This is a genomic window from Rhizobium rhizogenes NBRC 13257 (assembly GCF_000696095.1).
GTDB lineage: Bacteria > Pseudomonadota > Alphaproteobacteria > Rhizobiales > Rhizobiaceae > Rhizobium > Rhizobium rhizogenes.
In genome coordinates this window covers 1-389,549 of record NZ_BAYX01000011.1, presented here as the reverse complement: position 1 = coordinate 389,549, position 389,549 = coordinate 1, and the positions used below count along the sequence as shown (strand labels likewise).

The 389,549-nt window shown below is 60.3% G+C and carries 353 protein-coding genes and 3 pseudogenes; 188 read left to right on the top strand and 168 right to left on the bottom strand.

The annotated features are described in order from the left end of the window. Nucleotides 1-631: helix-turn-helix transcriptional regulator (locus tag RRH01S_RS24550; RefSeq protein WP_042474525.1), on the top strand; the 631-nt coding region annotated here is incomplete at its 5' end. 64 nt (nucleotides 632-695) lie between these two features. Here the strand turns inward: RRH01S_RS24550 and RRH01S_RS24545 are convergent. Further along, nucleotides 696-2,396 (bottom strand): carboxylesterase/lipase family protein, encoded by a 1,701-nt coding sequence (locus RRH01S_RS24545; protein ID WP_234711722.1) that lies wholly within the window; start codon nucleotides 2,394-2,396, stop codon nucleotides 696-698. Nucleotides 2,397-2,472: 76 nt separating this feature from the next. After that, nucleotides 2,473-4,050, bottom strand: a complete 1,578-nt coding sequence (locus tag RRH01S_RS24540; protein ID WP_015917984.1) for a carboxylesterase/lipase family protein — start codon at nucleotides 4,048-4,050, stop codon at nucleotides 2,473-2,475. Nucleotides 4,051-4,426: 376 nt separating this feature from the next. On the opposite strand from RRH01S_RS24540, the gene RRH01S_RS24535 reads away from it, so the two are divergent. Further along, on the top strand, nucleotides 4,427-5,101 hold the full coding sequence (locus RRH01S_RS24535) for an FCD domain-containing protein (protein WP_015917983.1): 675 nt from the start codon (nucleotides 4,427-4,429) through the stop codon (nucleotides 5,099-5,101). Between the two features lie 21 nt (nucleotides 5,102-5,122). Here RRH01S_RS24535 and RRH01S_RS24530 read toward each other — a convergent pair whose 3' ends face one another. Further along, nucleotides 5,123-5,773: a TetR/AcrR family transcriptional regulator gene (locus RRH01S_RS24530; protein ID WP_015917982.1), complete on the bottom strand. Its 651-nt coding sequence runs from the start codon at nucleotides 5,771-5,773 to the stop codon at nucleotides 5,123-5,125. A 126-nt stretch (nucleotides 5,774-5,899) separates the two neighbouring features. Here RRH01S_RS24530 and RRH01S_RS24525 point away from each other — a divergent pair, with 126 nt between their 5' ends. From RRH01S_RS24525 to RRH01S_RS24510, 4 genes are all read left to right on the top strand, one after another. After that, the gene (locus tag RRH01S_RS24525) at nucleotides 5,900-7,189 is read left to right on the top strand and encodes an MFS transporter (RefSeq protein WP_015917981.1); all 1,290 of its coding nucleotides are present in this window, start codon (nucleotides 5,900-5,902) and stop codon (nucleotides 7,187-7,189) included. 73 nt (nucleotides 7,190-7,262) lie between these two features. After that, complete coding sequence (locus RRH01S_RS24520; RefSeq protein ID WP_015917980.1) at nucleotides 7,263-9,719, top strand: beta-glucosidase H; 2,457 nt, start codon at nucleotides 7,263-7,265, stop codon at nucleotides 9,717-9,719. 171 nt (nucleotides 9,720-9,890) lie between these two features. Further along, nucleotides 9,891-10,127 (top strand): type II toxin-antitoxin system VapB family antitoxin, encoded by a 237-nt coding sequence (vapB, locus tag RRH01S_RS24515; protein WP_007702100.1) that lies wholly within the window; start codon nucleotides 9,891-9,893, stop codon nucleotides 10,125-10,127. After that, nucleotides 10,127-10,528 (top strand): type II toxin-antitoxin system VapC family toxin, encoded by a 402-nt coding sequence (locus RRH01S_RS24510; RefSeq protein ID WP_015917979.1) that lies wholly within the window; start codon nucleotides 10,127-10,129, stop codon nucleotides 10,526-10,528. Before vapB ends, RRH01S_RS24510 begins: the two co-directional genes overlap by 1 nt. A gap of 126 nt (nucleotides 10,529-10,654) precedes the next feature. Here RRH01S_RS24510 and RRH01S_RS24505 read toward each other — a convergent pair whose 3' ends face one another. The 4 genes from RRH01S_RS24505 to RRH01S_RS24490 all read right to left on the bottom strand — a co-directional run bounded on the left by RRH01S_RS24505 (nucleotide 10,655) and on the right by RRH01S_RS24490 (nucleotide 14,334). Next, nucleotides 10,655-11,752: a branched-chain amino acid aminotransferase gene (locus tag RRH01S_RS24505; RefSeq protein WP_015917978.1), complete on the bottom strand. Its 1,098-nt coding sequence runs from the start codon at nucleotides 11,750-11,752 to the stop codon at nucleotides 10,655-10,657. Nucleotides 11,753-11,901: 149 nt separating this feature from the next. Beyond that, the gene (locus RRH01S_RS24500; protein ID WP_015917977.1) at nucleotides 11,902-12,816 is read right to left on the bottom strand and encodes a DUF1194 domain-containing protein; all 915 of its coding nucleotides are present in this window, start codon (nucleotides 12,814-12,816) and stop codon (nucleotides 11,902-11,904) included. A gap of 19 nt (nucleotides 12,817-12,835) precedes the next feature. Beyond that, nucleotides 12,836-13,453 carry a LysE family translocator gene (locus RRH01S_RS24495; RefSeq protein WP_015917976.1) on the bottom strand — a complete coding sequence of 206 codons (618 nt, stop codon included), beginning with the start codon at nucleotides 13,451-13,453 and terminating at the stop codon, nucleotides 12,836-12,838. Between the two features lie 221 nt (nucleotides 13,454-13,674). Beyond that, on the bottom strand, nucleotides 13,675-14,334 hold the full coding sequence (locus tag RRH01S_RS24490; RefSeq protein ID WP_007702087.1) for a response regulator: 660 nt from the start codon (nucleotides 14,332-14,334) through the stop codon (nucleotides 13,675-13,677). Nucleotides 14,335-14,464: 130 nt separating this feature from the next. Here RRH01S_RS24490 and RRH01S_RS24485 point away from each other — a divergent pair, with 130 nt between their 5' ends. The 15 genes from RRH01S_RS24485 to RRH01S_RS24415 all read left to right on the top strand — a co-directional run bounded on the left by RRH01S_RS24485 (nucleotide 14,465) and on the right by RRH01S_RS24415 (nucleotide 28,612). Then, nucleotides 14,465-16,246, top strand: a complete 1,782-nt coding sequence (locus RRH01S_RS24485; protein ID WP_042474520.1) for a hybrid sensor histidine kinase/response regulator — start codon at nucleotides 14,465-14,467, stop codon at nucleotides 16,244-16,246. Nucleotides 16,247-16,414: 168 nt separating this feature from the next. Next, nucleotides 16,415-17,125 carry a 7-cyano-7-deazaguanine synthase QueC gene (gene queC, locus RRH01S_RS24480; protein WP_015917974.1) on the top strand — a complete coding sequence of 237 codons (711 nt, stop codon included), beginning with the start codon at nucleotides 16,415-16,417 and terminating at the stop codon, nucleotides 17,123-17,125. Beyond that, nucleotides 17,125-17,481, top strand: a complete 357-nt coding sequence (gene queD / locus RRH01S_RS24475; protein WP_034515900.1) for a 6-carboxytetrahydropterin synthase QueD — start codon at nucleotides 17,125-17,127, stop codon at nucleotides 17,479-17,481. Before queC ends, queD begins: the two co-directional genes overlap by 1 nt. Beyond that, nucleotides 17,478-18,215 carry a 7-carboxy-7-deazaguanine synthase QueE gene (gene queE / locus RRH01S_RS24470; protein ID WP_034515902.1) on the top strand — a complete coding sequence of 246 codons (738 nt, stop codon included), beginning with the start codon at nucleotides 17,478-17,480 and terminating at the stop codon, nucleotides 18,213-18,215. The genes queD and queE overlap by 4 nt, the downstream gene beginning before the upstream one ends. A 175-nt stretch (nucleotides 18,216-18,390) precedes the next feature. Next, complete coding sequence (locus tag RRH01S_RS24465; protein ID WP_007702066.1) at nucleotides 18,391-19,086, top strand: GntR family transcriptional regulator; 696 nt, start codon at nucleotides 18,391-18,393, stop codon at nucleotides 19,084-19,086. A gap of 367 nt (nucleotides 19,087-19,453) precedes the next feature. Next, nucleotides 19,454-20,056: an amino acid synthesis family protein gene (locus RRH01S_RS24460; protein WP_015917972.1), complete on the top strand. Its 603-nt coding sequence runs from the start codon at nucleotides 19,454-19,456 to the stop codon at nucleotides 20,054-20,056. 17 nt (nucleotides 20,057-20,073) lie between these two features. Beyond that, nucleotides 20,074-20,919, top strand: a complete 846-nt coding sequence (locus RRH01S_RS24455; protein WP_015917971.1) for an alpha/beta fold hydrolase — start codon at nucleotides 20,074-20,076, stop codon at nucleotides 20,917-20,919. Continuing rightward, nucleotides 20,916-21,851, top strand: coding sequence for a flavin reductase family protein (locus RRH01S_RS24450; RefSeq protein WP_015917970.1), 936 nt, complete (start codon nucleotides 20,916-20,918; stop codon nucleotides 21,849-21,851). Before RRH01S_RS24455 ends, RRH01S_RS24450 begins: the two co-directional genes overlap by 4 nt. Further along, the gene (locus RRH01S_RS24445) at nucleotides 21,848-22,888 is read left to right on the top strand and encodes an LLM class flavin-dependent oxidoreductase (protein ID WP_015917969.1); all 1,041 of its coding nucleotides are present in this window, start codon (nucleotides 21,848-21,850) and stop codon (nucleotides 22,886-22,888) included. The genes RRH01S_RS24450 and RRH01S_RS24445 overlap by 4 nt, the downstream gene beginning before the upstream one ends. Nucleotides 22,889-22,893: 5 nt before the next feature. Further along, nucleotides 22,894-24,357, top strand: a complete 1,464-nt coding sequence (locus RRH01S_RS24440) for an aldehyde dehydrogenase (protein WP_015917968.1) — start codon at nucleotides 22,894-22,896, stop codon at nucleotides 24,355-24,357. A 5-nt stretch (nucleotides 24,358-24,362) separates the two neighbouring features. Next, a complete protein-coding gene (locus tag RRH01S_RS24435) occupies nucleotides 24,363-24,695 on the top strand; it encodes an NIPSNAP family protein (RefSeq protein ID WP_007702054.1) in 333 nt (110 codons plus the stop codon). A gap of 39 nt (nucleotides 24,696-24,734) precedes the next feature. Beyond that, on the top strand, nucleotides 24,735-25,745 hold the full coding sequence (locus tag RRH01S_RS24430) for an ABC transporter substrate-binding protein (protein ID WP_015917966.1): 1,011 nt from the start codon (nucleotides 24,735-24,737) through the stop codon (nucleotides 25,743-25,745). A gap of 116 nt (nucleotides 25,746-25,861) precedes the next feature. Continuing rightward, on the top strand, nucleotides 25,862-26,734 hold the full coding sequence (locus tag RRH01S_RS24425) for an ABC transporter permease (RefSeq protein WP_015917965.1): 873 nt from the start codon (nucleotides 25,862-25,864) through the stop codon (nucleotides 26,732-26,734). A 1-nt stretch (nucleotide 26,735) separates the two neighbouring features. Further along, nucleotides 26,736-27,536, top strand: coding sequence for an ABC transporter permease (locus RRH01S_RS24420; RefSeq protein WP_015917964.1), 801 nt, complete (start codon nucleotides 26,736-26,738; stop codon nucleotides 27,534-27,536). Further along, nucleotides 27,533-28,612, top strand: a complete 1,080-nt coding sequence (locus RRH01S_RS24415; protein WP_015917963.1) for an ABC transporter ATP-binding protein — start codon at nucleotides 27,533-27,535, stop codon at nucleotides 28,610-28,612. The genes RRH01S_RS24420 and RRH01S_RS24415 overlap by 4 nt, the downstream gene beginning before the upstream one ends. A gap of 42 nt (nucleotides 28,613-28,654) precedes the next feature. Here the strand turns inward: RRH01S_RS24415 and RRH01S_RS34850 are convergent. Next, nucleotides 28,655-28,747: pseudogene (locus tag RRH01S_RS34850) on the bottom strand (IS6 family transposase); the annotation flags it as partial. Between the two features lie 244 nt (nucleotides 28,748-28,991). Here RRH01S_RS34850 and RRH01S_RS24410 point away from each other — a divergent pair. The 8 genes from RRH01S_RS24410 (at nucleotide 28,992) to RRH01S_RS24375 (ending at nucleotide 38,119) form a co-directional block, all read left to right on the top strand. After that, nucleotides 28,992-29,987, top strand: coding sequence for an aldo/keto reductase (locus RRH01S_RS24410; RefSeq protein WP_015917962.1), 996 nt, complete (start codon nucleotides 28,992-28,994; stop codon nucleotides 29,985-29,987). A gap of 438 nt (nucleotides 29,988-30,425) precedes the next feature. Continuing rightward, nucleotides 30,426-31,535, top strand: coding sequence for a dimethylsulfone monooxygenase SfnG (gene sfnG, locus RRH01S_RS24405; RefSeq protein ID WP_007702044.1), 1,110 nt, complete (start codon nucleotides 30,426-30,428; stop codon nucleotides 31,533-31,535). A gap of 219 nt (nucleotides 31,536-31,754) precedes the next feature. Further along, nucleotides 31,755-32,579 carry an ABC transporter ATP-binding protein gene (locus tag RRH01S_RS24400; protein WP_374188765.1) on the top strand — a complete coding sequence of 275 codons (825 nt, stop codon included), beginning with the start codon at nucleotides 31,755-31,757 and terminating at the stop codon, nucleotides 32,577-32,579. Then, nucleotides 32,579-33,475, top strand: coding sequence for a branched-chain amino acid ABC transporter permease (locus RRH01S_RS24395; RefSeq protein ID WP_034515909.1), 897 nt, complete (start codon nucleotides 32,579-32,581; stop codon nucleotides 33,473-33,475). Before RRH01S_RS24400 ends, RRH01S_RS24395 begins: the two co-directional genes overlap by 1 nt. Nucleotides 33,476-33,477: 2 nt before the next feature. Then, nucleotides 33,478-34,521, top strand: coding sequence for a branched-chain amino acid ABC transporter permease (locus RRH01S_RS24390; protein ID WP_034515911.1), 1,044 nt, complete (start codon nucleotides 33,478-33,480; stop codon nucleotides 34,519-34,521). Between the two features lie 102 nt (nucleotides 34,522-34,623). Then, the gene (locus tag RRH01S_RS24385) at nucleotides 34,624-35,958 is read left to right on the top strand and encodes an ABC transporter substrate-binding protein (protein WP_015917958.1); all 1,335 of its coding nucleotides are present in this window, start codon (nucleotides 34,624-34,626) and stop codon (nucleotides 35,956-35,958) included. 89 nt (nucleotides 35,959-36,047) lie between these two features. Further along, nucleotides 36,048-36,842, top strand: a complete 795-nt coding sequence (locus RRH01S_RS24380; protein ID WP_015917957.1) for an ABC transporter ATP-binding protein — start codon at nucleotides 36,048-36,050, stop codon at nucleotides 36,840-36,842. 29 nt (nucleotides 36,843-36,871) lie between these two features. Further along, complete coding sequence (locus tag RRH01S_RS24375; RefSeq protein WP_007702234.1) at nucleotides 36,872-38,119, top strand: SfnB family sulfur acquisition oxidoreductase; 1,248 nt, start codon at nucleotides 36,872-36,874, stop codon at nucleotides 38,117-38,119. 57 nt (nucleotides 38,120-38,176) lie between these two features. Here the strand turns inward: RRH01S_RS24375 and RRH01S_RS24370 are convergent, their stop codons facing one another. The 4 genes from RRH01S_RS24370 to RRH01S_RS24355 form a co-directional block, all read right to left on the bottom strand. Next, nucleotides 38,177-39,349 carry a lactonase family protein gene (locus tag RRH01S_RS24370; protein ID WP_015917955.1) on the bottom strand — a complete coding sequence of 391 codons (1,173 nt, stop codon included), beginning with the start codon at nucleotides 39,347-39,349 and terminating at the stop codon, nucleotides 38,177-38,179. A 70-nt stretch (nucleotides 39,350-39,419) separates the two neighbouring features. Beyond that, nucleotides 39,420-40,328 (bottom strand): 5-dehydro-4-deoxyglucarate dehydratase, encoded by a 909-nt coding sequence (kdgD, locus tag RRH01S_RS24365; RefSeq protein WP_015917954.1) that lies wholly within the window; start codon nucleotides 40,326-40,328, stop codon nucleotides 39,420-39,422. Between the two features lie 38 nt (nucleotides 40,329-40,366). Then, on the bottom strand, nucleotides 40,367-41,341 hold the full coding sequence (locus RRH01S_RS24360; RefSeq protein WP_041723647.1) for a mannonate dehydratase: 975 nt from the start codon (nucleotides 41,339-41,341) through the stop codon (nucleotides 40,367-40,369). Between the two features lie 67 nt (nucleotides 41,342-41,408). After that, on the bottom strand, nucleotides 41,409-42,119 hold the full coding sequence (locus tag RRH01S_RS24355) for a FadR/GntR family transcriptional regulator (protein ID WP_007702254.1): 711 nt from the start codon (nucleotides 42,117-42,119) through the stop codon (nucleotides 41,409-41,411). 131 nt (nucleotides 42,120-42,250) lie between these two features. Between RRH01S_RS24355 and RRH01S_RS24350 the strand changes: the two genes are divergently transcribed. The 5 genes from RRH01S_RS24350 to RRH01S_RS24330 are packed head-to-tail and all read left to right on the top strand — an operon-like array spanning nucleotide 42,251 to nucleotide 47,360. Continuing rightward, on the top strand, nucleotides 42,251-43,846 hold the full coding sequence (locus RRH01S_RS24350; protein WP_015917952.1) for an ABC transporter substrate-binding protein: 1,596 nt from the start codon (nucleotides 42,251-42,253) through the stop codon (nucleotides 43,844-43,846). Nucleotides 43,847-43,866: 20 nt separating this feature from the next. Continuing rightward, nucleotides 43,867-44,895, top strand: a complete 1,029-nt coding sequence (locus tag RRH01S_RS24345) for an ABC transporter permease (protein ID WP_007702274.1) — start codon at nucleotides 43,867-43,869, stop codon at nucleotides 44,893-44,895. After that, on the top strand, nucleotides 44,892-45,794 hold the full coding sequence (locus RRH01S_RS24340; protein WP_015917951.1) for an ABC transporter permease: 903 nt from the start codon (nucleotides 44,892-44,894) through the stop codon (nucleotides 45,792-45,794). The genes RRH01S_RS24345 and RRH01S_RS24340 overlap by 4 nt, the downstream gene beginning before the upstream one ends. Next, complete coding sequence (locus tag RRH01S_RS24335; RefSeq protein ID WP_007702289.1) at nucleotides 45,781-46,626, top strand: ABC transporter ATP-binding protein; 846 nt, start codon at nucleotides 45,781-45,783, stop codon at nucleotides 46,624-46,626. The genes RRH01S_RS24340 and RRH01S_RS24335 overlap by 14 nt, the downstream gene beginning before the upstream one ends. Next, on the top strand, nucleotides 46,623-47,360 hold the full coding sequence (locus RRH01S_RS24330) for an ABC transporter ATP-binding protein (RefSeq protein WP_015917950.1): 738 nt from the start codon (nucleotides 46,623-46,625) through the stop codon (nucleotides 47,358-47,360). Before RRH01S_RS24335 ends, RRH01S_RS24330 begins: the two co-directional genes overlap by 4 nt. A gap of 35 nt (nucleotides 47,361-47,395) precedes the next feature. Here the strand turns inward: RRH01S_RS24330 and RRH01S_RS24325 are convergent, their stop codons facing one another. Continuing rightward, a complete protein-coding gene (locus RRH01S_RS24325) occupies nucleotides 47,396-47,746 on the bottom strand; it encodes a GFA family protein (RefSeq protein ID WP_015917949.1) in 351 nt (116 codons plus the stop codon). Nucleotides 47,747-48,111: 365 nt separating this feature from the next. On the opposite strand from RRH01S_RS24325, the gene RRH01S_RS24320 reads away from it, so the two are divergent. From RRH01S_RS24320 to RRH01S_RS24310, 3 genes are all read left to right on the top strand, one after another. Next, complete coding sequence (locus tag RRH01S_RS24320) at nucleotides 48,112-48,834, top strand: response regulator (RefSeq protein WP_015917948.1); 723 nt, start codon at nucleotides 48,112-48,114, stop codon at nucleotides 48,832-48,834. Continuing rightward, nucleotides 48,831-50,213, top strand: a complete 1,383-nt coding sequence (locus RRH01S_RS24315) for an ATP-binding protein (RefSeq protein ID WP_015917947.1) — start codon at nucleotides 48,831-48,833, stop codon at nucleotides 50,211-50,213. Before RRH01S_RS24320 ends, RRH01S_RS24315 begins: the two co-directional genes overlap by 4 nt. 176 nt (nucleotides 50,214-50,389) lie before the next feature. Continuing rightward, nucleotides 50,390-51,049, top strand: coding sequence for a DUF3313 domain-containing protein (locus RRH01S_RS24310; RefSeq protein ID WP_007702305.1), 660 nt, complete (start codon nucleotides 50,390-50,392; stop codon nucleotides 51,047-51,049). A 121-nt stretch (nucleotides 51,050-51,170) separates the two neighbouring features. On the opposite strand, the gene RRH01S_RS24305 is transcribed toward RRH01S_RS24310, so the two are convergent. Beyond that, nucleotides 51,171-51,479 carry an ArsR/SmtB family transcription factor gene (locus tag RRH01S_RS24305; protein WP_034515914.1) on the bottom strand — a complete coding sequence of 103 codons (309 nt, stop codon included), beginning with the start codon at nucleotides 51,477-51,479 and terminating at the stop codon, nucleotides 51,171-51,173. Nucleotides 51,480-51,795: 316 nt separating this feature from the next. Here RRH01S_RS24305 and RRH01S_RS24300 point away from each other — a divergent pair, with 316 nt between their 5' ends. Further along, nucleotides 51,796-52,041 carry a hypothetical protein gene (locus tag RRH01S_RS24300; protein ID WP_007702307.1) on the top strand — a complete coding sequence of 82 codons (246 nt, stop codon included), beginning with the start codon at nucleotides 51,796-51,798 and terminating at the stop codon, nucleotides 52,039-52,041. On the opposite strand, the gene RRH01S_RS24295 is transcribed toward RRH01S_RS24300, so the two are convergent. The 5 genes from RRH01S_RS24295 to RRH01S_RS24275 form a co-directional block, all read right to left on the bottom strand. Continuing rightward, a complete protein-coding gene (locus tag RRH01S_RS24295) occupies nucleotides 52,023-53,105 on the bottom strand; it encodes a siderophore-interacting protein (protein WP_015917945.1) in 1,083 nt (360 codons plus the stop codon). The genes RRH01S_RS24300 and RRH01S_RS24295 overlap by 19 nt on opposite strands. 72 nt (nucleotides 53,106-53,177) lie before the next feature. Next, a complete protein-coding gene (locus tag RRH01S_RS24290) occupies nucleotides 53,178-54,332 on the bottom strand; it encodes an ABC transporter substrate-binding protein (RefSeq protein WP_234711721.1) in 1,155 nt (384 codons plus the stop codon). Between the two features lie 5 nt (nucleotides 54,333-54,337). Then, nucleotides 54,338-56,821 carry a TonB-dependent siderophore receptor gene (locus RRH01S_RS24285; RefSeq protein ID WP_052365230.1) on the bottom strand — a complete coding sequence of 828 codons (2,484 nt, stop codon included), beginning with the start codon at nucleotides 56,819-56,821 and terminating at the stop codon, nucleotides 54,338-54,340. 119 nt (nucleotides 56,822-56,940) lie between these two features. After that, a complete protein-coding gene (locus tag RRH01S_RS24280) occupies nucleotides 56,941-57,948 on the bottom strand; it encodes a FecR family protein (RefSeq protein ID WP_015917942.1) in 1,008 nt (335 codons plus the stop codon). A gap of 163 nt (nucleotides 57,949-58,111) precedes the next feature. After that, entirely contained in the window at nucleotides 58,112-58,627 is a 516-nt protein-coding gene (locus tag RRH01S_RS24275; RefSeq protein ID WP_015917941.1) for an RNA polymerase sigma factor, read from the bottom strand. 648 nt (nucleotides 58,628-59,275) lie between these two features. On the opposite strand from RRH01S_RS24275, the gene RRH01S_RS24270 reads away from it, so the two are divergent. The 6 genes from RRH01S_RS24270 (at nucleotide 59,276) to RRH01S_RS24245 (ending at nucleotide 66,785) form a co-directional block, all read left to right on the top strand. Further along, the gene (locus RRH01S_RS24270) at nucleotides 59,276-60,460 is read left to right on the top strand and encodes a M20 metallopeptidase family protein (protein ID WP_015917940.1); all 1,185 of its coding nucleotides are present in this window, start codon (nucleotides 59,276-59,278) and stop codon (nucleotides 60,458-60,460) included. Between the two features lie 185 nt (nucleotides 60,461-60,645). After that, nucleotides 60,646-62,229 carry an ABC transporter substrate-binding protein gene (locus RRH01S_RS24265; protein ID WP_015917939.1) on the top strand — a complete coding sequence of 528 codons (1,584 nt, stop codon included), beginning with the start codon at nucleotides 60,646-60,648 and terminating at the stop codon, nucleotides 62,227-62,229. A 187-nt stretch (nucleotides 62,230-62,416) separates the two neighbouring features. Then, the gene (locus RRH01S_RS24260; protein WP_015917938.1) at nucleotides 62,417-63,397 is read left to right on the top strand and encodes an ABC transporter permease; all 981 of its coding nucleotides are present in this window, start codon (nucleotides 62,417-62,419) and stop codon (nucleotides 63,395-63,397) included. Further along, nucleotides 63,394-64,224 carry an ABC transporter permease gene (locus RRH01S_RS24255; protein ID WP_015917937.1) on the top strand — a complete coding sequence of 277 codons (831 nt, stop codon included), beginning with the start codon at nucleotides 63,394-63,396 and terminating at the stop codon, nucleotides 64,222-64,224. Before RRH01S_RS24260 ends, RRH01S_RS24255 begins: the two co-directional genes overlap by 4 nt. Then, on the top strand, nucleotides 64,217-65,827 hold the full coding sequence (locus RRH01S_RS24250) for an ABC transporter ATP-binding protein (RefSeq protein ID WP_042474506.1): 1,611 nt from the start codon (nucleotides 64,217-64,219) through the stop codon (nucleotides 65,825-65,827). The genes RRH01S_RS24255 and RRH01S_RS24250 overlap by 8 nt, the downstream gene beginning before the upstream one ends. Nucleotides 65,828-65,870: 43 nt before the next feature. Then, entirely contained in the window at nucleotides 65,871-66,785 is a 915-nt protein-coding gene (locus tag RRH01S_RS24245) for a homocysteine S-methyltransferase family protein (protein ID WP_015917935.1), read from the top strand. A gap of 56 nt (nucleotides 66,786-66,841) precedes the next feature. On the opposite strand, the gene RRH01S_RS24240 is transcribed toward RRH01S_RS24245, so the two are convergent. Further along, on the bottom strand, nucleotides 66,842-67,732 hold the full coding sequence (locus tag RRH01S_RS24240) for an SMP-30/gluconolactonase/LRE family protein (protein ID WP_015917934.1): 891 nt from the start codon (nucleotides 67,730-67,732) through the stop codon (nucleotides 66,842-66,844). A 79-nt stretch (nucleotides 67,733-67,811) separates the two neighbouring features. Between RRH01S_RS24240 and RRH01S_RS24235 the strand changes: the two genes are divergently transcribed. Continuing rightward, entirely contained in the window at nucleotides 67,812-68,231 is a 420-nt protein-coding gene (locus tag RRH01S_RS24235) for a GlcG/HbpS family heme-binding protein (RefSeq protein WP_015917933.1), read from the top strand. A 72-nt stretch (nucleotides 68,232-68,303) separates the two neighbouring features. Here RRH01S_RS24235 and RRH01S_RS24230 read toward each other — a convergent pair whose 3' ends face one another. Together RRH01S_RS24230 and RRH01S_RS24225 are read right to left on the bottom strand one after the other, a co-directional pair. Then, nucleotides 68,304-69,335 carry an L-idonate 5-dehydrogenase gene (locus RRH01S_RS24230; RefSeq protein ID WP_015917932.1) on the bottom strand — a complete coding sequence of 344 codons (1,032 nt, stop codon included), beginning with the start codon at nucleotides 69,333-69,335 and terminating at the stop codon, nucleotides 68,304-68,306. A 10-nt stretch (nucleotides 69,336-69,345) separates the two neighbouring features. Continuing rightward, nucleotides 69,346-70,293 carry a 2-hydroxyacid dehydrogenase gene (locus RRH01S_RS24225; RefSeq protein ID WP_015917931.1) on the bottom strand — a complete coding sequence of 316 codons (948 nt, stop codon included), beginning with the start codon at nucleotides 70,291-70,293 and terminating at the stop codon, nucleotides 69,346-69,348. Between the two features lie 87 nt (nucleotides 70,294-70,380). On the opposite strand from RRH01S_RS24225, the gene RRH01S_RS24220 reads away from it, so the two are divergent. The 4 genes from RRH01S_RS24220 to RRH01S_RS24205 all read left to right on the top strand — a co-directional run bounded on the left by RRH01S_RS24220 (nucleotide 70,381) and on the right by RRH01S_RS24205 (nucleotide 73,641). Continuing rightward, complete coding sequence (locus RRH01S_RS24220) at nucleotides 70,381-71,139, top strand: SDR family oxidoreductase (RefSeq protein ID WP_015917930.1); 759 nt, start codon at nucleotides 70,381-70,383, stop codon at nucleotides 71,137-71,139. 139 nt (nucleotides 71,140-71,278) lie between these two features. Next, on the top strand, nucleotides 71,279-72,166 hold the full coding sequence (locus tag RRH01S_RS24215; protein WP_015917929.1) for an NAD(P)-dependent oxidoreductase: 888 nt from the start codon (nucleotides 71,279-71,281) through the stop codon (nucleotides 72,164-72,166). Beyond that, nucleotides 72,163-72,495 (top strand): hypothetical protein, encoded by a 333-nt coding sequence (locus RRH01S_RS24210; protein WP_015917928.1) that lies wholly within the window; start codon nucleotides 72,163-72,165, stop codon nucleotides 72,493-72,495. Before RRH01S_RS24215 ends, RRH01S_RS24210 begins: the two co-directional genes overlap by 4 nt. 132 nt (nucleotides 72,496-72,627) lie before the next feature. Then, on the top strand, nucleotides 72,628-73,641 hold the full coding sequence (locus RRH01S_RS24205; RefSeq protein ID WP_034515920.1) for a LacI family DNA-binding transcriptional regulator: 1,014 nt from the start codon (nucleotides 72,628-72,630) through the stop codon (nucleotides 73,639-73,641). Nucleotides 73,642-73,708: 67 nt separating this feature from the next. On the opposite strand, the gene RRH01S_RS24200 is transcribed toward RRH01S_RS24205, so the two are convergent. The 3 genes from RRH01S_RS24200 to RRH01S_RS24190 are packed head-to-tail and all read right to left on the bottom strand — an operon-like array spanning nucleotide 73,709 to nucleotide 77,426. Next, a complete protein-coding gene (locus tag RRH01S_RS24200) occupies nucleotides 73,709-74,803 on the bottom strand; it encodes an ABC transporter substrate-binding protein (RefSeq protein ID WP_015917926.1) in 1,095 nt (364 codons plus the stop codon). A gap of 43 nt (nucleotides 74,804-74,846) precedes the next feature. Continuing rightward, nucleotides 74,847-75,914, bottom strand: a complete 1,068-nt coding sequence (locus RRH01S_RS24195) for an ABC transporter permease (protein ID WP_015917925.1) — start codon at nucleotides 75,912-75,914, stop codon at nucleotides 74,847-74,849. A gap of 15 nt (nucleotides 75,915-75,929) precedes the next feature. Continuing rightward, nucleotides 75,930-77,426 (bottom strand): sugar ABC transporter ATP-binding protein, encoded by a 1,497-nt coding sequence (locus tag RRH01S_RS24190; protein ID WP_015917924.1) that lies wholly within the window; start codon nucleotides 77,424-77,426, stop codon nucleotides 75,930-75,932. A 573-nt stretch (nucleotides 77,427-77,999) separates the two neighbouring features. Here RRH01S_RS24190 and RRH01S_RS24185 point away from each other — a divergent pair. The 8 genes from RRH01S_RS24185 to RRH01S_RS24150 all read left to right on the top strand — a co-directional run bounded on the left by RRH01S_RS24185 (nucleotide 78,000) and on the right by RRH01S_RS24150 (nucleotide 88,424). Beyond that, nucleotides 78,000-78,986: an AraC family transcriptional regulator gene (locus tag RRH01S_RS24185; protein WP_015917923.1), complete on the top strand. Its 987-nt coding sequence runs from the start codon at nucleotides 78,000-78,002 to the stop codon at nucleotides 78,984-78,986. A gap of 566 nt (nucleotides 78,987-79,552) precedes the next feature. Continuing rightward, nucleotides 79,553-81,442 (top strand): methyl-accepting chemotaxis protein, encoded by a 1,890-nt coding sequence (locus tag RRH01S_RS24180; RefSeq protein WP_015917921.1) that lies wholly within the window; start codon nucleotides 79,553-79,555, stop codon nucleotides 81,440-81,442. A 230-nt stretch (nucleotides 81,443-81,672) separates the two neighbouring features. Further along, nucleotides 81,673-82,557: an AraC family transcriptional regulator gene (locus tag RRH01S_RS24175; protein WP_015917920.1), complete on the top strand. Its 885-nt coding sequence runs from the start codon at nucleotides 81,673-81,675 to the stop codon at nucleotides 82,555-82,557. Between the two features lie 212 nt (nucleotides 82,558-82,769). Beyond that, on the top strand, nucleotides 82,770-83,855 hold the full coding sequence (locus RRH01S_RS24170) for an ABC transporter substrate-binding protein (protein ID WP_042474500.1): 1,086 nt from the start codon (nucleotides 82,770-82,772) through the stop codon (nucleotides 83,853-83,855). 89 nt (nucleotides 83,856-83,944) lie between these two features. After that, nucleotides 83,945-84,766 carry an ATP-binding cassette domain-containing protein gene (locus RRH01S_RS24165; protein WP_015917918.1) on the top strand — a complete coding sequence of 274 codons (822 nt, stop codon included), beginning with the start codon at nucleotides 83,945-83,947 and terminating at the stop codon, nucleotides 84,764-84,766. Next, entirely contained in the window at nucleotides 84,763-86,013 is a 1,251-nt protein-coding gene (locus RRH01S_RS24160) for a sugar ABC transporter permease (RefSeq protein ID WP_034515922.1), read from the top strand. Before RRH01S_RS24165 ends, RRH01S_RS24160 begins: the two co-directional genes overlap by 4 nt. 36 nt (nucleotides 86,014-86,049) lie before the next feature. After that, entirely contained in the window at nucleotides 86,050-86,778 is a 729-nt protein-coding gene (locus RRH01S_RS24155; protein ID WP_015917916.1) for an SDR family oxidoreductase, read from the top strand. Nucleotides 86,779-86,780: 2 nt separating this feature from the next. Next, a complete protein-coding gene (locus tag RRH01S_RS24150) occupies nucleotides 86,781-88,424 on the top strand; it encodes an FGGY-family carbohydrate kinase (protein WP_034515923.1) in 1,644 nt (547 codons plus the stop codon). Nucleotides 88,425-88,439: 15 nt separating this feature from the next. Here the strand turns inward: RRH01S_RS24150 and RRH01S_RS24145 are convergent, their stop codons facing one another. The 18 genes from RRH01S_RS24145 to RRH01S_RS24060 form a co-directional block, all read right to left on the bottom strand. Beyond that, entirely contained in the window at nucleotides 88,440-89,762 is a 1,323-nt protein-coding gene (locus RRH01S_RS24145; RefSeq protein WP_174010829.1) for an NAD(P)/FAD-dependent oxidoreductase, read from the bottom strand. 14 nt (nucleotides 89,763-89,776) lie between these two features. After that, a complete protein-coding gene (locus RRH01S_RS24140; protein WP_015917913.1) occupies nucleotides 89,777-90,676 on the bottom strand; it encodes an ABC transporter permease in 900 nt (299 codons plus the stop codon). Nucleotides 90,677-90,686: 10 nt separating this feature from the next. After that, nucleotides 90,687-91,637, bottom strand: a complete 951-nt coding sequence (locus tag RRH01S_RS24135; protein WP_015917912.1) for an ABC transporter permease — start codon at nucleotides 91,635-91,637, stop codon at nucleotides 90,687-90,689. Nucleotides 91,638-91,718: 81 nt separating this feature from the next. Then, nucleotides 91,719-93,392 carry a peptide ABC transporter substrate-binding protein gene (locus tag RRH01S_RS24130; RefSeq protein WP_015917911.1) on the bottom strand — a complete coding sequence of 558 codons (1,674 nt, stop codon included), beginning with the start codon at nucleotides 93,390-93,392 and terminating at the stop codon, nucleotides 91,719-91,721. Nucleotides 93,393-93,471: 79 nt separating this feature from the next. Then, complete coding sequence (locus RRH01S_RS24125; RefSeq protein WP_037219724.1) at nucleotides 93,472-94,803, bottom strand: NAD(P)/FAD-dependent oxidoreductase; 1,332 nt, start codon at nucleotides 94,801-94,803, stop codon at nucleotides 93,472-93,474. Between the two features lie 2 nt (nucleotides 94,804-94,805). After that, entirely contained in the window at nucleotides 94,806-95,504 is a 699-nt protein-coding gene (locus RRH01S_RS24120; protein ID WP_042474496.1) for an SDR family NAD(P)-dependent oxidoreductase, read from the bottom strand. Between the two features lie 24 nt (nucleotides 95,505-95,528). Continuing rightward, nucleotides 95,529-96,014 (bottom strand): MarR family winged helix-turn-helix transcriptional regulator, encoded by a 486-nt coding sequence (locus RRH01S_RS24115; protein WP_015917908.1) that lies wholly within the window; start codon nucleotides 96,012-96,014, stop codon nucleotides 95,529-95,531. 270 nt (nucleotides 96,015-96,284) lie between these two features. Next, complete coding sequence (locus RRH01S_RS24110; RefSeq protein ID WP_015917907.1) at nucleotides 96,285-97,928, bottom strand: ABC transporter ATP-binding protein; 1,644 nt, start codon at nucleotides 97,926-97,928, stop codon at nucleotides 96,285-96,287. A 120-nt stretch (nucleotides 97,929-98,048) separates the two neighbouring features. Continuing rightward, a complete protein-coding gene (locus RRH01S_RS24105; RefSeq protein ID WP_037219731.1) occupies nucleotides 98,049-99,134 on the bottom strand; it encodes an ABC transporter ATP-binding protein in 1,086 nt (361 codons plus the stop codon). Next, nucleotides 99,127-100,164: an ROK family protein gene (locus tag RRH01S_RS24100; RefSeq protein WP_042474488.1), complete on the bottom strand. Its 1,038-nt coding sequence runs from the start codon at nucleotides 100,162-100,164 to the stop codon at nucleotides 99,127-99,129. The genes RRH01S_RS24105 and RRH01S_RS24100 overlap by 8 nt, the downstream gene beginning before the upstream one ends. After that, a complete protein-coding gene (locus RRH01S_RS24095; protein ID WP_037219734.1) occupies nucleotides 100,161-100,886 on the bottom strand; it encodes a ribulose-phosphate 3-epimerase in 726 nt (241 codons plus the stop codon). The genes RRH01S_RS24100 and RRH01S_RS24095 overlap by 4 nt, the downstream gene beginning before the upstream one ends. After that, nucleotides 100,883-101,713, bottom strand: a complete 831-nt coding sequence (locus RRH01S_RS24090) for an alpha/beta fold hydrolase (RefSeq protein ID WP_037219736.1) — start codon at nucleotides 101,711-101,713, stop codon at nucleotides 100,883-100,885. Before RRH01S_RS24090 ends, RRH01S_RS24095 begins: the two co-directional genes overlap by 4 nt. Further along, nucleotides 101,713-102,531: a sugar phosphate isomerase/epimerase family protein gene (locus tag RRH01S_RS24085; RefSeq protein ID WP_037219737.1), complete on the bottom strand. Its 819-nt coding sequence runs from the start codon at nucleotides 102,529-102,531 to the stop codon at nucleotides 101,713-101,715. Before RRH01S_RS24085 ends, RRH01S_RS24090 begins: the two co-directional genes overlap by 1 nt. Further along, complete coding sequence (locus RRH01S_RS24080) at nucleotides 102,531-103,607, bottom strand: Gfo/Idh/MocA family protein (RefSeq protein ID WP_034515934.1); 1,077 nt, start codon at nucleotides 103,605-103,607, stop codon at nucleotides 102,531-102,533. Before RRH01S_RS24080 ends, RRH01S_RS24085 begins: the two co-directional genes overlap by 1 nt. Before the next feature lie 11 nt (nucleotides 103,608-103,618). Continuing rightward, entirely contained in the window at nucleotides 103,619-104,437 is an 819-nt protein-coding gene (locus RRH01S_RS24075; protein ID WP_037219739.1) for a sugar phosphate isomerase/epimerase family protein, read from the bottom strand. A 4-nt stretch (nucleotides 104,438-104,441) separates the two neighbouring features. Further along, nucleotides 104,442-105,278 (bottom strand): carbohydrate ABC transporter permease, encoded by an 837-nt coding sequence (locus RRH01S_RS24070; RefSeq protein WP_042474483.1) that lies wholly within the window; start codon nucleotides 105,276-105,278, stop codon nucleotides 104,442-104,444. Continuing rightward, nucleotides 105,275-106,183: a carbohydrate ABC transporter permease gene (locus RRH01S_RS24065; protein WP_229202630.1), complete on the bottom strand. Its 909-nt coding sequence runs from the start codon at nucleotides 106,181-106,183 to the stop codon at nucleotides 105,275-105,277. The genes RRH01S_RS24070 and RRH01S_RS24065 overlap by 4 nt, the downstream gene beginning before the upstream one ends. A 25-nt stretch (nucleotides 106,184-106,208) precedes the next feature. Beyond that, the gene (locus RRH01S_RS24060; RefSeq protein WP_037219741.1) at nucleotides 106,209-107,555 is read right to left on the bottom strand and encodes an ABC transporter substrate-binding protein; all 1,347 of its coding nucleotides are present in this window, start codon (nucleotides 107,553-107,555) and stop codon (nucleotides 106,209-106,211) included. A gap of 178 nt (nucleotides 107,556-107,733) precedes the next feature. Here RRH01S_RS24060 and RRH01S_RS24055 point away from each other — a divergent pair, with 178 nt between their 5' ends. Next, on the top strand, nucleotides 107,734-108,882 hold the full coding sequence (locus tag RRH01S_RS24055; RefSeq protein WP_015917899.1) for a Gfo/Idh/MocA family protein: 1,149 nt from the start codon (nucleotides 107,734-107,736) through the stop codon (nucleotides 108,880-108,882). 20 nt (nucleotides 108,883-108,902) lie between these two features. After that, nucleotides 108,903-109,856, top strand: a complete 954-nt coding sequence (lipP1, locus tag RRH01S_RS24050; protein WP_015917898.1) for a LipP1 family hormone-sensitive lipase — start codon at nucleotides 108,903-108,905, stop codon at nucleotides 109,854-109,856. A gap of 18 nt (nucleotides 109,857-109,874) precedes the next feature. On the opposite strand, the gene RRH01S_RS24045 is transcribed toward lipP1, so the two are convergent. Then, on the bottom strand, nucleotides 109,875-110,906 hold the full coding sequence (locus RRH01S_RS24045) for a LacI family DNA-binding transcriptional regulator (RefSeq protein WP_007702455.1): 1,032 nt from the start codon (nucleotides 110,904-110,906) through the stop codon (nucleotides 109,875-109,877). Between the two features lie 247 nt (nucleotides 110,907-111,153). Here RRH01S_RS24045 and RRH01S_RS24040 point away from each other — a divergent pair, with 247 nt between their 5' ends. After that, entirely contained in the window at nucleotides 111,154-112,107 is a 954-nt protein-coding gene (locus RRH01S_RS24040) for a sugar kinase (RefSeq protein ID WP_042474543.1), read from the top strand. Next, nucleotides 112,104-113,402, top strand: coding sequence for a D-tagatose-bisphosphate aldolase, class II, non-catalytic subunit (locus RRH01S_RS24035; RefSeq protein ID WP_042474478.1), 1,299 nt, complete (start codon nucleotides 112,104-112,106; stop codon nucleotides 113,400-113,402). The genes RRH01S_RS24040 and RRH01S_RS24035 overlap by 4 nt, the downstream gene beginning before the upstream one ends. 91 nt (nucleotides 113,403-113,493) lie before the next feature. Here RRH01S_RS24035 and RRH01S_RS24030 read toward each other — a convergent pair whose 3' ends face one another. Next, on the bottom strand, nucleotides 113,494-114,165 hold the full coding sequence (locus RRH01S_RS24030) for an HAD-IA family hydrolase (protein WP_042474476.1): 672 nt from the start codon (nucleotides 114,163-114,165) through the stop codon (nucleotides 113,494-113,496). A gap of 15 nt (nucleotides 114,166-114,180) precedes the next feature. Then, the gene (locus RRH01S_RS24025; protein WP_007702459.1) at nucleotides 114,181-115,089 is read right to left on the bottom strand and encodes a sugar-binding transcriptional regulator; all 909 of its coding nucleotides are present in this window, start codon (nucleotides 115,087-115,089) and stop codon (nucleotides 114,181-114,183) included. A 239-nt stretch (nucleotides 115,090-115,328) separates the two neighbouring features. Between RRH01S_RS24025 and RRH01S_RS24020 the strand changes: the two genes are divergently transcribed. The 5 genes from RRH01S_RS24020 to RRH01S_RS24000 all read left to right on the top strand — a co-directional run bounded on the left by RRH01S_RS24020 (nucleotide 115,329) and on the right by RRH01S_RS24000 (nucleotide 120,807). Beyond that, nucleotides 115,329-116,270, top strand: coding sequence for a tagatose-bisphosphate aldolase (locus RRH01S_RS24020; protein ID WP_034515939.1), 942 nt, complete (start codon nucleotides 115,329-115,331; stop codon nucleotides 116,268-116,270). After that, nucleotides 116,263-117,675: an ROK family protein gene (locus tag RRH01S_RS24015; RefSeq protein WP_034515941.1), complete on the top strand. Its 1,413-nt coding sequence runs from the start codon at nucleotides 116,263-116,265 to the stop codon at nucleotides 117,673-117,675. The genes RRH01S_RS24020 and RRH01S_RS24015 overlap by 8 nt, the downstream gene beginning before the upstream one ends. Nucleotides 117,676-117,906: 231 nt before the next feature. After that, nucleotides 117,907-118,896: an ABC transporter substrate-binding protein gene (locus RRH01S_RS24010; RefSeq protein WP_015917892.1), complete on the top strand. Its 990-nt coding sequence runs from the start codon at nucleotides 117,907-117,909 to the stop codon at nucleotides 118,894-118,896. Between the two features lie 107 nt (nucleotides 118,897-119,003). Beyond that, nucleotides 119,004-120,068, top strand: a complete 1,065-nt coding sequence (locus RRH01S_RS24005) for an ABC transporter permease subunit (protein WP_015917891.1) — start codon at nucleotides 119,004-119,006, stop codon at nucleotides 120,066-120,068. Beyond that, nucleotides 120,061-120,807 carry an ATP-binding cassette domain-containing protein gene (locus RRH01S_RS24000; RefSeq protein ID WP_015917890.1) on the top strand — a complete coding sequence of 249 codons (747 nt, stop codon included), beginning with the start codon at nucleotides 120,061-120,063 and terminating at the stop codon, nucleotides 120,805-120,807. The genes RRH01S_RS24005 and RRH01S_RS24000 overlap by 8 nt, the downstream gene beginning before the upstream one ends. Nucleotides 120,808-120,826: 19 nt before the next feature. Here the strand turns inward: RRH01S_RS24000 and RRH01S_RS23995 are convergent, their stop codons facing one another. Continuing rightward, nucleotides 120,827-121,486, bottom strand: a complete 660-nt coding sequence (locus RRH01S_RS23995; RefSeq protein ID WP_037219753.1) for a GntR family transcriptional regulator — start codon at nucleotides 121,484-121,486, stop codon at nucleotides 120,827-120,829. A 128-nt stretch (nucleotides 121,487-121,614) separates the two neighbouring features. Here RRH01S_RS23995 and RRH01S_RS23990 point away from each other — a divergent pair, with 128 nt between their 5' ends. From RRH01S_RS23990 to RRH01S_RS23955, 8 genes are all read left to right on the top strand, one after another. Next, a complete protein-coding gene (locus tag RRH01S_RS23990) occupies nucleotides 121,615-122,262 on the top strand; it encodes a GntR family transcriptional regulator (protein ID WP_042474471.1) in 648 nt (215 codons plus the stop codon). A gap of 111 nt (nucleotides 122,263-122,373) precedes the next feature. Continuing rightward, a complete protein-coding gene (locus RRH01S_RS23985; protein ID WP_037219759.1) occupies nucleotides 122,374-123,210 on the top strand; it encodes an ABC transporter substrate-binding protein in 837 nt (278 codons plus the stop codon). A gap of 72 nt (nucleotides 123,211-123,282) precedes the next feature. Beyond that, on the top strand, nucleotides 123,283-123,978 hold the full coding sequence (locus RRH01S_RS23980; protein ID WP_015917887.1) for an amino acid ABC transporter permease: 696 nt from the start codon (nucleotides 123,283-123,285) through the stop codon (nucleotides 123,976-123,978). A 16-nt stretch (nucleotides 123,979-123,994) separates the two neighbouring features. Then, nucleotides 123,995-124,885: a 4-hydroxy-tetrahydrodipicolinate synthase gene (dapA, locus tag RRH01S_RS23975; protein WP_037219762.1), complete on the top strand. Its 891-nt coding sequence runs from the start codon at nucleotides 123,995-123,997 to the stop codon at nucleotides 124,883-124,885. A 10-nt stretch (nucleotides 124,886-124,895) separates the two neighbouring features. Continuing rightward, entirely contained in the window at nucleotides 124,896-127,814 is a 2,919-nt protein-coding gene (locus RRH01S_RS23970; RefSeq protein ID WP_037219764.1) for an FAD-dependent oxidoreductase, read from the top strand. Beyond that, complete coding sequence (locus RRH01S_RS23965) at nucleotides 127,811-128,539, top strand: amino acid ABC transporter ATP-binding protein (protein ID WP_042474467.1); 729 nt, start codon at nucleotides 127,811-127,813, stop codon at nucleotides 128,537-128,539. The genes RRH01S_RS23970 and RRH01S_RS23965 overlap by 4 nt, the downstream gene beginning before the upstream one ends. An 11-nt stretch (nucleotides 128,540-128,550) precedes the next feature. Continuing rightward, nucleotides 128,551-129,984: a dihydropyrimidinase gene (gene hydA / locus RRH01S_RS23960; RefSeq protein WP_037219769.1), complete on the top strand. Its 1,434-nt coding sequence runs from the start codon at nucleotides 128,551-128,553 to the stop codon at nucleotides 129,982-129,984. Further along, a complete protein-coding gene (locus tag RRH01S_RS23955; protein ID WP_034515954.1) occupies nucleotides 129,981-130,397 on the top strand; it encodes a DUF3830 family protein in 417 nt (138 codons plus the stop codon). Before hydA ends, RRH01S_RS23955 begins: the two co-directional genes overlap by 4 nt. A gap of 60 nt (nucleotides 130,398-130,457) precedes the next feature. Here RRH01S_RS23955 and putA read toward each other — a convergent pair whose 3' ends face one another. Next, nucleotides 130,458-134,162 carry a trifunctional transcriptional regulator/proline dehydrogenase/L-glutamate gamma-semialdehyde dehydrogenase gene (gene putA / locus RRH01S_RS23950; RefSeq protein WP_034515955.1) on the bottom strand — a complete coding sequence of 1,235 codons (3,705 nt, stop codon included), beginning with the start codon at nucleotides 134,160-134,162 and terminating at the stop codon, nucleotides 130,458-130,460. A 189-nt stretch (nucleotides 134,163-134,351) separates the two neighbouring features. On the opposite strand from putA, the gene RRH01S_RS23945 reads away from it, so the two are divergent. The 8 genes from RRH01S_RS23945 (at nucleotide 134,352) to RRH01S_RS23910 (ending at nucleotide 142,172) form a co-directional block, all read left to right on the top strand. Continuing rightward, entirely contained in the window at nucleotides 134,352-134,813 is a 462-nt protein-coding gene (locus RRH01S_RS23945) for an Lrp/AsnC family transcriptional regulator (protein WP_034515956.1), read from the top strand. 133 nt (nucleotides 134,814-134,946) lie between these two features. Continuing rightward, nucleotides 134,947-136,608 (top strand): FAD-binding dehydrogenase, encoded by a 1,662-nt coding sequence (locus RRH01S_RS23940; protein ID WP_034515957.1) that lies wholly within the window; start codon nucleotides 134,947-134,949, stop codon nucleotides 136,606-136,608. Between the two features lie 330 nt (nucleotides 136,609-136,938). Continuing rightward, a complete protein-coding gene (locus RRH01S_RS23935; RefSeq protein ID WP_015917878.1) occupies nucleotides 136,939-137,703 on the top strand; it encodes a class I SAM-dependent methyltransferase in 765 nt (254 codons plus the stop codon). A gap of 74 nt (nucleotides 137,704-137,777) precedes the next feature. After that, the gene (gene cobF / locus RRH01S_RS23930) at nucleotides 137,778-138,554 is read left to right on the top strand and encodes a precorrin-6A synthase (deacetylating) (RefSeq protein WP_034515958.1); all 777 of its coding nucleotides are present in this window, start codon (nucleotides 137,778-137,780) and stop codon (nucleotides 138,552-138,554) included. 168 nt (nucleotides 138,555-138,722) lie between these two features. Next, a complete protein-coding gene (cobG, locus tag RRH01S_RS23925) occupies nucleotides 138,723-140,042 on the top strand; it encodes a precorrin-3B synthase (RefSeq protein ID WP_042474463.1) in 1,320 nt (439 codons plus the stop codon). Between the two features lie 2 nt (nucleotides 140,043-140,044). Then, on the top strand, nucleotides 140,045-140,677 hold the full coding sequence (locus tag RRH01S_RS23920; protein ID WP_042474461.1) for a precorrin-8X methylmutase: 633 nt from the start codon (nucleotides 140,045-140,047) through the stop codon (nucleotides 140,675-140,677). After that, complete coding sequence (locus tag RRH01S_RS23915) at nucleotides 140,674-141,411, top strand: precorrin-2 C(20)-methyltransferase (protein WP_034515960.1); 738 nt, start codon at nucleotides 140,674-140,676, stop codon at nucleotides 141,409-141,411. The genes RRH01S_RS23920 and RRH01S_RS23915 overlap by 4 nt, the downstream gene beginning before the upstream one ends. Beyond that, nucleotides 141,408-142,172 carry a precorrin-3B C(17)-methyltransferase gene (locus tag RRH01S_RS23910; protein ID WP_042474456.1) on the top strand — a complete coding sequence of 255 codons (765 nt, stop codon included), beginning with the start codon at nucleotides 141,408-141,410 and terminating at the stop codon, nucleotides 142,170-142,172. Before RRH01S_RS23915 ends, RRH01S_RS23910 begins: the two co-directional genes overlap by 4 nt. Here RRH01S_RS23910 and RRH01S_RS23905 read toward each other — a convergent pair. Next, nucleotides 142,136-142,906 carry a cobalt-precorrin-6A reductase gene (locus RRH01S_RS23905; protein ID WP_034515962.1) on the bottom strand — a complete coding sequence of 257 codons (771 nt, stop codon included), beginning with the start codon at nucleotides 142,904-142,906 and terminating at the stop codon, nucleotides 142,136-142,138. The genes RRH01S_RS23910 and RRH01S_RS23905 overlap by 37 nt on opposite strands. On the opposite strand from RRH01S_RS23905, the gene RRH01S_RS23900 reads away from it, so the two are divergent. The 3 genes from RRH01S_RS23900 (at nucleotide 142,905) to nikR (ending at nucleotide 145,415) form a co-directional block, all read left to right on the top strand. Continuing rightward, a complete protein-coding gene (locus tag RRH01S_RS23900; RefSeq protein WP_042474452.1) occupies nucleotides 142,905-144,131 on the top strand; it encodes a bifunctional cobalt-precorrin-7 (C(5))-methyltransferase/cobalt-precorrin-6B (C(15))-methyltransferase in 1,227 nt (408 codons plus the stop codon). The two genes, RRH01S_RS23905 and RRH01S_RS23900, sit on opposite strands and share 2 nt — an antisense overlap. Before the next feature lie 16 nt (nucleotides 144,132-144,147). Beyond that, the gene (gene cobM / locus RRH01S_RS23895; RefSeq protein WP_042474447.1) at nucleotides 144,148-144,906 is read left to right on the top strand and encodes a precorrin-4 C(11)-methyltransferase; all 759 of its coding nucleotides are present in this window, start codon (nucleotides 144,148-144,150) and stop codon (nucleotides 144,904-144,906) included. Between the two features lie 71 nt (nucleotides 144,907-144,977). Further along, complete coding sequence (nikR, locus tag RRH01S_RS23890; protein ID WP_007695061.1) at nucleotides 144,978-145,415, top strand: nickel-responsive transcriptional regulator NikR; 438 nt, start codon at nucleotides 144,978-144,980, stop codon at nucleotides 145,413-145,415. A gap of 36 nt (nucleotides 145,416-145,451) precedes the next feature. Here nikR and RRH01S_RS23885 read toward each other — a convergent pair whose 3' ends face one another. Together RRH01S_RS23885 and RRH01S_RS23880 are read right to left on the bottom strand one after the other, a co-directional pair. After that, nucleotides 145,452-146,264 (bottom strand): TIM barrel protein, encoded by an 813-nt coding sequence (locus RRH01S_RS23885; protein ID WP_042474444.1) that lies wholly within the window; start codon nucleotides 146,262-146,264, stop codon nucleotides 145,452-145,454. A 159-nt stretch (nucleotides 146,265-146,423) separates the two neighbouring features. Continuing rightward, nucleotides 146,424-147,452: a LacI family DNA-binding transcriptional regulator gene (locus RRH01S_RS23880; protein ID WP_042474442.1), complete on the bottom strand. Its 1,029-nt coding sequence runs from the start codon at nucleotides 147,450-147,452 to the stop codon at nucleotides 146,424-146,426. A gap of 153 nt (nucleotides 147,453-147,605) precedes the next feature. On the opposite strand from RRH01S_RS23880, the gene RRH01S_RS23875 reads away from it, so the two are divergent. The 5 genes from RRH01S_RS23875 to RRH01S_RS23855 all read left to right on the top strand — a co-directional run bounded on the left by RRH01S_RS23875 (nucleotide 147,606) and on the right by RRH01S_RS23855 (nucleotide 151,932). Beyond that, nucleotides 147,606-148,691 carry a fatty acid desaturase family protein gene (locus RRH01S_RS23875; RefSeq protein ID WP_015917870.1) on the top strand — a complete coding sequence of 362 codons (1,086 nt, stop codon included), beginning with the start codon at nucleotides 147,606-147,608 and terminating at the stop codon, nucleotides 148,689-148,691. A 31-nt stretch (nucleotides 148,692-148,722) separates the two neighbouring features. Beyond that, complete coding sequence (locus RRH01S_RS23870; RefSeq protein WP_007691942.1) at nucleotides 148,723-149,037, top strand: MocE family 2Fe-2S type ferredoxin; 315 nt, start codon at nucleotides 148,723-148,725, stop codon at nucleotides 149,035-149,037. A gap of 10 nt (nucleotides 149,038-149,047) precedes the next feature. After that, the gene (locus RRH01S_RS23865; RefSeq protein WP_042474439.1) at nucleotides 149,048-150,274 is read left to right on the top strand and encodes an NAD(P)/FAD-dependent oxidoreductase; all 1,227 of its coding nucleotides are present in this window, start codon (nucleotides 149,048-149,050) and stop codon (nucleotides 150,272-150,274) included. Nucleotides 150,275-150,355: 81 nt separating this feature from the next. Beyond that, a complete protein-coding gene (locus tag RRH01S_RS23860; protein ID WP_034515971.1) occupies nucleotides 150,356-150,916 on the top strand; it encodes an NADPH-dependent FMN reductase in 561 nt (186 codons plus the stop codon). 128 nt (nucleotides 150,917-151,044) lie between these two features. Continuing rightward, nucleotides 151,045-151,932: a DMT family transporter gene (locus tag RRH01S_RS23855; protein WP_042474436.1), complete on the top strand. Its 888-nt coding sequence runs from the start codon at nucleotides 151,045-151,047 to the stop codon at nucleotides 151,930-151,932. A gap of 6 nt (nucleotides 151,933-151,938) precedes the next feature. On the opposite strand, the gene RRH01S_RS23850 is transcribed toward RRH01S_RS23855, so the two are convergent. The 8 genes from RRH01S_RS23850 to RRH01S_RS23815 all read right to left on the bottom strand — a co-directional run bounded on the left by RRH01S_RS23850 (nucleotide 151,939) and on the right by RRH01S_RS23815 (nucleotide 161,416). Beyond that, complete coding sequence (locus RRH01S_RS23850) at nucleotides 151,939-154,290, bottom strand: polysaccharide biosynthesis tyrosine autokinase (RefSeq protein ID WP_034515973.1); 2,352 nt, start codon at nucleotides 154,288-154,290, stop codon at nucleotides 151,939-151,941. Nucleotides 154,291-154,373: 83 nt separating this feature from the next. Beyond that, a complete protein-coding gene (locus RRH01S_RS23845; RefSeq protein ID WP_042474430.1) occupies nucleotides 154,374-155,279 on the bottom strand; it encodes a UTP--glucose-1-phosphate uridylyltransferase in 906 nt (301 codons plus the stop codon). Nucleotides 155,280-155,283: 4 nt separating this feature from the next. Beyond that, nucleotides 155,284-156,333, bottom strand: a complete 1,050-nt coding sequence (locus RRH01S_RS23840) for a glycosyltransferase family 2 protein (RefSeq protein WP_034515975.1) — start codon at nucleotides 156,331-156,333, stop codon at nucleotides 155,284-155,286. Continuing rightward, complete coding sequence (locus tag RRH01S_RS23835; protein WP_034515976.1) at nucleotides 156,330-157,271, bottom strand: glycosyltransferase family 2 protein; 942 nt, start codon at nucleotides 157,269-157,271, stop codon at nucleotides 156,330-156,332. Before RRH01S_RS23835 ends, RRH01S_RS23840 begins: the two co-directional genes overlap by 4 nt. Continuing rightward, a complete protein-coding gene (locus tag RRH01S_RS23830) occupies nucleotides 157,268-158,266 on the bottom strand; it encodes a glycosyltransferase family 2 protein (protein ID WP_015917863.1) in 999 nt (332 codons plus the stop codon). The genes RRH01S_RS23835 and RRH01S_RS23830 overlap by 4 nt, the downstream gene beginning before the upstream one ends. Continuing rightward, nucleotides 158,263-159,471, bottom strand: a complete 1,209-nt coding sequence (locus tag RRH01S_RS23825; RefSeq protein WP_034515977.1) for a glycosyltransferase family protein — start codon at nucleotides 159,469-159,471, stop codon at nucleotides 158,263-158,265. The genes RRH01S_RS23830 and RRH01S_RS23825 overlap by 4 nt, the downstream gene beginning before the upstream one ends. 64 nt (nucleotides 159,472-159,535) lie before the next feature. Continuing rightward, nucleotides 159,536-160,339, bottom strand: coding sequence for an endo-1,3-1,4-beta-glycanase ExoK (gene exoK, locus RRH01S_RS23820; protein WP_042474427.1), 804 nt, complete (start codon nucleotides 160,337-160,339; stop codon nucleotides 159,536-159,538). A 3-nt stretch (nucleotides 160,340-160,342) separates the two neighbouring features. Beyond that, nucleotides 160,343-161,416 carry an acyltransferase family protein gene (locus RRH01S_RS23815; RefSeq protein ID WP_007691920.1) on the bottom strand — a complete coding sequence of 358 codons (1,074 nt, stop codon included), beginning with the start codon at nucleotides 161,414-161,416 and terminating at the stop codon, nucleotides 160,343-160,345. 144 nt (nucleotides 161,417-161,560) lie between these two features. Between RRH01S_RS23815 and RRH01S_RS34500 the strand changes: the two genes are divergently transcribed. Then, complete coding sequence (locus tag RRH01S_RS34500; protein WP_153510383.1) at nucleotides 161,561-161,737, top strand: hypothetical protein; 177 nt, start codon at nucleotides 161,561-161,563, stop codon at nucleotides 161,735-161,737. Between the two features lie 111 nt (nucleotides 161,738-161,848). Here RRH01S_RS34500 and RRH01S_RS23810 read toward each other — a convergent pair whose 3' ends face one another. Further along, on the bottom strand, nucleotides 161,849-163,336 hold the full coding sequence (locus RRH01S_RS23810; RefSeq protein ID WP_007691918.1) for a lipopolysaccharide biosynthesis protein: 1,488 nt from the start codon (nucleotides 163,334-163,336) through the stop codon (nucleotides 161,849-161,851). A 119-nt stretch (nucleotides 163,337-163,455) separates the two neighbouring features. Here RRH01S_RS23810 and RRH01S_RS23805 point away from each other — a divergent pair, with 119 nt between their 5' ends. Then, on the top strand, nucleotides 163,456-164,415 hold the full coding sequence (locus tag RRH01S_RS23805) for a glycosyltransferase family 2 protein (protein WP_034515979.1): 960 nt from the start codon (nucleotides 163,456-163,458) through the stop codon (nucleotides 164,413-164,415). Nucleotides 164,416-164,500: 85 nt separating this feature from the next. Then, nucleotides 164,501-165,442 carry a polysaccharide pyruvyl transferase family protein gene (locus RRH01S_RS23800; protein WP_007691914.1) on the top strand — a complete coding sequence of 314 codons (942 nt, stop codon included), beginning with the start codon at nucleotides 164,501-164,503 and terminating at the stop codon, nucleotides 165,440-165,442. 12 nt (nucleotides 165,443-165,454) lie between these two features. Here the strand turns inward: RRH01S_RS23800 and RRH01S_RS23795 are convergent, their stop codons facing one another. Both RRH01S_RS23795 and RRH01S_RS23790 read right to left on the bottom strand, forming a co-directional pair. Further along, nucleotides 165,455-166,465 (bottom strand): glycosyltransferase family 2 protein, encoded by a 1,011-nt coding sequence (locus tag RRH01S_RS23795; protein ID WP_034516756.1) that lies wholly within the window; start codon nucleotides 166,463-166,465, stop codon nucleotides 165,455-165,457. Between the two features lie 89 nt (nucleotides 166,466-166,554). Beyond that, entirely contained in the window at nucleotides 166,555-166,845 is a 291-nt protein-coding gene (locus RRH01S_RS23790; protein WP_007691911.1) for an exopolysaccharide production repressor protein, read from the bottom strand. 740 nt (nucleotides 166,846-167,585) lie between these two features. Here RRH01S_RS23790 and RRH01S_RS23785 point away from each other — a divergent pair. From RRH01S_RS23785 to RRH01S_RS23765, 5 genes are all read left to right on the top strand, one after another. Next, the gene (locus RRH01S_RS23785) at nucleotides 167,586-168,266 is read left to right on the top strand and encodes a sugar transferase (RefSeq protein ID WP_007691909.1); all 681 of its coding nucleotides are present in this window, start codon (nucleotides 167,586-167,588) and stop codon (nucleotides 168,264-168,266) included. Between the two features lie 83 nt (nucleotides 168,267-168,349). Beyond that, complete coding sequence (locus RRH01S_RS23780) at nucleotides 168,350-169,624, top strand: polysaccharide biosynthesis/export family protein (protein WP_034515980.1); 1,275 nt, start codon at nucleotides 168,350-168,352, stop codon at nucleotides 169,622-169,624. A gap of 9 nt (nucleotides 169,625-169,633) precedes the next feature. Next, a complete protein-coding gene (locus RRH01S_RS23775; RefSeq protein WP_034515981.1) occupies nucleotides 169,634-170,926 on the top strand; it encodes an O-antigen ligase family protein in 1,293 nt (430 codons plus the stop codon). Continuing rightward, entirely contained in the window at nucleotides 170,923-171,924 is a 1,002-nt protein-coding gene (locus tag RRH01S_RS23770; protein ID WP_015917856.1) for an acyltransferase family protein, read from the top strand. Before RRH01S_RS23775 ends, RRH01S_RS23770 begins: the two co-directional genes overlap by 4 nt. Before the next feature lie 368 nt (nucleotides 171,925-172,292). Beyond that, entirely contained in the window at nucleotides 172,293-172,643 is a 351-nt protein-coding gene (locus tag RRH01S_RS23765) for a BP74-related protein (RefSeq protein ID WP_042474422.1), read from the top strand. Nucleotides 172,644-172,726: 83 nt separating this feature from the next. Here the strand turns inward: RRH01S_RS23765 and RRH01S_RS23760 are convergent, their stop codons facing one another. From RRH01S_RS23760 to RRH01S_RS23740, 5 genes are all read right to left on the bottom strand, one after another. Next, nucleotides 172,727-173,698, bottom strand: coding sequence for an ABC transporter permease (locus tag RRH01S_RS23760; RefSeq protein ID WP_015917855.1), 972 nt, complete (start codon nucleotides 173,696-173,698; stop codon nucleotides 172,727-172,729). 31 nt (nucleotides 173,699-173,729) lie between these two features. Next, on the bottom strand, nucleotides 173,730-175,280 hold the full coding sequence (locus tag RRH01S_RS23755) for a sugar ABC transporter ATP-binding protein (RefSeq protein WP_042474420.1): 1,551 nt from the start codon (nucleotides 175,278-175,280) through the stop codon (nucleotides 173,730-173,732). A gap of 92 nt (nucleotides 175,281-175,372) precedes the next feature. Further along, complete coding sequence (locus RRH01S_RS23750) at nucleotides 175,373-176,362, bottom strand: ABC transporter substrate-binding protein (RefSeq protein ID WP_042474417.1); 990 nt, start codon at nucleotides 176,360-176,362, stop codon at nucleotides 175,373-175,375. A 180-nt stretch (nucleotides 176,363-176,542) separates the two neighbouring features. After that, complete coding sequence (locus tag RRH01S_RS23745) at nucleotides 176,543-177,562, bottom strand: aldo/keto reductase (RefSeq protein WP_042474414.1); 1,020 nt, start codon at nucleotides 177,560-177,562, stop codon at nucleotides 176,543-176,545. Between the two features lie 90 nt (nucleotides 177,563-177,652). Continuing rightward, nucleotides 177,653-179,158 (bottom strand): UxaA family hydrolase, encoded by a 1,506-nt coding sequence (locus RRH01S_RS23740; RefSeq protein ID WP_042474411.1) that lies wholly within the window; start codon nucleotides 179,156-179,158, stop codon nucleotides 177,653-177,655. Between the two features lie 230 nt (nucleotides 179,159-179,388). On the opposite strand from RRH01S_RS23740, the gene RRH01S_RS23735 reads away from it, so the two are divergent. Beyond that, entirely contained in the window at nucleotides 179,389-180,315 is a 927-nt protein-coding gene (locus RRH01S_RS23735; protein ID WP_034515991.1) for a GntR family transcriptional regulator, read from the top strand. 90 nt (nucleotides 180,316-180,405) lie between these two features. Here the strand turns inward: RRH01S_RS23735 and RRH01S_RS23730 are convergent, their stop codons facing one another. Then, nucleotides 180,406-182,649, bottom strand: a complete 2,244-nt coding sequence (locus RRH01S_RS23730) for a glycoside hydrolase family 2 protein (RefSeq protein WP_042474408.1) — start codon at nucleotides 182,647-182,649, stop codon at nucleotides 180,406-180,408. Nucleotides 182,650-182,935: 286 nt separating this feature from the next. Then, nucleotides 182,936-183,838 carry an AraC family transcriptional regulator gene (locus RRH01S_RS23725; protein WP_034515993.1) on the bottom strand — a complete coding sequence of 301 codons (903 nt, stop codon included), beginning with the start codon at nucleotides 183,836-183,838 and terminating at the stop codon, nucleotides 182,936-182,938. 213 nt (nucleotides 183,839-184,051) lie between these two features. On the opposite strand from RRH01S_RS23725, the gene RRH01S_RS23720 reads away from it, so the two are divergent. The 7 genes from RRH01S_RS23720 to RRH01S_RS23690 all read left to right on the top strand — a co-directional run bounded on the left by RRH01S_RS23720 (nucleotide 184,052) and on the right by RRH01S_RS23690 (nucleotide 194,429). Beyond that, on the top strand, nucleotides 184,052-185,518 hold the full coding sequence (locus RRH01S_RS23720; RefSeq protein WP_034515994.1) for an alpha-glucosidase/alpha-galactosidase: 1,467 nt from the start codon (nucleotides 184,052-184,054) through the stop codon (nucleotides 185,516-185,518). Between the two features lie 137 nt (nucleotides 185,519-185,655). Continuing rightward, complete coding sequence (locus RRH01S_RS23715; protein ID WP_034515995.1) at nucleotides 185,656-187,743, top strand: ABC transporter substrate-binding protein; 2,088 nt, start codon at nucleotides 185,656-185,658, stop codon at nucleotides 187,741-187,743. A 150-nt stretch (nucleotides 187,744-187,893) separates the two neighbouring features. Further along, nucleotides 187,894-188,904 carry an ABC transporter permease gene (locus RRH01S_RS23710; RefSeq protein WP_034515996.1) on the top strand — a complete coding sequence of 337 codons (1,011 nt, stop codon included), beginning with the start codon at nucleotides 187,894-187,896 and terminating at the stop codon, nucleotides 188,902-188,904. Continuing rightward, the gene (locus RRH01S_RS23705) at nucleotides 188,904-190,031 is read left to right on the top strand and encodes an ABC transporter permease (protein ID WP_034515997.1); all 1,128 of its coding nucleotides are present in this window, start codon (nucleotides 188,904-188,906) and stop codon (nucleotides 190,029-190,031) included. The genes RRH01S_RS23710 and RRH01S_RS23705 overlap by 1 nt, the downstream gene beginning before the upstream one ends. 13 nt (nucleotides 190,032-190,044) lie before the next feature. Continuing rightward, nucleotides 190,045-191,715: an ABC transporter ATP-binding protein gene (locus RRH01S_RS23700; protein WP_007691881.1), complete on the top strand. Its 1,671-nt coding sequence runs from the start codon at nucleotides 190,045-190,047 to the stop codon at nucleotides 191,713-191,715. Nucleotides 191,716-191,732: 17 nt separating this feature from the next. Next, nucleotides 191,733-193,103, top strand: coding sequence for an alpha-glucosidase/alpha-galactosidase (locus tag RRH01S_RS23695; RefSeq protein WP_034515998.1), 1,371 nt, complete (start codon nucleotides 191,733-191,735; stop codon nucleotides 193,101-193,103). Between the two features lie 183 nt (nucleotides 193,104-193,286). Next, a complete protein-coding gene (locus RRH01S_RS23690) occupies nucleotides 193,287-194,429 on the top strand; it encodes a fumarylacetoacetate hydrolase family protein (protein WP_034515999.1) in 1,143 nt (380 codons plus the stop codon). A 98-nt stretch (nucleotides 194,430-194,527) separates the two neighbouring features. On the opposite strand, the gene RRH01S_RS23685 is transcribed toward RRH01S_RS23690, so the two are convergent. From RRH01S_RS23685 to RRH01S_RS23625, 13 genes and pseudogenes are all read right to left on the bottom strand, one after another. Beyond that, nucleotides 194,528-194,782 carry a DUF982 domain-containing protein gene (locus RRH01S_RS23685; protein WP_007691878.1) on the bottom strand — a complete coding sequence of 85 codons (255 nt, stop codon included), beginning with the start codon at nucleotides 194,780-194,782 and terminating at the stop codon, nucleotides 194,528-194,530. 170 nt (nucleotides 194,783-194,952) lie between these two features. Further along, on the bottom strand, nucleotides 194,953-195,822 hold the full coding sequence (locus tag RRH01S_RS23680; RefSeq protein ID WP_234711720.1) for a class I SAM-dependent methyltransferase: 870 nt from the start codon (nucleotides 195,820-195,822) through the stop codon (nucleotides 194,953-194,955). A gap of 98 nt (nucleotides 195,823-195,920) precedes the next feature. Then, a complete protein-coding gene (locus RRH01S_RS23675) occupies nucleotides 195,921-196,397 on the bottom strand; it encodes a cyclic nucleotide-binding domain-containing protein (protein WP_007691876.1) in 477 nt (158 codons plus the stop codon). Nucleotides 196,398-196,448: 51 nt separating this feature from the next. Continuing rightward, on the bottom strand, nucleotides 196,449-199,163 hold the full coding sequence (locus RRH01S_RS23670; RefSeq protein WP_007691875.1) for an ABC transporter ATP-binding protein: 2,715 nt from the start codon (nucleotides 199,161-199,163) through the stop codon (nucleotides 196,449-196,451). Nucleotides 199,164-199,400: 237 nt separating this feature from the next. Then, nucleotides 199,401-200,543, bottom strand: a complete 1,143-nt coding sequence (locus tag RRH01S_RS23665; RefSeq protein WP_042474540.1) for a glycosyltransferase family protein — start codon at nucleotides 200,541-200,543, stop codon at nucleotides 199,401-199,403. Then, entirely contained in the window at nucleotides 200,540-201,799 is a 1,260-nt protein-coding gene (locus RRH01S_RS23660) for a glycosyltransferase family 4 protein (protein WP_042474401.1), read from the bottom strand. Before RRH01S_RS23660 ends, RRH01S_RS23665 begins: the two co-directional genes overlap by 4 nt. A 17-nt stretch (nucleotides 201,800-201,816) precedes the next feature. Then, nucleotides 201,817-203,030 (bottom strand): annotated as a pseudogene (locus RRH01S_RS23655) (glycosyltransferase family protein). 101 nt (nucleotides 203,031-203,131) lie between these two features. Next, a complete protein-coding gene (locus RRH01S_RS23650) occupies nucleotides 203,132-204,307 on the bottom strand; it encodes an ABC transporter permease (protein ID WP_042474393.1) in 1,176 nt (391 codons plus the stop codon). Continuing rightward, nucleotides 204,304-205,302 (bottom strand): ABC transporter permease, encoded by a 999-nt coding sequence (locus tag RRH01S_RS23645; RefSeq protein ID WP_007691870.1) that lies wholly within the window; start codon nucleotides 205,300-205,302, stop codon nucleotides 204,304-204,306. Before RRH01S_RS23645 ends, RRH01S_RS23650 begins: the two co-directional genes overlap by 4 nt. Next, nucleotides 205,295-207,211 (bottom strand): ABC transporter substrate-binding protein, encoded by a 1,917-nt coding sequence (locus tag RRH01S_RS23640; protein WP_034516005.1) that lies wholly within the window; start codon nucleotides 207,209-207,211, stop codon nucleotides 205,295-205,297. The genes RRH01S_RS23645 and RRH01S_RS23640 overlap by 8 nt, the downstream gene beginning before the upstream one ends. Next, nucleotides 207,205-209,112, bottom strand: a complete 1,908-nt coding sequence (locus tag RRH01S_RS23635) for an ABC transporter ATP-binding protein (RefSeq protein WP_007691868.1) — start codon at nucleotides 209,110-209,112, stop codon at nucleotides 207,205-207,207. Before RRH01S_RS23635 ends, RRH01S_RS23640 begins: the two co-directional genes overlap by 7 nt. A gap of 161 nt (nucleotides 209,113-209,273) precedes the next feature. Further along, a complete protein-coding gene (locus RRH01S_RS23630) occupies nucleotides 209,274-210,611 on the bottom strand; it encodes an adenylate/guanylate cyclase domain-containing protein (protein ID WP_034516006.1) in 1,338 nt (445 codons plus the stop codon). Between the two features lie 328 nt (nucleotides 210,612-210,939). Continuing rightward, on the bottom strand, nucleotides 210,940-212,136 hold the full coding sequence (locus RRH01S_RS23625) for a DUF3095 domain-containing protein (RefSeq protein WP_034516007.1): 1,197 nt from the start codon (nucleotides 212,134-212,136) through the stop codon (nucleotides 210,940-210,942). A 145-nt stretch (nucleotides 212,137-212,281) separates the two neighbouring features. Between RRH01S_RS23625 and RRH01S_RS23620 the strand changes: the two genes are divergently transcribed. After that, nucleotides 212,282-212,761 carry a class I SAM-dependent methyltransferase gene (locus RRH01S_RS23620; RefSeq protein ID WP_034516008.1) on the top strand — a complete coding sequence of 160 codons (480 nt, stop codon included), beginning with the start codon at nucleotides 212,282-212,284 and terminating at the stop codon, nucleotides 212,759-212,761. A gap of 3 nt (nucleotides 212,762-212,764) precedes the next feature. On the opposite strand, the gene RRH01S_RS23615 is transcribed toward RRH01S_RS23620, so the two are convergent. Together RRH01S_RS23615 and RRH01S_RS23610 are read right to left on the bottom strand one after the other, a co-directional pair. After that, entirely contained in the window at nucleotides 212,765-213,643 is an 879-nt protein-coding gene (locus tag RRH01S_RS23615) for an FkbM family methyltransferase (protein WP_042474385.1), read from the bottom strand. Nucleotides 213,644-213,672: 29 nt separating this feature from the next. Beyond that, nucleotides 213,673-215,397, bottom strand: coding sequence for an adenylate/guanylate cyclase domain-containing protein (locus RRH01S_RS23610; protein ID WP_034516762.1), 1,725 nt, complete (start codon nucleotides 215,395-215,397; stop codon nucleotides 213,673-213,675). 201 nt (nucleotides 215,398-215,598) lie between these two features. On the opposite strand from RRH01S_RS23610, the gene RRH01S_RS23605 reads away from it, so the two are divergent. Both RRH01S_RS23605 and RRH01S_RS23600 read left to right on the top strand, forming a co-directional pair. Next, nucleotides 215,599-216,702: a glycosyltransferase family 4 protein gene (locus RRH01S_RS23605; RefSeq protein ID WP_042474383.1), complete on the top strand. Its 1,104-nt coding sequence runs from the start codon at nucleotides 215,599-215,601 to the stop codon at nucleotides 216,700-216,702. Then, complete coding sequence (locus RRH01S_RS23600; RefSeq protein ID WP_034516011.1) at nucleotides 216,692-217,438, top strand: polysaccharide deacetylase family protein; 747 nt, start codon at nucleotides 216,692-216,694, stop codon at nucleotides 217,436-217,438. Before RRH01S_RS23605 ends, RRH01S_RS23600 begins: the two co-directional genes overlap by 11 nt. Here the strand turns inward: RRH01S_RS23600 and RRH01S_RS23595 are convergent. Beyond that, nucleotides 217,435-218,265, bottom strand: coding sequence for an MBL fold metallo-hydrolase (locus tag RRH01S_RS23595; RefSeq protein WP_034516012.1), 831 nt, complete (start codon nucleotides 218,263-218,265; stop codon nucleotides 217,435-217,437). The genes RRH01S_RS23600 and RRH01S_RS23595 overlap by 4 nt on opposite strands. 413 nt (nucleotides 218,266-218,678) lie before the next feature. After that, nucleotides 218,679-219,266 (bottom strand): annotated as a pseudogene (locus RRH01S_RS23590) (hydantoinase/oxoprolinase N-terminal domain-containing protein); the annotation flags it as partial. A 271-nt stretch (nucleotides 219,267-219,537) separates the two neighbouring features. Here RRH01S_RS23590 and RRH01S_RS23585 point away from each other — a divergent pair. Beyond that, nucleotides 219,538-220,449: an agmatinase gene (locus RRH01S_RS23585; protein ID WP_034516014.1), complete on the top strand. Its 912-nt coding sequence runs from the start codon at nucleotides 219,538-219,540 to the stop codon at nucleotides 220,447-220,449. Between the two features lie 80 nt (nucleotides 220,450-220,529). Here RRH01S_RS23585 and RRH01S_RS23580 read toward each other — a convergent pair whose 3' ends face one another. The 10 genes from RRH01S_RS23580 to pcaD form a co-directional block, all read right to left on the bottom strand. Beyond that, nucleotides 220,530-221,246 carry an ABC transporter ATP-binding protein gene (locus RRH01S_RS23580; RefSeq protein ID WP_034516015.1) on the bottom strand — a complete coding sequence of 239 codons (717 nt, stop codon included), beginning with the start codon at nucleotides 221,244-221,246 and terminating at the stop codon, nucleotides 220,530-220,532. Further along, nucleotides 221,227-221,991: an ABC transporter ATP-binding protein gene (locus tag RRH01S_RS23575; RefSeq protein WP_034516016.1), complete on the bottom strand. Its 765-nt coding sequence runs from the start codon at nucleotides 221,989-221,991 to the stop codon at nucleotides 221,227-221,229. Before RRH01S_RS23575 ends, RRH01S_RS23580 begins: the two co-directional genes overlap by 20 nt. After that, nucleotides 221,988-222,992 carry a branched-chain amino acid ABC transporter permease gene (locus tag RRH01S_RS23570; RefSeq protein WP_042474380.1) on the bottom strand — a complete coding sequence of 335 codons (1,005 nt, stop codon included), beginning with the start codon at nucleotides 222,990-222,992 and terminating at the stop codon, nucleotides 221,988-221,990. Before RRH01S_RS23570 ends, RRH01S_RS23575 begins: the two co-directional genes overlap by 4 nt. Before the next feature lies 1 nt (nucleotide 222,993). After that, nucleotides 222,994-223,857: a branched-chain amino acid ABC transporter permease gene (locus tag RRH01S_RS23565; protein WP_034516018.1), complete on the bottom strand. Its 864-nt coding sequence runs from the start codon at nucleotides 223,855-223,857 to the stop codon at nucleotides 222,994-222,996. Nucleotides 223,858-223,969: 112 nt separating this feature from the next. After that, nucleotides 223,970-225,142, bottom strand: a complete 1,173-nt coding sequence (locus tag RRH01S_RS23560) for an ABC transporter substrate-binding protein (RefSeq protein WP_042474377.1) — start codon at nucleotides 225,140-225,142, stop codon at nucleotides 223,970-223,972. A gap of 152 nt (nucleotides 225,143-225,294) precedes the next feature. After that, complete coding sequence (locus tag RRH01S_RS23555) at nucleotides 225,295-226,344, bottom strand: 3-carboxy-cis,cis-muconate cycloisomerase (RefSeq protein ID WP_034516020.1); 1,050 nt, start codon at nucleotides 226,342-226,344, stop codon at nucleotides 225,295-225,297. Nucleotides 226,345-226,347: 3 nt separating this feature from the next. Beyond that, nucleotides 226,348-226,959, bottom strand: a complete 612-nt coding sequence (gene pcaG / locus RRH01S_RS23550; RefSeq protein ID WP_065706856.1) for a protocatechuate 3,4-dioxygenase subunit alpha — start codon at nucleotides 226,957-226,959, stop codon at nucleotides 226,348-226,350. Between the two features lie 2 nt (nucleotides 226,960-226,961). Beyond that, the gene (pcaH, locus tag RRH01S_RS23545) at nucleotides 226,962-227,711 is read right to left on the bottom strand and encodes a protocatechuate 3,4-dioxygenase subunit beta (protein ID WP_034516022.1); all 750 of its coding nucleotides are present in this window, start codon (nucleotides 227,709-227,711) and stop codon (nucleotides 226,962-226,964) included. A gap of 12 nt (nucleotides 227,712-227,723) precedes the next feature. Continuing rightward, nucleotides 227,724-228,128: a 4-carboxymuconolactone decarboxylase gene (gene pcaC / locus RRH01S_RS23540; protein WP_015917817.1), complete on the bottom strand. Its 405-nt coding sequence runs from the start codon at nucleotides 228,126-228,128 to the stop codon at nucleotides 227,724-227,726. After that, nucleotides 228,121-228,933: a 3-oxoadipate enol-lactonase gene (gene pcaD, locus RRH01S_RS23535; protein ID WP_034516023.1), complete on the bottom strand. Its 813-nt coding sequence runs from the start codon at nucleotides 228,931-228,933 to the stop codon at nucleotides 228,121-228,123. Before pcaD ends, pcaC begins: the two co-directional genes overlap by 8 nt. A 93-nt stretch (nucleotides 228,934-229,026) precedes the next feature. Between pcaD and pcaQ the strand changes: the two genes are divergently transcribed. Continuing rightward, nucleotides 229,027-229,953 (top strand): pca operon transcription factor PcaQ, encoded by a 927-nt coding sequence (pcaQ, locus tag RRH01S_RS23530; protein ID WP_042474374.1) that lies wholly within the window; start codon nucleotides 229,027-229,029, stop codon nucleotides 229,951-229,953. Nucleotides 229,954-229,959: 6 nt separating this feature from the next. On the opposite strand, the gene pobA is transcribed toward pcaQ, so the two are convergent. After that, a complete protein-coding gene (gene pobA, locus RRH01S_RS23525) occupies nucleotides 229,960-231,132 on the bottom strand; it encodes a 4-hydroxybenzoate 3-monooxygenase (protein WP_034516765.1) in 1,173 nt (390 codons plus the stop codon). A gap of 113 nt (nucleotides 231,133-231,245) precedes the next feature. On the opposite strand from pobA, the gene RRH01S_RS23520 reads away from it, so the two are divergent. Then, nucleotides 231,246-232,133 (top strand): helix-turn-helix domain-containing protein, encoded by an 888-nt coding sequence (locus RRH01S_RS23520; RefSeq protein WP_034516025.1) that lies wholly within the window; start codon nucleotides 231,246-231,248, stop codon nucleotides 232,131-232,133. Between the two features lie 6 nt (nucleotides 232,134-232,139). Here RRH01S_RS23520 and RRH01S_RS23515 read toward each other — a convergent pair whose 3' ends face one another. Further along, nucleotides 232,140-232,895: an IclR family transcriptional regulator domain-containing protein gene (locus tag RRH01S_RS23515; protein WP_034516026.1), complete on the bottom strand. Its 756-nt coding sequence runs from the start codon at nucleotides 232,893-232,895 to the stop codon at nucleotides 232,140-232,142. Nucleotides 232,896-233,047: 152 nt separating this feature from the next. On the opposite strand from RRH01S_RS23515, the gene RRH01S_RS23510 reads away from it, so the two are divergent. The 5 genes from RRH01S_RS23510 to ligD all read left to right on the top strand — a co-directional run bounded on the left by RRH01S_RS23510 (nucleotide 233,048) and on the right by ligD (nucleotide 237,573). Further along, complete coding sequence (locus RRH01S_RS23510) at nucleotides 233,048-233,755, top strand: 3-oxoacid CoA-transferase subunit A (RefSeq protein ID WP_034516027.1); 708 nt, start codon at nucleotides 233,048-233,050, stop codon at nucleotides 233,753-233,755. Further along, the gene (locus RRH01S_RS23505) at nucleotides 233,752-234,441 is read left to right on the top strand and encodes a 3-oxoacid CoA-transferase subunit B (protein WP_042474370.1); all 690 of its coding nucleotides are present in this window, start codon (nucleotides 233,752-233,754) and stop codon (nucleotides 234,439-234,441) included. The genes RRH01S_RS23510 and RRH01S_RS23505 overlap by 4 nt, the downstream gene beginning before the upstream one ends. A 10-nt stretch (nucleotides 234,442-234,451) precedes the next feature. Then, on the top strand, nucleotides 234,452-235,657 hold the full coding sequence (pcaF, locus tag RRH01S_RS23500) for a 3-oxoadipyl-CoA thiolase (protein ID WP_042474368.1): 1,206 nt from the start codon (nucleotides 234,452-234,454) through the stop codon (nucleotides 235,655-235,657). Nucleotides 235,658-235,810: 153 nt separating this feature from the next. Next, nucleotides 235,811-236,605: an SDR family NAD(P)-dependent oxidoreductase gene (locus RRH01S_RS23495; protein ID WP_034516030.1), complete on the top strand. Its 795-nt coding sequence runs from the start codon at nucleotides 235,811-235,813 to the stop codon at nucleotides 236,603-236,605. A gap of 74 nt (nucleotides 236,606-236,679) precedes the next feature. Then, on the top strand, nucleotides 236,680-237,573 hold the full coding sequence (ligD, locus tag RRH01S_RS23490; RefSeq protein ID WP_034516768.1) for a non-homologous end-joining DNA ligase: 894 nt from the start codon (nucleotides 236,680-236,682) through the stop codon (nucleotides 237,571-237,573). Nucleotides 237,574-237,579: 6 nt separating this feature from the next. Here ligD and RRH01S_RS23485 read toward each other — a convergent pair whose 3' ends face one another. From RRH01S_RS23485 to RRH01S_RS23470, 5 genes are all read right to left on the bottom strand, one after another. Further along, nucleotides 237,580-238,155, bottom strand: a complete 576-nt coding sequence (locus RRH01S_RS23485) for a methyltransferase family protein (protein ID WP_034516031.1) — start codon at nucleotides 238,153-238,155, stop codon at nucleotides 237,580-237,582. Beyond that, nucleotides 238,152-238,889, bottom strand: a complete 738-nt coding sequence (locus RRH01S_RS23480; RefSeq protein ID WP_034516032.1) for a glutathione S-transferase — start codon at nucleotides 238,887-238,889, stop codon at nucleotides 238,152-238,154. The genes RRH01S_RS23485 and RRH01S_RS23480 overlap by 4 nt, the downstream gene beginning before the upstream one ends. Before the next feature lie 148 nt (nucleotides 238,890-239,037). After that, nucleotides 239,038-239,352, bottom strand: a complete 315-nt coding sequence (locus RRH01S_RS23475; RefSeq protein ID WP_042474366.1) for a hypothetical protein — start codon at nucleotides 239,350-239,352, stop codon at nucleotides 239,038-239,040. A gap of 60 nt (nucleotides 239,353-239,412) precedes the next feature. Then, nucleotides 239,413-239,583 carry a hypothetical protein gene (locus tag RRH01S_RS34495; RefSeq protein ID WP_153510385.1) on the bottom strand — a complete coding sequence of 57 codons (171 nt, stop codon included), beginning with the start codon at nucleotides 239,581-239,583 and terminating at the stop codon, nucleotides 239,413-239,415. A 265-nt stretch (nucleotides 239,584-239,848) separates the two neighbouring features. After that, the gene (locus tag RRH01S_RS23470; RefSeq protein WP_015917806.1) at nucleotides 239,849-240,145 is read right to left on the bottom strand and encodes a DUF2934 domain-containing protein; all 297 of its coding nucleotides are present in this window, start codon (nucleotides 240,143-240,145) and stop codon (nucleotides 239,849-239,851) included. Nucleotides 240,146-240,495: 350 nt separating this feature from the next. On the opposite strand from RRH01S_RS23470, the gene RRH01S_RS23465 reads away from it, so the two are divergent. From RRH01S_RS23465 to RRH01S_RS23450, 4 genes are all read left to right on the top strand, one after another. After that, nucleotides 240,496-241,959 (top strand): phospholipase D-like domain-containing protein, encoded by a 1,464-nt coding sequence (locus RRH01S_RS23465; RefSeq protein ID WP_034516034.1) that lies wholly within the window; start codon nucleotides 240,496-240,498, stop codon nucleotides 241,957-241,959. Nucleotides 241,960-242,081: 122 nt separating this feature from the next. Continuing rightward, the gene (locus RRH01S_RS23460; protein WP_034516035.1) at nucleotides 242,082-242,921 is read left to right on the top strand and encodes an endonuclease/exonuclease/phosphatase family protein; all 840 of its coding nucleotides are present in this window, start codon (nucleotides 242,082-242,084) and stop codon (nucleotides 242,919-242,921) included. A 110-nt stretch (nucleotides 242,922-243,031) separates the two neighbouring features. Beyond that, complete coding sequence (locus tag RRH01S_RS23455; RefSeq protein WP_034516036.1) at nucleotides 243,032-243,778, top strand: histidine phosphatase family protein; 747 nt, start codon at nucleotides 243,032-243,034, stop codon at nucleotides 243,776-243,778. A gap of 156 nt (nucleotides 243,779-243,934) precedes the next feature. Then, the gene (locus RRH01S_RS23450; protein WP_034516037.1) at nucleotides 243,935-244,732 is read left to right on the top strand and encodes an NAD-dependent epimerase/dehydratase family protein; all 798 of its coding nucleotides are present in this window, start codon (nucleotides 243,935-243,937) and stop codon (nucleotides 244,730-244,732) included. A 14-nt stretch (nucleotides 244,733-244,746) separates the two neighbouring features. Here RRH01S_RS23450 and RRH01S_RS23445 read toward each other — a convergent pair whose 3' ends face one another. From RRH01S_RS23445 to kdpF, 11 genes are all read right to left on the bottom strand, one after another. Then, nucleotides 244,747-245,793, bottom strand: coding sequence for a sulfate/molybdate ABC transporter ATP-binding protein (locus tag RRH01S_RS23445; protein ID WP_037219908.1), 1,047 nt, complete (start codon nucleotides 245,791-245,793; stop codon nucleotides 244,747-244,749). An 11-nt stretch (nucleotides 245,794-245,804) separates the two neighbouring features. Continuing rightward, on the bottom strand, nucleotides 245,805-246,677 hold the full coding sequence (gene cysW / locus RRH01S_RS23440) for a sulfate ABC transporter permease subunit CysW (RefSeq protein WP_034516039.1): 873 nt from the start codon (nucleotides 246,675-246,677) through the stop codon (nucleotides 245,805-245,807). Continuing rightward, nucleotides 246,667-247,524, bottom strand: a complete 858-nt coding sequence (gene cysT / locus RRH01S_RS23435; RefSeq protein WP_007691788.1) for a sulfate ABC transporter permease subunit CysT — start codon at nucleotides 247,522-247,524, stop codon at nucleotides 246,667-246,669. The genes cysW and cysT overlap by 11 nt, the downstream gene beginning before the upstream one ends. 6 nt (nucleotides 247,525-247,530) lie before the next feature. After that, nucleotides 247,531-248,562 carry a sulfate ABC transporter substrate-binding protein gene (locus RRH01S_RS23430; protein ID WP_007691787.1) on the bottom strand — a complete coding sequence of 344 codons (1,032 nt, stop codon included), beginning with the start codon at nucleotides 248,560-248,562 and terminating at the stop codon, nucleotides 247,531-247,533. Between the two features lie 162 nt (nucleotides 248,563-248,724). Further along, nucleotides 248,725-249,177 carry a PTS sugar transporter subunit IIA gene (locus RRH01S_RS23425; RefSeq protein WP_034516041.1) on the bottom strand — a complete coding sequence of 151 codons (453 nt, stop codon included), beginning with the start codon at nucleotides 249,175-249,177 and terminating at the stop codon, nucleotides 248,725-248,727. A gap of 100 nt (nucleotides 249,178-249,277) precedes the next feature. After that, on the bottom strand, nucleotides 249,278-249,970 hold the full coding sequence (locus tag RRH01S_RS23420; protein ID WP_007691784.1) for a response regulator transcription factor: 693 nt from the start codon (nucleotides 249,968-249,970) through the stop codon (nucleotides 249,278-249,280). Beyond that, the gene (locus tag RRH01S_RS23415; protein WP_034516042.1) at nucleotides 249,967-252,678 is read right to left on the bottom strand and encodes a DUF4118 domain-containing protein; all 2,712 of its coding nucleotides are present in this window, start codon (nucleotides 252,676-252,678) and stop codon (nucleotides 249,967-249,969) included. The genes RRH01S_RS23420 and RRH01S_RS23415 overlap by 4 nt, the downstream gene beginning before the upstream one ends. A gap of 61 nt (nucleotides 252,679-252,739) precedes the next feature. Next, nucleotides 252,740-253,345, bottom strand: a complete 606-nt coding sequence (locus RRH01S_RS23410; protein WP_034516044.1) for a K(+)-transporting ATPase subunit C — start codon at nucleotides 253,343-253,345, stop codon at nucleotides 252,740-252,742. 12 nt (nucleotides 253,346-253,357) lie between these two features. Continuing rightward, nucleotides 253,358-255,448: a potassium-transporting ATPase subunit KdpB gene (gene kdpB, locus RRH01S_RS23405; protein ID WP_007691778.1), complete on the bottom strand. Its 2,091-nt coding sequence runs from the start codon at nucleotides 255,446-255,448 to the stop codon at nucleotides 253,358-253,360. A gap of 220 nt (nucleotides 255,449-255,668) precedes the next feature. After that, nucleotides 255,669-257,372, bottom strand: a complete 1,704-nt coding sequence (kdpA, locus tag RRH01S_RS23400) for a potassium-transporting ATPase subunit KdpA (RefSeq protein WP_037219916.1) — start codon at nucleotides 257,370-257,372, stop codon at nucleotides 255,669-255,671. Between the two features lie 31 nt (nucleotides 257,373-257,403). Further along, nucleotides 257,404-257,493 carry a K(+)-transporting ATPase subunit F gene (gene kdpF / locus RRH01S_RS23395; RefSeq protein WP_007691771.1) on the bottom strand — a complete coding sequence of 30 codons (90 nt, stop codon included), beginning with the start codon at nucleotides 257,491-257,493 and terminating at the stop codon, nucleotides 257,404-257,406. Nucleotides 257,494-257,919: 426 nt separating this feature from the next. Here kdpF and RRH01S_RS23390 point away from each other — a divergent pair, with 426 nt between their 5' ends. The 8 genes from RRH01S_RS23390 (at nucleotide 257,920) to RRH01S_RS23355 (ending at nucleotide 266,923) form a co-directional block, all read left to right on the top strand. After that, nucleotides 257,920-258,234, top strand: coding sequence for a hypothetical protein (locus RRH01S_RS23390; protein ID WP_034516046.1), 315 nt, complete (start codon nucleotides 257,920-257,922; stop codon nucleotides 258,232-258,234). A gap of 140 nt (nucleotides 258,235-258,374) precedes the next feature. Beyond that, entirely contained in the window at nucleotides 258,375-259,301 is a 927-nt protein-coding gene (locus tag RRH01S_RS23385) for an ArsR/SmtB family transcription factor (protein ID WP_007691767.1), read from the top strand. 226 nt (nucleotides 259,302-259,527) lie between these two features. Continuing rightward, entirely contained in the window at nucleotides 259,528-261,036 is a 1,509-nt protein-coding gene (arfA, locus tag RRH01S_RS23380) for an arabinosylfuranosidase ArfA (RefSeq protein WP_042474360.1), read from the top strand. Nucleotides 261,037-261,245: 209 nt separating this feature from the next. Further along, the gene (locus RRH01S_RS23375; protein ID WP_034516049.1) at nucleotides 261,246-263,144 is read left to right on the top strand and encodes an ABC transporter substrate-binding protein; all 1,899 of its coding nucleotides are present in this window, start codon (nucleotides 261,246-261,248) and stop codon (nucleotides 263,142-263,144) included. Between the two features lie 117 nt (nucleotides 263,145-263,261). After that, on the top strand, nucleotides 263,262-264,266 hold the full coding sequence (locus tag RRH01S_RS23370; RefSeq protein ID WP_007691761.1) for an ABC transporter permease: 1,005 nt from the start codon (nucleotides 263,262-263,264) through the stop codon (nucleotides 264,264-264,266). A gap of 3 nt (nucleotides 264,267-264,269) precedes the next feature. After that, nucleotides 264,270-265,127 carry an ABC transporter permease gene (locus tag RRH01S_RS23365; protein WP_007691759.1) on the top strand — a complete coding sequence of 286 codons (858 nt, stop codon included), beginning with the start codon at nucleotides 264,270-264,272 and terminating at the stop codon, nucleotides 265,125-265,127. Between the two features lie 3 nt (nucleotides 265,128-265,130). After that, complete coding sequence (locus RRH01S_RS23360) at nucleotides 265,131-266,120, top strand: ABC transporter ATP-binding protein (protein WP_037219921.1); 990 nt, start codon at nucleotides 265,131-265,133, stop codon at nucleotides 266,118-266,120. Continuing rightward, nucleotides 266,117-266,923 (top strand): ABC transporter ATP-binding protein, encoded by an 807-nt coding sequence (locus RRH01S_RS23355; RefSeq protein WP_034516054.1) that lies wholly within the window; start codon nucleotides 266,117-266,119, stop codon nucleotides 266,921-266,923. Before RRH01S_RS23360 ends, RRH01S_RS23355 begins: the two co-directional genes overlap by 4 nt. A 79-nt stretch (nucleotides 266,924-267,002) precedes the next feature. Here the strand turns inward: RRH01S_RS23355 and RRH01S_RS23350 are convergent, their stop codons facing one another. Further along, complete coding sequence (locus tag RRH01S_RS23350; protein ID WP_015917792.1) at nucleotides 267,003-267,398, bottom strand: SgcJ/EcaC family oxidoreductase; 396 nt, start codon at nucleotides 267,396-267,398, stop codon at nucleotides 267,003-267,005. 274 nt (nucleotides 267,399-267,672) lie between these two features. Between RRH01S_RS23350 and RRH01S_RS23345 the strand changes: the two genes are divergently transcribed. From RRH01S_RS23345 to RRH01S_RS23330, 4 genes are read left to right on the top strand one after another with little or no spacing between them, the layout of a single operon-like run. Next, nucleotides 267,673-268,767, top strand: coding sequence for a sensor histidine kinase (locus RRH01S_RS23345; RefSeq protein ID WP_229202632.1), 1,095 nt, complete (start codon nucleotides 267,673-267,675; stop codon nucleotides 268,765-268,767). Then, complete coding sequence (locus RRH01S_RS23340) at nucleotides 268,764-269,417, top strand: response regulator (protein WP_034516060.1); 654 nt, start codon at nucleotides 268,764-268,766, stop codon at nucleotides 269,415-269,417. The genes RRH01S_RS23345 and RRH01S_RS23340 overlap by 4 nt, the downstream gene beginning before the upstream one ends. An 11-nt stretch (nucleotides 269,418-269,428) precedes the next feature. Then, complete coding sequence (locus tag RRH01S_RS23335; RefSeq protein ID WP_042474358.1) at nucleotides 269,429-271,762, top strand: PAS domain S-box protein; 2,334 nt, start codon at nucleotides 269,429-269,431, stop codon at nucleotides 271,760-271,762. Then, nucleotides 271,759-272,235 (top strand): response regulator, encoded by a 477-nt coding sequence (locus tag RRH01S_RS23330; RefSeq protein WP_037219928.1) that lies wholly within the window; start codon nucleotides 271,759-271,761, stop codon nucleotides 272,233-272,235. The genes RRH01S_RS23335 and RRH01S_RS23330 overlap by 4 nt, the downstream gene beginning before the upstream one ends. A 75-nt stretch (nucleotides 272,236-272,310) precedes the next feature. Here the strand turns inward: RRH01S_RS23330 and RRH01S_RS23325 are convergent, their stop codons facing one another. From RRH01S_RS23325 to RRH01S_RS23300, 6 genes are all read right to left on the bottom strand, one after another. Continuing rightward, nucleotides 272,311-272,649: a hypothetical protein gene (locus RRH01S_RS23325; protein ID WP_034516770.1), complete on the bottom strand. Its 339-nt coding sequence runs from the start codon at nucleotides 272,647-272,649 to the stop codon at nucleotides 272,311-272,313. 152 nt (nucleotides 272,650-272,801) lie between these two features. Next, on the bottom strand, nucleotides 272,802-273,440 hold the full coding sequence (gene otnC / locus RRH01S_RS23320; protein WP_034516067.1) for a 3-oxo-tetronate 4-phosphate decarboxylase: 639 nt from the start codon (nucleotides 273,438-273,440) through the stop codon (nucleotides 272,802-272,804). A gap of 20 nt (nucleotides 273,441-273,460) precedes the next feature. Next, nucleotides 273,461-274,741: a 3-oxo-tetronate kinase gene (gene otnK, locus RRH01S_RS23315; RefSeq protein WP_037219931.1), complete on the bottom strand. Its 1,281-nt coding sequence runs from the start codon at nucleotides 274,739-274,741 to the stop codon at nucleotides 273,461-273,463. After that, entirely contained in the window at nucleotides 274,738-275,520 is a 783-nt protein-coding gene (gene otnI, locus RRH01S_RS23310) for a 2-oxo-tetronate isomerase (protein ID WP_042474356.1), read from the bottom strand. The genes otnK and otnI overlap by 4 nt, the downstream gene beginning before the upstream one ends. Before the next feature lie 38 nt (nucleotides 275,521-275,558). Next, nucleotides 275,559-276,482 carry an L-threonate dehydrogenase gene (gene ltnD / locus RRH01S_RS23305; RefSeq protein WP_034516072.1) on the bottom strand — a complete coding sequence of 308 codons (924 nt, stop codon included), beginning with the start codon at nucleotides 276,480-276,482 and terminating at the stop codon, nucleotides 275,559-275,561. 68 nt (nucleotides 276,483-276,550) lie between these two features. Continuing rightward, a complete protein-coding gene (locus RRH01S_RS23300) occupies nucleotides 276,551-277,867 on the bottom strand; it encodes an MFS transporter (RefSeq protein ID WP_037219933.1) in 1,317 nt (438 codons plus the stop codon). Nucleotides 277,868-278,104: 237 nt separating this feature from the next. Between RRH01S_RS23300 and RRH01S_RS23295 the strand changes: the two genes are divergently transcribed. The 8 genes from RRH01S_RS23295 to RRH01S_RS23260 all read left to right on the top strand — a co-directional run bounded on the left by RRH01S_RS23295 (nucleotide 278,105) and on the right by RRH01S_RS23260 (nucleotide 284,466). Beyond that, nucleotides 278,105-279,103, top strand: coding sequence for a LacI family DNA-binding transcriptional regulator (locus RRH01S_RS23295; protein WP_034516772.1), 999 nt, complete (start codon nucleotides 278,105-278,107; stop codon nucleotides 279,101-279,103). A gap of 260 nt (nucleotides 279,104-279,363) precedes the next feature. Next, complete coding sequence (locus RRH01S_RS23290; protein ID WP_034516075.1) at nucleotides 279,364-280,212, top strand: transporter substrate-binding protein; 849 nt, start codon at nucleotides 279,364-279,366, stop codon at nucleotides 280,210-280,212. A gap of 62 nt (nucleotides 280,213-280,274) precedes the next feature. Further along, complete coding sequence (locus RRH01S_RS23285) at nucleotides 280,275-280,937, top strand: amino acid ABC transporter permease (RefSeq protein WP_042474354.1); 663 nt, start codon at nucleotides 280,275-280,277, stop codon at nucleotides 280,935-280,937. Nucleotides 280,938-280,941: 4 nt separating this feature from the next. Next, on the top strand, nucleotides 280,942-281,607 hold the full coding sequence (locus RRH01S_RS23280) for an amino acid ABC transporter permease (protein ID WP_034516077.1): 666 nt from the start codon (nucleotides 280,942-280,944) through the stop codon (nucleotides 281,605-281,607). A gap of 13 nt (nucleotides 281,608-281,620) precedes the next feature. After that, a complete protein-coding gene (locus RRH01S_RS23275; RefSeq protein WP_034516773.1) occupies nucleotides 281,621-282,391 on the top strand; it encodes an amino acid ABC transporter ATP-binding protein in 771 nt (256 codons plus the stop codon). 63 nt (nucleotides 282,392-282,454) lie between these two features. Next, on the top strand, nucleotides 282,455-282,844 hold the full coding sequence (locus RRH01S_RS23270; RefSeq protein ID WP_034516078.1) for a RidA family protein: 390 nt from the start codon (nucleotides 282,455-282,457) through the stop codon (nucleotides 282,842-282,844). 57 nt (nucleotides 282,845-282,901) lie between these two features. Then, nucleotides 282,902-283,717 (top strand): IclR family transcriptional regulator, encoded by an 816-nt coding sequence (locus RRH01S_RS23265; RefSeq protein WP_037219936.1) that lies wholly within the window; start codon nucleotides 282,902-282,904, stop codon nucleotides 283,715-283,717. Nucleotides 283,718-283,851: 134 nt separating this feature from the next. Further along, nucleotides 283,852-284,466, top strand: coding sequence for a hypothetical protein (locus RRH01S_RS23260; RefSeq protein ID WP_037219938.1), 615 nt, complete (start codon nucleotides 283,852-283,854; stop codon nucleotides 284,464-284,466). Between the two features lie 58 nt (nucleotides 284,467-284,524). Here RRH01S_RS23260 and RRH01S_RS23255 read toward each other — a convergent pair whose 3' ends face one another. From RRH01S_RS23255 to RRH01S_RS23225, 7 genes are all read right to left on the bottom strand, one after another. Further along, complete coding sequence (locus RRH01S_RS23255) at nucleotides 284,525-285,217, bottom strand: class II aldolase/adducin family protein (RefSeq protein ID WP_034516774.1); 693 nt, start codon at nucleotides 285,215-285,217, stop codon at nucleotides 284,525-284,527. Then, nucleotides 285,207-286,598, bottom strand: coding sequence for an FGGY-family carbohydrate kinase (locus RRH01S_RS23250; RefSeq protein WP_037219942.1), 1,392 nt, complete (start codon nucleotides 286,596-286,598; stop codon nucleotides 285,207-285,209). Before RRH01S_RS23250 ends, RRH01S_RS23255 begins: the two co-directional genes overlap by 11 nt. Next, a complete protein-coding gene (locus tag RRH01S_RS23245; protein ID WP_034516082.1) occupies nucleotides 286,595-287,641 on the bottom strand; it encodes an ABC transporter permease in 1,047 nt (348 codons plus the stop codon). Before RRH01S_RS23245 ends, RRH01S_RS23250 begins: the two co-directional genes overlap by 4 nt. Then, nucleotides 287,634-288,647 carry an ABC transporter permease gene (locus RRH01S_RS23240; RefSeq protein WP_042474349.1) on the bottom strand — a complete coding sequence of 338 codons (1,014 nt, stop codon included), beginning with the start codon at nucleotides 288,645-288,647 and terminating at the stop codon, nucleotides 287,634-287,636. The genes RRH01S_RS23245 and RRH01S_RS23240 overlap by 8 nt, the downstream gene beginning before the upstream one ends. Beyond that, nucleotides 288,640-290,133: a sugar ABC transporter ATP-binding protein gene (locus RRH01S_RS23235; protein WP_037219947.1), complete on the bottom strand. Its 1,494-nt coding sequence runs from the start codon at nucleotides 290,131-290,133 to the stop codon at nucleotides 288,640-288,642. The genes RRH01S_RS23240 and RRH01S_RS23235 overlap by 8 nt, the downstream gene beginning before the upstream one ends. A gap of 100 nt (nucleotides 290,134-290,233) precedes the next feature. Continuing rightward, the gene (locus RRH01S_RS23230) at nucleotides 290,234-291,244 is read right to left on the bottom strand and encodes a substrate-binding domain-containing protein (RefSeq protein ID WP_034516087.1); all 1,011 of its coding nucleotides are present in this window, start codon (nucleotides 291,242-291,244) and stop codon (nucleotides 290,234-290,236) included. 24 nt (nucleotides 291,245-291,268) lie between these two features. After that, complete coding sequence (locus RRH01S_RS23225; RefSeq protein WP_034516089.1) at nucleotides 291,269-292,285, bottom strand: LacI family DNA-binding transcriptional regulator; 1,017 nt, start codon at nucleotides 292,283-292,285, stop codon at nucleotides 291,269-291,271. 161 nt (nucleotides 292,286-292,446) lie between these two features. On the opposite strand from RRH01S_RS23225, the gene RRH01S_RS23220 reads away from it, so the two are divergent. Then, a complete protein-coding gene (locus RRH01S_RS23220; protein WP_042474346.1) occupies nucleotides 292,447-293,343 on the top strand; it encodes a sugar phosphate isomerase/epimerase family protein in 897 nt (298 codons plus the stop codon). A 63-nt stretch (nucleotides 293,344-293,406) separates the two neighbouring features. Here the strand turns inward: RRH01S_RS23220 and RRH01S_RS23215 are convergent, their stop codons facing one another. Then, a complete protein-coding gene (locus RRH01S_RS23215) occupies nucleotides 293,407-294,186 on the bottom strand; it encodes a class I SAM-dependent methyltransferase (RefSeq protein ID WP_047468405.1) in 780 nt (259 codons plus the stop codon). A 362-nt stretch (nucleotides 294,187-294,548) separates the two neighbouring features. Here RRH01S_RS23215 and RRH01S_RS23210 point away from each other — a divergent pair, with 362 nt between their 5' ends. The 3 genes from RRH01S_RS23210 to RRH01S_RS23200 all read left to right on the top strand — a co-directional run bounded on the left by RRH01S_RS23210 (nucleotide 294,549) and on the right by RRH01S_RS23200 (nucleotide 297,862). Further along, nucleotides 294,549-295,490, top strand: coding sequence for a TackOD1 domain-containing metal-binding protein (locus RRH01S_RS23210; protein ID WP_034516091.1), 942 nt, complete (start codon nucleotides 294,549-294,551; stop codon nucleotides 295,488-295,490). Between the two features lie 71 nt (nucleotides 295,491-295,561). Next, complete coding sequence (locus RRH01S_RS33170; RefSeq protein WP_229202709.1) at nucleotides 295,562-296,755, top strand: glycosyltransferase family 2 protein; 1,194 nt, start codon at nucleotides 295,562-295,564, stop codon at nucleotides 296,753-296,755. 51 nt (nucleotides 296,756-296,806) lie between these two features. Next, complete coding sequence (locus RRH01S_RS23200; protein ID WP_161600005.1) at nucleotides 296,807-297,862, top strand: HlyD family secretion protein; 1,056 nt, start codon at nucleotides 296,807-296,809, stop codon at nucleotides 297,860-297,862. Nucleotides 297,863-297,909: 47 nt separating this feature from the next. Here RRH01S_RS23200 and RRH01S_RS23195 read toward each other — a convergent pair whose 3' ends face one another. Further along, complete coding sequence (locus RRH01S_RS23195; protein ID WP_034516093.1) at nucleotides 297,910-298,440, bottom strand: chromate transporter; 531 nt, start codon at nucleotides 298,438-298,440, stop codon at nucleotides 297,910-297,912. Next, nucleotides 298,437-299,003: a chromate transporter gene (locus RRH01S_RS23190; protein ID WP_034516094.1), complete on the bottom strand. Its 567-nt coding sequence runs from the start codon at nucleotides 299,001-299,003 to the stop codon at nucleotides 298,437-298,439. Before RRH01S_RS23190 ends, RRH01S_RS23195 begins: the two co-directional genes overlap by 4 nt. A 107-nt stretch (nucleotides 299,004-299,110) precedes the next feature. Between RRH01S_RS23190 and RRH01S_RS23185 the strand changes: the two genes are divergently transcribed. Continuing rightward, a complete protein-coding gene (locus tag RRH01S_RS23185) occupies nucleotides 299,111-300,034 on the top strand; it encodes a LysR family transcriptional regulator (protein WP_192903462.1) in 924 nt (307 codons plus the stop codon). 62 nt (nucleotides 300,035-300,096) lie between these two features. Here the strand turns inward: RRH01S_RS23185 and RRH01S_RS23180 are convergent, their stop codons facing one another. The 4 genes from RRH01S_RS23180 to RRH01S_RS23165 form a co-directional block, all read right to left on the bottom strand. After that, nucleotides 300,097-301,953, bottom strand: a complete 1,857-nt coding sequence (locus RRH01S_RS23180) for a B12-binding domain-containing radical SAM protein (RefSeq protein ID WP_034516096.1) — start codon at nucleotides 301,951-301,953, stop codon at nucleotides 300,097-300,099. A gap of 304 nt (nucleotides 301,954-302,257) precedes the next feature. Continuing rightward, complete coding sequence (locus RRH01S_RS33595; protein ID WP_007691664.1) at nucleotides 302,258-302,638, bottom strand: DUF6481 family protein; 381 nt, start codon at nucleotides 302,636-302,638, stop codon at nucleotides 302,258-302,260. A gap of 35 nt (nucleotides 302,639-302,673) precedes the next feature. Continuing rightward, on the bottom strand, nucleotides 302,674-302,898 hold the full coding sequence (locus RRH01S_RS23170; RefSeq protein WP_007691662.1) for a hypothetical protein: 225 nt from the start codon (nucleotides 302,896-302,898) through the stop codon (nucleotides 302,674-302,676). 130 nt (nucleotides 302,899-303,028) lie between these two features. Continuing rightward, entirely contained in the window at nucleotides 303,029-303,238 is a 210-nt protein-coding gene (locus RRH01S_RS23165) for a cold-shock protein (protein WP_007691656.1), read from the bottom strand. A gap of 420 nt (nucleotides 303,239-303,658) precedes the next feature. Here RRH01S_RS23165 and RRH01S_RS23155 point away from each other — a divergent pair, with 420 nt between their 5' ends. The 3 genes from RRH01S_RS23155 (at nucleotide 303,659) to RRH01S_RS23145 (ending at nucleotide 307,929) form a co-directional block, all read left to right on the top strand. Then, nucleotides 303,659-305,455, top strand: a complete 1,797-nt coding sequence (locus RRH01S_RS23155) for a hypothetical protein (RefSeq protein WP_042474538.1) — start codon at nucleotides 303,659-303,661, stop codon at nucleotides 305,453-305,455. Between the two features lie 238 nt (nucleotides 305,456-305,693). Continuing rightward, nucleotides 305,694-306,398: a carbonic anhydrase gene (locus tag RRH01S_RS23150; protein WP_042474338.1), complete on the top strand. Its 705-nt coding sequence runs from the start codon at nucleotides 305,694-305,696 to the stop codon at nucleotides 306,396-306,398. Between the two features lie 4 nt (nucleotides 306,399-306,402). After that, nucleotides 306,403-307,929, top strand: coding sequence for a SulP family inorganic anion transporter (locus RRH01S_RS23145; protein ID WP_037219962.1), 1,527 nt, complete (start codon nucleotides 306,403-306,405; stop codon nucleotides 307,927-307,929). Between the two features lie 167 nt (nucleotides 307,930-308,096). Here the strand turns inward: RRH01S_RS23145 and RRH01S_RS23140 are convergent, their stop codons facing one another. Further along, entirely contained in the window at nucleotides 308,097-308,567 is a 471-nt protein-coding gene (locus tag RRH01S_RS23140; RefSeq protein ID WP_037219967.1) for a hypothetical protein, read from the bottom strand. Nucleotides 308,568-309,001: 434 nt separating this feature from the next. On the opposite strand from RRH01S_RS23140, the gene RRH01S_RS23135 reads away from it, so the two are divergent. Then, complete coding sequence (locus RRH01S_RS23135; protein ID WP_309546722.1) at nucleotides 309,002-309,739, top strand: glycerophosphodiester phosphodiesterase; 738 nt, start codon at nucleotides 309,002-309,004, stop codon at nucleotides 309,737-309,739. A 121-nt stretch (nucleotides 309,740-309,860) separates the two neighbouring features. On the opposite strand, the gene RRH01S_RS23130 is transcribed toward RRH01S_RS23135, so the two are convergent. Beyond that, on the bottom strand, nucleotides 309,861-313,904 hold the full coding sequence (locus RRH01S_RS23130; protein ID WP_042474334.1) for a Pls/PosA family non-ribosomal peptide synthetase: 4,044 nt from the start codon (nucleotides 313,902-313,904) through the stop codon (nucleotides 309,861-309,863). A gap of 169 nt (nucleotides 313,905-314,073) precedes the next feature. On the opposite strand from RRH01S_RS23130, the gene RRH01S_RS23125 reads away from it, so the two are divergent. The 3 genes from RRH01S_RS23125 to RRH01S_RS23115 are packed head-to-tail and all read left to right on the top strand — an operon-like array spanning nucleotide 314,074 to nucleotide 316,465. Continuing rightward, the gene (locus RRH01S_RS23125; protein WP_015917757.1) at nucleotides 314,074-314,397 is read left to right on the top strand and encodes a PepSY domain-containing protein; all 324 of its coding nucleotides are present in this window, start codon (nucleotides 314,074-314,076) and stop codon (nucleotides 314,395-314,397) included. A 2-nt stretch (nucleotides 314,398-314,399) separates the two neighbouring features. Further along, on the top strand, nucleotides 314,400-315,071 hold the full coding sequence (locus RRH01S_RS23120) for a response regulator transcription factor (protein ID WP_034516109.1): 672 nt from the start codon (nucleotides 314,400-314,402) through the stop codon (nucleotides 315,069-315,071). Beyond that, entirely contained in the window at nucleotides 315,068-316,465 is a 1,398-nt protein-coding gene (locus RRH01S_RS23115; protein WP_034516110.1) for a sensor histidine kinase, read from the top strand. The genes RRH01S_RS23120 and RRH01S_RS23115 overlap by 4 nt, the downstream gene beginning before the upstream one ends. Before the next feature lie 82 nt (nucleotides 316,466-316,547). On the opposite strand, the gene RRH01S_RS23110 is transcribed toward RRH01S_RS23115, so the two are convergent. After that, a complete protein-coding gene (locus tag RRH01S_RS23110) occupies nucleotides 316,548-316,970 on the bottom strand; it encodes a helix-turn-helix domain-containing protein (protein ID WP_015917754.1) in 423 nt (140 codons plus the stop codon). Nucleotides 316,971-317,400: 430 nt separating this feature from the next. Between RRH01S_RS23110 and RRH01S_RS23105 the strand changes: the two genes are divergently transcribed. Together RRH01S_RS23105 and RRH01S_RS23100 are read left to right on the top strand one after the other, a co-directional pair. Further along, nucleotides 317,401-317,940 carry a hypothetical protein gene (locus RRH01S_RS23105; protein WP_034516112.1) on the top strand — a complete coding sequence of 180 codons (540 nt, stop codon included), beginning with the start codon at nucleotides 317,401-317,403 and terminating at the stop codon, nucleotides 317,938-317,940. 105 nt (nucleotides 317,941-318,045) lie between these two features. Next, nucleotides 318,046-318,240, top strand: a complete 195-nt coding sequence (locus RRH01S_RS23100; RefSeq protein ID WP_007691632.1) for a hypothetical protein — start codon at nucleotides 318,046-318,048, stop codon at nucleotides 318,238-318,240. Nucleotides 318,241-318,287: 47 nt separating this feature from the next. On the opposite strand, the gene RRH01S_RS23095 is transcribed toward RRH01S_RS23100, so the two are convergent. Both RRH01S_RS23095 and RRH01S_RS23090 read right to left on the bottom strand, forming a co-directional pair. Further along, on the bottom strand, nucleotides 318,288-318,626 hold the full coding sequence (locus RRH01S_RS23095; protein WP_034516117.1) for a hypothetical protein: 339 nt from the start codon (nucleotides 318,624-318,626) through the stop codon (nucleotides 318,288-318,290). A gap of 115 nt (nucleotides 318,627-318,741) precedes the next feature. Continuing rightward, nucleotides 318,742-319,761: a sensor histidine kinase gene (locus tag RRH01S_RS23090; protein ID WP_042474331.1), complete on the bottom strand. Its 1,020-nt coding sequence runs from the start codon at nucleotides 319,759-319,761 to the stop codon at nucleotides 318,742-318,744. Nucleotides 319,762-320,081: 320 nt separating this feature from the next. Between RRH01S_RS23090 and RRH01S_RS23085 the strand changes: the two genes are divergently transcribed. Then, on the top strand, nucleotides 320,082-320,453 hold the full coding sequence (locus RRH01S_RS23085; protein ID WP_034516119.1) for a COG4315 family predicted lipoprotein: 372 nt from the start codon (nucleotides 320,082-320,084) through the stop codon (nucleotides 320,451-320,453). A gap of 265 nt (nucleotides 320,454-320,718) precedes the next feature. Here the strand turns inward: RRH01S_RS23085 and RRH01S_RS23080 are convergent, their stop codons facing one another. From RRH01S_RS23080 to RRH01S_RS23065, 4 genes are all read right to left on the bottom strand, one after another. Beyond that, a complete protein-coding gene (locus RRH01S_RS23080) occupies nucleotides 320,719-321,099 on the bottom strand; it encodes a hypothetical protein (protein ID WP_034516779.1) in 381 nt (126 codons plus the stop codon). Between the two features lie 288 nt (nucleotides 321,100-321,387). After that, nucleotides 321,388-322,758, bottom strand: a complete 1,371-nt coding sequence (locus tag RRH01S_RS23075; protein WP_042474329.1) for a polysaccharide biosynthesis/export family protein — start codon at nucleotides 322,756-322,758, stop codon at nucleotides 321,388-321,390. A 36-nt stretch (nucleotides 322,759-322,794) separates the two neighbouring features. Continuing rightward, nucleotides 322,795-323,868 carry a glycosyltransferase gene (locus RRH01S_RS23070; RefSeq protein WP_034516780.1) on the bottom strand — a complete coding sequence of 358 codons (1,074 nt, stop codon included), beginning with the start codon at nucleotides 323,866-323,868 and terminating at the stop codon, nucleotides 322,795-322,797. Nucleotides 323,869-323,993: 125 nt separating this feature from the next. Beyond that, nucleotides 323,994-325,100 (bottom strand): IS630 family transposase, encoded by a 1,107-nt coding sequence (locus RRH01S_RS23065; protein ID WP_034516121.1) that lies wholly within the window; start codon nucleotides 325,098-325,100, stop codon nucleotides 323,994-323,996. A 290-nt stretch (nucleotides 325,101-325,390) separates the two neighbouring features. Between RRH01S_RS23065 and RRH01S_RS23060 the strand changes: the two genes are divergently transcribed. The 6 genes from RRH01S_RS23060 (at nucleotide 325,391) to RRH01S_RS23035 (ending at nucleotide 333,269) form a co-directional block, all read left to right on the top strand. Further along, on the top strand, nucleotides 325,391-326,116 hold the full coding sequence (locus RRH01S_RS23060) for a sugar transferase (RefSeq protein WP_007691616.1): 726 nt from the start codon (nucleotides 325,391-325,393) through the stop codon (nucleotides 326,114-326,116). Nucleotides 326,117-326,283: 167 nt separating this feature from the next. Next, on the top strand, nucleotides 326,284-326,976 hold the full coding sequence (locus RRH01S_RS23055) for a class I SAM-dependent methyltransferase (RefSeq protein ID WP_007691614.1): 693 nt from the start codon (nucleotides 326,284-326,286) through the stop codon (nucleotides 326,974-326,976). A gap of 116 nt (nucleotides 326,977-327,092) precedes the next feature. Beyond that, on the top strand, nucleotides 327,093-328,493 hold the full coding sequence (locus RRH01S_RS23050; RefSeq protein WP_015917747.1) for a hypothetical protein: 1,401 nt from the start codon (nucleotides 327,093-327,095) through the stop codon (nucleotides 328,491-328,493). Continuing rightward, nucleotides 328,490-330,529 carry a glycosyltransferase gene (locus RRH01S_RS23045; RefSeq protein WP_034516125.1) on the top strand — a complete coding sequence of 680 codons (2,040 nt, stop codon included), beginning with the start codon at nucleotides 328,490-328,492 and terminating at the stop codon, nucleotides 330,527-330,529. The genes RRH01S_RS23050 and RRH01S_RS23045 overlap by 4 nt, the downstream gene beginning before the upstream one ends. After that, nucleotides 330,526-332,262, top strand: a complete 1,737-nt coding sequence (locus RRH01S_RS23040) for an exopolysaccharide biosynthesis protein (RefSeq protein ID WP_015917745.1) — start codon at nucleotides 330,526-330,528, stop codon at nucleotides 332,260-332,262. The genes RRH01S_RS23045 and RRH01S_RS23040 overlap by 4 nt, the downstream gene beginning before the upstream one ends. 5 nt (nucleotides 332,263-332,267) lie before the next feature. Then, nucleotides 332,268-333,269, top strand: a complete 1,002-nt coding sequence (locus RRH01S_RS23035; RefSeq protein ID WP_007691600.1) for a glycosyltransferase family 2 protein — start codon at nucleotides 332,268-332,270, stop codon at nucleotides 333,267-333,269. A gap of 34 nt (nucleotides 333,270-333,303) precedes the next feature. On the opposite strand, the gene RRH01S_RS23030 is transcribed toward RRH01S_RS23035, so the two are convergent. Beyond that, on the bottom strand, nucleotides 333,304-334,746 hold the full coding sequence (locus RRH01S_RS23030; protein WP_015917743.1) for a lipopolysaccharide biosynthesis protein: 1,443 nt from the start codon (nucleotides 334,744-334,746) through the stop codon (nucleotides 333,304-333,306). A 151-nt stretch (nucleotides 334,747-334,897) separates the two neighbouring features. Beyond that, a complete protein-coding gene (locus tag RRH01S_RS23025) occupies nucleotides 334,898-336,865 on the bottom strand; it encodes a hydrolase (RefSeq protein ID WP_034516128.1) in 1,968 nt (655 codons plus the stop codon). Between the two features lie 311 nt (nucleotides 336,866-337,176). On the opposite strand from RRH01S_RS23025, the gene RRH01S_RS23020 reads away from it, so the two are divergent. The 3 genes from RRH01S_RS23020 (at nucleotide 337,177) to RRH01S_RS23010 (ending at nucleotide 340,756) form a co-directional block, all read left to right on the top strand. Continuing rightward, a complete protein-coding gene (locus RRH01S_RS23020; protein WP_015917741.1) occupies nucleotides 337,177-338,517 on the top strand; it encodes an NAD(P)-binding protein in 1,341 nt (446 codons plus the stop codon). 175 nt (nucleotides 338,518-338,692) lie between these two features. Further along, on the top strand, nucleotides 338,693-339,775 hold the full coding sequence (locus RRH01S_RS23015) for a glycosyltransferase family 4 protein (protein ID WP_007691588.1): 1,083 nt from the start codon (nucleotides 338,693-338,695) through the stop codon (nucleotides 339,773-339,775). 48 nt (nucleotides 339,776-339,823) lie between these two features. After that, entirely contained in the window at nucleotides 339,824-340,756 is a 933-nt protein-coding gene (locus RRH01S_RS23010) for a LamG domain-containing protein (protein ID WP_007691586.1), read from the top strand. 48 nt (nucleotides 340,757-340,804) lie between these two features. On the opposite strand, the gene RRH01S_RS23005 is transcribed toward RRH01S_RS23010, so the two are convergent. After that, the gene (locus RRH01S_RS23005) at nucleotides 340,805-341,959 is read right to left on the bottom strand and encodes a glycosyltransferase (protein ID WP_015917740.1); all 1,155 of its coding nucleotides are present in this window, start codon (nucleotides 341,957-341,959) and stop codon (nucleotides 340,805-340,807) included. A 370-nt stretch (nucleotides 341,960-342,329) separates the two neighbouring features. Between RRH01S_RS23005 and RRH01S_RS23000 the strand changes: the two genes are divergently transcribed. Then, nucleotides 342,330-343,406, top strand: coding sequence for an alpha/beta hydrolase (locus tag RRH01S_RS23000; RefSeq protein ID WP_374188764.1), 1,077 nt, complete (start codon nucleotides 342,330-342,332; stop codon nucleotides 343,404-343,406). Between the two features lie 67 nt (nucleotides 343,407-343,473). On the opposite strand, the gene katG is transcribed toward RRH01S_RS23000, so the two are convergent. Beyond that, a complete protein-coding gene (gene katG / locus RRH01S_RS22995; protein ID WP_015917738.1) occupies nucleotides 343,474-345,672 on the bottom strand; it encodes a catalase/peroxidase HPI in 2,199 nt (732 codons plus the stop codon). A 238-nt stretch (nucleotides 345,673-345,910) separates the two neighbouring features. Between katG and RRH01S_RS22990 the strand changes: the two genes are divergently transcribed. The 4 genes from RRH01S_RS22990 (at nucleotide 345,911) to RRH01S_RS22975 (ending at nucleotide 349,548) form a co-directional block, all read left to right on the top strand. Further along, the gene (locus tag RRH01S_RS22990; protein ID WP_015917737.1) at nucleotides 345,911-346,888 is read left to right on the top strand and encodes a hydrogen peroxide-inducible genes activator; all 978 of its coding nucleotides are present in this window, start codon (nucleotides 345,911-345,913) and stop codon (nucleotides 346,886-346,888) included. A gap of 283 nt (nucleotides 346,889-347,171) precedes the next feature. Further along, nucleotides 347,172-348,440 (top strand): TadE/TadG family type IV pilus assembly protein, encoded by a 1,269-nt coding sequence (locus tag RRH01S_RS22985; protein WP_042474326.1) that lies wholly within the window; start codon nucleotides 347,172-347,174, stop codon nucleotides 348,438-348,440. Then, nucleotides 348,437-348,967 (top strand): TadE/TadG family type IV pilus assembly protein, encoded by a 531-nt coding sequence (locus RRH01S_RS22980; protein WP_015917735.1) that lies wholly within the window; start codon nucleotides 348,437-348,439, stop codon nucleotides 348,965-348,967. Before RRH01S_RS22985 ends, RRH01S_RS22980 begins: the two co-directional genes overlap by 4 nt. Beyond that, complete coding sequence (locus tag RRH01S_RS22975) at nucleotides 348,967-349,548, top strand: TadE/TadG family type IV pilus assembly protein (RefSeq protein ID WP_034516140.1); 582 nt, start codon at nucleotides 348,967-348,969, stop codon at nucleotides 349,546-349,548. The genes RRH01S_RS22980 and RRH01S_RS22975 overlap by 1 nt, the downstream gene beginning before the upstream one ends. A gap of 22 nt (nucleotides 349,549-349,570) precedes the next feature. Here RRH01S_RS22975 and gcvA read toward each other — a convergent pair whose 3' ends face one another. Further along, on the bottom strand, nucleotides 349,571-350,575 hold the full coding sequence (gene gcvA / locus RRH01S_RS22970) for a transcriptional regulator GcvA (RefSeq protein ID WP_015917733.1): 1,005 nt from the start codon (nucleotides 350,573-350,575) through the stop codon (nucleotides 349,571-349,573). Beyond that, nucleotides 350,572-351,645 (bottom strand): LLM class flavin-dependent oxidoreductase, encoded by a 1,074-nt coding sequence (locus RRH01S_RS22965; RefSeq protein ID WP_034516142.1) that lies wholly within the window; start codon nucleotides 351,643-351,645, stop codon nucleotides 350,572-350,574. The genes gcvA and RRH01S_RS22965 overlap by 4 nt, the downstream gene beginning before the upstream one ends. Nucleotides 351,646-351,921: 276 nt before the next feature. On the opposite strand from RRH01S_RS22965, the gene RRH01S_RS22960 reads away from it, so the two are divergent. The 10 genes from RRH01S_RS22960 to RRH01S_RS22915 all read left to right on the top strand — a co-directional run bounded on the left by RRH01S_RS22960 (nucleotide 351,922) and on the right by RRH01S_RS22915 (nucleotide 361,087). After that, nucleotides 351,922-352,653 carry an SDR family NAD(P)-dependent oxidoreductase gene (locus tag RRH01S_RS22960; protein WP_015917731.1) on the top strand — a complete coding sequence of 244 codons (732 nt, stop codon included), beginning with the start codon at nucleotides 351,922-351,924 and terminating at the stop codon, nucleotides 352,651-352,653. Between the two features lie 32 nt (nucleotides 352,654-352,685). Beyond that, entirely contained in the window at nucleotides 352,686-353,747 is a 1,062-nt protein-coding gene (locus tag RRH01S_RS22955) for an LLM class flavin-dependent oxidoreductase (RefSeq protein WP_015917730.1), read from the top strand. Nucleotides 353,748-353,864: 117 nt separating this feature from the next. Next, on the top strand, nucleotides 353,865-355,106 hold the full coding sequence (locus RRH01S_RS22950; protein ID WP_015917729.1) for a branched-chain amino acid ABC transporter substrate-binding protein: 1,242 nt from the start codon (nucleotides 353,865-353,867) through the stop codon (nucleotides 355,104-355,106). Beyond that, nucleotides 355,103-356,200 carry a branched-chain amino acid ABC transporter permease gene (locus RRH01S_RS22945; RefSeq protein ID WP_007691559.1) on the top strand — a complete coding sequence of 366 codons (1,098 nt, stop codon included), beginning with the start codon at nucleotides 355,103-355,105 and terminating at the stop codon, nucleotides 356,198-356,200. The genes RRH01S_RS22950 and RRH01S_RS22945 overlap by 4 nt, the downstream gene beginning before the upstream one ends. Before the next feature lie 3 nt (nucleotides 356,201-356,203). Then, nucleotides 356,204-357,874: a branched-chain amino acid ABC transporter permease gene (locus RRH01S_RS22940; protein WP_034516144.1), complete on the top strand. Its 1,671-nt coding sequence runs from the start codon at nucleotides 356,204-356,206 to the stop codon at nucleotides 357,872-357,874. Next, nucleotides 357,867-358,682, top strand: coding sequence for an ABC transporter ATP-binding protein (locus RRH01S_RS22935; protein ID WP_034516146.1), 816 nt, complete (start codon nucleotides 357,867-357,869; stop codon nucleotides 358,680-358,682). Before RRH01S_RS22940 ends, RRH01S_RS22935 begins: the two co-directional genes overlap by 8 nt. Further along, nucleotides 358,679-359,395 carry an ABC transporter ATP-binding protein gene (locus tag RRH01S_RS22930; RefSeq protein WP_015917726.1) on the top strand — a complete coding sequence of 239 codons (717 nt, stop codon included), beginning with the start codon at nucleotides 358,679-358,681 and terminating at the stop codon, nucleotides 359,393-359,395. Before RRH01S_RS22935 ends, RRH01S_RS22930 begins: the two co-directional genes overlap by 4 nt. A 2-nt stretch (nucleotides 359,396-359,397) precedes the next feature. Beyond that, a complete protein-coding gene (locus tag RRH01S_RS22925) occupies nucleotides 359,398-359,916 on the top strand; it encodes a flavin reductase family protein (RefSeq protein WP_007691551.1) in 519 nt (172 codons plus the stop codon). A 30-nt stretch (nucleotides 359,917-359,946) separates the two neighbouring features. After that, nucleotides 359,947-360,702 carry an SDR family NAD(P)-dependent oxidoreductase gene (locus tag RRH01S_RS22920; protein ID WP_015917724.1) on the top strand — a complete coding sequence of 252 codons (756 nt, stop codon included), beginning with the start codon at nucleotides 359,947-359,949 and terminating at the stop codon, nucleotides 360,700-360,702. A gap of 13 nt (nucleotides 360,703-360,715) precedes the next feature. Next, nucleotides 360,716-361,087: a VOC family protein gene (locus RRH01S_RS22915; RefSeq protein WP_015917723.1), complete on the top strand. Its 372-nt coding sequence runs from the start codon at nucleotides 360,716-360,718 to the stop codon at nucleotides 361,085-361,087. Nucleotides 361,088-361,132: 45 nt separating this feature from the next. On the opposite strand, the gene RRH01S_RS22910 is transcribed toward RRH01S_RS22915, so the two are convergent. Beyond that, complete coding sequence (locus tag RRH01S_RS22910) at nucleotides 361,133-362,296, bottom strand: M20 aminoacylase family protein (RefSeq protein ID WP_034516151.1); 1,164 nt, start codon at nucleotides 362,294-362,296, stop codon at nucleotides 361,133-361,135. A gap of 119 nt (nucleotides 362,297-362,415) precedes the next feature. Beyond that, on the bottom strand, nucleotides 362,416-362,865 hold the full coding sequence (locus RRH01S_RS34205) for a hypothetical protein (RefSeq protein ID WP_131596074.1): 450 nt from the start codon (nucleotides 362,863-362,865) through the stop codon (nucleotides 362,416-362,418). A gap of 56 nt (nucleotides 362,866-362,921) precedes the next feature. Here RRH01S_RS34205 and RRH01S_RS22905 point away from each other — a divergent pair, with 56 nt between their 5' ends. The 3 genes from RRH01S_RS22905 to RRH01S_RS22895 all read left to right on the top strand — a co-directional run bounded on the left by RRH01S_RS22905 (nucleotide 362,922) and on the right by RRH01S_RS22895 (nucleotide 366,626). Further along, nucleotides 362,922-364,628: a peptide ABC transporter substrate-binding protein gene (locus RRH01S_RS22905; RefSeq protein ID WP_007691542.1), complete on the top strand. Its 1,707-nt coding sequence runs from the start codon at nucleotides 362,922-362,924 to the stop codon at nucleotides 364,626-364,628. A gap of 74 nt (nucleotides 364,629-364,702) precedes the next feature. Next, on the top strand, nucleotides 364,703-365,713 hold the full coding sequence (locus RRH01S_RS22900; protein ID WP_007691539.1) for an ABC transporter permease: 1,011 nt from the start codon (nucleotides 364,703-364,705) through the stop codon (nucleotides 365,711-365,713). After that, nucleotides 365,706-366,626, top strand: a complete 921-nt coding sequence (locus RRH01S_RS22895) for an ABC transporter permease (RefSeq protein WP_034516155.1) — start codon at nucleotides 365,706-365,708, stop codon at nucleotides 366,624-366,626. The genes RRH01S_RS22900 and RRH01S_RS22895 overlap by 8 nt, the downstream gene beginning before the upstream one ends. Nucleotides 366,627-366,665: 39 nt before the next feature. Here RRH01S_RS22895 and RRH01S_RS22890 read toward each other — a convergent pair whose 3' ends face one another. From RRH01S_RS22890 to RRH01S_RS22815, 16 genes are all read right to left on the bottom strand, one after another. Beyond that, the gene (locus RRH01S_RS22890) at nucleotides 366,666-367,412 is read right to left on the bottom strand and encodes a GntR family transcriptional regulator (protein WP_007691532.1); all 747 of its coding nucleotides are present in this window, start codon (nucleotides 367,410-367,412) and stop codon (nucleotides 366,666-366,668) included. Nucleotides 367,413-367,470: 58 nt separating this feature from the next. Beyond that, a complete protein-coding gene (locus RRH01S_RS22885; protein ID WP_110924651.1) occupies nucleotides 367,471-368,820 on the bottom strand; it encodes an aspartate aminotransferase family protein in 1,350 nt (449 codons plus the stop codon). Beyond that, on the bottom strand, nucleotides 368,817-369,893 hold the full coding sequence (locus RRH01S_RS22880; RefSeq protein WP_052365227.1) for a phosphotransferase: 1,077 nt from the start codon (nucleotides 369,891-369,893) through the stop codon (nucleotides 368,817-368,819). Before RRH01S_RS22880 ends, RRH01S_RS22885 begins: the two co-directional genes overlap by 4 nt. 114 nt (nucleotides 369,894-370,007) lie before the next feature. Next, nucleotides 370,008-371,435, bottom strand: coding sequence for an amidase (locus RRH01S_RS22875; RefSeq protein ID WP_015917717.1), 1,428 nt, complete (start codon nucleotides 371,433-371,435; stop codon nucleotides 370,008-370,010). 16 nt (nucleotides 371,436-371,451) lie between these two features. Further along, complete coding sequence (locus RRH01S_RS22870) at nucleotides 371,452-372,804, bottom strand: aspartate aminotransferase family protein (RefSeq protein ID WP_042474323.1); 1,353 nt, start codon at nucleotides 372,802-372,804, stop codon at nucleotides 371,452-371,454. A 40-nt stretch (nucleotides 372,805-372,844) separates the two neighbouring features. After that, on the bottom strand, nucleotides 372,845-374,524 hold the full coding sequence (locus tag RRH01S_RS22865) for an ABC transporter ATP-binding protein (RefSeq protein WP_080705451.1): 1,680 nt from the start codon (nucleotides 374,522-374,524) through the stop codon (nucleotides 372,845-372,847). Between the two features lie 6 nt (nucleotides 374,525-374,530). After that, a complete protein-coding gene (locus RRH01S_RS22860; protein WP_007692878.1) occupies nucleotides 374,531-375,370 on the bottom strand; it encodes an ABC transporter permease in 840 nt (279 codons plus the stop codon). Then, nucleotides 375,367-376,338 carry an ABC transporter permease gene (locus RRH01S_RS22855; protein ID WP_007692880.1) on the bottom strand — a complete coding sequence of 324 codons (972 nt, stop codon included), beginning with the start codon at nucleotides 376,336-376,338 and terminating at the stop codon, nucleotides 375,367-375,369. The genes RRH01S_RS22860 and RRH01S_RS22855 overlap by 4 nt, the downstream gene beginning before the upstream one ends. A gap of 68 nt (nucleotides 376,339-376,406) precedes the next feature. Beyond that, entirely contained in the window at nucleotides 376,407-377,954 is a 1,548-nt protein-coding gene (locus RRH01S_RS22850; protein WP_015917714.1) for an ABC transporter substrate-binding protein, read from the bottom strand. A 481-nt stretch (nucleotides 377,955-378,435) separates the two neighbouring features. Further along, nucleotides 378,436-379,440 carry an inorganic phosphate transporter gene (locus tag RRH01S_RS22845; protein ID WP_037219988.1) on the bottom strand — a complete coding sequence of 335 codons (1,005 nt, stop codon included), beginning with the start codon at nucleotides 379,438-379,440 and terminating at the stop codon, nucleotides 378,436-378,438. After that, nucleotides 379,440-380,096, bottom strand: a complete 657-nt coding sequence (locus RRH01S_RS22840) for a DUF47 domain-containing protein (RefSeq protein WP_034516163.1) — start codon at nucleotides 380,094-380,096, stop codon at nucleotides 379,440-379,442. Before RRH01S_RS22840 ends, RRH01S_RS22845 begins: the two co-directional genes overlap by 1 nt. A gap of 102 nt (nucleotides 380,097-380,198) precedes the next feature. Continuing rightward, nucleotides 380,199-381,251, bottom strand: coding sequence for a sn-glycerol-3-phosphate import ATP-binding protein UgpC (locus tag RRH01S_RS22835; protein WP_015917711.1), 1,053 nt, complete (start codon nucleotides 381,249-381,251; stop codon nucleotides 380,199-380,201). After that, complete coding sequence (ugpE, locus tag RRH01S_RS22830) at nucleotides 381,251-382,099, bottom strand: sn-glycerol-3-phosphate ABC transporter permease UgpE (protein ID WP_007692888.1); 849 nt, start codon at nucleotides 382,097-382,099, stop codon at nucleotides 381,251-381,253. Before ugpE ends, RRH01S_RS22835 begins: the two co-directional genes overlap by 1 nt. Nucleotides 382,100-382,108: 9 nt before the next feature. Continuing rightward, nucleotides 382,109-382,990, bottom strand: a complete 882-nt coding sequence (gene ugpA, locus RRH01S_RS22825; RefSeq protein WP_015917710.1) for a sn-glycerol-3-phosphate ABC transporter permease UgpA — start codon at nucleotides 382,988-382,990, stop codon at nucleotides 382,109-382,111. A gap of 67 nt (nucleotides 382,991-383,057) precedes the next feature. Then, the gene (gene ugpB / locus RRH01S_RS22820; RefSeq protein WP_015917709.1) at nucleotides 383,058-384,368 is read right to left on the bottom strand and encodes a sn-glycerol-3-phosphate ABC transporter substrate-binding protein UgpB; all 1,311 of its coding nucleotides are present in this window, start codon (nucleotides 384,366-384,368) and stop codon (nucleotides 383,058-383,060) included. Between the two features lie 274 nt (nucleotides 384,369-384,642). Further along, complete coding sequence (locus tag RRH01S_RS22815) at nucleotides 384,643-385,581, bottom strand: DMT family transporter (protein ID WP_015917708.1); 939 nt, start codon at nucleotides 385,579-385,581, stop codon at nucleotides 384,643-384,645. A 93-nt stretch (nucleotides 385,582-385,674) separates the two neighbouring features. Here RRH01S_RS22815 and RRH01S_RS22810 point away from each other — a divergent pair, with 93 nt between their 5' ends. The 5 genes from RRH01S_RS22810 to RRH01S_RS22790 all read left to right on the top strand — a co-directional run. Beyond that, complete coding sequence (locus RRH01S_RS22810) at nucleotides 385,675-386,448, top strand: AraC family transcriptional regulator (RefSeq protein ID WP_015917707.1); 774 nt, start codon at nucleotides 385,675-385,677, stop codon at nucleotides 386,446-386,448. A gap of 111 nt (nucleotides 386,449-386,559) precedes the next feature. Next, nucleotides 386,560-387,156 carry a GNAT family N-acetyltransferase gene (locus RRH01S_RS22805; protein ID WP_015917706.1) on the top strand — a complete coding sequence of 199 codons (597 nt, stop codon included), beginning with the start codon at nucleotides 386,560-386,562 and terminating at the stop codon, nucleotides 387,154-387,156. Further along, entirely contained in the window at nucleotides 387,153-388,337 is a 1,185-nt protein-coding gene (locus RRH01S_RS22800; RefSeq protein ID WP_015917705.1) for an MFS transporter, read from the top strand. The genes RRH01S_RS22805 and RRH01S_RS22800 overlap by 4 nt, the downstream gene beginning before the upstream one ends. Before the next feature lie 177 nt (nucleotides 388,338-388,514). Then, on the top strand, nucleotides 388,515-388,721 hold the full coding sequence (locus tag RRH01S_RS22795; protein WP_015917704.1) for a KTSC domain-containing protein: 207 nt from the start codon (nucleotides 388,515-388,517) through the stop codon (nucleotides 388,719-388,721). Between the two features lie 255 nt (nucleotides 388,722-388,976). Next, nucleotides 388,977-389,549, top strand: a 573-nt coding sequence (locus RRH01S_RS22790; protein WP_042474320.1) for an ABC transporter substrate-binding protein, incomplete at its 3' end; no start/stop codon positions are given.

Genomic DNA, 389,549 nt, shown 5'->3' with positions numbered 1-389,549 from the left:
GCGGCTTTGGCCGCGCCATCAGGATACGGAATATTCCCTTGCCGCATCCTGCCAGCTCGTCCGCAGTTCCTTCAGCGCGTCCTGGCGGCCCGTCGAAATCCACTTCGAGCATGCGGCCCCCCGCGATCGGGAGCCGTTGCAAAGAATCTTTCGGGCACCTCTTCTCTTCTCGCAATCCAGCAACCGGATCGTCATGTTGAAAACGGATGCCGACCGCCATTATCGCAACGAAGATCGCGATCTGACTGCTATCCTCGAGCGCCATATCGGCGATCTTTCCTCGGGCAATGTCGATCAGGACAGCGTGCGGGATCAGGTATTGTCGGTCATCGCGATCTATCTCGGCCATAAACCGATCACCATCGCAGCCGTTGCCGCGGAGCTGAAGCTTTCGGTCAGGACCCTGCAGCGGCGCCTTAGCGATGAGAACACGTCGGTCCGTGCCCTCGTGCGGGAATATCGCGCCGGGATCGCGCAGCTCTATCTCAGGGCCGGCACATCGGGCTACTCCCGCCTCGCCGATACACTGGGCTATGCGGACAGTACGGTGTTCTGGAGGGCGTTCAAGGGCTGGACCGGCCTGTCTCCATCGACGGTGGCGGCGGAAGACGAGCGCATGCGGTCGTCCTGATCTCTTCTTTCCGATCAGGCGGCATGCCGGACAGAACACCCGACATGCCGGTGGAAAATGAACGCTACCGTGCCAGCGCGGCCTCGGTCAGCTTTGCCTTACGTAAGGCGGTCTGCCGGTTCAGCGCATCCCGTTCCGGATAAGGCGTCTGTGTCACGGGGTAGGCATAGCCATCGCGGAAGCGCATGAAGGCGCCCTTGTCGCTGACCGTTGTCTGCTGCCACCGCGGCAGTCCGTCGCCATTGGGATTGCCCGTCTGCACGAAATTGACGAGGTAGGACGACATGGTGTCGGCCATTCTGTAATCGGCGCCGGTCCATTTCCGCTGTCCCGGCACGTCCCGCATCGAATTGAAGAAATACCAGAGATCCGAGGAGTGGAAGGAGCCGTAGAATTCCGAGTTGCGGCCGGGCGGTGCGTGATTGAAGTAGAACGTATAGACGTTGAAATCCTTGTTGTGCGCCTTGGCATATTCCGCCGAGACGATGAAGTTCTGGAGATTATAGTCGGCACGCGCCCGAAGCCACAGGCGATAGGCGTCCTGGTCATTCGAGGGACGATAGACCTCTTTCCAGGCGTCGTCATAGCCGATCGTCTGGATCGCCTTGGCAAAATCCTCCGGCGCTAGCGTCTTGTCAGGCCCGCCCTCAAGCGAGGTATATTCGTCCGACGTACCGCCGATCATGATGTCGTGGCCGTTCAATGCATCGGGTTTCAGAAGGTCTATCGAATCCTTGGTGAAGACATAGCCGTCCAGCGTGTACTGCGACGTCTTGTTGATCGCGCCGTGCAGGGCATCGTAGAGCAGCGTTTTGCCATCCGACATGGTCTGCGTGACGATTGTGTCGGCAGGAATGGCGCGAAGGTCAGCAAGGCTCGTCGGCTTTCCGAAGACCGTTTCCATGGCCTTGGCGTCAACGGCTTCCCGCTCCTTCAGATCCATCATCGGCACCGGCATGAAGCCGGATGAGCCGCTCTCGATGACCGCGCGGCGGAACAGACCCTTGGCCAAGGGCGTGCGCAGCAGCATTGTCGTATTGCGCGCGCCCGCCGACTGGCCGCCAATGGTCACCTTCGATGGGTCTCCGCCAAAGCCGGCAATGTTGTCCTTCACCCAATGCAGCGCCTTGACCAGATCAAGCGTCGCATAATTGCCGGAGACGTGCTGCGGGCTTTCGTCTGAGAGTTCCTTCAGCGCCAGGAAGCCGAGCGCGCCGACCCGATACTGAACCGATACGACAACAATGCCCTTCGCCGCCAGCTTCGACGCATAGAACTCCATTTCCGAAGCGTAACCGTGGTGATTGGCGCCACCATGGATCCAGACATAGACCGGCAATTTGTCGCCGGCACTCTTTGCCGGGGTCCATACGTTCAGGTTCAGCCCGTTTTCGCTAGCTTTCGGCAGGAAGGCGGGGTCGAAATAAAACTCGTCTCCCCAGAAGGCCCCGACCGGATTGGTGTGAATATCCTGAAGCGCCTGGTCTCCCCATTGATCGGCAAGCTTCACCCCCTCCCAGGGGACGACCGGTTGCGGTGCGCGAAAGCGGTTGTCGCCGCTTGTGGGGCCGGCAAACGGAATTCCCTTGAAAACCTGGACGCCGGAAATGTCGGTGGCCACCCCATTGACCTTGCCCCCTTCGACGGTAACGGTGTCGACGCTAGCTTTTGAAGAGGCAGCCTGTGCCCAGTCCGGCATATGAAACACTCCGACCGCCAGCCCGATTGCCAGGGCGGCGGCATATGAAATTCTTATAAGCGACATCATTAGCACTCTCCTCGATGTGCAGAAATGGCGGTTCAATATTGCTCATCCCGTGACGACGGACAGAGATGGCCGGTTAGCCGTGCGGGGTGAACAGACCGCAGTGATGATCCCGCTGATACTGCTCCTCCGAGATCAGGCTGGTCTCTCCGCCCGGCAGGAAAAGCAGGCGTTGCGGCGATTGGGCGCCATAGGCCGGCCATGTAGGCAGGCCGCTGCCGGGGATGCCTTTCTTGCTGGCGAGACTGGTCCAGTAGCCGGTCATCAGCTTTGAAAGTTTCTGCTGCTTTGATGTCAGCGGCGTCATGACGTCGGATCCCCAGACAAAGGGGAGCTCCGAGGAATGGGCGCTGCCAATCTCGAATGATGCCGGCACCGTCATATAGGGGCGGATCGGCGCGGTCTCGTCGCGAAATTCATAGACATAAGTGGGCACCCATTTCGACAGCGCCTGTACCACGCCCGTGGTCGGGCAGGCCCAGCCGGCGTCCGTGCTGACATTGGCCATCGCCTCGCCGGGACTACGGGCTTCGACGGAAGCATAGGTCTTCAATACGTCATCAGCCTTGCCGGCATAGGTTTTGCGCACATAGCCCTCGTAATCCTCCTTGGTCACCGGCTGGTTGGTGAGGTCGTTCGCCTCATAGGTAAAGGCGCGGGTCTCGTGCTGGTTGTTGCCGAAGATCACCGGGATCCGGTTGAAGTTGCCGCCGCGATAGGCCTCCAGGGCCGGTTGCGGCTGCGCCCAGCCGCCGGAGGTCGGCCGCCACGTCGCGCTCGAAGCCTTCTGCGCATCGAGGATCTCAGCCGGGCTCCTGCTGCGAAGGCAGGCCGCACGATCCTTGTCGTCGGCGCAGCCGATCGTCTTGATGAAACTCTCGCCCGAGGCCAGCGCGTCGGACTTCGGTATATTGGCACAATCGCGGATGCTTTCGATAACAGCGCCCTGGATCAGTCCTTTCGCCGCCGGCGAGGCAAGGATCCAGCAGACGGAACCCGCACCGGCCGATTGGCCGCCAATGGTTACCTGCTCCGGATTGCCGCCGAAGGCTTTGATGTTCTTGTGAATCCAACGCAAAGCCTCGATCTTGTCGAGATCGCCATAATTGCCGCTGCTCTGCTTGTCCCGGGATTCGCTGTCAAATTCGGGAAGCGCCAGATAGCCAAGCGCGCCGAGGCGATAGTTCACCGTCACCACGACATAGCCGGCACGCGCCAGTTCTTTCGGATCCCAGTCGGTCTTGGAGCCGTTCACCCAGCCGCCGCCATGAAAACCGACCATCACAGGCAGATTGGTGCCAGCTTTCGCCGGCGTGTAGACGGAGAGATTGAGGCAATCCTCGGTCCAGCTTGCCGGCTTGCCAGGGCGCCAGAATGTCGCCAGCTGCACGCATTCATTGCCGGATTTGTTGGCATGGAAGGGCGTCGTCATCTTGTCGATGGGCTCAGGTGCCGCCCAGCGCAGCTTGCCGAGAGGTGGCTTGGCATAGGCAATGCCCCGATAGAGATGCAATCCCTTGGCCTCTGTGCCGATATAGACGCCATCGGGCGACGATACCTCCGCCGCCAGCGCCTGTCCGCCAGCCAGCAGCATGGCAAGGGCCACCGCTGCCTGCGCGGCAGGTCTCGAATTGTCGATAATCCGTCGAATCATTGCACTCCTCCATGGATTGATCCGGAACGATGGGCTGGGCTCTGGATATGTCTGGCATGCCGATCCGAACATCAGATCAGACGATGCGCTTTGACGTTTTCATGGGAATTGTCTTGGCCTAGCCTCCATCACCAGGCCGTCGGGACAAGGTTGCACGCGTATCTTTGTGATGAACGCGAAAGTAGCTGGGAACTCCCTGGGATATTTGCGGTATTGCCAATCATTTTCACCTTGCTCAATCCTCCCGACCGTCAGCAAAGCGCACTAAATCTCTTGAAGTGTGTTTATTGTCGACAATTGACAATATGCTGGAATAGTGGAGGGGTTACACTGAAAGTCAAGGCGGTAGCCGTCAATTTGGGATAGAAGAGCCGGTATGAACGCATCTATCGACGCACTTCAGATTCTCCAGACGCACTCGGTTTCCGATCTGGTGCGCGAGGAGATCCTCCGGCAGATCAAGACCGGTGAGATTGCCGGCGGCGACAAGCTGAACGAGATCACTTTCGCGCAACGGTTCAAGGTCAGCCGCGGACCTGTCCGCGAGGCATTCCGGGCTCTGGTGGAGGTCGGTCTCGTGAAGCTGGAAAAGAATCGCGGCGTCTTCGTGCGCGAGATAGGCGAGCCAGAAGCGCGAGAGCTCTATGAGTTGCGGGCAACGCTTGACGAGATGTCCGGACGGCTCCTGGCGGCCCGTATCACGGATGCGGACATTGCCGAGCTGCGCATCTGGCTCGTTCGTCTTGCCGAATTGCCGGAGCATGAGGAGGGCGCGCAGTCTTTCCCGATGAATATCGCGTTCCATGACCGCATTGTCGAAATGGCCGCCAATGCCACGCTGCTGGAATTCTATCGACGGGTGGTCGACCGTATGCATCTGTTGCGGCGGCGGAATTTTTCGAGCGCCTCGGGCCGTGAGGCCTCCCAGGCTGAGCACGAGGCGATTGTCGATGCCTTGGCGACGCGCGATCCGATGCGCGCCGGGGACGTGATGCGCGCTCATGTCATGAACGGCTACCGCCGGTTCACATTGCATGCCGACAGGAAATGAGATGCGTCGGCATCCACGGCGCTAAACCTGCGTGGCAGGTGAAGCTTGGAGGTCCATTATCAGGCGGCCGATATAGCCGGCGATGGCGCCGACCATGTCAAAGGAGGTCGGATCGCGCAGCCAGAGCATCTGCAGGCCGTCCATCATGGCGATCACCTCGGCGGCGATCGCCGGACAGTCGACATCCCGCTTCACTTCGCCCCGCAGGACGCCATCTGTGAGCTTCGTCGCGATATTCGCTTGCAACTGCCGTGCGCGATCGCTGAACCAGGCCTTTGCCGGATGGTTCTGCGTCAGGCTTTCGGCATTGAGGATCGCAAAGGCGCGGACGACCTCCGGGATGCTGGTGTTATATTTCGCGATCTGGATCAGGCCGAGCAGGAAAGCGTGCCAATTCGCCTGACCGACATCGATCGCGACCGAACTTTCGAGATCCCGTTTGTCGAGGATCGCCAGCAGCAGATCCACCTTGGTCGGAAAATGATGCAGCAGGCCGGGAAGGGACAGGCCGACATCCTTGGCGACATCCGCGATGGCGGCGCTCTGGTAGCCGTCCCTGGAGAAACGGTGCATGGCGGCGGCGAGGATCGCCTCGCGCCGCGAAGCGCCCTTGGCGGAGTTCCGCCGCCGTATGCCTTTACCTTGAGTTTCGATGCCCGGTCCGACGGTCATTCTCTCTTCCCCCGATTTCGTTCCGTTCTACAGCGATTTGCATGCCCCGGCCAACCTGTCAGTACACATCTCTTGACTCTTTAAAAAGACCGATTACTCAGTAGGTTTAAGAGTGGAGGATATCTCATGACCATTGTACATGCCAGCCTCGGCAATACGGATGCCCATCAACCGGGCGCTCCGAGCAAGGCTGTCGGCATTCCGTTTATCGCCGGCTTTGCGCTCGCCAATCTCGGTTTCTTCATTGCCGTGATGACGCCGATTGCCGTCACCCTTGCTATTCGCGTGAGCGCGCTCGATCCAGTCGGCAAAGGCGCCAGCCTCGGTGCGATTCTCGGTAGCGGTGCCCTGTTTGCTCTGTTCGCCAATCCGATATTCGGGCAGCTTTCCGACCGTACGCGCTCTCGCTTCGGCCGCCGCCGGCCGTGGCTCATCGGCGGCGTCATCGTGGGCAGCCTTGCTCAGCTCGTGATTGCCTATTCCTCGAGCCTCCTGATGATAGGTATTGCCTGGTGTGCCGTGCAGGTCGCCTACAATGCGATGCTTGCGGCTCTGGTTGCCGTCGTGCCCGATCAGGTGCCGGAACAGCAGCGGGGGATGATATCGGCGCTTGCCGGCATGTCGGTCTATGTCGCCTTGCTGATCGGCAGTGCCGTCGTATCGCTGACGGGAACTGGCAGCAACGCCATGTTCCTGGTGCCGACCGCGATCGGCCTCGTCACGATTATCGGCTTCGCCCTCCTGCTGGATGATCGCCCCACCGACAATGAGCCGGCACCCAGAGGCAACCTGTTGGGCGAATTGGCGGCGAGCTTCTGGGTCAATCCGGTCAAGTATCGTGATTTCGGCTATGCCTGGCTCAGCCGCTTCCTGGTGTTCTTCGGCTTTGCTGTGCTGACCTCCTATCAGGTCTATTATCTCACCGACCAGCTCGGGGTCGCGGAGGCCGGCATCGGCCAGACTATGTTCTTCTCGATCCTGATCACCACCTGCTGTGTCGTCGCCTCCTCGATTGTGTCCGGCTATCTGTCCGATCGGACAGGCCGCCGCAAACCCTTTGTCTTTGCCGCCGCCGCCACCTATGCACTTGGCATCGCCGTGATCATGATGGCGCCCGACCTCACCATGTTCTTCGTCGGCGTCGCCATCTCCTCGCTCGGCTTTGGCGTCTACTATGCCGTCGACCAGGCGCTCGTCGTGGACATCCTGCCGGATCGCGAAACGAATGCGGCAAAGAACCTTGGTGTCCTCAATATCGCCAATGCTGTTCCGCAATCGATCGCGCCGGCCATAGCGCCGATCGTGCTCGCGATCGGCTCGGGACACGGACAGAATTACTCACTGCTCTATGCCTTGGCGGCGGTCAGTGCCTTTTTGGGCGCGCTGGCAATCGTGCCGGTACGTGGCGCACGTTGATAAGATCAATATTTCGGGCGGGAACGCCTGCCTAATGGTCCCCATCGGACCGATTAACATGGGAGGATCCCCTATGATCGACGATATTCTCGATAAGATGACACTGGAGGAGCAGGTGTCGCTGCTCTCGGGCGCGGATTTCTGGACGACCGTCGCGATCGAGCGGCTCGGCGTGCCGAAGATCAAGGTTACCGACGGCCCCAATGGCGCACGCGGCGGCGGGTCGCTGGTCGGCGGCGTCAAGTCCGCCTGCTTCCCGGTGGCAATCGCGCTTGGAGCGACGTGGGACCCGGAGCTCATCGAGCGCGCCGGCGTGGCGCTGGGAGGACAAGCCAAGAGCAAGGGCGCGTCGGTGCTTCTGGCGCCGACCGTCAACATTCACCGCTCCGGCCTCAATGGCCGCAACTTCGAATGCTATTCGGAAGACCCGGCGCTGACCGCCGCCTGCGCCGTCGCCTATATCAATGGCGTGCAGAGCCAGGGTGTGGCCGCCACGATCAAGCACTTCGTCGCCAACGAGTCCGAGATCGAGCGGCAGACCATGTCCTCCGATGTCGATGAGCGGACGCTGCGCGAAATCTATCTGCCGCCTTTCGAGGAGGCGGTGAAGAAGGCCGGCGTGAAGGCCGTCATGTCCTCCTACAACAAGCTCAACGGCACCTATACGAGCGAAAATCCCTGGCTGCTGACGAAAGTCCTGCGCGAGGAATGGGGCTTCGACGGCGTGGTCATGTCCGACTGGTTCGGCTCGCACTCGACGGCTGAAACCATCAATGCCGGGCTCGATCTGGAGATGCCGGGGCCTTGGCGGGATCGCGGCGAAAAGCTGGTCGCCGCAGTCCGGGAAGGCAAGGTAAAGGCCGAGACCGTGCGCGCTTCGGCACGGCGTATTCTCCTTCTGCTCGAACGCGTCGGCGCCTTTGAAAAGGCGCCTGATCTCGCCGAACACGCGCTTGATCTGCCGGAAGATCGTGCGCTCATCCGCCAACTCGGTGCGGAGGGTGCTGTACTCCTGAAGAATGATGGAGTGCTGCCGCTTGCCAAGTCGTCCTTCGACCAGATCGCCGTCATCGGCCCCAATGCGGCTTCCGCACGCGTCATGGGCGGAGGAAGCGCGCGGATTGCCGCGCATTATACGGTGAGCCCACTTGAGGGCATTCGCGCGGCGCTGTCCAACGCCAACAGCCTCCGCCATGCGGTCGGCTGTAACAACAACCGGCTCATCGACGTCTTCAGCGGCGAGATGACGGTGGAATACTTCAAGGGACGCGGCTTCGAGAGCCGTCCGGTCCATGTCGAGACCGTCGAAAAGGGCGAATTCTTCTGGTTCGATCTTCCGTCCGGCGACCTTGATATCGCCGATTTTTCGGCGCGCATGATGGCGACCTTCGTGCCGCAGGAAACCGGTGAACACATCTTCGGCATGACCAATGCTGGGCTTGCTCGGCTGTTCGTGGACGGCGAACTGGTGGTCGATGGCTATGACGGTTGGACGAAGGGTGAGAACTTTTTTGGAACCGCGAACAGCGAGCAGCGTCGGGCGGTAACGCTTGAGGCCGCACGCCGCTACCGGGTTGTGGTCGAATATGAGGCGCCGAAGGCCAGCCTGGACGGCATCAACATATGTGCGCTCCGCTTCGGTGTCGAAAAGCCGCTCGGCGATGCCGGGATTGCGGAGGCGGTCGAAACCGCCCGCAAGTCCGATATCGTACTGCTCCTCGTCGGCCGTGAGGGCGAGTGGGACACCGAAGGTCTGGATCTGCCCGACATGCGCCTGCCGGGTCGCCAGGAGGAGCTGATCGAGGCGGTCGCCGAAACCAATCCCAACGTGGTCGTGGTACTGCAAACGGGTGGTCCCATCGAGATGCCATGGCTCGGCAAGGTGCGTGCGGTGCTGCAGATGTGGTATCCCGGCCAGGAACTTGGCAATGCGCTTGCGGACGTTCTCTTTGGTGATGTCGAGCCTGCCGGCCGCTTGCCACAGACCTTCCCGAAGGCGCTCACGGATAATTCCGCCATCACCGACGATCCGTCGATCTATCCTGGCCAGGACGGCCATGTGCGCTACGCGGAAGGGATCTTCGTCGGCTATCGCCATCACGATACAAGAGAGATCGAACCACTCTTCCCCTTCGGCTTCGGTCTTGGCTACACCCGCTTTACCTGGGGTGCCCCGCAACTATCGGGAACGGAAATGGGGGCGGATGGTCTTACGGTGACGGTCGATGTCACCAATATAGGCGACAGGGCGGGATCGGACGTGGTGCAGCTCTATGTTCACTCTCCCAATGCCAGGGTCGAGCGGCCGTTCAAGGAGCTGCGTGCCTTTGCGAAGCTCAAGCTGGCCCCGGGCGCGACCGGTACGGCGGTGCTGAAGATCGCTCCTCGCGACTTGGCTTACTTCGATGTCGAGGCCGGTCGTTTCCGGGCTGATGCGGGCAAGTACGAGCTGATCGTGGCGGCCAGCGCCATCGATATCCGGGCAAGCGTAAGTATTCACTTGCCGGTCGATCATGTGATGGAGCCGTAGCGCAAGCATTCAATATGAGCCGCGCCGCCTATCTTAGAAGGAGGCGGCGCGATCCGCGAAGTGAGTGGGACAGGGCCTGGCGATCGCTCTCTTAATGTACATACCTGGGATGTACATTTCCAGGCCGATGCGCTATGATACATCCATGTACACACATGGGAGCATCCCGCTATGCAGATGACCAAGGCATTCAAGAACGGCAATTCCCAAGCCGTACGCATCCCAGCAGAGATTGCCTATGAGCGCACGGACATGGAGCTGGAGATTGAGCGGGTAGGCGATGAAATCCGCATTCGTCCTGTCCGCCAGTCGTTGGCCGGCGTCATGGATGTTTTCGCACGCTTTTCCCCCAATTTCATGAGCGAGGGCAGGGGTGACCAAGAGCAGGACGAGCGCGAGAAGATCTGATGCCGCGCTATATGCTCGATACGAATATGTGCATCTATCTGATGAAGAACCAGCCCGAGCAAGTCGCTCGTCGTTTTGCCGCTTGCTACGTCGGTGACGTGGTGATGTCGGCCATTACCTTCGCGGAGCTGGATTACGGTGTTGCCGCGTCTGATGCCCCGGAACGGGAGCACGGCAACCTTGATGCCTTGGTGACCCTCATTGCGGTAGAGCCGTTCGATATCGCCGCTGCCCACGCTTATGGCCCAGTACGCATGGCAACGCGAGAGCGCAAGAAAGACCATCTGGACAAGCTGATCGCATCACACGCCATTGCCTTGAATACGGTGCTTGTTACCAACAACACACGAGATTTCATGGCCTATCCCAACCTCAAAATCGAAAACTGGCTGGATACCTGAGGCTGCGTTCGCTGCTTACGGCAGCGCCGACTAAAGGGAACCATCGTCCCCTTTAGTCATCTCAGATCCATGCCTTCATCGGCATTGCGATCATGACACACGGCTCATTTCAGACTTGGAAACAGCCTAGAACAACCGCTCCAGCCAGCCGTGCTTGTCGGGCGCACGTCCGTTTTGAATGTCGAGGAGTGCCGCCTTCAGGCGCGTGGTCACCGGACCGGCGCCGCCGTCGCCAATGGTGAAATTGTGCTTGCGGCCCTTGAGTTTGCCGATCGGAGTCACCACTGCAGCTGTGCCGCAGGCGAAAGCTTCGCGCAGCCGGCCGCTGGCTGCATCCGCCTGCCACTGGTCGATCGCATAGGGCTCCTCGCGTACGGTGAGGCCGAGCTCGCGCGCCAGTATGATCAGGGAATCGCGGGTGATGCCCGGTAGGATCGTGCCGGTCAGCGGCGGGGTCTGGAGCGAGCCGTCATCGAAGACGAAGAAGACATTCATGCCGCCGAGTTCCTCGACGAAACGACGCTCCACCGCGTCGAGGAAGACGACTTGGTCGCAGCCTTCTTGGGTCGCTTCCGCCTGCGCGGAAAGGCTTGCCGCATAGTTGCCGCCGCACTTGGCTTCGCCGGTGCCGCCAGGGGCGGCGCGCGTATAATTCTCGGACAGCCAGATCGTCACGGCCGATGCGCCGCCCTTGAAGTAGGCGCCAACGGAGGAGGCAATGACGCAATAAATATAGTCGGAGGAAGGCTTCACGCCGAGCAGGCTTTCGGTCGCGATCATGAACGGCCGCAGATAGAGTGCAGCGCCATCGGTCGTCGGTATCCAGTCCCGATCGATCTTCACCAGCTCGCGCACGGAATCGAGGAAGAGCTCCTCCGGCAGCGGCGCCATCGCCAGTCGCGTCGCGGAGTTGCGAAAGCGTCGCGCATTGGCGTCGGGACGGAAGAGCGTGGCGCCGCCGTCAGGCAGGCGATAGGCCTTCATGCCCTCGAAGATTTCCTGGCCATAGTGGAATACCAGCGTCGCCGGATCGAGATTGAACGGCTTGCGCGCCTCGATCTTTCCGTCATGCCAGCCGCGGCCCTCGGAATAGCGGATCGTCGCCATGTGATCGGTGAAGACACGACCGAAACCTGGGTTCTGGAGCAGCGCTTCGCGCTCGCTGGCCGGAACGGGGTTCGAATTTCTCTCAAATACCAGGGTCTGCGGGCCGCTGTCACTCATCGTCTATTCCTGTCTGTTCCTCATTCGTGGCGGGCCGATTCCCCGCTCGCTCCTGCAGGCTGGTTTAGCCTAAATCGAGTGGCATTTGTTTGCTTTTATATTTGTTCAAATGAAAGTTTTCGCGTTCTTCATCCCATTTTTCGCCATTTCTAGTATTTTCTGCTCGTGGCGGATAATTGGAGCATCGATCTGCTCTGATGTATTGGCCTCTCGTTTCCGGCAATATGGATGCGATCGAGAGCGGGCCGGATATCCATTCCGAGGCGCTGCGGCATTATACCGGCGATCTCAAGCACGAGCTTTCGACGGATCGCGACCGCATAATCCTCGATCCTGTCCGGGACAATCACGAAGGATCTCGGGCCGCCGATGACCTGCTGCCGGAAATAGCCGGGGAGATCGGCAGTAACTCCCGGTTCGCTGCGGGCAACGGCGATGACGTTGATCACGTAGCCCTTTTTCATGGCCGCGTCGCGGCTTTGCTCGACCGGCAGGCCGTCATTGTTGGTGCCGTTCGAGGATATGTCGATGATCTTCCTCGTGGCGTGTCCCGGCCAGCGTTCGAGCAGGAAGCTGCTGATGTCGATGGCAAAGGACAGCGAGGTCCCGCCGCCCCCCTGCCGCTTCAAACCTGCATTGCTGCTATGAAGGATAGCGTCCGCAGCAACCTCCAGATCCGAGCGGCTGCATAGTTTCGTCCATGGCAGGACTGTGTCCAGGTCGCCGACGCCTGCCCATTCGACATAGCTGACTGCAATGCAGCCCGTCATCCCGCCCTCGATCGCGGACAGAACTTCTTTGGAACGAAGGGCGGTGGCATGACCATTGCGCTGAAAATCGGCCGTGGCTGGATCGATCGAGGAGGATTTGTCGACGGCCAGCACGATGGCCGCGTCGACCGTTCGCGGATCGGGGCTGGCCGCGAAAGAGGATATGGCAGGAATAAGCAGAGCCAATACGCCGACGAGAGTCGATAGACCCAGCCGCCAAGGGTGGCGGTGTCTTGTATCCATGGCGGGTGAGCATGCGCCCCTCGACCGGGAGATGTGTTGCCACCAGATCATGTCTCTTTCTCCTTGTTGATCAGCCATGTCGCTGTACGAGCGTGACGCCAAGCACGATGAGAATGGAGCCGCATGTTCTCGGCACGAGCCTGCCGAGACCGCCGCCGGTAAGCCGTCCGAGCGTCAGCGAGGCGAGGCCGACAGCGGTGATGTCGGCTGCCGAGAAGATGATGTTGACGACCGCGCCGAGGACGAGGAACTGCGTCCAGACCGGTATTGCGGCGACAGGATCGACGAATTGTGGCAGGAACGTCAGAAAGAAGAGCGCGGTCTTCGGATTGAGGATCTCGACGACCATGCTGTCACGCAGGACGGCGGGCTTGTGGTCGGCAGTTTCGCCGCTACTTTCGTGCCGGCCAAGGAGCATCGTCACGCCCAGCCAGACGAGATAGGCCGCGCCGGTGAATTTCATGACCGCGTAGACCGTTGGGGCCTGATCGAGGAGAGCAGCAAGGCCGATGGCCGCAGCGGCGATATGAACATAGCAACCGAGATGCACGCCAAGTGCTGCCATCAATCCGGCGCGGCGGCCATGCGCTAGCGTCTGCGCGGTCATGTAGAGAATGGCCGGTCCGGGCATACAGGCAAAGACAAGCGTCGCAAAGGCGAACGAAGTCCAGTATTCCAATGAAAGCATGGCGCATCCCCCGCTTTTTGAAGACCGCTCTCCTCACATGGAGCGGTTCGAAGCGGATGGACCCGTATGGGTTGCCGCTCGTCGGAAGAGGTACGCCTTGTGCGTGCCGAGACATATACGACGCCTGTCGTATTTCAGCGCGGGTGGAGGCTGATTATGGTGGGCTGGTCAAGGGGACGATATTCGGGCGCAAGCCGACCAGGGAAGCGCGCATGCATGCTTTAACCAGCGGGCAATCCAAGGCGGACGGCATAGGCCGTGACCTCGGCCGTGCTGTGAAGATTGAGCTTGCGCATCAGGTTCTCCCGGTGCTTGCGCGCCGTCAGCGGGCTGATGCCGAGACGTTCCGCCATCTGCCTGGAAGTCTGCCCCTGTGCCGACAGAAGCAGGACCTGCCGCTCCCGCAATGTCAGCGGAATGGGCGATACGATCTCACCGGTGACCGGCATCTTGCCCAGACGTTCCGGATCGGCGACCGCAAACCGGATCGATTTCGCCAGATAGGTCTTGCCGCTCTTCACGGCATCGATGGCCGTATCGAGCTCCTCGGGGTCGCCGTCCTTGGTCAGATAGCCGTTGGCGCCGGCATCGAGCGCGGCCCGCACCGTCCTCGGTTCGATATTCGCCGTCAGCACCAGGATCTTCATGCGCGGCGCCAGTGCCCGTATGTCGGAGATGAACTGGATCCCGGCGACGCCCGGCATGCCGAGATCGAGGATCAGTAGGTCGGCGCGGGTGCTGCGCACGAGATCGAGCAACGTGTCGCCATTGGCCGCCTCGGCAACGATCGACACATTCGTCATGGCCGAGATCAGCAGCTTCAACCCTTCGCGCACGATGGCGTGGTCGTCGGCTATGATGGCGGTAAAGGGGCGATTCATCTGGATACCACTTATGGATGCGCGGCTTAAATTCTTTAATCGCTAATTTATTTGAAACAGGTTACCGATAAATCAACCCTACCGGGAAAGGTTGTTTTCAAGCCTTTGTTCGGCGAACTGGAGGGATCCCATGCAGGACGGCAAGATACGCCAGGCTTTGGTCGAGCTCCTGTATCGAAATTCCTATGGCGTGGTCGTCTCCAACATCGTCATTTCTCTGGCGGCCGCCTATATTCTGAGAGCAGCCGTTTCCTCCACTTGGCTTCTCGGCTGGCTTGGTGGCCTGTATCTGCTGACCGCCATACGTGTACTTGCCTCCCGCAGCTTCTTCAGCCGTGAGCGAGAGCCGGGGTCGATCGCGCGGTGGGCTTGGCTCGCAGCAGCGTTTTCCTGGATCTCGGCTCTTCTGTGGGGCGCGATGGGGTGGGTCGGCTTTCTTCCCGAAGAGCCTGTCGTGCTTTCCTTTACGGTTATCGTGCTGACGGGACTTGTTTGCGGCACGGTGCCGTCGCTATCGGCTTTCCCACCGGCACTGATCGGCTCGATCATCATCACGGTGATACCGATCGCCCTGCGGTGCATCCTCAGCGGCAGCGACATGTCCGGCGCCTTTCTGTTTCTGCTCGTCTCCATGGTGTTCATCAACATCTACTATTGCCGCATCACCTACCGCATGCTCCGCGAAACCGTCGCGCTACGGCTGGAAAACGAGGAACTGGTCGTGAGCCTGCAGGAGGAACGCGACCGCGCCCAGACGGCCGATCGGTCGAAAACCCGTTTCCTGGCGGCGGCGAGCCACGATTTGCGCCAGCCGACCCATGCCTTGAGCCTGTTGGTGTCGACGCTGGCAATCCTTGGGCAGCGCGGCGATGTGGCCTCCCGTACCGCGCGCGAACTGGCGGCCAAGGCCAAAGCCGTCGTCGGCAATCTCAGCGGCTTGCTGAACGCCCTACTCGACATTTCCCGTCTCGATGCCGGCGTCGTCACGGTGACGAAGGAGCCAGTCTCGCTGAACAGGCTTTTCGCCGAGCTTCGTGATGAGTTCGCGAATGCCGCCGGGGAGCGCGGCCTTGGGTGGCGAACGGTGGACAGCACACTCTCGGTCGATAGCGACCCGATCATGCTCAAGCGCATTCTCGATAATTTGGTTTCGAACGCATTTCGATACAGCACAAAGGGGCGGGTTCTGCTTGGCTGTCGCCGCCGTGGCGCTTCGGTCGAAATCCAGGTCTGGGATACCGGCGCCGGCATCCCCGCCGATCAGCAAAAGGCGATCTTCGAGGAGTTCGTGCAGCTGCACAATCCGGAGCGCGACCGCACGCAGGGCCTCGGGTTGGGTCTGGCGATCGTGCGGCGAACCGCCCAGCTTCTCGGCCATCCGTTGCGTCTGGTCTCCACGGAGGGGCGTGGCTCCCTATTCGCCCTCACTGTGCCCGTTGCCGCTTCTGTTACTTCTGAGGCAAGGACTGACAATAGCAGGATCATAACTGAGAGCGCACTCGCGATTGCCGTGATCGACGACGAACGCGATGCGCTTGATGCGATCAGCTTGCTGCTCGAAACCCTTGGTTACAGGGTCTATGCCGGGCGTTCGGCGGCGGAGGCATGTCTTGCCCATGCCGAGGCGTCGCCGGATGGCACAGCACCCATCGATCTCGTCATCACCGATTATCGGCTGGAAGCCGGTACGACCGGGATCGAGGCGATCGAAGAGGTTCGTACCCATGCCGGACGTCGTTTGCCGGCGATCATCTTGACCGGCGATACCTCGCCGGCCCGCCTGCGGCAGGTCACCGAAAGCGGCCACCTGCTACTGCACAAGCCCGTCGATGCCGAACAGATGCAGCAGGCAATCACCGAATTATGTTCTCTGCAGCCGCTGGACAGTCGTGGAGGGTCGAGCAAAGGCTGATTTATTCCGCGCGGCTGATGCCGGTGCTGCGGGCGACCGTGTATTTCTTCCGGGTGATCGATCCGCTTGCTTCGCGGGGCTTCTGCTGGTAGTGAGCGCTCCCGCAGCTTTTGAAAAGCTCAGGTATCCGGTCGCAGCCCACCCGGTCAAAACAAGGGATCATAGATTATGAAGACCATCGTCGTCTGCTCCGGCGGACTGGACTCCGTTTCGCTCGCCCACAAGGTTGCCGCGGAACAACAGCTTATCGGCCTCGTCTCGTTCGACTACGGCCAACGGCACCGCAAGGAGCTGGATTTCGCCGCCGCCTGCGCCAAGCGCCTTGGCGTGCCGCATGAGATCATCGACATCACCACCATCGGCAAGCATCTGACCGGATCGGCGCTCACAGACGACGTCGATGTGCCGGATGGGCATTATGCCGAGGAAACGATGAAGGCGACGGTCGTGCCCAACCGCAATGCCATCATGCTGGCGATCGCCTTTGGTCTTGCCGCCGCGCAGAAGGCGGATGCGGTTGCCGTCGCCGTTCATGGCGGCGATCACTTCATCTACCCGGATTGCCGGCCCGGTTTCATCGACGCCTTTCAGCAGATGCAGAACCAGGCGCTGGACGGCTATGCCAGCGTTTCGCTCTACGCGCCCTTTGTCATGACCTCCAAGGCTGACATTGTGACGGACGGCGCCCGCCACAAGACGCCCTTTGCCGAGACATGGTCCTGCTACAAGGGCGGTGAGCGCCATTGCGGCCGCTGCGGCACCTGTGTCGAACGACGCGAGGCCTTCCATCTCGCCGGCGTCGAGGATCCGACGGACTATGAGGATCCGGATTTTTGGGTGACGGCGACATCTGGCTTCTCGGCCCAAGAGGTGAAGTGATGTTTCGCATCACCAAGGAATTCCACTTTTCCGCCTCGCATCAGCTCACGCATCTGGCCGATGATCATCAATGCGCCCGCATGCATGGGCACAATTATATCGTCGAGGTCGAGCTTTCGTCCGCCGAGCTCGACGCCAATGGCTTCGTGCGTGACTATCATGAGCTCGCACCCCTGAAGCGCTATATCGACGATAATTTCGATCATCGTCATCTCAACGACGTCCTCGGTCATGGCCGCGTCACCTCGGAATGTCTGGCCAAGCATTTCTACGACTGGTGCAAGGCGATGCTGCCCGAGACCTCGGCGGTACGCGTCAGCGAAACGCCGAAGACATGGGCGGAATACCGGCCATGAGCGAGGCACGCGAGGCCCGGATCCGCGTCAGCGAGATATTCGGGCCGACGATCCAGGGCGAGGGCATATTGATCGGCCTGCCGACCGTCTTCGTGCGGACCGGTGGCTGCGATTATCGCTGTTCCTGGTGCGATACGCTGCATGCGGTCGATAGCGACTATCGCGATCAGTGGCAGCCGATGTCGGTCGACGAGATCTGGCAAGATGTGATCCGGCTTTCCGGGGGCAAGCCGCTGGCGGTCTCGTTGTCTGGCGGCAATCCGGCAATCCAGCCGCTTGGGCCGCTGATCGCCCGTGGTCATGGCGAAGGCTATAGCTTCGCGCTGGAAACGCAGGGGAGTGTGGCCAAGGACTGGTTTGCCGATCTCGATACTCTGGTGTTGAGCCCGAAGCCGCCGTCGAGCGGCATGGTGACCGATTGGGCCGTATTCGACGACTGTCTGCGTTTGGCGGCGGATAAGCCGCAGGTGGCGCTGAAGATCGTCGTTTTCGATGACCACGACTATGCCTATGCGCGCGATGCTGCCGCCCGTTATCCGTATCTGCCGGTCTATCTCCAGCCCGGCAACCATACGCCGCCACCGCCCGACGCGGACGATGCGAAGATCGATATCGACGGGATCATGGACAGGATGCTTTGGCTCGTGGACAAGGTGACTGCGGACCGGTGGTTCGAGGCGCGCGTTTTGCCGCAATTGCACGTCCTGCTCTGGGGCAACAAACGCGGCGTCTAGCATCGATGTCCCGCTTGCGGGACCTTCAATCGCGTCCGGGAGGGCCATAGTTGCATTGGCGGCATCTCACGGTTAAGTATCTTGGTACGCCATAATACGGCTCACGAACAGCGGCCTCATGATGACGGCCAATGATCGTGACAAAAGGTGATGTCTTCGAGACCGGGGTGCAGGCATGAATGATGATTTGCGGGGCGCGGCAATTCGGGTGGAGCGTCCGGCGAAAACCTTGCGCGAGCTGGCGCTCGACAAGGTGCGCGAAGCGATAGTCAACGGATATTTTCGCCCGGGCGACCGTCTGGTGGAGCGTGATCTCTGCGCTCAATTGGGTGTCAGCCGTACGATCGTCCGCGAAGTTCTGCGCCACCTCGAGTCGGAAGGCCTTGTTGCCAATCTGCCGAACAAGGGGCCGATCGTCGCGCTGCTTGACCTTGGCGAGGCAAAGCAGATCTATGAGATCCGGGGTGCACTTGAAGGCATGGCCGCACGCCTTTGCGCCGAACAGGGCAATCCCGCAATCGCCGATGCCCTGGACAAATCACTGCAGGACATCCGCAGCAGCTATCAGGACAAGGATATGCCGGGCGTGCTCGCGCATACCTCGTCCTTCTATCAGACGCTGTTCAGCATGGTCGATCGGCATGTCGCCTGGGGGGTCGTCAACCTCCTGACCGTTCGCATCAATCATCTGCGTTCGATGACGATCAAGACGGAGAACCGTGGCGTCCAGGGTCCGGCACAAATGGCCCGTATCGTCGATGCCATTCGCCGCGGCGATGGGCCGGGGGCCTATCAGGCGGCAATGGATCATGTCGCCAGCGCCAGCGCCATTGCCGAGGCGGTTCTGTCCGGGCAACAATCGATCGACTGATCGGTCGCGGGCTGTGTTCCCGCAAGATATTTCCCTGAATATGAAAAGTGGGCCGGCTTCGCTAGCTGGCTTGTTGTCGCGCGAAATTGCGCCTGAAAACGCTCTGCCAGCTTGACACCGCACTTTGTTCAATGTGACGGTATGCCATAATCAAGAATACCAAAATGGAACGTCGATAAACTGGGATGTCGCCGTGGGCCATGCCCTCGCTTGAGAGCGGGCGGTTAGGTCTGTTTAGGCATCAATTTGTTGTTATCGTTGGATTTATCGAAAGGCTATCGCGGATTTTTCGCGATCCGCAGAAAGCTGCTTGACAGTTTTGTATGATGGCATACCATCATATGTAATATCGAAAGCGAGATAGCCCATGACCCTTCAAATCCGAAAGACCGTGCTGCAGATCGAAACGACGCTGATTGAGGGCGGGAAGGCGGCGGCCGTTCCGCTGAAGCTGTTTTCCGCATTGGCGGTGGTTAAAAATCCCTGGACGGGTCGCGGTTTTGTCGAAGACCTGAAGCCCGAAATCCACGCGGTCGCCCCGGTTCTTGGCGAACTGCTGACCAAGATGATCATTGAGGCGGTTGGCTCTGGCGAAGCGGTCGAAGGCTACGGCAAGGCGGCAGTCGTCGGTGTCAACGGCGAGATCGAACATGCCTCGGCGCTCATCCATACGCTCCGCTTCGGCAATCACTATCGCCAGGCGGTCGGCGCCAAGTCGTACCTCGCCTTCAGCAATACGCGCGGCCCGGCCAGTGCTCCGATCATGATCCCGCTGATGGACAAGAACGATGAGGGTCGTCGCTCGCATTACCTGACGATCCAGACGTCCATTCCCGATGCTCCGGCCGCCGACGAGATCGTCGTGGCGCTGGGCGCTTCAGTCGGAGGCCGGCCGCATCACCGCATCGGCGACCGATATCAGGATCTAAGGGACTTGGGGCAGGACGTCGCCAATCCCGCTGGCGTTTGAAGGATTTGGGCGCCGGGATGTCGACAGTGGAAACCATAGCGCAACACAATGCCGACGAAGCCGCGGCGAAGGGCCTGCCCCGCAGCAGGACGGCAAGTGGCACGGCCTATCATGAAGCCGGCAGCGGCGAGCCGCTGGTCCTTATCCATGGCGTCGGTATGCGTCTTGAAGCCTGGGCGCCGCAGATATCAGCCTTCGCGCGGACGCATCGCGTTATCGCCGTCGATATGCCCGGACACGGCGAAAGCAGCAAGTTGCCGGCTGCTAGCCCCCTCGAGGCATTTGTCGGTTGGTTTGGCGGGTTTCTGGATGAAATGGCACTCGACGGCGCAAATGTTGCCGGGCATTCGATGGGTGCATTAGTGGTCGGCGGAAGTGCCGCCACGTTCGGCCTCCGTATCAAGCGTGTTGCCTATCTGAATGGCGTCTACCGCCGCGATCCCGAAGCGAAGGCGGCGGTTCTTGCGCGTGCGGCGGCAATTCCGCTGACGGGCGTCGACAAGGAGGGGCCACTCTTGAGGTGGTTCGGCGATGACAGACAAAGTGCGGTTGCGCGAGACTTGACGCGCAACTGGCTGAGCCTCGTCGATCCGCAAGGCTATGCGACGGCCTATGCCGCCTTTGCCGGTGGTGACGAGACCTATGCGGATCGCTGGCCGGAGGTGCATGTGCCGGCGCTGTTCCTAACCGGCTCTGACGATCCCAACTCGACGCCGCAAATGGCCGAGCAGATGGCGTCCATTACGCCGAAAGGCTGGGCCAGGATCGTCGAGGGCCATCGCCATATGGTGAACTTGACGGCGCCGGAGATCGTCAACGAGTTGCTCGCCGAGTGGCTCTTGAGCGGGGAGGATGCAGGATGACGATAGAGCAGTTGGATCCCAGAGCGCTGCGCGATGCTTTCGGTGCCTTTCCGACCGGGGTCACGGTGGTGACCACGCGCGATCAGGCCGGCGTACCGATCGGCTTTACGGCAAACTCGTTTACCTCGGTGTCGCTCGATCCGCCGCTTCTACTGGTCTGCCTGGCTAAGACATCGCGCAACTTCACGGCCATGACGAGCGCTACCTCCTTTGCGATCAACGTGTTGTCGGAGACGCAAAAGCATATATCCAACACCTTCGCGCGGCCGGTCGAAGACAGGTTCGCAACCGTGGAGTGGGCGTCGGGCTCTGCTGGCTGTCCGATCCTGGCCGATGTCGCGGCCTGGTTCGAATGCACTCTGGAGCAAGTCATCGAAGCCGGTGATCACGTTATTCTGATGGGGCGGATCGCCTCTTTCGAGAACAGCGGTCGCAACGGATTGGGCTATGCCCGTGGCGGTTATTTCACGCCGATCCTTGCCAGCAAGGCCGTCTCGGCGGCGGCGGAAGGCCATATCGAGCTGGGTGCGGTTCTGGAGCGCCATGGCGAAGTCCTTCTCCTCGGCGATGACGTTCTTTCCCTGCCGGGCTGCGACGGTAAGGATGGTAGTCCGGCCGACCTCCTCCGGGACTACCTTGAAGAGCTTACCGGGCTTTCGGTGACGATCGGCTTTCTCTATTCGGTCTATGAGGGCAAGAGCGACGGAAAGCAGCACATCGTCTATCGTGCCTTCGCGTCCGATGGCGAGCCACGTAATGGCCGGTTCCTGAAGCCCGACACCTTGACCAAGGTCCGTTTCAAGACGAGTTCGACAGCCGATATCGTCGCGCGTTTTGCGGTCGAGAGCCAGATCGGCAATTTCGGCGTTTATTTCGGCGACGAGACCGTCGGCACGGTCCGCCCGGTTCCAGCAAAGGCGGCACGGCCATGAAATTCTCTCTCTTCGTTCACATGGAACGTCTCGACGCCGGCCAGAGCCACAAGAGCCTCTACGAGGAGTTCGTCGCGCTCTGCGAAATCGCCGACAAGGGCGGTATGCATGCGATCTGGACGGGCGAGCATCACGGCATGGATTTTACCATCGCCCCCAATCCCTTCGTGACCATCGCGGATCTGGCGCGCCGGACATCGCGGGCAAGGCTTGGGACGGGAACGGTGATCGCGCCGTTCTGGCATCCGATCAAGCTCGCGGGCGAGGCGGCCATGGCCGACATCATCTGCGACGGTAGGCTCGATATCGGCATTGCGCGGGGCGCCTATTCCTTCGAATACGAACGCCTGTTGCCGGGGCTCGATGCCTGGGGCGCCGGCCAGCGGATGCGCGAGCTCATCCCGGCGGTCAAGGGTATCTGGAAGGGCGACTACGCCCATGACGGCGAGTTCTTCAAATTCCCCTCGACCACATCGGCGCCGAAGCCACTGCAGGAGCCGAACCCGCCGATCTGGGTGGCCGCGCGCGATCCGAATTCGCACGAGTTCGCCGTTGCCAATGGCTGCAATGTCCAGGTGACGCCGCTCTGGCAGGGTGATGACGAGGTCGAAGGGCTGATGGGACGCTTCAACGATGCCTGCGCCAAGCATCCGGAGATCGAGCGGCCGAAAATCATGCTGCTGCGCCACACCTATGTCGGCTCTTCGGAAGCAGACATCGCACAGGCCGCGCACGAACTGAGCGTTTACTACAATTATTTCTTCGCCTGGTTCAAGAACGAGAAGCCCGTCAAGCAGGGCCTGATCGAGCGGATCCCCGAAGAGGAGATCAGCGCGAACGCGATGCTCTCCGATGCGGTCATGCGCAGCAACAACGTCGTGGGCAATGCCGAGACCGTCATTGCCCGCCTCAAGGCTTATGAAGCCCTTGGGTATGACGAGTATTCCTTCTGGATCGATACGGGCATGTCCTTCGAGCGAAAGAAAGCCTCGCTCGAGCGCTTCATCGCCGAGGTCATGCCGGCATTTGCGGAGTAAAGCCCATGCAGCGTTTCCAGTCTTATATCGACGGCGAATTTGTGGACGGAGAGGCTCGATTCCCGAGCATCGATCCGGCGACCGGCAAGGTCTGGGCCGAGATGCCGGAAGCGCGTGAGAGCGACGTCGATCGCGCGGTCAGCGCCGCTGAAACGGCGCTCTATGACGGCCCTTGGTCGAAGCTGACAGCCACGCAGCGTGGCAAGCTCCTCTACAAGCTTGCGGATCTGGTTGCGGCCAATGCTCAAAGGCTTGCCGAGCTGGAGACCCGCGACACCGGCAAGATCATCCGCGAGACGTCAGCACAGATCGCTTATGTCGCCGACTATTACCGCTATTATGCCGGCCTTTCCGACAAGATCGAAGGGGCATACCTCCCCATCGACAAGCAGGATATGGACGTCTGGCTGCGGCGCGAACCCATCGGCGTCGTCGCCATGGTCGTGCCCTGGAACAGCCAGTTGTTTCTCTCCGCCGTCAAGATCGGTCCGGCGCTGGCGGCTGGCTGCACCATGGTCGTCAAGGCGTCCGAGGATGGGCCGGCGCCGCTTCTGGAGTTCGCCCGCCTCGTTCATGAGGCAGGCTTTCCCGCCGGTGTCGTCAACATCATCGCCGGCTTCGGTCCATCCTGCGGTTCTGCCCTCAGCCGGCATCCGAAAGTGGCGCATATCGCCTTCACCGGCGGGCCGGAAACGGCGCGTCATGTCGTACGCAATTCGGCGGAAAACCTTGCCTCCACTTCGCTCGAACTCGGCGGCAAGTCGCCCTTCATCGTCTTTGCCGATGCCGATCTCGAAAGTGCGGCCAACGCGCAGGTTGCTGGCATCTTCGCCGCGACCGGCCAGAGCTGCGTGGCCGGTTCGCGGCTGATTGTCGAGCGGAACGTCAAGGGCAAGTTCTTAGCCATGCTGAAGGCAAAGGCCGAGGCGATCCGGATCGGCATCCCTTCGGACATGGCGACCGAAGTCGGCCCGCTCGCAACGAAGCGCCAGCAGGATCATGTCGCGGCCCTCGTCGACAGGTCCGTTGAGAGCGGCGCCCGTCTTGTCACGGGCGGCCGGCGGCTGGACGGCGGCGGTTTTTACTTCCCGCCGACAATTCTTGACTGCGACGGCGTTGCCTCGCCGTCGCTCGCCGAGGAGTTCTTTGGCCCCGTCCTGTCGGTTGTTTCGTTCGAGACGGAAGCTGAAGCGCTGAGGCTCGCCAACGACACCGGTTATGGCCTTGCCTCCGGCGTCTTCACCCAGAACCTCACACGCGCCCATCGCCTGATGAAAGGCCTGCGCGCCGGTATCGTCTGGGTCAATACCTATCGCGCCGTGTCGCCGATCGCGCCTTTCGGCGGCTTTGGCTTGTCCGGTCATGGCCGGGAAGGCGGGCTGGCGGCGGCCCTGGATTATACCCGCACGAAGACGATCTGGCTCAGAACGTCCGACGATCCGATCCCCGATCCGTTCGTGATGAGGTGACGCCGATGTTTTACGAAATCCGAACCTACCGGCTGAAGAACGGCACGATCCCGCAATATCTGAAGGTCGTCGAGGAGGAGGGGATCGCCATCCAGAAAGCCCATCTCGGCAATCTGGTCGGCTATTTCTTTTCCGAGATCGGGACCATCAACGAGATCGTTCATATCTGGGCCTTTACGAGTCTCGACGATCGCGAGGCGCGGCGGCAGAGACTGGCTGCCGATCCGCAATGGCGGGCCTTCCTGCCGAAAATCCGCGATCTGATCGAAGTGGCCGAGAACAAGATTATGAAGCCGGCGAGTTTCTCCCCTCAAGGGATCGTCTCGCCCGCCGCATAAGGCATGCCTGCAAGACATTAAAAACAAGGACAAGGGAACATGAAAGCAAGAATTGCACTCGCGGCCTTTGCCGCAATAATGGCAGTGTCCGGGGCCGCCAAGGCCGACACGCTCGTCTTCACGAGCTGGGGAGGGACGACACAGGACGCGCAGAAGGCCGCCTGGGTGAACCCGTTCACCGACAAGACCGGCATCGCCGTCGCGCAGGACGGTCCGACCGACTACGGTAAGCTGAAGGCCATGGTCGAGGCAGGCCAGGTGACCTGGGACGTCGTCGACGTCGAGGGTGACTATGCCGCGCAGGCGGGCAAGACCGGGCTCTTGGAAAAGCTCGACTTCTCCGTCATCGACAAGTCCAAGCTCGATCCGCGTTTCGTTACGGACTATTCGGTCGGCAGCTTCTATTATTCCTTCGTCATCGGCTGCAATGCCGATGCGGTCAGCGCCTGCCCGAAGACATGGGCCGATCTGTTCGACACGGCGAAGTTCCCCGGCAAGCGCACCTTCTATAAATGGTCGGCGCCGGGTGTGATTGAGGCGGCGCTGCTGGCAGACGGCGTTCCCGCCGACAAGCTCTATCCGCTCGATCTCGAGCGGGCATTCAAGAAGCTGGATACGATCAAGTCGGACATCGTCTGGTGGTCGAGCGGCGCGCAGTCGCAACAGCTTCTCGCATCGGCTGAAGCTCCGTTCGGCAGCATCTGGAACGGCCGCATGACCGCGCTTGCCGCCAGTGGTGTCAAGACGGACACGTCCTGGAACCAGAACATCACCGCCGCCGATTCACTCGTCGTGCCCAAGGGCGCGCCGAACCTCGAAGCGGCGATGAAGTTCATCGCTCTGGCAGCCTCTGCCCAGCCGCAGGCCGATCTGGCAAAGGCGACTGGCTATGCGCCTGTTAACATCGAGTCGGCAAAGCTGATGGATCCGGTAACTGCCAAGACCCTGCCGGATCAGCAGACGGCCAGCCAGGTCAATGCCGACATGTCATATTGGGCCGAAAACCGTGATGCCATCGGCAAGCGGTGGTATGCCTGGCAGGCCCAATAGGCTGAAGGACATCCGAAGGAGCGCCGCGGGCATCTGGCCCGCGGAGCAGGAGAACAGGTCCGGCGCCTGGATGGGAGCCGGCCGTTCATCTGCGCCTGAGGCGGGAAAGGAATGCCATGTCGACATATATTGACGTCGCCAGCGAGAGCGCGCCCGCGTCGAGGGCAGCTAGACCCAATGGCTTCGGCGGAGTCATGCCGGCGCTGATCTTCGTTGCAATCTTCTTTGTCGTTCCGGTCATCGCCCTTCTGTTGCGCAGTGTGATGGAGCCGGCTCCAGGCTTCGGCAATTATGCCGAATTGCTGGGCTCGGCGACCTATCTCAAGATATTCGCCAATACCTTCATCGTCTCCGGCCTCGTCACCGTCATCTCGCTGCTGATTGGCTTTCCCGTTGCCTGGACGTTGGCGATCATGCCGACGAGACTGGCCTCGTTGATTTTCTCGGTCCTGCTTCTGTCGATGTGGACCAACCTGCTCGCCCGGACCTATGCCTGGATGGTGCTGCTTCAGCGAACCGGGCTGATCAACAAGATGCTGATGGCAACGGGGCTGATCGACAAGCCCTTGGCGCTCGTCAACAACCTGACCGGTGTAACCATCGGCATGACCTACATCATGCTGCCCTTCATCATCCTGCCGCTCTACGGCGTCATCCGCAAGATCGATCCGGCCATCCTGCAGGCGGCGGCACTTTGCGGCGCGAGCCGCTGGCAGTGCCTGACCCGTGTTCTCCTGCCGCTGGCCGCACCGGGCATGGTGGCGGGTGCGCTGATGGTTTTCGTCATGTCGCTTGGCTACTATGTCACCCCGTCTCTTCTCGGCGGCACGGCGAACATGATGCTGGCGGAACTCATCGCCCAATTCGTGCAGTCCCTGGTCAATTGGGGCATGGGCGGGGCCGCGGCCCTTGTTCTCCTCGTCGTCACGCTTTCGCTCTATGCGGTGCAACTACGGCTGTTCGGCGTGCAGAACACGGGAGGGCGCTGACATGCTGCTCAATTTCGACCGTCTCGGCTGGTGGAAATATCTGCTCCTGGCGATAACGCTTCTGACGGCAGCCTTTCTGCTGTTGCCGATCCTCTTCATTGCAGCGCTGTCTTTCGGATCGTCGCAATGGCTGATCTTTCCACCGCCCGGCTGGACGCTGAAATGGTATGGCGAGCTTTTCTCCGATCCCCAATGGCTGGCATCGGCGTGGACGAGCTTCAAGATCGCGTCAATCGTCACGGTCCTCTCCGTGCTGCTGGGGCTCGTGACCTCCTTCGGGCTGGTGCGTGGCACCTTCCTGTTCCGCAATACGCTGAAGGCGCTCTTCCTGACACCGATGATCCTGCCCGTCGTCGTTCTCGCGGTGGCGCTCTATGCTTTCTTCCTGAGAATTGGCCTCGGCGGCACCTTGGCGGGCTTTGTCATTTCCCATCTCGTTCTGGCGCTGCCCTTCTCCATTCTCTCCATTTCCAACGCTCTTGAGGGCTTCGATAAATCCATCGAGGATGCGGCGGTGCTGTGCGGTGCTTCACCGCTTGAGGCGAAGATCAGGGTAACCCTGCCAGCAATCAGCCATGGGCTGTTTTCAGCCGCGGTCTTCTCGTTTCTAACCTCCTGGGACGAGGTGGTGGTGGCGATCTTCATGGCGAGCCCGACGCTGCAGACGTTGCCGGTGAAAGTCTGGGCGACGCTGCGGCAAGACCTGACGCCGGTCGTGGCGGCCGCCTCGTCCCTTCTCATCCTTTTGACGATCACGTTGATGGCGCTTGTCGCGATCGCACGCAAGGTACTGAAATCATGAGCGAACCCTTCCTGAAAATCAAAGGCATCCGTAAGGAGTACGGTCCTGTCGTCGCCGTGCACGATGTCAATCTCGAGGTTCGGCGCGGCGAGTTCCTGACCTTTCTCGGTCCATCCGGTTCGGGCAAGAGCACGACGCTATATATATTGGCGGGCTTCGAAAATCCGACTAGGGGCGACATCACCCTCGATGGGCAGACCCTGCTGTCGACCCCGTCGCACAAGCGCAACATCGGAATGGTCTTCCAGCGCTACACCCTGTTTCCGCATCTGACTGTCGGCGAGAATATTGCCTTTCCCCTGAAGGTGCGGCGCAAGTCCAAGGCCGAGGTCGATGCGAAAGTGAAGGAGATGCTGCGGCTCGTCAGGCTCGAAGGCTTCGAGGATCGCAAACCTGCGCAGATGTCGGGCGGCCAGCAGCAGCGCGTCGCGCTTGCCAGGGCATTGTCCTACGATCCGCCTGTGCTTTTGATGGACGAGCCGCTGTCGGCGCTCGACAAGAAGCTGCGCGAGGAAATCCAGCACGAGATACGCCGCATCCACCAGCAAACCGAGGTGACGATCCTCTACGTGACCCATGACCAGGAGGAGGCGTTGCGGCTTTCCGATCGCATCGCCGTTTTCTCCAAGGGCATCATCGACCAGATCGGTACCGGGCCGGAGCTTTACGCTAACCCGCGCACCCGCTTCGTTGCCGAGTTCATCGGTGATAGCGACTTCATCTCGTGCGACCTCCTGTCGTCCGACAACGGCCAGGCGACGATCTCGCTTGGCGGTAAAACCGTGTTTGAACGGATCCCCGTCCATGGCAAGGCGCCCGCCGCCGGCAAGGCGGCCCTGATGCTGCGTCCGGAACGCATCCGGCTGGGGCGCGGAAACGGCACGAACGATGGTTTCAGTGCGACGGTCAGCGACATCACCTTTCTCGGCAACAATGTCCATGTGGCGACGGAGACGGCGACCGGAGAGGCCCTGTCCGTGCGATTGCCGTTCGGTCACGAGGCGATTTCGGGCTTGAGCCGTGGCGACCATGTGCATCTCGAATTCGACCCGGATGCCGCACATGTGTTCTGCTGACGGTGTCGCCCTAAGTTCGGCCGGGCACAGGATGGCTATGCCTCGTTCTCGTCGTCGAATAGCCAGATGCGAATTCTCCACACGGTTATTCAGGCCCTGATGCGAAGGATGCTCAACGCCGAGCATGGTTTGCCTATTTTCCGTCCTTGATAACAACGACCATTTCGTCGAGATGCCACTTGTCGGGTGCTTGCCAACTGACAAGCTCTCCCTCCACGGCCAAGTCTACCAGCCCTGCGGTATTGCCACTTTCCGGAGGCAGGTCTTCGTCTGAAGGGCTGTTTTTCACCGGTGAAAAATATGCCGCGAATTTGGCGGTTTACAGTCTACTCGATCATTCCTATCTCGTTTCCAACACTGGACAATCGAGGAGGATGCGATGCTGACGAAACCCGATAAGGCGACGACGATCGGTCTTTGGAATGGGCGCGAGATTCCACGGCTCGGCATGGGCTGCTGGGCGATCGGTGGCCCGTTCTACGCAGGCGATGTGCCACTTGGCTGGGGAGAGGTCGACGACGATGAATCGATCCGCGCCATCCATCGCGCTGTCGATCTCGGCATCCGTTTCTTCGATACGGCTTCTAACTACGGGGCGGGACATTCCGAGAAGGTCGTTGGCCGCGCAATTGGCAATCGCGACGATATTGCCATCGCTACGAAGTTCGGTTTCGCAACCGACGAGGAAAGCAAGCAGGCGACGGGTGCCTTCGCCGATCCTGCCTTCATTCGCCGATCCGCCGAGACGTCACTGAAGCGGCTGAAGCGCGAGCGGCTGGATCTGCTGCAGTTTCACCTGAACGACTTTCCGCTGGAGGCCTCCGACGAAGTCTTCGAAACGCTTGAGGCCCTGAAAGCCGAAGGCAAGATCGATGCGTTCGGTTGGAGCACCGATCACTCCGATCGCGCGGCCAGGCATGCCGCTCGGACGGGTTTTGTCTCCGTCCAGCACACGATGAACGTCTTTGAGCCGGTTCCTGACATGATCGACGTGATCGAAAAGAACGGCCTGATCTCTATCAATCGCGGCCCGCTGGCCATGGGACTTCTCACCGGCAAATTCACGACTGAAAAAACCGTCGGCGCAAAGGATGTACGCGGCGCGAGCCTCGATTGGATGGTCTATTTCAAGGATGGCAAGATCGCGCCGGAATTTGCGGCGCGGCTGGATGCGGTGCGGAACCTGCTGACGGCGGATGGGCGTACGTTGACGCAGGGCGCACTTGCCTGGCTCTGGGCGCGCTCCAGCCGCACACTGCCGATACCGGGCTTCCGGACCGTCGCCCAGGTGGAAGAAAATGCCGGGGCATTGCAGAAAGGTCCTCTGCCGCAGGAGGCCATGGATGGTATCGACGCAGCCCTCGTCGGCCTCTAGGGACGATCACTTCCCTTGAACGTGGTAGCCTTGTCTTAACTTGGGCCGGGCACGGATGGTCACGATGAGGTCGGTTTATGTCGTGGTCGATACGGTGATTGTGGACCAGAATGCTCCATAGCCAGTGGCTTGGAAGTGGAGCAGGCTGGCGCTGGCGTCTTTAATGGCTTCCCGAAGGCCGCGGATTCAGTGGGCTGTAAACCGGCTTCGATTCAGTCGACGGAGAAAGGTATCCGTTGTCGTCAGAAAGACAAGAAATGTCGCTTTAGCTGATCTGCATAAGCAGGCTTCTCTCTTCATTGAGCAAATTATTCCGCTGAAGACGCCTTCGATGTATTCGATCGATCTCTCGTGCGTCCAACATTGGTACGTCTTTGCCTTTCAAAATACCACTAAATCTATAGGGTATTGGAATAATTTGGAGAGTAGGAGACGGGAATGACATTGTCCAACATCGCCAACGAAGCGGTCAAATTTGCCTACTGGGTGCCGAATGTCTCGGGTGGCCTGGTGATCTCGAATATTGAGCAGCGTACGAGCTGGACGATCGAGTATAACAGAAAGCTCGCGCAAATCGCAGAAGCCAGCGGTTTCGAATATGCGCTCAGCCAGATCCGCTTCACGGCAGGTTATGGCGCGGAATTCCAGCATGAATCGGTTGCCTTCAGCCATGCGCTGCTGGAATCGACGACCACACTCAAAGTCATCGCGGCGCTTCTTCCCGGACCGTGGAATCCGGCCCTTGCGGCCAAGCAGATCGCGACCATCAATCACCTGACCAACGGGCGCGTTGCCGTCAACATTGTCAGTGGCTGGTTCCGCGGTGAGTTTGCGGCGATCGGTGAACATTGGCTCGACCATGACGAGCGCTATCGCCGCTCGGAAGAATTCATCCGGGCGCTTCGCGGAATCTGGACGGAAGACAACTATACCTTCCGCGGCGACTTCTATCGCTTCAACGAATATTCGCTGAAGCCGAAGCCGATCGATCCGCAGCCGGAAATCTTCCAGGGCGGTTCTTCGCGGGCAGCCCGCGACATGGCGGCGCGCGTATCCGACTGGTATTTCACCAACGGCAATACGCCGGCCGAGATCCGCAAGCAGGTCGACGACCTCAAGTCGAAGGCGCGAGAGAACGGTCATTCCGTCCGCGTCGGCGTCAACGCCTTCGCCATCGTCCGCGAGACGGAAGAGGAAGCCAAGGCCGTTCTTGCCGAGATCATCGAAAAAGCCAATCCGGATGCGGTGAAGGCCTTCGGTCATGAGGTGAAGAATGCCGGCAAGGCATCGCCGGAAGGCGAGGGCAACTGGGCAAAATCCTCCTTCGAGGATCTCGTTCAGTACAATGACGGCTTCCGCTCAAACCTCATCGGCACGCCGCAACAGGTCGCGGAGCGGGTCGTGGAGCTGAAGCGGGCAGGCGCGGACCTGATCCTGCTCGGCTTCCTGCATTTCCAGGAAGAGGTCGAATATTTCGGCAAGCATGTGATCCCGCTGGTTCGTGAACTCGAAGAAGCCGCCAGCGCGCAGGCGGTGGCGGCCGAGTAGAGGCCAGCCAGCCCCTCATCTCTCGCAAGAGACTGATCATGAGAGCGTGGGCCGGAAGCGGTCCACGCAACGGGGAAACTGCGCGCTGGTTTGCGCGGCACCCGAAAGCCGTATGGAGGACAGCCAGTGCCCGCCGCAAATTATTCCTTCGACGCGCTGCCGACCGGCGCTTCGCGGGAGGATGCTGTCGAACAGATCGGCCGCAGCTCCTCTTCTTCTGTGGATGAAAAGAGCGTGCAGAACGCGTCCGACGATACCAGCGGCCTCGCATTGCACGGCATCAGCCTGTCGTTTGGCGGTGTTGTGGCTCTCGTTGACGTCGATCTGTCGGTCAAGCCCGGCGAGATCCGTGCGATCATCGGGCCGAACGGCGCCGGCAAGAGCTCGTTGATCAACGTCATCAGCGGCGTCTATCGCTCCGACCGGGGTCATGTACGCATCGGCTCCACCTCGTATCGACATGTGCCGACCGAAAGGCTGGCATCCCTCGGCGTGAGCCGAACCTTTCAGAATCTGGCCCTGTTCAAGGGATTGAGCGTTATCGACAATGTTGTCGCTGGTCTGGCGCATCGGGTGCGCTCGACTTTTGCCGAACAGGTTCTGGGTCTTCCGCGCGCCCGTCGGGAAGCGGCGGATACGCGCGAGCGCGCAATGCGCATCCTTGAGTTCCTCCATCTCGACCATGTTGGCGACCGGCTGGCGGGCACGCTGCCCTATGGTTTGCAAAAGCGCATCGAGCTTGCACGCGCCCTGGTGGCCGAACCGAAGATCCTGCTTCTGGACGAGCCGATGGCGGGCATGACGGCGACGGAGAAGAGCGACATGGCGGACTTCATCCGGGCTGCCCGCGATCAATATGAAACGACGGTGATCCTCATCGAGCACGATATCGGCGTGGTCATGCAGCTCTCCGACCAGATCGCGGTCCTGGATTACGGCCGCAAGATCGCTGAGGGAACACCGGACGAGATCCGCGCCGATCAGCGCGTCATCGATGCCTATCTCGGTGTTGTGCCGGAAAACGAAGACGGAGAGGGCATCTGATGGCGGATTTCGACTGGTCGTTTTTCATCGAGGTGCTGGTTGGCGGCTTGCTGTCCGGTGTCATGTATTCGCTCGTCGCGATCGGATTCGTGCTGATCTACAAGACCTCGGGCGTACTCAATTTCGCTCAAGGGTCGATGCTGCTGTTTGCGGCGCTGACTTTCGTCAGCCTTGTTGAACGCGGTGTGCCCTTCGCACTGGCCTTCGCCATCACCTTCGCAGTCATGGTGCTGATCGGCATCGCCATCGAACGCACCGTACTGCGCCCGCTGACCAACAAGCCGCCGATCACGTTGTTCATGGCAACGCTCGGGCTTTCCTACATCATCGAGGGTGCTGCCCAATTGATCTGGGGCACGCAGGTGCACGGACTTGACCTTGGGATCGAGGATGTACCCTTCGAGGTCGGCGGCGTGTTGATCAGCCAGTTCGACATGTTCGCCGCCGCCGTTGCTGCGGGAATGGTGGCGCTGCTGTCGGTCTTCTTCCGCTACACGCGGATCGGCCTGGCATTCAGGGCCGTGGCGGACGATCAGTTCGCGGCTCTTGCTGTCGGGCTAAAACTGCCCTGGATATGGGCAACGGTCTGGGCCGCCGCCGGCATCGTGGCGCTGGTCGCGGGCCTGCTGTGGGGCGCGCGGCTCGGCGTACAGTTCTCGCTGTCGCTGGTGGTGCTGAAAGCGCTTCCCGTCCTCGTGCTTGGCGGCTTCGATTCCATCCTGGGCGCGATCGTCGGCGGCCTGCTGATTGGTGCGACTGAGAAGCTCGCGGAAGTCTATATCGGCGAATACTTCGGCGGCGGCATCGAAAGCTGGTTTGCCTACGTCGTGGCGCTCGCCTTCCTGCTCATCCGCCCCTCCGGTCTTTTCGGACAAAAGCTCCTGGAAAGGGTCTGACCATGGCTGTCGTCACCGCCGACCTTCATTCCACGCTGCCGTCCTATCGTTGGCTGGCGCCGGCAGCGGTGATTGCGGTTGCCTATCTCGTCGTCCCGTTCATCGGCTCGACCTATCTCTACGAGGCGATCCTCGTGCCGTTCCTGGCGCTCAGCCTGGCGGGCGTCGGCTTGAACCTGCTCACCGGCTATGCCGGGCAGGTCTCGCTTGGAAGCGCCGCCTTCATGGCGGTTGGTGCTTTTGCTGCTTATAATTTCAATCTGCGCGTCGACGGCCTGCCGCTGATCGTCAGCATATTGCTGGCTGGTCTCTGCGCGGCGGCGGTCGGCATCGTCTTCGGCCTGCCGAGCCTCCGGTTGAAAGGCTTCTATCTTGCCGTCTCGACGCTCGCCGCCCAGTTCTTCGTACAATGGGCACTGACCAAGTTCAGTTGGTTTTCCAACGACTCGGCCTCCGGCGTCATCGACGCGCCGCCTTTGACGCTGGCGGGTGTGGAGTTCACAGGTCCGGTCGGGCGCTATCTCTTTTCGCTCACGGTCGTCGTCGTGCTCACCTTCCTTGCCCATCGGCTGGCGACATCGCAGACCGGCCGCAACTTCATCGCGGTCCGGGACAACGAGACGGCGGCGAGGATCATCGGCGTGCCCGTGTTGAAGACCAAGCTGCTGGCCTTTGCCATTTCCTCCTTTATCATTGCTGTCGCGGGCGTTCTCTGGGCCTTCGCCTATCTGCGGACCGTGGAGCCTGCCGGCTTCAATCTCGACCGGTCGTTCCAGATCCTCTTCATCATCATCATCGGCGGGCTGGCCTCGACACGGGGAGCCTTTTTCGGCGCGGCGCTGATCGTCGTCTTCCCGCTCATCCTGTCTCGCCTTGGTTCCTTCCTGCTTGGCGACCTGTTCGATTCCGGCGTGCTCGACATGAGCCAGCGGATCGTGCTCGGCGCCCTGATCATCCTGTTTCTGATCCTCGAACCGGACGGGCTTTCCTCGCTTTGGGGCAAGATCCGAAGACGGTTCGGCACTGCCGTCAGCAGAGCCGCCTGAGCCACGCTGGAGCGCAAGCTCCCAAGACCAACAAACGCATCATTCACTCATTCAAACCAGATCCGGTCTTCGTACCGGACAACACTCGGAGTGTATCCAGACATGACCATGCTTGCGAAACTCAAAGCCGCTGTCTTCGCGGCCGGTCTGGCCGTCTCGGCCGCCATACCGGCGGCGCATGCCGACGAGCAATATTTCCCGCTACAGAGCTACCGCGTCGGACCCTATGCGGCTGGCGGCACCGGTTTCTTCGGCGGTTTCATCGACTATCTCAATCTCATCAACACGCGTGACGGCGGCGTCAACGGCGTCAAGCTTACCTGGTCGGAAGCGGAGACCCAGTATGAGGTCGAGCGCGGCGTCGAGGCCTATGAGCGCCTGAAGAGCAATCCGAACATCGCCGCCTGGAACCCGCTTTCCGTCGGCATCGCCTACGCCATGATCGATCGTATCACCCAGGACAAGGTGCCGCTAATCACCGTCAACCACGGCCGCACGGACTCCACCGATGGCCGCGTCTTCCCCTATGTCTTTCCGTTGCTCCTCAATCCCTATAGCGAGACGTCGGGCATCGTGAACTACATCGCGTCGAAGCTAGGCGGCGTCGACAAGCTCAAGGGCAAGAAGATCGTCGTGCTCTATCACGGCTCGCCCTACGGCAAGGAAACCATCCCGATCTACGAGCTGCTGTCGCAGAAATACGGCTTCGACCTGCAGCAGATCGAAGTGCCGCATCCCGGTAACGAGCAGCAGGCGCAATGGCTGACGATCCGTCGCGCCAAGCCGGATTACGTGGTGCTGCGCGGCTGGGGCGTCATGAACCCGGTTGCCCTGAAGACGGCGGCCAAGACCGGCTTCCCCGTCGATCACATCATCGGCAATGTCTGGTCGAACTCGGAAGAAGACGTGATCCCGGCGGGCGATGCGGCCAAGGGATATACCGCGATTACGACGCAGGCCTCCGGCACGGAATATCCGATCGTCCAGGAAATCGTGAAGACGCTCTATGACAACGGCAAGGGCAATCTCGAGGACAAGAAGCGTATCGGCTCGGTCTACCACAATCTCGGTATCGTCAATGGCATCCTGAATGTCGAGGCGATCCGTATCGCTCAGGGCAAGTTCGGACACCGCACGCTGACCGGCGATGAAGTCCGCTGGGGCTTCGAGCATCTGCAGCTCGATCCTGCTCGCGTCGAGGCGCTTGGCGCCAAGGGCCTGTTCCACTCGATCAACGTCACCTGGGACAACCACGAGGGCAACGGCTACGTCACCTTCCAACAGTGGGACGGCAAGAAATGGAATGTCGTCTCCGATTGGATCGCGCCGGACTGGGCGCTGCTGCGGCCGATCATCGAAAAGTCCTCCGAGGCCTATGCCAAGGAAAAGGGCATTAAGTTGCGCACGTCCGAAGACGCGCAGACCGTGACGAACTGAGCCCCGTGGCCGGGCGTTGGCAAAAGGCGGGCTCTCCCTTCTTGTTGGCGCCCGGCCGCCCCGCAAACCACACAGAGATCGGGTGGACCATGGCTGGAAAAGACGTCCTCTTGAGCGTCGATGGCATCAAGGCGACCTATAACGGAGCGATCACCGCGCTTCATGGCGTGAGCTTCACGTTGCGCCGCGGCGAGATCCTTGCCCTGCTCGGCGCCAACGGCGCCGGCAAGACGACGACGCTTAAAGCCATTTCGAACCTGCTGCCGGCCGAACGCGGTGAAATCACCGCCGGCAGCATTCTTTACGAAGGCCGGGATGTCACGACGGCAACGCCTGCCCAGCTCGTGCGTGCCGGCCTGGTGCAAGTGCTGGAGGGCCGGCATTGCTTCCGCAATTTGACCATCGAGGAAAATCTCGTTTCCGGTGGTCTCGGGCGCAGCGGTTCGCGCGCGGAGATCGCCTTCGATCTGGAGAAAATCTACGCGCTTTTCCCCCGGCTAAAGGAAAAACGGCGCGCTCTGGCGGGTCTCACCTCCGGCGGCGAACAGCAGATGACGGCGATCGGCCGCGCGCTGATGTCGCGTCCGGCACTGCTGGTCCTCGACGAGCCTTCCATGGGGCTCGCGCCGATCGTCGTGCAGGACATTTTCAAGACGCTGCGGCGGCTGAATGCCAAGACCGGCCTCTCCATTCTGGTCGCGGAGCAGAATTCTGCGATTGCGCTGCGCTATGCCGACCGAGCGACCGTCCTCGAAAACGGCGTCGCCGTGCTTTCGGGAGAGGCAGCCGAGCTGCGCCAGCGCGACGACGTCAAGGCGTTCTATCTGGGCCAGAAATCGGCTCCTGCGCCTGCGCTTACGCCAGCAAACCTTCCATTCGCCTGACTGTCCATCTTCAACGAGGAGAATTCAGCATGACGCTTTCACAGGTTAATACAGAAAACGCCGTTCAGGCCGTACCGGCCATACCTCGCCCGACCGCACCTGCCCATGTCATCAAGGATGATGCCGAGGCGATTGCCGTCGCCAGAGGGCTTGCCACCGAGTTCGTCAAGGAGTCGGCCAAGCGCGACCGCGAGCGCATCTGGCCGGTTGCCGAGCTGGATGCCTTCTCTCAAAGCGGCCTCTGGTCCATCAATGTGCCCAAGGCGTTCGGTGGCCCGGAGGTCTCCTACGCCACACTCGCCAAGGTCATCGAGATCATATCGGCGGCGGACTCCTCGATCGGCCAGATCGCCCAGAACCATCTGGGTGTGGTCGCCGCCATTCGGACCGTGTCGGATCCCGAGCAGCAAAAGCTTCTTTTCGCCGAGGTTCTGAAGGGCACACGCTTCGGCAACGCCTTCTCGGAGTTCGGCTCAAAGCGGGCGGTCGATTTTGAAACCCGCTTCACCGATGCCGGCGATCATGTTGTCGTCAACGGACGCAAGTTCTATTCCTCCGGCGCTCTGCTTGCCCATCTCGTACCGATCGTGGCGCTCGATGACGAGGGGCGGGCCTGGTATGCGATTGCGGAGCGCGACGCGCCCGGCCTCACCGTCATCGACGACTGGTCTTCCTTTGGCCAGCGCACGACGCTCTCCGGCACCGTGCTGCTCGACAATGTCAAGGTGCCGAAGACGCATCTCGTGCCGGGATACAAGGGATACGAAGTGCCGACCGCCGATGGAGCGATCTTCCAGATCATCCAGGTCGCGGTCGACACCGGCATCGCACAGGCAGCTATCGATGAGACGGTCTCCTTCGTACGCACCAAGAGCCGCGCCTGGGTGGATAGCGGTGTCGAGAACGCATGGGACGATCCCTATACGATCCAGGCAGTCGGCGACCTGACACTGCGGCTGCATGCGGCGCAAGCGCTGCTGGAAAAAGCCGGCTACGCGATCGACCGGGCGGTGTTGAACCCGACGGCCGATACAGTCGCCGAAGCGCAGATCGCGACGGCAGAAGCCAAGGTGCTGTCGACGGAAATCGCGATTGCGGCCACCAACAAGTTGTTCGAGCTGGCGGGCACCCGCTCGACGCTCGCCGAACACAATCTCGACCGCCATTGGCGCAATGCCCGGACGCACACATTGCACGATCCGGTGCGGTGGAAATATTCGATCCTCGGCAAGTTCTTCCTCAATGGCGAGAAACCGCCGCTCCACGCCTGGAGCTGATGCGGAACGGCCACTCCGCCTCATCGCGAGGTGGGGTGGCCGGTATCATTCTTTCCCTTAGGGCAGGGTGACGATTTCGACCCAGTTCGCGCCGGCATCGACCGGATAACGGTCGATCGGCGTCAGCGCGCCGTTGACCTGGTCGATGACATAGACCGCTATCTTGTCGGATTTTTCACCGGTCGCGACAAGAAAGCGTCCCGACGGATCGATGCGGATGCCGCGTGGCTGCTTTTCTGTCGCGTAGTTGGTCACATAGCGCAGGTTTCCGCTCCCGTCCGCGACGTGGAAGAGGGCGATCTTGCTGGTGGTTCGCTCAGTCGTATAGAGGAACTTGCCGTTCGGGGTGATGCCGATATCGGCCGCCCAGACCTTCGGTTTGCCGTCATCGACAGTTGCTGCTGCCGGTGCCGTAGCATTGAATGCTGGCGGGGCCGGCGGGGCTATGCCCGGAGAAAGCCCCGTGTCATCCGGAACCGACGCAACGCTTTCGACTTCGCTCAGCGTCCCCTTGGCCGAGTCTAGCGCATAATGAATGACATGGCCGGTGAGTTCGGTGAGGACATAGACCGATTTTCCGTCCGGGGAGAAAATGATGTGGCGAGGCCCGAAGCCCGGCTTGGTGGCGACCTGCGCCGGAGTGTTCGGTTCCAGCATGCCGGTCGCGGGATTGAGCACGAACTGAAGCACGACATCGGAGCCGAGATTGGTCGCAAAGACGTATTTGCCGGAGGGGTCGCTGACGATCGAGTGAGCGTTGCGGCCGGTCAGGATCATCTGGCGAGCGCCGTCGGTCACGCGGCCATCGGCGCCGATCGGCAGTACGGCGATCTTGTTGCCGCCATAGGACGAGGTAAAGAGCAGACGTCCGGATGGATCGGTCGACACATAGGGCATGCTGTCGGGCAGGGCTGCGATCGCCTCTTGCGTGAGCTTGCCGGTGGCAGGGTCGATCGCCAGCGTCAGCACTCGGTAGGGCTGCGCGCGGACCACGGCATAGAGATGCTTTTTGTCCGGGCTAACCGTCATCGGCATGACCATCTTGCCCGCGTCGAAGGTCGAGCTAGGCGTCAGTGTGCCGGCCTTTTCGTCCATGCTGTAGCTGTCGATCTTCCCGTCGGTCGCGGCAGAGACGTAGACGAATGTCCTCGCAAGCGCGCTGTCGGTCGCCGTGAGTATTGCCGAGGCGGCAATAACCGAGGCGAAAATTCCAGATGATAACCTAACCACGAGTGTTCCTCCTCCTACCAAAAGACTGATCGCCGGCTTTGCCGACGATCATTTCCTACGCGACTATGATTTACGCGGCCTTGGCTGTCTCGATGATCTGTGCGAGAGCTGCCAGTTCCTCCGGCGTCAGGTCGGTCAATGGCGGGCGCACAGGGCCGGGATCCTGTCCGAGCACGCGCAGGCCGGCCTTGATGATCGAGACCGCATAGCCCTTTTTCCGGTTGCGCAGCGCAACGAACGGGAAGAAGAAGCCCTTGAGGATCTCATCGACGGTTGCCTGATCGCCGGTCCGCAGTGCGCCGTAGAAACGCTGGGCGAGCGCGGGCACGAAGTTGAAGACGGCGGAGGAATAGGTCGTGACGCCGGCGGCGAAATAGGCCTGGGCATAGACTTCATGGGTCGGCATGCCGCCGACATAGACCAGGCGATCCTGAAGCTTGGTGGTAATCTCGATCACCTTGTCGACATCGCCGACGCCGTCCTTGAAGCCGATGAGGTTCGGGCATTCGTCGGTAAGCCGCGCGATGCTATCGGCGTTGAGGATCGCATTGTCACGATTGTAGACGATGACGCCGATGCCGACGGACTGGCAGACCGCCTTGACGTGGGCAATCAAGCCTTCCTGTTCAGCAAACATTAGGTAAGGCGGCAGCAGGAGCAGGCCATCAGCGCCAGCTTTTTCAGCCGACTTGGCGATCTCGACGGCGATCGAGGTGCCGTATCCGGTTCCCGAAATGATCGGCGTGTTGCCGGCGACTGCCTTTGCAGCCTGGACGACCTGCGGGACTTCGGCGGGATTGAGGGAGAAGAACTCCCCGGTGCCGCCGGCTGCGAAGAGCGCGGCTGCATCATAGCCGGACAGCCATTCGACATGGCGGCGATATTTCGCCTCGTCGAATTTCAGGTCGTTGTCAAAATGAGTAACGGGGAAGGACAGCAGACCGCTGCCGACAGCCTTTTTCAGTTCAAGCGGGTTCATCTTGGAATCCTATTATCGATTGGTATGGGCAATGATTCTCAGGCGCCTTCGAGCGACTGAACGAGAGCGGCGATGTAGCCATAGCAGTAGGCGAAGGCGACGCCGGTCGGGTCGCGGCCGCTGATGGTCGGTACGTGATCGGGCATCAGCATGTATTGATAGCCGATCTCTTTATAGATCCGGGTGGAGCGGACCATGTCCATGTCACCCTCGTCCGGGAATGTCTCCATGAAGGACAGCTTGCCGCCGCGGATATTGCGGAAGTGGACGTTGAAGATCTTTCCGCGCGTGCCGAACCAGCGAATGATGTCGTCGATTTCCTCGCGCGGATTGTCGAGCATTTCGCCGATCGAGCCCTGGCAGAAGTTCAGGCCGTGATAGGGATTTTCGCGCATCAGCACGAATTTCTTCAGGCCTTCCACCGTGCCGAGGACACGCGTCACGCCACGATAGCCCGGCGGCGTATAGGGGTCATGCGGATGGCAGGCGAGGCGGACGCGATTGCTCTCCGCAATGGGAACGACGCGCTCAAGGAAATAGTCGATCCGTTCCCAGTTTTCGTCTTCCGACAGGACACCGGCAAGGCCGGGCGCTGCCTGGTGATCCGCCTTGTCCCAGCGGAAGCTGGCATTGAGCGAGCCGCCGCGTCCCAGCTCTTCCGGTGTGCGGGGGATGCCGATCAGGTTGAGATTGTATTTCGCGGCCGGAATCCCGGCGGCTGCGACATCCTCGATCAGCTTGCACACGGCATCGATCTGCCGGTCGCGTTCGGGGCCGGCAAGCAGAATGTCGGGATAGGAGGCCTGCTCGATCGGGTTGGAAGGCAGGGGCAACTGGATCATGTCCAGGATGAGCCCATAGCTTTCGACTTTGTCGCGGAGACGTTCCAGATCGGAGAGCGTCCAGCTCTCGGGCTTTCCGGGCGGGTCGGCACAAATATGCTTCAGCCCCAATTGCGCGAAAACGCGGTAATCATCATCGTCCCGCGCGCCGACCTGTGTTCCTACATACACTGAGCGTTCTCCCATGAGATTGTTTGATGTCATATGACATAATATGAATCTCGTGAGGTGTCGAGGGCTATTGCTGCTCGGCGAGCATCCGATAGCGTCTTTGGCTCGCGAGCATATGCGCCCGCATCGCCTGGCGTGCACGCTCCGGATCCTGTTCGGCGATCGCCGCCAGGATCTCACCGTGCTCGGCGTGGACCTTGGCGAGATAGGCGGGATCATTGGCTTCGGGTAAGTTCGGAAATTGCCTGCGGGGGATGGTCCGTGCACCGAAATGCCGGAGAACATCGACATAGAACCGGTTGTTCGTGGCGGCTGCGATTGCCATGTGGAATTCGTAATCCGCCTCGACGGTCGGCTGGCCCAGCTCGATGAGAGCAGCCATTTTCCGGTTGGCGGTGCGAATCGCTGCCTCTTGCTCTGCCGTGCGGCGATAGGCGGCGATTGCGGCTGCTTCGCCTTCGGCTGCCATGCGAAACTCCAGCAATTCCAGGGTTTCCGGGATGCTCTTGATCTCCACCGGCGTTAGCGACAATCCGGGGCGTTCAGCGAGGTCGGCAACAAACACGCCCTTGCCCTGGATCGGCTTGACGAGACCGGCGGCGCGGAGATCGGCGATCGCTTCGCGCACGACCGTGCGGCTGACGCCGAATGTCGCCTCAAGCTGAGGCTCCGTCGGCAGCTGGTCGCCCGTGCGAAGCTTGCCGGTCTCGATCTGAGCGCGCAGCTGATCGATGACTTGTTGTGCCAGTCTTTGCCGGCCCCGGCTAAGTGTTGTCATTCCTGGTCCCCCGGTTCATTTGCATCAAGCCATCCGTGCGGTCTTGCAAACCCTGTCGATCTTCGATAAATCATCATACGACATACGGACGACATAATACGTATTCTATATTAATCCAGGGAGGAGGCATAATGAAGCACTTTTCGAAGGCGATGTTTATTGGCGCTGCAATCGGCATGCTGACGCTGATGGCGCCACAGCTTCAGGCCGCCACGCCCAAAGATCAATTGGTGATCGGCACGTCGCTGGCGCAGGTGCTTTCCCTCGATCCGCAGCAGGCTACCGAACCCAAGGCACTCGAAATCCTTGCCAACCTCTATGACCGGCTTGTCGCGACGACGGCGGACGGCAAGATCGTGCCGCAGCTCGCCGAGAGCTGGACGGATGACGGCAAGTCGCTGACCCTCAAATTGCGCGATGCCTCCTTTGTTTCCGGCAATCCGGTTACCGCCAACGACGTCGTCTTTTCGCTGACCCGGCTGCTGAAGCTCAACCAGTCGGGCTCCTCCTATTTCAAGCGTATCGGCTATTCCACCGAGACGATCGCCGAGCAAATTCATGCGGTCGATGCCAAGACGGTGCGTATTGACCTGACGGACAAGGTGACCACCGAAGGCCTGCTCTATCGGTTGGCGCTGGGCGTTTCGAGCATCGTCGACAGTGTTGAGGTGCAGAAGCATGTTGTCGACGGCGATTCCGGAAATGCCTGGCTGCGCACCCATTCGGCCGGTTCCGGGCCGTTCACGCTGAACAAATGGACCCCGAACGAGATCGTCCTCCTGGACGCCAACAAGGCCTATGTCGGCGGAGCGCCGAAGATGCGCCGCGTCATTATCCGACATGTGCCGGAAAGCCAGGTCGAGCGGCTGATGCTGGACCGCGGCGATATCGATATCGGCAATGCGCTCTCCAAGTCCGATCTCGAAACCTTCGAGAACAAGAGCAATTTCGTCATCCAGCGTGTGCCGACGGGCGGCTTCTATGTGCTGGCGATGAACGCCGGCAATCAGTATCTCGCCAACCCCAAGGTCCGTGAAGCCATTGCCTATGGCATCGACTACAAGGGCATCGAGAAGACCATCATGGGGCCATACGGGCGGGCAAGGAATATCCCCGTTCCGGAGAATTTCGAATATGCGATGCCCAACCCGGATTGGCACCTTGATGTCGACAAGGCTAAGCAATTGCTGGCCGAGGCGGGTTTCAAGGACGGCTTTTCACTGACGCTGAAGACGATCTCGCAGACGCCGCGCATCGATCTGGCGACCGCCATTCAGGCTTCACTTGGCCAGATCGGCATCAAGGTCGAGATCCAGCAGGGCAATGGTTCTGAAATCATCGCCGCTCACCGTTCGCGCAACTTCGACCTGTTGCTGCCGCAGACGAGCGCGCTCATGCCGAACGTTCTCGGCTCGATGGACGATTTCGCCAACAACCCCGACAATAGGCTTGAAGCCAACAATGCCGGCAACTTCGCCTGGCGTTCGGCCTGGGATATTCCGGAGCTTACGGCACTCGCTCAGAAAACCTCCGTTGAGCCCGATGCCAAGAAACGAGCCGAACTCTATGGGCAGATGCAGCAGATGTTCGTCGACCTGAAGCCGGCACTGCTGCCGCTCTTCGAACGGTTCGAACCGCTGGTTCTTTCCGGCAGAGTCAAGGGCTATCTCGGCCATCCCAACCAGATGACCCGTCTTGAAAATGTGACCAAGGCTGAGGCCGAATAAGCAATCGAAAGCAGCCGATCATGAAGGAACTATCCGTAGCCGAATTCGGCCGACGTATCGCGCATCTGATCGTCAGCCTGTTCATCCTCCTATGTGTCACCTTCGTGATCGGCCGCGTCCTGCCGGCCGATCCGGTGGGGGCGATCGTTGGCGAACTGGCCGATCCCGCCGCCTATGCGGCGATGCGCCAGCGACTTGGACTGGATCTTCCCCTTTACGAGCAATTCTTCATCTACCTGAAGGGCCTCGCCCATGGCGATTTCGGCACGGCGATCCTGACGGGAAACCCCGTCTCTGCGGATCTCGCGCAGGCCTTTCCCGCGACATTCGAGCTTGCAACGTTTGCCGTCATCATCTCGACCTTCGTCGGTGTTCCGCTCGGCCTCGTCGCGGCGTTATTCCGTGATCGGCTCATCGACAAGATCGCCCGCGTCGTCTCTCTCGTCGGTCACTCTATTCCGGTCTTCTGGTTCGGGATCGTCGGGCTTGTCGTTTTCTATGCGGGCCTCAACTGGGTCGGCGGTCCCGGCCGGGTCGATGTCTATTATGAGGGCATCGTTACGCCGCGAACCGGTCTGCTGTTGGTGGACAGTCTCCTGCAGGGCGAGACGGATATCTTCTGGAATGCGCTCAGCCACATCATCCTGCCGGCCTTCATCCTAGCCTATGCGGCGGTGGCCTATATCACGCGCATGACCCGCAGCTTCACCCTGGAGCAACTCAGTCAGGATTATGTGATCGCGGCTCGTGCCAAGGGCGTCAGCCCGGCCCAAACCATCATCGGTCATGTTCTCCCAAATATCGCCGTGCAGCTCATCACCATTCTCGCCATTTCCTATGGTGGGCTCCTTGAGGGCGCGGTGGTGACCGAAATCGTCTTCTCCTGGCCGGGTATCGGCCAGTACATGACGAACGCGCTGATGATCGGCGACATGAACGCCATTCTTGCCGCGACCATCATTGTCGGATTCTTCTTCATGCTTTTGAATTTCCTAGCGGATATCGCCTATGCGGTCTTCGATCCGCGCACCAGGGAGGCCGCTCGATGAGTGATGCGATCCATGCGGACGTGACCGTTCGCCCGCCGAATATGTTGAGCCGTATGGCAAGATCGCTGAAACGCGCCGGCGGCAAGCTGACGCATGAGCCGCTTGGTCTCGTGGGCTTCATCATCCTTGGCCTGCTTTGCCTGATCGCGATCTTCGCGCCGCTTCTGGCGCCTTATGATCCGAACGTGCAGGTGCTTTCCAACGCACTGCAACCGCCGAGCCTTGCGCATCTGGCTGGCACCGACGAATTCGGCCGCGATATCCTCAGCCGGCTGATTTTCGGTACACGCATCACCATCCAGACGGTGCTGTCGATTTCCGTGATCGTCGGGCCGATCGGCCTTGTGATTGGTGTCGTCGCCGGCTTCTTCGGCGGCCGCGTCGACGCGCTCCTGATGCGCGCCACCGATATCGTGCTGTCCTTTCCGTCGCTGATCCTGGCGCTGGCTTTTGCCGCGGCTCTCGGTGCCGGCCTTACGACGGCGATCATTGCCATCTCGCTGACGGCGTGGCCGCCGATTGCGAGACTGGCGCGCGCCGAAGCGCTCGTCGTCAGGAATACCGACTATGTCGCCGCGGCGCGGCTCTATGGCGCCTCCCGGCTCCGCATCCTGTTCTTCTATATTGCACCGATGTGCATCCCCTCGGTGATCGTGCGTCTGACGCTCAACATGGCCGGCATCATCCTGACGGCAGCGTCGCTCGGCTTCCTCGGACTCGGCGCCCAGCCGCCGGCGCCCGAATGGGGCGCGATGATTTCCAACGGACGCAAATACATGCTTGATTTCTGGTGGGTCGCCGTCATGCCCGGCATCGCGATCCTTCTGGCAAGCCTGGCCTTCAACATTGTCGGCGACACCCTGCGCGATATTCTGGATCCCCGCCATGCAAGATCGTGATCTCCATCCCGTCCTCTCCGTCAAAGGGCTGAACGTCCGGTTTGGACGCAATTCTCTGGCGGCCGTCTCCAATGTCAGCTTCGATGTCGGGCGCGAACGCGTCGGGATCGTCGGCGAATCCGGCTCCGGCAAATCGACGACAGGGCGTGCGATCATGCGCCTACTGCCGCCAAGCGCGAGCGTTGCGGCCGAACGCATGGATCTGGATGGCGTCTCCCTGCTCGACAGGACGGAGCGCCAGATGGGCGCCTTGCGCGGCAAGGATATCGCGCTGATCATGCAGGACCCGCGCTACTCCCTCAATCCGGTACTGACCGTCGGCAAGCAGATCGCCGAGGCGGCGCGGCTTCATATGGGCCTGCGCGGCAGCAAGGCGCGCGACGCAGCACAGGCCATGCTCGAGCGCGTCCGCATCAGCGATCCGGAGCGCGTCATGGCGCTTTACCCACATCAGATCTCGGGCGGTATGGGTCAGCGCGTGATGATCGCGATGATGCTTCTGGCCAAGCCGAAGCTGGTGATCGCCGACGAACCGACGTCCGCACTCGATGTCAGCGTTCGCAGGGACGTGCTTACCTTGCTCGATGAACTTGTCCGCGAGAACAATTCCGGGTTGCTGCTCATCAGCCATGATATCCGGATGGTCGCTGCCTTCTGCGAACGCATCATCGTCATGTATTCCGGCCGCATCGTTGAAACTCTGACGCGCCTGGAAGATGCCCAGCATCCCTATACGCGCGGCCTGATGTCCGCGTTGCCGGATCCGCACAATCCGGTACGCCGTCTGGCGGTGCTCGACAGGGCGAAGCTTGATCTGGAGACCAGCCGATGATTAGCGTGCGTGATCTTGATGTCGTCTTTACCTCCGGCAAGAGCGAGAACCATGTCGTCCGACGGGTGAGCTTCGACGTCGGGAAGGGGGAGACACTCGGTATCGTCGGTGAATCCGGATGCGGCAAGTCGACGGTGCTGCGTTGCCTCTCCGGCATGGAAAAAGGATGGTCCGGCGACATCGGGCTCGCCGGCAAAACGGTCGGTAAGATCCGGACGCGCGATGAATTGCGGCATGCCCAGATGGTGTTTCAGGACCCCTATGGCTCGCTGCATCCCCGGCACCGCATCGGCACAGCCCTGGCGGAGCCATTGAGAGCGATGGGGCATGGTGATGTCTGGACGAAGGTGGACAAGGCATTGCGGCAGGTCGGCCTGCAGCCAGCCTTTGCCAACCGCTACCCTCATGAACTTTCCGGCGGTCAGCGCCAGCGCGTCGCGATTGCCCGCGCGCTGATCCTGTCACCGCCAATCCTGCTGCTCGACGAGCCGACCTCGGCGCTCGACGTCTCGATCCAGGCCGAAATCCTCAATCTCCTGGCCGATCAGCGTGACGAGCGCTCCCTGACCTATGTCCTCGTCAGCCACGATCTGGCCGTCATCGCACATATGTGCGACCGGGTGCTGATTATGAAGGGCGGCACTTTTGTCGATGAGCTGACCAAGGCGGATCTGCAGGCGGGCATAACGCATGATGCCTATACCCGCGAGCTGTTCGAGGCGAGTTTTCTGTAAAGCGGACATAGGCGGCAGTGGCCGGCGCTGACCGCCTACTTGTCGGCGCCGTTATAGTACTGAATTTCCAGGGAATTCAAATCGAGAGCCGGGACGCAGCGCAGGTTGACCGCCCGCGTGGGTGTGCCATCGGGGCTCGTGGCCATAGAGAATGGCTGCGTGCCGCAATCGACGCAAAATTGATGATCGATCCGGTGGGTATTGAATTTATAGCTGCGGAGTGAGTCCTCGCCGCCGTCCAATGTGAATTTTTCCGTTGGGAAAAAGGCAAGCAACATGCCCTTGCGGCGGCAATATGAGCAGTTACAGCTAAGGGCCTGACCCGGCAGATCGGCGTCAACCGTGAACGCCACTTTTCCGCAGTGACAACTTCCTTGGAATGCCACTTTATCCTCCCGATTTTCGAATCATTGCGCGGATATTCTGCAATATCCGATCGCAACATATCTCAATATTATCGAACACAGCATTGCACTCGTCTTGCTATTCTAGGGGAACCCCAATCTCTGGAATATGATCGTGTCACAAAAATCCGACGGCAGGACCCAGGTCCTGCTCTGCCTGCCCGGTGCCGATGTGAGCGCCACCACCAATGTCGTCTTAGGGCGACATTGCTTCGCGGTAACGGCACTCCTTTTCGATTGGCACAGGTCATGGAAGCATCAGCGTGACATATTCGTATCCAGGTGAGATAATTTCGCGCGCGATAGACCGTGCGATGGGCACTCAAACGAAGGCGATGGCCTCCGAAATGGCAATGTTCGACCAACCTCATATTCTGATCGTCGAAGACGATACCGACATAGCGCATATGCTGGTCGAACTGGTGAAGAGCAATGGTTTCGAGGCGACGTCGGCGGCAAGCGGCGGAGAGATGGATCGCTTGCTGGCACGCCACAAGTTCGACCTGATCGTCCTCGACGGCATGCTTCCTGGCGAGGACGGCTTCAGCATCTGCCGGCGATTGCGCTCGTCCCGATCGATTCCGATCCTGATGCTGACCGCGTTGCGGGAGGATGTCGACCGCATCCTGGGCCTCGAGCTCGGTGCCGACGATTATGTCACCAAGCCCTTCAACTCCCGTGAACTGATGGCCCGCATCAAGAGTATTCTGCGACGGGCGTCATTTTCCCAGCAACCGGAGGAGGACGTCGCGCCGATGACGTTCGCGGGTTGGCGCATCGATCCGAAAAGCCGGCAGCTCTTCGACGCCGAAGGCGCCGAAGTCTCCATGACGACGGCGGAGTTCGATCTGCTTTGGGCGTTTTGCAGTAATCCGAACAAGGTGCTGACGCGCGAACAGCTTCTGTCCATGACGCATGCCGGATCGGCCGGCCCGGTCGAACGCAGCATCGATGCCCATATCAGCCGCGTCCGCCAGAAGATCGAGCCCAACCTCAAGGATCCAACCTTCATCAAGACGGTGCGTCTTGGCGGCTATCTGTTTGCTTCCAAGGTGGAGCGTCTGCCGTGAAGGGCCTTCGCACCGCCTCCATACGAACACAGATACTCGTATTGGCGACGTTGCTGATCATCCTCGTTTCCGTCGTGGCGACGCTTTCCGAGCCGTTTATCTACGGCCGGCATGACAAGGGCGTTGCGATCGGCTTGTTGGCGGGACGAATTGAAAGAGTGCTGGATCGGTATCGACAGGCGCATTCGCCCGATGAGGAAGATGCTGCCTTAAAGTTCGCCGCAACCCTCGGGATTTCCGCGGAGAAAATGCCGGCAAGTCAAATCCCGCCGCAACAGGAAGCTATTGCTGCGTCGAGCGAGATCGTCGAGCGGGCTAGAGCGCTGCTCGAAACCAATGTTTTCAAGTCAGTTGAGAATGCATTCGCGGATCAGTCGGTGGGGAATGTCCTGACCGTCAAGGTCGATGCCGATCGCGCGCTGGTTTTCCACTTGCCTGTCTTCCCCAATTATCTATGGCTTTTCCCAGCCATGGCGAGCGGGATTTTGAAGATCGTCATTCCGCTGGCGCTCATGGCCTATTTCAGCAGCTGGCTCATTACCCGGCCGGTGGTCCGGTTCGCCGCCGCCGCCGAGCGTGCCAGCATGGACGACAGCCTGGAAAAGCCGTTCGTGGCTGACGGCGCCTCGGAAATGAGAAGCCTGGCCGCCTCGCTCAACGTGATGCGAAGCCGAATATTGGAAATGGTCGACAGTCGCACGCGCATGCTCAGTTCCATCAGTCATGATCTGAGAACACCGCTGACCCGTCTGCGGATGCGCGCCGAGCGCTGCGAGCAGCCGGAGCTTCAGCGTCAGATGCTGGCCGATATCGCCACCCTGGGTTCGATGATCGATGAGAGCCTGACGTTTCTGACAAACGCCTCCCATAGCGTGCCTTCGCGCAAGGTGGATATTTCAAGCCTGCTTCAGACGATCGCGACCGACTTTTCGGACACCGGCATCGAGGTGGGCTTCAAAGGCCCCCGCCGGCTTACCTGCATCTGCAAGCCGCAAGCCATTACCAGAGCGATTACCAATGTGGTCGAGAATGCCTCCCGCTATGCGACCGAGATTGAGATCGAGTTGCAAAGCGCCAGCAATGGCGGGGTTTTGATCAAGGTGAGCGACAATGGCCCTGGCTTGACGGATGCACTCAAAGTACGGGCTCTGGAGCCCTTCTTCAAGGCGGACAAAGCCCGGACGACGGGAATGGGCGGCGGCTTCGGCCTTGGCCTTCCGACCGCCGAGGGTATCGTCAGAAAGGGGCATGGCGGGACGCTCAAGCTGCTCGACCGCAAGCCCAATGGCCTGATCGTCGAGATCACCCTGCCGCCAACTCAGGACGAGGCGATGGGGCGCCTTGCGGGTGATCCAAAGAAGGTCCCGTCGCCAGGCTGAGTTTTCATTCTTGCGGATAATGGAACGGCTACCCAACCTTCGGTTGGCAACAGACTCTTTAAGTCCCGCCATCATCTTCGCGAACATTTCCATATATTAAAGAAAACACCGCAACACACCGATTCAATAGAACTGGCTCTGGCAACACTCTGCCATATTTTCCAGGAGCCAAATCTTTGCTGAGAACACCCACCACCAGTGTCGCGCTGATCGCCCTGTGTGCGACCATTGCGGGATGCACCACTGCCGACCCCACCGTTTACGCGGGCCTGGCCTCGGCACCGCAGCTTCAGCCGAACCCGGACGACAAGGGCGGCCGCGTACCGTATCGGTATAAGGGCAATGTCGACTGGAGGCAGTACAACAAGATCATCGTCGATCCCGTCACTGTCTACAACGGTCCAGACAACCAGTTCGTGAAGATCGCCGACGAAGACAAATCAGTCCTTGCCGGTTACATGCAGGATCAATTCACGCAAAAGCTGCGGACGCGCTTCGCCGTCGTCAACAATCCCGGCCCCGGTACACTTCGGCTCCATCTGACGCTGACAGGCGCCAAGGATACCACCCCGGTCCTTGGACCGTTCTCGCATCTTGATGTCGGCGGCAACGCGATCAACGCCGTTCAGGCGGTTCGCGGTCGCGAAGGGACGATGGCGGGCTCGGTGAACTATGCCGTGGAAATCTACGATGCGCCGAGCAATCGCCTGCTCTCCGCCTATGTCGCCAAGCAATATCCGAATGCAATGAACGCTGGTGCAACCTTCTCACGCTTGAAGGGCTCCAAGATCGGGATCGAGAAGGGTGCCGATGCGCTTCTCGAGCAGCTGCAGTAAGCCAAGCGGCCTTGCCTGCCTCAGATAACGGAATTGGCCACGCGTACATTGACTGCGCGGGGCCTTGTCCGTCTGAAGCTCACAAAGCCTTCGGCGTTTTGCTGAGGGATGGCATTTTGTCCTAACTCAGGTCGGGACTGTAAAGCTCCGTCAGGGTCTTCAGCAGTTCGAGTACGTCCGGATGATCGCAGGAATAGTATCTGAATTGGGCGTGGCTGCGAAATTTGATGATTCCCGATCGATGAAGGCGCGCCAAATGCCGGCTTAGGGCCGGCTGGGATATGCCGATCTTCCGGGCCAGGCTATTTACGTCCTCTTCGCGATCCGACAGAAAAATGCAAACCTGCAGCCTGCTCGGATTGGCAAGCTGGCCGAGGAGATCTGCATGCCATGCGAGGCGTTGGTCTCGTGTTGCGTGATCTGAATACATTGGACGTTCGATTGCTGAGGATGAATCTGATGGATTTGCGGGGGCCATAATCCTGCCAGGGTACACGCACTGGCTGTAAAGTTTTGTTCTGATTTGTTGCGATATGTTGCGTCTTGCGGGGCGGTCTGCCGGCTTGAACAGCTCTGACGAACGGTGCACGACGAAACCGTCGACTGAATGTATCGATGTATCACCGCGACGCCGCTTGCGACAAACTGTAACAAAAACGAACCGATTGCCTTGTTTTGGTCCGGCTTTTGACATCACGCTGCTAATTAGACCGGTTATCTCTGTGTCTAGTGAACAGGAGGTAGCCATGACTTATAAAGAATTGACGATAGCCGATGTTCTCAACGATCCGTTGATCCGGCAGGTAATGCGCGCGGATCAGGTGTCTCTGACCGGGATGACGAACCTGCTGCAGGATGCAGCGCATAGGCTGAAGAGCGCGAAGACATTGCGCGGCAAGGCGGAGATCGGCTTGCCGAGTGGCATGAACCCGATCGTGGCCAACGTGGCTTGCAATGATGCGTGGCGGCCACATCAATCGTGTGGCCGTTGATGATCGCTTTCGCTGAAGCCCAGCTTCCAAAAACTGACGGCGCGCGTGTTTGTGCGTGAGAGGCCGAGATCCCTCCGCCAATAGGTCCTAAGCGCCCGCGCCGTCGCTGATTCCGCTCCGGCCCACAGGCCGAACGATACGTCACTCGGCGGCCGGATGGCCTTCACGGCCCCTTCGAGCAATCGTGAACGTCCGGCGGCCTCGCCGTTTCTATGAAGCCATCTGATATCGATGCCGGCCGGGCCTAAAAGCGTCTGTTCTTCGCCCTTGTCTGCCACCTCGATCAGGACAATGCCCTGTGCCGTCTCAGGCAGAGCCTCGAGCATGCGGGCAATCGCAGGGATGGCCGTCTCGTCGCCGGCGAGCAGGCACCAATCCATCGCCGGCATGCTGCCGCCGCCGGGACCCATCATGCCGATGACATCGCCGGCACGCGCCGTCTCGGCCCAGGCACTCGCGACGCCCTGGTCGCCATGCAGCACAAAGTCGACATCGATCTCGCCGGCGGCAACATCGATGCGCCGGATCGTATAGGTGCGGGTCGTCGGCCGCTTGCCGTAGGGCGGCCAGGCCGGGCGTCCGTTCGGGCCGAGAACCGGCCATTCGGGAACCTCAAGGTCGGCCGGGGGAAACAGCAACCAGATATGAGGATCGCCAGTGGTGAACCAATCGAGGTTCTCGCCCTTCAGCGTGATGCGGCGCATGCGCGCCGTCAGGTCGGTCATGGTCGCGACCGTCATGATCCGCAGATTGGGAACGACGCTGCTGTCGCAGCCATCGCCGTTCCAGCGAATATCCGGCTTCTCGCGCCAGGCGAATTCCTCAAGGTGGCTCGCCATCACATCCCTGACAGTCGCGAGTGATGGCAGGTCTCCAGCTTCCGCGTAGAGACGCAGGCCCTGATCGGTGACCTCCATCGTGCCGATCCCCCAGGGGAACACGGCGCTTCCCATCGCCCCCGAAAGGGTGGTGGGCACTTCCTCGGCGAAATGTTCGAAGACTTCGGCGAGATATTGCTTCGGCGTGGGCAGGGCGACTTCGGCGCGGGATGTCAGCTTTGTCATGAGGCGGTGTGTCCTGAGTTGGCGATGCCGAGGCGGAGCGATGGTGGGATCTCCGTTTCGGTGGGAGAGGGGTCACGGATCGAGAAGATCGGCCCAGTAGGTTCCTTGCATCGGAACCGCGAGAAATTTTTCGTTGATCTCCGCCAGCGTTTTCTGCGGGTCGATATCGGCGAACAGATCCGGATGAAACCACTTCGCCATCGCCTCGACCGCAAGCACATTGGTTGGGGAATGGAAGAAGAAGAGCCAAAGCGCATGCGCGCGGCCCTTTGCGAAAGCCGAGAGCGTGCCGATCCCCGGCTCTTGTGCCGCATCCTTCAGCGCGGAATGAACAAGCTCCGCGGAAGCGCCGGGACCGATCATGAAGCCGCCGCTGCCGGGAAGATCGGCTCCGCCGGCGGCGATATAGATATCCGGGTCCTGCGACAGGACATATTCGAGGCTGAGCTGGCCAGTCGCGCCCTTGACGACCGATTTCGCGATGTTCTCGCCACCGGCGAACTCGATGAATTCGCCGACCTTGCCGCCTGCCGACCAACAGCATTCCCAGCCACCGGCGCGGGCATGCAGGAAGACCTTGGGCCTGGTGATGTCGGCACCGGCCAATCGCTCGGAAATCCGCCGCATATGGCTTTCGTAGAAATCGATATAGGCCTCGGCACGGCCTTCCTGCCCGAGCGCCTTGCCAAGAATCCGCATGCTGGCGGCGGTATTCTTGATCGGGTCGTTGAAGAAATCGACATAGGCGACGGCGACGCCAGCCGCGTTCAACTGCGTCTCCATGGTGCTGGACGTGCCGAACCAGAGCGGGACGATGACGAGGTCCGGCCGAAGGCTCAGCGCCTTTTCGACGGAGAACGCATCGGCGGTCGTCCCGCCAACGACCGAGATGTCCGCCATACGGGGAAAGCGCCGCCTGTATTGGCCATAAGTCGATGGATCGAACCGAACGAAATTATCCGCCCAACCGACGACTTGTTCAGTCGGATCGGACTCGAGCAAGGCCAGGGCGGTTAGCAACTGGCCATCGGCGAGGATGACGCGGCGGGCCGGATGGGACAGTTCGATGGTCCGTCCGGCGATGTCGGTGAAGGTCGCGGGCTGTGCGTTTGCCGCCTGTGCACCGCAGACGATCGCGGCGTAAGTGACAATGATCAGTATGCCGCGTGCGATGAGACGCGCGCGGCATACTACCGTTGTTCGAAGCAGGAGGTTCAGCCCGAGCATTCGCATTACCACCGGTATTTGAGGTTGGCGGTAATCGTCCGGCCGTTGCCGTAGAAGCACGAAGTCTCGCTCCAGCATGATGATACGAAGGTCTTGTTGAACAAGTTGGTCGCATTGACCGACAGTTGCAGGTTTTTCATGTCGGGGTTCAGTTTGCCGAAGTCATAGCGCAGGGCAGCGTCCACCAGCGTGTAGGAGGGAACCTTCAAGCTGTTGGCGGCATCGCCATAGGATGAACCGACGTAGCGGACACCAGCTCCGAGGCTGAGGCCGTCCAACGTGCCGTCGTCGAATTCGTAGTTGGCCCAGAGCGAGGCGAGGTTGCTTGGCACGCCATAAGGACGCTTGCCCTGATAGGTCGTGTCCTCGGTATTCTTGATATCGATATGGGAGTAGGAGGCGATCAGACTCAGATTGTCGTTGACGTTGACATGAGCCTCCAGCTCGACGCCGCGCGACCGGACCTCGCCCGTCTGCACGGAGGCATAAGGATGCGAAGTATCCGGGTCCGCCGTCTTTACGTTCCGCTGAGTGATGTCGAACAGCGATGCCGTGAGGAAGCTTTCCCAGCCATCCGGCTGATATTTGACGCCGACTTCATATTGCTCGCCCTTGGTCGGCTTGAACGGATTGCCGGACCAGTCCGTGCCGAGCACCGGCTCGAAGGACGTCGAATAGCTGGCATAGGGTGCGATGCCATTGTCGAAATTATACATAAGCGCCGTGCGCCAGGAGAAAGCCTTGTCCGACTGGGGCACGTAAGCCGGCGCATAATTGTTGCGGGTCTCGGCGTCGACCCAATCGCCACGGATACCCGTCAACAGCGACAGGTTGCCCAGCTTCATCTGGTCCTGAACGTAAACGCCGGTCTGGTTGAGCTTCTGGCTGGTCACATAATCGAGGCTCGGCGATGCGATGGTCTGGTAGTAGACCGGATTGAGCACGTCGAGCGGATCGACTGCCCCATAGCCCATCTTCACGTCGGCATTGTTGCGGCGATAGTCCAGCCCGAACAGCGCGGTGTGCCGGATCTCGCCCGTCAAAAACTCGGCCTGGGCCTGGTTGTCGATGGCGAGACCATCGAAGGATTCGACCGAATGGATCGACATGCGCGACAGCTGGGTCGGCGTCAGCCATCCATTCTGGAAGACCGATTTGTAATCATAGTCGGCGTGCATGAAGCGCAGGTTCTGCCGCACGGTCCAGATGTCGTTGAAGCGATGCTCGAACTCATAGCCGATCGAATATTGCGACCGCTGCGACTGGTCGAAATTCGGATCGGCCTCGGTGAAGTTGCGCGACAGCTTGCCCCAGGATGCCGACTTCACCGTGCCGACATAGGGGAGGTAGTTGAAATTCCCGGCATTCGGATCGCGCTGGGCATTGCCGAGAATAGTCAGCTTGGTGTCGCCGTCTGGCTGCCATGTCACCGCCGGAGAGATCGAGAGGCGCTGATCTTTGGCGAAATCGACCTGAGAATCCGCGTCGCGCGCAACGCCGGTCAGGCGATAGAGTACCGTGTTGTCGTTGTTGACCGGACCGCTGAAGTCGAAGCCGATCTGTTTGCGGTTGAAGGTGCCGTATTGCAGGTCGACCTCGTGCAGGGGCTCTTCCGTCGGGCGCTTGCTCCAGAGGTTGACCACGCCGCCCGGATTGACGGCGCCGTAAAGGATGGAGGAGGGGCCTTTCAGCACCTCGACCCGCTCCAGCATATAGGGGTCGATCGACGGCGCGATGTAGTAGATGCCGCGCGGCATGCGCAGCCCATCCATGAGCCCGACCCAATTCGCCTCGGAGCCGCCCGGCGTACCGAAACCGCGGATGTTCGGATAGTCATAGCGCCCGGTACGCGTCTCGGCGGCGACACCCGGCGTGTAGCGCAGTGCCTCCGAAACGGTCTTCGAGTTCTGGTCTTCCATCTGCTTGCGCGTAACGACGGAGACCGATTGCGGCGTTTCGATCAAGGGCGTGCCGGTCTTGGTTCCCGTTAGGGCATTCTGCGCGATATAGCCGTTGGTCGGGCCGAAAGCGCCATCCTGGCCGGTCACGGTGATCGGCGCGAGCACGGTTGAGCCATCGGCCGCCATTCCGCTCGCTGCCGTGGTGGTGGGATCGACGAGGGCGGCCGAGCCGGGTGCGCCGACGCGAACGACGATGCCGGTGCCGGCAACGAGGCGCTGCAAGGCCTGCGTCGGCGTCATCGACCCGATCGCAGCACCGGATGTCTCGCCGCGTGCGATTGCCGAGGAATAGCTGATCTGCCAGCCGGTTGCGCGAATGAAGGCGCTGATGGCCGCGTCGAGCGGCTGCGCCGGGATCTGGAAATTCATCGCCTGCGTGGCGGCCGGACGCGCTTGCTGCCCCATGGCGGGCAATACGGAAGTGACACTGAGGCAGCTTAAAAGTGTCGATGCCAGAAGTGCCCGCGCCAGAATGCGCTCGTTCCCATGTTTCCTGATCTGCTGCCCATGCGATGACGTCCGCCCCATTCTCATCTTGCCGATAATCCCTTCTGGCCCCAGAGGGTTCGGACCGCACCGTGCGCAACCGTCACCCTTCAATACCTAGACGTGGTGGAGATGCGGAACCGGCAAAAAAAGTTGAGGGATTATCGCAAGATTATGATTCCGCCTGGAATCCGGGTCATTCCCACGCCCGCCGCATCCGCCAGGGTGCGAATGGCGCCTTCGATACTGTCGAGACGATAGTTGCCGGTAACGATCAGGCGGCTGATGCGGCTGTCGGCAACAATGATCGTGCCGCCGTAATAGCGGCGCAGCTCGTTGAGCACGGTTCCAAGCGGCTGATCGTCGAAGATGACGCGTCCATCGCGCCAGGCGAGCGCGCGGGACGGATCGGTTTTTCGCACCGCCGACAATGACGTGGCTGTCGCCGTTACCGCCTCGTCGGGCTCCAGCCTGACCTGCTCGGCCGCATTGCAAAGACAGGTGACTTCGACATGACCGCGTTCCAGCACGACATCGTCGGAGTCGTCATCGGCCCGTACCGAAAACGCCGTGCCGGTGACTTCGACTTCGCCGAAATGGCCGGTCACCCTGAAGGGATGGGACGCATCGTGCTGCACGTCGAAGAAGGCCTCGCCCTTGAGCAGCCGCACTGTGCGCTGGCCGTTCTGGAAATCGAACGCAACGGCCGACGCCGTGTTGAGGATCATGGTCGAGCCGTCGGGGAGGTGGATCGTGGATTGATCGCCGGTCGCTGTGATGTAGTCGGCCTGCCAGGCCAGCATCAGTTTCGGATATTGCCAGGCACCCAGCACGGCCAATACCACCGCAGCCGCGGCCGCAAGGCGCGGAAGCCAGCGCAACCCCTGCCGCCGCGACGCGGCGGTCTGCTTGGCGGCGCTTTCCGCCATCGGGAGAGAGGCGACCGCTTTTGCAAAGGCGCTTGAGCCCCACATTGCCTCAAGGGCGTGAAACTCCTCCGCGTGTCGCGTGTTGTGATCGAGCCAGGCTTGAAAATCACGCATGGTGCGGGCGTCGGGTTCGGCGTTGCGCAGGCGGGCGAACCACTCGAGCGCCGCATCGGCGATCGGATCGTCGTGAACGTAGCCTTCGCCCGTCTCGTCCTCATTGTCCGTGCCGTTCCGTCCCACTCAGGCCATCCCATCTTCAGTGCATCGCGGGTCCCTATAACCTAGACGTTCGGTAATCTGAAACCCGGCAAAAAAGGTTTCCCTCGGGCATACGATGTCTCGCAAGCCAGTGACGGGAAGGGTTAAACCCCGCAACGTGATAGATGTCATTACCATCAGGGGATCACTTCTTGTCGAGCCGCGCAAGCGCGTCCCGGCAATGCCCCATGGCGAGCTTCAGATCATTGAACACCGTCCGCTCGGAGACGCCAAGATGATCGGCGATGCGAACGTTCGGCCATTCCTCCAGGCGGCTGAGAACCATGATCGTTTGCGCCCGCTCAGGAAGTCCGGAAAGCGCCTTTTTAAACCAGCATAGCCTCTCGCGCTCGATGATCGCATCCTCGATGGAGGGGATATCGGCGGCAATGGCGGCGACGGTCGCTTCATCGACGCCCTCGGCCTCGACGTTGGTGCGGGTGTTCTTGCGGCGCAGATGATCTAGCGCAAGATTACGGGCTGTCTGGTGCAGGAAGGCCTCGACATGCTCGATCGGGCCGTTATCCGCTGCCCGCCGCGCCCTGACATAGGTCTCCTGCGCGAGATCCTCGGCCGTCTGCGGATCGCGCACAATCCGCATCACGCTCCACAGCAGGGAGCGCCGCTGCGTCTCGAATATGGTGTTCAGGACGGAGGACATGACGACGCCTCCTTCCTCAAGCCTGACGATACCCAATAGCCGAAATCAACGCATATCGCGACGGGAGCCGCGAAACCTGCCGGTTTCCACGCCCGCTCGTGTCCTGTTCCCCTGTCCCGGTCAGTTCGCGTCGACAATCAATCACACCCGTGTCATCGGTCTCTGGCAAAGGGCTTTACCCAAACACCGATCCTGCCATAGGCGGACTGAAAAAACCTTGCAACGGCAGTGATTTAGAATGGATGCAAACTTTTGTGCGGACGCGAATAAAAGTGGATTGTAATTCACATGTTTTCTGCTTGATTTTATTGCGCCTCTGCCGTCCGGCTGGATGATAGGCGGGGCGTTACACGCCCTTGGCAGTCTATGAATTGATCATCCGGCGTTGCGACCGTGCAACAGTTTCGTCATGCCGACTAGCCTGCGGATGAAGCGCGGCGAAAAAAGTGGGGAATGAGCGAAGATCGGGGCGTCTTGGCCTTGCGGTGTCCGCGAATGATCGGGGATTTGCAGGATCAAGGCTTGGAAATGTTGCTCTCCAAGCAGCTCGAGGCTAATCGTTCAAATACTCAATGTCCGTTAGGTCGCTTGCCGCACCGAATGAAGGCAAAGCGTTCTTCTCCACAGGCTCTCCGGGATACCAGCAAGATGAATTCGCACGTCAATGATCTCAATGCGCTCGTACAGCAGCTTTCATCGCAGCAAGAGGAGCATTTGATCGAGGTTCGCCGCGATATCCACGCCCATCCCGAGACCGGCTTCGATGTCGTCAGGACGAGCGGCGTGGTCGCCCGTGAGCTCGCAAGCCTCGGGATCGAGCATCAGACCGGCATAGGCCGCACCGGCGTCGTCGGCTTTATCAAGGGCGGGCGTCCCGGCCCGACGCTTCTCATCCGGGCCGACATGGATGCCCTGCCCATGCAGGAGCAGACCGGCCTGCCGTTTGCCAGCCAGATCGAAGGCAAGATGCATGCCTGCGGCCACGACCTGCATACGGCGACGCTGATCGGCGTCGGCGCGATCCTCAAGGAGATTGCCCCCCGTCTCAGCGGCAACGTGAAACTGATGTTCCAGCCGGCCGAGGAAACGCAGGAAAGCGGCGCGGCGGCGATGATCGTCGACGGCGTGCTTGATGGTGTCGACTATGCGCTCGGCTTCCACAATTATCCGGATGAGCCCGTCGGAACGTTCAGCTTCATCCGGGGCATATCGAACGGCTCCTCCGACGAGTTCGACATTACCATTCATGCCAAATCCGGCCATGCCGCGCGCCCTCATGCGGCAATCGATCCGGTCGTTGCCACTGCGCATCTCATCACACAATTGCAGGCAATCGTTTCGCGCGAGGTCGACCCGATGCGCCCGGCGGTCCTGACCGTCGGCTCCATTCATGGCGGCAACACGCACAACATCATTCCCGACTCCGTTGCCATCATGGGAACGGTTCGTTGCCAGGACGCGGAATCACGCGACGTGATCGAGGCTGCCATGCGCCGCGTCTGCGAGGGGCTGGAAGCATCCATGCGCGTTCGCTGCGAGGTGAACTACGTGCGCGGCGTGCCCTCGCTGATCAATGACGAGCATATTCTGACGACCACCATGTCGGCGATCCGCGAGCATTATGGCGACGTCGTCCTGGAGCGCGAGGCGGGCCTCGGCGCGGAGGACTTCGCTCTGGTCGGCGCGAAGGTTCCGGCCTTCCAGCTTGGCGTCGGCTCCTCCCAGGAAGGCCGCAACGATCGTGTCCACAATTCCGACTACCAGCCGGACGAGCGCTGTATCGCAAACGGTGTCGTAGCGCTGTCGTTGGCCGCCGCAAAGCTCCTGGCTTAGCCGGCGAAGCCTCCATTTACGACACGGGACCGGTCGCCAAACCGATTTTGCATTTTGTTTCTTCCGGATCGTTGATTTTTAGGAGGAAATTGCGGGCTTGATGTTAGCCGATACCATAGGAAATGTGCCGCGCGGCCGCCGCAATGCGGAGCCGGAAGCCATCAGATGAAGAGGAATAGATTTTAATGCCGGGCGAAAAGACGATTTCGAACATCCTGCAGCCGACACGGCGCCGGTTCCTGCAAACAGCGGGCGCCCTGTCGGCGACGCTTTCGGCAGGCGGGCTTTTGCTTCCCGGCAGCGCTGCGGCGCAGGCGGAAACGCCGGTCAAGGGCGGACATCTCGTGCTGGGGCTGGATACGGCGTCGAGCTCGGACAGGCTCGATCCCGCCTTCTATACCGAAGCCTATATGTACACGGTCGGCTTTCAGCTCTTCAACACCGTCGTCGAGCTCGGCCCGGATGGCAAGCTGATCGGCGCGCTCGCCGAAAGCTGGGAACCGGCAACGCCCGATGGCAGCAAGTGGGTCTTCAAGCTGAAGAAGGGCATCCAGTTCCACAACGGCAAGGAACTGACCGCGCAGGACGTCGTCTATTCGCTCAATCATCACCGCGGCGAAAAGAGCAATTCCGGCGGCAAGGGCCAGCTTCTGGCAGTTACCGACATCAGCGCCTCCGACACGCATGAAGTGACCGTGACGCTGAATTCGGGCAATGCCGATTTCCCGGCCGCTCTCGTCGACTACCATCTCGGCATCGGCCCCGACGGCGGCGACTTTGACAAGGGTGTCGGCACAGGTGCTTTCATCCTCGAAGACTTCCAGCCGGGCGTTCGCGCCCTCACCAAGCGCAACCCGAACTACTGGGCCTCGGACCGCGCCTTCGTTGATTCCGTTGAAACCATCGCCATGAGCGATGCGACTGCCCGCATGGCGGCGCTGTTGAGCGGACAGGTGCATATCATCAACCGTGTCGAACCGCGATCCGTCAGCCGGCTTACCGGCCGCCCTGGCGTGCAGATCCTGCGCTCGCAGGAAAACACGATGTACTGCTTCCCGATGCGGGTCGACACCGCTCCCTATAACAATCTCGACCTGCGGCTGGCGCTGAAATATGCGATTGACCGCGAGGAGTTGCAGAAGAGCCTTCTCGTCGGCACCGGCGCTATCGGCAACGATAATCCGATCGCCTCCTGGAACCCCTATTTCGCCAAGGATATTCCGCAGCGCGCCTATGACCCCGAAAAGGCGTCGTTCCACTTCAAGAAGGCGGGCTCGCCAAGTGGCATCCAGCTTAGTGCGTCCGACAACGGTTTCCCCGGCTCGGTCGACGCGGCACAGCTCTATCAGGCTTCCGCCGCCAAGGCCGGCATCACCATCGATGTCGACCGTGTTCCCTCGGATGGATATTGGGATGAGGTATGGCTGAAGAAGCCGTTCGTCGCCTCCAACTGGTCGGTGCGCCCGACGGCCGACGCCATGTTGTCGCTGATCCTCCAGTCCGACGCGCCGTGGAACGAAACTGCCTGGCGCGATGAGGCCTTCGACAAGCTGCTGGCAGCGGCGCGTGTCGAGCTGGACGAGACCAAGCGTAAGCAGATCTATCATGACCTGCAGGTGAAGCTGGTGGATGAAGGCGGCGAGATCATCCCGCTCTTCGTCGACAATCTGGCGGCGGCTAGCGACAAGGTCGGCGGCTATGTGCCGGTGCCGGGCGGCGGCGATCTTAGCGGCTACCGCATCGCCGAGCGCGCCTGGCTCAAGGCCTAAGACACCCGCAACAGAATGCCTATCGGTCCCCGGATTGCCATCCGGGGGCTCTTTTTTCCCGGTAGGGCTGCTAAACCGTTGCGCTACGCTGTCATTCACGATAGCGGCCATGCGTGGAATTTTTCGGAACAGACAGATGAACAACCAGCCTCTGGCTGAGGAGATCCAGCTCGAAACGCAGGCAGTGATGCCACCGGCCCGCAAGTCGGCCGGTGGTCATCTCTTGCGCCTGCTCATTAAGCGTCTGGCTCTCGGTCTGGTGCTGTTGTGGGCGGTGTCGTTGGTCATCTTTGCCGGAACCCAGATCCTGCCCGGTGATGTTGCAACCGCTATGCTCGGCCAGCAAGCAACGCCGGAAGCGGTCGCCAGCATCCGCAAGGAGCTTGGTCTCGAGAAGCCCGCGCCGCAGCGTTATGTCGAGTGGTTGGGCGGTGCCGTGCGCGGCGATTTCGGGCGCAGCTACAGCAATCGCCAGGATATTGCCAAGAGTATCGCGCCGCGCCTGAAGAACACGCTTTATCTGGCGGCGATGGCGGCGATCATTGCCGTGCCTTTGTCCATCCTGCTCGGTATCCTCTGCGTGCTTTACGTCGGAACCTGGGTCGATCGGACCATCGGTATCGTGACGCTCAGCGCCATATCGCTGCCGGAGTTCTTCGCGGGCTATCTGCTGATCGCCTATTTCTCGGTCAGCCATTTCTGGCTTCCGAGCAGCGCGACAGTTTCCGATGCCATGCCCCTGGGGCATCGCCTCATCACCATGCTGCTGCCCTGCCTGACGCTGGTTCTTGCCGTCGTCGGGCACATGATGCGGATGACGCGGGTAGCGCTTCTGAACGTCATGGCGTCTCCCTATATCGAGACGGCGTTCCTGAAGGGACTGCCGGGCTGGCGTATCATCTGGAAGCATGCGCTGCCGAATGCCGTGTCGCCGATTGTCAATGTCGTCGCCCTCAATCTCGCCTATCTCATCGTTGGCGTCGTCGTGGTCGAGGTGATCTTCGTCTATCCCGGTATGGGCCAGTATCTTGTCGATCATGTCGCCAAGCGCGACGTGCCGGTCGTGCAGGCCGCCGGCCTGATATTCGCCGCCGTCTATATCCTGCTCAACATCGTTGCCGACATGGTCGCGATCCTGGCCAATCCCCGATTGAGGCACCCGCGATGAGAAATCTGCCGCGTTTGACGCCCCTGGCGGTGATCGGCCTTACCGGTTTGCTTATCTTTCTTATCATGGCGGTGCTGGCGCCTTGGATCGCACCGCATCCGGTCTCGCAAGTGGTCGGCGGCGTATGGGACATGCCATCCGCCGACGCACTACTCGGCACGGACAATATCGGCCGCGATCTCTTTTCGCGCCTGCTCTGGGGCGCGCGCATCACATTCGTCATCGCGGCGCTTGCGACCGTCCTTGCCTTCGTCATCGGCGTATCGCTCGGCTTCTACGCCGCCGTCCGCCGTGGCATCATCGATCAGGTGCTGTCGCGGCTGAACGATCTGGCGATGGCGATCCCGACGCTGATCCTGGCGCTGGTCGTGCTTGCCGTTCTGCCGAAAACCATGATCGTGCTCATCCTCGTCATGGCCGGGCTCGACGCGACGCGGGTCTTCCGCGTAAGCCGGGCGCTTGCCAGCGATCTGGTCACCCTGGATTATGTCGAGGTGGCGCGTCTTCGCGGCGAGGGCTGGGGCTGGATCATCTTCCGGGAAATCCTGCCGAACGCGTTGTCGCCGCTGCTCGCCGAATTCGGCCTGCGTTTCGCCTTCGCCATTCTCTTCCTGTCGACGCTCTCTTTCCTCGGCCTTGGCGTCCAGCCGCCGATTGCCGATTGGGGCAGCCTGGTGAAGGAGAACAAGGATGGGCTGGTATTCGGTGTCTTTGCCGCCCTCATTCCGGGTGCTGCAATCGCGATCCTCGTCATCTGCGTCAATCTCGTCGTGGACTGGATGCTCCAGAAGACGACCAGCCTGAAAGGCGTTCGCCGCCATGGCTGATACCTTGCTCAAAGTCATCGATCTGGAGATCAAGGCCGGCGATCAGACTATCGTCGACAAGGTGTCCTTCACGCTGGGAAAAGGGCGCGTACTCGGCCTGATCGGTGAATCCGGGGCGGGGAAATCCACGATCGGGCTCGCCTCGCTCGGCTATAGCCGCGACGGCTTGCGCATCACCGGCGGACGTGCGGACCTGAACGGCACCGATATCCTGGCCTTGCGCGGTCGCGATTCCAGGCGCCTGCGCGGCGCCGCGGTCACCTATGTCGCCCAGTCGGCCGCGGCGGCCTTCAATCCGGCCTATCCGCTGATCGAGCAGGTAGCCGAAGCTACGCTCTGGCATGGTCTGATGAACCGCAGCGATGCCATAGCGCGGGCAAAGGAGCTTTTTGCTCTGCTCGGCTTGCCCGATCCGCAGAATTTTGGCGATCGCTATCCGCATCAGGCGTCGGGCGGACAGTTGCAGCGTGCGATGACGGCTATGGCGCTCTGCCCGCATCCCGAACTGATCGTCTTCGACGAGCCGACGACCGCGCTCGACGTGACCACCCAGATCGAAGTCCTCGCCGCCATCAAGCAGGCGATCGAGAAGACCGGAACTTCCGCGCTCTACATTTCACACGACCTGGCCGTGGTGGCGCAGGTAGCCGACGAGATCCTGGTGCTGCGCCATGGCCGAATGGTCGAGCAGGGGCCGGTCGATCGCATCTTCAACGCGCCGCAGGAAGACTACACCAAGCAGCTGGTCGCCATGCGCCAGTCCGAAAAGCCGGCTAAGCCGGCGGCAGATGCGGAGGCCCTTCTCAGCATCGAGGGCATAGAGGCGGGATACACGCCGGGCACGACCGTGCTGAAAGGCATCAGCCTGGACATTGGTCGCGGTGAAACACTGGCGGTCGTTGGCGAATCCGGCTCGGGGAAATCGACGCTGGCGCGGGTCGTCACAGGCCTGCTGCCGCCCGCCAAGGGTAGCCTGCGCTTCGATGGGCAGGCCCTGCCGGGCGACCTTGCGTCACGCGGACGGGAGATCCTGCGTGACATCCAGATTATCAGCCAGATCCCCGATCTTGCGCTCAACCCGCGCCAGACCGTCGAGGCGATCCTTGCTCGCCCGCTTGCCTTTTATTTCGGCCTCGGCGGCGTGGAACTCGACCGCCGCGTGATGGCGCTGCTCGATCAGGTCGAGCTGGCGCAGACCATGCGCGATCGCTATCCCTCGGAACTCTCCGGCGGCCAGAAACAGCGCATCTGCATTGCGCGCGCGCTGGCCGCAGCCCCCAAATTGATCATCTGCGACGAGCCGACATCGGCGCTCGACCCACTGGTGGCCGAAGGCATTCTTGGTCTGCTGACGCGGCTACAAAATGAGAGCGGCACATCCTATCTGTTCATCACGCATGATCTCGCCATCGTGCGGGCGATAGCCGATACGGTCGCGGTCATGCTGGACGGCAAGGTGATGAGCTATGGCCGCAAGAGCGATGTTTTGGCGCCGCCCTTCGACGCCTATACGGAGAAGCTGATCGCATCGGTCCCGGAAATGCGCCCCGGCTGGCTGGACGAGGCAATCGCCAGGCGAATGCCGGGCAAATCGACTCGCTGACTGCTGCCGAAATTACGAAATAGAAGACACAAGGAATGACACGATGACAAAGCGCGGACTTATTCTCGATGGCGGCACCGGCCGCGAACTCGAACGGATCGGTGCGCCTTTCCGCCAGCCGGAATGGTCGGCGCTGGCCTTGATGGAAGCCCCTGAATTCGTCCGCAAGGTCCATGACAATTACATCGAGGCCGGCGCCGACGTCATCACCACAAACAGCTATGCTGTCGTACCGTTCCATATCGGCGACGAGAGCTTCGAGGCCGATGGCGCCATGCTGGCTGCACGCGCCGGCCGCATCGCGCGCGAAGCGGCGGATGCATCGACGGCTCGCAAGATCCTCGTCGCCGGCTCGCTACCGCCGGTCTTCGGCTCCTACCAGCCGGATCTTTTCGACGCCAAGCGGGCAGGGCACTATCTCGACACGCTGGTCGGCGGTATGGCGCCTTACGTGGATTTGTGGCTCGCTGAAACCCAGAGCAGTCTTGCCGAGGCGCGCGCCGCTCGCGAGGCGACGCTTTCGACCGGCAAGCCCCTCTGGATATCTTTCACCCTGCGCGATGATCTCGTTCCTTCGGACATGCCGGAGCCGCTGCTGCGCTCGAACGAGACCGTCAAGGCCGCCGCCGAGCTCGTTGCCTCCTTCGGTGGCGAGGCCATGCTTTTCAATTGCAGCATGCCGGAAGTCATGGAAGCGGCCATCGAAACGGCGCGCGCCACCTTCGCCGCCTTGGGTGCGGACATTCAGGTCGGCGTTTATGCGAATGCCTTCCCGTCGCAGCAGGACGACGAGGAGGCCAATGCCACGCTGACCGAAATCCGCAACGATCTCGATCCTGACAGCTACGGCCGGTGGGCCGGACGCTGGGCCGCCTCCGGCGCCAGCATCATCGGCGGCTGCTGCGGTATCGGCGTGGATCACATCCACGCGCTGTCTGGCCGCTATCGCTGCGTCTGAGCAGTCGATGTTCCATGCGGGCGCGATGAGGCAAGGCCGGTCCGACCGGCCAAGTCTTAAAGCGCTCCGTTTCTGTTGAGCGAGATCGCGTAGACGCTCGTGGTCGCGGTGATGAAGAGCTTGTGCTTGCCGCGCCCGCCGAAGCAGAGGTTGGACACTGTCTCGGGAACCAGCAGCTTGCCCATGAGATGGCCGTTCGGCGCGATGCAATGGACGCCATCGCGCGCGGAGGACCAGAGATTGCCGTCGCTGTCCAGGCGCATACCGTCCGCGCAGCCCGGCGAGATCACATGAAAGACTTCGCCGCCGGTCAGCCGCCAGTTTTCGCCGACGTTGAAGACGCGGATATGTTGGGGATCGTTGCTATGCATGCGGCCGGTATCGGCGACATAAAGCTTCTTTTCGTCGGGGCTGAAGGCTAGCCCGTTCGGGCAATTGAAATCGGTGAGCACGGTGGACATCGAGCCTGAAGCATCGACACGATAGACGTTGCAGGGTAATTCCTGCTCACTTTTATAGCCTTCGTAATCGGTGGCGATGCCGTAATGCGGGTCGGTGAACCAGATGGCGCCATCCGAGGCGACAATGACATCGTTGGGCGAATTCAGCCGCTTGCCCTGATAGCTGTCGGCGATCACCGTGATCGAACCATCATATTCCGTCCGGGTCACGCGACGGCCGCCATGTTCACAGCTCACAAGGCGCCCCTGCCGGTCGCGCGTATGGCCGTTGGAGAAGTTCGACGGTTCGCGAAAGATGCTGGTGCCGAGGCCCGGTATCCAGCGCATGATGCGGTTGTTGGGGATGTCGGAAAACAGCAGGCAGTTCTGGTCGCCGAACCAGACAGGCCCTTCCACCCAATCGAAGCCGGTGGCAATCTGCTTTACGGGAGCATTGCCGAGGACGAAGCGACCGAAAGCCGGATCCACGATTTCGAAGAACGACATTTTTGACATTACCTCCCATAATGTTGCATTCTGTTATCGATAACATAATCGGATGCGTCCGCAAGCGGGAGGATAATGCATGAGCCATATTGTGGCGTCGAGTGTCTTGAGCGACGAAGGCGTGATGACGCTGTTGAGCACGGCGATCGGCGAAGCCACCGCAATGGGGCAGCCGCAATGTATCGCCATCGTCGATGCAAGTGGGGTGTTGCTTGCCTCTTTCCGCATGCGCGGATCGCGCTTCCTGTCGTTGAAAAGCGCGCTCGCCAAGGCACGGACGGCGGCATCCATCGGCGCACCGAGCCATTCCGTTCCCGAGCATGCCAAGCTCTTGTTGGCGGCTGCGACCCAAGGTGAGGTGACCGGCCTCAGAGGCGGTCTTCCCATCCGCATTGCCGGCGTGCTTGTCGGCGGAATCGGCGTCGGATCCGGCTCGGGAGAGCAAGACGAGGCAGTTGCCCTTGTCGCGCTGAAAGCAATCGGGGCGGATCTGGACTGAACAGCTTGGTTATTTGCGAACAGAACCCGCCAGCAAATCATCCTTGCCGGCGGGCCTCGTTCATTTGATGCGTCAGGCGAAGACGATCTGCGCCTTCATGGCTCGGCTGCGGTCCGAGGCGATCTCGAAGGCGCTGATGGCGTCATTCAGCGGCACGGAATGGGTGATCAGCGGCTTTACGTCGATTAGGCCCTTGCGCATCAGGTCGACCCCGAAGGCAAATTCCTCGTGGAAGCGGAACGAGCCGCGCAGGTCCAGTTCCTTCGCAGTGATGGCCAGCATCGGCAGCGTCATGTCGCCACCGATACCCAGTTGCACGATGATGCCGCGCGGCCGGAGCGCGGCGATGCCGCCGATGAGGGCAGGGGCAGCGCCGGAGCATTCATAGAGCACGTCGAAGGTGCCCTTGTCGGCTGAATAGGCGGCGAGTGCCTCAGGGTCTTCCTTCGTATTGATGACCCTGTCCGCGCCGGCCTGCTTTGCAAGGGAGAGTGTGAAATCCGACAGATCGGTCGCGACGATTTCTACGGCACCGGCGCGGCGCGCGGCGAGGATAGACAGTACGCCGATCGGTCCGCAGCCGGTGACGAGGACGCGCTTGCCGAGCAGTTCGCCGGCGCGCTTCGTCGCATGCAGGGTGACGGCGAGCGGTTCGGCCATCGCGGCTTCACCGGCCGTCAGGCCGTCGGCGGGGACGCATTGAATGGCATCGGCGACAAGCGTTTCGCGGAATGCGCCCTGAATATGCGGAAACGGCATGGCGCTGCCATAGAAGCGCATGTTCAGGCACTGATTGTGCAGGCCTTGCTGGCAGTAACGGCAGGTTCGGCAGGGGCGCGATGGCGAAACCGCGACGAGCTGGCCGACCTCGAGCCCTTCGACGCCGGGGCCGAGAGCCGTAACCGTCGCGCTGACTTCGTGGCCGAGGATCATCGGCTGCTTCAGGCGGACGGCGCCGAAGCCGCCGTGATGGTAATAGTGCAGGTCGCTGCCGCAGACCCCGCCGGTGGCGAGTTTCAGCTTGACCTCTCCCGCACCCGGCTCTTCCTCCGGATAGTCCTCGATCCGCAAGTCCTTGGCGGCGTGAGCGACGATGGCTTTCATGTCATTCTCCTTACAGAACGGGTGTCAGCAACGGCTGGCCGGCAAAATGGGCGGCGAGATTGTCGCGGACGAGCTGTCCCATGGCCTTGCGGGTCTCAATAGTACCCGAGGCGTGGTGGGGCTGCAAAAGAACATTGTCCAGTGCCAGAAAGCGCTCATTGAGTTTCGGCTCGCCCTCGAAGACGTCGAGCGCCGCCGATCCGAGCTTGCGGGTTTCCAGCGCTTCCAGCAGCGCGTCCTCGTCGATGTTGGAGGCGCGCGATATGTTGATCAGCATGCCTTCCGGTCCGAGCGCTTCGATCACCTCTTGTCCGACGATGTGACGGGTCGCGGCAGACGCCGCCAGCGTCACGAACAGGAAATCGGATTGCTCCGCCAGCTTCACCGGATCGGCCACGAATTCCATGTCGGTCGCGTAGCTCTTTGCCTCGACGTCGGAATAGGCGATCTTCATGTCGAAGCCCTTGAGCCGCTTGGCAACCTCGAAGCCGATGCGGCCAAGGCCGAGCACGCCGGCGCGGCGTCCCCAGACGCGGCGCTTCAGCGGATAAAGGCCCTTGTTCGCCCAGCTGCCGTCGCGCACCCATGTTTCAGCGCCGAGCATGCCGCGCGACTGGCAGAGCATCATGGCGATACCCAGATCGGCGACATCGTTGGTGAGCACGTCGGGCGTATTCGTCACGCGGATACCGCGTTCACGGCAGGCCTGGAGATCGACCGCGTCGAAGCCGACGCCGTAGACCGAGATCACTTCCAGCTTGGGGCAGGCCTCGATCATGGCGCGATTGGCCCCGAGTTCGCCGCGCGTGGCGATCGCCTTCACCGACGGCCCGACGTCCGCGAGAAGAGCCGTCTTATCCTCGGATTCGAAATAGCGATGAACGCGAAACGCTGCGTCCAGGGGCTCCTGATCCCATTGCGGATAGGGTCCGATCTGAAGAATTATCGGCTTGTCCATCTTTTTGCATCCTCCCTTGACATCGAATGTTATCGATAACATAAACAAGGGGAACAGCATTTGTCGAGATAAAAAACGGAGGAAACGATGTCTCTTGGCCTCTTCGATCTGAAAGGGCGGCGTGCTCTTGTGACGGGTTCGTCCCAGGGCATCGGGCTTGCTCTTGCCAAGGGATTGGCTGCAGCAGGCGCTGAACTGGTGCTCAACGGCCGCGACGCGGAAAAGCTTGCCAGGACTGCGGCCCTGTTCGAGGGCAAGGTTCACACGCTGCCTTTCGACGCGACCGATCATGAAGCTGTCCGCAACGCCGTCGACGCGTTCGAAGCCGAGACCGGCGCCATCGATATCCTCGTCAATAATGCTGGGATGCAGTTCCGCTCGCCGCTGGAAGAGTTTCCCGCGGATGCCTTCGAGCGTCTTCTTCGCACCAACATATCAAGCGTTTTCAACGTCGGTCAGGCCGCTGCCCGCCATATGATCAAGCGTGGTGCCGGCAAGATCATCAATATTGCGAGCGTCCAGACCGCACTGGCACGCCCCTCGATCGCTCCTTACACGGCAACCAAGGGCGCCGTCGGCAATCTCACCAAGGGCATGGCGACGGATTGGGCCAAGTATGGGCTGCAATGCAATGCCATCGCGCCGGGCTATTTCGATACGCCGCTGAACGCTGCGCTCGTTGCCGACGCCGATTTCTCGGCATGGCTTGAGAAGCGCACCCCGGCCGGCCGTTGGGGACGTGTCGAGGAACTGGTCGGCGCCTGCGTCTTCCTGGCCTCCGATGCCTCCTCCTTCGTCAACGGGCATGTGCTTTATGTCGACGGCGGGATCACCGCATCGCTTTAAAGGGATGCCGCAGGCGGTTTCGGCTGCGGCAAATTCCTGGTCGGCGCGATGAGGACGTGCAGACCATCACAGTGGAATTGGGTCGACCGTTCATAACGGACGCCGCGACTGATATCGCGGCTTTGGAGGAGGAACAGCCATGAGCAACAAGGTGGCGCTGATCGGCGCGGGCGCAATGGGCGGAGCCATCGGCACGCGCCTCGCCGAGACCGGCAACAGTCTGACGGTCTTCGACCTTGACAAGGAGAAGGTGGCGGCGTTGACGGCCAAGGGCGCGAGCGCTGCACCCAGCGCGGCGCAAGCGGCTGCCGTATCGGATTATGTCATTCTCAGCCTCAATTCCCCAAACATCGTACGGGCTGCGGTGTTCGGCGCTGGCGGTGTCGCGGAAGGCGCGAGACCCGGTACCTTGATCATCGACATGTCCTCCATCGATCCCGATGCCACCAAGGCACTGGCCGCGGACGCAGCGGCAAAGGGTCTGCGCTGGGTGGACAGCCCGCTGTCCGGTGGCGCTCCGAAGGCGCTGATCGGCCAGTTGACGCTGATGGCCGGCGGCAGCGCACAGGATGTCGCCGACGCGCATCAAGTGCTCAAGCATGTCGCTTCGAACTACACCCATATGGGACCATCGGGCGCCGGTCAGACCACGAAGCTGATCAACCAGGTGCTCTGCGCGTTGAATTTCCTTGCCGTTGCGGAGGCGACCCAGCTCGCGCTCGACGCCGGCGTGGATGCCGCCAAGATCCCGCAGGCACTGAAGGGTGGACGGGCCGACAGCGCCCTGCTGCAGGAATACATGCCGCGTTACGTGGCCAAGGATTATCGCCGTACCGGCCGGATCGACAATATGGTCAAGGACCTGAACGGCGCGCAGGACCTTGCCCGGCGCACCAACACCGCCATGCCGCTGACCGCCGTCTGCGCCGAAGTTCACCGCATGCTGACCGCCGCCGGCCTCGGCGGCGAGGATCAGGCGGCGCTGATGGAATTCTTCAAAGGACCGAACAAGGAGATCGCCGAATGATTACCCGATACGCACTATTCGAAGGCAAGGTCAGGGATGGCGAGACGGAAGCATTTCGCGCGGCGGTCATGGAAACCATTCTGCCGAAATGGAAGCAATTTCCCGGCGCTCTCGATGTTCGCGTGTCCTTTGCCGAGGCCCGGGACGAAGGCGCTCCGGAATATCCGATGATCCTTGCCATCAATTATCTCGATACGGCCGCGGTCGAGGCCGCTCTTGCAAGTCCTGCTCGGGCCGAGGCGCGTGCGGCAACGGAGGCAGTGCTTTCGCGGTTCTTCGAGGGCCGCATCCACCATCACGTAACGGTTGCCAATGAATTCGTGCTGTAAGCCTCTTGCCGCGACGTCTGTCAGACGGGGGTCATACCCCCGTCTTCTCGTCTTAGGATAAGCAAAGGGCATGCACTTGCCATTTAGAGGCGATGCATACTACTCTCGTGGTAACGATAACATAGGCTGTCGATGAGCAATATCCGCAAGCCGCCGACCATGGCTGACATTGCCCGCGTCATGGGAGTTTCCCCCATGACCGTGTCACGCGCATTCAAGGCGGACAGTCTCGTCAGCGCCGAGACTAGGGAGGCCATTCTCAAGGCCGCCGAGGATCTGGGCTATGTCTTCGACAGCACGGCCTCCAATTTCCGCTCGCAAAAGTCGGATTTCGTCGCCGTCACCATTCCCTCTATCAACAACGCCAATTTCGCCGATACCGTCGGCGGCCTTGCCGATACGCTTGCCGCGCGCAACATGCAGATATTGCTGGGTTACACCAATTACGACATGCAGGAGGAGGAGCGGCTCATTGAGCAGCTTCTGCGCCGCAAGCCGCAGGCGATCGTCGTGACCGGCGGCAAGCATACGCCGCGCGCGCGCCGCCTGCTGGAGACGGTCAATATTCCGGTGATTGAGACCTGGGATATCCCGGTCGAGCCGATCGGGCATTATGTCGGCTTTTCCAATGCAGGCGCCGTTCGCCAGATGGTGGATCACTTTGTCAGCGCCGGCCATCGTCGCATTGCCTTCATCGGCGGCGATGTCGGGCGTGATACCCGCGGCAGCGAGCGCCGGGCCGGCTTCATTGCCGCAATGGAGGCGCACGGGCTTGATGCATCCCGCCTGATCGCCGCCGGAGTGCCGCCTATTTCGATGCGCGAAGGCGCCAATGCGATGGCAAGGCTGATCGAAATCCATCCGGACACGCAGGCAGTGGTCTGCGTGTCGGATCTCGCGGCCTATGGTGCGCTGACCGAATGTCGCCGTCTTGGCGTGCCCGTGCCGGAGCGTTTTGCGATCGGCGGCTTCGGCAATTATGAAATCGGCGAGGTCTGCGTGCCCACGCTGACGACGATCAACGCTTTCGCGCGTGAGATCGGCGAAAAGACCGCCCGGCTGATCCTCGATATTCTGGATGAGGGGGCGGCCATCGAGGATGTCAGGATTACGCCGGAGCTGATCGTGCGCGACAGCAGCCGCTAGATTTTGCTTATTTGCCAAATGCAAAAGCGCGGCCCGAAGGCCGCGCCGTTTTCATATCAAGATGGGATCACTTGCCCCAGATCTTCTGGTACTGATCCTTGTATCCGTTGCCGGGATCGAAGGTGTTTTTCGGGCCTCCGTCCGTTTCCACATTATCAGCCGTCACCACATGCAGCGGCGACAGATAGCCGGACCATTTCTCTCCCGAAAAAGCCCGGTTGAGCTCGTCGACCAACTGCCAGCCTTGCAGGTTCAGAGGCTCGGCAACCGTCACCTTCTGATATTGGCCGGCGCGGATGCGTGCATAGGCGGATTCCGAACCGTCACCGGCGGCCACGTTGATCGGCGCGTCCGTGCCGCCCTTGCCGGCGGATGCGAGCGACGGCCCCATGAAGTCGAAATAGAGGTCGTTGATAGCCAGCGAATGGGTCCAGCTATCGCCATACTTCTGTAGGAGCGAAGTGGTGAGCTGCGGCATGCGCTGCGAGGTCTCGGCAATGGGTGTGTCGACATATTCCAGCACCTTGCCGCCAAGACGCTCGATCTCGGCCTTCATCTTGTCGGCCTTGGCAATGGCGATGGCATAGGTCGAGTCGGTGAAGATGATGACGCCGGGCTTGCCCTTGGCATCGACGAAGGCCCAGTCGGCGGCAGCCGTCGACACTTCCATCGCATCGGTGCTGACATTGGCGAACAGCCCGCTCTTTTCATCCGGGCCGATGACGGGGCCTGCATGCCAGGCAACCAGCGGGATCTTTGCGGCCTGCGCCTGCTCCAACGCCGGTGCTTGTTCGATCGCGTCGAAACCGTCGATGATGATACCGTCCGGCTTCAAGGCCATGGCCTGGCCGAAGGCCGCGGTTCGTCCCCCGATCGAGCCCGCGCCATCGAGAACCTTGACCTGCCAGCCAATCGCCTTGGCCGCTTCCTCGACCCCGTTGCTGACGCCGAGGATACCGCCGTTCTTCAGGTCGCCGGCCAGCACGACAATGGTCTTGCCGGGCTGCGCCTTGGGACCGGTAGTGGGGCCGTCCCATTTGGTGACCGGCGAGGCATATTTATCGACGACGGCCTTCGCGTCAGTCAGCGGATCCGCATAGGCGTGGCTCGCGCATAGTATTAACAGGCCTGTGGTTGCCTGCAGGAAATATCTGCGTTTCATTGTCTGTCTCCTCCCTTTGGTAATCAAAACAATATGATCTTCACTATTCGGCTGCCTTGGCGGGCAGTTGCGGCTTTTGCGCCGGCGCCATTCGGCCGGCGAGGCTGCGTCGGCGCTGGGCATAGCCAGCAATCCCGATGGCGACGAGCAGGGTCACGCCGTTGAACAACGGTTCCACATAGAAGGAGCCGCCGATCTGCTGAATGCCGGCAATGCCGACGGCCAGGATGATGACGCCGATCATGGTTCCCCAGACATTGACGCGGCCGGGCTTGATGGTGGTGGAGCCGAGGAAGGCTCCGACGAGCGCCGGCAGAAGATATTCCAGCCCGACGCTGGCCTGGCCGATCCTGAGTTTCGAGGCGAGCAAGACGCCGGCCACGGCGGCAAGCGTGCCCGATGTCACGAAGGCGCAGATGACGAAGCGGCGAACCGGGATGCCGTTCAAGGCAGCAGCCTTCGGATTGGCGCCGATGGCGTAGACGTAGCGGCCGATCGGCGTGTATTCGAGTATGATCCACATCACGAAAGCCAGAACCAGGACGTAGAGTCCCGTGATCGGCAGGCCGAAGATCATGGTTCCGTTGAGCGCGTAGAAGCCCTGCGGCAGCATGCCGACCACCTGCCGTCCGCCGGTATGCCAAAGGGCAATGGCGTAAAGGACGGTGCCTGTGCCGAGCGTCGCGATGAAGCTGTCGATCTTGGCGATCTCGACCAGCAGCCCGTTGAGGAAGCCGGTCAGCGCTCCAAGCGCGAGAACAATCAGGACGGCGACCGGCCATGGCAGGCCGAACATGGTCTGCAGGCTGATCGCCAGTACATGCCAGAGCACGATGCCATAGCCGATCGTCAGGTCGATACGCCCGGCCGCCATGGGGATCATCGCCGCCAGCGACAGGATCGCGATGATAGTCTTGTCGGAAATGATCGACCGCAGATTGAGCAGCGTCGGAAAGGTCTGCGGCAGCAGGATGGAAAACAGCAGGATCAGGAAGGCGGTCAGGATGACGAGGCCATAGACCGGCAACAGCCTTTGGATTTTCTGGCCGAAGCTCATTCCCGCCAGTTCGGCCCGGGTGGGTTCGAGCGCGTTGGATTCGATCGATTGCATGGGGTTCTCTCCGATTTAGGCGGCTTCGGATGCAGATGCGGCGGCGATGACCGCCGGTGTTGTCAGTTCCGCGCCGCTCAGTTCCCGCACGATTTGACCGCGTGAAAACACCAGGGCGCGATGGCAGATATGAGCGATTTCCTCGAAGTCGGTGGAGACGACGAGCACGGCAAGCCCTTCCTCCACCGCCTCGGCGATTAGCTTGTAGATGTCCGCCTTGGCGCCGACATCGACGCCGGCTGTCGGGTCCTCGGCGATCAGCAGCTTACGTCCCGTGGCAAGCCATCGGCCGACCACGACCTTTTGCTGATTGCCGCCGGACAAGGCTTCGATCGCAAGTGCCTGGTCATTGGGCCTTAGGCCGACCCGGCTGCCAAGCGAATAGGCCATTTCGGCCTCGCGTTGTGGCGGCAGGAATGACAGCATGCTCCGCCCGGACGCACCGGGATTGAGGAACGTGTTTTCCCTGAGGCTGAGCGACATGGCGACCGACTCCTCGGTCCGGTCCCTTGCGATCAGGCCGATGCCCGCAGCCATGGCGGCAACGGGGCTGGAAAGATCGGGCTCCGCACCGTTCAGCCGGACGGTTCCGCTCGATGGCTCGCAACCGAAAAGCGCACGTCCGATCAATTCCTGGCCGGCGCCTCTGAGCCCAACGAGGCCGAGCAGCTCTCCCTGCTGGATGTCGAAGGATACGGGACCTGCGCCACGGCAGGCGAGATCTTTGACGGAGACGATGGCGGGACCGGCGGTCCGCTCGGCCTTGACGAAGAGCTGGTCGGCCTTGCGTCCGACGATCATGCGGATCAGCTCGTCCGGCGTCGTATCGGAGACCGGCTTCTGTCCCACGAGTTGCCCGTCGCGCAGTACAGCGACGCGGTCGGCGATCCTAAAGATCTCATCCAGCCGGTGCGAAACGTAGATCATCGCAACACCGCGCTCCTTGAGCGGGCGGATAGCGGCAAAAAGCTTCTCGACCTCATCGGCGGGCAAGCTTGCCGTTGGTTCGTCGAGAACAAGAACATCTGCTTCGACTGCGAGCGCGCGAGCAATCGCCACGAGAGATTTTTCGGTTCGTGTCAGCTCCTGGACTCGCGTCGATGGATCGAAATCGCATCCGACAAGCTTCAGGGCCTCCGCTGTACGGCGCTCGGTCGACCGCCAGTCGATCAGCTTGCCGCGCAGCGAATAGCCCTGCGCCAAACCAACATTCTCGCCCACCGTCATCCATTCGATCAGCCCGAGATCCTGATGGATGAAGGCGACCGGCTGACGCTGATTGGGCTTTGGCGGGCGGTGCTGATACGGCTTGCCGCGAAACAGGATCTGACCGCCATCGGGCTTGTAGATGCCTGCGAGCGTCTTGATGAGGGTGGATTTGCCCGCGCCGTTCTCGCCGAGAAGAGCCAGGATTTCTCCGGGCTTCAGATCCAGCGAGACATTCGACAGGGCGCGCGTTCCACCAAACTCCTTGGTGATGTCGCAAAACTCGAGCAGCTTTCCGTCGTCCATCCCGCTCCTCCCAAAGCTTCGATGAGAGGAGGCTATGTTATCGATAACATTCCGTCAAGAGGCTCCCGATTGACAACGCGGTTTCATCGCGGAGATGGCTTTGATTTCGCCACCGTGCCGATCGTCTGCTGCCTGCATGAATAGTGATTTTGCCCGGCTACTCACCTCATCTCGGTTTATTATTGCGTATCACGGCTACTGCTCGCGCATATCGGATAGGTTTGGCGTGCTTATGGATATACCTTCAACTTAAAGTAAAGATTCGCTTTAAATAGATATTTCTTACATATTACGAATGGACGCATGAGAATATTGTCGATTTATGGGGGAATTTGTAAGACATATGCGGCAAGCAATTGGATCGTTCGACTGGGTTGCCTGAAAGATGTTTGGGAATTCGTGCCTCATTGTGGTCAATACTTTCGTGAATTGGATGATGTTTAAATCGATCGTGCATTCACACTGTCCATGGTTTAGTACTATTTATTGGAAAACTGCGATCTGCGGTCTGCCTTTTTGTCGTTTGGTGGCCCTTCGGGTCCGCTCCCAGGAACCGGCCGCTCAGGAGCTTTGATGAGGTACGCTACTCAATCCGTTTTCAAGATTGTGAAAGCTGATGCCGATGAAATGTCGGAGCATTATGCCAGGACCTTGTCGCCCGCCAAGGTGGAGCCGCTTCGGCAACATTCGCTGATCTCGGTGGAGGATCGCCATTTTTCAGTCGGACGCTACAGCGTCTGGAACGGGCGATGCCAATCCGGAATGCAGGTGACGCTTTCGCGCGCGCCGGATGCCTATGCCCTCTACTTGCCATCCTCCGGGGTGATGGAGATAGATGTGGGCAGCAAACGGCTCATTTCGAAGCCGACCACCGCTCTTCTCGGTGACATGTCATGCTTTGAGAGGCTGACGCTTCACGAGGGACGCAGCCATATGGGCGTGGCCTTCGAAAAGTCCGCAATGATCCAGCAATTGAGCGAATTGCTGGATGCCCCCGTCATCGGCGGCATCGATTTTGCCGACACGATCGATTTGGCAACGGCAAAAGGAGCGCGGGTAGCAGCGCTCAGTCATCTTGTCTGGCGCTGTCTGAACGTCGAGGAGACGGACCGACCCTCGTCGGCATTCGTCGAGCGCCTTTTGCAGGCGATGATGATCGCGCTGCTGGAAACAGTCCCCAACAATTACTCGGCACGGCTGACCAAGCCTATCTCGCCGGCTATCCCGAAGCGCCTGAAGAGGGCGATCGAATACATGCACAGCAATATTTCGTCGCCGATGGGTGTCGCCGATATCGCGCGGGAAGCCGGGACAAGCGTGCGTGCATTGCAGGCCGCCTTCCAGCAGTTCAAGGACACTACGCCGCTGAATTATCTGCGGACGATCCGCCTGGACGGCGCTCGTAAAACCCTGACGGATCCGGCTATCTCACTGTCGGTTGCCGAAGTTGCCCGGAACTGGGGATTTTCCCACATGGGTCGTTTCGCCGCGCTCTATCACCAATCTTTTGGTGAGATGCCGTCGAGCACGGCAAAGATGGGAAGAGGCGGAGCCAAGTAACGGACTACGGGCAGCGCTCCGGGAGCGATGCGATCAGGATCCGATCATCGGGGTCGAATTCCGGGGCGGTATTCAACAAACGCAGATTTTATACCGAACACGCAGGAAAGAAGATCGAGCGCAATTGCGATCTCATGATTGCATTGAAGTTTGCCGCGCATTGCCACTCTATGCAGCGGATGCTGTGGTCGGTAGCTACTGCTCCCAACGACAGCATCACCCGCCCGTCGACACCCCAACTTCGATGGGCGGGATTTGCCTATCAGGCCGTCGTCTTCCGTGTTCAGCGACCGTTGATGGTTCGCAAGCCGAATTCTTCCACGTCTCATGACACTGGTGAACACCCCGCCACCCCGGCGTTGCGAGCCATGGAGAGAATATTAAGCGGCTGTCGCGCAGTTCGTTTTATCCAGATGACGTCATTTGCATCCTGAACGCGAGCGCAAAATGGCGACTCTGGAGTGGCGGAACACGGTCTTAAGTAATTCTTAGCCATATCGCATCTGATTACCCGGATATTCCAGCGAGTTATTGTTCTGGCTGCAATTTCATAAAGGTATTTTCCGATGCGACTTACGATTAAAGCTACCCTTCTCAGTCTGTTTGGAGTCCTTGCCACAATTTCCGTTGTGCAGGGTTTGGTCTCTGTGAACAGATTGTCCCTGATCAGCGAAGCAACCCGTTCGATAGCCGATAATACGGTCCCCTCCGTGCTGGTGCTTGGCCAGCTGAATACGGACTACGGCGATTTACGCGTCGCCCATGAGGGTTATCTGCTCGCGCGCGCTGATGACCGGCAGTCCGTTCTCGCGGCGATGGCGGAGACGAAGGCGGAAATTGCCAAGGACATGAAGGTTTATCTGCCCATGATTGCGGGTGACAAGGAGCGCGCCATCTATCAGAAGTTCCTGGATGCAGATGCGGAGTATCAGCGGATTTGGGAGCAAGCCAAGGCCCTGAAGGACAACGGGAATGACGAGGGGGCCAGTGCTCTGCTGCTGGGTGAGGGCAAGAAGGCATATGACAAGGCTGGCGATACGATCCAGGAGGACGTGGACCAGAACGTCGCAGACAATAGCGGTAATCTCGACACGACGAATGCTGCGGTCGCATCAAGCCTGAGTGTTGCCTACATCGCCCTTTGCATTGCGATTGTCGGTGCTGTCGGTGCCATGATCCTGACATTGCGGCGCGTCATTTCTCCTCTTGCCCGGATCACCGGCTACATGAACCGGCTTAGCAACGGCAATACGGCGGAGGCCGTGCCGGATCGTGACCGACTGGACGAGATCGGCGAGATGGCCGGCGCCATCGAGGTGTTTCGTCAGGCGGCAATTGAAAACAAGCGGCTGGAGGAGGAGGCCGAGGCAAACCGTCGTCGTGCGGAAGAGGATCGAGTTTCCGCGCAGGAGATCGCAGAGGCGGACGCCGCCGCACGGCTCAAAGTCGCAACGTCTGGTCTTGCCGCAGGATTGAAGCGACTTGCAGCCGGCGACCTCGCCTTCCAGCTTACCGATGCGTTCGCGCCCGATTTCGAAGCGTTGAGGCATGACTTCAATGCGTCGGTCCGGCAATTGAATGAAGCGCTAACCGCGATTTCGCAGGCAACGGCAACGATCGACGGCAATTCGCTTGAGATCAGCCAAGGGGCCAGCGATCTTTCCAAGCGCACGGAACAGCAGGCCGCCTCGCTCGAGGAAACGGCCGCGGCGCTCGACCAGATCACGAACAATGTCGGTAATTCTGCCCATCGCGCCGACGAGGCGCGCGCCGTCGCCAACGAGGCCAATGTCAGTGCGAAGCGATCTGGAGAGGTGGTGGCCAACGCCGTCGATGCCATGAGCCGGATCGAGCAATCGTCAAACCAGATCTCCAACATCATCGGTGTCATCGATGAAATCGCCTTCCAGACCAATCTCCTGGCGCTCAATGCCGGCGTCGAGGCGGCGCGCGCCGGCGAGGCGGGCAAGGGTTTTGCGGTTGTCGCCCAGGAAGTGCGTGAACTGGCGCAACGCTCGGCTCAGGCGGCCAAGGAGATCAAGGCTCTGATCCGCTCCTCTTCGGTCGAGGTCGCAGGCGGTGTTCGCCTCGTCAGCGAGACCGGCGACGCGCTCCGGATCATCGAGGCGCATGTCGAGACCATAAACCGGCATATGGAAGCGATCGCCATTTCCGCCAAGGAGCAGTCGATCGGCCTTTCGGAGGTCAACATCGCCGTCAATCAGATGGATCAGGTCACGCAGCAGAATGCGGCGATGGTGGAAGAGACGACGGCCGCAAGCGCCACTCTGGCTGCGGAGGCGGTCAATCTGCGTAGCCTCGTGGCCCAGTTCATGCTGGAAAACGGCACCGCACGCCAGAACCAGTTGGCAGCGCTACGGGCGACTGAAAGCCGATTGGCAGCTCCGGATCGCTCGGTCAAGGCGAGGTACGGAACTGCCCGGCTGTATGGCTGAGGCGCCTTACGGCGAAAAGCAATGATCCGACCGCAGCCTCCATATCACCCTTTGATATGGAGGCTGCGGCCCCAAAAGTACCTTCAAATGTCAAAAAAGTATCAGTTCTTGGTGCAGGGCGTAGTAGCGGTTCATGACATCCACGCGTAACCTTTGATTATCAGATCGGGCAGCGTCTCTGGGAGGAGGTGCGACGAGACAATGATCGAAGGCGAAGGGAGGTGTACAGGATGAACCCCGATTTGGAAGTGGTCGCCATCGGCAGCGGTGAATCCTTCAAGGCCTGGGAGCATGGCTATCCTTACCGCACCGTCCGCTGGCATTTTCATCCCGAATACGAGATCCATCATGTGGTCGCCACCACGGGGCAATATTTCGTCGGCGATTTCATCGGTGAGTTCGAGCCCGGCAATCTGATCCTGACGGGACCGAACTTGCCTCATAATTGGGTTAGCGACGTGCCACCCGGCACTTGCCTGCCGCTGCGCTGCCGTGTGCTGCAGTTTTCCGAATTCTTCCTGGCGGACGCGACCAAGATCTTTCCGGAGCTTTCTGCCTGCGCCGGCATCCTGGAGATGAGCCGCCGCGGCGCGCTCTTCACGCCCGAGACCGCTGTCATCGTCGGCCCGATCCTGGGTGATCTGGTCGAGGCACAGGGTATCCGCCGCATCGAGCTCTTCATGAATGTGCTGAATGCGCTGAGTTCGGCGCAGGGCACCCGGACGCTTGCGAGCGCGCTTTATCATCCCGATCCGTCCGGCTTCATGTCGGCGGGCGTCAACAAGGCGCTTTCCTATATCAACACGCATCTGACTGAACCATTCAGCGAAAGCGATCTGGCCGAGCTTACCGGGCAGAGCCCAAGCTCGTTTTCCCGCAGCTTCCGCCGGCATACCGGCATGGCGCTGGTGCAATATGTCAATCGCCTGCGCGTCAACTTTGCCTGCCATTTGCTGATGAGCCAGTCGGACATGTCGATCACCGACATCTGCTTCGCGACCGGCTTCAACAACATCTCGAATTTCAATCGCCGTTTTCTGGAGCAGAAGGGCATGGCGCCCTCGCGGTTCAGAGCATTGCTGGCGCAGAACATAGGAGCGGTGGAGGCCGCCTAAAAAGGGGGAGGACAGGGAGGAGAAACCAACAATCCGGGCAGGATGAGACGGACGACCAGCTAGGCGCCCGAAGGAGACGTCTTGTCCGAAAATAAGCCCTTGGGCGCCGGCCGCAGAGCCCGCCTTAGGTCGAGACACACGCAAGGCCTCGGGCTCGATCAGCGAGCTTGAGGCTTCATCGAAAACGTTACCAATAGGGACGGAGATATCTAATGACCAAATTCGCATGGAGACTAACAGGTGCCGCGGTGCTTGCTGCCGGCCTTCTGAGCAGCGCTTCCGCCTTCGCGCAATCCGCAAAGGTGACGGACGCGACCGTTGCCTTCCTGATGCCCGACCAGGGCTCGACCCGCTACGAGGAACACGATTATCCGGGTTTCCAGGCCGAGATGAAGAAACTCTGCGCCGGCTGCAAGGTGATCTATCAGAACGCCAACGGCGATGCCTCGCGCCAGCAGCAGCAATTCAACTCGGTGATCTCGCAGGGTGCCAAGGCGATCGTGCTCGACCCGGTCGATTCAACGGCCGCGGCATCGCTCGTCAAGCTCGCGCAGAGCCAGGGCGTCAAGGTCATTGCCTATGACCGGCCGATCCCCTCGGTCCCCGCCGATTACTATGTGTCCTTCAACAACGAGGAAATCGGCAAGGCGATCGCCAAGTCGCTCGTCGATCATCTGAAATCGAAGGGCGTAAAGGCAGGTGATGGCGGCCTTTTGGAAATCAACGGCTCACCGACCGATGCGGCCGCCGGCCTCATCAAGAAAGGCATCCATGCCGGCCTTGCCGATGGCGGCTATCCGGTGCTTGCCGAATTCGATACGCCGGATTGGGCGCCGCCGAAGGCACAACAATGGGCAAGCGGCCAGATCACCCGCTTCGGCAAGAAGATCCTCGGCGTCGTCGCGGCCAATGACGGCACGGGTGGTGCTGCCGTTGCAGCCTTCAAGGCTGCCGGCGTCGACCCGGTTCCGCCGGTGACCGGCAATGACGCGACGATCGCGGGCCTGCAGCTGATCATCGCCGGTGATCAGTACAACACGATCTCCAAGCCCAGCGAAATCGTGGCCGCTGCTGCGACCAACGTCGCCATCCAGCTGTTGTCGGGTGAAACGCCGAAAGCCGATACCAAGCTCTTCGACACACCGACACAACTCTTCACCCCGGCGCTGGTAACGGCGGAAAATCTGAAGGCCGAGATCATCGACAAGCAGGTCAACGGCAAGCCGATCCAGACGCCGGAGCAACTGTGCGGCGATCGTTACGCCGAGGGCTGCAAGACGCTCGGTATCATCAAGTAACACCCTCCCAAGCCAAAGCTCCGGCCGCCCAGCGCGGCGGCCGGGGACCTCTAGGGAAGCAGGCCCAATCAAGGAAAGGCTCGCGACACATGACTGGCGCTAGCGATCAGATAACCCCGGCAGGCGAGCTCATTCTCAGCCTCAAGGGCATCTCCAAACATTTCGGCGCGGTCTCCGCGCTCACCGATATCGATCTCGACGTCCATGCGGGCGAAGTGGTCGCCCTGGTCGGCGACAACGGCGCCGGCAAGTCGACACTTGTCAAGGTTTTGGCCGGTGTGCACCAGCCGAGTGCGGGCACGATCACCTTCGGCGGCAAGACAGTCACGCTCGACGATCCGAGCGCAGCCCTCTCCCTCGGGATTGCGACTGTGTTTCAGGATCTTGCGCTCTGCGAGAACCTCGATGTCGTCGCCAATATCTTTCTCGGCCGCGAACTTGCGCCGCTGAAGCTCGACGAGACGGCGATGGAGGTTCGTGCCTGGACGCTGCTGAACGAGCTTTCGGCCCGCATTCCAAGCGTCCGTATCCCGATCGCCTCGCTTTCGGGCGGTCAGCGCCAGACCGTGGCAATCGCGCGCTCGCTGCTGCTGGAGCCGAAGATCATCCTGCTCGACGAGCCGACGGCCGCGCTCGGCGTCGCCCAGACGGCGGAGGTGCTGAACCTCATCGAGCGCGTGCGCGATCGTGGTCTCGGTGTGGTGATGATCAGCCATAACATGGAGGATGTCCGCGCGGTCGCCGATCGCATCGTCGTGCTCCGGCTCGGGCGGAACAACGGCGTCTTCTACCCCGACACGTCGAACCAGGAACTCGTCAGCGCGATTACCGGTGCGACGGAGAATGCCGTTTCGCGCCGCGCCGGCCGCCGCCAGGCACAGCAGCACATCAGCCAGGAGGGTCAGATATGACCGGCAATGCAAAACAGACCGCGACATTGCTCGACCGCAGCGATATCCGCGTCAATCACGATGCCGGCCTGGCGGCAACGATCCGTTCGTCGATCGACAAGGTGCGCTCCGGCGATCTCGGATCGCTGCCGGTGGTCGTCGGTCTCGTCATCATCTGGACCGTTTTCGGCACGCTCAATCCGATGTTCCTCTCCAGCAGCAACCTCGCCAATCTGCTCTTCGACGCTTCGACCGTCGGCGTGATCTCGCTCGGCATCGTCTGCGTGCTGATGCTCGGCGAGATCGATCTTTCCGTCGGCTCGATCAGCGGTTTCGCCTCGGCCATGGTCGGTATACTCTGGGTCAACGAGGGCTGGCCGGTTGCCGCTGCCATCCTCGCTGCCCTGATTGTCGGCGGCGTCATCGGATCGCTCTACGCCTTACTCTTCAACCGGCTGGGCATGCCGAGCTTCGTCTCGACGCTAGCGGGATTGCTCGCGGTGCTCGGCATGCAGCTCTATCTGCTCGGCAATACCGGCTCCATCAACCTGCCTTACGGCTCGGCGGTCGTGAATTTTGGTCAGCTGCTGGTCATTCCGAAACCGCTTGCCTATGTCTTCGCGCTGCTTCCGGGCATCGCCATGCTGTGGACGGGCTATCGCGACGCAGAACGGCGCCGTAAAGCCAATCTCTCGGCGCGTTCCGTCGGTGGCCTGATCGTGCGGTCGCTCGCGCTGACGGCTGCTTTGGAGTTCGTTGCCTTTTATCTCAACCAGGAGCGCGGCATTCCCTGGATGTTCGGGCTCTTCGTCGTGCTCGTGATCATCATGAACTACGCGCTGACCCGCACCCAATGGGGCCGGTCGATGGCCGCGGTCGGCGGCAACCGTGAGGCGGCGCGCCGCGCGGGCATCAATGTCCGGCGCATCTATACGAGTGCCTTCGTCCTCTGTGCGATGTTTGCTGCACTCGGGGGCGTGATGGCCGCCGCGCGTCTTGCCTCGGCAAGCCAGCAGGCGGGCACCGGCGACGTCAATCTGAATGCGATCGCGGCCGCCGTGATCGGCGGAACCAGCCTCTTCGGCGGACGTGGCAGCGCCTATTCCTCGCTGCTCGGCATCATCGTCATCCAGTCGATCGCCAGCGGGCTGACCATGTTGGATCTGTCATCCGCCCTTCGCTACATGATCACCGGCGCGGTTCTCGCCATCGCCGTCATCGTCGATTCCGTCGCTCGCCGCTCCCGCGCTTCGCACGGGCGAGCCTGATATCCCCTAAAACTAAGAGCATAAAGTAGGACCATCATGAGACAGGATCTTTCCGGAAAAGTCGCGGCAATCACCGGCGCCGCCTCCGGCATCGGGCTCGAATGCGCCAGGGCATTGCTGAACGAGGGCGCAAGTGTCGCCCTTGTCGATAGGGCAGAAGACAGGCTGAAGGAACTTTGCGCCGAATTGGGGCCACGCGCCTTTCCCGTCGTCATCGACCTCACCGATCCGGCCAGCGTCGCAACGATGCTGCCCCAGATCCTCGATAAGTTCGGCAAGCTCGATATCTTCCACGCCAATGCCGGCTCCTATATCGGCGGCGAAGTGGTGGAAGGTGATCCGGATGCCTGGGACCGGATGCTCAACCTCAACATCAATGCCGCCTTTCGCTCGGTGCAGGCCGTATTGCCGCATATGGTGGAGCGGCAGACGGGGGATATCATCATGACCAGCTCCATCGCCGGGCTGGTGCCGGTGGTGTGGGAGCCGATCTACACCGCCTCGAAGCATGCCGTGCAGGCATTCACCCATACGGTACGACGGCAAGTTGCCAAGCATGGCATTCGCGTCGGTGCCGTGGCGCCGGGGCCGGTTGTCACCGCACTCATCAGCGATTGGCCGCAGGCAAAGCTTGACGAAGCCGTTGCGGCTGGTGGATTGATGGAGGCAACCGAGGTCGCCGAAGCGGTGATCTTCATGCTGTCGAGGCCGCGCAATATCGTCATTCGCGACCTCGTCATCCTGCCGCTCAGCACGGACCTTTGACAATGACATCGTATTTTATCGGCATCGACGTAGGCACCGGCAGCGCCAGGTCAGGGGTCTTCGATGGCAGCGGCAAGCTGCTCGGTTCCGCAAAACGGCCGATCACCATCTGGCACGAGGCCGGCCATATCGTCGAGCAGTCGAGCGAGCAGATCTGGCAAGCCATCTGCGGCAGTGTTCGCGACGCCGTTGCTCAAGCGGGGATCGTGGTCTCCGAAGTGGCGGGTATCGGCTTCGACGCGACATGCTCGCTGGTCGCCGTCAAGGCCGATGGATCGCCGGTCGCGGTCGGTCCTTCTGGCGATCCCGCCCGGAATATCATCGTCTGGATGGATCATCGCGCCGCCGGGGAGGCGGCGGAGATCAATGCCGGCGATCATGAGGTGCTGCGCTATGTCGGCGGGCGTATCTCGCCGGAGATGGAGACGCCGAAGCTCCTCTGGCTGAAGCGGAACCTGCCGCAGTCCTTCGCCGCCGCCGACCATTTCTTCGACCTGGCCGACTATCTGACATGGCGCTCCACGGGTTCTCTCAGCCGCTCGGTCTGCACCGTCACCTGCAAATGGACTTATCTCGCCCACGAGAAGCGTTGGGATGCGGCCTATTTCAGGGATATCGGCCTGTCCGAGCTTGCCGACGAAGGATTCTCAAGGATCGGCACAGACATTGTCGATCCGGGCTCGGCCCTTGGTGGCGGCCTCATTGAAAGTGCCGCCCGCGACCTCGGCCTTGTCGCTGGCACGCCGGTCGCCGCATCACTGATCGATGCCCATGCGGGCGGGATCGGCACGCTCGGGGCTCAGGGCGCGGACGGTAAGGCCAATCTCGAAAGCCGTCTCGCCTATATTTTCGGAACCTCGGCCTGCTCGATGGCGTCGAACCAGGTGCCGATCTTCGTCGACGGCGTTTGGGGTCCTTATTATTCGGCCATGGTGCCGGGGCTGTGGCTCACCGAGGGAGGCCAATCCGCGGCCGGTGCTGCCATCGACCATCTCGTCACCATGCACCCAGCCTCCGTCAAGGCGCAATCCAAGGCCGAGGCCGCCGGTCTATCGCTCGTCGCCTGGCTCGACCGTCGGGCAAGCGAAGCCTGCCCAAATTCGAAAGAGGCGGTGACGCTTGCGAAGTCGATCCATGTCGTGCCGGAGTTTCTGGGCAACCGGTCTCCCCATGCCGACCCTGACGCGCGCGCGGTGATTGCCGGGCTTGGTCTGGAGGATGATATTTCGAACCTCGTTTCGCTCTACGTTGCCGGCCTTTGCGGCATCGGTTACGGCCTCAAGCAGCTCATCGAAACACTCGCCACGAATGGCATCGTCATCGACACCATCGTTGCCAGCGGCGGGGCGGCGCAAAGCAAGCTGGTGCGCCAACTTTTGGCCGACACGACGCATATCCCGGTTGCCGTGACCGACACGGATGAGCCGGTGCTCCTTGGCGCTGCTATGCTGGGCGCTCTTGCGTCCGGGCGCTACCAGTCGCTGGATGCCGCCATGCGGGCTATGTCGCGATTTTCGCAGGTTTTCGAACCTGCCGGTGGTGCGACGGCTTCTCTGCATGGGAAACGCTACGAGGCGTTCGAACGATTGCAGCGCGCCGAGAGAGAGGTGCGGGCGCTCTTTGCCGATGCCGCATCCGCTGGATAATGTGGATGTCCAGGATCAGGCATGCGGCGGCAAAGCCGCACCGGCGAGCTTCGTTTTGACCCAGTCGGCAACGCGGTAATAGCGCAGCGTCATCTGCGGTGCGAAACCCATATAGAAGGGTGCCGCCGAGAGCTGCTCGATCTTCAACGCGAGATCCTTGTCGGGGACACCCTTGGCCCATTCGGAGAGAATACCGCCGAGCATGCTGCCGGTCGGGACGCCGCGGCCGGAAAGGCCGGTGAGCGCGACGACGCCCGGCGCCAGGTCGTAAAGCCGCGGCACGGTCCTGTATTGCATGTCCAGCTCGCCGTACCAGAGATAGTCCCAGCGGATATCCCGCTTGATCTGCGGGTGCAGCCATCGCAACCGGTCCGACATCACCTGATGGGTATAGGCGAGATCGCGGCCGCGCCTCCCCATGGGAAACATCGAGGCGACGATCCGGCCTTCGGCATTGTACTTGTAGACGTAGATATCGCCACGCCCGTCGTGGATCGTGGTGTTTCGCGGCAGGACGCTCAGCCGTTCGTCGTCGGAAAGCGGCTGGGTCGCCGCGACGAAGACCTTCTGGATCTTGAAGGTGCGGTCGAGCTTAGGCCAGCCGCCGACGGTGTAGGCGCCTGTGGCGAAGATAACTTTGTCGGCAAGCACGGAGCCTTTTTCGGTTTTCACCGCCCAGCCCGCACCTTCGCGTTCGCAACCGGTGACCGGCGAGCGCGTATAGACGTGGCCGCCTTCCTGGATGACGGCGCGTGCCAGTCCGCGCGCGTAACCGAGCGGATTGAGATGGCCGCCCTCTTCATGCAGCCAACCGCCGTAAAACCGCGGACTGCCGGTGATCGCCTCCGCCTCGGCTCTGTCGATAACCCGGGTGCGGGCACCGACGGCGTTATAGTCGCGGGCTTTCGTTTCGAGCGTCTTGATAGCCCAGGGCGTATGGGCGCCCATGACATAGCCGTTCTGCTGCCATTCGCATTCGATCTGATAGCGCTGGATCATGTCGGAGACCTGATCGTTGGCGCGCGTCTGACGGGCGATCAGCCGTTCGGCCCAGGGCTCGCCCAGCATGCGGCGAAGCTCCGGCAGGCTGTAATGCGTGAAGGTCGGTGTGCAATGGCCGGCATTGCGACCTGAGCCGCCGAAGCCGATCTCCTGCGCCTCAAGCAGCACGACGCGCACGCCATCCTTGGCCAAAGCGAGAGCGGTGGTGAGGCCGGTATAGCCGCCGCCCACCACACAGACATCGGCCTCCACGCGGCCCTCAAGCGCCGTCGTTACTGGAGCTGCGGTCGCAGTCGCATACCAGAGCGACGTTGCGAAAGGAGAAAAGACCGGCACCGTCATCGCCGTTCTCAGTTGAGGTCGCTGCGCGCGTCCAGCGCATCGCGCAAGCCGTCGCCAATGAAGTTAAAGCTGGTGACGGCAAGCGTGATGGCGACGCCGGGGACGATGGCGAGCCATGGCGCGCTGGCCAGATATTGCTGCGCGCCGTTCAGCATGTTGCCCCAGCTCGGCAGCGGCGGCTGGATGCCGTAGCCGAGAAAGCTGACATAGGCCTCAAGCAGGATGGCGCGCGCGACTGTCAGCGTGGCGGCGACGATGATCGGGCCGATGGCGTTCGGCAGCAGCTCGCGGAACATGATCCATCTATTGGTAAGCCCGAGCATGCGTGCGGCAAGCACGAAATCGCGTTCACGCAACGAGCGCACCTCGGCCTCGACGATGCGCGCCGTTTCCATCCAGCTCGTCACTGCGATGATCACGGTGATCATGAAAGGGCTCGGCTTGATGAAGGCGGCGAGCGCCAGCAGCAGGAATATGCTGGGGAAGGACAGAAAGGCATCCACGAAGCGCATCAGAAGCATGCCGAGGCGGCCGCCATAATAGCCGGCGACGACACCGATCGTGGTGCCGATCAAGGTGCTGAGCACCATGGCGAAGAAGCCGACCAGAAGCGAGATGCGGCCCGCCATGAACAGGCGCACGGCAACGTCGCGCCCGAGCGGATCTGTCCCGAAAATATGGTAACCGGCCGTAAAGGGCGGCGCGAAACGGGCGCGCAGGTCGATGAAGAGCTCGTCATAGGGAAGCAGCGACGGCCCGATCAGGCAGGCAAGGATGATGGTCGTGATCATGGCAACGCCGAGGAGGGCGAGCTTATGGCGGGCGAACCGGCGCAGCGTGCGGTTCTGCCACCAGCGGTTATGCGCGAAGACCGGCGGGGAGAGAGTTGCGGGGGAAGAGGAAGACATATTGTTTCTCCTAACCGAGCCGGACGCGCGGATCGACGAAGGCGACCAGCAGATCCGCGAGCAGATTGCCGATCAGGGCGAAGACCGCCGAGAACATCAGGAGGCCCATGACAACGGGATAATCGCTGTAGCCGAGGCTATCGAGAAAAAGCCGTCCCATTCCAGGCCAGGTGAAGACCGTTTCGGCCACCAGCGCGCCGCCGAGGATCGTCGGCAATTGCACGCCGGCAAGCGTGATCATCGGCAGCAGCGCGTTTCCGACGACATGCCGCATCAAGACGCGCCGTGGCGACAGGCCCTTGGCCTTGGCGGTGCGGACGAAATCCTGGTTGATGACATCGAGCGTGGCGGTTCGCATATAGCGGCTCCACACGGCGATGTTGACGAGAGCGAGCACCAGGCTCGGCATGATCAGATGGATCGCATAGTCGCTGAACGAGCCGTTGCCGACCGTGTACATGTTGCCGGCTGGTAGCCACTTCAGTTTCAGCGAGAAAATATAGATGGCGATAAGGCCAAACCAGAAGGTCGGGATCGACAGCGCCACCATGGCACCGATGGTGGCGCTGTAGTCGAAGATCGAATAGCGCTTGGTCGCGCCCTTGATGCCGATCCAGGTGCCGGCCGCGATCGCGATCACCATCGAGGTGCCCATCAGGAGCAACGTTGCGAAGAGGTGGCCGAGAATGATCGACAGCACCGGCTGGTTATCGCGATAGGAGTGACCCCAGTCGCCCATCAGCATGTGCCGCAGCCAGTCGAGATACTGGATGGGCAGGGGACGGTCGAGGCCCATCTGCGCAGCGATACGGTCGAGCGCCTCCTTGGTCATGCCCGGCGTCAGCGTAAATTGCGACAGCGGGCCGCCGGGTGCGAGGGTGAGAACAGCAAAGCCGATCATCGATACGAGCAGCAGCAGTATCAGGCTCTGCCACAGGCGACTGAGGAGATAGCGCAGCATGGCATTCGTCTCCGATGGTTGCGAGATGGGAAGCGGCCAGCCCTTCGGCCCCTCATGGGTCGAAGGGCTGGAACGGGACGATCAGGCCTTGGCCCAATACCAGGTGCCGACATTCCATGTGTCGATGCGTACGTTGATGTTGGGGGTGACGTTCTCTACCCCAACCTTGTGGCCGCGTACGGTCGCATACTGGAACAGCGGCAGGAAGGGCAGGTCGTGGCGCATGACCTCCTGGATCTTTTGGTAGACCTTCTTGCGCTCCTCCGGCACGAAGATCTGGCCGCCTTCCGCCAGAAGCTTGTCAACCTCCGGATTGGCATATTGCCAGGAGTTCTGACCGGCTCCGCCCTTGGCGGTGATTGCGGTGGAGCGGAAGTAATCCGACGTGTCGGGATCGGAACCGGTCTGGAAGTTGATGCCGACGACGACGGAATCGAACTTCGACATTGTCCAGTAGTCACCCCACATGACCGCCGGCGGCAGGTTGGAGATGGTGAGTTCCACGCCGATGTCCTTGAAGGTCTGCTGCATGAACTGCTGCACCTGTTCGCGGATATGGTTGCCGGCGGTGGTGGAGTTGGTGAAGGCAAGCCTGACGCCGTCCTTCGCGCGAATGCCGTCGGCACCGGGCTTCCAGCCGGCATCGTCGAGGATCTTCTTGGCCTTGTCAGGGCTGAATTCCTGCTTCGGCAGGTCCGGATTATAGTAGAAGGACTGCTGCGGAATGTAGCTTTCGGTCGGCGTCGGCAGGCCGTAATAGAGCGCGTCGATAATCGTCTGCTTGTCGATCGCGTAATAGAGCGCCTCGCGCACCGCCGGGTCCTTGAACTGCGGCCGCTCCATGTTGAAGCCGACGGATTCGACCGTGGCGGCCGGTACGACGGCGACAGCCTTGCCATCCAGCGCCTTGGCCTCGTCGTAGTGGTCCGGCGTGATCCATTGCAGGCCGACGACGTCGATGTCTCCGGTCTTGAACTGTGTGTAAAGCACCGTCAGGTCGGGAACATATTTGTAGACCAGGGTTTCGAGATAGGGGCCGTCGCCGAAATAGTCGGTATTGGCCGCAAGCGTGATGTGATCGCCAGGGATGCGCTCGACCCATTTGAACGGGCCGGTGCCGACCGGTGCGTTGTTGAAGGGGGCGGTATTCTTGTCCTTGGCTGCTCCGAGGATATGCTTCGGTACGATGAAGGTCATGGCAAGGATCGAAGGGTAGGGCGCGAACGGCTTTTCCATCCGCCAGGTGATTTCCGTCGGCGAGACCACGGTCAGATCACGCACCAGTTCGTGACCCGTCTTGCGCCAGCTGCGGAAATCCGGATCGACCATGAGTTCGAGGGTAAATTTGACGTCTTCGGCGGTGAACGGCGTGCCGTCATGCCACTTCACGCCATCGCGCAGCTTGATCTTCCACTGAAGGCCGTCAGCCGAGATGCCGCCGTTTTCGACGGTCGGGACTTCGGTTGCGAGCGAAGGTGAGAACTTGCCCTCAGGGGTGACGATGAAGAGCGGATCGAAGACGCTGAAATGGATGCCTTCATCGACTTCGATGTGGATCAGGTGCGGATTGAAGACGGTCGGCTCCTGCGAAAAGCCGATGACGAGCTGGCCGGTCGGCTTGGCGGGCGGTGCCGCGAAAGCTTCGCTGCGACCGAGAATATTGGGCATGATCAGCCCGGAGGCGCCGAGCGCCATCATGGTCAGTGCCTGACGGCGGGTGGGTTTCAGGAGGATAGTGTCGTTTGCATCGGACATGTTGGTTCCCCTTTTTGTTGGTAGGACGTTGGCTGTTCTTCTCTCTTATTGTTTTTGCTGTCTTCTCTTGGCGGGCAGGTCAGAAACCGCTGATCAGTTCGATCTTCGAACCGTCGTGGAAGCGGGAGAAACGGAAATTCTTGCGGTCGACGATCGGCGGCTTGCCGGTGACGATATCGGCCATCAATCGGCCGGCGGCCGGACCGATGCCGAAACCGTGGCCGGAAAAGCCGGTGGCGATGTGGAAGCCCGGAATGCTGTCGATCGCGTCGATCACCGGCACGGCATCCGGTGTGACGTCGATATAGCCGGCCCAGCGCTGGGCGATCTCGGCCCTTTCGAAAACCGGGAAGGCTTTCTTGAGATTGGCAAGCGCGGTGTTTGAAAGCTTGGTCGACGGCTTCGGGTCGAGAACGCGGCAATATTCGAAGGGGCTTGCCTCGTCCATTGCCCAGCGGTCGGGAATGCGGACCTCATCGAAGAAGCGGCCGGAGAGGCGGAAGTTCAGCGAGCGCCATTCTTTTTTCAGCGCCGGAAAGAATTTGCCGGCATAGCGGAAGGATTTCGGCACGATGTCGACGATGTTCTCGTGGCCGGAGGCGATGGTGTAGCCGCCGTCCTGGCGCTTGCGCAGGGCAAAACCATTGGCCCAGATCGCCTGCTCGGGGCCGCCTTCCAGCGGCTTGGTGCGCAGCACGGAGTTCATCACCTTCAATTGCGGCAGGTCGAGTCCGAACATGCCGGCAAACAGGCTTGACCAGGCGCCGCCCGCAAGCACGACGGCCTTGCAGGCGATTGGGCCGCGCTCGGTGATGACGCCGGAGATCCGGCCAGCAGCCGTCTCGATGCCACGCACGGCGCATTCGGTAAGGATGGAAGCGCCCTTGTCGCGGGCAGCTTCGGCCATCGCCGGCGCTGCGCGCTGCGGCTCGGCGCGGCCATCGGCGGCGGTGTAGAGCGCGCCCTTGATGTCCATCTGCGAACCGGGAACGAGGTTTTTGAATTCGGCGCCGCTGACCATGCGGCTTTCGAACTGATAGCCCTCGAGATTGCGGTTCCAGCGCTCGTGGTCGGCATATTCCTTGTCGTTGGCGCAGGTGAAGATGATGCCGGCGCGCTTGTATCCGGTATCGCGGCCGATGCGTGTGTCGAGCGTGCTCCAGATGCGCAGGGCTTCCGCCATTAGCGGCACTTCGCGCGGATCGCGTCTGGAGATGCGTACCCAGCCCCAGTTGCGGCTCGATTGTTCCTGGCCAATACCGCCTTTCTCGCACAATGCGACGCGCAGGCCTTGCTCGGCCAGTTCCAGGGCAGTCGACGTGCCGATGATGCCGCCGCCGATGACGACGACGTCGACTTCCTTGGGCAATTCAGCGTCCCCGTGAACGGGGACCACATAGGGGCCGGGCATGGTCAGAAAGACTCCTCTAGCTGGCAATTGATAGAAAATTCCGCGACGCTCGCCTCGTTCGGCAGGTCGATCAGCATGGCAATGATGCGGGCAAGATCGCGCGGATCGGTCATCTCGCTGTCGGCCTTGCTCGTGAGGTCGCGCGCCATGTCGGTTGCGACGAAACCGGGGCAGATGGCGGTAGCGCGGATGCCGAGATCGAAGCCGGTGTGGCGTATGGCATGGGCGAGCGCGACGGCTGCGAATTTGGAGACGGCATAGAGCCCGGAATTCGCGGACTTCACTCGCTTCCCCGAGAGCGATGCGACAATGATGATCCGGCCTCGGCCGCTTGAGGCCAGTGCGTTCCAGGCAGACTTTGCCAGCCGTCGCGGCGCCTTGACGTTCACCTCGAGCAGATCGTCCAGGTCGGCATCATCTGCCTCGATCACGGTCTTGGCGACGATAATGCCGGCATTGGCGACGACCGCGTCGATGCGGCCAAAGGCGCTGAGCGTCTTTTCGGTCCATGATGACGACGCATCGGGCTCGACGGCATCATAGGCAAAGACGCGGACGCGGGCGGGGTCAGCCCAGGCGGGCATGACCGGCTGGCGCATGCCAAGCGACAATCGCCAGCCCTTGGCGGCAAGTTCCTCGGCGAGCGCCGCCCCGATCCCTCGGCTGGCCCCCGATATCATTGCGACCCGTTCTTCATTCATGCCCGTTCTCCATGGCCAGGCCGTTCATGATTGCGCAGCGACGCGCCGATAGGTGCGGCGCAGGATGTCGATGAGGAGCTTGTGTTCCTCGTCGCTAATGTCGGAAAAAAATTCTCGTGATTGCCGGGTGACGATGCCGCGCACGCGCTCGGCCAGTTCGTGTCCTTTTTCGGTGATGTAGAGTTCCTGCGCGCGGCTGTCGTCCGCCGAGGTCTCGCGGAAAAGAAGTCCGTGCTCTTCCATCTGGTCGACCAGCCGGCCCGTCGCCGAACGGTCCTTCAGGATAAGCTTGGCAATGGTGGAAGGCCGGATACCGGGATTACCATCGACGAGAAAAAGGGTGGTGATCTTGCCTGTTCCGCGCGCAACATCCAGCCCTTCGAGCTTCTCATCCAGGTCGCGCGAAACGGCCAGGTTGATGCTGCGGATATAGAAGCTCAGCGTATCCTCAAGGACATCGATATCGATGTCCTTTACGGAAGTCGGCGGACCTTTGGTCGGCGGCAGCATGGCTCGGAACCTTCGGAAGGCAACAAAATAGCGTTCCCGCAGGCCCGGTAGGGCAGCAGGTGCATTATTGTCGGCGGCGGATCGTCGCTGGAATTTATGATCGTATGAAAGGACGGATAGTGGACGAATGCAACTATTTTCTTTCGTGGCGCGACAAGTTTTTGAGCAGAAAGAAAAGATGCCTATTTCTGAGACACACGGATCTCTCGACGTAGGCATTGACGACAGTAAATGTGCATCATTCGCATGGCCGGTGATGGGGTTTGCGGGTCAGCCCGTCGCTTCCCAATCGCTGCCGGGAATAGCGGCGAGCAGGCGTTGCGTATAGGCGTGCTCCGGCGCTCGGAAGATCTGCGAGGGCGGCCCGCATTCGACGATCTCGCCCTTGTACATGACGGCGACCTCGTCGCAGATCTGGCTTGCAACGCGCAGGTCGTGGGTGATGAAGATCATCGCCACTTTCGTATCCTGCTGGATCTCCGCGAGAAGCTTGAGGATCTGGGCCTGGATGGAAACGTCGAGAGCGGACACCGCCTCATCCGCCACCAACAGCACGGGGTCGAACATCAAGGCCCGGGCGATGCCGACACGCTGGCGCTGGCCTCCGGAAAACTCATGCGGGAAGCGGTCGAAGGCGCCTTCGTCGAGGCCGACGCGTTTCAGAAGCCGCAAAGCCTTGGCCTTTGCCTCATGCAATGGCAAACCATGCGCGATCGGCCCGACGGTCAGGATCCGGCCGATCGTGTGGCGCGGATTGAGCGAGGCGAAGGGATCCTGGAAGATCATCTGGATATAGGGGCGCAGTGGCCGGAACTGCTCGTCCGTCAGTGCTGCGATGTCGCGGCCATCGAACAGGATCCGGCCGCTGTCGGACTTCAAAAGCTTCAACAGTACCCGACCGAGGGACGATTTGCCGGAGCCGGATTCGCCGACGACGCCGAGCGTGCGTCCCTTGCGGATCGAGAGGCTGACGTCGTTTACCGCCTGAACCGTCCGCGCCTTGGAGAGGAAGCCGCCGCCGGCGCGATAGGTCTTGTTGAGCTTTTCAACCTCCAGCACGACAGGCGTATCGGCTATGGCATCGCGATCCCTCGTCGTCATTCGCGGCACCGCGGTGATCAAGCGCTGCGTATAGGGGTGAATGGGCGCATTCAGCACCTGGTTGGCCGTTCCCTGTTCGACAAGATGGCCCTTCTCCATGACGATCACCCGGTCGGCGATCTCTGCCACCACCCCGAAATCATGGGTGATGAACATGACGCTCATCTTCTTGCGCCGCTGGATCTTGCGGATCAGTTCCAGGATTTGCGCCTGCGTGGTCACGTCGAGCGCGGTGGTCGGCTCGTCGGCGATCAGTACGTCCGGATCGAGCGCCAAGGCCATGGCGATCATCACGCGTTGCCGCTGCCCGCCGGACAGCCGGAAGGGATATTGATGCTGCAGGAGATCGGGATCCGGCAGGCCGACTTCGTTGAGCAGTTCCTTCACTTTCTGCCGCCGGCTCTCCGGTGTGCCGACTTTATGGGCATCCAGCACCTCGATGATCTGGTCACCGATCGTCATCAGCGGGTTGAGCGCCGATAGCGGGTCCTGAAAGATGATCGAGACGGCCCGTCCCCTCAGACCTTGGAGCGTCACGTCGTCCGCGCTCACCAGGTCCACGCCTTGGAACCAGATCGAGCCTGCCGTCACCTGGATAATCGACGGTAGCAGGCCCATGACCGCGCTGGCAGTCACCGATTTTCCCGAACCGGATTCCCCGATGATGCAAAGGATCTCGCCATCCATCAGATCGAACGAGACATCGTTCACTGCATGCGGGCGCTCCATGGCTTTCGGCAGGCTGATCGTCAGGTTCTTGATGGAGAGAACGACTTCGATCTTTGAGGGTTGAGCGGCATCGATCTGCGTCATGGGGAGCCTTCCTTTGCATGGAATGTCTGCCTGTGCTCCAGATCGGTCGGGGCGGCCGATCACGGACGCGAACTAAAACGCAAGAAGCATGCCGGTCCGCGCCCGCGTACAATTCACCGATCAGTTCAGCCTGGCAAGCGTTCTTCCCTCTTGGTCGAAGAGATGACAGGCGGCCGGGTCGATCTGGAGGGCGATCTGCGTGTGCAACGGGGTCGTGTCGGTGCCTTCCGTCTGAACGACAAGGGACTGGTCGGATGCGATATCGACGTGGAGAACCGTCAGGCCGCCGAGCCGTTCGGCAAGGATCGCCTCCCCGGTGAACTGGCCGCCCTGGCCGATGCGGATATGTTCGGGGCGGATGCCCAGCGTCAGCGTCGAGCCGGCCTTCACCGCTCCGGCTGCGACCGGAACAGTAATCGTGTTTCCACCGGGTAGCGCGACGGAGATACCGTTCGGGCCGGTCTTCTCGACGGTTGTCGTCAGAAGATTCATCTTTGGCGAGCCGATGAAGCCGGCGACGAAGATGTTTGCGGGGCGATTGTAAAGCTCGAGCGGCGAGCCGACCTGCTCGATGCGGCCGCTGTTGAGGACAACGATCTTGTCGGCCATGGTCATGGCTTCGATCTGGTCGTGGGTGACGTAGATCATCGTTGCGGCCAGTCTCTCGTGCAGGCGCATCAGTTCCAGCCGCATATTGACGCGCAGTGCTGCATCGAGATTGGAAAGCGGTTCGTCGAACAGGAAGATCTTCGGATTGCGCACGATCGCCCGGCCGATGGCGACACGCTGCCGCTGGCCGCCCGACAGATCCTTCGGTCGGCGGTCGAGCAGATGCGCCAGTTCGAGGATATGGGCGGCGTCCTTGACCTTCCGCTCGCGCTCGGCCAGTGGGATGCCGGCAATTCTGAGTGCAAAGCCCATGTTTTCGGCAACCGTCATATGCGGATAGAGCGCGTAGGACTGAAACACCATCGCCAAGCCGCGCTGCGACGGATCGATGTCGTTGGACCGCGTGCCGTCGATCACCAGATCGCCGCCGTTGATTTTCTCCAGGCCGGCGATCATGCGCAGAAGCGTGGACTTGCCGCAGCCGGAAGGGCCGACGAAGACGACGAATTCGCGGTCGTCCACATCAAGGTCGATGCCCTTGATGACTTCAAGGGCGCCGTAGGTCTTACGGGCGTCGCGGAGTGTGAGATTAGCCATTGCTGGCCTCCTTTGTGCCGGCGGAAATATCCGCGTCAGGATTGCCCGAGCCGACAAGGCTCGATGGTTCAGAGCTGGCTTGCGCCTCGCTTCCGAGAATGAGGCTGGCCGCACCGATCAGGCCCGCATGTCGCCCAAGCTGTGCGGCAACGATCGGCACATCGCGATAGGCCGGCATGGCCCGGTCGCAGATTGTCGCCATGATGGTGTCGTGAAGAAGATCGAACCCATGGGATATGCCGCCGCCCATCACCAGAACATCGGGTGAGTAGAGGTGGAGCAGGTTGGTGAAGCCGATCCCGAGCCATCGCGCCTCGGCATTCAGCAGTTCCAGCGCCAGGGCATCGCCGTTTCGCGCCGCGTCGACCACATGCCGTCCGGTTACATCGGCGTTGGCTGAAAGCTTTCGCAGCATCGAGCCATCAGATCGCCGGGTGCGAGCCGTTGCCTGCCTGCCGAGCGCCGTGCCGGAGGCGACGGCCTCAAAGCAGCCGACTGCGCCGCAAAAGCATCGTTCACCCTCGTTGGTAATCGTCATGTGGCCGATTTCCGCTGCCAGACCACGTCTACCGTGCAAAATTCGGCTATCGGCAATCACGCCGCCGCCGATGCCGGTCGAGACGGTGACGAACACGATCGATCTTGCACCACGGCCGGCGCCATATCGCCATTCGCCAACCGCCGCCGCGTTCGCATCGTTTTCAAGCCGCACCGGCAATTGGAAACGGCTGGAAAGAATATCAGCGAGGGGAACCTCGTTCCATCCGGTCAGGGTTGGCGCCGCAATGACGACGCCAGCCTCCGGATCGAGAGGGCCGGGGGCACCGATCCCGATGCCGATGGGCAGAAGATCAGGCGTTTTCGCCAGCACCGTCGCTGCCAGCACCTCGATTTGCCGGGCCACCGCATCAGGGCCTTCGGCTGCTTGCGTCGGCACGGCGGAAAACGACAGAAGGTTTCCCTCCTCGTCCACCAGTGCGGCGCGAAGCTCGGTTCCGCCGAGATCGAAGGCAAGAGCGACCTTTTTCACGAAATCCGGCTCTCCAGTCCATGCAGCCATTCTATCCGCTTGCCCAGGTCCTTATCGCCGAAGGCGAGCGACCCGAGAACGACCGTCTGTGCCCCAGCCGCACGCAGCTCCGGCACTGTCTGCTCGCGAATGCCGCCATCGGCGGCCAGGATGACCTGATCCTCCCGGCCCGCCTGCTTCAGCAGTGCCCGCGCCTCGATCAGCCTGCCGCATGCCTTTTCGGAAAGACTTTGTCCTTTGACGCCGATCGAGGTGCCAAGCAGGGTCACGAAGGCGACGTGTTCGATGAACGGCTTGATCGCCGAGACGGGCGTTTCCAGCCGCAGCACGACGCCGGCTTCGGCGCCGAGCTCCTTTGCAAGCGCTACCGCACGCAAACCCGCTTCGCCGTTTTCGGCATGAACGCTGATGAGGTCGGCGCCTGCTTCGATGAACTGGCGCGTCTGCTCTTCGACGATTTCGGCTTCGACCATCAGATGAACATGGATCGGCTTGGCGGTCGATTTGGCGATGCGCGCGACGAAATCCGGAAAGAACAGGAAGCCCGGCGTAAAACGTGCATCGGCGACATCGATATGATGCAGGTCGACATAGGGCTCAATGCGCTTGAGATCGGTTTCCATATTGGCGAGATCAGCCGACCAGAGCGAGAATTCGCCCAGCAGTCGATTGCGGGGCAGGACGGCGATGGCCGCCGGGCCTGAAAGGGTTTTGGACGTCATGATGGCACGAGGCTCCGGATTGTCTTGGATGCGAGGAAACGGGTTATGGCGTCTTGGACTTCGGCGAAATGCCGTGATTTGTCGGCGGCCTTGGGGGTGACTTCGACAAAGCTTGCGCCGGGAATGGTGTCGGCGAGCACCTGTGCGCAGGAGAGGGGATGGATTGCATCCTGCTCGTTGCCGATGATCAGGGTGGGAATGGCAAGTGCTGCCGCTGCCGCTTGTGACACATCAGGTCCATCGGCCGCGATGTCGGCCAGCACGGATGCGAAAGCGACCGCATTCGGCCGGTCGAAATAGCCAAGCAGGGACGCGAAATTATCGGGCGCATCCGCCTCGATCCGCTTGCCGATCTCGGAGCCGGCGAACAGCGCCCGCGCCTCGTCGATCGGATGCGAGCGGAGCACGGCTGCCACCGCGCGGATCGGCTCCAGATTGTCGGGTGCTGCGGCAAAGGTCCAGGCGGGACGGACGAGAGCGAGCGCGGCAACACGCTCCGGGTGACGATGGGCGAGATGCAGGGCAAGTGCCGCGCCCATGGAAATGCCGCCGACGACAAAGCGGTCAAATCCGCGCTCGGTCGCAGCAGCCAACACATCCTCGGCGAACATATGCAGTGAAAAGGGTCGTGCGGTGCCAAGCGATGACGCGCCATGTCCGCGGCATTCCACCGTGACCCGCCGTACATTGTCGGCCGGTGGAAAGGTTTGCACAACCTGCGCCCCGTCCCCACCCAGGCCGTGCTGAAATACGACGGGAAGCCCTTGCCCGCCGCCGAAGACGGAAAGGCTGGCATCGTCACGGATGAAAGCCATCGTTCCGCCCATCAGACCAAGTCCTGGAGAAAGGCGGAGACCAGGGGTGCCTCTGCTGCGGACAGTCCGTGGGTGACGAGCGGACCGTCAAAGCCGACGGCTTTCAGCCGCGCGATGAAATCGGGGAAATCTACGACGCCTTGGCCGGCGGTTGCGAAACGTCCGTCGGCATAGCGATCCTTCGCATGCGCCATGGCGATATGTCCGCCTGCGGTTTCAACCGCGCGCTCGACGATATCTCGGGCTTCCGGCGGCGTTGCGCTTTCGAAGAGGTTGGCCGGGTCGAGGACAATCCGCAGCCTTTTCGATCCCATCTCGGCGATCAGCCGCTTTGCGTCCTCGGCCGAGGTGACGATGTTGGCTTGTTCGGGTTCGATGCCGAGATCGACGCCGTGCTTTTCCGCTAGCGCCAGGGCTTTCGACATCTCTGTTGCCATGTCGGCCCAGGCCGAAGGGTCGGTATTGTCAGGGTGATGCGCCCATTGGTCTTTTGGGTCGCGCGTACCCGTGCAGAGCGTGACGAGCGGAATGGAAAGGGCCGCCGCCGTCTCGATCACGACGGCAAGCTGGCGCAAACCCGTTTGCCGCACTGAAATGTCCGGATGGGCCATATTGTAGGTCCCGGAGAGGGCGACCAACGAAACATTGGTCGTTTCCGCTGCTGTCTGGATCGCCGTTACGACAGAGCCAGGCACGGCGTCGGGCATCGACGGCAGCCCGCAGCAGGCAAGGTTGAACTGGGTGGCCGCATAGCCGCTGTCGCGCACCGCCGACAGCACGCTCAGTGGATCTGTTCCCGGAAAGGTCTTGGCGAAGATCCCGAGCTGCATCAGACGGCCCCCGTCACAGATGCCAGCTCGATGCGTTCGCCGGTCTCCACCGACCGGGCAATCGCCACCATCGCGCGGATCGAAGCGATACCGTCCTCGACATTGGCGCCGCGCATCGGTGCGCCGTTCAGCGCTGTATCGGCGAGACCCTCGAGCTGCCGGCGGAAGAAGTGACCGTCGGCGCCGAGCGGCTTCCGGCTCGTCGCATCCTTCTCATGGAAAATCTCGACCTCGCTGGAGCGGAAGTACCAGGGATTGAAGGTCTTCGCGAGCACGGAGCCGTTCTCGCCATAGAGCTGAAAGCCCTCGTGCCAGTCCATACGGACGGCAACAGTGAGATCGAGATGGCCGAGGGCGCCATTGGTGAATTCGGTCTCCACGAACCAGCAATAGGCGCCGGCGCGTTCCAGCAAGCGGGCGCGCACGGCGACGATATCGCCGCAGAAGAAGCGGGCGGTGTCGACCAGATGCGAACCATGCGCCAACATGAAATATTGTTTGAGATCGGCCTTCGGATTGCCGCCCGGCTTGCGCGCAAGCTTGCTGGTGATCGGCAGTGGCTGCACAGCGTCAGTGTTGGTGTAGCGGTGGGTGGAATCGCAATACCAGGCCTTCAGCGCGAAAATCTCACCGATATCGTCGCGAACGAAATCGCGCGCGGCTTCCAGCGCCGGATCGAAACGCTTCATATGCCCGACCTGCAGGATCTTGCCGGAGCGCTTGACGGCATCGGCAAGCTGCTGCCCTTCCTCGACCGACACGCCGATCGGCTTTTCGCAGAGCACATGCTTGCCGGCTTCAAGCGCCTTGATCGACATCGGCACGTGATAAGCGTCGGAGGTGGCGACGATCACGGCTTCCAGCTCGGGGTCGGCCAGCATGGCGTCATAGTCGCTGAACATCTTCTGCGGCTCGTAGGTGGCACCCATGCGGGCCAGCAGGTCCGGTGCTGCGTCGCAGATTGCGTAGAGATCGGCATTCCGTGCCTTCACGCAGGATTCCAGATGCGCGAACTGGGCAATTGGCCCGCAGCCGAGCACACCAACACGAAGACGGCGATTTTCCTTCTGGATCATGGTCTTCTTCCTCAGGCTCCGTAGCTGCGCATGGTGTCGCGGTTGGTCTTCACTGCGGCGACGGGATCGGCGCCTGCCGTCTCGGATTCCTCTTCCAGCACCAGCCAGCCGTTGAAGCGCGGCGCCTTCGCGACGAGATCGATCACCGCCGGCGTGTCGAGGATGCCCTTGCCGAGCATCGCCCAGCGATCGTCGGCATCGACGTCCTTCAAGTGCAGATAGCGGATGCGGTCCTGATAGGTTCGCATCGTATCGAGGATGTCCTCGTGTCCGCGCAGGATATGGCCGGTATCGGGAACCCAGCCGACCAGCGATGGATCGAGAAGCGCGAAGATCCGGTCGTAGTCGGCGCGATCGAAGAGCAGGGTGTTGTGGTGCGAGCTCGGATGAACGGCGACATCGACGCCGGATGCCTTGCCGAGCGCGCCGGCGCGATTGTAGAACTCGGCCGCAATGGCGAACTTGTTGTCGCGTGGCCCTTCTGAGACAACCGTTGCCGATCCGATCGAGACGAGCGCGCCGGGAAACTGTGCGGCATAGTCGATCCAGCGCTGCGTCGTCGAGAGATCATCGTTGATTGCCTCGGCAACCGTGAAGCCGCTTTTCGAGCCGAAGGCGAAGGAGACTAGCTGCAAGCCGCTATCCTTCAGCGCCTTTGCGAAGTCGCCGGGCTTTGCGGCGTAGTGGCCGATCATTGTGTCGGTGATTTCGATGCCCGAATAACCGCCAGCGGAAATTGCCGAAAGCAGGTCGTCGGGTGTTCCGGTCCAGGCCTTGCCGAGCATCTCCCATGTAAACGTCTGGCAGCCGACCTTCAGATCGCTAGTCATGTCACTATTCCTTGATTCCGCCCTGTGTCAGGCCTTCGATAATGTGTCGTTGGAAGAAGAGGACCAACACGATCAGCGGCACGGTGACGACCGCCGAAGCTGCGGCGATGTCTCCCCAGGGCACGTAGTATTGGTTGGTGAAGTTGGCGATGCCTACTGGAATGGTCTGGGTGCCGCTATCCGATGTGAAGGCGAGCGCGAACAGAAACTCGTTCCAGGCGGTGATGAAGGCGAGCAGGCCTGTCGTGACCAGGCTCGGCAGCGACATCGGCAGGATGATATGCCAAAGCAGGCCGATAACGCCGACGCCGTCCATGCGCGCGGCTTCGTCGATTTCGCGCGGCAGCGTCTCGAAATAGCCGAACAAAACCCAGGTCACCAGCGGCAGCCCAAGCGCCAGATAGGTGATGATGAGTGCCGTATAGGTGTCCAGAAGGCCGAGGTCGGAGGCGAGCAGGTAGAGCGGGCCGACAAGCGCGATCTGCGGGAACATTGAGACCGAGAGGATCACCGTCAGGATCCCGAAGCGTCCCTTCACATCAAGGCGCGACAGCGCAAAGGCGGCGAGCGAACCGACGATCAGGCAGAGGGCCGTGGTCGCCAGCGATACGACCAGCGAATTCCATAGATAATGATGCAGGCTCTTTTCCACGAAGGCATTGTAATAATGCTCCAGCGTGAATGGGCTCGGGATCAAAGACGGCGTTCCCTCAGTCAGTGCTCTGTCGAGCTGGAACGATGTGGAGAACTGCCACAGGAACGGGCCGGCCGACCAGATGAGGATGAGCAGCGCGCCGAGATAGATCATCACGCTTTGAAAGGGGGAGCGGGTGTCGTTCATGTCGTCTTCCTGATCTGTCGGACGAGGAAGAGGCAGAACACCACGGCGATCAGCCCTTCGGTGATGAACATTGCGGTCGACACGGCCGAGCCGTAGCCGAACTGCAGCGTCGAGAAGAGAACCTTGTAGGACAGCGTCGACAGCGTTTCCGTGGAATCGGCCGGGCCGCCGCCGGTTAGCACATAGACCAGATCGAAAACGCGGAAGGCGTCCAGCGCCCGGAAGAGGCCGGCGATCAGCAAGGTCGGCAGCAGCAGCGGCAGGCGGATGTTCCAGAAGATCGTCCAGGCCCTGGCGCCATCCATGCGCGCGGCCTCGATCAGTGATTTCGGCACGGTCTGGAGCCCTGTCAGTAGCAGCAGCGCCATGAAGGGCGTCGTCTTCCACACATCGGCGAGAATGATCGTCGTCAGCGCCGTATCGGGTGAGCCGTACCAGTTCACATTCTGATCAATCAGCCCGAGATGGAGCAGGATGAAATTGATGATGCCGTGCTGGCCGTCGAACAGCCACCCGAACATTTTGGAGGTGACCACGGTCGGCATCGCCCAGGGAACCAGCATCGCCGCGCGGATCACGCCACGGCCGGCGAAGGCTTCGCAAAGGATCAGCGCCATGGCGAGGCCGATCAGGGTCTCGAGCGTGGTCGAGGCGACGGTGAACCAGATCGTATGCCACCAGGCATTCCAGAACGGCGGATCGGCAAGCAACTGCACATAATTGGCAATGCCGATGAAATCATTGTCCTGCGTGATCAGGGAGCGATTGGTGAAGGAGAGATAGACGCCATTGACGATCGGATAGAAGGACACCGATGCAAGCGACAGGAAGGCCGGCAATAGCAGGAGCCAGGGCCAGAGGGCGCTTGGAAGCGCCCTCGTCGTTTTCGGGGTTCGGTCGGACATGGGGACCGTGACTGCGGCAGCCATATCAGGCAACGATCTTGTTGATCTGATCGGCGGCGGCCTTCAGCTCGGCCTGAACATTGCCGCTGACCAGCGCCTTGGAAATGCTCGACTGCAGCGCCAGAGTCACCTTGGCATATTGCGGCGTGATCGGCCGGGGTGTGGCGCCGGTGAAGACGCTTTGCAGGCTCGCCATGAACGGTTGTTCGGCCTTCAGCTTCGCATCCTGGAAGATCGCCGGGCGTGACGGTGCAAGACCGAAATTCAGTGCAAGACGGGTCTGGGTTTCCGGAGACGACATCCAGGTCAGGAACTCGATCGCCGCTTCGCGCTTCTTGGAATTGGCGTTGACGCCGAGCTGATAGCCGCCGAGACAGGCAGCACTCTTGCCCCCGGCAAAATGCGGCAACGGCGCGACGGCGACCTTGTCCACCACATGTGAGGCTTTCGGATCCTGTGCGATCGGATAGACATAGGACCAGTTGCGCATGAACATCGCTTCGCCCGATGTGAAGGGCTGGCGCGAAGGCTCTTCATCCCAGGAGAGGACGTTCTGCGGGCTGATCTTGGTCTTGTTGATCGTATCGTAGAGGAACTGGATCGCCTCGACCGCCGCCTTGTCGCCGATGACCGAGGATTTGCCGTCGGGCGAGAGAATAGAGCCGCCATTCGAGGTGATGATTTCCACGGCATCGCAGATCAGGACTTCTGCCTGCTTGCCCTGCCAGAGATAGCCGAACTTGGCGTCGCCCGCCTTCCGCGCGGCTGCCGCCATGGTCGCCATGTCATCCCAGGTCTCGGGAACCTTGCCGCCATGCTTTTCCACCAGATCCTTGCGGTAGTAGAACATACCGGAATCGACGAACCACGGGAGCGCGGTCAGCTTTTCATTGTAGGTACAGGCCGCAACCGTTCCGGGGAAGTAATCGGCACGCTTTTCCTTCGGGAAATATTCGTCGAGCGGCAAGGCCCATCCGGCAGCCGCGAAACCGGCGATCCAAACCACGTCCTGAGTGAAGACGTCGGGGGTTCCGTTGCGGCGGGCCAATTGTTGCACAAGGCCCTGATAGACCTCGGTCGACGAGCTTGGTGGTGGCAGTTCGATGAACTTGACCGTGATCCGGTCTTGCGATTCGTTATAGGCCTTGACGAGATCGCCGAGGCCTTCCTTGCCGAAGAAACTGGCGCTGGCAAAGCTGATCTCGGTGCGATCGGCGGCGCGCGCAGGGCGCATGCCCAGTCCCGTTGTGGCGGCAAGGGTCGCCGCGCCGACTGCAGCGCTTGCAGCACCCATCAACATCTGGCGGCGGTCGAGCAGTGTGGAAAATACGGCCGCGTTTGAGCCGGCCGGCGTCTTCTTGAAATCAGACATGATTTCCCTCCCAGGAAAACTGGCGACCTCCAAAATCTCCGCGCCAGTATTGTCGTATGTTTCATAAAAAATTGTCGCGCGTCAAGAAATAAGATGCTTTAACTCACTTTAAAGCGCGTCGGGTTGATATGGCGATCGGTGACGTGCGGGTTATCGGGTCCAGGGAGGATTGAGGAATATGACTGGGAACACAAAGGCAAAGCTGGGCATTGGCATCGTCGGCTGCGGCAATATTTCAATGACTTATCTGCGTAACGCGGCGCTGTTTGCCGGCGTCGAGTTGCGTGCTTGCGCTGATATTTCCGCCGACGCTGCGGCTCTTCGCGCCAGCGAATACGGCATTCGGCCGCTGAGCGTTGATCAACTGCTCGCAGATCCCGAAGTCGATCTCGTTCTCAACCTCACCATTCCGGCCGTGCACTTCGATGTCACCATGTCAGCCCTGTCCGCGGGCAAGCACGTCTTCACGGAAAAGCCGCTGGCGACCTCGGCCGCCGAAGGGCGGACCCTTGTGGCCGAGGCGAAGACACGCGGCCTGCTTCTGGGCTCGGCACCCGACACGTTCCTCGGTGCCGCCGGCAGGCGTGCCCGCCGTTTGATGGAGGAAGGCGCAATCGGCCGTCCGGTCAGCGGCACCGCCTTCATGATGGGGCGCGGCATGGAGCATTGGCATCCCAATCCGCAATTCTACTACCAGCCCGGCGGCGGCCCGGTTTTCGATATGGGGCCTTATTACCTGACCATGATGGTGAACCTGCTTGGTCCGGTGGTGCGTGTCATGGCGATGGCGACGAAGGGCCAGGAGGAGCGCCTGATCACCGCGGACGGTCCGTTCAAGAACACGACCTTCAAGGTTGGTACGCCGACCAACGTCTTGTCTTTGCTCGAATTCCAGTCCGGCGCGGCTATCAATTTCGGCGCATCCTGGGACGTCTTCCGCCATTCCAACCATCCGATCGAGCTGCACGGCACCGAAGGCTCTCTTCGCCTGCCGGATCCCGATACGTTCGGCGGCACGGTCTCGCTGTCGGAACGTGGCGCCGACTGGCGTGATTTCGACAGCGACGGCGAGCTTTACGGCAAGAGGAACTGGCCATTCGCTGCCCCCGATCGCGCGAATTATCGTATGCTCGGCGTTGCCGATCTTGCGCGGTCACTGGAGGAGAAGAGGGCGCCGCGCGCATCCGGCGAGCTTGCGCTGCATGTGCTTGAGGTCATGGAGGCTATTCTTGCCTCCGGTGAAAGCGGCCAGTCGGTCCGCATCGGCGGAGATCTGGTACGTCCGCCGCTTCTTGGCGAAGACGAAGCGCGCAGCCTCCTCGCCTGAATATCGAAAGGAGAGCCGACATGACAGAACAGCTTGATGAGAGTGCTCGACGCCTTCTCGACATGAGCAATCGGTCGAACGCCCGGCCGTTTGAAACCGGCACGCCTCTGGAGGTCCGTGTTGACTACAATGCGGGCTGCCCAACCGTTCAGGGCGCCCGCGAGACAGTCGCCTCGGTGGAGGATCGTCAGATCGACGGTCCGAACGGTCCGATCACCCTGCGCATCTATCGCGGCATCGGCGCACGATTGAAGAATGGTCCCAGCCTCCTTTATCTTCACGGCGGCGGCTGGGTGATCGGCAATCTCGATTCGCACGATGAGATCTGCCGCTGGTTCGCCAATCTCGCGCAATGCACCGTAGTCTGCCCGGATTACCGGTTGGCGCCGGAACACAAGTTCCCGGCCGGGCTGACGGATTGCGCCGCAGCGCTGGCTTTCATGGCGGATTCCGCCGCCGATCTCGGCATCGATCCCCAGCGGATTGCGGTCGCTGGCGACAGTGCCGGCGGCAATCTCGCCGCCGTGCTGGCGCTGATGGCGCGCTCCGGTGACGCCCCAAAGCTTACGGGGCAAATGCTCATCTATCCGAACACGGACGCCGCACAGACGGCCGATAGCTATCGCCGTTATGGCGAAGGCTATGGCCTGACCGCATCGGCGATGAAGTGGTTTCGCGACCACTATATCCGCACCGAGGCCGATATCGCCGACTGGCGAGTCTCGCCGTTACGAGCTGACAGTGTCGTCGGGGTTGCGCCGGCCTTCGTGATCACGGCTGGGCACGACATTCTGGTGGATGAGGGTCTGGCCTATGTCGAGCGGTTGAAGCGGGAGGGAGTGTGCGTGGTGCTGCGCCACTGGCCCGGCCAGATCCACGGCTTTATGTCGATGGGACGATACATACCCGTCGCACGGCAGGCCGTGGAGGAGGCCGTGGAGGCATGGCGCAGCTTTGAAGGTGCCCATGCGTAAACGGAAAGCAACGTTGTCCTATGCCGATTGCCGCATGACCAGCGTCCCATCGAGTCTGACTTTGTGGGCAATCGTCTGAACCGGCGTGTCCGTGTCGCCGAGCAGCGTCAAAAGCGTGTCGACGCTATTTGCCGTCATCGCCGCAAAATCCTGCGCCATTGTCGTCAGCGGCGGGCAGGTGTAGCGGCTAAGCGGATGGTCGTCATGGGCGGCCACACGCAGGTCACCTTTTTTGCGGCCGACTTTCAGTCCATGCGCAAAGGCGGCTGCCATCACGCCGAAGGCGAGGCGGTCGTTGGCGCAGAGGATAGTCTTGCCCGGAAGCGCCCTTGCGTTCAGCATCTCGTCCATCTGCTCGTATCCGATGCGCTCGAAGTCCCATGTGTAGGCCGCATTGGTCTTGATCACCACCGGCTCGTAGCCAGATGCCTCCATCGTGGCGATATAGCTCGCCAGTCGCTCCGGCGAGTTGTGATTGACATGGGGAATGTCGAGATAGACCGGCGCCTCTCCGGATCGGCAGAGATATTCGACGATGGTCGCGACGCTCTGGTAGTTGTTGTTGCCGATAAACGGCGTGTTTCCCTCGATATAGGTATCGAAATAGACGAGAGGTACGTTCTGCGCGAGCTTCTCGAATGCACGCGGGTCGGATTTCTGTCCCAGTGGCGCAGCGAGCGTGCCCGCTACCTTTAATGACAGCATGGTGCTGACGGCTTCGGCCTCCAATTCCGGCAGTCCGTGTGAGGAAAACACGATCGGCCAATAGCCCTCATAGCGCAGCCGCAACTCCAGGCGGTTGACCATTTCGGCGTAAAATGGGTCGGTGAGGGCCGGCACAAGAATGCCGATATTGCGGGTTCTCTTCCGATTGAGATTGCGCGCATAAATATTAGGCTGATAATCGGACGAGCGGAGGGCCGCTTCGATCAACGCGCGCGTCACCGGCTTGACGCTCGTCGGGTCATCGAAATACTTTGAGAGGGTGGGTCGGGAGACGCCGCAGGATTTCGCGAAATCCTCCATTGTCTTGTGCGTCATTTTTTCCATCAAAAGTCGACCATTTCTCGAGCCGATCCGCCCATCTGGGACTTGTTATGCGTCCGCATGAAGGGAAGCGCAACCATGGAGGTAAGTTTCGAGCAAGTTCTTTCTAGCTTCAAGTTGCTCAAAAATATTACATGCGTCAATTTCTTAATTGACGCATAAAAGTTCAAGCCATAGAAAAGTTGCCTATCGGCCGGCGGCAATCGTGAGCCGAGGCAAGAGTTTCACCGGGAAGTGGGTGCGCAATCTCATGAAAAAGCTCGTCAGTGCCGGAGAGATCGTCGTCGAAATCATGGCGGATCGGCTCGATCAAAGCCTGGCCCAGCCCGGATTGCTGCAAGGGCCATTCCCGTCCGGAGCGCCGGCGATCTTCATTGCCCAGGCAGCAAGGCTTGGGCAGCCGGCCGGCTTGATCAGCGCCGTCGGCGAAGACGATTTCGGGCGGATGAACATCGACAGATTGCGCGACTGGGGGGCGGACGTCTCCGCCATCACGGTTCATCAGGGGCAGGCGACCGGCACGGCTTTTGTATCGTACCGAGCCGATGGTTCCCGTCATTTCGTCTTCAACATCAAGAACAGCGCGGCTGGATTGATCGAAACCGGCGATGGCGCGACAGCCCTGCTGGCCGGTGCCGATCATTTTCATGTCATGGGCTCCTCCCTGTTTTCTAAGAGGGCGATCTCCGTCGTTCTGGCGGGCATCGAGACGATCAAACGCAATGGGGGCACGGTTTCCTTCGATCCGAATATACGTAGAGAGATGATCGAGCTGCCGGGCATGCGCGAAGCACTGAATCAGGTTCTGGCGCTGACGGATATTTTCCTGCCGAGCGGCGAGGAACTGTTCATCTTCACCAAGGCCACCGACGAGGCAGAAGCGGCAGCGGAAATGCTCGAGCGCGGGATTTCGGCGGTAATCGTCAAGAAGGGCGCGGAGGGTGCGGTCTATTACGATCGGCATCGCAAAATTGCAGCGTCCGGTTTCGTCGTCGACGAAGTCGATCCGACCGGCGCGGGCGATTGCTTCGGCGCGGGCTTCGTCTCCCTTTGGCTCCGGGGTGCGGCGCCGGAGGAAGCTTTGAGATTGGCCTGTGCCTGCGGGGCCTTGGCCGTGACGCGCAAAGGTCCCATGGAGGGCATTGCCACCTTTGCCGAGGTACAGTCCTTTCTGTCCGGCGCGACCGCGAGAACAGTGTCATGAGTTCCGCGACGCAGCGACTGGCAAATATGCCGAGAAGTCGTGGCAGCGATCTGCCATCCGGCATCACCTCCGTCTGTTCGGCCCATCCCCTGGTCATCGAGGCGGCGCTATCGCATGCAAAGGGCCGAAACGCCGATGTGCTGATCGAGGCGACCTGCAACCAGGTCAATCAGGACGGCGGCTATACCGGCATGACGCCCGCCGATTTTCGCGCCTTCGTCGAAAAGATCGCGGCGGCGGTCGGCTTCCCTCTGGATCGTCTGATTCTCGGCGGGGATCACCTCGGCCCAAATCCCTGGAAGCATCTGCCGTCCAGTGAGGCGATGCGCAAGGCCGGCGCAATGATCGACGCCTTTGCGGCTGCCGGTTTCACCAAGCTGCATCTGGATACGAGCATGGCCTGCGCCGACGATCCGACCGCTCTTCCTGACGAGACGATCGCATCCCGGGCAGCCGAACTGGCCGCCATCTCGGAAGCAAGAATACGCCAGTCGAAAACACAGGCACCGAGCTACATTATCGGCACCGAGGTTCCCGTCCCGGGCGGCGCGTTCGAGGCGCTCGATCATCTGCACGTCACGACGCCTGGGGATGCGCGCGCGACGGTGGAGCTGCACCGCACGGCCTTCTCCATGCTTGGACTGAACGAGGCTTTTGAGCGCTCGATCGGCATCGTCGTCCAGCCGGGCGTGGAATTCGGCAACGCCGATGCTGTTGCCTATGTGCGAGAGGCGGCAAGAGATCTCGTCGCCACATTAGACGAGATGCCGCAATTCGTGTTCGAGGCTCATTCGACGGATTATCAGAGCGGCGAGGCCCTGCGCGACCTTGTCAGCGATGGATTTGCAATCCTGAAAGTCGGTCCCTGGCTGACCTTTGCCCTACGCGAAGCACTGTATGGCCTTAGCGCCATTGCCGAAATCCTGGTGCCGGATGCGATCAGCGAGGCCATTCCCGCCGCCATGGAGCGGATCATGCTGTCGTCGCCCGAGCATTGGCTGAAATACTATCCCGGCGATGCCCACGAGCAATATGTGCAGCGGCATTATTCGTTCAGCGATCGCATTCGTTATTATTGGGCCGTACCGGCTGCGCAGAAGGCCGTGGACGAGCTGATGGCGGCTCTTCAAGGCGTTACAATCCCGCGCCCGCTGATCAGCCAGCATCTCGGTCATCTGGAGTCGTTGGTGGCCGACGGATCGGTGGCGCCACAGGCGCGCGCGCTGTTGCTTGCCAGCGTCACGCGCGTGCTCGACATCTATGCGGATGCCATCGATTCAGCCTCGCAGAACTAGAGCAATTCCAGGAAAAGTGTGCTGCGGTTTTCCGTACGGAATTGCGTAAAAACGTTCTAGCTGTTTCGGCAAGGTCGAAGTCCCTGGAGTGTCAACCGTGCCTGCGGGTCAACCGAAGCGATCCGCTGGGCGTGACATCCGCGACGAGATCCTCATAGCTCGCGACGCTTGGATGCCGCGTCGGCAGCACGGTCTTGTGGGTCGCGCTGATCACGGCCACCGCGGCACCGGCCGCTTCGGCTGCCTCTATCCCGGCCGGAGCGTCTTCGAAGACCAGGCATTCCTCTATGGGCTGGCCCAGGGTTTTTGCTGCCAGCAGAAAGCAGTCCGGCGCGGGTTTGCCGTTCTGTACGTCCTCGCCGGTAATCAGCAGCGGCGGCCAGGGAATGCCCGCGGCCTTGAGGCGGACTTCCGCCAGATCCCGTGGCGCTGATGTGACGATTGCCCAGCGATCTCTGGGCAGAGCATTCAGGAAATCGACCGCGCCCGCGATCGGTACGACACCAGCGACATCGGCGATCTCGGCGAGTGTCAGAAGTCGGGCCTCTTCGGCCGGATCGATTCCCAAAAGGCCAAGCCGTGTGATCGTCTCGATTGCCTTGCGCCCGTGCACAATCGCCAGCAGGCTCTCGACATCGACATTGTGGCGCAAGGCCCAGGCCGCCCAGACCCGTTCACCGACCGCGATCGAGTTCAGCACGGTTCCATCCATATCGAACAGGAAGGCGCCGAAGGAGCGATCGGGGTGCAGGGGCAGGGCCATTTTGAGAATTCTTTCTTAGCTTTTCTGGGGGGCAGCGGATAGGCGATCGAGGATCGCCTGCGCCGTATTGGCGTCCGTCACGAGGGCATTGATCATGCCCGACCGCGCCGCGCCGATGATGCCGGGCGCCTTGGCCGGTGTCGCGGCAACCGCAATGCACAGGGGAACCCGTCGCAACTGCTCAGGAGTGGCGGCGATCATACGCTCTTCGCCGTCCCAATGCAGGATCTCGCCGGCTTCAGTGACGTAGTGTCGCAGCACGTCGCCCGCTGCTTGGCTGAGGGCTTTTTCTCCCGGAAGCGCCGCCGTCGCCTCGGACGGATTGGCCGCGTGCGTCAGACCGACGCCGACGATCGCCGCATCGAGCTTGTTCCAGAGCGCGGTGACCTGCTGCACCGTGGGGTCGGCGAGGAAGGCATCGCGCAGCTCGGAGGACGAGATGTAGGGCGCGTGCAGGAAATGCGGCAATCCGCCCATCTGCTCGGCCGCCTGGCGGACGAATTCGTTGGTCTGGAAATGCGCCGCTGCCTGCTGCATGCCGCCGTTGAGGGCGATGGTGACGATGCCGGGCAGTTGCGGCAGGCCGGCAAGGGTAACCTCTCGAACGGCGCGTCCCCAACCGATGCCGAGTGTCGAGCCGGAATGAAGCCCCGCCTGCTGCAGCATGGAGCCGACCGGAGGGGCAAGTGCGCTGAGAACGTTGGAGGACGGCGTATCGATTACGGCGGCGTTGCGCAGTTTCAGGCCGTCGATCAGTGCCGCGCTCAGGTCTTCCGACGGAGAAAGGTCAATCACCTCAATTCGCACGATACCGGCCAGCCGAGCCTTCTGGAGCAGGCGTGAAACCGTAGCCGTTGATAATCCTAGCTTTTTAGCAATGTCGACCTGCGACATGTCGGATTGATAGTGCAACTTTGCAACCATATGCAGCAATGCACGGTTTGTTGCAGGCTCCTGCGGCTGAGACGAATTCAGGTTGAAATTCCTTTCTGCAATGTGTTACACATTTGGACGCTGAGGGAGTTATCGCTCAAAATAGCCGGTTTCGCAACGGTTATGCGGCGGAGGAGAACTCTCAACATTCATTGGCCATCCCTTCCGAACCTTGGAGCGGGATGCACGTTCAGCAACCCGTTTCGGGCACGCTATAGGGAGGAGCATATATGTCCAGATTAACCACCGCCGAAATGCGCGGCTACCAGCAGATTTGCGGGAGCGATGGCGCCATGATGGTGATCGCCTGCGATCAGCGCGGCGGCATGCGCAGTCTGCTTGCCAAGGAACCGGAGGCGCAGGCCGCGATCTCCGACAAGACCCTCGGCGACACCAAGGCTGATATCGCCCGGTTTCTTGCCAGCAAGGCATCCTGCGTTCTGGTCGACCCGATCTGCGCTGTTCCGGCTCTGGTCGACGATCGCATCATTCAGCGTGACACGGCGCTTCTGATCGGTCTCGACGCATCCGGCTGGGATACGTCGCCGGAAGGATATCGCCTGTCCAAGCTGGTGCCCGGCATCACGGCGCGTCGCGTGCGCCAGCTCGGCGCGACCGGCGGTAAAATCATGGTCTATCTGCGCTCGGACCGGGATGACGCCAATGTTCACAACATCAAGATCCTGCACCAGTGCATTGAGGATTTCGCACGCGAAGACCTACTGCTCGTCGTCGAGTTCCTGACATACAGGTTCGATGACGAGGACGAAGCCGAGTACAAGGCGAAGATCCCGTCCCTGATCGTCGGCGGAAGCCGGATTTGCCTGGATTACGGAGCGAAGGTTCTGAAGATTCCGTATCCGGGAAATCCAGAGGCTTGCGCTGAGGTCACGCAGCTTGCGGGAGACGTGCCATGGGCGGTCCTGTCTGCCGGCGTCGACCATTCGACCTTCCTCAAGCAGGTCGAAGACGCGATGCGCAACGGTGCCTCCGGCGTCATCGCCGGCCGCTCGCTGTGGAAGGATTGCATTTCGCTCGACCGCGCCGTCACAAGGGATAGACTGGAAACTGTCGCGGTTCCGCGTCTTCGCGAAATTCAGGCTGTGATCGCCACCCATTTCAAGGGTAGCAGGTCTGAAACCGTCGGCCGGGGACAGAAAGAACATGCCTGAGACAGCCATCGGCGTGGACATTGGCGGCACGAATATTCGTGCCGCTCTCGTCTCCGATCGAGGCGAGATTCTGAAGAAGCTATCGGATCGGACACCCACCGATCCGTTGCATGTGGTCGAACGCGTCGTGGCGATGGTCGGTGAACTCGATGCGACGGGAGCAGCCGGCATCGGTGTCGGCATTCCCGGTCGTGTCGATGCTGCCAGCCGCACGATCCTCTCGGGCGGTATCCTCAATCTGGCCGGCATCGACTTTGCCGATCGGCTCGAGACGCGCCTCGGCAAGCGGATCGTCATCGAAAATGATTGCAACATGGCGCTCATCGCCGAAATGCGCGTCGGCGGCGCCAAGGGATATCAGAGCGTCGCGATGCTGACGATCGGAACGGGCATCGGCGGTGCCGTCGCCCATAATGGCAGCATCTATCACGGCCATATGACGGCCGGGCAGCTGGGCCATATCTCCGTGCTGCAGGATGGCCCGCTTTGCGCGTGCGGACGGCGCGGCTGCGTGGAAACCTTCAGCTCGGGAACGGCGCTGCGTCGGCATATGAACGAAGCCGGCCTTTCGGCCACATCCATCGGCGAGATTTTCGAAATGGCGGCTGAGGGAAATGGCACGGCGAGGGCGGTCTTGCGTGCATGGGCATCCCCGCTGCGCACCGCCCTCGATAATATCGCGGCAACAATGGATCCGGACGTCATTTTGTTGGGAGGGGGGCTCGGCTGCGACGCGGCGCGCGCCCTTGCCGACCTTCCAGCGGTGGCGCCATGGTTCCGGCCGACGATCCTGCCCGCGAAGCTTGGGGACGACGCCGGCGTAATCGGCGCGGCCTTGTCGACATTCGCGAATGCTGGCAATTCCGCCGAAAAACGCGTCGTGCTCGTCAACGGTGTTCCGGCTTCGGGAAAGAGCCGGCTTGCAAAATCGCTATCACAACGTACCGGTTGGCCGGTTCTTTCTCTCGATGGCATCAAGAATCCGTTTCTGGAGCACATCGGCCCCGTCGACAGGGATTTCAATCGGACTTTGGGAAAGGCGAGCTACCAGGCGATCTGGTCGTTCATCCGCGAGGCGCCGGCTGGGTCCACCTTCATCGTCGATGCATGGTTCGGTTTCCAGCCGAAGGCGCTGCTTGAAACCTATATCAGGGATGCTGGTGTGGATCGCGTCGCGGAGCTTTGGTGCAAGGTGCCCGGCACGGTTGCTGCGGAACGCTATGCCAGCCGCTTGAAAGACAGGCTGCCGGGCCATCCGGGCGCCGAATATGTCGCCGAACTCGCGGTGCTTGCCGATCGCGCGGAGCCCATGGCATGCGGCGCTCTGAGGACGGTCGACCAGACGAAAGAGCCGGATATGGACAGTATAACCGCCTGGATTTCAGAGATGTTTGACCACGCATGAAAGTAGCCGCCGTCCCGGCGGCAGACGAAAGCTTGATCTGACTTCAAACCGTCGCGCAACGCTCCGTTGGCGGCGAAGTGCATCGCTTTGCCAATCTTCCTGATTGGCAAGCTATTTCAAATAGATGGCGGAAATTCGTTGCAGAAAAATATTACTTGACGGCCCGCTGTAAGCCACTGATTATCCATTCCGCCGGACAAGGGAGATGTTCGGCTTTCAAGGGAGGAAATTATGGAACGACGTTCATTTCTCAAGGCTAGTGCCGTGGCGACGCTTGCCACCGGCGTGGCGGCTGTTGCCGGAGGCGCCAAGGCGCAGGACAAGAAGTTTACCATCGCCCTCATTCCGGGCCTGACGACCGATGCTTTCTACATCACCATGCGCAAGGGCGCCGAAGCTGCCGCCAAGGCGGTGGGTGCGACGCTGGTGTTCCAGGGCGCGCCGGACTTCAATCCGGTCACGCAGGTTCCGGTTCTCGACGCGATCATCGCCAAGAAGCCTGACGCGATCCTGATCGCGCCGACCGACAAGGATCAATTGGTCCAGCCACTGAAGAAGGCAGCGGATGCGGGTATCCCGGTCATCACGGTCGATACCTTTATCGGAAGCGGCGTCTACCAGACGGGAAGCGGCGATGCCGATTTTCCGCTTTCCTATATCGCTTCGGACAACCTGCTGGGCGGCGCGATCGCAGCGCGTGCCTTGGCCAAGGCCGTCGGTGAAAAGGGCAAGGTCTACGTTTCGAACGTCAAGCCCGGCATCTCGACCACCGACCAGCGCGAGCAGGGTTTCAAGGAAGAGATGAAGAAATTTCCGAACATCACCGTTCTCGACACGCAATATAATGATGACGATGCCAACAAGGCGGCGTCGCAGCTGCAGGCCGTCTTTGCCCGCAACTCGGACCTCGACGGCGTTTTCGGTGCCAATCTCTTCTCCGCTCTCGGTGCCGCGAACGGCGTCCAGCAGGCGGGGCAGACGGGCAAGATCCGCGTCGTCGCCTTCGATGCGCCAACCACGATCGTCGACAACATCAATTCCGGCCTCGTTGATCTGGCGATTGCCCAGCACCCGGCCGAAATCGGCTATTTCGGCGTGATGGCGGCCTATGCCCACCTGACCGGCAACTCGATCCCGACTGCGATCGGCACCGGCTTTACGGTCATCGACAAATCGAACGTCGCCGACAAGGACGTCGCGAAGTTCATCTACTCCGACTAATCGGATGAAGTCTGTGCCTCGTCCAAGGGACGGGGCACGTCTCTGATCATAATGGAGGAAATGGCGTGACGACTTCTGTACGTCCTCGCTCGAGTTTGGATTCATCCATGACTACCGAAGATACCGAGGCCCGCAAGGCGGACCAGCATGTGGCGCCACAGGCGGACCACGGCGATCAGGCAAAAACCATCATCAACTATATCGCGCAATTGCGCGCATGGCTCTTTCTTGCGGCACTGATCGTGACGTTTGAGATCTGGGCGCGCATCGATTTCGGTGGCACCTTTATCGGCTCGTCCTTCAACTGGCAGTCGGTCGCGGTCTTTGCCGTGGCGCCACTACTGCTGGCGATCGGTCAGACTTTCGTCATCATATCCGGTGGCATCGACCTGTCGACCGGCTTCATCATGGGTCTTGCGGCGGTCGTTGCCGCGCATGTCACCAATATCGCCGGTCTCTACATGCCGCTGCCGATGGCAATGGTGCTTGGCATTCTCGTAGCGATGCTCGCCGCCACCGTGCCCGGCTTCATCAACGGCCTCTTGATTTCCCGCCTCAAGGTTCCGCCCTTCATCGGCACGCTCGGCATGTTCGGCGTCGCCCGCGGCACGGCCTTTCTGCTGGCCGGCGGCACCACCGTTCCGGTCAAGAATTCCTATTTCGCCGAACTCGGCAACGGCCGCTTCTATGGCGTGCCCTATCTCGTCATTGTCGCCTTTATCTTCGTGCTGATCATGCACTACCTGCTGAGCCAGACGCGCTTCGGTCAGCACAATTATGCGATCGGCGCCAATGCGCAGGCGGCACGCCGGGCCGGCATCGATATCAAGTCGCATCTGTTGCGGCTCTATATGCTCTCGGCGGTCTGCGCCGGTCTCGGCGGTGCGCTCTATGCGGCCCGCTTCACGGCAGGTGCGGCCCAGGCCGGTGAGCCGTTGCTGCTCGACAGCGTGGCCGCGGTCGTTATCGGCGGTGCCAGCCTGTTCGGCGGCTCGGGAACGATCATCGGCACGGTCGCCGGGGCGCTCGTCATTGCCGTTATCCAGTACGGTCTGGTTTTCATGAATGTCGAACCCTTCTGGCAGTTCATTGCCGTCGGCATCGTCATCATCATTTCGGTGCTTATCGATCAGGCGCAGCGCCGGTTCAGCGGGGCAAAACAGGATGAATAGCTCAACGCCCCTTCTCGAAGTCCGCAACCTGTCGCGTTATTTCGGTGCGGTCCATGCCCTGGACAATTGCTCCCTGGTCGTCCGTCCTGGCGAAGTCGTCGCGCTGGCGGGAGACAATGGCGCCGGCAAGACGACGATGATCAAAGCGATCTCGGGCGTCTATCCGCCGACATCAGGCGAAATCCTCATCGAAGGAAAGCCCGTCACCTTCTCCTCGCCGCAGGATGCGCGGGAAAAGGGGATCGAGACGATCTATCAGGATCTGGCGCTGGCCGACAATCTGACGATCGGCGCCAATATCTTTCTCGGTCGCGAGCCGATGAAGAAGCTTTTCGGCTTCTTGCCGGTCATCGACCGAAAGGCGATGGCGGAGGCCGCGCGCGCGACGATGGCGCAGCTCGATTTCCATGTGAAAAGGCTCGACGCGCCGGTCAGCAACTTCTCCGGCGGCCAGCGTCAGGCGGTGGCGATCGGACGTGCGGTCTATTGGAACGCCCGCATCCTGATCATGGACGAGCCGACCGCAGCCCTTGGTGTGCCGGAACAGCGCAAGGTCGTGGCGCTCATCAAGTCGCTGAAGGCGCAGGGACGCGGGGTGATCTTCATCTCGCATAATCTGCAGGACATCTTTGCCGTCTCCGACCGCATCGTCGTCCTGCGTCGCGGTATCGTCGCGGGCGAGCGCCAGATCAGCGAAACCACGCATGAGGAAGTCGTCAAGCTGATGATCGGCGGCTAACCGCCGATCATGTCTATCGTCAGGCGACGCCTAGATGCTGGCGGGTGAAGGCGATCAGGCTTTCTATATGGAGGGCGACGGCGTCGCGAGTTTGGCCCGCATCGCCGCGTTCCACGGCCTCGATGATGACGAGGTGCTCGGTGGAATCGGGCTTCAGACGGTCCTTCAGGCGATCGATCTCGAACAGGCGCGTGGTGGCGCGCAGCTCCCGTAGCACCTTCGCCATGACGGTATTTCCGCAATGATCGATGATCAGGTTGTGCAGGTTGTCGTCGGAGACCCAGTGCGCGTCGGTGTGATAGGCGGTCGCGTCGAGAAGCTCATGGATCTCGCGCCGCACGGCGATCAGTTGCCGGCGCGGAATATTGGGGATCGCCAGGACGGCCGCCTCGGGCTCGATCAGCAATCGCAGCCGCAGGCTTTGCAGATATTCACCGATATCCACCTGGCGTACGACGTAGTTGCGGCCATCGCCCTTGCGCACCAGCCCTTCGCCTTCCAGCCGCTGTAGCGCCTCCCGCAGAGGGGTGCGGGAAATGCCGAGGGTTTCGGCGAGTCTTGCCTCGACGATGACCTGTCCGCCCTTCAGCCTGCGATGGCGAATCATGTCGGAAACGGCTTTGTAGGTCAGCGAGGCAAGATTGTGCTGTCCGCCCGTGGACGACGGTGTCGCCGGCATGATTGAAATATCTGTCACCCCTACCTCATTTCCCGGGCTGCCCGCATCCTGCGTGACAACGCTCTTTCTTCATACACGCAGCTGTTACATATGATAGCCGATCTCGCAAAGAAGCAAAAAGGGAACTCATGGACGATCGCCTGAACGACGCGGGAGAGGCAAGCCTTGCCAACGAAACCTATCGTCTGCTTTTAGCCGATATTCTCTCGGCGCGGCTGGTGGGCGGATCGGTGGTGCAGCAAAGGCGGCTTGCAAGCAAGCATGCCGTGTCGCGCTCTCCGATGCGCCACGCACTCGGCCGCCTTGAAGGGGAGGGGCTGCTGGTCCGCAATGACAAGGGGGTGCTTTGCGTCCGGGTCATAACGCTGAAGGACTATCTCGACAGCCTGGCGATGCGGATGCTGCTCGAGCCGAGCGCCATTGCCTTGGCAGCTTCGCATATGACCGAGGAGGAGTTGAAATCACTCTTGGTGATGCTGGATGCGATCGAGGCCGAGCCGGATCCGGATCCGGAGCTCGTCTGGCAGTTCGACGATGCACTGCATGGCTCCGTCGCCGCCGCTAGCGGCAATCCCTTCATGGCAGCCGTGATCGGTGAGATGCGGCGCTATACGACGATCTTTGAAAGGCAGATGGCGGTGGTCCGGGCAAAACCCGGCGTCGCCGAGCATCGGGCGATCCTGGCCGCGCTTTCGGCACATGATTCCGATGCGGCGCGGCGGGCGATGGCGCGCCATCTCGAGGCGGTTCGGCAGGGCGTTCTTACAAATTACTGAGGGGGCGTCGCAGCAGCTCTTGCATCGCCGGAGAAATTTTGTATAAAAGTGGGATCCCATATGAATGCAAACTTTGGGACGCCAATAAGAAAACCAGCTCCAGAGGTCATCATGTTCCGAATTCAATTGTCCCGCGGCATTCTCGCCGCATCGTTCCTAGTCCTGACAACATCGTTCGCCCTTGCTCAATCCTGCACGCCAAAGGTCGTGGCCGGCGAGCTGATCACGCCGGGCAAGCTGGTGATGTCGACCAACCCGACACTGCCGCCCTTGCAGTTCATCGACTCCAGCGGCGACCTGAAGGGCATGCGCGTCGAGCTCGGCACCGAGATCGCCAAGCGTCTCTGCCTTGAGCCGGAATATGTCCGGATCGAGTTCTCCGCGATGGTGCCGGGCCTGCAGGCCGGCCGCTGGGACATGATCAACACCGGCATTTTTTTCACCGAGGAACGCGCCAAGATCATGCAGATGATCCCCTATGAGGATCAGGCGATCAGCGTTTCGGTCGCGCCGAATTCCGACAAGAAGGTCGCCAGCAAAGACGATCTCGCCGGCATGACGATCGGCGTCGAGATCGGCGGTTTCGAAGAAACCAAGACGCGCCTCCTCGACAAGGAATTGCGCGATGCCGGCAAGAAGGGCCTGACGATCCAGACCTTCGACAATTTCGCGCTCGCCTATCAGGCTTTGCGTGCGGGCCAAGTCGATGGCGTGGTGTCGATCGATGCCGTCGCCAAGGATTATGATGCGCGCGGCGACTTTAAGCGTGCCCTGAGCGGCCTTTATCCCGCACCGGTCGCCGTCGCCTTCAAGAGCCCGGCGCTTGCCGATGCCGTATCGGCGACGCTCAAGGAGATGAAGGCAGACGGATCGCTGAAGGCGCTGTTCGACAAGTACGGATTGCCTATGGTGTCCGGTGATTATTCCGTGAAGGGCCCTGGTCGCTGATCTGCCTGATCGGTTTATCGGAATGGCGATGCGCGGATCTTCCGCGCTCGCCTTGAGCAGAAAGTTACGTTCATGACGCTTTGGAGCTGGTCGGGTTTCTTCGGATACCTGTTTAATCCCTTCATCCTCGGTGGGGTCTTCACGACCATCTGGCTGACCGTCGTGTCGCTGACGGCGGGTCTTATCCTTGGATTTGTCCTTGCCTTGATGCGGCGATCGCCGTTCCGCTTGGCCAAGACCCTCGCCAAGATCTACATCTGGCTGTTTCGCGGCACGCCGCTGCTCGTCCAGCTTATCGCTCTCTACACGGCGCTGCCGCAGTTCGGCATTCGCTTCACCGTGATCGAGGCGGCCTTGATCGGGCTCGCGCTCAATGAAGCCGCCTATCTTGCGGAAATCATCCGCGCCGGCATCGAGGCTGTCCCGGAAGGGCAGGCCCGCGCCGCCCGGGCACTCGGGATGACGGAACGGCAGATCATGCGCCACATCGTCATGCCGCAAGCCTTCAAAGTGATCATTCCGCCGCTCGGAAACTCCGTCAACGGCTTGCTGAAGACGACTTCCGTGACCTCGGTCATCTCCATGGAGGAGCTTCTGCGGCGCACCCAGGTGCTCATCCAGGAGCACTTCATGGTGCTGGAGCTCTTCGCGGTGGCGGCCATCTACTACCTTCTTCTGACCACGCTCTGGGATTTCGTCCAGAACCATATCGAGAAGCGCTTCGGTCAAGCCACCAACTCCCGGCTTTCCGTCACCGAGAAGCGCTAGAACCAGGATATCTGACATGACTAGGAAGTTTCGCGGTGTCTATACCGTGATGATCACGCCGTTGGACGCGAACGGCGCTTTGGATCTGAAGGCGCTGGCCGCCTTTACCGACTGGCAGGTGCGGGAGGGCATTCATGGCCTCATCCCGCTGGGCTCGACCGGCGAATTCCTGTCGCTGAGCGAAGAGGAACGCGATGGCGTGGCACGGACAGTGATCGAAACCGTCGCCGGTCGTGTCCCGGTGCTGATCGGCACCGGCGCGGAAGATACGCGCGAATGTGTGCGTCTGAGCCAAAAGGCGGAAGCCATGGGTGCGGATGGCGTCATGATCATTCCGCCCTTCTATTCCACGCCAACGGATGACGAACTGGTCCATCACTATCGCACGGTGGCCGAAGCGATCTCCATCCCGATTATGGTCTACAACAACCCGGCAACGGCCAATGTCGATCTAAAGCCGGAGCTGGTGAAGCGTATCGCCGAGATCAAGGGCTGCGACTATATCAAGGAATCCACCCTCGAAGTGACGCGAGTGCGTGATATCATCCGTCTTGCGGGCGACAATATGACCGTCTTTGGCGGCATTCTCGGCTTCGAATCCTTCGTGATGGGGGCGGAAGGCTGGGTCGCCGTTGCTTCGAACGTGGCGCCGGGGCCGATGGTCCGCATTTTCGAGCTCGCTGCCGATGAAAAGAAGACCGATGAAGCACGCGCGCTTTACCTGAAGTGGCTGCCGATCATCCAGGCCGTCGGTGGGCAAGCCTATGTCGCCGGATCGAAGGCGCTGCTGACGCATATGGGTTTTGCCGCCGGCACGCCCCGCCCGCCGCGCCTGCCGCTGCCGCCCGAACAGGACGCCGCCATGAAAAAGCTGGTTTCGGACTTCGGTCTGACATTCAGCGCCTGAGGATCGAGAAATGTCCGCCTCGCATGCCAACCCGCATTCCGGATCGGAACCAGCCGTCGAGTTCTTCGTCGACGGCGTGGCGTTCCATGCCGAGCGTGGGATGACGATCGCGGCGGCGATCGAAGCTAGCGGACGGCATGATTTCTCGCAGGGCCTCAAGGGAGAGGCCCGTGGCCTCTTCTGCGGCATGGGCGCATGTCAGGATTGCCTTGTCACTGTCGACGGCAGGGTCAGCCAGCGTGCCTGCATGACGTCGGTCACGGAAGGAATGCAGGTGCGCCGGCCGGCTTCAAAGCCAGCGCCTACGGCGGACCACGCTGACCTCTGCGAGGTGCCGGCGGAGATCCCCTGTCTCGAGATGGACGTGCTGGTGATCGGCGCCGGGCCAGCTGGCCTGGTGGCTGCCGAGGTCGCAGCGGCAGCCGGAGCGAGCGTAACCTTGGTCGACGAGCGCGCTATTGCCGGCGGGCAGTATTTCAAGCAGCCCTCGACATCGAAGGCGGCTTTGCGTCTCAGCGATGATGAGCAGGCCCGATCAGGCGCCGACCTGATCCGGCGTGCCCGGGCTGCGGGCGTGTCGATGATTGGCGGAACACTCGTCTGGGGCGCGGAGAATGAGGAGGGCGGTCCAAGGATCGCATGCTACGGTCCGCAAGGTGCCTTTTATTGCAAGCCGCGAATGATCGTGATCGCGACGGGAGCCTATGAGCGGCCGCCGGCCGTACCGGGCTGGACACGCCCCGGTGTTATGACGGCAGGTGCTGCGCAAACGCTACTGAGAAGCTACGGCACGGTGCCCAGCGGGCGGATCGTCATTGCCGGCAACGGTCCTCTCAACATTCAGGTCGCCAATGAGATCCGCAAAGCCGGCGGTTCCGTCGTCGCGCTGGTGGAAACCGCTCCGGCGCCGTGGAAGCAACCATTGTCTGCGCTCAAGCTTCTGGCCGCTGACAAGGCGCTTGCAATAGGCGGATTGCGGCAGGTGGCCGCCTTGCGCTCAGCCGGCATTCCGATCCTCTGGGAAAGCCGAGTTGCGTCAATAGACGGGCAAGTCGATGTCGAAACCATCACGGTCACTGGACCGGATGGTGAAATCAGGCTTGAGGCTGATACCGTTCTGATCGGCGGCAACTTTGCGTCCTCAAACGAACTTTCCAGATTGCTCGGTTGCGGTCACGGCGTCATCGATGGCGATCTCGTTGCCACCACCAAGGATGATGGTGAGACGACGCTTGCCCATATCCATGTGGTCGGAGAAGCCGCCCGTTTCGGCGGCGCGCATATCGCCATGGCGCAGGGCCGGCTCGCCGGGACTGCCGTGGCGCGCAAATTGGGATTCGATGTCGCGCCCGATCCGCTCGCTGAACGCAGGCTTGCGCGGCATCGCGCCTTTCAGGCGATGCTTTGGACCGTTTTCAAATCGGCTCGCCCGATTGGCGATAAACTGCCTCCCGATCACACGGTCATCTGTCGTTGCGAGGGCGTCACCTATGGAGCGCTGAGGGCGCTTGGCGAGCACAGCGCCAGGGACATTGCGACGCTCAAGCGGTTGTCGCGTGCCGGGATGGGGCGCTGTCAGAGCCGCTATTGCGGCCACGCCATCGCGGCCGTTGTGGGAGAGAAACGCACCGCCGCAGAGACAGGAGGCTTTCTGGCGCCGCAAATGCCATTGCGGCCGGTGCCGCTGGCAGCACTTGCGGTCGAAAAGCCGGAATGGGGCGGCCACAAGCGAGCGCTTTTGCCCGAAAAGCTGCCGCTGGAAAGCCGTGAACCGTTGCCGCTGTCGCAGACCTCGACGCTGGTCATCGGAGCAGGGATTGCCGGGTTGTCGACCGCCCTTTTTCTCGCCCGCGAAGGCGAAGAGGTCATCGTATTGGAGCGTGCCTTTCCGAATTCGCTGGCCTCGGGTGGCAATGCCGGCAGCTTGCATGCGCAGCTTCTGTCCTTCGATCACGGCGCTCGGGCCGAAGGCGGCGGCAGTGCGGCGGCACAGACGTTGCCTTTGCAGCGCGATTCCATCGCCCTTTGGGCCGCCCTGCAGGATGAGCTCGGCTGCGATTTCGAAATGAAGGTGACGGGTGGCTTGATGGTCGCCGAGACCGAGGCGCATATGCGCTTCCTCGCTGAGAAGGTCGGCGTCGAGCAGCGGGCCGGCATCGATTGCAGGCTGATTGGCCAAGAGGAGTTGCGAGCCCTGGAGCCGGCCCTGTCGCCGGATTTTGTCGGCGCCGCCTATTGCTCGCAGGAAGGCAAGATCAACCCACTGGTCGCCACGCAGCATATTCTCGAAGCGGCACGAGCGAAGGGCGCCCGTATCTTCGAAACATGCGAGGTCCTCGGCATCGTGGCCGGTCCTGCTGGCTTCGACGTCGCCACGTCACGCGGCACGATCCGGGCGAAACGCATCGTCAATGCGGCCGGCGCTTTCTCATCGCGCATCGGATCGATGCTCGGCCTCGATATTCCGGTCTTTGGCGCGCCGTTGCAGATGGTGGTGACGGAAGCCGCCGCGCCGTTGATCTCTTGCCTCGTTGCCCATGCTGACCGTCATCTGACCTTGAAGCAGGCTGCGAACGGCAATTTCATCATCGGCGGCGGCTGGACGGCGGGTCTTGATCCGGTGCATCAGCATCCAAGGCCGCTGCTGTCGAGCCTCGAGGGCAATCTCTGGGTCGCCCAGCATGTGGTTCCGGCGCTGCGCAAACTGCATGTCATTCGTAGCTGGGCGGCGATGAACATCAATATCGACGGGGCGCCGATCCTCGGCGAGCATCCGCAACAGCCCGGCTATTTCAGCGCCGTAACGTCGAACGGCTATACGCTTGGCCCCGTCGTCGGCCAGCTCACCGCCCAGCTTGTCCTTGGCCGCGAAACCGGCAGGGCGCTGCAACCCTTTTCCATCAATCGTTTCGCGAAAGGCCGCTCATGATCGAAATCAGTGGCGTCTCCAAATTCTACGGCAACTACGAAGTCCTGAAGAACTGCTCCGTCAATGTCGATCGCGGCGAGGTCGTCGTGGTTTGCGGCCCGTCCGGCTCCGGCAAATCGACGCTGATCAAATGCGTGAACGGTCTGGAGCCTTTCCAGAAGGGCTCCATCCGCGTCCACGGGATCGAGGTGGGGGACCCGAAGACGGATCTGCCGAACCTGCGCACCCGCATCGGTATGGTCTTCCAGAATTTCGAGCTTTTCGCGCATCTGACCATCATCGACAATCTCATGCTGGCGCAGAAGATCGTGCTTGGGCGCAGCGAGACGGCCGCGAAGACCAAGGCCATGCAGCTTCTCGATCGCGTCGAGCTGGCCGATCACGCTAACAAATATCCGAGCCAGCTTTCCGGCGGTCAGCAGCAGCGCGTCGCCATTGCGCGGGCGCTCGCCATGGACCCGTTGGCGATGCTCTTCGATGAGCCGACCTCGGCACTCGATCCGGAGATGATTTCCGAAGTGCTTGATGTGATGACGGGCCTTGCGAAGGACGGAATGACGATGATGGTCGTCACCCATGAGATGGGCTTTGCCCGCCGCGTCGCCACCCGCTTGATCTTCATCGACCAGGGCGAGATCGTTGAGGACCGCCCGAGCGAGGAATTCTTTGCCGGCAAGCACAATCCGAGGACGGAAGCGTTTCTCGGCAAGATCCTGCAACACTGAGGAAGCGATCCATGTCCGACTTCGATCTCATCATTCAGAATGGCACGGTTGCGACCGCGTCCGACGTGTTCAACGCCGATATCGGCATCAGGAACGGCAAGATCGTCCAGATCGGCGAGAACCTTTCGGGCGGCGCGCGCGTCATCGATGCATCGGGTAAGTACGTGCTACCGGGCGGCATAGACAGCCATGTGCATATCTCGCAGCCATCTGGCGACGGCATCGTCATGGCCGATGATTTCGCCAGCGGCACGCTGTCGGCGGTTTTTGGCGGCAATACGACCCTCATGCCGTTCTGCCTGCAGCAGAAGGACATGTCGCTGCGTGAAGCCCTGACGGCCTATCACAAGCTCGCCGAAGGCGAATGCTACACCGATATCAGTTTCCATCTAATCGTCTCCGACCCGACGGAGGCCGTTCTCGGCCAGGAGATTCCGGCGCTGGTGGCGGATGGCTACACATCGCTGAAGGTCTTCATGACCTACGAAGGCCTGCGGTTGAGCGACGGGGAGATCCTGAGAACGCTCGACGTGGCGCGGCGCACCGGCGCCACCGTCATGGTCCATTGCGAGAACGAAGATGCGATACGATTCCTGATCGAAAAGCACGAGCTGGCCGGCGATGTCGCCCCGCGTGCCCATGCCTCGACGCGTCCGATCGCCGTCGAACGCGAGGCCACGCATCGCGCACTGTCGCTTGCCGAGATCATCGATATCCCGATCGTCATCGTTCACGTTTCGAATGGTGAAGCGATGGAAGAGATCATGCGGGCGCGGGCGCGCGGCATCAAGGTGATCGGCGAAACCTGCCCGCAATATCTGACGCTGACCGCCAAGGATCTCGACGGAATGGACTGGGAAGGCGCCAAATTCGTCTGCTCGCCACCGCCACGCGACGAGGCGGCGCAGGCCGATTGCTGGCGCGGGATTGAGACGGATGTGTTCGAACTCTTTTCCTCGGATCATTGCCCTTTTCGCTACGAGGACGAGCGCGGCAAGCTGAACCCGAAAGGCAGCACCAATTTCCGGCATATTCCGAACGGTATCCCCGGTGTCGAGACGCGCCTTCCCATCCTGTTCTCGCAGGGCGTGATGACGGGCCGCATCGATCTTCCGCGCTTCGTGGCACTGACCTCCACGAACCATGCCAAGACCTACGGCCTCTATCCGCAGAAGGGCACGATCGCCATCGGTGCGGACGCCGATATCGCCATATGGGACCCCGCCATTACCCGTACGATCCGGCACGCGGATCTGCATGACGGTGCCGATTACTCGCCCTATGAAGGGATCGAGATAAATGGCTGGCCGGTCACCACCATCGTCGCCGGCAAGATCATGGTCGATGATGGCGTCCTGACCGGCCCGAAGGGGCATGGCAAATATTGTTCCGCAAAGGTGGGACAGACAAACGACATTAGCAACGCAAGGAAAGACATCCGATGAAATTGAAGATTACCGCCGGCCCCTTTGAATTCGATGCCGTGCTTGAAACCGCAAAAGCTCCGAAGACCTCGGAGGTTTTCCTGAAGCAGATGCCATTCGAAGGAAAGATCGTGCATGTCCGCTGGTCGGGCGAGGGCGTCTGGATTCCGCTCGGCGACCTTGATTTCGGTGTCGGATATGAAAACCACACCAGCCATCCGGCGCCGGGGCATATCATCCTTTATCCGGGCGGTATCAGCGAAACCGAAATCCTGCTTGCCTATGGCGGTGTCGATTTCTCCTCGAAAATGGGCCAGCTTGCCGGCAATCACTTCATCACCGTAACGTCCAATCTCGACAAGCTGCCCGAACTTGGCCGCCTGACCCTGTGGGAAGGCGCGCAGTCGATCCGCTTTGAGACGGCTGAGGGCTGAGGCTCCGCCAGTGAACCACGATCACGGACCATTTCGATGTCCGTGATCGTCTTGCTCGATCTATCCGATCGACATCAGGCTCGCATTCCCGCCCGCTGCTGCTGTGTTGATGGAGGTCGTCACCTCCTCCAGCAGCCAGTTGAGGCAATAGGCATCAGGTCCCTTCGCGATCTCGTCGGACGATGCGCCCTGGACGAGAACCAATGGCCCCGGAAGAGCCGCGATAGCCTGCACCACTGCCTTTGTCCGGTCTGCATTTCCTTCGATCAGCGCTCCCGCAAGGGGACCATCCGCTGCCCAGTCGGTCGACCAGGAGATCCGGTTTGCGACCTTTTCCGGCAGATCGCGAAGTTCGTCCTGAAGCCCTGACAAAGCGTCCACAACGATGGAATTGCCGGTGGCGAGGGCTGCCGCAAGCTGAACGTAGAGGCCGAGCACCGTCTGCGGCACGAGCAACACTTTCCCACGAGGATGCAGTTGGTAAAAGTTCAGCTCGCCGACAGGGCCGGGCAGCTCTATGGCGAGACCCAGCGATGACCCACTGGCGATAGCGCGCGCCCGCTCGGCCGCCTGCGGCACTCCCTTGCCATCGAGCCAGGTCAGGAACTCGCTTGCGGCCTGATCCGTCTTGACGCTGGCATCCCGAAGCGGCTCGGTTGGGGAGGCGACCAGCCGGCGAAGATAGAGGGGGCCGCCGGCCTTCGGCCCGGTGCCGGAAAGGCCGCGCCCGCCAAATGGCTGGACACCCACCACGGCGCCGATGATGTTTCGATTGACGTAGAGATTGCCTGCCTTCACGCGCCCGGTGACATGCGCGATGGTGCCGTCAAGCCGCGTGTGCAGCCCGAAGGTCAGACCGTAGCCCGAGGCATTCACCGCATCTATCAGCTTGTCGAGCTTCTTGCGCTGGTAGCGGATGATGTGCAGCACCGGCCCGAACACTTCCTTCTTGAGATCTGCCAGGTTCTTCAGCTCGATGATCGTCGGGGCGACGAATGTTCCCTTTGCAGCGGCGGGCGGAAGGTCGATCTGCTGTATTTTGCAGCCCAGCTTGTGCATGTTTTCGATATGATCGTCGATGCCCCGCTTGGCGTTGTCATCGATGACCGGGCCGATATCGACAGCCAGCCGATCGGTGCGGCCGACCGACAATTCGCCGAGTGCGCCGCGCAGCATGGTCAAGGTCCGGTCGGCGATCTCCTCCTGCAAGCAGAGGACGCGGAGGGCCGAGCAGCGCTGTCCTGCGCTGTCGAAAGCCGAGGCAATGACATCGCCGACGACCTGTTCGGCAAGCGCCGAGGAGTCGACGATCATGCCGTTCTGGCCACCTGTCTCGGCGATCAGCGGGATCGGTTTGTTGAATTTCGATAGTCTCTCCGCAAGCTGCGCCTGGATGAGCCGGGCCACTTCGGTCGACCCTGTGAACATCACGCCCGATGTCTCCGGCCCGCCCACAAGGGCAGCGCCCGTTCGGCCGCTGCCGGGCACGAACTGGAGCGCCCCGCGCGGAATTCCCGCTTCATGAAGGATGCGAACGCCTTGTGCTGCAATCAGCGGTGTAACGCCGGCCGGCTTGGCGACGACCGGATTGCCGGCGACGAGTGCGGCCGCGATCTGGCCGGTGAAAATCGCCAGCGGAAAATTCCATGGGCTAATGCAGACGATCGGACCGAGCGGGATGCTATCCGGCTTCAACACCTTGCGCGCCTGCTCGGCATAGTAGCGCAGAAAGTCGATGGCTTCCCTGACTTCGCCGATGGCGTTGGCGGCCGATTTTCCGGCTTCCCGCATCACCAGGCCGATCAGCGTTTCCATCTCCGCCTGCATCAGGTCCGCGGCCCGTTCCAGGCAGCTTGCTCTTTCCATCGGGCTGACGGCAGCCCATTCCGGAGCCGCTTCAGCCGCGAGACGCATCACGATGGCCGCATCGTCGGTGCCCAATTCGGTGACATGACCGACAAGATCGGAATGATCGGCGGGATTGAGGACCGGCCGGGTTTCACCGCGTTCGGACCTATCCGCGAGCAGGGGCTTGGCGACCCATTCCATTGCCGCCGATGCGAGCAGGCGCTCAGCAAGGCCTGCGAGCGATGTTTCGTTCGACAGATCGATGCCGGACGAATTCCTGCGGACGTCATGGAAGAGGTCGGCGGGCAGGGCGATCTTGTCATGCTGGGCGCCAACGACTTTCATCGCGCGCACCACTTCGACGGGATCGGCAATCAGGTCGGAGACCGGAACGGCCGGGTCAGCGATCTTGTTGACGAATGAGGAATTGGCGCCGTTTTCAAGCAGGCGCCTGACGAGATAGGCAAGCAGCGTTTCATGCGTGCCGACGGGCGCGTAGATCCGGCAGGGGCGATCGAGATTGTCGTTGCCCACGACTTCCTCGTACAGTGGCTCGCCCATGCCATGCAGGCACTGGAATTCATACTTGCCGACGGAAAAGTCGCTGCCGGCCATCTGATAGATCGTCGCCAGCGTCTGCGCATTATGCGTGGCAAATTGCGGGAAGATCAGATCGGTCGCCGCCAGCAGTTTCTTGGCGCAGGCGATGTAGGAAACGTCGGTATAGACCTTGCGGGTGTAGACCGGGAAGCCATCGAGGCCGTCAAGCTGGGCGCGCTTGATCTCGGCATCCCAATAGGCGCCTTTCACCAGACGCACCATCAGCCGATGGTCGGATCGGCGAGCGAGATCGATGATGAAGTCGAGGACATACGGGCAGCGTTTGCCGTAAGCCTGGACCACAAAGCCCATGCCGTTCCAGCCGGCAAGATCGGGATCGAGGCAAAGCGCCTCCAGAAGATCGAGCGACAGCTCAAGCCGGTCGGCTTCCTCGGCATCAATGTTGAGGCCGATATTGTATCTCTTGGAAAGGACTGCGAGCGCCTTCACCTTCGGCAGCAGTTCGCCCATGACCCTTTCGGTCTGCGAGCGCACATAGCGCGGATGCAGGGCGGAAAGCTTGATGGAAATGCCGGGGCCTTCATAAATGCCGCGGCCGGCCGAAGCCTTGCCGATGGCGTGGATCGCTACCTCATAGTCGCGATAATAGCGCTCGGCGTCGGCCCGCGTCGTCGCGGCTTCGCCCAGCATGTCGTAGGAATAGCGAAAGCCCTTCGCTTCGAGCGTTCGGGCGCGCCGCAGCGCCTCGTCGATTGTCTCGCCGGTAACGAATTGCTCGCCCATCATCCGCATGGCCATGTCGACGCCACGACGAACGACCGGCTCGCCGCAGCGTGCGATCAATCGCGTCAGCGCAGCTGACAGCCCCTTGTCGTTCACGGTCGACGTGAGCTTCCCGGTGACGACCAGTCCCCAGGTGGCGGCGTTGACGAACAGCGAACGGCCGCCGCCGAGATGCGACTTCCAGTCGCCGTCGGCAATCTTGTCCCGGATCAGGGCGTCGCGCGTGGCGGTGTCCGGAATGCGAAGCAGGGCTTCGGCGAGGCACATCAATGCGACGCCTTCCTGGCTCGACAGCGAATATTCATGCACCAGACCCTCGACGCCGGTTCCCTTGTGCTTGGCACGAAGAGCCTCGATCAATATCCGGGCGGTTTCCTTGACGGCATTCCGGCTGGCGTCCGGCAAGGTTGCTGCCTCGAGCAGCGGCGGCAGGCATTCCGTCTCCGGTCGCCGGTAGGCATCGGTAATTGCCCGGCGCAGAGGACCTTGCTCGCGGATGGGCGGCGCGAACTGCGCAAATGGCGGAGCGGGGGGGGACGTCGGCTGATCGGCAAATTTGGCGGTGGCTGTCATGGTAACCTCGAGGTGCAATGGTCTGAAATGCCGATCGCCTGTCAGGCGTCTGTTGCTTGGCTGGAGGGATGCTCCAACTGCTTCGAGAGATTATATCCTAGCCGTAAAGGGCATTCTGCCTTGAATTTACGAAATTGCAGTCATATTGAACTTCAATATCCGAGATTTAAAATAGGATTGCCTATAGAAATGAATAAAACCAGTGAAATAGACCAATTCGACCAGAAGATCCTCGATGCACTCGTGGAAGACGGCCGCATGTCGATCACGGACCTTTCCGAGCGGGTCGGCCTTTCCAAGACGCCCTGCCAGGCAAGATTGAAAAAGCTGATCGACACAGGTTACATCGACGGCTTCAAGGCAATTCTGAACCCCGCCAAGTTCGGTCTCGATCATGTCGCCTTTGCCGAGGTGAAATTGACGGATACGCGCGAGCAGGCTTTGCTCAGCTTCAACAATGCCGTCAAAAAGATCAAGGAAATAGAAGAGTGCCACATGATCGCTGGCCGCTTCGATTATCTTCTCAAGGTCAGGACATCGGATATCCGCCGATACCGGATCGTGCTCGGCGAAAAGATTTCAAGCCTGCCATTCGTGGCAAGCACCTCGACCAATGTCGTCATGCAGGCGGTCAAGGAAAGCTGGTCCTAAAGCGCGGCGATTATCTGTGGGAACACCCTACTTTAATCGAACATACCGGCTTGGCTGCCATCGATCTTGCTTTCGCGGAGTTCTCGCCACGATACAACTATAGTAAGAGAAATTCGCGTTTTGGGAGGATGCGATGGAAAAATTGTCTGCCGATGCCATTGTTGTGGGAGCCGGCCTGTCGGGTCTCGTTGCCGCGACGGAGCTTGCGGATGCCGGCCGCAAGGTGATCGTCGTGGATCAGGAGCCGGAACAGAATTTCGGCGGACAGGCTTTTTGGTCGCTGGGGGGATTGTTTCTCGTCGATTCACCGGAGCAGCGACGGCTCGGCATCAAGGATTCGCGCGATCTCGCATGGCGGGATTGGCAGGGCACGGCAGGATTCGATCGCAACGAGGACTATTGGCCAAGGCGCTGGGCGGAAGCCTATGTCGACTTCGCGGCCGGCGAAAAGCGCAGCTGGCTGCGCGCCATGGGCCATCGCATCTTTCCGATCGTCGGATGGGCGGAGCGTGGCGGGGGCGCTGCGACCTCCCACGGCAATTCCGTTCCGCGTTTTCATATCACATGGGGAACGGGACCCGGCGTCGTCGAACCGTTCGAGCGGCGTGCGCGAGCAGCTGAGGAGAAGGGCCTGATCCGCTTTTTATGGCGGCATCGCGTCGACAGGCTCGTTGTCGTCAATGGCGCAGTCACGGGCGTTTCCGGGGCTATCCTGGAGAGCAGTGATGCAAGTCGTGGCGTCGAAACCTCCCGCGTGGAAGTGGGCGATTTCGAACTGACCGGTGCTGCCGTCGTTGTGGCGTCGGGCGGCATCGGCGGCAATCTCGACCTCGTGCGCCAAAACTGGCCGGAGAGATTGGGTAAGCCGCCGCAGACGATGGTCTCGGGCGTTCCGAAACATGTCGACGGCAGAATGATCGGAATTGCCGAGGAAGCTGGTGGCCGTCTCATCAACAGAGACCGGATGTGGCACTATACCGAAGGCCTCAAGAACTGGGCGCCGATCTGGCCGAACCACGGGATCAGAATTCTCCCCGGCCCATCGTCGATGTGGTTTGACGCCAAAGGCAACAGGCTACCCCAGCCCAACTATCCCGGCTACGACACCCTGACCAGTCTGCAGCACATCATGTCTACCGGCTATGATTATAGCTGGTTCATCCTGAACCAGAGCATCATCCGCAAGGAATTCGCTCTTTCCGGATCCGAGCAGAACCCGGATTTTACCGGCAAGAGTTGGAATCTGGTGATACGCCGGGCCCTCGGCAAGACGGCGCCCGCACCGGTAGAGGCGTTCAAGCAGCACGGCGAGGACTTCGTGGTTGCCAACAACTTGCCGGATCTCGTGGCCGGCATGAACCGCCTTGCGAAATCGGAACTGCTGCAGCTGGAAAAGATAGATCGCGAGATCCGCGCCCGCGATGGACAGATCGCGAACCGCTTTTCCAAGGATGCCCAGATCATGGGCATTTACAATTCCCGCGGCTATCTGGGCGACAAGATCGGGCGCACCGCCAAGCCGCATCCGATCCTGGATCCCGCCCACGGTCCGCTGATCGCGGTACGTCTCAATATTCTCACCCGCAAGACCCTGGGAGGTCTGGAAACCGATCTCGACGCCCGCGTTTTCGATGGTCGCGGCGACATTATTCCCGGCCTTTATGCGGTCGGGGAGGCCGCTGGCTTTGGCGGCGGTGGCATGCACGGCTATCGCGCGCTGGAGGGAACTTTCCTGGGTGGTTGCCTCTTTTCCGGCCGCGCCGCGGGACGCTCCGTTGCCCGGCTTGGGCCTTGAGTTTCGTCCGGCAAGCGATCGCCGCGGCGATCGGATAACTGCTCCAAACGAGGCGATGAGTGAGGTCCGATAATAAAGGCGAGGCGCTCGGAAATATTGAATAATAAGGCAGGATATACATTAATTGTGACGAAACTACTCAAGGTAATTTGATAAATATACGTTCGGAATGCGTATAGATTGGACGGTTTCCGGCTGGCGCCATTGCCAAGCTATCGCGATATTGACATCTCCGTCGCTGTGTCAATCGTCACTCTGAAACGATGATGCTCGACAAGAATGGTTTGTGCAAATCGGGCGGTTTGTACGAACCCGTGTGGGGGATGATACATGTTGATAACGGCTAGTGATGGCCAGACTGATGTCTTGGATGCAGCACTCAGACTAATCTGGAAGGATGTTCATGGATGGGTCGGCGATAGAATTCCGCATATTCTGAAGTTTGTTCGCGAGCTTCACGAGGCCGACAAGGTGGAGGGCGACATTCTCGAGATCGGCGTCCACCATGGTAAGCTATTCTTCCTGCTTGCGGCAGCGTCGAGAGATACCGAGCATTGTGTTGCCGTCGACCTTTTCGAGGATCAGCAAAAGAACCTTGATCATAGCGGCAAGGGCTCACTCACGATTTTCGAGCAGCATCTGCAGAATTTCTTCCCGGAGCTTGAACCGCGTATTACTGCAATTTCGGCTGACAGCATGTCTCTCACCCCGGCAACGGCGCGCGCGCGGCTTGGCACGGAGGGCGTGAGATTGATGTCCGTGGACGGCGGACACACGGTTGCGCATGTCGTCAACGACATGGCGATCGCTCAGGAACTCCTTGTTTCCGGCGGCATTGTGCTTTTGGATGATTTTCTGGGAGTGCACTGGCCGACCGTGACCGAGGGTTTTTACAAATACATGGAGGTCGCCAATCGTCGCTTGGCTCCATTTCTGATCTTTCAGAATAAACTGTTCCTGACGACGTTTTCAGACCAACCAGCAACATTGACTAAGTTGCGGAGTTATCTGGATCGGACCTTGCCGAAGGAAATCCATTCTGGGCGCTGGCGTTACGCAATGGTCGGGGAACACAAAGTTCTCTCTTGCGCGTGAGGCTTGGGCTCCATCGCCACACTTGAAATAACCCCCCGCTTCCGGCACACAGCCCATGGAACGAGGGCGTGGACATGCGGCACATTTATATCGTCGGTATCGGAACGGGAAATCCCGAGCACCTGACGGTGCAGGCGATCAATACACTGAACAAGGTCGACGTCATCTTCATCCCCAGCAAGGGTGCGGCCAAGGCAGAGCTTGCCGAGGTGCGCAGGGAGATTTGCCAGCGCTATGTCACGAAGGAGACCATTCGCGTCGTCGACTATGCCGTGCCGGTGCGCCAGACGACGGATCGCAGCTATGTCCAGAGCGTCGATGATTGGCATGCGGAGCTTTCGGCAACCTATGAGCGGCTGTTCCAGGAGCATATCCCGGAGAACGGCAGTGCCGCCTTCCTGGTCTGGGGCGATCCGAGCCTTTATGACAGCACGATCCGCATCATCGAACGGGTTAGCGCGCGCAAGCGCATTGCCCTCGACTATAGCGTCATTCCTGGCATCACCAGCATCCAGGCGCTGACGGCGAGCCATCGCATTCCGCTCAATCTCGTTGGAAAACCGGTGCAGATCACCACCGGCCGCCGGCTGGCGGAAAGCTTTCCGGGCATGGTCGAAACCGCCGTCGTCATGCTGGACGGCGAGCAGGCCTTCAGCAAGATCGACGATCCCGATGCCTATATCTATTGGGGCGCCTATCTCGGTACCGAAGATGAAATCACCATTGCCGGCCGGCTCGCCGATGTGTCGGATCGTATCGTCGCAACCCGGGCGGAAGCGCGGGCAAGGCATGGCTGGATCATGGATATCTATCTGCTCCGTAAGGGCCAGGACTTCGATGATCAGGCATGAGACGGGGTGAACCGCCAAATTATTTGCCCGCCGATGCGGATTATGTCAGGACATGACCTTCATAAGGGTTGTCTCATGGCGGTGGCCGACAGGTACAGGATGGAAAGGCACGACGTCGCCTCACGACAGGCGGCCGATACCCTTGCCTGTGCTCCGGATGCACCGTCGATGGCCCGTGGCGCCTGCCCATCGCTCAGCGCCCCCATGGTGACCGGCGACGGGTTGCTTGTGCGCCTGCGCCCGACAATGCCGGGCCTGACCATCGCACAATTTCGTGCACTCGCCGAGGCGGCTGCGAACCATGGCAACGGACTGATCGAGATCACGGCGCGCGGCAATCTTCAACTGCGCGGCATGACTGCCGACAGCATGGCCGGTCTCGCGGCGGACATCGATCGTGCCGGTATTGTGCCGGAGAGTGGTGTTGCCATCGAGGTCCCGCCGCTCAGCGGGCTGGACCCGCTGGAGGTCGCCGATGCGCGAGACATGGCCATGCGGCTTCGTCAGGCGATCGCAGCGCTCGATCCTCAACCAGTATTGGCTCCCAAGCTAACCATCATCATTGATGGCGGCGGGAGACTGACGCTGGATGCGATGTCGGCGGATATAAGGTTGACGGCCACAAGAGCTGACGGCGATTTTATCGCATGGAGCCTCGCAGTAGGCGGAACGGCGCAGACAGCGAAGGTTCTTGCATCTCTGTCTGCTGAGCAATCCGTAACGACAGTTATCGAGCTCCTGAAAACGCTGGCACGTCTTGGGCCGAACGCACGCGGCCGCGATCTCGACGCGGCCAGCCTGCGGGCGAGGTTCCCTTCGATGCCTAATCGTGCATCTAGCATCGCCGCCCATCATGTTTCGCCGATCGGCATTCATCATCTCCGCGACAACAGCCTTGTTCTTGGTCTCCGCCCATCCTTCGGACAGATCCATGCCAGAGATATTCTGGACTTCCTCGACATTGCTGAAGTTGCCGGAGCGAATGAAATACGGACCGCGCCGGAGCATGCCCTGCTGGTGCTAGGCCTTGATGGCCGAGCGGCTCAGGATATTCAGCTGATAGCGACCAAGCATGGCTTTCGAACGCGCGCGGATGATCCGTCGAACCAAATAGACGTCTGTTCCGGGGCGGGCGCCTGTGCTTCCGCCTTCTATCCCACGAAATTGGCGGCTGCGGATGTGCTCGACAAGGCACCGGATTTGCTCGACGGGTCGCTGACCGTGCATCTCTCCGGCTGCCGCAAAGGCTGCGCCCATCCGGGCAAGGCAGCACTCACCATTGTCGGTGCGCCAACGGGCTACGGGATTGTCGTAAATGGGTCGGCATCGAGCGAGCCCGTGGCCTACATCGGAAAACAAGAGCTGAAATCGGTACTCGCGCGGATGAACCGGCTGGTACGGAATAATAGAGGTGCTGGCGAATCGGCGGAGGACTGTCTTACACGGCTTGGCGCCGATGCGGTCGTTACAGCACTACGACAGGGGTAGGAATGCCAGACTATGATTATATCCGCGAGGGGAATGCGATCTACGAGCGCTCCTTCGCGATTATCCGCAGCGAGGCTGATCTGTCGCGCTTTTCAGAAGCGGAGGCTGATGTCGCCGTTCGCATGATCCATGCCTGCGGCCTGGTCGAGGCATCCGAGCAGTTCGTCTTCTCAGCCGATTTCGTCGCCGCCGCACGCGGAGCCCTCTCGCGTGGCGCGCCGATCTTCTGCGATGCCGAGATGGTTGCACACGGCGTCACCCGCGCTCGCTTGCCGGCGGCCAACGAGGTGATCTGCACGCTGCATGATCCGCGCACGCCGGAGCTGGCGAAGACGACCGGTAACACCCGCTCGGCTGCCGCGATGCATCTTTGGGGCGATCGTCTGGCCGGCTCCGTCGTCGCCATCGGCAACGCGCCGACGGCGCTGTTCCACCTGCTTGAAATGCTGCGCGACGGCGCGCCGAAGCCGGCTGCCATCATCGGTATGCCTGTCGGCTTCGTAGGCGCTGCGGAATCCAAGGACGCGCTGGCTGAAAATTCCTATGGCGTTCCCTATGCCATCGTCCGTGGCCGGCTTGGCGGCAGCGCTATTACCGCGGCCGCCCTCAATGCATTGGCGAGGCCCGGCCTATGAACGCGCATTCCACCGGCCGGCTGATCGGCGTCGGCACCGGCCCCGGCGATCCGGATCTCTTGACCGTCAAGGCTGTGAAGGCATTGGAGGCGGCTGATGTCGTCGCCTATTTCGCCAAGCAGGGGCGGAGCGGCAATGGCCGCGCGATCGTCGAGGATCTGCTGCGAGCAGACGTGACACTGCTGCCGCTCTACTATCCCGTGACGACGGAAATCGGCAAGGACACGCCGGAATACAATCGCCAGATCACCACTTTCTACGATGCCTCGGCCGAAATCGTTGCGGCGCATCTGAGGGACGGGAAAACCGTCGCGGTGCTCAGCGAGGGCGACCCGCTTTTCTATGGCTCCTACATGCATCTGCATGTGCGTCTTGCTGATCGTTTTCCGACGGAAGTCATTCCGGGCGTGACGGCCATGTCCGGCTGCTGGTCGCTCGCCGGGCTGCCGATGGTGCAGGGAGACGACGTGCTTTCCGTGCTTCCGGGCACGATGGCTGAAGGCGAACTGGCCCGCCGTCTTGGCGATACCCAGGCGGCCGTCATCATGAAGGTTGGCCGTAACTTGCCGAAAATCCGTCGTGCGCTCGAGACGGCTGGACGGCTCGATGAGGCCATCTATGTCGAGCGTGGCACGATGATGAACGGCGCGATGACGCCGCTTGCCAGCCGAGCGGATATCGAAGCCCCCTATTTCTCGCTGATCCTCGTTCCTGGTTGGGAAGGAAAGCCATGAGCGGGCGTCTGTCGATCATCGGAACAGGTCCCGGCAATCCGGAGCAGATGACGCCGGAGGCGCTGGCCGCTGCGAGTGATGCGACCGAATTCTTCGGCTATGGCCCCTATCTCGATCGCCTGTCGCTGCGCGCGGATCAGATCCGCCATGCCTCCGACAATCGCGAAGAGCTGGATCGCGCCAAGGCAGCGCTTGAGCGGGCCGCGGCCGGGGCCGATGTCTGCGTCGTCTCCGGCGGCGATCCCGGTGTTTTTGCCATGGCAGCGGCAGTGTGTGAGGCGATCGACAATGGGCCGGACGCGTGGCGCGATGTCGATCTCGTCGTCGTGCCGGGCATTACCGCCATGCTCGCCGTTGCCGCGCGCATTGGCGCGCCGCTGGGACACGATTTCTGTGCTATATCGCTGTCCGACAATTTGAAGCCCTGGGCTATCATCGAAAATAGGCTTCGCTCGGTCGCACAGGCGGGACTGGTGATCGCTCTTTACAATCCGATCAGCAAGGCACGCCCCTGGCAGCTTGGCAAGGCTTTCGAGATATTGCGCGAGGTGTTGCCGGCTGCAACGCCCGTCATCTTCGGCCGCGCCGCCGGGCGACCGGATGAGCGCATCGCGGTTGCGAGATTGGCGGCGGCCGAGGCGTCATATGCCGATATGGCGACCTGCGTGATCATCGGCTCGGCCGAGACGCGCGTCATCGCTCGTGACGGAAAGCCCGATCTGGTCTATACGCCGCGCTTCATCAAAGAAGAGGCGAGATGATCGATATGGTTCAGCGCAGCCTCGACAGTTTCGACAGCCGGCAAGCCGGTGGCCTGCGCGCGCTCGACCATGATCACCTCGATACCCAATTGCCGCGCAGCCTCGATCTTCGCATAGGTGGCATCGCCACCGCTGTTCTTGGCGACAACCGCATCGATGCGGTATTCCCGCAGCATCGCCAGTTCGTCTTCCAGGCGGAACGGACCCTTGGCGTGGATATAGGTAACATCAGGCGCTGTCAGAACCGGCTCGACCGGATCGACGCTGCGCACCCAATAATGATGAATGGGCGCGGCATTGGCATGATGGGCCTCTTGCCGGCCGATCGCCAGGAAGACGCGGCGGGGAGAAGGACCGAGCGCCGCAATCGCCTCGGCAACGCTTCGCACCGGGTGCCAGCGATCGCCCTCGACCGGCAACCAGTCGGGTCGACGGAGCGAGAAGGCAGCAATGCCGCTGCGACCGGCGGCATCGACGGCATTGGCGGAAATGCGGGCGGCGAAGGGATGGGTTGCGTCGATCAGCAGATCGATGGCCTCATCCTTCAAGTAGCGGGCGAGACCCTCGGCACCGCCGAAGCCGCCGGTGCGAACGGGAACCGGCTGCGGAGCCGGATCGGCGGTTCGCCCCGCCAGCGACAGGATGACATCGAGATCGGCGCGAGATGCCAGCGCCTGCGCCAGCCGGCGAGCTTCCGTCGTGCCACCCAAGATCAGAATGCGGGTTCCGCCCATGTCTGAGATACCTTCCGCTCAACGCTGGCTCACTCTTATCGGCATCGGCGAAGACGGTCCAGCCGGGCTTGGCGACGAAGCCAAGCGGCTGATTGCATCGGCTCGCGTCGTCTTTGGCGGTGCGCGGCATATCGACCTCATGCGGCCTTTGATCAAGGGCGAGGCGCATGCCTGGCTGAGCCCCTTCGAAAAATCGGTCGAGGCAGTGCTGGCCTTGCGCGGAAAGCCGACCGTCATCCTCGCCTCTGGCGATCCCTTTTTCTACGGCGTCGGCGCGACACTTTCGCGACATATCCCCGTCTCGGAAATGACAGTCATCCCGGCAGCGTCTTCTTTCAGCCTTGCCGCCTCGCGTCTAGGTTGGCCGTTGCAGGATGTCACTATCCTCTCGCTGCATGGTCGACCGCTCGACCTTATCCGTCCGCATCTGCATACGGGCCGCAAGATCTTGGCCCTGACCTCAGATGGGCAGGGACCGGCGGATCTTGCGTACCTGCTGCAGCAAAACGGGTTCGGTCAATCGAAGCTGACGGTTCTTGAAGCTCTGGGCGGTCCGAGTGAGCGTGTGTCTACGCAGAAAGCTGCAGATTTCGCGCTTTCCGACATCAATGATTTGAACGTTTGCGGCATCGATGTCGTCACCAGTGACGGCGCGCGCATCCTGCCGCTCGCCACCGGGCTTGACGACCGACTGTTTGAGCATGATGGCCAGATCACCAAGCGGGAAATCCGGGCGATGACCCTCTCGGCGCTTGCGCCGCGTCGGGGTGAATTGCTCTGGGATATTGGTGCTGGCTCGGGCTCGATCGCCATCGAATGGATGCTCGCCGATCCCTCGATGCGCGCCATCGCCATCGAAACCTCCAGCGACCGTGCCGCCCGCGTCCGCCACAATGCAGCAAGCTTCGGTGTGCCGGGGCTTTCCGTCGTTGAGGGACAGGCGCCGCATGCGCTTGCCGGATTGCCCACGCCTGATGCGATCTTCATTGGCGGCGGCGGCAGCAACGCCGGCGTCATGGAAGCGGCCATTGGCGGCTTGAGGAAGGGTGGGCGGCTCGTCGCCAATGCGGTGACGACCGAGATGGAGGCGATCCTGCTTGCCGAACATGCCCGGCGCGGCGGCTCGCTGATCCGCATAGATATCGCCCGCGCCGCACCCATCGGCAGCATGACCGGTTGGCGGCCGGCTATGCCGGTGACGCAGTGGTCCTGGGTCAAAGAATGAGAAATGAGGGAACGGAATGACGGTGCATTTCATCGGAGCAGGACCGGGTGCGGCTGACCTGATCACCGTGCGTGGCAGGGATCTGATCGGCAAGTGCCCGGTCTGCCTCTATGCCGGCTCGATCGTTTCGCCGGAGCTTCTGCAATATTGCCCGCCCGGCGCCCGCATCGTCGACACCGCGCCGATGTCTCTGGACGAGATCGAGGCTGAATATCTAAAAGCGGTGGCATCCGGCCAAGATGTTGCGCGCCTGCATTCCGGCGATCTCTCTGTCTGGAGCGCTGTCGCCGAGCAGATCCGCCGTCTGGAAAAACACGACATCCCCTACACGCTGACCCCCGGCGTTCCCGCCTTTGCGGCAGCGGCGTCTGCGCTCGGGCGTGAGCTGACCATCCCCGCCGTTGCGCAAAGTCTTGTTCTCACGCGGGTTTCCGGCCGGGCCTCGCCGATGCCGAACAATGAAACGCTGGAAAAATTCGGCGCTACGGGTTCGACGCTTGCCATTCACCTGGCGATCCATGCGTTGGGGCAGGTGGTCGAGGAGTTGACGCCGATTTATGGCGCGGATTGCCCGGTCGCGATCGTCGTCAAGGCCTCCTGGCCGGACGAGCGTATCCTGCGCGGCACGCTCGCCACGATCGAGGCCAAGGTCGCTGCCGAGCCGATCGAGCGCACTGCACTGATCTTCGTCGGCCCGTCGCTCACCGTCGACGATTTCCGAGAAAGCTCGCTCTACGATCCCGCCTATCAACGCCGCTTTCGGGGCAGGGAATGACAGGCAGCGGATGCCGTTGCAATTCCTGCTAAAATTTTCTCTAGTCGGCGTATTCGCAAAAGGGGAAAGAGATGCAGCGCATCACCATTACCATCGATGACGATCTTCTCGAGACGATCGACAAGATCAGTGAGCAGCGCGGCTATGCCAGCCGCTCGGAAACGCTGCGCGATCTTGTACGCGACGCCGTCACCCGCGAACAGGCAGCCGTCGACAGCGAAACGAAATGCTACGCCACGCTTACCTATGTCTACGAACACGAGACCCGCGATCTCTCGCGCCGCCTGACGACAACGCAGCATCATCACCATGACCTTTCGGTTTCGACACTGCACGTCCATGTCGACGGGCACGATTGCCTTGAGGTCTCCGTGTTGAAGGGTACGGTCGGCGAAATCAAGTCCTTCGCCGATAGCGTAGTGACCCAGCGCGGCGTGCGTTTCGGGAATTTGCATCTCATCCCGTCGGAACATGGCCCACATGATCATGGGCCACATTCACACGATTGATTGGCGAGATCCGATCGGACTCTCGCGTCGCTGCCATCAGACCTGCGCGGACAAATACGCCATACTTTGCCTCAGCGCGTCCACAGGCTCCTTCAGCGCATGCACGTCTGCTGCGAAGGGCTCGAAGGAGAAGGGGCCGGCATAACCGGCGGACAGCAGCGCCCGTATCTGGCCGGCATTGTCGAGACGGTCATTGGCATCGACCAGGACGCGGTGTGCATCAAGCATGTCGGAAACGGAGACGGCGGGATCGCTGACACCGGAGATATGCACCAGGCCGGTGAGCTCGGGGAAAGTGGCCGTTTCGCCGGCAAGGTGATGATGGAAAGTGTCGTGGACGAGACGGAAGGTGGATTGGGCGCCGAGGGATTTGATTGCGGCGGCGGCTTCCGTCTTCGAGCTTAGCGAGCAGATTTCGAAACCGAGCGGCTCGACCAGGCCGATGATCCCGGCTTCATCCAGCATCGGCTTCAGCGCTGTCAATGCTGTCAGGAGGTTCCGCTGACGGGCCTCCGGCTCACGACCGCTGCCGTCATTGACGGGAACGAGCACCAGCGCCTTGGCGCCGCAATCGTGTGCGTAGCCGATAAGTTCGGCCGCTTCCTGGGCGCGGACCTCATTCCACTCGTTGAAGCGCTGCAGCGCGTTGATCGAAATGATCGTCAAGCCATACTGTGCCGCAAGCGCCTTGACGGCCGCCGCCGGCGTGCCGTCGATGATCACGTTGCCGGCGAGGTCATTGCGGATTTCGACGCTGTCGATACCGAGGCTTTTCGCCGCGGAGAAGAAGGCTTCAAGGGACAGAGATGGCGCGCACATGTGATTGAGCGCGAAGCGAATGGAACTCATGCGGGTATTCCTCCTCGTCGGCCGGCGGGACATTTGCTCGGCCGTACATGCCACAGATGACTACCCAGAATCGCGCGGCCGATCTATCGCCGAGCGCGAGCATCGGCCATCATTGATGATAGAAATATCCGTGCAATGAGGAGATTCCATCATTTTCGGCTAGATGTTTTCCGAGATGAAAATGTCGAAGGGCAGGAAGGATTGCCCCGGCATGGCCGCCTCGCCGCGCTCGATAGCGCCGATCATCAGGCTAAACAGCTCTTTGCAGAGCGAGGGGAGTGGCGTACCGATCACCATGGTGACGACATCATCCGCAAGCGCCGCCTTCGATTCCGGCGTCAGTTCGTTGACGACGACGACCAGCTTACCGGCAAGCCCTTCCTCACGGATGGCGGAAATCGCGCCCTCCATGCCGCCTCCGCAAACATAGAAACCGATGAGATCGGGATGTTTCTGCAAGAGATTCAGTGTTGCCTCATGGGTGATTTCTGCGGTGTCGAGATTGATCAGCGTATCCAGCACCTCGAAATCAGGCGCATTCTCTCGAAAATAGGAGCGAAAGCCGATCTCGCGCAGTTCATGGCCGTGAAAGCGATGGCTGCCGACAAAACAGGCGACCTTGCCTGGGCGATCCGCCGACTTGGCGATGGTCCAGGCTGCCGTGCGCCCGACTTTGCGATTGTCGACGCCGATATAGGTTTCGCGCACGCCCGTCGCGAAGTCGGATAGGAGCGAAAAGACGGGAATCCCCTTTTCCTTCAGTTCCTCGATTGCGGTGGTTACCGCTGGATAATCGGGTGCGACAAGCGCAACGGCCTGGGTCCGCGCAGCTATGGCTTTCAGCTTCTCGACGATCGCCGTCGGTGTGGATGCAGCGACAAAATCGACCTGCGCATGGATGCGTGCGGTGGCGACTGTCTGTGTCGTCGCCGTAATCTCTTTGGCGAAGGCCTGATAGAAAGGCTGCGACGGTTTTTGCAGCAGGAAGCCCAGCCGGTATTGCGGCAGGTCCTCGAAAACGCGCTGCCGTAGCAGGCCCACCGCATGATAGCCGATCGATTGTGCAGCCTCATAGACGCGCCGGGCCGTTTCCTCTCGGACGCGATGCCGCCCGTTGAGTACGCGATCGATCGTCGCGACGCTCACACCGGATGCTTTTGCGAGGTCGGAGATGGTGGGGCGGCGCATATCGGCTCCTGAGGTGTTCTATCAATAATGAAATGCTAGAATGATTGCTTTTGATAGATTCCATCATTCCTGCATTGAGGCAAGAAAAAACTAGGCCTATCCTTCTCGACATGAGGTGCGGCGCGCTGTTTTTGCGTATCGCAGGAGGAAGAGATGACTGAGACAATCAAACGCGATTACAGTTTGCTTGGCCCGAGCGGCAAGCGGGCCGTCGAAACCGGGCTGGCGGCGGCGGAGTGGTATCACACGGAGATCCCCCGCAAGGAGATGAAGGCGCTGATGCAGCGCTCCGACAAGGCCGCCATTCGCGACACGACCATCTGGCTGGGCAGCATGGCGATCTTCGCCGGGCTTGGTATCTATTTCTGGGGCTCGTGGCTCTCGGTTCCCTTTTTTCTGGCTTACGGCGTGCTCTACGGCTCGGCCTCCGACAGCCGTTGGCACGAATGCGGTCACGGCACGGCTTTCAAGACCCGCTGGATGAACGACGCGGTCTATCAGATCGCCTGCTTCATGATCATGCGCAATCCGGTGACCTGGCGCTGGAGCCATACGCGCCACCACACCGATACGGTCATCGTCGGCCGTGATCCGGAAATCGCCGTCATGCGGCCGCCGGATCTCCTGCGCCTGATCCTGAATTTCTTCGGCATTCTCGATGCGGCCTACGGCATGCTGGATATGATCCGCAATGCAGCCGGTATCGTTAGCGCCGAGGAAAAGACCTTCATTCCCGAACAGGAGCAGCCGAAGGCGATCCGTATCGCCCGCATCTGGACTGTCATCTATCTCGTGACGATTGTCGCGGCTCTTTATATGGGCTCGATCCTGCCGCTGGTGCTGATCGGACTGCCGCGGCTCTATGGCGCCTGGCATCATGTACTGACCGGCCTGCTACAGCATGGCGGCCTTGCCGACAATGTCATCGATCACCGGCTGAACAGCCGCACGGTGCTGATGAACCCGATCAGCCGCTTCATCTATTGGAACATGAACTACCATGTCGAGCATCACATGTTCCCGATGGTGCCCTACCATGCACTGCCGAAGCTGCATGCGATGATCAAGCACGACCTGCCGCAGCCCAATCCGTCCATGTGGTCGGGTTATCGCGAGATGATCCCGGCCTTTCTCCGGCAGCTTCGCAATGAGGATTATTTCCTGAAGCGCGAGCTGCCATCGACGGCGCGGCCATATCGGGAAGAATTTCACAGCGCGTTGCCTGAAGCGGCACAATAACCGGCAAAAAGAAGCAAACAGGGAGGCAAGAATGAGCGGCAACTGGATCGAGGTCTGCGCAGCCGATGCGATAGACGAGGAAGATGTGATGCGCTTCGACCATGGCGGACGGACCTTCGCCATTTATCGCAGTCCGGACGATGACTACTTCGCGACCGATGGTCTCTGCACACACGAGCAGATCCATCTCGCCGACGGGTTGGTTATGGACAACATCATCGAATGTCCGAAGCACAACGGCCGTTTCGATTACCGGACCGGCGAGGCCAAGGGCGCCCCCGTCTGCGTCAACCTCAAGACCTATCCGGTCAAGGTCGAAGACGGCACCGTCTTCATTGCGGTATAAGGAGAAAGCCATGCCGCATTTCGTCATCGTCGGGGCAGGGGAATGCGGCGCGCGCGCCGCCTTTGCGCTGAGGGAGAAGGGCTTTGAGGGCGACATCACCCTGATCGGAGCCGAGCCGGTCGCCCCCTATGAACGCCCGCCGCTCTCGAAGGAAGGGCTTGCCCATGCAGCCGAACCGAAGTTCGTGGCGACATTGGAGCGTTATACGGAACAGCGCATCGACTTGCGGCTGCGCATTGATGTGATCGACATCGATCCGACTGCCAAGGCGATCACGCTCGCCGGCGAAGAAAAGCTTGGCTACGATAAGTTACTGTTGGCAACCGGAGCCTCTGCACGCGCATTTCCCAGTGTTGCGAGAACCGGCGAACGTATCCGCGTGCTTCGCACCCACACCGACGCTTGCGCCTTACGAGCAGCCCTTCATCCCGGCCAGCACATCGCCATCATCGGTGGCGGCTTCATCGGGCTCGAGCTGGCGGCCACGGCGCGCAAGCTTGGCGCGGAGGTTACTGTCATCGAGGGCCTGCCGCGCGTCCTGAAGCGAGGCGTACCGGCAGAGATTGCCGAGGTCATAGCAGGGCGCCATCGGCGAGAAGGCGTCGTTATTCGTTGCGGCGAGACCATTGTCGCTATCGAGGAGGGGGCGGATAGTGTGGTCATTCGCCTGGGGAGCGACGAGATCATCTCCGCCGATCTCGTCCTGGTCGGCATCGGCGCCCTGCCGAATGTTGCGCTGGCGGAAAAAGCGGGCCTTGCGATCGACAATGGCATCGCCGTCAACGAGTGGCTGGAGACGTCCGAAGCCGATATCTTTGCGGCCGGAGATTGCTGCTCTTTCCCGCTGGTGCTTTATGGTGGGCGGCGGGTGCGGCTGGAGTCCTGGCGCAATGCGCAGGAACAGGGAACGCTGGCCGCGGGCAACATGCTCGGCGAAGGGAACGGCATTTCCGCCGTGCCGTGGTTCTGGTCCGATCAATATGATCTGACCTTGCAGATCGCCGGCCTTGCCGACGGGGCGACGCGAATGCTCAGGCGCGATCTCTCCGACGGGGCCTTCATCCTCTTTCATCTCGACGATACCGGGCGGCTTCTTGCGGCCAGCGGCATCGGCCATGGCAACGCCGTCGCCCGCGATATCCGCCTTGCCGAAATGCTGATCGCTGCCCGCGCCCAACCCGACCCCGAGGCGCTGACGGCGTGCCATGTCAAACTGAAATCGCTTCTGGCCGCCTGACCCGAACCCAAGCACCCGGACTACCCTTGACGAACGGCTTGGAACGGCAAACTCTCTCCATGCAATCATCAGGGGGATACCATGAAGATTCTCGGCATATCGGGTAGCCTCCGCAAGGGCTCCTTCAACACGGCGCTGCTGCATGCCGCTGTCGAACTGGCGCCGGCGGGTGTCGAGTTCATGGCTGCGACAATCCATGGCGTGCCACTTTACGATGCTGATCTCGAGACGGCCGAAGGCATTCCGGAGAAGGTGACCGAGCTGAAGGAACTGGCGGCCGCCGCTGACGGCTTGATTCTGTTCACGCCGGAATACAACAATTCGCTTCCCGGCGTCTTCAAGAATGCCATCGACTGGATGAGTCGTCCGTCGGACGATATCGCCCGCATTTTCAAGGCAAAGCCTGTCGCCATCCTCGGTGCCTCGCCCGGCAATTTCGGGACGATCCTCAGCCAGAATGCATGGCTGCCGGTGCTGCGAACGCTTGGCACCAATCCCTGGTTCGGTGGGCGGTTGATGGTCTCGCGCGCCGGCAGCGTTTTCGATGCGGAGGGTAAAATCATCGATGAGAAAGTGAAGCATAACCTCGCCGCTTTCATCGAGGGATTTGCCGCTTTTGTCGAGGGCACGAAAAACACCTGATCCGCGCATTTCGTGCGTGGAGACCATTTCCAAAGCCTATGATTGAAAGGTCGAATGGCCTATTGTCATTGCCAGCGTCGAGCAAGCCGGCGCTTCCGGGGCCGCATATAATCTTCCTTTGAGCCGAAATGAAATCCAACACTGCCGGTTATGTCTTCACGCTGTTAGCGATCAGTATTTTCGCCATACAGGACGGCATCTCCAAACATCTGGTCAGCGCCTATCCGCCGCTCTTCGTGGCGATGATCCGCTATTGGGGCTTCATGCTGTTTGCGATCGCGCTTGCGGCGCGCTCGCCGGGTGGATTGCGCGCGGCTGTCCATACCAAAGGGCCCGGCCTGCAGGTCGTTCGCGGGCTGCTGCTCGCCTTGCAGATCGTCATCGCCATTTCGTCCTTCGTCATGGTCGGCCTTGCACATTCGCAGGCGATCTTCTCGTCCGGTCCGTTGATCGTGGCGCTGCTGTCGGTGCCGATCCTCGGCGAGAAGGTCGGCTGGCGGCGCTGGCTGGCGATCTCTGTCGGCTTTGTCGGGGTGCTGTTGATCCTGAAGCCCGAAAGCGGCTTTTTCGACATCCGCTTCCTGGTGCCGTTGGCGGGTGCCCTGGTGTTTTCGCTCTATGTCGTCATCACCCGCTATGTCAGCCGGGTGGATTCGTCGATGACGAGCTTCTTTTATACCGGAGTTGTGGGGGCGGTCGCGATGAGCACTGTCGGACCATTTTTCTGGACGCCGCTTCTGCCGTCCGACTGGGTCTTCATGGGCCTGCTTTGCCTTACCGGCATGACGAGCCACTATTTCCTCATCCGCGCTTATGATCTTCTCGACGCGGTGGTGATCCAGCCGCTTACCTATCTGCAGCTCGTCTTCTCCGCCATCATCGGTGTTACGATCTTCGGCGAGACGCTCGGCATCAATATGATCGTCGGCGCCGTCATTGTCGTTGGCGCGGGCATCTTCACGATCTGGCGTGAAAATGCCCTGGCCAAGTCACGGTCGAAGAGCGCTGGTCGGTAGAGGCTTTTACGCCTCTACCTGAGTCTTCGGATGGTCTTCGGTGTAGTAGCTGACATACTTCTGCCGGTAGCGTTCGGTGGCGCCGAATTCGCTATAGCGTGCCAGTTCCGACATGTCGGTCTTGTTGAGGATAACGCCGAGGACGCGCGAGTTGATCTGCGGCTCCTGTTCCAGCAAGTCCCTGACAAGGCTGGTCGGTGTAGCACCCCATTCGGCAACGAGCAGGAAGGCGTCCACCTGCGGCGCGAACGCCTTGGCGTCGATGACAGGTCCAAGCGGCGCAAGGTCGACGACGATATAGTCGAACATCTTCCGTGCGTTTTCCATCAGCGTCATCATGCCCTGCGAGGATAGAAGCTCGCTGGTGTGGAGCAGATGGTCACGTATGACCACCGGCAGGATGGCAAGCTTGGTACGCGGATCGACCTTGACGGCGCTTGCCCAGGGGACTTCGCCGAGAGCGGCTTCGATAAGGCCGACCTGCGGTGGCGTCTTCAGTGTCCGGCTCAAGCCCGGATTACGCAAGTCGGCGTCGATCAGCAGCGTCCGCTTGCCGCTGCTGGCGAGCAGGGCCGCGAAATTGGCGGCCGTCGTTGACTTGCCTTCGCCCGGCAGTGCCGAGACGACGCCGATCACCCGATCCGCACGTCCCTGCAGCATGACATCGCTGGCAAGCTTGGCGTTTCGCAAGGTCTCGGCGAACATCGAACGCGGCGCCTCGACGGAGACACGCATGATGCGTTCGAAGGCAACACCGTTTTCGCCCTCGTCGGCAGTTGCCGTTGCCATTGCCGGCACCGGACCGGCCTTGCGCTTGTTCTTCTTCTTCGGGAAGCCCTGTTGGCCAAGCAGCGGCAGGTAGCCCAGGAATTTGAGCCCGAGTGCTGCGCGCACATCGGCTTCGACGCGGAAGAAGCGATCCCGGAATTCCTGGAATGCGGCAAAGCCACCGCCGGCCATCAAGCCGAGAATGATCGAAAGCGCCATGACGAGCGTCTTTTTCGGGCTTGACGGCGCAGTCGGAACGCCAGCCGCGGATATCACGCGCGCCTTGGCGATCGGGAAGGACCGTTGCTGTGCTGCGGCTTCGAAGCGGCCCAGATAGGATTCGTACAGCGTCTTCAGCGCCGTCGCCTTCTGGTTCAGCTCGTTCAGCTGCACGAGGGATTTGTTGGCTTCGGAGTTCTTGCCGACCATGCCCTCGATGCTGCCACGCAGCGATGTCGCGCGCGATTGCGCCACATCAAATTCATTCTTGTAGCTCGCCGTCAGTTGCTGGAGTTCCTCATAGATCTGACGGGTAATGTCCTGGCGCTCCGCCTTCAAAGCCACGGCCTGCGGATGGTCGGCGCCGAAATTCTGAGTTACGTCCTGCTCGCGCTTCTGTACGGCAAGATAGCGGGTCTTCAGGTCCTGCAGGACGCTGTTGCCGGACTGGCTGGACGAGATCGTCGCGTTCTTCACCGCATTGTCCGGTCCCTGGTCGATGATCGACTTGTACTGATTATAGCGGGCGGAAGCACTGGCTGTGTCGGCCTGGGCGATGATCAACTGCTTGTTCAGATCGGAGATCTGCTGTTCCGACATCAGCTCGCCACCGGTCGAGGTCAAGCCGTTCTCGGCCTTGTACTTCTCAACTTCGAGCGATGCCATTTGCGCGCGCTGGCGCAGATCGTTCAGCCGTTCCTGCAGCCAGACGGATGCGCGCTCGGTCGCATCGAAATTGGCGTTGAGCTGGTCGGTCAGATAGGAGTCGGCATAGGCGCTGGTGATTTTTGCCGCCAGCAGCGGATCGGTCGAGCTGAAGGATACCAGAACGACGGAACTGCGGGTGACGCGCTCGACCTTGAGAGCGTCCTGCAGCATGGCTGCGATAAGCTGACGTTTCGCCTCACGGGCTTCCGCAGGCGTCAAGGGGGGCTTGGCGGGCTTGAAGACGCTGGCAATCAGCTTCACGCCGGATTTGATCAAAGCGACTGGCGACTGCGGCGGATTGACGAACGCGTCATTGTCGATGAGACCGGCCGTGTCGACCACCCGCAATGCCATCTCGTTGGATTTCAGGATCTCGACGGCGCTGGCGATATCCATGTCAGCCTGCTGGCTGCTGGTCGGCGGTGGCTGGTCCTCCGCGTATTTGGTCATGGTTTCATCGAGCAATATCTGCGTCGCCGACGTATAGCTTGGGGTGGCGAAGAGCAGATAGGCGATCGCCAGCCCAACGAAGACGGCCACGCCGAGCATGATGGTGCGGATGCGGCGGATCACCACCGCCATCAGGCGATCAAGGTCAATGAAGCCATCCTGCTCCTCCGCTTTGGGGGTAGCGCTGTGGAAAGTGAAATTTTTCTGATGCATGGCGACCACCTTGTCGGAGAAGCCTAATTGAATGACGGCTCGGGGCCTGCGGCCGCCAGAGCCGCAGGCGGAAGTGATTTGCTTTAAGCTGCGTTCATCTGCGCTTCGTGCGAGAGAACCAGGCTTCGGATCGAGTCATAGACGAGACCGCCAATATCGGCACGCGCGAGCGCGAAGGCGACGTTCGCCTCGATGAAGCCTTGCTTCGATCCGCAATCGTAAGTCCGTCCATTATAGGCCTGAGCATGGAACCCCTGTGCTTCAGACAGGCGCAGCATGCCGTCGGTGAGTTGGATCTCGTTACCGGCACCGCGCTCTTGCCGGGCCAGAATATCGAAGATTTCAGGCTGCAGAATATAGCGACCATTAAGGTAAAAGTTGGAAGGCGCCTCCGAAGGATGCGGCTTTTCAACCATTTTTGTCACGCCGAAGCCATGGCGAACCGGCGCTCCCCTGCCGATAATGCCGTAGCTCGACGTTTCTTCAGGTGAGCATTCCTCGACACCGACGACATTGCCGCCGACTTCGTTATAGAGATCCATCAACCCGGCGGTGCAGCCGCGCACGCCATGGCAGACCATGTCAGGCAAAAGCAGCGCGAAGGGTTCGTTGCCGATCACATCGCGGGCGCACCAGACGGCATGGCCGAGACCGAGCGGTGACTGCTGGCGGGTGAAGCTGACGGAGCCGGCGCGCGGCAGAAGGCGCTCCAGTTCGGACACCTGTTTCGTCTTGCCTGCCCTGTTCAGCGAGGAAATCAGCTCCGGCGTGTCGTCGAAGTGGTCTTCGATCGACGTCTTGTTGCGGCTGGTGACGAAAACGATGTGCTCGATGCCGGCTTCGATGGCTTCATCGACGGCATACTGCACCACCGGACGATCGACGATCGTCAGCATTTCCTTCGGCATTGCCTTTGTGGCGGGCAGGAAACGGGTTCCGTTGCCGGCAACCGGAATGACTGCTTTTCTCACAGGAAGCTTACGGTCCATGGCTCTATCCTTTGTTAGAGTGAGGGCCTGCGCCCAAACTGGGGAGGGAGGAGGAGATTTGCGGGGCCGCAGCCACTTCACCGCCGGTGAGGACGGTTGTTTCGCCACGACCCCGAAGAGAGGCGGCGAGACGACGAAAGCGAGCTGCAATCGGCATGCGCAGGTGGCGAACCGCGCGTGGATTGCGGCATGCAATCTTCAGCGCGGTCGGTAGGGCGCCATCCTTGAGGCTGTCGATCAGCATCAGGAAGGACAATACGTCCTTCAGGTTCCGCGTCCGTCGTCGCTGTGCGGCGAGGGCGGCGGCACCAAAAGGATGTTCGGCAAAAAACTTGGCATCGGCGGCGATCATGGCTTCGACATGCTGTTGTTTCAGCACCCGCGAGATCGACCCGTCGCGGATATAGTAGAGATAGCCTGCCGTTGGCTCGACCGCGCAGACGCCGCCCCTGGCCAGGGCCGAGGCGAGAAAGATGTAGTCCTCGCCGATCCGGAGGGTTTCCTCAAAACGCAGGCGGTGCTTTTCCAGGAAGGCGCGCTCGAAGACCGGCTTTGTGTAGCCGAGATTATGCTCGGACTGGAAAATCATGTTCGATGTGATGAATTTCGCGAGCGTCAGCAGCGGCATGCGCGCAAGCATGGCTTCGGGGAACATGGCGCCCACGGCCTCGTTCTCGCCCCGGATGACATCGAGATTGTCGATCACGATCTGTGCCTCGGCCTTGTCGGCCCGAGCGATCAGCCGCGCCATGCGGTCCGGGCGGAGTGCATCGTCGGAGTCGAGCACGGCCACCCAGCGGCCGCGCGCCGCATCCAGTCCGGCGTTGCGCGCGGCACCTGGGCCACCGTTGCGGGGCATGGCGACGAGGCGCACGCGAGGGTCGGGGTGGTTGCCGACGATGTCCGGGGTGCTGTCGCTGGAGCAATCATCGACGACGATGACCTCCATGCTGACCGCTCCCTGCGCCAGCGCGCTGTCGATGGCGCGCTCCAGCGTATCCTCGGCGTTATAGGCTGCGATGACGAAACTGACATCAGGGATGAAATCCGTCATTGCGGCGCTTTCTCCAGATTTCCGTATTGTTCGATTTCGCGAACGCCGAACAGGCCGCTGACGGCGCCCGCATGCATGATGCCGCGCAGGCCGTAGCGATGACGCTGTATCGGCAAAGGAGAAAGAAGCGCGGCGGCGGCGAAGCAGTAGGCGGACTTGGTGCCGGCAAGCGCGATTGCCTTCCAGCGGCCGAGGCCTGCCGCTCCCTCCAGAAGCATCCGCCCATGCGTCTGCCCCATGCGGTAGCGCCGCTTCGAAAGCCACGACAGCTTGGCGCGCCCGCTCGGCACGGGCTCATAGACCAGGGCATCCTCGGCAAAGGCGATGCGCCCACCCGCCTGGTGCATGTGGGCGAAAAATTCCGTGTCCTCGCCGCCACTGCGTCCAAGCGCAAGGTTGAAGCGACGACCGGCAAGCGAAGGTGCCTTGCGCCGCAAAAGCACGTTGCAGGTATAGCCGGTGCGGATATCGCCCGCGACCCAGACAGGCAGGGTCGAATGGAAATCGCCCCGACGCATCCAGCTGGGTGCGACGTTCGGATAGACGGCTCGCACCGGGCCGAGAACCGCATCGGCCCCGGTCGTATCCGCGGTCACCAGCAATTCCGTCAGCCAACCCTCAGAAGCAGTCTCATCGTCATCGATGAAGGCGACGAAATCGCCGGTTGCGTGTTCCAGGCAGGCGTTGCGGGCGATGGAAATATTCGAAGCCGGGCAATGCACATAGGCAATCTCGAAGGGCAAGGCCGCGCGCATGGCATCGACGCGATCTTGCGCGCTCGGCGTCACGTCGTTGTCGGCAACGATAATGCGAACGAGGGCGCCGGTCGGCACGGTCAAGACTGCCAGCGACAGCAGGGTCTGGTCCAGCTCGGCGCGACGATAGGTGCACACGGCGATATCGATCCTCACGCGTGGGCTTTCAAGGCTTTGCGTCATGACACCACCTTGCGTCCGCGGAACTTCAGGACTTCCAGCCAGAAGCCCATCGACCAGGCGAAATGCATGACCATGGCGGATATGGCGGCAAGCGGTCCGTATGGGTTCTTCTGACCAAGCGCGATCCAGAAACCATAGGCAATGCAGGCAAAGGCCCACAGGCCGATGGGAATGACCGCGATCCAGTTGAGGATGGCGAGGAAAGCGCCAATGAAGATCGGCACCACGGCCAGCGGCAGCATCTGGCGAACGCTCGGCATGCTGCGATGCTTGAGAATGTTGCGTGCACGGCCGCGGCCGTAGCCGAGATATTGCCGGAACAGCGTCGGAATGCTGGCGCGCGGATAATAGGTCATCGTCGTCTTGTCGGTGAGCCAGATGCGATAACCGGCCTTGCGCAGCCGGTAGTCGAGCTCGGCATCTTCGTTATGGCTGAAGGTCTCGTCATAGCCGCCGACGGCGCGGAAGGCGGGGACGCGCATCAACGCATGGTGGCCATGATCGGCCCAATGCCCCTTGGCGCCCTCGCGATGCTTCGAGCCGCCATTGCCGAGCTTGGAGTTCTGCGCCACCGCCGTCGCCTTTTGGAAGGCGCTGAAACCCTGGGTACGCATGGCGACGACGACTGAATCCGCTTCGGTCGCGTCGGCCTCTTCGACCAGTCTTTGGCAATAATCGGCGGGGTAGTCGCCGTGGGCATCGATGCGAATGAGATAGTCGTACTCGTTGCCGAAGGTTTCGACGGCGAGATTGATCGCAGCGCTCTGCAGCCGCTTCGGGTTGTCGAGCAGGAGCACGCGCGGATCGGCCCCGGCAATCTCGCTGACGATCTCCCGCGTCCTGTCCGTGCTGCCGCCATCGGCAACAACGATCCTGGCGTCAAGCTCGTCCAGAGCACCACCGAGCTTGGCGATCAGCGGCTCGATATGCTTTTCTTCATTGAGGCAGGGGATGACGATCAGGCAACGCATATGCTTGGGGTCTCCAGTTTTCATTGCAATCCACCTCTATTGCGATGCAGTTGTGGGAGTGCCTGTAATTCGGCGGTTTGCTCATTGGTGCGGGTCAGGGACGCGAGCCGCTGCACCAGTCCCTGGCAATCGGCGCGATCGGTCATCCATTGCCGGCGGTCCTGCGCGGCCACGGCTTCGAAGGCGGCGAGATAGCGGTCCTCGTTCATGTCGCTCATGAGCGTTACGAGATGCGCGGGGTTCGCCTTGTCGAGCGTCAGACCGATTTTTCGGCTCGCCAGGAAGCGTGAAGTCTCGGTTCCGTCCATCGCGATCGGCACGGCGCCGTAAAGGCCGCCTTCGTAAAGCCGGTTCGGCAGCAGCCAGCTCGAATTCAGCCCTTCTTCGAAGAAGTCGATCGCCCAGGAGAACTGTACCTCGCCATAGATGGTCGCGAGGTCCTCCGGGTTCTTGTAGGGGCCGCCAAAATGCATGAAAGGCGCGTCGCGCACGATGCCATCGAAGTCGTCGAACTCCGAATAGGCCGGCCGGCCGCGCAGGATGATCTCGAAACGTCCGTCCATTCGGCGCGAAAATTCGTCGAGCAGCGCCAGCGATTTACGGCAGCGAAGCGCGCCGAACCAGCCGATCTTCCAGGGCTGGTCCTTGGCCGGTAACCGGGGGGAGGGAGCGACCGTATCGTCAAGGCCATCGAGCGCCAGAACCTTGTTCTCCAGAAGGACGATCGGCAGATCGAGGCCGGAGCGAGGGCGGAAATAACGCTCGACGAAGGCAGGCGAACTGGTCAGCAGCAATGCGGCGTCCGCTCCGAAATGACGCTCCACTCCTCGAAGGGCGGCGCCAAGCGTGTCCTTGCGCAGCAGCAGCCGGTGGATGTCGAGACACTCGTAGACAACGGGCATATCGCCGCCGAAGATCGATCTCGCCCGATTGGCCAAGGCCAGCATTTCAAGATTGCGGCCGATGATGACGTCCGGCTTCTGGATCGAACGCAACGAGCCGCGCAATTTCAGCGCGGACTTGGCAACGGCCGCGATGCGATGCGTGAATTGTGCGTCGCGCGTCCGTCCGAGCTCGATCGGCTCGATACCGTGCACGGCTGCTAGCGCGTTGTCGTCACGCCGGAAGCCCGCCAATGTCACTCGTGCTCCGCCCGCCTGCAGCATCAACACCCGCCGGCGGACGGCGGGGTCGGCAAGATCGTGGACGAAGTAGAGAATATGCAGCATTCAGACTTCCGTTTTCGTGCCCGGTCGAAGCCAGGCGTTTCGTTTGTTTCGCAGCCGGATCGGTTCAGTTCAGCTTGCAGGCGATCGATTCCGGGAACTGGCACTTGTCGCCTTCCGCGGTGAAGGCGACGCGCTTGATCTGCATGGTTGCCGGGCTGCCGCCATAGGCGAACTTGCCCATCCAGCCGCTCAGCGTGTCAGTGCCCCAGAGGCTGAAAAAGATCTTCTGAGCATGCGTTGGTATCTTCGAAGGGTCGGTAACGTCCTGGACCAGCTGGCTGTTCACATAATAGCGGAGCCGATTCTTCTCCCAGACGAAGGCATAGTCGTTGAAGCCCTGATCGGCGCCGCCGGGGACCGGAACCAGCTTCTCGTTGCCGCCTTTGGCGGCGATGTACTGATTGACCTGGACCTGCCCCGCATTCTTGCCGAGAACCTCGAAATCGATCTCGTCATGCGGTCTTTTGTCGGTCGGACCGATATAGGTGAAGAACGCTGAGTTGAGACCGGGGCCGCTGGCGGTACGGTAGCTTGCCTCATAGGTGCCGTAGCCAAAACGCTTGGTGGTCTGGATCTCGCCGCAGGCATAGTCGCGCTCACCGGTCTTACCCTGGGTGAATTGAAGCTGCAGCATGCCGTCTTGGCGGCTGACCTGCTTTTTCGACCATGTGCAGTTCTGGTGCGGGCCGTTGTTCCAGCCATCGGAAATATACCAGCGGCTGCTGTCGATCCTGTCGAAATTGTCGACGAAGGAGGTGCCGTTCGGCCGGTCCTCCTGTGCGGAAACCACCGTGGGAACTAAGCCGGCGCTCAAGATGGCCAGTGAAACAAGGCTAAGTTTGCGCGCATGGGCGGTCTTTTTCGTCATGTGTCACCTTTGCTCTGAAGTCGCCTGCCGACGTTCGGCGATCGCCGGGGTCTCCGCACGCGACCGTGTGCGGCTACCAGTCAACAGGTTGTAGATGGCCGGCAGGGCGGAACGCGCCAGGCCGTTGGTCAGGGGCAGCACCATCAGTGTGATGGCGGAGGCCAGGAGATAGAAGATCGGATAGATCTCGCTGCCGCCGCGGTTCCAGAGGACCCAGAGGCAGAACAGCAGCGGGTAATGGGCACAGAACACCCAGAAGCTCAGGCCGCCGGTTCCCGCCAGGCTTTGGCCGAGCCGGCTCCTGATGAAGATTGCCGACAGCGCCCAGAAACCGGGAATGCCAATGATCACCATGAGGTTGCGGCCTATTTCGAGCCACAGTGGAAGCTTGGGGCCGGTGAGGTAGGCGGCCGTGGCCAACATTGCAGCCAGGGCGACGAAGGCCGGCCCGATCACTTCGGCATACCGGTCGATGATCGTCAGGTCGACACGGTAGAGGCTGAGATAGATGCCGAAGCCGAAGCTGAAGAGGATCGAATTTCGAAGCACGATGCCGAGCGGGATCGGCAACGCCGCCAGTAGCAGCAAGCCCACTAGGGTCGACAGTGGAAAACGGCTGATCAGCATCGCCAGCAATGGCGACAGCAGGATGCAGACGAAGAGATCGCGCAGGAAATAGAGGGGCAAGTTGATCGGTGTGCCCTCGATGGCGAAAAGCAGCGTCGACAGCGTACGCGGGCTGGCGCTCGAAAGATCAGGCAGAAAACCGTCGCCGATGCCGAAGTATTGCAGGGCGAGCACGAACAGGAAGAAAGCGCTGTTCCACAAGAGGAAGGGCAGGAGAACGGTCTTCGCCTTGCGGCGAACTGTCTTGGCATAGTCGAGCTTTGCCGTGCCGTGACGGAAAAGAAGATAGCCGGAAATGGCGCTGAGGCAGGGAACGCCGACGCGAAAGAGACTATCGCGCAGGAAGACCCGGAACCAATCGAAGAGCCCATATGCACCGTTGAACGGGCTGGAATCCGTATCGAATGGGATATGCACAAATATGATGCCCGAGATGAGCACGATACGCATGAGATTTATCCGCGAAGACACGTTGGCAGTCACATTCACGATGTCCGTCACCCCTTTTCCAGGTCGCTCCCCCCTCGCGACCGTTTCAACCAGAGCAGACTAGAGCCCACACGCATAACCTAGGGCGATCTCACGAAAAGAAATATGGCAGTGCAGCAAAAAACAACAGCGAATGGCCCCCAGCAGCCGCAAATCCGGGGCAAAAACGGCGATGAAACAGGTGATTCCGGTGCGCGATATTTATGGAAGTCCCTGGTATTAAAAGGATTTAAGTACGCTGAAATAATTCGTGAAACGATCTTTAACGCGATGATGCGCTGACGTTGTTTTTTTCGCAATAGGTGAACATTTTTTTGCACCGCCACAGAATCCGTGAGCAAACGTGATCAGAATGCGGCAGCGGTGCAAGTTCTCTAAGAAAACGCGGCAGAATCATTCAGCTACAGGTTGAGCTTCTGCCTTTGGCATTCTGCGTGAACGAACGAGTTCCAGGATTTTGCGCACAAGCGCTCTCTCCGTCAGCAGAACGAAAACGAGGTAGATTGCGCCGCCTACCACCGAGCCCACGATGATCTGCAGGACTGCACTCGGCATCGCCACCTTCAGATGATCCAGCATGAAGCGAACGATGAGCGCCATGATAAGCGCAGTGATCATCGGCCGGTTGCTGACATAGAGGCCCTGGAAAAACGGCGTGCCATCGGCACGGAAAACCGCCCAAGAATAGAAGATCAAGGTGATAACGCTGACGATGCAGAGCCAGACCATGGCGTTGATCAGATCACCGGTCATTGCCCCGTAGGCGACGGCGGCGGTGGTGACGATGGCGCGCACGACAGCCGACCAGAACAGGACATTGCCACGGCCGACACCCTTCAAATACGGAATGAAGGTGCTGCAGGGCGTCAGGATCGCCTTGGAGAGCGCCAGCAGTCCGAGCACCGGCCAGGCATAGGCCCATTTCTGTCCGAACAGCACCAACATGGCCGGCTCAGCGATGGCCCACAGCCCGAACATCATCGGCGCCAGAAGCACCGTTGTGACCTGCGTGCTCAGCATCAGCGCGTCCGAGCGGCGCTTGCGGTCATGCATCATGTGGCTGAAAGCCGGAAACAAGACGCCCATGACCGCCGAGAGCACGACCTGGTTTGGGATGCTGGCAAAGCGGTTGCCGGCGGAATAGGCGCCGGCATCGGCTAGGCCAAGATAGCGGGCGATGATCACCATCGGCGACTGGAAGGTGACGAAATTGGCGATTTCCGAGCCCATCATGCCGAAGGAGAACTTCGTCAGCCCCTTGATGCGGCTGAAGGAGAAGGCGAACCGGGGGAAGTAGCCGGAGACGGCGTAGAGGCCGACAAGGCGCACGGTACCGGAGACGAAAAGCTGGGCAACGAGCGACCAGACACCAAATCCGAACCAGGCCAGGCCGACAGCGACCAGCGCGCCGGAGGACTCCGAAATCATGCTCCAGACCGCATCCTTGCTGAAATTCATCCGCCGCGCCAGGATCGAATAGGCGACATCGGCGGCAAGCTGGATGGGGATCATGAAGGCCATGATGCGCAACAGGTGGGCTGCCTCTTTGGCGCCCAACAATGCTGCGAAGAAATCGGCGAATACGAAGAGAACCACGGCCATCAGCGTCGATACGGCCAGATTTACCCAGAAGACCGAGTGAATGGTCAGCATGTCCTCCTTCTCCTGGATAACGAGAGAAGAGGTGAGCCCGGCGCCGCCGATCATGGAGAGAAATTGCACCACCGTCAGTGCCACGGCGACGACACCGAATTCCTCAGGCGTGAGGATGCGCGCCAGGATCGGCACGGTCACAAATTTCAATCCAAATGTACTTGTCTTCGATAAAACGCTCCATCCGACATTGTTCGTTATCGAACGGACACTAACTGTTGAGGTCATTGCGACATCCTATCTCTTGGGAGCGGCTGTAATCAGCGATGGAGATTGTCGAAAAAATGCATGGCCGCGACCCTGGGAGGAGGTCGCAAACTCTTTGTTGAAAAACGTAAGGCGAAAAAATGGCGTCAATTACGATTGTTATTCCCTTCTACCAGAAACAGACAGGCATTCTGCAGCGCGCATTGAGGTCGATATCTAGGCAGGTGTTTCAGGATTTCGATATCCTTGTCGTCGATGATGAGTCGCCGCTTTCGGCGGAAAGTGAACTTCAATCGCTCGGAGACCACGAGCGCGCACGCGTTACTGTCATCCGCCAAGCCAATGCCGGCCCGGGCGGCGCGCGCAATACTGGCCTCGATAACGTGCCGGCCGCAAGCCGCTTCGTCGCCTTTCTCGATTCCGATGACGAATGGGCGCCGGAGCATCTGAGCAACGCTTTTGAGGCGCTGACGCGCCACGATGCCGATTGCTATTGGGACTCGATCAGCGGCGGCGAGGGGTTTTCCTATCATTTCGGCATGGAAGAGCTGGCGAAATTGCCCAATGCCGTGCGTCTCTCCGATACACCCGCGGTCATCGAAATCCCGAATATCGCCAGCGAGATGCTGAAGGACTGGGGCTTCCTGCACCTTTCCTGCATGGTGATCGGCCGACCGCTGTTTGAAAAAATCCGCTTCGAAGCCGCACTGCGGCTGGCGGCCGAGGATCTGCTGTTTTTCTGCGACTGCATTTTGGCGGCCAAGCGAGTGCTGCTTTGCGAAGACGCCGGAGCCCTGCGTGGCGAAGGCATGAACATCTTTCACAGCATCGACAATGATTCCCCACAGTTCCTGCGCCAGCAATTCAATACCTGGACGGCGCTCAACACGCTGGAAGAGCGGTTTTTGCGGCGGCCGCAGGACATCGAGACCATTCGTGCCTACAAAAACCGCGCTCGTCAGCAGGCGCTGTGGAGCCAGGCCCGACAGTTGCGCCGTCGCCGATTGCCACAACTTGGGCTACTTGCAAAATGGGCATGGCGTGACCCGGGCATATTGCAAAGTGCGATGCGGCTTGCCGCGGGCAAGTTTACGCCCTAGTTTTCGCACTGCAGCAAAGCTGTTCATGCCACATTCTAGAGCCAATGCATGCGCAGCTACGGTCTAGATCAGCAAGGAGTCCTGTATGAAGCCGTTCCACTGGGAATCAACCCATGGCAATTTCGGTGACGATCTCAATCTCTGGCTCTGGGATTTTCTACTCCCCGGCCTGCGTGATGTTCATGAAGAAACACTGCTGGTCGGTGTCGGCACCGTCCTGAACACGTCGCTATTGCCGCCTGATGGCCAGAAGCTCGTGATCGGCAGCGGCTTCGGTTATGGCACGCTTCCCGACATGAGCGACAGGAGCAAATGGGATATCCGCTGCGTCCGCGGCCCGCTGACGGCTGAAAAAGTCGGCGTTCCCGCGGATATGGGCATCATCGATCCGGCCGTCATGGTCACCGAGATGCCGGAATTCAAAAATCTGCCGAAGACCAAGCGCCACACCTTCGTGCCGCATTGGGAGTCGGCCGGAGCCGGGCTCTGGCAGGATATCTGCAAGACCGTCGGTCTTTCCTATCTCGACCCGCGCGGCGAGGCGAAGGCCGTGATCCGCGAGATCGCCACCTCCGAGCTGATCGTCGCCGAATCCATGCATGGCGCGATCCTTGCCGATGCCTTCCGCGTGCCGTGGATTGCCGTCAGCACATCGCGGGCGATCAACAGCTTCAAATGGAACGATTGGGCCCACTCTCTCGGGGTTACTTACGCGCCGAAACATATTCCTGTTTCCACCCGCGCTGAAGCGATCGCCAAGGGCGCCCGTTTCTGGGGCGTCGGTTTCGAACGCGACGAGCAGGCAGCCAGTGAACTGGAGAAGCAGCGGCATGGCGAGACCGTGCTGGCCGACCCGCAGCAGACCACGCTGCGCGTGATGGCGAAACAAGCGCTTGCTGTACCCTCGGCGCTGGCGCTGTGGCAGGCGAGCAAGGCAAAGCCGCAACTCAGCACCGACGCGGCCCTTGCCGGTCGCAAGGAACGCTTCATGTCGGTGATTGAAAGCGTCAAACGCGACTACTTCTGACGCGCCTATAAATTATTCGGGAACGGCCTGCAGGAGATAACGCAGGCCGTTTGCGCCCGAATGAGCGATTGGCGCGCTGCCGCCCTTGCGAAAACGCTCGGTCTTATCGGCGAAAATACCGCCGGCTATGGCTGGAATGGCACCTGGCTTGCCCAGGGCGTAGGAGGCCGCTGCCCCCATGCCCGATTTCGATTTGATATCGAGAAAATGCCGTAGCTCGTACCGTCCGCGAATATGCTGTTCGTGGCGGCGGATGACTGCCGCGTCGGTTGGTGAAAGGCCGCCGGCAGCAAGGATAGCCCGGTCCGCCTCGTAAAGCCGCCGCAAGTCGTCGGTGCGATGCTGGCCGCTCAGGGAATTGCTGCGCACCACGGCGCCATAACCGCAGCTATGGATGATCTTGTAGCGCGCGGCCTTGGCGAGCGCCCGCACATAGAGGTCGTAATCCTCGCCGAGACGCAGCGCCTCGTCGTAGCGCAGCCCATGCTTATCCAGAAACGATCGGCGCATCAGCGGCTTCAGGAAGCCGATCTCGCCGCGCCGGACACCGCGCTTGGAAATATTGCCCTCGACAAAGGCGACCAGATCCAGGAAGCGCGGCTTCGGATCGAAGTGATCGAGCATGGTATAGGCAGTCGAAACCGTATCGGAATCGACGAAGGCGATGTTGTCGGCGACGAAATCCCAGTCGTCGCTCGCAAGCAGCGGCTTGAAACGCCCCGGAAAAAAGAAATCATCGGCATCGAGGATGCTGATCAGCGGCGCGCGCGAAATCTCGATCGCGTGATTGCGCGCGGCTGCCGGGCCACGATTTTTCTCGAATTCCTGGATGATCAGGCGGCCGCTGCCATCATCGGCCTGACGCGCGGCGGCAGCCGTGCCGTCGGTCGAGCCGTCGTCGATGACGACGACCTCGGCCACTTCCGGCTCGCGCAACGCCGAAGCCACGGCGAGACCGATGGTATCGCTGGCATTCTTCGCGGCAATGATTACGCAGACATTGTTTTCGGCACTGTCGATCAAGTCAGCCTCCATGGTTCTGTTGGAGACTTAGGACGACAGCAGCCATCCGGCAACCACATGATCACCAAAAGATGCGCCAGGCGGCGGCGTCAAGGGTTGAAGGGTTCGGAACGATTGAGGTTGGCAGCGGGCAGGCCGCTAACCTTGTCACCTTCACGCACCGGCATTGCAGCCGAGCCTTCATTCAACAACGCATGTCTCGCATTGCGTTCTTTCCACACCAGGAAAAGAACGCCCGCGAAGTAACCGATCTGTAATAGGACCGCGCAAATCGCAGTTTCGATCAAGGTAATCGAAAGTGAATGCGTCAGAAAATAAGTCGCAATGGCGAATACGGCCAGCGTGCCCGCCATGCTGATGAAGACGCGAGGTGCGTACATGGACATTACCTCCTCCCCAGGAATATCTGACTAAAAGTACTCAAGGTCTTGCCTCCCTCAGTAGACCCAGAACTCAAATATATTTTATGATTCATTTAGATTCAACCAAGCGACGACAATGCGTTACGAATTGATACGGATCCTATGTCGCGCCCGTTAAAACTACTCCTCCACAATGCGTACAATTGCATTCATTATCTTTTTTCTCCTCCCGGGACTCCCTTAAAAGTTGTTCGCAAAAAATTCACATACAATTTCGTACTGCTAATCGATTAGTGCGATCGATTTAGATTTTAAACAATTCAATCAACTTTTATTACAAAGTCCGGTTACCGTCTCGAGCGTTATGTGCATCGCAACATCTTGCTGCATCGCAATATTTTTAGTCGGAAGTCAGGAATTTTCAGGAATGCTCAAGAGTGAAGAAAGTTTCTTTCGGATATATAAGGGAATAATATCCGATAAATCTAACTTTAACATTATACTACACTGCATGATGAAGCGTAAGTGGCGATTCATTTGAGATTTATACAATGGGTAAACTGCAATGTCGTCGCCTTTTGGGTGGCTGAACCTAGGGCTTCGATCACGTTGGCGGTAGAACCGTACCGTGAATCGGCATTGCCATAAAAAATTGGCTTAAAAAATCCCAATCCCATCCTACACTCCTCGCTGCACTGCACTAACTACGCGTCCGAGACATTTCCGACCAATTCGCCAACATGAATGGAGTCATCTCTATGAAGTCTGCGACGAGATCGGCCACATCGGCTTTTTTCAGCGCTACGGAAAGCGACGTCTTTCCGCCAACGGGTGGAATCCTCAAGAGGGGATTCGACGTTACAGCCGCCCTGATGGGGCTGATCCTCATCAGCCCCCTCTTCCTGATGCTCATGCTCCTGGTGAAGCTTTCGGACCGGGGCCCGATCTTTTATGGCCATCGTCGTATTGGTCATAACGGCAAGACCTTCGGTTGCCTGAAGTTCCGCACCATGGTCGTCGATGGCGACAGGGTGCTGCAGGCCTACCTGCAGGCCAATCCCCGGGCGATGGACGAATGGCGCGCAACGCGCAAACTGCAAAACGACCCCCGCGTCACCCTCGTCGGCGCGGTGCTACGTAAACTGAGCCTCGACGAACTGCCGCAGCTCATCAATATCATCCGCGGCGAAATGAGTGTCGTCGGTCCCCGTCCTGTCGTCGAGGACGAGCTCGAGCGTTACGAAACCTCCGCGATCTACTACCTCCAGTCTCGCCCCGGCCTGACGGGTCTGTGGCAGGTCAGCGGCCGCAACGACGTCTCCTACGAAAGCCGCGTAGCCTTCGATACGCATTATGTCAAAAACTGGTCACTCAGCAGCGACATGATGATTATCGCCAAGACCATTCCTGCGGTTTGCCTCTCGCGCGGCAGCTACTGACGACGAAGCAGATACCGCGGGGAAGGTTCCTGCGGTTTCCCCGCACATGCGGGGCTGCGATCTAATAACAGGGAAGATCCTGCATGATTGAAATTAAGCCTTCTGGTAGGCTCGTTGGCGCGACTACACCTTTTCGTTGCGCCGCTCTCGTCCTCTTCAGCCTGTGCGTTGTATCAGGCAATGCCCGTGCCGATAGCCTTCCCGGATATCACCTGGGCGTCATGGACAAACTGAGCATTCGCGTCGCCGAATGGCAGACGGCAGAAGGCACGATCCGCGACTGGTCGGTAGTGTCGGGTGATTATACGGTCGGTCCTTCCGGCTCGGTTTCCATTCCTTTCATCGGGGACATGCCGGCCGCCGGCAAGACGACGGATGAGATCGCGGAAGCGATCGGCCTTGGGTTGCAGAAGCAGTTCGGTCTGCGCGATCGGCCCTCTGCTTCCGTGGAGCTTTCACAATTCCGGCCGATCTACCTCTCCGGCGAGGTCCAGAACCCGGGTTCATATCCTTTTGTACCCAACCTGACCGTTCTGAAGGCGGTGAGCCTGGGCGGCGGCATGCACCGCGCCGAGGCTGGCCAACGCTTCGCGCGCGATTTCATCAATGCCAAGGGCGATGCGGTCGTCCTCATGGCCGAACGCGGCCGGTTGCTGATGCGCCAGGCGCGTCTTTTGGCCGAAGTCGCCGGCAGGGATCAGATCGATATTTCGCCGGACCTTCAAAAAATGCCGCAATCGGCCGACCTGCTCGCCAGCGAAGAGGCTCTGATGAAGACGCGTAGCGTGCGTATGAAAACGCAGCTGCAGGCGTTGGCGGATCTCAAGGTGCTGCTGCAAAGCGAAGTCGAGGCGCTGGCGAAGAAGACCGATACGCTCAGCCGCCAACTCGATCTCGCCAAGGCAGACCGCGACAAGGTCGAGAGCTTGGCGGAACGAGGACTGGAGCTTGCCTCGCGCAGGATCTCGGCCGAACAGCGCGCGTCCGACGTGGAGACCAACCTGCTGGATACCGACACGGCATCGCTGAACGCCAAGCAGAGCATCAGCAAGGCCGATCAGGACGCGAATACGGTGCGCAACGATTGGCAGAATTCGCTCGCGCAGGATCTGCAGGACACCGACACCCAGTTGGAAACCCTGCAGCTCAAGCTCTCCACCAGCCAGGCATTGATGCAGGAGGCGGTCGCGCAATCGGCCGACGCCAGCAATATCGATGCCGGCGGGCAGGGCGTGAACATCGTCTATACCATCATACGGGATGAGAATGGTCAGGCGAAGGAAATCCCGGCCCAGGAAAATACCCTGGTGCTGCCCGGTGATCTCATCAAGGTGAGTGCCGGTCTAGCCATGCGATAAGGAGAGTCGATGCGGATCCGCAAATCGACCTTTATTCATCCGGGCAGCAACGCCACCTATGGCATGGTGGCGATTGCGCTTTCTTTCTTTGCCTTCGCCTATTCCTCCCGCTTCGGGCAGGCAGCTATTCTCGTCTATTACGCCCTGTGGTTTCCGCTGGTGCTGATCGATTATCGCCGGGTGCTTGGCAGCTATTCAAAGCAGCTCTGGATCTTTGCATTCGGCGTTTTTACCTGTCTCTCCATCTTCTGGTCGGTGGTGCCGCCGGTAACCGCCCGCGCCGCAATCCAGTATATGACGCATATCATCTGCGCGCTGATCGCCGTGCGTACGCTCGATATCCGCACATTGACGCGCGGCGCCATAGCCGGCACCAGTATCGTGCTGCTCTATTCGATGCTGTTCGGCTATTATGCCCTCGATGCGATCGACGGCACCTATAGTTTCGTCGGCGCCTTCGACTCGAAGAACCAGCTCGGCTTTTATGCCTCGCTCGGGATCTATTTCGCGTTCGCCGCCGTCTTCATCCTTGGCGAGCGTCGTATCTGGCTGCTTGGGGCAGGAGTCGTCGGCCTCATGGCAGCCTACTGTCTGCTTGCCTCGCAATCGGCAACGTCTGTGTTGGTTACCGGGCTGGTCGTGATGCTTAGCATCGGCATGCGCGTCATCCTGTTCCTGTCGCCAAAGCAGCGTAAAAAGCTGTTTGCCACCGCGGCCATATCCGGGATCATTCTCGTCGTCGCCGGCGTCTATCTCGGTGCCGTCGATCTCGTGCTCGGCGCCTTCGGCAAGGACTCGACACTGACCGGCCGCACCTATCTCTGGCAACAGGGAATAGCCGCCGCCACGATGCATCCCTTCTTTGGGATCGGCTATCAGGCCTATTGGGTACAAGGCTTCTCCGAGCCGGAACGCCTGTGGGAGGAATTCTACATCACCTCCCGCGCCGGCTTCCATTTCCACAATACGTTCATCGAAACCACGGTCGAAACCGGCCTGATCGGCGTCTTCCTGCTGGTGTCCATATTGCTGACGGCGGTTATCGGCCACCTCAAGCGGTTTCTCAACGACCTCAGAAACGATGAATCCTATGTTCTGTTCGGTCTGGCGACGCTGCTTTTGATCCGCGCTTTCGTCGAGATCGATATTCTTAATCCCTACCAGGTCGGCTCGTTCCTGCTGTACTTCATCGCGGGCAAGCTGACGATGAAGGCGCAAGCGCCACGCATGGCTCCGCTCGTCTCCGATGATCGGATGGAACTTGCGCCGCCTGCAAACTGGGAGGCTCAGGCCAGCAGATGAAAACTCTTTATAGCATCCAATATCTTCGCGCCATCGCCGCGCTCGCGGTCGTCCTTTTCCATGCGGCAGAGCGCAGCGGCGGCCATTTCCAGATCGGCGCAGCCGGTGTCGATGTCTTCTTCGTCATCAGCGGCTTCATCATGTGGACGATCAGCGAGCGGCGGCCTGTCACGCCCTGGCGGTTCCTGTTTGATCGCGTTCAGCGCATCGCCCCGTCCTACTGGATCGTTACCGCGATCATGATCGCTGGGGCAGTCGCCGGTCTGTTTCCGAACATGAAGCTGACGACCGGTCATATTCTGGGTTCGATGATTTTCATTCCGGAGCGCTCGCCGAGCAATGGCATGATCTGGCCGGTGCTGGTGCAGGGATGGACGCTGAACTACGAGATGTTCTTCTATGCCATATTCGGTGCGGCATTGCTCCTGTCGCGCAGCATACGACTCTTCAGCATAGCCAGCGTCTTCGCTGCCTTCGTGATCGCCGGCGTCATCTTCAGCCCGCAATCGCCGCTGCTCCTCACCTACACGCGGCCGATCATTTTGGAGTTCGTCGCAGGCATCCTCCTTGCCGAGCTATGGCTGTCCGGGACAATACCGAAGGCCGGCCTTGGGCTTGCCCTGATCGTCGTCGCTCTCTCGGGCTTTGCCGCTATCCAGCTCCTGCATCTCGAATTCAACGAGCTGACCTGCGGACCGCTCGCTCTGGCGCTGGTGCTTGGTACGGTATCGCTGGAGCGAAGCGGAAAGCTGCCTGATATTCCGCTGCTCACCTATCTCGGCAACGCCTCCTACTCGATTTATCTCTGGCACACGCTGGCGATTTCGGTGGTGATGAAATTGATGGCGCGCACGGAGCTACCCTCCGATGTCGCAACATTCATCTGTCTCGTCTCAGGCGTGCTGCTGGGCATCTGTGCCTATGAATTGGTCGAGAAGCCATTGCGTGGTCTCTTGAAGGGCCTGAGTTGGCAAAGATCGCGCCCATCACCGGTGTGATGGACAAGGCAAGTCTGCTGCTGAACCGGAGCAGGCTGTCATTGGCCGGACGAGCAGGGTGCCATGCCCTTAACTTGCCGCCTGACGGCGCCTTTGGCTTGGCTCTGGGGCGATAAAACTCGCGCGAAAAACGATCCCCCCGGCGATTTGATCGGATTGCCGGCGGCGCAGAGTGCATTTGCTTCGCGTGGTGTGGCCATCGGCCGTTCGATATGGCCAATTCTTTACGGCGATTGCTGTAGAAATCAGACAAAACCCAATAAAATCTGTGGGTTGAAGTTAATTTAGGGTAAACTAATTAATGGGGGCTTCCATGACCGGAAGCAGCTTGATCCAGCATCCTTTCAACTCGATATGGAGGAAACACCGTGCCCCGTCATTTTGCCTTTACACAACCCTCGTCACCAGGCCAGGAATTCATCATCGAGTTAACGGATGAACAGACAATCGACCATGCTTTGAAGATTCTTTCCGGCGAGGAGCAGAATGAAATTCATGTCCATGGCAGGATCATCAAGAGAACTCAGCCTCACAATCCGAAGTTCAGCTTTCACTTGGACCCACAGACCATACGATTCTTCTCGATGGCCATCGAAGTCTGCGATGCGAACATGGTCTATGTCGAGGATCATCTTGACGAAGCCGGCGGTGCCTTCCTCCCTGGAAATCATTGGTGCCCCTGGGATTCCAGACTGACCCGCGAAGTGACCTTCAACTAACAAAATAGAGTGGGCGGCAATCGAGGCGAGACGATCTCGCCCGGATTGCCGCCCACCCCAGCAATAGCCGGTGTCGAATATCTTCAGAGTCGCCGGCGGCGCAACTGATCGAAATAGACGATCACGATGATCAGCACGCCGGTGATGATGCGCTGCCAGAAGGAATTCAGGTTCAACAGGTTGGCACCGTTGTTGATAGTCGCCAGGATGAAGGCGCCGATCAGCGGGCCATAGACGGAACCGATCGCGCCAAACAGACTGGTGCCGCCGATAACCGACGATGCGATCGCCTGCAGTTCCCACCCATCGCCCTGGGTCGCATTGCCGATGGCTATACGCGAGGCAAGCAGAACGCCGACCAAGGCGGCGCAGGTTCCAGACAGTATATAGGCGAAATAGATCATCCCGTTGACGTTGACGCCGGACAGGCGCGCCGCCTCGCGGTTGGAGCCGACGGCGAAAAGATAACGGCCCCAACGGCTCAAATGCAGGAAGACGACGGCTGGAATTGCTACCACGATCACCATCCAGAACAGGCTCGGAATACCGAGAAAATCCGCGACGGCGAAATTTGTGAAAGCGTCGTTGACGATGTTGATGCTCGAACCGTTGGTGATCAGCAGGCCGATGCCGCGTAGAGAGGTCAGCGTCGCCAGCGTGATGATGAAGGGCGGCAAGCCCATGCGCACGATACCGAAGCCATGGAATGCCCCGATAAGAACCCCGAACAGCAAGGTAATGAGGATAGCGGCCCAGATCGGAACTCCGGCCTGGAGCAGCCAGGCGACGACTACGGTGCAGAAGCCAACGATTGCGCCAACGGAAAGATCGATGCCACCGGTGATGATGACAAAGGTTTGTCCAAGCGCAAGGATGGCCGTCATCGACCCCTGGCGCGCCAGGTTGGTGATGTTGAGCTGCGTCCAGAACACGTCTGTCGAGAAGCCGAGTACGACCCATAGTGCAATCAGAAGCAGGATCAGCGTCAGACTGAAGAGGATATTCATCTTACGCCGCGGTGCAATGGCGGGGCCTTCTGTCGTGTTGACGACCATTTTTTGTTCTCCTCTTTCTATTTTTTATCGCTCAGACGCCGATGGCCTCGCCAAGGACTTCCTCATGCGTGGCAGCGTGAAAATCATGGCTAGCGACCAGCTGGCCGCGGCGGAATACATGTAGACGATCGGCGAGCTCGTAAACCTCGGGCAGGTAGGAGGATATGACGATGATGCCCGCGCCGTCGCGAAGCAACTTGGCGAACAGCCGATAGATTTCCGCCTTGGTGCCGACATCGACACCCACCGTCGGCTCGTCGAAGATGAAAAGCTTGGCGCCATGGCTCAGCCATTTACCGATGACCACCTTCTGCTGATTGCCGCCGGACATGGCGGAAACCAGGACCCGCCGGCTGGGCGTCTTTATGCTGAGATCGCGAATCTGCTTGTCGGCGTTAGCAGCCTCGCTCTTGTTATTGATGATCGGACCGCGGCTTAACCGCTTAAACACAGGCAAATTGATGTTGAGACCGATCGGCAGGTTGAGGCAGAGCCCCTGATCGCGGCGGCTTTCTGGCGCGAGCGCGATGCCGAGCTCCATCGCGTCGCGCTCGTTGCGGATTTCGACCTTGCGACCCTGCCAATAGATTTCGCCTGCCGAGACCGGCTGACGGCCATAGAGGCCGAGCGCGAACTCGCTGCGGCCGGCGCCGATAAGCCCATAAAGTCCAACGATCTCGCCGGCCCGTACAGTCAGCGAGACATCCTCGAAACCGGGACCGGAAAGGCCGCGCGTCTCGAGGATGGGTTCACCTATCGGGATCTCTTCCTTGTGGTAGATCTGTTCGATCGAGCGATTGATCATCAGCTTGATCAGTTCGTCGTCATTGGTCTCGGCAATCAGGCGAGTGCCGACATGCGTGCCGTCGCGCAGCACGGAAACGCGGTCGGCTAGCTCGAAGACTTCCTCCATGCGGTGGCTGATATAGACGATCGTCACGCCTTCGCTCTGCAGGCGGCGGATCAGCTTGAACAACTGCGCCGATTCCTTGCGCGTCAAATAGGCCGTCGGCTCATCGAAGATGAGGAATTGCGTGCCGCGCATGGCGGCGCGGGCGGTTGCGACCAATTGCTGCTGACCAATGGTGAGAGAGCTCAGGAGGTCGGCGGCCGGCAGTCCGAAGCCGAGATCGTCAAGCACCGTCTGGGCCATAGCGACCATCTGCTTCTTGCGCATCAGGCCGAAGCGATTGACTTCATCACCGAGAAAGAGATTGGCCGCGACCGTCAGATGCGGGCAAAGGACGACTTCCTGATGCACGGCGTTGATGCCGCGCGCGATCGCTTCATTGGGATTGGCAAGGGCGACCGGATGGCCGCACCAGAATATCTCCCCGGCCGTCCTGCTGATGACGCCAGTCAGGAGCTTGATGAGCGTCGACTTGCCGGCTCCGTTTTCACCGACAATCGCATGAATCTCACCCGCCAGAAATGTGATCGTCGCAGGTTTCAGCGCTTCGACATAGCCATAGCGCTTCTGCAATCCCTTGAGTTCGAGGATAGGCGAGCCGGCCGGAACGCGACTTGCTTCCGTCTTGACCTTGTCATCGTGCCGATGGCTGATTTCTTCGAGGCTCGTCATGGGTCTCCTCCCTCTGGCATCATCGCGCGGCCGCCCAAGAAGCGGACAGACGAAGAGGCTGCGGCCGAGGAACCGGCCGCAGCCTCTAAGCTTTACTTGACCTTCGGATTGATCAAGGCCTCGATCTTCGGATCGCTCATGTTGGCCTTGGTCACGAGGTTGGCGCCGGTGTCGACGTTGGCTTCAACCTTTTCGCCCTTGGAGACGGCGAGAGCGGTCTTGATGCCGTCGTAACCCATGCGGTACGGGTCCTGAACGACGAGGCCGGCAATGGCGCCGCTCTTGAGGAAGCCAAGGGTCTTGTCGTCGCTGTCGAAGCCGATGACCTTGACCTTGTCACTGAGCTTGTTTTCAGCAATGGCCTGGCCGACACCCTGCGCCATGATCAGATTGGAGGCAAAGACGCCAACGATCTTCGGATTTGCCGTGATCAGGTCAGTCATGATGTTGAGGCCAGTCGTTGCCTGACCGTCCGCATACTTGTCGGCGACAACCTTCAGGCCCGGATACTTGGTCTTGACCTGATCCAGGAAGCCCGTGCGGCGCTGTTCGAGAGAACCGGCGCCGGGCGTGTTGGTGATGATGACGACATCGCCTTCTTCCTTGCCGGTCATTGCCTTGATCGCGGCAGCAAGGCCATCAGCGGCGATGCGGCCGCCCTGCGTGTTGTCGGTCGTCAGAAATGACTTGAAAGCCTTGGAGTCGGCGCCGGAGTCTATGCCGATAATCGGAACGGACTTCGCTGCTTCGTCCACCGGCTTGCCAAGTGCCTTGAACTCGGTCGGCGAGATGACGATTGCGGCCGGCTTGCCGGCAACAACGTTTTCAAGAATGCTGATCTGACCGTTGACGTCGGTTTCAGCCTGCGCACCCAGCTCCGGCACCTTGACGCCAAGATCCTTGCCGGCTTTGCGTGCGCCGGCGAGAACGATCTGCCAATAGAAGGATGTCGTGTCCTTGACGATGATCGGGATCGTCACTTCGGCCGCGAAGGATTGCGCAGGCATGGCGACGGCGATCATGGCCGCGCCGGCAAGACCGGCAAAGGTGCGGCGGGACAGAAGGGATTTAGCGATGGTCATTGATTTCTCCTCTCAACGCGCTCTTCTCCTGCACACCGGCCGTTGAACGCTTGCGGCTCGGTACCGTGAACACCAGATGGTTCACGCATTGCGGAGCGGCACATAGCCACCCCGCCAAAACAGGCTTTCCTCCTCCACGAGCCGTCTCTCCCGACGGCCCGATAGCTCCTTATTTCCTCATTAGACCCGAACGGCGCCGTCTCCCAAAGGCGGCGCGACCAGGGTCAATCCTTCGAACTCCGCATAAAGGCTCGCCGGAAGCTTTAGGTCCACGAGCTGCATGTTGCGGGTAAGACTTGATGCTTTCGCCGTGCCGATCAGCACCGAAGCCACGGACGGCTGGCTTAGCGGAAACTGGATGGCGGGTGCGGCAAGCGGCAGGCCGTGACGGCGGGCGATTTCCTCCATCGCCCCCACTTTGACCAGAACATCCGGCGTCGCCGGAAGGTAGTCGAAATGCGCGTCGGGTACGGGGCCGGTCGCGAGAATACCGGAATTGAAGACACCGCCGACAACGAGCGACGTGCCCTTCTTTTCGCAAAGCGGCAGCAGTTCCGCGACCGCCGAACGGTCAAGCAGCGTATAGCGGCCGGCAAGCAGGATGCAGTCGATATCGGCTGCATGCATGACATCGAGGCAAACGGGCACCTCGTTGACGCCAAGACCATAGGCTTTGATCGTGCCTGATGATTTCAACTCCTCCAGAGCCTTGATGCCGGAGCCGAGCAGCTGGCCGAGATAATGCTCGTTCAGCGCCTTGCCATGGGTGTAGCCGCCGATATCGTGGACGTAGAGAATGTCGATGCGGTTGAGGCCGAGGCGGGCATAGCTGAACTCCACCGACCGCATGATGCCGTCATAGGAATAATCATAATCCGCATCGAAGGGCAGGGGATCGACATAACCGTAATTCGGGACCTTGTCGGTCGGAACGGGTCGCATCAATCGCCCGACCTTCGTCGACAGCACATAGCTGTCTTCCGGCTGACTACGCAGGAAATCGCCGACGTATCGTTCGCCGAGACCGAAGCCATACCATGGGGCGACGTCGAAATAGCGGATGCCGCTACCCCATGCCGCCTGCAGGGTTTCCATGGCCTGATCGCGAGGGCAGGCGCGATAAAGACCGCCGAGCGCTGCTGCACCGAAACTGATTTCGGTAACCTCCAGCTCCGTCCTGCCGATTCTTCTCTTCTTCATCACCTCTCCCTTGTGATGATTAATCGCTTGGTTTCCGCCGCGCCTGGCTTGTCAGAGGGTCGGCACAACGTCGTCGAATGCACTAACTATCTACAACGTCGCCCCAAGATGCCAGGGCACGAATTCGTTATCGCCATAGCCGAAGGTTTCGCTTTTGGTCTTCTTGCCGGATGCGATCTCGATGATCAGTTCGAAGATCTCGCGGCCCTTGCCCGATATCGTTGCCTCGCCGGTGGCAATGGTGCCGCAATCGATGTCCATGTCCTCTTCCATCGATTGATACAGCGCCGAATTGCTCGACAGCTTGAACGACGGTGCCGGACGTGAGCCGAAACAGCTGCCGCGACCGGTCGTAAAAGCGATCATGTTCGCGCCGCCGGCCACCTGACCGGTTGCGGAAACCGGATCGTAGCCGGGCGTGTCCATGAAGACGAGCCCATGCTCCGTTACCCGTTCAGCATAGCCGTAGACCGCGGTCAGCGGCGACCGGCCGCCCTTGGCAACAGCCCCGAGTGACTTCTCCAGAATGGTGGTCAACCCGCCGCGCTTGTTGCCGGGAGAGGGATTGTTGTCCAGCGAGGCGCCGTGCAGCGCGACATACTTTTCCCACCAGTCGATTTTCGCGTCGAGCTTGGCGGCGACCTCGTTGTTGACGGCCCGGCTGCGCAGCAAATGCTCGGCGCCATAAATCTCCGAGGTTTCCGACAGGATCGTCGTGCCACCGGCCGCGGCCAGCAGGTCGGCGGCTGCACCCAACGCCGGATTGGCAGTGATGCCGGAGAACCCGTCCGAGCCGCCACATTGCAGGCCGACGATGATTTCGCTGATCGAGATCGGTTCGCGTTGAGCCTGGCCGACGTCTTCCGAAATCTCCTTCAGAACGCCCATGGCAAGCGCGACGGCGCGCCGTGAGCCGCCGGCATCCTGGATGTTGAAGTGCCGCTTGCTGGCGCCGGCTCCGCTCTGGCCATAGAGCGTCAGCTGATTGACCTCGCAGCCGAGGCCAATCATCAGCACGCCGCCGAAATTCACATGGCGTGTATAGCCGGCAAGCGTACGATGCAGCGTCAGCATGCCGTCGCCGGTTGAGCTCATGCCGCAGCCTTGGTCGTGCACGATCGGCACGAAACCGTCGATGCCGTCATAATGCGGAAGGAGCTTCCGGTTTGCCTCTTCCGCGATGGCGCGGCAAACCGTGGTGGAACAGTTCACGCTGGCAATGATGCCGATGTAGTTGCGGGTGGCGGCCCGGCCGTCGGCGCGGCGATAGCCCATGAAGGTGCGGGCCTTGTCGGCCTCGGTCGCTTCCTCTGGCGCCGCATTGGCCGTTGCCGCGAGCCGATCGTTTTCGAAATGCAGATTGTGGCTATGGACGTGATCGCCGGCCTTGACCTCGGCGGTCGTGCGCCCGATGGCCTGGCCGTATTTCACCACGGGCGTGCCGAGAGGAATGTCACGGATGGCGAATTTGTGGCCGGGGTCGATCTTGCCTCGCGTCGAGACACCGTTGGCGACTACGACACCGGCTTCGATGGTCGCCGTTGCCACGGCGACATTGTCGCCCTCCGACAGAAGGATCCAAGGCTGGCTGTTCAAAGTTCTCTCCCAGAACAATCTTGCAGTTCGGCGAGCCTCTCCCGGGCCATTGCCGATTGCTTTTGTTTTTTATCTACAATAAACATTTTGAAGTCAACGAGGAAATCATTCGGCGGTTCCGGAGAGGAGAGAGCGACGCATACAAGCGGTGCTCCCGCGCTGGATTGCTATCCGAGCAGGCTACTGAGATCGCCGCCGATAGAGAGCAGCGAGTGATAAGCGAGGGGGAAATGGCGAGACAAAACACGCTCTTCAAGGAGGCGTATAACCGCTACGTCGCCGGCCTGAAGCCGGATGCCGCCCTGCCGACCGAGCCCGAGATCGCCGCCGAACTCGGCGTCAGCCGCAGCACGGCGCGCGCCATTCTGATGCGCCTCAGTGATGCCGGCATCATTCGCTGGAACAAGCGGCAAAAGACCGTGCTGCGCCAGCCGACCGAGGCGGACTTGTTTCCGCAGGAAGAGACCAATTCGCTGCACGACATCATCGAGCGCAGTTTCATGCTGCGCATTCTCTCCGACGAAGCGCAGCCAGGCATGCAGATCAACGAGCTGGAACTGGCGCGCGAGATCGGTACAGGAACATCGGTGGTGCGCGAATTCCTCATTCGCTTCAGCCGTTTCGGCCTGATCGAGAAGCGGCCGAACAGCCATTGGATCCTGAAGGGCTTCACCAGCGAATTCGCGCTCGAACTTGCCGACGTGCGCGAAATGTTCGAGCTGCATTCGGCGGCCGAATTCGGACGCATGCCGCCGGATCATCCGGCATGGGCGGATCTGGCCGTCATTCAGCAGGAACATTATGATCTGCTGGAGGATTTCGACGAGCGTTACCGTGATTTTTCGCGGCTCGACGAAAGATTCCATCTTCTCATTCATCGCGCCTCGAAGAACCGCTTCATCGCCGATTTCTACGACGCGATCGCCATCGTCTTCCACTATCACTACCAGTGGAACAAGGCCTTCGCCCGCGTGCGCAATTCACGCGCCATCGCCGAACATCTCGACTATATCGACGCGCTGCAATCACGCGACCCCAAGCGGATCGATATGGCCTGCCGCAAGCATCTCGCCTCGGCACGGCAAACGCTGCTGCAATCCATTCCGCAGAATGCGGGGGAGACTGCGGAGACGGATATTTCCACTGTGCGCGGCTAGCGAGATTTCGCCAACACCGCGCCTAAACGATACCAGCGCATTGGAGAGCAACGGCGATATTTCTTGACCGCCCGTTGCTCCATCAGCAAATCATTCCGCCTTCAGTTCCACAGTCTGGTTTGCAAAGCGCGCCGAAGATACCTCGACCGTGATCGTACCAGCCTCACCGGTTGCCTGCAGCCAAAAGCCCGTCGTGCCGCCCTGGAAAGGCACGGCATCTGGCCCGATGACCTTCGCCGGGCCGCTGACCTTGATCGTTGCGACGTCGTTGAGGAAGGGCAGGCGGGTACCGGCCTGGTCGAGCGCTCGGATAATGACGCGGGTCGTGTCACGTTCGTCGGTACGCAGTGTCAGGCTATCGGCCTGCACCTCCAGCCTCGTCGGCAGCGGATTGGCGACCATATGCAGCTCCGCGACCGGCTTGCTATTGACGTAACCGGCGAAGCGCGCGTCTTCCCACTCCATTCCCCAGACGCCGAGTTCGTCCTGGGTGAAATTGCGATGATCGAAAATAATGGGCGGGTGCGGCAAATGCGGGAAGCTCTCGCGATCGGGGCCGAGGCGCTTGGTCAGAGAACCGTAGCGTAGTTCGACCTCGTCGCAATTGGTCAGCACGATCAGCGGCAGCGCGCCGCCGATATTGCGCTCGCCGCGCGCCCAGATCGTCACCGGCTTCATGATGACCTCCTCGGAAGGCTCGCACTGGCTGGCATAGGCATAGGCCGCGAATTTCGGCTCGCGGAACATGTCCATGACGCCGTGATAGCAGACGCGGTCGCCGGAGCCGAAGTCGCTGTGCGTGTTGTAGTCGAACATGCACCAGCCGATGGCACCGGAGATCGAGGGATCGCCATAGGCCGCGTTCAGCACTTCCAGATGCCGGCGCACATGCTCGGCCTGGCGCTGCTCCTGATCGTAGATCTTCGTCGGATACATGTGGCCGCCGAATTCGGTGATCAGGTAGGGCACGTTCTTCGACAGGCCGGTATTTTCCTGCTGTGGCCGCAGCGGCGTGCGTGGGCGATTGGCGCCCGGCAGTTCCTCGTTGCCGAGGATGAAGTCGTTCATCGTGTAGACGTCCTCAAGCATTTCGCTCTCGATAATGTAGCGCACGCCGCCGGTCTGGCGGGTGGGATCGAGCTCGCGCGCCAGCCGGTTGGTCTCGGCGTAGAAATCATGCGAATCCTGCGACTCGTTGATACGCACGCCCCAGATGATGATAGACGGATGGTTCCAGTCGCGCTCGATCATGCGGCGGACGTTGCGGATTGATTCCTGCTGCCATTCCTTGCCGCCGATATGCTGCCAGCCGGGGATTTCCTCGAAGACCAGCAGGCCGATACGGTCGCAATGGTCGAGGAACCATTTCGATTGCGGATAATGCGAGGTGCGTACGACATTGCACTTCAACGTCTGCTTCATGATCTCGGCATCACGCTCCTGCGCCGAGCGGCCCATGGCATAGCCGGAATAGGGGAAGGCCTGATGACGGTTGAGACCGCGCAGCTTCAGCTTGCGGCCGTTCAACAGGAAACCTTCATCGGTGAACGCGGCGGTGCGGAAACCGAATGTCGTTGAATATCGGTCGGAGCCGTGATCGGTCTTCAGCTCAGCTTCCAGCGTGTAGAGTACGGGAGTGTCGAGGTCCCACAGTGAGATGCCGGAGAGATTGTCGAAGGAGAAGCTCACGCTGCCGCCCGAGGTCTCGCTGGTCGCGGACGCCAGCGCCTTGCCGTCCGGCGCGCGGAGGTTTGCGGTCACCATACCATTGAAGGCGAGGCTTTGCGGGTTGGTGATATCGCAGCGCACCGTCGCGGATTTACTATCGTCCAGTACGTTGCCGGTCTCGACCTTGATATTGGCGATCGAGACGGGTGCTGCAAGCTTGAGCCAGACGTCGCGGTAGATGCCGGCATAGGTGAGATAGTCGATGCGGCCGCCGAACGGCGGGATCTCAGGGTTCTCGCTACCATCGATCTTGACGGTGATCAGGTTATCGCCTTGCTTCAGGCGCCCCGTCAGCCGTGCCTCGAAGGGCGTGTAGCCATCCTGATGCGCGACGATTTCCTCGCCGTTGAGATAAACCACCGCGTCGGCCATGGCGGCGTCGAATACCAGCGATACCTCGCGCCCGGCGAAGTCGTCGCTCCAGGGCAGGATTTTCTGATAAGTGAAGGCGCGCTGATAGGATTTCTCATCGAGATAGTTGAACGGTAGTTCGACCGCCGTGTGCGGCAATGCGACTGGCTGTCCTTCCTGGCGGCGGCCGGCGTCAGCGGCCGAAAAGCCTTCATGAAAAGTCCAGGATTCGTTGAAAGCGACAACAGAACGCATATTCAATCCTATCAGAAGAGCCCGTCTTACCTGGGACGAACAGATGTTGCTTAGACAAAGAGGTGCGGCCGTGACGCGATTATGGCCGCAGCGGGCGATATCTATACAGGCCTTCAAGCATGGCGCAACGCAATCGGAGGCAGGATCGGCGATTTCGCCGAAAACGTTTTCGGCTGACCTCTTTAGAGCTTACTTCTGCGGCCGTTATGTCAAGAAAGTTAGGCTCTTAGCGCCAGTTGGAGAGCAAGCTGCGGCGGCATGCCGCAGCTTGCCAAGGATGATTCGGCTATTTGCCTCGAGCGCCTCTGCCGTCGTCCCCAGGGCTGCGCACGGCCGCATACATGCCGGTGGTGCGGAATTCGGTGGGATTGATGCCGTAGATGCGGCGGAAGGCTTTCGAGAAATAATTGGCGTCATCGAAACCCGACATGATCGCCACCTCCTTGACCGGAATGAAAGCGGCCTTGGTCAGAAGCTTGGCGGCTCGCTGCATGCGCTGTTGCAGGACATACTCGGCCGGCGGCAAGCCTTCGCTATCGGCAAAGACCCGGGAGAAATGGGCGCGGCTGAGACCGCTGACCCTAGCAAGCTCGCTGACGGGGAGAGGCTGGTCGAGATTGGCGGCGACATAGTCGATAACTGCCTGCATGGCGGAGCGGTCGGCGGCGATCGCGTGCGAACCGAAGACATCGTCATAAAGCGCCATCGCGGCTTCATAAGCCACCGCCGAAGCGGAGGCCGGTGTTGTGGCGCCACGCACCAGCCGCAGGCTGCAATCGGCGAGATGATCGATCGTTGCCGGCTGCAATTTCAAGACCGGTCCGGCGGCGGCGAGAATCAGGCGGTGGATGCGCAAGGCTTCCTCGCCATTCATCGATATCCAGAAATACTCCCAGCGTTCGCCTTTTTCCAACCAGTAGCGGTGATTGTGCGGCACCAGCACCAGCAGCGTATCGCCAGGCCCGACGCGATAATTGCGGTTCTCGTAACGCAGCCGGCCGCTGCCGCTGATCGTATGTTGGAGCACCGTGAACGGTGTCAGGCCGCGCCGGCGTCCGTCCCAATCATAAACTTCGTTATCCCTTATTTCATAGCCGGCGCTGGTCGGCATAGCATGCAGCCGGTGGCGGCCGCGCGGCAGCGAAACAGTCCGCATGGTCTGGCCGTTGGTGATCAAATCCTGCAGCACAAAATTACCCTTGAAAGCATAATTGTTCTCTGGTCGATCCGGCGATTATAGGCATAATCCCGCCAGAAAACAGCATGTACCTGCCGATGAGGACCGGCAGGAGGAGGAGAAAATGCTCGTTTCGCCCTCTCGCCCGACGCCGTGCGATCATGGGACGAAAATACCATTCTCTTTTCCGCCGCTGATCGTTAGACCGACTTCAAGGTGAGGATCATGAGTTTCAAAATCGCCATTATCGGCGCAGGCAGCGTCGGCTTCACGAAAAAGCTGTTCACCGACATTCTCTGCGTGCCGGAGTTCCAGGACGTCGAATTCGCGCTGACCGATGTCAGCGAGCATAATCTTTCGATGATCAAGGCGATCCTTGACCGGATCGTCGAGGCGAACAAGCTGCCGACACGGGTAACGGCCACCACCGAGCGCCGCGCGGCGATCTCCGGTGCGCGCTACATCATCAGTTGCGTGCGGGTCGGCGGGCTGGAGGCCTATGCCGAGGATATCCGTATTCCCCTGAAATACGGTATCGACCAATGCGTCGGCGATACGATCTGCGCCGGCGGCATCCTTTATGGCCAGCGCAACATTCCGGTCATTCTCGATTTCTGCAAGGATATCCGCGAGGTCGCCGAGCCCGGCGCAAAGTTCCTGAACTATGCCAACCCGATGGCGATGAACACCTGGGCGGCGATCGAATACGGCAAGGTCGACACGATCGGCCTCTGCCACGGCGTCCAGCATGGCGCGGAGCAGATTGCGGAGGTGCTTGGCGCAAAGAACAAGTCGGAGCTCGACTATATTTGCTCGGGCATCAACCACCAGACCTGGTTCACCGATCTTCGCTTCAACGGGCGCAAGATTGGCAAGGACGAACTGGTCGCCGCCTTCGAGGCGCATCCGGTGTTCTCGCAGCAGGAAAAGCTGCGCATCGACGTGCTGAAGCGCTTCGGGGTCTACTCCACCGAAAGCAACGGCCATCTATCCGAATACCTGCCCTGGTATCGCAAGCGGCCGGACGAGATCAACAAGTGGATCGACATGTCCGACTGGATCCATGGCGAGACGGGCGGTTATCTGCGCCATTCCACTGAGACCCGCAACTGGTTCGAGACGGAATTCCAGCAGATCCTCGACAGTGCGTCGCAGCCCATCGACCCGGCCAGGCGCTCGAATGAACATGCAAGCCATATTCTCGAGGCATTGGAGACCAATCGCGTCTATCGCGGCCACTTCAACGTCAAGAACAACGGGGTCATCACCAATCTGCCGGCCGATGCCATCATCGAGTCACCCGGCTTCGTCGATCGGTTCGGCATCAACATGGTCGCCGGCATCACGCTGCCGGAGGCCTGCGCCGCCACCTGCATTTCCTCGATCAATGTCCAGCGCATGTCGGTGCATGCCGCCATTAGCGGCGATCTCGACCTGCTGAAGCTCGCCGTTCTGCATGATCCACTGGTCGGCGCCGTCTCGACGCCGGAAGAAGTCTGGCAGATGGTTGACGAAATGGTCGTCGCGGAAGCACGTTGGTTGCCGCAATATGCCCATGCCGTCGAGGGTGCCAAGGATCGCCTGTCGCGGGCCAAGGTGAAGACCCGTGACTGGAAGGGTGCGGCCAGCCGCAACGTCCGCTCGATCGAGGAGTTGAGAGCGGAGAAGGCGGCTTTGAAACAGGCCGGTTAACGCATGAGCATTCGGGACATAGTGGCGGCGGGACTTTCAGGAGGAAGGTCCCGCCGCATCAAGCCAGCTAGTTCCCGTTCGACGGAGGAGTGCGGCGTGCCCACCGGGACGTTTGCGATAAGGGGAGAGAGAAAACGATGAGACATTTTCGACCGATCAGCATTCTAGCGGCGATGACGATTGCCACATCGGCAATCGCCATGAGCGCCTACGCATCCGAACCGACCGCGCCGCCCGTACCCCCGGTTTTCCCGGCGGAAGGCAAGATCAAATATGTGCCGCGTGACTCCATCCTGGAGTTCAAGGCGCTGCCGGAATATCACGAGCCGGATTGGGTCACCGAGAAGTTCGTGAAAACCGGCAAGCTGCCGCCGGTCAAGGATCGCCTGCCGAAGGAGCCGCTGGTCTACAAGACAGGCAATATGCCTGACGGTATCGGCGTCTATGGCGACACGCTGCGCCACGTCATCGGCGGCCGGCCGGAAGGCTGGAACTATGGTGCCGGCCAGACCCAGGGCTGGGGTGGCATCGATATCGGCCTGTCCGAATGCCTGACGCGCACAGCCCCGCTGTTCCAGGTCGAAGCGAAGGATACCGAGCCGCTGCCGAACCTCGCCAAGGGCTGGGAATGGTCGCCGGACGGCCACAAGCTCACCATGCATCTGATCGAAGGTGCAAAATGGTCTGATGGCGTTCCCTTCAATGCCGATGACATCATGTTCTATTGGGAAGATGAGGTCATTGACCCGAATGTTTCGCCGCTCGGCGGCGGCGCGTCGCCCGAGGCTTTCGGCGAGGGGACGACGCTCAGGAAGGTCGATGATTATACGATCGAGTGGACCTTCAAGGACGCCTTCCCGAAGCAGTATCTCTATACGATGGCCTATCCGAATTTCTGCCCAGGCCCATCGCATATCCTGAAGCCGCAGCATCCGAAATATTCAAAGAACACCTACAACCAGTTCAAGAACGCCTTCCCGCCGGAATTCATGAACATGCCGGTCATGGGTGGCTGGGTGCCGGTCGAGTACCGCTCCGACGATATCATCGTCATGCGCCGCAATCCCTATTACTGGAAGGTCGACGAGAAGGGCAATCAGCTGCCTTACCTCAACGAACTGCATTACAAGCTCTCGACCTGGGCGGATCGCGACGTGCAGGCGGTTGCCGGTTCCGGCGACCTCTCAAACCTGGAGCAGCCGGAAAACTTCGTCGCCTCGCTAAAGCGCGCCGCCCAGCCGGAGGCCCCGTCGCGTCTCGCCTTCGGACCGCGCCTCATCGGCTATAACCTCCAGATGAACTTCTCCGCCAATGGTTGGGGTACTCCGGATGCGCGCGGACAAGCCGTTCGCGAGCTGAACCGCAACGAGGACTTCCGCAAGGCCGTCACCATGGCGCTCGACCGCAAGGCGATCGGCGACTCCCTGGTCAAGGGGCCGTTCACGGCCATCTATCCGGGCGGCCTGTCATCCGGCACCAGCTTCTATGACCGCGCATCCACCGTCTATTATCCGTTCGACCTCACTGGCGCGAAGGCGGAGCTGGCAAAGGCCGGTCTCAAGGACACCGACGGCGATGGTATCGTCAACTTTCCGGCAGGCACGGCCGGCGGCAAGAATGTTGAAGTCACCCTGCTGGTCAACAACGACTACACTACCGACAAGAGCCTTGCCGAAGGTGTCGTCAGCCAGATGGAGAAGCTCGGAATTCGCGTCATCATCAATGCGCTCGATGGCCCGAAGCGCGACGATGCCAACTACAGCGGCCGCTTCGACTGGATGGTCCGTCGTAACAGCACCGAACTGGCCTCGGTGGTGCAGAACACCGAACAGCTTGCGCCGGTCGGTCCACGCACGAGCTGGAACCACCGTGCGCCGGAAAGCGGCGAACTGGACCTGATGCCTTTTGAGAAGGAGATGGTCGACGTCGTCAACAAGTTCACGACCTCGAAGGATAACGACGAGCGCGTAGCCCTGATGAAACAGTACCAGAAGCTCTCGACCGGGCATCTCTACAATATCGGCCTGACGGAATATCCGGGCGCGCTCATCATCAACAAGCGCTTCTCGAACGTTCCTCCGGGTACGCCGATCTTCATGTTCAACTGGGCCGAGGACTCGATCATCCGCGAGCGTCTGTGGGTCGCGGCCGACAAGCAGGGCAAATATGAGCTGTTCCCGCAGCAGCTTCCGGGCGCCCCCGGCAGCGCCGGCCCGATCAACTGATCACGGTTGCCGGCGCGAATGCCGGCACTGGGCCAACATCAAGAATTCCGGCTGCATTGCGGTGCAGCCGGGCAAAGTTGAACACAGCCGGCCCGTGCGATCCCGAGGGGATGCAGACCGCCGGCGGCAACAAGAGAAGCGAACCGTTCCATGTTGCGATTCCTGCTCATGCGTATAGCCTCAGCCATACCGGTGCTCCTGATCCTGAGCGTGGTGACTTTCGCCATCATTCAGGCACCGCCCGGAGACTATGCCGACTATATCCGCTCGCAATTGATGAACCAGGGCGGCGCCTCCTTTGCTCAGGCCGACGCCCAGGCGCAGGCCTATCGCCAGGAGCATGGGCTCGATAAGCCGATCGTCGTGCAGTATTTCAACTGGATCGGCGGCATCGTCACGAGGGGCGATTTCGGCTACAGCATGTTCTACAACAAACCTGTCGCCGACGTCGTCGGCGAGCGCCTGCCGCGGACCCTGGCGCTCGCCCTTGTTTGCCATATCCTGGCTTCCATCCTCGGTATCGGCTTCGGCATATGGGCAGCGACGCGACAATATAGCTGGATCGACAGCCTGCTGTCCGGTATCTCCTTCCTCGGCATGACGGTGCCGCGCTTCCTGATGGCGCTGATCATCGTCTATATCCTAGTCTTCCAGCTCAACGTCTCGGAGATCGGCAGCTTCTATTCGCCGCAATATGGTGGCGCGCCCTGGTCGTGGGACAAGTTCGTCGATCTCGTCAAGCATGTTTGGCCCGTCGTGGCGATCGCCACCTTCGGTGGGCTCGCCTACAATATGCGCGTGATGCGCGGCAATCTGCTCGACACGCTGAATGCGCAATATGTCGAGACCGCGCGCGCCAAAGGCCTGTCAGGCAGTGCCGTCGTCATGCGCCATGCCGTGCCGAATGCGCTCCATCCGCTCGTCATGTATCAGGGCGTGGTGCTGCCCTACATGCTGACAGGCGAGATCGAGACCGCCATCATCTTCGCGCTGCCGACCGTGGGGCCGGCGATCGTCGGTTCCATGGCGGTCGGCGACGTCTATGTCACCGCCACCTTCATGCTGGTGCTGTCGGCGACGCTGATCGTCGGCAATATCATCGCCGATGTGCTGCTCGCCCTGCTCGATCCCCGCGTTCGCCAACAAGGAGGGATCCACTGATGCTCGCCTTCAGCACATCCCCGCTGCCGCCCGAACAGAAGATAACGCTGAGAGGCGGCAATGAGAGCTATATCGCGCTCGTCTGGCGTCGCCTGAAGCGCTCCTGGACCGGCATGGGCGGCCTGATCCTCGTGATCCTGCTGCTCCTGATGGCGCTCTTTGCCGAGTTCATTTCACCCGACGATCCCAAGGCGACCGATACCGGCTTTGCGCCGCCGCAGGTTATCAGCTTTCACGACAAGGATGGTAATTTCGTCTTCCAGCCGCGCGTCTATGCGCTGGCCGAGACCGACGAGCTCGATCCCGTCACCTTCCAGCCGGTGGTCGGGCCGGACTACAATAATCCCCGCCCCCTCGGCTTCTTCGTCAAGGGAGCTCCCTACAAGCTGTTCGGGCTGATCCCCGGCGACAGGCATCTCTTCGGTTCGACCGATGGGCAGCCGGTGCATTTTCTCGGTACCGACAAGTTCGGCCGCGACGTCCTCTCCCGCGCCATCTACGGTTCGCGCATCTCCTTGATGATCGCGTTGACCGTCGTCTTTATCGTCACGGTTGTCGGCACGACGGTGGGCATGGTGTCCGGCTATTTCGGCGGCGCCTTCGACACCTGGGTCCAGCGTTTCGTCGAGCTTGTACTCGCTTTTCCGCAGTTGCCGCTCTATCTGGCGCTGACGTCGCTCATCCCGGTGACGGCGCCGACGAATGTCTTCCTCGCCTTCGTCATCGTCGTCATGTCGGCGCTCGGCTGGGCGCAGATGTCGCGTGAGGTGCGCGGCAAGACCATGTCTCTGGCCAGAATAGATTATGTTCGCGCCGCCATGGCCGTTGGGGCGACCGACCGGCGCATCATCCTGCAGCACATCTTTCCGAATGTCATGAGCCACGTCATCGTCGCCGTGACGCTGGCAATCCCCAGCGTGGTGTTGCTCGAATCCTTTCTTGGTTTTCTCGGCTTTGCGGTCAAGCCGCCGCTGATCTCCTGGGGACTAATGTTGCAGGACACGTCCACCTATTCGGTCATCGGCTCCTATCCCTGGATCCTCTCGCCCGTCGCTTTCGTGCTCGTCACCGTCTTTGCGTTCAATGCGCTCGGCGACGGCTTGCGCGACGCGATCGACCCCTATTGAGAGGAGACGGATCATGGCCCTCACGCTCGTCAACCCCTTCGCTCCCGACATCAGGCTCGATGCCGCCGGCAAAACAGTGTCGCCCGTCATCGACGCCCGCAATGTTGCGGTCAAATTCAAGGTCGAGGACGGTATCGTCGATGCCGTCAAGGACATCTCCTTCCAGCTCTATCGCGGCGAAACCGTCGCCATCGTCGGAGAATCCGGCTCGGGAAAATCGGTGACCGCCCGCACGATCATGGGGCTGCTCACCAAGCGCGCCGTGGTCTCGGAAAAGTCGAGCGTCAACTATGACGGCAAGAATGTGCTGAAATTTTCCGAACGCGCCCGGCGGCAGTTGCGTGGTGACCGCATCTCGATGATCTTCCAGGAACCGATGAGCTCGCTCAACCCGATCTACACGATCGGCGGCCAGATCGTCGAAGCTATCCGCGTGCACCGAAAGGTCAGTCGGCGCGAGGCGGAAAAGCGGGCACTTGAATTGCTGAAGCAAGTCCAGATTCCCGACCCCGAGGCCCGGCTTCGGCAATATCCGCACCAGCTCTCCGGTGGTCAGCGCCAACGCGTGATGATCGCCATGGCGCTCGCCAATGATCCGGACGTGCTGATTGCCGATGAGCCGACGACCGCGCTCGACGTGACCGTGCAGGCGCAGATCCTTAATCTGATCCGCAACCTGCAAAAGCAGCTTGGCATGGCGGTGATCCTGATCACCCATGACCTGACCGTCGTCCGGCAGTTCTCCGATTATGTCTATGTCATGCAGCATGGCGAGATGCGCGAGCACAATACGACGGAAGAGCTCTTCGCCCATCCGCAGCATCCTTATACGCGGCATCTGCTTGCCTCCGAGCCGCGAGGGCAGGCAAAGCCGCTGCCGCCGGATTGCGGCACCATCCTCGAGGGCAAGTCCGTGAAGGTCGCCTTCATGCTGCGCCATGGCGGTCTGTTCAAGCCGGATCTGCGCGAGCTTGTCGCCGTCGGTGGTCTGAGCCTGGAGCTTCGCCGCCACGAAACGCTGGGCCTTGTCGGCGAATCCGGCTCCGGCAAGACCACGTTTGGGCAGGCGCTGCTGCGGCTGATCGATGCCGATAGCGGCGAGATCTATTTCGACGGTCAGGCGATCCAAGGCCGCTCACGTGCCGAGATGCGGCCGCTGCGCTCACGTATGCAAGTCGTTTTCCAGGATCCATTCTCCTCGCTCAACCCGCGCATGACCATCGGCCAGATCATTTCCGAGGGGCTGGTGGTCAACAATATCGGCGCCAACAAGGCCGAGCGGTTGGAGCGGGTGAAGGAGGCGCTGGTGAGCGCCGGCATGCCTTCGAATATCCTGTCACGCTTCCCGCATGAATTTTCCGGCGGCCAGCGCCAGCGCATCGCCATTGCCCGCGCCATCGCGCTCGAACCGGAATTCATTCTGCTCGACGAGCCGACCTCGGCGCTCGACCTCTCCGTACAGGCCCAGATCATCGACCTCCTGCGCAAGCTGCAGGACGAGCGGGGCCTGAGTTACCTTTTCATTTCGCACGACCTCAAGGTTGTCCGCGCCCTTTGCCATCGCGTCATCGTCATGCAGCATGGCAAGATCGTGGAAGAGGGGCCGGTCGATGACGTTCTTTCCCATCCCAAGACCGCTTACACCGAACGCCTCGTCAAAGCGGCGTTCGAGGTAGCTTCCTAGCATTCAGGAGATTTTACATGACAGGCAATCCCAAGATCACCTTTATCGGCGCTGGTTCCACCGTCTTCATGAAGAACATCATCGGCGATGTTCTGCAGCGTCCGGCGCTTTCCGGCGCAAGATTCGCACTGATGGATAAAAACGCGGAGCGGCTGGAAGAAAGCGCTATCGTCGTGCGCAAGCTTGCCTCGACGCTTGGCGCACCGGCCACGGTCGAAACCTTTACCGATCAGCGCAAGGCGCTGGACGGCGCCCATTTCGTCGTCGTCGCCTTCCAGATCGGCGGTTATGAGCCCTGCACGGTGACCGATTTCGAAGTGCCGAAGAAATACGGCCTGCGCCAGACGATTGCCGATACGCTTGGCGTCGGCGGCATCATGCGCGGTCTGCGCACCGTGCCGCATCTCTGGAAGATTTGCGAGGACATGCTCGCCGTCTGCCCCGAGGCGGTGATGCTGCAATATGTCAACCCGATGGCGATCAACACCTGGGCGATCGCCGAGAAATACCCCACGATCAAGCAGGTCGGCCTTTGCCACTCGGTACAGGGCACGGCGATGGAACTGGCCAACGATCTCGATATTCCCTACAACGAAATCCGCTACCGCTCGGCCGGCATCAACCATATGGCCTTCTACCTGAAATTCGAGCATCGCCAGCCGGATGGGTCCTACCGCGACCTCTATCCGGATCTCGTGCGCGGCTATCGCGAGGGACGTGCGCCAAAACCCGGCTGGAACCCGCGCTGCCCGAATAAGGTGCGCTATGAAATGTTGACCCGGCTTGGCTATTTCGTCACGGAAAGCTCGGAGCATTTTGCCGAATACACGCCCTATTTCATCAAGGAGGGCCGCGAGGACCTGATCGAGAAATTCGGCATTCCACTCGATGAATATCCGAAGCGCTGCATCGAGCAGATTGCGCGCTGGAAGAACCAGGCCGAGGAATATCGCAGTGCCGACAAGATCGAGGTCACGCAATCGAAGGAATACGCCTCCTCGATCATCAACTCGGTTTGGACCGGCGAGCCCTCGGTCATCTACGGCAATGTCCGCAACAATGGCTGCATCACCTCGCTACCCTTTAATTGCGCGGCCGAGGTTCCTTGCCTGGTCGATGCCTCCGGCATCCAGCCGACCTTCATCGGCGATCTGCCGCCGCAACTGACCGCGCTCATCCGCACGAACATAAATGTACAGGAATTGACGGTTCAGGCCTTGATGACTGAGAACCGTGAGCACATTTACCACGCGGCAATGATGGACCCGCATACGGCCGCCGAGCTCGATCTCGATCAGATCTGGTCGCTTACCGACGATCTGCTGGCCGCGCACGGCGACTGGTTGCCGGAATGGGCGCGCGGCGCCCGCAAGGTTCAGGCCGCCTGAAACCACTCTCTCCCGGTTTTTGCGGCCGGAAGGGCCCCGCAGCATCGCTGCGGGGCCTTGCCTCTTTAGCCTTCCCGAAGAAGGTGAAAATCCAAAACCCTCTATTTTCCAAACCGATATCGGATGGAAAAGCCGATCCGACTGCGCTAGAAACGACGGCACATCTTGGGAGAGAGCAAAGACATGGCCAGTTTGGATATCTTCAGCACCGGAACCTTCGTCGGACGTGTATGGCGTCCGGATGTGAAGGGGCCGGCCCTTGTCGTCGTCCGTGACGGTGCGCTTTACGACATCACCTCAAAGGACGGGCCGACCATGCGCGACCTGTTGGAAAAGGATGATCCGGTTGGTTTTGTCCGCGCGCAAAAGGGCGAATCCATTGCCAGGCTCGATGATCTCCTCGCCGCCAAGGCCGACAACTCGGCCGTCCATCTTCTCGCTCCCATCGACCTGCAGGCGATCAAGGCCTGCGGCGTCACCTTTGCCCGATCGATGCTCGAACGCGTCATCGAGGAGCGTGCCGCCGGCAACCCGGATCTCGCGGAATCGATCCGCGGCAAGGTGACGGCCCTGATCGGTGACAGCCTGCGCAATCTGAAGGCCGGCTCACCGGAGGCCGCCAAGGTCAAGGCGGCGTTGATCGAAGAGGGTGTCTGGTCGCAATATCTCGAGGTTGGCATCGGCCCGGATGCCGAGGTCTTCTCTAAGTCGCAGGTCATGTCCTCGATGGGGCCGGGCGCCGATGTCGGTCTGCATCCGATCTCGAAGTGGAACAATCCTGAGCCGGAAATCGTGCTCGCCGTCGACAGCAAGGGCCGCGTCAGGGGTGCGACGCTCGGCAACGACGTCAACCTGCGCGATGTCGAAGGACGCTCGGCGCTGCTGCTCGGCAAAGCGAAGGACAACAACGCCTCCTGCTCGATCGGGCCATTCATCCGCCTGTTCGACGAGACCTATACGCTCGATGATGTGCGCAATGCCGATCTCGACCTCAAGGTCGAAGGCGAGGACGGTTATGTCCTGCACGGCCGCTCCTCGATGAAGGAAATCAGCCGCGATCCGCTCGATCTCGTCTCCCAGACGATTGGCCGTCATCATCAATATCCCGATGGTTTCGTGCTGTTCATGGGTACGCTCTTTGCCCCAGTGGAGGATCGCGATACGCCGGGGCAGGGCTTTACCCACAAGATCGGCGACATCGTCACCATTTCCAACGACAGGCTCGGAGCGCTCAGAAACCGCGTGCTGCTGTCGACGGAATGCACGCCCTGGACCTTCGGTGTGTCGCATCTGATGCGCAATCTGGCTGGGCGTGGGCTGATTTGATGGGGGCATGAAGAGGGCCTTGGCGGGGCGAGCTTTTCGCCCTTTGGCAGTCCCGTTCAATCGAATGCGTCATGGTCCGCAAAGGCGGCCATGGTGCCTCACTGCATTACGGATACTCCGGCTTCCGCCGCCGCCTTGATCAGTGCTTCGCGCGCGGCGCTTGGGTGGACTGTACCCATCATCGCGTCGAGGCATACTTTTATCGCGCTGAGATACTCTTCGCCGTCTTCAATCGGCCAATGTTCCAGCAGCGTCTTGGTGGCGGACTGTACCGAATCGATACGCCGATATTCTCCGGCGCCCTCCATCACCAGTGTCACGGCAGGGAAAAGCCGCAAAGTGTCCCGTTTCAAAACGCATTACCTCCAAAGCACACATACTTTGATAACCATTGCAAAATGCGTTCCGGATAGAGCGTCGAGATCATCAATTTACACCGGGCCTGTAGCGTCTGCGGAGAGGTAGGCAAAAGAACGGCACAATCGGCTGCGAAATGTGCCCACTGACTTTGTTGTTCGAGCCCTTATGGGGCCGATAGGATCTGCTGCCGGAGTACTGCTTCAGCTCGCGCAGTCACGATCCAGACGGACGCCAAAAGTTCTACTCTGGAAGCGTCTCCCAGTGCGGCGAGGGTTTTCCGCAAGAGGGGCTCGGCAGTTGCCCGAAGAGCGGGATTTTCACGAACGATTTTTCCGAGCGACCCCACTTTCAGAAGCACCCAACTCATCGCGTCCAGATCCCCACTGGACACCTTCTCATCGTGCGATTGGATGACGATCTCTTCGAACCCGGCAGCCTCAAGGATACCGCGAATGTATTCGGGGTCGGCAAAGCTGAAGGAGCTCTCATCGACAGACGACTGTAACCCCGCCGCTGAGAGCGGGAGGTGATCCAATTCGTTATCCTCCAGGGAGCGCCAGCAAGTAAATGCCAGCGTGCCTGACGGTCTGAGAATTCGACGGAAATTGGCAAAGGCGGCGACCGGATCGTCGAAGCTCATGACGCCGAAGCGAGAGAACACGGCATCCGTACTCTCGGACGACAGATCCAGGGACTGAGCGTCTGCCTGGATCAACCTCACCTGGCTGAGCGGTTCGGTTCTCCGACTGGCGATTTCGAGAAGCAACGGGGCTACGTCCACCCCGATCACCCGGCCTTCTGCTCCGACACGCTCGGCAAGTTGCAGAAGGGTTTGCCCAGCGCCACATCCTATATCGAGAATAATGTCCCCAGCCCCAAGATCCAGCGTTTCGATGGCTCTCAGCCCCAAGGGAGAAAGTTGAAGGTCAATTAGCTCATACGCCTCTGCCCACGCCTTTGCGTGGAGGAGAGCAGGAGACGAAATATCAGCTGAACCTTGATCTGGCATTGGAATCCATAGCAGGCGCGACAAGCCGCATCCCATCGCGCCCGCATGGGACTTGCGGCATAGGATCTGTTCTTCGGATGAGGACTTGGCGCAGCCTCAAAAGGTAAGGGCGGAGTTCGATCTCAATGCGTCGACATCGAATGCGGCTGCTGCTGACGGCTACGCGCGGCGGTGAGTTCGGAGGTGGTGTGATTGAGGCGGTCGGCGAGGACGCGCATGATTTCGACGGCCATTTCGGGGAAATCGCTGAGCAGCTTCAGGAAGTGTTCCTTGCTGATCTTCAGAGCCTCCAATCGCGACGTCGCCTTGACGGTGGCGGTACGAGAGACATCGCAGAGAATAGCGATCTCGCCGACGATGGAGTTGACGTCGACTTCGGCGACCTTGATCTCACCGGCGGGGCTATCGACAAGAATATCAGCAGTTCCTGAAAGAACAACGTAGGCCGCGTCGCCCTGATCGCCCTGATGAAACAGCGCCTGGCCGGCATTATAGCTGACGCGGTCCGAGGTGAATGCCAACAACTTCAATTTCGCGGGTGCGATGCGCGCAAAAATCGGCACCCGTTTCAGCATTTCAACTTCGTCCTTCAGAAGCATGAGCTTCAAATCCCCGGTTTCAGGCCCCAGATATCCCCGCGCAATAGGATATTACGATAACAGTTCTTTGAACATCCCGTTTTTTTCTAAAAGATCGGTCGTTGTGCCACTTTCAACCAGGCTGCCGTGGTTGAAGACCAGAACGCGATCGAACAGCTCGGCAAAATTCGGGTTGGACAGCACCCAGATGAGTGCCGGCTTATCCGCGCTCCTGTCGAGCTCGGTCAGGATAGCCCGGAGGATCTGATCCTGGATACGATGGTCGAGCGCCGGCAGCGGGCGGTTGCAGATGATGTAGTCGGCCCGCTTCAGCAGAGCACGGCCGAGATTGAGCTTCTGCCGTTGCACATTGGTCAGCCGCTTGCCGCCGGAGCCGACGTCGAAATCCAGCCCGATCGAGAGCACGCTGTCCTGCATGCCGAGGCGTTCGAACACGTCGTACATGATGGTGTGGATGCGCTCCGGCGCATTCGCCTGCTGGTGCGCGATCCTGCCGAACAGCACATTGTCCATCAATGTCGCCGAGGCGGTGAAACGCTCGGGATCGTAGCGCTCGATCACCTCGGCAAGATCGGCCGGGATATGCTCGTAGAACTTGATGCGCGTCGTGACGATCTTCTCCATCAGCGTCTGGGTCAACAGACCGAAACGGTGGCGGGGTTCGATATAGGAGAAGCTCAGGCGGATGATGGCTGCTCGTTCGTCAGGCGAAGCGGCCGAAAAACCCTTGCCGTTCAGCTTCTGCAGCAGCGCCTCGTAGGTCGGAATATCTTCCGGCGTCATGAAGGTCAGCTGCTGGAAGAAGGGATGATCCGGCGGCAGGTCGGTGAAGAGTTCGACGGCATTCTCGGCGATTTCCAGGCCCATGTCGTAGAGATCGGTATTGAGGCCGGTCTGCGTGAACAGCTGCTGGAAATAGGGGTGCGCGGCGAGCTTCCGGTTGGTCATCTGCGGCCGCTTCAGCGTGCCGAACAGCAGGTTTTCACCGACTGTCGCCTGCGGATTATAGGCATCGAATTCAAAGGGTACGACAAGCCCTTCGAGATTTTCCTCCTTCAGTCTGAGCCGCAGCGCCTGGCGCAGCTCGACGATGCGCGAGGTGAGATCCTCATGAGCTTCCGTATCGACGTTCGAGCGCAGCGCCATGTCGAGGATGTCCTGGGACATGGCCACGACATCGAGAACGGGACGAATGACGGCATAGATATCGTTCGGACCTGTCGCGCCGGCGGCCGCATAATCGACCCAGTCGCTGTTAAGGTCCAGCTCCGGATTACCGGCACGACGCGCCTCGATCATCTGCCATTTGAGCTTGTTGGCCGACTTCTCGTCATAAGCGACTGCGGTCAGTGGTGCATGCTTCAGGCCGTAGAGAAGATTGCTGCGCAGCGTGCCGTGGAAGAAGAACGTATCCGACGAAGCATAGGCGATGCGCCGTCCCGTCAGCGATTCCGGCAATTCCAGCAGGTCACGTCCGTCAATGGTGGTACGGCCCGTATCCGGCCGGACCAACCTGCCTAGCGCCTCGGCAAGATATTCGCCACCGGCGCCGCTTTCGCCGACGATCGCCACCGTCTCGCCGGGATTGATCTCGACGGAGACGTGATCCAGCACGCGGGCGCCGCTGTCATCGACCACGGTGATATTGGTGGCGACCAGAGGATGGGTGATGCGGCCGGCAGGGGCGGGTGAGACAAGCTGGATTTTCGGATCGATCAGCCCGTCGACGCTGAACTGCTCGACCACCTGATTGTATTTGACCTGAACATCCTGGCGCGACTGATCCCAGTCGATCAGTTCCTTCAGCGGCCCCGGCAGGTCCTTATAGGCATTGATGACGGCAACGAGTTGGCCGATATCGAGCCGGCCCTGCAGCGCCAGAAAACCGCCGATCGAATAAAATAGGAAGGGTGTCACCTGGGCGAGGAAGTTGTTGATGAATTTCACCATGAACTTCCACTGGTAGAGGTCGTAGCGGATCGAGAAGATCAGCCCGAGACGCGCCGCGATGTCGGCGCGCTCCAGATTGGAGGTGTCGTTGGCATGGATCGTGCCGATACCCTCGACGATTTCGCCGACGCGGCCGGACAATTCGCGTGCCGTCAATTGCCTCTGGCGTCCGAGCTCGAGCAACCGCTTGCGCATGCGCGGAATGACGATCGCCTGTACCGCGACGATGGCGGCGGCGATCATGCCCAGCCAGAAATTCTGCATGATGATGAAGATGAGCGCAGTCAGCGCCTGGCCGCCAAGCAGGGCGGGCTGCACGAAAGCGTCACCGGTGAAGCCGCCCATCGGCTCCACCTCGTCCTTGATCATGGTGGCGATCTCAGCCGGCTTCACCCGCTTGAAATGCGCCGGCGGAAAACGCAGCACGCGGTCGATCAGCTCGAAGCGGATGCGACGCAGCATGCGTTCGCCAAGCCGGCCCTTATAGGTATTGATGTAGAGCTTGAAGAGGCCGTTGAGGACGACAAGCGCCAGGAACACCAGGCTGAGTGCGATCAGCATCCAGAAGCGGGTGAGATGCAGGCCCTCGAATACTTCGACATGCCCGATCAGGGGCAGGTCGAAGGCGATATGCATGAAGGTCTGAGTGTCGCCGGGATGCTCGAAACCCTTGCCCTGGATAGGCCCGTTGACGATCTGCTTCGGCAAGTCGAAAGACAGAAAGTACGGGATCATCGAAGCAGCGACGATCGTCAGTATCCAAATCTGCTCCAGCCGGGTATTCGACCAGATGTAACGCGCTAGGCTTTTTTCCATCGCTTATTGCATGCTTCCAAATTCAACAGTCTTCGCCGTCAATGCCGGCGCTGATGTTGCAGAGGTGCGGGAGGAGTTCATTTTGGATGCGCGGCCCCATATCGAAAACGGGACGCCCCCGGTCTTTCGTCCAGGTTCCCCCCGATTCATTGATTTCCCATTTTATATCACAAGATTGCGGAAAACGAGGGGGGCAAAACGACGAGGAGAAGTGACAGACCGTCACCCCGAATTTCACTATAATTGACGGATGATCGCGGAGGTCTTTTCGGCGCCGGTGAGGTCGATATCAAAGGTCGAAGGCTTCGGTTGCGAGAGTGCTTTGTCGATGGCCTCGACGAGTTGTTCCGTCGTCAGTCCAGCTTCCGGCAGCGCGAGCGCCAGCCCGAGTTTTTCCAGCCGCTCGGCGCGCACGGACTGCTCGGTTTCGCCGCCGGCGGTGAACGGCACCAGGATGGAGCGGCAACCGGTGACAAGGAGATCGCCGACCGTGTTGTAGCCCGCCTGCGAGATCGACAGCTCCGCACCCCTGAGCAGAGACGGGAAATCCTTGCGGAAACGAACGACGTCGACATTGCCGGGCGCATCCCCGGTCAAAGCGACAAAGTCCTGCTCCGGCAGGTTCGGCCCGGTCACCAGCAACCAACGGCGGTCGATGGCGATGAGGCTTGCCGCTTCCAGGCAAGCGCGGATCAGGTCGCGCCCGACCGCGCCGCCGCCGGCGGAAACTACGATGTCGAAAATCTCGGTCGGCTCCGGCGGCAAGGGCGGGGCAACGATGCCGGTATAGGTGATCTTGTCGGAAATGGCGGCAGTCAGTGGAAAAGTCTCCTCCAGCCGGACGAAGCTCGGATCGCCGTGCACGAGCACGCCGTCGAAATGATCCCGCAGCAGGGCCACGGTCTCCTCATCACGACCCGGTTTTTTCTGCTGCTGCAGGATATCGCGCACCGAGCTGCAGAGTTTTGGCTTCGGATTGGCCGATGCGATGGCGTCGAGCAGCGGCAGTAGCTCGAAGCGCATTTGGCGGCGGCCGAAGGGAAAGGCCTCGATGATGACGACATTAGGCGCGGCCGTGTGGAACGCATCCAGCAGGAGGTTGCGGCGCACGGACAGAAACTCTTCGCCGACGGCATTGCCCGATTGATCGGCAAGGCCCGAAAAACCAGCGCTGCTGGCGACGACCGGCGGCAGGGTGACGGAGGTGACGTCCGGGCCTGGAAAGCCGTTTACCGGCACGCCGCCGGTGACGACCGTCACCTGACAGCCATCCTTTGCCATCGCGCTGGCAATCCGGCTGGCGCGAGCGAGATGACCGATGCCGAGCAGGTGCTGAACATAAAAGAATACGCGTGGAGACGACGTACGGGAGGCTGTCATGCCGATTTCCGCCATTGCTCTTCTTTTTGCCACTGCTCCTCGAACAGCCGCGTCAATTGCCGAATGCTGGAATGATGGTCGAAATGCTCACGCACGCGCTTTTCCGCAGCGTCGCCAAGCCGGCGGCGTAGCGCCGGATCGCGGATCGCCTGTTCCAGTGCCGCCGCCAGCGCCTTTGGGTCTTCCGGCGGTACGACGAAACCGTTTTCGCCATCGGTCAGCAGTTCCGGCACGCCGGAGATATTGGTCGACAGGCAGGGGAGGCGCTGACTGGATGCCTCGACCAGCACGTTCGGCAGGCCGTCGCGGTCGCCATCAGCCGCGACCCGGCAGGCAAGCGCGAAGAGGTCCGCCTGACGATAATGCGCCAGCACATCTTCCTGCGCCAGCGCACCCTTCCAGGTGATGCGATCGGCAATGCCCAGCGTGTCGGCGAGCGTTTTCAGCTTCGCCAGCCCGTCGCCGCCGCCAATATGGGTAAAGCGCCAATGAAGGTCGGTGGGCAGCAGCGCCAGCGCCCTCAAAAGCACATCATAGCCCTTTTTCTCGACCGCACGGCCGACGCTGAGGAGGAAGGCAGGGTCGGAGGCCTGCGAGCCGTCGCGATCGGAATGCTCACCCGCGAAGGGGCCGAAGCGGGCGAGATCGAGGCCGTGATAGCTCAGATGCACATGGTCGGGCATCGACGTCAGATCGCGCATATGCTCATAGCCGCTGCGGGTACAGGTCACCGTCCAGCGGGCACGTCCGAGCTTTTCCGATAGTTCCCAGTCCGGCGAGGTCCAGATATCCTTGGCGTGTGCGGAGCAGGTCCAGGGAATGCCGGTCATGATGCTTGCATAGGCCGTCACCGATGCCGGCGTGTGAATGAAATGCGCGTGCAGCCATTCGCCATTGTCAGGCCATTCATGTGCCAGCACCAGCGCCTGGCCAAAACGGCGAAAGCGGTTCGGCGTGATATCCCGCTTGAGATCGGCCCAGAACTGCTTCAGCAGCGGCTTGAAGCCGGGTTTGCCGAGGCCGGCGAAGAAGGCACGCAGGACGCGCAGCGGTTCGTCGTGGAGATATTCCGGGAGGTAGACCACCCGCGCCTTGATCTCGTCATGGACGGGATGGCGCTTCTTGTCCGTCGGCCTGCGCATCGAAATCAATGTCAGGCCGAAACCAGCCCTCTCCAAGCCGAGCAACTCCTGCGCGATGAAGGTCTCGGACAGGCGGGGGTAGCCCTTGAGGACCACCAGAATCTTTTTGCGCATCGATGGGTTCCGATGCTCTATTCGGCGACGACCGACAGCGGCGGATATTGCTCGCGGTCGTCGAACCATTCGCCGACGATGCGTGAAATATGAACCAGCCCTTCCAGCCGCATGTTCTCGCTGCTCGCCGATGGCGGCGCGCGGGTCGGCAGGCGCTTCAGCGCGGCAGCAAGCTGCTTCGGATCGGCGGACTCCTCCGGCAGCAGCATGTCGACGAGACCGAGCTCGCTCGCCCGCTGGGCGCGGATCAACTGCTCCTCCCGTGGCCTGGTGCGCGGAATGATCAGCGCCGGCTTGTCGAAGGACAGGATTTCGCAATAGGTGTTGTAGCCGCCCATGGCGACCACGCCCTTGGCGCCGGCGATCAGTTCCTCCATCTTGTTGTCGAACTCGATCACCTGAAGACAGGCAATCTTGCTGGCGCGCTTCAGAAGCTGAATGCGTTCCTTGGCGGGCATATAGGGGCCAAGCACGATCAGCGTCTTGTGCTGCAGCGTGTTGTCCTGCTCAAAGGCGCTGACGACATCGTTGACGAGATCGGCGCCGTCGCCGCCGCCGCCGGTGGTGACGAGAAGATAGTCTTCATCGGGCACATGTTCAGACTTCGCGCCTTGTGTGGAGACGCTGCGCTGCAGGAAGCCGACGAATTCCATTTTCCGGCGAACGCCGGGCGGAACGTCGAGGCCCATCAGCGGATCGTGGAAGTCCGGCGGTCCGTAGACCCAGACGCGGTCATAGAACTGGTCGATCTTCTGCAGCACGCTGTTCTTCTTCCATTCGGCTTCGAGCAGATGCGGGGCATCCATGACGTCGCGCATACCGAGCACCAGCGTCGTGCCGCGCGCCTTCAGATATTGCAGGGTCTCCTCGACCTCGCCCTTTAGGCCCATCGGCTCCTTGTCGACGATGAAGATGTCCGGCTGGAAGGTCTCCGCCGTATGGCGGATGATCGACTGGCGCATCTTCAGCGTTTCCTGAAGATCGACATGGCTTGCCATCGACGTATATTCGCCGTCGCGCAGCTTGATCACGCTCGGCACTTTCACGAAGTCGACTCGCGCTCGATAATCGAAAGCACCGGCGATCGTTGCGCCGGAAATGATCAGGACCTTTAGTCCACGGTAGTTCTCGACAAGCGCATGCGCGATGGTCCGGCACCGTCTGAGGTGACCCAGACCAAACGTGTCGTGACTATACATGAGGTTCGAGCATCTTCTAAGCGCCGCTTCATGGGCAAAACCTCAGGACTGAAAGTCATTTTCGCGGGTTCTCTGCAAACGACGTCCGCGGCCGCTCTTCGAATTGCAATCCATTTCCGGGCCACGCTTTCCGCTATTTGTAGGGATCGGCCGCGTCGCGCAAGCCGTCTCCTAAAAAGTTGAACGCCAGAATGACCAAAATCACCGGCACCATCGGGAAAAGGAGCCAGGGATAAAATGCAATGACGCTGGCGCCGCGAGCTTCGGTTAGCAGAATGCCCCAGCTGGTGATCGGCGGGCGAAGGCCGAGGCCCAGGAAGCTCAGCGCGGTTTCGCCGAGAATCATACTGGGGATCGAAATCGTTGCCGTCGCGATCAGATGCGACATGAAACCGGGTACGAGATGCCGGCCGATGACGCGGGGCGAGCTCGCACCCATCAGCTGCGCAGCAAGAACATAGTCTTCTTCGCGCAAAGACAAGAGCTTGGAGCGAACGGCTCGTGCGAGCCCGGTCCAGTCGAGAATGCCGAGAATGATGGTGATGCCGAAGTAGATCAGGATGGGGCTCCAGCTCACCGGCATGATCGCCGCGAGCGCCATCCATAGCGGCAGGCTCGGCAGCGATTGCAGCACTTCGATGACGCGCTGGACCAGTAGATCGAAGATCCCGCCATGATATCCGGCGAGGCCGCCGATGACGATCCCGAGCACGAAGCTGATGCTGATGCCGATCAATCCGATCGTCAGGGAGATGCGCGCGCCGTAGATGATCCGGGACAATACGTCGCGGCCCAGGCGGTCGGTACCGAGCAGATACATCTGTCCGCCGACAGCGGGGCAGACCAGATGGACATCCGAATCCACCAGGCCCCAGAAGCGATAGGGGTCACCACGGCAGAAAAAACGGATCGGCTGAACATCCCTAGAGTTTTCGGTATAGACCCGCCGCAACGTATCGAGATCGAGCGTCATCGTGCGGCCGTAGACGAAGGGGCCAACGAACTTTCCCTGGTCGAAAAGATGGATCGCCTGTGGCGGCGAGTGGATATATTCGACATTGCGGGTATGCAGACCGTAGGGCGCTAGAAACTCCGAAATCAGGATCGTGCCGTAGAGCAGGATGAGAAAGATGCCGGAGGCAAGCGCAAGCTTGTGCCGCTTGAACTTCCACCACATCAGCCGCTTCTGCGAGGCTTGGTAGTAACGCGCCTGACCGGCGGACATGGCTTCGAACTGATCCGGATCGAAGGCGGCACCCGAAACGTAGTGCTCCAATGGGGCGCCGGGGCCCGGCAGGGGTGCGGTCACTTTGTGCTCCTGCCTTGCAAGCGGATACGTGGATCGAGGAAGCCGAGGGCGATATCGGAGATCAGTACGCCGATGACGTTCAGGAAAGCGAGGAACATCAGGAACGAGCCGGCGAGATACATGTCCTGGCTCTGCAATGCCTTGATCAGCATCGGGCCGGTCGTCTCGAGCGACAGCACGATGGCGGTGATTTCCGCGCCGGAAATGATCGACGGCAGGATGGAGCCGATGTCGGCAACGAAAAAGTTCAGCGCCATGCGCAGCGGATATTTCACCAGCGCCTTCAGGGGATGCAGCCCCTTGGCGCGGGCGGTGATGACGTATTGCTTCTGCATCTCGTCGAGCAGGTTGGCGCGCAGGCGCCGGATCATGCCGGCCGTGCCCGCCGTGCCGACGATGATGACCGGAATCCATAGATGCGACAGGATCGAGCGCGCCTTTTCCCAACTCATCGGCTGCGACAGGTATTTCTGGTCCATCAGGTGGCCGATCGAGACGCCGAACCAGACATTGGCGAAATACATTAGGATCAGCGCCAGCATGAAGTTCGGAATGGCGATGCCGAGCAGGCCGAGAAAGGTCAGGCCATAGTCGCCCCAGCTATACTGATGGGTGGCGGAATAGATGCCGATGGGGAAGGCGATCAGCCAGGTCAGCAGGATCGTCGTCATCGAGACGAGGATCGTCAGCCACAGCCTGTCGCCGACGACTTCCGAGACCGGCAACTGATATTCGAAGGAATAGCCGAAATCGCCATGCAGCATGCCTGCGGCCCAATAGACATATTGTAGGGCCATGGGTTTATCGAGCCCATATTCGTGGCGAAGGGCCTCGATTTCCTGCAGGTTGGCGCTTTCGCCCTGAGCGCGAAGTTCCGCAATCTGGCTTTCGAAGAAATCACCTGGTGGTAACTGGATGATGGTGAAGACCAGCATCGAGATGACGATCAGCGTCGGAACCATCACCGCAATGCGCCAGAGGATATACTTAAGCATGCGCCGGATCCTCCTTCAGCCAGAAGGTATCGGGCATGTAGACGCCGAGATAGCAGGTTGGATCGAAGCCGTAGAGCGCTTTCTCCGGCACGTTCTGCAGGAGCGAGGCATGCAGGATCGGCTGCATCGTGCCGTTAATTAGGCCGATGGAGAAGACCTGCTCGGAATAGATCGACAGCATCTTATGCCATATCTCGGCGCGCTCGAAGGAGGAGGCTGCCTTTCCCCATTCACCAAGAAGCCTGACCAGCTCCGCCGCCTCCGGCACATCAGGCGCGACGCCCTGTGTCTGGCGGGAAAGATAATACATGCCCCAAAGAGGCCATTGCATCTGATCATCCATCGTCGGTGCGAGTTGGCCGGGATTCATGTCGGCGGTGGCCACTCCGTTGTCGAGGCCATACCAGATCGACATCATGATGCGGCCGCCCATGGCACGGCTGCGGAAGATGTCGCGTTGCGAGACCCGGGTGAAGAGTGCGATTCCGACCTTGCGCCAATGATCGGTGATCAATTCCAGCACATCGGTGTCAAGCGTGCTTTCGCCTGGTGTCTCGACCGTGATCTCCGCCCGCCGGCCATCCGGCAGCAGGCGGATGCCGTCCTCGTCGCGCTTGTCGAGGCCGGCGGCATCAAGCAGCGCATTGGCTTGAGCCGTATCATGAGCAATCCATGCAGAGGCATATTCCGGCTTGTAGAGCGGGCTTTCCGGCAGCACGGTGTCAGCACTTTCGGTGCCAAGACCGTAGAAGACGGCCATATTGATCTCGTGCCGGTCGATCGCCAGCGATAGCGCCCGGCGCACGCGCACGTCGCGCAAGACTTTGCGCCAGACAGGATCGGCGCTGTTAAGGTTCGGCAGCAGAGCGACGCGTGAACCGCGCGTCGATTTCCAGAGATTGACCTTCACCGGATGGCGCTTCTCGGCATCCTTGAGGAGCGCATAATCGTTGAAGTCTATGCCCGTCGCCTGCAGGTCACTTTCGCCGGCATTGGCCTTGGCCGCGATGATCGCCGCCGAGCTGATGCTCAGAACGAAACGGTCGACATAGGGCAGTTGCCGGCCATTTTCGTCGACGCGGTGGAAATAGGGATTGCGCTCGAAAACGAATTGCTCCGCCGGCGGCGCCGTCGTGTTGCGCCAGGGATCGAGCACGGGCAGTTTGGGATTCTCCGGCCTGTAGGCGCGGCCCTTCTTGATGTGCATGTCCTGCCATTTGCGCACACGAGATTCCTGCATCAGCGAGGCTAGCCGGATACTGTCCTGATATTTCTTGTGGAATTGCTTCAGGTAATGGCCGGGGCCGGAGATGACCAGCGGCTGGGGTGCGGCCAGGCTCGGCAGAAAGTCCGGATTGGGCTCATCCCAGGAATAGCGCACCGTCAGCTCGTCGAGGACCTCGAAACGCGGCAGGCTGCCATGCGGGCGCAGCTCCAGCGCACCGCCGCCCGGCGTCAGCTCCTTGTTGAGAATGACGTCTTCCCACCAATAGCGGAAATCATCCGAGGTAAAGGGTTGGCCGTCCGACCACTTGTGCCCCTTGCGCAGCTTGAAAGTGAAAACGCAATCATTGAGAGCGGAGTAGGATTCGAGAATATCAGGCTGCAGCGTCAAGGTTCGATCATAGCCGACAAGGCGGGCATAACCGTAGATCGTCATGAAACGAATATCGTTCTGACTGCCGATGATCGTGCGTACCGTGCCGCCATAATGGCCGGGCGCGCGACCCAGTGCCTTGACGTTGACGACACGCGGAAATTTCGGCAGACGCTTGACGAGCGGCGGCATCTGGCCGGAGCGGAGCCAGTCGGCGAGATAATCCGGCTCGTTGTCGACTTCCGCGGCCAGGGCAGGGAATGGTAGGACGCTGGAGGCCATCAGGCCAAGGAAGGTTCGACGGGTTACCACGCGCGCAATTCCTGAACATCGGCGCCGCGGCGAGCGCGCACGAAATGACCGCCGCCAAGATCGGCATAGGTGAGGTCGCCGCCGTCTTCCTCCGCAAAATGCGGCCCCCAACTCTGCTTGGCGGCCGGACCTTCGCTGTTCAGCGCCGAGAAATCAAGCGGCCGGTCGAGGTCGGGGAAGGGGACTGCGGCCAGCAGCGAGCGCGTATAGGGGTGGACCGGATCGCGAAGAATGATCTCGCGCGGCGCGATCTCGACGATGCGGCCGCGCGCCATGACGGCGATACGGTCCGCCATGTAGTCGACGACGGCGAGATTGTGCGAAATGAAGAGATAGGTAAGACCAAGTTCCCGTTGCAAATCCTTGAGAAGATTGAGGATTTGCGCCTGCACCGAGACGTCGAGCGCTGAAACCGGCTCATCGAGGATCAGGAGCTTCGGCCCGAGCGCCAGGGCACGCGCGATGCCGATGCGCTGGCGCTGGCCGCCGGAAAAGCTGTGGGGATAGCGGCTCAGATAGTGCTGGTCGAGCCCGATCGCCTGCATTAGCCCCTTGACCTTGTCCTTGCGCTCGTCACTGTCGCCATGCCGATGAATTTCCAGAGGTTCGCTCAGGATATTGCGGATCGTCATGCGTGGCGACAGGGAGGAAACCGGATCCTGGAACACCATCTGGATCTTCGTGCGCAAATCCATGAGCGCGTCGCCCTTGACGGCCAGTACGTCGATCTTGCCGTCGCCGTCATCGAAGCTGACTGAGCCGCTGTCGGCGCTGACAGCGCGCATCAGGATCTTGCTGACCGTCGTCTTGCCGCAGCCGCTTTCGCCAACGAGCCCCAGACATTCGCCACGGCGGATATCGAAACTGACATCGTCGACCGCGCGGAACCTCGTCCCCTCCCGGCGGCCGAACAGCCCGCCACCCTTGGATGTATAGGTCTTGACGAGATTACGGACCGAAAGCAGTACGTCCGGCGCCGCCGTGGCGTTGGTATTGGCCTTGGCGATTTTCTTCTTGCCCGAGAAGGTGCTGAGATTGACCGGCACGTCACGCAGCGATTTCAGCCGCTCGCCCGGCTTCATGTCGAAATGCGGCACCGCCGACATCAGCGCCTTCAGATAACGATGCTGCGGCTGGCGGAAGATGGTCTCGACCGGCCCGGCTTCCATGATCTCGCCGTGATAGATGACCACGACTTCATCGGCCATGTTGGCGACGACGCCGAGATCATGGGTGATCAGCAGCATGGCCATGTTGAACTTCTGCTGCAGGCCGCGCAGCAGGCCGAGGATCTGTGCCTGGATGGTGACGTCGAGCGCCGTCGTGGGCTCGTCGGCGATCAGTAGGGCCGGATTGCAGATCAGCGCCATGGCGATCATCGCGCGCTGCCGCATGCCGCCTGACAGCTCGAACGGATACATGTCGAAGGTGCGGTGCGGATTTTGAAAGCCGACGAGGCTGAGCATTTCCTCGGTCTTTTCGCGCTGCTCGGCCTTGCTGAGAGCAGGGTTGTGGATGCGCAGGGCCTCGCTAACCTGGTTGCCGACCGTATGCAGCGGCGACAGCGAGGTCATCGGCTCCTGAAAAATGTTGGCCATGCGCGCACCGCGCATCTGGCGGATCGCGATGCCGTCACGCGGCAGTTGCAGAATGTCGGTGGTCTGACCGTCGAGCGGATCGGTAAACAGAATACGGCCGCTCGCTTGCGCGGGCGTCGGCAGGATACCCATGATCGACTGGCTGATGATCGACTTGCCGGAGCCGGATTCGCCGACCAGCGCCGTCACCTTGCCGGGGAGGACCCGCAGGTTCGCGTTTTTCACCACGCGCAACTTGTCGCCATAAATCGAGAACGAGACGTCGAGGTTCTCGATACGCAATAAATCAGTCCCTGACGTCATGCCTGTGTAGTCCCAATTGCACGACCTTATGCGGCCCCAATCGGCACACTAACGTAGGCCATAACGGGTGTCCAGTTGGTCAAAGTAGGACCTGAACAGTAAAAAAACTGTCATTTTTCCAATGATCTATCGGGAAATGCTTAACTAAGCATACCTTATTATCATTGAATGAATTTTTCGACTTGTGGGCGGTTCTCGAACTTCTTGGCGTCCCGATGCAGTAGAATAACCTGCTCGGCCTCCGATAGACCATCACTGGCCGCATCGTGAAAGACCTCCGTCGTGCCGTTGAGCGCGGCGTTGGTCTTTGGATGCACGACCGTGAAACGCTGCCGCACGCCGCGCAGCCGCTCTTCGCCGAGCGTCACCCATTCGCTGCCGGTGTAGCCGGAGAAAGCCTCGCTCGCGACCACTTCCGTCGAATATTTCTTGGTCAGCGACTGCAGCCGCTGCACCTCGTTGACGGCAGCGCCGAAGGCCGAGAAGGTCAGGCGATCCTTCAGCCCGACATTGCCGAACATGACGTTGCCGACATGCAGCCCGATGCCGTAGCGGACTTCGCTCAGGCCGCGCGTCTGGCGATCCTTGTTCAACGCCGTGACCCGGCTCTGTGCCTGGAAAACGGCCGACAGCGCGGCTTCGCAGGCGACCTTGGAGGGATCCTTGTGCCGGCCGCAGGGGTAGACGGCGAGAAAACCATCGCCGAGGAAGCTCAAAATCTCGCCGCCGTTGCGGTTGAACGGCGCGGCGATGGCGTCGAAGAACTCGTTCAGCGTATCGATATAGGCTTGGCGGCCTTCCTTCTCGGCATACACGGTCGATTGCCGCATATCGCCCATGACGAGGGCAGCGCGGATCGTCTCGCCATCACCGCGGCGGACCTGGCCGTTTAGTACCCGCTTGCCGGCGTCGCCGCCGAGATAGGTGGTCAGCATATTGTTGGCGAGCTTGCCGAGGACCGCCATCTTGGCGGCCATCGCCAGGTGGTTCTGCATACGCATCAGCGCGCCGATCATTTCCTCGCTGAAGCCGCTGAGGCTGTCGGTCGACCAGGAGCCCATCATTCCCTGGGCCGAACCGGCACCGAAGGTCTGCACGAAGGCGATGTAGTCGGTGATCTTCTCTTCGCGCAAATCCTTGAAGACCGGGAATTCCAGCGGTCCGTCGACATCGATCCGGCGGCGCAGATGCAGGAGATTGTTGGAGAGCAGATAATAATACGGGCTCTGCACGAAGCGTTCCGGCTTGTCGTCCATGTGCCGGTAGCCCTCGATCGTCAACCCGCCGGCTCGACGCCAGGTGAAGCCCAGCGCGTCATAGAGCGGATGCAGCATCGAAAAGGTTAGGTGCACGCGGGCAATCGGCAGGCCGGAAGCCGCCATCCGTTCGCAGAAACCGCGAACGATGGTCTCCAGGTCTTCGCCGGTCAGCGCCGCCTGGGTCAGCCATTCCGCGACCTTGTCGAGAAAAATATCGGAAACACTCGAATGAACTGTCATCGTCCCCACGGCCTATCCCTGTCATCAAGATCACCCGCTCCGGCGCTGCCAGATAATGGATCGCGGCAACGCCACGTCCAGCCCTGTCGGCACCGCTCGGAGAGCAAACATGCGGATAAGCGACGGCACATTCTTCCCTTGCGGGTTCCAGATCGTGTCGTCGCCTCAAATAATTTCAGCGTGTCCTTGGGCCTCCCGGCCAGGATACGACACGGCGGAACGAGGCACCTAACTCGGCGAATCTCGTTTTGTTCTTGTTAAATAGGCATACGATCCCACTGAAACAATGGTCGAAAACCTATCGACACGGAAAATTCCATCGATCGCGTCATGATATGCCGGACGCCGGCTGCGAGGCGGAGAGGCTTGCGCCCGTGTGCAGCTTCTCACGCAATGCCATCGCCGCCATCGCATAACCGCCGCTGGCGCCGTCGATGAAGTGCATGTGATCGCGCATCAGCGGTGTCGGCACGAAACAGGTCATGAGAGCGCTGTCCTGCTGATGGAGACCATAACGGCACACGCCCTCGGCCTCGGCCGCGCGCAGCCGCGCTTCGATGCGAGAGAAATGCGCGGCATCGACATCGATGGTCATCTTCAGCCCGTCGTCGAATTTACGGAAGTCGGAATTGGCGGCGAGATCACGCCGGTAAATCTTGGCGTCGAAGGTTGCCGCGCGGATGCCGAATTTGTCGAGAATGTAGAGGAGAACGATCTGGCCTGCGATTGCAAGCTTGCGACGCCAGCGATTGGTCAGCGGTGCCGTGGCGCGAGCCTCGAATTTGGCGCCTTTGAAGGCAAGCGTCGGCGTTGGGCCTTCTACAGGGACAGGGTGGCCGTCGCGGTTCTGCTCCGCGGAAATGGCGATGATGTCGGTCACGAGGCGCCGAAACTCCGGGCCGGTGCCTGCTTGATCGGGAACGGCGATGATCGAGACGATCTCGCCATTATGGGCCTTGATCGGGTTCCATCGGCAGGAGAGGCCGGTCAGGTCCGGCCGTGTCTCCGCCGCCGCCGCCTCGACGGCAAAGCGTCCGGCCTTCATCTGGCTTTCCGCCCAGCTTGCGCCGCCGCCGGCGAACATGGCGTAGGACACGAAATCGCTGGGGCTAAAGCGGGCGACCCTTACATCCAGTCCTTCGGCACGGACATCCGCCAAAGGCACCAGCGCGGTGCGCAGGCTGAGCTGCAATTCCTCCATCACCCAGGTCCGCACCGCCGAGAGCGCCTCCCGCACGCGCGCTTCGCCGGAGCGAGGAATGGCCACCAGCGCACCGTCGCCGCCGAAAACGAAGGGATAATCGCCCTTGTCCAGCGCGTTGAGCACGGCGGAAATCACGCTGGCGCCGGCCATATTGACGGATTTGTAGCGGCCGGCGGCGATCGCATTGGTCGAGCTGACGATATCGGCCACCGCCAGCAGCCAGTCGTCGGGAAGCGGCCGGTAGTTGTCGTTGTCGGTGACACCCTCGAAATGGGTGAAAACCGGCAATGCGCGAAAGAAATCGTCGTTCGGATCGGCCATGACACACCCCCTTGCACGCGCGCCGCAACACTCTATCCCTATAGCAACCGCATCGAAAAACCAGCGGGTGGTCGACGCGGCGACGTGCACCATGCTACTTCGGCTGTGGGAGAGATACCACGATGCCAAGGACAAGACAGATACGATGAGCCGCCTGGATAGTTTCATCCGCCGCCTGACCGCGCAACGCGACATCCTCAACGGTATTGCAGATGAGGTTAAAACACTCGACGGTCCCGTGCTGGAGCTCGGGCTCGGCAATGGCCGTACCTTCGATCACCTGCGCGAGCTTTTCTCCGACCGTCGCATCGTTGCCTTCGATCGCGCCGCCAATGCCTATGGTCCGTCGATGCCGGAAGCTGGTAATCTCGTGCTCGGTGAGATCAAGGACACGGCCCGGGATTTCATCGGCATCGGCGCCTCGCTTGCCCATGCCGATATCGGCACCGGCTATGAGGAGAAGGATGCGGTGACCTTGACCTGGCTGCCCGAGATTATGGTGGGTGTGTTGGCTCCGCGCGGTATCGCCGTCAGCGGCCTGTCCCTCGATCATCTCGATCTCGAGCCATTGCCCTTGCCGGCAGGCGTGAAGGCGGGCCGCTATTTCATCTACCGGCGCCGATAGGCGCTAGCGCAGGAAGAGGACGTCGAACTGCTCGCCCCCGGTCGGCAGGTCGGCAACCTTCATCGCTACGGTGCGGTCCTCGAAAAAAGCGAGGCATTCCGTATAGTAGGCATTGAGATCGGCGATGAAGGCGGATGTCTGTTCCTTGCCGTAAAAGGCCGGTGTGAACTCCATGTAGAGCGGCACCTTGAGGGCCATCAGCGCCTGCATGGACCTGACGGAGACGGGCTCATACCCCTCGATATCCATCCAGATCAGCCCGACATCGGCGGGCTCGACGCCGGCCTCGCCGAGAATATCGGCGACAGGCCGGACCGGCACGGAAATCTTCTCGTCGCTCGGGCTTTGGCGCAAAGCGCTGCTTTTGCCATGGTTCTTGTAGTTCAGGTAGAAATCGAGCTGCCCCTCGCGGTCGCCGGCGGCGCAATTGACGGCGGTCACCAGATCCTGAAACCCGTTATCGGCGATATTGACCGACAGAAGCCGGAAATTGCGTGGGTCGGGCTCGACGGTGACGATCCGCCGATAGGCGCCGCTGAGCGCGAAGTAGCAGGTCTGCGTGCCGATATTGCCGCCGAGTTCGAGCAGCACCGTCCCCTTGCGCAGCAGGCCGCGCTCGCGCAGCACCGTCAGCAGCCGGTCGACATGATCCCGCTCGAAATGTCCCTTGCGGAACACCTTGCGGCCAATGTAGTCGGCCGGAGAAAAGCTCATGGCATGATCGCCGCAATCCACCGTCATGGTCTGCACGCGCGGCCCGATGGCACTGATCAGGATATCGCGGCCGAGGCGGGTATCGAACAGGCGCGTGGCGATGCGATCCCTGGTCTTGCGGAGGGTGCGCTTCCAGAATTTAGTGGTCAGAATCTTACGGTCGAACATCGGGCGTCATCCCTACACGCCTGAACGATCTATGCAAAGCGGGCACTTTCTTCCTTCCGAACGATATAGACGCGCAGAGGCTCGCCGCGGCCGCGAACGGCGATCTCCCGGCTTTCGATGCCGGCGATATCGACACCGGAGAGGCCTGCCACCGGTTCGGAGAAGACAAGCGTACGATTGAATTCCTTGGCGACGCTTTCGAGACGGCTCGCGACGTTGACCGTATCGCCGATCGCCGTCACGTTCTTGACATTGCCATAGCCCATCGAACCAACCACCGCCGACCCGGTATGCAGGCCGATAGCGATTTCGAGCGGTGCCGCGAGGTCATCCGCCAGTTCCGCGCTCAGTTTGTCGATTTCCCGGACGATCTCGGCTGCCGCCTTCAGCGCCTGCCGGTTGGCTTCCTTCGGCGTGGTGCGCAGGCCGAACAGCGCCATGGCGCCGTCGCCGATGAATTTGTCCATCCTGCCACCATTTTCCTCGACGATACGGCCGACGATGGCAAAATAACGGTTGAGCAGGAAGACGATGTCGAAGGGTAGGCGTGCCTCGGTCAGGGCGGTGAAATGGCGCAGGTCGCAAAAAAAGACGACAATCTCGCGCTCGCGCCCGGGGCTTGCCGTCTGGCTGTAGACGGGAATGGCCGTTTCCGCCATCGGTGTCAGAAGCGGCACGACACTGATATTTCCCGTCGGGCGCAATTGGCAGGCAAGGCGGACATCGAGCGTGGCGCCGATCCGGTTCAGGGTCTTTTGCTCCAGCCCCTCGGGGGGCGGCAGATTGTCCGTGCCCTCGATGATCTGGACACGGCAGGTGGAACATTGCCCCTTACCGCCGCAGACGGAATAATGCGGAATGCCGCCGAGGCGGCTCGCTTCGAGCACGGTGAAGCCGCGCGGCGCATGGACGATTTCGCCGCCTGCATAGCGGATCGCCACCTGATGCTGCCGTTCGCGCAGTCTTCGATGGGTGCGGAAGGCGAAGAGGCCGAGAATCGACATGCTGAACGCGCCATAAAAGCCGGCGCGATAGGGCCATAGGGTAATGCTTACCTGGCTGCCCGGCATGGAGCCGGCTTCACCAAGGCTGCGCATGTCGCTGTAATAGCCGCCACGAAGGCCGCGCTCGTCCTCCTGCGCTGCCTCGTGCGATACCGTCTTTCCCATGGCCGCAAAACCGAGCAGGGCGAGAACCGGCAGGGTGATGGCGAAGGACAGCATGACCGGTGCGATGGCTGTATACCAGGCGCGATAGCGCAGCCAGAAATGAATGCCGATGCAGCCATGGAGCCAGACGATCAGCAGCACGATCGACTGGCGCACGCCGTTGAGCGGTGAAGTGACCCAGAGGCCGCGAACGATGGCGCGGTAATTGTCGTGATAGCCGTAGATCTCGTGAACGATGCGGGTGGCGATGATGTGGTCGATCAACAGCAGGGGCACCAGCAAGCCGGTAACGATCTGGAAAGCCTCACCCGCCGGCATGACCAGCGTGCGGCGCTTGTAGAGCATGCGCAGGACGAGGAGGATATGGACAATCAAAGCGCCGTAGAAGAGAACGGTGCCAACAGGGTTGCGCCAGACCACCATGAACCAATGCTGCGCCTCGGTAGCAGCGCTGAGCGAGATCAATCCGAGGGAGTGATTGGCGAGATGCATGATCACGAAACTGAAGATGACCAGGCCGGAGCCAAGCCGGAACTTTCGTACAAGACGATCGGATATGATGGGTTTTCTTGCCTCTGTGGTCATCAAATCCAATTTACATTGCCCGTTCACAAGGGAACGGAAAACAGTTATCGCCTAATCATCTAGCTGCAATGCCGCATGCTGTCGAGAATACGGTCGTTAAAGCCAGGGCCTTAATTGTCAAGCAACCCGCCGGAATTCGGGCGTCTCCCGTCACATTTCCGGGCCAAACTATCACTTAATCGTCAACTATTGGCCCGCGCCATGAAGATCGCTTTCTACGCTCCCCTGAAATCGCCCAATCATCCGGTGCCGTCTGGCGATCGGCTGATGGCGCGGCTGATCATCGCGGCCTTCGAGATGGCGGGACATCAGGTCGAGCTTGCCTCGGAGCTGCGCAGTTTCACGCCGACGCCGGAGGCGGGGCCGTGTGCTGAAATCGCCCGGAAAGCGGAAGAGGAAATCGACCGGCTGCTGGAAAAATGGCGCGGCGAGCCGCCGCCGGACCTCTGGTTCACCTACCATCCCTACTACAAAACACCGGACATGGTCGGCCCTCAGGTCGCTGCCAGTCTTGGCATTGCCTATGTCACCGCCGAGGCCTCCTATGGCAGGCGGCATGACGATAGTGACTGGGGCGACAACCAGCGCCTCGTCGCCGACGCCGTGCGGCAGGCTGCCGTCAATCTGTGTTTTACCGAGCGCGACCGGATCGGTCTTGCCGACGCCATTCCCGAGGGGCGATATGAGCGCTTCCTGCCGTTTATCGACACCGCGCATTTCGGACCTCTGGCCAGCGAGCCTGCACCGCATCGGCTGGTCACCGTTGCGATGTTGCGCCGTGGCGACAAATTCGACAGTTATGTGATGCTCGCCCAGGCGCTGGAGCTGATCCGGGAGCGGGACTGGACGCTGACCGTCATCGGCGATGGACCGATGCGGGCGGAGGTGCGGGCGCTGTTTTCCGGTTTCGATAGCGGCCGCATCACCTGGCTTGGTGAGCGTACAGCATCGGAGATCGTGGAGGAGTTGCGGGCAGGGGGCATCTATGTCTGGCCCGGCTGCGGCGAAGCCTATGGTCTCGCCTATCTTGAGGCGCAGGCGGCGGGCCTGCCAATCGTGGCGCAGGCAACCGCCGGCGTGCCGGAAGTGGTGATGAACGGGGTAACGGGAATTCTGACGCCCGAAGGCGATCTGAAAGCCTATGCCGATGCAATCGCACGGTTGCTAAGCGACGACGGGGAGCGAAGTGCGATGGCCAAGGCCGCCCATCGTTTCGTTCACGAAGAGAGGTCCTTGACCGCGGCCTCGAAACGACTTGAGACCATTCTGCGGAAACATCTGGGAGATCCCGATTATGAGCGATAGAGCTGAATGGCAGCCCCTGCGTGATGAATTGCAGCGCTGGGTCGAGGCCGGGCGGAAGGCAAAACTATGGTTTCGCGACGACGACGCCATCGAGCCGACCGCGGCCCTCGATCAGCTGCTGGTACTTTCAGACAAATACGATGTGCCCATGGCTCTGGCAGTCATTCCCGAACCTACCGGCAAGCCGCTCGCCGAGCGTCTGGCGCGCCAGGAAGCGGTGACCGTCACGGTCCATGGCTGGACGCATCACAATTACGCGCCGGATGAGGCGAAAAAGCAGGAGCTTGGTCTGCATCGCCCGCAGGCGATCGTGCTCGACGAACTCCGGCGGGGTTTCGATAAGCTCAGAGAGCTTTACCCCCGTCAGTTCGCTCCAATGCTGGTGCCGCCGTGGAACCGCATCGACAAGGCTCTGCTGCCGGAGCTTGCACCCTTCGGCTATCGCGCCGTTTCCGTCTACGGGCTGGCAAAGCCGCGGCCGATCGCCCTGGTCAACACCCATGTCGACATCATGGATTGGCACGGCACCGGCGGCGGACGTCCCCATGGGGAACTGGTGGAGGTTTTGGTCGGCGAGCTCAAAAACCGCTTCGACGGCAATGATGAGCCGATCGGCATCCTCACGCATCATCTCGTCCATGATGCGTTTACCTGGGATTTCATCGACACGCTGTTTCAGGAAACAGCCGGCCATGTCGCCATCGACTGGCGTCCGGTCGGCGATTTCGTGGCTTAAAGCTCGAGCATCTGGCGGTCGAAAGCGGCAAAGGCGCCGGGGAAGCTTTCGCGCGCATCGCGCTGCATATCGTCGAGGTCCTTGTCCGTGCGCCATTGCGCATGGTGAAAAAGCGCAAGGCGCTTCGCACCCGCCTCTTTCGCCAATCTGACACCTTCCTGCCAGGTGGAATGTCCGAAGCCCTGATGCTTCGACATCTCCGCCTCGGTGTAGGTCGTATCATAGACAGCGAGATCGGCCCCAGCCATCAGTGCAAGGGCGGCTTCGTCCATATGGCCGTTCACATGCTCTGTATCGTAGACCAGCGCGATGATCCGGCCGGCCCATTCGATCCGGTAGCCGACGCAGCCGCCCGGATGGTTGAGTTTGGCGGTGTGGATGACGATGCCCGGATGCGGCTTCAGCGTATCGCCGGGCGCAAAATCACGGAAACCCATGGTGGCGCGACAGATATCCGGCTCCACCGGGAACCAGGGCGGCCGCATGAACTGGCCGATCAGTTGCCGTGTCGTCGTTTTGCCTGCGAGATGGCCCGACCAGAGATCGACGCTGACCCCGGGATCGTAGATAGGCTTGAAGAAGGGCAGGCCGAGCATGTGGTCGTAGTGCGAGTGGGTGAAGAAGATATCGACTTCGTGCACGCCATCCTTGGCGAGCGACAACGCCGCTTCCCGCGCTCCGGTTCCGGCGTCAAAAATAATGCGCCTGCCGTCATGCCGTAACTCGATGCAGGACGTATTCCCGCCGTAACGCTCGAATTCCGGTCCCGATACGGGAATACTTCCCCGTACACCCCAGAATCTAAGCTCGAAACTATCGTTTTTCATAGAAGTTTTGACACCATTCCCCTTTCCGTCAACGTAAGCACACTTTTCCTACCGTGCGAAGCCAGCAATTTTCACAAAAGTCATGCTCCTGTGAAAACAAAATCCCGTCGTTTCATTAACGCGAGTGCTCGGCTGACGTTCAACAACAGATCGCACTGATCTAATATAGGTACGCAGAAGCGGAATAGATAATCCTTGGAGAGCCAAGTATGGCGTCGAAGGAAAAGGGCATCAGGTGTCTGTAACAACGATTATAGGGTCGCGGCCGACCGGGCTGCCTGTTCGTAATAACCCGATAGCGCCCTCAGGTGTGATGCAATCCCGGAAAGATCGTCCTGCGACAGGCCGGAGACCTTGGTCGCCTCCACCAGCAGCCGCTCGCGGATCTCCGAATAGCGCGTCAGCGCCTCCAGGCCCCTGTCGGTCACCTGGATCTGCTTTTCCTTGCCGCTCTTGCCGGTCTTGACGAGGCCGACCACATCGCCGGCGGGGCCGGAGAGAATGGCATCCTTGCCCTGAAACATATCGGCAGCCGTCAGCCCGCCCGACGACATCATGAACATGACGCGCGCGCCTGTACGGGCAATATCGAGCTCGACGACATCGTCATAGAGCGCTTCCGGCTTGATGATCTCGGTCGCGAAGATCTTCTTGCGCTCCTGATAGCCGATGTGTAGCGCGTCGCGGAAACCCTTGGTCGTCACCAGTGCCAGCCGCTCGCCCTTGTGCTCCAGAAGCGCATTGGTGGCAACCGTCGTGCCCATACGCACCTCGCCGATGAGGCCGGCCGGGATCGGCTCGCCGTTCGCAAGGCCAAGATGCAGGCGAATGCCATAGACGGCGGCATCGCGGTCGCGGTAGGCCTCGGGATTTTCCGACAGGACCTTGCGGGCATGCAGTTCTCCGGAGGGATCACGCCCCACGACATCGGTGAAAGTACCGCTACGATCGATCCAGAAATCCCAATGACCCGCTACGCTGGCTGACAAGACCGCCTCCATCAAAATTGCTCGAACATCGCTGATAAAATATCGATAAATCGTCGATGTCTTATCTGCGATGGTGAATCGGAATCGATTCCGGCAGGGAGCGAAATGCTAGGCTTGGCGTCAAATCAGTATTAATGGTTTCGGCATGCGCAGCGGAGGTGATATCTGTATTTCGCTCCATCGACGTGAAACGGAATTGGAAAGATATGGGCATCCACACACGACCCCATTCTTCACCCTCAATACCGAAATTTCAGCTAAACCATCACCAAGATCATCAACAATGATCACTTCTCCTCCCTTTCTCGGCCTTCACGATCGCCTTGCCGATGGCCGCGTGCCCCGCGCGATAATCTTCGCAGCCGGTCACGGTAGCACCTATCCTGGTAAAGACAGTAGCGGCTATGTCCTGGCGGCCGGCGCCATTCGCGCTGCGAGCCAGGACGATGTTGCACTCGTAGATCATTGGGATTTCGATCTCGACGGCCCGCTGTTCGACGGCAAGTCGGTCTGCTGCATCGATGCCGGCGACATCCCGACCATCATGCATGACAATGCCGGCAATCGGGCTCGGATCGAGGTGAAGACGCGGGAGGTCCTGGCGTTGCCGGCCGTACCGATCCTGCTCGGTGGCGACTGTTCCGTAACCATTCCCTTCGTCGCCGGTTTTTCGGATCACGGGCCGGTCTGGATCCTGCAGATCGACGCCCATATCGACTGGCGCGACGAGGTGCATGGCGAGCGCCACGGTTATTCGAGCCCGATGCGCCGTGCGAGCGAGATGCCGCATGTCGCCGGCATCGTGCAGGTCGGCCTCCGTAGCGTCGGCAGCGCGCGCCTAACCGATATCGAAGCGGCGCAGCACTATGGCAGCCGTTTCGTGACTGCTCGCGAAGTTCATACCCAAGGCATCGAAGCCGCTCTTCGTCATATTCCCGAGGGAGCGCGGGTCGTCGTCACTCTCGACTGTGATAGCCTCGATCCCAGCATCATGCCGGGCGTGGCGGCGCGGACACCCGGCGGTCTCACCTATACGCAGGTGATCGACTTGATTGCAGGCCTCGGCAGGCGAGCCAGGACAGCAGGATTTGACCTTGTCGAGCTCTATCCTCCCGCCGACATTGACGGCCTCTCGGCTCTGACCGCCGCGCGCCTTCTCGTTAATATGATCGGCACCGTCGTCCGGCAAGTTTGAGCCCGGCTTCTTCCCGTAGCATGATGGCCCGGCAAGATTCTATCTGCTGCCGCGATAGGATATTCCCGAGCAATTGGCGCCTAGTGCAAACCGCCGACACCGAGCAGGCGTTCGATCGTTGCATGATCCTGAGCGAGCGCACCCGGCGTGCCCTGCCAGGCGATCCGGCCGCGTTCGAGGACGATTACCTGATCGGCGAAATCCAATGCGCTCTGGATGCGCTGTTCGACCAGCAGGATGGTCATGTCGCCGGTCTTGGCGAGATTGGTAAAGGCTGCCATCAGCTCCTCGCAGATGACGGGGGCGAGACCTTCCAGCGGCTCGTCAAGCAGCAACACCGAGGGGCGGCCGAGAATGGTGCGGGCGGTCGACAGCATCTGCTGTTCGCCACCAGAAAGCTGGTTGCCAAGGTTTTTGCGGCGTTCCTTGAGGCGCGGGAACATGTCGTAGGCTTCCTGCAGCGCGGCCCTGGGGCGGCCTTTCAAACCGACGGAGAGATTTTCTTCCACCGTCAGCGTCGGAAAGACATCGCGCGTCTGTGGCACGTAGCCGAGACCCTGATGTGCCCGCCTGGCGCTCGGCAGGCCGGTAACGTCGGTAGACCCCAGGCGGATGCTGCCCTCATAGCGGCGTGTCTGGCCGGCAAGTGTGGCAAGCAGCGTCGTCTTGCCCATGCCATTGCGACCGAGCACGGCAAGCCGCGCGCCGGCCGAAACGGAAAAGGACACGCCTTCCAGCACCCGCGTCGGCCCGTAACCGGCTGAAAGGTTTTCCACTTCAAGCGGCGTGGCCGGCATTGGCGTAGCTCCCCAGATAGGCCTCGCGCACCCGCGCATCCTTGGTGACGTCGGCGGGTGAGCCGTCGAAGATGATGGTGCCGGCGGCGAGCACGACGACGCGCTTGGCGAAGCGAAAGACCAGATCCATGTCGTGCTCGATCATCAGTACGGCAAGGTCAGTGGGCAGATCGGCCAGGGCTTGCTCGATGCGGCCGGTATCGCTCTGCGGCACGCCGGCGGCAGGCTCGTCGAGCAACAGCACTTTCGGCTTTAGCGCCATGGCGACGGCGATCTCCAGCAATCTCTGCTGGCCGTAGGCGATTTCGCTGACCTTGCGATGCATGAGATCGGCGAGGCCGAGCTTGCCCAGCAGATCGCCGGTCTCGGCCATGACGTTGCGCATGGCGAGGAAATTGCCGAACATGCGGCCGGAGCGGCCGGAGCGCTGCAGGATGGCAAGCGCCACATGCTCGGCCGGCGTCATATCCTGGAAAAGCCGGGTCACCTGGAAGGAGCGCACCAACCCGCGCCGGACGCGGCCGATCGCGTCGATTTTGGTCACTCTCTCGCCGCCAAGACTGACCTCGCCGGCATCCGCCCGCAGATTGCCGGTGACCAGATTGACGAAGCTGGTCTTGCCAGCGCCATTCGGCCCGATCAGTGCCACGCGATCGCCCGGCGCCATCGACAGGCTGACATCATTGGTCACCGTCAGCCCGCCAAAGGCTTTCTTCAGATGATTGACCTCGAAGACTGCACTCATGTGCGAGCCTCCCGACGGCGCGCAAGATAGGTCGCGGCTGTGCCATAGATGCCCTTCGGCGCGAACAGCACCACGAGGATCAGCAACAGGCCAACGATGGTCAGCCAGTGGAAGGGATTGGCGGCGGAGACGTAATCTTCGAACAGCATGAAGACCAGCGTGCCGGCGAGCGCCCCGAACAGCGAACCGGTGCCGCCGAGCACGAGCATGACCAGCGCCTCGGCCGATTGCGTGAAGGAGAGGCTGTCGAGCCCGACCACCTGGGTCGAGATCGCATTCAGCGCGCCGCCAACGCCGGCGACGGCGCCTGAGATCACATACATCTTGATCAGCGTGACCTTCGGCGAGACACCCATGGCGCGGATGCGCAGGGGATCCTGCCTTATGCCGCGACAGAGCATGCCGAAGGGCGAGCGTACCAGAAAACGCAGCAGGATCAGGACGATCAGCAGCAGCGCCACGCCATAGAAATAAGCCGTATGCCCATAGAGATCGAATTCGAACAGGCCGAACAGCGGATTGGTGGAGATGCCGGAGAGCCCGTCGCTGCCGCCGGTCCAGCTCGATGCCTTGTTGGCGAATTCGTGGAAGAGGTAAATCAGCGCGATCGACAGCACGAGTTGTGGCAGGCCGTGCGCCCTTAGAATGACGATGCCGCAAATCAGCCCCGCAACCGCGCCGGCAACGATGCCGACCAGCGTCATCAGCAAGGGATCATTGATGCCGTAATGCGCCGAGGCGATGCCGGCGGCATAGGCACCGGCGCCGAACAGGGCCGCATGACCGAGCGTCGCCACACCGCAATAGCCTGTGACCAGATCGAGCGACAGGACAAGCAGAGCAATGGCGATCAACCGCGTCAGGAGCGCGAGATTGTCAGGGAACAGCAGGTAGCCGATTGCTGCCAGAACGAGGATGACCGCTATGGCAATACCATCGCGCTTAAGTGCAAGGCGGTTGCTCGTCGCGGCGATGGTCTCTCGGTCGATGGTCAGTGCCATATCATTTCGTCCTTCCGGCTAGACCGCGCGGGAAGACGCAGACGATGGCGATGACGGTGAGATAGAAGAAGAACTCGCCATATTCCGGCATCAGATAGCGGCCGGTGGTATCGATGCCGCCGAGGATGAGGCAGGCAAGCAGCGCGCCCCCGATCGAACCGGCGCCGCCGACCGAGACGACGACAAGGAAGGTCACCATATAGCGCAGGGCATAATAGGGCTCGACCGGCAGCAGTTCGGCGCCGACGACGCCACCGAAGGCGGCAAGCCCGACGGCGACGGCGAAGCTGACGGCATAAACGATCTCGGTACGCACGCCGAGGGCCGCCGCCATCGAGGCATTGTCGACGGAAGCGCGAAGCTTCACGCCGAACGAGGTCTTCTCGATGGTGAACCATAGCGCCAGCGCGACGATGAGCCCGCAGACGATCGCGAAGATGCGATGCGTGCCAATCGTGCGGAAGCTGAGATCGATGGAGCCTTGCAGCTCGCTTGGCAAGGGGATGGTCTTCAGCGTCGGGCCGAAGACATAGTTGGCGATGCCGATGATGCAGAAGGTAATGCCAATCGTCATCAGTACCTGCGTCAGCTCCGGCGCGCCATAGATACGGCGATAGAGCAGCCGCTCGATCGGGATGGAGATGATCACCGTGCCGACGACGGCCAGCAGAACCGCGGCGGCATAGCCCAGCCCGAGATCCCGCGCCGCATAGGAGGCAATATAGCCACCGATCATGGCAAAGGCGCCATGCGCCAGATTGACGACGCGCATCAGCCCCATGGTGACGGAGAGGCCAATGGAAATCACGAACAGCACCATGCCGTAGGCGAGGGCATCGACTGCAATGCTGAACACGGTTTGCATGGGTCGGGCTGGTCCGTTTGCTTTCTTCTGCTCTTCCCTTAATCCTCTGCCGCTGGACCGGGCGCAAGCCGCCCGTTCCCTGGCCATGTCGAAGGACGCAGGAAGAGCGGCTCTATTTCACCGCCGCCAAACCGGGGTCGCCCTGCTTTTCGAAGGTCTGGATTTCCTTGTTGTAATAGGTGCCGTCGGCGGCCTTGGCGACTTCGCGCAGATAGATGTTCTGGGTAATGTGCCGGCTTTCCGGATCGATGGTCACCGGGCCGCGCGGGCTGACCCAGGAGAGACCCTTCACCGCGTCGACGGCTTTCTGGGCGTCCTGCTTGCCGCCGGTCGCCTCGATCATCTTGTAGATGACATGCATGCCGTCGAAAGCGCCGACCGCCGGGAACGTGAGTTCGGCCGGATTGCCGATCGCCTTGTCGGCAGCAGCGACGAAGGCCTTGTTTTCCGGGGAGTCATGCGAGATCGCGTAATGGAAGGTCGTCTGCATGCCGAGCGCCGCATCACCAAGCGCCGGCAGGTCGGATTCCTGTGTCAGGTCGCCGGGCGAAAACAGCTTGATGCCGGCGCCCTTCAGGCCATTTTCGTTATAGGCCTTCACGAAACCGAGTGTGGTCGGGCCGGAGGGCAGGAAGGCGAAGACGCCCTGCGCACCGGAATCCTTGATGCGCTGCATGATCGGGCTGAAATCGTTGGTCGACAACGGCATGCGTACCGTCTCGACGACCTGGCCGCCGACCTTCTCGAAACCGGCTTTGAAGGCGTTTTCAGCATCGACGCCGGGACCGTAGTCGCTGACGACGGAGATGACCTTGTCGACGCCGCCGTCATGCGCGACCTTGGCGATCGGTGTCGATGTCTGCCAGGTGGTGAAGGAGGTTCGCACCACCAGCGGGCTCTTCGTCACGATCGCTGATGTCGCGGCGTTGAAGATCACCATCGGCACATTGGCCTGCTTGAGGATCGGCGTCACCGCCATGGCATCCGGAGTGAAGTAGAAGCCGGCCAGATACTGCACATGCTCCTTGACCACCAGTTCCTGCGCCGACGACTTCGATTGAGCCGGATCGGCCTGCGGCACGTCGCGGTAGATCACCTCGACCTCGTTGTCGCCAACCTTGCCGCCATGCATGGCCATATAGGCATCGATGCCGGCCTTGAAATTCTTGCCCTGCAGGGCGAATGGCCCCGAAAACGGCCCGATGACGCCGATCTTGATCGTGTCGGCATAGGCGGCACTGCTGATGGCGATAGCCGCGATTGCGGCCAGAATAACCCGTTTCATAGTTTCTCCTCCCCCTGCTGGCCTGCTCCCCGGGCCAGCTTGCTTTTACGCAGATCTGCTACGGTCAATCTGGCATACGAAATAGTGATGTAAAATGAAATAAACGCTTGCATCGATAATGCCAGGGTTATGTTTATTTCTTGAATTTCCGCTCAAGAATTTATGCCCAGCCGCTTCACGTTCCCGATCAATTCCCGCGCCGCTCGCAGCGAGGCGGCGGTGGCCATCACCATCGGTGGCAGCAGCAGCCATTCGAGCGTCCAGGCGGCGCCCGAGCGTTCCTGTTCGTGCACCAGCGATTGATGGATGCCGGAGAGCTGGACGGCGTTGAAGCGGGCAAGCGTGACCAAGGTCTCCGCGGTGACCGGATTCTGTTTGTGCGGCATGGCCGAGGAGCCGCCGCCGCCGGCAAGCTCGATTTCCTCGCCGGTCTGCGCCAGAAGGGCGATGTCCTGGCCGATCTTGCCAAGACTGCCAGACATCAACGAGAGCAGGCCGGCGAACTCGGCGATGCCTCCCCGTTGGTTTTGCCATTGTGGCGCGTCGGTGAGGTCGAGCTCCTGCGCCAGCGATGCACGAACAGCGGCAGCGTTCGATCCCAGTTTTTCCAGCGTACCGACCGCGCCACCGAACTGAAGCGGAAAGCTCTCCTGGGTCAGGCGGTCGCGATATTTGTCGAGCGGAGTGCGCCAGGCGCGCAACCGGTCGGAGACCGTCATCGGGATGGCGGCCTGCATGCGGGTGCGGCCCATAAGTTGGTTCTTGCCGAACTGCTTGTCGAGTTTTTCGAGCCCAGACGTGACCGCGAAAAGGCGGCCAGTGAATAGGAAGGAGACCGCCTTCAGGCGGATCATCAGACTGGTGTCTATGACATCCTGGCTGGTGGCGCCGAAATGCACATGCTGCGCGGCCTCGCCGCCAACAGCCTTGCGCAACTGCTTGACGAGGTCGGGAATGACGACCCCGTCCGTGGCCGTCGCCGATTTCAGGCAGGCAATGTCGGGCTGGAATGTGCCGCAGACTGCCGCGATCCGCTCAGCCGCTTCTTGCGGAATGACACCATGCCGCGCCTCGGCCCTGGCGAGTGCGACCTCGAAAGCGAGCATGGCACGGATATCGGCTTCCGCTGAAAAATAAGCGGAAATCTCCTCGTCGCCGAGGAGGCCGGAGAGAAACGGGTGGTCGAAGGCGGAAATGCTCATGGTCTATATATCGAGGAAAACCGTTTCCTTGTCGCCCTGCAAATGCACGTCGAGCGTATAGACAGACCCTTCCTGGCTGGCGATCAGGGTGGCGACACGCTGGCGATGCTCGATGCGGGCAAGCAAAGGATCCTCGGCGTTAGCCTTGGCTTCATCTGGAAAGTATAGGCGCGTATGCAGGCCGATATTGATGCCACGCGCCACGATCCAGAGCGTGATATGCGGCGCCATCTTGCGCCCGTCCTTATAGGGAGCGCGGCCCGGCTTGATCGTCTCAAACGAGAATACGCCATCTTCGGCGCTTGTCGGGCAGCGGCCCCAGCCGGTGAAGTTCGGATCGGCCGTCCCGCGCATCTCCGAAGGGCTATTGTAGAGCCCGGCGCTGTCGGCCTGCCAAATCTCGACGACGGCATCCTTCACCAGCGTATCGGCACCGTCGAAAATACGACCCTTGACTGTAATGCGTTGTCCCAGCGTCTTGTCGTTGACCATGGACACGCCGAGATCGGTGTCATACACGCCGCCGATATCGCAGAAATTCGGCGTCAGGCCGATATGGACATAGGGGCCAGCCGTCTGCGACGGCGTTTCCTTGAGGTAGCCGAGTTCCTGCACCATCAGTTGCCCTCCAGCCGGTTTTCGAACAGCGTCGAACGACGGCCGCGCAATACGATGTCAAATTTATAGGCGCGCGCATCCATCGGGATCGTGTTGCCCCAGTCGAGCGGCGCGATCAGCTGCTCGATCGCCTTTTTGTCGGGGATCGTGCCGACGATCGGACATTTCCAGATCATCGGATCGCCCTCGAAATACATCTGCGTGATCAGCCGTTGAGCGAAGCCATGGCCGAAGATGGAGAAGTGGATATGCGCCGGCCGCCAGTCGTTGACGCCATTCGGCCAAGGATAGGCGCCTGGCCGGACCGTGCGGAAGGCATAGTGGCCGTCCTCGTCGGTGATGGCGCGGCCGCAACCGCCGAAATTCGGATCGAGGGCGGCGAGGTAGGTTTCTTTCTTGTGGCGATACCGCCCGCCGGCATTGGCCTGCCAGAATTCGAGCAGTGCGCCCGGAACCGGCCGATTGCGCTCGTCGAGCACGCGGCCATGCACGATGATGCGCTCGCCGATCGCACTTTCGCCGGGCTTGGCGAAGTTGTGGATCAGGTCGTTGTCGTGCTCGCCGAGAATGGAATGCCCGAAGACCGGGCCGGTAATTTCGGAGATCGTGCCGTCCAGCGACAGGAGCGCGCGCTGTGGAGACCGCAGCACCGAGGTCTTGTAGCCCGGCGTAAAGGCCGGCGCGTGCCAGGCGCGATCGCGCCCGAAAAAGGCACCCGTTTCGGGCCTGCTATTGCTTTTGTCAGACATTGTTGCCTCGCTTCAGGCCGCCTTCTCGGCGTCCATCTGTTCGAAAACCTGCTTGGCGATCTTGATCGCGTGATTGGCGGCCGGCACGCCGGCATAGATTGCTACATGCAACAGCGCCTCGCGGACATCGTCGCGTGTCGCGCCGGTATTGATCGTCGCGCGGACATGCATCGCCACTTCGTCATCCTGGCCGAGTGCCGCCAGAAGCGCGATCGTGACAATCGAGCGCTCGCGCTTGCTGAGCGTCGGACGCGACCAGACATGACCCCACGCCGCTTCGGTGATCAACTCCTGGAAAGGCTGGTCGAACTCCGTCGATGCTGACTGGGCGCGGTCGACATGGCTGTCGCCGAGAACGGCGCGTCGCGTCGCCATGCCCTGGCGATAGCGCTCAGACGGGGCGTTGGGTTCATTCATAAGCCTTTTCTCCATGCAAGGTGAAATCGACGAAAGCGCGAATGACGGCGGTCAGTGCCTCGGGTTGTTCGACGCAGGGGATATGGCCTGCATCCTTGATCACTTCATAACGTGCGTTCGGAATGAGCTTGGCGGTCGACAGCACCAGTTCCGGCGGTGTCGAGCCGTCCTGATCGCCGACGATGCAGATGGTCGGCACCGCGATCTTCTTCGCTGCCTCGGTAAAATCGGCGTTGCGCAGCGCGGCGCAAGTCGCTGCATAGCCCGCCGCCGGCTGACGGGTCAGCATGTTGGAGTAGCCGGCGAAGGCCGTGTTTTCCGGGCGGCGGAAAGCCGGCGTGAACCAGCGCTCCATCACCGCGTCGACGATCGATTCAATGCCGTGAGCTTCTACCTGTGCGATGCGGCTATTCCAGCTATCGGCAGTGCCGATCTTGTGGGCGGTGTCGCAAAGGATGAGCGCGCGCACCAGATCCGGCCGTCTCTGGTAGAGCGACTGCGCGATCAGCCCGCCGACGGAGAGGCCGCAAATGATGGCGTTCTTGACGTTGAGCAGATCAAGCAGCCCGGCGAGATCGGTGGCGTGATCCTCGATCGCATAAGGCACCTGGCCGATATCGGAGAGGCCATGGCCACGCTTGTCGTAGAGCACGATAGCGAAATCGCCGGCGAGCCTGACGATCACGTCGCGCCAGATGCGGAAATCCGTGCCAAGCGAATTGGCAAAGACAAGCACCGGCTTGTCACCGGCAGCACCGATGATCTGATAATGGATCGTGACGTCGTTGATACGGGCGAACTGCACTGGAAATCTCCTCGATAGCGAGATTGTAGGTTTAATCTGGTTAAGTAAAATGATATTTTATGGCTTTCCAATAACCAAAAGGTTATTAAAGTCATGATCGACACGCGCGTCAAATTCCGCCATCTCCAGACTTTTGTCGAGGTCGCGCGGCAGAAAAGCGTGGTCAAGGCGGCTGGCCTCCTGCATGTCAGCCAGCCGGCGGTGACAAAGACCATCCGCGAATTGGAGGAGGCGCTGGGCGTCGCGGTGTTCGAGCGCGACGGGCGCGGGATCAAGATCACCCGCTACGGCGAAGTCTTCCTGCGCCATGCGGGCGCTGCGCTGACAGCGCTGAGGCAAGGCCTCGATTCGGTTTCGCAGGAACGATCCGGCGAGGCGCCGCCGATCCGGATCGGCGCGCTTCCGACCGTCTCGACGCGGATCATGCCGCGGGCGATGGAACTGTTCCTGAAGGAAGAAACCTGGAGCCGCATTAAGATCGTCACCGGTGAGAATGCCGTGCTTCTCGAGCAGCTCCGCGTCGGCGATCTCGATCTCGTCGTCGGACGCCTGAGCAGCCCAGACAAGATGGCGGGTTTTTCCTTCGAGCATCTTTACTCCGAACAGGTCGTCTTTGCTGTGCGGACAGGGCATCCGCTGCTGAAGGCCAGGCAATCGCTGTTTTTCAATCTCGGCAAATACACGATCCTGATGCCCCCTCGCGGCTCGATCATCCGTCCCTTCGTCGAGAGTTTTCTGATCTCCAACGGTGTTGCCAGCCTGCCGAACCAGATCGAGACGGTATCGGATTCCTTCGGTCGCGCCTTCGTGCGCTCCAGCGATGCCGTCTGGATCATTTCGACCGGCGTCGTCGCCGGCGACGTCGAGGATGGTCTGCTCAGCCTGCTGCCGATCGACACCAGCGAGACGAGGGGGCCGGTTGGGCTCACCATGCGTACAGACGCCATTCCAAGCATGCCGTTGTCGATCCTGATGCAAACGATCCGCGAGGCGGCCGACAAAGTGGCGAAGAAGCCTTAGGTTGATTCAGAACGGAAGACCGACATAATTTTCGGCAAGAGCTGTCGAGGCGGCGCGCGAATGGGTCAGATAATCGAGTTCCGCCTCCTGAATCTTCTGATCGAAATCGCCGGTGTCGGGGAAGCGATGCATCATCGTCGTCATCCACCAGGAAAAGCGCACCGCCTTCCAGACGCGGGCAAGTGCATGGGCGGAATAGGCGCCCAGGCCGGCGTTGGAGCGATCATGATAATGCTCCGCCAAGCCTGAGAAGAGATAGTGCACATCGCTCGCCGCGAGATTCAGCCCCTTTGCTCCCGTGGGCGGCACGATATGGGCGGCATCGCCCACGAGGAATAGGCGGCCGAAGCGCATCGGTTCGGCGACGAAGGAGCGCAGCGGCGCGATCGATTTCTCGAACGAGGGTGCGGTGATCAGGGCCTCGGCATGGTGAGCCGGCAGGCGGCGGCGCAGCTCGTCCCAGAAGCGGTCGTCGCTCCAGTTCTCTATCTTCTCATCCAGCGGGCATTGGATGTAATAACGGCTGCGCGTCATCGACCGCATCGAGCAGAGCGCAAAGCCGCGCGGATGGTTGGCATAGATCAATTCATGATTGACGGGCGGGGCGTCGGCAAGCAGGCCGAGCCAGCCGAAGGGATAGACCTTCTCGAAGCAGCGGATCGCCTTTTTCGGAACCGATTTCCGGCTGACGCCATGAAAGCCGTCGCAGCCGGCGATGAAATCGCAATCGATACGGTGTGCGACGCCATCTTTTTCGTAGGTGAGATAGGGTGCGGCGCCGTCGAATTCATGCGGGCAAACATTGGCGGCGTCATAGATCGTCAGGCCACCGCTTTGCTTGCGACGCGCCATCAGATCACGGGTCAGCTCTGTCTGGCCATAGATCATCACGCGCTTACCGCCGGTCAGGCCGTGAAGGTCGATGCGGTGATCGCGGCCGTCGAAAGCCAGCGAAAAGCCGTGATGCGGCAGGCCTTCGGCGTGCAGGCGCGTTGCGGACTGTGCCTTGTCCATCAGCCAGACCGTGCCTTCCTCCAGCACGCCGGCGCGCACTCGGCCGAGGATATAGTCTTTGCCGACGCGATCGAGAATGACGTTGTCGATGCCGGCTTCGGTCAGCAATTGGCCGAGCAAGAGGCCGGAAGGGCCTGAGCCGATAATGGCAACCTGAGTACGCATGGTCTCCTCCCGCGCTTCGTCTTTTGTCGAATTCTGCGCGGCGGAGAGGGCGGTAACAATGGACATTTCACCCGAGAAATTGCACAAATCGAACATGGCGGAGGGAGAGGGCCATGTCGAGGCCTGTGCCAACCTATGAGCTCTATGGTGAAAATACCGGCCGGAAGCCTGATTTCTGGCTGCATTGCGAAACCATACCCTCGCGTAGCAGTCTGCATCATTGGGAAATCCGGCCGCACCGCCACGAGAGTTTCTTTCAGATCTTGTACATAGACGCCGGCTCGGGCGACGCGGTCTTCGACGGCGAAAGCCACGCGATCATGCCGCCCGCCGTCATCACCGTGCCACCACGCCTCAATCACGGCTTCCGCTTTTCCCGAGATATAGACGGCTTCGTCATCACCGTGCTGATCTCGCACCTCAAGACCTCACCCGGTGACCGCAGCCGGCTCGGCGAATGGCTGGCCAAGCCGCACCTGACACGGCTCGACGTTGAGAACGAGGACGCGGCCTACGTTGCCGGAACGTTGAGACGGTTAGGTGGCGAATTCGCCAACCGGCGTGGTGGCCGCAACGATCTGCTCGAAGCCTATCTGACATCGGCGCTGCTCCTGACCGCCCGCCTTTCTCAGCAGGAGGGCGAAGGACAGGGCGCTTCCGACGAAAGCGAGCGGCGGATGGAAGTGTTATACGGCCTGATCCAGCGCCATTTCCGCTCCCACAAGCCGGCGGCCTTTTACGCCGAAGCCCTCGGCATCTCGCCGACCCATTTGAACCGCATCGTGCGCGGAAAGACAGGTCAAGCCATCCACGAACTGATCGCCCGCAAACTGATCGATGAGGCCAAGCGCGAACTGGTCTTCACCTTCGGTTCGGTGCAGGAAATCGGCTATCGCCTGGGTTTTGCCGATCCCGCCTATTTCTCGCGTTTTTTCCTGAAGCAGACCGGGGAGACGCCACGCGCCTGGCGCATTGCCGAGCGCGCAAGGCTGGGGATGTAGCGTCGATCAGCGCAAAACCAGTCGCAACGCCTTTTGCGTCTCCCGCAATAGCGGCAGAAACCGCTCGGCCATTTCGGCGGCGGCGACATAGGCGGCTGGGGCGCCGATGTTGATGGCTGCTACCGTCTGGCCGCGATCGTTCTCCACCGGGACGGCGATGGAGCAGAGTCCGATTTCCAGTTCCTGGTCGATGACGGCGTAGCCTTCAGCCCGCACGCGGCGAAACTCGGCTATCAGCTCCTCCGGGTCCGTCTTTGTATTCGGCGTATTTGCCTTGAGGTCCGTCCGGGCCAGAACGGCGCGCGCCTCGCTCTCCGGCAGGGCGGCGAGCAGCACGCGGCCCATGGAGGCGCAGAAGGCGGGCAGGCGGCTGCCGGGGGTGAGGTTGATCGACATCACCCGACGCTGCGAGGCGCGGGCGATATAGACTACCTCGGTACCATCAAGCACCGAGGCCGAGGCATTGTGCCCGGCCTGTTCCGCAAGTTGATCGAGATAGGGCTGGATGATCGTCGGCAGCGGCGTGGCGGCGAGATAGGCATGGCCGAGCCGCAGGATCTTCGGCGTCAGCGTAAAGAATTTGCCATCATAGTCGGCATAGCCGAGCTCCGCCAGCGTCAGCAACGAGCGGCGCACCGTGGCGCGGTCGAGGCCGGTCAGCTTCGACGCCTCGGCGATCGACAGGCGCTGCTGGGTCTCGCCGAAAGCCTCGATCACCTTCAGGCCCCTGGCAAAGCCGCTGACAAAGTCGGTTTCCCGCATGATGCTCTCCAAATTTGCCTTCAATTTGTGCGATATATGAACAAAAATCAAATAACGCGCAAATTAATTGCCGTCCAGCCTGCGCTGATCTATTTCGAAGGGAGAGGACGGGCCGTCTTTATCCGCCCGCAATGGCAAACGGGAGTTTCCGCATGGACAAGACAATTGCGAGCACGGCAGCCGCCGTCTCGGATATCGGCGATGGCGCGACCATCATGATCGGCGGCTTCGGCGGCTCCGGCGCGCCGATCGAACTCATTCATGCGCTGATCGACAAGGGCCCGAAGAACCTGACTGTCATCAACAACAATGCCGGCAATGGGCGCATCGGCATCGCGGCGATGATCGATGCGGGCATGGTCCGCAAGATGATCTGCTCTTTCCCACGCTCGTCCGATCCACGCGCCTTCACGGACCGCTATCTGGCGGGCGAAATCGAGCTGGAACTGGTGCCCCAGGGGACTCTGGCCGAGCGCATCCGCGCCGGCGGCGCCGGAATCCCGGCCTTTTACACGCCAACCGCCTATGGCACCGAGCTCGCAAACGGCAAGGTCATAGCCGAATTCGACGGCCGCAACTATGTTCAGGAGCGTTGGCTCAAGGCCGATTTTGCCATTGTCAAAGCCCAACTCGGCGATGTGCATGGCAACCTCATCTACAACAAGGCCGGCCGCAATTTTAATCCGCTGATGTGCATGGCCGCAGCCAGGACGATCGCGCAGGTCTCGAAAATTGTCGCCCTCGGCGAGCTCGATCCCGAGCACATCGTCACCCCAGGCATCTTCGTCAACGGCGTCGTGGAAGTCGCCGATCCACAACAGGAAGAAAGTCTCATTCGGGCCGGAGTGGTATACGCATGACCATCGACACACGCGACGACATCAAGCTCTCCAACGCCCAGATCGCCTGGCGCGCGGCTCAGGACATTGAAGACGGTGCCTATGTGAATCTCGGCATCGGCTTCCCGGAAATGGTCGCCCGCTACCAGCCCGCCGGACGCCAGGCAATCTTTCACACGGAAAACGGCATCCTCGATTTCGGCGAGCCGCCGGCAGAGGGTGAGGAGGATTGGGACCTGATCAACGCCGGCAAGAAGGCCGTCACGCTGAAGCCCGGCGCTGCCTTTTTCCACCACGCCGATAGCTTTGCCATGGTGCGTGGTGGCCATCTCGATGTGGCGATCCTCGGTGCCTATCAGGTGGCGCAGAACGGTGACCTTGCCAACTGGCGCGTCGGCTCCAAGGGCGTGCCTGCCGTTGGTGGCGCCATGGACCTGGTGCATGGCGCCAAGCAGGTTTTCGTCATCACCGAGCATGTGACGAAGGACGGCAAGCCGAAACTGGTGGAGGCCTGCACTTTCCCACTGACCGGCGTCGGCTGCATCACCCGCGTCTATACGAGCCATGCCGTCATCGATATCGCCAATGGACGTTTCGTCGTGCGTGAAAAGCTGGCTGTCATGACCATGGACGAGCTGCAGGCGATGACCGGCGCACCGCTCCATACGAATGGTTCCGTCGCCGACCTCGTCGTGCCGGCGCTCTAAGGAAAAGACCATGACCGAAGCCTTCATCTGCGACTATATCCGCACCCCCATTGGCCGCTTCGGCGGTTCGCTCTCTTCCGTTCGCGCCGACGATCTCGGTGCTGTGCCCTTGAAGGCACTCATCGAGCGCAACGGTTCCGTCGATTGGGAAGCCGTCGATGACGTGATTTATGGCTGCGCCAACCAGGCGGGCGAGGACAATAGAAACGTCGCGCGCATGTCGGCGCTGCTCGCCGGCTTGCCGGTCTCGGTTTCGGGTACGACGATCAACCGCCTCTGCGGCTCGGGCATGGACGCCGCCGTTGCTGCCGCGCGAGCCATTCGCGCGGGCGAAGCCGAACTGATGATCGCCGGTGGCGTCGAGAGCATGTCGCGGGCGCCCCTCGTCATCCCCAAGGCGGACAGCGCCTTTTCGCGCAACGCCGAGATCTACGACACCACTATCGGCTGGCGCTTCATTAATCCGCTGATGAAAAAGCAATATGGCGTCGATTCCATGCCGGAAACCGGCGAGAATGTTGCGGAGGACTATAAGGTCAGCCGCGAAGACCAGGACGCCTTTGCCGTCCACTCGCAGGCCAAGGCCGCTGCCGCACAGGAAAGCGGCCGTCTCGCCAAGGAGATCACCCCGGTCACCATTCCTCAGCGCAAGGGCGATGCCATCGTCGTCGGCAAGGACGAGCATCCGCGCGCCACGACGATCGAGACTTTGGCCAAGCTCGGTACGCCGTTCAAGAAGGAAGGCGGCACGGTCACCGCCGGCAATGCTTCCGGCGTCAACGACGGCGCTGCGGCGCTGATCATTGCTTCGGAAGCGGCAGTGAAGAAATATGGCCTGACGCCGATTGCCCGCATCCTCGGCGGCGCTGTCGCCGGCGTGCCGCCGCGCGTCATGGGCATCGGCCCAGTTCCGGCGTCGCGCAAGCTGATGGCACGGCTTGGCATGCGCCAGGAACAGTTCGACGTCATCGAACTAAACGAGGCCTTCGCCTCGCAGGGCCTTGCCGTTCTGCGTGAACTCGGCATTGCCGGCGACGATGCCCGCGTCAACCGCAACGGCGGGGCCATCGCGCTCGGCCATCCGCTCGGCATGTCAGGCGCCCGTATCGCCGGCACGGCAGCGCTGGAATTGAAGGAAGTCGGTGGGCGCTACTCGCTGTCGACCATGTGCATCGGTGTCGGCCAGGGTATCGCCATTGCACTCGAGCGGGTCTGATCCCCTCACGATGAATTGACGGCAGGCCGCGCGGAATGTTCCGGGCGGCCCGCTTTTGTTTGTCTCTCGCGCATTGCCGCGCCGCGCTTCCGCCTGATATTACAGTCGCGATTTCATCGTATGATTTGTTGTCGACTTTCAGGAGGAGCCGTCATGACAGAACTCGCGCAATCCCTCGCATACATTCGTATTCCCGACCTCGCGGGCAAGCGGGTGCTGATCACCGGCGCCTCGACCGGCATCGGCGCGGCCTTGGCGCGCGCGTTTGCCCAGCAGGGCATGAATGTCGGTATCCACTTCAACGCCAGCCGCGAGCTGGCCGAAAAGCTCGCCGCAGAGATCACCGCCGCTGACGGGAAGGTGCATCTGGTCCAGGGTGACGTTTCGCAGGACGGCGAGACCGAGCGCGTGGTCAACGAAACGGCAGAAGCTTTCGGTGGTCTCGACGGTCTGATCAACAATGCCGGCGGCATGCTTGGCCGTGTCCCAACCTCCGAGATGACCGATGCACATTATGAGCGCGTGATGAATCTCAACGCCCGCTCGGTGCTCGCCGCGACCCGGGCCGCGCACCCGCACTTGAAGAAGCAGGGCGGCTTTATCATCAACACCACCTCGATCGCCGCCCGCAATGGCGGCGGCAACGGTGCGATCCTCTACGCCGCCTCCAAGGGCTTCGTCTCGACCATCACCCATGGCCTTGCCAAGGAATTCGTCGGTGACAAGATCCGCGTCAATGCCGTGGCGCCGGGCGTTATCGCGACGCCGTTCCACGAGCGCTATACCAATGACGAGCAGATGGAATTGCAGCGCAAGACCATTCCCATGGGCTTTGTCGGCACGTCGGAAGATTGCGTCGGCGCCTACCTCTTCCTCGCTTCGCCAACCCTTTCCGGCTACATCACCGGTCAGGTGATCGAGGTGAATGGTGGCCAACTGATGCCGTGAGGTGCAGCCGCCAATCGACTTCTTGCACCGGGCAATGGTAACCTATGCCCGGCGCAGCACCGATGATGGAGTGTATGCGGATGGCAAAGACGCCCGCACAGGACCTTGCGAAGACTTCCGTGCAGCTGACGCATCCGGAGCGGATCTATTGGCCGGATGACGGCGTCAGCAAACAGGATCTTGTCGACTACTACGCGCTTGCCTGGTCGCGCATGGCACCTTTCGTCGTCGATCGGCCTCTGGCGCTGCTGCGCTGCCCCGATGGCATAAAAGGCCCTCGTTTTTTCCAGAAGCATGCCTGGAAAGGTATCAATCCGCATATCGAGGAAATTGCTGATCCCGAGGACAAGGACGGCGAGAAACTGCTCAGGATCCGAGATTTCGATGGGCTTGCCGCGCTCGTCCAATCCGCCGCGCTGGAAATCCATCCCTGGGGCACGACGACGGCTCATTGGGAAAAGCCCGATATGATCATCATGGACCTCGACCCCGGCGATGATGTCGTCTGGAGCGCGGTTATCGCCGGTGCGCAGGACATAAAGGCGCGGTTTGAGGAGATGGGGCTTGCCTCCTTCGTCAAGACGTCGGGCGGCAAGGGATTGCATGTGGTCGCTCCGCTCAAGCCAAAAGCAACCTGGCCGGATGTCAAGGCCGCAGCTGAAGCGATCGCCCATGGTATGAGCGCCGACAGCCCGGAAGAATATCTTTCGGTTGCCGCGAAAACGAAACGGGCCGGCCACATCTTCATCGACTACCTGCGCAACGGCCGCGGCAATACCGCTGTCGCGCCCTATTCGGCCCGCGCGAGGCCGGGAGCGGCGATTTCGATGCCGCTTGCCTGGGAAGAATTGACCGGGAAGATCGGCCCGGCTTCCTTCACCGTCAAGAATGCGGCTTCGCAGCTGAACGATCGCTTCGCCGATCCATGGGCCGATTTTTTCGAAGCCGCGAAGCCTCTGAACGGCTAGCCTCTATTACACGAACGGCACGAGCGCTGGCGTCGTGGCCTTGTAGTCCACATAGGCCTGACCGAATGTCTCGCTCATCCAGCGTTCCTCGATGCTGACGCGGCGCAGGACGGCGTAGAGCATGAAGGCGATCGCCAGCAAGGCGGCGACATCGCCACGCGCGAGCGCCGAACCGATGATGGCGAGCAGCAGGCCGGAATAGATGGGATGACGGACGATGGCATAAGGGCCGGTGCGGATCAGCGCATGATCCTCCTTGACGGTGATCACACCGCTCCAGTTGCGGCCGATGTGATAGCGCGCCCAGACGGCAAAGCTTAGGCCGACGACCATTAGCACCGCGCCAATGCCATAATAGATCAGATTCTGCGGAACGATCTGGAACGAGAGTGGGCCAAGCCGGGCTGGGGGCACCAGCAGCAGAAGGCCGCATATCCAGATCGGGGCGGTGTTCGAAAACCGCGACAATGGATCCTCGCTCCGCGTCGTCTTCTTGACGCTGAACGCTGCGGCAGCCCAGATCAATCCCCAGATGCTCCAGCAGGCCGGAAAGAAGAGCGCGAGTAACCGTGCTTCGCTCATGCCGCGCTCCTGTCCAGCTCGGGATAATGCCGGAAGATATCATCTTCGTTGAAGGGAATGCGGCGCTCGGATGCGAGGTATCGGGCAATGTTCGGTCGTTTTGCAACGGTCTCGCGCAAAGCAGCCAGATGCGGATACTCGTCGCTCAGATGCGCAGTTGCGCGTGGGAAGGCATAGCGCAGCCCTTCGAACACCTGGAACAATGATAGATCGACATAGGTGAGCCGGTTGCCGAATATGTGTATTGGCCCCTTCGGATTCTGCTCCAGGACGCGCTCGAAATAGCCGAGGAATTTCGGCATGCGATTGTCGAGAAACTCGGCGGCGCGGGCCTTGGCTTCCTCCTTCTGCTCCTCGTAATATTTCGAGGTGGCGATCGGGTGGTGCGTGTCGTGTACCTCAGCGACGAGATCGGTGATCGTCAATTGCAGGCCGTTGACCACATGGCGATGGCCTTGATCCTCCGGCGCAAGGCCGAGTTTGGGACCCAGATACATCAGGATATTGGCGACATGCGAGATGACGAGATCGCCATCCTTCAGAAAGGGTGGGGCGAGCGGAATATGCGCTTTCGACTTGCTCTCCATCTCGGCAAACATCGCACGCATGCCCTGGCCCTCGCTCGCCGGACCACGGCTGACGTCGATGTAATCGGCGCCAGCCTCCTCGAGCGCCAGACGCACGAATTCGCCACGGCCCTGAATGCCATCCCAGTAGTAGAGCTCATAAGCCATTCGAAGTTCCTCCCGTCTCTAGCACCGCCTGCTGTTCCCGCACAATCGTCATGGAAGCTTAGCATCGGCGTGGCGGAACGGAAGGGGCTGGACCTGCGACCATTTCTTCTTGGATCGAGCCGTATGGCTCCTTTCCGCAAATGCCGGGCTAATGATGTGCCTGTTGCTCATTGCGCTTGCGGGTAGCGGCCGCTTTCTTCGCGGATGCCGAACGTTCAGCTGCGGAGCGGCTCGCGGAGGCTTTTCCGCCGATCCGACCACCTTTCTCGGACGATGTATGGTTTTCAGGATGGCCCCGGCCGGAGCCGGATTTCTTGCCGCCGCCGCTTTCCTCGTTGACGGTCGCCCAGGCGCGGCGTTCGGCCTCTTCCTCGGAAACGCCGCGGCTTTCGTAGCTTTCCTCGATGTGCTTGGCCTTGCGCTTCTGCTTGTCGGTGTAAGCGGATTTATCTCCTCTTGGCATGGTCTTTCTCCTCTTTGCAGATGAGGAGACCAACCCGTCGTCATGGAAAAAGTTCCGATCTTAGTGAGATGCAGGTGATTGCTTCGGCACATCCGGAAGCGGCCGGCGATTGGCTACACGCCTTTCCTTGCCTGATGCAGGAAACATGATGCCGACGGACCGGTCGATGATGATGATCACCACAAGTGCGGCCAGAAGATAGAGGATTGCGAGAACGAGAAGAGATGTCATGGCGTCACATCGGCGCGACCATGACATGGCAAGCTGCCGCGACAACAGTCGGAACAGCGATGTCCCATGTCATTCACACACCTATCGTTCATGGCGAAGCTCCCTCGTCGCCTGATAGCATCGATATGTGACACCTGTTTGTGCCTAGTGGGCAATCGGCGGAAATTGCTGCGAATTTCGATGGTTGGGAGCGTCAAGCAAACGGCCCGGTGCTTGATGCCGGGCCGTTCATTTCATTGATTGATCATCAAAAGCAAAACGCGCTTCAAACCTTCGCTTCAACGACTTTTTTCGATACCCGTTTCGGCGCGGCCTTGGCGGCGACGTCGCTGGTCGCTGCTGCCACGGTAGCCTTCACCTTAGGCGTTGCCTTGGGCTTGACGTCGATCTTCGCCTTGGGCTTGGCGGTGCTCTTCTTGTCCTTGCCGGTGCTTTTCTCAAGAGCGATGCGCTCCTGGCTTGCCTGCTCCCAGTGAACCGCATCACGGCCGGAAGGGTAACCCTCGGCCTCCCATATGGCGTAGGCACGTTTCTCGATCCATTCATCCCGCGATTCCAACATTGCCGATCTCCGTTCGCATCATTGAACATTGGTTGATGAAAAATACCCGTTCTTGAAACGCGGGCTTGCATGCCTCCCCCGAGCACCCGAAACGCTGGCTCCGACGAGCCATGGAGAAATTCCTCGAGTCTCGACTCCCTAACCACGGCGGGCGCTTCGCACGAGAAAAACGATGTACCGTATGCACGGTAGCGAAGCGGCCGAACAATCAATATGACGACAGCGCGACCATCGTTCAATTAAAAATATCTAATGCAAAACCTATCCACATCCCCACTGCCGCCGGTCGTGCGGCATAGATGGGGCGTACGGCTGATTGCAGCTTTCGTGCGCAAAGTTATACTCCGCGCATGTTCGATTTGCTGATCGCCCATTGGGGCCAATTCCTCGCCGTCCTGTCCATCGCCATGGGGACGGTGGCCGCCATCCATGCGGCGATGACGAAGGAGGATGTTCGCGCCGCGATCGGCTGGGTCGGCGTCATCATCCTGTCGCCTATCGTCGGGGCAGTGCTCTATGCCGTCGCCGGCATCAACCGCATCCGCCGGGCTTCGCTGAGCTCGCAGCGCAGCGTTCTCTTCCAGAAGGATGCTGCAGGCGAGCTCGCCAGTTTCGACGCGCAGGGCGACATCGTGCGCCGAACCTTCGGCGAGCGTTTTGGATCGATGAAGACGCTTGGCGACCGCGTGTCGCGCTATCCGATGAGCACCGGCAACACCATCGAGATGCTGGAAAGCGGCGATGCCGCGTACGCCGCGATGAAGGCCGCCATCGACGGCGCCGAACGCAGCATCCTGTTGGAGACCTATATTTTCGATCGCGATCCTATCGGCCTGCGCATCGCCGACTCGTTGATCGCGGCCGTCAAGCGCGGTGTCAGTGTGCGCGTACTGATTGACGCCGTCGGTGCCCGCTATTCGGTGCCGAGCATCATGGGCTATCTCAGCAAAGGCGGCGTTGAGGTCTACGTCTTCAACGGCAACGTCATCATCGGGCTGCGCTTGCCCTATGCGAACCTGCGCACTCACCGCAAGATCCTGGTCGTCGACGGCCGCATCGCGCTGACCGGCGGCATGAACATCCGCCAGGGTTTTACCCGGGAGTTCGCCGCCGATCATTACGCCCATGACACACATTTCTGCATCACCGGCCCGGCCGTGGCCGACCTTTTCAACACCGCGGCCGAAGACTGGCGCTTTGTGACCGGCGAAGTATTGAGCGGCGATCACTGGCGGATTGCGACGCCCGCGAACGAGCCAGGCGCGCCGGTCTTCATGCGCGTCATCGTCTCCGGACCTGACCGAAGCCTTGAGACCAACCACAAGATGCTCGTTGGCGCTCTGTCGATCGCCCGCACCTCCATCCGTATCATGTCGCCCTATTTCCTGCCGGACCGCGAGCTGATCAGCGCCCTGGTGACAGCGGCAAGGCGTGGCGTCGAGGTGGATATCGTCGTGCCGGCCGCCAATAATCTTGTGCTCGTCGATCGCGCCATGACGGCGCAGTTCGACCAGATGCTGAAGGACTATTGCCGCATCTGGCGCGCTAGAGGCGCCTTCGACCATTCGAAGCTGATGGCAATCGACGGCACCTGGGCCTATGTCGGCTCCTCCAACCTGGACCCGCGCTCCCTGCGGCTGAACTTCGAGGTCGATCTGGAAGTGATTGACCACGGCTTTGCCCGCGCGATCGAAGCCCGCATCGGCACCGTCCTTGAAACGGCAAAACCGGTCGACCTAGCAAAGCTTCGGGCACGCCCTTTCATCGTTCGGCTGATCGAAAAGGTCCTCTGGCTCGGTTCGCCCTATCTCTGACGAAAATGACGTAGCTGTGTTTGCGGCTACAAGCCTTTTCACATGACAAGCCCGGTAATCGGTTCATATACTCACGAAGACACAGCTCGGGGGGCTTGAGAACGGAAACGGCCAGCGGACAGATGCGAAAAAAGAACGAAAATCTCCGGACAAGCATCTTCGAGTCCCTGAAGAACCGAAAGAAGTCGCGGGCAAAGCAGGCTGGCGACCGGACGCGTCCGGAAGGCACGTTGATTGCTTCCTACAATGTCCACAAATGCGTCGGTGCCGACCGTCGCTTCGATCCGGAGCGGATCAGTCGGGTCATCCACGAAATTGATGCCGATGTCATCGGCCTGCAGGAGGCGGACACACGTTTCGGCGAGCGCACGGGCCTGCTCGATCTGCGCCGGCTGGAGCGCGAGACCGGGCTTATTCCCGTGCCGGTGGCGGGCGCCAGCAAGGCGCATGGCTGGCATGGCAACGTGGTGCTGTTCAAGCAGGGCACGGTGCGCGACGTGCATCAGATCAGCCTGCCGGGGCTTGAGCCGCGCGGTGCGCTGCTTGCCGAAATCGAACTGGCGCGCGGCGGGGTGCTCAGGATCATCGCCGCCCATCTCGGGCTGCTGCTTCGATCCCGCGCTCAGCAGGCGCGCCTGATCGTCGAGTTGATGAGCCGGGATAACGACACGCCGACCATCCTGCTCGGCGATCTCAATGAATGGCGGCTCGGCGACCGCTCGTCGCTCAATACCTTTCAAGCCGCCTTCGGCCCGCTGCCGCCGGCCGTGCCAAGCTTCCCGTCCACGCTGCCGCTGTTGGCACTCGACCGCATCATGGCCAACCGACGCGGGCTGATCTCGACCGTCGAAGTGCATGATTCACCCTTGGCGCGTGTCGCCTCGGACCACCTGCCGATCAAGGCCGTGGTCAGCCTTGAGACTCTGAGGGCCGAGACAGAGGCGCGTGCCGCAACGGCCTGAAATGCGAAGGCTCACGACATCATCTGGGCGCAGGCGGGCTAACCCGTTGCACGCAATGCACTTCCCATCCATGATGGCCTCGAATCCTCATCCGACATTGCGGACTGCTGATGCGTATTTTTCTCGTTCGACACGGCGAATCCCTTGGCAACATCAGCGACCAGGCCTACCGGCAGTTCGGTGATCACAATGTTCCGTTGACGCAGTGGGGCTATCGGCAGGCGCTGGAGGCTGGGCGGGTGATTGCGTCCTATCTCGAGGGACTGCCGGCTACTGAATTGCGGAAGCAGAGCATCTGGTACTCGCCCTATCTCAGGACGCGACAGAGCAAGGATGCCCTGCTCGAAGCCTTGCCGGACGCATTGGTCGAGGATATCCGCGAGGATTACCTGTTGCGGGAACAGGATTTCGGCCTCTTTACCGAAATCTATGATCATGCCGAACAGAAACGGAAGTTTCCCGAAGAGTTCGAAAAATGGGCCAGACTGCGCAATAATAGCGGAAAGTTCTACGCACGGCCGCCGGACGGCGAGAGCCGGGCCGATGTGGCGCAGCGGGTCCGTCTGTTCCTTCAGACCGTCATGCACGACGCGAAGAACGGCAGGGACAATGTCATTATCGTCGGTCACGGCGTTACCAACAGGGCGTTCGAAATGAATTTTCTGCACCATTCCGTCGACTGGTTCGAACGCTCGGACAATCCCGGAAATGCCGATATCACCTTGATCGAGGGAAGCCTCAAGGACGGCTATACGTCAATCCTGCTCCATAAGGCGGTTGATCGGATCGCGGGGCAGAATGAATTGCGCGAAGCCTATGGGTCTGAGCTGACAGTGGCGCCGAAGGCTAGGCAATAGACCTATCCGCCTCAATCTTTCAGTCCGTATTGCTCGAGCGCCTCGCGGCATCCCGCATCCCCAGATTTTCAGGCGCGGACGATACGGATAGTTGATGACGGACGAAAGCCCATCTTATAGGTTCCGCTTCGACGAGACCCATAAGGGAGGAAACCCATGCTGAAGACCCTGTTGATGACCGGAGCCGCTGGTGGTGTCGGCCAGGCACTGAGACCGCTTCTTTCAGAGATCGCCGAAAACGTCGTGCTTTCCGACATTGTTGCGGTGGACGACCTGCGCCCGAACGAGCGTTTCATTGCCTGCGATCTTGCCGACCGCAGCGGCGTCGATGCGCTGGTCCAGGGTGTCGACGGCATCATTCATCTTGGCGGTGTTTCCACCGAGAAAGCCTTCGATCTGATCCTGCAGGGCAATATCATCGGGCTCTACAATCTCTACGAGGCGGCCCGCCAAGCCGGCATGCCGCGTATCATCTTTGCCAGCTCCAACCATACGATCGGCTACTACCGCCGCGACGAGCGCATCGACAGCACCGTGCCGACGCGCCCGGATTCGCTCTACGGCGTCTCGAAAGTCTATGGCGAAGCGGTGGCGAGCCTATATTTCGATAAATTCGGACAGGAGACGCTATCGGTGCGGATCGGCTCGTGCTTTCCCGAGCCGCGCAATCCGCGCATGCTCGCGACATGGTTCAGCGTTCGCGATTTTCTGTCGCTCTGCGGCCGCGCCTTTGAGACATCCCGCCTCGGGCACACGATCGTCTATGGCGCCTCCAACAATGACGAGCAATGGTGGGACAACCGCAACGCCGCATTCCTCGGCTGGAAGCCGCAGGACAGCGCCGCGGCTTGGCGCGAGCAGATATTGGCAAACACCGCTCCTGAAGACCCGACCGATCCGGCCGTCATCTATCAGGGCGGCGGCTTTGCGGCAGCGGGGCACCCGGAGGATTGAGGGGCTAGAAAACCTCAATCAACGTTGCGGAACAGCTTCCAGCGCGTCGGCTTGAAGGCGATGCGGTTGCGGTCAAGCGCGTCGGCCTTGTCCGGCGACAGCTCGATTTCGATGGTTTCGTGCTGCGCGCCGATGTTCATTTCGATATGGCGGGTGCCGGCAACGCGGCGGCTGGAGGTCAGCAGACCGGCGATACAGCCGCCGTCGCCCTCATGCAGCTCGATATCGTGCGGGCGAAAATAGAGATAGGCCTCGCCGTCGGGCTCGTGCGGGGTGCTCAAGCCTAGCGGACGATCCTCGAACCAGATCTCGCCATTGGTGACGCGCACCTTCACACGGTTGGACTGGCCGATGAAGCCGTAGACGAAGGGCGAATTGGGCGTGTCGTAGATCTCGTCCGGCGTGCCCACCTGCTCGATCGCGCCCTTGTTGAGCACGACGACGCGGTCGGCCAGTTCCAGCGCCTCTTCCTGATCGTGGGTCACGAAAACAGTAGTGTGCCCGGTCCGGTCGTGGATCTCGCGCAGCCATTTGCGCAGATCCTTGCGCACCTGCGCGTCGAGTGCGCCGAAAGGCTCGTCGAGAAGCAGCACGTTCGGTTCGACCGCCATGGCGCGGGCAAGCGCGACGCGCTGCCGCTGGCCGCCGGACAATTGCGCCGGATAGCGCTTCTCGAGGCCGTTGAGCTGCACCAGTTCCAGCAGTTCGACGGCGCGGCGATGGATTTCGGCGCGAGGAGGACGGCGCGATGCCGAACGGACCTTCAGACCGAAGCCGATATTGTCCAGCACCGTCATATGGCGGAACAGCGCATAGTGCTGAAACACGAAGCCGATATTGCGCTGCTGCACTGTCTTCCTCGATGCGTCTTCATCGCCGAAGAAGATCTGGCCCTCGGTCGGCGATTCCAATCCGGCAATCAGACGCAAAAGCGTCGTCTTGCCCGAGCCGGAAGGGCCGAGCAGCGCGATCAATTCACTGGAGCGGATATCCAGCGAGACATCATGCAGCGCCGGAAAGCGGCCGAATTCCTTGCGGAGGTTTTGAACGCGAACTTCCATTAACAATTCCCTCAGTGACGCCGGCTGCCTGCGATCTCATCGCTATAGCGCAATTCCAGCAGCGTCTTCAGTACAAGTGTGACAAGGGCGAGCAGGGCGAGAAGCGTGGCTACCGCGAAGGCCCCCGAGAAATTATATTCGTTATAGAGAATTTCGACCTGCAGCGGCATGGTGTTGGTTTCGCCGCGGATATGGCCGGAAACGACCGACACGGCGCCGAACTCACCCATGGCACGGGCATTACAGAGCAATACGCCGTAAAGCAGACCCCATTTGATGTTGGGCAGCGTCACATGCCAGAAGGTCTGCCAGCCATTGGCCCCAAGCGACAGGGCCGCCTCCTCGTCCGCATTTCCCTGTTCCTGCATCAGCGGGATCAATTCACGGGCAACGAAGGGGAAGGTGACGAACATCGTCGCCAGCACCAGACCGGGAACCGCAAACAGAATCTGGATGCCATGGCTCTGGAGCCAGGGGCCGAGCGTGCTGTTCGAGCTGAACAGCAGCACGAAGACCAGGCCCGAGATAACCGGCGACACGGAGAACGGCAGATCGATCAGCGTTGTCAGGAACGCCTTGCCCTTGAATTCGAACTTGGCGATCGCCCAGGCGGCGGCGACACCGCAGACCAGATTGAGCGGTACGCTGATGCCGGCGACGATCAAGGACAGCCGGATAGCGGCGAAGGTCTCTTCGTCCACCAAGGAGCTGAAGAACTGTTCGACCCCCTTGCGGAAGGCCTCGACGAAGACGGCGGCGAGCGGCATCAGCACCATCAGCGTCAGGAAGGCAAGCGTGATAGCAACGAAAATCCAGCGCGCGAACCGGCTCTCGGTGATGACCGAATGAACCGCGTCGGCAGAGGAGGGGGCGTCATGCGCCATAGCCGTATCTCCTTCTGCTCCAGGATTGAATGAGATTGATGATCAGCAACATGATGAAGGAAATGATCAGCATCATCGTTGCGATCGCTGTGGCCGCAGCGTAATTATACTCCTCGAGCTTGATAACGATGAGCAATGGTGCGATTTCCGAGACATAGGGTCTGTTGCCGGCGATGAAGATCACTGAGCCGTATTCGCCGGCCGCACGGGCAAAAGCGAGCGCAAAGCCGGTGAGGGCGGCCGGCGCGAGGCCCGGCAGCAGGACGCGGGTGATCGTCTGGAAGCGGCTGGCGCCGAGCGTTGCCGCGGCCTCTTCGACTTCGCGGTCGATCTCTTCCATGACCGGCTGCGCCGTCCGCACCACGAAGGGCAGGCCGACGAAGATCAGTGCGATGACGATGCCGATGGGTGTGAAGGCGATCTTGATGCCGAGTGGTGCCAGAAACTGCCCGATCCAGCCGTTCGGCGCATAAAGCGTCGTCAGCGCGATACCGGCAACGGCGGTCGGCAGCGCGAAGGGCAGGTCGACCATGGCGTCGATGATGCGCTTGCCGGGAAAGCGGTAGCGCACTAGGACCCATGCCATGATCAGCCCGAAGACGGCATTGACGATCGCCGCGATGAAGGCGCCGCCAAAGCTCATGCGCAAGGCATTGAGCGTGCGCTGATCAAGTGCAATGGCCCAGAATTGGGACCAGCCGAGAGAACTGCTCTTCCACAGCAATCCCGAGAGCGGGATGAGAACGATCAGGATGAGCCAAGTCAAGGTAACGCCGAGCGCCAATCCGAATCCCGGAATGACACTCGGCTGCCGAAACCGCCACCGTTTGCGGGTTATTGCATGCATTCAGAATTATTGTCCCGGCTTGTAAATCTGGTCGAAGACACCGCCATCGGCGAAGAACTTCGGCTGAGCTTGAGACCATCCACCAAAATCGTCAATGGTTGCAAGCTTCAAAGCGGGGAACCGTGCAATATCCTTGGGATCGGCTGCTTCCGGCTTGATCGGCCGGTAGTAATGCTTGGCCGCGATCTTCTGGCCCTCGTCGGAATAGAGGTAGTTGAGGTAAGCCTCTGCTTCCTTGCGGGTGCCCTTGGTATCGACATTGCCGTCAACGACGGCGACCGGCGGATCGGCACGGATCGAAACGGTGGGCGTTACGATCTCGAACTTATCGGGCCCGAGTTCTTCGAGCGACAGATAGGCCTCGTTTTCCCAGGCAAGCAGAACGTCGCCGAGGCCGCGCTGGACGAAGGTCGTGGTCGCGCCGCGGGCACCGGTATCAAGCACCGGCACATGCTTCAGAAGCTGGGCGACATAGTCCTGCGCCTTGGCGTCATCGCCACCATTGGCCTGCTTGGCCCAGGCCCAGGCCGCCAGGATGTTCCAGCGGGCGCCGCCGGAGGTCTTCGGGTTCGGCGTGATGACTTCGACGCCGTCCTTGACCAGATCCGACCAATCCTTGATGCCCTTCGGATTGCCCTTGCGCACCAGAAATACGATCGTCGACGTGTAGGGAACGCTGTTGTTCGGGAACTTGGTCTTCCAGTCGGCCGGGATCTTTTTCGTGGCCTTGGCGATGGCGTCGATGTCGCCCTCGAGCGCCAGCGTTACGACATCGGCATCAAGACCGTCGATGACCGAGCGAGCCTGCGCACCCGAGCCGCCATGCGACGCCTTGATATTGATGGTTTCACCCGTATCCTTCTTCCACTTGGCGGCGAAGGCTGCGTTGAAGTCCTTGTACAGTTCGCGCGTCGGATCGTACGAAACATTGAGAAGCGTCTTGTCCGCGGCCCATGTCGGCGCTACGGCGCCAGCCAGCGAGAAACTGCCAATGAGAACTGCGGTGGCGAGAAGCCGGGAAAGCTTTATCGTCTGCATGGGTGACCTCCTTCGTTGTTACTTAAACCCTATCAACTTGGTCGTATAAAGTAACGAAGATTGTTCCCGCTTAGCGCGCATACATAGAACGGAATCCCATATAATCAAGGAATGTGAAATCACATTCCTGCGCTTTGACTGCGGCTGACAGCTAGCAAGCTATCAAATCGAGTCAGACATGAAAACCGAGTAGAGTTCGTCGGCGGTTTTTGCCTGTCGCATGGCCGGCAGCACACCTTCCGCTCTGAGCCGCCTGGCGATGGCAGCGAGCACGTTCAGATACTCGCTGCGGCCGTTTTCGCCAAAGAGCAGCACGAAGGCCAGATCCGTCGGCACATCATCGATCGCCTGGAAGTCGACCGGTTGACCGAAACGAACCATCAATCCGCGCGGGCGCGTCATTCCGGCAATCGCCGCATGCGGAACGGCGATGCCGTTACCGATCCCGGTCGTTCCCAGATTTTCTCGTCCCTCCAATGCCTGCAGGACCGCGTCTTCGTCCAGGCCGAGGCAACTTGCCGCCTTCGACGACAGAAGCTGCAGCGCCCGCCATTTTGTCGGCGCGGAAAGACCGACAAAAACATGTTCGGGCAGGATGATGGTGGAAAGGTCCATGGTCACTCTCGGGCTCGGACATCGATAATTCGAACATGACTTGGCCTCGTCGGTCTCTACGACGAGGCGCTGCCTGGTGCGCAGCCACGGGATCATAGCGTCATTCCGGCTCACGCAGGCGGTAGCCGACGCCGGTCTCCGTGGTGATGTATTGCGGTTGATCCGGAATCTGTTCGATCTTCTGTCTGAGCTGGCGGACATAGACGCGCAGATATTGCACATCCGCCGCTGGTCCCCAGACCTGCTTCAACAGGAACTGATGCGTCAGCACCTTGCCCGCATGCTGCGCCAGCACCCGCAGGATGTCGTATTCCTTCGGTGAGAGCTTTACCTCCTTGCCGTCGACCTTGACGATGCGCTTGACGAGATCAAGCGACAGGCCGCCGGTCTGGAAGATCGCCTTTTCGCCCTGCTGCTGCAGGCGGTGGCGGAGTGCAACGCGGATGCGCGCGGCGAGTTCATTCACGCCGAAAGGCTTTGTGACATAATCGTCGGCGCCGGTTTCAAGCGCCTTGACGATGCCGGCCTCGTCGGTTCGGCTCGAGAGAATAACCACCGGTATCTCCAAGCCATCCTCGCGCCATTCCTGCAGCAGGTCATGGCCGGGCTTGTCGGGCAGGCCGAGGTCGAGAATGATCAGGTCGGGCCGATCTTCTTCCACCGACAGTTTTGCTGCTGCGGCATTCGGGGCCTCATTGACCAGATAGCCCTGGGCGCTCAGGCCGACACGCAGCAATTTGCGGATCGGCGGCTCGTCATCGACAACGAGTATCTTGACGGCTGTCGTGTTCATTTCAATTCATCCAGCTTGGGGAGATCTGTTGGTTTCGGCAGGCGAATGGTGAAGACCGCGCCCTGGCGGTCCGTGCGGTTGCCCGCGGTAATCGTACCGGCCATGGCCTCGATGAAGCCGCGGCAGATGGAAAGGCCGAGGCCCGTGCCGGCCCGCACCTGATCGCCCTTGCGGACGCGATAGAAGGTGTCGAAGACGCGCTCGAGATCGGCGGGTGGAATACCGGGGCCTTCGTCCATGATCCGAAAGACGACATTGTCGACATCGGCCCAGGCCTCCAGGCGGATGGTGGACTCTTCGGGCGCGTATTTGGCGGCATTGTCGAGCAGGTTGAACAGCACCTGCTCAAAGAGCACGGGATCGACCTTTACCATCGGCAGATCGGCCGGCATCTGTGTCTCGACGCGATGTCGGGCAAGAATTTTCGCGCCACGCCGAAGCGCACTGCCGACGATATCGCCACCGTAGTGGAGAGCATAATTCGGCTCCATTGCGCCGGACTCGATCTTGGTCATGTCGAGCAGATTGGCGATGAAGCGGTTCAGCCGCTCGGACTCGTCGACCACCGTCGATAGCAGATCGACGCGGTCTTCATGCGACATGGTTTCCAGATAGTCGCGCAAGGTGCCGGCAGCCCCGAGAATGGCGGCAAGCGGCGTTTTCAGGTCATGCGAGATCGAGGTCAGCAAGGCTGAACGCAGCCGGTCGGCCTCGACGGCCAGCTTGGCGCGGTCGACATCGGCGACGAGCTGCACGCGCTCGATGGCAAGGGCGGCCTGATCGGCGAGGGCATCGAGAAGCCGCTGCTGCTCCGGCGTCAAAAGCGGCCCGTCACGGCGGTCGCTATCAAGGCCGATGACGCCGACGGCGGTGCGGCCGGTGCGCAACGGCACATAGAGGCGCTTGGCGCCCGGCAGCGTATCGGCACCACGGCCGGCGGCGTGATTGTGCTCCCAGGCCCAGCGCGCGGCGGCGATATCGGCATCGTCGAGCGTATCGTCAGGTGGATAGCCGGCCTTGACCGCAATCGTGCCGTCCTCGGGTAGAAGCAGCACCACGCGCACCTTCAGCATCGAGGCGAGCTGAAAGGCTGTAGCCCAAAGCACGTCGTCGAGCGTGCCTGTGCCGGCGAGTTTCTTCGAGAAAAGATAGAGATCTTCGGTCGTTCGCGCCCGCTGGCGCGCCGATGCCGCCTGGCGCTGCACGGTCGCGGTCAGGTTGCTGGCGATGATGGCGACGCCGAGGAAGAAGAAGAAGGCTAGCACGCTTTCGGGATCGCTGATCGTCAGCGTGTAGCGCGGCGGCAGAAAGAAGAAGTTGAAGGCGAGCGCGCCGAGCAGGCAGGAATAGAGCGCCGGCCGCAAGCCTTGGGTGACGGCGGTCGCCAGCACAGCCATCAGGAATACCAGCGCCAGGTTTCGGACGTCGAGCACTTGATCGAGAATGACGCAGACACCGAGCGCGACGGCGACATAGAGTGTCGCAAGGATATAGCCACGCAACTGGAATGGGGTCGGCGCGGGCGCCGATTTGACGCCGCGGCTCGCCGGCGACGCCTCAGCATCGCTACCGGAGATGACATGAACGCTGATGTCGCCGGCCTTGCGGATCAATTCGTAGGAGACCGAAGCCCTGGACCAATCCCGCCAGGTACCGACCTTCGGCGACCCGATGACGATGTGCGTGACATTGTTGCTGGCGGAATGGCGGAGCAGCTCTTCGGCAACCTCGCGGCCGGGAATGGTGATGGCCTCGCCGCCAAGCTGCTCGGCAAGCCTAAGTGTCGCGGCGATGGTATCACGCTGCGCCTCGGTTAGGCTGATCGCCCGGTTGGTTTCGACATAGACGGCCGCCCAGGGCGCCCGCAGGCGCGAGGCCATGCGGGCGGCATAGCGCACCAGCGACGCGGAACGCGGATGGTGATCGATGGAGACCAGCACGCGCTCGCCCGCAGCCCAAGGACCGGGTATCGCATGCGCCTGCATATGGGTCAGAAGCTGGTCGTCGACCCGCTGCGCCGTGCGTCGCAGCGCCAGTTCGCGCAGCGCCGTCAGATTGCCGGGGGTGAAATAGTTGGTCAGCGCTCGCTCGGCCGTCCGCGACACATAGACCTTGCCGTCGTGCAGGCGCTTGATCAGGTCGTCGGGTGTCAGGTCGATGATCTCGACATCGTCGGCCAAATCGATGATCGAATCCGGCACGGTTTCACGGACGCGGACGCGGGTGATCTGCGACACGACATCGTTCAGGCTTTCGACATGCTGGATGTTCAGCGTCGTATAGACGTCGATGCCGCGATCGAGCAGCTCCTTGACGTCGAGATAGCGCTTTGGATGGCGGCTGCCATGAGCATTGGAATGGGCGAGTTCATCGACGAGCACGAGGCCAGGCCCGCGTTTGAGAATGGCATCGAGGTCCATCTCGTCGAGTGCGCGGCCCTTGTAGTCGACATTGACGCGGGGAACGATCTCGTAGCCTTCGAGCAAGGCCTGCGTCTCGCGCCGGCCGTGGGTCTCGACTACGCCAACGACGACATCGACACCGTCGGCAATCTTGGCCTTGCCGGAAAGCAGCATTTCGTAGGTCTTGCCGACGCCGGGCGCCGCACCCAGAAAGATCTTCAGACGGCCACGCGTTTCCTGCCGTGCCTTCTCCAGAAGCGCGTCGGGAGAGGGCCTGTTCAGCGTGTCGCGGCTATCATCTGGCATCGATCGGTCTTTCTCGACGGGCGATGGTCGAGGCAGTGATGGCCGCCTCAACCTCTTGGTCTTATTGAGTCATAGAAGCATCCAACGCCTGGTTCAATGCCAGGACGTTGACGACGGGCTCGCCGAAAACACCGAGTTCGCGAGGCTCGACGGCAGCGTCGACGATCGCGCGGAGCTTGGCCTCATCCAGGCCGCGCGCCTTGGCGACGCGCGGGATCTGGAAATAGGCATCCTCCGGCGAGATATGCGGATCGAGGCCGCTGCCGGACGTCGTGACCAGATCGATCGGAACCGGCGCATTCGGGTTCTGCGCCTGCAACGTTGCGACATCGCCCTTGATACGGGTCATCAGGCTCGAACTGGTCGGACCGAGATTGGAGCCCATGGAATTGGAGGCGTTGTAGGGTGCGGCAACTGTTTTGGTTGCGTCGTTCGGGTCTGCACCTGTCGTCGCCGACGGACGGCCGTGGAAGTAGCGGTCGGCGGTGAAGCTCTGGCCGATGAGGCTGGAGCCGATCACCTTGCCGTCCTTCTCCACGAGGCTGCCGTTTGCCTGATGCGGGAAGAGCGCCTGGGCGATCCCTGTCATGGCAAGCGGATAGGCAAGGCCGGTGACGGCTGTGGTGACCACGATCATGACGATGGCCGGTCGGATTAGTTTCAGCATGGGAAAGACTCCTTAGACCAGGCCGATGGCGGTGATCGCCATATCGATGGCCTTGATGCCGATGAAGGGCACGATAATGCCGCCTAGGCCGTAGATCAGAAGATTGCGGCTGAGCAGGGCACCGGCGCCGATCGGACGATAGCGAACGCCCTTCAGCGACAGCGGGATCAGGGCAATGATGATCAGCGCGTTGAAGATGATGGCGGAAAGGATGGCGCTCTGCGGCGTCGCCAGCCCCATGACGTTCAGCATCTTCAACTGCGGATAGAACGCGATGAACATCGCCGGGATGATGGCGAAATACTTGGCGATGTCGTTGGCGATCGAGAAGGTGGTGAGCGCGCCGCGGGTCATCAGCAATTGCTTGCCGATCTCGACGATCTCAATGAGCTTGGTCGGGTCGCTGTCGAGGTCGACCATGTTGCCGGCCTCGCGGGCGGCCACCGTGCCGGTGTTCATGGCGACGCCAACGTCGGCCTGGGCAAGCGCCGGGGCGTCGTTGGTGCCGTCACCGCACATGGCGACGAGCTTGCCCTTGGCCTGCTCCTCGCGCATCAGCGCCAGCTTCATTTCCGGCGTTGCCTGGGCGAGGAAATCGTCCACGCCGGCTTCCGCGGCGATGGCTGCGGCTGTCAGCGGGTTGTCGCCAGTGATCATCACCGTGCGGATGCCCATGCGGCGCAGTTCGGCGAAACGCTCGCGGATCCCGCCCTTGACGATGTCCTTGAGCTGGATGACGCCAAGCAGGCGACCGTCGCGGGCAACGGCAAGCGGCGTGCCGCCGGCCTTGGAGATTTCGTCCGAAATCGCTTGCAGTTCGCGGACGGTCTCGCTGCTGGTGCGCGAGATCACCGTCGCGCCGGTGCTGGAGGCAGTAGCGGCGCTGCCGTTGACATAGGCCAACACCGCGTCCACTGCGCCCTTGCGGATAGACGAGCCTTCGACATCGACGCCACTCATGCGGGTCTGGGCAGTGAAGGGCACGAAAGTGGCCTTCAGGCTGGTCATGTCGCGGCCACGGATCGCATATTTTTCCTTAGCGAGCACGACAATGGAGCGTCCCTCGGGCGTTTCGTCGGCGAGCGAGGCGAGCTGTGCCGCATCGGCCAGATCCTGCTCCGTCACGCCCTTGACCGGGCGGAAGGAGGTGGCCTGGCGGTTGCCGAGGGTAATCGTGCCGGTCTTGTCGAGCAGCAGCGTGTCGACGTCGCCGGCAGCTTCGACGGCACGACCAGACATGGCGAGCACGTTGAAGCGTACCAGGCGGTCCATGCCGGCGATACCGATGGCCGACAGCAACGCGCCGATGGTGGTCGGGATCAGCGTTACGAATAGAGCGACGAGGACGACGGTCGGGATCGAGCCGCCGGCGTAAGCTGCAAAGCTCGGGATGGTCACCGTGGCGAGCACGAAGATCAGCGTCATGCCGGCGAGCAGGATGTTGAGCGCGATCTCGTTCGGGGTCTTCTGACGCTCCGCGCCTTCGACGAGCGCGATCATGCGATCGATGAAGGTCGAGCCGGCAGCGGCCGTGATGCGAACGCGGATCTCATCGGAGAGCACCTGCGTGCCGCCGGTGACAGCCGAGCGGTCGCCGCCGGATTCGCGGATGACCGGGGCAGATTCACCGGTGATCGCCGCTTCGTTGACCGAGGCCACGCCTTCGATGACTTCGCCATCGGAGGGGATGATGTCGCCGGCTTCGACCAGCACGACATCGCCGACTTTCAGGCTGGTACCGGGCACCATCTTATAATCGGTGCGGCTATTGCCGGAGAGAAGCTTTGCCTGGGTCTCGGTGCGCGATTTGCGCAGCGACTCGGCTTGCGCCTTGCCGCGGCCCTCAGCAACGGCTTCGGCGAAGTTGGCAAACAGCACGGTGAACCAGAGCCAGATATTGATCTGGAGGGAGAAGCCGAGATTGCCGCCGCCGGTCAGGAGATCGCGCAGGAAGAGCACGGTGGTCAGCGCCGAGACGACGGCGACCACGAACATGACGGGGTTCTTGGCAAGCGTCCGCGGGTTCAGCTTTTGGAAAGCGGCGCCCACGGCCGGAACGAGGATGCGAGAATCCAAAATACTCGCGGATTTTAACTGGCTCATAAGAGACTCCAGCGTGAAGAGGGAAACGGCAGACCGGGATTGCCCGGTCAGCCAAGTAAGAAACCGAAGACCACAAGGCCAAGGAGCAGCGTGACCATCGCCACCAAAATGGCATCGGAAGCGCAGGCCGTTCGGGCCGGGCCACGCCCCCTGTCTGAGGGGCGTGGATCGATGAGCTTTCGAAGCCTGGGCATGAGTGGCTGCGTCATTGCTATGTTCCTCAGAAGGCCTGGCCGGCGATCATCGACAGATGCTCGACGATGGGGCCGAGCGCGAGCGCCGGGAAGAAGGTCAGGCCGCCGACGATCAGGATCGTGCCCACCAGTAGGCCTACGAACAGCGGACCATCCGTTGGGAAGGTGCCGGCCGAAGCGGGAACCGTCTTCTTGGCGATCAGCGAACCGGCAATGGCGAGCGCGGGAACGATGACCAGGAAGCGGCCGATCAGCATGACGACACCAAGCGTGATGTTGTACCAGGTCGTGTTGGCGGAGAGACCGGCGAAGGCCGAGCCGTTATTCGCCGCCGCTGAGCTGTAGGCGTAGAGGATTTCCGAGAAGCCATGCGGGCCTGGATTGCCAATCGAGGCAACTGCGCTGGGCAGAACAACGGAGATCGCCGTAAAGATTAACATGCCGGCCGGCAGGCAAAGTACGGCGAGCATCGCCATCTTCACTTCCTTGGCCTCGATCTTCTTGCCGAGATATTCCGGTGTACGCCCGACCATCAGGCCGGCGACGAAGATGGCAATGATGACGAACATCAGGATGCCGTAGAAACCGGCGCCGACACCGCCGACGATGACTTCGCCGAGCTGCAGGTTGATCAACGGGATCATGCCGCCAATCGCCGTGAAGCTGCCGAGCATGCCGTTGACCGCGCCGCAGGAGGCCGCCGTGGTGATGACCGCGAAGAGCGACGACATGGTGATGCCGAAGCGGACTTCCTTGCCTTCCATATTGCCGCCCTGGACGCCGAGCGCATGCACCAGCGGATTGCCGGCAGCTTCAGCCCAATAGGTGACGATGACACCGGCGATGAAGAGCGTACCCATCGCGGCGAGGATGGCCCAGCCCTGACGCTGGTTGCCGACCATGCGTCCGAAGACGTTGGTGAGTGCTGCGCCGATGGCAAAGATCGCCAGCATCTGGATCAGATTGGAGATCGCGTCCGGATTTTCGAAGGGGTGAGCGGAGTTGGCGTTGAAGAAGCCGCCGCCATTGGTGCCGAGCATCTTGATCGCGAGCTGCGAGGCAACCGGGCCGACGGCAATCGTCTGCTGCGCGCCTTCGAGCGTCGTGGCGTTGACATAGGGTCCGAGCGTCTGCGGCACGCCGAGATAGACGAAGACCAATGTCATGACGATGCAGGCAGGTAGCAGGACATAAAGTGTTGCCCGGGTCAGATCGACCCAGAAGTTGCCGATCGCCTTGCCGGAGGCGCGCGAAAAGGCGCGGATCAGCGCGATGGCAAGCGCTATGCCGGTCGCGGCAGAGACGAAATTCTGGACGGTGAAGCCGGCCATCTGCACGAGATAGGACATCGTGCTTTCGCCGCCGTAGTTCTGCCAGTTGGTGTTGGTCACGAAGCTGGCGGCGTTGTTGAACGAAAGCTCAGGGCCGATCGAGGACATGCCCGCGGGATTGTAGGGCAGGCTCGCCTGGAACCGCTGAAGGAAATAGAGCATTAGGAAGCCGGCGAGGCTGAACAGCAGCATGGAGATCGAATAGGTCGTCCAGTGCTGCTCCTCGCGCTCATCCGTTCCCGCAATGCGATAAAGCCCCCGTTCCAGCGGACCGAGGACGTAGGAGAGAAGTGTGCGCTCGCCCGTGAAGACACGCGTCATGTAACCGCCGAGCGGTTTGACGAGCAAAAGAAGGATCCCGATATAGATCAGGATCTGAAGCCATCCATTGAAGGTCATGGGGGTAACTTTCCCTATCTGGCGCTAAAAATTAAAAGCGCTCAGGGCGAATGAGGGCGTAGATCAGGTAGGCGGTGAGGAAGATAGTCACGCCGCCGCCGAGAATATAATCCAGGAGCATTGGTGTCTCTCCGACTAGAGGCTATCGCAGGCTTTGGTATAAGCGATGCACAGAATGAAAAATAAAACGCCGATCCCGATAAGAAGAATGTCCATCATCGATCGTTGATCCTTGATTGTTCTTGTGGAACACCGAAATGGACCGAAGGCACCTTCAAAGAAGGCGCCTTTCGTTTCTTCCCGGCATGGAGATCATCCTTTAGATATCTCTAATGTCAATATGCGCCCAAACCGCATTAAGGTTCGAGACGGCGGGAAGAGGAAAGATATAAAAATCTTATAAATGCCGGCCGTGCGGAGAGAGCTATCGCCGATAGCCGGCTTGGCTCTATCCATGGTTTCTCTCCTGCAAGCGACACCGTCATCCAGATTTCGCCATTCGAATCAGATCAATGCGCCGGATCGACAATAACGAGACGGAAAATTGATGACGTCGAACGAAAGCGACCGGAGCCTTATCGAAACGATGAGACGGTACTTTGTGGTGAAAGCCGATGTGAGCGAATTGAAAGCGCGCCTGGAAACGGCAAGGCGCGAGGCCGGTGAGGATATTGAGACCTTTTACAATCCACGCACCAACCCCAATCACGCGATCGATATCCTGCGATCGCATGTATTGAAAAAGGAAATGGTCTCCTTGATGCAGCAGGCGGAAGCCTGGGCGGGGGGAGCGGACGTGGCCCAGGACTTTGGCCAGAATTCTGACGCGATCCAGGACGCCGACATTGTGAGCGCCGAGTAACTCGCAGTCAGCCGGGCCGCAGCAGCCACACGCAGGAGATTAGGCCGCCAGACGCGAAATCAATCTGTATCCATCGATGGTCTTGTTAAATCAAAAATGCTGATATAAATGAAGGTAATTGATGGGGCACGCAGGAAACGATGAAACGCGGCTTTCTAACGATCTATGCCGGTGAGAATGCTGCGGCGTTGCGAGCGCTCTCCGTGCCTGCGCGCGTGGATATGCTCAGGTTGTTGTGCTCCAAAGGCCCGCTGAATGTGAATGAAATCGCGCGGGCCTTGGACCTACCGCAGTCGACGGTTGCGACCGGAATCATGATTCTGGAAGAGGCTGGCCTGGTCGAAACCAAGGCTGCAAAAGCCCGCAAGGGATACCAGAAGATCTGCTCCGCGCTTTATGACGAGATCCTTGTCAGTTTCGAGGATCCCGCCTTGAAGCACGACGAAGACGTGATCGAAGTGGCGATGCCGATCGGTCTCTATACGAGCTGCGAGACCCATGCGCCGTGTGGGCTTTGCTCCACCGAGGGTGTGATCGGTCTGCTCGATGTTCCCGACTATTTCCTTGATCCCCAGCGCATGCAGGCCGGTTTGCTGTGGTTCGGACGTGGGCATGTGGAATATAAATTCCCCAACAACGCCAAGATCTTAAACAAAAACGTCAACGCCATTGAGTTCTCGATGGAGCTGTCTTCCGAAGTTCCCGGAACCAATCCCGACTGGCCCTCCGACATCACCATCTGGGTCAACGGCGTTGCCGTCGGCATGTGGACGTCGCCGGGTGATTACGGCGACAAGCGTGGCGCTTTCACGCCGGGCTGGTGGAAGCTCGAAGGCTCCCAATACGGCAAGCTCAAGACCTGGCGGATCTCGAAAAAGGGCACATTCATCGACGGCATCGCCGCCTCGGATGTCACCATCGATGACCTTGCCATCAGCCAACATTCCTCGATCCGGCTCCGGATCGGCATTGCCGATGATGCCCGCCATACCGGCGGGGTGAACATATTCGGCCGCGGTTTTGGCAATTACGGCCGCGATATCCTGATGCGGATTGATCTCTCGTAAATTCAAATCACAAATTGTGATATATAGTCGGCATTCCTATAGAATGACGGTCTATGGTCGATTTCGCATAATCCATTGAATTTACTGAATTTTGTCTATATTTTTTGCAGTGCGAGACGATTTTTTAGCTTGGATGGCGTATAAATTGGCGTTGACGGCTTGCCAAAAGTGTATCAGCATCTAGGTATAAGAACGAAATATCTGATACATATACGGGAGGATAGCAGTGAAGGCGCAAGTGGTCATCCATCGCGATTTCCGGATTGCCGATATCGACGATCGGCTCTACAGCTCGTTTCTGGAGCATCTGGGCAGGGCGATCTACGGGGGCATCTATGAGCCCGGCCATCCGACTGCGGATGCGCACGGGTTTCGTCAGGACGTTATCGAACTGGTCCGCGAGCTGAATTCGCCTTACTGCCGCTATCCCGGCGGCAATTTCGTATCCGCCTACAATTGGGAAGACGGGGTGGGGCCTCGTTCCGAGCGTCCTGTGCGTCTTGATCTTGCCTGGCGTACCCGCGAGAGCAATCAGATCGGCGTCAACGAGTTCGTCGACTGGTGCAAGAAGGCCAATACCAAGCCGATGCTGGCCGTTAATCTGGGCTCGCGCGGCCTTGATGACGCACGCAACTTCCTTGAATATTGCAATCATCCAGGCGGCACCTATTGGTCGGACCTGCGCCGTAAGCATGGCTGGGCCGATCCCCATGGCGTGAAGCTGTGGTGCCTCGGCAACGAGATGGACGGTCCGTGGCAGGTTGGTCACAAATCGGCTTACGAATATGGTCGGCTGGCCGACGAGACGGCCAAGGCCATGCGCGGCTTCGACAAGTCGCTGGAGCTGGTCGTCTGCGGTTCGTCCAATTCGGAAATGAAGACCTATCCGGATTGGGAAGCGCAGGTTCTGGAACAGTGCTACGACAGCGCCGACCATATCTCGCTGCACATGTACTTCGCCAATCGTGAGAAGAACACGCTCAACTATCTCGCCAAGGCGGAGAAGCTCGATCGCTATATCGGCACGATCGGTGGTGTGATCGACTATATCAAGGCGAAGAAACGCTCGAAGAAGACCATCGGCATTTCCTTCGACGAATGGAACGTCTGGTATCACTCGAACCAGCAGGACAAGGACATCCTTGCGCGCGACGAGTGGCCGGATGCGCCGCACCTCCTCGAAGACGTCTATAATTTCGAGGACGTTCTTCAGGTCGGCGGCATTCTGAACACGTTCATCCGCCGGTCCGATCGGGTCCGCATCGCCTGCATCGCCCAGCTCGTGAATGTGATCGCGCCGATTATGACGGAGGATGGCGGTCCTGCCTGGCGGCAGACCATCTATTATCCGCTCTATTTCGCCTCGAAATACGGCCGCGGCTTTGCGCTTCGGCTGGTCACCGACGGCCCGACCTACGACAGCGACGAGGCCGACGACGTGCCCTATCTCGATGTCTCCGCCGTTCACGACGCCTCGGGGAATACGGTCACCCTGTTTGCCGTGAACCGCCATCTGGACTCGGCACTCGATCTTGACACCAGGCTGGAAGGTTTCCCCGGCGCGCGCGTCATCGAGCAGTACGAGATGGTTCACGAGAAGCTTGAGGCGGTCAACACGGCGTCCCGGCCCAATGCCGTCGTTCCCGCCAAGACGGGTGACGCCAAGATCGAGAATGGCCGGCTTCGCGCTACGCTGAAGCCACTGTCCTATAACGTGATCCGGCTGTCGGTATGACAGCTGGTTGCCGGGACGCGGTAAACGCGTTCCGGTCTGCAATGACGTCCGGCATGTCGCGAGGAGACGATACATGTCGGTACGGTGGTCTGTTGCGAGCCGGTTTGGACATGAATTGCTCAAGGTCCGGCTAACGCAGGGAGTTTGAAAGTCACGGCTTGCCTCACCTTGTTTGGCTCGCCGTCCGATGGATAACTAGGGAGGAGATCATGCAGAAGTGGAAGAAGCTTGCTTTCGGTGTCGCGCTGGCCACGTTCGGTCTGGTCGCGGCGGCCAAGGCACAGGAATATACGACCTTGCCGCGCAAGGAGACCCTGATTGTCGAGAACCCGGAAGGGACGATCAAGAATCCCGGCTGGTTCAATGTCTGGGTCAATGGCGGCGGTGGTGTCTCGACTGGCCTGCAGCAATTGACGATGGATACGCTCTGGTACATCGACCCTGAACAGGGGCTAGGTGGTTCGGCCTGGGACAATTCTCTCGCCGCCGACAAGCCGCAATATAATGACGACTTTACCCAGATGACGGTGAAGCTGCGCAAGGGGCTCTACTGGAGCGACGGCGTCGAGTTCACCGCCGATGACGTGGTCTATACGGTGAAGACCCAGATGGACCATCCAGGCATGAACTGGAGCGCTGCCTTTTCCGTGCAGGTCGCCAGTGTCGAGGCGCCCGACCCCTATACCGTCGTCTTCAAGCTGAAGAAGCCGAATTCGCGGTTCCACGCCATCTTCACCGTACGGTGGAATGGCGCCTGGATCATGCCGAAACATGTCTTTGAAAAAGTCGCCGATCCGGTGCGCTACGATTTCGCCAATCCGGTCTCGCTCGGCGCCTACAAGCTGAAAAGTTTTGATCCACAGGGCAAATGGTACACCTGGGAAAAACGCGATGATTGGCAGCGCACCTCGCTTGCCCGCCTTGGCGAGCCGGGGCCGAAATATGTCACTTACGTGGATCCAGGCCCGCCGGATAAACGCACGATCGCCCAGCTGGAGCACAATCTCGATATTATTCACGATAACACGCCGGAAGGCATGTTCACGCTGAAGGAGAAATCCAAGACGAGTGAGAGCTGGTTCCCGGGCTTCCCCTTCGCCCATCCCGATCCGACGCTGCCGGCGGTGATCTTCAACACGCAGGATCCACTGTTTAAGAACCCCGATGTTCGCTGGGCACTTGCGCTGCTCATCGATATCAAGGCGGTCGACATGGCGAGCTATCGCGGTGCCGCCACGCTCTCAGCGCTTGGCGTTCCGCCGACGGCCATTGCCATGAAGGATTATCAGGCGCCGTTGCAGGATTGGCTTAAAGATTTTGAAGTCGATACCGGCAAGCGCAAGATCAAGCCCTATGACCCGACGATCGGCCAGCAGGTCGCCGATATGCTGCGCAAGCAGCCCAAGTACAAGGATCAGATTCCGACCGATCCGGCGGCCATCAGCACAGCCTTCGGCTATGGCTGGTGGAAGCCCGATCCGCAGGCAGCGGCCGAGCTTCTGGAAAAGGCCGGCTTCAAGAAGGTCGGCGGTAAATGGATGACGCCGGACGGCCAGCCTTTCAAGATCCGCCTGACTGTGGAAGGCGATACGCGCTCGGTCTTCACCCGCGCTGGCACTCTGATCGCCCAGCAATGGGCTGCCTTCGGCATCGACTCCAAGGCTGCTCCGTCCTCCGCCGTCTGGCAGGGGCTGGCAACAGGCGATTTCCAATGCGCGATCGCCTGGAGCGTTGAGACATGGGGCGGCGATCCGGACTTGTCGTTCTTCCTCGAGAGCTGGCATTCGGATTTTGTTGCCAAGAAAGGCGAGAACCAGTCGGCCCGCAACTGGCAGCGCTGGTCCAATCCGGAACTCGACAAGATCATCGAGAGCATCCGTCGGGTGAGTGCTGACGATCCGAAGGGTATCGAGCTTGGCAAGGACTATCTGAAGCTTGTCGCTCGCGAAATGCCGACCATTCCACTGATGTCCTACAACGTGTTCACGTCGATGGATACCACCTACTGGAAAGGCTACCCGACGATCGCCGACCCTTATACCGATCCGGTTCCCAATTGGGCGAATTCCCGGCTGATGATGGTCAAGCTGAAGCCGGCGCAGCCATAAATCCTCCCAACCCTGACGCGGCTCTGTCGCGTCAGGCACCTGTCGCCGGACATTAAGCGAGTCCGGCGACCCTTTTTTGAAGAGTGATGAAGCGCAAGCAGCAAGGAAAACGACGGCATGGCGTCCTATCCCATTTTCGTATTGAAGCGATTTGGCCAGTTCCTGCTCGTTGTCTTTCTCGGTATTTCCGCGACCTTCTTCATCACTCATATGACCCCAATCGATCCCGTCGAGCAGAGTATCGGCGCCATCCAACAGATGGGGCAGTCCGATCCTCGCGCCGTCGACCTCATGCGCCAGTCACTTCGCGAGCTCTACGGCATGGAGGGTTCGCTCTGGCAGCAATATGTGCATTTCTGGACGCGTCTCGCGACTGGTGATCTCGGACCTTCGCTCTCCGCCTTTCCGACGCCCGTCTCGACCATCATCCTGCGGTCCTTGCCGTGGACGATCGGCCTGATGACGGTTGCGACGCTGTTTACCTTCATCCTCGGCAACACAATCGGCGCGCTTGCGGGCTATTATCGCAAGAGCATGGTGCTGAAAGCTGTCAGCCTCGTCTTCATCGCGATGCAGCCTATCCCCTATTACATTCTCGCCTTCGTGCTGATCATCCTGTTCGGCTATCTCTGGCCGATCCTGCCGATCAACGGCGGATATGAGATGAACACCAATCTGCAACTGTCCTTTGCGCTGGTTCTCGACATTCTGAAGCACTCCATCCTGCCGGCGCTGTCGCTGATCCTCGTCGGCACGGGCGGATGGCTGATCGGCATGCGGGCGCTGGTCTCCAATATCATCACCGAGGACTATGTGACCTTCGCCGAACTTGGTGGCGTACCGAAGAACCGTATCCTGCGCTCGTACATCGCGCGCAATGCCATGGTGCCGCAGTTTACCGGCCTTGCCATGTCGCTGGGGGCGGTCTTCAACGGGACGATCATCACGGAGATCGTCTTCGGCTATCCCGGCATCGGAAATCTGCTGATTTCGGCGGTGCATGCCGGCGACTACAGCCTTGTGCTGGGGCTGAGCGCATTGTCCATCACCGGCGTCGCTGCCGCCGTGTTCATCATCGATATTCTGGGTCCGCTGATCGACCCGCGCATCAGGGTGGAATAAAGCATGTTCACGATCGTTCGCGACCTCGCCCGCCAGAATGCGGAATTCCTTTGCGGCCTGCTGCTTTTCGCAGTGATCGTCGGGCTTATAGTCCTGTCCTATTTTTCGCCCTACGGTCCCTCGGACATCTATGTCCTGCCGCCCGATATGCCGCCTGACGGCGATTACTGGCTCGGCACGACCTCGCGCGGGCAGGATGTCTTCTGGCAGCTTACGACAGCTCTCAGGAACACGCTCTATTTCGGCATCGGCGTGGCCTTTCTGTCGCGTATCATTTCGCTGGTGGTCGGTCTTGTGGCGGGTTACCTCGGTGGTGTGGTCGATCGGGTGCTGATGGCGATCAACGACAGCATCATGGTCATTCCGCAGTTTCCGCTGCTGATTCTGTTCTATTTCGTGCTCAAGGACGGAATGACCTGGACCGTGCTGATCGTGGTGATGGCCTCGCTCGGCTGGTCCTACGACGCGCGCCTGATCCGCTCAGTTGCGATCAGCCTCAAGAGCCGGCCATTTACGACCCAGAGCGTCTATTCCGGCATGAGCATGTACAAGATCCTCGTCCAGGAGCATCTGCCCTATGTCCTGCCGATCGTCTTTGCCACGACGATGAACAACATGATCTGGTCGATCGGCATGGAAATCACGCTGTCGGTGCTCGGTTTCACGGATATCGAAACCCCGACCATGGGCATGATGATCTACTGGGCGAACGCGCATTCGGCGCTGATCGCCGGGGTATGGTGGTGGGTCGCGGCACCGGTCGCAGCCATCGTCGTCCTGTTCACGGCGCTCTTCCTGCTGTCGATGTCGATGAACGAATACAATGATCCGCGCAGCCGGCTGAACCGGATGGGGGGCTAAGTCATGGACGCTGTGGTCGAAGTCAAGAACCTCAAAGCCTATTACAAAGCCTTCCTCTATGGCGTCGATCGCGAGGTGCGCGCCGTCGACGATATCAGCCTGACGATCGGTCGTGGGGAGATCTATGGCGTTGCCGGGGAATCGAGTAGTGGCAAGACGACGCTCATCAAGACCATCGCTGGCGCCATCCGTCCGCCGTTGAGGGTTGTCGAGGGCAGTGTCACCTTCCACTTCAACGGCGGCACGCAGGACATTTATGGCATGACGCCGGAGGCGAGGGTGGCGCTTCGGTGGCGGCATCTGTCCTACATCATGCAGGGCTCGATGAACGTGCTTAATCCGGTTCGGCGCATTCGCCATTCGTTCACGGATTTCGCCTTTCGCCACATGAAGGTCGACAGGGCTACTTTCCTCGACCGGGTCGGGAGCCACCTGCAGCGGCTGAAGCTCGACCCGCAGCTTCTCGATGCCTATCCTCACGAATTGTCCGGCGGCATGCGCCAGCGCATGACCATTGCACTTGCCACCATCCTGACGCCGGAATTCATCATCGCCGACGAGCCGACGACGGCCCTCGATGTCATCGTGCAGCGCGACGTCCTGACGATGATCCGCGAGATCCAGCGCGATATGGGCTCCTCCTTCCTGTTCGTCACTCATGACATGGGCGTACACGCCGCCGTCTCCGACCGCATCGGTATTGTCTATGCCGGCCGCCTGGTCGAGGAGGCGCCGACCCGCAAGCTCTTCCATTTGCCGCTGCATCCTTACACACAGCATCTGGTCGCGAGCCTTCCGCGCATCGGCGACGCAAGCACCCGGCCTTCGCTTGAAGGGCGGCCGCCCAATCTCGCCATGCCGCCGGAGGGCTGTCGTTTTCATCCGAGATGTCCGAAGCGCATGGATATTTGCAGCCGCGAGGTGCCGCCGATGGTTACAGTCGAGCCGGACCGGCGCGTGGCCTGCTTTGCGGTGACGGGAGAACGGATTTGACGGATCTGCTTTCGCTTTCGCATGTCACCAAGATCTACCGGCAGGGCGGTCTGCTCGGCGGACGCCATATCACCGCCGTCAATGACGTCAGCCTGACGCTAGGGGAGGAACCGGAGATCCTGTCGATTGTCGGCGAATCCGGTTCGGGGAAGTCGACCATTGCGGCGATGATCCTCGGCCAGACAGCGCCGAGTGAAGGACGCTTGGATTTCCGGGGCAGCCCCGTCGCTGTTCACGGCAGGGTCGAGCGGCGCGCCTTTATGCGGCAGGTCCAGCCGGTGCTGCAAAACCCGTTCGAGGCTTTCAACCCGTTGAAACGGGTGGACCGCTATCTCTTCGAGACAGCAAGGAGCTTCGCGCCCGACGGCAAGCGGCCGAGCCGCGAGGAAATCGAGCGCATGGCGGATACAGCGCTCTCGCATATTGGCCTGACCTTGGCCGAAGTGAAGGGCCGGTTCCCGCATGAATTGTCCGGCGGTCAACTGCAACGCACGGCGATCGCCCGAGCGCTCATACCGCAACCGCGGCTTCTGGTCGCTGACGAGCCGGTCTCTATGGTCGATGCATCGCTCCGCATGGCGATCGTCAATCTCTTCAGCCAGTTGAAGCGGGATCTGGGCCTATCGATCATCTACATCACGCATGATCTGGCGACCGCCTATTATATCAGCGACCGCATCGTCATCATGAAGAAGGGCGAGATTGTCGAGCAAGGGCAGGCGCGGGCTGTTCTGGACAATCCGCAGCATCCCTATTCCCAGGCTCTTAAGGAAGCAGTGCTGTCGACGACGCCGGAGATTTGATGTTTGATCTCAGACTTTAATGGTGCATTTCCGATGCGCCCTGTTTCAGGCGCATCGGAACGCGTCATGTGGGTCGGTGTTAGCTATGGGTTTCCGGCATCGCCGACGAGTGATGCGACGTGATCAGCCATTTTCCATGTTCGAACTTGTAGGTGAAGGTGTAGCGGGCCGGAACCTTCGTGCCGTCGGCAAGCGTGAAGGTATAGGTGCCGGTGTCGATCACCTTGTCGCAACCGATCTTGATCGTACGGCTGTCGATCTTGCCCTGCGGCTTCTTCTTCAGGAAGTCCGTGAAATAGGTCTTGCGCTCTTCCTGGGTCAGGCGTGGCTTGTTGGAGAGCGTCGGCAGGAGAACCGCGTCCGGGGCGTAGTTCTCGACGACCTTTTCCGGGCTTAGCGTTGCGAGCGAAGTGTTCCAGCGGTCGAAGAGGCCTTCCACCTGCTTTTCGGTGATCGGCGTGCATTCGGCGGCCATTGCCTGGCCAGCCAGGACAGTAGCGACAGCGGCGACCATGACAAGTTTATACATAAGGGGGTATCTCCAATTTTGACTGTTTTCTCCGGCCTCATCGCCGGTAGCCTGAAGATAAGTCCGCTCAAATGCTGAAACGATCTGCTGGTTGGCGGTGAAATGATATGCCGGTTGGCGTATGTTCATCGGCTTACGGAATGTCTATCTAAGACGATACCGGGCATCAGGCGCCGGCTCGTGCCAGAGACCAGAGACAGTGGAAAACCTAGAATCTCCCGTGAGAGAACTGCGTCGGCTCTACAGGGAGTCCGAAGCAAAAGCCGCACGCCTGAGGCTGATCGTCGAGGCACGAACCATTCTCGACACGATGGACTTCGAGATCGCCGCCCGGCAGGTGCTTGCCCTTGTTTGTTCCTTCTGCGGCGCATCCGCCGCGCGGATCGAGTTTCCCGGCGACCCGGCGGCTGAGGCCATTCGTTACGAACGCGCTGCGTCGAAACCGTCCTTGGGAATCGTTTTTACCGTCCACCTCGAGGGAGACGATCCCGAGATTTCTGTGTCCCTTGCACCTGAGATGCAGGCCCTGACGACCGATGACGACCAGCAAACGCTGAAAATCGTTGCCGACCAGCTTCTGGCGGCTCTCAACGACAAGAGGCGCCGGCAGGAGCGTGAAACCTTCACAGAGGCGCTGCGGAGCCGCGAGGCCATGCTTGCCCATCTGGTCGGCGAGATGATCGGCGCCCAGGAAAAAGAACGCGCCCGCGTTGCCTATGATCTTCATGACGGTGTCGCCCAGAGCCTTGTCAGCTTGCTGCTTCATCTGGAAGCAGCAACGGTCGGCCAGGATATTGACGTGCAGACCGCCCAGAAGCTGACCAACTGTATCGATCTTGCCCGTCGCTGTGTCGGCGATATCAGGCTTGCCATCGCCGATCTGCGGCCGGCCGAACTCGATGATCTCGGTCTTGCCGCGGCGATCCGGGCGAAACTGGATTCGATGCGGATCGAACATGTCTCCTTCTCGGATCAGCTTGGCGACACACGGCTCCCGCGCGCCGTCGAGATCGTCCTTTATCGCGTTGCCCAGGAGGCGCTCGCAAATGCTGAAAAACATGCGGCCTGCAAGCATGTTCGCATTGAGCTTGCCGAAAACGCGGAAGGGATCGTCACGCTGACGATATCCGACGATGGGCGCGGCTTTGCCGCTAGTGATCATCGGCCGGAGAGGGGACATGGGGTCGGCCTGCCGGCGATGCGTGAGCGCCTGGCGCTGGTCGGCGGAACCCTGTCGATCGACAGCGCGCCGGGCGCTGGAACCCGCCTGCTGGCGGAAGTGCCAACTGACTTGAACCGGGAATCGTCTCCATGAAGACTGCATCGATCGTCATCGCCGACGACCATGATCTCGCGCGCTCGGGGATTGCCGCCGTTCTTGCGACATCGGAGAACCTGGACATCGTCGGACAGGCAAAGAATGGGCTGGAGGCGGTCGAGTTGTGCGATCGCTTGCGTCCAGATCTCATCCTCCTCGATATTCGCATGACGCCGCTCGATGGTCTCGGGGCTGCCGCGGAAATCCGGAAAATCGCTCCGGACACCAAGATCGTCATGCTCACCATGCATGAGAGCATCGACTACCTCAGTGCGGCGATCAAGGTTGGGGCGAGCGGTTATCTCCTCAAGGATGTCAGCCGCGAGAGCCTGCTGCGCACCATTGATATCGTGTTGGATGGACAGGCGTTTTTTGACGCGGATCTGATGCGCAAGATGCTGGCGAGGATAGACCGAGAATCGCCGGCAGAGATGGTCATTGAGAGACTGACGAACCGGGAGCGCGAAATTCTCTGTAGCCTGACCACTGGCGAAACCAACAAGGGCATCGCGCGAGCGCTGTCGATTTCACCGGGGACGGTGAAGGTGCATGTCGAGCGCATCCTGAGCAAGCTCGGCGTCACTGATCGCACGCAGGCGGCGGTTCTGGCGATCCAGGCGGGTCTGCTGCGAAAGAACGAGCTTTGACGAGTGGCGACATGACCGACAAGACGGGCCTGTCCCTTCGCTTCCTCGATCAGCCCCTTGCTCGCAAGGGAGTGATCGTGATCGCTCTTCCATTGATCTGCCTGCTGATCGCTCTTGGATCCGCGTTCCTGGCCGATCGGGAAAGCCGCCGCGCCGAAGATTATGTGCGCGTGACCTTCGCCATCCAGTCCGACATTCTGGAGCTGCATGCACTTTTGGCCGAGGGCGCCTCGGGTGTTCGCGGCTACCTGCTGACCGGAGACGCCGCGTTTCTTCAGCCCTTCGAAAAGGCCAATGCCGAACTCCCCAGCGTCTTTGCCGCAATGCGGCCATTGATAACCGACGCCGAGCAGCGCGCCCGCCTCGACGGCATGGAGCCGCTTGTCTTCCAGAAGCTTGCTGGCCTCAACGATCTGTTGGAAAAGGGCCGCGGGAGCAATCAGTCGATCAATGACGACATGCGCCGCACGTTGGTGGACAACAAGGTGGTGCTGGATGAGCTGCGCGCCCGCATTCAGCAGATGCGCGAGCGCGAGGATGCTCTTCTTCAGGAGCGGACGAAGCAAGCCGATGCCATCCGAGACAGAGCCCAGTGGATCACGATCATCGGCGCGATCGTCGGTCTGGTCGGCTGTGTCGTGGCGATCATTCTGATGTCGAACGGCATCGTCCGGCGGGTTGCCTCGCTGCAAAAGACGGCGCGTCTTCTGGCGATGGGGCAGCCGGTGACATCGGGAGAACATGCGCGCGACGAACTCGGTGCGCTCTCGCGAGCGCTTCAGGAGGCAAGCCTTCTCCTCAAGCAACGCGAAAACGCGCTTCGCGAAAGCGAGGAACGCTTCCGTCTCCTCGTCGATGGCGTCCACGACTATGGAATTTTCGGGCTCGACCAGCAGGGGCGGGTGGTGAGCTGGAATTCGGGCGCCGAGCGGATCAAGGGATATACGGCCGACGAGATTATCGGCGAGCATTTCTCGCGATTTTATCCGCAAGAGGTTCGCGATACGCTGCCAAGCCAAGAGCTTGAGCGGGCGCAGGCCGATGGCCGCGTCGAAGACGAGGGGTGGCGAGTGCGCAAGGACGGCTCGCGTTTCTGGGCCAATGTCGTGGTCACCGCGCTGCACGACGAGAACGGCAATCCGCGGGGCTTTTCGAAGATCACCCGCGATATCACCGATCGCAAACGCAACGAAGAGGAGTTGCTGGCCGCCCGATACAAGGCCGAGCAGGCGAGCGAAGCCAGAAGCGCCTTTCACTCGCGCTTGAGCCACGAGTTTAGGACGCCTCTCAATTCCATTCTCGGCTTTGCCCAGATTTTGGAAATGGATCTGAACGAGCCCGAGACGCAGGCGAGCCTGGCCCAGATTCTGAGGGCCGGCCGGCATCTTCTCAGCTTGCTCGACGATTTGCTCGACCTAGCCCGCATCGATGCCGGGCGGATGGAGCTCTATATCGAAACGCTGGACGCCGGCGAGATCGTTGGGGAGGCCGTGGACCTTGCCCGCCCGCTGGCCGCGCCTCGCAAGGTCGGCATTGTCGTCGAGATCGATCATGCCGCCGGCGCCGCTGTCACTATCGATCGTAGACGTTTCCTCCAGGTGCTTCTGAACCTTCTGTCCAACGCGATAAAATTCAATCGCGAAGGAGGAACGCTGCATGTGTCCACCCGGCTTGTGGACGGCGATATGCTTGCCATCGACATTAGCGATACTGGTTTCGGTATCGCTCCGAACAAGAGGGAGCGGCTATTCCAGCCTTTCGAGCGTCTCGGCGCCGACAGCAACGCCACGTCGGGGACCGGATTGGGGCTCGCCTTGTCTCAGCATCTGATGCAGGCGATGGGCGGAAAGCTGGAGCTTGGTTCTACCGGTACGGAGGGCACGACGTTCACCGTCTTTGCGCCGGCGGCGTCGTCTTCGTCGGTCATACCGCGTATTGCGGCTGAGTCTCCGGCTCCTCTCGCGGGCAAGCGTGAACTGGATGTCGTCCTCTGTGTCGAGGACAATCCCGCCAGCCTGAACCTGATCGAAAACGTGATGTCGCGGTATTGCAGCGCCAAGGTCATTCCGGCCATGCTGGGCGGTGTCGGATTGACGCTTGCGCGCGAGCATCAACCAAATCTCATCCTGCTCGACATCAATCTGCCGGATATCAGTGGCCTGGAGGTATTGAAAAGTCTAAGGGCTGATAGTGAGACGCGGGCCATACCGGTGATCGTCATCAGTGCCGATGCGACGGAAGCGACGCGGCAGGGTGCGCTGCAGAAGGGGGCAACGCGCTTTCTTGCGAAGCCGCTCGACATAAGACAGTTCCTTCAGACGCTCGATGAGGTTATGGCGCAATGAACCCGCAAATCGATATCGCCGCCGAAGCGAGCGTACTGGTCATCGACGACGAGGCCGCCAATGTCGCTCTTCTGGAGCGACTGTTGCGCCGTGAAGGCTTCAAGAAGGTGACGACGACGACCGATCCCAGGGAGGCCGTCCGGCTTTTCAACGAGATCAGCCCGGATATCATCCTGCTTGACCTGATGATGCCCCATATCGACGGTTTTGCGCTTCTGGACGCCTTTTCCCGGCTGACGGGGCCGACGTCCTTTATCCCCATCGTCGTGCTAACGGCCGATATTTCGATCGAAACCCGGCGCAGGGCTCTGTCGCTCGGCGCCAAGGACTTTCTTGTAAAGCCGATCGACGCGGTGGAAACTCTTTTGAGAATATTCAATCTGCTCGAAACACGCTTCCTGTTTCGGGCGCTGACCGAGCTGACGGGACAATCCCCGTTCGTCCGGCGCGGTAGTGATCCCACGAGCCGCTGAGGGACGAGCGGCTGCAAACGACAAAGGCGCCGATGGTGTCGGCGCCTCATGTTTAGACGTTAAGATTCGAGGTCTTTAATCGCAGACGCGCATCCGCTCGTAATGCCAGCCGTCGTCATATTCGTTTTGAACCGGACGGCTTTCACTCCAGCATCTCGGCGGAGGGGGGGGAGGAGCTGCATAACCATAGCCACCGCCGCCACCATTGACGATCGCGCCGCCGATCAAGCCGCCGATAAGCCCGGCTGCTACGCCGCCAGCGATGGCACCGCCATTATGGTGATGATGTCGGCGCGGGCCATCGTTCCAATCGCGGTACCGACCATACTCTTGGGCCTGGGCAAAGCCGGCTGGGGCCAACACGCTGCCGGCGACCGTAGCTGCGAGCAAAACCGTGAGAATTGTCTTCTTCATCATGATCACCTCCGACGCGATGCGTCTTGAAATGCAAATCTTCGACTCGGTTAATCGAGTGTTTCCACAATGACTCTTTGCAGGTGAACATGGCGTGAATAGGCCGTTCACCGAAATTCGGCTGGGAGGTTTTTTGTTCTCGGGGGCTGAAATCAGCTTGGAAAGGCCGCGTTGAGTTCGGCAACCTCTTCGAGAGAAAGGGGGGACGTCTTGCGGTCTCCCAATAGGAAGAAGAGCTTGGATGTCTCTTCCAGCTCCTCATAGGCGTAGATTGCTTCTTCCAATGTCTTGCCCGAAACGATCGGTCCGTGATTGGCGAGCAGCATGGCGCGATGGTCACGGGCGGCAAGACGCACGGCTTCCGCCAGGGCTCTGTCTCCCGGCCGGAAGTATTTCAGCAGCGGGAGCTTGCCGACCCGCATGACGTGATAAGCGGTCAGCGGCGGCAGCACATTGTCGGTATTGTCATGGCACAGGCAGGAGACGGCCACCGAATAGGTGGAATGAAGATGCACCACTGCGCGGGCAGCGGGTCGCTCTTCATAGACAGCAAGATGGAAGAAGGCTTCCTTGGAGGGCGGATCGCCCGCCAGAAGCTCGCCTGTGGGAGAAACCTTGGATATCCTGGCAGCGTCCAGAAATCCAAGGCTTGAATTGGTGGGCGTCACCAGGATCGAACCGTCGTCGAGGCGGACGGAGAGATTGCCGGCGCTGCCATGGGCCAGCTGACGATTGTAGAGCAGCGCGCCCATGCGGGCGATCTTGTCGCGCAGTTCCGCTTCTTCGGTCATGGTGTCCCTACCTCGATTGCCTAATGCATCATGGAAAGTGCGGCGGTGAAGAAGTCGTCGCCGCCGAAATTTCCGGATTTCAGGGCAAGCAGCATGTTCCCCTTGATATGTCCGACCGTTTGGAGAACGGGCACGCCGGGTGCAATTTCCGGGCCGATCAGGAAAGCGGGAATGCCGAGCTTGTCGACGGCAGCACCGGATGTCTCGCCACCGGCGACGATCAGGCGCCGCACGCCGCGAGACACCAGTTCGGCGGCAATCACCGATGTGGCATGTTCGATGGCATGGCCGGAGGCCTCGCGACCATAGCGCGCCTGCACGCGGCCAACGGCTTGCGGATCGGCGCTTGCGGCGATGACCACCGGCCCGGCCAATATCCTGTCGCCCGCCCAGGAGATGGCGGATGAAAGCTCGTCAGGTCCGGAGAGCAATTTTTCGGGGTCAAGCCGCAGAACGGGCATCGAACGCTCGGCTTCGGCAAGCTGGCGCAGAGTTGCCGTCGAACAGCTGCCGGCGACAATGGCGGCGAGACCGCCGACAGGGCCGATTGCATCCTCGGTTGCCTGCGCCGGATGCGGGATCCTGCCGGAGCGCACGAGCGCTCGCGCAAGGCCAAGGCCGAGCCCGGAAGCGCCTGTGGAGAGCGGCGTTTCCAGCGCAACGGTGCCCAGGGTCTCCAGATCGCTTTCAAATACTGCATCGGCGATGACGGCTGTCACGCCGGTGTCTCGAAGAGCGGCAAGCCTTGCGCTAACAGCGTCCGGACCACCGGCAACGGTTGCGAGATCGACGAGCCCGACGCTACCGGAGGATTGCCGGGCAAGAACCCGCACGAGATTGGCGTCGTGCATCGGATTGAGCGGATGATCCTTCAACGGGCTCTCGTTGAGCGGCACGCCGTTGACGAACAGATGACCGGCATAGACGGTGCGGCCGGTTTCCGGGAAGGCGGGGGTGACGATGACGGGGTCGCCGCCCACCGCCTTGCGCAACGCGTCCGTCACCGGGCCGATATTGCCGGCGTCGGTGGAATCGAAGGTCGAGCAGATCTTGTAGAGGACATGGATCGCGCCGCGGGCGCGCAGCCAGGCTTCGGCCTTGCTCGCGGCGGAAACGGCATCCTGCGCTGCAACCGAGCGGATCTTGAGGGAGACGACGACTGCATCCACATCCGGTAGAGGCAGATCGGGATCGGGGATGCCGATCGTCTGCACCGTGCGCAGGCCGTTCTTCGTGAACGTGTTGGCGAGATCCGACGCACCGGTGTAATCGTCGGCAATCGCTCCGAGCAAGAGTGTCATCCCTTTATCCTTTTGAACGGTGCAAACCAGCCGAGGCCGTCGAGCGTATGGTTTCGCGGAATATATTCGCAGCCGATGAAGCCCTCATAGGCGAGCCGGTCGATCTCGGCGAACAGAAAGGCGTCGTTGAGCTCCTCGCTACATGGTTCCTGCCTGGAGGGTACGCTCGCGGTTTGGATATGGCCGATGATCGGCATCATCTCGCGCAAGGCGATCGCGACATCGCCATGCATGATCTGCCGATGGTAGATGTCGAACTGAAGCTTGAGATTGGGTCGGCCCAATTCCCCGATCAGCGCTCGTGCACGATTGAAATCATTGAGGAAGTAGCCCGGCATGTTGCGTCCGTTGATTGGCTCCAGCACCAGATCCAGCTCTTTTTCGGCAAGTCGTGCGGCACAATATTCGACGGAGCGGCGATAGGCGCGGATAGCTGTCTCGTCGTCGGGCTTGGCCAGACCTGCCATCAGATGCAGGCGCTTGACGCCGGTTGCCTCGGCATAGTCGAGCGCATTTTCCACATTCGACTTCATCTCCTCGAAGCGATCGGGAAGGGCCGCAAGTCCGCGCTCGCCGCCGTTCCAATCGCCGGGCGGCATGTTGAAGAGCGCCTGGGTCAATCCGTTGCGTTCGAGCCGTTCCGCGATTGCTTCCGGCGCGAATTCATAGGGAAAGAGGTATTCGACGGCGGTGAAGCCGGCTTCCGCCGCCGCGTCGAAACGGTCGAGAAACTGCCACTCGTTGAACATCATCGTCAGATTGGCCGCAAAGACGGGCATGCTGATTGTCTCCGTTTACTGCTTGCGCGTTTCGTCGCTCAGGTGTTCGGCAGAACCGTGCCCGAAAGCTGCGCATAGAGCCGGGCAAGCGAGGCGTCGTCGTCGCGTCCCATTCCGGCACCTGACGCGGCAAGATACATCTGCAGCGCGGCGGCGGCGAGCGGGGTCGGATAGCGTTCGGTGCGGGCCATGTCCTGCACGATACCGAGGTCCTTGACGAAAATCTCGATGGCGCTGCGCGGCGAGTAGTCTCCCTCGAGAACGTGCGGCACCCGGTTTTCGAACATCCAGGAATTCCCGGCCGAGGCGGTGATCACCTCATAGACCTTGTCGAGGTCGAGACCCTGCTTGGCCGCGAAGGTGATCGCCTCACAGGCGGCGGCGATATGCACGCCGGCCAGAAGCTGATTGATCATCTTGAAGGCCGCGCCGGTGCCGGCATCGTCACCTAACTCGTAGACCTTGCCGGCCATAGCGTCGAGCGCGGGGCGGGCCGCATCGAAGGCTGTCTTGGTGCCTGATGCCATGATGGTCAGCTCGCCGCTAGCGGCCTTGACGGCGCCACCGGAAATCGGTGCATCGAGATAATGCAGGCCAAGTGCCGTGCAACGCTCCGCCAGATCGCGGGCGACCGCGGGATCCATGGTCGCCGACGAGATGAACACCGCGCCGCGCTTCATGGTGCCTGCAACATTGCTTGCGCCGAAGAGGACGTCCCTGGTCTGCGCGCCGTTGACGACGACGGAGACCACGATATCGGCATCCTTTGCCGCCGCTGCCGGGCTCGCGGCACCCCGCCCGCCCTCGCTGACGAAACGATCGATCGCGGCGGCCGATATGTCGTAGCCGACGACGTCGAGGCCGGCGCGCTTCATGGACCGCGCCATGCCGAGGCCCATGGATCCCAAACCGATCACGGCGGCGACAAGCTGATGTTGCGAGTTTTCAGCGGAGGATGACATGTCGATATCCTTGCGATGTCCTGAGGGTGTTCGGTCCCCCGGCGGCTGGCGCCGGAGGATCATTCATTCTAGCGGTTGACGCTTTTTGCCGGAACGGTCAGCACGGCGATGGATCCGATGACGAGCGCCGCCGCCAGGAGATACATGCCGGCTGAGGTGCTGCCGGTGAAGTCCTTGAGATAGCCAACCAGAAACGGGCCGAGGAAGCCAGCGAGATTGCCGACCGAGTTGATCCAGGCGATGCCTGCCGCCGCTCCGGTACCGGCGAGAAAGGCCGTCGGCAGCGACCAGAACAGGGGTGCGCAGCTGATGGCGCCCGCCGCGGCAAGCGAAAGAGCGATGATCGAAAATGTCGTGCTGGTGCTGACGGTGGCGGCGATAAAGCCGACTGCGGCGATCAAGGCGGGGATGATCAGGTGCCAGCGGCGTTCGCGATGCCGGTCGGCGGAGCGGCCGAGCGCGATCATGACGACGAAGGTGCAGATATAGGGGATGGCCGAGACCAGGCCGATATTGAGGTTCCCGACAACGCCGCTCGCCTTTACGATGGTCGGCATCCAGAAGTTCAGGCCGTATTGCCCGAGGACGAAGCAGAAATAGATCAGGCACATCAGCCAGACGCGACCGTCGCGCAGGGTGCTTGCGACATCGTGCGGGCTGGATGATTTGGCGCGGTCTTCAGCCTCGATATTGGCCGTCAAGATGGCCTTCTCGTCCGCGGCCAGCCATTTGGCATCGCTGATCTTGTCATCGAGATAGAAGAAGACCAGCACGCCGAGCAACACGGCTGGAACGGCCTCGATCAGGAACATCCACTGCCAGCCGGAAAGGCCATGCGTTCCGTGGAAGCTATCCATGAGGAAACCGGACAGCGGATTGCCGAAGATGGCGGATACGGGGATCGCCGACATGAAGGTCGTGATGATCTTGGCGCGATGGCGAGCCGGATACCATGAGGTCAAATAGAAAATCAGGCCCGGGAAGAAGCCGGCTTCGGCAATGCCGAGCAGGAAGCGCAGAATATAGAAGACGGTTTCCGACGTGGTGAACATGAAGGCGGCTGAAACGATGCCCCAGGTCACCATGATGCGGGCAATCCATACCCGTGCACCGACCTTGTTCATAATGACGTTGCTTGGGACTTCAAACAGGAAATAGCCGATGAAGAAGATGCCGGCGCCGATTCCGTAGGCTGCTTCCGACAGGCCGAGTTCGCTCGACATCTGCAGCTTGGCAAAGCCGACATTCACGCGGTCGAGATAGGCGACGATGTAGCAAAGCACCAGAAAGGGCACGATTCTCCAAAAGACTTTGCGGTATGCACGGTCTTCGACCAGGTTGGCGGCACGCTCGCCCTGGGCTGCGGCCTGCGCTTGAAATGTCATGATGTCCTCCTCCGAATGGAAAAGCCGGGGTCCCTCCAGAACCGTCTTCCGGCCGCGTGCCTTAAAATTGGCAGCGCTGCCATTTCTCGTTACTGCATTTTGGCAGCGCTGCCAATGGAAATTTGGCGGCGCTGCCAAAAATCTTGTGTTAAAGGAGTGGGAAGTGGAAAGTAGCCACGGGAACACGAGCTTCCGCGCTATTATAATGCGGAACCGCATATGGATTTTTCAGGGAACATGAACGTCAAACCTCAGCCCACGGTCACGCTTGCGGAGGTTGCCGAAGCGGCCGGGGTGGGTGAAAGCACGGTCTCGCGCGTGCTTCGCAATCATGGTTCGTTTTCCCAGAAGACGCACGACCGTGTCATGGCGGCGGTCGAACGCCTCGGTTATGTGCCTAACCGTATTGCCGGAGCGCTCGCCTCGGCAGGATCGCGCCTCGTCGCCTTCGTCATCCCATCGCTTTCCAATATCGTGTTTCCGGATGTGCTCCGCGGTGCGGGCGGCGTGCTTGAGGCAAGCCATTATCAATCGGTCTTCGCGGTGACCGACTACGATCCTGGCAGGGAAGAGGCGATGGTCGCGGCCATGCTCGCCTGGCGGCCGTCGGCCGTCATGCTGGCTGGCCTGGAGCATAGCGAGGGGACGGCGAAAATGCTGCGCGCGAGCGGTTGCCGCGTCGTGGAACTGCTCGACCTCGATGGTACGGCGCTTGATCTCGCGGTCGGATTCTCAAACGCCGCAGCGGCGCGCGCAAGCGCGGAATTCATGCTGCGACGCGGCTATCGCCGCATCGGTTATGTCGGCCATGATCTGGTGCGCGACACGCGTGCGGGCAAGCGTTTTGCGGCCTTCTGCGCTGCCCTTGAAGCTGAAGGCAAGCCGCTTGCGGCCCGTGAAATTCATGCGGGTGCCTCTTCGGTCGAAGCCGGCCGGCTCGGGCTCGAAAGGCTGCTCGCGCGTGTGCCGGACCTCGACGCCATCTATTTCTCCAACGACGATATGGCGTTGGGTGGTTATTTCCACTGCATGGCGCGCGGTATTTCCATTCCGTCGCAACTGGCCATTTTCGGTTACAACGGTCTGGATATGGCCAGGGTGACGCCGCAGCCATTGTCGACCATCCGCACCCCGCGCGTGGCGGTAGGGCAGGTCGCCGCCCAGCTCGTGCTCGACGACGCGCCATCGCAAACCATCGACCTTGGCTTTGAGCTGATCGAAGGCGAGACCGCCTGACGGCAAGCGGATGCAATCCGCGTCGTCCGCAAACCACCTCTGAACTATCGATTGAAGCCGGCGCGCTCCGAGCGTGTCTCGTGCTGTTGCCGAGGGCGCTCATGGATGGGCGCCAGCGCGGTTGCATCAACGCGCACTGATTCTGCTCCTCCCTACACTTGACAATTCTCAAATCGCGTTGCTCAATACGTAAATCCAGTAAACTGGACATATGTCCATAATATTGGACATCAGAAACAACTATCCGACAGGGGAACGTCATGACCATCTCACTCCGCGCCAGCCTGCTTTCGTTGGCTACAGCCTTCCTTATTTCCGCAATGCCCGCCGCCGCCCAGCAGGCCAAAAGCAAGCTCGACGAAGTGCTCGCTCGCGGCCATCTTGTCATGGGCACCGGCAGCACCAATGCGCCGTGGCACTTCAAGAGCGCCGATGACAAGCTTCAGGGATTTGACATCGACATGGGCCGCATCGTCGCCAAGGCGCTGTTCGGCGATCCTGACAAGATCGAATTCGTCAACCAGTCTTCCGATGCGCGTATCCCGAACATCACCACCGACAAGGTCGACCTGACCTGCCAGTTCATGACGGTCACCGGCGAACGCGCGCAGCAGATCGCCTTCACCATCCCTTATTATCGCGAGGGCGTCGGGCTGATGCTGAAGGCCGATGGCAAATATGCGGATTATACCGCGCTCAAGGCCGCCGGGTCCTCCGTCACGATCTCCGTGCTCCAGAACGTCTATGCCGAGGCGATGGTGCATGCCGCTCTGCCGGACGCAACCGTCGACCAGTATGAATCGGTCGATCTGATCTATCAGGCGCTAGAATCCGGTCGCGCCGACGCGGTTGCCACCGACCAGTCATCGCTTGCCTGGTACATGACGCAGAACCCCGGCCGCTACAAAGATGCCGGCTACGGCTGGAACCCGCAGACCTATGCCTGCGGCGTCAAGCGTGGTGACCAGGACTGGCTTAACTTCGTCAACACCGCCCTGCATGAGGCGATGACCGGCGTCGAGTTCGACTTCTATGCCGCCTCCTACAAGAAGTGGTTCGGCAAGGATCTGACACCGCCGCAGATCGGCTTCCCGGTCGAATTCAAGTGATATCGTCGAGGACGGAAGGTTGCCTTCCGTCCTTTCCTCACCCTTGATTGCAGGATTGCGCCATGGGTTATACGCTCAATTTCGCCGCCGTCTGGCGCAGCTTCGACCAGCTTCTCGAAGGTCTGCTGCTCAGCCTCGGTCTGGCTTTCATTTCCATTCTGATCGGTGCCCTGATCGGCCTACTCGTCGCCTTCGCCCTGACGGCGAAAAGCGGCTGGGTCAGGCGGTCCGCGGCGCTTTACGTGACGATCATCCGCAATCTGCCGATCCTCGTGTTGGTGCTCTTTGCCTATTTCGCCTTGCCGCAGATGGGCTTCCGCATCGGCAAGGTCCAGAGTTTCATCGCGGTACTGTCTATCTATTCGGGCGCCTATCTGGCGGAGGTCTTTCGCGCCGGCCTGCTGTCCGTTCCGAAGGGACTATCGGAAGCGGGTCTCGCCATCGGCCTGACGCCGATGCAGATCCGCGTCTCGATCATTGCACCACTGATGTTCCGCAACGTGCTGCCCTCGCTTTCATCGACGGTGATCTCGCTCTTCAAGGATACGTCTCTCGCAGCGGCGATCGCTGTGCCGGAGCTGACCTTCGAGGCGCGCAAGATCAATGTCGAAAGCTTTCGCGTCATCGAGACATGGCTCGTCACCTCCGGCCTCTACGTCTTCACCTGTGTCGTGCTGGCCGCGCTGATGCGCGTCGTCGAGCGCCGTCTTGCCGTTCCGAGGTAATGTCATGACTGATTTTACCGCTTTTCTCGATCAGCTCTGGATCGCGCGTCTCGCCATTCTCAAGGGGCTTGGCTTAACGGTGTCCATCTCGCTGCTGGCAATTGTTGTCGGCTCGCTGCTTGGCGTTTTCGTCGGGCTTTGCCTCGTCTATGGCAATCCGGTGCTGCGTTTTTTCGTGCGAGCCTATACGGACTTCATCCGAGGAACGCCGGTCCTGGTTCTGGTTCTGGCCAGCTACTATGTCCTGTCGACCATTGGAATCGACCTCGGCCCATTCCAGGCCGGTGTTTTCGCGCTAGCAATCTTCTGCTCCTCGCATGTCGGCGAGATCGTGCGTGGCGGGTTGCAGGCGGTCCCGAAGGGGCAGACCGAAGCGGCAAAGGCGATCGGGCTCACCTTCCGCCAGACCTTTGCCTATGTGCTTTGGCCGCAGGCGCTGCGCCAGTTTCTGCCGGCCTGGGTGAACACCGCGGCCGAGATGGTCAAGGCCTCGACGCTGCTCTCCGTCATCGGCGTCGCCGAGTTGCTGCTGCGCATGCAGGAGATCATTTCTCGTAATTTCATGAGCCTCCAGTTCTATTTCTTCGCGGGGCTTTTGTACTTCGTCATCAATTACGGCATCGAGCGTCTTGGCAAATATGTCGAGCGCAAGACCGCCGTTCCGTCGTGAGGGCTCGATCATCATGAGCAAGATACTTCTCGAAATACAGGGGCTACGCAAGCAATACGGCCCGCTCGAGGTGCTGAAGGGCGTCGACTGCACCATGCTGGAAGGCGAGGTCATCTCGATCATCGGCTCCTCCGGCTCGGGCAAGACGACGATGCTCCGCTGCATCAACATGCTCGAGGAATTCCAGGGCGGGCGGATCCTGCTCGAGGGCGAGCCGATCGGCTACGACGATGCGGGCGGCGCGCGCCGACGCAAGAGCGAAAAGGACATCGCCCGCCAGCGGGCTCTAACCGGCATGGCCTTCCAGCAGTTCAATCTCTTCCCGCATATGACGGCTGCCCGCAACGTCATGCTGGGGCTTATCAAGGTCAAGAAGATGCACCGCGACGAGGCGCGCGCGGTTGCCGAGAAATGGCTCGACCGCGTGGGCCTGGCGTCCCGCGCCGATCACTATCCGGGCCAGCTTTCCGGTGGCCAGCAGCAGCGTGTGGCAATCGCCCGCGCCATTGCCATGACCCCGCGGCTGATGCTCTTCGACGAGGTGACCTCTGCGCTCGACCCCGAATTGGTCGGCGAGGTGCTGCAGGTGATCAAGGGACTTGCCGCCGATGGCATGAGCATGCTGCTCGTCACCCACGAGATGCGCTTTGCCTACGAAGTCTCATCGCGGGTCATTTTCATGAACCAGGGCCTTATCGGCGAGGAGGGCGATCCCAAGGAGATGTTCGTCAGGCCGAAGACCGAGCGGCTGGCCGAATTCCTGAAGACGTCCAGCTTCAACTGAACGACAGGCGGCCTTGCTGCCGCCTGCTGACACATAGAATCCAGAAGAAAAGAGAGAGGTCATATGACTATCAAGCGTTACGGTGCCGGCGAAACCGGAGCCGGCGGGCAAGCCCTGCCTTTTGCCCGCGCGGTCGAAGCCAATGGCTGGCTGCACGTTTCCGGCCAGGTTGCAATGGAAAAAGGCGAGATCGTCGATGGCGGTATTATCGCGGAAACCCGCAAGGCCATTGAAAACCTGATCGCCATCCTGCATGAGGCCGGCTATGGCATCGAGGATGTGGTTCGCGTCGGCGTGTGGCTCGACGATCCTCGCGACTTCTGGAGCTTCAACGGCGTCTATGCGGAGTATTTCGGTAAGAACCCGCCGGCACGCGCTTGTGTTCAGTCCCGGATGATGGTCGATTGCAAGGTGGAAGTCGATTGCGTCGCCTATCGCGCCGATAGAGGTTGAGTTGTTGGGGCGCGACTGTCACGGTCGCGCCTATTCCCCGGAAATGGAGCATGTTTGATGGCTGAAGGCCCAGACGATATCGTATCGCGACGGACGCGCGGCCTTGATCGTGCCTTTGAGATTCTTGAGTTTCTGCGCACCAGGCGCCAGCCGATGCGGCCGAACGAAATCGCGGTCGAGATCGGCGCGCCGCGCTCGTCGATCTATGAACTCGTCAATCTTCTCCTGCGCCACGGCATGCTCGATTACCAGGGCGGTGACGGCCGGGTCTTTCTTGGCCGCAAGCTCTATTTTCTCGGGACCGCCTATGCGGATCAGTTCGACCTGATGCGCGAGTCTGACACCCTGTTGACCCGGCTTGCCGAGGAAACACGCGAAACGGCGCAGATGTGCATGCTGGAAGGCAACAAATACACCGTCGCGATGATGCGCGAGGGGATCCGTCCGTTCCGCATTTCCTCGAATGTCGGCGAGCTCGTTTCAATTCCGTGGACGGCATCCGGCCGTTTGCTGGTTTCCCATCTCAGCGATGCCGAAATACTCGATTTCATCCCGCCGGAGGATTTCGTTCTGCCCAATGGCAAGCAGCTCGACCCGAGCCGTTTCATCGGCGAAGTTCGTCAAGCCTCGATCGACGGCTATTTCACCTTCAATAGCGAAGTGGAAAACTTTACCCATTGCTTCGCTGCGCCGATCAAGCAGGAAGACGGGCGATGCATTGCCACGCTTTGTCTGGTGGCGCCGAAAGAGGACGGCTTGCGAAACCGGGAAAGCTATCTCGACAGCCTTCTTCGCGCCGTGAGCGAGATTTCGGAGCGGCTGGGCTTCAGTGTTTCCGACCGCGCCAATATGAGGCAGGGCCGGTCGTCCTAAGCAAATGCGCCAGACCTAGGCGCGCCTACAACATTTCTTTGCAATTCGCCTGCTCTCGGCCACTTTTCGGCAAAAGGGGTGCCGCAATTGTGGTGTGAACTCTCACTTCAGACAAATGTCGAATGGAGAGAGCAATGAGCATGCAGCAAACCAAAGTGCCTGGTGCCGCAGGCGAGCTGGCCCGAAAAGTTGGCGTCGGCCTCTTCGTCTGCGGAGTGACGGTCGCAGGACTTTATGCGGTTGCCCGCACGGAGGCGGAAGCGCCGCTGATGTCGTCGGTCGATGTCACCGGGCGCGGCGCTATTGAAGTTGCCGATGCCAGGAACTTTGCGACAGCGAATGATCTTCAATCGGCCGTTGATGCGAGCCCGGCTGTGTTGCCAACGCCGATCTTCAGACCGGCTACCGCGAACAAGTCGGCGGCTGCGAAAGCCAGCACGCCGGTAAAGCGCGTTGCAGCCCATGCCAAAGTTACGAGTGTTAAAACTGTAGCCTCCTCGGATGTCACGCAGTTCGACCGTTGCATGCCGCAATGCGATACGCGCGATCCTATGATCGTCGGACTTTCCGAGGCGGATCAGCCCCCGCAGGATTTGCAGGAGCAGGCGCTTTATGTGCCTGAGCCGCCGGAAGATCGCTCACCGGTACATGGCGTACGTTATATCCTGAGCCGCGCCGCGGAAGCGCCGGCCTTTGCGATTCGGAAAGGGCGCGATGCGATTGACGGCGTGCGTCAACTGGAGTGGTAAGGCCGCCTGCAACGCGGCCTGATGACCTGGTTCGCTGAAAAGATCGGCACAGTAGCGATCAGGCTTGCTTTGGCCGCGCAATGTCATTGACGCCGTCGAGATCCGGCGCCTGGCCATAGCTCATATTCTTCATCTGCTGCAGCACGCGCGCCATCTCCTCGTCCGGCAGGACCGGCGGTTCGCCGAGCGTCAGGGCTTGCACGTAGAGCCGCGAAAGCGTCTCGACCTCGATGGCGAGCGCCAATGCGGATGGCAGGGTCCTGCCCAGCGAGATCTGGCCGTGCTGGCCAAGCAGGCAGGCGAGGCGATCCTGAAGTGCTTCAAGCGCATTGTCGGACAAAGCCTGCGTGCCGAATGTCGCGTACTTCGCGCAGCGGATCGTGGTGCCACCCGCAACGCCCGTCATGTAGTGGAAGCTCGGGATCGTCTTGTGATGGCAGGCGAGCGTCGTCGCGTAGACGGAGTGGCAATGCAGCACGACGTCGATGTCATCGCGCGCGGCCAGGATATCGCGATGAAAGCGCCATTCGGACGACGGGCGACGGCGGCCTTCATAGGTGCCGTCAAAATTCATCTGCACGAGATTGTCGGGTTTCATCTCGTCATAGGGTAGTGAGGTCGGGGTGATCAGGAAGCCGGTGGGGTTGCGGATCGAGACATTTCCGGCAGTTCCCTGATTGATGCCGCTTGCGTTCATCTTGCGGCAGGTTTCAACCATGGCCTCCCTTTGGCGGCGATCATCATAGTCCATCATCTTGTCCTCCAGTTTGGGCCGCGCGCAGCCAGTGCTCGCGGTATTCATCAAGGGTGGGGTGAGAAAAGGGTATTGTAGCCTTCAGGGCCAAAGGGGCGGGCGCCTGCCGGGTCTCATGCGATGCCAGCAGGGCGGCCCCCGTCGCCGTTCCATATTGATCGGCGTTGACGAAGACGCGGCGATCCGGATTGAGGGCAGCGATAAGCGCGCCGTAAAGCGGGTCGCGAACGAACGAACCGTCCAGAACCACAGTTGATGTGTGGACAAGCTGAAGGCATCTATCCGTCAGAAGCGCGGCGTAGAGTAGGGCGAGCGCATGACGCAGGTCATGATGATCGGCAAGCGGGCCTGTGAGACGCCCCTTTCGCGACGTTCCCGGAAACAGGCCGTCATCGCTACCGAAGGAGGGGAGCACCATCGTGCGCGTCTCGATCAGGCGTGCGAGGCTGTCCGCGTTCGTTGGACGATCGTCTTCCCCCGCCACTATCGCGAATTCCCGGCCACCCATGGTCAGCATGCCGGGAAGGGGTCTCGCCTGAACATCGGCATTGCAGCAAAGGCCGGCGCGTTCGAGATCGAAATTAGGACCGGAGCGGTCGCTGATTGCCACGATCCAGGTGCCGGTTGAAACGACGGTGACATCATGCAGGCCGGCCGCCTGATACTGATAGAAATTCGCGGAGGAATCATGGATCCCGCACAGAATCGCCGTTGTCGGCTTCAATCCCGTCCGTCTGGAAATCTCCGGCTTGATGTCGGCAAGCCTTGACCAGGCCGGCTGCAACGGCGGTATCAGCCGTTGCCAGTTCCTCGCTTCGATCAGCCTCGCTGGTCTGCCGTCCGCCGAGCACCACAGATGCGATTGCGCTGCAAGGCTTGTCACTTCCGAGGCAGCGACGCCTGAGAGCCGCCAGGCCCAATATTGCGGAGTGGCCAGAAAATGCCGCGCTTGCCTGAAGGCATCCGGCCAGCCGCGCTCCAGCCAGAGCATCTGTCGCGCCAGATGGGCGGCGCCCAGCATGACGGCGCTACCCCGCTCGCGAAACGATCCCGCGATCTCTCGATACTCCTGGTCGATCTCCATTGGGACCGCCTGTTCGTAGTCGATCATCGGCATGGCCGGCCCTTCGTCATCGACCAGTACCCCGCCGGAGCCGTGCGCGGTACAGACGATGGCGGCGATGTCGTGGCGGTCTGCCAATGTGGCGAGACCATCGACCAGCCAGGCTTCGATGGCTGCAAGGTCATGATGGCGGTAGGGCTGGCCGTCATGGACGGCATTGGGTGTCGACAATGTCTCGATCAGACCGCCGGCCTCGTCGGTGACCGAGAGCTTGATGTTTGTCTTGCCGGTGTCGAAAACAGCAATTGTTTTCATGGGCGGTTCGCATGCCGGTTGCGTGGCCTGAAAAAGAAGGTGAGGTAGGGATAGGCGGTCTGCACTGCCATCACGAGAATGAGGATGAGGCCCCAGATGGCCGTCGTCAGATAAGGGCTGATACCGAGCTGGTTGAAGCCCGAGGAGATGATTTGCAGGATGGCGAGGGCAATCATCAGGCCGGAGACCTTGCCGAAGCCCCCGAAGGGATCGACGCCGCCAAGTACGGCCGCAAGGATAGTGACGAGCAGATAGGACTGCGAATAGTCGGCGCTTGCCGAGTTGAAGACGGCAAGCGTGACGGCTGCCGCGACGAAGCAGAGGACACTCGACATGGTATAGACCCCGACCAGAACGCGCCTTGTATCGATCGCCGAAAAACGGGCGGCTTCCATATTGGAGCCGATCATGGCGCAACTGATACCGAACGGCGTCTTGCGAAGAATGATGCCGACAATCACGGCGACAACGACCAAGAGGATGAATGTCACCGGTATCCCCGCGATCGCCGAATTGCCGACGATCGAATAGGACTGCGGAAAGCCGGATAGGGCCTCGCCACGTGTCATATAGATGCTGATCCCGTCGATCAGGGATTTCGTGCCGAGCGTGACGAGGATGGGATGGACGCCGGTATAGGCGACGATCGTGCCGGTCACGACGCCGATCACAAGCGCGAGAAGCAGGCCGGCCAGAAGAGCCAGAAGGATGACGCCGAGGACTTGCGCCGACGAGGAATCCACCGTCGTCATGCTGCGCATGATCCAGGCCATCAGCAGCGCGCATTGATTGGTCGTCGCGATGATCGCCAGATTGAGGCCGCCGGTGATGAGCGGCACGACCATGGCAAGAGAAAGAAGCCCGAGGATGGGTAGTTGCACCGCGAAGGAGTTCAGTGTTCCCCAACTGGCAAAGCCGGGGATCGTCAGCGAGAAGGCGATCACCAGAGCCAGCAGTAATCCGAGTAGGCCGGGCTTGCCGTCCTTTATCCTCCCGACGAGAGCGGACAGGTTATCGGTTGCGGAATGGGTCGAGTCAGCCATGGGCCGTGTCTCCTATCGGATTGAGGCGGCGGCGCTTGCGTGCGCTGATCACCGTGATCGAGGTGGAGATCAGGATCGTCAGGCCGATGACGATCTGGAAGAAATAGGAGGAGACACCGAGAAGGTTCAGGCCGTTCTGCAGGATGGCGAGCAGCACGATGCCAAGCAACACGCCCGGCACCGAGCCGATGCCGCCGGTCAGGCTGGCGCCGCCGAGCACAGCCGCCGACAGAACCGAAAGCTCGGTATTGTACATGGCATTGGGCACGCTTTCGCCGACGCGATGCGCCTGCAACAATCCGCCGACCGCGGCCATGAAGCCGAGAAACCCGTAGGCGATGAATTGCAGTTTTGCGATATTGACGCCGATGCGGCGGGCGGCCTCCGGATTGCCACCCATCGTATAGAGCTGCCGCCCGGTCTTTGTTCTGGTCATGAAGAACCAGGTAAACAGGGTTGCCGCCAGCATCACCACGATCGGCAAGGTGATGCGTGTTAGGTCGCCATTGGGTGCCTCATACTCCCAGAACACGATGCGCTCGGTCCACCAATCCGGTAGCGTGTAGATGGATTTCCCTTGCGAGAAATACATCAGCAGCGAGAACGACACGCTCATCATGGCGATGGTCGCGATGATCGACGTGATGCGGATGAAGTGGATCAGCAGCGCGTTGATGCAGCCGAGCAGAATGCCGACCGATAGGCCGAGGCCGATGCAGATGAAGGGCGGAAGTCCCGACTGCGTCGCCAGAAGCGCGGTCACATATTGGGCAACCGACGCGGTTGCCGCAAAGGAGATGTCGATGCCACCGGAGACCAGCACGACGAAAAGCCCCATCGCCATGATCGACTGGACACTATAGGTCTCCAGCAGGTCGACGACGTTGGCCAGAGTGAGGAAACCCGGCGCCGTCGCGCTGAGCGCGATGATGGCGAGGGTGATCACCAGGGCGAGCCAGACCTCGGGACGGCGCTGCAGCTTTCTGATGTCCGGCATCTCAGGCATAGATTTTCTCCTCGAACTCGTGTTCGCTGGTCTGGCCGGGCACGACCTCGCCGACGATGCGGCCGGCGCGCATGTGCAGGACGCGATCGCAGGTTGCGTAGACCTCCGCGACTTCGTCGGAAATGATCAGGATGCCGACGCCCTGCCGGGCGAGGTCGGCGACGACCTTGTAGATGCCTTGCTTGTTCTTGATGTCGACACCCACCGTCGGACTGTCGAGGATCAGAATCTTGGGCTTTGCCGCCAGCCATTTCGCCAACACGACACGCTGCTGATTGCCGCCGGACAATGTTCCGACCGGCCTGTCGAGGCCGGGTATCTTGATCGCCAGGCGGTTCACCCATTCGGTGGCGAGTGTGCGTCGGCTGCGATCCGGGATCAGGCCCAGCCGACCGCGCAGGCTCTTCAGCACCGCCAGTATGAGATTATCGCCGATCGATTGGCGGAGAATGACGCCGAGGCTCAGACGATCCTCAGAGACATAGGCAATGCCGGCGTTCACAGCGTCCCGGTTCGAGCGGAGCGACAGCCTGCGGCCTTCAAGCTTCATCGTGCCGCTGTCCGGCCGGGTCATGCCGAAGAGGCTGAGCGCAAGTTCGGTGCGACCGGCACCCAGCAGGCCGGTGATGCCGAGCACTTCGCCCTGGCGAATGGCGAAACTGATGTCCTTGTATTCGCCACCGCGGCTGAGCGAGGAGACCTCGAGCAACGGCTTCTCGGCGGACATGTCGCGGGCGACGACGGACTGGAAAATATCGATCCCGGTCATCAGGTGTCCAATGCGGCGCTGATCGATCTCGGATGCCGGATAGGTGCCCACCTTGCGTCCGTCGCGCATGACTGTGACGCGCTCGGCGATTTCGACGATCTCATCCAGCCGATGCGAGACGAAGACCACGGCGATGCCATCGGCCTTCAATCGGGCGACGATGGCGAGCAGCCGCTTGACCTCGCTGCGCGTCAGCGATGCCGTCGGTTCGTCCATGAAGATCAATCGTGCTTCAGCGGCAATGCCACGGCAGATCGCGACGATCTGCCTTTCGGCGACTGAGAGGTCGGCGACCGCGGCATCGGGATCAAGATGAAAATCCAGCCGTTTCAATGCCGAAAGCGCGAGCTTTCTCATCTTGGTGTAAGAGACTGGCCGAAGATCGCTTTTCAGATGGCTTTCGATGGCGATGTTTTCAGCGACGGTGAGGTTCGGAAAAAGCGAAAGGTCCTGGAATATGACCTGAATGCCGAGCGCACGCGCCGAAGACGGGGTGAGCGGCAGAACGGACTTGCCTGATATCTCGATTTCGCCCGATGTCGGCGGATGCACGCCGGCCACCGTCTTGATCAGGGTGGACTTGCCGCAGCCGTTTTCGCCGACCAGGCAATGGATTTCGCCTGCCCGGACCTCCCAATCGATATCGTCGAGCGCCAACACGCCACCGAAGCGCTTGGTGATCTTGCTAAGACGCAAAAAAGGGTCCTGTGCACTCATCGGAATATCCCATGTTCGGCTTGGTCATCGCGAGAAGGACACCGGCCGGAAGGGCGTTGAAACCCCTCCGGCGGCGTCGCCTTCTTGGCAAGGCGGGGGCTTAAAGCCCCAGATCTGCCAATCGCTGGATGTTTTCCTTGTCCAGGGACTCGAGCTTCTGTGCCTGGATCAGGCGCTTATCGGGGAAGACCTTCACCGGTCCGACCTCGACGAGCTGCATGCCGTCGGTGATCTCCTTGCCGGCCGCGAGCAAGGTCGCGAGTTGCACGAAGACTTGGCCCGCGATCAGCGGATTCCAGATATAGCCACCGCGGATCACGCCGCTTTTGACATATTTGATCCCCTGGCCGGGCGAGAAGCCGCCGACGAGCACGATGGACTTCGCCTTGCCGCGATCGTCCAGCACCTTCGCGGCGCCGATCGGCCCTTGCGATCCGAAAGTCAGGATGCCCTTCAGATCGGGATGGGCACGTAGCTGATCCTGTGTCGTCTTGATCGAGTCATCGAGGCTTTCGGCAACGCCGAAGCGGTCGCCGAGCATCTCCATCTTCGGATACTTCTTCTTCTGGTAGGCAATTGCCGCATCGGCCCAGGCGTTGTGCAGCGGCACGGTCAGGGAGCCGACATAGACGATGTACTTGCCTTCCTCCTTCATCTCCTTGGCGATCAGATCCATGTGCTGTTCGCCATAGGCTTCGACGGTGGTCAGCTCGAAGTCCCAATCATTGTTCTTCTGGTTTGGGCTTTCATGCGAGATCACCTTGATGCCGGCCGCCTTGGCCTTCCCGAGCACCGGCTCCAGGGCGGCTGCGTCGTTCGGTACCACGCCGATGACGTCCACCTTGCGGGCGATCAGATCCTCGATGGCGCGCACCTGCTGGGCGGCGTCGGCCTGTGTCGGGCCGATCATCCATGCATTCGCCTTGAGGGCCTGGGATTCCTTCTTGATGCCCATCTCCATGGCGTTGAACCAGGGGATGCCGCCGATCTTCACCACAATTCCGGCCTGAACCTGCTTCGCCTGCGCCAGCGTCAGGTTCGGCAAGCCGAAGACCCCTGCCACGGCTCCGCCGGTCAGCGTGCCGAGTAGACTGCGTCTTGTAATTTTCATGATGTTCTCCTCCTCCGTTTTATTTCAAGCAGCCGTGCTCGACTGCCCTCCTTCTCGCAGCGTCGAGCCGCGAACCTCCACCGAGCACGCCAGACGCAAAGTCTTGACGGGATCGGCATTCCCTCCCATTCGGCGGGAGAGCTGCTGCCAGGCGGCCGTTGCCATTTCCTCAATTGGCTGACGGACGGTGGTAATTGCGGGTCGAACGAGGCGCATCCATTCGGCCTCGTCGAAACAGGCAAATGCGAGATCACCGGGCGCGGAAAGACCGAGATCGGTCATCGTCTGATAGGCGATCAGCGCGGTGATGTGATCGAGCGCGAACAGCGCTTCCGGCCGCCGCAGCGTCAGTATCTCGTGCAGCCGCTGGCGAATGCCTTTTGCTTCCAGCCCAACTTCGAGCATGGAGAGCGCCATGCCCCCGGCGGCCGAGGCAGCACCTTCCCAGCGTTCGCGAATGTTGCTGATCGACAGCATGCTGCCGGCAACCGTGCAGGATCGATAGCCTTGCTCCGAGAGATGGGCGCTGATCGCGGCGGCCGATTGCGCATTGTTGACGGCGATGAGGTCGAAATCCGGATCGTCGGGCAGGCGGTCCACGACCACGATCGGCATATGCATGGACGAAGGTGTGCGCTGGCTGAGCGCGCCGTCGCAGGGAATGACGATCAGGCCGGCGGGCCGCCAGGAACGGATGGCGTGCAGGCGCTCCTTCTCCTGTTCCACGTCGTTTGCGGCGCTGACGACCAGAAGATCGAAGCCATCCTCTCTGGCGAGCGTTTCGAGGGTTGATACGAAGGTGCCGAACATCGGGTTGGAAAGATCCGGCACCACCACACCGGCAAGTGAATGTTTGCCGGAGCGCAGGCGAGAGGCGTTGCTGTCGGTTACATAACCGAGTTCAGCAACCACGCTACGTACACGTTCGATCAGTTCAGGCGCCACGCTCGGCTTTGCGTTCAAGACGTTCGAAACCGTGGCAGGGGAGACCCCCGCGCGCTCGGCAACTGTCTTGATCGAAACTGGCTGTCTGCGCTTCAACGTGCTTTCCCGGCGATGCCGAGCCTCCCGTAAAACGTTTTATGAAAAGCTAGACTTTCCGTTCGGGCGTGTCAATATTGCTCCGGTTAGCACTTTTTGGGGTGGCTGATCGTGCGGCGCGAAACATGAGGCGTCGTTGGAGATGGAGGAGGAGATATTCAATGAACAAGCTCGGTGTGCATGCATTCGTCTGGGAAAAAGGCTGGAGCAGGGAGGAGAGCACGCGCGCGATCGCCCGATCGGCGGCGACCGGATACGACCTGATCGAAGTCTCGGCGATGGATATGAACGAGATCGATCCCGCCCATACGCGGGCGGAGCTCGACAAGCATGGATTGGGATGCACGTTCTCGTTCGGGATGGGTGCGGAGGAAGATATTTCGAGCAACGATCCCGATAAGATGAAGCGGGGCGAAGCCAAGCTGGAGCGCGCGGTGGCGCTCGCCCGGGATCTCGGCGCGACCCACATTGCCGGCATTCTCTATTCCGCTTTCCAGAAATATGCCGTGCCGCCGACTGCCGACGGCATCAGCCATTCCGCCGATATCCTTCGCCGCGTCGCTGAAAAGGCGGCAGCCAGCAACGTCATTATGGGGCTGGAAGTAGTCAATCGCTATGAGACCAATGTCCTCAACACGGCGGCCCAAGGCGTCGAAATGTGCAAGCGCATCGGTGCGCCGAACGTGAAAGTCCATCTCGATGTCTATCATATGAACATCGAGGAATCGGATATTTCCCAGGCGATCATCGAGACCGGCGATTACCTCGGCTATTTCCACACCGGCGATTCCCATCGCGGCTATATGGGCTCGGGCTCGATTGATCTGGCGAGCGTATTTCGCGGGCTAGTGAAGGCGAACTACAAGGGGCCGATCACCTTTGAATCCTTCTCGTCACGGGTCGTCGGCCAGCCGCTCGAAGGAATTCTCGGCATTTGGCGCAACCTTTGGGATGACAGTGAGGATCTGGCGGCCCATGCCCTCATGTATACCAAGGCGCAGCTGAAGTCGGCGCAGGAGGCGCAAAACCAGAAGGCACGAAGCCGCTTGCCGGCATAGGCCGGCGCAAGAGGCTTTTTCGTTTATCCCGAGGCCGCGTGTGGATCGCGCGGCCCCTAATGCTTAGCCATGGCGATAGGCCCATTCGGATAGCGCGCTCATGCCCAATCGTTGCATGAGTTCGTAGGCAACCCGGCGGTTGATGGGATTGTGCAGCCGGATGACCTTGGAGCCCAGAAAATCCATCTCGGCCTGCTCGAACGGCTTGAGATGCGAGGCATCCCTGACTGCCGTCTGATAGAGATCGTGAAACTCCCGGCGGCAGACATAGGTCTTGTATTTCGTCATGCAGAAGGCCGCGAACGTATCGCTGTTTCTGCGCAGGAAATCCGATACGCCGATGGTGACTTCCGGCCAGGCGGGATTGAAGGTGTCATCGAAAGCGATGATGCCGTGATCGGCGAGAACGTTTTTCGCGAGGCGGCTGTCGGCGACCACATGATGGAGCAGATGCCCTCCGTCGATGCTGAAGAAGCGAACCGGGCCGATCTTGTCGGTGATCGCCTCTGGATCGAGCCTGGTACTGTCACCGGATATGACCAGCTCCTCGTCGACGGGGATTCCCAACGATTTGCCATTGTCGAGGAAGCGCTGGTACTGCGCGTCATCCTCCTCGATATCGAAAAGGTCGATGGCCAGAACGTTGTTGTCCGGCGCGCTGAGCTTGCGCAGCAGAAAATAGGAGCGGCCATAATAGACGCCGATCTCGGCAAGACCGCCGGACAGGTTCTCTTCCCTTTGTTTCTCTATCAGCGACAAAAAGACCAGAGCGTCTGGCGGATCAATGTAGCCATCGATTTTCTGCAGATCGTGAAACACAAATTTCCGAACGTTCGACTTCAAAATCCAAAACCTCACTGATTTTCATCATGCATCGCGCAGATCGTTGCCTGCCTTTCGGCCCGCACGCGGATCGGATGTGAAATGCAGATCTTCTCCGAAACATTTCTGAAATGTTGCTGGACATCTCCTGTTTGTTGCAAACCTCGCGAAATTGGGGCGTGCATGCGCCAATGCGAGCGCAGTCAGGGTAGGATCCGGTTTTTCTGGCGCGTTGCGTATCGCGGTTGCGCAGGTTGGATATTGTCGTCGGAGGGTTGCGCCGGGCGTCAGCCGCCGGTTCGGATCTTTCGCGGAACTTCAAAGACGTTCGTGCGTTCGGATCAGATTGCGAGAGATATTTCCAATATTTGCGCGGAGTCGATATGGCGGCGAGCCCAATCTTTTTTGTTGCAGCGCATTCGAGTGTTCAAAACCATATCCATCTGCCTGAGGGGTTCATCTGGCTTACCGGTGGAAAGACAGCGGTCCCCGTCGTCGCTCTCGTCAGAAACGCCGAAGATTGGCGCGAGCTGAGCGAAAGTTTCGCGCCGGGACTGGCTGCGGCGATGGTTATTTTCTCCACATCGGATTTTTCCGCAGCCGACGCTGTCGTGTCCGAGCGGACAATCGCCGCCGAACTCTCGGTCGTCGCCGACATATGCCTGTCTCTGTCCCTGATCTCCGAGGAGCTGTTTGCCTCGGATGATCCATCGACAGGGCTGCTTCTCTATCTGGCTGTTCGCGGTCGATCGCTCAAGACGGCAACCAATCCAAACGCTCCGGCTATCGTGGATTTCTTCGCGGAGCGCGAGCGCTTCGTCGATTTCGATGAGCGCCTGCAGCGGCTCGTTGAAACCAGCCTTGTTCATAGCGTCTTCGAAGATCGCCTTAACGTCTGTCCGCGCTGTGACTCGGCACGCCTGCTCATTCGCGAGCAATGCGAATCCTGTGGCAGCAGCAACATTAAGGAGCAGGCGATCCTTCATCATCTCAGTTGCGCATGCCAGGCGCCGGAAGCATCTTTCAGGCAACCCGAAGGGCTGTTCTGCCCGAAATGCCGGCGGGAGCTACGCCACATTTCCGTGGACTACGAAGTGTCTGCCAGTGTCATCGAATGCCATGATTGCCGCGATTTAACGCAGGAACCGGTCATTGGTTATCGCTGTGTCGATTGCGGAGGATCGGGGACAGGATCGGATCTGAATGAGCGCCGGATCGACACGTTTCACCTGACCGCTGCCGGCAGGGAACGTGTCGGCCTACCATCATCGAACGAGCATCGCGCCGTTGGACGCCCCAGTCGTGAATTGGTGGATCATCCTTGAGCATTATCCTGTCAAGCTGGACCTTCCTCAGCGAGCGCAGCTTTATTGAACTCTGCGGTCTCTTCTGGTTCGTGATCCTCCTTGATATTCCGCGGTATTTTCTCGGCTTTCTCGCAGTCTTCATAACAGGTTCGGTCACACGTCGTGCGCAATCGCCGATTATTTGGCCGGGCACGGCAAGTGTTCTCATCGCAGGTCATAACGAGGCCGTAAGTTTCGAACGGTGTGTCCGTTCCCTCAGGCAACAAACCAGGAAGAATATCGAAATCATCTGTGTGGACGACGGCTCAACCGATGGCACCGGCGAGGTGTTGCGACGGCTCTTTCGCCATGGCCTGATTGATGTTGCGCTGAGTGTGAAGGACAGGGGAGGGAAATCCGCTGCTCTCAATCTGGCTGCAAGTCTTGCCAAGGGCGATGCACTCGTGGTCGTCGATTGCGATTGTACTTTCGAAGAGCATGCTATCGAGCGATTGCTGGCACCGCTGAACAACAAGGCGGTTGGTGCGGTTGCTGCGGCCGTTTTGGTCCGCAATGCCTCCAATAGTGTCGTCGCCTCGCTTCAGGGGCTTGAATATCTCTTCAGTATCTATCTCGGCAGGACGCTGCAGGATTATTTCGGGCTTGTGACCTGCGTCTCCGGCGCGATGGGCGCCTTTCGCCGATCGGCGTGGCGTCAGGTGGGCGGCATGGATGTCGGACCGGGCGAAGACTTGGACATCACATTTCGCTTGCGCCAGAAGGGATATGCGATCCGGTTCGTGCGCGATGCGATTTGCTGGACCGATGTGCCGGAAACCCTGGGGCGTCTTCTTCGACAGCGCCGCAGGTGGGAGAGGGACGCCGTGCGGCTGCGGCTGCGAAAGTTCGGTCATAGCCTCAACCCCTTCGACGTCCGGTTCCGGTTGCGAGAGGCGGCCCATCAGTTGGAGTTTCTCACTTATTCCATCGCGGCGGCGCTCGTCTTCTTCCTCTACATCGGGGATCTCGCAACGAAGGCGCCGGACCTCTTGCCGATCGTTCTCTTTGCCACTGGTTTCATATTGGTCGTCCTCGACGCCGTGACCTTGATCATGGCGGCAATTCTGTTGCTGCGGAGAGATTACCTGCAGCTGTTGCCGTTCGTTCCGCTTTTTGCTCCCCTCCAATTTCTGGTCATGCGTAATGCTAGAGTTTTCACCTTCGTTGAAGAGTTGCTGTTTTCGACCTCGCGACACGATGATTTCGTGCCGATCAAGGTCCGGCGACAAGTGCCTTTGGAATGAAGCACGGCTGGGGAGGGGACGGGCATGATCCGAGGCCGCCTGCGAAACAGAATGCCTGAGATACTGCCTGTCGAACCGGAGGCCGCGCCCTCCGTCCGATGGCGGGTGAGGCGTTTGGGACGTTTCGTCTATTTCTTGCTGGTGATCGGCTTTTCCTTCTATCTCGTCATGGCGCTGATCGGCCATCTCATCGTTCTCAACGCGGACGGCCTGGTCACGAGCGATCGATTTGTCGTTGGGGCAGCCTATACCGCAAGGGTGGTGGCTACGAATGTCTCGCCGGGTGCCAAGGTCTCCAAGGGCCAGGTCGTCGCTGAGCTTGAATCCACCGAAGTCCTGGCATCCATCGCCCAGTTGTCACAGAATTTGCTCGCGGCGCAGGCAAGCAGCCAGGCGTTGGAGAGACGCCGTCAGGTGATTGCGTCATTGCTGCCCATTGCGACCAGACGATTGAACGATGCGCGCCAGGCGGCCGACCGGCTGGGCATCGATCCAAAGGGCGATATCATGCCGCAAACCTATCGGCTAGATGTCTTGAAAGAGACCTTCGACGCCGAACGCGACTTGGTGACGCTACGAGCGGAAGGCGATTCCCTGGAGACAGAGTTAAAGGGGATTGATGAGACATTGGCGAAATTGAACGTCGCAATCCAGAAGACCGAGGACGCCTATGCGAATGGCGTTGTCCGCTCTCCGGTGGATGGGACTGTTGGGGCGGCCGTTGCGTCGCCGGGGCAGGTCCTGCGGGCCGGTGAGCCTGTGATGGAGGTCTTGAACGGCAGCCAGTTTGTTCTCGCCTATCTTGCCAATGGCAGGCTTTACGATGTCCAGCCAGGCGAGCAGGTTATTCTCACCGACGGTGTTCGCAGCGTTGAGGGAAATGTGGACCGTGTCGATGTCGTCGCCGATAATCTTCCGGCAGATTTCCGCTCGACATTTGGCGTGCGCGAACGCCAGCAGATCATGCGCGTCATCGCCAATGGGCAATTGCCGTTCCCCTATCTCTCCCGCGTCGACGTCGTTTCTCCCTGGTCGATAAGCCACCTCACGGCCATCGTCAAAAATAGCATCGCCGGGTTTGACAACTGGGGTTACCACTTAAGGTAATTCCCAATGCTGGGTGATCGTTTCGGGATGCACGGCATTACCGGCCCTCACATCTGCCCGATGCCGCTCAGACCTATGAGCGCACCGGCGGCCAGTACGATCAGCGGATGAATGCGCGTCGTGGCTGTGACCAAGGCCGCGATGCCGACGATGCCCGCCAATATCCATTCCTGGGCTGATGCCTCGGTGATGACGGACGCGCTGGCGGTAACGAGGCCTGCCGTCATGGGGACAAGCCCGGCCTGCGCGATGCGCCGCCAGGGGCGCTCCTTGAAGCGTTCCCAGACATGTAGGGCGATCCCGGTCAAAATCGAGGACGGTCCGAACTTGGCCAGCGACGTCACCAGTACGCCGGCGCCGCCCGCCACATGCCAGCCTACGAGCGGCACGATCATCATGTTCGGACCGGGGGCTGCCTGGGCGAGGGCGAACATTGCGCCGAATTGTTGGGCCGACATCCAGTGATGGATATCGACGACCTGCCGCTGCATTTCGGGAAGGATGGTGTTGCCGCCGCCAAAGGCCAGCAGTGAGAGCTGCGTGAAGATCACGGTCAGGGCAAGAAGCGTCGCCATCATGATTGCAGCCTCCAGGTGAGCAGGATGCTGAGCGGCGCAAGCACCAGCATGGTCGGCAACAGGGGCAGCCGCAGCACCGCGATGGCGAGGAAACAGAGGGCGGCAATGGCGATGGCAACGGGCTTGCGGCGCAAGGGCAGCACGATCTTGATCGCCATGGACACCAGGAGACCGGCGGCAGCGGCCGCCAATCCGGCGAACAGATGTCGGACATGCGGATCATCGTAAAAGCGGTCATAGAGCATGCCCAGCGCAATCACGATGACGGTGGGCGCGGCGATGAGCCCGAGAAGTGCGGCGAAGGCGCCGACGATACCGCGAAATTTGAGGCCGATGGCAACGGACATGTTGATGATGTTGCCGCCCGGCAGGAACTGACACAGGCCGAGAAGATCGGTGAATTCCTCGCCGCTGAGCCAGTGGCGTTCCTCAACCACCATTCGCCGCGCCAAGGGCAGCACGCCGCCAAATCCGATCAGGCCGAGAAATAGGAAGCCGGTGAACAGTTCGGTTGATGTCGGCGTATCGCGCTCGACGATATCAGGGGGAGCAGAAACTGCCATAATCTATCCTGTCGTTTCGTCTTTGAATTTTGCTGGCAGGATAAACTTCGGACGAGCCAACGTCCAATATATGGATAATGACGCTCCCATATGTTATATGTATGCATATGATCGAACTTCGCCATCTTCGATATGCCGTCGCCGTTGCCGACGCCGGGCACATCACCCGCGCTGCCGAGCAGCTGGGCATCCAACAGCCGCCGCTCAGTCAGCAGATCCGCGCGCTGGAAACCATGATCGGCACGCCACTATTCCACCGCCTGCCGCGCGGAATGGCGCTGACTGCTGCCGGACAAACTCTGGTGGAAAGAGCGCGCATCATTCTGGCGGATGTAGATTTGGCGGTTGAGGCCACGCAACGCTCGGCGCGCGGCGAGCAGGGCAATCTTGCGATCGGCTTCACCAGTTCGGCCGCGTTTCATCCGCTGGTGTCTTCGATGGTTCGCTCGCTCAAACAATCGGCGCCGGACGTGGCGCTTGCTCTCGAGGAAGCGAGTACGGGAGATCTTATCGAGGCTTTGCGGGCGGAACGGCTTGACGTCGCCTTCGTCCGTTCGCCGGTCGACGCTTCGGCGGGGCTGGTGATCGAGCCTATTCTTGATGAGGAAATGCTGGTGGCGCTGCCGGATCAGCATCCTCTGGCGACGGGGGCAGTCTCACGCCGCAGGCACGGCATATCCTCGCGGCGCATCCCGCTTCTTAATCTCGCAAACGAGACTTTCATTCTCTACCGTCGACCGTCAGGTCCTGGGCTATACGACAGCATCATCGCGGCATGCCGCGCGGCCGGTTTCAGCCCGCGGATCGGGCAGGAGGCGCCGCGCTTGCTATCGACACTGAGCCTCGTTGCCGCCAGCCTCGGGATTTCGATCATCCCCGAATCCATGGCGCGCCTGGAGGCGAATGGCATCGTCTATTTTCGGATCGAGAAGGCAGCGGGCCTGGTTGCGCCGCTACATCTGGCTTACAGGGATGAGACCCCGTCCGGAGTGGTTCGGCGCTTTATCGAGAGCGTGCGGCAGCATCGGTAATATGGGCACGATCGAGCGACCGCGTGAATTGCGGGTCCGAGCCATCGAGAATCCCATCTAGTTCAGCGACCGGCGACTTCGGTGCCTTGGTCAGTGTATGTAGCTTCACCAAGCCGGGCCTTCAGCCGGTTTTCCTGGCGGCGTTTTGTATAAGCCGTGCTGCGCGCAGCGGTCTCCTGCACCAGGGGATCATTGCTCATGTCGACGGCGGCGATGGCTTCGTCGCTATAGGGAAAGAGATCCTGACGGCCCCAGGCGCGCCAAGCTTTGGCCACGCTGAGACGCAGCCGGATATAGGTGTAGGCATAGGCTGCGACGGTACGCGCAAATCGCCAGGCATAGCGCGCATAAAAGGGAATCGAATTTTCGCGCGGCATGCCATAGCGCCGCTCATGGCGGTCGATGATGCGGCCGAGCCCGAATTCGGCAAAAGCAACGCCCTCGCGCCGTGGCCCCTCGCGATAGGCAATCAGATTGTAAAGCGTCGTCAATCGCATGCCGTTCTTGAGCTGCACCCGGCGCTTGAACACGCGCTCCATATGCTCGAAGTCGTAATAGCGCGCGCTGGCCTCGTGAAAGACGGCGTCGAGTTCGGCGTCGCTCATGCGTGCGTGATGGGTGACGCGGTGATTGAGGTCATATTTATTGAAATCGGGGTCCATCCATACGCCCGCATCCTTCATCTTCTTATGATCCTCGCTGCCGGGCAGCGGGGTCAGGATATTGAAATAGAGGACATCGATCGCCAGCTCCCGCTTGATCAGATCGACGTCGCGCAGGATGGATTCCCGGGTATCGGCCGGGAAGCCGATGATATAGCCGCAGCTGACCACCACCGGATGGCGCTTCCAGTCCAGCACCATCTCACGATACTCTTCGATCCGGTTCTGGCGCTTCTTGGCCGCTTCCAGATTGTCGGGGTTGATGTTTTCCAGCCCGATGAAGATCAGTCTCACCCCGGCCTTCACCACCTTGTCGATAAAGCCCGGAATGCGATGGGCCATGGTGTCGACCTGTATCAGCAGCCGAACCTCCAGCCCCTCCCGCTCGCGCAGCTCGATCAGCCGGTCGCAATAGGCTTCCCAGTTGCGGTTGCGGGCGAAATTATCATCGGTCACGAAGAATTTGGTGACGCCGGCGGCTGCATTCAGGCGGACAATCCTCTCGAGCTCGTCTGCCGTACGGAAGCGACTATGACGGCCCTGCACATTGATGATGGTGCAGAAGGAACATTCGAACGGACAGCCGCGGCCGAGATCGAAACTCGACCAATGCGTGAAGGAGCGCCGCACGATAGGCCCCGGCAGGAGCGGCACCGGCGAACCCGGCAGGACCGGCTCTTTCTTGAGGTGATTATAAAGCGGCTTCAGCGTATCGGCCAAGGCGTCTTGCAACACGGCATCCAGGCGATCTGGTTCGGCTTCGCCGGCGAACTGGCTGACGCCCAGCTCCCGGGCCAGCGCCAGTTCTTCGGCATCCTCGCCGAGCATGGCGACACAGCCGGAAACATGGAAGCCGCCGATACAGACCGGCACGCCTGCCTGACGTAATGGGCGCGCGATATCCATTGCCCGAGGATATTGGTTGGTCTGCACGCCGACGAGCATGACGATGGCCCGTGTTCCCTCGGCATGATGGCTCTTCAGGATGGCTGGAATGTCGACCCGCGTATTTGTTTCGTCGATGGCATGGACCTGTACGTCGACGCCTGCACCGAACACGCCGCGCGACGCCGCATCATCGACCAAGGCCCAGACACAGGCGAGTGAGTTGGAGGGAATGGCCGATCGGATCCAGCGGATCGGATAGCCATTGTCATCATACCGCGTGGCCTTGATGAGCCATATGTCTACGCGGCTTATCGGTACTGTTGGAGAAAGACTGTCATTCGCCGACTCGATGAGTGGATGCCCCCGCATGCGATGTCCCCAATCCAGCTACTTCTAATTTAGCTTTATGTACTCCATTTGCTACGTCAAGGGGATATTAGAAGATCTTGATGTGATGGGCGTCAAAGTGACGCAAATAAGGGGAGCATCGGCCATTATGTAACGCCGGAGGCGCTTTAAGGCTGGGATGACCTAGGCTTACGGCGAGATTATGCCGGGCCGGCGCTCGTTGTTCGATGGGCGGGATTCGGTAGTAACTGGAGCGCGGGGCAACCCCGTGCTCCAAGGGCGACGGCTCGACGGCGCGAGCGGAAGCCGGTCTGCTTGTTTGGCGTTATGCCTGTCTCGCCTTGCGACTGGCGTAACGACGGTCGCGCTCAGCCTTGCGGGCAGCTTCTTCCTCGATCTCGCGGGCGATGCGGTCTTTCTCCGCCGTCTCGCGTGCTTCGATCTCGGCCTTGGCGGCGGCTTCAGCGGCAGCTTGGCGTTCTATGGCCTCCGCCTGCAGGCGCTCGCGCTCCTCGAGCTTTGCTCGCTGCTGCTCGGCGTGTCGCTTTTCCCTGGCGGCGGCAACGGCCTGGCGCTCTGCCTGCTTGGCAAGCTTGGCGGGGTCGTTGCTGTCTTTTGCAGCGCGAAAGGCGTTAAGAAGAGCAGCTTTCGCTTCCTTGGCCGCGCCGCGGCGATCGGAAAGTTCGTTGTTTCTGGCGTTTTTCAATGCTCGGTCCTGGTTGTTGTCTTCTGAGCCGAAGCTCAGATTTTTCCTGCGCGTTTTGCGGCAAGGGCAGTGGCCACTTTCAGCCGCGTCTCGGATTCCTTTGCCTCGCGGGCCTCCCGCAGACGCAAGGTCTTTTCCTGCCGTGCACGGACAAGCGAGTCAAGTTCGTCGACCGCGCTGTTGCGAGCAAAGAACTGCGATTGCGCGTCACCGAACGCAATTTCCGCCTGCTGGCGAGATTTGCTGTGTTTCTCTGTCATGGTGCGTCCTGGATTTGAGGGCCGCTGAGCGGGCGTCAATAAAAAAGGCCAGGCAACTTGCCTGACCTCGCTGATATCATGCTCTCAACAGTGCCGGTACATCCGCGGTCAAAGGAAAGCAGATCTCAATTCAAGCAGCCTGAAGGTTGCAAGCAGACAGTTTGCCCGACTTGTTGTCGCGCTCAAGTTCGTAGGCGATCTTCTGGCCTTCGACGATTTCGCGCATTCCGGCGCGCTCGACGGCAGAGATGTGAACGAAAGCGTCAGCGCCGCCGTCGTCAGGCTGAATGAAGCCGAAGCCCTTGGTGGAATTAAACCATTTAACTGTGCCAGTGGTCATGATGAACCCTTTCATAGCAATATTAAAGAACCACGGCGCCAATGCGTCGCGGATGATGATAACGATTTTTGAAAGGAAGGTTCGTTCAGGGCGCGGTGCTAAACGCGCGGTAACCAAAGCTCAGCAAGCAAATATCGACTTTCAGACCTTAGTCGTTCTCATTATGTTTGTCAACTTTTAGTTTTTTTCGCGCTTGATCACGTTTTATAGTTGTATTTTTGGGCCTTGCAATTGGGCAGGGATCGATGGCGTTTTGCTTTGATCCCGCCGAAGTTCACATCACTAAAGGCATGGCGGTGTCATATCGTATAGGAGTGACGCCGTCTGTATTGCGGATATTACATCCTCCAATATCGTGCGCTGGCTGGAATTGTGGAGGATGTTTGGGGGCGAACCGTTCGCCCATGGGAGATGATTTTCATGAGAAATACAATTCTCCGCTTTAAATTTTCCCATGCGTGCATTTTGCTTTGCACAATCGCCCCTTCCAATGGTTTCCCCGAGGATCTGAAGAACTCCGGCAGGCTATCAAATGCGGCTGAGACCCAGGGTGTTGTTCCATCGCCCACGGGAACAGTGAACGCATTGGATTACGGCCTCGTCAGTGACCCCTCCTGCACGATTGACGCCACGAAATCGCTGAACGCAGCTGTCGCGGCAGCCGCCGGCAGAAAACTCATTTTACCTTTGGGAACCTTCTGCCTGAACACGGCAACAAGTACTTTGAAAATTGCTTCCACCACGGAAATCCAAGGACAAGGTGCAGGAACCATCATCCAGTGGAATGCGTCAAGCGGCTCCCCGGCCGCGCCCGTTGTTGATGTACTCGCTTCGGCACCTGGTACCGTCATTGACAATCTAAGCATAGACGCACTGCCGAAGGGAGCATCCTATACGACGCCTGCATACTTTGGCGGCAATCCTTGGGGCGGCGTTGCATTCGTGATCCAGGCGGATCGGTTTCACGGAACGAATCTGCGGGTTAGCGAGGGATACAACAATTGCATTGGCATCGGCGCCATGAAGGGCAGCGTGGGTGTCTGGGCAAGACCTTCCTTTGTAGTTCTGGATAATATCCATACCTCGAATTGCGGCTCCGGCGATGAAACGAGTGGTCCTATCTTAGGGCATAATGGAGCGGGGATAGACAATGGCGGCGGCAGCGGCGCGATTATCTCCAACGCAATTGATGTTCAATCCTATGTCGGCTTCATCAATGACATCGGCGGAGGAGCGTATGGGACCTGGAGCAATATCTCCTCATACGGTGCCAAAATCGATCCGAAAAACAGTCATCTGGATCAATCCGGAATTGGTTTCGCCACCTATTCTCCAAATTCGGTTTACAGCAACATCGCAGTCTATAATCCTGAAAGCTATGGGATATGGAGCGATTTCTACGCCGATGATTCCGTATGGTCGAATGTCCTGGTCAAAAATCCCAAAAAGTACTGTGTGAACTTCAAGGGACCGGCGACATTCAACAATCTGCAATGCACCGACCCCAGCGCTGCTGGATTGGCAGCATATCCCGCACTGCTCATCGACACCTCGGGAGCGCCCTGGGTCCAAAATCTGACTATAAATAACTTCAGCCTATCGGGGAAAAATCAAAGCGTTGCCATTCAAGCAACGAGCAGAACCACCAAAAACAACATGACGGGCCTGATCATGGCCGGTCCTTTGAGTGGCGTTAACGCCGCATACAGCATCGACAGCACGATTACCGGCTTGCAGATCGTCAGCAAAGGCGCGCATGGCGTTGGATATGGAAACCCTTCTGCCGCTTACCCATGGGATTTCGCCGGAACACTGAGAGCGCAGGCATCCGCCGCAAATGTCTCCTGGAAAACCTGTGCCTATGGGAGCAACGCCTGTACCAACAGCGGCAATGTCTATATCGCCGACTTCGCCTCTCCGGAAAAGCGCCTCGGCATGGGGTATGATCCGGTCAATGATCTCTTTGTTTTTCAAAGCATACAGGCGGGCGCCTTAGCAAAGCCGCTCGCGCTTAATCCGTCTGGCGGGAGCGTCCAGATAGGACAGCAATCATTGCCCACCAATGCCTCTGCCGGGTTCCCATACATACCTGCGACAGCCGGCGCTCCCACGGGCGTACCGACTCCGGTGAACGGTATGGTGCCCATGCAATACGATACGACCAATCATAAACTCTGGATCTATGACGGCGGCTGGAAGAGCGTCACCGTCAATTGACCTGCTTGTTCCCACATAGCGCGATCGCCTCGAAGCGGTGGCATATGGATCAAGCAAAATCATCTCACGATATGCTCACATTATTTTGACGCCGCAGCGCTGACGAATGGACGCTACGGCCATTTCCTTTACGGCACCCCTTTCTTATTTCGCACTTGCACAAATATGCATGTGCTAATTTGCCGGGCTAGGGTGCACCCCCAGCCTTCTGTCCGGCCCCTCAACAAAAGGACCAGACATGAATGATTTGCTAAAAGGTATCTCGAGCTTCCGCGGCGCGGTCTTTCCCAACCATTCGGCGCTTTATCGCAGGCTCGCGCAGGAAGGCCAGCAACCGCAGGCCCTGATGATTTCCTGCGCGGACAGCCGGGTGATGCCGGAAACAATCACGCAATCGGGACCGGGGGAGTTGTTTGTATGCCGCAATGCCGGCAACATCGTTCCGCCGTTTTCCACCGCAAATGGCGGCGTGTCCTCTGCCATCGAATATGCCGTCCTGGCGCTCGGGGTCCGCGACATCATCGTTTGCGGGCACTCCGATTGCGGCGCAATGAAAGGGCTATGCTGCCCGGAATTGCTGAAGCCGATGCCGAATGTCTCCGCCTGGCTGAAACACAGCTATGCCGCCCACTCGATCGTTTGTGAGGCCTATCCGGCCGATTTGTCCGAACGGCAAAAGGTGCGGGCCGTCGCCATGGAGAATGTGGTTGTCCAGCTGAACCATCTTCGCACGCATCCCTCTGTTGCGGCCAAGCTTGCGACCAACGACGTAACGTTGCATGGCTGGTTCTTCGATATCGAGACCGGCGAGGTCCAAGTTTACGACGGCGCGACCGCGAGCTTTACCGAAATACATGAAAACCGACCATTGCCGGTCGCCGTGACCGGTCGCGGTCATTCGCGGGTCATGCCGCAGGCTGCGTCAGCCTTTGCCGCGGAGTAGTGTCATGAACAACAGCTCCAATATTTCCCGCGACTTTGCTTCCTCCCTGGTCGTTTTCCTCGTCGCCATTCCTCTCTGCCTCGGTATTGCCGTCGCCTCAGGCGTGCCCGTGGCGATGGGCCTGATTTCCGGCATTGTCGGTGGCGTTGTGGTCGGATTCCTGGCTGGATCACCGCTGCAGGTCTCCGGCCCGGCCGCCGGTCTTGCCGTGATCGTTTTCAGCTTTGTCGAGCAATATGGGATCACCATGCTCGGGCCGGTGCTGGTCGTTGCCGGGCTTCTGCAAGTTCTTGCCGGTTTCCTGCGGATCGGCTCCTGGTTTCGGGCAATTTCGCCGGCTGTCGTCCACGGCATGCTCGCCGGCATCGGCATCCTCATCATTCTCGGGCAGGTGCACGTCCTGATGGGCGCCCAGCCGGCGGCTGGCGGCATCGAAAACGTCACCGCCATGGAGAAAACGATCGGGCGCCTCTGGGGGACCGGGCTGACGAAGGAGGCCGCCGCCTTGCTGGTCGGTCTGATTTCCCTGCTCGCCATGATCGGTTGGGAGAAGTTCCGGCCGAAATCGCTTCTGCTGGTGCCTGGTGCGCTTGTTGGCGTCGCGGCGGGAACGGTATTGACCGTCGCCCTGCAATTGCCGATCGCCAGGGTCGAGGTGCCGACCTCATTGATCGAGAGTATCTCGTTGCCGACGATGGAAAGCTTCCGGCAAATGGTGCAGCCGGGCATTATCGTCACGACCTTGGTGATTGCGGTCATTGCCAGTGCCGAGACGCTACTATCAGCCGCTGCTGTCGACCGCATGCATGACGGCGTCAGGACGCGTTTCAACAAGGAGCTTTTCGCGCAGGGTATCGGCAATGCGCTATGCGGTTTCCTCGGTGCCTTGCCGATCACCGGTGTCATCGTTCGCTCTTCGGCCAATATCCAGGCGGGGGCGCGGACACGAGCCTCGGCGGTCCTGCACGGCGTCTGGATCCTTGGGCTTGTGGCGCTCCTGCCGCAATTGCTCGGTCTTGTGCCGCTGACGGCGCTGGCGGCCGTGCTGCTTGTCACCGGATGGCGGCTGATCAGCCTTCATCATGTGCGCCATCTGTTCGATCATCACGGCTGGGTGCCGGTCGGGATCTGGGCGGCGACCGTTGCTATGGTCGTTGTGCAGGACCTGCTTGTCGGTGTCGCGCTTGGTCTGGCACTGTCGATCCTCGAAGTCTTCCCGTATCTGCGGCGTAAACTTGCCATCGATCGGTCGGAGGATGCGGAGGTGGTTCATGTCGCTCTTGCTGGAGTGGCGACGTGCAAAGATGTGCCGCTCCTCCTCAATATGCTGGAGACGCTTCCGGCGAGCCGCAAAGTGCGGATTGCTGGCGGGGACCTGCATTATCTCGATCACACCTGCGCGGAAACACTGCGGGAATGGTTGAAGCGGGAGAGGAAGATCGGCCGCATTGTCGAGATCCAGCATCCACCCGCCGGTCGCCATCCTCGGCTAATACCGATTTTCGAGCGATTGTCGGCGGAAGTCGCATGAGGTCTAACAAGACAAACCGAAGCCTTGGCACATGCAAGGCTGAGGCGCTTGATCTGAAATAGCGAACTTGTTGATTGGGATGGTCGGACCAGCTGTCGGCCATCCCGATTGGTGCGAATATAGGCCGAGCCTTTCGGCTCTGGATGAGCATCTCTAGAGGCGTGACCTTATGGAGCCCAACGGCTGCGATTCGATATCGTTATAAGTGGTGCCGATCGTCTGTCTGAAGATGTAGCTTTCGGCTTTCTGAGAGAGGTGGTCGGCGTCTGGGAGTTGCTCGCACCGGTACTCTTGCCCCGCTTGCTCGGAGGGCGGCGGGGAAGGGCGGTGCTCGGGCTTAGTTTGCTTGGCTTGCTCATTCCCAGATAGCGGGCGATGGCATCGAAACCCGGCTGAACCGCGCGTTTCACTTCGGTCGTGAGTTCGCTCTCCATGTCGCAGGCAAGGGCGATCGCCTGCCAATCGATCTTGCCGGCTCTTGTGGGAGGATTCGATCGAAACTGAACGAGACCAATCATGTAGGCCCGGACGTTTTCGAAGGTCCGCTGTTGCAGTAATGGCGCCAGCCGCAACGTACAGAAGTCGGAGATCTTGCGTTGGAAGATCTCCGGGGTGGAGGATTGGTAGTGGGGGGCCATTCATGAATTCCTTGCATGCGACGCGGCGTGAACGCCGGGGTGTGGGCTGCTAAGGCAAGCGGGTTAATGAAACATAAATATTCAGCTTCTGATAAGAAAAAGAGTGACTTAACTTCTTGGAGCCAAATAGGGAAGACCTTGTTGTGTCGATCTACGGCGTCGAAAACGTTATCGCCGACCGTGTCGTGCGAATAGGTGCGTTCTATGGCATTTTCGGCACAGGCGACGTCGTCCTGTCACAATTTCCGTGATAGCGAGGCTCCCTCGCCAAACGAATGCAGAGCCGAACCAAAATGACGAACAGCAGTTCCACAATGCCTGACCGCCGCGGCCTCCACATTGATTTAGATGGCCATCGCTGTCTCCTCAAATGGCATCGCGGGCGGCGCTTTGCCGGCGACATCGCATTCACGCAATCACGGATCGTTGAGGGAATGGCGATCGGCGCCAGCATGGAGATCGATCTGCAGCGCTATGGCGGCGATGGTTTCGTTGTCCTGCATGACGAGGATCTGCATCCGGCGACCACCGGCAAGGGGCCGCTTATCTCTGCCACGCGCGAAGATTTTGCCCATCTGCGTCTTCGCGATGGTGATGGAAACCGGACGGCTCACCCGATCCTGCTGATTGAAGATCTGGCGGCGCTCATCCGTGATGCCGGCTATTCGCCGGATGCAATGCTGCAACTGGATCTGAAGGCGCCATCCTCCAGCATAGGCGAAGGCGATATTGCCGCTTTTGCGAAGGTGATCACTCCGGTCGCGCGGTCCGTCATCCTTTCCGCCGGCGATGCCGAAGCGGTTGAGCGACTGTCGCAAGCCGTTCCTGATATGCCGATCGGCTACGACCCCTGCCATAATGGCGCGAGCGAACGGTTGCGTGAAAACCGGGATTTCGCAGGCTTTGTTGCCTGTGCCATCGCTGCATCTCCGCGCGCGGAGATGATATATCTCGCCCACGAGCTGATATTGTTCGCCGATGCCGAAGGGTTTGACCTGATCGGGGCATTCCAAGCCCATGGCCTGGAGGTGGACGCCTACACCATTCGCGCGGCAACGAAGGAAATACTGCCGAAAGTGATGCGGCTTCTCGCACTTCGGGTGGACCAGATCACCACTGACGATCCGGTAGGGCTGGAAGCGCTGGTAGCAGCAGAAAACTCAGGGAAATAAATCTAGGCTGTACGGGACTAACCTAAAGCGGCGCATCCCGCCCACCCGAAACCGGATGGGCAAGGACGGCGTTGGCGTCTTATAGGCCGCCCCGGTGAAGAGGCGTTGATACGACCCGTGTTCATGCCGCAGCGGAGGGCAGAGCCTCGCTTTGGTTTGCAGGCACTGTGTCTTGCGTGGCATGAACCGCCTGGGCGGGCGTGCCGGCCCAGGATGTTCCCGCCGGAATGGTCTCGCCTTTCATCACGAAGGTCAGGAGACCGATTTCGGCGAAATCTCCGACGCTGGCATCATGCAGCACGGTACTGCCGGAGCCGATCGTCACCCCTGCGCCGATCTTGATCCTGCCAACCTTCATGATGCGGTCTTCATAGAGATGCGTCTGGGGGCAGGAGCCCATGTTGAGAACGGCATGGTCGCCAATCTCCGTGCAATCGAACTCGCAGATATCGGTCGTGTTGATCCAGGTGCCGCGACCGATCTTGGTGCCGAAGGGGCGCAGAAGCCACGGCAGGAACGGCGTGCCGCGCAGATAGTCCAGCAGTGCCTTGCTGGCGAGCCCGCCATAGAAGACCGCGACGGCCTCCGTACGCATTGCCCACCAGGACCACATCGGCTTGTTCATCGGCTTGTAGGTGCCGATCAAGGTCCATTTGAACGCGACCGCCACCAGATAGAGGATGCCGGACGTCGCCAATCCCGTTGCCATCAGCATCCAGAATAACCTGCCCCAGGCTCCGTCATCGATCGCATTCGCCAGGAGATTGGCGGTTGCCATCGCCATCACGATGAGGATGGCCGTCGGCAGCGAGGTGTGCATGGCTTCAAACGCCACACGCACGAGGCGCATGCGCAACGGTGGCGCATAGGTGCTCGCCGCTGCTGCCTGCAGCTTCTGGCGGGTTGGCAACTGGAAGGCCGGGCTGCCGCACCAGGTTTCCCCTGCCTTGACATGCAGGCTATCAGGCAGCCTCGTCTTGATGCCCACCAGGGCATCATCCTCAATCACCGCGCCCTGCGAGATGACGGAGGAATTGCCGAAGAAGCAACGGTCGCCGGTCTTGAGGCGCTCGAGGAGCATCCAGCCATTGCGGATCTCCTCATCGCCGAAGACGGTTTCGTCGCCGATGAAATTATCGCGGCCCATCTCGATGAGGTCGTAGCGGCCGGCGAAACTTGCCGAGATTTCCGTGCCCTTGCCGATCTTGGCACCCATCAGGCGATACCAGTTGCGCATGAAGACGGTGGCATAGAGCGAATTGAGGGTTTCGAGCATCGCCTCGGTGGTCAGGCCGACGACCCATTTGCGGAAATAGAGATTGCCGAAGATGGAATAGCGGCCGGGCACGACACGGGGCAGCAGCACCCAGCGCAGCACGACGACGACGGCCATCGACACGACGATCAGCACAAGGGCTGCTGGCCAGGCGAGCGTGGTGACCATCCACCAGGAAAGAGGTTCATCAGTGCCGGGCGACAGCATTTGCTGCACGGCGGAGAACAGGAAGAAGGCCGGAAAGATCGGCAGTAGCCCGATGACCAGGCTCAGATTGTAGGCGACGAAATAGCTTGCGAATTGAAACGCGCGCGCCACGGCTCCAAGTTCGGGATGAGTAGGATCGGAGGTGGGCTCCACTTCCGAGGTCTGGCGAGCTGGCGAACCATCCCAGCGCGTATGGGCTTTGACATTTGTGTGAGCCGCAATGGCCGTCAGATCACCGATTTCAGCGCCATCGCCGATCTTGACGTTGTGGCCGATCACGCAGCCATTGCCGATCTGCACGCCTTCGCCGATATCGATGGTGCCGACATGGATCTGGTTGCCGATGACTTCCACGTTTGCGAGCTTGAGCTTGACGCCGAGGCTCGACCTGGCGCCGATCCTCACCAGATCGATTGCACCCTCTTCGAATTCATCGATCATCACGTCGCGGCCGACATCGGCGCCAAGCGCGCGCATATAGAGGCGTATCAGCGGCGAGCCCTTGAGGAATTTGGGCGCCGTGAGCTGAACGATGCGCTGCATCAGCCAGATGCGGAAATAATAGCTACCCCACAGGGGGTAAACGCCGGGACGGGTGCGGCCGATGATGAGCCATTTGAGGCCGACGACCATCAGCTTCTCGCCAAGGTTCAGACCGACATAGATGGCACCGAGAACGAGCATCTCATTCCACATCGGAACGCCATCCTGAATGAGCAGGATAGATGCCAGCAGCAGGCCGATCCATTGCAGCGTGGCAAGCGCGATGATGAAGGGCAGCACGATAGCCTGAGCCAGGCCGCAGAGGAAGCGCCGACGCCAGGGAACAGGCGTGAAATCGACGCGATCCGGCTCGGAAGAGTGATCGGTGCCCGCTTCCAGGATCGCTGCGATGCCTCTGAGGCTGCGGCCGGCATAGACGTCGCGCAGGGCGATGCCTGCAAGCGGTTTGATCTTGCGGACTTCGGACACAAACCGGGCCGCCAGCATGGAATGGCCGCCGAGTTCGGTGAAGAAATCCGCTTCCAGGTTCACCACGCGGACGCGCAGCACTTCTATCGCTGCCTTCAGGAGTTGCGCCTCGGCCCAGTTGCGGGGCGGCTCCTGGGTCTGGGTCGTTTGATCGTTCGCCAGCGGTATGGCGGCAAGCGTTTTCCTGTCGATCTTGCCGGAGGCCAGCCGCGGCAGCGACACATGGCTCTGCCAGGCGGTGGGAACCATGTAGGGCGGCAGCTTGGTTGCCAAGGCAGCACGCGCCTTTTCGCGATCGAAAGCGTTGCCCGACGCCACGACATGCGCAACCAGCATGTCTTCGCCGTCGGGTGTGCGGTGAACCACTACCGAGGCCGTCTTCACCTCGGCAAGTTCGCCGATGACGGTTTCGATTTCGCCGAGCTCGATACGATACCCGCGTATCTTCACCTGATCATCGATACGCCCGAGGAAATGAAGCTGGCCTTCCTCGTCCATCAGCACGGCGTCACCGCTGCGATAGAGCACCGGATCGCCATGAGGTGCAAAGGGGTTTGCGACGAACTTGGAGGCGGTGAGCTGCGGCAGGTTCCGGTATCCGGCCGCGACGCCCGGCCCACCGATGAGCAGTTCCCCGGCATCACCACGCGTAACGAGCGCCAGATTTTCGTCGACGACATAGGCCGTCATGTTCGCGATCGGGCCGCCGATCGTGATCGGTCGCGAAGGGGTAAGTTCGGCGTAGGTCGCCACGACTGTCGTCTCGGTCGGACCGTAGGTATTGATCAGGCGACGGCCGGGCCGCGAAAACCGGCTGACGATCGCAGGCGGACACGCCTCGCCGCCAACGATGATGACGCGCAGGCTTTCGACATCGCGCTCCAGCATGGTGAGCAGCGTCGGCACCGTGTCGATGACCGTGATCTTTTCCGCTTCGAGCACGTCGGCGAGCCGGTCCAGTTCGGCTATGACAGCCGCAGTCGCCACCTTGAGGGTCGCACCGACCAGATAGGGTACGAATATCTCCTCCAGGGAGAGATCGAAGGCGACCGAAGCCTGCTGAAGGACGATGTCCGATCCGTTGACCCCGAGGATATCGTTGCCTGCCCTCAGATAGTGGCAGATGTTTCGATGCGAAATGACGATCCCTTTTGGCTTGCCAGTGGAGCCGGATGTGTAGATCGCGTAGGCGGGATCGTCGTGGGTTGCCGCGCGCGGCACGATGTCCGTGTTATCATCGCCAAGCAGCGTTTCAAGCAGAAGGGTTTCACCGTCGAAAGCCGGCGCGAACTCTACCAGGCCGTCATGGGTTAACAGCCATTTGGCGCCGCAATCGGCAAGGCTCGTCGCCACACGGTCCGCGGGTGCGGCGGCATCGAATGGAATATAGCCAGCGCCCGCCTTGAGGATCGCGAGAAGCGCGACATGCAGCTCGAGAGAGCGTTGGAACCAAAGGCCGACGAAATCACCCGGGCCGATGCCGCGCAAGCTGAGGGCACGGGCGGTTCGATCCGAGAGCCGGTCAAGCTCGGCATAGGTCATCGTTTGATCGGTTCCGATCAAGGTAAGTGCCGTTTTGTCCGGGGCGCGGGCGACCGTCGCCTTGAATATATCCACCAGTGTCTCGTCGCGAATGAACTCAGGTCGGATATTGCCGGAGAATACGGACAGGCTGGCATTTGAGGTAATCGACGACATCTGGATAGTCATGTAACTTCTGCGACACTTGTGTTGACACGATCGGGACTCGATCCGTCGATGCTTATATACCTTTCAATTTGCAGCTCTCTTACTGGCGCTGTCAGCGAACTGTAAGGTTGGCGCAGCTATGCTAGGGCAGCCGCGGGCCTTGCCTGCCGCAGTGTCGAAAGAAGGATGAATGGCGTTGTGCATCTACGGGCAAAGAGCCGGCTGGCCCCGCTGGCTGGCTGTTCTTTTGGCAGTGACTTTGCTGTGCTTTGAAAGCGTGAATGCCTCGGCCAATCCGCACAACAATGTCTCGGTGGAAACTGCGGAGGCCCTGCGGCCGTTGCGCGATATATACGCCGTCGTCGCCCGCGAAATGCCGGGCCGGGTGCTGCGCATCAAACGGATACGCCGCGCGGGGCATCAGGCTTATGCGGTGCGCGTGCTGAGAGCCGATGGAAAACGTGGCGACATCGTGCTGGATGGCTCGACGCTCGCCGTGATTGAGAGACACTGACGATGCGTATCCTGATCGCGGAGGATGAGCCCACCATCGTATCCGACATGCGCCGTTGTCTGGAAGACCAGCACTATATCGTCTCGACCGTCACCGACGGCGAGGAGGCGTGGTATCGCGGCGATGTCGAACATTTTGACCTGGTCATCCTCGATCTCGGCCTTCCGAAACTCGACGGCTTGACGGTGTTGCGGCGCTGGCGCGCCGGACGGCGCGGTATGCCGGTGATCATATTGACCGCCCGTGACGGCTGGCGCGACAAGGTGGACGGCATGGATGCCGGGGCGGACGATTACCTTACCAAGCCTTTTCGCATGGAAGAGCTTCTGGCGCGCGTGCGTGCTCTGATGCGCCGGGCGGCAGGGCAGTCATCGCCCATCCTTTCCAACGGCGTATTGGAACTCGATACCCGCCAGCGCACGGTCTCGTTTCGCGGCCAGCCAGTTCAGGTCACCGCGCTCGAATATCGTCTGCTCGCCTATCTCCTGCACAATGCCGGCACCGTACTCTCCCGGTCGCAGATTGCTGACAGCATCTATGACGAGGAGACGGAGCTTCTGTCGAACGCGCTTGAAGTCGTCGTCGCACGCCTTCGGCGCAAATTCGATGGAACAGTGATCGAGACCCGCCGGGGCCAGGGTTATCTCATCCCGAGCGAGGTGCCGTCGGTATGACACCATTCTCGCTTCGAGGACGGTTGTTGCTGGGTTCGGCGGTGGCGATCGTCGTGGCGACCTTTCTTGCCGGCATCGGCATCAATGCCATTTCCGGGTTGGCCGTGCGGGCTCTGGCGCTTTCCGAAATTGACGAGGAATTGCGAGTCCTGCTGGCGGCAGTCGACATAAATGCCTCCAACCAGTTGGTTCTCGACGAGATGCCAACGGATCCGCGCTTTGGCGTGCCCAATGGCGGCTTCTATTGGCAGGTCGGCCGCAACGGCACAGTGGAGCTGCGCTCTCAATCGCTGTGGGAACAGGATCTGCCCTGGGTTCGCTCTCGCCCGCGAGAAGCGGGTCGCGCGACGGATATGTCGGGGCCTAACGGCAGTCAGCTCCTGGCCGTCGAGAGGTCGGTTTCGATTACGTCGGCAACCGGCGACCAGACGGTCGATATCGTGATGGCGCTCGACAACGGTGAACTTGCGCCGGCGCGCTGGCGCTTCTTCTATGCCATGGCGCCTTCTCTCGGGGTGCTGTCGGTCGCCTTGATCGGCGCGGTCGTGGCGTTTCTGCGGTATGGATTGCGGCCGCTGCATGATCTGCGCATCGCGTTGATGGCGGTACAGGACCGATCCGCGCGGCAGATAACCGGCCAGTTCCCGCACGAAGTCCAGCCTCTCGTCGACGATCTCAATGGCCTGCTGACGTCTCGCGAGACACAATTGGCGCAAGCGCGAGCGCGTGCCGGCGACCTGGCGCACGGTCTCAAGACCCCACTGGCGGCGCTTGAAGCGACGGCGCGCATGCTTGCGGAAGAGGGTATGCCGGCGCGAGCGACCGCGATCCGCAACGAGATCGGCCGGATGGAAGCACAGATCAAGCGCACGCTGGCGCAAACCCGGGCAAGCTTGGCGGCTGCTCATACGGCTGGTGTCCTGAATGCAAGCGCCGATCTGAAGAAGATCATTTCCGTCATGCAACGCCTGACGGTCGACAGGGAGATCGAGTTCGAACTCTCCGAGCAGCCGGAGGTGTGGCTGGCGATAGACGAAACGGATTTTGCCGATATTACCGGCAACTTGATCGACAATGCCCGGAAATGGGCGAGGGGGAAAGTGAGGGTTCGCCTGTCCGTGCTGGAGGAGCACGGTGGTGTCGAGTTGATCATCGATGACGATGGTCCCGGTCTGCCGGAGGGTGTGAAAGAGGCGTTCATTCGGCGCGGCAGGCGCCTTGACGAAAGCATCACGGGCACCGGCTTTGGTCTCGCGATCGCCAAGGATCTGGTGGAAGCCTACGACGGCAAGCTCGTCCTCACTCGTTCGGATCTTGGCGGATTGTCGGTCACTGTCAGCCTGCCGGCACGATTGGTCAAGGATCGGCAGGCGGCCGCGGGCTTGTTGACATAGGAGGTCGCTCGACATGCAAACGGCTATCCAGATAGTGTTCGCAGAGCACCTCTTGCAGTTGCACACGCTCAATGATCCAGCGCTACTTCATCGATTCCAGCAGGCCTACGACCGCCTTGCGAACGTCTGGCATCGCCGCGACGAAGGCCTTCGCCAGACGCCGGCCCTCAGCGGTATACTGGATGACCGTGACGCTTTCTCTTTCCACGTCCGTCGGATCCCTTTCCGCCGCATTGGCAAAGCCTTCAAAGAAATAGGAAACGGGCCTTTGCAGGGCCGTCGCTATCTCGAACAGCTTCGATGCACTGACGCGATTGGCACCTATTTCGTATTTCTGGACTTGTTGAAATGTCACTCCAAGGCATTTCGCGAGGGCCTCTTGGGACATTCGCTGCTGCTTGCGCGCAAGGCGAATCTGCTGCCCAACGTAGGTGTCGACGGGATGGCACCCCGATCCACTGGCCGATGCATTATAAGGTTTTCTGCTCGTGACAATGTTGCTCATGTTGGCGCCCGATCAGTTTCGCTTCTCCGCGCACAGATGGCGAGTAGCATCTTCATAGATACAGCCATAATTATTCTGCCGTCTAAATGGATTGCATTGCCATAAGTTACTATATATTCGTGTGATAATAATAAATTAAGTATAATCTATCACGATCACATACGTTTCTTCAAGAATAACAATTTAAAATATCTAAAATTTCGCCCTTTAATTGATGAAGATGGAGGGTGCTACATTGCCCCGCCAAAAGGCCGCCGAAACTTGCCATTGCAGCCGTCATGCGAACGTATCGTTCCAGCCAACGCCCTACTCAATGCACGAGGAACCTGCTGCGCCAGCGCATGCTTTGGACCCGGCGGAACTATCCGACCCACCTACTCGTTTCCTTGGATATCGCAACCATTGGCGATGCTGCACAAGGAACATGCGAATGTCGAACAACGTCGTGATGGGCGGAAACGAACCGTTAAAAGGAACCAGTAGCAACGCTGTCGGGAAATCGGTGGAAAGCCAGGCTCAATTGCGCGACGCAGCCAGAGAGTCATCGACGTTTGTTGGACGCGGCGAGATGCTCGGCGTCTACGAACTGGTGCCTATCGCAGCCTTCAACGATCCCAATTGGGATATCGCACCCTGGCGCGGCAAGATGTTGGTCGCGGCGCGGACAACAGGCGATGCGCGTGTGGTGGCGGCTGCCTTTGAAGGCAACTTCATGAAAGTCCCATCCATACCAGGCGAGAGCATTGCGGCGATGGGAGCAAGCGCTTTCCGAAACGAAAAACTCTATACGGTCATAGAAATCGATAGAGACCGTCGTGATCTGGACCGCGGGGTGATGGAGATCTCTGACACCGGGTTGATCGCCAGTGAGGCCCTAAGGGCTGATTTCGATGCGCGCCCTCATGACGGCAGGTCGCCCAGTGCCGGATCGCTGTCACGGTGGGACAACGAAGGCGGCGCCAATCCCTGATTGGAGCAGCGCGCCAAGAAGGCATTTTTGCCGGCCCTCCTGGAAAGCGTGCAGCGGACGGGTAATCGCGCATAACTAAGATTTAGCCAAAGGAGCTATAAACAGATGTCCAAGAAGAGAATGGTCGAAGCTACCGTCAAGAAGCGCGGTAGGCGCGTCGCGGTCGGAATCATGAACACGACGCAAGCACTCGATATGCCTGAAACGGAGGGTATGGAGTTTTCACATCCGGACGAGACGCCGGGAGAGACTGAGATAAGACTTACACAAAGTGAACTTGCCGAGGTCGTGAAACCCTGAATGCGCGCGTAAGGCAGATGATCGAAATTGAACACGACGGTGAAGCATTACGGCGTTGAGATGATCCCGCTATGATCCATGGGGTTTTCGTCGACCCTGTCGTCTCGCTCAGAAGCCAGACCGACGCCCATTGCATTTTCGTATGAGGCTTGAACTGCTTCGATGGCCAATTGCGCCGATGCGGCATAGCCTTGGCGCAGGACTTCGAGACCGGGATCGGATCCGGTCGTGCTCGACCAATGCCAGAGACCGTTGAAGCGCGGACGCGGCTCGAGGAAAACCCTGCCGATCATCCTGTCGCCCGAAAATCCCACGAAGTCATTTTCCGGCGCCAGCTCGAGCGGGCACCAACGGTAGGCGGACACTCCCTCACTCGCGATTGTCATGGATTGATCTTTCATTACAGAGAAATACCGATTGTTTGAATGATGGCTCCGCGTGGGTCATTTTAGTTTGCTGACTGTTAGAGTGCTGCTCGCACGGTTGGCAGACAGATGTTGATCACATGTGGACGATAGACACCTTCGTTCCCGGCTCGGTGGCGATAGTCGTGAACTCAGCATTGAGTTGTTTTGCCATCGCCTCGACGATTCCTGTTCCTAGGCCAGGCTTAGCGCCTGCCGGGTCGGCAGAAACGCCAATGCCGTCGTCGCGCACCGACATCGACCATTGCGTGTCGTTCGAGTGATAGTCGACGATGATCTTGCCGTTGCGATGACCAGGGAAGGCATGTTTGAGAGCATTGATCACCAATTCCGTGACGATGAGGCCGAGGCTGACAGAGATGTTGGCCTTGGTCTTGCTATCATCGACATTGACTTCAATGGAGAGTTCCTTCGGATCCTGGATCATCGATGCGCCAAGGCTTTTGCAGAGCTGCTCAAAGTATGGCCGGAGCTGAACGTCGCCAAGTCTGGAGGCAGCCAACTGCTGCTGGACGGCGGCGATCGACATCACCCGGCTATGCGCCGAGTGCAGATGCGTGCGGGTTTCCTCCGATTGCACTTTTCGCGCGCTCTGCATCAGGATGCTGGCAATGATCTGCAGGCTGTTTGCCACCCGATGCTGGACTTCCTGCAGAAGGACTGCCTTCTCCCGCAGGAGATCATCCTTGAGTTTTTCGGCGAGGCGGGCGTCGGTGACATCTGAGACGGAAAGAAGAAGCCGGATATGATCGGGATCGCCGTAATCGAGTTTCTGCGCGTTCAACACCAGGCGCCGCGATGCCTGACCCTCACGATCGAGGTCCATTTCATAGGCGTCGACATTGGCGGCTCCGGCAGCGGTTGCGTGCAGCAGGGAAGACAATTGCCGCACATCCCATTCTCCTTTGCCCAGAGCTGACAGCTGGCGGTTTGGCAGCTCGACCGGCTCGATCTGGAATTCCTGGCAGAACGATGCACTCGCGGCGATTACCATCAGGTCGCCGTCGAGAAGCAACAGGGGAGCGCTCGATGAGGCGATCACGGCCAGCGCAAGGTTAAGCCCGCCTTCAGGCTGCAGAGGTGGGGGGATGGTCATAGTTGATGTCCTCAGGGGCCGGAGGCTCGCGGTGCGAAAGCCTTCCCCGGTATGGACGTCGTCGCTCAAGACAGCGCCTGCTGCTATGCACGTTAGCGGACAATAGCATGGATCGATAAGGCCGTGAGAAGAATCCTATGCCCGTACTCGTGACGGCCCGGACCTTTCAAGCAACATCATCCCTTTACGGATAGTGCGGCAATTTCCGTCGTGTCGATTGCCCAGCCGTTCAATGGAACTACGGTCGCGACCGGACGTTTCCATATGGCTATATCGGGCACTACCGGCATTTCGCCGGCACTCCCGAATGGGAGGAAAACATGAAAACGCTGCTGATCGCGATCGGCCTCTTGGCTGCGACAACATTGCCGGCTCTGGCGGCCGAACCCGTCAAGATGGTCGACACCAAAATGGGCAAGGTCATGGCCAATGAAAAGGGCATGACCCTCTACACCTTCGATAAGGATGCCCCGGGAAAATCAAACTGCGATGAGAATTGCCTCAAGAAGTGGCCCGCCTTTCGCGCGGCCGATAAGGCCAAGGCAGAAGGTGAGTGGTCTCTGGTCAAGGATGCGGCTGGTCAGCAAATGTGGGCCTATGGTGGCAAGCCACTCTACACCTTTGCCGGCGATAAAAAGTCCGGCGACACGACCGGCGATGGTGTTGGCAAGGTTTGGCATGTAGCCAAATAGCTATAGGCCCATTTAGGGAGAGGGCGGTCCTCGGATCGTCCTCTGTCAGCAATGGCAGGACCGCCGCGTTCAGGTCGCCGGATGCCGTAGGACAATGATATATCTCTTAGGCCGGTGCGCTTAATCTTTGCATTGGAGGGGGGCGTGATAACGCAATAAGCGGATTGCCAACAATCTCCGTCGCGGCGATCCGCGATAGGTCCTGATATTGTGTATTTCATATCAGGTGGTGCGCTGTTCTCATTGGTTGAGCACGCTCACGGTTTCAATCTTGAATTCGCGGCCTGGATTTCGTCTCGGCATTCACACGTTCCGGTGCCGATGACAACATCTTGTCCTGGTGTCCGCGAAACGGGCTATAGTTAAAAAAACCGGATCCTATACCAGAAGACCTCCGACGATCACGCCCGAGCAATTTCACATAGACGACGTAAAACAGCAGGTGCGGGAAAACGTAACCGGCTTCAAGGATCACCGCCAAAAGCGCAGTCCATGAAAAAACCTCGATCGCCGAACTTGCCGTGCTGATATTCGTGACCGCGTAGCCCACCATGATAGCCAATACTAAAATGGTGAAGTGAAGGATCGGCACTCTTAGAGCGCACAAAGCACCGACCGCAAATGAAAGAACGAGGCCCCATGCCATCAAACGTTCAACTCCGAGCATCCAATCCAGAATCGAGATTGGTATTGTTAGCAGTATCAATTATCTCCGCTCGCAGAACAAGCCGAAATCATTGCCAAGCCTAGTAATTCGGGGAAGTTACTGGACTTCCTTGCAATAACAATACAGCCTGAAGCATGCTTCGCTATCATGAGGCGAACTGAGTGTTGGCCGGATCACACGATAGACGTGAGTTGCCATGACGGCATGGATTTTTTGCTCTCAGGCCGCTGCCGCATATGTGCAATCTTCAAGCGAGAAAATCAGCGTTCAGGGGGAAATGGCGGGCTTCAGGCTGTTGTTCGTGGCCTGCTCGGAAGGCGCCGTCTTTTGGTCTTCCACGCGAATGACATCACCCGGGGAGACCAGATCATTATCGCCGACGACGATGGTCCGCAACGCGCCGTTGACGATGCGGTCGATGGTCGTGACAAGCGTGCGCTGGGTGTCGTCCGCGGCCATATTTGCCGCCGCCGCCGGCGCGCGAGCCTGAATATTCTCTAGCAGCCCCCGCGTCGTTATCGTCTTCTCCTTGTTGGAGGCGAGGCGGTCGCGCACCTCTGTCGCTTCGGTCAATGCCTGGACACGGTAGCGGTTGCTGGCATCGGCAATGTCGCCGTCTGCCTTTGCAATGTCCTGCCGGGCTTTCAGGTTGGCGAGCGCGACGTCGAGGTTCTGGCTTTGAAGTTGCGCCAGGTTCTGGTTGGCCCCGAGCTCCCGGGATGACACGGTCAGCCCCTGGGAAATCAGTTTGCTGACCGTCCCCACATCCTTGTTGGCAAGCTCGATCTGCTTGGCAAGCGAGACGGCCTTGGAATTCAGTGCCTCTATCTGGTTGGTTGCAAGCAGCTTGGTCTGATTGAGGGCGTCGATCTCGGTGCTCATCGACCGCTGGCGTGTGTCGAAGAGATCCTGCTCTTCCCGCATCATGCGATCGACGGTCGCGTCATCCGCGCGCGTCGTTAACTCCGGTGGAAAGACGATTGAGGGTTGGTCCTGTGTGACGGCATCCAGACGTGCCTGTCGGGCAAGAAGGCTTAGGCGCTCCGCCTCCAGGGTCCTGAGGTCGCCACGAGCGACCAGAGCGTCGCGCTGCAGGCCGACGAGATTTGGGTCGATCAACCCGAAGGTCCCCCCCGCCATGCTCAGGGCCTGAACGACAGTGAGGCCGGGGCTATAGCTATATTTTCCCGGCCGGGTCACCAGCCCGGTGAGGAAGAACGGACGATATTCTGCTACCTCTACAGATGCGTTGGGGCGCTTCTGCATGCCGACTTGCGTTTTCAGGCGCTCGCCGATGGAGTCTGAGACTTGCTCCAGGGTCATGCCGGCGGCCGGCACTGTCCCGATGATGGGCATCGACAGATTGCCCGCCGTCGAGATGACGAATTCCCCGGTGAGCGGAGCCCATTCGACCGTTGTCCCGGCCATCGGTCGCCATTCGAACACCCGGATCTTCAGCTTGTCCTGGGGTCCGAGAACATAATCATCTGCCCAGGCACTGGAAATGCCCAGTATTTCGAACAGGGCGATCACAGCCAGAAAGGAGAGCCGGCAAGCCGAAAGGCGGCGAGGCCTGACACGGGCGATGACCGGCGCGCGGCTCGTTTGCCGATGGGTTAAAGCAACATCTGATCGCATGACGTTCCACTCCTGTCCGGCGCGAGCCGCGACCCTTTACAAATGACCGACATTGGCGCGCTCACCGATTGATTTGCCGACGAAAGACTTGAATTTCTGGATGAAGACGTCCGTCCTGAACTCGGCGGCGCGGGCAACGGCATCCGCCGGATTTAAATCCATCCGTTCCAGGCGCTCGACAGCATCGATTATGGCTTCGGTTGTCTGTATGTCGAAGAACACGCCCGTCTTGTCTGCCACCACCGTTTCGGTTGCGCCGCCGCGGCCATATGCGATGACGGGCCGTCCGCTCGCCATGGCTTCCACCGGCACGATCCCAAAATCCTCCTCGCCAGGAAAGATAAGCGCCTTGCAGCGCGAATACTGCTCTTTCAGGACATCAAATGGCTGAGGACCCATGATCGTCACGGTAGGCCCAGCAATTCTGCGCATACGGTCGAGCATTTCCCCGCCGCCGATGACGACGAGCTTCGCTTTCATGAGATTGAAGGCCTCCACCGCAAGATCGGGCCGCTTGTAGCTCACCAGTTCGCCTACCATCAGATAGTGGTCGCCGACCTCAGACGAGGGGATCGGGTGAAAGGCAGTAGTATCCACCGGGGGATGGATGATCTCGGAGTCCCGTCGGTAGTAACTCTTGATCCGCTGAGCAACCGTCGCCGAATTTGCTGCAAAATGATCCACTCGATTGGCCGTGGCAACGTCCCAAGTTCTCAAGTAATGGGCGAGCGGCGGCATCATCAGCCGGGTCATCAGGCCCGAACTGTCGTAGTATCTATTATACATGTTCCATATGTATCGCATTGGCGAATGACAGTAACAAACATGTAACGCCGCCGGACTTGGTATTATACCCTTGGCAGGTCCGGACTCGCTGCTGATGACGAGATCGTATTCATTGAGGTCCATCTGCTCCAAGGCCATCGGCATTAGAGGCAGATATTTCTTGTAGAGCTTCTTTGCGCCGGGAAGCCGGTCGATGAACGTCGTATGGATCCTGTGCCGCTTGATGACGTCGGAAACGACTGATGCATCATAGACATGCGTGAAGATGTCGGCGCACGGATACATTCTGCAAAGGGCCTCCAGAACTTTTTCTCCTCCACGCATTCCAACCAGCCAATAATGTATGATTGCAACGCGCATGAAGTACTCCGGAAACAAAATAATAAATTCAAAGTTTACGCGCAGATCTCTTGGGGGATTTTGTGTATTATTCGTCTGTCTGTATCAATTTAAAGTTGGCGGTATTGCGATTGAGCTGTCTTCAATCGAAAGCTCTTCACCGAGGAACGGGTCTCATCGGCTGACTTCGTCCAACTGTAAGGTTTGAAGCTTTCAGCGTGGCTTTCGACGAATGCGCGGATATTGGCTTCCAGTTCGTTGGTTGAGGTGCGGACGTCACGCTGCAATTGCCTGCGGCTTAGTTCGGCAAACCAGCTCTCCACTTGATTGAGCCAGGAAGCCGATGTTGGGGTGAAGTGGACATGATAGCGAGGATGGCGGGCGAGCCAGGATCGGACAGCCGCGATTTTGTGGGTCGCATGGTTATCCATGACAATGTGGACATCGAGATCGAAGGGGACGCTGGCATCGATCTGCCTGAGAAAATCGAGAAGTTCTGTCGCCCTGTGCCGCTTGTCGTAGTTGCCGATCACGAAGCCGGAGATGAGGTCAAGCGCAGCAAGCAAGGGGGGCACGCCTGGTTGAGCATGGGAATGCATGTGCCGCTCAGCCTGGTTCGGCACCATTGATGGGCCGGATTGCCCATGATTATGTGCTCGTCCATGACTCTTCTTATCGACACTGAGCGCCAGCACACGGTTGGGTGGTGCCAGATGGAGCCCGACGACATCGCAGACCTTATCGATCAACGGTGGAACGCTCGACGGCTCAGATGTTTGCGAATGATGTGGTTGAAGCCCGAACGAGGCCCAGATCCGCCGGATCGTCGTGTGTGAAAAGCCTGTTGCTGCCGCCATGGAACGGATCGACCACTGGCTCCCATCCTCGGGTTTCGACTTCAGGGTGCGTTCGATGACAGCTGCAATCTGATCGTCGTCGATCGTGCGCGGACGGCCTGAACGGTCGGCGTCGAAGAGCCCCTCGATGCGATCTCGCAGGAAGCGCCGCCGCCACTTGCCGACGGTGTTTTCATGGACATTCAGTTCCGCGGCCACCGCCTTGCTGGCTATGCCGTCGGCGCAGCGCAGAATGATCTGGCACCGCTCGGACATTGATCGACCGGCCGCCTCTTCGTGGCGCGCCTGCTGCTTCAAATAAGCCCGCTCTTCTTCAGTCAGAACCAACGGCGCCGTAGGCCGCCCAGTCGTGCCCGCCATCGTTAGGGTCCCCCAAATCAAGTACAGAACAATGATACGAACTCAAGTTCCAATTGAATATGAATAAATTCAAATATATAAAACTGAAAATCTAAAAATTAGACTTAATAACACCAACTTTCTTCCTGTATTAAGACAGTTGTTGGCGTTTGATACACACATATTGCGTCGCAATAAAGACATTGTCAATTTATTTATTATTTGTTAACGTAACTCTACATTCCGAAATCGGCGATGTCTGAGCATATCAGGCGGTATTTCTTTATATCTTTCGAGTATGGAGCAAGCAGATGAGGGAAATTGATCTGAGAAGCGAATTAGACGCACTGGATAGTCTGCGAATGCGACGACGGGCCGGTGTATCGGTGGGTTTGGCGACTTCCAGGAACTCGACCTCTCGTGTCGCGTCGAATTCCGCCAAGTATTGCATAGACGGTATTTTGGCCGGGATCGCTCTGATCGTACTATTGCCGCTGATCCTGATGGTGGCGGCAATCCTTCTGGTAACGCAGGGCCGGCCGATCTTCCTGTCCCATCGACGTGTCGGCAAGAATGGCGTGTTGTTCTCTTGCCTCAAGTTCAGAACGATGGTCACAAACAGCGAGGAGGTGCTTGCGCAGCATCTCGACGCTCATCCTGCTGCGAGGGCTGAATGGAACGCAACGCGGAAGCTCAGGGATGACCCTCGCGTCACGCCATTCGGCAAGCTTTTGCGCAAGAACAGCGTCGATGAGGTCCCTCAACTCCTGAATGTGCTTCGGGGGGAAATGAGCCTTGTCGGCCCACGTCCGATTGTTCCGAGCGAGGCTGAGCTCTATGGCGCCTATTTTGCCGACTACATGAAGGTGCGCCCCGGCCTGACCGGTCTCTGGCAGGTCAGCGGGCGCAGCGACACCAGCTACAATGCGCGTGTCGAACTTGACGCTCGCTATGTGGCTGAGCGGAGTTTGTGGGGCGATATGGTGATTATGGTCAGGACCATTCCAGCGGTCCTGTCCTCACGAGGCAGCTATTGAGCGGTTGCGCCGGTTTCATGCGCGACGCCGGGATAATCCAGTAGGGACTTAAGACGGTACGCCGTTGACGAGCGGAAGTGACCGGCGGCTTTTCGCGGCCGCGTTGCTGCTTTCCGTGACGGCCTGCCAGAACTGAACTTAGTATCTCAGTATAAGGATAGTCAGTTTTGCAGGATATTTATGTTTCCGATCAATATGCTGAATTGAACCCCACCTGGCACGAGGAGGATTCTCCTTGGAAGGCGCGCCAGATCGAGGAGATCATTAGAAAAAACGGACTGCGCTTCGAAACTCTTTGCGAGGTCGGCTGCGGCACGGGCGAGATTCTTCTTAATTTGTCCCGCAGTTTTCCAAAGGCCCAGTTTGCGGGCTACGAGATTTCTCCCCATGCCTATCAGCGCGCCAAGACGAAAGAGAAAAGCAACGTTTCCTTTCATCTAGCGAACATCGTCGAAGAAAAAGACAGCCACCATGACGTGGTCGTCATTGCAGATGTGATAGAGCATGTAGAAGACTATATTTCTTTCATCAAAGACCTGCGACCCTGCGGCCGCTACAAGATCTTCCACATTCCGCTCGACCTTTCAGTACAGTCGGTGCTGCGTGCATGGCCGATTACGAAGCTTCGCGCCAATGTCGGACATCTGCATTACTTCTTCAAGGATACGGCAATTGCCACGCTCAAGGACTGCGGATACTCGGTCATTGACTATAAATACACGGCAAGTCGTCTGGAGCTGCCTAATCAGGCATTCACCAGCGCGTTGATGCGACTGCCGCGAAAGCTGCTCTTTTCCATCAATCCGGATTTGGCCGTGCGGCTGCTTGGCGGCTATTCGCTTCTCGTTTTGGCAGAGTAGACCTCCATGCCGCTGCCCGGAACGAATACCGCAGCTCAACGCATGATAGGTCGGAACATCCATCCCGGCGAGCCTTTCCGTTCCCCACCGTGGCAAGAGTGCGGGGAGGCGATAGCATGAGTATCGAGCCGATCGGCATTGTCGCCATCTTAGGCGGGCTGCTTTGCCTGTTTCTCGGCAACGGGGCGACGGTCGTGACACTGGCGGTGACGGCTGTACTCGGATCGGCGGCAGCGATGTTCATCGGTTCGGCGAACATCCAGCCGGGCCATGTCCTTCTCGGCTTTCTCGTGCTTGGCGTCATCACGCGCGAGCGGGCGGCGGGGGCATTCGTTCATGCGCTGCGTCTCGGTGAACCCGGATTTTGGTTTGCGCTTCTGGTTGTCTATGGCGTGATGAGCGCCTATTTCGCGCCGCGGCTCCTGACGGGCGTGACGCAGATCGTGCCGCTCGGAACCACGGTCTTCGGTGATACGCGTTCCACCGTGCCGCTGGTGCCGGTATCGAGCAACTTCACGCAAAGCGTCTACATGATTGGCAACCTCATCTGCTTCGCAATGACGGTTGCGGTCGCATCAACCTATCGAGGCTTCCAAGCCGTTCTCGCCGGACTGCTTGCCTATAGCGTCGCCAACACTGTCTTCGCACTGCTCGACATCGGTACTTATTCGACAGGCTCGCAAGGTATCCTCGCGTTCATGCGGAATGCCCAATACACGCTTCATACCGATGACCAGATTGCCGGTGTGAAGCGCATCGTCGGGTCGTTTACCGAGGCATCCTCCTTTGCCCGCTCGACGCTCGGCGTCTTTGCCTTTACCGGAACGCTCTGGCTTTGCGGTCGCCGGCCCTATATTAGCGGTCCGATCGCCGCCATATCTCTGGTGTTGGTTGTAATGTCGACGTCGTCGACCGGGCTCGTCGGCGCGCCGGTCATGTTGCTGATCCTTTTTGCAACTGCCTTGTCGGTCAGTGGACGGAAAAATACCAGCCGCACCGCCACGGTCGCGATCGTCTTTGTGCCGTTGGTGTCATTGGCGGTTGCCCTCTTGGTCGCGATCGACCCGGACATGTCGAAGCTGATCTACAATTACATTGACATCGTGGCCCTCGGCAAATCCGCGTCCAATTCCGGAATTGAACGTAACTCCTGGAACATGGCCGCGATCCAGAACGTCTTCGACAGTCTTGGGCTGGGGGTCGGCCTCGGAACGGCCCGTACGTCCAGCTTCCTGCTGGCGCTGCTTGCGAATGTCGGCATTCCCGGAACGATCTTCTATTTGGCTTTCGCATTCGATGCATTGATCAAAAAGCGTGGTGTCCAGGGGAGTTTTATGGCTGACGCGCGCCTTGCAGCGCGCAACGGCTGTTTGGGGTTGCTGGTCGGCGACATGCTGGTGAGCCCGGTCATCGACCAGGGCCTGTTCTTCTGCATGTTGGCCGCGATGGCCTCGGCCCAACCGGAGCGCGCTACACAGGTCGTGCGCGCCAGCCGCCCGATAGGAGCAACCATATGAGTGCTGCCGCCCTTTTTGCGGTCAATGGCCGCTTCCTCACGCAGAACGCAACGGGCGTGCAGCGTTATGCGTCGAATGTCGTGCGCGCACTGGATGAGGCGCTCGCTGCGGCCGATGCGCAGGCGGCGATCATCGCTCCATCCGGGACGCCGAACCCGGGTTTCAGTCATATGCCTCTGATCCAGTCGGGACCTCTTTCGGGGCATCCCTGGGAGCAGATCACCTTGCCTGCCCAATGGCCTGGTCGGCTCCTCAACCTTTGCAACACCGCGCCGGCCTCCAAAGCCGATCAAATCGTCTGCATCCATGATGCCAACGTATTTTCGGCTCCCGAGAGCTATAATCGCACCTTCCGGATGGTTTACCAGACGCTGCAGCCGCTTCTCGTGCGGCGATCCGCGCGGATCGCCACGGTTTCTCATGCCGCCGCACGCCAGATCGCCCGGCATCTGCCAATCCGGATCGAGGACATCGCCGTGCTTCCAAACGGCCATGAGCATGCCTTGAGCTGGGATCCGGCGCTCGCACAAATGGCGCCGGGCTTCATTGCTGAAACCTTCGGGCAGAGCGATCGCCGGTTCATTCTGGCTCTGGGTTCCAGGGCGCGTCACAAGAACCTCGCGCTGCTTGTCGATGCGGCTCCCGGGCTTGACGAGATCGGCGTGGATATCGTGATCGCCGGTGGAGGTGCCGAGATCTTTGTTCCCGGCGCACTCAAACAGCGATCCAACGTTCATCTGATCGGCCGCGTGTCGGACCACGATCTGGCTTATCTGCTCGAAAGGGCGCTCTGCCTCACCTTTCCGTCGCTGACGGAAGGTTTCGGTCTTCCAATCGTCGAGGCCATGGCACGCGGTTGTCCAGTCATCGCTTCCTACACCGCGAGCATGCCGGAAGTCTGCGGTGATGCCGCTTTGCTCGCCTCACCCTCCGATCCTGCCGCCTGGATCCGGCATATCCGCGCGCTCAAGGAGACGCCGGCGTTGCGCAGTGAACTCATCGGAAGGGGGTATGGACAGGTGCGGCATTTTTCCTGGTCGCAGACGGCTGCGAGCTATATGGAACTGCTCGAGCGGCCCGCAGCACATCCGAAGACCTACAAGCCGGTCACTGCGAGCGTTCCACGCGCGGCCGTCGTCATCGCCACGCGCGGACGCCCTGGCGTCGTGAGCGCCACAGTCCGCCACCTGCTTGCCACGCAAACGCTGAAGCCCGAAGCCGTGATCGTTTCGTGCATTGATCTTGCGGACGCGGGCGATCTGGTCGGACACTCGGAGGTGACGGTGGTAACCGGTTTGCCGGGCCTGACCACGCAGCGCAATACGGCGCTTCTAAGCCTGCCGGAAGAGACCGAGATCGTCGCCTTCTTCGACGACGACTTCATTGCGGACAGGAATTGGCTTGCCGCGGCCGCTAGATCGTTTCGCGACGACAGCCAGATCGTCGGCTTTACCGGACGGGTGCTTGCCGATGGCGTCAACGGCCCGGGCATCGGTTTCGAAGAGGCGCTGCGTCTTGTGGAGGCCGCTCCGCCAAGCGACTGGAGCTGGATCGAGCCCTACAGTCCCTATGGCTGCAATATGGCATTTCGGGCCCAAGCCATCGGAGAGACCCGTTTCGACGAACGTCTGGTACTCTACGGCTGGCTGGAGGATCGCGATTTTGCCGCGGCGCTTTCCAAGCGCGGCGGTCGTTTCGTCAAATGCGCGGAAGCCTTCGGCGTGCACATGGGAGTCAAGAACGGTCGAATAAGTGGTGAACGCTTCGGCTATTCGCAGATCGTCAATCCCATCTACATGCTGCGAAAAGGTACGATGACGGGCGTGAAAGTCGCCAACCACATCTTTTGCAACATGGCCATGAACTTCACGCGCGCGGCATGGCCCGAACCCTTCGTCGACAGGCGCGGACGGGCCAGAGGCAATCTGATTGCAATCGCCGATCTTCTTCGCGGCCGCCTGGAACCCGAGCGTGCGGCAAGGCTGACGACGAAGAATAGCACGGGGCAACTTAAGTCGGAGGTGACGACCAGATGACGCAGAACAATCCGTCTCTTTTGGAACGCTCGTCCCGGCTTTGGCGGTTAGACGACACTCCTGCGGACAACCCCAATGAAGGACCGGTCGCCCTCCTGCGATCGATGTGCGCGCTTGCCCTGCAGCACAAAACCAAACTTATCCTATGCACGGCCGTCGGGATCGGCCTGGCGGCATTCCATGCCCATTCCCTGCCGCGGATCTATACGGCGACAGCAACCTTGTTGCTTGAACCGCGCCGCCCGACCTTGGCCTCGGGTCAGGACGGGAGTGGCGCGCAGAATCTCGACCTGAACAGGGCCGATAGCGAGCTCCAGATTATCCGTTCGGAGCGCCTGCTCTCGGCGGTTTTCGACAGTTTGAATCTGGAGGCCAGCGCGGAGCTCGGCCCGCAGCCGCCCCGGATGCTCGATCTTGTCGTCAGCAATGTACGTCGTATCTTCAGCGAGCCGGGGACAGGGACCGGCGCCGCAACATCGGAAACCGGCAAAACAGCCCGATCCGACGGGGCGGTTGCGACAAATAATATCGAGCCACCCGCCACTAATGCGCGTCAGGCAGCATTTCAGAGCTTCGCGAGGCGCCTCGATGTCCGCCGGGTTGGCCAGTCCTATGTCATGGAAATCAGCTATTCATCGTCCGACCCGGTGCTTGCCGCGCGTGTCGCCAACGCGGCCGTGTCCGGCTATATCCTGCAAGCGGTGTCTTTCAAGGCGGAAATGGCCCAGGCCGGGACGGAAGTGCTTCAATGGCGCCTCGATGCCTTGGCCTCGCAGGTCGATGCTGCGACGGATGCCATGAAGCAGGGCAAGCTGCCGGCCATTCCAACGCCGGACGGCGATGCGCGGATTATCGGCGCAGCGCTGCCGCCGCTAAGCCCATCGGCACCGCGCCCATCGTTGATCACTGCGCTTGGAGGCGTTCTCGGCCTGCTTGCCGGCTTCTCCATGATTGCGCTCAATCTTGCGCTCGATCGGAAGGTTCGAAACGCCAAGGACCTGATGCGGGATACGGGGATACCATGTCTCGGAACCTTGCCGGACGCGGCAAGCCGGGTTGACCTCAGGCGAGGCTCGCATAACAGAAGAAGCTCCGTGATCGTCAACCTGCCTGGCAGTGCTTATGCCGTGGCGATCCGCGATCTCAGGACATCGATTGAGATCGCCTGCTCCGCAATTCGCAACGAGCGAGGCATCGTGATCGCGGTCGCTGGCTGGGAGACGGGCACCGGAGTGTCGACGCTTTGCTTGAGCCTGGCGCAATTCATCAGCCGGAGCGGTCGGTATACGACGCTCTTCAATGCGGAAATGGGGCAGATCGACCTCAGCGACGATGGTCCCGACGCTTTGCCGACAACGTCGCTGGCCGATGCGCTCGTTGCCGACATGCGGCCGGAACAGGTGATCTTCGGGAACGGACGCGGAGACGGTGACGGCATTGCCGTGCTCCCCATACATTCCGAAAACGCCTTGACAAATCTCTATGTCGATTTCCGCGACCGGCGTGTCGCGCGGATCGTCGAAGCAGCCCGTGCCAGGGGTGACGTGCTTCTCGGCTTGCCGTCAGTCGGCGGCTCGACGGATGCGCAGGCACTGGCAATTCACGCTGACGCCGTCCTGATCGTCGCCAGCGCCGGACGGACGACCACAGAACAAGTCAACGATACTTTACAGCAATTGCGACGCTCCGGCGCCAATGTGATTGGTACTGTGATCAACCGGGCAAAGGCATGACAAGGATGGAATCTCCGAAAATCGCCGTCATCATCACCTGCTGGAATTATGAAACCTATGTGGCGACTGCGATCCGCAGCGTCCTTTCACAGGGGCGGGACGATTGCGAGCTTGTCGTGATCGACGACGGCTCGACGGATTCCTCCTGGGACATCATCCAGAGCGAGGGCGTGACCGCCTATCGCATTGAAAATGGTGGGCAGCGTGCGGCGGGCCTTTACGGATTGGAGCGAACACAGGCGCCGTTCGTTCTGTTTCTTGATGCGGACGATGAGCTGGCTCCAGGCTCGCTCGCAACGATCATTTCGAGGCTGGACAGCGACGTCGCCAAACTTCAATTCTCGCTGACCCGGATCAATGATCGGGGAGAAGTTACCAGTGCCGCGACACCTCTGAAAGAGTTCCGCGAGCGCGAAGCGCTTGCCGATCTCGTGCTGCGCACAGGCGTCTACACCACCCCACCGACATCCGGAAACGTGTTCAGGCGCGACCTGTGCGAACACCTTCGGGACATGACTTACGACCGCGCTGTGGATGGAGTGATCCTGTTTGCTGCGCCGTTCATGGGCGATGTCGTGAGCCTGTCTGATGAACTGGGACGCTACCGTGTCCACGGCCGTAACATTTCCGGGCTGGGGCGTGCCGTCGACCCGGCTTCGTTGCGCGGCGAACTGAACCGCTTTGTCCAGCGGATGAGCCACCTGCGCCGAATTCTGGCGCAGTATGGTCGGGCAGATGAGCTGGTTCAGCCCGAGCGGGCCTATTTTTATCTCGAGCGCAGCTTCTATCTGGCGATAGCCGAAGGGCGGCGCCCACCGATCCGACGTCTGCTTGAACTGCTTCGCCAGCTTTGGCGGGAAGCCTATCCCATGAAGACCAAGGCGACCGTCGCGGCATTCTGGTTGTTGACCATGGTGCTCCCAAACCGACGGGCGCGCGGTGGACTTGCCTATCGGCTGAATGGAGGCAAGCGCTCGACCCTCGGGATGATTCAGTCGCTGCTATAACGGCCATGAGCCCGAGTTCGGATCGGGTAGGCGATCACCGACGACGGTCAGCCAGTTCGAGCCGTCCACGTCCGGCGATCAGTCGCACGCCGAGGGCAAAGAGCGTCCCGACATAGGCCGCGGCACCCGTCGCCACGACGAGGGCAAGCTCCAGGACATGATTCCAGGACCGTCCCGCCAGCTCGTCTCGTAGCATGAGAACCCACACGACCATGACGATCGCGGCAAGGCCGATCTTCCATATGTTTTTCAGCTGCGCCCCGATACCAAGCCCCAAGAGCCGCCGGGCGTCGTTCAGGTAGAATGCGAACATGATAGCCGAGAGGAGAACCCTCGCGACGCTGACGCCGCCGGTCGAAAAGAAATAGAAGCCGATCGAGATCAGAACGATCCTGAAGCAGAGGTCGATGGCATTCAGCCTGAAGAGAATATGAGGACGGTCGAGAGCGAGGCTGGCCGAATACAGGGTCTGAAAATAGGGGATCGGTATCACTGCCAGTGAAAGCATGCTCAGCAGAGGAGCCGCATCCTTCCATTTTTCTCCGAGCAGGAGATCGGTGACAAGGTCCGATGTCAGCGATATCCCGACGCAGGCGGGTACTGAAATCAGCATCGCGAAGCGGGCGGCCTTGAGAAAGGCCAGTCTCATTCGCTGAGGATCCGAGTTGATCTGCGAGAAGGCGGCCATCACCGGCTGCAGCGCCGGCCCGATCAGGCTTTGCGTCGGAACCACAGACACGTCGCTCGCCACGGCATAGCGGCCGAGCGTGGTGCTGTCGGTGCCGGCGCCGATCAGAAAACGGTCGAATTGCCAGTTCAGCGCCGAGACCAGTTGCGCGGAACTGAACCAGCCGACGAAGCCGGCGAAATCTGATAGCCGCGCCAGCGAGAGCGCCGGCCGATATGGGGCAAGCACATAGGACATCGCCACGGCCGCTATCGAATTGGTGACGAAGTTGGCCGCGATGGCCCAATAAGCCCCTCCGGAAAAAACGATGATGATGGAGACGACGAAGGCGCACAGCTTGCCGCAAAACTCCATCATGAAGGTCTGCTGGAAGCCCATATTTCGGGCGAAATGCACCATCGCCGGACTATAGAACCCTTTCACGATCGGGCCTAATGCCAGCATGGCAATCAGCGGGATCAGTTGAGGGTTGTGATTGAACATCGAAAAGGGCCAGGCGGCGGTCATGACGATGAGCGCGATCAATGCGCTCCTCATGACGCTCAGCGTGAAGCCGGTGTCCAGATGGCTCTTGTTGATGACGTTCAGCCGGACCAGCGCCTGCGTGACCGGCACCTCGAGGACGGTATCGACGACGACCACAAGCGACATGGCCAGCGCCGCCAGGCCGAAATCGGCCGGCGTCAGGATGCGAGCGAGGAACAGAAGCGTGAAGAAGTCGATGATGCGCCCAAGAAAGCGTGACACGATGAGCCAGCCGGCTCCTTTGAAGGCTTTGAACGCGAGCATCCTGAACCTCTAAGACCTCGCCCATCGCCATGGTAAACCGACATTGGCTCCATGCCGTTCCATGGTGGGCGGAAGCTCTTCTGGTTGTGCTTCGACGGAACCATGCTTAAGACGCGTTACAATAGTCATGGATATGTCCTTGGCATAAAATTCAACGATATAGGCGGGCCGAAACCCCTCGCAGCACATGCGCCATTTCAAGCGCGGCAAGCAGCGGCGGTTTGAGCAGAGGGAAGTCGCGCGCAATGGCACCCTCGCGCCACAGATGCGATTTGACTGACATCAGCTTCTTGGCGAGATCCGTATTTTGCGGGCGATTGAGCACATGCACCACGTCGGAACGGCCGAAGTCGACTGAGCGGGCGCCGACGCCGAGGGCCATGATGTCGATCCGGCTCGGATTAGTGATGGCTTGCTTCAGGCGCAACCAGGCACAGTCTGCGTCACGCAAGACCTGCGCGCCGCTACTGATCCGATCAATATATTGCAGGGCTCCGGACAGAAGCGGATTTCCCGCCGCCGGTTCCAGCTTGCCGTACCGGATATCGCCGGAATTGGCGATGACAACGCCGCCGGCATCCTTGCTGAACTGCCGAACGGATGGCAAGGCAGGCTCGAACAGGCTCTCGATGATCTGCCAATAGCGCAGGATCACGGTTTCCACCTTGAACGGATTGTACAGATTCTGCTCGACGACAAGGCCCGCGACCATCGGAAAATGGTCCTCGCTCAGTCCCTTGTAGTTGCAGCGCGCAAACTGGATGGTCTCGAACCGGCGATCGGGAAGGCCGGCGGCCAGCAGCCGTTGGGTGCTTCCGTAAAGACCCGTATCGCAAAGAACGATGCGTTTCGCCTGGCCCGAAATCTGATCGAGATGGCGAATGAACAGGTCGTTCTGCTTGCGAATATCGTCCAGCACCGCTTGGCCGATACTGCTATCGAGCAGCGCGAAAAATCGCTTTGGATCGAAAGTCTGTTGCCAGGGCTCCGGCAATTCGTAGCTTTGTCCACCCAAGGCGCGGGTGACGTCTGCGAAGCTTCCCCGCTGGAATTCGCGACCGAGCTCGTCCAACACTGCCGGGCTCCTGGTCATGACCGCCGAACGCGCGGCGACAAGCCTTGAAACCAGAATATTGTCGCGCTTGAGGTCAAGCGGCAGGCCGAGCGCCTGCAAAACCCGCTCGAAAGCCTCCCTGATGCCGATGCCGCCCCTGGCGCAGAACAACAGCGCGGTGTCGCCACCAGCTTTTGCCTGCGTGGCATATAGCCAGATGAACAGACAGAACTCCGCGACGATCGGTCCGAAAACCTCCCGGCCGAAGGAGACCTTGTCGTTTGGCGCGGGAATATCCTGGCCGTGATGCGCCAGGCGCTGGCGGATCTGTCTGACCGCTTCGGTGGCTGCGCCGTCCGCGCGCGAAGCATAGCGATCAAAACGGCTCCTTGGAAGGTGAACGGTCTTGATCCCCATTGCGTCGGGCACCCGGACGTCGGCCACCACATCGTCACCAATATGCAGAACCTGAGACGGGGAAACGGCCTCAGTTTCAAGCACGACGGAAAATAGCCCGCCATAGCGCTTGCTCGCCTGGGCATCGGCGCTCGAATAGATCTTGTCGATCAGCCCCGGACCGTGGAAATGGTTGATCAATTCGGCAAGGTGGTCGGTTGAAAGTCCGGTGTCACTCACCGCGACAATTCGGGTGCCAGCCTGTCGATATCGCCTCAGTAAGGTGGCGAGTGCTGCGTTTGCTGAGAGAGCCGTCTTTTCAACGACCAGTTCTATGGCGAGACGCTCCTCTGTCAGGCTTTCCGGTAAACCAAGCAACGCCAGCTGGCTGCGGATAATATCGGCTAACCGCACTTCGCCCGCACCATCACCTGCATTGAGCGCGCGGTAGGCAAACTTCTGAGCAAGAAGACGAGCCCTGACAAGTTCGTTCTTGCCGATGGACAGACCTCGATCTCTCAGGAGATGCGCAAAACGCGTCTCACCCGCAGCGATCCGGGAGCGCTGCGACTTTCCACGGCGCAACAGTAGCGTGTCGAACACGTCGGTAGAAATCAGCTCGATTTCGTCGGCATGCTGATAGAAATCGTCGAGGCTTCGCCGTAGCACTAAACACCCCCTCGGCGTGCACCGAAATTCAGTCGATTTTTCCAAGCAAGATATGATTTCCAATATCGAATTGCTTATAACAATGGTTCGATATCGATTTGAAGCATAGACTAGCAGCATAGAGTAAAATATATCAAGTACTATTCGGAAATATAAAGGAAATCACCTGAATTTATGTTCCATTTATCTCCTGATGAGGATTAGTATGCACTGTAATATCCGAATTATTTAGATTGTATGTTTGAATTCAACTTCCAATATCTCAAAAGATAATCTACGCTTGTAAAACGGCTGGAGGTGAGGGTGACTCCATGAATGATGCAGGCCATCAGACCATCATCGACCCCGTCACCGAGGCGGAACGGTTTGATGCCGTCGTTCTTGGGGCCGGTATTTCAGGACTGGTTTCCGCGTCGGTACTGCTGCGGCAGGGCTATGCCCGGGTTCTCATCGTCGACGAATATGACCATATCGGCGGAAATCACATCGACTGGTCCTCCGGGGGATACACCTTCGACATCGGCAGCCTGATTTTCCAGGACGATTCTCCGCTGCTTGAGCACTTTCCCGAGTTGCTGCCTTTATATGTGCCGATCACCCCGCAATGGGCGCGGTTGAACCCTCAAGGAATGATCACCACCTATCCGATCTCGGTTCGGGACGACATTTTCGGTGCGGGCCTGCTGGAAAGCGCGCGGATTTTTGCCTCGGTGATCTATGCCCGCCTGTTCCAGCGGAAAATGCGCAATGCGCGAGAGTTTGCGCGCTATTGGATTGGTGGACGGCTGCTCCATCGCTCCGGCCTGGAATCCTACATGAGGCGCTTCTACGGAGTTGCGACGGATGGGATCGATATCGAACTCGCCCGTAAGCGGATGCTTTGGATCAGCGAGCATGCCTCCATTCAGAACCTTATTTCCCGCGTTTTGAAACCGAAACGGCAAGGCCCGACCAATCGGCAAATGGCGCGCCCCAAGGAGGGATTTCGCTTTCTTTACAAAGCGGCCTCCGATCGGCTGGAAAAGGACGGTGCCGCGTTTCACTTGGCTGCTGAAATGCTGAGCGTCTACAAGGTTCAGGACCAGTTTCACCTGCAGCTCAAAGACAGACTTGTCGCATGCGACCGCATCATCTCGACCATTCCCATTCACAGGGCGGAAGAGCTATGCGGGCTCGATTCCGGGCGAAAGCTCGACACGATCACGCTCATCGGCCTTTATTTCAGCTTTTCCGGCGATCGCGGTTTTCGTCAGTCGATCATCTATAATTTTTCCCACGAGGGCGCGTGGAAGCGCCTGACGATGTATTCCGACTTTTATGGTTGCGCCGACGATCGCGAATATTTCACGGCGGAGGTCATCGGCAATCACGCCGGCGGCTCGGTACAGCAGGCCGAGGACGACTTCAGGGAGCATGTCCGCGCCAATGGACTATTCCAGGGCGACCTCAAGCTCGAAGGAAGCTATGTCCTGGAGGAGGCCTATCCGATCTATAGCCGAGGCGCTGCTCAACACGCCGCCGAAGCCATCCGGCAACTTCAGGCGTTCGGCCTCGAATCTCTCGGCCGCCAGGGCGGATTCAACTATCAACCGACCGCACGCGCCTCCACAGTGGAGGCCGAAGCCGCACTGCGCGACAAGCAAATTTCCTAGATAATTTGCCGCACGGCCGCAGGGAAATGAAGAATATGCACGTGCCGGATAGGCTTGGAATCTCAATGATGGCTGATGTCTCGGCGGAATATAGTCGTGAATATTGAGAAGTGACATAGAATTATTCCGGCATCGAAAATTTGTATTTGTCGACAATGGTATTGGGTGCGGTTTCATGCGGATTTTGCATATTCTCAATCACACGAACAGGCTGAATGGACATGTCCATGCGGCGGTCGATCTTGCCTGTGCGCAAGCCAAGCTTGGCCACGATGTCTGCGTCGCGAGCGGTGGCGGCGATTTCGATCAGCTGCTCCACAGGTACGGTGTTACGACCGTGGTGATCGATCATCAGAGAAAGCCGTTCAACCTGCTGAAGTCCTCGTATGCGTTGCGCAGGCATGTTCGCGCATGGCGGGCGGAGATCGTTCACGCCCATATGATGACGAGCGCCGTGTTGGCGTGGCCGATCTGCAAGGTCGCCGGCATCCCTCTTGTCACCACGGTCCACAATGAATTCGAGAAAAGTGCGATCCTGATGGGGCTCGGAACGCGCGTGATCGCGGTGAGCGAGGCTGTCGGCGCGTCGATGCTGAAGCGCGGAATCCCGACATCGAAGCTTCGTGTCGTCCTCAATGGCACGATTGGTTCGGCGCGTATCGAAAACCGCAGTCCGTTGCCCATCGTTCTCGGGTCTCCGAGCATCCTCTTTGTCGGCGGTCTGCACCCTCGAAAGGGCCTTCCCGATCTTTTCGAAGCCTTCCGGCTCGCACATGAGAAGCATCCTGCGGCGAGGCTCTATATTGTCGGGGAGGGGCCGTTCCACGCCGACTATCAGGAGGCGGTCGCGCAAATGGACTGCGCGGCGGCCGTCACATTCCTGGGCGCTAAGGAAGATCCCTTCCCCTGGATGGTGGGCGCCGACATTTTCGTATTGCCGTCCCACGCCGACCCGGCCCCCTTGGTCCTCTCGGAGGCGCGTGAGGCTCGCTGCGCCGTCATCGGGACAAAGGTGGATGGCATTCCGCAACTGCTGGAATATGGCGCGGCTGGAATTCTCGTGCCGCCGCATGACCCGCCGGCGCTGGCGGCAGCGCTCTGCGGCCTGCTCGAAGACCCCAGCCGTATCGGGGAATGGCAGGACAGGAGCCAGATACGGATCGAACGCATGACGATCGACCGTGTCGCTCGCGAGACCATGGATGTCTATGCGGGCGCCCTTGAAACGGGTTCGAAAACCGCACAAGCCGCAGCCTAGCTGGCGACGTAACATCGAAGCGCACGATGGACCAACAGAGGACAGGAAATGACGATCGCAACTTCTCGGCGCAACGTCCTGATAGGAGCTGCCTCGCTTGCCGCCGCCGGCGGTCTGCTGTTGACGAACAAACGGCCCTCCGCTGAAGAGGCTCCCGATCCGACCGAAGGTCGCAGCCTTATCTTCGACGAAGGATTTACGACGCTGGACACGGCGATATGGGATGCAGGCCCCAAGGCGACCACCTTCGATACCGGCTTCTACGGACGATCCGCCTTCAGCCGGATCGATGGCGAAGAGGGCTTCAATCCCTATGCGATCGTGGATGACCCATCAGCGAGCAACGGCAAGGCGCTTCAAATCTCGGCCCAGTATATTGGACGCCAGATGAATGTGCCGAACTATTACGGCAACAACCAGCCTGAATACCAATGGATTTCCGGCAATATCCAGACGGCCAAGCCTGACGGCACGATCCTCAAAGGATGGCGGCACGGCTATTTCGAGGCGCGGATGCGGTTTCCCGCCCATCCCTTGAGCTTTCCTGCTTTCTGGCTGATGAACGGCAGGAGCATTCTCTTCCCGAAGACAAGCATCGAGCTTGATGTCGTCGAGCAGAAGGGGTGGGAACGCGATCTCTATGGCGCATACCTGCACGAATGGGGCAAGCCGGGTGAGCATCATGAGGGCATCGGCGTCCCGACCGGTGTCGACATCACCACTGGCTACTTCCGCTACGGCCTGCTCATCGAGGGCGCCCGCTGCCGCTTCTACTTCGAGCGCAAACAGATCCGTGACCCGAAAACCCAGCAGCCCATCGACTGGACGTTGGGGCGCGCGGCGGAGATGGATGCGGGTAACGACGTGTTCTGGCCACTGCTTACGCTCGCCTTGCGGTCGGACGTGCCGTTCCCCAATCCGCTGAAGCCGGAAGACCGGCTAACCCATATGCGGGTCGACTATATGCAGGTTTATGCGTGACACCCGCTGAATTACCGCGTCAAGCGATCAACGACGTAGTCACAGGGCTTACGAAATTTCCTTCGCGGCGACCCGCAAGGCATCCGCATGCACATCGACAACCCGCTCGGTATCGAAGCTGTCTATGAAGCTCTGCCTGAATTCTGCATGGGACAATTCATCCTGCAGGTTGTCGCAGTAATAAATCATCGCCTTGACCAGTTCATCGCCGCCGCTCACTGGAACAAGGCGTCCGAGACGCCTGTCGACGAGAATGTCGCTCGGACCGAATTCACAGTCGGTCGAGATGACCGGCAGGCCGAACCTCAGGGCCTCGCAGATTGCCAGCGACCAGCCTTCCCAACGCGACGTCGATACGTAGATGTCACTGGTGGATAAGGCCGGTTGTGGATTGTCCGGATGGTGCTCGATGCTCACCACGTCTTCAAGTTCCAGTCGACTGATCTGATCGCGCAGTTCGGCCTCTCCTGCGCCATAACCCACGACCTTCAATCTGACGTTCTTGCGAACCTTGCAGAGCTCCGCGAATGCGTCCAGCAGGATGTCCTGCCCCTTTTGATAGGAAAATCGGCCGACATTCACAAAGGTAACGCAGTTTACGTCCTCAAGAGGTTTTATTCTTCCAGCATCGAATTTTCTGACGGGATTTGGCAGCCAATATTGCGGGGTCTTGCTGGCAAACATTGCCTTGAATGATTCAAGCTGCTTGGGTGATGTGCCGAAGACATAGGAGAGGCGCTTGATGAAATAGATCCTCATCAGGAAGAACAGGATCTTGGCCTTCAGATGGCTCGGTTCCAGCCGTGGATTGCCATGCAGATGCATGGCGAAATTCCTTCGGATTCCGAGGCAAGCCATCATGCAAATGACCGTCGGCTCAATCTGCGGGACAACGATAAGGCCGTAGTCCTTGCTCTTGAACACGCTTCTTAAGATAGACATCAACTCTCGTCTGCTGCGGGCAATTCTGTCGATCGTATTATAGCTTTGCTTTCCGGCTGGCCGGTTTTTGTGGTGAGACGTGTAAAGGACGTCGATCTCGAAATCGGCTGCATATTTGTCGGACAAGGCAGAGCATATCGTATCGACCACGCGCTCGATGCCTGCGAATGAGCTTGTACCGGGTTGAATGTAAAGGATTTTTATGCGCTCGTGAGTTGGTCTTTGTTCTTTCCCATCCGGCAATGCGGCGTTCATTTGCATGCGCGCGTCCTATTCGAGCTGACAGGTCTTCATAGCACGATGCAGAGTACAGCATTAATAACAAATGGCGAGTGTCTCCAGTATTGTTTAGAAAAGAAATAGTAATATTCGCAACCTGAAATTCGATAAGTATCTCCCTTATCCGAATAGCCTATAAAATGGATTTTGCTGCGGCTTGGAAAATGATGGGAGCCTTGCCGGTACCTTGCACTGGGCTTGGGTAGAGGGGGCATCTCTCGATGACCGCTTTCAATTCGTTGACGCATGAGTCAATGAATCATTTGAATGGCACCTCTGCGCGTGCTAATGCCCTTGCGTGGCAACCGGGCGCAAAGGCCAGAGAATGAAAAGATTTAGCCTGCTTCTGATAATGGCTATGCTTGCGTCATGTGCGGGCCGCCCAGGACCTGAGGTATTGGAAACAGTCTCCAAAACGCCTGCAACGACGAATACGTTCACGGTCTACTCAGCAACGACCAGGCCAAGAAAAGATCCGGCGCAGAATATTTTCACGAATGGGCGATCGATTTCAACAAACTACGCCCGCTTCACGATCTCCATTCCTCCGACGCATAAGAGCGGCCAGATAGAATGGCCCCGTCCGAAACCTGACCCGCAGAAGACATTCGCGGTCACTGGGCAAGCCGTCCTTAACCGAGAGAGTTTTTTGAAGACACTTCCCGACAAGGGCGAAGAACGCCGGGTTGTCGTCTTCGTCCACGGTTATAATTATAACTTTCAGGAATCCCTGTTTCGGCTTGCCCAGTTGAGAGCCGATTCAAATCTGCCGGCCGTGCCGATCTTGTTTTCATGGCCGTCGCAGGCCGCTCTGGCGGGCTATATAGCCGACAAGGATTCAGCCACATTTTCCCGGGATAACTTGACGCAGCTTCTCGTGGATATCACCAGGGATCGCAAGCGCGGCGAAGTTATGGTGTTCGGTCATAGCATGGGCGGCTGGTTGACCACCGAAGCTCTCAGGCAATTGAAGCTGGAAGGCCGGGAGGATGTGCTGGCCAAGCTTACTGTGGTCCTGGCGGCTCCGGATATCGATGCGGATGTGTTTATCTCGCAGCTGAATGTCATCGGCAAAATGTCTCCTCCTCTGACGGTTCTCGTTTCGCCGGACGATCGGGCTCTGGAAGCTTCGACATTTTTGGGTAGCGGTGTGCCCCGCGTCGGTGCGCTTGATGTCAGGGATGAAGTTGTCCGGGAGGCGGCGGTCAAGGCCGGTGTCCGGTTGATCGACATTTCAGCGCTCAAAGCTTCCGATCCAGGCAATCATGATCGCTTCATCGCTCTGGCGTCGATGAATCCGAATTTTGATGCCGGTACGAATGGAAAAACGAACGCGGTTGGACAGGCCGGCGCCTTCGTCTTCGATGCCATCGGTGCAACAATATCCAGCCCCTTCCGCCTGGCTAGCCGAGCGGTCAATCCGCAGTAAGGCTTCCAATATATGGAATCGGGCGCGGCTGGGATTCAGCCGCGCCCGAATGCGTTTACGGTCCGGATCAGGCCAGATCAAAGCGATCAGCGTTCATCACCTTCGTCCAGGCCGCCACGAAGTCACGAACGAACTTCTCCTGCGTATCGCCCTGGCCATAGACCTCGGCCAGCGCCCGCAGCTGCGAATTGGAGCCGAAGACGAGGTCGATACGGGTGCCGGTCCACTTGATTTCATTCGTATCGCGGTCACGTCCTTCGAACACATATTTCGAGTCCGGGGAAACTTTCCATGCCGTGCCCATGTCGAGCAGGTTGACGAAGAAATCGTTGGTGAGCGTTTCAGGGCGCTTGGTGAAGACGCCATGCTGGGATTGTCCGGTATTGGCGTTCAACACGCGCAGGCCACCGACCAGAACCGTCAATTCCGGCGCGGTCAGTGTCAGCAGTTGCGCCTTGTCGATCAGCAACTCCTCGGGCGAAATGGTGTATTCGCCCTTCTGATAGTTGCGGAACCCGTCGGCGATCGGCTCCAGCACAGCAAAGGACTCGACATCGGTCTGTTCTTGCGTCGCGTCGGTACGACCGGGCGCGAACGGAACCTCGATGTCGTGGCCAGCATTCTTCGCTGCCTTTTCGACTGCGGCAGAGCCGGCAAGGACGATCAGATCCGCAAGCGACACCTTCTTGCCACTCAGCTGGGCGTCGTTGAACGCCTTCTGGATGCCTTCAAGTGTTGCGAGCACGGTCGCCAGCTGCGTCGGCTGGTTGACTTCCCAATCCTTCTGCGGGGCAAGGCGGATACGTGCACCGTTCGCACCGCCGCGTTTGTCAGAACCGCGGAAAGTGGCAGCTGAGGCCCAGGCGGTCGAGACCAGCTGCGAGATCGGCAGCCCCGATGCGAGGATCTTTTCCTTGAGATCGGCGATATCCTTGGCGTCGATCAACAGGTGGTCAACGGCTGGGATGGGATCCTGCCAGATCAGCTCTTCAGAGGGAACTTCCGGGCCGAGATAGAGTACGCGCGGTCCCATGTCGCGGTGGGTCAGCTTGAACCAGGCGCGGGCAAAGGCATCGGCGAACTGATCCGGATTTTCGAAGAAACGCCTCGAAATCTTCTCATAGGCAGGGTCAAAGCGCAGAGAAAGGTCCGTGGTCAGCATGGACGGCGCGTGACGCTTGGACGGGTCGTGCGCGTCCGGCACGATACCCGCGCCGGCGCCATTCTTCGGTGTCCACTGATGGGCACCGGCCGGGCTCTTGGTCAGTTCCCACTCGAAGCCGAACAGGTTTTCGAAGAAGTTGTTGCTCCACTTCGTCGGCGTCGTGGTCCAAATGACTTCCAGGCCACTGCTGATCGTGTCGCCGCCCTTGCCCGTTCCATAGCTGCTCTTCCAGCCGAAACCCTGCTCCTCGATATCGCCTGCCTCGGGATCGGCGCCGACATGTGCTGCGTCGCCCGCGCCATGGGTCTTGCCGAAGGTATGACCGCCGGCGATGAGGGCCACGGTTTCCTCGTCGTTCATGGCCATGCGTGCGAAGGTTTCGCGGATGTCACGGGCCGCGGCGAGCGGATCCGGGTTGCCGTTCGGGCCTTCCGGGTTGACGTAGATCAGGCCCATCTGCACGGCGGAGAGCGGCTTTTCGAGGTCGCGGTCGCCGGAGTAACGCTTGTCGCCAAGCCAGGTGTCCTCGGAGCCCCAATAGACGTCTTCCGCCGGCTCCCAGACATCGGCGCGGCCACCGGCAAAGCCGAAGGTCTTGAAGCCCATCGATTCCAGGGCGACATTGCCCGTGAGGACGAGCAGGTCGGCCCAGGAGATCTGGTTGCCGTATTTCTGCTTGATCGGCCAGAGCAGGCGACGTGCCTTGTCGAGGTTGACGTTGTCAGGCCAGCTGTTGAGCGGCGCGAAACGCTGCTGACCGGCTCCCGCGCCCCCGCGGCCATCGCCGGTGCGGTAGGTGCCAGCGCTGTGCCAGGCCATGCGGATGAAAAGCGGGCCGTAGTGACCGAAGTCGGCCGGCCACCACTCCTGCGAATCGGTCATCAGCGCGAAGAGGTCCTTCTTCAAGGCCTCCAGGTCGAGCTTCTTGAATTCCTCGGCATAGTTGAACGCCGTGCCAAGAGGGTTGGACAGGGAGGAGTTCTGATGGAGAATCCTAAGGTTGAGCTGGTTCGGCCACCAGTCCCGGTTCGACCTGCCGCCATGGGCCGTGTGCGTATGCACGACGGGACATTTGCCCGCGTTGTCGACTTTCGTATCCATAATTCTCTCCCTTGAGATTCTTTGAATTGAGCTAGTCTGAGAAAGACAGTCCTGAGGCGAACGTGCTTGGGGCGTCAGCGTTCTGGATAGTCCGGACATCGGTGAGCTGCGCACGGTCGGCAGCCACCTTACGGGCCGCATGTGACAGTGACGCATCTCATCTTTGCTTCGGGTATTATAGCCAAGCCCCTTCATTAATTTAAGTTGGATTTTCTGATCGCCGCGATAAGGTAGGCTTATGACAAATTTGACACTGAAGCAGTTTCGCTATTTCGAGGCGTTAGCACGGCAGGGGCATTTCGGGCGCGCGGCCGATGTCTGTGCGATCTCGCAGCCCGCTCTGTCGATGCAGATCAAGGAGCTGGAGGAAACGCTGGGTACGGAGCTCTTCGAAAGAGGCGCGCGCCAGGTTCGGCTCACCAGCTTCGGAGAGGCGTTTGCACTGCGCGTACGCGAGATCCTGCGTTCGGTCGACGAACTGGGGGATCTGGCGCGGGCTTCGCAGGACAGGCTGGTGGGGCGGCTGCGGATAGGCATCATCCCGACGGTCGCGCCCTACCTGTTACCCGCCATCATCGGCAATCTCACCCGCATGCATGACGGACTTGAGATTCATGTGCGCGAGACGCTGACCTCGAAGCTGGTGCAGGAGCTGGCGGAGGGTCGGCTCGACACCGCCATTGTTGCCTTGCCGGTCTCCGAGCCTTCGCTGACCGAGGTTTCGCTGTTCTCGGAGAACTTCGTGCTGGTCCGGCCGGGCGAGGATGAGGGAAAGCCGGTGCCCAATCGTGAAGCGCTCCGTGAAATGAGGCTGCTTCTGCTTGAGGAGGGGCATTGCTTTCGCGATCAGGCCTTGTCGTTCTGCAACATACAGTCGGCGCTGCCGCGGGAACTGATGGACGGCAGTTCTTTGTCCACGCTGGTTCAGATGGTCAGCGCCGGCATTGGTGTCACCTTGATCCCGGAAATGGCCGTTGGAGTGGAGACGCGGTCGGCGTCGGTGTCGGTCGCTCGTTTTCAGAACGTCCAGCCGTCGCGAACGATCGGAATGATCTGGCGCAAGACAAATCCTCTGGCCAAGCAATTCCTGCAGATTTCCGAAGTCGTCCGGCAGTCTGCCGATGCAATGCGCGCGCGATATAATCCGACATTGTCGACGCGGGAGCCTGGGGTTGATGGTCGCAACATAGAGGTGGTGGAGGCGGCGGCGAATTGAGTGGTCTTGCTGGCGGGACAGCCGTGGATAATATTTTTGATATAGCTAACTCTACTATTGGATGCTAACTATACATCATTACTAAGATACGAAGTGCGAATAAATATCCAGATTACGCAGAAAACATCGACGAAGACTGTGATTTTGTTCGGTAGATGTAAGAATCCATGAAAGATTAACTTTCGTATGGCCGTGATACCCATCACTTTTTCGTAGATTTAGGTGATGGTGGTTCTTGAAGCTGGATTTTTTAAATAACCGATTCTTCGCAATATTTCGCGCGATGGGAAGGAGCCGCGGCGGCAACGTAGCAATCGTTGTTGCTCTCACCCTCGTGCCGATGCTCCTCGCGGTCGGTGCCAGCTTTGACTATATCCGCGCCTACAACGTTCGCCAGAGCATGCAGAGCGATCTCGACGCGGCGCTGATCGCCGCGGTCAAGAATGTCGACGCCGGTGATACGGATGCCCTCAAGCAAAAGGTGTCCGACTGGTTCCATGCGCAGACGGAGAGTAGCTACTCTCTTGGCGATATCGAAATCGACACGACCAACCATCGCATAACGGCGACGGCGAGCGGCACTGTTCCCACGACCCTGATGAAGCTCGCCAATATCAATACCGTCCCCGTCAGCGTCGCAAGCGCCGTCAAGGGACCGGCATCGTCCTATCTCAACGTCTACATCGTGATCGACAAGTCCCCGTCGATGCTGCTGGCGGCGACGACCGCGGGTCAACAGGCCATGTATAATGGCATCGGATGTCAGTTCGCCTGCCATACCGGCGATTCACACACGATCGGCACCGCGACGTATAGTAACAACTATGCCTATAGCACCGAAAAGAAAATCAAGCTGCGCGCCGATGTTGCCGTCGATGCCGTTCATGAAGTGATCGACATGATCAGCGCTTCCGACACCAATCACGAGCGGATCAAGGTCGGACTCTATAGCTTGGGTGATACGATCACGGAAGTTTTGGCGCCAACCCTGGATACCACTGCCGCTGGTAAGCGCGTGGATTCGGACCTTACAAGCGCAACCTCGACGACCTATACCTATTTTGATGTCTCTCTGGCGGCGCTGAAGAATAAGGTCGGAACGGGCGGGGATGGTTCTTCTTCGGCGACGCCACTCAAATTAGTGCTCCTGCTGACCGATGGCGTCCAATCACAGCGCGAATGGGTAACCAGTGGCGCGAAATATCAGCCGAAGGTGGCGCCGCTAAATCCGGCCTGGTGCGACTACATAAAAAAACAGTCCGCCACCATGGCTGTTCTCTATACCGAGTATCTGCCGATCACCACCGATTGGGGCTACAACGCAACCGTTGGCTCGACCATGGCGAGCGCCAATTGGAAAAGCACCTGGGGCGGCACGATGGATAGTGGTGTGTCCAGCAGCATCACGCGGCGGGACTACATTCCTTATGCGCTTTCGGATTGCGCCTCCTCAAAGAGCCTGTTCATGTCGGCGTCGTCGGCTACGGAGATTACCACTGGCCTGTCGGCACTCTTCACACAATATCTCGCCTCCGTTCGGCTGACTCAATGATGCGAGCAAGGCCCTTTGCATCGTTCCGCCGCCTCCTCGCTGACCGGAAAGGCGTAGCCGCGATCGAGTTCGCGCTCCTGGCCCTGCCGCTGTTCATGCTGATCTTCGCGATCATCGAGATATCGGTGATGTTTTTCGTGAATTCAGCAATGGACGCATCGGTTCAAAAGATTTCCCGAATGATACGCACCGGAGAGGTTGCTTCGTCCAAGATCAGCCAGGCCGATTTCAAGGCCAAAATCTGCGACGATATGCTCCTGGCGTTCAGTTGTTCCAGCAATCTCCTGGTCAAGGTCGACATACTCTCCGATCTGTCGTCGGCCACCAGTGCCAATCCCATCAATGCCAGTGGTAATCTTGCCGTGACCGAGACATATAATATCGGCAAGGGCAGCGACTTCGTTCTGGTTCAGGCATTCTTGCCCTGGGATGCCGTCGTCAACTTCTTCACCTTTTCCAGCAACAAGATGGCCGACGGTCGCTATCTGCTCGGGTCCTCCGTTCTGTTCCGCAACGAGCCCTTCTGATGATGAAACGGAGCTTGCCCATCTACCGGTTTCCCGCATTCTGCTTTCGCCGTCTGGCGCGTGACCGGTCCGGCACTTCGGGTGTGGAATTCGCAATCGTCCTGCCGATCCTGCTGCTCCTGCTTGTCGGAACCGTCGATCTCGGCCATGCGCTGACCGTCAGCCGGAAGATCGATGAGATCGCCTCCACCACGGGCGACATGATTTCGCAGCAAGGAACCTGGACGAAATCCGACGTCGCCAAACTTCTTTCCGGAGCAAGCTTCATCCTGCAGCCCTATGACACCACAGGGCTGACGATCACGGTCGCGGTGGATGACATCAGCAAAAGCGGCAACGCCACGGTCAACTGGTCTGCCGCGCTCAATACGTCTGCCTTGACCTATGGGGCGGCAACGCCGATCGACGTCCCCTCGCAGATCAAGGAAACGGGCGTACAGGTCGTGCTGACCCGCGTGCAATACACATTGACGACACCCGTCTCGGCGCTATTTGCAAGCTTTACCGGAACGAACGGTTACAGTTTCGACCGCCACTTCTTCAATCGGCCGAGGGCCGGGAACACGATCACCTATAAATAGCTAAAGGTCTTTCGTCGTAGCTTCAACCGGCTTCGGCACCCTCGGCACGGATCCATTGGCGGAATTCGGCGACGGCGGCTTTTTCGGAAAAATCCGGGCTGGTCAGGATGTGGTAGCTCTCGCCACTTTGTATCTCGATATTGAAAGGGCGGATCAATCGTCCGGTCTTGAGGTCGTTTTCGACAAGCATGTGGTTGGCGAGCGCAATTCCCTGGCCCTGTACAGCGGCATCCAGCAACAGGCCGGCATCGTTGAAATAGAGCGTCTCATCGAAATTGACGCTGCCGACGCCGGCGGTTGCGAACCAGGTGGCCCAGAGGCTGGAATTCATGTTCTGCAGCAGGGTATGGTGGGCAAGATCGCCGGGGCTGACGATCGGAGGCCCTTCGCGCAGGACGGAGGGGCTGCAGACCGGGAACAGCTTGTCGGGGCCGAGCCTTTCCACCCTTGCACCCTGCCAGTCGCCGCGCCCCCAGCGAATGGCGACATCGATATCCTGGCGATCGAAATTCACCGTGTCGTTGGAGGCGAGCAGTGTTACCTTGATCTGCGGATTGAGCTGCATGAAACGCTTCAGTCGGGGCACCAGCCAGCGTGAGGCAATTGCCGGCGGCGCGTTGATGCATAGCACCGTCGGCGCCATGGGGTCGACGATGCGCTCGCAGGCGCGGGCGAGCAGGGCAAGCGATTCATGCACGGCGCTTGCAAGCTGGGTGCCCTCGCGTGTCAGCTCGACCCGACGCGGCAGCCGACGAAACAGCCGCACATCCAACAGATCCTCGATCTGGCGTATCTGCTGGCTGACCGCCGATTGCGTCACGCAAAGCTCGTCGGCGGCAGCCGTGAAGCTGCCGTGACGCGCGGCCGCCTCGAAAACGCGAAACAGGTTGAGCGGCGGCAGTCGATTCATGCGGCGCCCCGAACCTCCGGATGGCTGGCAGTCCTGCGGTGCGGTCGGCACCGCCTCATTCGTGGCGATCTCGATCGCCTCTCCCAGCACGTTGGTTCCGAAGGGGCGTTCGTTCATGCAGCGTCCCTTAACGTCGTGTTGCGCAGTTCCACCAGACCCTCGAGCTGGGGGATGACCTCGCAGCCGAAACGCTCGATGGAGGCGAGCGTTTCCCGCCGCCCAATGCCGGCAAAACCCATGAAGCAGGAAAGATGCGTCGGCTTGAGCGCCTCGATTTCCCCGGCAAGTTTTTCCGCGCAATAGCTTGCCGGTCCGATAACGGCATTGTCGAGGAAATCGTCAAGCGGCGGCTCATCGTTGAGCGGCATCAGACGCAGGAACGGGCCGTCGCGCGTAGGGTCGGCCGTCGAAAGCGGCACGGCCGCCCGGGCGAGGTCGCGCACGCACTGCGCCGCATGGCGCGCATCGTCGCGGTCTTCTGTGACGTAGACATAACGCTGCACGGCGAGCGGCATTGTGTCCGGGTTGCCTCCGGCGTCGGTCCAGCTCGCGGCAATCCTGTCTTTGAAACTCCGCGCCGCGTTCAGGCCGCGATGACCGAAGCTCATGAACGGCGTGTGATTGCCCCTGACCATGCGCGCAATCGGATCGGGGTGGCTGGTTGCGACGAAGACGTCCGGCATGGCGAGGCCGAAGGGGCGCATGGAGAGTTCGGTGCGAGGGATGGAGAAGTGCCGGCCGCTGAATTCGACGACGCCGGCGGTGAGCCCCTGTTCGAGGATCGTCCAGGCTTCGAGCATGATCGAATGCCGTTCTTCCGGCTGCACGCGAAACCGCTCGAATTCGTGCGGCTGGTAGCCGCAACCCAGTCCGAGCACGAGCCGCCCATGCGTCAGGAGATCGGTGAAGGCTGCCTCCTGCACCAGGCGCAGCGGATCGTAGAAAGGCAGAGCGAGCACGGCGGGCGCCAGCCGGATCTGCTTGGTCTCGGCGGCGCAATGGGCAACCATGAGCATGGAGGAGGGGCAGATCGAATGATTGGTGAAATGGTGCTCGGCAAACCATGCGACATCGAAGCCGAAATCCTCGGCCATTTTCACCGCGTCAACCGTCGTCTTCACCACGGAAGCCGGTGATGTGTTCCTGTCGTAGAGCCCCATCAGGTTAAAGAGGCCGAGCTTGACCATATTTGTCTCTTTCCCTAGTCCCGACCTGCGTCTCGGCGCGGACGGCATTTGATTTTCTCCGGCATTCGCCAGGTAGCCTAAATGATAGGCATGGATCGGTCGGCCCACAAATTAGCTTATCTAATGTGCACGACAGTACAGCTTCAGTCAGCCTTGTCATAGCGTCTGCGCTTATCGGGTCATGAGAAGAGATCGTTTGCTGATTATCCAAAGACCGGAGACAGTCCCCCATCGACATTCGAAACCGGCAAGGTGAGGCCGGCCAAGCGGGGTATCATGAAAAACCAGACCATGATTGTAACGGGTGGTGGCAGCGGGCTCGGCAGGGCCGTCTCGCTCGGACTTGCGGCGGAAGGCGTGCGTGTCGCGATCATCGACATCGATCCGAAAGCAGCTAACGCGGTAGTTGCCGAAATCGAATCTTCCGGCGGTGCGGCATTCGCGATCATCGGCGATATCACCACCCGCGCCAGTGCCGCCGCGCTCGTCGGCGATGTCGTCGCCAGAGCGGGCCGCGTTCATGGCCTGTGCAACTGTGCCGGCGTCTATCCAAGACGGCCGATCCTCGACATCAGCGACGAGGACTGGGATTTCAGCTTCTCGGTCAATGTGCGCGGCCTCTACGCCGTCTCCGTCGCCGTCATCGCGCATATGAAGGAAAATGGCGGCGGCCGTATCGTCAATGTCGCTTCCATCGACGCTCTGAAGTCCCATCCGAAGAATGCACACTACGCGGCGATGAAGGCAGCGGTGGTCAGCCTGACCAAAAGCCTCGGCGAGGCCTGCGCGCCGGACAATATCCTTATCAACGGCGTGGCACCCGCCGGCATCGCGACGGAAAAGGCGCGCGCGGCGGGCTTTTTGCCGGAGCTTGCGGCCCAGACCGCGATCGGCCGCGCCGCCGAGCCGGAGGATGTCTCCGATGTCATCGTGTTCCTCCTGTCCGAGAAGAACAGGTACATGGTCGGCGAAACCGTCGCCATCAGCGGTGGCTATTTCATCGCCTGATCCATTTCCCCAATCAAAGCAGGGCACTCAACATGCATTTCGGCATTTTCAACCTCATGAGCCTTCGCGACAATCCTGGCGGGATCGGCGGCATCATCGAGGATACGCGCACCATGGTCCGGCTTGCCGAGGATATCGGCTTCGAGATTGCCTGGTTCGCGGAGCACCATTTCACCAATTATTCGATCAGCGTTTCGCCACTGATGGTGGCCGCGCATATGGCGGGGATCACCAGCCGCATCAAGCTCGGCGCCGGTGTCGTCGTGCTGCCGCTCTATCACCCAATGCGCGTGGCGCAGGAGATCGCGCTTCTCGACCAGTTGAGCGGCGGCCGGGCCGTTCTTGGTGTCGGGACCGGATACCAGGCCTATGAATTCGAGCGCTATGGCGCTGCGGTGGCGGAGAAGACCGATATCTTCCTCGAATACTGGAGCATCGTCGAACAGGCGCTGACGGAAGGGCGCGCGGCGCTGAAGGGCCGCTACGTCGACGTGCCGGAAGCCGTTTTCACGGTGCGGCCCCAGCAAAGGCCGATGCCGCCGGTCTATTGCACCTCGCCACATCCGCCGATCTTGAAGGCGCTCGCAAAATGGGGCGGGATCCCATTCGTCACGGCCGGCTGGCGCGGATCGCAAGCGCTTCCCGGCATTACTGAGAAAGTGCGGGAAGCCTGGGTCGCCGGCGGTTTGGATGGCAGATCCATGCCGGTTGCCCTGCAACAGTACGTCCATGTGACCGACAGCAAGGAAGAGGCGCTGGAGGCGGCCGAACGTGCTCGCTGGGTAGGCCGGCTGGTGCATGGACTGCGCAGCAACGTGTTGACGCTAGACGGCTCGCACGTGGTTGCCGCTCCCTTTCCGAACGAGCCGCCGCTTGAGGTCTTCCGCGACAATCTGCTGATCGGCGATGCCCACTATGTCGCTGAAAGGCTGATCGCCGAAATCAGGACGCTCTGGCCCAGCCATTACAATTGCTTCTTCCAGTTCGGCGACATGCCGGTTGCCCGCGCGCGGCGCTCGCTCGAGCGCTTTGGTGCAGAGGTACTGCCGCTTGTCGAGAAGGAGCTGGGTCCGCTCGACAGGATCGGCCGATAGAAGCCGACTATAGACTGCATAGGGAAGGAAACGCCTCGGAAGGACAGACAGGGAATTTCAGCAGATGACGTGAACGCAACGACGCTCACGGGGACAATCGAACCAGAGGGAAACGACATGTTGAAAGAATTCGCAGCAGTGGTGTCGCTTACGACACTGCTCATGACGACCATTGTATCTTCATCTTCCGCCGAAACGCTGGGTCCCGTGACCGACGATATCGGCGTCGTGAAAATCGCCAAGGGAGATCCCATCCTGATTGGCGGCTACACCTCGCAATCGGGCGGCGACACCAACCAGGGTATCGACGAATTGCGCGGGGCGGAAATCGCCATCGCGGATCAGGGCGGCAAGGTGCTGGATTTCCCGGTGAAGCTTCTCGGTGAAGACGCCCAATGCACCGCCGAGGGCGGGCAGACCGCCGCCACCAAGCTTGCCGGCAACAAGCAGATTATCGCCGTTGTCGGCCCGACCTGCTCGAGCGGCGCGCGAGCCGGCCTTCCAATCCTCGCCAATGCCGGGATCCCGAGCGTCGGCATCGGTGCGACCGCTCCGGCATTGACCGCGGCGGATCGCCCGGCCGAGTTCAAGGGTTTCCTGCGCGTCGTGCCGAACGACCTTCTGAGCGCCTCCTTCACTGTCGATTACGCCGTCTCGAAGCTCGGTTTGAAGACGGTCGCCACGATCCATGACGGCAGCCCTTATACCGAACAGCTGGTGAGGGCTTTCGAGAAGGATTTCACCGCCAAGGGCGGTATCGTCGTCGCCAGCGAAGCGATCTCCCCGACCGATACCGACATGCGTCCGGTGCTGACGCGCATCTCTACCAAGAAGCCTGACCTGATCTTCACCCCAGTCTTTACCTCTAGCATCGGCTTCATTCTGCGCCAGCTTCCGGAAGTGCCGGATCTTGCCAAGACGACGGTGATCGGCGGCGAAGGCGTCTTCAGCGCCAATGTTATCGAGGCGGCGGGCAAGGATATTGTCGGCTTTCGTCTTGTGGGACCGTCGACCGAACTCTTCTCGGAACGGTTTCCGGTCTTCGTGAAGAAGTTCAAGGATGAGTATGGCGAAGCGCCCACCGGCGGTTTCAGCGCCTATGGTTATGACGCCACGCTGCTGACGCTGGATGCGATCAAGACGGCGGCGAAAACCGATGCTGAGGGCAATCTCTACATCGGCCGCAAGGCTCTGCACGACGCCATGATGGCCTCGAAGAACGTGCCTGGGCTGACCGGTATGCTCTCATGCAATGCCTATGGCGATTGCAGCGCTGCAACCTATGCTGTGTGGCAATTCGTCAGCGACGATGCCTCATCCTTCGCGCCCGGCGAAAACCCCAAGCGGATCTACCCATGAACGCGCGCGCCGTCTCCGTGACGATCAGCGACGGGATATCGGAATGGCTGCGCAGATCGATTTGGGTCGATCATCTCATGCTCGCCATCCGTATTGCAGTGGCGGTGGTCGTCTTGGTGGGGCTTGCCGGCGGAGTGACCGCCGGCACCTACTCTCTCACCAATTTCGTCTCTTTCGTGGTCTTCGGGCTGACGATCGGTAGTGTCTACGCCCTGATCGCGCTCGGCTACACCATGGTCTACGGGATACTGAGGATGATCAACTTCGCGCATGGCGATGTGATGATGATCGGTTCCTTTGCCGGTCTGTTCGCGGCGCTGGCGCTGGCAGATGCCGGCCTGACCAGTGCCGCGCCGCTTTTGGCGCTGCCCATCGTGCTGGCGGTCGCCATGGGAACCGGGGCGGCGGTGTCCATGACCATCGAGCGTATTGCCTACCGGCCGTTTCTGCACGTCCGCTCGCTCGCGCCGCTGATCTGCGCGATCGGCCTGTCCTTCGTGCTGCAATATGGTGCCCGTGGATTGTTCGGCACCCGCAATCGCGCCTATCCGTCCTTTGGCTGGATGGAGGGAACGGTCAACCTTGCCGGCCTCGTCATCCCCATTCCGCAGATCGTTGCGTTTGTCTTTGCGGCGATCGCGCTCGCCGGCCTGGCCGCCGTGGTTCGCCTCACTCCCCTCGGCAAGGCGATGCGCGCGGTTTCCGAAGATCGCGACGCGGCGGCCCTGGTCGGGATCGATGTCTCCCGCACCATCGTCTTCACTTTTGCGATCGGCGGTGCGATGGCCGGTGTTGCCGGCGTTCTCTACGCGCTGGTCTTCAAGCAGATCACCGTCTTCATCGGCTTTTCGCTCGGCATCAAGGGCTTTGCGGCCGCGATCCTCGGCGGTATCGGCAATCTTGGCGGCGCCATGCTCGGCGGCCTGGTTCTCGGGCTTGCCGAGGCGCTCGGGCCGGCGCTCCTGCTGGAAGGATACGGCCTGCCCGCGCCTTACCAGCTCAAGGATGTGATCGGCTACGGCATGCTGGTGCTCATTCTCATCTTCAGGCCGCAGGGCCTGCTTGGCGAGCGGCTTGCCGCGAAGAGGGCCTGACCCATGTCCTTCAACGTCGTCACTTCATCCTACAGGCTTGTGCGCAAACGCCGGAGCGCGGCGCGAGAAGCCTTGCGCATCGGTGTGCTCGCCGGTCTTTCGGCCGTGGCTTTCGCGCTGATCGGCGCCTATGTCCTCATGGACAAGCGCTTCATCGTCGAAGACACGCTCACCCTCTCGCAGATCGTGCTCGCGGTCACGGCATGCGTCGCCGGCTATTGCGGCGCGAGGGCCGCGGACGAAATCGGCCTATCCAAAGCGCCCAAATTTGCCTGGGGCGCAGTCGCCGGTCTCATCGCCGCCATTTGCCTCATTCTCATGCTGGCCCTGGTCGCGACGACCAATATCCGCACGATCCTGGTGGCTGCTAGTCCTATGCTGTTGAATGCCATGAGCTTCGGTTTCGCGAGGGCATCGTGGCAGTCCTTCGCCGCCATTCTGGCGGGCGCTCTGGTCTTCGCCCTTGCCGGAGCAGGACTAGCTCAACAGGGTAGAAACCTGCGCCGCGCAATCCTGACGGGCCTTGCAACGGCGCTTATCGCTGGACTGTTTCGCGACGTTCTCGTCGCGACGATACAAAATCTTCCGGGCGGCGTCTCGCTTGCTCGCGCGGCATTCGGATCCATGGGGCTCAATCCGCTGGCCTGCGGCGTCCTCATCGTAGCTGCCGCGCTGATGTCCTACATGAGGTCCTTGCGGCCAGCGTCTCCGCGCAACGGCCAATCGCGGCTTGGGCTTGCGGCACTCCTGGTCGCGGTTCTGCTGCTGCCGATGATCACCAGCGATTTCGTGGCGCAGATCGCCATGCTGGTCGCGCTTTACATGCTGATGGGCATGGGGCTCAACATCGAACTCGGGCTTGCCGGCCTTGTCGATCTTGGCTTCGTCGCCTTCTTTGCGGTCGGTGCCTATACGATCGCACTGCTCTGCTCCGACGGACCGCTGGCGATCGCCGACATCTCCTTCTGGCTGGCCATGCCGATTGCGATCGGCTTGGCCGCCACGGCCGGCTTCCTATTCGGTCTGCCGGTGCTGCGCGTGCGCGGCGACTATCTGGCCATGGCCACCCTCGGCCTTGGCGAAATCGTCCGGGTTCTCGTTCTCTCGGACGCCCTGGCGCCGATCCTTGGCGGTTCGCAAGGCGTGATCGGCATCAAGCGGCCCATGCTCGGTGACATCGTGCTGAACCAACCCACCGAGCTCTATTACCTGGCGCTGGCGCTTGCCGCCGTGGTCGCCTTCATTTCCTGGCGGCTTCAGCGCTCGCGCATCGGCAGGGCCTGGCTCGCCCTACGCGAGGATGAGGATGTCGCGCAGGCACTCGGGATCGATCCGGTCGCTTCGAAACTGGTCGCCTATACGGTAGGGGCCGCTTTTGCAGGGGCAGCCGGCGCCGTCTTCGCTGTGCTGATCGGTTCGGTCTTCCCGTCTTCGTTCCAGCTTCTGGTATCGATCAATGTGCTGGCGATCCTCGTCATCGGCGGGCTCGGCAGCCTGCCCGGCGTTCTGGTGGGCGCGGCCGTCTTGATCGGCCTGCCGGAACTTCTGCGTGAGTTCGGCGAATTCCGCTATCTCTTCTATGGTCTGGCGCTCGTTGTGATGATGCATGTCCGTGCCGAGGGGCTGTGGCCGGTTAAGGTTGCTTCCGCCAGAAAGGGGGCCGCCCATGGCTGACGTGGATAAGCTTCTGGAAGTCGACGGCCTCTATAAAAGCTTCGGCGGCCTGCACGCGGTCAACAACGTTCATCTGAGCATTGCCGCCGGCAGCATCCATGCCATCATCGGGCCAAACGGCGCGGGCAAGACTTCGTTATTCAACTGCATCACCGCCTTCGTCAAACCCACCGCCGGGACCATCCATCTTGCCGGCGAGCGGATCGATGGTCTTCCTGCTCATCGCGTGGCGCGATACGGCATTGCCCGTACCTATCAGAACGTCCGGTTGTTTCCGGATATGACGGCGGTGGACAATGTTCTGGTTGGGCTGCATCGCCGGTTGTCCTGCCCGATATGGCAGGCCGTTGTCGGCACGCCGCGATATCGGAGGGAAGAACGCGAGGCGAGAGAGAAGGCCCATGAAATCCTCTCCTTCACGGGCATTGAAAACAGGGCGAACGAGCTTGCCCGGCATCTCTCCTATGGCGACCAGCGGCGGCTGGAAATTGCCCGGGCGATCGTTGCCGGTCCACGGCTTCTGATGCTCGATGAGCCGGCGGCGGGCATGAACCCGTCGGAAGGTGTGGCCCTCGTGGAGCTTATCGAGCGAATCCGGAGCCGGCTCGGTATTACCGTCATCCTGATCGAGCATCACATGAAGGTGGTGATGGCGGTTGCCGAGCGCATCACCGTCGTCGATCGCGGCACAGTGCTGATGGAAGGGACGCCATCGGAAATCCAGGCGGACGAGCGGGTGATATCAGCCTATCTCGGCAGTCGCCGCGTCCGGGCGCCGCAAGCGGACAGGAAGGTGGCCGTCGAATGAAATCCCTCGAAGTCAGAAACCTGACTGTCGCTTATGGTGAGATCGCTGCCGTGCGCGATGCGAGCTTCCGGGTCGCAGCCGGCACCATCGCCACCATCGTCGGCGCGAACGGCGCCGGCAAGACCACGATCCTCAATGCGCTTTGCGGCTTGCGGGATGTGCGATCCGGCTCCGTATTCCTCGACGGGGAGGACATCACGGCACTCCCGCCGCATTTGCGGGTGCGCGAAGGTCTTGCGCAGGTCCCGGAAGGGCGCCGCCTCTTTGGGCGCATGACGGTGTTTGAAAATCTTGAGATCGGCGGCTTCGCACGCAAGGACAAGACGGGACGCAAGCAGGATCTGGACGAAATACTCGAGCTCTTCCCGCGCCTTGCCGAGCGGCGGCGTCAGATTGCCGGCACGCTGTCGGGTGGGGAACAGCAGATGGTTGCGATGGGACGCGCCATGATGACCAAGCCCGGCGTGCTGCTGCTGGACGAGCCGACGATGGGCCTTGCGCCGCAGATCGTCGATACCGTTCTGGATGCGGTGCAGAGCATCAATCGCCAGGGTGTGACGGTGCTGCTGGTGGAACAGAATGCTTACCGTGCGCTCGAGATTGCCGATCATGCCTTCGTGCTGGAGACCGGCGAGGTTACGCTTTCGGGTTCGGGTGAGGAGCTGCTCAACCATTCCCGCGTGCGCAGTGCCTATTTGGGAGAGGAGAAATGAACATGTCATTCGGATCGGCGGCAAATAGCTGTATCGACCCGCCCGTGGCCGCGGACGATTTTCGTGCCGCCATGCGCGAATTCGCCGCCGGCGTCACCGTCGTCACCACGCTTTCGAAGGACGGAAAGCGTGGTTTGACGGCAACCGCCGTCTGTTCGCTTTCCGCCGAACCGTCGACGCTGCTTGCCTGCATCAATCGCAGTTCCGACGGGTACAAGGCGATCTGCGAGAGCGGCTTCTTCTGCGTCAATGTGCTGGCGGCCGAACAAAGCGAGGTCGCCAGCCGCTTTGCCGGACGCGACGGAATTCGTGGCGAAAGACGCTTCGATCTCGGCGATTGGCATAACATGCGGACCGGCGCACCGGCGCTTGCCGATGCGCTTGCGGTCTTCGATTGCCGCACGGCCGGAACTCTCGATTGGGGTAGCCACACCATTTTCATCGGCTCGGTGGTTGCCGCGCGCGTGCAGCCCGGCCGCCCCGGACTGATCTATCGCGCCGGCAGTTTTTACGGCGCATGATCGATTAAATTGAATAGGGAGCTTGACCTCATGACGCGTCTGGATGGGAAAGTGGCAATCATCACCGGCGCCGGGTCCGGCATTGGCCGGGCAATGGCACAGGCCTTCGTGACGGCTGGCGCCCGGGTCTTCGCCGCCGATCTCTGCGCCGAAAGGCTGGAGGAGACGGCGGCGATCATCGACGCACCGGAAAGCTTTGCAACCCACGTTGCGGATGTCAGCAAACCGGAACCGATTGCCGGCATGCTGGCGGCGGTGGAAGCCCGTTTCGGTCCGCCCGAGGTGATTTGCAACAATGCCGGCGTGCTCGACCGCATGGCGCCCGTCGACGAAACTGACGATGCTCTTTGGCAGCATGTGCTTGATGTCAACCTTACCGGCCCGTTCCTGGTCACCCGTGCCGCGCTGTCAGGCATGTTACAGCGTGGCGCCGGCATCTTCGTCAACACCTGCTCCATCGCAAGTTTCCAAGGGGGAAGGGCAGGATTTGCCTATACGGCCACGAAACACGGCGTTCTTGGCCTTACCCGTTCGGTGGCAGCGGCCTATGGCGATCGCGGCATACGCTGCAACGGCATTGCGCCGGGGTCGGTGAAAACCAATATTGCATCGGGCAGCGAACCGTCTCCATCGGGATGGGAGCTGAGAAAGAAGGGGTTGCCGACCCGGCCGCGGCAGGCGACGGGGGACGACATCGCGCCCGTCGCCGTGTTTCTGGCCTCGGAAGATGCCGCCTATATCAACGGAGCCTGCATTGTCGCCGATGCAGGCTGGACAGTCTACTGAAGCGGGAGGGACGATGCCTGTAAAACGTCTGCAGAATACATGGCTGGTCGCAGGAGATGTCGCGGCGACCAGGGATTTCTACGAGCACCTATTGGGGCTGGAGGTAAAATTCGCCGACGGTAGCCGCTGGGTACAGTTTACCGCCGGCGGCACGAATTTTGCCATTGGGGCGATCGAGGAATATCCCGCTGGACTACAAGGCAGCCCATCAGGTGCCATTCCGGTCTTCGAGATCGATGACATGGATGACCGAAGGCAAAAGCTCGCCGCAAGTGGCGTGGAGGTGCTGGAATTCCGCGATATGGGATCGCATGGTCGCGTACTGACCCTTCGCGATCCCGACGGCCATCTCGTTCAACTGTTCGAGAAAGCGCCGCAAGTCTGATAGCGCTCGCCTTTCCGATGTGCTTTCGCCGCCGGCGCTACAGCATCATGCCGCGAGGGCTTTTTCGGCCATCGTCACCCAATAGCTGATGCCATAGGGCAGCACGTCGTCGTTGAAATCGTAAGCCGGATGGTGAAGGCCGGCGGTGTCGCCATTGCCAATGAAGATGAAGGCGCCGGGGCGCGATTCCAGCATGTAGGAGAAGTCCTCCGCTCCCATGCGCGGCGCGGTGTTGGCCTCGATGGCGGAGGTGCCCGCAACCGAGCCCGCGACGCCGATTGCGAATTCCGTTTCGTTGTCGTGATTGACGGTGACCGGATAGCCGCGATGGTAGTTGACGTCCGCCGTCGCGCCATGCGCCATCGCGGTCGCCTGCGCCACTTCCTTGAGGCGCTTTTCGGCGAAGTCGCGCGTTTCGGGAAGAAGCGTGCGCACCGTTCCCGTCAGGGTGACAAAACTCGGAATGACGTTATGGGCCGTGCCGCCATGCGTCGTGGTCACCGAGATGACCAGCGATTTCAGCGGATCCATTCCGCGCGAGACAATCGACTGCAGGGCAATCACCACATGGGCGGATGCCAGCACCGGATCGATCGAGAGATGCGGCGCGGCGGCATGGCTGCCATTGCCGTTGATCGTGATTTCGAAACTGTCGGCAGCGGCCATAAGCGACCCCTTGCGGATCGCAAAACTGCCGACCGGGATGCCGGGCGAATTGTGCATGCCGTAGACTTCACTGATGCTGAACTTGTCCATCATGCCGTCATCGAGCATGGCCAGGGCACCAGCGCCGCCTTCTTCGGCCGGCTGAAAGATCACAGCGACCGAGCCTCTGAAATTGCGGGTCTCCGCTAGATATTGGGCAGCCCCCAGAAGCATGGCTGTGTGACCGTCATGGCCGCAGGAATGCGCCTTGCCGGGCACTTTCGACGCCCATGGTTTGCCGCTGGTTTCGGTGATCGGCAGCGCGTCCATGTCGGCGCGGAAGCCGATCGTCGGCCCGTCACCATGCCTGCCCTTGATGATGCCGACCACGCCGGTCTTGCCGAGGCCGGTTTCCACGACGTCGCAGCCGAATGCTTTCAACTTCTCCGCGACGAAGCTCGATGTCTCATAGACATCGTAGAGCAACTCCGGCGTCTCATGCAAATGGCGGCGCCAGCCGGCGACTTCTTCCTGCATCTCGGCGGCACGGTTCAATATCGGCATTCTCTCGTCCTCGCTCGTCCGGGTCTAGGGGATATGGCGGTATATTGCGCTTCGCAAATCTGATTTTGCAAGCTTCAACTTTCATTCTTGAACGAAAAATAGGCCTGTGCTTAGATGGCTCAAAATTTGAGCATCGCCTTTGACGCGAGTGCCGACAAACGGGAACAATAATAGCGGGCGGCGGCTGGAGAGAATTCCTGCACGCATAAATGGTTGAGTTCTGATTGAAAAGAACTGAGCAATTTCAGGAGGTTATTATTCTGTCGATTTGCGAAGATCCGCTGGTGGTCGCGGATGGCTTGTGCCTGAATCGGTCGGGACGACCAAGGGGTGCAAAGCCCTGTAGGGTCGCCAAACCGATCGCCCAGGTCGCCTTCCGGCGCTGCCGACAGCCTCTGTCGCCCAAAGCCTCTCCGTCTCATTCCATCATGACAAGTGAAATCAGTGAGCGGCGCGATGTCGGCCAGTGGCGGGTCGATGCCATGCTCTCGATTGCGCGAATTCGCGCCCCGACAAGCCATCTTTCGGCGGATGGGCGCATTCGGAACTGAGCCTTCGCGAAGCGGCATATGGGATATGCCGCCTCGATCATTCAACACACAAAAATCACATAGGGGAAATCAAGATGAAGAGACGCAATATCCTTCTTGCCAGCGTGGTTGCGGCATTCGCCATGGCAGGCTCCGCCGCCCATGCGGAACGTGGCAGCGATGGTGAGCTGAAGATCCTGTTCTGGCAGGCTGTTTCGACGCTCAATCCATATCTCTCTGGCGGCACCAAGGAAGTCTACAGCTCGTCCATGGTCATCGAACCGCTGGCCCGCTACGACGAAACGGGCAAGCTCGTTCCGACACTGGTGACGGAGATCCCTACGTTGGAAAATGGCGGCATCTCGGCGGATATGACGAGCATGGTCTGGAAGTTGAAGCCAGGCCTCAAATGGTCTGATGGCACCGACTTCACGGCCGACGACGTGGTGTTCACATGGAAATATTGCACGGCGCCGGATGGCGGTTGCGCGCAGAAGGCGCAGTATGAAGGCATCAAGTCGGTGGAAGCTGTGGATCCGCACACGGTCAAGATGACCTTCACCGAGCCGAAATATTATCCCTATGGCGCTTTCGTCGGCGGCCAGTCGCCTATCATCCAGAAGGCGCAGTTCAAGGATTGCGTCGGTGCCGCAGCACCCGGCTGCACATCCGCCAATTTCGGGCCGATCGGCACCGGCCCCTTTGTCGTCAAGGAGTTCAAGCCGAACGACGTCATAACCTTCACGGCCAACAAGAATTACCGTGATCCGGCCAAGCCTGCCTTCGCCACGGTAACGCTCAAAGGCGGCGGCGATGCGGTATCCGCGGCCCGCGCAGTGCTTGAAACCGGCGAATATGACTATGCCTGGAACATGCAGGTCGAGCCGGAAATCCTCGCAACCATGGTGGCTGCCGGCAAGGGCGAGCTTGTGACGGCCTTCGGATCACAGGTCGAGCGTATCAACATCAACCATTATGCCGTCGACCCGTCGCTCGGCGAAAAGCGCTCGACCAAGGAAGCCGGCCCGCATCCGTCATTGTCGGACCCGGCCGTTCGCCGTGCATTGTCGATGGCGATCGATCGCGACGTTATTAACGAGACCGGTTACGGCGCCGCCGGCAAGCCGACCTGCAATATCGTGCCCGGCCCCGAGGTCTATGCCTCGACGGCGAACGACTGGTGCCTGAAGCCGGATGTCGATGGTGCCAACAAGCTTCTGGACGAGGCCGGCTGGGTCAAGGGTTCGGACGGCATCCGCGCCAAGAACGGTGTGAAGCTCTCCTTCCTCTACCAGACGTCGACCAACTCGGTGCGTCAGGCCACACAGGCGCTCGTCAAGGACATGTGGGCACAGATCGGCGTCGCTGCGGAACTGCGCAATGTCAGCGCCTCCGTCTTCTTCGGCGGCGATCCGGCGAGCCCGGATACGTTCCAGAAATTCTATGCCGACGTGGAAATGTACACCAACAACTTCGATGGCACGGACCCGGAAAAATATCTGGCGGAATGGCTGTGCAACAAGATCCCGGCTCCCGAGAATGGCTGGCAGGGGCAGAACATGCCGCGTTACTGCAATCCGGAATATGACAAGCTCGTCACTGAATTGTCGAAGACGGCCGATCTCGCCAAGCGCGCGGAAATCGCCAAGAAAGCCAATGACATGCTGACGGAAGAGGGGGCTCATATCCCGCTCATCTACCGCGGCCAGGTTTCGGCGCGCTCAGTGACCCTGGATGGCGTCAAGATCAACGGCTGGGATTCCGAACTTTGGAACGTCGCTGACTGGTCCCGCAAGAAGTAAGATGCAGCGATCGCCGGCTCCGTTTTCAGACGGAGCCGGCGTTTTGCGTCGCCTGAAGGTCTGGAGACTTTCCGATGTTTAATTTTACCCTGCGACGGCTATTCTTTGCCGTGCCGACATTGCTCGTTATTAGTTTTGTCATTTTTGCTCTTCTCGACCTCGCGCCCAATAATCCGACCGGCGACCTGCCATTGACGATCCCGCCGGAGGTCCGCGAACAGATCCGCGCAGCGCTTGGTCTCGATCAGCCCTTCCTGATCCGTTATCTCAGATGGCTGCATCAATTCTTCATCAACGAGCCGCTGAATATTCTCGAACAGATCACCGGCTGGCAGTTCGGCGATGGCCACAGATTGCGGGTGCTCTCATGGGCAACACGCAGCCCGGTGGTCGATCTTGTCGTCCAGCGCATGCCGCAAACGCTGTGGGTGGTGGGCCTCTCTTACCTCTTCGGCGTGTTGCTGGCGATTCCGATCGGCGTTCTCTCCGCCTACAAGCAATATTCGATCTTCGACCAGATCGGCACCTTCATTTCCATGGTCGGTTATTCCGTACCGACCTTCTTCACCGGCGTGCTGCTGATCGTCGTCTTCAGCTCCTATCTGCACTGGTTCCCATCGGTCTATGACACTAATCTGCGCGTGACGGACTGGTCCAGCTTCGTGGCACAGGTCAAGCAGATGTTCCTGCCGGTTATGGTGCTGACGCTCTACAACGTCTCGCATATCAGCCGCTTCGTGCGCGCCTCCATGCTCGACAACCTGCATCAGGATTATGTCCGCACCGCGCGCGCTAAAGGCGTCAAGGAAAAGACCGTGCTTCTGGTCCATGTGCTGCGCAACAGCCTGATACCGGTCGTGACCGTCATCGCGCTTGGGGTGCCGACGATTTTCTCCGGCGCCATCATCACCGAGCAGGTCTTTCGGGTGAACGGCCTTGGCCAGCTTTTGATCGTGGCCGTGCAGGGCGGGGATATCCCGATGGTTCAGACCCTGACCTTCATCTTCGCCGTGCTGATCGTTCTCTTCAATCTGATTGCCGACGTGCTCTACGGCATTCTTGACCCGAGGATCCGTTATGACTGACATAACAGCAATCCCGACGACGGCTTTGACCGCGCCGCCACGCTCGATCATGGCTGCCACATGGCGGCAATTCCGGGCTCATAAGGGTGGTTTTGCGGGGCTGATCGTTTTCATATTCATTCTGCTGGTCGTCTATGTCGGCCCGCTCATCCACAGCGTCGATCCGAACAAGATCGACATCCGTGCCAAGAACCAGGGACCCTCCCTCCTTCACCCCTTCGGCACCGATAATCTCGGCCATGACATGCTGGCGCAGGTGATGGCGGGCGGGCGCATCTCGCTGGCGGTCGGCATCACCGCCATGCTGCTGGCGCTTCTGCTCGGAACCTTGGTCGGCGTCCTCTCAGGTTATTTTCGACGCCTCGACGGACCGCTCATGCGCCTGACGGACCTGTTTTTGGCGTTGCCGCTCCTGCCTCTGCTGCTGGTCATCATCATGCTGTTCCGCGACACCCTCCGTGCCTATTTCGGCCCGGAAACCGGAATTTTCATCCTGATTGTCTTCGTGATTGGCGTCACAAGCTGGATGCACACCGCCCGCATCGTACGAGGCGATGTCCTGGCAGTGAAGCGGCTGGAATTCGTCATGGCGGCCAGAAGCAGCGGCATGCGGGAATACCGGATCATCCTGAAGCATATCCTGCCGAACGTCATGAGCTCCATCATGGTGTCGGCAACGCTCGGCATTGCCTCCGCGATCATCACCGAATCCGCGCTGAGCTTTCTGGGTCTCGGCTTCCCGTCGGACTTTCCCACGTGGGGACGTCTGCTTTTCGATGGCGCAAGCTTCCTGCAGCTCACGCCGTCCCGCGTGCTGTGGCCTGGTCTTGCCATTTCGCTGACGGTCCTCAGCGTCAACTATCTCGGCGATGCAGTCCGCGATGCGCTCGATCCGCGCATGCTGAAAAGCTGATGGGGTGAAGACCTTATAGAGGCTGTGTGGAAGCAGCCTCTACCCCCTCGGTGTAAGCAGGGCGTCGAGAATACCGGCGTTTTCTTCCTGTACGACGATGCCCGGATCTTCCGCCACGACGAAAGCCAGGACCTGTTCGATATCGTCGAGATGCTGACGCAATAGCCTGTATGCCTCGTCCTCGTTATGTGCGCGGATGGCCTCGTAGATAGCGCGGTGCTCTTCCACGACCTCGTCGAAATAACCCGACTTCGGATAGGCGCGGCGACGGACGCGGTCGAGCTGGCCGGTGGCGTTGCGGATCGTATGCCAGACATTGGGAAAGCCCGCAGCCCTGCTGACCAACTGATGAAAGGCATTATCGACGGAAAAGGCCTCGTCGTAGTCCTGCCGCTTGGCAGCATCCCCCTGCAGAAACATCAGGAGATCGAAATCCTTGTCGAAGACCGGATCATAGGTCCTGGCGGCGAGGCGGACCATTCGCAGCTCCAGGCTGGAGCGAACGATCTGCCCTTCGATGACGCCGCGAACGGAGATCTTGCTGATGAAGGTGCCGCCGCTCGGAACGACATTGACGAGGCCCTCCTGAGCAAGCCGCAGCACAGCCTCGCGCATGGGGGTTCGGGAGATACCGAGCTTCGCACAGGTCTCCTTTTCGCTCAGCATGGTTCCAGGCTCGAGCGCCATGGTGATGATGGCGTCACGTATGACGTTGTAGGCCCATTGTGCTTTCGGCTGACCGTTGCCGTCAGGCCGTAACTCAGGCCGCTTGATGCGCGCATTCACCCGGAATGATCTCCTCTCCCTGGCATTTTATCCTCCGGCTGGAACCCGGTATGGTCTTTCATACAATGTCTGTAAGCACGCTCTCCAGCGTTTCCAGAAAGATATCGGCGTGTTTGCGCGAAAATGGCAAGGGCGGCCGGATTTTCAGGACGTTTCCATGGATTCCGGCAGCACTGATCAGTACGCGGCGATCGCGAAGTCCGTTGACGACCGCAAGCGCCAGCGCGCTGTCCGGCGTGCGGCTGTCGCGGTCCTTGACGAATTCCAGCCCGAGGAACAGACCCGCACCTCGGACATCGCCGATGCAGGCGAACTTCCCTTGCAGCGTCCGCATGCCGGCAAGCATATGTTCGCCGGTCGTGGCGGCGTTCTCCATCAGCTTCTCGTCGCGGATGATGTCCAGCACGGCGCTGGCCGCGGCGATCGAGACATGATTGGCGCCGAAGGTGTTGAAATAGCGAACATCCTTGCCGAACCGCTCCTGGATCTCAGCCTTCATCACGGCGGCGGCAATCGGCATGCCATTGCCCATCGGCTTGCCCATCACGACAATGTCCGGCACGATCCCGTGGCGCATGAAGCCCCACATATGGGAGCCGGTACGGCCAAAGCCGGGCTGGACCTCATCGGCGATATAAAGCGCACCGGCCTCATGGACCACATCCAGCGTCTTCTGCAGGAAGCCTGCCGGATCGGGCAGGATGCCGTCCGTCGAGAAAATACTGTCGGCGATGAAGGCGGCGGGGCGGATGCCGTGGCGGCGCATGAAGGCGATTGCCTTGCTCACGTCCTCGGCAAGCGCGTCCGCCACATCCCGACCTTCGGCGCGATAGGCATCCGGCGCGGGAACCGTGATGACGTGCGGACCGAGGGGAACGCCCGAGCCTAGCGACGGTGAAATCTCGACGGCGGCGGCGGTGACGCCGTGATAGGCGTTCTCGGTGATGATGATACCCGTTCCGCCGGTATAGTAGCGGGCAATGCGCAGGGCCAGATCGACCGCCTCGCTGCCGGTGCAGGTGTACATTACCCGCTCGATTTCATCCGGGAAGGTGGCCAGCAAGCGCTCGGAATAGTCGAGAATGGTGTCGTCCAGATACCGCGTGTGGGTGTTGAGGACAGCCGCCTGCCTGGCGATCGCCTCCACGACGCGTGGATGGCAATGTCCGACGGAGGGCACGTTGTTGTAGACATCGAGATGCGCCTCGCCATCGGCGTCATAGAGCCACACGCCCTCGGCGCGCACCACATGCAGCGGATTGTCGTAGAACAGCCGGTAGGACGGCCCGAGCAATGCCTGGCGGCGTTCCACCATCCGGCGTTCGCGTTCGGGCAGGGTGGCCAACCTCGATGCGTCGAAACCGTTGATCATGCTGGGAGCAGTCGGTGCGGTTTTGGGCGAGGTCATGGCTTCCGGTTTCCTTGCTGGCAGGCCGCGGCAAGCCGCGCGACGACGGTTTCGGTCGGAATGGCATCGAGGCGGGCGAGCTGTGCCCAGACCGTCGGGGTGTTGCGGACATAGAAATCCCGGTTCTCGGGGAAGAGCCCGGCTCGCCACTGTGGAATGGCAAGGCGCATGACCATGCGGGTGAGGATGGCGGGATAAAGCACTGCAATCTCCTGCTCGGTCAGGCTGATAAGTGTCGAATATTCCGCGAGGAAATCGCAGATCGCTTCGATTGGATTCGCGGCGTCGCCCATCTGGTAGGCCGCCCCGACGGCGACGTCGAACACCCTGGGCGCATGCACCATGTCGCCGAAATCGATGATGCCGCTGACCGTCTCGGGTGTTTTGGAATCGACGAGGATATTTTCCATGTTGAAATCATTATGCACCACCTGCGCGGGGAGCGAGGCCATAACGGGCACGATCTGTTTTTCGAAATTGTCCATTGCCGCTTCCAGCCGGCGGCGTTGCACTGGATCGGAGAAGACCGGCAGCAAATCGCGCATGCCGATGGCGTGCTGCATATCCCATGTGATGCGGTGACCGGCCGCCGGGTGGGTGAAGCTGGAAAGTGCTATCTGCATGCGCGCCAGCAGCCCACCGACATTGCGGCGCTGTCTTGGAGAATGCGGTGCAGCCTTCTGGGCGATGCCCGGCAGGAAGGTCACCATCCGCACGCCGCGTGTGCCACCGTCCGCGTCAGTCATGCGGAAGTCCGCCTCGCCATCCAGCGTGCGGATGATGCGCTGCACGGGGATATCGGGATCGACTGCCTCGACATGCAGCAGCGCCTGGCTGTGCATCGAGGTCATGCCTGGATCTTCGGCGGGATTGAGAACCTTGAAGAGATATTCCTGCCCGTCCGCCAGCATCAGCCGATAATTCGAATCTTTTTCGCCCCACAACCATTCGACACGGCCGTCCAGCCCGTATTTGTCACGGGCGATGGCTTCGGCTTGATCGGCGGGCACGGCCGCCGCGCCCGTTTTCAGTTCGGCACCGATATCGGCATCGCGGGTGGAACTGCTTAACATGGGTTTCCTCTGTTTTCTTGTGCGTTCTGGGTCAGGCGCGGATGCCCCACATCCGCGCCTGACCGGCCTTCCTCTCCACGATCATGAAGGGGAAGTTTGTCTGCTGAAATACCACTACAGCGCGCGGGGTGCCGAAGGGAGGTTTTCGGGAAAGGCCGCCTGATAGGCGGCGGCGAGTTTCAGCACGATATCGTCGCGGTAGCGCGGGCCGACGAATTGCAGCCCGATTGGCAGACTGTCCGCGTCGAAGCCGCAGGGAACCGAAACGGCCGGCTGTCCCGTCATGTTGAAGGGATAGGTGAAGGGTGACCAATCCGACCAATCCTTGCCTTCGACGCCGCCAGGGAAATCGACACCGGCCTCGATCGCCGTCGTCGGCATGGTGGGCAGCATCAGCGCATCATATGTCTCATGGAACCGCGCCATTCTCACCTTGAGATCAGCACGCACCTGTTCCGCGATCACGTAGTCGATCGCGGTCAAGGCGCTGCCCTTGGCGTGAATGCGCAGAAGGCCGGGGTCCATCAACTTCTTCTGTTCCTCGGTCGGATTGGCAAGATCCACCGTCCGCGCTTCCGCCGCATACCAGAGGGCCAGCAGCGCGTCCTGCGGATTGGAGAAACCGGGGTCGATCTCCTCGACAATGGCGCCCATCTCGGCCAGGCGGGATGCCGCCCGCTCGATCGCAGCGGCGACATCCGGCTGGACTTGGGCATAGCCAAGATTGCGGCTGTAGCCGATCTTCAGCCCTTTGAGGTCGGCGCCTTTTATGGCCTGCTGCCAGTCCGGAACGGGCGTGGGGCAGTAGCCATACATGGCATCGGCTGTCGGACCGGTGGTGGCGTTGAGGAACAGCGCGGCGTCCTCGACGGTGCGCGTCAGCGGGCCGCGATGGGCAAGCTCGAACAGCGGCGAGGGCGTATCGGACGGTATCCAGCCATAGGTCGGCTTGATGCCGAAGACGCCGCAGAAAGATGCGGGAATGCGGATCGATCCGGCACCGTCGGAGCCCTCATGCAGCACGCCCATATTGAGCGCGGCAGCAACCGCCGCGCCGCCCGATGACCCACCGGAGGCACGATCGGTACGCCATGGATTGAGTGTATTGCCGAATGCCGGGCCGTGGGTGACGCCCTTCCAGCCGAATTCCGGCGAGGTGGTGGTGCCGAGAATGGTGACGCCGGCGCCGCGCAGGCGCTTCATGATCAGGAATTCCTTGTCGGAAGGTTCCTTCGAGCCGAGCGCCGAGCCGCGCCGCCATGGAATGCCCTTGACGGGTGTAAGCTCCTTGATGGTTGTCGGAGCGCCATCAATGGGGCTGAGCGGTTCGCCTTTCTGCCAACGAGCTTCCGATTCCCTGGCGGCTGCCAGAGCCATCTCCGGCACGACATAGGCAAAGGCATTGACCGACGGATTGAAGCGCTCGATACGTTCGAGCGAAGCCTTGGCTGCTTCCACTGGGGAAGCTCGTCCGGATGCGAAAAGTGCGGAGAGTTCCGCTGCACTCATTTCGCCGAGATCTGTTTTGACCGCTGTATCCATGACTATCAAATCTCCATCAGGCTCTTGTCTTTTCGACCGTGTCGAGCGCGCGGCCGACGGCATTGAACATATCGTCGATCTGCTCGGCGGTAATGATCAGTGGCGGGCAGAAGCAAAGCGCTTCGCCGATGTTGCGTGAGATCACACCCTCTTCCTCAAGGGCCGCCGAAACGGCCGCGGCCGCATCGCCAGGCTTGGCGTCGCTCCATGGTTTGATCTCCAGCGCGCCGATCAGCCCGACGCCACGTGACGAATGCGCCAATGGGTGTTTTGCAAGCTCCGCAAGCCGGCCGAGAAATTTCTCCTCAAGCCGCGCGGCATTGCCGACGAGATCGCGCTCCTGAATGATCTTCAAGTTTTCAAGACCGACCGCCGTCGCAACCGGATGACCCGACGCCGTGAAGCCATGGCCGAACACGCCGATGCGCTCGGATTCGTCGGCAATCGGCTGATAGAAGGCGTCGTTCATGATGATCGCCGAAAGCGGCATGTAGGACGACGAGATCTGCTTCGAAACGATCAGCACGTCCGGCTTGATATTGTAGGTCTCACAGGCAAACATCTTGCCGGTGCGGCCGAAGCCGCAGATCACCTCGTCGGCGACCAGCAGGATATCGTATTTCTTCAGGATCGCCTGAACACCTTCCCAGTAGCCGGCCGGAGGAACCAGAACGCCGCCGGCACCCATAACGGGTTCGCCCCAGAAGGCGGCGATGGTCTCGGGGCCTTCCTTGAGGATCAATTCCTCCAGATCGTTCAGGATGCGCGCTGTGAAATCGGCTTCGCTTTCGCCGTCCTTACCGAAGTGCACATAGGAGGGGCAGGATGTATGGACCATCCGGTCGAGCGGCAGGTCGAAGCTTTCGTGGTTGCGCGGCAGGCCGGTGATCGAGGCGGCGGCGATCGTGACGCCATGATAGCCCTTGATGCGGCCGATGATCTTCTTCTTGTCCTTGTTGCCGAGCGCGTTGGAGCGATACCACACCATCTTGCAGGCGAGATCGTTGGCCTCCGAACCGGAGGAGGTGAAGTGAACCTTTGACATCGGCACCGGCGCGATCTTGATGAGCAGTTCGGCAAGGTCGATGGAAGGGCCGTGCGTCTTATAGGAGAAGGTATGGTAGTAGGGCAGCTTCTCCATCTGGGCCTTGGCGACGTCTGCCAGGCGCTTCTCGCCGAAGCCGAGCGCCACCGACCACAGCCCTGCCATGCCCTCGATGTAGCGTTTGCCGTTATTATCGGTGACATAGATGCCGTCGCCGGATTCGATCACCAGACCGCCGGTTTTTTCATATTTGCGCAGATTGACGTTGGGATGCATCTGATAGGCGATGTCCCTGCCTTCGATGGAATTGGACACGATACGCATGTGCAGTGGCTCCTTGGACGTTTCAGCCGTCCGTTCAAATTCAAGCACGTTTTGACATCATCTGCGATTCCCGGTCTCGGCCGGGGATCGCCTCGATCAGGCTCTGGGTGTAGGCGTGTTTCGGTGCGGTAAAGATGTCCGCGCCGGTGCCAAGCTCGACCACCTGACCCTTCTGCATCACCATCACACGGTCGCAGATTTGCGCGGCGACGCGCAAGTCGTGGGTGATGAAGACCAGCGACAGGTCGAGCTCCTTCTTGAGCTTACCCAGCAGCTCCAGCACCTGCGCCTGGATGGAGACGTCGAGCGCAGACACCGCCTCGTCGGCGATGATGATCTCCGGCTCCAGCGCCAAGGCCCGCGCGATGCCGATACGCTGACGCTGACCGCCCGAGAACTCATGCGGGAAGCGGTTGGCGCTCTTCGGATCGAGGCCGACCAACTCCATCAGTTCGGCGGCGCGCGACAACGCGTTCTTCTCGTTTTCGCCATAGGCAATCGGACCATCGGCAATGATGCGCCCGACTTTTTCGCGCGGATTGAGCGACGAGAACGGATCCTGGAAGATCATCTGCATGCGCCGGCGCATGGCGCGAAGCTCCGCGCCCTTCAGATGCGCCATGTCTTTGCCGCCGAGCAGAACGCGGCCGCTGTCCGGGTCCTGAAGCCGTACGAGACAGCGCCCGACCGATGACTTGCCGGAGCCGCTTTCCCCGACAATGCCGAGCGTCTCTCCCCGTCCCAGCGTGAAGGTTACGCCCTTGACCGCATCGACGGATTTCTGTTTCGAAAACAGCCCGCCACCCATGCGATAGGTCTTGGTGAGATTTTCGACCGACAGCACCGTTTCGCGTTGCGGCTGCGAGGCGCTGCCGCCGCTCGGCTTCGGAATCGCGGCGATCAGCTTTCTCGTATAGGGATGCCGTGGCGAATAGAGCACATCCTCCGCCGGGCCTTGCTCGACGATGCGGCCGAGTTGCATGACGGTGACATAGTCGGCGATCTCCGCCACCACGCCGAAATCATGGGTGATGAACATCACCGCCATGTTGCGCTCGGTCTGCAGGCGGCGGATTAGTTGCAATATCTGCGCCTGGGTGGTGACGTCGAGCGCGGTCGTGGGCTCGTCGGCGATCAGCACCTGCGGCTCCAGCGCCAGCGCCATGGCGATCATGACGCGTTGCCGCTGGCCGCCGGAAAGCTGAAATGGGTAGGAGCCCGCCGCGCGTATCGGATCCGGCAGGCCGACCTCGGTGAGCAGATCCAGCGCCTTCGCCTTGCGCTCCTTGGGACTCAGCAGCCCGTGCGCTTCGAACACTTCCTCGATTTGCGCCGACACCTTCATCAGCGGGTTCAGCGCCGACATCGGTTCCTGGAAGATCATTGCCACGCGGCGGCCACGGATACCGTAAAGCTGCTCGGGGGGAAGTTGTAGGAGGTCAGCGCCGTCAAGCAGGATGCGTCCTTGAGCGACGCGAACAGTTTCGGGCAGGAGTCCCATCAACGCATTGGCCGACATTGACTTGCCTGAGCCGCTTTCGCCGACGACGCACAACATTTCCCCCGGATGCAGCCGGAAGCTGACGCGATCCACCGCATAGGGCCGGTCAGCACCTTCCGGCAGGGCGATGCTCAGCCGGTCGATATGCACCACCGGTTCGCCACGCTCGATGCGGTCCGGATGAATGTCGATGTCGAAAGATATCTCTTCGGTCATCATGTCCCCTCACTTTCCACGGCGCGCGAGGCGCGGATTGAGGGCATCGTTCAGTCCCTCGCCGACGAGGTTGAGGGCGAGCACTGTGAGCAGGATGGCAAGACCCGGAAAGAAGCTGACCCACCAGGCCTGCCGGATAACCGTGCGACCCGCGCCGATGATATAGCCCCAGGACATGACGTTGCGGTCGCCAAGCCCAAGGAAGGACAGCGAGCTTTCGATGAGAATGGCGGCGGCCACCATCATCGAGGCAAGCACGATGATCGGAGACAGCGTGTTGGGCAGGATCTGCCGCCAGATGATGGTTGCGTGCGTCTGGCCGGACAGTACCGCCGCCTCGACGAATTCCCGTGACCTGAGCGACATCACCTCTCCGCGCAGCAGCCGGGCGACCGGCGGCCACGACACCACGGCAATCGCCACCACGATCGATGCGATGGACGGCTGGAAGATGGCGACCAGTACCACGGCAAGTGCGAAGCTCGGCACGCTCTGGAAGAATTCGGTAAAGCGCATCAGACAATCGTCCACCCAACCGCCGAAATAGCCGGCGATCGCGCCGATCGGTATGCCGATTACCAGCGACACGACCGTCGAGACGAAGCCGACGAGCAGCGAGACCTGAGCGCCATGGGCGAGGCCGGAGGCGAGGTCGCGGCCCATCGGATCGGTTCCCAACGGAAACCGATCCATGGTGAAAGGCGCCAGGAACGGCCGTTGCACCATGGCCCAGGGCGATTTCGGGTAGAGAAATGGAGCGACAATCGAAAGGGCGATAACAGCGAACAGAATAAGGAGACCGATGACGGCGCCTTTGTTGCGGGAGAAGCGTTTCCAGAAATCCTTCATGACGTCACCCGGATACGCGGATCGACGATGCGATAGAGCACATCGGTGATCAGATTGAAGAGAAGCACCATGGCGGCGGAGACGATGAAGACGCCGAGGAGCAGGTTATAGTCGCGCTGGGATAGTGCATCGAACATCAGGCGCCCAATGCCAGGCCAGGCGAAGACCGTTTCGATCAAAACCGCGCCGCCCACCAGTTGCCCGGCCTGGAGGCCGGCAAGGGTCACGACCGGGAGGATGGCATTGCGCAGGACATGGCGGCGCTGGATGACGGCGGGGCGCAGCCCCTTGGCCTTCGCCGTCTTGACGAAATCCATGCGGCTCACTTCCAGCATCGAGGCACGCGTCATGCGCGCATAGACGGCCATAAAAAACAGCCCGAGCGTCAGGGCAGGCAAGATGAGGTGATAAAGAATATCGAAGGCGCGGGTAAAGCCCGTGTAATCGGCGCCGACCGTCTCGTAACCGAAGCCGGGTAGCCAGCCGAGCTGCACGGAAAACAAAAGTACCGCCATCAGTGCCAGCCAGAAGAGCGGCGTCGCATAGAAGATAAGTGCTACCAGCGAGATGATCGTATCCGACCAACGCCCCTGTCGAGCCGAGGCAACAGCTCCGGCGAGAATGCCGAGCCCCAATGAAATGACGAAGGCGGTGAGGGAGAGAAGAAGCGTCGCTGGAAGGCGGTCCGCGATCAACTGGATAACGGGGAGCTGCTGGCGGTAGGAATAGCCGAGATCGAGCCGCATGACGGATGAGACATAGATCCAGAGCTGTACATAAAGCGGCTGGTCAAGTCCAAAGCGCTCCCGCAATTGTTGCAGGAAGGTGGCGTCGGCATCGCCGGCTTCTCCCGCCATGACCGCCGCGGGGTCACCCGGAGCGGCATGAATGAGGAGGAAGTTCAAAATTGTTATGCAGATCAGGATGACAGCAGCCTTTAGCAATCGTCCTGCCACGAAGCGCACCATAACAGCCCCCTGGTTAGGGTTTCCATGCATTGCGGGAGAGCTGCGCGAGACATGTCTCGCGCAGCAATTCACTGCTCGATGTAGGTGTCACGAAGAGAATCGTTCAAACCCATTCCGGTGGTGATCAGATCCTTGATTTTGCAGTTGTAGATCGTCGGGAAGCTGAGTTCGAGAAGCCAGGCCACGGGCACGTCTTCCTGCAGTTTCACCTGCACCTGATCGTAGAGGACCTTTCGCTTCTCCGCCGGAAACGCAAAGGCCGCTTGCTCGAGAAGCTTGTCTATATCCGCATTGCTATAGCCTTCGACATTGTTCCAGGGGGAACCCTTGGCAATCTGCGCCGACTTGTAATTGCGCTCGACGCCAACCGCCGGGTCGCCATTCTGGTAAAGGTAGGTAAATGCCAGGTCGTAATCCCAGTTGCTGACCTTCTGGTTCCAACCCGCCACGTCCGTGGCCTCGATTTCCACCGGGATGCCGACATCTGCAAGATTCTGCTTCACGGCCTCCGCCCAACGCTGCCAGGTCTCGCCATATGGCAAGGGGAGAAGCCGAAGCGGTTTACCGTTGTAGCCGATCTCTTTCAGCAGGGCCTTGGACTTGTCAGGATCATAGGGGTATTCCGGGCCGCCTTGCGCATAGAAGGGCAATCCGGATGAGAAGGGACCGGTCGCAACCTTGCCCATTCCATTCCACAGTGCATCACGCGCGAACCCCCGGTCGAGCGCATACATGATCGCCTGACGGAATTTCGGATTGTCCATGGGGGCGGTGCGATTGTTCAGCCACAACCACGAAAGAGGCGAATAAAACTCCCATCCCTTCTGTGTCACGCAGGTATTGGGGAGGGCGGACACCCTGGGAACGTCGAAATTCTCTACCGATCCGCCGGGCAGGACATCGACCTTTCCCGTCTCGTAGGCAACCGATCTGGATGCTGCGTCCGGGATGATGTGGTAGTAGACTTCGTCAAGATAGGGCTTGCCCTTGATGTAATAGTCCTTGTTCTTCTCCAGCTTGATGTAGCTGCCCTTTTTCCATTCAACGAACTTGAACGGCCCCGTCCCGATCGGCTTTTCGTTGGCCGGATTGGTCATATAGTCCGTGCCCTCATAGATATGTTTCGGGATGATGGGCATTGCGCCGTAATCCATGGCGCGGATGAAGGGCTCGAAGGGCTGCTTGAGCTTAAAGACGACGGTCTTGTCATCCGGCGCAGTGACGCTTTCCACGCGTGCCATCGTATTTCGATGCTTTGCAAGCGTTTTGGGCAGGAAGTCTTTCACAGAAAATAGGACGTCCGCTGACGTCATCGGCTGCCCATCGTGGAATTTCACATTATCCTGCAGGTGAAAGGTGTAGGTCAGTCCGTCGGATGAGATTTCCCACGATTTCGCCAATGAAGGCATTGGCCGCAGTTTGTCGTCGTAGCGCAGCAGACTTTCATAGATTTCACCGCCGACAAGTCCGCTTGGACCGTTCGAGACGATGCCGATCATCAGCCCCGGCGGTTCCGGCTGGACGATGAGATTGATCTTGCCGCCCTCGACCGGCGCGGCATAGGCGGCACTTGCGGTAAGGATCAGGGCGAGGGACATGGAAAGCAGGCGTCGCATGAAGTTCCCCTTATGGATTTTCGTTTGCTTGCGGACGTTACTTTGCATTGCGGCATCGCTCCGAAAGCCGGGTTACGGCTGTCAGAAGGGGCGGTGCTTATTCAACGGATCGGAGCTTTTTGCGTGTCAGTCAGGGCGGACGACGCTCCGATGGTCAACCGATATACTGGTATATGTTTGCATCAGTGGTCGCATTAAGAGCCTCCCAAGCGCTACCTGTCAAGCGGCTCCCTGGGAAAATTCGCATAAGTTTTGAGCGCGCCCTTGAGGTGCTTATTAATTGCTCATAGTTGGATGCAGGCGGGCGGGGAGAAGCTTGAATTGCCGAAAAAAGCACCGGTCTAAATGCTGGCGCAGAAGCAAATGTTCGAGAGGAGCGCGAGGGAGAGATAGTAGACGAAAGGTCTACGGCTGCGATTGATGGGTGCTGCCCAGAGAGCCGCTTTGTTACAGAAGAGGCACAGAGTCTTTGGGTGGGCGCTCAGCCCACCCGGTTCATGACCCAATAGACCAGCGCGGAGATTGCAGCAGCGGCAGGCAGCGTCACCACCCATGCGATGACGATATTGCCGGCGAGCCCCCAGCGCACCGCGGAAAGGCGCCGGGAAGCGCCGACGCCGATAATGGCGCCGGTGATCGTGTGGGTCGTCGAGACCGGAATGCCGAGCCAGGTCGCCGCAAACAATGTGATTGCGCCGCCAGTCTCCGCGCAGAAGCCCTGCATCGGATTGAGCTTGGTGATCTTCGAGCCCATCGTATGCACGATCCGCCAGCCGCCGAACAAGGTTCCAAGCGCCATCGCGGACTGGCAGGACAGCACCACCCAGAGCGGCACATGGAACTCCCCGCCGCCATAGCCTTGGGAATAGAGCAGCACGGCAATGATCCCCATCGTCTTCTGGGCATCGTTGCCGCCATGACCGAGCGAATAGAGCGAGGCGGAGATGAATTGCAGCACGCGGAATGTGCTGTCGACGGCAAAGGGTGTCTGCCGGACGAAGATCCACGTCACGCACAAGATAAGGAGAAGCGCGAGCACGAAGCCCAGCATCGGCGAAAGCACGATGGCGCCGGCCGTCTTCAGCAGGCCTGACCAGACAATCGCGCTTGTGCCGGTCTTGGCCAGTCCGGCGCCGACCAGTCCGCCGACCAGCGCATGCGACGAACTCGACGGGATGCCGAATATCCAGGTGACGATATTCCAGACGATGGCGCCCATCAGCGCGGCGAAGATGACCTGCGGCGTGACGATGCCCGGATCGATGATGCCGGTGCCGAGGGTTTCGGCCACATGCAGGCCGAAGAACAGGAAGGCGATGAAATTGAAGAAAGCGGCCCACATTACGGCATATTGCGGCCGCAGCACGCGGGTGGAGACGATGGTGGCGATCGAATTGGCCGCGTCGTGCAGCCCGTTGAGAAAGTCGAAGAACAGTGCGACGGCAATCAGGCCCGCCAGCAGCGGAAGGGCGAGGGTGGCCTCCATCAGACGTTCTCGATCACGATGCCGCTGATCTCATTGGCGACGTCCTCGAAGCGGTCGACCACTTTCTCCAGTTCACCATAGATCTCGCTGCCGATGATATAGGCCATTGGGTTCGACCCGCCATGACGGCGGAAGAGATCCTTGAGACCCTGCTCATGCAGTTCGTCGGAACGGCCCTCGACTTTCACCACTTCTTCGGTGAGCACGCTGAGGCGCGCCGAGTTGGCACCCATGCGATCGAGCAGCGGGATTGCCTCGGCGACCAGCTTGGCGGCCTGGACGATCGCAGCGCCCATCTCCTGCATTCTGGGATCGAAACTGGTCTGTTCGAACAGCCGGATGGTCTTGACCGTCTTGTGCATCATGTCGATGGCATCATCCATCGACATGATCAGGTCCTTGATATCCCCGCGATCGAAGGGCGTGATGAAGCTGCGCCGAACGGCGAGCAGCACTTCGCGGGCAATCTCATCGGCCTCGTTTTCGAGCGCGACGATGCGCTGGCAATGTTGCTCCGTGTCCTTGCCGGCCAGCAATTCGTTCAAAGCTTCGGCCGCGCCGACGATGGTGCGGGAATGCCGCTCGAAGAGATCAAAAAAGCGATCTTCCCGTGGCATCAATTTACGAAACCAGTTCACTGTCGGCGCTCCAAACATGCGTTGTCATAAATCCGTCATAAATGACGGAGCGTGACATGAAAAGCCGATACGCCTGGGAAACGACACGCTCCAACAGCGTCGTCCCAAGGTTTGAACCGTTCAGGCGGGCTCTATTCTGTTTCCCTCGCCGTCGAAGAAATGCAAGGCATTGGCGGAAGCGGCAACCACAAGCTCGGCATCGATCGCGATCTGAGACCGCCCGGAAACGCGAAAGACGATGTCCTGGCCGTCCGGAAGGATGCCGTAGACATAGCTTTCCGCGCCCACCAGCTCGACCGCCTGGACGCGCACCCTCGCGCTAAACGCGGCGGCCTTTCCACCTTCGGCCAGATGAAGGTCTTCGGGCCGGATGCCGATGGTCGTGTCGCTGCTGACGGAGCCGGCACCTGCCGAAAGGGCAAGGCCACTTTTCTCCGTGATCTTCAGGAGGTTCATCGATGGCGAGCCGATGAAGGTTGCGACGAAGGTCGTGGCCGGCCGCTCGTAAAGCTCGATGGGCGTGCCGACCTGCTCGATCCGGCCGCCATTCAGCACGACAAGTCGGTCGGCCAGCGTCATCGCCTCCATCTGGTCGTGCGTGACGTAGACGCTGGTGGTTGCGAGAGAGCGTTGCAGCCGCTTGATCTCGACGCGCATCTGCACGCGCAGCTTGGCGTCGAGATTGGAGAGCGGCTCATCGAACAGGAAGGCCGCCGGCTCGCGCACGATGGCGCGGCCCATGGCGACGCGCTGGCGCTGGCCGCCGGACAATTGGCGCGGTTTGCGCTCCAGGAATTGCTCGATCTCCAGCGAGCGAGCCGTCTTGGCGATCCGCCGCTCGATCTCGTCCTTCGGCATGTTGCGGTTCTTCAACCCGTAGGCCAGGTTCTGGCGCACCGTCATATGCGGATAGAGCGCATAATTCTGGAAGACCATGGCGATGTCACGGTCCGACGGCTCCAGCTCGTTGACCACCCGATCATTGATCGACACCGTGCCCGAGGTGATGCTTTCCAGGCCGGCAATCATGCGCAGCAGCGTAGACTTGCCGCAGCCGGAAGGCCCGACCAGCACGACGAGTTCGCCGTCAGCAATATCGAGCGACACGCCCTTGATGACGTCGATGCCGCCGCCATAGGTTTTGCGGACATCCTTGAGGGTGATCCCAGCCATTATTTCTCCGTCTCCACAAGACCTTTGACGAACCAGCGCTGCATCAGCACCACGACGACGATAGGCGGAATGATCGCCAGGATCGCCGTCACCATCACGAAATTCCACGGCGTCGCCGCATCGGCGAAATCCACCATTTTCCGGAGCCCAATGATGATCGTCGACATCTTGGCGTCGTTGGTGACGAGCAGCGGCCACAGATACTGCGTCCAGCCATAGATGAAGAGGATCACGAACAGGGCGGCGATATTGGTCTTCGACAGCGGCAGCAGGATATCGCGCATGAAGCGGAAGGGTCCGGCATTGTCGATGCGCGCCGCCTCCAGCAACTCACCGGGAACCGTCAGGAAGAATTGCCGGAATAAAAAGGTCGCGGTGGCTGACGCCATCAGCGGCAGGGTCAGGCCGGCATAGGTGTCGATCATGCCGAGATCGACGATGACCTTGTAGGTCGGCAGGATGCGGACTTCCACCGGCAGCATCAGCGTCACGAAGATCATCCAGAAGAACACCATCCGCAGCGGAAAGCGGAAGAAGACGATCGCGAAGGCCGACAGGAAGGAAATCGCGATCTTGCCGACGGCGATGACGACCGCCACGACGAATGTGTTCCAGAGCATGCGCGGCAGGCTGACGCCGACCACGCGCTCGACGCCGCCGGAAAGCGCTTCCCCATAGTTCTCGACAAAATGACCGCCGGGCAGCAGCGAGATCGGCGGCCGCAGGATTTCAGCTGAAGTCATCGTCGAGGCGACGAAGGTGTAATAGATCGGGAAGGCGACGATGATGATGCCGAGGATCAGCATCAGATGGCCGATGAGATTGGCGACGGGACGTTTTTCGATCATCGGCTCGCCTCACGCATAATGCACGCGCTTCTCGACGAAGCGGAATTGGAAGGCCGTGAGCGCAATGACAATCACCATGAGGATGACGGACTGGGCTGCCGAGGAGCCGAGGTTGAGATTGACGAAGCCGTCATTGTAGACCTTGTAGACGAGGGTCTCCGTCGCCTTGGCCGGACCGCCGCCGGTAACGGCATGGATGATGCCGAAGGTGTCGAAGAAGGCGTAGACCGTGTTGACCACCAGCAGGAAGAAGGTCGTCGGCGCGAGCAGTGGAAAGACGATAGTCCAGAAGCGCCGGTTGCCGCGCGCGCCGTCGATGGAGGCGGCTTCCAGCAGTGATTTGGGGATTGCTTGCAAGCCGGCAACGAAGAACAGGAAATTGTAGCTGATCTGCTTCCAGGCGGCGGCAACGATCACCAGCACCATGGCCTGGTTGCCGTTCAACAGCGGATCCCAGGCAAAGCCGTTGCGGCGCAGAATATAGGCGAGGGTGCCCATCGCCGGATTGAACATGAAGAGCCACAACATGCCGGCGACGGCGGGTGCGACCGCATAGGGCCAGATCAGCAGCGTGCGATAGAGGGTCTGCCCGCGCACCACCTTGTCGGCGGCGGTCGCAAGCGCCAGCGCGACGATCATCGACAGCAGCGCCGTCGCGACACTGAAGACCACCGTCACCTGCAGGGAGTGCAGATAGGTCTCGTCGGACAGCACGGCGCGGAAATTGGCGAGCCCCACGAAGCCGCTCTTCAGTCCGAAGGGATCCTCGCGCTGCATCGACTGATAAAGCGCCTGGCTTGCCGGCCAGAAAAAGAAGACCACCGTCAGGATGATCTGCGGAGCAACGAGGAGATAGGGAAGGATCTTGTTGGGAAAGACGACACGCTGCACGGCGATCTCCTAGGACGGGGAAATTGCCCGCAGCCTCAGCGGCTGCGGGCTGGACCGCATCAATGCGTCAATTGCCGATGGCCTGCTGGATGGCGGCGTTGCCGCGCTGAACGGCCTTGTCGAGCGCGGTCTTTGCGTCTTCCTTGCCGGCCAGCATCGCCTCGAACTCCTCGTTCATGATGTCGCGCACCTGCGGCAGGTTGACCAGGCGCACGCCCTTGGAGTTCGCTGTCGGCGCCTTGCCGAGCATCTGCAGGATCGGCGTCTCGCGGCCTGGGTTCTTCTCGTAGAAGCCGGACTTCTTCGTCTCCTCATAGGCCGCCATCGTCACCGGCAGGTAGCCGGAGACCTGATGCAGTCGCGACTGGATCTTGGTCTGCGAGAGGAAGTGAAAGAATTCGGCTATGCCCTTATATTCGGTATCGGTCTTGCCCCCGAAAACCCAAAGGCTGGCGCCGCCGGGGATGGTGTTTTGCGGCCGGCCTTCACCGTCGTAATAGGGGAGCTGTCCGATGCCGTAATTCATGCCGCTCTTGACGATATCGCCGAGACCGCCGGAAGATTCCGTCAGGATGCCGCATTCTCCGGAGGTGAAGAGCTGCTTGGCTTCCGACGTACGGCCGCCGTAGCGGAAGGTGCCGTCCTTGGCGAGATCGGCGATCGCCTGGAAGTGCTTCTCGAAGAGCGGCGTGTTGAATTCGAGTTTGACGTCGGTGCCGCCGAGGCCGTTTTCATTGCTGCCATAGGCGACATTGTTCCAGGCGGCAAAGTTCTCGGTCTGGATCCAGGTGAGCCAGGTGGAGGTGAAGCCGCAGGCCGATGCACCGCTCGACTTGATCTTCTTGGCGGCGTCGAACACTTCCGGCCAGGTCTTCGGCGGGCTTTCGGGATCGAGCCCGGCCTTCTTGAAGGTGTCCTTGTTGTAATAAAGGATCGGCGAGGAGGAGTTGTAGGGGAAGGACAGCATGGTCCCGTCGGGCCTGGAATAATAGGAGACGATGCCGGGCAGATACAGCGACTTGTCGAAGGTATAGCCGCCCTTCTTCAGTACGTTGGCCGCCGGCATGATCGCGCCTTCGGCCCCCATCATCACGCCGCTACCGGCGTCGAAGACCTGCAGGATTGCCGGAGCCTGCTTGGCTCGAAACGCGGCGATGCCGGCATTCAGCGCTTCCGGATAGGTGCCCTTGAAGACCGGGACGATCTTGTAGTCCTTCTGGCTCTCGTTGAATTCCTTGGCCAGTTGCTCGACGACCTCGTTATTGGCGCCCGACATGGCGTGCCACCATTGGAGCTCGGTCAGCGCAAATGCGTTCGATGTAACGGAAAACGAGGCGGCAATCGCCGCAGCTGAAGCGCAGATAAAACGTATGGACATGTTTCCTCCCAAGTGTCCCGACAGGCGCAGACCGCACCCAACCCCATTTCCAGCGAGGATCCTCCTCGATCCTCACGCCGGACATTCCATTCGAAAACCGCTGTTTGCAACGGATTCCTCGCGGCAAGAACGATTGCCCTTCGTCATTTCTTCGCTCTTTTTGGAAAGAGGCAACGACGACTGAATCATCCGAACCATCTATTTATGCTGAGAAATGAGAATATACGACAGTTTTGTGACAGTGCGGCTTGTAAAGATTCCGCTTGTGGAAATCTCACTCGCCGCTGCGCAAATTTCCTTCGGTTGAACCTTGCAGGCGATGCCGGCCGGCTTCCGGGTTTTCACCGGCCAGCGGTCGACGCCAAAGCTCCGCGAGAATGACGCCGCTCATGGTCAAGGCTCCGCCCAGGACAAGACTGGCCGTGAGTTGCTCGGACAGCAGCGGGATCGCCAGGATGGCGGTGACGACGGGCACGAAGTTGAAGAACAGCGATGCCCTTGCCGGGCCGATATGATCGATCCCGCGCATCCAGAGCAAAGGTGCTGCAACGGAAGCGGCGGCGCCGGCATAGGCGATCAGCGGCAGGCTGGCCGTGCTGATGCCCAGCCTGGGGGATAGGAGATAGATCGGCAGCAGCGAGATGGCGGCGGCACATGCCTGAAGGTAGAGCGATTGCAGCAGGGGCAGGCCGTTCGGCCAGCGCTTGAGAAGAACGGTGTAGAGGGCATAGCAGACGGTTGCCGCCAGCATGATCGCGTCACCGATATTGGGGCCTTGCGTAAACAGGGTCGCGAGCTGCCCATGCGAGGCGACGACGGCAACGCCCAGGAGCGAGACGATCCCGCCGGCAAGCGCGCCATAGGTCATCCGGTGACCGAGCAGGATGATCGCCAGAACCAGAGACAGAAGAGGCATCAGCGACTGGATAATGCCGAGATGCATGGCCGAGGTGTATCGGGCGGCAATATAGGAGAGATAGGGGAGCGCCGCGCCGCCGAGAAGGCCCAGGATCAGGAGGCGCCAGCCATGAGTGGCGAGCACCGCACGGTTCATCCAGACCTGCCGGGCGACAAACGGCGTCAGGATCAGGATTGCCAGAACCCACCGGTAGAAGGCGATTTCCGCCGGCGAAATAACACCGGCCGATGCCTTGGTGACGATGGCGTTGCCACCCCAGATCAATGCCGTGATGAGGAGAAGGATGTAGCTCATCCGCCCTGTCCATTTGGTTCAAGGCCAGCGTAGATCGCGTCGCCTTCTCGGTATATGCTTCGATTGCGACAAAGCGTAATGCGAGACTGACAGATGCCCACCATCGCCGTGCCGCCACCTTTGGAAGATCTGCCTTCGGACGTCTATTTCCGGGCGGAGGATTTCGGTCCCGACACCTATATGGCGCCGCACGCACATGTCTTCGGTCAGTTGAGCTTTGTTTCCTACGGCTCGATGAATATCGATGTGGAGGGCAAGCGCTTTTTGTCACCGCCACACTATGCCGTCTGGATCCCGCCGCGCTGGAAACACAGCGCCTATAATGAGACCGCGACCGCCTATCGCTCGGTCTATATTTCAGCTCAGTGCTCGGGGCGGTTTTCCGATCGGCCCTGTGCGCTGGAACTAAGTCCGATCTTGCGGGCGATCCTCGTCGATTTCGCCGAACGTGACATTCATGTGCCGGAGACCGATCGTGACCGGCGGCTCGCCGAGGTCCTGCTCGACCAGATCGAGATCGCGCCACCGCACGAGGCCTATCTGCCTCATGCCGCTTCGGCTGAAATCCAGTCGATCCTGGATGCGCTTCAGGCCGATCCGGCAAGCGACCTGCCGCTCGCGGCCTGGGCGGAGCGCTTCCATATGACGGTCCGCACGCTGGAGCGGCGCTGCCAGCGCGAACTCGGGATTTCGCTCGGGGAATGGCGGCAGCGGATGCGTTTCCTATGCGCCGTCGAGTGGCTCGACAAGGGGCGCACCATACAGGCAATCGCCTTCGACCTTGGCTACAGCACGCCTTCGGCCTTCATCGCCATGTTCAAACGCCTGTCCGGCAAGACGCCGGAGCAGTACCGGGTCGGTCGATAGGCAAAGTTTTCCTTATGCTTCGTATAATTTCCAAAAGCTTCATTCATGATCTGCCGTTCTCCATGATGCGGCATCGTTAAAGATAACGGCGTGTTGAGAAGAGATTGAGCAATGAAAAGCGACCAGACCTTGGAAGGCCGAGACATATCCATTGAGCGGGATCGGCCCGCCATTCGCGATGCCAGCGATGGGGATATGGAGGCCATCCGCGACATCTATACGCATCATGTTCTCCACGGACTGGCGACGTTCGAGGAGGTGCCGCCATCGGCCGACGAGCTTCGGTCGCGCCGGGCGTCCGTGCTCGGCGTGGGGCTGCCCTATCTCGTTGCCGAATTGAATGGCGAGATCGTCGGCTACAGCTATGCGACCGCCTATCGACCTCGCCCCGCCTATCGTTTCTCGATCGAGGATTCGGTCTACGTCGCGGATGGTCTCGGCGGCCGGGGTGTCGGCAGCGCGCTTCTCCAGGAACTCATCGCCCGCTGCGAGAAGGGGCCTTGGCGACAGATGCTGGCCGTCATCGGCAATAGCGGCAATGCAGGCTCGCTCGCACTGCATCGCCGGATGGGGTTCCAGCCCATCGGGACGTTCAAGTCCGCAGGCTTCAAGCTTGGCCGATGGGTGGATACGGTGCTGATGCAACGGGCATTGGGGGAGGGCGACCAGACGACGCCGGCGCAAAACAAACCGGAAGCGGATCGGTGATTTCCGGCAGGACGATCCTGTGCCTTGCGTTATCGCAGCTCATCGCCTGGGGTGTTACCTATTACCTGATCGGCGTATTCGACATGTTGATGGCTGCCGATCTTGGCTGGTCAAGCGAGATCATCCATGGCGGATTTGCGATAGGGCTGTTGGCGATGGGCATGGTCTCGCCGCTTGCCGGGCGCTCGATCGATCGTCTAGGTGGACGAAAAGTGATGGTCGCGGGGGCTGTGCTGACGGCGATCGGATGTTTCGCGCTCGCCATCTGCGAGACGCTGACGGGGTATTACGCTGCCTGGATCTGTCTCGGCATCGCCATGCGGCTCACCCTTTATGATGCGGCATTTGCGGCGCTCGCACGGATCGGTGGTCTCCAGGCCCGTCGCCCCATGTCCCAGATCACTCTGTTGGGCGGCCTTGCCTCCGCCACCTTCTGGCCGGCCGGTCATTTCCTTGCCGTCACTTTCGGCTGGCGCGGCGCGGTTGCCGTCTATGGTGGCCTCGCTCTTTTGACAATCCCGCTCTATCTGGCGATCCCGGAAGAGCAGGCGGGAGCCCAGTCAGAGACCGCCGCGCATTCTCCGCCGCTCGCAAGCGAGCCTAGGCACGTCATCGTCTTCGGCGGACTCTATGCATTGCTGACGGGCCTTGCCAATTTCCTGAACGCCGGCATGTCCGCCCATATGATCGGTATCTTGACCGGTCTTGGTCTGGCTGCGTCGGCAGCCGTCTGGATCGCCGCTTCGCGCGGCGTCGGGCAATCTCTCGCACGCCTCTGCGAGGTGCTTTTCGGCCGCGAGATCGATCCGCTCCTCCTCACTCTTCTCGCATCCCTGATGCTTCCGATTGCTTTCGCCGCGGGCCTGTTTGCCGGCACATCGATAGTCGCGGCCATCGTCTTTGCAGCTCTCTACGGCATCGGCAATGGACTGCTGACGATCACCCGTGGCACGCTTCCGCTCATCCTGTTCGATCCCCGCAGCTACGGCTCGGTGGTGGGAAGCCTGATCGCCCCGAGCTTCGTTCTCTCTGCCACAGCACCCGTGATCTATGCATTCGTCATAGATGGTTTCGGACAAGCCGGTGCGCTCTACTTGTCGGCAAGCATTTCGATGGTTGCGCTGATTGCGGCCGCCGTCTTGCACCTGCTGGGCAGGCGGCGGCTCGGTCTCCCCATGTAGGCGATTGACAAATTCCGCCCCGAAAACCGGCCAGAAATAGGGTCAGGTCTAGCCCGGCAAGCCATCGCTTCCGCCGTTCGATAAAAACTGATGGTTGCAGACTACTCTTCTTTAACTAGGTCACTTCACGCGATGTTGGGATTTTCATGGCATAACCGTTTCAAAGAAGAGGGCGCTATGAAAGAGTTTCCAGTTTCATCGAAAATCATTAAATCCGTCGCTTTCCATCCCGAGGACGGACGTCTTTATATTCGCTTCAAAAACGGCGAGGAGCGTCTGTTTGCCGGCGTTCCGGAAAAGGCCGCTATCGCCATGGTCAAGGCGGCTTCGCCCGGCCAGCATTACATCGAACATATCCGTACCCGCTTCGAGCGCGTCGCCTAGTATTTGATATTGGCGGGGCCTTGCATCCTGGCAGGTCAAGCCACTGCGACCGGAGGCCGGATGACCTTCCGTGGATAGATAAGCCGCGTAAGATTGAAATGGTATTTTTCGAACGTCGCGTCAAAAGAACCAGAATACCTTTAGTCCACTAATTTAATAGACAATATTCCAAGCACGGGATTGCCGATGCGTTGCAGGTTTGCACGCCGGCAGGGCCGGTCAATTTTGATCGTTTCCAATATCGGGGCTTAGAATATGGGGCGTGCAGTCTTTGGAGTTTCGTTAAGAAGCAGCGTCCGCGCGGCCGTTGCCTTCTCTTTCCTTTCGCTGGCCGGTGCCCATGCCTGGGCGGCGTCCGAGGGCGCCAAGCCGATCGATGGCGGCATCCTCAAGGTTGGCCTGGGGACGGATACCGCCATCATCGATCCGTCGATCACCGGCAGTTCGATTACCGCCGTCATCACCCGTAATATCGTCGACTCGCTGGTCGGCCAGGCTGAGGACAACAGCTTTACTCCCTGGCTGGCCGAGCGCTGGGAGATCAACGGCGACAACACGGTCTATACGTTTCATCTGCGGCCGGGCGTGACCTTCAGCGATGGCACGCCGCTCGATGCGGCGGCGGTGAAGTATAATTTCGATCGCATCCTCGATCCAAAAACGACCTCGAGCTATGCAAAATCGTTGCTCGGTCCAGTCGACAAGATCGAGGCGCCGAACGCAAATATCGTCGTGATCAGCTATCGCCAGTCTTTCGCACCGCTGCTGCAGGGACTTAGCCTGCCTTATCTCGGGATCCAGTCCCCAACCTATCTGCAGAAGGCGACC

Bases quoted from the DNA above. Each gene is read 5' to 3' on its own strand.
- RRH01S_RS24545 (WP_234711722.1), bottom strand. From the start codon at position 2,396: ATGTCGCTTATAAGAATTTCATATGCCGCCGCCCTGGCAATCGGGCTG.
- RRH01S_RS24540 (WP_015917984.1), bottom strand. From the start codon at position 4,050: ATGATTCGACGGATTATCGACAATTCGAGACCTGCCGCGCAGGCAGCG.
- RRH01S_RS24535 (WP_015917983.1), top strand. From the start codon at position 4,427: ATGAACGCATCTATCGACGCACTTCAGATTCTCCAGACGCACTCGGTT.
- RRH01S_RS24530 (WP_015917982.1), bottom strand. From the start codon at position 5,773: ATGACCGTCGGACCGGGCATCGAAACTCAAGGTAAAGGCATACGGCGG.
- RRH01S_RS24525 (WP_015917981.1), top strand. From the start codon at position 5,900: ATGACCATTGTACATGCCAGCCTCGGCAATACGGATGCCCATCAACCG.
- RRH01S_RS24520 (WP_015917980.1), top strand. From the start codon at position 7,263: ATGATCGACGATATTCTCGATAAGATGACACTGGAGGAGCAGGTGTCG.
- vapB (WP_007702100.1), top strand. From the start codon at position 9,891: ATGCAGATGACCAAGGCATTCAAGAACGGCAATTCCCAAGCCGTACGC.
- RRH01S_RS24510 (WP_015917979.1), top strand. From the start codon at position 10,127: ATGCCGCGCTATATGCTCGATACGAATATGTGCATCTATCTGATGAAG.
- RRH01S_RS24505 (WP_015917978.1), bottom strand. From the start codon at position 11,752: ATGAGTGACAGCGGCCCGCAGACCCTGGTATTTGAGAGAAATTCGAAC.
- RRH01S_RS24500 (WP_015917977.1), bottom strand. From the start codon at position 12,816: ATGATCTGGTGGCAACACATCTCCCGGTCGAGGGGCGCATGCTCACCC.
- RRH01S_RS24495 (WP_015917976.1), bottom strand. From the start codon at position 13,453: ATGCTTTCATTGGAATACTGGACTTCGTTCGCCTTTGCGACGCTTGTC.
- RRH01S_RS24490 (WP_007702087.1), bottom strand. From the start codon at position 14,334: ATGAATCGCCCCTTTACCGCCATCATAGCCGACGACCACGCCATCGTG.
- RRH01S_RS24485 (WP_042474520.1), top strand. From the start codon at position 14,465: ATGCAGGACGGCAAGATACGCCAGGCTTTGGTCGAGCTCCTGTATCGA.
- queC (WP_015917974.1), top strand. From the start codon at position 16,415: ATGAAGACCATCGTCGTCTGCTCCGGCGGACTGGACTCCGTTTCGCTC.
- queD (WP_034515900.1), top strand. From the start codon at position 17,125: ATGTTTCGCATCACCAAGGAATTCCACTTTTCCGCCTCGCATCAGCTC.
- queE (WP_034515902.1), top strand. From the start codon at position 17,478: ATGAGCGAGGCACGCGAGGCCCGGATCCGCGTCAGCGAGATATTCGGG.
- RRH01S_RS24465 (WP_007702066.1), top strand. From the start codon at position 18,391: ATGAATGATGATTTGCGGGGCGCGGCAATTCGGGTGGAGCGTCCGGCG.
- RRH01S_RS24460 (WP_015917972.1), top strand. From the start codon at position 19,454: ATGACCCTTCAAATCCGAAAGACCGTGCTGCAGATCGAAACGACGCTG.
- RRH01S_RS24455 (WP_015917971.1), top strand. From the start codon at position 20,074: ATGTCGACAGTGGAAACCATAGCGCAACACAATGCCGACGAAGCCGCG.
- RRH01S_RS24450 (WP_015917970.1), top strand. From the start codon at position 20,916: ATGACGATAGAGCAGTTGGATCCCAGAGCGCTGCGCGATGCTTTCGGT.
- RRH01S_RS24445 (WP_015917969.1), top strand. From the start codon at position 21,848: ATGAAATTCTCTCTCTTCGTTCACATGGAACGTCTCGACGCCGGCCAG.
- RRH01S_RS24440 (WP_015917968.1), top strand. From the start codon at position 22,894: ATGCAGCGTTTCCAGTCTTATATCGACGGCGAATTTGTGGACGGAGAG.
- RRH01S_RS24435 (WP_007702054.1), top strand. From the start codon at position 24,363: ATGTTTTACGAAATCCGAACCTACCGGCTGAAGAACGGCACGATCCCG.
- RRH01S_RS24430 (WP_015917966.1), top strand. From the start codon at position 24,735: ATGAAAGCAAGAATTGCACTCGCGGCCTTTGCCGCAATAATGGCAGTG.
- RRH01S_RS24425 (WP_015917965.1), top strand. From the start codon at position 25,862: ATGTCGACATATATTGACGTCGCCAGCGAGAGCGCGCCCGCGTCGAGG.
- RRH01S_RS24420 (WP_015917964.1), top strand. From the start codon at position 26,736: ATGCTGCTCAATTTCGACCGTCTCGGCTGGTGGAAATATCTGCTCCTG.
- RRH01S_RS24415 (WP_015917963.1), top strand. From the start codon at position 27,533: ATGAGCGAACCCTTCCTGAAAATCAAAGGCATCCGTAAGGAGTACGGT.
- RRH01S_RS24410 (WP_015917962.1), top strand. From the start codon at position 28,992: ATGCTGACGAAACCCGATAAGGCGACGACGATCGGTCTTTGGAATGGG.
- sfnG (WP_007702044.1), top strand. From the start codon at position 30,426: ATGACATTGTCCAACATCGCCAACGAAGCGGTCAAATTTGCCTACTGG.
- RRH01S_RS24395 (WP_034515909.1), top strand. From the start codon at position 32,579: ATGGCGGATTTCGACTGGTCGTTTTTCATCGAGGTGCTGGTTGGCGGC.
- RRH01S_RS24390 (WP_034515911.1), top strand. From the start codon at position 33,478: ATGGCTGTCGTCACCGCCGACCTTCATTCCACGCTGCCGTCCTATCGT.
- RRH01S_RS24385 (WP_015917958.1), top strand. From the start codon at position 34,624: ATGACCATGCTTGCGAAACTCAAAGCCGCTGTCTTCGCGGCCGGTCTG.
- RRH01S_RS24380 (WP_015917957.1), top strand. From the start codon at position 36,048: ATGGCTGGAAAAGACGTCCTCTTGAGCGTCGATGGCATCAAGGCGACC.
- RRH01S_RS24375 (WP_007702234.1), top strand. From the start codon at position 36,872: ATGACGCTTTCACAGGTTAATACAGAAAACGCCGTTCAGGCCGTACCG.
- kdgD (WP_015917954.1), bottom strand. From the start codon at position 40,328: ATGAACCCGCTTGAACTGAAAAAGGCTGTCGGCAGCGGTCTGCTGTCC.
- RRH01S_RS24355 (WP_007702254.1), bottom strand. From the start codon at position 42,119: ATGACAACACTTAGCCGGGGCCGGCAAAGACTGGCACAACAAGTCATC.
- RRH01S_RS24350 (WP_015917952.1), top strand. From the start codon at position 42,251: ATGAAGCACTTTTCGAAGGCGATGTTTATTGGCGCTGCAATCGGCATG.
- RRH01S_RS24345 (WP_007702274.1), top strand. From the start codon at position 43,867: ATGAAGGAACTATCCGTAGCCGAATTCGGCCGACGTATCGCGCATCTG.
- RRH01S_RS24340 (WP_015917951.1), top strand. From the start codon at position 44,892: ATGAGTGATGCGATCCATGCGGACGTGACCGTTCGCCCGCCGAATATG.
- RRH01S_RS24335 (WP_007702289.1), top strand. From the start codon at position 45,781: ATGCAAGATCGTGATCTCCATCCCGTCCTCTCCGTCAAAGGGCTGAAC.
- RRH01S_RS24330 (WP_015917950.1), top strand. From the start codon at position 46,623: ATGATTAGCGTGCGTGATCTTGATGTCGTCTTTACCTCCGGCAAGAGC.
- RRH01S_RS24320 (WP_015917948.1), top strand. From the start codon at position 48,112: ATGGCAATGTTCGACCAACCTCATATTCTGATCGTCGAAGACGATACC.
- RRH01S_RS24305 (WP_034515914.1), bottom strand. From the start codon at position 51,479: ATGTATTCAGATCACGCAACACGAGACCAACGCCTCGCATGGCATGCA.
- RRH01S_RS24300 (WP_007702307.1), top strand. From the start codon at position 51,796: ATGACTTATAAAGAATTGACGATAGCCGATGTTCTCAACGATCCGTTG.
- RRH01S_RS24295 (WP_015917945.1), bottom strand. From the start codon at position 53,105: ATGACAAAGCTGACATCCCGCGCCGAAGTCGCCCTGCCCACGCCGAAG.
- RRH01S_RS24290 (WP_234711721.1), bottom strand. From the start codon at position 54,332: ATGCTCGGGCTGAACCTCCTGCTTCGAACAACGGTAGTATGCCGCGCG.
- RRH01S_RS24285 (WP_052365230.1), bottom strand. From the start codon at position 56,821: ATGGGGCGGACGTCATCGCATGGGCAGCAGATCAGGAAACATGGGAAC.
- RRH01S_RS24275 (WP_015917941.1), bottom strand. From the start codon at position 58,627: ATGTCCTCCGTCCTGAACACCATATTCGAGACGCAGCGGCGCTCCCTG.
- RRH01S_RS24270 (WP_015917940.1), top strand. From the start codon at position 59,276: ATGAATTCGCACGTCAATGATCTCAATGCGCTCGTACAGCAGCTTTCA.
- RRH01S_RS24265 (WP_015917939.1), top strand. From the start codon at position 60,646: ATGCCGGGCGAAAAGACGATTTCGAACATCCTGCAGCCGACACGGCGC.
- RRH01S_RS24260 (WP_015917938.1), top strand. From the start codon at position 62,417: ATGCCACCGGCCCGCAAGTCGGCCGGTGGTCATCTCTTGCGCCTGCTC.
- RRH01S_RS24255 (WP_015917937.1), top strand. From the start codon at position 63,394: ATGAGAAATCTGCCGCGTTTGACGCCCCTGGCGGTGATCGGCCTTACC.
- RRH01S_RS24250 (WP_042474506.1), top strand. From the start codon at position 64,217: ATGGCTGATACCTTGCTCAAAGTCATCGATCTGGAGATCAAGGCCGGC.
- RRH01S_RS24245 (WP_015917935.1), top strand. From the start codon at position 65,871: ATGACAAAGCGCGGACTTATTCTCGATGGCGGCACCGGCCGCGAACTC.
- RRH01S_RS24240 (WP_015917934.1), bottom strand. From the start codon at position 67,732: ATGTCGTTCTTCGAAATCGTGGATCCGGCTTTCGGTCGCTTCGTCCTC.
- RRH01S_RS24235 (WP_015917933.1), top strand. From the start codon at position 67,812: ATGAGCCATATTGTGGCGTCGAGTGTCTTGAGCGACGAAGGCGTGATG.
- RRH01S_RS24230 (WP_015917932.1), bottom strand. From the start codon at position 69,335: ATGAAAGCCATCGTCGCTCACGCCGCCAAGGACTTGCGGATCGAGGAC.
- RRH01S_RS24225 (WP_015917931.1), bottom strand. From the start codon at position 70,293: ATGGACAAGCCGATAATTCTTCAGATCGGACCCTATCCGCAATGGGAT.
- RRH01S_RS24220 (WP_015917930.1), top strand. From the start codon at position 70,381: ATGTCTCTTGGCCTCTTCGATCTGAAAGGGCGGCGTGCTCTTGTGACG.
- RRH01S_RS24215 (WP_015917929.1), top strand. From the start codon at position 71,279: ATGAGCAACAAGGTGGCGCTGATCGGCGCGGGCGCAATGGGCGGAGCC.
- RRH01S_RS24210 (WP_015917928.1), top strand. From the start codon at position 72,163: ATGATTACCCGATACGCACTATTCGAAGGCAAGGTCAGGGATGGCGAG.
- RRH01S_RS24205 (WP_034515920.1), top strand. From the start codon at position 72,628: ATGAGCAATATCCGCAAGCCGCCGACCATGGCTGACATTGCCCGCGTC.
- RRH01S_RS24200 (WP_015917926.1), bottom strand. From the start codon at position 74,803: ATGAAACGCAGATATTTCCTGCAGGCAACCACAGGCCTGTTAATACTA.
- RRH01S_RS24195 (WP_015917925.1), bottom strand. From the start codon at position 75,914: ATGCAATCGATCGAATCCAACGCGCTCGAACCCACCCGGGCCGAACTG.
- RRH01S_RS24190 (WP_015917924.1), bottom strand. From the start codon at position 77,426: ATGGACGACGGAAAGCTGCTCGAGTTTTGCGACATCACCAAGGAGTTT.
- RRH01S_RS24185 (WP_015917923.1), top strand. From the start codon at position 78,000: ATGAGGTACGCTACTCAATCCGTTTTCAAGATTGTGAAAGCTGATGCC.
- RRH01S_RS24180 (WP_015917921.1), top strand. From the start codon at position 79,553: ATGCGACTTACGATTAAAGCTACCCTTCTCAGTCTGTTTGGAGTCCTT.
- RRH01S_RS24175 (WP_015917920.1), top strand. From the start codon at position 81,673: ATGAACCCCGATTTGGAAGTGGTCGCCATCGGCAGCGGTGAATCCTTC.
- RRH01S_RS24170 (WP_042474500.1), top strand. From the start codon at position 82,770: ATGACCAAATTCGCATGGAGACTAACAGGTGCCGCGGTGCTTGCTGCC.
- RRH01S_RS24165 (WP_015917918.1), top strand. From the start codon at position 83,945: ATGACTGGCGCTAGCGATCAGATAACCCCGGCAGGCGAGCTCATTCTC.
- RRH01S_RS24160 (WP_034515922.1), top strand. From the start codon at position 84,763: ATGACCGGCAATGCAAAACAGACCGCGACATTGCTCGACCGCAGCGAT.
- RRH01S_RS24155 (WP_015917916.1), top strand. From the start codon at position 86,050: ATGAGACAGGATCTTTCCGGAAAAGTCGCGGCAATCACCGGCGCCGCC.
- RRH01S_RS24150 (WP_034515923.1), top strand. From the start codon at position 86,781: ATGACATCGTATTTTATCGGCATCGACGTAGGCACCGGCAGCGCCAGG.
- RRH01S_RS24140 (WP_015917913.1), bottom strand. From the start codon at position 90,676: ATGTCTTCCTCTTCCCCCGCAACTCTCTCCCCGCCGGTCTTCGCGCAT.
- RRH01S_RS24135 (WP_015917912.1), bottom strand. From the start codon at position 91,637: ATGCTGCGCTATCTCCTCAGTCGCCTGTGGCAGAGCCTGATACTGCTG.
- RRH01S_RS24130 (WP_015917911.1), bottom strand. From the start codon at position 93,392: ATGTCCGATGCAAACGACACTATCCTCCTGAAACCCACCCGCCGTCAG.
- RRH01S_RS24125 (WP_037219724.1), bottom strand. From the start codon at position 94,803: ATGCCCGGCCCCTATGTGGTCCCCGTTCACGGGGACGCTGAATTGCCC.
- RRH01S_RS24120 (WP_042474496.1), bottom strand. From the start codon at position 95,504: ATGAATGAAGAACGGGTCGCAATGATATCGGGGGCCAGCCGAGGGATC.
- RRH01S_RS24115 (WP_015917908.1), bottom strand. From the start codon at position 96,014: ATGCTGCCGCCGACCAAAGGTCCGCCGACTTCCGTAAAGGACATCGAT.
- RRH01S_RS24110 (WP_015917907.1), bottom strand. From the start codon at position 97,928: ATGACGCAGATCGATGCCGCTCAACCCTCAAAGATCGAAGTCGTTCTC.
- RRH01S_RS24105 (WP_037219731.1), bottom strand. From the start codon at position 99,134: ATGGCTAATCTCACACTCCGCGACGCCCGTAAGACCTACGGCGCCCTT.
- RRH01S_RS24095 (WP_037219734.1), bottom strand. From the start codon at position 100,886: ATGACGTCCAAAACCCTTTCAGGCCCGGCGGCCATCGCCGTCCTGCCC.
- RRH01S_RS24090 (WP_037219736.1), bottom strand. From the start codon at position 101,713: ATGGGCGGAACGATGGCTTTCATCCGTGACGATGCCAGCCTTTCCGTC.
- RRH01S_RS24085 (WP_037219737.1), bottom strand. From the start codon at position 102,531: ATGCAGCTCGGGATCTTCGCCAAGACCTTTCCGGGAACAGATCCACTG.
- RRH01S_RS24080 (WP_034515934.1), bottom strand. From the start codon at position 103,607: ATGATCCAGAAGGAAAATCGCCGTCTTCGTGTTGGTGTGCTCGGCTGC.
- RRH01S_RS24075 (WP_037219739.1), bottom strand. From the start codon at position 104,437: ATGACTAGCGATCTGAAGGTCGGCTGCCAGACGTTTACATGGGAGATG.
- RRH01S_RS24070 (WP_042474483.1), bottom strand. From the start codon at position 105,278: ATGAACGACACCCGCTCCCCCTTTCAAAGCGTGATGATCTATCTCGGC.
- RRH01S_RS24065 (WP_229202630.1), bottom strand. From the start codon at position 106,183: ATGTCCGACCGAACCCCGAAAACGACGAGGGCGCTTCCAAGCGCCCTC.
- RRH01S_RS24060 (WP_037219741.1), bottom strand. From the start codon at position 107,555: ATGTCTGATTTCAAGAAGACGCCGGCCGGCTCAAACGCGGCCGTATTT.
- RRH01S_RS24055 (WP_015917899.1), top strand. From the start codon at position 107,734: ATGACTGGGAACACAAAGGCAAAGCTGGGCATTGGCATCGTCGGCTGC.
- lipP1 (WP_015917898.1), top strand. From the start codon at position 108,903: ATGACAGAACAGCTTGATGAGAGTGCTCGACGCCTTCTCGACATGAGC.
- RRH01S_RS24045 (WP_007702455.1), bottom strand. From the start codon at position 110,906: ATGGAAAAAATGACGCACAAGACAATGGAGGATTTCGCGAAATCCTGC.
- RRH01S_RS24040 (WP_042474543.1), top strand. From the start codon at position 111,154: ATGAAAAAGCTCGTCAGTGCCGGAGAGATCGTCGTCGAAATCATGGCG.
- RRH01S_RS24035 (WP_042474478.1), top strand. From the start codon at position 112,104: ATGAGTTCCGCGACGCAGCGACTGGCAAATATGCCGAGAAGTCGTGGC.
- RRH01S_RS24030 (WP_042474476.1), bottom strand. From the start codon at position 114,165: ATGGCCCTGCCCCTGCACCCCGATCGCTCCTTCGGCGCCTTCCTGTTC.
- RRH01S_RS24025 (WP_007702459.1), bottom strand. From the start codon at position 115,089: ATGGTTGCAAAGTTGCACTATCAATCCGACATGTCGCAGGTCGACATT.
- RRH01S_RS24020 (WP_034515939.1), top strand. From the start codon at position 115,329: ATGTCCAGATTAACCACCGCCGAAATGCGCGGCTACCAGCAGATTTGC.
- RRH01S_RS24015 (WP_034515941.1), top strand. From the start codon at position 116,263: ATGCCTGAGACAGCCATCGGCGTGGACATTGGCGGCACGAATATTCGT.
- RRH01S_RS24010 (WP_015917892.1), top strand. From the start codon at position 117,907: ATGGAACGACGTTCATTTCTCAAGGCTAGTGCCGTGGCGACGCTTGCC.
- RRH01S_RS24005 (WP_015917891.1), top strand. From the start codon at position 119,004: ATGACTACCGAAGATACCGAGGCCCGCAAGGCGGACCAGCATGTGGCG.
- RRH01S_RS24000 (WP_015917890.1), top strand. From the start codon at position 120,061: ATGAATAGCTCAACGCCCCTTCTCGAAGTCCGCAACCTGTCGCGTTAT.
- RRH01S_RS23995 (WP_037219753.1), bottom strand. From the start codon at position 121,486: ATGCCGGCGACACCGTCGTCCACGGGCGGACAGCACAATCTTGCCTCG.
- RRH01S_RS23990 (WP_042474471.1), top strand. From the start codon at position 121,615: ATGGACGATCGCCTGAACGACGCGGGAGAGGCAAGCCTTGCCAACGAA.
- RRH01S_RS23985 (WP_037219759.1), top strand. From the start codon at position 122,374: ATGTTCCGAATTCAATTGTCCCGCGGCATTCTCGCCGCATCGTTCCTA.
- RRH01S_RS23980 (WP_015917887.1), top strand. From the start codon at position 123,283: ATGACGCTTTGGAGCTGGTCGGGTTTCTTCGGATACCTGTTTAATCCC.
- dapA (WP_037219762.1), top strand. From the start codon at position 123,995: ATGACTAGGAAGTTTCGCGGTGTCTATACCGTGATGATCACGCCGTTG.
- RRH01S_RS23970 (WP_037219764.1), top strand. From the start codon at position 124,896: ATGTCCGCCTCGCATGCCAACCCGCATTCCGGATCGGAACCAGCCGTC.
- RRH01S_RS23965 (WP_042474467.1), top strand. From the start codon at position 127,811: ATGATCGAAATCAGTGGCGTCTCCAAATTCTACGGCAACTACGAAGTC.
- hydA (WP_037219769.1), top strand. From the start codon at position 128,551: ATGTCCGACTTCGATCTCATCATTCAGAATGGCACGGTTGCGACCGCG.
- RRH01S_RS23955 (WP_034515954.1), top strand. From the start codon at position 129,981: ATGAAATTGAAGATTACCGCCGGCCCCTTTGAATTCGATGCCGTGCTT.
- putA (WP_034515955.1), bottom strand. From the start codon at position 134,162: ATGACAGCCACCGCCAAATTTGCCGATCAGCCGACGTCCCCCCCCGCT.
- RRH01S_RS23945 (WP_034515956.1), top strand. From the start codon at position 134,352: ATGAATAAAACCAGTGAAATAGACCAATTCGACCAGAAGATCCTCGAT.
- RRH01S_RS23940 (WP_034515957.1), top strand. From the start codon at position 134,947: ATGGAAAAATTGTCTGCCGATGCCATTGTTGTGGGAGCCGGCCTGTCG.
- RRH01S_RS23935 (WP_015917878.1), top strand. From the start codon at position 136,939: ATGTTGATAACGGCTAGTGATGGCCAGACTGATGTCTTGGATGCAGCA.
- cobF (WP_034515958.1), top strand. From the start codon at position 137,778: ATGCGGCACATTTATATCGTCGGTATCGGAACGGGAAATCCCGAGCAC.
- cobG (WP_042474463.1), top strand. From the start codon at position 138,723: ATGGCCCGTGGCGCCTGCCCATCGCTCAGCGCCCCCATGGTGACCGGC.
- RRH01S_RS23920 (WP_042474461.1), top strand. From the start codon at position 140,045: ATGCCAGACTATGATTATATCCGCGAGGGGAATGCGATCTACGAGCGC.
- RRH01S_RS23915 (WP_034515960.1), top strand. From the start codon at position 140,674: ATGAACGCGCATTCCACCGGCCGGCTGATCGGCGTCGGCACCGGCCCC.
- RRH01S_RS23910 (WP_042474456.1), top strand. From the start codon at position 141,408: ATGAGCGGGCGTCTGTCGATCATCGGAACAGGTCCCGGCAATCCGGAG.
- RRH01S_RS23900 (WP_042474452.1), top strand. From the start codon at position 142,905: ATGTCTGAGATACCTTCCGCTCAACGCTGGCTCACTCTTATCGGCATC.
- RRH01S_RS23905 (WP_034515962.1), bottom strand. From the start codon at position 142,906: ATGGGCGGAACCCGCATTCTGATCTTGGGTGGCACGACGGAAGCTCGC.
- cobM (WP_042474447.1), top strand. From the start codon at position 144,148: ATGACGGTGCATTTCATCGGAGCAGGACCGGGTGCGGCTGACCTGATC.
- nikR (WP_007695061.1), top strand. From the start codon at position 144,978: ATGCAGCGCATCACCATTACCATCGATGACGATCTTCTCGAGACGATC.
- RRH01S_RS23885 (WP_042474444.1), bottom strand. From the start codon at position 146,264: ATGAGTTCCATTCGCTTCGCGCTCAATCACATGTGCGCGCCATCTCTG.
- RRH01S_RS23880 (WP_042474442.1), bottom strand. From the start codon at position 147,452: ATGCGCCGCCCCACCATCTCCGACCTCGCAAAAGCATCCGGTGTGAGC.
- RRH01S_RS23875 (WP_015917870.1), top strand. From the start codon at position 147,606: ATGACTGAGACAATCAAACGCGATTACAGTTTGCTTGGCCCGAGCGGC.
- RRH01S_RS23870 (WP_007691942.1), top strand. From the start codon at position 148,723: ATGAGCGGCAACTGGATCGAGGTCTGCGCAGCCGATGCGATAGACGAG.
- RRH01S_RS23865 (WP_042474439.1), top strand. From the start codon at position 149,048: ATGCCGCATTTCGTCATCGTCGGGGCAGGGGAATGCGGCGCGCGCGCC.
- RRH01S_RS23860 (WP_034515971.1), top strand. From the start codon at position 150,356: ATGAAGATTCTCGGCATATCGGGTAGCCTCCGCAAGGGCTCCTTCAAC.
- RRH01S_RS23855 (WP_042474436.1), top strand. From the start codon at position 151,045: ATGAAATCCAACACTGCCGGTTATGTCTTCACGCTGTTAGCGATCAGT.
- RRH01S_RS23850 (WP_034515973.1), bottom strand. From the start codon at position 154,290: ATGCATCAGAAAAATTTCACTTTCCACAGCGCTACCCCCAAAGCGGAG.
- RRH01S_RS23845 (WP_042474430.1), bottom strand. From the start codon at position 155,279: ATGGACCGTAAGCTTCCTGTGAGAAAAGCAGTCATTCCGGTTGCCGGC.
- RRH01S_RS23840 (WP_034515975.1), bottom strand. From the start codon at position 156,333: ATGACGGATTTCATCCCTGATGTCAGTTTCGTCATCGCAGCCTATAAC.
- RRH01S_RS23835 (WP_034515976.1), bottom strand. From the start codon at position 157,271: ATGACGCAAAGCCTTGAAAGCCCACGCGTGAGGATCGATATCGCCGTG.
- RRH01S_RS23830 (WP_015917863.1), bottom strand. From the start codon at position 158,266: ATGAAAACTGGAGACCCCAAGCATATGCGTTGCCTGATCGTCATCCCC.
- RRH01S_RS23825 (WP_034515977.1), bottom strand. From the start codon at position 159,471: ATGCTGCATATTCTCTACTTCGTCCACGATCTTGCCGACCCCGCCGTC.
- exoK (WP_042474427.1), bottom strand. From the start codon at position 160,339: ATGACGAAAAAGACCGCCCATGCGCGCAAACTTAGCCTTGTTTCACTG.
- RRH01S_RS23815 (WP_007691920.1), bottom strand. From the start codon at position 161,416: ATGCGTATCGTGCTCATCTCGGGCATCATATTTGTGCATATCCCATTC.
- RRH01S_RS34500 (WP_153510383.1), top strand. From the start codon at position 161,561: ATGGCAGTGCAGCAAAAAACAACAGCGAATGGCCCCCAGCAGCCGCAA.
- RRH01S_RS23810 (WP_007691918.1), bottom strand. From the start codon at position 163,336: ATGACCTCAACAGTTAGTGTCCGTTCGATAACGAACAATGTCGGATGG.
- RRH01S_RS23805 (WP_034515979.1), top strand. From the start codon at position 163,456: ATGGCGTCAATTACGATTGTTATTCCCTTCTACCAGAAACAGACAGGC.
- RRH01S_RS23800 (WP_007691914.1), top strand. From the start codon at position 164,501: ATGAAGCCGTTCCACTGGGAATCAACCCATGGCAATTTCGGTGACGAT.
- RRH01S_RS23790 (WP_007691911.1), bottom strand. From the start codon at position 166,845: ATGTACGCACCTCGCGTCTTCATCAGCATGGCGGGCACGCTGGCCGTA.
- RRH01S_RS23785 (WP_007691909.1), top strand. From the start codon at position 167,586: ATGAAGTCTGCGACGAGATCGGCCACATCGGCTTTTTTCAGCGCTACG.
- RRH01S_RS23780 (WP_034515980.1), top strand. From the start codon at position 168,350: ATGATTGAAATTAAGCCTTCTGGTAGGCTCGTTGGCGCGACTACACCT.
- RRH01S_RS23775 (WP_034515981.1), top strand. From the start codon at position 169,634: ATGCGGATCCGCAAATCGACCTTTATTCATCCGGGCAGCAACGCCACC.
- RRH01S_RS23770 (WP_015917856.1), top strand. From the start codon at position 170,923: ATGAAAACTCTTTATAGCATCCAATATCTTCGCGCCATCGCCGCGCTC.
- RRH01S_RS23760 (WP_015917855.1), bottom strand. From the start codon at position 173,698: ATGGTCGTCAACACGACAGAAGGCCCCGCCATTGCACCGCGGCGTAAG.
- RRH01S_RS23755 (WP_042474420.1), bottom strand. From the start codon at position 175,280: ATGACGAGCCTCGAAGAAATCAGCCATCGGCACGATGACAAGGTCAAG.
- RRH01S_RS23750 (WP_042474417.1), bottom strand. From the start codon at position 176,362: ATGACCATCGCTAAATCCCTTCTGTCCCGCCGCACCTTTGCCGGTCTT.
- RRH01S_RS23745 (WP_042474414.1), bottom strand. From the start codon at position 177,562: ATGAAGAAGAGAAGAATCGGCAGGACGGAGCTGGAGGTTACCGAAATC.
- RRH01S_RS23735 (WP_034515991.1), top strand. From the start codon at position 179,389: ATGGCGAGACAAAACACGCTCTTCAAGGAGGCGTATAACCGCTACGTC.
- RRH01S_RS23730 (WP_042474408.1), bottom strand. From the start codon at position 182,649: ATGCGTTCTGTTGTCGCTTTCAACGAATCCTGGACTTTTCATGAAGGC.
- RRH01S_RS23720 (WP_034515994.1), top strand. From the start codon at position 184,052: ATGAGTTTCAAAATCGCCATTATCGGCGCAGGCAGCGTCGGCTTCACG.
- RRH01S_RS23715 (WP_034515995.1), top strand. From the start codon at position 185,656: ATGAGACATTTTCGACCGATCAGCATTCTAGCGGCGATGACGATTGCC.
- RRH01S_RS23710 (WP_034515996.1), top strand. From the start codon at position 187,894: ATGTTGCGATTCCTGCTCATGCGTATAGCCTCAGCCATACCGGTGCTC.
- RRH01S_RS23705 (WP_034515997.1), top strand. From the start codon at position 188,904: ATGCTCGCCTTCAGCACATCCCCGCTGCCGCCCGAACAGAAGATAACG.
- RRH01S_RS23700 (WP_007691881.1), top strand. From the start codon at position 190,045: ATGGCCCTCACGCTCGTCAACCCCTTCGCTCCCGACATCAGGCTCGAT.
- RRH01S_RS23695 (WP_034515998.1), top strand. From the start codon at position 191,733: ATGACAGGCAATCCCAAGATCACCTTTATCGGCGCTGGTTCCACCGTC.
- RRH01S_RS23690 (WP_034515999.1), top strand. From the start codon at position 193,287: ATGGCCAGTTTGGATATCTTCAGCACCGGAACCTTCGTCGGACGTGTA.
- RRH01S_RS23675 (WP_007691876.1), bottom strand. From the start codon at position 196,397: ATGCTTCTGAAGGACGAAGTTGAAATGCTGAAACGGGTGCCGATTTTT.
- RRH01S_RS23670 (WP_007691875.1), bottom strand. From the start codon at position 199,163: ATGGAAAAAAGCCTAGCGCGTTACATCTGGTCGAATACCCGGCTGGAG.
- RRH01S_RS23665 (WP_042474540.1), bottom strand. From the start codon at position 200,543: ATGACAGCCTCCCGTACGTCGTCTCCACGCGTATTCTTTTATGTTCAG.
- RRH01S_RS23660 (WP_042474401.1), bottom strand. From the start codon at position 201,799: ATGCGCAAAAAGATTCTGGTGGTCCTCAAGGGCTACCCCCGCCTGTCC.
- RRH01S_RS23645 (WP_007691870.1), bottom strand. From the start codon at position 205,302: ATGCTTAAGTATATCCTCTGGCGCATTGCGGTGATGGTTCCGACGCTG.
- RRH01S_RS23635 (WP_007691868.1), bottom strand. From the start codon at position 209,112: ATGACGTCAGGGACTGATTTATTGCGTATCGAGAACCTCGACGTCTCG.
- RRH01S_RS23630 (WP_034516006.1), bottom strand. From the start codon at position 210,611: ATGACAGTTCATTCGAGTGTTTCCGATATTTTTCTCGACAAGGTCGCG.
- RRH01S_RS23625 (WP_034516007.1), bottom strand. From the start codon at position 212,136: ATGGCCGATCCGAACGACGATTTCTTTCGCGCATTGCCGGTTTTCACC.
- RRH01S_RS23620 (WP_034516008.1), top strand. From the start codon at position 212,282: ATGAGCCGCCTGGATAGTTTCATCCGCCGCCTGACCGCGCAACGCGAC.
- RRH01S_RS23615 (WP_042474385.1), bottom strand. From the start codon at position 213,643: ATGTTCGACCGTAAGATTCTGACCACTAAATTCTGGAAGCGCACCCTC.
- RRH01S_RS23610 (WP_034516762.1), bottom strand. From the start codon at position 215,397: ATGACCACAGAGGCAAGAAAACCCATCATATCCGATCGTCTTGTACGA.
- RRH01S_RS23605 (WP_042474383.1), top strand. From the start codon at position 215,599: ATGAAGATCGCTTTCTACGCTCCCCTGAAATCGCCCAATCATCCGGTG.
- RRH01S_RS23600 (WP_034516011.1), top strand. From the start codon at position 216,692: ATGAGCGATAGAGCTGAATGGCAGCCCCTGCGTGATGAATTGCAGCGC.
- RRH01S_RS23595 (WP_034516012.1), bottom strand. From the start codon at position 218,265: ATGAAAAACGATAGTTTCGAGCTTAGATTCTGGGGTGTACGGGGAAGT.
- RRH01S_RS23585 (WP_034516014.1), top strand. From the start codon at position 219,538: ATGATCACTTCTCCTCCCTTTCTCGGCCTTCACGATCGCCTTGCCGAT.
- RRH01S_RS23580 (WP_034516015.1), bottom strand. From the start codon at position 221,246: ATGCCGGCCACGCCGCTTGAAGTGGAAAACCTTTCAGCCGGTTACGGG.
- RRH01S_RS23575 (WP_034516016.1), bottom strand. From the start codon at position 221,991: ATGAGTGCAGTCTTCGAGGTCAATCATCTGAAGAAAGCCTTTGGCGGG.
- RRH01S_RS23570 (WP_042474380.1), bottom strand. From the start codon at position 222,992: ATGGCACTGACCATCGACCGAGAGACCATCGCCGCGACGAGCAACCGC.
- RRH01S_RS23565 (WP_034516018.1), bottom strand. From the start codon at position 223,857: ATGCAAACCGTGTTCAGCATTGCAGTCGATGCCCTCGCCTACGGCATG.
- RRH01S_RS23560 (WP_042474377.1), bottom strand. From the start codon at position 225,142: ATGAAACGGGTTATTCTGGCCGCAATCGCGGCTATCGCCATCAGCAGT.
- RRH01S_RS23555 (WP_034516020.1), bottom strand. From the start codon at position 226,344: ATGAGCATTTCCGCCTTCGACCACCCGTTTCTCTCCGGCCTCCTCGGC.
- pcaH (WP_034516022.1), bottom strand. From the start codon at position 227,711: ATGTCTGACAAAAGCAATAGCAGGCCCGAAACGGGTGCCTTTTTCGGG.
- pcaC (WP_015917817.1), bottom strand. From the start codon at position 228,128: ATGAATGAACCCAACGCCCCGTCTGAGCGCTATCGCCAGGGCATGGCG.
- pcaQ (WP_042474374.1), top strand. From the start codon at position 229,027: ATGATCGACACGCGCGTCAAATTCCGCCATCTCCAGACTTTTGTCGAG.
- pobA (WP_034516765.1), bottom strand. From the start codon at position 231,132: ATGCGTACTCAGGTTGCCATTATCGGCTCAGGCCCTTCCGGCCTCTTG.
- RRH01S_RS23520 (WP_034516025.1), top strand. From the start codon at position 231,246: ATGTCGAGGCCTGTGCCAACCTATGAGCTCTATGGTGAAAATACCGGC.
- RRH01S_RS23515 (WP_034516026.1), bottom strand. From the start codon at position 232,895: ATGCGGGAAACCGACTTTGTCAGCGGCTTTGCCAGGGGCCTGAAGGTG.
- RRH01S_RS23510 (WP_034516027.1), top strand. From the start codon at position 233,048: ATGGACAAGACAATTGCGAGCACGGCAGCCGCCGTCTCGGATATCGGC.
- RRH01S_RS23505 (WP_042474370.1), top strand. From the start codon at position 233,752: ATGACCATCGACACACGCGACGACATCAAGCTCTCCAACGCCCAGATC.
- pcaF (WP_042474368.1), top strand. From the start codon at position 234,452: ATGACCGAAGCCTTCATCTGCGACTATATCCGCACCCCCATTGGCCGC.
- RRH01S_RS23495 (WP_034516030.1), top strand. From the start codon at position 235,811: ATGACAGAACTCGCGCAATCCCTCGCATACATTCGTATTCCCGACCTC.
- ligD (WP_034516768.1), top strand. From the start codon at position 236,680: ATGCGGATGGCAAAGACGCCCGCACAGGACCTTGCGAAGACTTCCGTG.
- RRH01S_RS23485 (WP_034516031.1), bottom strand. From the start codon at position 238,155: ATGAGCGAAGCACGGTTACTCGCGCTCTTCTTTCCGGCCTGCTGGAGC.
- RRH01S_RS23480 (WP_034516032.1), bottom strand. From the start codon at position 238,889: ATGGCTTATGAGCTCTACTACTGGGATGGCATTCAGGGCCGTGGCGAA.
- RRH01S_RS23475 (WP_042474366.1), bottom strand. From the start codon at position 239,352: ATGCCAAGAGGAGATAAATCCGCTTACACCGACAAGCAGAAGCGCAAG.
- RRH01S_RS34495 (WP_153510385.1), bottom strand. From the start codon at position 239,583: ATGACATCTCTTCTCGTTCTCGCAATCCTCTATCTTCTGGCCGCACTT.
- RRH01S_RS23470 (WP_015917806.1), bottom strand. From the start codon at position 240,145: ATGTTGGAATCGCGGGATGAATGGATCGAGAAACGTGCCTACGCCATA.
- RRH01S_RS23465 (WP_034516034.1), top strand. From the start codon at position 240,496: ATGTTCGATTTGCTGATCGCCCATTGGGGCCAATTCCTCGCCGTCCTG.
- RRH01S_RS23460 (WP_034516035.1), top strand. From the start codon at position 242,082: ATGCGAAAAAAGAACGAAAATCTCCGGACAAGCATCTTCGAGTCCCTG.
- RRH01S_RS23455 (WP_034516036.1), top strand. From the start codon at position 243,032: ATGCGTATTTTTCTCGTTCGACACGGCGAATCCCTTGGCAACATCAGC.
- RRH01S_RS23450 (WP_034516037.1), top strand. From the start codon at position 243,935: ATGCTGAAGACCCTGTTGATGACCGGAGCCGCTGGTGGTGTCGGCCAG.
- RRH01S_RS23445 (WP_037219908.1), bottom strand. From the start codon at position 245,793: ATGGAAGTTCGCGTTCAAAACCTCCGCAAGGAATTCGGCCGCTTTCCG.
- cysW (WP_034516039.1), bottom strand. From the start codon at position 246,677: ATGGCGCATGACGCCCCCTCCTCTGCCGACGCGGTTCATTCGGTCATC.
- cysT (WP_007691788.1), bottom strand. From the start codon at position 247,524: ATGCATGCAATAACCCGCAAACGGTGGCGGTTTCGGCAGCCGAGTGTC.
- RRH01S_RS23430 (WP_007691787.1), bottom strand. From the start codon at position 248,562: ATGCAGACGATAAAGCTTTCCCGGCTTCTCGCCACCGCAGTTCTCATT.
- RRH01S_RS23425 (WP_034516041.1), bottom strand. From the start codon at position 249,177: ATGGACCTTTCCACCATCATCCTGCCCGAACATGTTTTTGTCGGTCTT.
- RRH01S_RS23420 (WP_007691784.1), bottom strand. From the start codon at position 249,970: ATGAACACGACAGCCGTCAAGATACTCGTTGTCGATGACGAGCCGCCG.
- RRH01S_RS23415 (WP_034516042.1), bottom strand. From the start codon at position 252,678: ATGCCAGATGATAGCCGCGACACGCTGAACAGGCCCTCTCCCGACGCG.
- RRH01S_RS23410 (WP_034516044.1), bottom strand. From the start codon at position 253,345: ATGCTGAAACTAATCCGACCGGCCATCGTCATGATCGTGGTCACCACA.
- kdpB (WP_007691778.1), bottom strand. From the start codon at position 255,448: ATGAGCCAGTTAAAATCCGCGAGTATTTTGGATTCTCGCATCCTCGTT.
- kdpA (WP_037219916.1), bottom strand. From the start codon at position 257,372: ATGACCTTCAATGGATGGCTTCAGATCCTGATCTATATCGGGATCCTT.
- kdpF (WP_007691771.1), bottom strand. From the start codon at position 257,493: ATGCTCCTGGATTATATTCTCGGCGGCGGCGTGACTATCTTCCTCACC.
- RRH01S_RS23390 (WP_034516046.1), top strand. From the start codon at position 257,920: ATGACGTCGAACGAAAGCGACCGGAGCCTTATCGAAACGATGAGACGG.
- RRH01S_RS23385 (WP_007691767.1), top strand. From the start codon at position 258,375: ATGAAACGCGGCTTTCTAACGATCTATGCCGGTGAGAATGCTGCGGCG.
- RRH01S_RS23375 (WP_034516049.1), top strand. From the start codon at position 261,246: ATGCAGAAGTGGAAGAAGCTTGCTTTCGGTGTCGCGCTGGCCACGTTC.
- RRH01S_RS23370 (WP_007691761.1), top strand. From the start codon at position 263,262: ATGGCGTCCTATCCCATTTTCGTATTGAAGCGATTTGGCCAGTTCCTG.
- RRH01S_RS23365 (WP_007691759.1), top strand. From the start codon at position 264,270: ATGTTCACGATCGTTCGCGACCTCGCCCGCCAGAATGCGGAATTCCTT.
- RRH01S_RS23360 (WP_037219921.1), top strand. From the start codon at position 265,131: ATGGACGCTGTGGTCGAAGTCAAGAACCTCAAAGCCTATTACAAAGCC.
- RRH01S_RS23350 (WP_015917792.1), bottom strand. From the start codon at position 267,398: ATGGCCGCCGAATGCACGCCGATCACCGAAAAGCAGGTGGAAGGCCTC.
- RRH01S_RS23340 (WP_034516060.1), top strand. From the start codon at position 268,764: ATGAAGACTGCATCGATCGTCATCGCCGACGACCATGATCTCGCGCGC.
- RRH01S_RS23335 (WP_042474358.1), top strand. From the start codon at position 269,429: ATGACCGACAAGACGGGCCTGTCCCTTCGCTTCCTCGATCAGCCCCTT.
- RRH01S_RS23330 (WP_037219928.1), top strand. From the start codon at position 271,759: ATGAACCCGCAAATCGATATCGCCGCCGAAGCGAGCGTACTGGTCATC.
- RRH01S_RS23325 (WP_034516770.1), bottom strand. From the start codon at position 272,649: ATGAAGAAGACAATTCTCACGGTTTTGCTCGCAGCTACGGTCGCCGGC.
- otnC (WP_034516067.1), bottom strand. From the start codon at position 273,440: ATGACCGAAGAAGCGGAACTGCGCGACAAGATCGCCCGCATGGGCGCG.
- otnK (WP_037219931.1), bottom strand. From the start codon at position 274,741: ATGACACTCTTGCTCGGAGCGATTGCCGACGATTACACCGGTGCGTCG.
- otnI (WP_042474356.1), bottom strand. From the start codon at position 275,520: ATGCCCGTCTTTGCGGCCAATCTGACGATGATGTTCAACGAGTGGCAG.
- ltnD (WP_034516072.1), bottom strand. From the start codon at position 276,482: ATGTCATCCTCCGCTGAAAACTCGCAACATCAGCTTGTCGCCGCCGTG.
- RRH01S_RS23300 (WP_037219933.1), bottom strand. From the start codon at position 277,867: ATGACATTTCAAGCGCAGGCCGCAGCCCAGGGCGAGCGTGCCGCCAAC.
- RRH01S_RS23295 (WP_034516772.1), top strand. From the start codon at position 278,105: ATGAACGTCAAACCTCAGCCCACGGTCACGCTTGCGGAGGTTGCCGAA.
- RRH01S_RS23290 (WP_034516075.1), top strand. From the start codon at position 279,364: ATGACCATCTCACTCCGCGCCAGCCTGCTTTCGTTGGCTACAGCCTTC.
- RRH01S_RS23285 (WP_042474354.1), top strand. From the start codon at position 280,275: ATGGGTTATACGCTCAATTTCGCCGCCGTCTGGCGCAGCTTCGACCAG.
- RRH01S_RS23280 (WP_034516077.1), top strand. From the start codon at position 280,942: ATGACTGATTTTACCGCTTTTCTCGATCAGCTCTGGATCGCGCGTCTC.
- RRH01S_RS23275 (WP_034516773.1), top strand. From the start codon at position 281,621: ATGAGCAAGATACTTCTCGAAATACAGGGGCTACGCAAGCAATACGGC.
- RRH01S_RS23270 (WP_034516078.1), top strand. From the start codon at position 282,455: ATGACTATCAAGCGTTACGGTGCCGGCGAAACCGGAGCCGGCGGGCAA.
- RRH01S_RS23265 (WP_037219936.1), top strand. From the start codon at position 282,902: ATGGCTGAAGGCCCAGACGATATCGTATCGCGACGGACGCGCGGCCTT.
- RRH01S_RS23260 (WP_037219938.1), top strand. From the start codon at position 283,852: ATGAGCATGCAGCAAACCAAAGTGCCTGGTGCCGCAGGCGAGCTGGCC.
- RRH01S_RS23255 (WP_034516774.1), bottom strand. From the start codon at position 285,217: ATGGACTATGATGATCGCCGCCAAAGGGAGGCCATGGTTGAAACCTGC.
- RRH01S_RS23250 (WP_037219942.1), bottom strand. From the start codon at position 286,598: ATGAAAACAATTGCTGTTTTCGACACCGGCAAGACAAACATCAAGCTC.
- RRH01S_RS23245 (WP_034516082.1), bottom strand. From the start codon at position 287,641: ATGGCTGACTCGACCCATTCCGCAACCGATAACCTGTCCGCTCTCGTC.
- RRH01S_RS23240 (WP_042474349.1), bottom strand. From the start codon at position 288,647: ATGCCTGAGATGCCGGACATCAGAAAGCTGCAGCGCCGTCCCGAGGTC.
- RRH01S_RS23235 (WP_037219947.1), bottom strand. From the start codon at position 290,133: ATGAGTGCACAGGACCCTTTTTTGCGTCTTAGCAAGATCACCAAGCGC.
- RRH01S_RS23230 (WP_034516087.1), bottom strand. From the start codon at position 291,244: ATGAAAATTACAAGACGCAGTCTACTCGGCACGCTGACCGGCGGAGCC.
- RRH01S_RS23220 (WP_042474346.1), top strand. From the start codon at position 292,447: ATGAACAAGCTCGGTGTGCATGCATTCGTCTGGGAAAAAGGCTGGAGC.
- RRH01S_RS23210 (WP_034516091.1), top strand. From the start codon at position 294,549: ATGGCGGCGAGCCCAATCTTTTTTGTTGCAGCGCATTCGAGTGTTCAA.
- RRH01S_RS23200 (WP_161600005.1), top strand. From the start codon at position 296,807: ATGCCTGAGATACTGCCTGTCGAACCGGAGGCCGCGCCCTCCGTCCGA.
- RRH01S_RS23195 (WP_034516093.1), bottom strand. From the start codon at position 298,440: ATGATGGCGACGCTTCTTGCCCTGACCGTGATCTTCACGCAGCTCTCA.
- RRH01S_RS23190 (WP_034516094.1), bottom strand. From the start codon at position 299,003: ATGGCAGTTTCTGCTCCCCCTGATATCGTCGAGCGCGATACGCCGACA.
- RRH01S_RS23185 (WP_192903462.1), top strand. From the start codon at position 299,111: ATGATCGAACTTCGCCATCTTCGATATGCCGTCGCCGTTGCCGACGCC.
- RRH01S_RS23180 (WP_034516096.1), bottom strand. From the start codon at position 301,953: ATGCGGGGGCATCCACTCATCGAGTCGGCGAATGACAGTCTTTCTCCA.
- RRH01S_RS23170 (WP_007691662.1), bottom strand. From the start codon at position 302,898: ATGACAGAGAAACACAGCAAATCTCGCCAGCAGGCGGAAATTGCGTTC.
- RRH01S_RS23165 (WP_007691656.1), bottom strand. From the start codon at position 303,238: ATGACCACTGGCACAGTTAAATGGTTTAATTCCACCAAGGGCTTCGGC.
- RRH01S_RS23155 (WP_042474538.1), top strand. From the start codon at position 303,659: ATGAGAAATACAATTCTCCGCTTTAAATTTTCCCATGCGTGCATTTTG.
- RRH01S_RS23150 (WP_042474338.1), top strand. From the start codon at position 305,694: ATGAATGATTTGCTAAAAGGTATCTCGAGCTTCCGCGGCGCGGTCTTT.
- RRH01S_RS23145 (WP_037219962.1), top strand. From the start codon at position 306,403: ATGAACAACAGCTCCAATATTTCCCGCGACTTTGCTTCCTCCCTGGTC.
- RRH01S_RS23140 (WP_037219967.1), bottom strand. From the start codon at position 308,567: ATGGCCCCCCACTACCAATCCTCCACCCCGGAGATCTTCCAACGCAAG.
- RRH01S_RS23135 (WP_309546722.1), top strand. From the start codon at position 309,002: ATGGCGATCGGCGCCAGCATGGAGATCGATCTGCAGCGCTATGGCGGC.
- RRH01S_RS23130 (WP_042474334.1), bottom strand. From the start codon at position 313,904: ATGACTATCCAGATGTCGTCGATTACCTCAAATGCCAGCCTGTCCGTA.
- RRH01S_RS23125 (WP_015917757.1), top strand. From the start codon at position 314,074: ATGGCGTTGTGCATCTACGGGCAAAGAGCCGGCTGGCCCCGCTGGCTG.
- RRH01S_RS23120 (WP_034516109.1), top strand. From the start codon at position 314,400: ATGCGTATCCTGATCGCGGAGGATGAGCCCACCATCGTATCCGACATG.
- RRH01S_RS23115 (WP_034516110.1), top strand. From the start codon at position 315,068: ATGACACCATTCTCGCTTCGAGGACGGTTGTTGCTGGGTTCGGCGGTG.
- RRH01S_RS23110 (WP_015917754.1), bottom strand. From the start codon at position 316,970: ATGAGCAACATTGTCACGAGCAGAAAACCTTATAATGCATCGGCCAGT.
- RRH01S_RS23105 (WP_034516112.1), top strand. From the start codon at position 317,401: ATGTCGAACAACGTCGTGATGGGCGGAAACGAACCGTTAAAAGGAACC.
- RRH01S_RS23100 (WP_007691632.1), top strand. From the start codon at position 318,046: ATGTCCAAGAAGAGAATGGTCGAAGCTACCGTCAAGAAGCGCGGTAGG.
- RRH01S_RS23095 (WP_034516117.1), bottom strand. From the start codon at position 318,626: ATGACAATCGCGAGTGAGGGAGTGTCCGCCTACCGTTGGTGCCCGCTC.
- RRH01S_RS23090 (WP_042474331.1), bottom strand. From the start codon at position 319,761: ATGACCATCCCCCCACCTCTGCAGCCTGAAGGCGGGCTTAACCTTGCG.
- RRH01S_RS23085 (WP_034516119.1), top strand. From the start codon at position 320,082: ATGAAAACGCTGCTGATCGCGATCGGCCTCTTGGCTGCGACAACATTG.
- RRH01S_RS23080 (WP_034516779.1), bottom strand. From the start codon at position 321,099: ATGGCATGGGGCCTCGTTCTTTCATTTGCGGTCGGTGCTTTGTGCGCT.
- RRH01S_RS23075 (WP_042474329.1), bottom strand. From the start codon at position 322,758: ATGCGATCAGATGTTGCTTTAACCCATCGGCAAACGAGCCGCGCGCCG.
- RRH01S_RS23070 (WP_034516780.1), bottom strand. From the start codon at position 323,868: ATGCGTGGAGGAGAAAAAGTTCTGGAGGCCCTTTGCAGAATGTATCCG.
- RRH01S_RS23065 (WP_034516121.1), bottom strand. From the start codon at position 325,100: ATGGCGGGCACGACTGGGCGGCCTACGGCGCCGTTGGTTCTGACTGAA.
- RRH01S_RS23060 (WP_007691616.1), top strand. From the start codon at position 325,391: ATGAGGGAAATTGATCTGAGAAGCGAATTAGACGCACTGGATAGTCTG.
- RRH01S_RS23050 (WP_015917747.1), top strand. From the start codon at position 327,093: ATGAGTATCGAGCCGATCGGCATTGTCGCCATCTTAGGCGGGCTGCTT.
- RRH01S_RS23045 (WP_034516125.1), top strand. From the start codon at position 328,490: ATGAGTGCTGCCGCCCTTTTTGCGGTCAATGGCCGCTTCCTCACGCAG.
- RRH01S_RS23040 (WP_015917745.1), top strand. From the start codon at position 330,526: ATGACGCAGAACAATCCGTCTCTTTTGGAACGCTCGTCCCGGCTTTGG.
- RRH01S_RS23035 (WP_007691600.1), top strand. From the start codon at position 332,268: ATGGAATCTCCGAAAATCGCCGTCATCATCACCTGCTGGAATTATGAA.
- RRH01S_RS23030 (WP_015917743.1), bottom strand. From the start codon at position 334,746: ATGCTCGCGTTCAAAGCCTTCAAAGGAGCCGGCTGGCTCATCGTGTCA.
- RRH01S_RS23020 (WP_015917741.1), top strand. From the start codon at position 337,177: ATGAATGATGCAGGCCATCAGACCATCATCGACCCCGTCACCGAGGCG.
- RRH01S_RS23015 (WP_007691588.1), top strand. From the start codon at position 338,693: ATGCGGATTTTGCATATTCTCAATCACACGAACAGGCTGAATGGACAT.
- RRH01S_RS23010 (WP_007691586.1), top strand. From the start codon at position 339,824: ATGACGATCGCAACTTCTCGGCGCAACGTCCTGATAGGAGCTGCCTCG.
- RRH01S_RS23005 (WP_015917740.1), bottom strand. From the start codon at position 341,959: ATGCAAATGAACGCCGCATTGCCGGATGGGAAAGAACAAAGACCAACT.
- RRH01S_RS23000 (WP_374188764.1), top strand. From the start codon at position 342,330: ATGGCTATGCTTGCGTCATGTGCGGGCCGCCCAGGACCTGAGGTATTG.
- katG (WP_015917738.1), bottom strand. From the start codon at position 345,672: ATGGATACGAAAGTCGACAACGCGGGCAAATGTCCCGTCGTGCATACG.
- RRH01S_RS22990 (WP_015917737.1), top strand. From the start codon at position 345,911: ATGACAAATTTGACACTGAAGCAGTTTCGCTATTTCGAGGCGTTAGCA.
- RRH01S_RS22985 (WP_042474326.1), top strand. From the start codon at position 347,172: ATGGGAAGGAGCCGCGGCGGCAACGTAGCAATCGTTGTTGCTCTCACC.
- RRH01S_RS22980 (WP_015917735.1), top strand. From the start codon at position 348,437: ATGATGCGAGCAAGGCCCTTTGCATCGTTCCGCCGCCTCCTCGCTGAC.
- RRH01S_RS22975 (WP_034516140.1), top strand. From the start codon at position 348,967: ATGATGAAACGGAGCTTGCCCATCTACCGGTTTCCCGCATTCTGCTTT.
- gcvA (WP_015917733.1), bottom strand. From the start codon at position 350,575: ATGAACGAACGCCCCTTCGGAACCAACGTGCTGGGAGAGGCGATCGAG.
- RRH01S_RS22965 (WP_034516142.1), bottom strand. From the start codon at position 351,645: ATGGTCAAGCTCGGCCTCTTTAACCTGATGGGGCTCTACGACAGGAAC.
- RRH01S_RS22960 (WP_015917731.1), top strand. From the start codon at position 351,922: ATGAAAAACCAGACCATGATTGTAACGGGTGGTGGCAGCGGGCTCGGC.
- RRH01S_RS22955 (WP_015917730.1), top strand. From the start codon at position 352,686: ATGCATTTCGGCATTTTCAACCTCATGAGCCTTCGCGACAATCCTGGC.
- RRH01S_RS22950 (WP_015917729.1), top strand. From the start codon at position 353,865: ATGTTGAAAGAATTCGCAGCAGTGGTGTCGCTTACGACACTGCTCATG.
- RRH01S_RS22945 (WP_007691559.1), top strand. From the start codon at position 355,103: ATGAACGCGCGCGCCGTCTCCGTGACGATCAGCGACGGGATATCGGAA.
- RRH01S_RS22940 (WP_034516144.1), top strand. From the start codon at position 356,204: ATGTCCTTCAACGTCGTCACTTCATCCTACAGGCTTGTGCGCAAACGC.
- RRH01S_RS22935 (WP_034516146.1), top strand. From the start codon at position 357,867: ATGGCTGACGTGGATAAGCTTCTGGAAGTCGACGGCCTCTATAAAAGC.
- RRH01S_RS22930 (WP_015917726.1), top strand. From the start codon at position 358,679: ATGAAATCCCTCGAAGTCAGAAACCTGACTGTCGCTTATGGTGAGATC.
- RRH01S_RS22925 (WP_007691551.1), top strand. From the start codon at position 359,398: ATGTCATTCGGATCGGCGGCAAATAGCTGTATCGACCCGCCCGTGGCC.
- RRH01S_RS22920 (WP_015917724.1), top strand. From the start codon at position 359,947: ATGACGCGTCTGGATGGGAAAGTGGCAATCATCACCGGCGCCGGGTCC.
- RRH01S_RS22915 (WP_015917723.1), top strand. From the start codon at position 360,716: ATGCCTGTAAAACGTCTGCAGAATACATGGCTGGTCGCAGGAGATGTC.
- RRH01S_RS22910 (WP_034516151.1), bottom strand. From the start codon at position 362,296: ATGCCGATATTGAACCGTGCCGCCGAGATGCAGGAAGAAGTCGCCGGC.
- RRH01S_RS34205 (WP_131596074.1), bottom strand. From the start codon at position 362,865: ATGCCGCTTCGCGAAGGCTCAGTTCCGAATGCGCCCATCCGCCGAAAG.
- RRH01S_RS22905 (WP_007691542.1), top strand. From the start codon at position 362,922: ATGAAGAGACGCAATATCCTTCTTGCCAGCGTGGTTGCGGCATTCGCC.
- RRH01S_RS22900 (WP_007691539.1), top strand. From the start codon at position 364,703: ATGTTTAATTTTACCCTGCGACGGCTATTCTTTGCCGTGCCGACATTG.
- RRH01S_RS22895 (WP_034516155.1), top strand. From the start codon at position 365,706: ATGACTGACATAACAGCAATCCCGACGACGGCTTTGACCGCGCCGCCA.
- RRH01S_RS22885 (WP_110924651.1), bottom strand. From the start codon at position 368,820: ATGACCTCGCCCAAAACCGCACCGACTGCTCCCAGCATGATCAACGGT.
- RRH01S_RS22880 (WP_052365227.1), bottom strand. From the start codon at position 369,893: ATGTTAAGCAGTTCCACCCGCGATGCCGATATCGGTGCCGAACTGAAA.
- RRH01S_RS22875 (WP_015917717.1), bottom strand. From the start codon at position 371,435: ATGGATACAGCGGTCAAAACAGATCTCGGCGAAATGAGTGCAGCGGAA.
- RRH01S_RS22870 (WP_042474323.1), bottom strand. From the start codon at position 372,804: ATGCGTATCGTGTCCAATTCCATCGAAGGCAGGGACATCGCCTATCAG.
- RRH01S_RS22865 (WP_080705451.1), bottom strand. From the start codon at position 374,524: ATGATGACCGAAGAGATATCTTTCGACATCGACATTCATCCGGACCGC.
- RRH01S_RS22860 (WP_007692878.1), bottom strand. From the start codon at position 375,370: ATGAAGGATTTCTGGAAACGCTTCTCCCGCAACAAAGGCGCCGTCATC.
- RRH01S_RS22855 (WP_007692880.1), bottom strand. From the start codon at position 376,338: ATGGTGCGCTTCGTGGCAGGACGATTGCTAAAGGCTGCTGTCATCCTG.
- RRH01S_RS22850 (WP_015917714.1), bottom strand. From the start codon at position 377,954: ATGCGACGCCTGCTTTCCATGTCCCTCGCCCTGATCCTTACCGCAAGT.
- RRH01S_RS22845 (WP_037219988.1), bottom strand. From the start codon at position 379,440: ATGGAGGCCACCCTCGCCCTTCCGCTGCTGGCGGGCCTGATTGCCGTC.
- RRH01S_RS22840 (WP_034516163.1), bottom strand. From the start codon at position 380,096: ATGTTTGGAGCGCCGACAGTGAACTGGTTTCGTAAATTGATGCCACGG.
- RRH01S_RS22835 (WP_015917711.1), bottom strand. From the start codon at position 381,251: ATGGCTGGGATCACCCTCAAGGATGTCCGCAAAACCTATGGCGGCGGC.
- ugpE (WP_007692888.1), bottom strand. From the start codon at position 382,099: ATGATCGAAAAACGTCCCGTCGCCAATCTCATCGGCCATCTGATGCTG.
- ugpB (WP_015917709.1), bottom strand. From the start codon at position 384,368: ATGTCCATACGTTTTATCTGCGCTTCAGCTGCGGCGATTGCCGCCTCG.
- RRH01S_RS22815 (WP_015917708.1), bottom strand. From the start codon at position 385,581: ATGAGCTACATCCTTCTCCTCATCACGGCATTGATCTGGGGTGGCAAC.
- RRH01S_RS22810 (WP_015917707.1), top strand. From the start codon at position 385,675: ATGCCCACCATCGCCGTGCCGCCACCTTTGGAAGATCTGCCTTCGGAC.
- RRH01S_RS22805 (WP_015917706.1), top strand. From the start codon at position 386,560: ATGAAAAGCGACCAGACCTTGGAAGGCCGAGACATATCCATTGAGCGG.
- RRH01S_RS22795 (WP_015917704.1), top strand. From the start codon at position 388,515: ATGAAAGAGTTTCCAGTTTCATCGAAAATCATTAAATCCGTCGCTTTC.